415 protein-coding genes, 7 tRNA genes, 2 pseudogenes and 2 riboswitches (2 of these 426 running past the window's edge) are annotated in these 450,117 nt (G+C 69.8%); of the genes and pseudogenes, 212 read left to right on the forward strand and 212 right to left on the reverse strand.

What is annotated here, in order from left to right:
• Window positions 1-566: the start of an aspartate aminotransferase type Ic gene (locus PKE78_RS13075; RefSeq protein ID WP_271201343.1), read on the reverse strand. 772 nt of this gene lie to the left of the window's left edge; only the first 566 of its 1,338 coding nucleotides appear in the window; the start codon lies at window positions 564-566; its stop codon lies beyond the left edge, outside the window.
• Window positions 567-600: 34 nt separating this feature from the next.
• Window positions 601-1,593 (reverse strand): protein-methionine-sulfoxide reductase heme-binding subunit MsrQ, encoded by a 993-nt coding sequence (locus tag PKE78_RS13080; protein WP_271201344.1) that lies wholly within the window; start codon window positions 1,591-1,593, stop codon window positions 601-603.
• A 194-nt stretch (window positions 1,594-1,787) separates the two neighbouring features.
• Between PKE78_RS13080 and PKE78_RS13085 the strand changes: the two genes are divergently transcribed.
• The 6 genes from PKE78_RS13085 to ilvC all read left to right on the forward strand — a co-directional run bounded on the left by PKE78_RS13085 (window position 1,788) and on the right by ilvC (window position 9,032).
• On the forward strand, window positions 1,788-3,299 hold the full coding sequence (locus PKE78_RS13085; RefSeq protein ID WP_271201345.1) for a GGDEF domain-containing protein: 1,512 nt from the start codon (window positions 1,788-1,790) through the stop codon (window positions 3,297-3,299).
• Window positions 3,300-3,402: 103 nt separating this feature from the next.
• Window positions 3,403-4,455: a D-Ala-D-Ala carboxypeptidase family metallohydrolase gene (locus PKE78_RS13090; RefSeq protein ID WP_271201346.1), complete on the forward strand. Its 1,053-nt coding sequence runs from the start codon at window positions 3,403-3,405 to the stop codon at window positions 4,453-4,455.
• Window positions 4,456-4,732: 277 nt separating this feature from the next.
• Entirely contained in the window at window positions 4,733-6,496 is a 1,764-nt protein-coding gene (locus tag PKE78_RS13095; protein ID WP_271201347.1) for an acetolactate synthase 3 large subunit, read from the forward strand.
• 175 nt (window positions 6,497-6,671) lie between these two features.
• Window positions 6,672-7,226, forward strand: a complete 555-nt coding sequence (ilvN, locus tag PKE78_RS13100) for an acetolactate synthase small subunit (RefSeq protein WP_271201348.1) — start codon at window positions 6,672-6,674, stop codon at window positions 7,224-7,226.
• A gap of 117 nt (window positions 7,227-7,343) precedes the next feature.
• Window positions 7,344-7,979: a TetR/AcrR family transcriptional regulator gene (locus tag PKE78_RS13105; protein ID WP_271201349.1), complete on the forward strand. Its 636-nt coding sequence runs from the start codon at window positions 7,344-7,346 to the stop codon at window positions 7,977-7,979.
• Between the two features lie 33 nt (window positions 7,980-8,012).
• Window positions 8,013-9,032 (forward strand): ketol-acid reductoisomerase, encoded by a 1,020-nt coding sequence (ilvC, locus tag PKE78_RS13110; RefSeq protein ID WP_271201350.1) that lies wholly within the window; start codon window positions 8,013-8,015, stop codon window positions 9,030-9,032.
• A 60-nt stretch (window positions 9,033-9,092) separates the two neighbouring features.
• Here the strand turns inward: ilvC and PKE78_RS13115 are convergent, their stop codons facing one another.
• A complete protein-coding gene (locus PKE78_RS13115; RefSeq protein ID WP_271201351.1) occupies window positions 9,093-9,995 on the reverse strand; it encodes an AraC family transcriptional regulator in 903 nt (300 codons plus the stop codon).
• 192 nt (window positions 9,996-10,187) lie between these two features.
• Here PKE78_RS13115 and PKE78_RS13120 point away from each other — a divergent pair, with 192 nt between their 5' ends.
• The 6 genes from PKE78_RS13120 (at window position 10,188) to PKE78_RS13145 (ending at window position 15,275) form a co-directional block, all read left to right on the forward strand.
• Window positions 10,188-10,805: a Rossmann-fold NAD(P)-binding domain-containing protein gene (locus PKE78_RS13120; RefSeq protein ID WP_271201352.1), complete on the forward strand. Its 618-nt coding sequence runs from the start codon at window positions 10,188-10,190 to the stop codon at window positions 10,803-10,805.
• Between the two features lie 78 nt (window positions 10,806-10,883).
• Window positions 10,884-11,405 (forward strand): DedA family protein, encoded by a 522-nt coding sequence (locus PKE78_RS13125; protein WP_271201353.1) that lies wholly within the window; start codon window positions 10,884-10,886, stop codon window positions 11,403-11,405.
• A 103-nt stretch (window positions 11,406-11,508) separates the two neighbouring features.
• Window positions 11,509-12,357: a pyridoxal kinase PdxY gene (gene pdxY, locus PKE78_RS13130; protein ID WP_271201354.1), complete on the forward strand. Its 849-nt coding sequence runs from the start codon at window positions 11,509-11,511 to the stop codon at window positions 12,355-12,357.
• 67 nt (window positions 12,358-12,424) lie between these two features.
• On the forward strand, window positions 12,425-13,609 hold the full coding sequence (locus PKE78_RS13135; protein WP_271201355.1) for a glycosyltransferase family 87 protein: 1,185 nt from the start codon (window positions 12,425-12,427) through the stop codon (window positions 13,607-13,609).
• A gap of 68 nt (window positions 13,610-13,677) precedes the next feature.
• Window positions 13,678-14,580, forward strand: coding sequence for a PhzF family phenazine biosynthesis protein (locus PKE78_RS13140; protein WP_271201356.1), 903 nt, complete (start codon window positions 13,678-13,680; stop codon window positions 14,578-14,580).
• The gene (locus PKE78_RS13145; protein ID WP_271201357.1) at window positions 14,577-15,275 is read left to right on the forward strand and encodes an NUDIX hydrolase; all 699 of its coding nucleotides are present in this window, start codon (window positions 14,577-14,579) and stop codon (window positions 15,273-15,275) included. Before PKE78_RS13140 ends, PKE78_RS13145 begins: the two co-directional genes overlap by 4 nt.
• 19 nt (window positions 15,276-15,294) lie before the next feature.
• Here the strand turns inward: PKE78_RS13145 and PKE78_RS13150 are convergent, their stop codons facing one another.
• Entirely contained in the window at window positions 15,295-15,723 is a 429-nt protein-coding gene (locus tag PKE78_RS13150; RefSeq protein ID WP_271201358.1) for a hypothetical protein, read from the reverse strand.
• Window positions 15,724-16,098: 375 nt separating this feature from the next.
• On the opposite strand from PKE78_RS13150, the gene PKE78_RS13155 reads away from it, so the two are divergent.
• The 6 genes from PKE78_RS13155 (at window position 16,099) to cobF (ending at window position 22,388) form a co-directional block, all read left to right on the forward strand.
• Window positions 16,099-17,649 (forward strand): 2-isopropylmalate synthase, encoded by a 1,551-nt coding sequence (locus PKE78_RS13155; RefSeq protein ID WP_271201359.1) that lies wholly within the window; start codon window positions 16,099-16,101, stop codon window positions 17,647-17,649.
• A gap of 426 nt (window positions 17,650-18,075) precedes the next feature.
• A complete protein-coding gene (locus PKE78_RS13160) occupies window positions 18,076-19,047 on the forward strand; it encodes a tripartite tricarboxylate transporter substrate binding protein BugD (protein ID WP_271201360.1) in 972 nt (323 codons plus the stop codon).
• Between the two features lie 116 nt (window positions 19,048-19,163).
• Window positions 19,164-19,718 carry a tripartite tricarboxylate transporter TctB family protein gene (locus PKE78_RS13165; protein WP_271201361.1) on the forward strand — a complete coding sequence of 185 codons (555 nt, stop codon included), beginning with the start codon at window positions 19,164-19,166 and terminating at the stop codon, window positions 19,716-19,718.
• Between the two features lie 17 nt (window positions 19,719-19,735).
• Window positions 19,736-21,262, forward strand: coding sequence for a tripartite tricarboxylate transporter permease (locus PKE78_RS13170; protein ID WP_271201362.1), 1,527 nt, complete (start codon window positions 19,736-19,738; stop codon window positions 21,260-21,262).
• An 82-nt stretch (window positions 21,263-21,344) separates the two neighbouring features.
• A tRNA-Lys gene (locus PKE78_RS13175) sits at window positions 21,345-21,420 on the forward strand.
• A 197-nt stretch (window positions 21,421-21,617) separates the two neighbouring features.
• Window positions 21,618-22,388: a precorrin-6A synthase (deacetylating) gene (gene cobF / locus PKE78_RS13180; protein WP_271201363.1), complete on the forward strand. Its 771-nt coding sequence runs from the start codon at window positions 21,618-21,620 to the stop codon at window positions 22,386-22,388.
• Here cobF and PKE78_RS13185 read toward each other — a convergent pair.
• The 3 genes from PKE78_RS13185 to PKE78_RS13195 form a co-directional block, all read right to left on the reverse strand.
• On the reverse strand, window positions 22,355-23,050 hold the full coding sequence (locus tag PKE78_RS13185) for a DUF6064 family protein (protein ID WP_271201364.1): 696 nt from the start codon (window positions 23,048-23,050) through the stop codon (window positions 22,355-22,357). The two genes, cobF and PKE78_RS13185, sit on opposite strands and share 34 nt — an antisense overlap.
• Window positions 23,050-23,979, reverse strand: coding sequence for an aldo/keto reductase (locus tag PKE78_RS13190; RefSeq protein WP_271201365.1), 930 nt, complete (start codon window positions 23,977-23,979; stop codon window positions 23,050-23,052). The genes PKE78_RS13185 and PKE78_RS13190 overlap by 1 nt, the downstream gene beginning before the upstream one ends.
• A gap of 115 nt (window positions 23,980-24,094) precedes the next feature.
• Complete coding sequence (locus PKE78_RS13195; protein ID WP_271201366.1) at window positions 24,095-24,898, reverse strand: ABC transporter ATP-binding protein; 804 nt, start codon at window positions 24,896-24,898, stop codon at window positions 24,095-24,097.
• A 120-nt stretch (window positions 24,899-25,018) separates the two neighbouring features.
• Between PKE78_RS13195 and PKE78_RS13200 the strand changes: the two genes are divergently transcribed.
• Window positions 25,019-25,705: a DUF2161 domain-containing phosphodiesterase gene (locus PKE78_RS13200; RefSeq protein ID WP_271201367.1), complete on the forward strand. Its 687-nt coding sequence runs from the start codon at window positions 25,019-25,021 to the stop codon at window positions 25,703-25,705.
• On the opposite strand, the gene PKE78_RS13205 is transcribed toward PKE78_RS13200, so the two are convergent.
• Both PKE78_RS13205 and PKE78_RS13210 read right to left on the reverse strand, forming a co-directional pair.
• A tRNA-Thr gene (locus PKE78_RS13205) sits at window positions 25,693-25,767 on the reverse strand. The genes PKE78_RS13200 and PKE78_RS13205 overlap by 13 nt on opposite strands.
• A 231-nt stretch (window positions 25,768-25,998) precedes the next feature.
• Complete coding sequence (locus PKE78_RS13210; protein ID WP_271201368.1) at window positions 25,999-28,389, reverse strand: TonB-dependent receptor; 2,391 nt, start codon at window positions 28,387-28,389, stop codon at window positions 25,999-26,001.
• Window positions 28,390-28,828: 439 nt separating this feature from the next.
• On the opposite strand from PKE78_RS13210, the gene fabG reads away from it, so the two are divergent.
• Window positions 28,829-29,599, forward strand: a complete 771-nt coding sequence (fabG, locus tag PKE78_RS13215) for a 3-oxoacyl-ACP reductase FabG (RefSeq protein WP_271201369.1) — start codon at window positions 28,829-28,831, stop codon at window positions 29,597-29,599.
• 78 nt (window positions 29,600-29,677) lie between these two features.
• On the opposite strand, the gene PKE78_RS13220 is transcribed toward fabG, so the two are convergent.
• From PKE78_RS13220 to PKE78_RS13245, 6 genes are all read right to left on the reverse strand, one after another.
• On the reverse strand, window positions 29,678-31,378 hold the full coding sequence (locus tag PKE78_RS13220) for an alpha-2,3-sialyltransferase (RefSeq protein WP_309299106.1): 1,701 nt from the start codon (window positions 31,376-31,378) through the stop codon (window positions 29,678-29,680).
• A gap of 221 nt (window positions 31,379-31,599) precedes the next feature.
• A complete protein-coding gene (locus tag PKE78_RS13225; protein WP_271201371.1) occupies window positions 31,600-32,037 on the reverse strand; it encodes a phage holin family protein in 438 nt (145 codons plus the stop codon).
• Complete coding sequence (locus tag PKE78_RS13230; RefSeq protein ID WP_271201372.1) at window positions 32,037-32,312, reverse strand: hypothetical protein; 276 nt, start codon at window positions 32,310-32,312, stop codon at window positions 32,037-32,039. The genes PKE78_RS13225 and PKE78_RS13230 overlap by 1 nt, the downstream gene beginning before the upstream one ends.
• A gap of 153 nt (window positions 32,313-32,465) precedes the next feature.
• Window positions 32,466-33,179, reverse strand: coding sequence for a glutathione S-transferase N-terminal domain-containing protein (locus PKE78_RS13235; RefSeq protein WP_271201373.1), 714 nt, complete (start codon window positions 33,177-33,179; stop codon window positions 32,466-32,468).
• Window positions 33,180-33,289: 110 nt separating this feature from the next.
• Entirely contained in the window at window positions 33,290-34,009 is a 720-nt protein-coding gene (locus PKE78_RS13240; RefSeq protein ID WP_271201374.1) for an anti-sigma factor, read from the reverse strand.
• Window positions 34,006-34,560, reverse strand: a complete 555-nt coding sequence (locus PKE78_RS13245) for a sigma-70 family RNA polymerase sigma factor (RefSeq protein WP_271201375.1) — start codon at window positions 34,558-34,560, stop codon at window positions 34,006-34,008. Before PKE78_RS13245 ends, PKE78_RS13240 begins: the two co-directional genes overlap by 4 nt.
• Window positions 34,561-34,781: 221 nt before the next feature.
• On the opposite strand from PKE78_RS13245, the gene PKE78_RS13250 reads away from it, so the two are divergent.
• Both PKE78_RS13250 and PKE78_RS13255 read left to right on the forward strand, forming a co-directional pair.
• Window positions 34,782-35,567: a DUF4394 domain-containing protein gene (locus tag PKE78_RS13250; RefSeq protein WP_271201376.1), complete on the forward strand. Its 786-nt coding sequence runs from the start codon at window positions 34,782-34,784 to the stop codon at window positions 35,565-35,567.
• Window positions 35,568-35,776: 209 nt separating this feature from the next.
• On the forward strand, window positions 35,777-35,929 hold the full coding sequence (locus tag PKE78_RS13255; protein ID WP_271201377.1) for a hypothetical protein: 153 nt from the start codon (window positions 35,777-35,779) through the stop codon (window positions 35,927-35,929).
• A gap of 133 nt (window positions 35,930-36,062) precedes the next feature.
• Here the strand turns inward: PKE78_RS13255 and PKE78_RS13260 are convergent, their stop codons facing one another.
• Complete coding sequence (locus tag PKE78_RS13260; protein ID WP_271201378.1) at window positions 36,063-37,766, reverse strand: MFS transporter; 1,704 nt, start codon at window positions 37,764-37,766, stop codon at window positions 36,063-36,065.
• 343 nt (window positions 37,767-38,109) lie between these two features.
• On the opposite strand from PKE78_RS13260, the gene PKE78_RS13265 reads away from it, so the two are divergent.
• Window positions 38,110-38,469, forward strand: coding sequence for a hypothetical protein (locus tag PKE78_RS13265; RefSeq protein ID WP_271201379.1), 360 nt, complete (start codon window positions 38,110-38,112; stop codon window positions 38,467-38,469).
• On the opposite strand, the gene rlmB is transcribed toward PKE78_RS13265, so the two are convergent.
• Window positions 38,447-39,283, reverse strand: a complete 837-nt coding sequence (gene rlmB / locus PKE78_RS13270; protein ID WP_271201380.1) for a 23S rRNA (guanosine(2251)-2'-O)-methyltransferase RlmB — start codon at window positions 39,281-39,283, stop codon at window positions 38,447-38,449. The genes PKE78_RS13265 and rlmB overlap by 23 nt on opposite strands.
• Window positions 39,284-39,507: 224 nt before the next feature.
• On the opposite strand from rlmB, the gene PKE78_RS13275 reads away from it, so the two are divergent.
• From PKE78_RS13275 to lpxB, 14 genes are all read left to right on the forward strand, one after another.
• Window positions 39,508-40,539, forward strand: a complete 1,032-nt coding sequence (locus PKE78_RS13275; protein ID WP_271201381.1) for a 30S ribosomal protein S2 — start codon at window positions 39,508-39,510, stop codon at window positions 40,537-40,539.
• Between the two features lie 103 nt (window positions 40,540-40,642).
• Window positions 40,643-41,572 (forward strand): translation elongation factor Ts, encoded by a 930-nt coding sequence (gene tsf / locus PKE78_RS13280; protein WP_271201382.1) that lies wholly within the window; start codon window positions 40,643-40,645, stop codon window positions 41,570-41,572.
• 19 nt (window positions 41,573-41,591) lie between these two features.
• Window positions 41,592-42,317, forward strand: coding sequence for a UMP kinase (gene pyrH, locus PKE78_RS13285; RefSeq protein ID WP_271201383.1), 726 nt, complete (start codon window positions 41,592-41,594; stop codon window positions 42,315-42,317).
• 41 nt (window positions 42,318-42,358) lie between these two features.
• Window positions 42,359-42,919 (forward strand): ribosome recycling factor, encoded by a 561-nt coding sequence (gene frr, locus PKE78_RS13290; protein WP_271201384.1) that lies wholly within the window; start codon window positions 42,359-42,361, stop codon window positions 42,917-42,919.
• A gap of 71 nt (window positions 42,920-42,990) precedes the next feature.
• Entirely contained in the window at window positions 42,991-43,755 is a 765-nt protein-coding gene (locus PKE78_RS13295; RefSeq protein ID WP_271201385.1) for an isoprenyl transferase, read from the forward strand.
• Window positions 43,752-44,609, forward strand: coding sequence for a phosphatidate cytidylyltransferase (locus tag PKE78_RS13300; RefSeq protein WP_271201386.1), 858 nt, complete (start codon window positions 43,752-43,754; stop codon window positions 44,607-44,609). The genes PKE78_RS13295 and PKE78_RS13300 overlap by 4 nt, the downstream gene beginning before the upstream one ends.
• Entirely contained in the window at window positions 44,606-45,802 is a 1,197-nt protein-coding gene (dxr, locus tag PKE78_RS13305) for a 1-deoxy-D-xylulose-5-phosphate reductoisomerase (RefSeq protein ID WP_271201387.1), read from the forward strand. Before PKE78_RS13300 ends, dxr begins: the two co-directional genes overlap by 4 nt.
• Before the next feature lie 48 nt (window positions 45,803-45,850).
• A complete protein-coding gene (rseP, locus tag PKE78_RS13310) occupies window positions 45,851-46,999 on the forward strand; it encodes an RIP metalloprotease RseP (protein ID WP_271201388.1) in 1,149 nt (382 codons plus the stop codon).
• A gap of 175 nt (window positions 47,000-47,174) precedes the next feature.
• The gene (gene bamA / locus PKE78_RS13315) at window positions 47,175-49,562 is read left to right on the forward strand and encodes an outer membrane protein assembly factor BamA (RefSeq protein ID WP_271201389.1); all 2,388 of its coding nucleotides are present in this window, start codon (window positions 47,175-47,177) and stop codon (window positions 49,560-49,562) included.
• A 96-nt stretch (window positions 49,563-49,658) separates the two neighbouring features.
• Complete coding sequence (gene lpxD, locus PKE78_RS13320) at window positions 49,659-50,732, forward strand: UDP-3-O-(3-hydroxymyristoyl)glucosamine N-acyltransferase (protein WP_271201390.1); 1,074 nt, start codon at window positions 49,659-49,661, stop codon at window positions 50,730-50,732.
• Window positions 50,729-51,211, forward strand: a complete 483-nt coding sequence (gene fabZ / locus PKE78_RS13325; protein WP_271201391.1) for a 3-hydroxyacyl-ACP dehydratase FabZ — start codon at window positions 50,729-50,731, stop codon at window positions 51,209-51,211. The genes lpxD and fabZ overlap by 4 nt, the downstream gene beginning before the upstream one ends.
• Window positions 51,212-51,233: 22 nt before the next feature.
• A complete protein-coding gene (lpxA, locus tag PKE78_RS13330) occupies window positions 51,234-52,046 on the forward strand; it encodes an acyl-ACP--UDP-N-acetylglucosamine O-acyltransferase (protein ID WP_271201392.1) in 813 nt (270 codons plus the stop codon).
• Window positions 52,043-52,897, forward strand: a complete 855-nt coding sequence (locus tag PKE78_RS13335; RefSeq protein ID WP_271201393.1) for an LpxI family protein — start codon at window positions 52,043-52,045, stop codon at window positions 52,895-52,897. The genes lpxA and PKE78_RS13335 overlap by 4 nt, the downstream gene beginning before the upstream one ends.
• Window positions 52,894-54,072, forward strand: coding sequence for a lipid-A-disaccharide synthase (gene lpxB, locus PKE78_RS13340; protein ID WP_271201394.1), 1,179 nt, complete (start codon window positions 52,894-52,896; stop codon window positions 54,070-54,072). Before PKE78_RS13335 ends, lpxB begins: the two co-directional genes overlap by 4 nt.
• A 68-nt stretch (window positions 54,073-54,140) precedes the next feature.
• On the opposite strand, the gene gltA is transcribed toward lpxB, so the two are convergent.
• Both gltA and gltX read right to left on the reverse strand, forming a co-directional pair.
• Window positions 54,141-55,433, reverse strand: coding sequence for a citrate synthase (gltA, locus tag PKE78_RS13345; RefSeq protein WP_271201395.1), 1,293 nt, complete (start codon window positions 55,431-55,433; stop codon window positions 54,141-54,143).
• 182 nt (window positions 55,434-55,615) lie between these two features.
• Entirely contained in the window at window positions 55,616-57,043 is a 1,428-nt protein-coding gene (gltX, locus tag PKE78_RS13350; RefSeq protein ID WP_271201396.1) for a glutamate--tRNA ligase, read from the reverse strand.
• 109 nt (window positions 57,044-57,152) lie between these two features.
• On the opposite strand from gltX, the gene PKE78_RS13355 reads away from it, so the two are divergent.
• Window positions 57,153-59,483: a ComEC/Rec2 family competence protein gene (locus PKE78_RS13355; RefSeq protein ID WP_271201397.1), complete on the forward strand. Its 2,331-nt coding sequence runs from the start codon at window positions 57,153-57,155 to the stop codon at window positions 59,481-59,483.
• On the opposite strand, the gene lexA is transcribed toward PKE78_RS13355, so the two are convergent.
• The 4 genes from lexA to PKE78_RS13375 all read right to left on the reverse strand — a co-directional run bounded on the left by lexA (window position 59,477) and on the right by PKE78_RS13375 (window position 61,471).
• Entirely contained in the window at window positions 59,477-60,190 is a 714-nt protein-coding gene (lexA, locus tag PKE78_RS13360) for a transcriptional repressor LexA (protein ID WP_271201398.1), read from the reverse strand. The genes PKE78_RS13355 and lexA overlap by 7 nt on opposite strands.
• A gap of 133 nt (window positions 60,191-60,323) precedes the next feature.
• The gene (gene msrA / locus PKE78_RS13365) at window positions 60,324-60,848 is read right to left on the reverse strand and encodes a peptide-methionine (S)-S-oxide reductase MsrA (RefSeq protein ID WP_271201399.1); all 525 of its coding nucleotides are present in this window, start codon (window positions 60,846-60,848) and stop codon (window positions 60,324-60,326) included.
• A gap of 225 nt (window positions 60,849-61,073) precedes the next feature.
• Window positions 61,074-61,310 carry a hypothetical protein gene (locus tag PKE78_RS13370; protein ID WP_271201400.1) on the reverse strand — a complete coding sequence of 79 codons (237 nt, stop codon included), beginning with the start codon at window positions 61,308-61,310 and terminating at the stop codon, window positions 61,074-61,076.
• On the reverse strand, window positions 61,307-61,471 hold the full coding sequence (locus PKE78_RS13375; RefSeq protein WP_271201401.1) for a hypothetical protein: 165 nt from the start codon (window positions 61,469-61,471) through the stop codon (window positions 61,307-61,309). Before PKE78_RS13375 ends, PKE78_RS13370 begins: the two co-directional genes overlap by 4 nt.
• A gap of 269 nt (window positions 61,472-61,740) precedes the next feature.
• Here PKE78_RS13375 and PKE78_RS13380 point away from each other — a divergent pair, with 269 nt between their 5' ends.
• The 7 genes from PKE78_RS13380 (at window position 61,741) to PKE78_RS13410 (ending at window position 69,390) form a co-directional block, all read left to right on the forward strand.
• Entirely contained in the window at window positions 61,741-62,343 is a 603-nt protein-coding gene (locus PKE78_RS13380) for a class I SAM-dependent methyltransferase (protein WP_271201402.1), read from the forward strand.
• 4 nt (window positions 62,344-62,347) lie between these two features.
• Window positions 62,348-62,836 carry a (2Fe-2S)-binding protein gene (locus PKE78_RS13385; protein WP_271201403.1) on the forward strand — a complete coding sequence of 163 codons (489 nt, stop codon included), beginning with the start codon at window positions 62,348-62,350 and terminating at the stop codon, window positions 62,834-62,836.
• Window positions 62,833-65,028: a xanthine dehydrogenase family protein molybdopterin-binding subunit gene (locus PKE78_RS13390; RefSeq protein ID WP_271201404.1), complete on the forward strand. Its 2,196-nt coding sequence runs from the start codon at window positions 62,833-62,835 to the stop codon at window positions 65,026-65,028. The genes PKE78_RS13385 and PKE78_RS13390 overlap by 4 nt, the downstream gene beginning before the upstream one ends.
• A gap of 17 nt (window positions 65,029-65,045) precedes the next feature.
• Window positions 65,046-65,960, forward strand: a complete 915-nt coding sequence (locus tag PKE78_RS13395) for an SDR family oxidoreductase (RefSeq protein WP_271201405.1) — start codon at window positions 65,046-65,048, stop codon at window positions 65,958-65,960.
• A 128-nt stretch (window positions 65,961-66,088) separates the two neighbouring features.
• Complete coding sequence (locus tag PKE78_RS13400; RefSeq protein WP_271201406.1) at window positions 66,089-66,838, forward strand: response regulator; 750 nt, start codon at window positions 66,089-66,091, stop codon at window positions 66,836-66,838.
• A complete protein-coding gene (locus PKE78_RS13405; RefSeq protein ID WP_271201407.1) occupies window positions 66,835-68,253 on the forward strand; it encodes a sensor histidine kinase in 1,419 nt (472 codons plus the stop codon). The genes PKE78_RS13400 and PKE78_RS13405 overlap by 4 nt, the downstream gene beginning before the upstream one ends.
• Window positions 68,254-68,307: 54 nt before the next feature.
• Window positions 68,308-69,390, forward strand: a complete 1,083-nt coding sequence (locus PKE78_RS13410; protein ID WP_271201408.1) for an NAD(P)H-dependent flavin oxidoreductase — start codon at window positions 68,308-68,310, stop codon at window positions 69,388-69,390.
• 284 nt (window positions 69,391-69,674) lie between these two features.
• On the opposite strand, the gene PKE78_RS13415 is transcribed toward PKE78_RS13410, so the two are convergent.
• Together PKE78_RS13415 and PKE78_RS13420 are read right to left on the reverse strand one after the other, a co-directional pair.
• Window positions 69,675-73,388, reverse strand: a complete 3,714-nt coding sequence (locus PKE78_RS13415) for a vitamin B12-dependent ribonucleotide reductase (protein WP_271201409.1) — start codon at window positions 73,386-73,388, stop codon at window positions 69,675-69,677.
• Between the two features lie 490 nt (window positions 73,389-73,878).
• A complete protein-coding gene (locus PKE78_RS13420; protein ID WP_271201410.1) occupies window positions 73,879-74,175 on the reverse strand; it encodes a hypothetical protein in 297 nt (98 codons plus the stop codon).
• Window positions 74,176-74,922: 747 nt separating this feature from the next.
• Between PKE78_RS13420 and PKE78_RS13425 the strand changes: the two genes are divergently transcribed.
• The 3 genes and pseudogenes from PKE78_RS13425 to PKE78_RS13435 all read left to right on the forward strand — a co-directional run.
• Window positions 74,923-75,765, forward strand: coding sequence for an alpha/beta fold hydrolase (locus PKE78_RS13425; RefSeq protein WP_271201988.1), 843 nt, complete (start codon window positions 74,923-74,925; stop codon window positions 75,763-75,765).
• 116 nt (window positions 75,766-75,881) lie between these two features.
• Window positions 75,882-76,295 carry an NADH:ubiquinone oxidoreductase subunit NDUFA12 gene (locus PKE78_RS13430; protein ID WP_271201989.1) on the forward strand — a complete coding sequence of 138 codons (414 nt, stop codon included), beginning with the start codon at window positions 75,882-75,884 and terminating at the stop codon, window positions 76,293-76,295.
• 143 nt (window positions 76,296-76,438) lie between these two features.
• Window positions 76,439-76,852, forward strand: a pseudogene (locus PKE78_RS13435) (DUF2155 domain-containing protein); the annotation flags it as partial.
• 139 nt (window positions 76,853-76,991) lie between these two features.
• Here PKE78_RS13435 and PKE78_RS13440 read toward each other — a convergent pair.
• From PKE78_RS13440 to PKE78_RS13475, 8 genes are all read right to left on the reverse strand, one after another.
• Entirely contained in the window at window positions 76,992-77,750 is a 759-nt protein-coding gene (locus PKE78_RS13440) for a proteasome-type protease (protein WP_271201411.1), read from the reverse strand.
• A gap of 124 nt (window positions 77,751-77,874) precedes the next feature.
• Complete coding sequence (locus tag PKE78_RS13445; RefSeq protein WP_271201412.1) at window positions 77,875-79,164, reverse strand: hypothetical protein; 1,290 nt, start codon at window positions 79,162-79,164, stop codon at window positions 77,875-77,877.
• Entirely contained in the window at window positions 79,158-79,994 is an 837-nt protein-coding gene (locus tag PKE78_RS13450) for a tetratricopeptide repeat protein (RefSeq protein WP_271201413.1), read from the reverse strand. The genes PKE78_RS13445 and PKE78_RS13450 overlap by 7 nt, the downstream gene beginning before the upstream one ends.
• A complete protein-coding gene (locus tag PKE78_RS13455) occupies window positions 79,991-80,920 on the reverse strand; it encodes a VWA domain-containing protein (RefSeq protein WP_271201414.1) in 930 nt (309 codons plus the stop codon). Before PKE78_RS13455 ends, PKE78_RS13450 begins: the two co-directional genes overlap by 4 nt.
• Entirely contained in the window at window positions 80,917-81,876 is a 960-nt protein-coding gene (locus PKE78_RS13460) for a VWA domain-containing protein (RefSeq protein ID WP_271201415.1), read from the reverse strand. Before PKE78_RS13460 ends, PKE78_RS13455 begins: the two co-directional genes overlap by 4 nt.
• Window positions 81,877-81,881: 5 nt before the next feature.
• A complete protein-coding gene (locus PKE78_RS13465; RefSeq protein WP_271201416.1) occupies window positions 81,882-82,334 on the reverse strand; it encodes a DUF4381 family protein in 453 nt (150 codons plus the stop codon).
• Window positions 82,321-83,220 carry a DUF58 domain-containing protein gene (locus PKE78_RS13470; protein ID WP_271201417.1) on the reverse strand — a complete coding sequence of 300 codons (900 nt, stop codon included), beginning with the start codon at window positions 83,218-83,220 and terminating at the stop codon, window positions 82,321-82,323. Before PKE78_RS13470 ends, PKE78_RS13465 begins: the two co-directional genes overlap by 14 nt.
• 11 nt (window positions 83,221-83,231) lie before the next feature.
• On the reverse strand, window positions 83,232-84,230 hold the full coding sequence (locus tag PKE78_RS13475) for an AAA family ATPase (protein ID WP_271201418.1): 999 nt from the start codon (window positions 84,228-84,230) through the stop codon (window positions 83,232-83,234).
• Window positions 84,231-84,472: 242 nt separating this feature from the next.
• Here PKE78_RS13475 and gnd point away from each other — a divergent pair, with 242 nt between their 5' ends.
• Entirely contained in the window at window positions 84,473-85,480 is a 1,008-nt protein-coding gene (gene gnd / locus PKE78_RS13480) for a phosphogluconate dehydrogenase (NAD(+)-dependent, decarboxylating) (protein WP_271201419.1), read from the forward strand.
• A 155-nt stretch (window positions 85,481-85,635) separates the two neighbouring features.
• Here the strand turns inward: gnd and PKE78_RS13485 are convergent, their stop codons facing one another.
• The 8 genes from PKE78_RS13485 to PKE78_RS13520 all read right to left on the reverse strand — a co-directional run bounded on the left by PKE78_RS13485 (window position 85,636) and on the right by PKE78_RS13520 (window position 98,313).
• Entirely contained in the window at window positions 85,636-88,713 is a 3,078-nt protein-coding gene (locus tag PKE78_RS13485; protein WP_271201420.1) for an efflux RND transporter permease subunit, read from the reverse strand.
• Between the two features lie 157 nt (window positions 88,714-88,870).
• Window positions 88,871-91,978 carry an efflux RND transporter permease subunit gene (locus PKE78_RS13490; protein ID WP_271201421.1) on the reverse strand — a complete coding sequence of 1,036 codons (3,108 nt, stop codon included), beginning with the start codon at window positions 91,976-91,978 and terminating at the stop codon, window positions 88,871-88,873.
• 40 nt (window positions 91,979-92,018) lie between these two features.
• On the reverse strand, window positions 92,019-93,263 hold the full coding sequence (locus tag PKE78_RS13495) for an efflux RND transporter periplasmic adaptor subunit (RefSeq protein ID WP_271201422.1): 1,245 nt from the start codon (window positions 93,261-93,263) through the stop codon (window positions 92,019-92,021).
• Window positions 93,260-94,705: an efflux transporter outer membrane subunit gene (locus PKE78_RS13500; RefSeq protein WP_271201423.1), complete on the reverse strand. Its 1,446-nt coding sequence runs from the start codon at window positions 94,703-94,705 to the stop codon at window positions 93,260-93,262. The genes PKE78_RS13495 and PKE78_RS13500 overlap by 4 nt, the downstream gene beginning before the upstream one ends.
• Window positions 94,706-94,870: 165 nt before the next feature.
• On the reverse strand, window positions 94,871-95,620 hold the full coding sequence (locus tag PKE78_RS13505) for an HAD-IA family hydrolase (protein ID WP_271201424.1): 750 nt from the start codon (window positions 95,618-95,620) through the stop codon (window positions 94,871-94,873).
• A 1-nt stretch (window position 95,621) separates the two neighbouring features.
• Window positions 95,622-96,290 (reverse strand): ribulose-phosphate 3-epimerase, encoded by a 669-nt coding sequence (rpe, locus tag PKE78_RS13510; protein ID WP_271201425.1) that lies wholly within the window; start codon window positions 96,288-96,290, stop codon window positions 95,622-95,624.
• An 86-nt stretch (window positions 96,291-96,376) separates the two neighbouring features.
• Window positions 96,377-97,261, reverse strand: a complete 885-nt coding sequence (locus tag PKE78_RS13515) for a phosphoribulokinase (RefSeq protein ID WP_271201426.1) — start codon at window positions 97,259-97,261, stop codon at window positions 96,377-96,379.
• 20 nt (window positions 97,262-97,281) lie between these two features.
• Window positions 97,282-98,313, reverse strand: coding sequence for a class 1 fructose-bisphosphatase (locus tag PKE78_RS13520; protein WP_271201427.1), 1,032 nt, complete (start codon window positions 98,311-98,313; stop codon window positions 97,282-97,284).
• Between the two features lie 141 nt (window positions 98,314-98,454).
• Here PKE78_RS13520 and PKE78_RS13525 point away from each other — a divergent pair, with 141 nt between their 5' ends.
• The 16 genes from PKE78_RS13525 (at window position 98,455) to PKE78_RS13600 (ending at window position 113,115) form a co-directional block, all read left to right on the forward strand.
• The gene (locus PKE78_RS13525) at window positions 98,455-99,384 is read left to right on the forward strand and encodes a LysR family transcriptional regulator (RefSeq protein WP_271201428.1); all 930 of its coding nucleotides are present in this window, start codon (window positions 98,455-98,457) and stop codon (window positions 99,382-99,384) included.
• Window positions 99,385-99,458: 74 nt separating this feature from the next.
• The gene (locus PKE78_RS13530; RefSeq protein WP_271201429.1) at window positions 99,459-99,815 is read left to right on the forward strand and encodes a response regulator; all 357 of its coding nucleotides are present in this window, start codon (window positions 99,459-99,461) and stop codon (window positions 99,813-99,815) included.
• A 163-nt stretch (window positions 99,816-99,978) separates the two neighbouring features.
• Window positions 99,979-101,802 carry a potassium/proton antiporter gene (locus PKE78_RS13535; protein ID WP_271201430.1) on the forward strand — a complete coding sequence of 608 codons (1,824 nt, stop codon included), beginning with the start codon at window positions 99,979-99,981 and terminating at the stop codon, window positions 101,800-101,802.
• Window positions 101,803-101,838: 36 nt separating this feature from the next.
• Window positions 101,839-102,150, forward strand: coding sequence for an FtsB family cell division protein (locus PKE78_RS13540; protein WP_271201431.1), 312 nt, complete (start codon window positions 101,839-101,841; stop codon window positions 102,148-102,150).
• A gap of 187 nt (window positions 102,151-102,337) precedes the next feature.
• Complete coding sequence (gene pdhA, locus PKE78_RS13545) at window positions 102,338-103,432, forward strand: pyruvate dehydrogenase (acetyl-transferring) E1 component subunit alpha (protein ID WP_271201432.1); 1,095 nt, start codon at window positions 102,338-102,340, stop codon at window positions 103,430-103,432.
• Between the two features lie 65 nt (window positions 103,433-103,497).
• Complete coding sequence (locus PKE78_RS13550) at window positions 103,498-104,928, forward strand: pyruvate dehydrogenase complex E1 component subunit beta (protein WP_271201433.1); 1,431 nt, start codon at window positions 103,498-103,500, stop codon at window positions 104,926-104,928.
• Between the two features lie 12 nt (window positions 104,929-104,940).
• Window positions 104,941-105,108 carry a hypothetical protein gene (locus PKE78_RS13555; protein ID WP_271201434.1) on the forward strand — a complete coding sequence of 56 codons (168 nt, stop codon included), beginning with the start codon at window positions 104,941-104,943 and terminating at the stop codon, window positions 105,106-105,108.
• Between the two features lie 4 nt (window positions 105,109-105,112).
• Window positions 105,113-105,715 carry a Uma2 family endonuclease gene (locus tag PKE78_RS13560; RefSeq protein ID WP_271201435.1) on the forward strand — a complete coding sequence of 201 codons (603 nt, stop codon included), beginning with the start codon at window positions 105,113-105,115 and terminating at the stop codon, window positions 105,713-105,715.
• Window positions 105,716-105,719: 4 nt separating this feature from the next.
• The gene (locus tag PKE78_RS13565) at window positions 105,720-107,102 is read left to right on the forward strand and encodes a pyruvate dehydrogenase complex dihydrolipoamide acetyltransferase (protein ID WP_271201436.1); all 1,383 of its coding nucleotides are present in this window, start codon (window positions 105,720-105,722) and stop codon (window positions 107,100-107,102) included.
• Between the two features lie 2 nt (window positions 107,103-107,104).
• Window positions 107,105-107,485 (forward strand): tautomerase family protein, encoded by a 381-nt coding sequence (locus PKE78_RS13570; RefSeq protein ID WP_271201437.1) that lies wholly within the window; start codon window positions 107,105-107,107, stop codon window positions 107,483-107,485.
• A gap of 16 nt (window positions 107,486-107,501) precedes the next feature.
• A complete protein-coding gene (gene lpdA / locus PKE78_RS13575) occupies window positions 107,502-108,941 on the forward strand; it encodes a dihydrolipoyl dehydrogenase (protein ID WP_271201438.1) in 1,440 nt (479 codons plus the stop codon).
• 83 nt (window positions 108,942-109,024) lie between these two features.
• Window positions 109,025-109,285, forward strand: a complete 261-nt coding sequence (locus tag PKE78_RS13580; RefSeq protein ID WP_271201439.1) for a GlsB/YeaQ/YmgE family stress response membrane protein — start codon at window positions 109,025-109,027, stop codon at window positions 109,283-109,285.
• Window positions 109,286-109,449: 164 nt separating this feature from the next.
• Window positions 109,450-110,436 carry a lipoyl synthase gene (gene lipA / locus PKE78_RS13585; protein ID WP_271201440.1) on the forward strand — a complete coding sequence of 329 codons (987 nt, stop codon included), beginning with the start codon at window positions 109,450-109,452 and terminating at the stop codon, window positions 110,434-110,436.
• A gap of 78 nt (window positions 110,437-110,514) precedes the next feature.
• The gene (locus PKE78_RS13590; RefSeq protein ID WP_271201441.1) at window positions 110,515-111,486 is read left to right on the forward strand and encodes an NAD(P)H-dependent flavin oxidoreductase; all 972 of its coding nucleotides are present in this window, start codon (window positions 110,515-110,517) and stop codon (window positions 111,484-111,486) included.
• Window positions 111,487-111,641: 155 nt separating this feature from the next.
• The gene (locus PKE78_RS13595; protein WP_271201442.1) at window positions 111,642-112,280 is read left to right on the forward strand and encodes an outer membrane protein; all 639 of its coding nucleotides are present in this window, start codon (window positions 111,642-111,644) and stop codon (window positions 112,278-112,280) included.
• 160 nt (window positions 112,281-112,440) lie between these two features.
• Window positions 112,441-113,115, forward strand: coding sequence for a class I SAM-dependent methyltransferase (locus tag PKE78_RS13600; protein WP_271201443.1), 675 nt, complete (start codon window positions 112,441-112,443; stop codon window positions 113,113-113,115).
• A gap of 123 nt (window positions 113,116-113,238) precedes the next feature.
• Here the strand turns inward: PKE78_RS13600 and PKE78_RS13605 are convergent, their stop codons facing one another.
• From PKE78_RS13605 to PKE78_RS13615, 3 genes are read right to left on the reverse strand one after another with little or no spacing between them, the layout of a single operon-like run.
• Complete coding sequence (locus PKE78_RS13605) at window positions 113,239-115,074, reverse strand: carbamoyltransferase family protein (RefSeq protein WP_271201444.1); 1,836 nt, start codon at window positions 115,072-115,074, stop codon at window positions 113,239-113,241.
• 16 nt (window positions 115,075-115,090) lie between these two features.
• Entirely contained in the window at window positions 115,091-115,240 is a 150-nt protein-coding gene (locus PKE78_RS13610; protein ID WP_271201445.1) for a DUF5989 family protein, read from the reverse strand.
• Window positions 115,241-115,248: 8 nt separating this feature from the next.
• On the reverse strand, window positions 115,249-115,674 hold the full coding sequence (locus PKE78_RS13615) for an SxtJ family membrane protein (protein WP_271201446.1): 426 nt from the start codon (window positions 115,672-115,674) through the stop codon (window positions 115,249-115,251).
• A 128-nt stretch (window positions 115,675-115,802) separates the two neighbouring features.
• Between PKE78_RS13615 and PKE78_RS13620 the strand changes: the two genes are divergently transcribed.
• A complete protein-coding gene (locus PKE78_RS13620; protein ID WP_271201447.1) occupies window positions 115,803-116,918 on the forward strand; it encodes an SGNH/GDSL hydrolase family protein in 1,116 nt (371 codons plus the stop codon).
• A gap of 55 nt (window positions 116,919-116,973) precedes the next feature.
• On the opposite strand, the gene PKE78_RS13625 is transcribed toward PKE78_RS13620, so the two are convergent.
• A tRNA-Ser gene (locus PKE78_RS13625) sits at window positions 116,974-117,063 on the reverse strand.
• A gap of 107 nt (window positions 117,064-117,170) precedes the next feature.
• Between PKE78_RS13625 and PKE78_RS13630 the strand changes: the two genes are divergently transcribed.
• The 8 genes from PKE78_RS13630 (at window position 117,171) to PKE78_RS13665 (ending at window position 125,223) form a co-directional block, all read left to right on the forward strand.
• Complete coding sequence (locus tag PKE78_RS13630; protein ID WP_271201448.1) at window positions 117,171-117,560, forward strand: hypothetical protein; 390 nt, start codon at window positions 117,171-117,173, stop codon at window positions 117,558-117,560.
• 182 nt (window positions 117,561-117,742) lie between these two features.
• On the forward strand, window positions 117,743-118,969 hold the full coding sequence (locus PKE78_RS13635; protein ID WP_271201449.1) for a septal ring lytic transglycosylase RlpA family protein: 1,227 nt from the start codon (window positions 117,743-117,745) through the stop codon (window positions 118,967-118,969).
• 86 nt (window positions 118,970-119,055) lie between these two features.
• Window positions 119,056-120,267, forward strand: coding sequence for a D-alanyl-D-alanine carboxypeptidase family protein (locus tag PKE78_RS13640; protein ID WP_271201450.1), 1,212 nt, complete (start codon window positions 119,056-119,058; stop codon window positions 120,265-120,267).
• On the forward strand, window positions 120,267-120,965 hold the full coding sequence (gene tmk, locus PKE78_RS13645) for a dTMP kinase (RefSeq protein WP_271201451.1): 699 nt from the start codon (window positions 120,267-120,269) through the stop codon (window positions 120,963-120,965). The genes PKE78_RS13640 and tmk overlap by 1 nt, the downstream gene beginning before the upstream one ends.
• Complete coding sequence (locus PKE78_RS13650; RefSeq protein ID WP_271201452.1) at window positions 120,962-122,026, forward strand: DNA polymerase III subunit delta'; 1,065 nt, start codon at window positions 120,962-120,964, stop codon at window positions 122,024-122,026. Before tmk ends, PKE78_RS13650 begins: the two co-directional genes overlap by 4 nt.
• Window positions 122,027-122,054: 28 nt before the next feature.
• Window positions 122,055-123,611, forward strand: coding sequence for a methionine--tRNA ligase (gene metG / locus PKE78_RS13655; protein ID WP_271201453.1), 1,557 nt, complete (start codon window positions 122,055-122,057; stop codon window positions 123,609-123,611).
• Window positions 123,608-124,426, forward strand: a complete 819-nt coding sequence (locus PKE78_RS13660) for a TatD family hydrolase (RefSeq protein ID WP_271201454.1) — start codon at window positions 123,608-123,610, stop codon at window positions 124,424-124,426. The genes metG and PKE78_RS13660 overlap by 4 nt, the downstream gene beginning before the upstream one ends.
• On the forward strand, window positions 124,423-125,223 hold the full coding sequence (locus PKE78_RS13665; protein ID WP_271201455.1) for an MBL fold metallo-hydrolase: 801 nt from the start codon (window positions 124,423-124,425) through the stop codon (window positions 125,221-125,223). Before PKE78_RS13660 ends, PKE78_RS13665 begins: the two co-directional genes overlap by 4 nt.
• Before the next feature lie 5 nt (window positions 125,224-125,228).
• On the opposite strand, the gene PKE78_RS13670 is transcribed toward PKE78_RS13665, so the two are convergent.
• Window positions 125,229-125,534 carry a type II toxin-antitoxin system RelE/ParE family toxin gene (locus PKE78_RS13670; protein ID WP_271201456.1) on the reverse strand — a complete coding sequence of 102 codons (306 nt, stop codon included), beginning with the start codon at window positions 125,532-125,534 and terminating at the stop codon, window positions 125,229-125,231.
• The gene (locus PKE78_RS13675; protein WP_428981273.1) at window positions 125,513-125,818 is read right to left on the reverse strand and encodes a hypothetical protein; all 306 of its coding nucleotides are present in this window, start codon (window positions 125,816-125,818) and stop codon (window positions 125,513-125,515) included. The genes PKE78_RS13670 and PKE78_RS13675 overlap by 22 nt, the downstream gene beginning before the upstream one ends.
• A 43-nt stretch (window positions 125,819-125,861) precedes the next feature.
• Between PKE78_RS13675 and PKE78_RS13680 the strand changes: the two genes are divergently transcribed.
• Together PKE78_RS13680 and mazG are read left to right on the forward strand one after the other, a co-directional pair.
• Window positions 125,862-126,182 (forward strand): low molecular weight protein tyrosine phosphatase family protein, encoded by a 321-nt coding sequence (locus PKE78_RS13680; protein WP_271201457.1) that lies wholly within the window; start codon window positions 125,862-125,864, stop codon window positions 126,180-126,182.
• A complete protein-coding gene (gene mazG, locus PKE78_RS13685) occupies window positions 126,179-127,003 on the forward strand; it encodes a nucleoside triphosphate pyrophosphohydrolase (RefSeq protein ID WP_271201458.1) in 825 nt (274 codons plus the stop codon). The genes PKE78_RS13680 and mazG overlap by 4 nt, the downstream gene beginning before the upstream one ends.
• 10 nt (window positions 127,004-127,013) lie before the next feature.
• Here mazG and PKE78_RS13690 read toward each other — a convergent pair whose 3' ends face one another.
• Window positions 127,014-127,958, reverse strand: a complete 945-nt coding sequence (locus PKE78_RS13690) for an alpha/beta hydrolase (protein WP_271201459.1) — start codon at window positions 127,956-127,958, stop codon at window positions 127,014-127,016.
• A gap of 170 nt (window positions 127,959-128,128) precedes the next feature.
• Between PKE78_RS13690 and parE the strand changes: the two genes are divergently transcribed.
• Together parE and PKE78_RS13700 are read left to right on the forward strand one after the other, a co-directional pair.
• Window positions 128,129-130,174 (forward strand): DNA topoisomerase IV subunit B, encoded by a 2,046-nt coding sequence (gene parE, locus PKE78_RS13695; RefSeq protein ID WP_271201460.1) that lies wholly within the window; start codon window positions 128,129-128,131, stop codon window positions 130,172-130,174.
• Between the two features lie 85 nt (window positions 130,175-130,259).
• A complete protein-coding gene (locus PKE78_RS13700) occupies window positions 130,260-130,823 on the forward strand; it encodes a hypothetical protein (RefSeq protein WP_271201461.1) in 564 nt (187 codons plus the stop codon).
• Window positions 130,824-130,836: 13 nt separating this feature from the next.
• On the opposite strand, the gene PKE78_RS13705 is transcribed toward PKE78_RS13700, so the two are convergent.
• Window positions 130,837-131,532 (reverse strand): alpha/beta fold hydrolase, encoded by a 696-nt coding sequence (locus PKE78_RS13705; protein WP_271201462.1) that lies wholly within the window; start codon window positions 131,530-131,532, stop codon window positions 130,837-130,839.
• A 194-nt stretch (window positions 131,533-131,726) separates the two neighbouring features.
• On the opposite strand from PKE78_RS13705, the gene PKE78_RS13710 reads away from it, so the two are divergent.
• Both PKE78_RS13710 and PKE78_RS13715 read left to right on the forward strand, forming a co-directional pair.
• On the forward strand, window positions 131,727-133,208 hold the full coding sequence (locus PKE78_RS13710; RefSeq protein ID WP_271201463.1) for a DEAD/DEAH box helicase: 1,482 nt from the start codon (window positions 131,727-131,729) through the stop codon (window positions 133,206-133,208).
• A gap of 167 nt (window positions 133,209-133,375) precedes the next feature.
• Window positions 133,376-134,446, forward strand: a complete 1,071-nt coding sequence (locus tag PKE78_RS13715) for a GGDEF domain-containing protein (RefSeq protein WP_271201464.1) — start codon at window positions 133,376-133,378, stop codon at window positions 134,444-134,446.
• 5 nt (window positions 134,447-134,451) lie between these two features.
• Here PKE78_RS13715 and PKE78_RS13720 read toward each other — a convergent pair whose 3' ends face one another.
• From PKE78_RS13720 to PKE78_RS13775, 12 genes are all read right to left on the reverse strand, one after another.
• Entirely contained in the window at window positions 134,452-135,564 is a 1,113-nt protein-coding gene (locus PKE78_RS13720) for an alkene reductase (RefSeq protein ID WP_271201465.1), read from the reverse strand.
• 134 nt (window positions 135,565-135,698) lie between these two features.
• Window positions 135,699-136,364 carry a thiaminase II gene (gene tenA / locus PKE78_RS13725; protein ID WP_271201466.1) on the reverse strand — a complete coding sequence of 222 codons (666 nt, stop codon included), beginning with the start codon at window positions 136,362-136,364 and terminating at the stop codon, window positions 135,699-135,701.
• Window positions 136,361-136,714, reverse strand: a complete 354-nt coding sequence (locus PKE78_RS13730; RefSeq protein WP_271201467.1) for a TfoX/Sxy family protein — start codon at window positions 136,712-136,714, stop codon at window positions 136,361-136,363. Before PKE78_RS13730 ends, tenA begins: the two co-directional genes overlap by 4 nt.
• Window positions 136,714-137,070, reverse strand: a complete 357-nt coding sequence (locus PKE78_RS13735) for a HesB/IscA family protein (RefSeq protein ID WP_271201991.1) — start codon at window positions 137,068-137,070, stop codon at window positions 136,714-136,716. The genes PKE78_RS13730 and PKE78_RS13735 overlap by 1 nt, the downstream gene beginning before the upstream one ends.
• A 103-nt stretch (window positions 137,071-137,173) precedes the next feature.
• Window positions 137,174-137,611 carry a VOC family protein gene (locus tag PKE78_RS13740; RefSeq protein WP_271201992.1) on the reverse strand — a complete coding sequence of 146 codons (438 nt, stop codon included), beginning with the start codon at window positions 137,609-137,611 and terminating at the stop codon, window positions 137,174-137,176.
• A gap of 7 nt (window positions 137,612-137,618) precedes the next feature.
• Window positions 137,619-137,987 carry an SUF system Fe-S cluster assembly protein gene (locus PKE78_RS13745; RefSeq protein ID WP_271201468.1) on the reverse strand — a complete coding sequence of 123 codons (369 nt, stop codon included), beginning with the start codon at window positions 137,985-137,987 and terminating at the stop codon, window positions 137,619-137,621.
• 13 nt (window positions 137,988-138,000) lie between these two features.
• Complete coding sequence (locus tag PKE78_RS13750; RefSeq protein WP_271201469.1) at window positions 138,001-139,251, reverse strand: cysteine desulfurase; 1,251 nt, start codon at window positions 139,249-139,251, stop codon at window positions 138,001-138,003.
• 23 nt (window positions 139,252-139,274) lie between these two features.
• Complete coding sequence (locus PKE78_RS13755; protein ID WP_271201470.1) at window positions 139,275-139,916, reverse strand: hypothetical protein; 642 nt, start codon at window positions 139,914-139,916, stop codon at window positions 139,275-139,277.
• Between the two features lie 2 nt (window positions 139,917-139,918).
• On the reverse strand, window positions 139,919-141,235 hold the full coding sequence (sufD, locus tag PKE78_RS13760; protein ID WP_271201471.1) for a Fe-S cluster assembly protein SufD: 1,317 nt from the start codon (window positions 141,233-141,235) through the stop codon (window positions 139,919-139,921).
• 14 nt (window positions 141,236-141,249) lie between these two features.
• Window positions 141,250-142,002 (reverse strand): Fe-S cluster assembly ATPase SufC, encoded by a 753-nt coding sequence (sufC, locus tag PKE78_RS13765; RefSeq protein WP_271201472.1) that lies wholly within the window; start codon window positions 142,000-142,002, stop codon window positions 141,250-141,252.
• 120 nt (window positions 142,003-142,122) lie between these two features.
• On the reverse strand, window positions 142,123-143,592 hold the full coding sequence (gene sufB / locus PKE78_RS13770; protein WP_271201473.1) for a Fe-S cluster assembly protein SufB: 1,470 nt from the start codon (window positions 143,590-143,592) through the stop codon (window positions 142,123-142,125).
• Window positions 143,593-143,690: 98 nt separating this feature from the next.
• Entirely contained in the window at window positions 143,691-144,866 is a 1,176-nt protein-coding gene (locus tag PKE78_RS13775) for a cysteine desulfurase family protein (RefSeq protein WP_271201474.1), read from the reverse strand.
• A 204-nt stretch (window positions 144,867-145,070) separates the two neighbouring features.
• Between PKE78_RS13775 and PKE78_RS13780 the strand changes: the two genes are divergently transcribed.
• On the forward strand, window positions 145,071-145,766 hold the full coding sequence (locus PKE78_RS13780) for an alpha/beta hydrolase (protein WP_271201475.1): 696 nt from the start codon (window positions 145,071-145,073) through the stop codon (window positions 145,764-145,766).
• Window positions 145,767-145,784: 18 nt separating this feature from the next.
• Window positions 145,785-146,123 carry a divalent-cation tolerance protein CutA gene (gene cutA / locus PKE78_RS13785; RefSeq protein WP_271201476.1) on the forward strand — a complete coding sequence of 113 codons (339 nt, stop codon included), beginning with the start codon at window positions 145,785-145,787 and terminating at the stop codon, window positions 146,121-146,123.
• Here the strand turns inward: cutA and PKE78_RS13790 are convergent.
• The 7 genes and pseudogenes from PKE78_RS13790 to PKE78_RS13820 form a co-directional block, all read right to left on the reverse strand.
• Window positions 146,101-146,430 carry a HigA family addiction module antitoxin gene (locus PKE78_RS13790; RefSeq protein ID WP_271201477.1) on the reverse strand — a complete coding sequence of 110 codons (330 nt, stop codon included), beginning with the start codon at window positions 146,428-146,430 and terminating at the stop codon, window positions 146,101-146,103. The two genes, cutA and PKE78_RS13790, sit on opposite strands and share 23 nt — an antisense overlap.
• A 16-nt stretch (window positions 146,431-146,446) precedes the next feature.
• Window positions 146,447-146,730, reverse strand: a pseudogene (locus PKE78_RS13795) (type II toxin-antitoxin system RelE/ParE family toxin).
• A 78-nt stretch (window positions 146,731-146,808) separates the two neighbouring features.
• The gene (locus PKE78_RS13800) at window positions 146,809-147,759 is read right to left on the reverse strand and encodes a ring-cleaving dioxygenase (protein WP_271201478.1); all 951 of its coding nucleotides are present in this window, start codon (window positions 147,757-147,759) and stop codon (window positions 146,809-146,811) included.
• Between the two features lie 159 nt (window positions 147,760-147,918).
• On the reverse strand, window positions 147,919-148,263 hold the full coding sequence (locus PKE78_RS13805; protein WP_271201479.1) for a hypothetical protein: 345 nt from the start codon (window positions 148,261-148,263) through the stop codon (window positions 147,919-147,921).
• A 193-nt stretch (window positions 148,264-148,456) separates the two neighbouring features.
• Window positions 148,457-149,098: a 3-oxo-tetronate 4-phosphate decarboxylase gene (gene otnC / locus PKE78_RS13810; protein WP_271201480.1), complete on the reverse strand. Its 642-nt coding sequence runs from the start codon at window positions 149,096-149,098 to the stop codon at window positions 148,457-148,459.
• Complete coding sequence (otnK, locus tag PKE78_RS13815) at window positions 149,095-150,363, reverse strand: 3-oxo-tetronate kinase (RefSeq protein ID WP_271201481.1); 1,269 nt, start codon at window positions 150,361-150,363, stop codon at window positions 149,095-149,097. The genes otnC and otnK overlap by 4 nt, the downstream gene beginning before the upstream one ends.
• A gap of 23 nt (window positions 150,364-150,386) precedes the next feature.
• Window positions 150,387-151,412, reverse strand: coding sequence for a LacI family DNA-binding transcriptional regulator (locus PKE78_RS13820; protein ID WP_271201482.1), 1,026 nt, complete (start codon window positions 151,410-151,412; stop codon window positions 150,387-150,389).
• A gap of 99 nt (window positions 151,413-151,511) precedes the next feature.
• On the opposite strand from PKE78_RS13820, the gene ltnD reads away from it, so the two are divergent.
• From ltnD to PKE78_RS13850, 6 genes are all read left to right on the forward strand, one after another.
• Window positions 151,512-152,459 carry an L-threonate dehydrogenase gene (gene ltnD / locus PKE78_RS13825; RefSeq protein WP_271201483.1) on the forward strand — a complete coding sequence of 316 codons (948 nt, stop codon included), beginning with the start codon at window positions 151,512-151,514 and terminating at the stop codon, window positions 152,457-152,459.
• A gap of 73 nt (window positions 152,460-152,532) precedes the next feature.
• Complete coding sequence (locus tag PKE78_RS13830) at window positions 152,533-153,837, forward strand: MFS transporter (protein ID WP_271201484.1); 1,305 nt, start codon at window positions 152,533-152,535, stop codon at window positions 153,835-153,837.
• Window positions 153,838-153,999: 162 nt separating this feature from the next.
• Complete coding sequence (gene otnI, locus PKE78_RS13835) at window positions 154,000-154,776, forward strand: 2-oxo-tetronate isomerase (protein WP_271201485.1); 777 nt, start codon at window positions 154,000-154,002, stop codon at window positions 154,774-154,776.
• 132 nt (window positions 154,777-154,908) lie between these two features.
• Window positions 154,909-155,301 (forward strand): RidA family protein, encoded by a 393-nt coding sequence (locus tag PKE78_RS13840; RefSeq protein ID WP_271201486.1) that lies wholly within the window; start codon window positions 154,909-154,911, stop codon window positions 155,299-155,301.
• 60 nt (window positions 155,302-155,361) lie between these two features.
• Window positions 155,362-156,453 (forward strand): ATP-dependent DNA helicase, encoded by a 1,092-nt coding sequence (locus tag PKE78_RS13845; protein WP_271201487.1) that lies wholly within the window; start codon window positions 155,362-155,364, stop codon window positions 156,451-156,453.
• 127 nt (window positions 156,454-156,580) lie between these two features.
• A complete protein-coding gene (locus tag PKE78_RS13850) occupies window positions 156,581-157,438 on the forward strand; it encodes a quinoprotein dehydrogenase-associated SoxYZ-like carrier (protein ID WP_271201488.1) in 858 nt (285 codons plus the stop codon).
• A gap of 144 nt (window positions 157,439-157,582) precedes the next feature.
• Here the strand turns inward: PKE78_RS13850 and PKE78_RS13855 are convergent, their stop codons facing one another.
• The 7 genes from PKE78_RS13855 to PKE78_RS13885 form a co-directional block, all read right to left on the reverse strand.
• Window positions 157,583-157,924: a hypothetical protein gene (locus PKE78_RS13855; RefSeq protein ID WP_271201489.1), complete on the reverse strand. Its 342-nt coding sequence runs from the start codon at window positions 157,922-157,924 to the stop codon at window positions 157,583-157,585.
• Window positions 157,921-158,607 carry a hypothetical protein gene (locus PKE78_RS13860; RefSeq protein ID WP_271201490.1) on the reverse strand — a complete coding sequence of 229 codons (687 nt, stop codon included), beginning with the start codon at window positions 158,605-158,607 and terminating at the stop codon, window positions 157,921-157,923. The genes PKE78_RS13855 and PKE78_RS13860 overlap by 4 nt, the downstream gene beginning before the upstream one ends.
• 159 nt (window positions 158,608-158,766) lie before the next feature.
• On the reverse strand, window positions 158,767-159,450 hold the full coding sequence (locus tag PKE78_RS13865; protein WP_271201491.1) for a response regulator transcription factor: 684 nt from the start codon (window positions 159,448-159,450) through the stop codon (window positions 158,767-158,769).
• Entirely contained in the window at window positions 159,447-161,075 is a 1,629-nt protein-coding gene (locus PKE78_RS13870; RefSeq protein WP_271201492.1) for a sensor histidine kinase, read from the reverse strand. The genes PKE78_RS13865 and PKE78_RS13870 overlap by 4 nt, the downstream gene beginning before the upstream one ends.
• Before the next feature lie 96 nt (window positions 161,076-161,171).
• Window positions 161,172-161,429, reverse strand: coding sequence for a histidine kinase (locus PKE78_RS13875; protein ID WP_271201493.1), 258 nt, complete (start codon window positions 161,427-161,429; stop codon window positions 161,172-161,174).
• A gap of 50 nt (window positions 161,430-161,479) precedes the next feature.
• A complete protein-coding gene (locus PKE78_RS13880; RefSeq protein ID WP_271201494.1) occupies window positions 161,480-161,911 on the reverse strand; it encodes a cupredoxin domain-containing protein in 432 nt (143 codons plus the stop codon).
• A gap of 333 nt (window positions 161,912-162,244) precedes the next feature.
• On the reverse strand, window positions 162,245-162,460 hold the full coding sequence (locus tag PKE78_RS13885; protein ID WP_271201495.1) for a hypothetical protein: 216 nt from the start codon (window positions 162,458-162,460) through the stop codon (window positions 162,245-162,247).
• A gap of 368 nt (window positions 162,461-162,828) precedes the next feature.
• Here PKE78_RS13885 and fae point away from each other — a divergent pair, with 368 nt between their 5' ends.
• Window positions 162,829-163,341 carry a formaldehyde-activating enzyme gene (gene fae, locus PKE78_RS13890; RefSeq protein WP_271201496.1) on the forward strand — a complete coding sequence of 171 codons (513 nt, stop codon included), beginning with the start codon at window positions 162,829-162,831 and terminating at the stop codon, window positions 163,339-163,341.
• A 145-nt stretch (window positions 163,342-163,486) separates the two neighbouring features.
• Here the strand turns inward: fae and speB are convergent, their stop codons facing one another.
• Window positions 163,487-164,479 (reverse strand): agmatinase, encoded by a 993-nt coding sequence (speB, locus tag PKE78_RS13895; RefSeq protein ID WP_271201497.1) that lies wholly within the window; start codon window positions 164,477-164,479, stop codon window positions 163,487-163,489.
• Window positions 164,480-164,566: 87 nt separating this feature from the next.
• Here speB and PKE78_RS13900 point away from each other — a divergent pair, with 87 nt between their 5' ends.
• Window positions 164,567-165,073, forward strand: a complete 507-nt coding sequence (locus tag PKE78_RS13900) for a hypothetical protein (RefSeq protein ID WP_271201498.1) — start codon at window positions 164,567-164,569, stop codon at window positions 165,071-165,073.
• Between the two features lie 74 nt (window positions 165,074-165,147).
• On the opposite strand, the gene rpsI is transcribed toward PKE78_RS13900, so the two are convergent.
• The 3 genes from rpsI to PKE78_RS13915 all read right to left on the reverse strand — a co-directional run bounded on the left by rpsI (window position 165,148) and on the right by PKE78_RS13915 (window position 166,755).
• Window positions 165,148-165,627, reverse strand: coding sequence for a 30S ribosomal protein S9 (rpsI, locus tag PKE78_RS13905; protein ID WP_271201499.1), 480 nt, complete (start codon window positions 165,625-165,627; stop codon window positions 165,148-165,150).
• 2 nt (window positions 165,628-165,629) lie between these two features.
• Complete coding sequence (gene rplM / locus PKE78_RS13910; protein WP_271201500.1) at window positions 165,630-166,109, reverse strand: 50S ribosomal protein L13; 480 nt, start codon at window positions 166,107-166,109, stop codon at window positions 165,630-165,632.
• A gap of 193 nt (window positions 166,110-166,302) precedes the next feature.
• Complete coding sequence (locus tag PKE78_RS13915) at window positions 166,303-166,755, reverse strand: PaaI family thioesterase (RefSeq protein ID WP_428981274.1); 453 nt, start codon at window positions 166,753-166,755, stop codon at window positions 166,303-166,305.
• 147 nt (window positions 166,756-166,902) lie between these two features.
• On the opposite strand from PKE78_RS13915, the gene PKE78_RS13920 reads away from it, so the two are divergent.
• The 4 genes from PKE78_RS13920 (at window position 166,903) to PKE78_RS13935 (ending at window position 170,776) form a co-directional block, all read left to right on the forward strand.
• Window positions 166,903-167,592 (forward strand): phospholipase C/P1 nuclease family protein, encoded by a 690-nt coding sequence (locus PKE78_RS13920; RefSeq protein ID WP_271201501.1) that lies wholly within the window; start codon window positions 166,903-166,905, stop codon window positions 167,590-167,592.
• Window positions 167,593-167,782: 190 nt separating this feature from the next.
• Entirely contained in the window at window positions 167,783-168,844 is a 1,062-nt protein-coding gene (locus PKE78_RS13925; protein ID WP_271201502.1) for an SDR family oxidoreductase, read from the forward strand.
• Window positions 168,845-168,945: 101 nt separating this feature from the next.
• Window positions 168,946-169,392, forward strand: a complete 447-nt coding sequence (locus PKE78_RS13930; RefSeq protein WP_271201503.1) for a CoA-binding protein — start codon at window positions 168,946-168,948, stop codon at window positions 169,390-169,392.
• An 85-nt stretch (window positions 169,393-169,477) separates the two neighbouring features.
• A complete protein-coding gene (locus PKE78_RS13935; RefSeq protein ID WP_271201504.1) occupies window positions 169,478-170,776 on the forward strand; it encodes an O-acetylhomoserine aminocarboxypropyltransferase in 1,299 nt (432 codons plus the stop codon).
• Between the two features lie 2 nt (window positions 170,777-170,778).
• On the opposite strand, the gene PKE78_RS13940 is transcribed toward PKE78_RS13935, so the two are convergent.
• Window positions 170,779-171,885 carry a COX15/CtaA family protein gene (locus PKE78_RS13940; protein ID WP_271201505.1) on the reverse strand — a complete coding sequence of 369 codons (1,107 nt, stop codon included), beginning with the start codon at window positions 171,883-171,885 and terminating at the stop codon, window positions 170,779-170,781.
• A gap of 145 nt (window positions 171,886-172,030) precedes the next feature.
• Here PKE78_RS13940 and PKE78_RS13945 point away from each other — a divergent pair, with 145 nt between their 5' ends.
• Window positions 172,031-172,237: a DUF2842 domain-containing protein gene (locus PKE78_RS13945; RefSeq protein WP_271201506.1), complete on the forward strand. Its 207-nt coding sequence runs from the start codon at window positions 172,031-172,033 to the stop codon at window positions 172,235-172,237.
• 6 nt (window positions 172,238-172,243) lie between these two features.
• On the opposite strand, the gene PKE78_RS13950 is transcribed toward PKE78_RS13945, so the two are convergent.
• Window positions 172,244-173,290, reverse strand: a complete 1,047-nt coding sequence (locus PKE78_RS13950; RefSeq protein ID WP_271201507.1) for a polysaccharide deacetylase family protein — start codon at window positions 173,288-173,290, stop codon at window positions 172,244-172,246.
• A 228-nt stretch (window positions 173,291-173,518) separates the two neighbouring features.
• Between PKE78_RS13950 and PKE78_RS13955 the strand changes: the two genes are divergently transcribed.
• The 16 genes from PKE78_RS13955 to PKE78_RS14030 all read left to right on the forward strand — a co-directional run bounded on the left by PKE78_RS13955 (window position 173,519) and on the right by PKE78_RS14030 (window position 194,533).
• Entirely contained in the window at window positions 173,519-174,097 is a 579-nt protein-coding gene (locus tag PKE78_RS13955; protein ID WP_271201508.1) for a TadE family protein, read from the forward strand.
• Window positions 174,097-174,666, forward strand: a complete 570-nt coding sequence (locus PKE78_RS13960) for a TadE/TadG family type IV pilus assembly protein (RefSeq protein ID WP_271201509.1) — start codon at window positions 174,097-174,099, stop codon at window positions 174,664-174,666. The genes PKE78_RS13955 and PKE78_RS13960 overlap by 1 nt, the downstream gene beginning before the upstream one ends.
• Window positions 174,667-174,670: 4 nt before the next feature.
• On the forward strand, window positions 174,671-176,041 hold the full coding sequence (locus PKE78_RS13965; protein ID WP_271201510.1) for a TadE/TadG family type IV pilus assembly protein: 1,371 nt from the start codon (window positions 174,671-174,673) through the stop codon (window positions 176,039-176,041).
• A gap of 53 nt (window positions 176,042-176,094) precedes the next feature.
• Window positions 176,095-177,318 (forward strand): GNAT family N-acetyltransferase, encoded by a 1,224-nt coding sequence (locus PKE78_RS13970; protein ID WP_271201511.1) that lies wholly within the window; start codon window positions 176,095-176,097, stop codon window positions 177,316-177,318.
• 16 nt (window positions 177,319-177,334) lie between these two features.
• Window positions 177,335-178,570, forward strand: coding sequence for a glycosyltransferase family 4 protein (locus PKE78_RS13975; RefSeq protein WP_271201512.1), 1,236 nt, complete (start codon window positions 177,335-177,337; stop codon window positions 178,568-178,570).
• Between the two features lie 69 nt (window positions 178,571-178,639).
• The gene (locus tag PKE78_RS13980) at window positions 178,640-180,160 is read left to right on the forward strand and encodes an undecaprenyl-phosphate glucose phosphotransferase (RefSeq protein ID WP_428981275.1); all 1,521 of its coding nucleotides are present in this window, start codon (window positions 178,640-178,642) and stop codon (window positions 180,158-180,160) included.
• Window positions 180,157-181,431: an O-antigen ligase family protein gene (locus tag PKE78_RS13985; RefSeq protein WP_271201513.1), complete on the forward strand. Its 1,275-nt coding sequence runs from the start codon at window positions 180,157-180,159 to the stop codon at window positions 181,429-181,431. Before PKE78_RS13980 ends, PKE78_RS13985 begins: the two co-directional genes overlap by 4 nt.
• Before the next feature lie 190 nt (window positions 181,432-181,621).
• Entirely contained in the window at window positions 181,622-182,110 is a 489-nt protein-coding gene (locus PKE78_RS13990) for an ANTAR domain-containing response regulator (RefSeq protein WP_271201514.1), read from the forward strand.
• Window positions 182,107-183,213, forward strand: coding sequence for a CmpA/NrtA family ABC transporter substrate-binding protein (locus PKE78_RS13995; RefSeq protein WP_271201515.1), 1,107 nt, complete (start codon window positions 182,107-182,109; stop codon window positions 183,211-183,213). Before PKE78_RS13990 ends, PKE78_RS13995 begins: the two co-directional genes overlap by 4 nt.
• 360 nt (window positions 183,214-183,573) lie before the next feature.
• A complete protein-coding gene (locus PKE78_RS14000) occupies window positions 183,574-184,884 on the forward strand; it encodes a CmpA/NrtA family ABC transporter substrate-binding protein (RefSeq protein WP_271201516.1) in 1,311 nt (436 codons plus the stop codon).
• 77 nt (window positions 184,885-184,961) lie between these two features.
• Complete coding sequence (gene ntrB / locus PKE78_RS14005) at window positions 184,962-185,864, forward strand: nitrate ABC transporter permease (RefSeq protein ID WP_271201517.1); 903 nt, start codon at window positions 184,962-184,964, stop codon at window positions 185,862-185,864.
• An 11-nt stretch (window positions 185,865-185,875) separates the two neighbouring features.
• Window positions 185,876-186,676 carry an ABC transporter ATP-binding protein gene (locus tag PKE78_RS14010; RefSeq protein ID WP_271201518.1) on the forward strand — a complete coding sequence of 267 codons (801 nt, stop codon included), beginning with the start codon at window positions 185,876-185,878 and terminating at the stop codon, window positions 186,674-186,676.
• An 11-nt stretch (window positions 186,677-186,687) separates the two neighbouring features.
• A complete protein-coding gene (locus tag PKE78_RS14015) occupies window positions 186,688-187,899 on the forward strand; it encodes an NAD(P)/FAD-dependent oxidoreductase (RefSeq protein WP_271201519.1) in 1,212 nt (403 codons plus the stop codon).
• A 188-nt stretch (window positions 187,900-188,087) separates the two neighbouring features.
• Window positions 188,088-189,884, forward strand: a complete 1,797-nt coding sequence (locus PKE78_RS14020; RefSeq protein WP_271201520.1) for a NirA family protein — start codon at window positions 188,088-188,090, stop codon at window positions 189,882-189,884.
• Between the two features lie 163 nt (window positions 189,885-190,047).
• On the forward strand, window positions 190,048-191,685 hold the full coding sequence (locus PKE78_RS14025) for a sulfite reductase subunit alpha (protein WP_271201521.1): 1,638 nt from the start codon (window positions 190,048-190,050) through the stop codon (window positions 191,683-191,685).
• Window positions 191,686-191,863: 178 nt separating this feature from the next.
• On the forward strand, window positions 191,864-194,533 hold the full coding sequence (locus PKE78_RS14030) for a nitrate reductase (RefSeq protein ID WP_271201522.1): 2,670 nt from the start codon (window positions 191,864-191,866) through the stop codon (window positions 194,531-194,533).
• A 3-nt stretch (window positions 194,534-194,536) separates the two neighbouring features.
• Here PKE78_RS14030 and murJ read toward each other — a convergent pair whose 3' ends face one another.
• The 5 genes from murJ to PKE78_RS14055 form a co-directional block, all read right to left on the reverse strand.
• Entirely contained in the window at window positions 194,537-196,057 is a 1,521-nt protein-coding gene (gene murJ, locus PKE78_RS14035; protein ID WP_271201523.1) for a murein biosynthesis integral membrane protein MurJ, read from the reverse strand.
• A gap of 1,078 nt (window positions 196,058-197,135) precedes the next feature.
• A complete protein-coding gene (locus PKE78_RS14040) occupies window positions 197,136-198,203 on the reverse strand; it encodes a sulfate/molybdate ABC transporter ATP-binding protein (RefSeq protein ID WP_271201524.1) in 1,068 nt (355 codons plus the stop codon).
• Window positions 198,204-198,212: 9 nt separating this feature from the next.
• Window positions 198,213-199,091: a sulfate ABC transporter permease subunit CysW gene (gene cysW, locus PKE78_RS14045; protein ID WP_271201525.1), complete on the reverse strand. Its 879-nt coding sequence runs from the start codon at window positions 199,089-199,091 to the stop codon at window positions 198,213-198,215.
• The gene (gene cysT / locus PKE78_RS14050; RefSeq protein ID WP_271201526.1) at window positions 199,081-199,914 is read right to left on the reverse strand and encodes a sulfate ABC transporter permease subunit CysT; all 834 of its coding nucleotides are present in this window, start codon (window positions 199,912-199,914) and stop codon (window positions 199,081-199,083) included. Before cysT ends, cysW begins: the two co-directional genes overlap by 11 nt.
• Before the next feature lie 108 nt (window positions 199,915-200,022).
• Window positions 200,023-201,048 (reverse strand): sulfate ABC transporter substrate-binding protein, encoded by a 1,026-nt coding sequence (locus PKE78_RS14055; protein ID WP_271201527.1) that lies wholly within the window; start codon window positions 201,046-201,048, stop codon window positions 200,023-200,025.
• Window positions 201,049-201,252: 204 nt separating this feature from the next.
• On the opposite strand from PKE78_RS14055, the gene PKE78_RS14060 reads away from it, so the two are divergent.
• The 4 genes from PKE78_RS14060 to PKE78_RS14075 all read left to right on the forward strand — a co-directional run bounded on the left by PKE78_RS14060 (window position 201,253) and on the right by PKE78_RS14075 (window position 202,415).
• Window positions 201,253-201,330: transfer RNA gene (locus tag PKE78_RS14060), tRNA-Pro, on the forward strand.
• Window positions 201,331-201,409: 79 nt separating this feature from the next.
• Complete coding sequence (locus PKE78_RS14065; RefSeq protein WP_271201528.1) at window positions 201,410-201,577, forward strand: hypothetical protein; 168 nt, start codon at window positions 201,410-201,412, stop codon at window positions 201,575-201,577.
• A gap of 96 nt (window positions 201,578-201,673) precedes the next feature.
• Window positions 201,674-201,931: a hypothetical protein gene (locus PKE78_RS14070; RefSeq protein WP_271201529.1), complete on the forward strand. Its 258-nt coding sequence runs from the start codon at window positions 201,674-201,676 to the stop codon at window positions 201,929-201,931.
• Window positions 201,932-202,031: 100 nt separating this feature from the next.
• Window positions 202,032-202,415 carry a response regulator gene (locus PKE78_RS14075; protein ID WP_271201530.1) on the forward strand — a complete coding sequence of 128 codons (384 nt, stop codon included), beginning with the start codon at window positions 202,032-202,034 and terminating at the stop codon, window positions 202,413-202,415.
• A gap of 37 nt (window positions 202,416-202,452) precedes the next feature.
• Here PKE78_RS14075 and PKE78_RS14080 read toward each other — a convergent pair whose 3' ends face one another.
• From PKE78_RS14080 to PKE78_RS14135, 12 genes are all read right to left on the reverse strand, one after another.
• On the reverse strand, window positions 202,453-203,406 hold the full coding sequence (locus PKE78_RS14080) for a YVTN family beta-propeller repeat protein (protein WP_428981283.1): 954 nt from the start codon (window positions 203,404-203,406) through the stop codon (window positions 202,453-202,455).
• Window positions 203,403-203,939: an SRPBCC family protein gene (locus PKE78_RS14085; protein WP_271201531.1), complete on the reverse strand. Its 537-nt coding sequence runs from the start codon at window positions 203,937-203,939 to the stop codon at window positions 203,403-203,405. The genes PKE78_RS14080 and PKE78_RS14085 overlap by 4 nt, the downstream gene beginning before the upstream one ends.
• Window positions 203,940-204,077: 138 nt before the next feature.
• The gene (locus PKE78_RS14090) at window positions 204,078-204,884 is read right to left on the reverse strand and encodes a hypothetical protein (protein WP_271201532.1); all 807 of its coding nucleotides are present in this window, start codon (window positions 204,882-204,884) and stop codon (window positions 204,078-204,080) included.
• A 102-nt stretch (window positions 204,885-204,986) separates the two neighbouring features.
• Entirely contained in the window at window positions 204,987-205,325 is a 339-nt protein-coding gene (locus PKE78_RS14095; protein ID WP_271201533.1) for an Hpt domain-containing protein, read from the reverse strand.
• A gap of 6 nt (window positions 205,326-205,331) precedes the next feature.
• Entirely contained in the window at window positions 205,332-211,205 is a 5,874-nt protein-coding gene (locus tag PKE78_RS14100; protein ID WP_271201534.1) for a translocation/assembly module TamB domain-containing protein, read from the reverse strand.
• A 110-nt stretch (window positions 211,206-211,315) separates the two neighbouring features.
• The gene (locus tag PKE78_RS14105; protein ID WP_271201535.1) at window positions 211,316-213,118 is read right to left on the reverse strand and encodes an autotransporter assembly complex protein TamA; all 1,803 of its coding nucleotides are present in this window, start codon (window positions 213,116-213,118) and stop codon (window positions 211,316-211,318) included.
• 253 nt (window positions 213,119-213,371) lie between these two features.
• Window positions 213,372-213,968 carry a MerR family transcriptional regulator gene (locus PKE78_RS14110; protein ID WP_271201536.1) on the reverse strand — a complete coding sequence of 199 codons (597 nt, stop codon included), beginning with the start codon at window positions 213,966-213,968 and terminating at the stop codon, window positions 213,372-213,374.
• 20 nt (window positions 213,969-213,988) lie between these two features.
• Window positions 213,989-214,333, reverse strand: coding sequence for an integration host factor subunit alpha (locus PKE78_RS14115; RefSeq protein ID WP_271201537.1), 345 nt, complete (start codon window positions 214,331-214,333; stop codon window positions 213,989-213,991).
• A gap of 135 nt (window positions 214,334-214,468) precedes the next feature.
• Window positions 214,469-215,446 (reverse strand): beta-ketoacyl-ACP synthase III, encoded by a 978-nt coding sequence (locus PKE78_RS14120; protein ID WP_271201538.1) that lies wholly within the window; start codon window positions 215,444-215,446, stop codon window positions 214,469-214,471.
• Window positions 215,443-216,525, reverse strand: coding sequence for a phosphate acyltransferase PlsX (plsX, locus tag PKE78_RS14125; protein ID WP_271201539.1), 1,083 nt, complete (start codon window positions 216,523-216,525; stop codon window positions 215,443-215,445). The genes PKE78_RS14120 and plsX overlap by 4 nt, the downstream gene beginning before the upstream one ends.
• 154 nt (window positions 216,526-216,679) lie before the next feature.
• Entirely contained in the window at window positions 216,680-217,207 is a 528-nt protein-coding gene (locus PKE78_RS14130; RefSeq protein ID WP_271201540.1) for a YceD family protein, read from the reverse strand.
• Window positions 217,204-217,773, reverse strand: a complete 570-nt coding sequence (locus tag PKE78_RS14135; RefSeq protein WP_271201541.1) for a ubiquinol-cytochrome C chaperone family protein — start codon at window positions 217,771-217,773, stop codon at window positions 217,204-217,206. Before PKE78_RS14135 ends, PKE78_RS14130 begins: the two co-directional genes overlap by 4 nt.
• Window positions 217,774-217,911: 138 nt before the next feature.
• Here PKE78_RS14135 and PKE78_RS14140 point away from each other — a divergent pair, with 138 nt between their 5' ends.
• The 4 genes from PKE78_RS14140 (at window position 217,912) to PKE78_RS14155 (ending at window position 220,126) form a co-directional block, all read left to right on the forward strand.
• A complete protein-coding gene (locus tag PKE78_RS14140; RefSeq protein WP_271201542.1) occupies window positions 217,912-218,367 on the forward strand; it encodes an outer membrane protein assembly factor BamE in 456 nt (151 codons plus the stop codon).
• A gap of 47 nt (window positions 218,368-218,414) precedes the next feature.
• Entirely contained in the window at window positions 218,415-218,837 is a 423-nt protein-coding gene (locus PKE78_RS14145; protein ID WP_271201543.1) for a hypothetical protein, read from the forward strand.
• 139 nt (window positions 218,838-218,976) lie between these two features.
• Window positions 218,977-219,414, forward strand: coding sequence for a DUF1489 family protein (locus PKE78_RS14150; protein WP_271201544.1), 438 nt, complete (start codon window positions 218,977-218,979; stop codon window positions 219,412-219,414).
• Between the two features lie 31 nt (window positions 219,415-219,445).
• Complete coding sequence (locus tag PKE78_RS14155) at window positions 219,446-220,126, forward strand: DUF599 domain-containing protein (protein WP_271201545.1); 681 nt, start codon at window positions 219,446-219,448, stop codon at window positions 220,124-220,126.
• Here PKE78_RS14155 and cimA read toward each other — a convergent pair.
• The 3 genes from cimA to PKE78_RS14170 all read right to left on the reverse strand — a co-directional run bounded on the left by cimA (window position 220,114) and on the right by PKE78_RS14170 (window position 223,847).
• Window positions 220,114-221,727 (reverse strand): citramalate synthase, encoded by a 1,614-nt coding sequence (gene cimA, locus PKE78_RS14160; RefSeq protein ID WP_271201546.1) that lies wholly within the window; start codon window positions 221,725-221,727, stop codon window positions 220,114-220,116. The genes PKE78_RS14155 and cimA overlap by 13 nt on opposite strands.
• Window positions 221,724-223,082: a cysteine--tRNA ligase gene (gene cysS, locus PKE78_RS14165; protein WP_271201547.1), complete on the reverse strand. Its 1,359-nt coding sequence runs from the start codon at window positions 223,080-223,082 to the stop codon at window positions 221,724-221,726. Before cysS ends, cimA begins: the two co-directional genes overlap by 4 nt.
• A 198-nt stretch (window positions 223,083-223,280) precedes the next feature.
• Window positions 223,281-223,847 (reverse strand): thioesterase family protein, encoded by a 567-nt coding sequence (locus tag PKE78_RS14170; protein ID WP_271201548.1) that lies wholly within the window; start codon window positions 223,845-223,847, stop codon window positions 223,281-223,283.
• Window positions 223,848-224,122: 275 nt separating this feature from the next.
• Here PKE78_RS14170 and pqqA point away from each other — a divergent pair, with 275 nt between their 5' ends.
• The 8 genes from pqqA to trpD all read left to right on the forward strand — a co-directional run bounded on the left by pqqA (window position 224,123) and on the right by trpD (window position 230,556).
• Window positions 224,123-224,203, forward strand: a complete 81-nt coding sequence (gene pqqA / locus PKE78_RS18555) for a pyrroloquinoline quinone precursor peptide PqqA (RefSeq protein ID WP_128776471.1) — start codon at window positions 224,123-224,125, stop codon at window positions 224,201-224,203.
• A gap of 56 nt (window positions 224,204-224,259) precedes the next feature.
• Entirely contained in the window at window positions 224,260-225,207 is a 948-nt protein-coding gene (gene pqqB, locus PKE78_RS14175; protein WP_271201996.1) for a pyrroloquinoline quinone biosynthesis protein PqqB, read from the forward strand.
• A 22-nt stretch (window positions 225,208-225,229) separates the two neighbouring features.
• Window positions 225,230-225,982, forward strand: coding sequence for a pyrroloquinoline-quinone synthase PqqC (gene pqqC / locus PKE78_RS14180; RefSeq protein ID WP_271201549.1), 753 nt, complete (start codon window positions 225,230-225,232; stop codon window positions 225,980-225,982).
• The gene (gene pqqD, locus PKE78_RS14185) at window positions 225,979-226,260 is read left to right on the forward strand and encodes a pyrroloquinoline quinone biosynthesis peptide chaperone PqqD (RefSeq protein ID WP_271201550.1); all 282 of its coding nucleotides are present in this window, start codon (window positions 225,979-225,981) and stop codon (window positions 226,258-226,260) included. Before pqqC ends, pqqD begins: the two co-directional genes overlap by 4 nt.
• A 74-nt stretch (window positions 226,261-226,334) precedes the next feature.
• Window positions 226,335-227,519 carry a pyrroloquinoline quinone biosynthesis protein PqqE gene (gene pqqE / locus PKE78_RS14190; RefSeq protein WP_271201997.1) on the forward strand — a complete coding sequence of 395 codons (1,185 nt, stop codon included), beginning with the start codon at window positions 226,335-226,337 and terminating at the stop codon, window positions 227,517-227,519.
• Between the two features lie 138 nt (window positions 227,520-227,657).
• On the forward strand, window positions 227,658-228,830 hold the full coding sequence (locus tag PKE78_RS14195; RefSeq protein ID WP_271201551.1) for a DUF2865 domain-containing protein: 1,173 nt from the start codon (window positions 227,658-227,660) through the stop codon (window positions 228,828-228,830).
• A gap of 78 nt (window positions 228,831-228,908) precedes the next feature.
• Window positions 228,909-229,526, forward strand: coding sequence for an anthranilate synthase component II (locus PKE78_RS14200; RefSeq protein ID WP_271201552.1), 618 nt, complete (start codon window positions 228,909-228,911; stop codon window positions 229,524-229,526).
• A gap of 13 nt (window positions 229,527-229,539) precedes the next feature.
• The gene (gene trpD, locus PKE78_RS14205) at window positions 229,540-230,556 is read left to right on the forward strand and encodes an anthranilate phosphoribosyltransferase (RefSeq protein ID WP_271201553.1); all 1,017 of its coding nucleotides are present in this window, start codon (window positions 229,540-229,542) and stop codon (window positions 230,554-230,556) included.
• A gap of 4 nt (window positions 230,557-230,560) precedes the next feature.
• Here trpD and PKE78_RS14210 read toward each other — a convergent pair whose 3' ends face one another.
• Window positions 230,561-231,193, reverse strand: a complete 633-nt coding sequence (locus tag PKE78_RS14210) for a LysE family translocator (protein WP_271201554.1) — start codon at window positions 231,191-231,193, stop codon at window positions 230,561-230,563.
• A 116-nt stretch (window positions 231,194-231,309) separates the two neighbouring features.
• Between PKE78_RS14210 and trpC the strand changes: the two genes are divergently transcribed.
• Genes trpC through PKE78_RS14230 form a run of 4 tightly spaced genes read left to right on the forward strand, consistent with a single transcriptional unit; the run spans window position 231,310 to window position 234,204 of the window.
• On the forward strand, window positions 231,310-232,116 hold the full coding sequence (trpC, locus tag PKE78_RS14215; protein ID WP_271201555.1) for an indole-3-glycerol phosphate synthase TrpC: 807 nt from the start codon (window positions 231,310-231,312) through the stop codon (window positions 232,114-232,116).
• Window positions 232,117-232,130: 14 nt separating this feature from the next.
• Window positions 232,131-232,478, forward strand: coding sequence for a hypothetical protein (locus PKE78_RS14220; protein ID WP_271201556.1), 348 nt, complete (start codon window positions 232,131-232,133; stop codon window positions 232,476-232,478).
• 11 nt (window positions 232,479-232,489) lie between these two features.
• Window positions 232,490-232,990, forward strand: a complete 501-nt coding sequence (gene moaC / locus PKE78_RS14225) for a cyclic pyranopterin monophosphate synthase MoaC (RefSeq protein WP_271201557.1) — start codon at window positions 232,490-232,492, stop codon at window positions 232,988-232,990.
• Window positions 232,987-234,204: a molybdopterin molybdotransferase MoeA gene (locus PKE78_RS14230; RefSeq protein WP_271201558.1), complete on the forward strand. Its 1,218-nt coding sequence runs from the start codon at window positions 232,987-232,989 to the stop codon at window positions 234,202-234,204. Before moaC ends, PKE78_RS14230 begins: the two co-directional genes overlap by 4 nt.
• A 4-nt stretch (window positions 234,205-234,208) precedes the next feature.
• Here PKE78_RS14230 and PKE78_RS14235 read toward each other — a convergent pair whose 3' ends face one another.
• Entirely contained in the window at window positions 234,209-235,309 is a 1,101-nt protein-coding gene (locus PKE78_RS14235) for an anhydro-N-acetylmuramic acid kinase (protein WP_271201559.1), read from the reverse strand.
• Between the two features lie 212 nt (window positions 235,310-235,521).
• Between PKE78_RS14235 and tyrS the strand changes: the two genes are divergently transcribed.
• Window positions 235,522-236,781, forward strand: coding sequence for a tyrosine--tRNA ligase (gene tyrS / locus PKE78_RS14240; protein WP_271201560.1), 1,260 nt, complete (start codon window positions 235,522-235,524; stop codon window positions 236,779-236,781).
• 21 nt (window positions 236,782-236,802) lie between these two features.
• Here tyrS and PKE78_RS14245 read toward each other — a convergent pair whose 3' ends face one another.
• A complete protein-coding gene (locus PKE78_RS14245) occupies window positions 236,803-240,102 on the reverse strand; it encodes a YhdP family protein (protein WP_271201561.1) in 3,300 nt (1,099 codons plus the stop codon).
• Window positions 240,103-240,365: 263 nt separating this feature from the next.
• Here PKE78_RS14245 and PKE78_RS14250 point away from each other — a divergent pair, with 263 nt between their 5' ends.
• Both PKE78_RS14250 and PKE78_RS14255 read left to right on the forward strand, forming a co-directional pair.
• Window positions 240,366-240,836 (forward strand): peroxiredoxin, encoded by a 471-nt coding sequence (locus tag PKE78_RS14250; RefSeq protein ID WP_271201562.1) that lies wholly within the window; start codon window positions 240,366-240,368, stop codon window positions 240,834-240,836.
• A 158-nt stretch (window positions 240,837-240,994) separates the two neighbouring features.
• Window positions 240,995-242,095, forward strand: a complete 1,101-nt coding sequence (locus tag PKE78_RS14255) for a M23 family metallopeptidase (RefSeq protein WP_271201563.1) — start codon at window positions 240,995-240,997, stop codon at window positions 242,093-242,095.
• 3 nt (window positions 242,096-242,098) lie between these two features.
• Here the strand turns inward: PKE78_RS14255 and prfB are convergent.
• A protein-coding gene (gene prfB / locus PKE78_RS14260; RefSeq protein ID WP_271201564.1) for a peptide chain release factor 2 occupies window positions 242,099-243,230 on the reverse strand; the annotation gives its coding sequence in 2 pieces (ribosomal slippage) (window positions 242,099-243,160 and window positions 243,162-243,230; 1,131 coding nt in all).
• 144 nt (window positions 243,231-243,374) lie between these two features.
• Here prfB and PKE78_RS14265 point away from each other — a divergent pair.
• Window positions 243,375-243,683, forward strand: a complete 309-nt coding sequence (locus PKE78_RS14265; protein ID WP_271201565.1) for an EthD family reductase — start codon at window positions 243,375-243,377, stop codon at window positions 243,681-243,683.
• 60 nt (window positions 243,684-243,743) lie between these two features.
• Here PKE78_RS14265 and PKE78_RS14270 read toward each other — a convergent pair whose 3' ends face one another.
• Both PKE78_RS14270 and PKE78_RS14275 read right to left on the reverse strand, forming a co-directional pair.
• Entirely contained in the window at window positions 243,744-246,200 is a 2,457-nt protein-coding gene (locus PKE78_RS14270) for a penicillin-binding protein 1A (RefSeq protein WP_271201566.1), read from the reverse strand.
• 169 nt (window positions 246,201-246,369) lie between these two features.
• Window positions 246,370-247,575 (reverse strand): N-acetylmuramoyl-L-alanine amidase, encoded by a 1,206-nt coding sequence (locus PKE78_RS14275; protein WP_271201567.1) that lies wholly within the window; start codon window positions 247,573-247,575, stop codon window positions 246,370-246,372.
• 764 nt (window positions 247,576-248,339) lie between these two features.
• Here PKE78_RS14275 and PKE78_RS14280 point away from each other — a divergent pair.
• Entirely contained in the window at window positions 248,340-250,982 is a 2,643-nt protein-coding gene (locus tag PKE78_RS14280) for an Rne/Rng family ribonuclease (RefSeq protein WP_271201568.1), read from the forward strand.
• A gap of 109 nt (window positions 250,983-251,091) precedes the next feature.
• On the opposite strand, the gene era is transcribed toward PKE78_RS14280, so the two are convergent.
• The 6 genes from era to rpoZ all read right to left on the reverse strand — a co-directional run bounded on the left by era (window position 251,092) and on the right by rpoZ (window position 257,148).
• Window positions 251,092-252,024 carry a GTPase Era gene (gene era, locus PKE78_RS14285; RefSeq protein WP_271201569.1) on the reverse strand — a complete coding sequence of 311 codons (933 nt, stop codon included), beginning with the start codon at window positions 252,022-252,024 and terminating at the stop codon, window positions 251,092-251,094.
• Window positions 252,017-252,736: a ribonuclease III gene (gene rnc / locus PKE78_RS14290; RefSeq protein ID WP_271201570.1), complete on the reverse strand. Its 720-nt coding sequence runs from the start codon at window positions 252,734-252,736 to the stop codon at window positions 252,017-252,019. The genes era and rnc overlap by 8 nt, the downstream gene beginning before the upstream one ends.
• Window positions 252,733-253,491: a signal peptidase I gene (gene lepB / locus PKE78_RS14295; protein WP_271201571.1), complete on the reverse strand. Its 759-nt coding sequence runs from the start codon at window positions 253,489-253,491 to the stop codon at window positions 252,733-252,735. The genes rnc and lepB overlap by 4 nt, the downstream gene beginning before the upstream one ends.
• A gap of 87 nt (window positions 253,492-253,578) precedes the next feature.
• Window positions 253,579-254,343 carry a pyridoxine 5'-phosphate synthase gene (locus PKE78_RS14300; RefSeq protein ID WP_271201572.1) on the reverse strand — a complete coding sequence of 255 codons (765 nt, stop codon included), beginning with the start codon at window positions 254,341-254,343 and terminating at the stop codon, window positions 253,579-253,581.
• Window positions 254,344-254,384: 41 nt separating this feature from the next.
• Complete coding sequence (locus PKE78_RS14305) at window positions 254,385-256,598, reverse strand: RelA/SpoT family protein (RefSeq protein ID WP_271201573.1); 2,214 nt, start codon at window positions 256,596-256,598, stop codon at window positions 254,385-254,387.
• Window positions 256,599-256,761: 163 nt separating this feature from the next.
• Complete coding sequence (gene rpoZ / locus PKE78_RS14310; RefSeq protein ID WP_271201574.1) at window positions 256,762-257,148, reverse strand: DNA-directed RNA polymerase subunit omega; 387 nt, start codon at window positions 257,146-257,148, stop codon at window positions 256,762-256,764.
• Between the two features lie 169 nt (window positions 257,149-257,317).
• Here rpoZ and PKE78_RS14315 point away from each other — a divergent pair, with 169 nt between their 5' ends.
• The 3 genes from PKE78_RS14315 to PKE78_RS14325 are packed head-to-tail and all read left to right on the forward strand — an operon-like array spanning window position 257,318 to window position 258,808.
• Window positions 257,318-257,905, forward strand: coding sequence for a LabA-like NYN domain-containing protein (locus tag PKE78_RS14315; RefSeq protein ID WP_271201575.1), 588 nt, complete (start codon window positions 257,318-257,320; stop codon window positions 257,903-257,905).
• Window positions 257,902-258,543, forward strand: coding sequence for a uracil-DNA glycosylase (locus PKE78_RS14320; protein ID WP_271201576.1), 642 nt, complete (start codon window positions 257,902-257,904; stop codon window positions 258,541-258,543). Before PKE78_RS14315 ends, PKE78_RS14320 begins: the two co-directional genes overlap by 4 nt.
• 10 nt (window positions 258,544-258,553) lie before the next feature.
• Window positions 258,554-258,808 (forward strand): amino acid transporter protein, encoded by a 255-nt coding sequence (locus PKE78_RS14325; RefSeq protein ID WP_271201577.1) that lies wholly within the window; start codon window positions 258,554-258,556, stop codon window positions 258,806-258,808.
• 261 nt (window positions 258,809-259,069) lie between these two features.
• Here the strand turns inward: PKE78_RS14325 and smpB are convergent, their stop codons facing one another.
• Complete coding sequence (smpB, locus tag PKE78_RS14330; RefSeq protein ID WP_271201578.1) at window positions 259,070-259,546, reverse strand: SsrA-binding protein SmpB; 477 nt, start codon at window positions 259,544-259,546, stop codon at window positions 259,070-259,072.
• 16 nt (window positions 259,547-259,562) lie between these two features.
• The gene (dapA, locus tag PKE78_RS14335; protein WP_271201579.1) at window positions 259,563-260,465 is read right to left on the reverse strand and encodes a 4-hydroxy-tetrahydrodipicolinate synthase; all 903 of its coding nucleotides are present in this window, start codon (window positions 260,463-260,465) and stop codon (window positions 259,563-259,565) included.
• 259 nt (window positions 260,466-260,724) lie between these two features.
• Between dapA and PKE78_RS14340 the strand changes: the two genes are divergently transcribed.
• A complete protein-coding gene (locus PKE78_RS14340) occupies window positions 260,725-262,824 on the forward strand; it encodes a lytic transglycosylase domain-containing protein (RefSeq protein WP_271201580.1) in 2,100 nt (699 codons plus the stop codon).
• 22 nt (window positions 262,825-262,846) lie between these two features.
• Complete coding sequence (locus tag PKE78_RS14345) at window positions 262,847-263,746, forward strand: alpha/beta fold hydrolase (RefSeq protein WP_271201581.1); 900 nt, start codon at window positions 262,847-262,849, stop codon at window positions 263,744-263,746.
• A 22-nt stretch (window positions 263,747-263,768) separates the two neighbouring features.
• Here PKE78_RS14345 and PKE78_RS14350 read toward each other — a convergent pair whose 3' ends face one another.
• The 5 genes from PKE78_RS14350 to PKE78_RS14370 form a co-directional block, all read right to left on the reverse strand.
• Window positions 263,769-265,148 carry a carbohydrate porin gene (locus tag PKE78_RS14350; protein ID WP_271201582.1) on the reverse strand — a complete coding sequence of 460 codons (1,380 nt, stop codon included), beginning with the start codon at window positions 265,146-265,148 and terminating at the stop codon, window positions 263,769-263,771.
• Between the two features lie 473 nt (window positions 265,149-265,621).
• Window positions 265,622-266,890 (reverse strand): porin, encoded by a 1,269-nt coding sequence (locus tag PKE78_RS14355; RefSeq protein WP_271201583.1) that lies wholly within the window; start codon window positions 266,888-266,890, stop codon window positions 265,622-265,624.
• 290 nt (window positions 266,891-267,180) lie between these two features.
• Window positions 267,181-269,004, reverse strand: coding sequence for an ABC transporter ATP-binding protein (locus tag PKE78_RS14360; protein WP_271201584.1), 1,824 nt, complete (start codon window positions 269,002-269,004; stop codon window positions 267,181-267,183).
• Between the two features lie 81 nt (window positions 269,005-269,085).
• Complete coding sequence (locus PKE78_RS14365) at window positions 269,086-272,169, reverse strand: efflux RND transporter permease subunit (protein ID WP_271201585.1); 3,084 nt, start codon at window positions 272,167-272,169, stop codon at window positions 269,086-269,088.
• Between the two features lie 19 nt (window positions 272,170-272,188).
• Complete coding sequence (locus PKE78_RS14370; RefSeq protein WP_271201586.1) at window positions 272,189-273,328, reverse strand: efflux RND transporter periplasmic adaptor subunit; 1,140 nt, start codon at window positions 273,326-273,328, stop codon at window positions 272,189-272,191.
• A 233-nt stretch (window positions 273,329-273,561) separates the two neighbouring features.
• Here PKE78_RS14370 and aptA point away from each other — a divergent pair, with 233 nt between their 5' ends.
• The 11 genes from aptA (at window position 273,562) to PKE78_RS14425 (ending at window position 286,187) form a co-directional block, all read left to right on the forward strand.
• The gene (gene aptA / locus PKE78_RS14375) at window positions 273,562-274,905 is read left to right on the forward strand and encodes an omega-aminotransferase AptA (protein ID WP_271201587.1); all 1,344 of its coding nucleotides are present in this window, start codon (window positions 273,562-273,564) and stop codon (window positions 274,903-274,905) included.
• A gap of 1 nt (window position 274,906) precedes the next feature.
• A complete protein-coding gene (locus PKE78_RS14380; RefSeq protein WP_271201588.1) occupies window positions 274,907-275,317 on the forward strand; it encodes a hypothetical protein in 411 nt (136 codons plus the stop codon).
• Between the two features lie 18 nt (window positions 275,318-275,335).
• Window positions 275,336-276,586 carry a Zn-dependent hydrolase gene (locus PKE78_RS14385; RefSeq protein ID WP_271201589.1) on the forward strand — a complete coding sequence of 417 codons (1,251 nt, stop codon included), beginning with the start codon at window positions 275,336-275,338 and terminating at the stop codon, window positions 276,584-276,586.
• Between the two features lie 133 nt (window positions 276,587-276,719).
• On the forward strand, window positions 276,720-276,947 hold the full coding sequence (locus PKE78_RS14390) for a hypothetical protein (protein WP_271201590.1): 228 nt from the start codon (window positions 276,720-276,722) through the stop codon (window positions 276,945-276,947).
• Between the two features lie 51 nt (window positions 276,948-276,998).
• A riboswitch (cobalamin riboswitch) is annotated at window positions 276,999-277,202 on the forward strand.
• 40 nt (window positions 277,203-277,242) lie between these two features.
• Window positions 277,243-277,428, forward strand: coding sequence for a CbtB domain-containing protein (locus tag PKE78_RS14395; protein WP_271201591.1), 186 nt, complete (start codon window positions 277,243-277,245; stop codon window positions 277,426-277,428).
• Between the two features lie 16 nt (window positions 277,429-277,444).
• Window positions 277,445-278,203: a CbtA family protein gene (locus tag PKE78_RS14400; RefSeq protein ID WP_271201592.1), complete on the forward strand. Its 759-nt coding sequence runs from the start codon at window positions 277,445-277,447 to the stop codon at window positions 278,201-278,203.
• Complete coding sequence (cobU, locus tag PKE78_RS14405; RefSeq protein WP_271201593.1) at window positions 278,200-278,733, forward strand: bifunctional adenosylcobinamide kinase/adenosylcobinamide-phosphate guanylyltransferase; 534 nt, start codon at window positions 278,200-278,202, stop codon at window positions 278,731-278,733. The genes PKE78_RS14400 and cobU overlap by 4 nt, the downstream gene beginning before the upstream one ends.
• A complete protein-coding gene (cobW, locus tag PKE78_RS14410) occupies window positions 278,730-279,770 on the forward strand; it encodes a cobalamin biosynthesis protein CobW (RefSeq protein WP_271201594.1) in 1,041 nt (346 codons plus the stop codon). The genes cobU and cobW overlap by 4 nt, the downstream gene beginning before the upstream one ends.
• Before the next feature lie 238 nt (window positions 279,771-280,008).
• Window positions 280,009-284,088 (forward strand): cobaltochelatase subunit CobN, encoded by a 4,080-nt coding sequence (gene cobN, locus PKE78_RS14415; protein ID WP_271201595.1) that lies wholly within the window; start codon window positions 280,009-280,011, stop codon window positions 284,086-284,088.
• Window positions 284,085-284,702 carry a cob(I)yrinic acid a,c-diamide adenosyltransferase gene (gene cobO, locus PKE78_RS14420; RefSeq protein WP_271201596.1) on the forward strand — a complete coding sequence of 206 codons (618 nt, stop codon included), beginning with the start codon at window positions 284,085-284,087 and terminating at the stop codon, window positions 284,700-284,702. Before cobN ends, cobO begins: the two co-directional genes overlap by 4 nt.
• 15 nt (window positions 284,703-284,717) lie before the next feature.
• On the forward strand, window positions 284,718-286,187 hold the full coding sequence (locus tag PKE78_RS14425; RefSeq protein WP_271201597.1) for a cobyric acid synthase: 1,470 nt from the start codon (window positions 284,718-284,720) through the stop codon (window positions 286,185-286,187).
• An 11-nt stretch (window positions 286,188-286,198) separates the two neighbouring features.
• On the opposite strand, the gene cbiB is transcribed toward PKE78_RS14425, so the two are convergent.
• Together cbiB and cobD are read right to left on the reverse strand one after the other, a co-directional pair.
• On the reverse strand, window positions 286,199-287,170 hold the full coding sequence (gene cbiB, locus PKE78_RS14430; RefSeq protein WP_271201598.1) for an adenosylcobinamide-phosphate synthase CbiB: 972 nt from the start codon (window positions 287,168-287,170) through the stop codon (window positions 286,199-286,201).
• Window positions 287,171-287,173: 3 nt separating this feature from the next.
• Window positions 287,174-288,160, reverse strand: coding sequence for a threonine-phosphate decarboxylase CobD (gene cobD / locus PKE78_RS14435; RefSeq protein ID WP_271201599.1), 987 nt, complete (start codon window positions 288,158-288,160; stop codon window positions 287,174-287,176).
• A gap of 101 nt (window positions 288,161-288,261) precedes the next feature.
• Here cobD and PKE78_RS14440 point away from each other — a divergent pair, with 101 nt between their 5' ends.
• On the forward strand, window positions 288,262-288,687 hold the full coding sequence (locus PKE78_RS14440) for a DUF1636 domain-containing protein (protein ID WP_271201600.1): 426 nt from the start codon (window positions 288,262-288,264) through the stop codon (window positions 288,685-288,687).
• 4 nt (window positions 288,688-288,691) lie between these two features.
• Here the strand turns inward: PKE78_RS14440 and PKE78_RS14445 are convergent, their stop codons facing one another.
• Window positions 288,692-289,993: a cobyrinic acid a,c-diamide synthase CobB gene (locus tag PKE78_RS14445; RefSeq protein ID WP_271201601.1), complete on the reverse strand. Its 1,302-nt coding sequence runs from the start codon at window positions 289,991-289,993 to the stop codon at window positions 288,692-288,694.
• The gene (gene cobA / locus PKE78_RS14450) at window positions 289,990-290,751 is read right to left on the reverse strand and encodes a uroporphyrinogen-III C-methyltransferase (RefSeq protein WP_271201602.1); all 762 of its coding nucleotides are present in this window, start codon (window positions 290,749-290,751) and stop codon (window positions 289,990-289,992) included. Before cobA ends, PKE78_RS14445 begins: the two co-directional genes overlap by 4 nt.
• 179 nt (window positions 290,752-290,930) lie before the next feature.
• On the opposite strand from cobA, the gene PKE78_RS14455 reads away from it, so the two are divergent.
• From PKE78_RS14455 to cobM, 3 genes are all read left to right on the forward strand, one after another.
• On the forward strand, window positions 290,931-291,683 hold the full coding sequence (locus PKE78_RS14455; RefSeq protein ID WP_271201603.1) for a cobalt-precorrin-6A reductase: 753 nt from the start codon (window positions 290,931-290,933) through the stop codon (window positions 291,681-291,683).
• 86 nt (window positions 291,684-291,769) lie between these two features.
• The gene (cbiE, locus tag PKE78_RS14460; protein WP_271201604.1) at window positions 291,770-292,996 is read left to right on the forward strand and encodes a precorrin-6y C5,15-methyltransferase (decarboxylating) subunit CbiE; all 1,227 of its coding nucleotides are present in this window, start codon (window positions 291,770-291,772) and stop codon (window positions 292,994-292,996) included.
• Window positions 292,993-293,751: a precorrin-4 C(11)-methyltransferase gene (gene cobM, locus PKE78_RS14465; protein ID WP_271201605.1), complete on the forward strand. Its 759-nt coding sequence runs from the start codon at window positions 292,993-292,995 to the stop codon at window positions 293,749-293,751. The genes cbiE and cobM overlap by 4 nt, the downstream gene beginning before the upstream one ends.
• Before the next feature lie 27 nt (window positions 293,752-293,778).
• On the opposite strand, the gene PKE78_RS14470 is transcribed toward cobM, so the two are convergent.
• Window positions 293,779-294,315 (reverse strand): 3'-5' exonuclease, encoded by a 537-nt coding sequence (locus PKE78_RS14470; protein ID WP_271201606.1) that lies wholly within the window; start codon window positions 294,313-294,315, stop codon window positions 293,779-293,781.
• A 122-nt stretch (window positions 294,316-294,437) separates the two neighbouring features.
• On the opposite strand from PKE78_RS14470, the gene aroC reads away from it, so the two are divergent.
• Window positions 294,438-295,523 (forward strand): chorismate synthase, encoded by a 1,086-nt coding sequence (gene aroC / locus PKE78_RS14475; RefSeq protein ID WP_271201607.1) that lies wholly within the window; start codon window positions 294,438-294,440, stop codon window positions 295,521-295,523.
• Window positions 295,524-295,682: 159 nt separating this feature from the next.
• On the opposite strand, the gene PKE78_RS14480 is transcribed toward aroC, so the two are convergent.
• From PKE78_RS14480 to PKE78_RS14490, 3 genes are read right to left on the reverse strand one after another with little or no spacing between them, the layout of a single operon-like run.
• Window positions 295,683-296,711: a YcjF family protein gene (locus tag PKE78_RS14480; protein ID WP_271201608.1), complete on the reverse strand. Its 1,029-nt coding sequence runs from the start codon at window positions 296,709-296,711 to the stop codon at window positions 295,683-295,685.
• A 10-nt stretch (window positions 296,712-296,721) separates the two neighbouring features.
• The gene (locus tag PKE78_RS14485; protein ID WP_271201609.1) at window positions 296,722-298,194 is read right to left on the reverse strand and encodes a YcjX family GTP-binding protein; all 1,473 of its coding nucleotides are present in this window, start codon (window positions 298,192-298,194) and stop codon (window positions 296,722-296,724) included.
• Complete coding sequence (locus PKE78_RS14490; RefSeq protein WP_271201610.1) at window positions 298,194-298,718, reverse strand: SixA phosphatase family protein; 525 nt, start codon at window positions 298,716-298,718, stop codon at window positions 298,194-298,196. The genes PKE78_RS14485 and PKE78_RS14490 overlap by 1 nt, the downstream gene beginning before the upstream one ends.
• A 402-nt stretch (window positions 298,719-299,120) precedes the next feature.
• Here PKE78_RS14490 and PKE78_RS14495 point away from each other — a divergent pair, with 402 nt between their 5' ends.
• Window positions 299,121-299,498 carry an Hpt domain-containing protein gene (locus PKE78_RS14495; RefSeq protein WP_271201611.1) on the forward strand — a complete coding sequence of 126 codons (378 nt, stop codon included), beginning with the start codon at window positions 299,121-299,123 and terminating at the stop codon, window positions 299,496-299,498.
• Between the two features lie 166 nt (window positions 299,499-299,664).
• On the forward strand, window positions 299,665-299,985 hold the full coding sequence (locus PKE78_RS14500; protein WP_271201612.1) for a 2Fe-2S iron-sulfur cluster-binding protein: 321 nt from the start codon (window positions 299,665-299,667) through the stop codon (window positions 299,983-299,985).
• 13 nt (window positions 299,986-299,998) lie between these two features.
• Here PKE78_RS14500 and PKE78_RS14505 read toward each other — a convergent pair whose 3' ends face one another.
• Window positions 299,999-301,177: a vWA domain-containing protein gene (locus PKE78_RS14505; RefSeq protein WP_271201613.1), complete on the reverse strand. Its 1,179-nt coding sequence runs from the start codon at window positions 301,175-301,177 to the stop codon at window positions 299,999-300,001.
• A gap of 322 nt (window positions 301,178-301,499) precedes the next feature.
• On the opposite strand from PKE78_RS14505, the gene PKE78_RS14510 reads away from it, so the two are divergent.
• Window positions 301,500-308,588 carry an apolipoprotein A-IV repeat region-like domain-containing protein gene (locus PKE78_RS14510; protein WP_271201614.1) on the forward strand — a complete coding sequence of 2,363 codons (7,089 nt, stop codon included), beginning with the start codon at window positions 301,500-301,502 and terminating at the stop codon, window positions 308,586-308,588.
• An 82-nt stretch (window positions 308,589-308,670) separates the two neighbouring features.
• On the opposite strand, the gene PKE78_RS14515 is transcribed toward PKE78_RS14510, so the two are convergent.
• The 6 genes from PKE78_RS14515 to PKE78_RS14540 all read right to left on the reverse strand — a co-directional run bounded on the left by PKE78_RS14515 (window position 308,671) and on the right by PKE78_RS14540 (window position 313,853).
• The gene (locus tag PKE78_RS14515) at window positions 308,671-309,162 is read right to left on the reverse strand and encodes a DUF6644 family protein (protein ID WP_271201615.1); all 492 of its coding nucleotides are present in this window, start codon (window positions 309,160-309,162) and stop codon (window positions 308,671-308,673) included.
• Window positions 309,163-309,176: 14 nt separating this feature from the next.
• Complete coding sequence (locus PKE78_RS14520) at window positions 309,177-309,524, reverse strand: DUF6152 family protein (RefSeq protein WP_271201616.1); 348 nt, start codon at window positions 309,522-309,524, stop codon at window positions 309,177-309,179.
• Window positions 309,525-309,628: 104 nt separating this feature from the next.
• On the reverse strand, window positions 309,629-310,240 hold the full coding sequence (locus PKE78_RS14525; RefSeq protein WP_271201617.1) for an ABC-type transport auxiliary lipoprotein family protein: 612 nt from the start codon (window positions 310,238-310,240) through the stop codon (window positions 309,629-309,631).
• A 35-nt stretch (window positions 310,241-310,275) separates the two neighbouring features.
• Window positions 310,276-311,859: an MlaD family protein gene (locus PKE78_RS14530; protein ID WP_271201618.1), complete on the reverse strand. Its 1,584-nt coding sequence runs from the start codon at window positions 311,857-311,859 to the stop codon at window positions 310,276-310,278.
• A 27-nt stretch (window positions 311,860-311,886) separates the two neighbouring features.
• Window positions 311,887-312,702: an ABC transporter ATP-binding protein gene (locus PKE78_RS14535; protein ID WP_271201619.1), complete on the reverse strand. Its 816-nt coding sequence runs from the start codon at window positions 312,700-312,702 to the stop codon at window positions 311,887-311,889.
• Between the two features lie 2 nt (window positions 312,703-312,704).
• Window positions 312,705-313,853, reverse strand: a complete 1,149-nt coding sequence (locus tag PKE78_RS14540; protein WP_428981284.1) for an MlaE family ABC transporter permease — start codon at window positions 313,851-313,853, stop codon at window positions 312,705-312,707.
• Window positions 313,854-313,957: 104 nt separating this feature from the next.
• Between PKE78_RS14540 and dgcN the strand changes: the two genes are divergently transcribed.
• From dgcN to PKE78_RS14555, 3 genes are all read left to right on the forward strand, one after another.
• Window positions 313,958-314,965, forward strand: coding sequence for an N-acetyltransferase DgcN (dgcN, locus tag PKE78_RS14545; RefSeq protein WP_271201621.1), 1,008 nt, complete (start codon window positions 313,958-313,960; stop codon window positions 314,963-314,965).
• A gap of 22 nt (window positions 314,966-314,987) precedes the next feature.
• Complete coding sequence (gene dgcA / locus PKE78_RS14550) at window positions 314,988-315,977, forward strand: N-acetyl-D-Glu racemase DgcA (RefSeq protein ID WP_271201622.1); 990 nt, start codon at window positions 314,988-314,990, stop codon at window positions 315,975-315,977.
• A 115-nt stretch (window positions 315,978-316,092) separates the two neighbouring features.
• On the forward strand, window positions 316,093-316,824 hold the full coding sequence (locus PKE78_RS14555) for a hypothetical protein (protein ID WP_271201623.1): 732 nt from the start codon (window positions 316,093-316,095) through the stop codon (window positions 316,822-316,824).
• Between the two features lie 19 nt (window positions 316,825-316,843).
• On the opposite strand, the gene PKE78_RS14560 is transcribed toward PKE78_RS14555, so the two are convergent.
• Together PKE78_RS14560 and PKE78_RS14565 are read right to left on the reverse strand one after the other, a co-directional pair.
• Window positions 316,844-317,875, reverse strand: coding sequence for a glycosyltransferase family 4 protein (locus PKE78_RS14560; protein ID WP_271201624.1), 1,032 nt, complete (start codon window positions 317,873-317,875; stop codon window positions 316,844-316,846).
• Window positions 317,876-317,916: 41 nt separating this feature from the next.
• Window positions 317,917-318,735 (reverse strand): UDP-2,3-diacylglucosamine diphosphatase, encoded by an 819-nt coding sequence (locus tag PKE78_RS14565; RefSeq protein ID WP_271201625.1) that lies wholly within the window; start codon window positions 318,733-318,735, stop codon window positions 317,917-317,919.
• A gap of 239 nt (window positions 318,736-318,974) precedes the next feature.
• Between PKE78_RS14565 and PKE78_RS14570 the strand changes: the two genes are divergently transcribed.
• The 3 genes from PKE78_RS14570 to PKE78_RS14580 all read left to right on the forward strand — a co-directional run bounded on the left by PKE78_RS14570 (window position 318,975) and on the right by PKE78_RS14580 (window position 321,513).
• Window positions 318,975-319,445 (forward strand): DUF2852 domain-containing protein, encoded by a 471-nt coding sequence (locus tag PKE78_RS14570; protein WP_271201626.1) that lies wholly within the window; start codon window positions 318,975-318,977, stop codon window positions 319,443-319,445.
• Between the two features lie 179 nt (window positions 319,446-319,624).
• Window positions 319,625-320,668, forward strand: a complete 1,044-nt coding sequence (locus PKE78_RS14575; protein WP_271201627.1) for a hypothetical protein — start codon at window positions 319,625-319,627, stop codon at window positions 320,666-320,668.
• A 65-nt stretch (window positions 320,669-320,733) separates the two neighbouring features.
• The gene (locus PKE78_RS14580; RefSeq protein ID WP_271201628.1) at window positions 320,734-321,513 is read left to right on the forward strand and encodes an SDR family oxidoreductase; all 780 of its coding nucleotides are present in this window, start codon (window positions 320,734-320,736) and stop codon (window positions 321,511-321,513) included.
• A gap of 80 nt (window positions 321,514-321,593) precedes the next feature.
• Here the strand turns inward: PKE78_RS14580 and PKE78_RS14585 are convergent, their stop codons facing one another.
• Entirely contained in the window at window positions 321,594-322,988 is a 1,395-nt protein-coding gene (locus PKE78_RS14585; RefSeq protein WP_271201629.1) for an OmpP1/FadL family transporter, read from the reverse strand.
• A gap of 272 nt (window positions 322,989-323,260) precedes the next feature.
• On the opposite strand from PKE78_RS14585, the gene PKE78_RS14590 reads away from it, so the two are divergent.
• Window positions 323,261-324,109, forward strand: coding sequence for a fumarylacetoacetate hydrolase family protein (locus PKE78_RS14590; RefSeq protein ID WP_271201630.1), 849 nt, complete (start codon window positions 323,261-323,263; stop codon window positions 324,107-324,109).
• A gap of 109 nt (window positions 324,110-324,218) precedes the next feature.
• Window positions 324,219-326,048 (forward strand): M10 family metallopeptidase C-terminal domain-containing protein, encoded by a 1,830-nt coding sequence (locus PKE78_RS14595; protein ID WP_271201631.1) that lies wholly within the window; start codon window positions 324,219-324,221, stop codon window positions 326,046-326,048.
• A gap of 50 nt (window positions 326,049-326,098) precedes the next feature.
• Here PKE78_RS14595 and gcvP read toward each other — a convergent pair whose 3' ends face one another.
• From gcvP to PKE78_RS14665, 14 genes are all read right to left on the reverse strand, one after another.
• Window positions 326,099-328,963, reverse strand: coding sequence for an aminomethyl-transferring glycine dehydrogenase (gcvP, locus tag PKE78_RS14600; protein ID WP_271201632.1), 2,865 nt, complete (start codon window positions 328,961-328,963; stop codon window positions 326,099-326,101).
• 5 nt (window positions 328,964-328,968) lie between these two features.
• Window positions 328,969-329,331 (reverse strand): glycine cleavage system protein GcvH, encoded by a 363-nt coding sequence (gcvH, locus tag PKE78_RS14605; protein WP_271201633.1) that lies wholly within the window; start codon window positions 329,329-329,331, stop codon window positions 328,969-328,971.
• Between the two features lie 27 nt (window positions 329,332-329,358).
• A complete protein-coding gene (gcvT, locus tag PKE78_RS14610) occupies window positions 329,359-330,561 on the reverse strand; it encodes a glycine cleavage system aminomethyltransferase GcvT (RefSeq protein ID WP_271201634.1) in 1,203 nt (400 codons plus the stop codon).
• Window positions 330,562-330,615: 54 nt separating this feature from the next.
• Window positions 330,616-330,729, reverse strand: a riboswitch (glycine riboswitch).
• 159 nt (window positions 330,730-330,888) lie between these two features.
• Window positions 330,889-331,497 (reverse strand): helix-turn-helix domain-containing protein, encoded by a 609-nt coding sequence (locus PKE78_RS14615; RefSeq protein ID WP_271201635.1) that lies wholly within the window; start codon window positions 331,495-331,497, stop codon window positions 330,889-330,891.
• Between the two features lie 88 nt (window positions 331,498-331,585).
• A complete protein-coding gene (thiD, locus tag PKE78_RS14620; RefSeq protein WP_271201636.1) occupies window positions 331,586-332,407 on the reverse strand; it encodes a bifunctional hydroxymethylpyrimidine kinase/phosphomethylpyrimidine kinase in 822 nt (273 codons plus the stop codon).
• A complete protein-coding gene (locus PKE78_RS14625; RefSeq protein ID WP_271201637.1) occupies window positions 332,404-333,708 on the reverse strand; it encodes a metalloprotease in 1,305 nt (434 codons plus the stop codon). The genes thiD and PKE78_RS14625 overlap by 4 nt, the downstream gene beginning before the upstream one ends.
• 76 nt (window positions 333,709-333,784) lie before the next feature.
• A complete protein-coding gene (locus tag PKE78_RS14630) occupies window positions 333,785-334,729 on the reverse strand; it encodes a DMT family transporter (RefSeq protein WP_271201638.1) in 945 nt (314 codons plus the stop codon).
• Window positions 334,730-334,833: 104 nt separating this feature from the next.
• The gene (locus tag PKE78_RS14635; RefSeq protein ID WP_271201639.1) at window positions 334,834-335,562 is read right to left on the reverse strand and encodes a phosphatase PAP2 family protein; all 729 of its coding nucleotides are present in this window, start codon (window positions 335,560-335,562) and stop codon (window positions 334,834-334,836) included.
• A 103-nt stretch (window positions 335,563-335,665) separates the two neighbouring features.
• A complete protein-coding gene (locus PKE78_RS18505) occupies window positions 335,666-336,040 on the reverse strand; it encodes a formate dehydrogenase subunit delta (protein WP_309299108.1) in 375 nt (124 codons plus the stop codon).
• A gap of 13 nt (window positions 336,041-336,053) precedes the next feature.
• Entirely contained in the window at window positions 336,054-336,899 is an 846-nt protein-coding gene (fdhD, locus tag PKE78_RS14645; RefSeq protein ID WP_271201640.1) for a formate dehydrogenase accessory sulfurtransferase FdhD, read from the reverse strand.
• 150 nt (window positions 336,900-337,049) lie between these two features.
• Complete coding sequence (gene fdhF, locus PKE78_RS14650; protein ID WP_271201641.1) at window positions 337,050-339,890, reverse strand: formate dehydrogenase subunit alpha; 2,841 nt, start codon at window positions 339,888-339,890, stop codon at window positions 337,050-337,052.
• Window positions 339,891-339,900: 10 nt separating this feature from the next.
• Entirely contained in the window at window positions 339,901-341,457 is a 1,557-nt protein-coding gene (locus PKE78_RS14655) for a formate dehydrogenase beta subunit (RefSeq protein ID WP_271201642.1), read from the reverse strand.
• Entirely contained in the window at window positions 341,454-341,957 is a 504-nt protein-coding gene (locus PKE78_RS14660) for a formate dehydrogenase subunit gamma (protein ID WP_271201643.1), read from the reverse strand. The genes PKE78_RS14655 and PKE78_RS14660 overlap by 4 nt, the downstream gene beginning before the upstream one ends.
• Window positions 341,958-342,097: 140 nt before the next feature.
• Window positions 342,098-343,003 (reverse strand): LysR family transcriptional regulator, encoded by a 906-nt coding sequence (locus PKE78_RS14665; RefSeq protein WP_271201644.1) that lies wholly within the window; start codon window positions 343,001-343,003, stop codon window positions 342,098-342,100.
• A 208-nt stretch (window positions 343,004-343,211) separates the two neighbouring features.
• Between PKE78_RS14665 and PKE78_RS14670 the strand changes: the two genes are divergently transcribed.
• Together PKE78_RS14670 and PKE78_RS14675 are read left to right on the forward strand one after the other, a co-directional pair.
• On the forward strand, window positions 343,212-345,263 hold the full coding sequence (locus tag PKE78_RS14670) for a carbon starvation CstA family protein (protein ID WP_271201645.1): 2,052 nt from the start codon (window positions 343,212-343,214) through the stop codon (window positions 345,261-345,263).
• A 4-nt stretch (window positions 345,264-345,267) separates the two neighbouring features.
• A complete protein-coding gene (locus tag PKE78_RS14675) occupies window positions 345,268-345,501 on the forward strand; it encodes a YbdD/YjiX family protein (protein WP_271201646.1) in 234 nt (77 codons plus the stop codon).
• Window positions 345,502-345,583: 82 nt separating this feature from the next.
• Here PKE78_RS14675 and ampC read toward each other — a convergent pair whose 3' ends face one another.
• From ampC to PKE78_RS14690, 3 genes are all read right to left on the reverse strand, one after another.
• Window positions 345,584-346,711, reverse strand: a complete 1,128-nt coding sequence (ampC, locus tag PKE78_RS14680) for a class C beta-lactamase (protein WP_428981285.1) — start codon at window positions 346,709-346,711, stop codon at window positions 345,584-345,586.
• 71 nt (window positions 346,712-346,782) lie between these two features.
• On the reverse strand, window positions 346,783-347,331 hold the full coding sequence (locus PKE78_RS14685) for a formaldehyde-activating enzyme (RefSeq protein WP_271201648.1): 549 nt from the start codon (window positions 347,329-347,331) through the stop codon (window positions 346,783-346,785).
• 31 nt (window positions 347,332-347,362) lie between these two features.
• Window positions 347,363-348,661 (reverse strand): AmpG family muropeptide MFS transporter, encoded by a 1,299-nt coding sequence (locus tag PKE78_RS14690; RefSeq protein WP_271201649.1) that lies wholly within the window; start codon window positions 348,659-348,661, stop codon window positions 347,363-347,365.
• Window positions 348,662-349,002: 341 nt separating this feature from the next.
• Here PKE78_RS14690 and PKE78_RS14695 point away from each other — a divergent pair, with 341 nt between their 5' ends.
• The 11 genes from PKE78_RS14695 to PKE78_RS14745 all read left to right on the forward strand — a co-directional run bounded on the left by PKE78_RS14695 (window position 349,003) and on the right by PKE78_RS14745 (window position 358,886).
• Complete coding sequence (locus PKE78_RS14695; RefSeq protein WP_271201650.1) at window positions 349,003-349,941, forward strand: aliphatic sulfonate ABC transporter substrate-binding protein; 939 nt, start codon at window positions 349,003-349,005, stop codon at window positions 349,939-349,941.
• A 10-nt stretch (window positions 349,942-349,951) separates the two neighbouring features.
• On the forward strand, window positions 349,952-350,719 hold the full coding sequence (ssuC, locus tag PKE78_RS14700) for an aliphatic sulfonate ABC transporter permease SsuC (RefSeq protein ID WP_271201651.1): 768 nt from the start codon (window positions 349,952-349,954) through the stop codon (window positions 350,717-350,719).
• Window positions 350,720-350,731: 12 nt separating this feature from the next.
• Complete coding sequence (locus tag PKE78_RS14705) at window positions 350,732-351,604, forward strand: ATP-binding cassette domain-containing protein (RefSeq protein WP_271201652.1); 873 nt, start codon at window positions 350,732-350,734, stop codon at window positions 351,602-351,604.
• Entirely contained in the window at window positions 351,601-352,152 is a 552-nt protein-coding gene (locus PKE78_RS14710; RefSeq protein WP_271201653.1) for an NAD(P)H-dependent oxidoreductase, read from the forward strand. The genes PKE78_RS14705 and PKE78_RS14710 overlap by 4 nt, the downstream gene beginning before the upstream one ends.
• Before the next feature lie 33 nt (window positions 352,153-352,185).
• A complete protein-coding gene (locus PKE78_RS14715) occupies window positions 352,186-353,154 on the forward strand; it encodes a sulfonate ABC transporter substrate-binding protein (protein ID WP_271201654.1) in 969 nt (322 codons plus the stop codon).
• Window positions 353,151-354,323 carry an FMNH2-dependent alkanesulfonate monooxygenase gene (gene ssuD, locus PKE78_RS14720; RefSeq protein WP_271201655.1) on the forward strand — a complete coding sequence of 391 codons (1,173 nt, stop codon included), beginning with the start codon at window positions 353,151-353,153 and terminating at the stop codon, window positions 354,321-354,323. The genes PKE78_RS14715 and ssuD overlap by 4 nt, the downstream gene beginning before the upstream one ends.
• Before the next feature lie 11 nt (window positions 354,324-354,334).
• Entirely contained in the window at window positions 354,335-355,744 is a 1,410-nt protein-coding gene (locus PKE78_RS14725) for an FAD/NAD(P)-binding protein (protein WP_271201656.1), read from the forward strand.
• Between the two features lie 133 nt (window positions 355,745-355,877).
• Window positions 355,878-356,843 (forward strand): MBL fold metallo-hydrolase, encoded by a 966-nt coding sequence (locus PKE78_RS14730; protein WP_309299109.1) that lies wholly within the window; start codon window positions 355,878-355,880, stop codon window positions 356,841-356,843.
• Between the two features lie 91 nt (window positions 356,844-356,934).
• Window positions 356,935-357,711, forward strand: coding sequence for an NAD kinase (locus tag PKE78_RS14735; protein ID WP_271201658.1), 777 nt, complete (start codon window positions 356,935-356,937; stop codon window positions 357,709-357,711).
• Window positions 357,712-357,780: 69 nt separating this feature from the next.
• Window positions 357,781-358,326 carry a response regulator gene (locus tag PKE78_RS14740; RefSeq protein ID WP_271201659.1) on the forward strand — a complete coding sequence of 182 codons (546 nt, stop codon included), beginning with the start codon at window positions 357,781-357,783 and terminating at the stop codon, window positions 358,324-358,326.
• Between the two features lie 11 nt (window positions 358,327-358,337).
• Complete coding sequence (locus PKE78_RS14745) at window positions 358,338-358,886, forward strand: Hpt domain-containing protein (protein ID WP_271201660.1); 549 nt, start codon at window positions 358,338-358,340, stop codon at window positions 358,884-358,886.
• A gap of 6 nt (window positions 358,887-358,892) precedes the next feature.
• On the opposite strand, the gene PKE78_RS14750 is transcribed toward PKE78_RS14745, so the two are convergent.
• Entirely contained in the window at window positions 358,893-360,053 is a 1,161-nt protein-coding gene (locus PKE78_RS14750) for a DUF2336 domain-containing protein (RefSeq protein ID WP_271201661.1), read from the reverse strand.
• On the reverse strand, window positions 360,050-361,147 hold the full coding sequence (locus PKE78_RS14755; RefSeq protein ID WP_271201662.1) for a lytic transglycosylase domain-containing protein: 1,098 nt from the start codon (window positions 361,145-361,147) through the stop codon (window positions 360,050-360,052). Before PKE78_RS14755 ends, PKE78_RS14750 begins: the two co-directional genes overlap by 4 nt.
• A gap of 143 nt (window positions 361,148-361,290) precedes the next feature.
• Here PKE78_RS14755 and PKE78_RS14760 point away from each other — a divergent pair, with 143 nt between their 5' ends.
• Window positions 361,291-361,923, forward strand: coding sequence for an aldolase (locus PKE78_RS14760; protein ID WP_271201663.1), 633 nt, complete (start codon window positions 361,291-361,293; stop codon window positions 361,921-361,923).
• 10 nt (window positions 361,924-361,933) lie between these two features.
• Here the strand turns inward: PKE78_RS14760 and PKE78_RS14765 are convergent, their stop codons facing one another.
• Window positions 361,934-362,539: a flavin reductase family protein gene (locus PKE78_RS14765; RefSeq protein WP_271201664.1), complete on the reverse strand. Its 606-nt coding sequence runs from the start codon at window positions 362,537-362,539 to the stop codon at window positions 361,934-361,936.
• Window positions 362,539-363,120: a nitroreductase family protein gene (locus PKE78_RS14770; protein WP_271201665.1), complete on the reverse strand. Its 582-nt coding sequence runs from the start codon at window positions 363,118-363,120 to the stop codon at window positions 362,539-362,541. The genes PKE78_RS14765 and PKE78_RS14770 overlap by 1 nt, the downstream gene beginning before the upstream one ends.
• A 122-nt stretch (window positions 363,121-363,242) precedes the next feature.
• Here PKE78_RS14770 and PKE78_RS14775 point away from each other — a divergent pair, with 122 nt between their 5' ends.
• Window positions 363,243-364,421, forward strand: a complete 1,179-nt coding sequence (locus PKE78_RS14775) for a hypothetical protein (RefSeq protein WP_271201666.1) — start codon at window positions 363,243-363,245, stop codon at window positions 364,419-364,421.
• Between the two features lie 166 nt (window positions 364,422-364,587).
• On the opposite strand, the gene PKE78_RS14780 is transcribed toward PKE78_RS14775, so the two are convergent.
• Window positions 364,588-365,967, reverse strand: coding sequence for an aminotransferase-like domain-containing protein (locus PKE78_RS14780; protein WP_271201667.1), 1,380 nt, complete (start codon window positions 365,965-365,967; stop codon window positions 364,588-364,590).
• A 299-nt stretch (window positions 365,968-366,266) separates the two neighbouring features.
• Here PKE78_RS14780 and PKE78_RS14785 point away from each other — a divergent pair, with 299 nt between their 5' ends.
• From PKE78_RS14785 to PKE78_RS14820, 8 genes are all read left to right on the forward strand, one after another.
• Window positions 366,267-366,749: an MSMEG_0572/Sll0783 family nitrogen starvation response protein gene (locus PKE78_RS14785; protein ID WP_271201668.1), complete on the forward strand. Its 483-nt coding sequence runs from the start codon at window positions 366,267-366,269 to the stop codon at window positions 366,747-366,749.
• Window positions 366,750-366,893: 144 nt separating this feature from the next.
• Window positions 366,894-367,946: a Nit6803 family nitrilase gene (locus tag PKE78_RS14790; protein ID WP_271201669.1), complete on the forward strand. Its 1,053-nt coding sequence runs from the start codon at window positions 366,894-366,896 to the stop codon at window positions 367,944-367,946.
• Entirely contained in the window at window positions 367,852-369,000 is a 1,149-nt protein-coding gene (locus PKE78_RS14795; RefSeq protein ID WP_271201670.1) for an MSMEG_0568 family radical SAM protein, read from the forward strand. The genes PKE78_RS14790 and PKE78_RS14795 overlap by 95 nt, the downstream gene beginning before the upstream one ends.
• Window positions 368,982-369,524 (forward strand): MSMEG_0567/Sll0786 family nitrogen starvation N-acetyltransferase, encoded by a 543-nt coding sequence (locus tag PKE78_RS14800; protein WP_271201671.1) that lies wholly within the window; start codon window positions 368,982-368,984, stop codon window positions 369,522-369,524. The genes PKE78_RS14795 and PKE78_RS14800 overlap by 19 nt, the downstream gene beginning before the upstream one ends.
• Window positions 369,521-370,495, forward strand: a complete 975-nt coding sequence (locus PKE78_RS14805) for a sll0787 family AIR synthase-like protein (protein WP_271201672.1) — start codon at window positions 369,521-369,523, stop codon at window positions 370,493-370,495. Before PKE78_RS14800 ends, PKE78_RS14805 begins: the two co-directional genes overlap by 4 nt.
• The gene (locus PKE78_RS14810; RefSeq protein WP_271201673.1) at window positions 370,492-371,658 is read left to right on the forward strand and encodes an MSMEG_0565 family glycosyltransferase; all 1,167 of its coding nucleotides are present in this window, start codon (window positions 370,492-370,494) and stop codon (window positions 371,656-371,658) included. Before PKE78_RS14805 ends, PKE78_RS14810 begins: the two co-directional genes overlap by 4 nt.
• Window positions 371,651-371,938, forward strand: a complete 288-nt coding sequence (locus tag PKE78_RS14815) for an MSMEG_0570 family nitrogen starvation response protein (protein ID WP_271201674.1) — start codon at window positions 371,651-371,653, stop codon at window positions 371,936-371,938. Before PKE78_RS14810 ends, PKE78_RS14815 begins: the two co-directional genes overlap by 8 nt.
• 16 nt (window positions 371,939-371,954) lie before the next feature.
• Window positions 371,955-373,220 carry an MSMEG_0569 family flavin-dependent oxidoreductase gene (locus PKE78_RS14820; RefSeq protein ID WP_271201675.1) on the forward strand — a complete coding sequence of 422 codons (1,266 nt, stop codon included), beginning with the start codon at window positions 371,955-371,957 and terminating at the stop codon, window positions 373,218-373,220.
• A gap of 200 nt (window positions 373,221-373,420) precedes the next feature.
• Here PKE78_RS14820 and PKE78_RS14825 read toward each other — a convergent pair.
• Window positions 373,421-373,497: transfer RNA gene (locus PKE78_RS14825), tRNA-Pro, on the reverse strand.
• Window positions 373,498-373,724: 227 nt separating this feature from the next.
• Here PKE78_RS14825 and PKE78_RS14830 point away from each other — a divergent pair.
• Window positions 373,725-374,000 (forward strand): hypothetical protein, encoded by a 276-nt coding sequence (locus tag PKE78_RS14830; RefSeq protein ID WP_271201676.1) that lies wholly within the window; start codon window positions 373,725-373,727, stop codon window positions 373,998-374,000.
• A 48-nt stretch (window positions 374,001-374,048) separates the two neighbouring features.
• On the forward strand, window positions 374,049-374,240 hold the full coding sequence (locus PKE78_RS14835; RefSeq protein WP_271201677.1) for a CsbD family protein: 192 nt from the start codon (window positions 374,049-374,051) through the stop codon (window positions 374,238-374,240).
• Between the two features lie 36 nt (window positions 374,241-374,276).
• Here the strand turns inward: PKE78_RS14835 and PKE78_RS14840 are convergent, their stop codons facing one another.
• Window positions 374,277-377,756, reverse strand: coding sequence for an ATP-binding protein (locus PKE78_RS14840; RefSeq protein WP_271201678.1), 3,480 nt, complete (start codon window positions 377,754-377,756; stop codon window positions 374,277-374,279).
• A gap of 353 nt (window positions 377,757-378,109) precedes the next feature.
• Between PKE78_RS14840 and PKE78_RS14845 the strand changes: the two genes are divergently transcribed.
• Both PKE78_RS14845 and PKE78_RS14850 read left to right on the forward strand, forming a co-directional pair.
• Window positions 378,110-378,340 carry a hypothetical protein gene (locus PKE78_RS14845; protein WP_271201679.1) on the forward strand — a complete coding sequence of 77 codons (231 nt, stop codon included), beginning with the start codon at window positions 378,110-378,112 and terminating at the stop codon, window positions 378,338-378,340.
• A gap of 89 nt (window positions 378,341-378,429) precedes the next feature.
• Window positions 378,430-378,915 carry a VOC family protein gene (locus tag PKE78_RS14850; RefSeq protein ID WP_271201680.1) on the forward strand — a complete coding sequence of 162 codons (486 nt, stop codon included), beginning with the start codon at window positions 378,430-378,432 and terminating at the stop codon, window positions 378,913-378,915.
• 7 nt (window positions 378,916-378,922) lie between these two features.
• On the opposite strand, the gene PKE78_RS14855 is transcribed toward PKE78_RS14850, so the two are convergent.
• Both PKE78_RS14855 and PKE78_RS14860 read right to left on the reverse strand, forming a co-directional pair.
• Window positions 378,923-379,792: a YihY/virulence factor BrkB family protein gene (locus PKE78_RS14855; RefSeq protein WP_271201681.1), complete on the reverse strand. Its 870-nt coding sequence runs from the start codon at window positions 379,790-379,792 to the stop codon at window positions 378,923-378,925.
• Window positions 379,793-380,278: 486 nt separating this feature from the next.
• Window positions 380,279-381,010, reverse strand: a complete 732-nt coding sequence (locus PKE78_RS14860; protein ID WP_271201682.1) for a MipA/OmpV family protein — start codon at window positions 381,008-381,010, stop codon at window positions 380,279-380,281.
• A gap of 247 nt (window positions 381,011-381,257) precedes the next feature.
• Here PKE78_RS14860 and PKE78_RS14865 point away from each other — a divergent pair, with 247 nt between their 5' ends.
• Window positions 381,258-382,118, forward strand: coding sequence for a LytTR family DNA-binding domain-containing protein (locus PKE78_RS14865; RefSeq protein ID WP_271201683.1), 861 nt, complete (start codon window positions 381,258-381,260; stop codon window positions 382,116-382,118).
• Window positions 382,119-382,205: 87 nt separating this feature from the next.
• Here PKE78_RS14865 and PKE78_RS14870 read toward each other — a convergent pair.
• The 4 genes from PKE78_RS14870 to PKE78_RS14885 form a co-directional block, all read right to left on the reverse strand.
• Window positions 382,206-382,281 (reverse strand) — tRNA-Val (locus PKE78_RS14870).
• Between the two features lie 118 nt (window positions 382,282-382,399).
• Window positions 382,400-382,675, reverse strand: a complete 276-nt coding sequence (locus PKE78_RS14875) for an HU family DNA-binding protein (RefSeq protein WP_271201684.1) — start codon at window positions 382,673-382,675, stop codon at window positions 382,400-382,402.
• Between the two features lie 236 nt (window positions 382,676-382,911).
• Complete coding sequence (lon, locus tag PKE78_RS14880; protein WP_271201685.1) at window positions 382,912-385,338, reverse strand: endopeptidase La; 2,427 nt, start codon at window positions 385,336-385,338, stop codon at window positions 382,912-382,914.
• Window positions 385,339-385,582: 244 nt separating this feature from the next.
• Window positions 385,583-385,981: a RidA family protein gene (locus PKE78_RS14885; protein ID WP_271201686.1), complete on the reverse strand. Its 399-nt coding sequence runs from the start codon at window positions 385,979-385,981 to the stop codon at window positions 385,583-385,585.
• A gap of 190 nt (window positions 385,982-386,171) precedes the next feature.
• Between PKE78_RS14885 and PKE78_RS14890 the strand changes: the two genes are divergently transcribed.
• A complete protein-coding gene (locus PKE78_RS14890; protein WP_271201687.1) occupies window positions 386,172-386,789 on the forward strand; it encodes a TetR/AcrR family transcriptional regulator in 618 nt (205 codons plus the stop codon).
• Between the two features lie 78 nt (window positions 386,790-386,867).
• Here the strand turns inward: PKE78_RS14890 and clpX are convergent, their stop codons facing one another.
• The 5 genes from clpX to PKE78_RS14915 form a co-directional block, all read right to left on the reverse strand.
• The gene (gene clpX, locus PKE78_RS14895) at window positions 386,868-388,136 is read right to left on the reverse strand and encodes an ATP-dependent Clp protease ATP-binding subunit ClpX (RefSeq protein WP_271201688.1); all 1,269 of its coding nucleotides are present in this window, start codon (window positions 388,134-388,136) and stop codon (window positions 386,868-386,870) included.
• Window positions 388,137-388,346: 210 nt separating this feature from the next.
• Window positions 388,347-388,988, reverse strand: a complete 642-nt coding sequence (locus PKE78_RS14900; RefSeq protein WP_271201689.1) for an ATP-dependent Clp protease proteolytic subunit — start codon at window positions 388,986-388,988, stop codon at window positions 388,347-388,349.
• Window positions 388,989-389,086: 98 nt separating this feature from the next.
• On the reverse strand, window positions 389,087-390,544 hold the full coding sequence (gene tig, locus PKE78_RS14905) for a trigger factor (protein ID WP_271201690.1): 1,458 nt from the start codon (window positions 390,542-390,544) through the stop codon (window positions 389,087-389,089).
• A 112-nt stretch (window positions 390,545-390,656) separates the two neighbouring features.
• A tRNA-Leu gene (locus PKE78_RS14910) sits at window positions 390,657-390,741 on the reverse strand.
• A gap of 573 nt (window positions 390,742-391,314) precedes the next feature.
• Complete coding sequence (locus PKE78_RS14915) at window positions 391,315-392,790, reverse strand: NAD(P)H-hydrate dehydratase (protein ID WP_271201998.1); 1,476 nt, start codon at window positions 392,788-392,790, stop codon at window positions 391,315-391,317.
• 339 nt (window positions 392,791-393,129) lie between these two features.
• Between PKE78_RS14915 and PKE78_RS14920 the strand changes: the two genes are divergently transcribed.
• From PKE78_RS14920 to moxG, 3 genes are all read left to right on the forward strand, one after another.
• Window positions 393,130-393,468: a P-II family nitrogen regulator gene (locus PKE78_RS14920; RefSeq protein ID WP_271201691.1), complete on the forward strand. Its 339-nt coding sequence runs from the start codon at window positions 393,130-393,132 to the stop codon at window positions 393,466-393,468.
• Between the two features lie 71 nt (window positions 393,469-393,539).
• Window positions 393,540-394,949 carry a type I glutamate--ammonia ligase gene (glnA, locus tag PKE78_RS14925; RefSeq protein WP_271201692.1) on the forward strand — a complete coding sequence of 470 codons (1,410 nt, stop codon included), beginning with the start codon at window positions 393,540-393,542 and terminating at the stop codon, window positions 394,947-394,949.
• Window positions 394,950-395,253: 304 nt separating this feature from the next.
• A complete protein-coding gene (moxG, locus tag PKE78_RS14930) occupies window positions 395,254-395,826 on the forward strand; it encodes a cytochrome c(L), periplasmic (protein WP_271201999.1) in 573 nt (190 codons plus the stop codon).
• A gap of 34 nt (window positions 395,827-395,860) precedes the next feature.
• Here moxG and PKE78_RS14935 read toward each other — a convergent pair whose 3' ends face one another.
• From PKE78_RS14935 to PKE78_RS15060, 26 genes are all read right to left on the reverse strand, one after another.
• On the reverse strand, window positions 395,861-396,274 hold the full coding sequence (locus PKE78_RS14935) for a hypothetical protein (RefSeq protein ID WP_271201693.1): 414 nt from the start codon (window positions 396,272-396,274) through the stop codon (window positions 395,861-395,863).
• Between the two features lie 16 nt (window positions 396,275-396,290).
• On the reverse strand, window positions 396,291-397,883 hold the full coding sequence (locus PKE78_RS14940) for a GMC oxidoreductase (RefSeq protein WP_271201694.1): 1,593 nt from the start codon (window positions 397,881-397,883) through the stop codon (window positions 396,291-396,293).
• Window positions 397,880-399,031 carry an acyltransferase family protein gene (locus PKE78_RS14945; protein ID WP_271201695.1) on the reverse strand — a complete coding sequence of 384 codons (1,152 nt, stop codon included), beginning with the start codon at window positions 399,029-399,031 and terminating at the stop codon, window positions 397,880-397,882. The genes PKE78_RS14940 and PKE78_RS14945 overlap by 4 nt, the downstream gene beginning before the upstream one ends.
• 625 nt (window positions 399,032-399,656) lie before the next feature.
• Entirely contained in the window at window positions 399,657-399,935 is a 279-nt protein-coding gene (locus tag PKE78_RS14950) for a DUF1467 family protein (RefSeq protein ID WP_271201696.1), read from the reverse strand.
• The gene (gene mce, locus PKE78_RS14955) at window positions 399,932-400,336 is read right to left on the reverse strand and encodes a methylmalonyl-CoA epimerase (protein ID WP_271201697.1); all 405 of its coding nucleotides are present in this window, start codon (window positions 400,334-400,336) and stop codon (window positions 399,932-399,934) included. The genes PKE78_RS14950 and mce overlap by 4 nt, the downstream gene beginning before the upstream one ends.
• Before the next feature lie 153 nt (window positions 400,337-400,489).
• Window positions 400,490-402,160, reverse strand: a complete 1,671-nt coding sequence (locus tag PKE78_RS14960; protein ID WP_428981276.1) for a ribonuclease J — start codon at window positions 402,158-402,160, stop codon at window positions 400,490-400,492.
• Between the two features lie 2 nt (window positions 402,161-402,162).
• Window positions 402,163-402,960, reverse strand: coding sequence for a biotin--[acetyl-CoA-carboxylase] ligase (locus PKE78_RS14965; RefSeq protein WP_271201699.1), 798 nt, complete (start codon window positions 402,958-402,960; stop codon window positions 402,163-402,165).
• A gap of 2 nt (window positions 402,961-402,962) precedes the next feature.
• Window positions 402,963-404,399 (reverse strand): NADH-quinone oxidoreductase subunit NuoN, encoded by a 1,437-nt coding sequence (gene nuoN / locus PKE78_RS14970; protein WP_271201700.1) that lies wholly within the window; start codon window positions 404,397-404,399, stop codon window positions 402,963-402,965.
• Window positions 404,400-404,580: 181 nt separating this feature from the next.
• The gene (locus PKE78_RS14975) at window positions 404,581-406,095 is read right to left on the reverse strand and encodes an NADH-quinone oxidoreductase subunit M (protein WP_271201701.1); all 1,515 of its coding nucleotides are present in this window, start codon (window positions 406,093-406,095) and stop codon (window positions 404,581-404,583) included.
• Window positions 406,096-406,099: 4 nt separating this feature from the next.
• Entirely contained in the window at window positions 406,100-408,187 is a 2,088-nt protein-coding gene (gene nuoL / locus PKE78_RS14980) for an NADH-quinone oxidoreductase subunit L (RefSeq protein ID WP_271201702.1), read from the reverse strand.
• Window positions 408,188-408,216: 29 nt separating this feature from the next.
• The gene (gene nuoK / locus PKE78_RS14985; RefSeq protein WP_271201703.1) at window positions 408,217-408,525 is read right to left on the reverse strand and encodes an NADH-quinone oxidoreductase subunit NuoK; all 309 of its coding nucleotides are present in this window, start codon (window positions 408,523-408,525) and stop codon (window positions 408,217-408,219) included.
• Between the two features lie 2 nt (window positions 408,526-408,527).
• Window positions 408,528-409,154 carry an NADH-quinone oxidoreductase subunit J gene (locus PKE78_RS14990; protein ID WP_271201704.1) on the reverse strand — a complete coding sequence of 209 codons (627 nt, stop codon included), beginning with the start codon at window positions 409,152-409,154 and terminating at the stop codon, window positions 408,528-408,530.
• Between the two features lie 76 nt (window positions 409,155-409,230).
• Window positions 409,231-409,719: an NADH-quinone oxidoreductase subunit NuoI gene (gene nuoI / locus PKE78_RS14995; RefSeq protein WP_271201705.1), complete on the reverse strand. Its 489-nt coding sequence runs from the start codon at window positions 409,717-409,719 to the stop codon at window positions 409,231-409,233.
• Window positions 409,720-409,749: 30 nt separating this feature from the next.
• Window positions 409,750-409,983 carry a hypothetical protein gene (locus tag PKE78_RS15000; RefSeq protein ID WP_271201706.1) on the reverse strand — a complete coding sequence of 78 codons (234 nt, stop codon included), beginning with the start codon at window positions 409,981-409,983 and terminating at the stop codon, window positions 409,750-409,752.
• 10 nt (window positions 409,984-409,993) lie between these two features.
• Window positions 409,994-411,001, reverse strand: coding sequence for an NADH-quinone oxidoreductase subunit NuoH (nuoH, locus tag PKE78_RS15005; protein WP_271201707.1), 1,008 nt, complete (start codon window positions 410,999-411,001; stop codon window positions 409,994-409,996).
• A gap of 3 nt (window positions 411,002-411,004) precedes the next feature.
• Window positions 411,005-413,077 carry an NADH-quinone oxidoreductase subunit NuoG gene (gene nuoG, locus PKE78_RS15010; RefSeq protein ID WP_271201708.1) on the reverse strand — a complete coding sequence of 691 codons (2,073 nt, stop codon included), beginning with the start codon at window positions 413,075-413,077 and terminating at the stop codon, window positions 411,005-411,007.
• A gap of 9 nt (window positions 413,078-413,086) precedes the next feature.
• Window positions 413,087-413,317 (reverse strand): tropomyosin, encoded by a 231-nt coding sequence (locus tag PKE78_RS15015; protein ID WP_271201709.1) that lies wholly within the window; start codon window positions 413,315-413,317, stop codon window positions 413,087-413,089.
• 6 nt (window positions 413,318-413,323) lie between these two features.
• Window positions 413,324-414,625 carry an NADH-quinone oxidoreductase subunit NuoF gene (gene nuoF / locus PKE78_RS15020; protein ID WP_271201710.1) on the reverse strand — a complete coding sequence of 434 codons (1,302 nt, stop codon included), beginning with the start codon at window positions 414,623-414,625 and terminating at the stop codon, window positions 413,324-413,326.
• A 4-nt stretch (window positions 414,626-414,629) separates the two neighbouring features.
• A complete protein-coding gene (nuoE, locus tag PKE78_RS15025; RefSeq protein ID WP_309299110.1) occupies window positions 414,630-415,505 on the reverse strand; it encodes an NADH-quinone oxidoreductase subunit NuoE in 876 nt (291 codons plus the stop codon).
• Window positions 415,506-415,635: 130 nt separating this feature from the next.
• On the reverse strand, window positions 415,636-416,820 hold the full coding sequence (locus PKE78_RS15030) for an NADH-quinone oxidoreductase subunit D (protein ID WP_271201711.1): 1,185 nt from the start codon (window positions 416,818-416,820) through the stop codon (window positions 415,636-415,638).
• Window positions 416,813-417,250, reverse strand: a complete 438-nt coding sequence (locus tag PKE78_RS15035; protein ID WP_271201712.1) for a GFA family protein — start codon at window positions 417,248-417,250, stop codon at window positions 416,813-416,815. The genes PKE78_RS15030 and PKE78_RS15035 overlap by 8 nt, the downstream gene beginning before the upstream one ends.
• A 9-nt stretch (window positions 417,251-417,259) precedes the next feature.
• Window positions 417,260-417,877, reverse strand: coding sequence for an NADH-quinone oxidoreductase subunit C (locus PKE78_RS15040; RefSeq protein ID WP_271201713.1), 618 nt, complete (start codon window positions 417,875-417,877; stop codon window positions 417,260-417,262).
• 10 nt (window positions 417,878-417,887) lie between these two features.
• Entirely contained in the window at window positions 417,888-418,469 is a 582-nt protein-coding gene (locus PKE78_RS15045; protein WP_271201714.1) for a NuoB/complex I 20 kDa subunit family protein, read from the reverse strand.
• Complete coding sequence (locus PKE78_RS15050) at window positions 418,460-418,825, reverse strand: NADH-quinone oxidoreductase subunit A (RefSeq protein WP_271201715.1); 366 nt, start codon at window positions 418,823-418,825, stop codon at window positions 418,460-418,462. Before PKE78_RS15050 ends, PKE78_RS15045 begins: the two co-directional genes overlap by 10 nt.
• Window positions 418,826-419,142: 317 nt before the next feature.
• Window positions 419,143-420,075: a cell wall hydrolase gene (locus PKE78_RS15055; RefSeq protein ID WP_271201716.1), complete on the reverse strand. Its 933-nt coding sequence runs from the start codon at window positions 420,073-420,075 to the stop codon at window positions 419,143-419,145.
• Between the two features lie 216 nt (window positions 420,076-420,291).
• Window positions 420,292-421,017, reverse strand: coding sequence for an SDR family oxidoreductase (locus PKE78_RS15060; protein ID WP_271201718.1), 726 nt, complete (start codon window positions 421,015-421,017; stop codon window positions 420,292-420,294).
• A 105-nt stretch (window positions 421,018-421,122) separates the two neighbouring features.
• Between PKE78_RS15060 and PKE78_RS15065 the strand changes: the two genes are divergently transcribed.
• Window positions 421,123-422,013 (forward strand): LysR family transcriptional regulator, encoded by an 891-nt coding sequence (locus PKE78_RS15065; protein ID WP_271201719.1) that lies wholly within the window; start codon window positions 421,123-421,125, stop codon window positions 422,011-422,013.
• 28 nt (window positions 422,014-422,041) lie between these two features.
• On the opposite strand, the gene ldtR is transcribed toward PKE78_RS15065, so the two are convergent.
• Together ldtR and PKE78_RS15075 are read right to left on the reverse strand one after the other, a co-directional pair.
• A complete protein-coding gene (gene ldtR / locus PKE78_RS15070; protein WP_271201720.1) occupies window positions 422,042-422,554 on the reverse strand; it encodes a transcriptional regulator LdtR in 513 nt (170 codons plus the stop codon).
• A gap of 322 nt (window positions 422,555-422,876) precedes the next feature.
• Window positions 422,877-423,308 (reverse strand): DUF6163 family protein, encoded by a 432-nt coding sequence (locus tag PKE78_RS15075; protein WP_271201722.1) that lies wholly within the window; start codon window positions 423,306-423,308, stop codon window positions 422,877-422,879.
• 298 nt (window positions 423,309-423,606) lie between these two features.
• Here PKE78_RS15075 and hemB point away from each other — a divergent pair, with 298 nt between their 5' ends.
• From hemB to PKE78_RS15090, 3 genes are all read left to right on the forward strand, one after another.
• Window positions 423,607-424,656, forward strand: a complete 1,050-nt coding sequence (gene hemB / locus PKE78_RS15080; RefSeq protein ID WP_428981277.1) for a porphobilinogen synthase — start codon at window positions 423,607-423,609, stop codon at window positions 424,654-424,656.
• Between the two features lie 118 nt (window positions 424,657-424,774).
• The gene (locus PKE78_RS15085) at window positions 424,775-426,031 is read left to right on the forward strand and encodes an amidase (protein WP_271201723.1); all 1,257 of its coding nucleotides are present in this window, start codon (window positions 424,775-424,777) and stop codon (window positions 426,029-426,031) included.
• A 74-nt stretch (window positions 426,032-426,105) separates the two neighbouring features.
• Entirely contained in the window at window positions 426,106-427,935 is a 1,830-nt protein-coding gene (locus PKE78_RS15090; RefSeq protein WP_271201724.1) for a monovalent cation:proton antiporter-2 (CPA2) family protein, read from the forward strand.
• A gap of 87 nt (window positions 427,936-428,022) precedes the next feature.
• Here PKE78_RS15090 and PKE78_RS15095 read toward each other — a convergent pair whose 3' ends face one another.
• The 11 genes from PKE78_RS15095 to PKE78_RS15145 all read right to left on the reverse strand — a co-directional run bounded on the left by PKE78_RS15095 (window position 428,023) and on the right by PKE78_RS15145 (window position 438,016).
• Window positions 428,023-430,152 carry a xanthine dehydrogenase family protein molybdopterin-binding subunit gene (locus PKE78_RS15095; RefSeq protein ID WP_271201725.1) on the reverse strand — a complete coding sequence of 710 codons (2,130 nt, stop codon included), beginning with the start codon at window positions 430,150-430,152 and terminating at the stop codon, window positions 428,023-428,025.
• Between the two features lie 10 nt (window positions 430,153-430,162).
• Window positions 430,163-431,143, reverse strand: coding sequence for an FAD binding domain-containing protein (locus PKE78_RS15100; protein ID WP_271201726.1), 981 nt, complete (start codon window positions 431,141-431,143; stop codon window positions 430,163-430,165).
• On the reverse strand, window positions 431,140-431,787 hold the full coding sequence (locus PKE78_RS15105) for a 2Fe-2S iron-sulfur cluster-binding protein (protein ID WP_271201727.1): 648 nt from the start codon (window positions 431,785-431,787) through the stop codon (window positions 431,140-431,142). The genes PKE78_RS15100 and PKE78_RS15105 overlap by 4 nt, the downstream gene beginning before the upstream one ends.
• A 127-nt stretch (window positions 431,788-431,914) precedes the next feature.
• Window positions 431,915-432,799 (reverse strand): AraC family transcriptional regulator, encoded by an 885-nt coding sequence (locus PKE78_RS15110; protein ID WP_271201728.1) that lies wholly within the window; start codon window positions 432,797-432,799, stop codon window positions 431,915-431,917.
• Between the two features lie 129 nt (window positions 432,800-432,928).
• Entirely contained in the window at window positions 432,929-433,354 is a 426-nt protein-coding gene (locus tag PKE78_RS15115) for a hypothetical protein (RefSeq protein WP_271201729.1), read from the reverse strand.
• Between the two features lie 64 nt (window positions 433,355-433,418).
• Window positions 433,419-433,889 (reverse strand): hypothetical protein, encoded by a 471-nt coding sequence (locus tag PKE78_RS15120; protein ID WP_271201730.1) that lies wholly within the window; start codon window positions 433,887-433,889, stop codon window positions 433,419-433,421.
• 15 nt (window positions 433,890-433,904) lie between these two features.
• Entirely contained in the window at window positions 433,905-434,255 is a 351-nt protein-coding gene (locus PKE78_RS15125) for a hypothetical protein (protein ID WP_271201731.1), read from the reverse strand.
• 105 nt (window positions 434,256-434,360) lie between these two features.
• The gene (gene cynS, locus PKE78_RS15130) at window positions 434,361-434,810 is read right to left on the reverse strand and encodes a cyanase (RefSeq protein WP_271201732.1); all 450 of its coding nucleotides are present in this window, start codon (window positions 434,808-434,810) and stop codon (window positions 434,361-434,363) included.
• 81 nt (window positions 434,811-434,891) lie between these two features.
• Entirely contained in the window at window positions 434,892-435,803 is a 912-nt protein-coding gene (locus PKE78_RS15135) for an ABC transporter ATP-binding protein (protein ID WP_271201733.1), read from the reverse strand.
• Window positions 435,804-435,808: 5 nt separating this feature from the next.
• Window positions 435,809-436,654 carry a nitrate ABC transporter permease gene (gene ntrB, locus PKE78_RS15140; RefSeq protein ID WP_271201734.1) on the reverse strand — a complete coding sequence of 282 codons (846 nt, stop codon included), beginning with the start codon at window positions 436,652-436,654 and terminating at the stop codon, window positions 435,809-435,811.
• A gap of 3 nt (window positions 436,655-436,657) precedes the next feature.
• A complete protein-coding gene (locus PKE78_RS15145; RefSeq protein ID WP_271201735.1) occupies window positions 436,658-438,016 on the reverse strand; it encodes a CmpA/NrtA family ABC transporter substrate-binding protein in 1,359 nt (452 codons plus the stop codon).
• Between the two features lie 157 nt (window positions 438,017-438,173).
• Between PKE78_RS15145 and PKE78_RS15150 the strand changes: the two genes are divergently transcribed.
• The 8 genes from PKE78_RS15150 to PKE78_RS15185 all read left to right on the forward strand — a co-directional run.
• Window positions 438,174-440,042 (forward strand): sigma 54-interacting transcriptional regulator, encoded by a 1,869-nt coding sequence (locus tag PKE78_RS15150; protein WP_271201736.1) that lies wholly within the window; start codon window positions 438,174-438,176, stop codon window positions 440,040-440,042.
• Window positions 440,043-440,148: 106 nt separating this feature from the next.
• Window positions 440,149-441,642, forward strand: coding sequence for a carboxypeptidase M32 (locus PKE78_RS15155; protein WP_271201737.1), 1,494 nt, complete (start codon window positions 440,149-440,151; stop codon window positions 441,640-441,642).
• 167 nt (window positions 441,643-441,809) lie between these two features.
• A complete protein-coding gene (locus tag PKE78_RS15160) occupies window positions 441,810-442,517 on the forward strand; it encodes a sulfate transporter family protein (protein WP_271201738.1) in 708 nt (235 codons plus the stop codon).
• 99 nt (window positions 442,518-442,616) lie between these two features.
• Window positions 442,617-444,887, forward strand: coding sequence for a transglycosylase domain-containing protein (locus PKE78_RS15165; RefSeq protein ID WP_271201739.1), 2,271 nt, complete (start codon window positions 442,617-442,619; stop codon window positions 444,885-444,887).
• Between the two features lie 67 nt (window positions 444,888-444,954).
• On the forward strand, window positions 444,955-445,368 hold the full coding sequence (locus PKE78_RS15170) for a VOC family protein (RefSeq protein WP_271201740.1): 414 nt from the start codon (window positions 444,955-444,957) through the stop codon (window positions 445,366-445,368).
• A gap of 99 nt (window positions 445,369-445,467) precedes the next feature.
• A complete protein-coding gene (locus tag PKE78_RS15175) occupies window positions 445,468-446,700 on the forward strand; it encodes an argininosuccinate synthase (protein WP_271201741.1) in 1,233 nt (410 codons plus the stop codon).
• A gap of 217 nt (window positions 446,701-446,917) precedes the next feature.
• Window positions 446,918-448,744, forward strand: a complete 1,827-nt coding sequence (gene typA / locus PKE78_RS15180; protein WP_271201742.1) for a translational GTPase TypA — start codon at window positions 446,918-446,920, stop codon at window positions 448,742-448,744.
• Between the two features lie 137 nt (window positions 448,745-448,881).
• Window positions 448,882-450,117, forward strand: partial view of a FecR domain-containing protein gene (locus PKE78_RS15185; RefSeq protein ID WP_271201743.1) — the 5' end (the start) only. The gene runs 2,535 nt beyond the window's last position; 1,236 of the gene's 3,771 nt are visible here — the first part of the coding sequence; its start codon is at window positions 448,882-448,884; the stop codon falls past the right edge of the window.

A 450,117-nucleotide genomic window follows, 5' to 3' on the forward strand; every position in this document is an offset into this window, starting at 1 on the left:
TCGCGGACGAGCTCCTCGACCTTGTCCATGTCCGGACCGTCGCCGGTCAGCGGCACGGGGATCATGCGCACGCCGTACTCCTCGCAGATCGCGAAGTGGCGGTCGTAGCCGGGCGTCGGGCAGAGGAACGCGACGTCGGGCTCGCGGCCCCACGGCTTCGCGGAGCCCGGGACGCCCTTCAGCAGGGCGTAGACGAGGCTGTCGTGCATCAGCGCGAGGCTGGAGTTGTCGCCGACGACGATCCGGTCGGGGCTCGCGCCCAGCGTGCGGGCGAACAGCGCCCGGGTTTCGGCGAGGCCCTGCAGGCCGCCATAGTTCCGCGCGTCCTCGCCGGCTTCCGACAGGTGGTCGCGGTTGCCGGGCAGCGCGAGCATGCCTTCCGCGAGATCGAGCTGCTCGGGCGCGGGCTTGCCGCGGGTCATGTCGAGCTTGAGCCCTTTGGCGCGGAAGGCGTCGTAGTCGGCGCGGGCGCGGGCGAGAAGGCTGTCGAGGTCGGCGGCGGAGAGATCGGCGATCACGGCGTCACGAAGTCCTGTGCGGCAGGCGAAGCGTTCGTGGGGCTTCATACGCCCGTCACGCGCGCCGCGCCAGACGAAGGAACTATGCGCGCCCGCCCTTCGCGACCGGCGTCAGCGACGGCGCGCGCGGCCGGTCCGGGCCGCGGCGGCGGGCGCCGATCAGGCTCGACAGCGTCGCGGCGAGCCCGAACAGCAGAACCCAGCCGGCCGGGCGCACGCCATACGCCGGCATGAGGTTCGCCGCGAGCACGCGCCACGGGTTCACCCCCGTCGCGAGCCCGTACCACAGCGCCTCCGACGCGGCGGTCGCGAGCGTCGCCGTGAGGGCGAGGCCAAGCAGCCAGCGCCAGTCGACCGCGCTTTCGCTGGAGCGCGCCTGCAGCCAGCGCCAGCCCATCGCCCAGACGAACAGGCCCCACATCAGCATAGGTTCGCCGACGTCGAGCTTGGACTGCATCGCGAAATGCAGCACGCCGAGGCCAGCGATCGCATAGGCGAGCTTGTGGAGGCGGCCCCAGCGTTTCGCGCCCATGCGGCGCACGGCGGCGTCGGTCGATGTGGCGCCGAGCGCGACAAGGCCCATCAGCGCAACGAAGCCGATCGCGAGATAGACGCGCAGCGCGATCTCGCCCGCGACCCGAGCCACGTCGAACTGCTGGTCGGCGACATAGAGCCCGAGATGAAGGGCGGCGTAGGCGAGGGCGGCGAGCCCGATCCGCCGGCGGACGAGGTGCAGGCGCGGCCAGTGCCAGAGCCGCCGGAACGGCGTGATCGCGAGCGACAACATAAGGAATCGGACCGCCCAGTCGCCGGTCAGGTGGATGGCGTCATAGATCGGCCGGGCCGCCTCGCCCCCCGGCCCGGCGAAGGCCGAGGCGGCGCCGGCGGCCGGACCGAACGGCGTCTCGCCTTGAGGCGCGAATCCCGGCGGCAGTCCGAAGGGCGCGGGGGCCGGGCCCGAGAAGTCGCCGTTCGCGGCCCGCATCGCGAGCCACGCCGCGGGCAGGACGAGCCCGACCAGCGTCAGCGTCAGCAATGGCGAGAATCGACCTGAGCGGTCGGAGAAAAGCGGCATGGCTCCGTCCATCGTCCTTCGAGGCTTCACGCTGTTACGCGCGGCGCCGCGGAAATCTTACGTGCGCGCGTCACAGGCGGTTGGCTCGCTGCGGGTTCGCGCAAGAATTCGTTCAAATTTGTATGCCAGCGCAAACGTGGACTTAGAGGGGCTGCTGCTACGAAAGGCTCAGGGTAACCGTTGAGTCCGCATGCATGTCCGCTGGAAACGTCGTTTACGAGTACGCCGCGGGGCGACTTCGCGCTTTCCGCCGCAACCGCAATCTCACCCTCACGCTGTGCTACGCCATCGCGCTCATCGCCGGGCGGGTCATGGGCGAGGGGGCGTCCGGCCAGCCGATGCTGGCGCTCGCGGCGCCCGTCGCGGTCGGCGTGCTGATCCGGATGGGCGGCTCGATCGAGTCCGCCGACTTCGCCCGTTTCGCCGCAGCCCACCTCATGTTCGGGTTTCTCTTCGGAGATCCGCTGGAGACGGTGTTCTGGGACGGCGCGCGCAGCATCGCCCATGTGGCCTTCGCGCTGCTGCTGTTCCGGGCCGCCCGGACGCGCGGCCTGATCCGCTCGCCGATCTATCTCATGGGGACATTGGTGGCGGTGGCGGTCGCAAGCGCCGCGCCCGGGTTCGTCCTCGACGTCGTTCGCTTGAGCCTTGAGGGCGCGCTCTCGCCGTCGCCGCTGATCGTCGGGCCGCTGGTCGACATCCTGTCGATGGCGCTGATGCTCGCGATCGTCTTGACCCAGGGACGCGGCTGCCTGCCGACGACGCCGGAGAGCGGCCACACCGAGGAGAAGCGGCCCGGCTCGATCGAACACCTGAGCGCCGTCGCGCTCGCCGCCGCGCTGATCTGGTTCTCTCTCGACGGCGGCGCGCTCGAGGCGGTGCTCGCCGGCTCCATCGCGCTCCTCTGGTTCGCGCTGCGTCTCGGCCTGTTCGCCACCACCGTCGCCGCCTTCGCCTTCGCCGTCGTCGAGCTCAAGTTCGGCACGGGACGAGGCCTGCTGATCGACGCCGCCGATCCCGCGGTCGTCGAAGCGCTCCGCTACGTCAAGGTGGCGCTGCTGACGGCCCCAAGCATCGTCGTCGCGACCGTCGTCTACGAGCAGCAGCGCTTGCGGCGGCTGTTCGCCTATCGCGCCAACCACGACGGCCTGACGGGCCTGATCAATCGCGTCGGGTTCACCGAGCATCTCGAGCTCCAGGCGCGCCGGGCGGGTTCCGGGCACGCCCGCTTTCTGCTGATGCTGATCGACCTCGACCACTTCAAGTCGATCAACGACACGTTCGGGCATGCGAGCGGCGACGAACTGCTTGTGAAAGTCGCCGAACGGCTGCGCTCCTCGCTGCGCGCGACCGACGTGGTGGCCCGTCTCGGCGGCGACGAGTTTGCGGCGCTTGCGCCCGTGCCGAGCGTGGACGACGCCATGCGGCTCGCGAAACGTCTGGTGGAGACGGTGAACCAGACCTGCGAGATCGGAGGCGTCGCTTTGCGGCCGAGCGTGACGGTCGGCGGCGTGCTCGCGCCGGACAACGCGACCGATCCTCAGCGGCTCATGCTGCTCGCCGACGAGGCGCTCTACAAGGCCAAGGCCGCCGGCCGCAACGGCTGGCGCTTCGCCTCGATGGAGCTGAAGGGCGATCGTCCCAGCGCCGCGATGTGGCGGCCGGAGGACGCGGAGGTGGCGATGGAGACGGTGTTCCTCGACTGAGGCGCTGCGCGCGCCTACCAGTAGATGTACAATCTACTAATTGCTCGTGATAGGTGCATTCTCCTCCTGCGCGTCGCTATGCGCGCCGCGGGGGAGCAGGACGATGCAGATCGACGCATTCATCGCCGAGGCGCGGGCGCGGCTTGGCGCGGTCTCCGGCGAGGCCGAAAACGGTTTCAGAACCATTCTGGGCGAGGCGGCGCAGAGAGGGACGCAGGTCAACCGTCTCGCCTACATCCTCGCGACGGTCTGGTGGGAGACCGCGCGCACGATGCAACCGGTGCGCGAGGCGTTCTTCGTCGCGCCGAACGACTTCGCCAAGGCCGAAGCCTGGCGGAAGAAGAACCTGCACTACTACCCCTATTACGGGCGCGGCTACGTCCAGCTGACGTGGAAAGCCAACTACCGCCACGCCGGCGAGAAACTTGGCGTCGATTTCGTCGCCGACCCGGACCAAGTGATGACGGCGGCCCACGCGCTCGACATCCTGTTCGATGGGATGGATGAGGGCTGGTTCACAGGAAAGGCGCTCGACGACTACATCGACGAGATCGACGAGCCGGACAGCGCCGACCTCGCCGAGTACGTCAGGGCCAGAAGGATCATCAACGGCACGGACAAGGCCCAGACGATCGGGGGCATGGCGCTCGCCTTCGAGGCCGCGCTGAAGGCGGCTGGCTATTCCGCCGCCGGCGTCACGGCGGTCGCGGCGGGCGGTCTCGACGCCCATATCGCGGCCCTCGGCCTGAAGCATTTCAAGGCGTACGAGTTCCGCGTGAAGGGCGCGTCGCACGGCAATCCGAAGAGCGCGGCTTACGGATTGAACACCGATCCGCCGGCGGCGCTGTACGGCCACATCGACAAGACCGCGCGGGTGCTGGACGAACTGCGGGAACGCCTCGGGCGGCCGATCACGCTGTCGAGCGTCTACCGCTCGAAGGCCTACAACAAGGCGATCGGCGGCGCGGCCGACAGCTCGCATCTGCGCTTCAACGCCGTCGATTTCGCCGTGGTCGGCTCGCCGTTCGGTCCGGCGCACTGGGCGGCGGCGTTGCGGGAGATGCGTTCCGCCGGCCTGTTCAGCGGCGGGATCGGCACGTATTCCACTTTCGTCCACGTGGACACGCGCGGGTCCGACGCCGACTGGAACGGCTGACGGACGCGTTTGCGGGCGGCGGCGAAGCGGACCTTTTGGCCGCTTGACGCCGCCGCGGCTTGGGCGTAGCGTCCGCGCAACTTTACGGCTGGAGCGGCCACGTGGCGCGCAATCTCATTCTCGTAAGCAGGGCGTCATCCCAGGAGCGGGCCGCGTAGGGCCGCTTCCGAGCGATGACGCCTAAGCCAAGGGCTCCCTAGCGGGCCCTTTTTTGTTGCCCGGCGTCCAACGAGGCGCCGAACGGGTTCAGGGTCGAGACGGCGAAAGGACAAACGCCATGACCGAGACGATGACCGGAGCGGAGATGGTCGTCCGCGCGCTGCAGGACCAGGGCGTCGAGCACATCTTCGGCTATCCCGGCGGCGCCGTGCTTCCGATCTACGACGCGCTGTTCCAGCAGGAGAAGGTGGAGCACGTGCTCGTCCGCCACGAGCAGGGCGCGGCGCATGCGGCGGAAGGCTACGCCCGCTCGACCGGCAAGCCGGGCCTCGTGCTCGTCACCTCCGGACCCGGCGCGACCAACGCCGTGACGGGCCTGACCGACGCGCTGATGGACTCGATCCCGCTGGTTTGCATCACCGGCCAGGTCCCGACCCATCTGATCGGCTCGGACGCATTCCAGGAGTGCGACACGGTCGGCATCACCCGGCCCTGCACCAAGCACAATTACCTCGTGAAGGACGTCAACGAGCTCGCGCAGGTGCTGCACGAGGCGTTCTACGTCGCCACCCACGGGCGGCCGGGGCCGGTCGTCGTCGACATCCCGAAGGACGTCCAGTTCGCGACCGGGACCTATGTCGGCCCGGAGAACGTGCACCATAAGAGCTACCACCCGAAGCTCGACGGCGAGATCGACCGCATCAAGCAGGCGATCGAGCTGATCGCTTCGGCGAAGCGGCCGATCCTCTACACCGGCGGCGGCGTCATCAATTCCGGCCCGCGGGCGAGCGAACTGCTGCGCGAGTTCGCGAAGCTCACCGGCGCGCCGGTGACGTCGACCCTGATGGGCCTCGGCGCCTATCCGGCGTCCGGCCCGGCCTGGCTCGGCATGCTCGGCATGCACGGCACCTTCGAGGCCAACCACGCCATGCACGACTGCGACGTGATGGTCTGCGTCGGCGCGCGCTTCGACGACCGCATCACTGGGCGGCTCGACGCGTTCTCGCCGAACTCGAAGAAGATCCACATCGACATCGATCCGTCGCAGATCAACAAGAACGTCAAGGTCCAGGTCCCGATCATCGGCGACGTGGCCCATGTGCTCGAGGACATGGTGCGGATCTGGAAGGCGACGGCGTCGACGATCGACGCCGGGAGCCTGAAGACGTGGTGGGCGCAGATCGACCGCTGGCGCGCGCGCAAGAGCCTCGCCTACCGGCCGTCGACCACGACGATCAAGCCGCAGCACGCGGTCGAGCGGCTCTACGAGCTGACCAAGGATCGCAAGACCTACATCACGACCGAGGTCGGCCAGCATCAGATGTGGGCGGCGCAGTACTACCATTTCGAGGAGCCGAACCGCTGGATGACCTCCGGCGGCCTCGGGACGATGGGCTACGGCCTGCCGGCGGCGGTCGGCGTGCAGAAGGCGCATCCGGACGCGCTCGTCATTGACATCGCGGGCGAAGCCTCGATCCAGATGATGCTGCAGGAGCTCTCGACCGCCCTGCAGTACAACCTGCCGGTCAAGGTGTTCATCCTCAACAACGAGTACATGGGCATGGTGCGCCAGTGGCAGCAGCTGCTGCACGGCGGGCGCTACTCGAATTCTTACTCGGAGGCGCTGCCGGACTTCGTGAAGCTCGCCGAGGCCTATGGCGGCACGGGCGTGCGCGTCGACAATCCGGACGACCTCGACGAGGCGATCGCGAAGATGATCGACACGCCGGGCTTCGTCGTCGTCGACTGCATCGTCGACAAGATGGAGAACTGCTTCCCGATGATTCCCTCGGGGCGCGCCCACAACGAGATGCTGCTCAGCGACGCGGCCGAGGCCGAGATCGACGAGGCGATCTCGGAAGAGGGCAAGATGCTGGTGTGAATTGGGGCAGGCGTCATCCCGGACGGCCCTCAGGCCGATCCGGGACGGCGCCTCCAGCGCGCCGTCATGCCCGTCTTCGGGCATCCACGACTTCCCTTTTTTGCTCGACGCCCAAGTCGTGGATGCCCGAAGACGGGCATGACGGCGGTGGGACGGTCACTCTCTGGATAATCTCATGCCGCCTCTGCCCACCGGCTCCGCCTATTTCATGGACGATGCGCATCCGCCGCTCGCCCGCCACACGCTCGCGATCATCGTCGACAACGAGCCGGGCGTGCTCGCCCGCGTCATCGGCCTGTTCTCCGGCCGCGGCTACAACATCGACAGCCTGACCGTGTCCGAGGTCAGCCATGAGCGGCACCTCTCCCGCATCACGATCGTGACCACCGGTCCCGACGGCGTGGTCGAGCAGATCAAGAGCCAGCTCGACCGGCTGGTGCCGGTGCGCAACGTCGTCGACCTCACGCTCACCGGCAAGGCGCTGGAGCGCGAGCTCATGCTGATCAAGGTGCGCGGCAAGGGCGACCTGCGGGCCGAGGCGCTCCGGCTGGCCGAGGCGTTCCGCGCGCGCGTGATCGACGCCACGACGGAGAGCTTCATCTTCGAGATCACCGGCAAGCCCGACAAGCTCGACCAGTTCATCGTGCTGATGGGGCCGCTCGGCCTGGTCGAGGTCTCGCGCACCGGCGTCGCCGCCATCGGCCGCGGTCCGGAAGGCATGGCGGCCTGAGGGCCCACCCACCGCTCTACGCGGGTTCCGAGACGTCGCCTCACGTCCCGAAAACAGCCCTTGTCAGCGCAGGCGGGATCGTCCATACGACCGAACCGTAACGTACGGTACGGCGACGTGAACGAGATCGGTCTGGACAGCGCGGGCGAGGGGACGGCGGGGCGGCGGGAAGCCGTGCTCGACGTCGTGCTCGCGCTGCTGGTCGAGAAGGGCGCCGCTGCGCTGACCATGACCGCGGTCGCCCGCCGCGCGAGCTGCTCCAAGGAGACGCTCTACAAATGGTTCGGCGACCGCGAGGGCCTGTTGACCGAAACCGTCCGGTGGCAGGCCTCGAAGGTGCGGGCCGGCGCCTATGACCGCCAGCATCTCGACGCCGGAGCTCTGCGCGAGAGCCTCGAGGGCTTCGCGGCCAACTGGCTGACCGTGATCTCGTCCGAGACCTCGGTCGCGCTCAACCGGATCGCGATCGGGCAGGCCGAGACGCTGGGCGGCATCGTGCTGGCCAATGGGCGCTTCGCGATCGGCGAGCGGCTGAAGCCGCTGCTCCTCGACGCGCGCGCCGCCGGCCTGGTGGCGTTCGACGACGCGGAGGAGGCGTTCCGCACCTTCTTCGGGCTCGCCGGGCGGGACGTGCAGATCCGGCGGCTGCTCGGCGACCGTTTCGCCATCGACGCCGCCGCGGACGCGCGCCGCGCCGTCGACCAGTTCCTTGCCCTCTACGGGGCGACGAAAACGCCGGCGATGGCCGGCTGAAACGCAACAGAAGCCATCGGGAAGGACACCATAATGCGCGTCTATTACGATCGCGACGCCGATCTGAACCTCATCAAGGGCAAGCAGGTCGCCATCATCGGCTACGGCAGCCAGGGCCACGCCCACGCGCTCAACCTGCGCGATTCCGGCGTGCCGAACATCATCGTCGCCCTGCGTCCGGGCTCGGCGACCGCCCAGAAGGCCGCGGCCGAAGGTTTCCGGGTGCTGCCGCCGGCGGAAGCCGCCAAGATCGCCGACGTGGTGATGCTGCTGACGCCCGACGAGCTGCAGGCCGACATCTACAAGGAGAGCCTGGAGCCGAACCTCAAGGAAGGCGCGGCGCTGCTGTTCGCCCACGGCCTCTCGGTCCACTTCAACCTGATCGAGCCCCGCAAGGACCTCGACGTGCTGCTCGTCGCCCCGAAGGGCCCCGGCCACACCGTGCGCGGCGAGTACCTGAAGGGCGGCGGCGTGCCGTCGCTGATCGCGATCTACCAGGACGCCTCGGGCAACGCCCATGACATCGGTCTTTCCTACGCCTCCGCCAACGGCGGCGGCCGCGCCGGCATCATCGAGACCACCTTCAAGGAAGAGTGCGAGACCGACCTGTTCGGCGAGCAGGCGGTGCTCTGCGGCGGCCTCGTGGAGCTGATCCGCGCCGGCTTCGAGACGCTGGTGGAAGCCGGCTACGCGCCGGAGATGGCCTATTTCGAGTGTCTGCACGAGGTGAAGCTGATCGTCGACCTCATCTATGAGGGCGGCATCGCCAACATGAACTACTCGATCTCCAACACCGCGGAATACGGCGAGTACGTCACCGGCCCGCGCATCATCACGCCTGAGACCAAGGCGGAGATGAAGCGCGTGCTGACCGACATTCAGTCGGGCATCTTCACCCGCAACTGGATGCTGGAGAACAAGGTCAACCAGACCTCGTTCAAGGCGACCCGCGCCCGCAACGACGCCCACCAGATCGAGGAAGTCGGCGCGCGCCTGCGCGAGATGATGCCCTGGATCAAGGCCAAGGCCATGGTCGACAAGTCCAAGAACTGATCTGGCCCGGATCGGATGAGCGAACGGCCGGGCGACAAGCCCGGCCGTTCTGCGTCGGCCTCACCCCACCGACAGCTCGGCCGCGGGCGTCTCGCGCAGCCGGGCCGCGTCGCGGATCGGCGGCGCGCCGAACAGCCGGCGATACTCCCGGCTGAACTGCGAGGGGCTTTCGTAGCCGACCGCATGGCCCGCGGTCGCGGCGTCTCGCGCGTTGCTGACGATCAGCCGCCGCGCCTCCTGCAGCCGCAGGTGCTTCTGGTATTGCAGCGGGCTCATGGACGTCACCGTCTTGAAATGCGCGTGCAGCGCCGACGGGCTCATGTTCGCCGCCGCGCACACCTGCTCCATCCGGAACGGCTGGTTGAAGTTGCGCTTGATCCAGTCGATCGCGCGGTTCACCTGGCTGATCTTGCTGTCGGCGGTTGCGATCTGGCGCACGCGGGCCGCGAGCGCCCCGGTCAGCAGGCGGTAGAGGATCTCGCGTTCGGCGAGCGGCGCCAGCGCGCCGATGTCGTGCGGCGCGGCGAGCAGCCCGACGAGCCGCGTGAAGGCGTCGAGCATTTCGCCGGTCGTGTCGGCGAGCGACACCGCCACGCCCGCGGGCGGTTCGCGCCGGTCGAGCCGGTGCTCGATCAGCAGCGCATTGAGCGCTTTCGGATCGAGCGAGAGCTTGGCTCCGAGATAGGGCTCGTTCTCGGTCGCCTCGATGACGCGGCCGACCACCGGCAGGTCGACGGAGACGATCAGCGAGCGCGCGCCGTCATAGATGTAGGTCTCGCCCGCGAGCTCGATCTGCTTGCGCCCCTGCGCGACGATGCAGAAGGCCGGCTCGTACATGCCGTGCGTCGGTTCGGTCGGCTGCGACGAACGGTAGAGCGTCAGGTTCGGAACCGGCGTGTCATGCGTGCCGTCTGTGGGGGCGTATCGCGCAATCAGCGCGGCGAGTGCGTTCAGATGCGGCAATGGATTCGCCCTTCCAAGCAAACGACGCGCCCCGCTTGATTTGCAGGGTCGCGCCTCGTCTTGTCCCCGAGCGGCAAGTTAGGCGCTGGCGGACGAGCGCGCGAGAGCGCGGCGGCACATCTGGAGAATCGTGCAAGAGGTTTGGAGCATCCGTCTATCGGCGTCGGCCGTCTCGGCCTCATGCTTTGGTCCATGGGGCGCGCCGGATGGGCCGGCGGCGGGGCGAAGAAGGCGGAGACCATGGCGGCGTTGCGCGGACAGGCGATCGCGGTGCTCGGGCTCGATCCGTCTCTCCTGGAGGCCACGGTCCGGCGTCTCGCCCGGGAGGGCGCGCGCCTGGCCCTCGGGGCGGCGGAGGCTGACCATATCGCCGAACTCGTCGCCGAGCTGCGCTGGGAGGGCGCCGAGATCGCCGCGCTCGCGATCGCAGGCGACGGCGGCGGTCTGGTCGAGCCGGTCGTCGCGCTCTGCGCCGGCGCGTTCGGCGGCGTGGACGCGGTCGTGACCGACCGTCGGTCGGCCGCGGCTTCGATGGGCGTTCTCCAGCGCCTCGGCGTCGGCGCGCTGGTGGTCGTCGCCCGCGAAGACGAGCGCCACGTCGCGCTTCCGGCAGGCGCGGACGGATCACGACGCGGCTGCGGAGGGCCGGACGTCAGCGTCGTCGCGCTGCCGGATCGCCGCGCCGGCGCGGCGCTTCCCGACGCGGTCGCGCGCGCGGTCGCCTTCGCGCTCGCGGCCCCGGCCGGAACGAATGTCGCGACCATCGCGGTCCGCCCCACGACGGCTGCGGACGCGCTGCGGGCGGCGTGAGGGTCAGCTTCTTCGGTTGCGCGCGCCGTCGAAGCAGGACACAACATCTCGCCTTCCGCAGCCGGACGACCCAAACCCATGAGCTTCCACGAGATCGTCAGCGCGGTGCTCGAGTTCGTGCGCGAGCACGAAGCCTGGGCGCCCGTCATCGTGTTCGTGCTGGCTTTTCTCGAATCGATCGTCGGGCTCTCGCTCGCGGTGCCGTCGACGCCGCTGTTCGTGGGCGTGGGCGCGCTGATCGGCGCCAGCAACATCGCGTTCTGGCCGATCTTCGCCGGCGTCGCCCTCGGCGGCTTCCTCGGCGACTGGGTGTCGTTCTGGCTCGGCTTCAAGCTCAAGGACAAGGTGCTGGACTGGAAGGCCGTGCGGGAGCGGCCGCAGATCATCGAGCGCTCTCAGGCCTTCGTGAAGAAGTGGGGCGCGGCCGGCGTGTTCATCGGGCGCTTCATCAGCCCGATCCGCTCCTTCGTGCCGTTCGTCGCGGGCATGTTCCAGATGTCGTTCTGGCTGTTCCAGTTCGCGAACGCGACCTCGGCGATCGTGTGGGCCTACATCCTGCTCGCGCCAGGCGCGACCTTCCTGCGCGGCTATTTCGGCTGAACGTCACGGGATACGATCGCGCGCGTCACGGATAGGAATTCGACGCGCGCGCAGCGATGGCCGTAGAGAAGGGCGACGCTTCTCCGCACCGGACGGGCCGGGCATGAACATTCTTTCGATCCAGAGCCACGTCGCCTACGGGCATGTCGGCAACGCCTCCGCGACCTTCCCGATGCAGCGGCTCGGCCATGAGGTCTGGGCGGTGAACACGGTCCAGTTCTCGAACCACACCGGCTACGGGGCGTGGCGCGGAACGGTGTTTCCCGCGGACGCGATCCGGGAGATCGTGACGGGCATCGACGAGCGCGGCGCGCTGCCGTCCTGCGACGGCGTTCTGTCCGGCTACATGGGCGACGCCGCGATCGGCGACGCCATCCTCGAGGCGGTCGCCCGCGTCAAGACGGCCAACCCCCGCGCGCTCTATTGCTGCGATCCGGTGATCGGCGACGTCGGTCGCGGCGTGTTCGTGCGTCCGGGCATTCCCGAATTCATGCGCGACCGCGCCGTGCCGGCGGCCGACGTGGTCACGCCCAACCAGTTCGAGCTCGAGCAGCTCGCCGGCTTCTCCGTCGGCTCGCTCGGCGCGGCGGTCGCGGCCGCCCGGATGCTGCGGTCGCGGGGGCCGGAGACGGTGCTCGTGACCAGCCTGCAGACGCCCGAGACGCCGGACGATGCGATCGAGCTTCTGGCCGTGGACGGGCAGGGCGCGTTTCGCCTGCGCACCCCCCTGCTGCCGGTCTCCGTGAACGGCGCCGGCGACGCGATCGCGGCGCTGTTCTTCGTGCATCTGCTGACGACCGGCTCGGCCGCCGAGGCGCTGTCGCGGGCCGGCTCCTCGGTCTACGGCCTGCTCAAGGCGACCGCCGAGGCCGGCTCGCGGGAGATCCTCACCGTCGCCGCGCAGGACGAGTTCGTCCGTCCGAGCCGGATTTTCACCCCGGAGCCGGTGTAGAGCGCGCGGCGTTGGCGTCTCCTTAAGCGGTCTCGAGGCAGGCTCCCGCCATCAGGGAGTAAGCTTCATGTCGCCCTCGGCCCGCCGGCTGCTGATCGAAGTCACGCTCGCCGGGCTCGTCTTCGCGGCGGTGCTCGTCGCGCGGTTCTTCCTGCCCGCGGGGAACTGGGAGGACGTGACCGGGCATCCGCTCGGGCGCGACTTCATCAACGTCTGGGGCGCGCCGCGCGTCGCGGCGGAGCACGGCGCGGCCGCGCTCGGCGACCTCCTGCGCTATCCGGATCTGCTGCAGGACGTCTTCGGCCAGCCGCTGAAGATGTTCTTCAACTGGTCCTATCCCCCGCATGCGCTGATCGTGCTGCAGCCGTTCTCCTGGCTGCCCTATGGCGGCGCGTTGGCGCTCTGGACCCTGGGCGGCCTCGCCGCTTTGGCGGCCGTCGTCGCCGCGGGCCTGCCCGTCGGCGCGCGCCGGATCGGGGCCCTTGCGGCGGCGCTGTCGCCGGCGGCGTTCTGGTGCGTCGTCACCGGACAGAACGGCCTGCTGCTCGGCGCGGCCCTGCTCGCGGCCGTCGCCTGCGTCGACCGCAGGCCGATCCTCGCAGGCGTCCTGATCGGCCTGCTCACGATCAAGCCGCAGCTCGGCCTGCTCATTCCGATCGCGCTGATCGCCGCCGGCGCGTGGCGGGTCATCGCCGCGGCCGCGGCGACGGCGCTCGCGCTCGCGGCGCTCGCGTTTCTGCTCTACGGCCTTGAGCCGTGGCGCCTCTGGCTCACGACCACCGCCGACTACCAGCTCGCGCTGCTGTCGGACATATCCGCCTTTCACCGCTTCATGATGGTGTCGATCGCCCCCTCCGGCGCGATCGCGGATCTTCCGTCGACGCTCACCTGGAGCCTGCAGGGGCTCGGCCTCGTCGTCGCGGCCGCGGCGGTCTGGACGACGTTCCGCCGGACCTCGGACGTCGCGACCCGCGCCCTCGTGCTGACCGTCGCCGCCGCGCTCGCGACGCCTTACGCGTTCAACTATGACCTCTGCGCGCTGGCCGGCGCCGTCATCTGGTGGATCTCCGGGCGCGAGAATCTCACGGGAGCCGAGCGACGCGCCGCCGGCCTGCTTCTGCTGCTGCCGGTCGCGATCGTGCCGCTGCACATGATCGGCGCGCCGATCGCGCCGCTGGCGCTGGCCTGCGGCCTGTTTCTCGCGACGCCCCTGCGACGCCGCCTGCCGTCGCTCAGCCCCGCGCAGGCCTGACGCTGCCGCCGGCGGCGCGGGTCTGATCCCGCTGGCGACAGGGCGAAAGCTCGTGCTACGCCGTCGCCATGTCCCGCCTTTACGTGATCCTCGACGTTTTCGCCGACCGCCCGCTCGCCGGCAATCCGCTCGCCGTCGTGCTCGACGCCCGAGGGCTCGACGCGGCGGGCATGCAGGCGATCGCCCGCGAGTTCAACCTGTCGGAGACGGTGTTCCTGCTGCCGGCCGAGGACGAGAGCCGCAAGGCGTGGCTGCGCATCTTCACGCCGGACCGCGAGCTGCCGTTCGCGGGCCACCCGACCGTCGGCACTGCGGTGCTGCTCGGGCTGATGGACGCCGTCGCCGGCAAGGGCCGGGACGCGACGTTCGAGCTCGAGGAGGCCGTCGGCGTCGTGCCCTGCCGCGCCGCCGCCACAGGAAAGCGGTCCGGACGCGCCACCTTCGTCCTGCCGAAGCTGCCGGCGCCGGCGGGACCCGTCCCCGACGTCGCGGCGGCCGCCGCAGCTCTGGGGCTCGACCCCGCCGACATCGGCTTCGAAGGCCACGCGCCGTCCTGTTTCGACGCCGGCAACCTGTTCGCCTTCGTGCCCGTGAGCGGACTCGACGCGCTGGCGCGGCTGCGCCCGGACCTCGCGCGCTGGGACGCGGCCTTCGCCGGCGACGCGCGCCGGGCCGCTTTCGTCTACACCCGCGAGACCGGCGATCCGGGGCAGGCGTTCCGCGCCCGCATGGTGCGGGGGTCGTTCGAGGACCCGGCGACGGGCTCGGCGGTCGCCGCCTTCGCAGGCGCGGTCATGGCGTTCGATCGGCCGGGGAACGGCGAGCACGCGCTGAAAATCGGTCAGGGCTACGAGATGGGCCGTCCGAGCGTGATCGAACTCGGGCTCAGGGTGTCGGAAGGCCGCCTAGCCTCGGCGACGATCGGTGGGTCGGCCGTGGTGGTGGCCGAAGGCTCGCTGTTCCTGCCGTGAGCGTACAGGTCGTCCGGGTCTCGAGGTTCGACGGCCGGCTCGGCGGCGAGTCACTGTGTTTTGATCTGACCGATTCCGAGGCGATCGCGGCGCATTGGGCCGAGGCCGTCGCCGCCAAGCCCAGGATGTATGACGGCCGCGTGCTGCTGTGCGACGGGCTCTCGATCGAGGACGGCCGGCTTTCGGCGCGCTACGCGGAGACCGGCTTCTCCACTTTCCTGTGGTGGCGCGCGAAGAACTTTCCCGAGCGGGGCGTGCGCAACGTGTTCGGAGCGGCCGCGGTCGTCTCGTCTGACGGCGCGGTCCTGCTCGGCCGCATGGCGCAGCACACGGCGAATGCGGGCCGCATCTACTTTCCCGCCGGCACGCCCGATCTCGGCGACGTCTCGGGCGACGTCGTCGACCTCGAAGGATCGATCGCGCGCGAACTCGCGGAGGAGACCGGGCTGGCGGCTCCGCTGGTCACGCCCACGGACGAGCGCATCTGCGTGCTCGCGGGCCACCTCGTCGCCTGCGTCCGCCGCTTCGACAGCCCGCTCGACGCGCGGGAGCTCGCCGAGCGGGTCGAGGCCCATATCCGCGCCGAGCGTGAGCCGGAGCTCGATGGCGTGATCCTCGTCCGCTCCGCGTCCGAACTCACGGAGGCTTCGCCGGACTACGTCCATGCGGCGGTGGAGCGGCTCCTGTCGCGGTGACGCCCGAGCCGTTCCGCTCCTATCGGCCGCAGACGGCGATCAGGTAGAAGCGCGCGTTGGAATAGGCTCCACCTTCCAGATGCCCGACAAAGATCCCCTCGGGCCATTCGACTCCGTACTTTTGCACGAAGGGCGGGGCGCCGCTGACGGACTGGTTCGTCGCGCTGAAGGCGCAGTTGCGGACGTCGCGGCCAAACCCGACCTGATACTGTCCATTACCGGTTCGGACCGAGGAAACGGCGCCTTCGCCGATCAGCAGCGTTCCGTCGGCGTCGACTTCGGCGGACATCATCGCCGCGCCGAGATCGCTCGGGTTCGGCGTGGTGGAGGCCCTCGCCGCGGGCGGGGCCGGGCGAGGCGCCTTGAGCGCGTCGTCCTGGCCGGCGACGCCGGCTGGCGTCGCAATCGCGGCGAGCGCGATCAGGCATGCGGCGGCGGCGGTCTTCATGGCGGTCCCCTGGCTGCAACCGGAGGCTCAAGCATCGACGGGCGCGTCGCCGACGACAAGTCCGTAGTAGCGCGCGTGCGGCCGCGGCTGGGGCGTTGATCGAGAGGCTGGTTCGCAGTACATCATCCCCACGTTTTCGCTTCGGACATGTCATGCGCGCCAGCGGCGACATCATCGCGACCGTCGTTCCGGCCTTCCCGGCCGTCGAACGCGCGCGTCCGCTTGCGCTTCGCCTGCTCCTTACACGCCCCTGAGGGCCGGCCGGGCGCGAGCGCCCTGGCGCTCAGGGGACCGGACGGCTGAACCGCAGGACAAACGGCGTTTCGCATCGAGCCGCATGAGCCGACGACGCGCCCGACGAAGGACCAGACCGACATGACCGCAGCAAACGAACGCGTCGTGATCTTCGACACGACGCTGCGCGACGGCGAGCAGTGCCCCGGCGCCACCATGACCTTCGACGAGAAGCTCGAGGTCGCGCATCTGCTCGACCGCATGGGCGTCGACATCATCGAGGCGGGTTTCCCCATCGCCTCCAACGGCGACTTCGAGGCGGTGGCCGAGATCGCCCGCCGCACGGAGAACGCCGTCGTCGCGGGCCTTGCCCGCGCCATCCCCGGCGACATCGCCCGCTGCGGCGAGGCGGTGCGCTTCGCGAAGCGGCCGCGCATCCACACCTTCGTGTCCACCTCGCCGATCCATCTGAAGCACCAGATGCGCAAGACGGAGGAGGAGGTGCTCGAGATCATCGCGACGACCGTCGCTCAGGCGCGCAATCTGGTGGACGACGTCGAGTGGTCCGCCATGGACGCCACCCGCACCGGCCACGAGTATCTCGCCCGCGCGGTGGAGGCGGCGATCCGGGCCGGCGCCACCACCATCAATCTGCCGGACACGGTGGGTTACGCGACGCCCGACGAGTACCGGGCCATGTTCGTCGCCATGCGCGAGCGGGTGCCGGGCGCGGACAAGGTGATCTTCTCGACCCACTGCCATGACGATCTGGGCCTCGCGGTGGCGAATTCCCTGGCCGGCCTCGCCGGCGGGGCGCGGCAGATCGAATGCACGGTGAACGGCATCGGCGAGCGCGCGGGCAACGCGGCGCTGGAGGAGATCGTGATGGCGCTGCGGACGCGCCGGGACGCTCTTCCCTACGAGACCGGCGTGGAGTCGACCCTGCTCACCCGCGCTTCGCGGTTGGTGTCGGCCGCGACCTCGTTCCCGGTGCAGTACAACAAAGCGATCGTCGGCAAGAACGCCTTCGCCCATGAGAGCGGCATCCACCAGGATGGAATGCTGAAGAACAACGAGACCTATGAGATCATGACGCCGGCCACCGTCGGCGTCACCAAGACCTCGCTGGTCATGGGCAAGCATTCGGGCCGCGCCGCCTTCAAGGACAAGCTGAAGGCGCTGGGCTACGAACTCGGCGAGAACGCGCTGCAGGACGCTTTCGCCCGGTTCAAGGAGCTCGCGGACCGCAAGAAGCACGTCTACGACGAGGACATCGAGGCGCTGGTCGACAACCAGATCGCCTCCGGCAACGACCGCATCAAGGTGCTGTCGCTCATCGTGATCGCCGGCACCATGGGCCCGCAGTCGGCCACGCTGACGCTCGACATCGAAGGCGTGCACACCACCGTTCAGTCGACCGGCAATGGCCCGGTGGACGCGATCTTCAACGCCATCCGCAGCGTCGCGCCGCATGAGGCCAGCCTGGCGCTCTATCAGGTGCATGCGGTGACCGAGGGCACGGACGCCCAGGCGGAAGTCTCGGTGCGGCTGGAGGAGGGCGAGAAGACGGTTTCCGCCAAGGTCGCCGATCCCGACACGCTGGTCGCTTCCGCCAAAGCCTACGTCGCCGCGCTCAACAAGCTGACGGTCAAGCGTCAGCAGGTGAACGCGCAGGCCGCCATCAGCGCCTGAGACCGTCGGACATCTCCGGGCGGCTCGCCCGGAGATGTCCGACGCGCCGCGCTCGAGCCGGTTCGCTCCCGTCGCCTTATCCTCCCGTCGCCTTGACGCGGATCTGGTCGTTCGACAAACGACGTCTGGAGGACCTACCGTCGTCCGACCGCGAACGGTCTCCGCCGCAGCCGCTCTGGCATGCCAGAGAAATCGGATTTCCCAGTCGCCAGAACTGCTTCGGCGCCGCGATCGTGAGCGGGGGAGGGGTTTTACCTATGCCGTCATATGGCCTTAATCCGCTGTTGCGTCCGACTTAAGGATGACCCATAAGCGGGGCGGATCAGGGTTGCGCAAAACGCGTAGCCGCCGGCCGACCGGCGAAAAGTCATACCGCGGCCAACGCGGATAAACCGCCTCGCCGGGGCGTATTCTGGGAGGAACTCCATGCTGAAGCATCTTGCCGCGGCCGCAACGTTCGCGGCGATCTTCGCTGCGCCCGCGCAGGCGCAGAACTACCCGAGCCGCACCATCACGATGGTCGTGCCGTTCGCGGCCGGCGGCCCGACCGACACCGTCAGCCGGCTCGTCGCGGAGTCGATGAGCAAGGATCTCGGGCAGCAGATCATCATCGAGAACGTCGGCGGCGCCGGCGGCACGCTGGGCGCGGGCCGCGTGGCGAAGGCCGACCCGGACGGCTACACGCTCCTCCTGCATCACATCGGCATGGCCACCAGCGCGGTGCTGTACCGCAAGCTGCCGTATGACACGCTCAACGCGTTCGAATATGTCGGCCTCGTCACCGAGGTTCCGATGACGCTCGTCGCGCGCGCGAATTTCGAGCCGACCGACCTGAAGAGCCTGATCGCCTACGCCAAGGCCAACAAGGATCAGGTCACCTACGCCAACGCCGGCATCGGCGCGGCGTCGCATCTCTGCGGCATGCTCTTCATGTCGAAGATCGAAACCCCGCTGACCACCGTCCCCTACAAGGGCACCGGACCTGCGATGACCGATCTCGTCGGCGGCCAGGTCGACGTCATGTGCGACCAGACCACCAACACCACCAACCAGATCAAGTCCGGCAAGATCAAAGCCTACGCCACCACGAGCAAGGAGCGCCTCGCCGCGCTCCCGGACGTGCCGACCGCCGCGGAAGCGGGCCTGCCTGGCTTCGAGGTCGGCATCTGGCACGGCGTCTACGCACCGAAGGGCACATCGTCCGAGATCGTGCAGAAGCTCTCCGCCTCCCTGCAGAAGGCGCTGAAGGACCCGGCCGTGGTGAAGCGGTTCGCGGATCTCGGCACGACGCCGTCTTCGGACGCCGAGGCGACGCCGGAGGGGCTGAAGACCAAGCTGACTTCCGAGATCGATCGCTGGTCTCCGGTCATCAAGGCCGCCGGCGTCTACGCCGACTGACCTGAAGTCGCGGCCCTTCGCGCGCCAGCGGCGAGGGGCCGCCGGCGGGCGGGGGCCGCTCGTCTTGCGCGCGCAGCTTTCGGCGCGACGGACCGTCAAAGGGCCTCATGATGCAAGTGAACACTCGCGACGCCGCGGCGGGCGGCATCTTCATCGCAATCGCCGCGGCCTTCGCCCTCGGCACGATGGATCTCACGATCGGCACCGCGCTTCGCATGGGGCCGGGGTATTTCCCGCTGCTGCTTGCGGGCGTCCTCGGCCTGCTGGGCGTCATTATCCTGCTCAAGTCGTTCGGGCGGCCTTCGGTCGAAATTGGGACGGTGCCATGGCGCGGGGCCGCCCTGATCCTGATATCGCCGATCGTCTTCGGGCTGACCATCCGGTGGCTGGGGCTCGCTCCCTCCGTGGCGCTCGTCGTCGCCATATCCGCCTTCGCGAGCCGTCGTTCGACGGTCAAGCTCGCGGTCGCGCTTACGTTGGCGCTCACGCTGTTCTGCGTAATCGTGTTCCAGCGGTGGCTCGGGCTCCCGATCCCGGTGTTCAACGGCCCGTTCGCTCCGCTCAACCCCTATTTCGACATGGCCTACGCCCCCTTCGGCGCGGCCTTCTCCGCGATCGGCTCAGCGTTAGCGGGCGTCGTCGCCGCGCTCCGCGGCCTGTTTGGCGCGTGACGCGGGAGCGCTGAGACATGGACATCCTCGCCACAGGCCAAGAACTGATCGCCAACCTCGGGCTGGGCTTCAGCACCGCCGCGCTGCCGATCAATCTCGGCTTCTGCTTCGTCGGCGTGCTGCTCGGGACCTTGATCGGCGTGCTGCCGGGCATCGGCCCGACCGCGACCATCGCGATGCTGCTGCCGATCACCTTCAATTTCGAGCCGGCGACGTCGCTGATCATGCTCGCCGGCATCTATTACGGCGCGCAGTACGGCGGCTCGACCACCGCGATCCTGATCAACCTGCCGGGCGAAAGCTCCTCGGCGGTCACCGCGATCGACGGCTACCAGATGGCCAAGCAGGGCCGGGCGGGCCCCGCGCTTGCGACCGCCGCGCTCGGATCGTTCTTCGCCGGATCGGTGGCGACGGTCCTGATCGCCCTGTTTGCGCCGCCTCTCACCGAGGTCGCGTTGAAGTTCGGGCCGGCCGAGTACTTCTCGCTGATGATGCTGGGCCTCGTCGCCTCGGTGGCGCTGGCGAGCGGATCGGTGCTGAAGGCGCTCGCCATGGTCGTCCTCGGCTTGCTCCTTGGGCTTGTCGGCTCGGACGTGAACACCGGCGCCCAGCGCTTCACGATGGGCTTCCTCGAACTGGCGGACGGCCTCAACTTCGTCGCGGTCGCGGTGGGCGTGTTCGGCATCGCCGAAATCCTCCGCAATCTCGAGAACGAGACCGATCGCGAAGTGATGGTCAAGAAGGTCACGAACCTCTGGCCGTCGAAGGAGGACTTCAAGGCGATGGTCGCGCCTGTGCTGCGCGGCACGGCCCTCGGCTCGGTGCTCGGCATTCTTCCGGGCGGCGGCGCGGTGCTGTCGTCCTTCGCGGCCTACACCGTCGAGAAGCGGATCTCGAAGACGCCCGAACGTTTCGGCAAGGGCGCCATCGAAGGCGTCGCGGCGCCCGAATCGGCGAACAACGCCGGCGCGCAGACCTCGTTCATCCCCATGCTGACGCTTGGCATCCCGGCGAACCCGGTGATGGCGCTGATGATCGGCGCGATGATCATCCAGGGCATCCAGCCAGGACCGAACGTCGCGAGCGAGAAGCCGGAGCTGTTCTGGGGCCTGATCGCTTCGATGTGGGTCGGCAACCTGATGCTGGTTCTGCTGAACCTGCCGCTGATCGGGCTTTGGGTCCGGCTGCTGACGGTGCCCTACACCATGCTGTTCCCGGCGATTCTCGCCTTCTGCGCCATCGGCGTCTACAGCGTGAACTCGAACGCGTTCGATCTCTTTGCGGTCGCGGCGTTCGGCCTGCTCGGCTACGTGCTGGTGAAGCTCGAATGCGAGCCGGCACCGCTTCTGCTCGGCTTCGTGCTCGGGCCGATGCTGGAGGAGAATCTGCGGCGCGCCATGACGATCTCGCGCGGCGATCCTTCCGTGTTCGTCACGCGTCCGCTCAGCGCGACCCTGCTGGTTCTCGCCGTGCTGGTGCTGGTCGTCACCTTCCTGCCTTCGGTGCGCGCCAAGCGCGACGAGGTTTTCCAGGAAGACGCATAAACGGGGCTGGACAGGCGCGGGGGCGTTTGATACATCCCGCGCACTTCAGCGATGCGGCGTCCCGCCGGTCACTTTGACTTTCGGGCGCATAGCTCAGTTGGTAGAGCAGCTGACTCTTAATCAGCGGGTCCTAGGTTCGAGCCCTAGTGCGCCCACCAAGTCCTTCTTGGTGTTCCTGCCGCATCCTCAAGTCGACCCGGTTCGTGCGGGTCGGCTCTCCCGAAGACAGACGAAGACATGGCCGGCGACCGTAAGGTCGCCGTCATTGCTTTAGGGCGAGCCGTCGATTCGTGACGGCCGGAGTCGCAGACCGTCGCGCGCCAGGCCGCGCGCGACCGAACGCGGGGAGGGCGGCGTGACCAAGCGGATCAAGATCATCGGCATCGGGGCCGGCGATCCGAACCACCTGACCGTCCAGGCCATCGACGCCCTCAACGAGGTCGACGTCTTCTTTCTGATGGACAAGGGGCCGTCCAAGGACAAGCTCATCGCCATCCGCCGCGAGATCTGCCGCCGGTTCATCCGGCCGGACCGCGCGCACCGATTCGTCGACGCCGCGAGCCCCGAGCGCGAGCGCGACGCCGCCGACTACGCCGCCAGCATCGACGATCTCAACGCCCGCAAGCAGGTCGTGTTCGAGCGCCTGATCGCCGACGAGCTCGGCGACGGCGAGTGCGGCGGGTTCCTGACCTGGGGCGACCCCGCGCTCTACGACAGCACGATCCGGATCGTCGGCGAGATCGCGGACAGCGGACGTCACCGCATCGAATGGGAGGTGATTCCCGGCGTCACCAGCCTGCAGGCGCTGGCCGCGAAGCACCGGACGACGCTGAACACGGTCGGCCGCGCCGTCGAGATCACCACCGGGCGCCGTCTGAAGGGCTTCTCCGAGGACGCCGACACCATCGCCGTCATGCTCGACGCCGAGCACGCCTACCGGCGGCTCGAAGGCGACGACGTGGACATCTACTGGGGCGCCTATGTCGGGACCGAGGACGAGATTCTCGTCTCCGGCCGCCTGAGCGATGTCGCGGACGAGATCGAACGCGTCCGCAACGAGGCGCGCGCTCGCCACGGCTGGATCATGGACAGCTATCTGCTGCGCAAGCGCTCGCCCGAGACCTGACGGGAGCGCCCTCCCAGCGCGAGAGTGGCGAGAAACAGCGCCGCAGCCCCGAGCGGCGCTGCGGCGACGGCGTCGCCGAGCGTCCACAGCGTCATCCCGGCGTACAGGCACCACGCCAGCGGAACGAGCCCGAGCGCGAGAGCGAGGCGGCGCCGCAGCGTCGCCAGCGCGCCAAGCGTCGCGATCGCGGTCGGCTCCGGCATGAACGCGAAGGTCTCCGCGCTCGCGAGCGAGCGGTCGCCGAGCGACGAGAGCAGAGGATAGGCGACGACCGCGACGGCGATCAGGAGGATGGCGGTCGCGCGCCGGAGCGCGTTCGACGTCGCCAGCGGAGCGCGGAGCACAACGCCTGCCGCGACCAGCGCCACGGCCTCGACCGCGAAGCCGACCTCCGCATAGCCGGCCGCCCAGTTGATCGCGGCGTAGCGCTGGCCGAGAAAACTCCACCCGACCCAGGCGGCGATGACGCCGAGCCCCGCGAGCGCGAGCCGCGCCTCGCCGTCCCGGCCCCGCCAGACAGCCACAAGCAGGATGAGGCCGAGCAGGACCCCGACGGGCTGGAACGGCCACAGCGCCGCGTTGTGGGCCTCGATCAGGCGTTCATAGACCCGGGGCGAGAACAGCAGGAAGTCGGACGGCCGGTAGGTCCACCACTCCGACATCAGAGATCGGCGATGTGGGCCGCGATCCGGGCGCGCATCGCCTCGTCCGGCAGCGGACCTGAGGCGGCCGCGAGGTTCTCGCGCACATGGGCCACGCTGGTCGTCGCCGGGATGGCGCAGGTCACCGCGGGGTGGGCGACGATGAACTTCAGGATGAGCTGCGCCCAGGTCGTCGCGCCGAGCTCGGCGGCGAAGCCCGGCAGCGGTTCGCCCTCCAGCGCCTCCGTGAGGCGGCCCTGCCGGAAAGGACGATTGACGATGACCGCGACGCCGCGCTCGCGCGCGAGCGGCAACAGCCGTCGTTCAACCTCCCGGTCGAGGGGATTGTAGGTGAGCTGGACGAAGTCGAGCGGCGTCGACGCGAGGATCGTCTCGAGCTCGCTGTGGCGCCGGCCCTCCGAGGTGGTGATGCCGACATAGCGCAGCGCGCCGCGCTCCTTCATGGCCCGAAGCGTTTCGAGATGCGCCTCCCACGCCAGCAGGTTGTGGACCTGCAGCAGGTCGAAGCGCGGCACGTCCCAGAACCGCCGGGTGGCCTCGATCTGCGCCGCCCCGTCACGGCCCGAAGACGTCCAGACCTTTTCCGCCGAGAACAGCGCGTCCGGGCGCCCGAGCTTGCGCAAGCCGTAGCCCACCGCCGGCTGGGCGGAACCGTACATCGGCGAGGAATCGATCATGCGGCCGCCGCCGGCGAAGAACGCCTCCATGACCGCCGCGCATTCGTCGCGCAGCGTGCGGTCTTCGCCGACGTTGAACGTGATCCAGGTGCCGAGGCCGACGGCGGGGATCTGTTCGCCGGTCGATGGGATGGGTCTCGCAAGAGGCGCGGCCGCCGGGGCGAGGCTTGGCCGCAGCGCCGCCGTGGCGGCGAGCGCGCCTGCGCCGGCGAGCGCGGCGCGGCGGGTGACAACATGACGAGGCGACGTCATCGGCGGCTCCCTGGCGAGGTCCGCCGCGTTCGAAGCGCGGCGTGTCGGGACATGGGACGTTTCGCCCGCGCGTCCCGTCCCGCCGGCGCACGATCGCGCGAGCGTAAGCGGCCGTTCAGGCCGCGAAACAGACCGGGACGCCGGTCGTCGGGTGCGGGATCACCTCCATCTCGACCTCGTAGATCGCTGCAAGGCGGGCCTTCGTCATGATTTCGTCCGGGGCCCCGCGCGCGATCAGCGCCCCGCGGCGCAACGCCGCCAGCTCGTCGCAGAAGCGCGCGGCCATGTTGACCTCGTGCAGCACCACGACGACGCCGAGGCCGTGCTCGACGCTGAGCTTCCGCACAAGCGACAGCACCTCGATCTGGTGGGCGATGTCGAGCGCCGAGGTGGGTTCGTCGAGCAGCACCCAGCGCGCCTCCTGCGCCACCAGCATCGCGAGCCAAACCCGCTGGCGTTCGCCGCCCGACAGTTCGTCGACCATGCGGTCCGCGAATCCCACCGTGTCGGTCAGCTCCAGCGCGCGGGCGACCGCCGCGCGATCCGCCGCCGTCACCCGGCCGAGCGCGCCGTGCCAGGGATAGCGGCCGAGCGCCACCAGCTCCCGCGCGGTCAGGCCGGCTGCGGTCGGCGGCTGCTGCGGCAGATAGGCGATCTGGCGGGCGAAGGCGCGCGCGCCCCAGGCGTCGATCGGCTGGCCGCCGAAGCGGACCGAGCCGCCGGACGGCGTGGTCTGACGCGCGAGCAGCTTCAGCAGCGTCGACTTGCCGGAGCCGTTGTGGCCGATGAGCCCCGTGACGCGGCCGGGCGCGAACGCCGCGGTGAGCGGCGCAAGCAGCGTCCGGCCTTCGATCGCGAAGGTGACGCCGTCGAGTTCGAACGCCGCGCTCCCCGCCGGGTCGCCCTGCAGCCGCGCCATGTGGTGGTCTCCGCTCGTCGGCCAATCGCCACAGACTTCGAAGCCACAACCCACGCCGCGCCGCAAGGTCGAACTGACGCGGCGGAAGCGCCGGCGGACCCGCGCCGGTAGAATGGCGCGATGGAAACGAGTCTCTATGCGCCGGTGAAGGCCTTCCTCGAAGGCCTCGGCTTCGCGGCCAAGGGCGAGGTCGGCGGCTGCGACGTGCTGGCGGTCAAGGCCGGCGAACCGCCGGTCGTGGTGGTGTGCGAACTGAAGCGGCGGTTCAATCTCGACCTGCTGCTGCAGGGCGTGGACCGGGCGGGGGCGTGCGACGAGGTCTGGCTCGCCGCCGAGATCGGCGGACGGGGAGGGCGCGAGCGCGACCGCCGCTTTCGCGATCTGTGCCGGCGGCTCGGCTTCGGCCTGCTCGGCGTCGACCGGAACGGCGCGGTTCATCCGTTGCTGAGCCCCGCCGCGCCGCATCCCCGTCGCGAGCCGAAACGGCGCGCGCGTCTGCTCGACGAGTATGAGCGGCGCCGCGGCGACCCGACGCTCGGCGGCGGCTCGCGCGCGCCGATCATGACCGCTTATCGCCAGCAGGCGCTGCTGTGCGCGGCCGCGCTGTCGCGAGGGCCCGCCCGGCCTCGCGATCTGCGCGCCGCCGCGCCGCAGGCGGCGTCGATCCTGCTGCGCAACGTCTATGGCTGGTTCATCCGCACCGAGCGCGGCGTCTACGCGCTGACCGACGCGGGGCGTGCGGCTCTGGTCCGCTGGCCGCAGCAGGCTGCCGATGACGCGGGCGCCGAGGGCGCTGGTGCCGGTTGAGGGGATCGAACCCCCGACCTTCGGTTTACAAAACCGCTGCTCTACCGCTGAGCTAAACCGGCGAACCTCTGCTTATGGCCGCGCTCCCGGAGCTGGCGCGATCACGCCCCGGGCGGAGGAGCCGTTTTCGTCGCTTTTCCCGCCGCAGCCACGCCAAAGGGGCAGGACGGATTTCGCCCGAACGCCGACTTCGGTCAAGTGTCGTCATCCCGCCCAGGCCTCGAACAGAAAAAGCCCGCGGCGAGGTGGCTCGCCGCGGGCTGGTGCGTCGCGCGGGGAACGCCCCCGTCGCGTCAGTACTTGGTGACGAGCACCGGAGCCGCCTCGGCGCCGAACTTGTAGTTGAGGCCGGCGTAGAACGAGATCGGCCGGGCCGGCGTCAGCGAACGCTGATCCTCGAGCTCAAGGAAGCCGATGTCGTCCTCGTCGAAGAACGTGCCGTAGGTCTCGTACTTTTTGTCGAACAGGTTGCGGATGCCGCCGAACACGCGGATCTGCTGCGTCACCTGATACGAGGTGTTGACGTTGACGACGGCGTAGCCGTCGAGCTTGCCGTTCTGGTTGGACTCGTCGCCCACGAAGTACTGCGAACCATAGACCTGCGCGTCGGCGCCGACCGTCCATTCCGGTGTGACGCGGTAGGCGCCGCCGATCTTGAACTGATGCGCGGGGATGCCCGTTAGGCGATCGCCCTTCCGCACGTCGATCTCGCCGTCTTCGTTCGCCTGCGGGTTGTTCGGCGAGCCGAGCGTCACGTTCTTGCGGAAGGTCGCGTTCACGTAGGAGTAGTTGACGTAGAGCGCCCACTTCTCGGCCGAGTACTGGGCCGCGACCTCGACGCCCTGGCGGCGGGTCTTGCCGACATTGTCGAAATAGGCACGGCCGGCGATGTTGCTCGGGATGCTGAGAATGTCGTTCTTGTTGTTGGCCTGGTAGAGGCCGAAGCTCCAGCGCAGCAGGCCGTCGGCGATGTTGGTCTTGCCGCGAAGGCCGACTTCCCCCGTGCGGGTCACGACCTGCTTCAGGGGCGGATCCGACACCAGCGTCGCCTCGAGCGGGCACGGGATGTCCGGGTTGGAGCAGCCGAGCTCCAGGGGCGTCGGGGCGCGGTTCGATTCGGAGTAGGAGGCGTAACCCGTGATGTCCGGCGTGATCTTGTAGGTCAGGCCGCCCATCGGGTTGAAGCGCGTGAAGTCGTGATTGCCGTCGAGATTCGGACCGGCGGGGCCGTCGCGATCCTCGTTCAGAGGCGCGTACTTGCCCTTATCCTTGGTGATGATCTTGGCGTAGTTGAAGCGCGCGCCGATGGTGGCCGAAAGGCGGTCTGTGATGTCGTAGGTATCGGTCGCGTAGAGCCCGAGATAGTGGTTCTTGGCTGTCAGGTCGACCGGCGTGATGCCGCCCGGAATCTCTGTGTAGTAGAACTGCCCTGTGCCGATGCACTGCAGGTTCTCGGGGATGAAGCAAAGCTCGCTGAACCCGCTGAAATCGGTCTTGCCGAAGTCATAGGCGGCGCCGATGACGAAGTGGTTCTTGCGGCCGAACAGCTCGGACTCGTTGGTGGCCTGCAGGGTGCCGCCGGCCGAGTCGGTGCGGACGCGCGACCGCTCGATCGAGCCGGGCGTCAGCCCCGCGGGGAACTCGCCGTCGGCGTCGGGGACGAACCCCGGATTGGCCAGCGGAAGGCCTGTCCGAACGTCGCGCACGATCAGGCGGGGATCGTCGTCGTCCACGCCGGGGAAGTCGTCGGCTTCAAGGCAGAGCAGGGTGGCGTCGTCCTCGCACGGGCGGACGTCCGTGTCGTTGCCGTCGACGCGTTTTGACTTATACCGGCGGTAGTAGGCGTTGGCCTGAAGTGACCACGCGTCGGTGATCTCGAACTTGCCCTGCAAGTTCAGCATGCCCATCTCGTTTTCGTTGATCTGGTCGCCGGTGTAGACGTTGCGGCGACGCTCTTCGAGCAGCTCGAACGGCGTGGGGCCGACCACGCCGAGCTTCGAGTCGGCGTAGGTGAAGTTGAGATGGATCTCGGCCCGGTCGGTCTTGTACCCGACGTCGCCGAACACGCGCTTGACGTTCGACGCCGAAAAATCGCGCCAGCCGTCGTCACGGGCGCCGTCGATCGCGATGTAGCCGGCCCAGTTGCCGAACTGTTGGCCCCACTGGGCGGAGCCTTCGCGGCGGCCGAACGAACCGATCTGCGCCTCGAGCTCGACGCCCTGGAAGGTGAAGCCGTTCTTGGTCTGAAAGCTCAGCGCGCCGCCGAGCGCGTTCAGGCCGAACACCGGGTTGTTCGTCCAGACGTCTAGCTGGTCGATCGCGACCGTCGGAATGAACTCGAAGTTGACGGTGTCGCCGAAGGATTCGTTGACGCGCACGCCGTTCTGGTAGACCGCGAGGCCCTGCGGCGCGCCATTGGTCTGCGACGCCTGAAACCCGCGGAAGAACAGCTCTTTGTTGAACGGATTGCCCGTCACGTCGGAGATGCTGACGCCCGGCGTCGTCTGCGACAGTCCTTCCTGCACCGTCGTCGCGTTCGCCGCACGAAGCTGATCGGAGCTGACGCTGTAGACGTTCGCCGGCACCTTGTCGCGGTCGAGCCCGTCGCCGCCGAGCGGCGTGGTTCCGATGACGTCGATCTCAGGCAGGGCGATCGTATCCTGCGCCGCAGCGGGCCCCGACATGGCCGTGGCCATGCCGGTCGCGCCCAGAGCTATGGCGCGAACAAATTTCAGTCGCATAAACGTTCCCCCGACTCACCGGATCGTTACAAAAATGCCCAGGTTCAGTCGGTTTAATGCCACTTTCCGGAGGCGCGCAATTATCTCGCCGAGGATCGGGCAAGTTTGGCAATATATGATGCGCACGAGCAACAAAGATTAATAAGTATTATCTAATAATATAAAGCCGCATCATGCCGGCGGGACGCGCGGTTTTCGTTCCGTGACGCGCCAGCACAGGCTCCAAGTGCACTCAGCCGGACTGCGCCGCCCTGTCGGAGCTCAGACGGGCTTCAAAGTGGGTTGCGCGCGTCCGAAAAACTTTCCGCGGCGCAGGCTCGTTTACAACGTGGCCCAGATCGATGAGCCTCGCCTTGCGAGACAAACCTCACGAGGGCGGTTCATGGCGGCGACGGGCGGGGTGGCGATCGTCACCGGCGGATCGAAGGGCATCGGGAAGGGTGTTGCGCGTGGCTTCGCCGAGGCCGGCTACCGCGTTCTGGTGGTGGCGCGCGACGCCGCGCAGGCCGACGCGACCGCGCTGGAGATCGGAAACGGGGCGAGCGGGTTTTCGGCCGACGTCGCCGATCCGGCCGCGACGGAGGCCATGGCGGCTGCGGCGCTCGACCGGTACGGCGCGATCGACGTGCTCTGCGCCAACGCCGGGATTTTTCCGGCCGCCAAGCTTGGAGACATGACGGCCGCGGACTTCGATCAGGTCATGAACGTCAACCTCAAGGGCACGTTTCTGACCGTGTCGGCCTGCCTGCCAGCCATGAAGGCGGCGCGGCGCGGCCGGATCGTTCTGACGTCGTCGATCACGGGACCCATCACCGGCTATCCCGGCTGGGCGCACTACGGCGCCAGCAAGGCGGGGCAGCTTGGCTTCATGCGCACCGCCGCGATCGAGCTCGCGCCCTGGAACATCACGGTCAACGCGGTGATGCCGGGCAATATCCTGACCGAGGGCCTGGACGGGCTTGGGCAGGACTATCTCGACAAGATGGCGGCCTCGATCCCGATGCGCCGGCTCGGCGGGGTGGAGGACATCGCCGCGGCGGCGCTGTTCTTCGCGAGCGACGGCGCGGCCTACGTCACCGGCCAGACGCTCGTGGTCGACGGCGGCCAGGTGCTGCCGGAAAGCGTCGGCGCGCTGGAAGCGATGGACGGCTGACCGGCTGGCGATGAAAAAGACCCGGAGCGCGGGAGCGCGTCCGGGTCTCGGGTACGGCGTCGAAGGGGTCGCGTGAGGTCAGGCGGAGGCCACCAGCGTGACCGGGCTCGCCGCGGCCAGGGCCTTCTGCGCCTGCGTCTTCTTCAGATGCTTCTCCAGCACGGAGATGGCGTCTTCGCCATAGAGCTCCTTGATCAGCGCGAAGGCCTCGATCGACTGCGACCGCAGGAACGAGATCACCATCACCTTCTGGTCTTCGGTCAGATATTTGAACCAAAGCTTCTCGAGCAGGACGTATTCGGAGTTCGGCTCCTTGAACCGGCCCCACGGCTTCACGCCGACGAAGTGCAGCACCGCGATCTCGTCGAGGTCGAACAGGATCGGCAGTTCACGGTGCAGCCGCTTCAAGGTGTTATACTTGCGGTCGAGAACCGTGAAGTCGTCGAAGAAGCGGTTGAGGAAGCCCTGGTCGCCGCCGTCGGAGGAGGCGATGTCACGCAGCGTGCCGAGCATGGCGCTGAACAGTTCGGGGCTCGGCTGGCACACGAACACGCCGCTGTTGAAGCCGCCGTCGGACATGTTGATGCCGGTGTCCGGCGCGGCCGCGAACCGGTCGTGATCGAAAAGGTTGTCGATGTTCTTCAGCACCACGACGTCGGCGTCCAGGAACACCGCCTTGTCGAGATAGCTCAGCCCGAACACGTTCAGCTTGGTGTAGGTCGTCGCGAAGCGGCGCTTGTTGCGCGCCAGCTTGTTCGGGTTGTCGATGTTCTTGACCACGCAGGCGTGGGCGTTCTTCAACCCGTCGCAGAGATCGGCGTCTTCCGGCGCGACCATGGCGATGAGCGGAATGTCCGTGTGCTCCGCCAGCGAATTGGCGAGCGCCCACAGGCCGAACTGGAACGAGCGGTTCACGTAGGTGACGTAAGCGACCTTCTCTTCCTTGCCGGTCACCGAATTGGTGCGCAGGGCGAAGGTCGGTTCGCGCTCGGCGCCGTCGGCGAGCTTCGCGGGCTCGATGATGCGGCGGAAGCCGCCCTGCGCGCAGGGCTCCGGCTTGCGCAGGATCTCGGCGAGGTCGACCGGGCACTTCTGGCTCCAGATCTTCGCGTCCGGGAACATCCGCGCGCAGAGCTCGAGGTAGCGGATGTCCATGGAGAGCGAATGCTTCTCCTCGTAACCGCCGCGATAGTCCTTCTCCTTCAGGTGGACGCGGACGTCGTCCGGAATGTTGAAGAAGTAGCGGTTGTTGGCGTCCATATAGAAGTCGATGCCAACGAGATGGATGTCGCGATAGCCGAGCGCGAGCGCGGTCGCGAGCATCTGCATGCCTTGCGTCGGGAGCGGCCGCGACATCAGCGGACGGCCGAGCTCCGACACCGTGCACATGATCGCCCAATGGTCGAGCTGAGGCGTCAGCACGTCGTTGTACGAGCCGCCGAAGTCGTTGTTGTCTTCGGGGATCACGAACGGGCAGCAGAACGCGCCGAACGTGTATTCGCCCGACATCTTGATCTTGCGTAGGCGCTCGTGCAGGTGCTTGTTGTAGACAGACCAGAAATACAGATCCACGTGCCGGTTGAACCTGTATTCCGCCTCAAGGAAGAACCAGTTGCACCGGAAGACGTAAGCGTCCTTCGGAAGCTTTGAGTAGTCGACTTCTGAAACGCTCGGTCCGTTGCCGACGATGATGACGGACTCGCTGCGGCCGCCAAGTATCTGGCGAGCCTTTTCCAATTCGCTGCTGTGCGACAACATCGAATATCGCGGCGTGACCATTACGACCCTCGGTTCATGGAAGCGGAGATCGAGGCATAGCACGAGGTCGCAAGGGTGTGAACTAGGAGGAAGCCTGATGCGCAGGCATGCGCATCGAACGTTCACAAGCGTTGCGCGCGATTTTTGTGCAGTGCGGCAGAGCGCCTCACCCGGCGGGTATCCCGCCCGCCGAAGTTAGCGGGCGGCCATTCGCGCGGGCCAGAAGCCAACGATGGCCCCGATCAAAGTTTGCGGCCGAGGATGACGCCTGCGAGCGTCGCCAGCAGGACGATGTTGAGGCTCTTTGCCCGGCCACGGCCCGCCACCGTCGCGGTGGCGGGAGCGACGGCCTGCGAGACGGATGAGCCGGCGGCCTGCAGTTCGGCCCGCACGCGCTCGACCATCGGAGCCCGACGCCTGCGTCGGGGACGCCATGTCGCCGCCCATGCGCAGAGCGCCGCTATCACCACCAGCACGCCCCCGATGATGCCGGCGGCGCCCGCCGCCCCAAATCGGGGCTCGATGAGCGCCCCGATCGCGACCAGCAGCGCGCCGATGGCGAACAGCGCGAACACGGCCGCGACCGCGAACAGCACGGCCATCCGCTTGAGGCGGCGGATGCGCAGCCCGATGTCGAGTGTGGCGAAGCCCAGGCCTGCGTTGAGCAGGACCTTCCACATCAGCGACGTCCGATCACGCCGACGACATAGCCGACGCCAAGCGCGATCAGCACGGCGGTCAGAGGATTCTGCTCGATCGACGCGCTCAGTTCGTCGGCGGCCGAAACCGCGGTGTCGCGCGCGGATGTGGCGGCCTGTTCGGCCGCGGACTTGGCCGTCGCGGCGCTGTCCGCGACGAGGGTCGACAACGTGTCGGCGAGGCGGGCGACGTCCTCCTTCAGCGCGGCGATGTCCCGCTCGAGCGGGGCGGGGCCGGTTCCGGTGGTCTCGGACATGTTGCGTTCTCCAGAGTGTGCGCTTGAGCGTGGGGTTCCACCGCGCTCAAGCCGTTACATGGCTCAGCCAAGCCGTATTGCGAGACGCCGACGTTCCGCGACGTCTGGACGCGGACGCAGAACGCCGTCGGGCGGGGGTGGTTCCGGTCCGCCTCAGCCGGCGCGGGCGCGCTGGCCGAACAGCACTTTCTGGGCGTCCTTGTCGGCGGCGAGGTCCATCGGCGGCTCATCCACCTTGACGGCGAGCCCGCGCGCGACCGCGGGGCGCGCGAACATCAGGTCGAGCCAGCGCTTCACATGGGGAAACTCGGCGATGTCCTGGCCCTGCCGTTCCCAAAGCTTGGCCCAGCCGACGACCGCCATGTCCGCGATCGAGTAGTCGCCGCAGATGAACTCGCGGTCTTTCAGGCGCTCGTTCAGGACGCCGTAGAGGCGGTTGGTCTCATTGGTGTAGCGGTCGATCGCGTAGGGAACCTTTTCGGGCGCGTAGGCCCGGAAATGGTGGGTCTGGCCGAGCATCGGGCCGAACCCGCCCATCTGCCAGAACAGCCACTCCTCCACCTCGACCCGGCGGCGCTCGTCGGCGGGATAGAACTGTCCGGTCTTGCGGCCGAGATACTGCAGGATGGCGCCGGACTCGAACACCGAGATCGGCGCGCCGTCCGGTCCGGCCGGATCGACGATCGCCGGCATCTTGTTGTTCGGCGAGATCGCGAGGAACTCGGGCTTGAACTGGTCGCCCTTGCCAATGTTGATCGGCCGGACGACGTAGGGCAGCCCGCATTCCTCGAGCATGATCGTGACTTTCCAGCCGTTCGGGGTCGGCCAGTAGAACAGCTCGATCGGCGCGGCGGCGGCTTCGGCCATGGCGGCTTCCTTTCGATGGGCGGTCCCGCGGGAGCGCGGGGCGTGTCGCGGCCAAAGCTATCCGCTCGCGCGCTCCGGGCAACCCGCGTCGGCGCACGGTCCGTCTGGCGTCAGCGCGGCGGCTCGGCGTAGCCCTTGAAGAGGATCGGGCCGGTCGGCCGCCCTGTCGGCGAGCCGGTCGCCGGCTCGAGGGTGATCTCATAGAGCTGCCGGGGCTTGGGGGCCGGCAGGCGGACCGGCTGTAGCCGCGCCTGACGGTTGTCCTGCATCAGGCCGATCGAGACCGGTCCCGTCTGCGGGTCAGGAAGCGTCCACACCTGGAGGGCGCGGCCCGAGGGAATCTGCACGTCGGCGATCGGCGCCACATGGGCCGAATTGTCGGCGAACACCTCCACGACGGCGCCCGGCGTCGAGTCGGCGCTGAGCAGGACTGCGATCACGACCGGGGTGCGGGGTGCGTCCATGCGGGCTGCGCCCAGCGCGACCGCGAGAGCGACGCTGGCGGTCGCGCCGGCGAGGCCGACCCCACGCCAGAGCGTCAGGCTGTTCCATATGCGGGCCGCAAAGCCGGGGGCCGCTGCGTGGCGGGCGGGGGCCCGACTCGGCGCGTCGTCGAGCTGAGTCTCGATCCTGCGCCACAGGTCCGGCGACGGCTCGACCGGCTCCGCGGCGCGGTCGAGATCGTGCAGGCGCTCGCGCCATCTGCCGACCGCGGCGGCGAAGGCGGGGTCGTCGAGTAACCGGCGCTCGAGCGCGTCCGCTTCCTCCGGCGCGAACAACCCGAGCGCGTACTCGCCGGCCTCGACGTCGAGGTCCTCGCGCGCGCTCACGTCATGCACTCCTTCAGCGCGATCAGCGAACGGCGGATCCACGTCTTGACCGTCCCGAGCGGCGCGCCGAGCCGCTCGGCGATCTCGCCGTGGCTGAGGCCGGCCACATGCGCCAGCAGCACGCTCGCGCGCGGCTTGGCGTCGAGCCGCGCCAGGCAGCGACGCAGCGCGCTCTCGGCGGAAAGCCGCGCGAAGGCGTCGTCCACGTCCGTCTGCGCGTCGGCATAGGACTGCAGCTCAATGTCGTCGACCGGGACGTGGCGCTCGTCGCGCAGGTGGCTGAGCGCGCGATTGCGGACGACGGCGTAGACCCAGCCGCGTCCCGACCCCCGCGCAGGATCGAAGCTCGACGCCCGCCGCCAGATCTGCACGAAGGCGTCCTGCACCACCTCCTCCGCCACGTCGGCCCGGCGCACGATCCGCCGCGCGAGCGCGATCAGCGTCGGGCCCTCGGTCTCGAACAGCCGGCGCAGCGCCATGCGGTCGCGCTCGGCGCAGGCCGCGAGCAGTTCGGCCACGAAATCCCGGTCGGGCGCTGTCGGGGAGGTCATCGGTCTCACAGGCGCGGCGGATGCACAGCGGCGCCGCTCGCCGACGCGGGCGCCACGCCCTGTTTACACGCCGGCGGCCGTTTCCGGATGCGAGGGCCATCGGGAAGCCGCTCACGAAAACGAGACCGCTTTCGTTGCATCCGCACATACGGCGCAGGGGGTAGGGCGATTATCGCCTGCGGCGAAGAAGCCGGCGGGCCAATGCAACAGGAGACGCTTCCATGACGTTTCGCGCCCTCGGAATCGCGGCCGCCCTCGGCGCCGCGGCCTTCGCCACCCCCGCCTCAGCCGACACGCTGATCGCTCTGGTCGGAGGCTCCTCGCTCGCGATGGTCGATCCGAAAGCGCGCAAGGTCACCGGCGCGGTCTCGGTGACCGGCGCGGCCGATCTCGTCGGCATCGACGTGCGGCCGGCGGACGGCCTGCTCTACGGCGTCACCGCCGGCGGCGACATCGTGACGATCGATCCGAAGACGGGCGCCGCGACGAAGAAAAGCGCCCTGAGCGAGAAGCTGCCCGCCGGAGCCAAGGTGACCGTGGACTTCAACCCGGCCGCCGACCGCCTGCGCATCCTGACCGACGGCGGCGTCAGCCTCCGCGTCAACGTCGACGACGGCAAGGCGACCGTCGACGGCTCGCTGAAGTTCGCCGAGACCGACATGCATAAGGGCGAGAAGCCGAACGTCGTCGCCGGCGCCTACACCAACTCGATCAACGGGAAGAAGGCGGAGAAGACCGAGCTGTTCAACATCGACGCCACCATTCCGGCGCTGGTGAAGCAGGCGCCTCCGAACGACGGCGTCCTCTCCGCCATCGGCAAGATCAAGGCGAAGCTGGTCGAGCCCATCGCCTTCAACATCGTGGCCAGCGAGACCGGCAATGTCGGGTGGCTGATGACGGGCGACACGCTCTACTCCGTCGACCTGTCCTCCGGCGCCACGACCGAAGCCGGCAAGATCGAAGGCGCGAAGGATGTGACCGACATCGCCTGGTGGCCGGCGAGCTGACCAACGGCCGGTGCGCCCGGGAGTTTCGCTCCCGGGCGCACCGGCGCATCGCTATTTGCGCCATGCAGAACCGCGGGCGGCTGTCTCCCAGCCATGCATGCGGGAGATATCAGACCTTCGTCGAAGTAGCTTCCACATTGGCATCTGGCATGCCAATTGTCCGGTCAAGAAAGCGCTGACCGCGCAGACCTTTGATCAGGACGACATTCATGACCACCGCTTCGCTCGCATCCGCCGCAAACCGTTCGACCGGCCTGGTCGGCGCCGTCTTCGCCCGCGCCTGGCTCGAGATCGTTGCGTTCTTCGAAGAGGCCCACGCCGCGAACGTCCGCACCGGCAAGACCGAGCCGTTCGGCCTCTGACGACGCGGGGCTTTCGGCCCCGCAGCAGACGAAACGAAAGGGCCCCGCCGGCGACCGGCGGGGCCCTTTTCTATTGCGCGCTGAGCGAGCGGAGGAGGGGGCGGCCGCGACCGGCCAGCCCCTCCCGAAGCGCTCAGTTGTAGTTCTGGATGTCGACGTCCTTGGTCTCGCGGACGAACAGCACGCCGATCACCACCGTCATCAGCGCGAAGCCGACCGGGTACCAAAGGCCGGAGTAGATGTCGCCCGTCGAGGCGACGATCGCGAACGAGGTCGCCGGCAGCAGACCGCCGAACCAGCCGTTGCCGATATGGTAGGGCAGCGACATGGCGGTGTAGCGGATGCGGGTCGGGAAGAACTCGACCAGCGCGGCCGCGATCGGGCCGTAGACCATGGTCACGTAGAGCACCATGACCGTCAGGATCGCGATGATCTTCAGCGCCTGCGGATTTCCGAGGGCGCTGAAGAAGCCAGTGACCTTGACCTTCTCGGCGTCGTTCGCGGCCGGGTAGCCGGCGGCGACAGCCGCTTCGGCGACCGTCTTCGGGAAGGTGGCGGCGTCGGTGAACGGCACCTCGGCGCCGTTGATCGTCACCCGGAACGGCGAGCCGGCCGGCGCGTCCACCTTGGTGTAGCGCAGCGCCTGCTGCGACAGCGTCCGGCGGGCCACGTCGCAGGGCGCCGTGAACTTCCGGATGCCGACGGGGTCGAACAGATTGCCGCAGGTCGCGGGATCCGCGGAGACCTCGATCTTAACGTTCTCGAGCGCGCGCTCGTACTTGGGGTTCGCGACCGAGGTGAGCGCGCCGTACAGCGGGAAGTAGGTCAGCGCCGCGATGAGGCAGCCGGCGAGGATCACCGGCTTGCGGCCGATCCTGTCGGACAGCGCGCCGAAGAACAGGAAGGCGGGCGTGCCGATGATGAGCGACCACGCGATCAACACGTTGGCCGTCAGCAGGTCGACCTTGAGAATGTTCTGGAGGAAAAACAGGGCGTAGAACTGGCCCGTGTACCAGACCACCGCCTGGCCCACGACGAGACCGAACAGCGCGATCAGCACGATCTTGGCGTTCTTCCACTGGCCGAAGGCCTCGGACAGCGGCGCCTTCGAGCGGGTGCCTTCTTCCTTCATCTTCAGGAAGGCCGGCGACTCGTTCATCTGCAGGCGGATGTAGATCGAAATCGCCAGCAGGATGATCGAGGCGAGGAACGGGATGCGCCACCCGCCCTGCAGGCCGAAGAACAGCGGGAAGCTGGTCTGGAACGCCTCTTCGCCCATGCCGAGGCGCAGACTGACGATGACCGCGAGCGAGAGCAGCAGACCGAGCGTCGCCGTGGTCTGGATCCACGCGGTGTAGAAGCCGCGGCGTCCGACCGGAGCGTGCTCGGCCACATAGACCGCCGCGCCGCCATACTCGCCGCCCAGCGCGAGGCCCTGCAGCATTCGGAGCAGGATCAGGATCACCGGGGCGAGCCAGCCGATCGCGGCGTAGCTCGGCAGCAGGCCGACGAGGAAGGTCGACGCGCCCATGATCACGATGGTGACCAGGAAGGTGTACTTGCGGCCGACGAGGTCGCCGAGGCGGCCGAACACCAGAGCGCCGAACGGCCGCACGAGGAAGCCCGCGGCGAAGGCCAGCAGCGCGAAGATCGCCTGGGTCGCCGGCTCGAAGGCGGAGAAGAACTGCTTGCCGATAATGACGGCGAGCGTGCCGTACAGGTAAAAGTCGTACCATTCGAAAATGGTGCCGAGCGAGGAGGCCAGAATGACCTTCTTTTCTTCTCGCGTCATCGGCCGCGGCGGCGCGGCGGCGGCGGTCGTGCTGGCGACGGACATGGGCGTTCACCTCGGTTGAATGCGCGCGGCGGCGCGCGCTCGGACGGTCGCCGCTCTGGGGCGGCTTGGAAAGTTTGGACTTTCGGAGCCGGCGGCCTCGACGAACAGGACCCGCCGACGTTTGCGGCGCGACGCCCGTCGCGCCCTTCCCCCCTGAAACGCCCCTTTTGGCAGAGGCTTGTCGTGTTACGGCGACACCGGCGCGCAAGCCCGACAGGCCTTCGCCCCTTGGCGCACAGTATTGCAAACCATAAATACCGGTGACCCGATAGAGGCGTCGATCAGACAAACGATGAAAGACCGTTTCAGAAATCCTTTGTACACAGGATTGTTATCGGCGGCGATGGCGCTCGCGGGCGCTTCCGCCGTGGGCGCGATCGAGCGGCCGAAGTCGATCATCGCGGAGCCTTACGAGCGTAGCCCCGGCGCGATCACGCGGCCGGCCGGACGCGCGGACAGGGACTGGCGAAGAGGTCGCCGCACGCCGGAGGTCCGGATGACGCCCCAGCCGCGGGCGGCCGCGCCGCTGGAGGCGCCCCGCTACGATGGCCGCGGGCGCCGGCTGAATGTGCCGGGACGGCCGGACACCTACGATCAGATCGGCCGCGCGAACCAGGGCCTGCGGCGGACCCCGCCGGTCTATTCGAGCCCGACCGTGCGCACCGACGCCGGCAGCCGGATCAACCAGCTCGCTCCGCGTTGAACGGCTTCTCGCGCCGCACGCTGTGCAGCGCGATCGCGGCGGCGTTCGAGACGTTGAGGCTCTTGATCGCGCCCGGCATGTCGAGGCGCGCTAGGGCGTCGCAGGTCTGACGGGTCAGCTGCCGCAATCCCTTGCCTTCGGCGCCAAGCACCAGCGCCACGCCGCCGTCGCCGAGCGGCGTTGCATCCAGGGTCTCGGGTCCTTCCGAATCGAGCCCGACGCGGCGGAAGCCGCGCTCGGCCAGCGTTTCGAGCGCGCGCGCCAGGTTCTGGACCAGCACCAGCGGGACGTGTTCAAGTCCGCCGCTCGCGCTCTTCGCCAGCACGCCGGTCGCCTCCGGGCTGTGGCGCGCGGTGGTGACGATGGCGTCGACGGCGAAGGCGGCGGCCGTGCGCACGATGGCGCCGACATTGTGCGGGTCGGTGATCTGGTCGAGCACCAGAACGAGGCCGTCTTGGGGGATCGTCTTCAGCGTCGGAATCTTGAGCGCTTCCGCCTCGAGATAGAGCCCCTGATGGACGGCGTCGGGCGTGAGCAGCCGGTCGATCGCGCCCGGACGCACGATCTCGGGCTCGACGCGCGTCGCGACGCCGGCCTCGGCGAGGCGGGCGAGGGCGTTTTCGGTCGCCATCAGCCGGATGATCCGGCGCTTCGGATTCGAGAGCGCCTCCACGACGCTGTGAAAGCCATAGAGCGTGACCGGGCCGTCGTGGTCACGCGGGAAGTCGCGCTGCGGACGGTCCGGTCCGCGCCGGGGCCCACGGTTCGCCCACGGCCTGGAGTCGGAACGGTCGGGACGGCGGGGAGGGCGCATGGGGAGGGCCGGGCGTTTTTAGGGGGAGGTCGGCCTTGTTTCTCACGGGGAAGGCGCAACGGCAAACGCGGCCTCCGACGCCTTGCCTTGGGCCGGTCTTTGCGCCTATAAGCCGCGCCATCCCACACGCGGGTTATGCGGCGACAACCAAGCCGCTCCGGCGCCGGGCTCGACGGTCGAGCTCCGGTGAGCTCCCGCGGAGGCAACCGGAAAGATTGACGACGATGGCTCTCCCTGACTTCACCATGCGCCAGCTGCTCGAGGCCGGCGTGCACTTCGGCCACCAGGCCCACCGCTGGAACCCGAAGATGGCGCCCTATATCTTTGGCGCCCGCAACAACATCCACATTATCGACCTCGCCCAGACCGTGCCGCTGCTGCATCGCGCGCTGCAGGCCGTCTCGGACGTGGTCGCCGGCGGCGGCCGCGTGCTCATCGTCGGCACCAAGCGCCAGGCCGCCGACGTGGTGGCCGACTCGGCCCGCCGCTCGGCGCAGTACTTCGTCAACGCCCGCTGGCTCGGCGGCATGCTGACGAACTGGAAGACCATCTCCGGTTCGATCCAGCGCCTGCGCAAACTCGAGGAGATGCTCTCCGGCGAAGCCCACGGCTTCACCAAGAAGGAGCGCCTGACGCTGTCGCGCGAGCGCGACAAGCTCGAGAAGACGCTCGGCGGCATCAAGGACATGGGCGGCCTGCCGAACCTGATCTTCGTGATCGACACCAACAAGGAGCAGATCGCGGTGCAGGAGGCTCGTCGCCTCGGCATTCCGGTCGCGGCCATCCTCGACACCAACTCCGATCCCGAGGGCATCACCTATCCGGTGCCGGGCAACGACGACGCCGGCCGCGCGCTCGCGCTCTACGGCGACCTGATCGCCCGCGCCGCGATCGACGGCATCGGCCGCAGCCAGGGCGACCTCGGCGTCGACCTCGGCGCCCAGGACGAGCCGCTGATCGAGGAGCTTCCGGCGGAAGGCCCGGAGGTCGCGGAAGTCGCCGACGCTCCGGTCGAGGCGTTCGAGCTGCTCGCAGCCCCGCGCGGCGCGCCGGACGATCTCGCCAAGCTCTCGGGCGTCGGCCCGCAGCTGGAGCAGAAGCTCAACGAGTACGGCGTCTATCATTACTGGCAGATCGCCGCGATGACCCCGGCCGACGTCGCCAAGGCGGACGCGGACCTGAAGCTGAACGGGCGCTTCGACCGCGAGGGCTGGGTCGCGCAGGCGCGCGAACTGCTCGCCGGCCTGGCCGCCTGACGAACGCCTCCCCCGGCGCGCCCCCGATCGCGGCGGGCGCGCCGAACGAGCCGATCATTCCGCCGCCCGTCGTTCGGGCGGCGCACGATTTTCAGAGGACGATATGGCCAACATCACCGCAGCCATGGTGAAGGAGCTTCGCGAGAAGACCGGCGCCGGCATGATGGACTGCAAGAACGCGCTGGGCGAGGTCGACGGCGACATCGAGGCCGCGGTCGACTGGCTGCGCAAGAAGGGTCTCGCCAAGGCCGCGAAGAAGGCCGGCCGCGTCGCGGCCGAGGGCCTCGTCGCGCTCGCCGTGGACGGCCCGAAGGGCGTCGCGGTCGAGGTTAATTCCGAGACCGATTTCGTCGCTCGTAACCCGGAATTTCAGGACATGGTCGCGACCATCGCGACCGTCGCGCTGTCGACCGGCGGCTCCGACGTCGCGGCGATCGAGGCCGCGGCCTATCCGGGCGGCGGGACCGTGTCGGAGAAGATCCAGGCGACGATCGGCAAGATCGGCGAGAACATGACGCTGCGCCGCGCCGCCGGTCTGTCGGTTTCCGCTGGCGTCATCGGGACTTACGTCCACGGCCAGGTCGCGCCGAACCTCGGCAAGATCGCCGTGCTCGTCGCGCTCGAGTCCGAGGGCAAAGCCGAGCCGCTGACGGCGCTCGGCAAGCAGATCGCGATGCACGTCGCCGCGACCAACCCGCAGGGCCTCGACGCGGCCTCGATCGATCCCGCGGTCGTCGAGCGCGAGAAGGGCGTTCTGGCCGAGAAGGCGCGCGAAGGCGGCAAGCCCGAGAACGTCATCGCCAAGATCGTCGAGAGCGGCATCAAGACCTTCTACAAGGAGGCGACCCTGCTCGAGCAGCCGTTCATCCATGACGGCTCGAAGACCGTCGCCCAGGCCGTCAAGGCGGCCGAGGCGGAGGTCGGCGCTCCGATCAAGCTGACCGGCTTCGTGCGTCTCGCGCTCGGCGAGGGCGTCGAGAAGGAAGAGAGCGACTTCGCCGCCGAAGTCGCCGCGGCGGCCGGCGCGAACTGAGCCGGCCGGGGCCGCGGCGATGACCGCTCCGTCGGAGCCCGCCTACAAACGGGTGCTCGTCAAGGTCTCGGGCGAGGCCCTGATGGGCCCCCAGGGCTTCGGCCTTCATCAGCCGACGGTCGACGCCATCGCGTCCGACATCGCCGCGACCCACGCCCTCGGGGTGGAGGTCGCGGTGGTCGTCGGCGGCGGCAACATCTTCCGCGGCGTGCAGGTCTCGTCGCAGGGCGTCGACCGGGCGACCGGCGACTACATGGGCATGCTGGCGACGGTCATGAACGCGCTGGCGCTGTCCGCCGCCATCATGCGCACCGGCACCCAGTCGCGCGTGCTTTCCGCGCTCGACATGCCGGCGGTGTGCGAGACCTACACGAGGCCGCGGGCGCTCGCCCACCTCGACCGCGGCCGCGTGGTGCTGTTCGCGGCCGGGACCGGCAACCCCTTCTTCACCACCGACACGGCGGCCGCGCTGCGCGCGATCGAAACCGGGTGCGACGCGCTGCTCAAGGCGACGCAGGTGGACGGCATCTACTCGGCCGACCCCAAGAAGGACCCGACCGCCACCCGTTTCGAGCGCCTGACCCATGACGAGGTGCTGCATCGCGACCTCAAGGTCATGGACGCGGCGGCCTTCGCGCTTGCGCGTGAGAACGCGCTTCCGGTAATCGTCTTCTCCATCCACGAGCCGGGATCGATCCCCGCGGTGGTCAGCGGCCGCGGACGCGCAACCATCGTCGCGAGCTGAGAGGCGGACGAACCGCCCGAACCTCAAGGACCTTGAAGCCTATGTCCGGATCCTTCGACCTCGACGACATCAAGCGCCGCATGAACGGCGCGGTGACCTCGCTCAAGGGCGACCTCGCCGGCCTGCGCACCGGCCGCGCCTCCGCGAACCTTCTCGACCCGGTGGTCGTCTCCGCCTACGGCGCCGAGATGCCGCTCAACCAGGTCGCCACCGTCAGCGTTCCCGAGTCGCGGATGCTGAACGTGCAGGTGTGGGACCGTTCGATGGTGGGCGCCGTCGAGAAGGCGATCCGGGAGGCCAATCTCGGCCTGAACCCCATCACGGAAGGCCAGCTCCTTCGCATTCCGTTGCCCGAGCTGAACGCCGAGCGTCGTAAGGAGCTGGTCAAGATCGCTCATAAGTACGCCGAGAGCGCCCGTGTCGCGGTGCGCCACGTTCGGCGCGACGGTCTCGACACGCTGAAGAAGTCCGAGAAGGACGGCGACATTAGCGAGGACGATCAGGTCCGCTTCGCCGATCAGGTTCAGAAGGCGACCGACGCCGCGATCGTCGAGGTCGATCAGGCGCTCGTGGCGAAGGAAAAGGACATCCTTCAGGTGTGACGTCCGCGGTCCCGCGCAGACGGCTGCGCGCGGGCTGTGATGGCTTGACCCTTCCAACGGCTCCGGGCGCGATGCTTCCTAACGATCCGCCACGCTGGACCATCGAGGCCGCCGAAACGACGTCCGAGCCCTCCCACGTCGCAATCATCATGGACGGCAACGGCCGCTGGGCCGCGTCGCGCGGCCTGCCGCGCGTCGAGGGCCATCGCCGCGGCGTCGAGGCGCTCCGCAGGGCGGTCGAGGCCGCGGGCAAGGCCGGCGTCCAATATCTCACCGTCTACAGCTTCTCGTCCGAGAACTGGTCGCGCCCGCAGGACGAGGTCATGGACCTTTTGAACCTGCTGCGGATGTTCGTCCGGCGCGACCTCGCCGAACTGCACCGGTCGAACGTGCGGGTCCGGATCATCGGCGAGCGTTCCGGCCTCCCCGGCGACATCGAGGCGCTGCTCGAAGAAGCCGAAACGCTCACCCGACGAAACGACGGCCTGACGCTGGTCGTCGCCTTCAACTATGGCGGCCGACAGGAGATCGCTTCGGCGGCCCGGCGCATCGCCGAGGATGTAGCCGCCGGCGTGCTGAAGCCGGAGGAGGTGGACGTCGCCGCCGTCACCGCCAGGCTGCACACCACGAGCATTCCCGATCCAGACCTCGTGATCCGTACGAGCGGCGAGCGTCGAATCTCGAACTTCCTGCTCTGGCAGTCGGCCTACGCCGAGTATGTGTTCCTGCCGATCCACTGGCCTGATTTCGACGGCGCCGCGTTCGACGCCGCGATCACAGAGTTCCGCGCGCGCGACCGGCGCTACGGCGGTCGTACGGCGCAGGTTTCCGCGTGACCGGGCCGGCGGCGCAGCGCCGCCCCTCCGAGCTCGCGCTCAGGACCGTGTCAGGCGTGATCCTCGCGCTCGCCGCGATCGGGATCGCCTGGCTCGGCGGACCGGCGTTCGGCCTGTTCTGGACGCTCGCCGGCTGCGTCGTCGGCGTCGAGTGGGCGTGGCTCGCGACCCCCGACCCCGCCGCCCGCCGGCGCGCCGCGCGCGTGGTGGCGGTCACGCTTGGCGGAGCCGGGGCGCTGTTCACGCTCGGCCGCACGCTCGGGCTGGACGTCGGAGTGACGGTTCCACTGGCGATGTTGCTCACCGGCGCGGTCGTCGCGGCCGCGATCGCCCGGCCCGCGACGATCGCCGGATTTGGCGTCCTCTACGGCGCGGCGGTGTTTCTTGGGGCGATCCTCCTCCGCTCCGATCCGGCCGATGGCCTGCTCGCGATTCTCTGGCTGTTCGCCGTCGTCTGGGGCGCGGACGTGGCGGCTTATGCCGTGGGCCGGACGGTGGGCGGACCCAAGCTCGCGCCGGCCTTGTCGCCGAAGAAGACCTGGTCCGGGGCCATCGGCGGCGCCGTGGCGGGCCCGGCGCTCGGGGTCGGCGTAGCGGCGTGGTGGGGCGTCGAGAGCCTTTGGCCGCTTGCAGTGGTCGGGTTCGCCGTGGCCGTCGCCACCGAGGTCGGCGATCTGTTCGAATCCGGCGCCAAGCGCCGTTTCGGCGCGAAGGACTCCGGTCAGATCATCCCCGGGCATGGCGGCGCCATGGACCGGCTCGACGGCTTTCTGGTCGCGGCCACGCTCGCTGCGATCATCGGCCTTTCGCGCGGGGGGCTGGACGCCGCCGCGCAGGGGCTGATGCGGTGGTGAGCGCAGGCGAGGGCAGGCGCAGTGTCACCGTTCTCGGCGCGACCGGATCGGTCGGCCTCGCCACGGTCGACCTGCTGGAGAGGCATTCCGCCCTGTTCGAGGTCGAGGCGGTCGTGGCCCACTCCGACGCCGCGGGGCTCGCGGCGGTCGCCCGGCGCCTCGGCGCGCGCCGAGCGGTGGTCGCGGACGCCACGGCGAAGCCCGAGCTCGACGCCGCGCTCGAAGGCTCCGGCGTCACAACCGCCGCGGGCCTTTCAGCGGTGATCGACGCCGCGGCGATTCCCGTCGACTGGACCATGGCCGCGATTTCGGGCGCCGTTGGGCTTACGGCCACGATCGCGGCCGTGCGCCGCGGCGGCGCAGTGGCGCTCGCCACCAAGGAATGCCTCGTCTGCGCCGGCGCCGCCTTCATGCGGGAGGTCGGCGCGGCGGGAGCGACGCTGTTGCCGGTCGACAGCGAACACAACGCGCTGCTTCAGGCGCTCGGCGGCCAGAGCGTCGACGCCGTCGAGGCGATGACCCTGACCGCGTCCGGCGGGCCGTTCCGAACCTGGGACGCGGCCCGCATCGCGCGGGCCCGCCCCGAGGACGCGCTGCGCCATCCTACATGGTCGATGGGCGCGAAGATCACGATCGATTCGGCGACGCTCATGAACAAGGGCCTCGAAGTGATCGAGGCGTTTCATCTTTTCGGTGTCGAAGCGGCGCGGCTCCGCGTCGTCGTCCATCCCCAGTCGGTGATCCACGGGCTGGTCGCCTTCCGCGACGGGGCGGTGACGGCGGGTCTGGCCTCGCCCGACATGCGGGTGCCGATCGCTCATGCCCTCGGGCATCCGGGCCGGCTCGACACGCCAGCGGCGCGTGTCGATCTCGCGCGCCTCGGCGCGATGACGTTTGAGGAGCCGGACCTCGCGCGGTTTCCGGCCCTGCGGCTGGCGCTCGAGGCGCTGGCGGCGGGCGGCGGGGCGCCGGCCGTGCTGAACGCCGCGAACGAGATCGCCGTCGCGGCCTTCCTCGCCCGGCGCATCGCGTTCGGCGGAATAGCCGACCTCGTCGAGCAGACGCTCTCCGACGCGGCCGGGCGGGGACTGACCGGCGAGCCCGCCACCGTCGACGAAGCGCTCGCCCTCGACGCGGAAGCGCGCGCCCTGGCGACGGCGCGCTTGCCAGGGCATGCGCTTCCGGCGCACTAAAGTGCGGGACGGGGCGCGGTCGCGCGCCTTCGCCGATCGAGGCTGCGAATGTCTTTCCTCAATGAAATGCTCGGCGCCGGCGGCGCGACGCTTGGTTACGTCATTCCATTCCTGTTCGTGCTGACGTTGGTGATCTTCGTCCACGAACTCGGCCACTTCCTGGTGGCGCGCTGGACCGGCGTGAAGGTCATGGCGTTCTCGATTGGATTCGGACCGGAGCTGTTCGGGTTCGACGACCGTCACGGCACCCGCTGGCGGCTCGCGGCGATCCCTCTCGGCGGTTACGTCCGTTTCAAGGGCGACGACGACGCGGCGAGCACGCCCGACGTGGACGCGCTGGAGCGGATGACGCCGGAGCAGCGCAAGGGCAGCTTCTTCTACGCGCCGCTCGCGAGCCGGGCCGCCATCGTCGCGGCGGGGCCGATCGCGAACTTCCTGCTGGCGATCGCGATCTTCGCCTGCGTGTTCATGGCGGTCGGCCGCCCGTCGACCGACGCGGTGGTCGATCAGGTCGAGCCGGGCAGCGCGGCCGCGGAGGCGGGGCTGACGCCGGGCGATCGCGTGGTCGCGATCGACGGCAAGGAGATTCGCTCGTTCACCGACATGCAGCGCATCGTGACCACGAGCGCCGGTCAGACGCTGCGGCTGACCGTCGAGCGCGGCTCGACTGAGCTGACGCTTGCGGCGACGCCGCGGCAGCGGGAGATGACCGACGGTTTCGGCAACAAGCAGCGCATCGGCGTTCTCGGCGTGACCCGCTCCACGAGCACGGCGAACGTCCGCCACGAGACTTTCGGGCCGATCGACGCGACGATCGAGGGCACCAAGGAGACTTGGTTCGTCGTGGCGAGCACGGCCCGCTATCTCGGGCGCCTGGTGATCGGCCGGGAATCGGCGGACCAGATCGGAGGGCCGATCCGGATCGCGAAGACTTCCGGAGACGTGGCGACACTGGGATTCGTGGCGCTCATCAACCTCGCCGCGATTCTTTCGGTCTCCATCGGTCTGCTCAACCTGATGCCGATTCCCATGCTCGATGGCGGCCATCTGCTGTTCTACGGCGTGGAGGCGCTGCGGGGCCGGCCGCTCGGGGCCCGCGCGCAAGAGTTCGGGATGCGGATCGGGCTGGCGCTGGTGCTTATGCTGATGATCTTCGCGACGTGGAACGACATCGTTCACCTTTCGTCGCTAGGCTAATAATTTGAGGGCGTGGCTGCGCAGCAACGGCCGCGATGAAACGTCGGTATCGTGTCGAGTAGCGAGTTTGCACGTGCGTAAAAGTTCGATAGAAGCGATCGGCGTCCAGCGTCGAAGTCCTTCGGATTTCAGCGTTTGCGCGAGTCCGCAGGAAGGCACGGGGGTCCGTCAACCCATGAAGCGTATCGTACGAGTTGTCGGGCGCGTCGCCGTCGCGTCGTCAGTCGCGGTCGGGGCCGTGGTTGCCGGGACGGGCTTCTGGGTCGCAGGCGTCTCCGAGGCGCACGCCCAGCGCGCCAGCAGCATCGTCGTTCGCGGCAACCAGCGCGTCGACGCCGAGACCGTGCGCTCCTACTTCACCGGCGGGCCGCTCGATCAGGCCCGCATCGACGAAGGCATCCGCGGGCTCTACGCCAGCGGCCTGTTCTCCGACGTCCGCGTCTCGCGCTCCGGCGGCGGGATCATCGTGTCGGTGAGCGAGAACCAGGTCATCAACCGCGTGGCGTTCGAGGGCAACTCGAAGGTCAAGGACGCGGTACTTGCGGCCGAGGTTCAGTCCAAGCCGCGCGGGCCGTTCAACCCGGCGATCGTGCAGGCGGACACCCAGCGCATCAGCGAGATCTACCGCCGCTCCGGCCGCTACGAGGCGACCGTCGAGCCGAAGACGATCGCGCAGCCGAACGGCCGCGTCGACCTCGTGTTCGAGGTCAAGGAAGGCGGCAAGACCAACATCGGCTCGATCAATTTCGAGGGCAACCAGGCCTATTCCGACGGCACCCTGCGCGACCAGATGACGACCACCGAGTCGAACTGGCTGAGCTGGCTGAAGACGTCGGACGTCTATGACCCGGACCGCATCAACGCGGACCTCGAGCTGATCCGCCGGTTCTATCTGAACCACGGCTACGCCGACTTCCGCGTCGTCTCCGCCAACGCCGATCTGAACCGCGAGACCAACGCCTTCACGATCAACATCGTGGTGGACGAAGGCCAGCAGTATCGCTTCGGCGCGGTGAACGTCGAATCGAGCGTGGCCGAGATTGACGCCTCGACCCTGCAGCGCCGCGTCGTATCGAGCTCCGGCTCGGTCTACAGCGCTCAGGACGTCGACAAGTCGGTCGAGGCGATTTCGCTCGAGCTCGCCTCGCGCGGCTACGCCTTCGCGCAGGTCCGCCCGCGCGGCGACCGCAACCTCGAAGGCCGCTCGATCAACCTCACCTACGTGGTCGAGGAGGGCGCGCGCGTCTATGTCGAGCGCATCAACGTGCGCGGCAACACCCGCACGCGCGACTACGTCGTGCGCCGCGAGTTCGACCTCGGCGAAGGCGACGCCTACAACCAGATCTTCATCGACCGCGCCGAGCGGCGTCTCAAGGCGCTGGGCTTCTTCAAGAACGTCCGCATCTCGACCGAGCCCGGCTCGTCTCCCGACCGCGTCATCGTGAACGTGGACGTCGAGGATCAGCCGACCGGCGAGTTCTCGATCGCTGGCGGCTACTCCACCTCGGACGGCATCATCGGCGAGATCGCGCTCGGCGAGCGCAACTTCCTCGGTCGCGGCCAGTACGCCCGCATCGCGGCCCAGCTCGGCCAGAACGTGCAGGGCTTCGATTTCTCGTTCACCGAGCCGTATTTCCTCGGATCGCGCGTCTCCGCCGGCATCGATCTCTATGCCAAGGAGCGCGACGAGACCGACTACTCGTCCTACCGGATCAACACCTATGGCGGCGGGCTGCGCTTCGGCTTCCCCGTCACCGAGGAGATCACGATCGGCACGCGCTACCAGCTCTATCAGCAGGATCTGCGCGTCCCGGGCCGTTACGACATTCGGAACTCCGACGACACTCTCAACGATGATCGCGCGTCGGTCGCGCTGCTCGAGGCGGAGGGCAGGACGCTCACCTCTCTCGCCGGCCTCTCGCTGATCTACAACACGCTCGACAACCCGCGCGATCCCCGCTCTGGCATCTATGCCGAGCTGAAGGGCGATATCGCCGGCCTCGGCGGCGACGTGCAGTTCTTGCGCGCCACCTTCGACACCCGCTACTACCAGTCGCTGTACTGGGACGACCTTGTCGGCATCGCGCGCGTCCAGGGCGGCCACATCGCCGCCTGGGGCAAGGACGACCTGCGCGTGCTCGACCATTTCTCGGGCGGCCCGGACCTCGTTCGCGGCTTCGAGCCGCAAGGCTTCGGCCCACGCGACGTCGGGACGGGCAATCTGGCTGTAGGCAGCCCGAACGACGATCCGCTCGGCGGCACCACCTATTTCGGCGGCTCGCTCGAGGCGCAGTTCCCGATCTACGGTCTTCCGAAGGAACTGGGCCTGAAGGGCGCGGTGTTCGCGGACGCCGGCACGGTGTTCGGCTACGAGGGCGTCACGGACTATCGCGGCATCGAAGTGAACGATCGCGACAGCAAGAAGATTCGCTCTTCGGTCGGCGCCTCGCTGCTCTGGACCTCGCCGCTTGGCCCGATCCGCTTCGACTTCGCCAAGGTGCTGTCGAAGGAGAAGTACGACGAGACGCAGGTGTTCCGCTTCTCGGGCGGTACGCGCTTCTAACAGACGGCTTTCGGCCGGACCAAAAATCTTCTAAACGGGCGGCGAGCCATTGCTTCGCCGCCCGTTTCTCGTCGGCGGCCCCGCCGATCGAGCGACATGATCGAACCGCGTTTCTTTTCCAAGCCCGAACCGCTCGACGTCGACCGGCTGCTGTCGATCACCGGGGCGACGCTCGCCGCCGGCTCCGCGGAGGGGCTCGCGATCTCCGGGATCGGTCCGATCGACCGCGCCGGGCCGGCCGATCTCACATTCCTCGACAATCCCGCCTATGCCGCCGACCTCGCCGAAAGCCGGGCAGGGGCCTGTCTGCTCGCGCCGAAATTTCTGGACCGCGCGCCGGCCGGGCTGGTCGCGCTTGTGTCGCCGGAGCCCTACCGCGCCTTCGCGCGCGTGGCCGCGGCGCTTTACCCCGCCGCCTCCCGTCCGCAGCCGGTGTTCGGAGCGGGCGTCGCGCCCGGCGCGATCGTGCATCCCGACGCGCGGCTCGAGCCGGACGTCACGATCGACCCCGGCGCCGTCGTCGGCCCGCGCGCCGAGATCGGCCGCGGCGCCGTGATCTGCGCCAACGCCGTCGTCGGTCCCGACGTTCGCATAGGGCGCGACAGCGTGCTCGGTCCCGGCGCCACCGTCGTCCACGCCCTGATCGGCGACCGCGTGATCCTGCATCAGGGCGCGCGTATAGGGCAGGACGGATTCGGTTTCGCCATGGGTCCCGGCGGCCATCTGAAAGTGCCTCAGATCGGGCGCGTGGTGATTCAGGACGACGTCGAGATCGGCGCCAACACCACCATCGACAGGGGAGCCAACCGCGACTCCGTCATCGGCGAAGGCTCCAAGATCGACAACCTCGTGCAGATCGCCCACAACGTCGTCGTGGGGCGCCACTGCGTGATCGTCTCGCAGGTCGGCATCTCCGGCAGCGTCACGCTTGAGGACTTCGTGGTGCTCGGCGGCCATGTCGGCGTGGTCGGCCATGTCCGCATCGGGATGGGCGCGCAGATCGCAGGCTCCAGCAACGTCCGCGAGGACGTTCCGCCCGGCGCGCGCTGGGGCGGGACGCCCGCCAAACCCGTTCGCGACTGGTTTCGCGAAATGACGACATTGAAGCGCATCGCTTCGGAAGGCCGGTCCCGGCCGCAGTCCGAGGCGCCTGAAGGTTCCCCATCATGACCGATTTGGAAGCCAAGGCCGACGAGACGCCCAGGACGCTGAGCGCCATCGACATTCACACCATCATGGCCTACCTGCCGCACCGCTATCCGTTTCTGCTCGTCGACAGGATCGAGGAGATCGACGGCGACCGCTCGGGCGTCGGGATCAAGAACGTCACCTTCAACGAGCCGCACTTTCAGGGCCATTTCCCGCAGTCGCCGGTGATGCCAGGCGTGCTGCTGATCGAGGGCATGGCGCAGACGGCCGGCGCGATGTGCGTTTCGGCGCGCGTCGCGCCCGGTTCGCCGCGGATCGTCTACTTCATGACGATCGACAAGGCCAAGTTCCGCAAGCCGGTCGTGCCGGGCGATGTGGTCCGCTACCACATGACCCAGATCAAGAAGCGCGGGAACATGTGGTGGTTCCGCGGAGAAGCGAAGGTCGAGGGCAAGATAGTCTGCGAGGCGGAGGTCTCCGCCATGCTCGTCCACGATTGATCCTTCCGGTTCAGGAGACCTGATGCCTGAAATCCATCCGACCGCCTTCGTCGCGGAAGGCGCGCGGCTGGCTGACGACGTGGTCGTCGGTCCGTTCTGCGCCATCGGCCCCGAGGTCGAGATCGGCGCGGGCTCCGTGCTCCGCAGCCACGTCGCCGTCGACGGCCGCACTGTGATCGGGGAGGGCGCGCAGATCTTCCCGTTCGCGTCGGTCGGGCACCAGCCGCAGGACCTGAAGTACCGGGGCGAGCCCAGCCGGCTCGTGATCGGCCGCGACGCTCTGATCCGCGAGAACGTGACGATAAATCCGGGCACCGAGGGCGGCGGCATGCTCACCGAAATCGGCGACCGCTGCGCCCTGCTCGCGGGATCGCACGTCGCCCACGACTGCCGGATCGGAAACGACGTCATCCTCGTCAACAACGTCATGGTGGCGGGCCACGTGACGATCGGCGACTTCGCGATCCTCGGCGGCGGGTCGGCCGCGCACCAGAACGTCCGCATCGGCGCGCACGCCTTTGTCGGCGGCCTGACGGGGCTTGAGAACGACCTGATCCCCTTCGGCATGGCGACCGGCAACCGCGCGACCCTCGCCGGCCTCAACATCGTCGGCCTCAGGCGGCGCGGCTTCGAGCGCGACGCCATCCACGCGCTGCGCCGCGCCTTCCGCAGCGTGTTCGAATCGTCCGAAGGCACGCTCGCGGAACGAACCGCCGCGGTCGCCGCCGAGCATGCCGGCTCCCCGCTGGTCGAGCGGATGGTCGCCTTTCTCCAGACCGGCGGCGAGCGCGCGATCTGCACGCCGCAGTCCGGCGACGCGGCGGCGCGAGCGTGACGCTTCCTCCGCTCGGCCTGATCTGCGGCTCAGGCTCGCTGCCGCTCGAGGTCGCGGAAGGCGCCCACGCCGCCGGCCGGGACGTGTTCCTCATCGCGCTCCGCGGCTCCGCCGACAAGGGAATCGAGCGCTACCCCCACGCCTGGCTCGGCTTCGGCGAGATCGGCAAGCTGCTCAAGCTGCTCGAAAAGGCGGGCGTGAAGCAGCTCGTGCTTGTTGGGGGTGTCCAGCGGCCGGCGCTACGCGACATCCGCCTCGACATGACCGGGCTGATCAGCATGCCCGAGATCCGGCGGCTGATGTCGGCCGGCGACGATCACCTGCTGAGCGGCGTGACCGGCTTTCTCGCGGCGCGGGGTTACGAGGTGATCGGCGCCCATGAGGCGGCGCCCGGCCTGACCGCTTCGGAAGGCCTGCTCGGCGCGCGCGACGCCACCGCGGCCGACGCGACTTCGGTCGCGGCGGGCCTCGCCGTGCTTGCGGCGCTCGGGCCTCACGACGTCGGCCAGGCCGCGGTCGCCATCGGGCGGCGCATCGTCGCGGTCGAGGCTGCGGAAGGCACCGACATGATGCTGCGGCGCGTGGCCCGGCTGGTGGAGAAAGGCCGGATCAAGCGCGAGGGGCGGGGCGGCGTGCTGGTGAAGGCGCCGAAGCCCGGACAGAACCTGCGCGTGGATCTTCCCGCGATCGGGCCGCGGACGATCGAACTCGCGGCCGCTGCCGGGCTTACCGGCGTCGCCGTGGCGGCGGGCGGCGTGCTTCTCGCCGAACGCGCCCGGATCATCGAGCTTGCGGACAGCTCCGGCCTATTTCTCGCGGGCGTGCCGCAGGCGGCGTTCGGCGCGCCATGACGCCGAGGTCGGTCGCGGTCGTCGCAGGGGAGCGGTCCGGCGACGCGCTGGGCGCCGACCTCGTCCGCGCGCTGAGGGCGAGGCTGCCGCCAGACGCCGCGTTCTTCGGCGTCGCCGGGCCGCGCATGCTCTCGGAAGGCGTCGAAACCCTGTTCGCGATGGACGACATCGCGGTGATGGGGATCGGTCCCGTCATCGCGCGGCTTCCGACGCTGCTCCGCCGCATCCGGCAGACCGCCGACGCCGTCATCGCACGGCGGCCCGACCTGCTCGTCATCGTCGACAGCCCTGATTTCACCCACCGTGTGGCGCGGCTCGTCCGCGCGACGCTGCCGGACCTCGCGATCGTCGACTACGTGTCGCCGAGCGTGTGGGCCTGGCGGCCGGGGCGCGCGGCGGCCATGCGGCCCTATGTCGATCATGTCCTGGCGCTGCTGCCGTTCGAGCCGGAGGCGCACCGGCGCCTCGGCGGACCGGCCTGCACCTATGTCGGCCATCCGCTGATCGAGCGGTTGGGCGAGCTGCGTCCAGGACCGGGCGAGCGCGCCGACATCGGCGCCGAAGGATTGGCGCGCCTCGTCGTGCTGCCCGGCAGCCGTGCGGGCGTCGCCCATCGGCACATGCCGCTGTTCGGCGAGGCCCTGAACCGACTTGGGCTAGACGCGAAGACCGCCGCCGTCACCGTACCGACCACGCCCGGCCTCGCGCCGGAGATCACCCGCATGTCGGAACGCTGGCCGCTGAAGCCGACCATCGTGACGGGCGAGGCCGAGAAGCTCGCAGCTTTCCGGCAGGCGCAGGCTGCGCTCGCGGCCTCCGGCACCGTCACGCTCGAACTGGCGCTTGCCGGCGTCCCCATGGCGGCGGCCTACAAGCTCGAATGGTTCGCGCCGTTGCTGAAGCCGTTCATCCGCATCGAGGCGCCCTTCATCCTGCTGCCGAACCTGATTCTCGGCGAGCGGGCCATCCCGGAGCTCGTCCATCGCGACGCCACGCCCGAGAAGCTGTGCTCCGCGCTCGCGCCGCTTCTGCGCGACGGGCCGGAGCGGCGCGCCCAACGCGACGCGCTCGGCAGGCTCGACGAAGCCATGCGGCTGCCGGACGGCGTCGCGCCGTCCGAACGGGCCGCGGCGGTCACTCTGGCCGCCTGGGCCGCCAAGCGCCGTGGACCTTGAATGAAAAAACGCCCGCGGGATCCGCGGGCGTTTCGACGTCGCAGACGTGACGGCGCTCGGCCGAGCGGTCAGCGGCGCTGGTCGATCGGGACGTAATCGCGCAGCGCGGCGCCGGTGTAGAGCTGGCGCGGGCGGCCGATCTTCTGGCTCGGATCCTCGACCATCTCCTTCCACTGGGCGATCCAGCCGATGGTGCGCGCCACGGCGAACAGCACGGTGAACATGTCGGTCGGGAAGCCCATCGCCTTCAGCGTGATGCCCGAATAGAAGTCGATGTTCGGATAGAGCTTTTTTTCGACGAAATAGTCGTCCTTGAGCGCGATCTGCTCAAGCTGGATCGCGACTTCGAGAAGCGGATCGTCCTTGATGCCCAGCTCGCCGAGCACCTCATGGCAGGTCTTCTGCATGATCTTGGCGCGTGGATCGTAGTTCTTGTAAACGCGATGCCCGAAGCCCATCAGGCGGAACGGGTCGTTCTTGTCCTTGGCCTTTTTGACGTATTTCTCGACGTTGTCAGGCGTGCCGATCTCCGACAGCATCTTGAGGGCCGCCTCGTTCGCGCCGCCATGCGCCGGCCCCCAAAGGCAGGCGATGCCGGCGGCGATGCAGGCGAAGGGATTGGCGCCCGAGGAGCCGGCGAGACGCACCGTCGAGGTCGACGCGTTCTGCTCGTGGTCGGCGTGCAGCACGAAGATGCGATCCATGGCGCGCGCCAGGACCGGGTTGACCTTGTACTCCTCGCACGGCACCGCGAAGCACATGTTGAGGAAGTTCGCCGAGAAATCGAGCGCGTTCTGCGGGTAGATGAACGGCTGGCCGATCGAATACTTGTAGGCCATGGCGGCGAGCGTCGGAATCTTGGCGACCATGCGGATGGCCGCGATCTCGCGCTGGTCCGGATCGGTGATGTCGGTCGAGTCGTGATAGAACGCCGACAGCGCGCCGACCACGCCGCACAGCACCGCCATCGGGTGCGCGTCGCGGCGGAAGCCGGAGTAGAACCGCGACATCTGCTCGTGGACCATGGTGTGGCGCGTCACCAGTCGGTCGAACTCGGCCTTCTGGGCCGATGTCGGCAGCTCGCCGTGCAGCAGCAGGTAGCAGGTCTCCAGGAAGTCGCCGTTCTCGGCCAGCTCGTCGATGGGGTAGCCGCGGTACAGCAGCACGCCCTCGTCGCCGTCGATGAAGGTGATCTTCGACTCGCAGCTCGCCGTCGAAGTGAAGCCCGGATCGTAGGTGAACAGGCCCGTGTGCTTGTAAAGCGTCTGGATGTCGAGGACGTCCGGGCCGACCGTTCCGTGTCGTACGGGAAGGTCCAGCTCGGCGGACCCAACCTTCAGCGTTCCGTTCGCGTCGCTCATGCGCCATGCCCTTCGTCGTTGGGATGCCGATGGAAGTCCTCGGGCGGGCGACGTCCGGCCCCGGAGGGAAGCGCCGTGGGCAGGGACGACTTTAGGAGGACTTCGATTGGCGTAGCCCAAGTTTTGTTGCGGCGCAAATAGGGCGTGGCGCGCAAGCGAGCAGGCCGGTCTTCAATGTTTGATCACGACCGCGCCTGATCCCGGATGCGTCCGAGGCTCTCCTCACGACCGAGCGCGACCAGCACGTCGAAGATGCCGGGCGAGGTCTTGCGACCGGTCAGAGCCGCCCTGAGCGGCTGCGCCAGAGCGCCGAGCTTGACGCCGGCCTCCTCCGCCAGAGCGCGCACGGCGTCCTCCGCCGCGGAGGCGCTCCAGTCCGTGATTCCCTCGAGCCGGTCGGCGAGTTTCGCCAGTAGCGCGCGGGCGTCGTCGGTCAGCAACGCCTCGGCGGCGGGCTCCAGCGCCAGCGGCCGCGCGTCGATCAGGAAGCGGGCGCCGTCGACCAGTTCGACAAGGGTCTTCGCGCGCTCCTTCAGGCCGGGAAGGGCGGTCGCGAGCGCCGGCCAGCGCCCGGTCTCGTCCAGCCGCCGCGCCGCCTCCGGGCCGCCCGGCAGATAGGGCAGCGAGGCCTTCAGCGTCGCAAGCAGCTCGTCGTCCGGCGTCGAACGCATGTAATGCCCATTGAGGTTCGACAGCTTCGCCAGGTCGAACCGCGCGGCCGACCGCCCGACGTCCCTGATGTCGAACCACTCGATCGCCTGCTCCGTCGAGAAGATCTCATCGTCGCCATGGCTCCAGCCGAGCCGGGCGAGGTAGTTCCGCAGCGCCGCCGGAAGGAACCCCATTTCGCGGTAGGCCTCGGCCCCCAGCGCGCCATGCCGCTTCGACAGCTTCGCGCCGTCCGGGCCGTGGATCAGCGGTATATGCGCCATCTTCGGCACGGCCCAGCCGAGCGCCTCGTAGATCTGGGTCTGCCGGGCGGCGTTGGTCAGATGGTCGACGCCCCGGATCACATGGGTGACTCCCATGTCGTGGTCGTCGACGACGACCGCCAGCATGTAGGTCGGCGTTCCGTCCGAGCGCAGCAGCACAAGGTCGTCGAGGTCCTTGTTGGGGATGACGACGCGGCCCTGCACCAGATCGTCGACCACGGTCTCGCCTTCGGTCGGCGCCTTGAGGCGGATGGCGGCGGCGCGGCCGGTGGGTGCGTCGCTCTCCGGCCGGTCGCGCCAGCGTCCGTCATAGCGGGGCGGGCGGCCTTCCGCCTGGGCGAGGCTGCGCATCTCCTCGAGCTCCTGCGCCGTGGCGTAGCAGCGGTACGCGCGGCCCGCCGCCAGCATCTGCTCCACGGCCTCGCGGTGACGGGCGGCGCGGGCGAACTGGAAGATCGGCTCGCCGTCCCAGTCGAGCCCGAGCCAGGTCAGGCCGTCGAGGATCGCGGCGATCGCCTCCTCGGTGGAGCGCGCCCGGTCCGTATCCTCGATGCGCAGCAGCATCTTGCCGCCAAGCGATTTCGCGAACAGCCAGTTGAACAGCGCGGTGCGGGCGCCGCCGATGTGCAGGAAGCCGGTGGGCGAGGGCGCGAAACGGGTGACGACGTTCTCGGTCACGGGCGGTCTCAAAACAGCTCGGGGGTGAAAAGCCTGCTTGCGACAAAGCCGCTTCGCGCGAAGGCGCGCCCGTGTAGCATGGGCCGCAAGCAGGGGAAACAGCGCGGCCATGGGCGGGCAGCCGGGCTACGACGGTCGGAAGCGGGGCGCGCGGGCGATCGCGCTGCCGGGCGCGCGCAGCGCCGGCGAGAACGGCGCGCTTGGCCTCCTCCGGGCCGCCCGCGGCTGGTTCGCGGCCCATTTTGCGGAAGAGATCGAGCTCGGGCGTCCGGCGCTCTGGTTCCCCGTCGCCTTCGGCGTCGGCGTGATCGTCTATTTCGCCGCGGCGGAAGAGCCGCAGCTCTGGGCCGCCGGCCTGCTCGCAGGAGCGGCCGTCATGGGCGTGGTCGCGGCGCGGCGGCGTTTCATAGCGCTCGGCGTCGCGCTTGGGTTGGCTGCGGGCGCGTTCGGTTTCCTCGCCGCGAAGATCGCGGCCGTGCGGGCGGAGGCGCCGCAGCTCGCCCGCGCCCAGCGCGCCGAAGTCGTCGGCCGCGTCGTCCTCATCGAGCCCCGCGACCGCGGCATGCGGCGCGTGACCGTCGCGGTCGAGCGGCTCGGCGACCTCAAGGCCTCCGGGACGCCGCGACGGATGCGCGTGACGATCGGGCGGGAGCCTTCGCTCGACGCCGGCGACCGGTTGGCGCTGACCGCGTTCTGGCGCGCCCCGCAGGGGCCGGTGCGACCCGGAGGCTACGACTTCGCGCGCGTCGCGTTCTTCCAGGGCGTGGGCGCGACCGGTTCGCAGCCGAAGGACGTCCGGCGCCTCGCTCCGGCGGCGGAGGAGACGGCGCCGGAGCGGGTCTCCGCCGCGGTCGAGCGCCTGCGCGCCCGCCTGACCGAACGGGTGGTCCAGGCCATCGGGGGCGGACCTGAGGCCGCTGTCGCGGCGGCGCTGGTGACGGGCGTGCGCGGCCCCATCCCGCAGGACGTCGACGACGATCTGCGCGCCGCCGGCCTCAGCCATATCCTCTCGATCTCGGGCCTTCACATGGCGCTGGTCGCGGGCGTGCTGTTCTGGCTGGTGCGCGCGGCGCTTGCGCTGTCGCAGACCGCCGCTCTCGGTTGGCCGGTGAAGCAGATCGCAGCCGTCGCGGCTCTTGGCGGCGCAGCGTTCTATCTCGCGCTCTCCGGCGCGGAGGTCGCGACCCAGCGCGCCTTTCTCATGGCGGCCGTCGTATTCGCGGCCATCCTGATCGGTCGCCCGGCGCTGACCCTGCGGAACCTCGCCCTCGCGGCGCTCGCGGTGACGGCGCTGACGCCCGACGCGCTGCTCGGGCCGAGCTTCCAGATGTCGTTCGCCGCGGTCGCCGCGCTGATCGCGACGTTCGAGGCTTGGCCGCGCCGGCGCGAACGCCCCGAACCCACGACGCGCCTCGGCGCGGCGATCCGCTGGCTCGGAACGGCCGCGGCGGTCGCGCTCGTCACCACCCTGGTCGCGGGGCTCGCGACGGCGCCTTTCGCCGCCTACCACTTCCACCGCGTGACGCCTTATGCGCTGGCCGGGAACGCGCTCGCGACGCCGCTGATCAGCCTGATCGTGATGCCGAGCGTGGTCGGCGGACTGCTGTTCGCGCCGCTCGGGCTCGACGGGCCGTGGTGGCGGCTGATGGGGCTCGGCCTCGAAGGCGTGCTCGCGATCGCCCGAGCCGTCGCATCCTGGCCCGGGGCGGAGCGCGCGACCGGCGCCTTCGGCGAGGCCTCGCTCGTCCTGTTCGCGCTCGGAATCTGCTGGCTCTGCTTGTGGCGGACGGCGCTGCGGTTTCTCGCCGTCGCGCCGATTCTCGCCGCGCTCGCGCTTGCGGCCTGGCCGACGCGGCCCGATGTCGTGATCGACCCGGCCGGGCGCTCCATTGCGGTGCGCGGACCGGACGGAAAGCTCGCGCTCGTCGGCGCGGGGCGCAGCGGCTTCGCCGCCAAGGTCTGGGTCGCAGCCGACGGCGAGGAGCCGCCGGGCACGTCCTCCGGCGCGCGCCGGGCCGTGGGAGCTGGCCGCTGCGACGCCTATGGCTGCGTCGCGCCGCTTGGCGGCGGGGGCGTCGCCGCGCTGGTCTGGGACCCGCGCGCGTTCGAGGAGGACTGCCGCCGCGCCACGTTGGTGGTGACGCGGCTCGAAGCGCCGCCCGCCTGCTTCGACCGCGCCGCGGTCGTCGACCGCCGCGCGCTCGCCGCGACAGGCGCGCTCGAACTCAAGCGCGACGGCCTCCGATTCGTCGGAACAGCCGCCCGAACGCCCGGAAGCGACCGGCCGTGGTCGCCGGCTGGCCTCGACCCTCCGCCCGACGACGCCCTCCGACTGCAGTTCGCGCCGCGCCGCGCGCCGACATCCGCTGCGTCCGACGCCGTGGATCCCACCGACGACCCGGACGAGCCCGACGAGCGGGCGGCCGAAGACGATCAGTAGCGGCGGATGAGCCCGACGAGCCGGCCCTGGATCGCGACCCGGTCGGGACCGAAGATGCGCGTCTCGTAGGCCGGGTTCGCCGCTTCCAGCGCGATCGAGGCGCCGCGCTTGCGCAGACGCTTCAGCGTCGCCTCCTCGTCGTCCACCAGCGCCACCACGATGTCGCCGGTGTCCGCCACGGTCTGCTTGCGAATGAGCACGAGATCGCCGTCGAGGATGCCGGCCTCGATCATCGAATCGCCGCGCACCTCGAGCGCGAAGTGTTCGCCGGCGGAAAGCATGTCGGGCGACACCGCGATGGTGTGGCTCTTCGCCTGGATGGCCTCGATCGGCACGCCCGCGGCGATCCGGCCCATGACCGGAATCGCCACCATGCGCTCGTCCTCGTCGTCCTCCGCCGCCTGAGGACGGGCCGGACGGACCTTGCCGAGATTGCCCTCGATGACGCTGGGGGTGAAGCGGCCGGCGGGGCGCGACACCGGCGGGGCCGCGGCCTCGGGAAGCTTCAGCACCTCGAGCGCGCGCGCCCGGTTCGGCAGGCGCCGGATGAAGCCGCGCTCCTCCAGCGCCATGATCAGACGGTGGATGCCGGACTTGGACTTGAGGTCCAGCGCGTCCTTCATCTCGTCGAACGAGGGGGGAACGCCGGTCTCCTTCAGCCGCTCATGGATGAAGCGCAGCAACTCGTACTGCTTGCGGGTCAACATGTCCGGCTCCGCGACGTCAAAAAACAAATCATGAACAGATATCTACCTGTTCTAGATGTGTTCCGCAAGGGTTAACGTCGCGTTTACGACGACGGCGCCGGTTGCGCCGCCGCGTCCGGGCAGATGCGGCCGGTCAGCCGGCGCGGCGGACCTCCTCGCGCGCCGGCAGGCGCCAGTTAGGGCGGATGAAGTGGCAGGTGTAGCCGTTGGGATAGCGCTCGAGATAGTCCTGATGCTCGGGCTCCGCCTCCCAGAACGGCCCGGCCGGCGCGATCTCGGTCGCCACCTTGCCCGGCCACAGCCCCGAGGCGTTCACGTCGGCGATCGTCTCCTCGGCGACCCGCTTCTGGTCGTCGTCCAAAGTGAAGATCGCGGAGCGGTAGCTCAGGCCGACGTCGTTGCCCTGCCGGTTCAGGGTGGTCGGGTCGTGGATCTGGAAGAAGAATTCCAGCATACGCCGGAAGCTCGTCACGGACGGATCGTAGACGATCTCGATCGCTTCGGCGTGGGTTCCGTGATTGCGGTAGGTGGCGTTGGGGACGTCGCCGCCGGTGTAGCCGACGCGGGTCGAAACCACGCCCGGCTGCTTGCGGATCAGGTCCTGCATGCCCCAGAAGCACCCGCCCGCCAGAATCGCACGCTCGGTCGCAGTGGTCATCGCCGTCTCCTCAGGGTTCGATCGTGGCCCTGATATCGGGATGCGGCGGCGGATTTTCAAAAGCGGGACGGCGGAGCCGCGTGGGCGCGACCGCGCCGCAAGGCGTGCGGCCACCGAAGGCGCCCGTGCTCCTGGTCGCCTTCGGTGGCCTTGGCGGTCGTCGGTGGGGACTTGCCGACGACCGCCAATCAGATCAGCGAATGGGGCTCCCTGATCCGATCTCGTCTATCTCCGGCCGGCGCAGACGCTCCCGGCGCGGCCTTGCGGATCCGGCGCGCAGAACGTCTGCGCGCCGCCCGCTTCGGCGGCCATGGGAAGGCGGTCGCCCTTGGCGGCGCTGTTGGAGATCTTGGTCATCGTGGCGATCGGGTCGCGGCTCTCGGCGTAGCCGATCATCGCGGGGAGCGGGAGCAGCAGCAGCGCCAGCCAGCGCAGGTCTCGCCACTTCGGCCAGCGGATCATGACCCGCCTCCGCAGGCCGGCCCGGCGACTGCGCCGACCTCCGCCACAACTAGTTCGCCGGAAACCACGACGGCTCCCAGCGCCTCCGAGGTGAGCATCAGCGACGCTCCGAGGCAGCCCGTACGGACCAGCCGGGCTACGATCGCTTTCGAAAGGCTCATGCGGCGCTCCCGGTTTCATTTTGGCGACGTCCCGGGCCCTGAAGCCTCCGGGTCGTTCGCCGTCTGACCGGAACCATGCGCCGCGGCGCGGTTGCGTTGGATTGAGAGATGTTAAGAAATATTCGGACGTCGGCCGGAGCGTCGTTTCCGGACGAAAACATCTCTTAACAACACGCAATCCAACGCAACCTTCCGGCGCCTCACGGTTCTGGCTCCCAAGCGGCTGAAGCGGCTCCCCCCGTCCGCTCCGCGACCGACAGGACCAGTCCATGAACGCCACGACGACCTTCGACGGCCTCACCTTCATCAGGGAATGGCTGACCGCTCCTCTGCGCGTGGGAGCGATTCTCCCGTCCGGCGCGACGCTCGCCCGGGCTATGACCGCAGAGATCGACAGAAGCGTCGGCGCCGTGATCGAGCTCGGGCCGGGCACCGGCGTCTTCACCCAGGCGCTGCTCGAACGCGGCGTCCCGGAGCATCGGCTGGCCCTGATCGAGACCGGCTCGGAGTTCGCGACGCTGCTGCAGCTTCGCTTCCCCGAAGCGCGCACGCTCTGGATGGACGCTTCGGCGCTGCGTCAAGTCGCGCTGTTCGACGGCGAGAAGGCCGGCGCCGTGGTGAGCGGGCTGCCGCTGCTCTCGATGAAGCCCCGCAAGGTCATCGCGATTCTGGACGGCGCGTTCAGCCATCTCAAGCCGGGCGGCGCGTTCTACCAGTTCACCTATGGGCCGAACTGTCCGGTGCCCCGGCCGATCCTCGATCGGCTCGGCCTGAAGGCCAGCCGCGTTGGCCGCGCGCTCGCGAACATGCCGCCGGCCACAGTGTACCGGATCCAGCGCCGCGCCCCGCGGCGGCCCGGCGGGGAGGGCTGATCCCATGGCGCATTCCCTCACGATCAACGGCGAGATTCACCGCGTCGAGGCGGACGGACGCACGCCGCTGCTCTGGGTCCTCCGCGACACGCTGAAGCTCACAGGCTCGAAATACGGCTGCGGCGCCGGCCTTTGCGGCGCCTGCACGGTGCATGTCGACGGCCAGCCCGCGCGATCCTGCTCGCTCACGCTGGCCGATCTCGGCTCCGCCCGGATCACGACGATCGAAGCGATCGCCGGCGCGGAGGCCGACGCCGTCCGCGACGCCTGGGTGCGGCGCGACGTGCCGCAATGCGGCTTCTGCCAGTCCGGCCAGGTCATGAGCGCGATCGCTCTGCTTCGCGAACAGCCTTCGCCGACCGACGGAGACATCGACGCGGCGATGAGCGGCAACCTCTGCCGCTGCGCCACCTACAACCGCATCCGCGCCGCGATCCACGACGCCGCGGGCCAGCTCCGTCGACAAGCCGACGGCGAAGGAGGCCGGACATGAGCCCCGCCGTGAACGAAGCGCCGGCCTCCCGTGGCGGCTTCCAGATGTCGCGCCGCAGGCTGATCCTCGGCGGATCGCTCGTGGGCGGGGCGCTGATCGTCGGCTACGCCGCGACCCATCCCGTCGAGACCATCGGCGCCGTCCTGCAGGCCGGCGCCGACGACCTGGAACCGAGCGTGTTCGGTCCCTTCCTTCGCATCTCGGCGGACGGCTGGGTCACCGTCGTCAACAAGCACCAGGAGATGGGGCAGGGCGTCCACGCCGGGCTCGCCGCGATGGTGGCGGAGGAGCTTGACGCGGACTGGGACCGCGTCCGGGTCGTCGACGCGCACGGCAACTTCCGCGCTTACGGCCCTCAGCTCACCGCCGGATCGGGTTCGATCGCCGGCGCCTGGGACACTTTGCGCAACGCCGGCGCCGCCGCGCGGGCGATGTTCGTCGCCGCCGCCGCCAAGCGCTGGGACGCGCCCGAGGAATCGCTCGTGGTGCTCGACAGCGTCGTGTCCGACCTGAACTCCGGCATGTCGGCCAGCTTCGCGGAGCTGCTGGAGGAGGCCTCGCGGCAGACCCCGCCCGACGCCCCGGAGCTGAAGCGGCCCGAGGCCTACCAGCTGATCGGAACCGATCGGGTCCGCCGCAAGGACAGCCTCCCGAAGAGCACAGGCCGGCAGGTCTACACGCAGGACGTCCAACTGCCGGGCATGCTGACCGCCATGGTGGCGCGCAGCCCGCGCTTCGGCGGCGCGCTCGCGAGGTTCGACGCAGCCGAGGCGCTCAAGATCGCGGGCGTGGTCGACGTCTTCGCGATCGAGAGCGGCGTCGCGGTCGTCGCCGAGAACACCTTCGCGGCCAAGCTGGGGCGCGACGCTCTCAAGATCGAATGGGACGACAGCGCGGCCGAGAAGCGCTCCTCGGACGAGCTCGTCCGCGAACACCGCGAGATCGCGGCCGGCCTTTCGGACGTCAAACCGGCCGCCTTCCAGACCGTCGGCGATCCCGAGACCGCGTTCGGCCAAGGCGCCGCGGAGTTCGCGTTCGACTTTCCCTATCTCGCCCACGCGCCCATGGAGACCCCCGACTGCGTCGCCCGCATCGACGGCTGGAGCGTCGAGATCATCTCGGGATCGCAGATGCCGACGATCGATCAGGTCCAGGCCGCGCGCGTCGCCCTCACCCTTCCGGGAAAGGTCGACATCAAGGTCCTGCCGGCCGGCGGCTCCTTCGGCCGCCGCGGGGTCCTGTCGGCGGATTATCTCATCGAATGCCTGCGGATCGCCAAGCGCACGAACGGGCGTCCGGTGAAGCTGATCTGGACCCGCGAGGACGACATCACCGGCGGCTACTACCGGCCGATGGTGCACCACCGCGCATGGGTGGAGATCGGCGCGGACGGTTTTCCCGCCCGCTGGCGCCATCATGTGGTCGCCCAGCCGCTGTTTTTCATCGGAAACGACTTCACCGTCGAGGGCGTGAGGGAGTCGCCGTACTTCGCGACCGCCTCGGTCGTGGATGGAAAGCTGTTCGAGCCGAGCGCCCCGACGCCGGTCTGGTTCTGGCGATCCGTCGGGCATTCGCACACCGCCATGGTGATGGAGCACATCGTCGACCAGCTGGCGCGGCGCGCCGGCCGTGATCCCGCCGAATACCGGCGCGCGCTCTATGAAAAAGCGAACGCGAGCCGGCGGCTCGTCGTGCTGAACGAGCTTCGCCGCAGGGCCGGCTGGGGCGAACCGCTCGAGGCCGGCTGGGCGCGCGGCATGGCGGTCCACGAAAGCTTCGGAACGGTCGTCGGTCAGGTCGCCGAGGTCCGGCTCGAGGGCGGCCGTCCCTCGGTTCGGCGGGTCGTCGCGGTGGTCGACTGCGGGATCGCGGTGTCGCCCGATCAGATCGCGGCGCAGATGGAGGGCGGGGTCGGCTACGGCCTCTCCGCGGCGCTCCACGGCGCGATCACGCTCAAGGACGGCGTCGTTGAGCAGACCAATTTCGACGGCTACCCGCTTCTACGGATGAACGAGATGCCGGCGGTCGAAACGCACATCATCCGCTCGACCGCCCGGCCGACCGGCATGGGCGAGCCGGGCGTGCCTCCGATCGCGCCGGCGGTCGCCAACGCCCTCCTGGCGCTGACCGGCGAGGCGACCGCCGCGCTTCCGTTCCGGCGCCGGGACCAGCCCGCGACCGCGGGCCTTTGAAGGAGAACGAAGACGCCATGGCGAAATGGTCCCTAGCCGACATGCCGTCCCAGAAAGGCCGATCCGCCGTCGTCACCGGCGCCGGCGGGCTGGGCTACGAAACCGCGCTCGCTCTGGCGCGCGCCGGCGGCGCGGTCGTCGTCGCCGGGCGGGACACCCGGAAGGGCGAGGCGGCGGTTGGGCGCATCCGCGGCGAGGCGCCGTCGTCGGACGTCCGGTTCGAACTGCTCGACCTCGCCGACTTGGCGTCCGTTCGCGCCTTCGGCGACCGGATGCGGGCCCGCACGGACAGCCTCGATCTTCTCGTCAACAACGCCGGCGTCATGACCCCGCCACGGCGCATGGCGACCGCGGACAGGTTGGAGCTGCAGCTCGGCACGAACTATCTCGGGCACTTCGCGCTCACCGGGCGTCTCGCGCCTCTGCTGCGGAACGGCCACAAGCCGCGCGTGGTGACGCTGTCGAGCGTCGCGGCGCGCAACGGAGCGATCGACTTCGGCGATCTCAACGCCGAGAAGGGCTATCAGCCGATGACGGCCTACGCCCAGTCGAAGCTCGCCTGCCTGATGTTCGCCTTCGAGCTGCAGCGCCGCAGCGAGGCCGCCGGCTGGGGGGTCGTCAGCATCGCCGCTCATCCCGGCATCTCGCGCACGGACCTGCTGCACAACGCGCCCGGCCGCCTCAGCGTCACGGGCGTGTTGCGCTCCGCGCTCTGGTTTCTGTTCCAGCCGGCCGCGCAAGGGGCGCTGCCCACGCTTTTCGCCGCCACGTCTCCGGAGGCGAAGCCCGGCGGGTATTACGGGCCCGACAGGCTTGGGGAGACGCGCGGACATCCGGCGCCGGCGCGGATCCCGCCGCAGGCGCTGGACCAGGACGCCGCGACCCGGCTCTGGCGCTACTCGACGACGCTCACCGGCGCTGATTTCGGCTAAGGCGCTTCACTCATCCCCGGCCTTTCGCGCCTGGTTCTGTCGGCTTCACAAAACAAAACAACTCGTTGGGTGACAGCGCAGGCGTTCACGTGGGACCTTTGACCACTAAAGTCGCGGAACCGCGTTCGATGAACATGCAGATGCAGACCTTCCAGAACTGCGCGCCAGAGGCGCCGGCGTCGATCCTCATCGTCGAAGACGACCGCGACATCGCCGGCATGCTGGCCGAGACGTTGACGCAGAACGGCTACGCCGCTGTCGCCGCGCAATCCGGCGCGGAGATGGACCGGTTGTTGCGCCGGCAGTCGTTCGACCTGATCGTGCTCGACGTCATGCTGCCGGGAGAGGACGGCTTCAGCATCTGCCGGCGGCTGCGGGCGGAGGCGCGGACGCCGATCGTCATGCTCACCGCCGTCGCGGCCGACGTGGACCGCATCGTCGGCCTTGAGTTCGGCGCCGACGACTACGTCACCAAGCCCTTCAACACCCGCGAGCTGCTCGCCCGGATCAAGGGTCTGCTCCGGCGCGCCTCCTACGGCTCGGAACGCCCCGGCCGGCGGAGCGCGATGACCTTCGCGGGCTGGACGGTCGATCCGGTCGCGCGGACGCTTGTGGACTGCGCCGGCGCGCAGGTGTTCATGACCACCGCCGAGTTCGATCTGCTCGTCGCGCTGTGCCAGAACGCCGGCCAGGTCCTGACCCGCGAGCAACTTCTGTCCCTGACCCATGCGGGCGTCGCCGGCCCGGTCGAGCGCAGCGTCGACGTCCACGTCAGCCGCATCCGCCAGAAGATCGAGCCGAACCCAAAGGACCCGAGCCTCATCAAGACCGTGCGGCTTGGCGGCTACCTGTTCACGCCCGTGGTCGAAGCGTCATGAGCCGCTGGCGCAGCCTGTTCCTGTGCGGCTCTATCCGCCGCCAGATTCTCTTCCTGGCGATCACGCCCGTGCTGGTCATGGTGCTGGTGGCCGGCCTGCTGCACAGCGCGGAGAACAAGGCGCCCTACGCGAGCAAGGTCGCGACCCGGATCCAGATGGTCGTGTCCCAGCTCGCCGCCGCCGAAGGCCCGCAGGCGGCCGAAGCGATCATGGCCGCGACGAGCGCGACCGGGTTGAAGGTCGAACGGCTGTCCGCGCAGGCCGCGGCGAACGAACTCGCCGCGTCGACGAGCGACGACTGCGACCTCGCCGACATTCATAAGGCGTTCGGCGCGTCGCTCGACGCGGACGTCCGACGGCGGACCTCGGCGGGCTCGGAAGGCGACGTCATCGCCGTGCGCCTGCCCGACGGCGCGACGCTCGCCTTCGCGCCGACCCCGCGTCCGCCGCTGCCTCTGCTGCACCCGGAACGCGTGTTCTTCGCGATGAAGATCCTGATCGTCGTGCTGCCGATGCTGCTGCTGGCGGTCTACGCCGGCGCGGTCATCATGGCGCCGCTGACGAATTTCGCTCGCGCGGCGCAGGACTTGAGCCCCGACGAAGGCCCGGACCGGCCGTTCGACGAGCGCGGGCCGAAGGAGATCAGCGCGCTCGCAAGGGCGCTCAACGACATGCGCACCCGCATCCGGGACATGATCGAGGGCCGCACCCGCATGGTGCGCGCCATCAGCCATGACCTGCGCACGCCCCTGACGCGGCTGCGCATGCGGGCCGAGCGCACGACCGACGCGGCGCTCCGCGACGCCATGCTGACCGACATCAGCCGCATCGACGCGATGATCCAGGAGACGCTGACCTATCTTCGACGGGAGGTCTCGACCGAAACGACGCAGCGCGTCGACCTGCCGAGCCTGCTCCAGACCGTCTGCCATGACTTCGCGAACATGGATATGCCGGCCTCCTACGAGGGGCCGGACCGGCTGACCTTCGCCTGCAAACCGCAGTCGCTGGCGCGGGCGGTCACCAATCTCGTCGATAACGGCCTGAAGTTCGCCGGCGTCGTGACGGTGCGGCTCGAGCCGCTGCCGGGCGGCGGCGTGCGGATCGAGGTCGTCGACGACGGCGCCGGCGTCCCCGAGGCGATGCGCGCCAAGGTGATCGAGCCGTTCTTCAAGGGCGACGCCAGCCGCAGCTCCAGCGCGCCGGGCGGGTTCGGCCTCGGCCTGTCGATCGTCCACGAGGTCATCGGCGGCCATGGCGGGACGATGGAGCTGCGCGACGGCGAGCCCCACGGACTGGTGGTTCGGCTCGACCTGCCGGACGCCTCCGCAGCGACCTCCGCCGCGCGGCGCTCCGTGGCTGCGCCACGGCCGGAGCCCGCGCGAGGGCCCGCCACCTCGAACGCTGCGGGTTGAGCTTTCGGCCCTGAGCCGCCAGATCGGTGGCTCCGGAACCGCAGGAGCGCCGCGATGGCACGGGCCGCAACGACCTCGACCGACCGCTTCCTCGCCCTCGTCGGAGCGGCGGCCCCGATCGTTCAGGCGCCGATGGCGGGCGTCTCCACCCCTGAGCTCGCCGCGGCCGTCTCCGACGCCGGCGGACTTGGCTCGATCGCCATCGGCGCGGCCGGTGGGCAGGCGGCCCGCGACATGATCGCCGCCACGAAGGCGCTGACGGCGAAGCCCTTCAACGTCAATGTGTTCTGCCATCCGCCGGCGGCGCGCGACGCCGACCGCGAGGCCGCCTGGCTGCGCTGGCTGGCGCCGCTGTTCGCGGCCTTCGGGGCGGAGCCTCCCGCCGCGCTGGCTGAGATCTACAAGAGCTATCTGCAGGACGACGAGGCCTTCCGGCTGCTGCTGGACGCGCGGCCAAAGGTCGTCAGCTTCCATTTCGGCCTGCCGCCGCGGACCCATGTGGATGCGTTCCGCGCCGCGGGCGTGGTGACCATGGCGACCGCCACCAATCCGGACGAGGCGGAGCTGATCGAGGCCGCCGGGATCGACGTGATCGTGGCGCAGGGCGTCGAGGCCGGCGGCCATCGTGGCATGTTCGAGCTCGAGGCGCCCGACGCCGCCTTGAGCGCGAGCGTGCTCGTCAGCCTGATCGCGCGGCGGGCGCGCATCCCGGTGCTCGCGGCCGGCGGGATCACGGACGGGCGCGGCGTGCGGGCCGCGCTCGCGCTCGGCGCCGCCGGCGCGCAGCTCGGCACCGCCTTCGCGCTCTGTCCCGAAAGCGCGGCCGGCCCGGCCTACCGCGCAGCGCTGAAGAGCCCGCGCGCCTTCGACACCCGGCTGACCTCGGCGATCTCCGGCCGCCCCGCGCGCGGTCTTACGAACCGCCTCATGCGCGAGGCCGCCGCCCCCGGCGCGCCGCCCGTGCCCGCCTATCCCGTCGCCTACGACGCCGGCAAGGCGCTCCACGCCGCGGCCTCCGCCAGGGGAAGCGACGACGCCGCGGCGTTCTGGGCCGGGCAGGGCGCTCCGCTCGCGCGCGAGCTGCCGGCCGCCGAACTGATGCGGCGGCTCGTCGAGGAGATGGGCGAGGAGCGCTGACCGCCCGGCCGCGCGCGTCCGGCCGCCATGGGCGGGCGCGTCAGGCCGGCAATGTCAGACGGAGGAATGGATGGAGGGATGGTCCGATCAAGCCGGACCATGACGGCGGCGTTTCGGAGGGAGGAGCAGGTCCGTTCTGGCTGGGTCGCAATATCCGGATAGGACCCTCGACCGTCATGGCCGGGCTTGACCCGGCCGTCCATCTGTCGCCGGCGGCGTCCGCGCCGGATGGATCCTCCGGTGAAGCCCGAGGATGACCGACGCGTGGCGGCGTTTGCTGCGCCTCAGCTACATCCGCTCGTCGAGCCGCACGTGTCACACTTCAAGCAAGTCCCGTTGCGGACCATGGTGAAGTTGCCGCATTCCGAGCAGTTCTCGCCTTCGTAGCCCTTGAGCCGCGCTTCGGCGCGGCGGGCGTCGGCGGTCTTGGGCGCAGGGGCGGCCTCCTTCGGAGCCTCCCAGGCGAGGTGGCCGAGCGCCTCCTCCGCGGCAGGCGCGGCCTGCGGCTCGCGCTTCAGCGCGGTCGCGCCCTGGACGGCGAGGCCGGCCGTCGTCGCGGGGCGGGAGCCGCCGATGGCGGTGACGTTGGACGAGCCCTTCGGCTCCGGCGTGCCGCCGACGCCCGGCACGGCCGACAGCTGCCGCCCGCGCAAGAGTCCCTTGGAGACCGGAACCGCGGGCGCCTTGCCCTGGTCGACGCCGCCGCCAATCGCGTCCGGCGTGATGTCGGACGGGTCCACATGGGCGAGGTCGTAGCGGGAGAGGTATGAAATCGCGAGCTCGCGGAACACGTAGTCGAGGATCGAGGTCGCGTTCTTGATGGTGTCGTTGCCCTGCACGAAGCCGGCCGGCTCGAAGCGGGTGAAGGTGAAGGCCTCCACATACTCCTCGAGCGGCACGCCGTATTGCAGGCCGAGCGAGACCGCGATGGCGAAGTTGTTCATCACCGAGCGGAAGGCGGCGCCTTCCTTGTGCATGTCGATGAAGATCTCGCCGATGCGGCCGTCGTCGTATTCGCCGGTGCGCAGATAGACCTTGTGGCCGCCGACGATGGCTTTCTGGGTGTAGCCCTTGCGCCGGCCCGGCAGCTTCTCCCGCTCGCGGACCACCTGAAGCTGCACGCGCTCGACGATCTTTTCGATCACCTGGGCGGTGCGGGCCGCGGACGGCTGCGCCACCAGCGCCTCGAGGGCGTCCTCCTCGTCGTCCTCGTCCGCGATCAGCTGGGCCGAGAGCGGCTGCGAGAGCTTGGAGCCGTCGCGGTAGAGCGCGTTCGCCTTCAGCGCGAGCTTCCACGACAGCATGTAGGCCGCGGAGCAGTCCTCCACCGTCGCGTCGTTCGGCATGTTGATGGTCTTGGAGATTGCGCCCGAGATGAAGGGCTGCGCCGCCGCCATCATGCGGATGTGGCTCTCGACCGAGAGGAAGCGCTTGCCGGTCCGTCCGCAGGGGTTGGCGCAGTCGAACACGTGGTAGTGCTCGACCTTGAGGTGCGGGGCGCCTTCGACCGTCATCGCGCCGCAGACGTGGGTGTTCGCGGCCTCGACGTCGGCCTTGGAGAAGCCGAGGTGGCTGAGCAGGTCGAAGGACGGGTCCTCGAGCTTCTCGGCCGGCACCTTCAGCGCCTGGGTGAGGAAGGCCTCGCCAAGCGTCCACTTGTTGAAGATGAACTTGACGTCGAAGGCGGACTTCGCCGCGGCCTCGAGCGCCTGGATCGCCTCGTCCGGAAAACCCTTGGCGCGGAGCGAGCCGGGGTTGATCGCGGGCGCCTGGGCGAGCGAGCCATGGCCGACCGCGTAGGCCTCGATCTCGGCGATCTGGTGCTCGGCGTAGCCGAGCGCGCGCAGGGCCTCGGGCACCGCGCGGTTGATGATCTTGAAGTAGCCGCCGCCGGCGAGCTTCTTGAACTTCACCAGCGCGAAGTCCGGCTCGATGCCGGTGGTGTCGCAGTCCATCACCAGGCCGATCGTGCCGGTCGGCGCGACGACGGAGACCTGCGCGTTGCGGAAGCCGTTGGCCTCACCAAGCGTCAGCGCGCGGTCCCAGGCGGCGCGGGCGGCCGAGACGATCGACTGGTCGGCGCAGGATCCGGCGTCGAGCGGCACGGGTAAGGTGGCGAGGCTCTCGTAGCCGGCGGACTCGCTGCGGGCGGCGCGGGCGTGGTTGCGGATCACCCGCAGCATGTGCTCGCGGTTTTCCGGATAGCCCTCGAACGCGCCGAGCTCGCCCGCCATCTCGGCGGAAGTGGCGTAGGCCGTGCCGGTCATCAGCGCGGAGAGCGCGCCGCAGATCGCGCGGGCTTGCGGGCTGTCGTAGCCGATGCCGGACGACATCAGCAGGCCGCCGATGTTGGCGTAGCCGATGCCGAGCGTGCGGTAGCGCCAGGAGAGCGCCGCGATCTGCCGCGACGGGAACTGCGCCATCAGCACGGAGATCTCGAGCACGACGGTCCACAGCCGGCAGGCGTGGGCGTAGGATTCGACGTCGAAGCTCTTATCGGCGCGGCGGAACTGCAGGAGGTTCAGCGAGGCGAGATTGCAGGCCGTGTCGTCGAGGAACATGTACTCCGAGCACGGATTCGAAGCGCGGATCGGGCCTGAAGCCGGGCAGGTGTGCCAGTCGTTGACGGTGGTGTGGAACTGGATGCCGGGGTCGGCGCAGGCCCAGGCGGCGTAGGACACCTGGTCCCACAGGCCGCGCGCCTTCAGCGTCTTGGTGACCTTGCCGGTGGTGCGGCCGATCAGGCTCCAGTCGCCGTCGGTCTCGACCGCGCGCAGGAAGTCGTCGGTGACCCGCACCGAGTTGTTGGAGTTCTGGCCGGCGACGGTGAGATAGGCCTCGCCGTCCCAGTCGGTGTCATAGGTGTCGAAGTCGACGTCGGTCACGCCCTGCGCCGCCTGCTGCAGCACGCGCTTGATCAGGCTGTCCGGCACGAGCGCCTTGCGGGCGAGCTTCACCTCGCGCTTGAGCGCGGGGTTCTTCTCCGGGTTGGAGCAGTCGCCGTCCGGGCCGTCGCAGTTGACGCAGGCCTTGAGGATCGCCTTCAGGTGCTTCTTCACCACCTTCGAGCCGGTGACGAGCGCGGCGACCTTCTGCTCCTCCTTCACCTTCCAGGAGACGTAGTTCTCGATGTCGGGATGGTCAGCGTCGACCACCACCATCTTGGCCGCGCGACGCGTCGTGCCGCCCGACTTGATCGCGCCGGCGGCGCGGTCGCCGATCTTGAGGAAGGACATCAGGCCGGACGACTTTCCGCCGCCCGAGAGCCGCTCGCCCTCGCCGCGGAGCTGGGAGAAGTTGGAGCCGGTGCCGGAGCCGTACTTGAACAGGCGCGCCTCGCGCACCCACAGGTCCATGATGCCGCCGTCGTTCACCAGATCGTCCGAGACGCCCTGGATGAAGCAGGCGTGCGGCTGCGGCCGCTCATAGGCGCTCTCGGAGGCGCGGACCTCGCCGGTCCGGTGGTCGGCGTAGAAGTGGCCCTGGGACGGGCCGTCGATGCCGTAGGCCCAGTGCAGGCCGGTGTTGAACCACTGCGGCGAGTTCGGCGCGGCCTTCTGGGTCGCGAGCATGTAGGCGAGCTCGTCGAAGAAGGCGCGGGCGTCCTCCTCCCCGTCGAAATAGCGGTGGGTCCAGCCCCAATAGGTCCAGGCGCCGGCGAGACGGTCGAACACCTGCCGGGCGTCGCGCTCAGGGCCGTGGCGTTCGGCCTCGGGCAGGGCGGCGAGCGCGTCCGTGTCGGCGACCGAGCGCCAGAGCCAGGAGGGAACCGTGTTCTCCTCGACCGCCTTCAGCTTCGCCGGGATGCCGGCCTTGCGAAAGTACTTCTGCGCCAGGATGTCGACCGCGACCTGGCTCCAGGCCTCGGGCACGTCGATGTCGGCGGCGCGGAACACGGTCGAGCCGTCCGGATTGCGGATCTCGCTGGTCGCCTTGCGAAACGCGATCGTCGCGTAGGGCGACTGGCCGGCCTGGGTGTAGCGACGTTCGATGCGCATGTCTGGTTTTCCCAACCGTCTAATCGGACAATTCGGTCTTCACCTACTCAAACGCGCACTGCTTTGCTCGCGCCTTCCCCCATTTCGGACGAAGACGCGTATTGCTCAACAGAGTGGCGAGGAAGGCGCTTCAAGCCCTGCGCTTGATGTCAAAACGCTAGGTCGAGTCGACAGAGCGAGTCAAACGAGACACTACCTATTGAGAGCGAGGCGACCTCACGCGCAATATGTAGTCATCCTGTGGGTTTAAAAAAGCCTTACCCGCGAAACATAAACGATCTCAACGCGATCGATCGACCGCTTTTCGCTCCCCGTTTTTCGCTGTGATATGTGGGGAAAACAGATTCGCGCAGGAGCACACGGCGACGCTTGGCCGAAACATCCTCATTCCTGAGCGATCCGAACAAGCGTCGCCTTAGCGATCATAATGTGTGGAAAGTTGCGTGTTCTGGCGGCGAAAAACGATGCGCATACACGGCTGAGGGAGGCATCACAGCTCTACGATGATACCTCGCGTCATGGCGGGGTCGCCTCGACGATAGCCCTGCTCGGGTGCCGAAAAGACGAATTTGGCGGGGAGAATTTGCTCCACGCGATCGAGGCGAAACAGTTTCCAGCTCCGTGAAGCGCCTGACGCTGTGGCTCCACTAACCTGAAATGCGCGCAGCAAAAGTTGTCCGTCGCTACCGTAGCCCACAGCGTGCGGCTCGATGAGACGGATGCCTGGAGGATAGTCGAGGTAAATCATATCCTTCTGGCGAATAGCTCTGATCACGTACTCAAGCATGGTCATATCTCCGACCGAATTTGCCGAGCTTGACCACTCCGCGTGAAGGCAACAGTGTGCCTTTGTCGATAGCCTGCCCCACGCTCGGCAATAATAGTGGGTCCGGTCATTGAAGGGCCGTCGGATCTAGCCATCCGGCGGCCCAAACTGATGACCTGAGGTCGTCATCAAGTTGCCGGCGCAACCGAACACGGTCAAGGCGACATCCCAATTGGTTGACCCTATCCCCGCTTTCCACCACTATATATAGTGCCCTCCGAGCGGTTGCGGACATAGGTTACTAATCCAGGTCGCTACAGCGAGACCCGATCCAGCGCACTATCGCTTCGACGGAACGCTCCGCGTCTCGTCCTCGAGTGACTCAGTCTTCAAGCATTGGTGGCGATCCAGCGCGCTTATGGATGAAACGGGCTTTTTGAACCTCATCGCAGCCCGTTGAAGGCGGAGCCGAGAGGCGAAAAGCCGTTTGTCGTTTTCAGCCCGCTTTATGTCGAAATCGCCAATCCTGCGGAGGCCTGGGCGCGCTCATATTGGCTTCACGAAACGCCGCGAAGACGTCGCGGCGGTCGCCACGGGCCGAGAGCGCAGGAGACGACGATGGACCAAGACCCGACGAGCTTTCGCGGCGCCCTGACCCGGCGCGCCGTGATGGCTTCGGCCGCAGGCGCGGCGCTGCTCACCACGCTTCCCGCGCGCGGCGCGGAACCCAAGGGCCAATCCCGGCCCGCACACCACGGAGACGACATCATGGCCGGCAATTTCGTCACGACGTCCGACGGCGTCGAGATTTTCTACAAGGACTGGGGTCCGAAGGACGCGCAGCCGATCGTGTTCCACCACGGTTGGCCGTTGTCCTCCGACGACTGGGACGCGCAGCTGCTGTTCTTCCTGTCGAAGGGCTACCGCGTCGTCGCCCACGACCGCCGCGGCCACGGCCGCTCGGCGCAGGTCTGGGACGGGCACGACATGGACCATTACGCCGCCGACGCCGCGGCGGTCGCCCAGCATCTCGACCTCAGGAACGCCGTCCACATCGGCCATTCCACGGGCGGCGGCGAGGTGGCGCGCTACGTGGCCAAGCACGGCGAGCCGCAGGGCCGCGTCGCCAAAGCGGTGCTGGTCAGCGCGGTGCCGCCGCTGATGCTCAAGACCGACGCCAATCCCGGCGGCCTCCCGATCGAGGTGTTCGACGGCTTCCGCCAGGCGACGGCGGCCAACCGCGCCCAGTTCTTCCTCGACGTGCCGACCGGCCCGTTCTACGGCTTCAACCGGCCGGGCGCGAAGGTCGACCAGGGCGTGATCAACAACTGGTGGCGGCAGGGCATGATGGGCTCGGCCAAGGCGCATTACGACGGCATCAAGGCGTTCTCGGAGACCGACCAGACCGAGGACCTGAAGGCGATCAGCGTGCCGACGCTGGTGCTGCACGGCGAGGACGACCAGATCGTCCCGATCGACGCCAGCGCGCGGCTTTCCGCTCCGCTGCTGAAGAACGGGACGCTCAAGACCTATCCGGGCTTCGGCCACGGCATGCTGACCGTCAACGCCGACGTCCTCAACGCCGACCTGCTCGCCTTCGTGAAGAGCTGAACCTGAAGAGCGGGCGGCCCGCCCGCTCTTCGCTCGCGGGGCTGGACAAGTCCGGCCCCGCGCAGCATACCGGGCGCACGGCGTCCAACCGGCGAGGCCTCGCCCACATGTCCCTTATGAGCGTGCTCACGGATATCTTCACCTGGTGGAACGGCGCCACCGTCGGCACGCGCTTCGCGCTGTCGCGGGGCGGCGAGTTCGTCGGCGAGGACGAGTTCGGCAACCGCTACTACCGGCTGAAGAACGACCCGGAAAAGAACGCGGCCTTCGGGCCCGAGCGCCGCTGGGTGGTCTATTCCGGCTACGCCGAAGCTTCGGCCATCCCGACTGGCTGGCACGGCTGGATGCACCACACCGTCGAGGCGCCTCCGACCGCCGAGTCTTACGCCGCCCGCGAGTGGGAGAAGCCGCACCGGTCCAACAAGACCGGCACGCGCGAGGCCTACCGCCCGAAGGGCTCGACGCTCTCGGCGGAGCGCCGGCGGCCCGCCGCCACCGGCGACTACGAGGCCTGGACGCCGGGCTCCTGAGCGTTCGGACCACGCGCGCGCCGGGGCGACGGCCCCGGCGCCGCGACAGGGCCGCAATCGCCGCGTCTTTTCGGCGGCGGCACCGCCTCACCATTCCCCGGGATTCGCCTGTGACGCCGACACGCCTGCTGATCGCCGCCGCGCTGTCCGCCGCGGCGCTCGCCCCCCACCCGGCGCAGGCCCAGAATCCCGGCACCGCGACGACCCCGGAGCCGAAGCGCGGCCGCCCCGAGGTGCTCGCGCCGACGCCGCGCATCGAGAACCCCGTCGCGGTGTTCAACGGCCTCGACAAGATCACCGGCCGCATCACCGAGTTCGACGTCGCGATCGACCGCACCGTCGCCTTCGGCGCGCTGCAGGTGACGCCGCGCATCTGCTACACGCGCCCGCCGACCGAGCAGCCGAACACCACCTCCTATGTCGAGGTGGTCGAGACCACGCTTGGCGACGAGCAGAAGAAGATCTTCTCGGGCTGGATGTTCGCCGCGAGCCCCGGCCTGTCGAGCGTCGAGCACCCGATCTACGACGTGTGGCTCGTCGACTGCAAAGGCGGCGCCCGACCGCAAGCGCCGCAGGGTCCCACGCTCGGCGAGTGAGGGCGGAGAGCTATCGCCGGGCCTCGCCCGGAGAGCCCGCGGGGAAGCGCCCGCGTCGGAGGATGCCCGGCTTGAGTCCGGCCATGACGGCGGATTGGCCTCAGATGTCGCCCGGCACGTTCGACCCGTAGGGCGGACGCGGAATCTCCATGTGGGCGGAGCGGAGCGCCTTGGACCAGCGCTCGCGGAGATCGAGGAAGTAGGGCTCGGACGGCTCGATGCGGTAGTCGAGCTCCGGCTCCAGCGCGTCCTTTCTCAGGACCAGAATGTCGATGGGCGGCCCGACGCCGAGATTCGAGCGCATGGTCGAGTCCATCGAGATCAGGCCGATCTTGAGCGCGTCGTAGAGGTCGGTGTCGTAGGTCACGGCGCGGTCGAGGATCGGCTTGCCGTATTTGTGCTCGCCGATCTGGAAATAGGGCGTGTCCGGCGTGACCTCGATGAAGTTGCCGGCGGCGTAGATCATAAAAAGCCGCAGCCGCCCGCCCGCGACCTGCCCCCCGAACAGAAGCTGCACGTCGAACCGGGCGGTCATCTGCTCGAGCCCCGGCCCGTCGACGCGCCAGACCTCGCGCACGGCGCGGCCGACGAGCTGCGCCGCCTTGAACATGGTCGGCTGGCTGTCGAGCGTCTCGAGCTCGCCGGTCTCGGGATTCTCTACGCCCTCGGCCAGCAGGCTGAGCACCGACTGGCTGACCGACAGGTTGCCCGACGTCGCGATGGCGAGCACGCGACGTCCCTTCTCCGAGACGATCTTGAGCTTGCGGAACACGGCGATGTTGTCGATGCCCGCGTTGGTGCGGGTGTCGGCGATCATGACGAGGCCGTCGCGGACGAGCAGGCCGACGCAATAGGTCATTGCGGATGTGGATCCCGGATGCGGAAGACAGGCGACGCTAGCAAGAGACCCCCCGCCGCGCCAACGAGGAACGGGCCTCGGGCGCCCACCGAATCGGCAGGCGTGACATTTGTGCTGCCATGGCTCAGGACGTCGGGCGCGCTCCGTCGAGCGGCGCCAGCGCGGAGCGGGGCGCGACCCGCAGGCCCGAGGCGGCGCGGCGAGCTTTGGCGACCGCGGCGGCGAGCTTCCGGAGATCGGGCGTCTCCTCAGGGGCTGCGTCCGCGAACAGCCGGCGGTCGAGCGCCGCGACGCCCGCCTGCGCCGCCGGATCCGCCCTGAGGCGCGCGGCGGTCTCGGGCTCCGCGCGGGCGAGGTCGGTCAGCGCCGCCCGGAAGGCGGAGGCGTCGCCGCGCCGGGCCGCGCGCCGCATCGCCCGCAGCTCCGCCGGCGCGCGCTTCGGCAGCCGGAGCCCTTCCGCCCCGCCGCCGGCCAGCAGGACGCCGAAGCCGGCGAGCAGCGCCACGACGCCCGCCCCGAGCGCCGCGAGCAGCGGCGGGCGCTCGGACTTCGGCGGGGGCGGCTCCCCGGTCTCGTCGGCGGCCGCGGCCCAGGCCATGCGGCGGGCCGGGATCACCGCCTCGCGCATCTTGCGGGCGCCGGTATCGAACCACGGGATGCGGATTTCCTGCACGGTCGCCGGGAACGCGGTGGTGGGCCGGATCTCCCAGCTGTAGGTCGCGCGGGAGATCGGCCCGCGCGCGGCGATCTTGGTCTCGCGGTCGCTCGGCCCCTTGAAGCTGATGACGCCCGGCGAGCGCAGCACCGGCGTCGCCGGCAGCATGTCGGCGGGCACGCCGTCGGCGAGGATCGTCACCGTCCGGCGCAGCGTCTCGCCGCGCGGCACATGGTCGGGATCGCCCGACCACTCGTCCGTCACCTCGACGGAGCGCGCCGGCAGCCACCAGGCGCTGGCGTCGTTGGGGCCGCCCGGGCCCTTCCATTCCGCGACGTCGAGCGTGACGGGCGCGGAGCGCACTTCGATCTCGCGGCTGCGCGCGCCGTCGACCACGGACAGCCTGTGGATGAACGGAGCGATCCGAAGCTTGCCGGAACGGTTGGGATAGACCGCGATGATCCGGACGAAGCGCCGCTTGGCGAAACCGTCGTCCTCCACGGTCTCCAGCGTGTCCTTGCCGAGCTCCGCCCAGGCGAAGTCGACGAGCTCCGGCTGCACCAGCTTCTCGCGGTTGATCAGCGGGCGGTAGACGCCCTCGATCTGCAGCAGCACGAGCTCGTGCGGGTAGGGCGGCTCCTTCACGAGCGGCGTCACCGTCAGCCGCACGTCCTCCATCTCGGACGGCTGCGCGATGGCCCCGCTCGCGGCCAGCACCGCGAAGGCGAGGGTCAGTGCGCGGAGGAGGCGGGTCACCATTGTTCGGTCCCCGTAGGCGCCGCGACGCCGCGCTCCACGCGCCGGGCGCGCTCGGCGGCGAGCTTCAGCTTGAGGTACTTTCCGGGATCGTCCGGGAGGGTGGCGAGCCACTGCGGCGAAGCGCTCACCGCCTGCTGCTGGTGGCTCTTCGACAGCCGCAGCGACGGCTGCTCCATCTGCTTCGCGACGCTCGCCTGCTCCGTCCCGGTCCGGCCCGCGCCTTCCGCCGCGCCGATCGAGCCGCGGGCGGCGGAGCGTTCGTCGGACGCCTTGCTCTGTTCAGCGCGGCCGGCGCGGGCGACCTGGCTGCCGCCCGGCGACTGCGCCTCGCGCCCGCTGTCGCGGTCGCCGGCCATGCCCTCGCCGGTCGAGTTGACGTCGTTCTCGGCGTCGGACGGCGCCTCGCCGCCACGCTTCTGCCTGGCCGCGCGCGCGTTGGCGGGGTTGTTGGCGTCGCGGTCGATGGCCTCGCGCTTCGCCCTGAGCGCCTCGACGAGCGCAAGGTTGTGGCGAGCGTCGTCGTCGTTGGGGTCGAGGAACAGCGCCTCGTTCAGGGCCGTCTCGGCCTCGGCGAGCCGCCCGGCGCGCGCGAGCGCGGTGCCGAGGTCGTAGGTCGCCCCCGCGAAGCGCCGCCCCTGGAACAACTCGGCGGCCTCGTCGTAACGCCCTTGCGCGTAGAGCACGGCGGCGCGCCAGTCCGGCCCCTCCAGCAGCGCTCCGGCGAGGCCAGGCAGGCCCGCGTGATAGAGCGCGCGGCCGAGCGGCTCCCGCGGGTCGGCGACGACGACGGCGGCGACGGCGGCCGCGAGCACGAGCCCTGCGCGGATCATGCGCTCCTCCGGAACAGCAGCAGGGCGGGTGCGCAGGCGAGCAGCAGCAGCGCGCGCCCGAGATCGAACCAGACGATGGACGAGAACGGGCCGGGGCCGAGCCGCTCCGCCGCCGAGCGCGACAGCGCGGAGACGACCGCGTCCGGCCGCTCGATGTCGGCGGCCTCGCCGCCGCCGAGGCTCGCGATCAGTCCGAGCTCGGCGCGGCCGGGCGCATCCGGCTTCGTCGGCGCGAGCGGGGTCGGCGGAACGTACAGTGTGCTGACCGCATGCCCTTCGAAGGCCAGCGCGCGCGCCTCGGCCTCGGCGCCCTGGTTGAGCCCGCCGCCGTCCGAGACCAGCACCACGTCGCCGCCGACCACGCCGGCCTTGCGCAGGGTTTCGCGCGCGAGCGCCAGCGCCGTGGTCGGCGCGCTGCCGACGTCCGGCACGGTCTCGCCATCGAGCGAGAAGATCATGGTCTCGATCGCCTTGTGATCGGTCGTCGGCGGGTTCGCGAGATAGGCGTCGCCAGCGTAGACGACGATCGCGATCTGGCGGGAGCCCGCGGCCTCGGCCGCGGCGTAGGCCGCGATCTTGGCGTCGCGGAAGCGCGGGCTGTCGGCGACCGAGCGCGACAGGTCCATGGCGATCACCACGGCGTCGAGATTGCGGAAGCTGCCGGCCCCGGCGCGCTCCACGGCGGGGCCCGTCAGCGCCAGCGCGATCGCGCCCGCGGCGAGCGCCGCGAGCAGGGCGCTGCGTCCGCGTCCGGCGACGAGCGCGCCGCGCCGGGCGAGGGCGGCGAACAGATGCGGATCGACCGCGCGCCGCCACTCGCCGGCCTCTCCCGCGCGCCGGACCGCGACAAAGGCGAGCGCGATCGCGAAGGGCAGCGCGAGCAGCCACCACGGACGCAGCAGGGCAAAGGCGCCTAAGTCGATCATCGCCGCCGCCCCGGCCAAAGCGCGCCCGCGACCGTCGCAAGAAAGGCGAGCCCGGCCGGCCACGGCCAGAGCTCGCGCCAGATCGGCGCCGCGGGGGCGAGCGTCCGCGTCGGCTCAATCTCGTCGATCGCCGCGATCGCTTTCTGCAGATCCTCGGTCGCGCGCACGCGGAAGAACGATCCGCCGCTGACCTCGGCGATGTTCCGAAGCGTCGCGGCGTCGACCACGTCCGGGTCGTAGCCCGTGACCTCGGTCGTCTCCTTCGGGCCCATGGCGATGGTGTGGACGCGGACGCCGAGCGTCTTGGCGAGCTGGGCCACGTCGCGCGGCAGCGCCGAGCCGGCGTTGTTTGAGCCGTCCGACAGCAGCACGACCACGCGGGCCTTGCCTGGGGCGTCGGCGAGCCGCCGGAGCGCGAGGCCGAGACCCTCGCCGATGGCGGTCGAGCGGCCGACGAGGCCGATCGCGGCGGCGTCGAAGGCGCTCGCGACCGCGTCAACGTCGTAGCTCGGCTCCGCCGCGACGAAGGCGCGGTCGGCGAAGGCGACGAGCCCGACGCGATCCCCGGCGCGGCCGCGGACGAAGTCGGAGCCGAGCCTGCGCACCACGTCGAGCCGACGCGCGACAACCCCGTCGAGCGCGAAGTCGCGCCGCTCCATGCTGCCGGACAGGTCGAGCGCGATCATCAGGTCGCGGCCGGTCGTGGGCAGCGCCGACGCCGGCAGCACCACGCGCGGGCCGGCGAGGGCGGCGACAAGCGCGATCCAGGCGATCCAGGCCGCGACCTTGCGGTCCCGCGCCGGCGCCCGGACCGCATTCGTGTCCGCGAACGCGCCGACCACCGTGTCGGGGGCCTTCAGCGCGCCGCCGACGCGCGCGTCCGGGGCCGCGAACCAGGCGACCAGCGGCGGCAGCGCCAGCAGCACGAACACGTACGGGTTCGCGAACTCCCACATCGGCTTCAGCGCCCCAGCCGGCGCATCAGCGCGCCGAGTTCGTCGTCGAGCGCGGCGGTGTCGCCGGCGCCGCGGACGTAGAGACCGTCCGCAAAGACGCGGCCTCCGCGTGCGGTGAAGAGATCTGAGCCGAACACGCGGTCGAGGGTCTCCGCCCATTCGCCGCCGACGCGGCGGGCGTCCTCCTCGCCCGCGACGGTGCGGACGACGCGGCGGAGCAGGGCCGCCTGGGCCACGCGTCTCTCGTCCTCGGGCAGAGCGAGCGTGTCCTCGAACGCCGCGATGGCGCTCGCGCGCAGCGACAGCCGCGGGCGCGCCAGCAGCCGGAACAGCAGGGCGGCGCAGAGCGCCAACACGAGACCCAGCGCGACGGCGAGGCCGATGTCGGTCCAGTAGGAGCCTGCCGCCGGCGGCAGGTGCAGGCCGCGCAGGCCCTGAAGCTCGTCAGCGGGCGGCATCGACGCGCTCCAGCGCGGCGGCCGCGCGTTCGGGCCCGAGGCCGGCGTCGATCTGCAGCACGGCGAGGCCGAGCGCCTCGAGCCGGGCGACGCGCGGGTCCGGCCCGCTCGGGCGGGCGCTCCGGTCCGAGAACCAACCGCTGCGGCCGTCGCGGGTCAGGAAGGCGAAAGCGCCCTTCGGCGGCGAGATTTCGAGCGCGTCGGCGACCAGCAGCACGGTGATCGAGACGCGCGCGGTCGCGGCCTTCGCGATCTCGTCGAAGCGCGCGCCGGGCGCGTCGAGACCGGTCGCCAGAACCAGATGGCCGCCGCGGGGAAGGGCGCCGACGGCCGTGTCGAGCGCGGCGTCCAGCGGGGGATCGTCCCGGTCCGGTTCGGCGAGGGCGCGGGCGTGAGCGCCCGCCATGACGCCGACGACCGTCGTCATGGCGCGCTCGCCGCCTTTCGGCCGCGCGAAGGCGGGCTCGCCGGTCCCGGCGCAGAGCGCGCCGATGCGCCCGCCCTCCGCCACCGCGCGCCAGCCGACGATCGCGAGCGCCTCCGCGGCCGCGACCGAGCGGAACGCGCGCCGCGTGCCGAACAGCATGGCCGGCCGGAAATCCGCCATCAGCAGCACGGCGCGCTCGCGCTCGTCGCGGAAGGTGCGCACATGCGGCTGGCCCGAGCGGGCGGTGGTGTTCTTGTCGATGTGGCGGATGTCGTCGCCGTCCGCCCACAGGCGCACGTCGTCGATCTCGCTGCCGCGGCCGCGGCGACGCGTCACGATCCCGCCCGGCCGCGCGGCGAGCCGGCGCGGCGTGATCGGCGGCGAACGCCGGGTCAGATGGCGCAGGCCCATCAGCGCGGAAGCGTCGAGATCGACGCCGGGAACGCCGGCCGCGTCCATGGCCGCCGCGCTCAGAGCGGACGGACGGCGTCGAGCAGCGGCGCGACCAGGTCGCGCGCCGTCCGGCCGTCCGCGGCCGCCCGCCACGTCAGCACCAGGCGGTGCGCCAGCGTGTCGGCGGCGAGTTCGGCGACGTCGTCGGGCGTGGCGTGGTCGCGGCCCTCGAGATAGGCGCGCGCCTTGGCGGCGGCGGCGAGCGAGAGCGTGCCGCGCGGCGAGACCGGATACTCGATCGCCCGGCGCACCTCGGGGACGACGTCGGCCTCGCGCGTCGCCGAGACGATGCGCACGATGTAGTCCTTGAGCGCCGGAGCGAGGTGCACGTTCGCCACGTCGCGGCGGGCGCGGCGGACCTCGTCGGCCGAGAGCTTCAGCGGCATGGCGTCCTCGCCGCCGATCGTCTCGCGCTCGACGAGATCGAGAATCCTCCGCTCCGAGGCTGCGTCGGGCAGTCCCACGACCACATGCAGCAGGAAACGGTCGAGCTGGGCCTCCGGCAGCGGGAAGGTGCCCTCGTGCTCGATCGGGTTCTGGGTCGCCACCACCATGAACGGATCGGGGAGCGGATAGGTGGCCGAACCCGCCGTGACCTGCCGCTCGGCCATGGCCTCGAGAAGGGCGGACTGCACCTTCGGGGGGGCGCGGTTGATCTCGTCCACCAGCACCAGCGAATGGAACAGCGGGCCGGCGAGGAATTCGAAACGGCCCTGGTCGGGCCGCCACACGGTCGTGCCGGTCAGGTCCGCCGGCATCAGGTCCGGCGTGCACTGGATGCGCGCGAAGGAGGAGTCGAGGCCCGCCGACAGCCGCTTGACGGCGCGGGTCTTGGCGAGGCCGGGCGCGCCTTCGACCAGCACGTGGCCGCCGGTGAGCAGGCCTATGAGCAGGCGTTCGATCAGCGCGCCGGAGCCGATCAGCCCGGCTTCGAGCCCCCGGCGAAGCTGGCCGACCCGCTCCCGAATCGCGAGATCGGCGACCGCGGCCGCCGGCGCGGCGTCGTGCGCGTTCATGCCCCTGCGGCCCGGCGGCCGCGCGGCGGTTCGCTCGAATTCATGATTCCTCCGGAACGCCCTTATTATTCATGATTATTTTGTCGCCGCGGCGATCTCGCCCGTTCTTCCCGGCGGCGTCAATCCTGGCGGATGGTCGATACGGCGCCGAACGCATGCCAGATCTGCGTGAGCGCTCTCGACGTGGCCGCGGGAGGGGTTATCTCCGGTCGCGCCAATGGCGAGCAGAATGAGGAGCAGCCATGAAGATCGGAGTCGTCGGCCTCGGCCGCATGGGCGGCAACATCGCCCGCCGCCTGATGGACAAGGGCCACGACTGCGTCGTGTTCGACGTCTCGGCGACGGCCGTCGACACGCTCGCCGCCGACGGGGCGGCGCCGGCGCGTTCGCTCGCCGAGCTCGCGGCCGCGCTGCCGTCGCCGCGCGCGGTGTGGGTCATGCTGCCCGAGGGCGAGATCACCGAGAATGCGGTGTCGGAGCTGCTCGCGGGGCTCGATCCCGACGACGTGGTCATCGACGGCGGCAACACCTTCTACAAGGACGACGTCCGCCGCGCGAAGGCGTTCGCCGACAAGGGCCTGCACTATGTCGACGTCGGCACGTCCGGCGGGGTCTGGGGCCGGGAGCGCGGCTACTGCCTGATGATCGGCGGCGACAAGGCCGCGGTCGACCGGCTCGACCCGATCTTCGCCGCGCTCGCGCCGGGCGCCGGCTCGATCGACCCGACGCCGCAGCGCGAGGGCCGCGATCCGCGCGTGGAGCAGGGCTACATGCACTGCGGCCCGGTGGGCTCGGGCCACTTCGTGAAGATGATCCACAACGGCATCGAGTACGGCCTGATGCAGGCTTACGCAGAAGGCTTCGACATCATCCGCGGCAAGGCCTCGGCCGAGCTGCCGGAGGACCGCCGCTTCGACATCGACGTGGCCGACGTCGCGGAGCTGTGGCGGCGCGGCAGCGTGGTGTCGTCCTGGCTGCTCGACCTGACCGCGACGGCGCTCGCCGCCGATCCGCATCTCGACGGCTTCGAGGGCCGCGTCGCCGATTCGGGCGAGGGGCGCTGGACCATCGAGGCCGCGATCGAGGAGGCTGTGCCGGCCGACGTGCTGGCGGCGGCGCTGTTCGCCCGGTTCCGCTCGCGCGTCGCGCATCCGTTCTCCGACCGCTTGCTGTCGGCGATGCGGTTCCAGTTCGGCGGCCACAAGGAGCCGCCCGTCAGCGTCGGCGAGGAAACGAAGACGCGGACGTAGGCGGCGGACGTCGTCATCCCGGCCAAGCGGCGGAGGTCGCGCCGAGCCGGGATCGCTCTCCGGACAAGACGGCGCCCCGTTTTTTCTGCTGAGCGACTCCGATCCTGAGGACGGTCCCGGATCGGCCTCCGGCCGTCCGGGATGACGCCTTGGCGTCATTCCGCCGGCTGAGGCGCGGCGTCGGGTCTTGCGGGGCGGCGCCGGCGCAGCCGGTCGAGCAGCAGGTAGATCGCGGGCGTGGTGTAGAGCGTCAGCGCCTGGCTCACGATCAGCCCGCCAACGATGGTGATCCCCAGCGGCCGGCGCAGCTCCGATCCCGGCCCCTCGCCGAAGGCGAGCGGCAGCGCGCCCAGCAGCGCCGCGAAGGTCGTCATCAGGATCGGCCGAAAGCGCGCCCGCGCCGCCTCGACGATCGCCGCGCGCGGCGTCAGCCCCCGCGCGCGCTCGGCCTCGAGCGCGAAGTCGACCAGCATGATGCCGTTTTTCTTCACCAGCCCGATCAGCAGAATGATGCCGATCAACGCGATCAGGTTGAGGTCGGTGCCGGCGATCTGGAGCGCGATCAGCGCGCCCAGCCCAGCCGGCGGCAGGGTCGACAGGATCGTAATGGGGTGGACGTAGCTCTCGTAGAGCACGCCCAGCACGATGTAGATCGCCACCAGCGCGAGCAGGATGGTCACCTGCTGGTCGCGGGCCGCGGCCGCGAGCTCGGCGGCGTTGCCGGCGAACTCGGCGTTGACGCCGTCCGGCAGCCGCATCTCCGCGACCGCGGCGGAGACCGCGTCGGTCGCGGCGCCGGCCGAGGCGTTCGGCGCGACGTCGTAGGTGATGGTGATCGCGGGGTACTGGCCCTGATGGTTGACCTGAAGCGGCGCCGTGCGCCGCGTCATCGAGGCGATCGTCGACAGCGGAACCTGTTGGCCGTCCGCGGTCGGCACGTGCAGCTTCAGCACGTCGCCGGGGTCGCGCGCGGCGTCCCGCGCGACCTCGATCACGACGCGGTACTGGTTGCGGGTCCCGTAGATCACCGAGATCTGGCGCTGCGCGAAGGCGGTGTTCAGCGCCGCGTCGATCGCGCTCATGGTCACGCCGACGCGCGCCGCGGCGTCCCGGTCGATGTCGAGCCGGAGTTCGATGCCGTTGGCCTCGCGGTCGGTCGCCACGTCGCGGAGGCCTGTAAGCTGGGACAGCCGCTGCACCACCCGCGGCGCGGTCTGCTGCAGCAGCTCGATGTCGGAGGACCACAGCGTGAACTGGTACTGGGAGCGGCCTTCGCGAGCCCCGGCGCGAATCTCCTGCTGGGCGTTCAGGAACACCCTGAGGCCCGGAATCTCCGACAGCGGCTTGCGCAGGCGCTCGATGACCGCGCGCGCCGGCGGCCGTTCGTCGAGCGGCTTCAGCACCACCTGGATGCGGCCCTGATTGGTGGAGTTGCGGCCTCCGCCGACCGAGGGCGCGACCGACTCGACGGCGGGGTCGGCCGCGATCAGCTCCGCCGCCTTGAGCTGGAGCGCCGACATGGCCTCGAACGACACGTCCGGCGCGGCCTGGGTGAAGGCCTGCAGCATGCCGGTGTCGTCCTGCGGGAAGAAACCCTTGGGCGTGACGATGTAGAGATGGACGGACCAGATCACGGCCGCGACCACGAGCGCCGCCATCAGCCACGGAACCCGCATCGCGATGTCGAGCGAGCGGGCGTAGGCGTCGGCGACGCGCGCGACGACGCCGCGCCGGCCTTCCCGCTGCGGCGGCTCGGCCTTCAGCAGGCGGCTGCAGATCATCGGAACGACGGTGAGCGACACGAGGGTCGAGACCGCGATCGCGAACACCAGCGTGAGCGAGAACTCGAAGAACATCCGCCCCGCGAGCCCCTGCAGGAACAGCAGCGGCGTGAAGGCGGCGGCGAGCGAGACCGAGATCGCGATCACGGTGAAGGCGATCTCGCGGGCGCCCGCCAGGGCGGCCTCCATCGGCGACAGGCCGCGCTCCAGGTTGCGGTAGGCGTTCTCGATCATGACGATGGCGTCGTCGACCACGAAGCCGACCGCGACCGCCAGCGCCATCAGCGACAGGTTGTCGATCGAGAAGCCGCAGATCCACATGCCGGCGAAGGCGCCGGCGAGCGAAAGCGGCACCGTGACCGCCGCGGCGAAGGTGGGGGCCGCGCGCTTCAGGAAGGCGAACACCACCAGCATCACCAGCGCGATCGAGAGCAGCAGCGTGAGCCGCATGTCGGCGACGCTTGCGCGGATCGTGGTGGTGCGGTCGGCGAGCACTGTCACGTCGATCGCGGCGGGTATCCAGCGCGACAGCTCCGGCAGGATCGCCTTCACGCCGTCGACCGTCTCGAGCACGTTGGCGTCGGGCTGTTTGGTGATCGAGACCAGCACGGCGGGCTTGCCGTTGTACCAGCCGGCGGACAAAGAGTTGCGGGTGCCCTCCGCGACCTCCGCCACGTCGCCGAGCCGGACCGCCGCGCCGTTCGCCATCCGCACCACGATGTCCCGGTAGCGCGCGGGCGAGGCGCCGAGCTCGCCGTCGAAGGCGATCGCCATCGAGCGGTCGTCGCTGTCGATCGAGCCCACCGGCGACAGCACGTTGGCGCTCGCGATTGCCGCGCGGACGTCGTCGACCGAAAGCCCCATGGCGGCGAGCCGCACCGTATCGAGCCGCACCCGCACCGCCGGCTGTTCGGCGCCGGCGGCGCTCGCCTCGCCGACGCCCGCGACCTGGCTGAGCCGCTGCACCAGCACGGTGTCGGCGGCGTCGTAGATGCGGCTCGCCGGCAGCGTGTCGGAGGTGAGGGCGAGCACCATCACCGGCGAGGCGGCGGGGTTGATCTTCCGGAAGGTCGGCTCGCTCGGCATGTCGGACGGCAGGTCGACCGCCGCCGCGCTGAGCGCGGCCTGCACGTCGCGGGCGGCGTCGTCGATGTTGCGGCCGAGGTCGAACTGGATGGCGATCCGCGCCGAGCCCAGCGATGACACCGAGGTCAGCTCCGTCACGCCGGCGATGGCGCCGAGCGAGCGTTCAAGCGGAGCCGCGACCGTCGCCGCCATGATCGAGGGATCGGCGCCCGGCCGGCTCGCCTGCACGAAGATGACGGGAAACTCGACGTTCGGCAGGCTCGCGACCGGCAGCCGGACATAGGCCGCGAAGCCGATCAGCAGCAGCGCGATCGCGAGCAGCGTGGTCCCGACCGGCCGGCGGATGAAGGGGTCGGAGAAGGACATGGCTATGTCTCTCCCGGCGATCGCGCGCAAGGATTGAGACGAAGCCCGTCATGGTCCGGCTTGACCGGACCATCCGTGTCCGACGTCGAGCGCCACGTCGCCGATGGGTCCTCCGGTCGAGCCCAAGGACGACGCGGCGCTTGTTGTTGTTGCCCGTTCATTCCGCCGGCTCCGCCGCAGGGGCCGGGCGGCGGTCTCCCGTCACCGCGGCGCGCAGGCGCTCCATGGCGAGGTAGACCACGGGCGTGGTGTAGAGCGTCAAAAGCTGGCTGAGGATCAGGCCGCCTATGATGGTGACGCCGAGCGGGATGCGCAGCTCGGCGCCCGGTCCCGTCGCGAGCGCGAGCGGCAGGGCGCCGAGCAGCGCGGCGAGCGTCGTCATCATGATCGGCCGGAAGCGCAAGGCCGCCGCCTCGAAGATCGACTCCTCCGGCGACAGGCCGCGCGTGCGCTCCGCCTCCAGCGCGAAGTCGATCATCATGATCGCGTTCTTCTTCACGATGCCCATCAGCAGGATGATGCCGATCAGCGCGATCACCGAGAGGTCGAGCCGGAACAGCTCGAGCGCGATCAGCGCGCCGACGCCGGCGGAGGGCAGGGTGGAGAGGATCGTGAACGGGTGGACGAAGCTCTCGTAGAGCACGCCCAGCACGATGTAGATCGCGATGATCGCGGCCAGCACGAGCCAGGGCTGGCCGGCGAGCGATTCCGCGAACTCGGCCGCGTCGCCCGAAAACTTGCCGACGACCGTCTGCGGCAGCGCGATGTCGGCCTCGGCTCGCTCGATCGCCGCGACCGCTTCGCTCAGCGAGGCTTCGGGCGCGAGGTCGAAGGAGATCGTGATCGCGGGGAATTGCTCCTCGTTCGCGACCAGCAGGTCGGCGGGCTCGAGCGTCACCCGTGCGACCGCGGAGAGCGGCGCCTGCGCGCCGGAGCTGGTCGCGACGTAGAGACGCCCGATCGCGGCCGGGTCCTTCTGCTGGTGCGGCGCCGCCTCCAGAATGACGCGGTACTGGTTCGACTGGCCGTAGATCGTCGAGATCTGGCGCTGGCCGAAGGCGTCGTGCAGCGCGTCCGCGACCGCCTGGGCCGTGACCCCGAGACGGCCGGCGTCGAGCCGGTCGATCGCGACCCGCGCCTGCAGGCCGCCGGGGCGAGCGTCCGAGCCGACGTTGCGCAGGCTCGGCTCCGCCTGCAGCCGCTCGACGAGGCGCGCCGCCTGCCGCGCCAGCTCCTTCGCGTCGGAGTCGGTCAGCGTGTACTGGTAGCGGGCGCGGCTGGCGCGCGTGCTGATCTGCAGATCCTGCACCGCCTGGAACACGACGGAGACGCCGGCGATCGGCCGCACCGCCTCCTGCAGCCGCGAGATGATCGCCGCGGCGTCGGCGTCGCGCTCGTCGTGGGGCTGGAGCACGATCGACAGCCGGCCCGCGTTCGGCGTCGGCGTCTGCTCGCCGACCCCGAGCACGGAGACCACCGAGCGCACGGCCGGGTCCTCCCGCACCGCGGCGACCACCGCGCCGTCGAGGCGCTGCAGCTCGACAAAGGAGACGTCCTGGCCAGCCTCCATGGTGGCGGTGATCAGGCCGGCGTCCTGCTCCGGCAGGAAGCCCTTCGGGGCGATCACGTAGAGCCAGCCGGTCGCGAGCAGGGTCGCCAGCGTGGCGAGCAGGGTGAGCCCCTGATGGCGCAGCACGACCCGCAGCGAGGCCTTGTAGCGCTCGACCACCCAGGTCGTCGTCCGTTCGGCGGCGCGGCCGAGGCGGGAGCCTTCGCCGCCGGGCGCATGGGGCTTCAGCAGGCGCGCGCACATCATCGGCGTCAGCGTCAGCGAGATCACCATCGAGACGATCACGGCGATGGTCAGCGTCGCGGCGAACTCCCGGAACACCCGGCCGATCAGCCCGCTCATGAACAGCAGCGGGATGAACACCGCGATCAGCGAGGCGGTGAGCGACACGATCGTGAAGCCGATCTCGCGCGCGCCGTCATAGGCCGCCTTCATCGGCGAGGCGCCTTCCTCGATGTGGCGGGCGATGTTCTCGATCATGACGATGGCGTCGTCGACCACGAAGCCGGCGCCGACCACGAGCGCCATCAGCGACAGGTTGTCGAGCGAGAAGCCGAACGCCCACATCACCGCGAAGCTCGCCACCAGCGACAGCGGCAGCGCGACGCCCGCGATCAGCGTGGCGCGGAAGGTGCGCAGGAACACGAGCACCACCAGCACGATCAGCGCGACCGACAGGCCGAGCGTGATCTCGACCTCGTGGATCGAGGCGCGGATGGTGTCCGTGCGGTCGTCGACCACGTCGAGCTGGACGCCGGCCGGCATGGCGCGCTGAAGCTCGGGCAGGGCGCGGCGCAGCGACTCGACCGTCGCGACCGTGTTGGCGCCGGGCTGACGCAGCACGTCGATGACGATCGCCGGGCGGCCGTTGAAACTCGCCGCGACATTGACGTCCTCGAGCCCGTTCACGACTTCGGCCACGTCGCGCAGCCGCACAGGCGCCCCGTTCGTGGTCGCGATCACGATCTTGCGGTAGGCCTCGGCGGTCTCGATCTGGTCGTTGGCGGAGATGGTGAAGGACTGCCGCACGCCGTCGATCGAACCCTTCGGCCCGGAGGTGTTGGCGGCGGTGATCGCGGTCCGGATGGTCTCGAGGCTGAGCCCGTAGGCGGCGAGCCGGGGAATGTCCGCCTGCACGCGGATCGCCGGCTTGACGCCGCCGCCCACCGTGACCCGGCCGACGCCGACCACCTCCGCAAGCCGCTGCGCCACCAGCGTGTCCGCGAGGTCGGACACCTCCCGCATCGGAATCGTCGGCGAGGTCAGCGCAATGGTGAGCACCGGCGTGTTGGCGGGGTTCACCTTCGAGAAGGTCGGGGGGTAGGGCAGGTCGCGCGGCAGCGTCGAGTTCGCCGCGTTGATCGCGGCCTGCACGTCCTGCGCCGCGCCGTCGATGTCGCGGTCGAGATCGAAGCGGAGCGTGATCTGGCTGCGCCCGAACGAACTCGTCGAGGTCATCGCGCTCAGCGACGGGATCTGCCCGAGCTGCCGCTCCAGCGGCGCCGTCACCAGCGCGGCCATGGTCCGCGGATTGGCGCCCGGCAGCCGGGTGGAGACCTGGATGGTCGGGAAGTCGACCTGCGGCAGGGACGAAACCGGCAGCTTCCAGTAGCCGAGCAGCCCTGCGAGCAGCACGGCGATCGCGAGCAGCGTCGTCGCGACCGGGCGGGAGATGAAGGGCGCCGAGATGTTCATCGGCGCAGGCGGGTTGGACGCGAGGGGGCGGCCGGCGCGGTCATTGCGGCGCGCTGGCCCCATCGCCGCGCTGGTCGGCGCGCCGCCGCGGCCTTTCATCGGGCGTCGCGCCGACGGGGGCGCCGTCCGGCGCCGCGACCGCGACCTTGGCGCCGTCGCGAAGGCGCGTGAAGCCGGTCGTCACCACCGTCTCGCCGGCTTTCAGCCCGTCGCCGATGACGGCGAGCTCCGCGGTCTGGCGCGCGATCTTCACCGGGCGCTGCGCGACCGTCTGGTCCTCCTGCACCACGAACACGAACGGTCCGTCCGGCCCCTGCTGGACAGCGGCCCCGGGCGTCGTCACCGCGTCCTTCAGCGTGTCGACCGTCAGGCGCACGGTGGTGAACTGGCCCGGCCACAGCGCGAGCTCGGCGTTCGGGAACGTCGCCTTGAGCCGCACCGTGCCGGTGGCCTGGTCGACCTGGTTGTCGATGACGTCGAGCTTGCCCGCGTCGAGCGCCGCGGAGCCGTCGTCGGCGAGCGCGACCACGGGGACGGGGCCGCGCGCCAGCGCCCGCGTCACCGCGGCGATGTTCTGCTGCGGCAGGGTGAAGCTCGCCGAGATCGGCTTGAGCTGGGTGATGGTGACGATGCCGGTCGTCTCGCCGGCGGTGACGTAGTTGCCCTGGTCGACGCCGCGCACGCCGGTGCGGCCGGCGATCGGCGCGCGCACCACGGTGCGGTCGAGCGTGGCCTTGGCCTGATCGATGGTGGCCGCGTAGTAGCGCACCTGCGCCTCGAGCTGGGCCACGGTCGCGCGCGCGGTCTCGGCCTGCTGCTGCGAGCCGTAATCGTTCTTCGCCAGCCGCTCGTAGCGCTCGAAGTCGCGTCGGGCGTTGGCGAGCTGCGCCTCGAACTGCGCCTTCTGGGCGACCGCTTGATCGTACTGCGCCTGATAGGTGGCGGGATCGATGCGGGCGAGCGTGTCGCCGGCCGCGACGTCCTGGCCCTCGCGAAAATTCACCGAGATCAGGATGCCCTCGACCTGCGGGCGCACCGTGACGGTGTTGAGCGCCTGGAACGTGCCGACGCCTTCGAGCGTGACCGGCACGTCCTCCTGCTTCGCGGCGACCGCGATGACGGGGGTCGGCTGGTCGCCGAAGCCGCCGCCGCGCCGGCCGCCGCGGCGCACCTCCTGCTGCTGTTCGCCCGTGCCGCCGCCGATCAGCGTCGTGAGCTGGGGCCAGTACATCCAAGCCACGACGCCGAGCGCGGCCGCGAAGAGCGTCAGGAGAAGCCGTTTCATTTGGCGGCGCCTCCGACCGACTTGGCAAGGACCAGCGGATCGCCGCCGGCGGGCTTGCCCGAGGCCGCCCAGCCGCCGCCAAGCGCCTCGAACAGCGAGACCGAGGCCTGGAACCGCGCCAGCCGCACCGCGACGAGCTGATCCTGCGCGGAGAACAGCGTCTGCTGGACCGCGAGCACGGTGGTGACGTCGACCGCGCCTTCGCGGAGCTGCGCCTGCACGATGTCATAGGCCTCGCGGGCGCTTTTCACGGCCGCCTGCTGCAGCCGCTCCTGCTCGGCGGTCTTGCGCACCGCGATCAGGGCGTTCTCCACGTCCACGAAGGACTGCACGGCGGCCCGGCGATAGGCGATCAGGTTCTCGCGGTAGCGGCCGGTGGCGAGGTCGAGGTTGCCCGGCAGCGAGGCGTCGAGCAGAGGCTGGGTCAGCCCGGCGCCGAGCGAGTAGAACGTCGACTGCGAGCCGAACAGCGAGCGCAGCGCCACGCTCTCGAAGCCGCCCTGCGCGGTGAGGTTGATCGCCGGCAGGAAGGCGGCGCGGGCGGAGGTGACGTCGTTGTCGGTCGCGGCGAGGTTCGCCTCCGCCTCGCGCACGTCGGGCCGGCGGGCGAGCACGGCGGCCGGGATGCCCGGCGCGACCTTCGGCGTCCTGAGGCTCGCGAGCCGTCCGCCCTTGATGTCCACACGGACCGGCGGGCGCCCGAGCAGCAGGGCGATGGCGGTCTCGTTGGTGCGGATCTCCTGCTCGATCTCGGGGATCGTCGCTTTCTGCTGGTCGAGCACGCTGCGCTGCTGGGCGCGGTCGAGCGCGTTCGCGGTGCCGACGTCAAGCCGCGCCTGGATGGCGTCGAAGATGGTCTGGGCGCTGCGGACGTTGCTGTGGGCGATGGCGAGGCGCTCCTGCGCCGCCATCAGCGCGAAATAGGTGTTGGCGACGCTGGTCACCACGCCGAGCGCCACCACCTCCTCGGCGAAACGGGCGGAGACGGCTGAGGCCTGCGCCGAACGCACGGTCGCGCGGTTCCGGCCCCAGAAATCGAGCTCGTAGCTGGCGGAGGCGGCAGTCTGAAATCCGCCGACCGCGCGCGCTCCTGGGCCGGATGACTTCTGCAGCTGGGTGTCGCCTGTCGCCTGCAGGAACGGGATCAGCGACGCGCCATTGATGCGCACCTGGGCGTCGGCCTGCTCGATGCGCGCCTTGGCGGCGTCGATGTCCTGGTTCTCGCGCTCCGCGGTCTGGATCAGCGACGTCAGCTCCGAGGAGCCGAAGCCGCGCCACCAGTCGGCCGCAGGCCAGACGGCTCGCGCGCCGCGATCGTCCTTCCAGCGCGCAGGCGCGTCGATCCCGAGCGCGGGCCGGCTCCAGCCGTCCGCGCAGCCCGAGAGGGCGAGCGTCGCGCCAAGCGCCGCGGCGAGCTTCGTGACAGGTGGAATGCTGCGCAAATGCCGATCTCGTGCTTGGGCGTCGTCACGCCCTTCATGCCACAACCCCGCGCCTCGGGCAGTCGCGCGGAGGCGACAGGCGGGGATGGTCGGCGGGCCTTTCACGACGGCGGACGCGGTTCCCTTCGCGGCCGCCGGAACAAATTCCGTGCGTCCGAAAAGCCTTCAGCTCGGCGCGAGGGATTTCAGCAGATCGACGGTCACGAGCGAGCGGCCGGCGCCCTTGCCGGCGATGTGCCGCGCCGGGGCGTCGGGCTCGCCGAGCGAGGAGAACACCGCGTCGGCCGCGCCGACGTCCTGGCCCTCGCTGTAGAAGCTCGGCGTGACCAGGGTGGCGAGGCCGGCGGCCTTCGCGGCCCGGAGCCCTTCGGCCGTGTCCTCGATCGCGACCGCGCGCGCCGGGTCAAGCGCAAGACGCTCGAGCGCGAGGAGAAAGATGTCGGGCGCGGGCTTCTTCGCCGGCGCCGAGTCGCCGGCCGCGATCGCCTCGAACAGCTCCGTCGCGCCGGGTCCAAGCGTCGAGACCAGCAGCGCCTCGACGTTGGGCAGGCTGGTGGTGGTGGCGATCGCGAGCCTGAGCTTCGCCGCCCGCGCCTCGGCGATCAGCCGCGCCACGCCGGGTCGGAGCCGGACCGAGCCGGCGCGCGCCATGGCGCCGTAGCGGGCGTTCTTCGCGGCGTGGATCTCGTCGAGCCGGGCGAGCGCGGCGTCGGCGCGCTCCGGCCGGTCATGCTCGATGAAGTGGCGAAGCCGCTCCTTGCCGCCCATGACCCGCAACAGGCGGCGGTAGGTCGGCTGGTCCCAGAACCAAGGCAGGCCGAAGGCTGCGAAGGTCTCGTTCAGCGCCCGGCGGTGCGTCTCCTCCGTCTCGGCCAGCGTGCCGTCGACGTCGAAGATGACCGCCTCGAGCGGCATGTCAGCCGAGCGCCGCGTCGGCCGCCGCGCGTAGGGCGGCGATGTTGCCGGCGTAGGCGTTTCGGCCGTTCTTGAACACGGCCGAGCCCGCCACCAGCACGTCCGCGCCGGCCGTCACGCAGGCGCCCGCCGTCTCCGGCGTGACGCCGCCGTCGATCTCGATGTGGATCGGCCGGTCGCCGACCATCGCCTTCAGCCGCTCGATCTTCGCGATCATGCCGGGGATGAAGGCCTGCCCGCCGAAGCCCGGATTAACCGTCATCACGCAGATGAGGTCGATCTTGTCGAGCACGTATTCGATCGCGCTTTCCGGCGTGCCGGGGTTGATCGCGACGCCCGCCTTCTTGCCGAGCGAACGGATGAACTGCAGCGAGCGGTCGAGGTGCGGCCCGGCTTCGGCGTGCACCGTGATCACGTCGCAGCCGGCCTTGGCGAAGGCTTCGAGATAGGGATCCGCGGGCGCGATCATCAGATGGCAGTCGAACGTGGCGTCGGTCCAGGGCCGAAGCCGCTTCACCACATCGGGGCCGAAGGTGATGTTCGGCACGAAATGGCCGTCCATCACGTCGAGATGCACCCAGTCGGCGCCGGCCTCGATCGCGTCGCGGGTCTCTTCGCCGAGACGGGAGAAGTCCGAGGCGAGAATGGAGGGCGCGATGAGGACGGACATGCTTGGAACCATGCGATTGCTGCGGCGCGGCATTCCTGTAGACCGCAACCGCGCCGGCGTACAGACCGAACGCGCAGGCCGCCGGTTCAGCCGCCCGCGAGCGCCCGGCGCCGCTTCTCCACCAGACTGAGGATCATGGGCGTCAGGATGAGCTGCATCGCGAGATCGAGCTTGCCGCCGGGAATGACGATCGAGTTGGCGCGCGACATGAAGCTGTTCGGCACCATCGACAGCAGATACGGAAAATCGATGCCGTGCGGATCGCGGAAGCGGATCACCACCATGGATTCGTCCGCGGTTGGGATCGCCCGCGCGATGAACGGGTTCGAGGTGTCGACGGTCGGGATGCGCTGGAAGTTGATGTCGGTCGCGGTGTACTGCGGGCAGATGTACTTCACGTAGTCCGGCATGCGCCGCAGGATCGTCTCGGTGACGTCGGCGGCGGAATAGCCGCGCTCGCTGCGGTCGCGGTGGATCTTCTGGATCCATTCGAGATTGATGACCGGCACCACCCCGATCTTGAGGTCGGCGAAGCGCGCGGTGTCGACGCCGTCGGCGATGACGGCGCCGTGCAGGCCCTCATAGAACAGCAGGTCGGTCGGGGAGGGCAGGTCCTCCCAGTCTGTGAAAGAGCCTATGGGTGCCCCGTAGCGCTCCGCCTCGGCGGCGTCGTGGATGTAGTTTCGGCTGCGGCCCTGGCCGGTGGCGGCGTAGGTGGCGAAGGTCTGTTCGAGGTCCTCGAGCAGGTTCGCCTCATGGCCGAAATGGCTGAAGTGGTGGTCGCCGGCGGCCTCCGCCTCCCGCGCCCGCCGCTTCATGCCGGCGCGGTCGAATTTGTGGAACGCGTCGCCCTGAATGAAGGCGGGCGTGATGTGCTCCCGCCGGAAGATCTGTTCGAACGTCGCCCGCACCGAGGTGGTGCCGGCGCCGGAGGATCCGGTGACCGAGATGATCGGGTGGCGGGTCGACATCGCCCCTCAGCCCGCGAGGGTCACGCGAGGAACAGCCCGCGCTTGGCGAACAGCGGCGAACGGCGCGGCGGGTCGGCGTAGTAGCGGCCGACGCGCTCGATCTCCTCGATCGAGCCGCAGAGCAGCGGCGAGCGCACGTGGAGCGAGGCCGGCTCGATCTCGAGGATGCGGCGCTGGCCGTCGGTCGCGGCGCCGCCGGCCTGCTCGCACACGAAGGCGATCGGGTTGCACTCGTAGACGAGGCGCAGCCGGCCGGAGCCGTAGCCCTGGCGCGCGTCGCCCGGATAGAGGTAGACGCCGCCGCGCACGAGAATGCGGAACACGTCGGCGACCAGCGATCCCACCCAGCGCATGTTGAAGTTCTTCTCGCGCGGCCCTTCGGCGCCGGCGAGGCAGTCCGCCACATAGGCCTGGATCGCGTCGTCCCAGTGGCGCTGGTTCGAGGCGTTGATGGCGTATTCCTTGGTCTGCGGCGGGATCTTGATGTCCGCATGGGTGCGGATGAAGCGGCCGGAGGCGCGGTCCAGCATGAAGGCGTGCGCGCCTTCGCCAACGGTGAGCACCAGCGCGGTCGCCGGGCCGTAGACGATGAATCCGGCCGCGAGCTGGTTGGTCCCGGGCTGCGTGAACGAGGCGTCGCCGACGTTCGGCAGGATGCCGAACAGCGTGCCGATCGACACGTTTGTCTCGATGTTGGACGAGCCGTCGAGCGGGTCGATCGCCACCACGAGCGGGCGGCCGTCGTCGAAGACCACCTCGTCTTCCGCCTCTTCCGAGCCGATGCGGGCGACGGGCGAGTCCTTCAGAATGTCGACGGTGATGTCGTGGGTGCGGACGTCGAGCGCCTTCTGGGCGTCGCCGCCGGCGTTGGTCGCGTCGGTCTGGGCCGCCATCGCGCCCTCCAGCGCCCCGCGCCCCACGATCTCGGCGATCGCGACGCCGGCCTCGGTCAGCGCGCCGATCGTGCGGGCGACGGCCTCGCGAGTCGGATCGTTCGCGGCCCAGGCGGCGAGGTAGGCGTCGAGGGTCGTGTCGTCACTCACTGGCGTCATTCCCGTTTTGCGTCCGTCGCGCCCGACCATTCTGCACCGGGCCGCATCTGTGGCACAGGCCAGAACGGCGCGTTCAAATCAAGCAGATCGTCGTAGCGTGATTGCCCAGACTTATCGAACAACCTAAATGCTGATTTCAGCATGTCTGAAAATCTGCTCCGGTCCCTGACGCTGAAACAGCTCCGCGCTCTGGCGGCGGTGGCCGACACCGGTTCCGTGAGCGCGGCCGCGCGCCGGCTGACGGTCACGCCCCCGGCCGTCACTATGCAGGTCCAGCTTCTGGAGGCGGCGCTCGGCCTTCCCCTGCTTGACCGCAGCGGCGACCGCTTCCGGCCGACTGACGCCGGCCGGGAGGTCGCGGCCGCGGTCGCGACCATCGAGAGCGCGCTCCGCGACTGCGTCGCCGCCCTTGAGGCGATGAAGGGGCTCGACGGCGGGCGGGTGGGCGTCGCCGTGGTCTCCACCGCGAAGTACTTCGCGCCCATGGCGCTGGCGGCCTTCGCTCGGACCCATCCCGGCGTCGACGTCAGCCTTTCGGTCGGCAACCGCGCCGAGGTGATCGAGCTGTTGCGCGGCGACGCGGCCGACGTCGCGATCATGGGCCGCCCGCCCGAGGACCTCGACACCGACCAGGTGGTGATCGGCGACCATCCGCACCTAGTCATCGCCCCGCCGGGCCATCCGCTCGCCGCGCGCAAGCGCATGCCCGTGACGGCGCTGACCGGGCACACCTTCCTCATGCGCGAGCAGGGCTCCGGCACCCGCGGCCTGATGGAGCGCCTGTTCGAGCAGGACGGGGTGAAGCCGCGGATCGGCATGGAGATCAACTCCAACGAGACCATCAAGCAGGCGGTGATCGCGGGGCTCGGCCTCGCCTTCATCTCCGCCCACACCGTCGCGGCCGAGATCGCCGACGGCCGGGTCGTCCCGCTCGACGTGATCGGTCTGCCGATCATCCGGCAATGGTACGTCGTCCGCCGCGCCGGCAAACGACTGACGCCGCCGGCGACCGCGATGAACGCTTTCCTGTCCGAACGCGGCGCGGAGTTCCTGCCGCGGGTGGCCGAATGAGCCGGGAACCTTAGCCCGCTCCGAACGCTTAACCCCGGCGGTCGGCGTACGGACCGCTGGAGTCTCGGCGCGTCATGCGGGTGCTCATCGTCGAAGACGAACCCATAATCGCGATGGAGATCGAGGCCATAGTGCTTCAGATCCGACCGTCGGCCGAGATCGTCACGGCGATGTCCGTGCGCGAGGCCCTGCTCGCGGTCGAACGCGAACTCGACCTCGCCTTCCTCGACATCGACGTCACGGACGGCAAGACCTACGAGCTCGCGATCACGCTGCAGACGCGAAAAGTGCCTTTTACCTTCGTGACCGGCGCCGGCATGGCGGACGCGCCGCCCTGCCTGAAGGGCTCGGCGCTGGTCGCAAAGCCGTTCTCGCCGCTTGAAATCCTCCGCAGCATCGAGACGGCGGAAGCGGATCGCCACGAGGCCTGACGCCCAAGCGTCGCCGTGTTTGGCCCGCGGCGACGTTGCGCCTTGATCTCGCGGCAATCGTCGGGGAACGTGCAGCCTCCTTCCTCCGCCGCTTCGGCGCCGGGCCTCGCGCGGTCGTCCGTCGCGAGACCGACACGCTGCGGCTCGCGACGATTCCACCCGCATGGACAGCATCACGGTCGTCAACGCGATCCTGCTCTTCGGAGCCGCGTTGATGCTTGTGGGGATTCTGTCGTCGCTGGTCGCGTCGCGGTTCGGCGCGCCGCTGCTGCTCGTCTTCCTCGTGATCGGCATGCTGACGGGGCAGGACGGCCCCGGCGGCGTCGCGTTCGACAACTACCGCCTGACCTATCTGATCGGCTCGATCTCGCTCGCCATCATCCTGTTCGACGGCGGCCTCCGGACCCGGATCGCGCATCTTGGCGGCGCGCTGGCGCCGGCGATCACGCTGGCGACAGCGGGCGTGGTGCTGACGAGCGGGCTGATCGGCGCCTTTGCCGCCTGGGCGCTGGACCTGCGCCTGATCGAAGGGCTGCTGATCGGCGCGACCATCGCCTCCACCGACGCCGCGGCGGTGTTCTTCCTGATCCGCGCCAGCGGCCTCCAGCTTCAGCGCCGCGTCGGCGCCGTTCTCGAAGTCGAGTCCAGCACCAACGATCCGATCGCCGTCTTCCTCACCGTCATGCTGGTCGGCTTGGTCACCGCCGGCGCCGGGGAGGGCGGCCTCCCAATCGTCGGGCGCTTCCTGCAGGAGGCGGTCATCGGCGGCGCCGCGGGCGTCGCGGGCGGATTCGCGCTCGCGTTCCTGCTCAACCGCGTCGACCTGCCTTCCGGCCTGCATCCGCTGTTCGTGGTGGCGAGCGTCGTGGCGCTGTTCGCGCTGTCGGCGGTGCTCCACGGCTCCGGCTTCCTCGCCGTCTATCTCGCCGGAATCATCGTCGGCAACCGGCAGGTGCGTGCGCTGCCGGCGATCGTCGCGTTCCACGACACCATCACCTGGCTGTGCCAGATCGTGATGTTCATCGTGCTCGGGCTGCTGGTGACGCCGTCTCAGTTGCTGCCGTCGCTCGGCGCCTCGCTCGCGATCGCCGCGGCCCTGATCTTCGTCGCGCGCCCGGTCGCGGTCGCCCTGTGCCTGCTGCCGTTCGGCTTCTCCCGCAAGGAGATCGGCTTCGTCGGCTGGGTCGGCCTGCGCGGCGCGGTGTCGATCTTCCTCGCGGCGATCCCGACGCTCGCCGGAGCGCCCAACGCGCAGATCTATTTCAACGTCGCCTTCGTCGTCGTCATCGTGTCGCTGCTGGTGCAGGGCTGGACGATCACCGGGCTCGCCAAGCGGCTCGGTCTGGCGGTGCGCCAGGCGACCCGCTCCGTCCATCGCATCGAGATCGACCTGCCGGGGCAGCTCGCGCAGGAGATGGTCGGCTACGCGGTGACGCCGCGCTGCCCGATTCTCGCGCGCGACGCCGTGCCGAAATGGGCGACGCCGGTCTTCGTCGTGCGCGACGACAAGATTCTCGATCCCGTGCAGGCGGTCGGGCTGAAGCCGGGCGACTACGGCTATTTTCTCGCGCCGCACAATCGGGTCGCCGAACTCGACGGCCTGTTCGCCTCGACCGACGCCGGCCGCGCGCGGCCGGCGCTCGGTGAGTTCGCGCTCCGCGGCGACACGGCGCTGTCGGAGATCGCGGATCTCTACGGCCTGAAGGTGGAGCCGGGGGATTCCCACCTGACCGTCGCAGAGGCGTTCGACCGGCGGTTCGAGCATGAGCCCGCCGTCGGCGACGTCGCGGAGTTCGGTCCGGCGACCCTCGTCGTGCGCGGCATCGACGACGGACGCGTCACGCGCGCGGCTCTGCGCATCGAGGACCAGGACGACGAGGACGAACCCGAGACCGTCCCGCTCTCCCCGATCGACGGCGGGCGGCGTCCCGGCGCGATCGAGCGCATGCGCGAACTCGTCCGAGCCCGGCTGAAACGCAGCGCGTAAACGCTCTGGAAACCATGAACGGGACATGCTCGCCGCATGATCATTCGCACGCGCTGGCGCTCGGCCGCCGCTCAACTCACCCTCTGGCTCATCGCCGCGGGCTCGGTCCTCTATTTCAGCCAGCAGGCCTATGTCGGCGCGCACGGGCTGGTGGCGAGCCGGGAGTTCGAGGCCGAGATCGCGACGCTCTCCGCGAAGCTCGCCGAGCTCAAGGCTGTGCGCGAGGGGTTCGAACACAGGATCGACCTGCTGAGCTCGGATAGGCTCGATCCCGACCTGCTCGACGAGCAGGCGCGCGCCGACCTCGGCCTGCTGCACCCCAACGACCGGGTCATCCAGGTCCGGTAAGTCCTTCGCGGACGCAGCATTTTGACTGATCCGTCCTCGCTATCGCACAATCAAAATAGTCGATCATCCCTCTTGCTACTTTAGTAGAGGGCGGGCACATACGTACCCCAAGCGGCCAAGGCGATCGCTCTCGATTTGCCTGCAGGACGCGTTAAGTCTCTCTTAGGGAGACAGGTTGGGGAACGTCATGGCCGCATCCGCCGCAAAAGCCGCGCCGAAGGGCGAGACCGCCCGCGCCACGAAGACCGCAACGCCGAAACCGCAGCGCGCGTCGAAGACCGCCGGCCGGGACAAGGCCTCGGCGGCGACCTCCGGAGGGCTGTCCTTCTCGAAGGAGCAGGAGCTTCACGCCCACCGCGAGATGCTGCTGATCCGCCGCTTCGAGGAAAAGGCCGGCCAGCTCTACGGGATGGGCCTGATCGGCGGCTTCTGCCACCTCTACATCGGCCAGGAAGCCGTCGTCATCGGCATGCAGATGGCGGTGGAGCCGGGCGACCAGGTCATCACCGGCTACCGCGACCACGGCCACATGCTCGCCTGCGAGATGGACCCGAAGGGCGTGATGGCCGAGCTCACGGGGCGCCGCGGCGGCTACTCCAAGGGCAAGGGCGGCTCCATGCACATGTTCAGCGTGGAGAAGCAGTTCTACGGCGGCCACGGCATCGTCGGCGCTCAGGTCTCGCTCGGCACCGGCCTCGCCTTTGCGAACAAGTACAAGAAGAACGGCAAGGTCTCGCTGGTCTATTTCGGCGACGGCGCCTCGAACCAGGGGCAGGTCTACGAGAGCTTCAACATGGCGAAGCTCTGGAAGCTCCCGGTCGTCTACGTCATCGAGAACAACAAGTACGGCATGGGCACCTCGGTCGAGCGCGCCTCGTCGAACACCAACCTTAGCCAGCGCGGCGCGAGCTTCGACATTCCGGGCGAGCAGGTCGACGGCATGGACGTGCGCGCGGTGAAGGCCGCCGGCGACCGGGCGATCGCCCACGCCCGCGGCGGCGAGGGCCCCTACATCCTCGAGATGGTCACCTACCGCTATCGCGGCCACTCGATGTCGGATCCTGCGAAGTACCGCTCCAAGGACGAAGTCCAGAAGATGCGCGAGACGCACGACCCGATCGAGCAGGTGCGTGCGCGTCTCATCAAGGACGGGCATGCGAGCGAGGATGAGCTCAAGGCGGTCGACAAGGAGGTGCGCGACATCGTCAACGCCGCCGCCGAGTTCGCGACCAACGACGCCGAGCCCGATCCGTCCGAGCTCTGGACCGACATTCTGCGCTGACCGGCGAACCCGCCGGCAGGCTCCGCCGCCGGCCAAGAAGCCTTGAAGGAAGAGGGACGCTCCCGATGCCGATCGAAGTCCTCATGCCGGCGCTGTCGCCGACCATGGAGGCGGGCAAGCTCGCCAAGTGGTTGAAAAAAGAGGGCGACGCCGTGAAGTCCGGCGATGTCATCGCCGAAATCGAGACCGACAAGGCGACCATGGAGGTCGAGGCGGTCGACGAGGGCGTGCTCGGCAAGATCCTCATCGAGGACGGCTCCGAGGACGTGAAGGTCAACACCCCGATCGCGCTGATCCTCGCGGACGGCGAGGACGAGAGCGCGCTGGAGAAGGGCGGCGCGGCGCCTGAGAAGGCCGAGGCTCAGCCCGCGCCCAAGGACGAGACGCCCGCCGAGACCGAGGCGAAGTCGGACGGCAAGCCGGCGTCCGGCCCGGCCAAGGTCGAATCAGCGGCGGCGAACCCGCCCGCGCCTGAGGCGCTGCCCGAGCCCGACGTGCCGGAAGGCACTGAGATGGTGATGACCACCGTCCGCGACGCTCTGCGCGACGCCATGCAGGAGGAGATGCGCCGGGACGACCGCGTGTTCCTGATGGGCGAGGAAGTGGCGGAGTACCAAGGCGCCTACAAGGTCAGCCAGGGTCTGCTGGACGAGTTCGGCAAGGAGCGCGTCATCGACACCCCGATCACCGAGCACGGATTCGCCGGCGTCGGCGTCGGCGCGGCGCTCGCGGGCCTGAAGCCCATCGTCGAATTCATGACGTTCAACTTCGCCATGCAGGCGATTGACCAAATCATCAACTCGGCCGCCAAGACGCTCTACATGTCCGGCGGCCAGATGGGTTGCTCGATCGTGTTCCGCGGCGCGAACGGCGCGGCCGCCCGCGTCGCCGCCCAGCACAGCCAGGACTACGCCGCCTGGTACTCGAACGTGCCCGGTCTCACCGTGATCGCGCCCTACACGGCCGCCGACGCCAAGGGCCTGCTGAAGGCCGCGATCCGCGACGAGAACACCGTCATCTTTCTCGAGAACGAGATCCTCTACGGCCAGCAGTTTCCGGTGCCGAAGCTCGACGACTACGTCGTTCCGATCGGCAAGGCCAAGATCGCCCGGCCGGGCAAGGACGTCACCATCGTCGCCTGGTCGATCGGCATGACCTACGCGCTGAAGGCGGCGGAAGAGCTGGCCAAGGACGGGATCGAGGCCGAGGTGATCGACCTGCGCACCATCCGGCCCATGGACACCGACACCATCATCGAGTCGGTCAAGAAGACCGGCCGCATCGTGACGGTGGAGGAGGGCTGGGCCCAGTCCGGCGTGGGCGCCGAAATTTCGGCCCGCGTCACCGAGCGCGCCTTCGACTGGCTCGACGCGCCCGTCATCCGCGTCTCCGGCAAGGACGTGCCGATGCCCTACGCCGCGAACCTCGAGAAGCTCGCTCTGCCGAGCGTCGCCGAGGTCGTCGAGGCGGCGAAGGCGGTGTGCTACCGGGATTGAGGAGACAGGCGCATGCTCGGACGGATCCTGAAGACGGTCGCGAACCAGTTTCTGCGAAACCGCGCTCGGCGCACCGGCTACGGTCCCCGCCGTTTGCCGCCGACCTCGATGCGAGAGGCCCAGGGCCGCGCGATCAATCACGTGATCCGCACCGTGATGAACAGGTTTATGAGACGCTGACGCCGTGACAGCCGATCCAGCTCTCGCCAAGGCGACCTACGCCGATCTCGAAGCGGTTCCGCCGCATCGGGTGGCGGAGATCATCGACGGACGGCTGGAGACGCATCCTCGGCCGAGGCCGAGACATGGCGCTGCGGCGTTGCGGCTGGGCGCGAAGCTCGGCGATCCGTTCGATTTCGGCGATGGAGGTCCCGGGGGCTGGATTTTCGTCATGGAGCCCGAGCTCCATCTCGGACCCAACGTCGTGGTTCCCGACCTTGCCGGCTGGCGTCGTGAACGGCTGACGGTCGAACCGAAGACCGCCTACATGGAGATCGCGCCCGATTGGGCTTGTGAAATCCTGTCCCCGTCAACCGAGCAGCTCGATCGCGGCCCAAAGCGGCGGATTTACGCCCGCGCCGGCGTCGACCACCTCTGGTTGCTGGATCCTCAGACCAAGCTGCTTGAAGCCTTCGCGCGCGTCGCGGACCAATGGCTGCTGCTCGCCACCATCGGAGAGGGCGACGAGGTCCGCGTCGCGCCCTTCGACGCCGTCGGCTTTCCGCTCGACGCGCTCTTCCCGTTCGACACGTCCGCTCCCGATACGAAGCCTTTCGAAGAGGCCTGATCTCATGCCGACCAACATCCTAATGCCCGCGCTGTCGCCGACGATGGAGAAGGGCAACCTCGCCAAGTGGCTGGTGAAGGAGGGCGACGCGGTCAAGTCCGGCGACGTCATCGCCGAGATCGAGACCGACAAGGCCACGATGGAGGTGGAGGCCGTCGACGAGGGCGTGATCGGCAAGATCGTGGTGCCGGAAGGCTCCTCCGACGTGCCGGTCAACGAGCTGATCGCCGTCCTGCTGGAGGAGGGCGAGGACGCCGGCGCCATCGACGCCGCGCCCAAGCCGCAGGCGAAGGCCGCGCCGGAGCCGGCCAAATCGGAAGCGCCGAAGTCCGACCCGGCCCCACGCCCTAGCGAGGCGGCGCACGACGAAGCTCCGAAGTCGGAGAGCAAGGCGGATGCGCCGAAGCCCGCCGCGAACGGCCACGACAAGGGCGAGCGGGTGTTCGCGTCGCCGCTGGCGCGCCGGCTCGCCAAGGAGGCCGGGATCGACCTGAAGGGGATCTCGGGCTCCGGGCCCCATGGCCGCGTGGTGAAGGCCGACGTCGACGAGGCGAAAGCCTCCGGGGGCGCCAAGGCTGCAGACGGCAAGGCCGCGCCTGCGACGGCTCCCGAGCCTGTGGCTCCCGCCGCCAAGGCGCCGGCACCCGCCTCCGACGACGCCATCCGGAAGCTGTTCGCGGAAGGCTCCTATGAGGAGATTCCGCACGACGGCATGCGCAAGACGATCGCGCGCCGCATGACGGAAGCGCGGCAGACGGTGCCGACCTTCTACCTCACGGTCGACTGCGAGATCGACGCTCTGCTTAGCCTTCGCGAGCAGATCAACGCCTCCGCGCCGGAGAGGGATGGCAAGGCCGCCTGGAAGGTCTCCGTCAACGACATGGTGATCAAGGCGCTCGGCCTCGCGCTGGCCCAGGTGCCGGACGCCAACGTGAGCTGGACCGAGAGCGTCATGCTGAAGCACAAGCACGCCGACGTCGGCGTCGCGGTGGCGCTGCCGAACAACGGCCTGATCACCCCGATCATCCGCGCCGTCGAGACCAAGACGCTGTCGGTGATCGCGAAGGAGATGAAGGACTTCGCCCAGCGGGCCAAGGACCGCAAGCTGAAGCCCGAGGAGTACCAGGGCGGCACCACGGCGGTTTCGAACCTCGGCATGTTCGGGATCAAGGACTTCACCGCGGTGATCAACCCGCCGCACTCGACCATCCTCGCGGTCGGCGGCGGCGAGAAGCGCGCGGTGGTGAAGGGCGGCGAGATCAAGATCGCGACGGTGATGAGCCTGACGCTCTCCTGCGACCACCGTTCGGTCGACGGAGCGCTTGGCGCCACGCTGATCTCCGCCATCAAGCGGCTGATCGAGAAGCCGATGGGCCTTCTGGTCTAGCCATGCCTCTGGTTCGCATTTCCCTCCTGAAGGGCCGCAGCGCGGCCGCCAAGCGGGCGATCGCCGACGGGGTCTATGACGCCCTGCGAGAGGTGTTCTCGGTCCCGCAAGACGACAAGTTCGTCGTGTTCCACGAACACGAGGCCGACGGCTTCATCTTCGAGCCGAGCTATCTCGGCGTCGCGCATGACGACGGCCTCGTGATCCTTCAGATCGCGATCAGCGACGGGCGCACGGTCGAGCTGAAACAGGCGTTCTATCGCAGCGTGGTCGAGCGTCTTCAGGCGGACCCCGGCGTCGAGCCGCGAAACGTCTTCATCAACCTGATCGAGGTCAGGAAAGAAAACTGGTCGTTCGGCGACGGCGTCGCTCAATACGTCTGACCACTGAGGAAACCCCATGGCCGACACCTACGACATCATCGTCATCGGCGGCGGGCCGGGCGGCTACGTCACGGCGATCCGCGCCGCGCAGCTCGGCTTCAAGACGGCGGTGGTGGAGCGCGAGCACCTCGGCGGCATCTGCCTGAACTGGGGCTGCATCCCGACCAAGGCGCTGCTGCGCTCGGCCGAGATCTACCACTACTTCCAGCACGCCAAGGATTACGGCCTGTTCGCCGAGAAGGTGTCGTTCGATCCGGCGGCGGTGGTGAAGCGCTCTCGCGGGGTATCCGCCCAGCTCAACGGCGGCGTCGGCTTCCTGCTGAAGAAGAACAAGGTGGACGTGATCTGGGGCGAGGCCACGCTGACCAAGCCCGGCGAACTCAAGGTCGTCGGGCCGAAGAAGTCCGTGCAGGGTCCGCCCGCGCCCGCGCCCAAGGGCGCGAAAGGCGAGGGGACCTATAACGCCAAGCACGTCATCGTGGCGACCGGGGCGCGGCCGCGCGTGCTGCCGGGCCTGGAGCCGGACAAGAAGCTGGTCTGGACCTATTTCGAGGCCATGGTCCCCGAAACCTTCCCGAAGTCGCTGCTGGTCGTCGGCTCCGGCGCGATCGGCGTCGAGTTCGCGAGCTTCTACCGCACCATGGGCGCCGAGGTGACCATCGTGGAGGTGCTGCCGCAGATCCTTCCCGTCGAGGACGAGGAGATCGCCGCCCACGCCCGCAAGCGCTTCGAGAAGCAGGGCATCCGCATCATCACCGGCGCCAAGGTGACCAAGCTCGACAAGGGTTCGAACGACGTCACCGCGACCGTTGAGCTCGAGGGCGGCAAGACCGAATCCATCAAGGTCGATCGCGTGATCTCCGCGGTGGGCGTCGTCGGCAACATCGAGAATCTCGGGCTCGAGGCGCTCGGCGTGACGACCGAGCGCGGCTGCGTCGTCACCGACGGGCTGGGCCGCACCAATGTGAAGGGCGTCTACGCCATCGGCGACGTCGCCGGCCCGCCCATGCTGGCGCATAAGGCCGAGCATGAGGGCGTGATCTGCGTCGAGGCCATCAAGGGGCTCGACGCCCATCCCATGGACAAGGCCAAGATCCCCGGCTGCACCTACTGCCACCCGCAGGTGGCCTCCGTGGGCCTGACCGAGAAGAAAGCGAAGGAGCAGGGTCGCAAGGTCAAGGTCGGGCGCTTCCCCTTCAACGGCAACGGCAAGGCCATCGCGCTCGGCGAGCCGGAGGGGCTGGTGAAGACCATCTTCGACGCCGAGACCGGCGAGTTGATCGGCGCGCACATGGTGGGCGCGGAGGTGACCGAGCTGATCCAAGGCTTCGTGGTGGCCATGAACCTCGAGACCACCGAGGAGGAGCTGATGCATGCGGTGTTCCCGCATCCGACGCTCTCCGAGATGATGCATGAGAGCGTGCTCGACGCCTACGGCCGCGCCATCCACATCTGAGGGGCCTACTTAATCCCTGTCGACGGAACCACAGACGGACTTCGGTGTTTTGTGCATGTCGGGACACAAAGGGAGTTCAGTCCATGGAAGGCGTCGGCTGGTTTATGGCGATCATACTTGGCGCGATCGCCGGGTGGATCGCCGAGCAGATCATGAAATCGGACATGGGTCTGGTCATGAACATCATCCTCGGCATCGTCGGGGCGCTGGTCATGAACGGAATCCTGAAGGCTCTCGGCGTAATCCCGCCGGGCGGCTGGATCTGGCAATGCATTGTGGCGGTCGCGGGCGCGTGCCTGCTGATCTTCCTGTGGCGCCTCATCCGCGGCCGCAGGGTCGCCTAGCCCTGCGCGCGACGCTGCCCCGCCATGCAGGGCGGGACGCGCGGATCGACGGCGAAGACGTCTTCGCCTAAAGTTCAGGAGAGCGGACCCATGGTCCGCTCTCCTTTTTATTGCGCAGGCCGCGGCGCTCCTCCGCGGCCGGAACGGAAAGACCACAGCTCGCCATGGTCACGGTGCTCGACCGAACGGACGGCGCGACCCGTCCCCGCCACCCCGAGAAGGCGCGGCGGCCGGAGACGGAACAGCTCCGCAAGCCGGACTGGATCCGCGTGCGCGCGCCCGGCTCGCCGGTGTGGCGCGAAACGCAGGAGATCGTGCGCTCCAACAAGCTCGTCACCGTCTGCGAGGAGGCGGGCTGCCCCAACATCGGCGAGTGCTGGTCGAAGAAGCACGCCACCTTCATGATTCTCGGCGACACCTGCACGCGCGCCTGCGCCTTCTGCAACGTGCGCACCGGTCTGCCCGAGGCGGTCGACGCCGGCGAGCCGCAGCGGGTCGCCGAGGCCGTCGCCAAGCTCGGCCTCAACCACGTCGTCATCACCTCGGTCGACCGCGACGACCTCGCCGACGGCGGCGCGCGGCATTTCGCCGACGTGATCCGCGCGATCCGCGGGATGAGCCCTGAGACCACGATCGAGATCCTGACGCCGGACTTCCTGCGCAAGCCCGGCGCGCTCGAGATCGTCGTCGAAGCGCGGCCCGACGTGTTCAACCACAATCTCGAATGCGTGCCGTCGCTCTACCTGACCGTCCGGCCCGGCGCCCGCTACTTCCACTCCATCCGCCTGCTGCAGCGGGTGAAGGAGCTCGACCCTTCGATGTTCACCAAGTCGGGCATCATGGTGGGGCTCGGCGAGCAGCGGAACGAGGTGTTGCAGCTCATGGACGACCTGCGCACCGCGGACGTCGACTTCCTGACCATCGGCCAGTACCTGCAGCCGACCAAGCGCCACCACGCCATCGCCCGCTTCGTGACGCCGGACGAGTTCGCATCCTTCGAGACCATCGCCTACGCCAAGGGCTTCCTGATGGTGTCGTCGAGCCCGCTGACACGCTCCTCGCACCATGCGGGCGAGGATTTCGCGAAGCTCGTCGCCGCGCGTTCGGCGAAGCTCGGCGGAACCCCGCCGGCGCCGCTCGCGGCCGAATAGCGGAGACCCGCGGGCTGGCGAAGCCCGATCAGCCGCGGCTAGAGTGCAATCGCACACCTAGCCGACCAGAGGCCGATCATGCCGTTGCCGCCCGTGCTCCAGGGACGTCTCGCGCTTCCCGTCGTCGCCGCGCCGATGTTCATCGTGTCGGGGCCGGATCTCGTCATCGCCCAGTGCAAGGCGGGCGTGGTCGGCTCGTTTCCGGCGCTGAACGCGCGGCCGCAGGCCGAGCTCGGCGTCTGGCTGACGCGGATCACGGCCGAGCTCGCCGCCCACGCCGCCGAAAATCCTGAGGCGCAGATCGCGCCGTTCGCGGTCAACCAGATCGTCCACGCCTCGAACGCGCGGTTGCGCGAGGACATGGCGACCTGCGCCCGCCATCGCGTGCCGATCGTCATCACATCGCTGCGGGCGCCGAACGAGGTCGTCTCGGCGGTGCACGGCTGGGGCGGCGTCGTGTTCCACGACGTCATCTCGGTGCGGCACGCGAAGAAGGCGCTGGAGGCCGGCGTCGACGGGCTGATCCTCGTCTGCGCCGGGGCCGGCGGCCACGCCGGCGCGCTCAGCCCGTTCGCGCTCGTGCAGGAAATCCGCGCCTTCTACGACGGCCCGCTGCTGCTGTCGGGCGCGATCGCCACCGGGCGCGCGGTGTTCGCGGCGCAGGCGATCGGCGCCGACCTCGCCTATGTCGGCACCCGCTTCATCGCGAGCGCCGAGGCTGACGCCGCGCCCGACTACAAGCGCATGCTGATCGAAAGCGCGGCGAGCGACATCGTCTACTCCTCGCTGTTCACCGGCGTGCTCGGCAACTATCTGAAACCCTCGATCGCGGCGGCGGGGCTCGATCCGGACGCGCTGCCCGCGGCCGACAAGTCGGCGATGGACTTCGCCAAGGCGGACGTGCGGTCCGACGCGAAGGCGTGGCGCGACGTCTGGGGCGCGGGGCAGGGGCTGGGCGCGATCTCGGACTCGCCTGCCGTCGCCGAAATCGTGCTCAGGATGAGGCGGGAATACGCCGAGGCTCGGGCGGAACTGTGCAAAAACGCCTGATCCCAACTGCGCCAATGCGGAATTCGTTGCGCGAAAGCCTCACCCTTTGACGGATGGTTTTTGCGGCGTCGACATGCCCGGCGAACAGGGCCAAGTAGGCGTCACCGCGCGGCTCCCCCCGGGTCGTGCGTCGTAAACGTGACAGGTTGAGTCCCATGACCCGCAAGATCCTGCTCGGCGCCGTCGCCGCAGTCGCCCTTTCCGCCACCGGCGCCTTCGCCGCCGACCTCCCGGCCTACGAGCCGGCTCCGGCCGTCTCCGCCCCCGCCGTGCCGTCCTTCACCTGGAGCGGCCCGTACATCGGCGTTCAGGCCGGCTACGCGTTCGGCGACACCAACATCAGCCGCATCGAGCCGGAAGGCTTCATCGTCGGCGGCTACGCTGGCTACAACGTCCAGCTCGACAACTCGCCGATCGTGTTCGGCATCGAGACCGACTTCAACTACTCGGACGTCGACGACAAGCGCGCCGGCGTGCGCTTCCAGGGCGACTGGACCGGCGCGACCCGCGCTCGCGTCGGCTACGCCTTCGACCGCTTCCTGGCCTACGGCGCGGCCGGCGTGGCCTACGCCGATCGTGAAGTCCGCGTGCGCGGCATCGGCAGCGACAGCAAGACCGCGGTCGGCTGGACCGTCGGCGGCGGCGTCGAGTACGCGGCGGCCGACAACGTCGCCGTGCGCGCCGAGTACCGCTACAGCGACTTCGGCAAGGACCGTCTGCTCGGCCGCAGCGTCGACGGCGACGAGCACCGCGTGATGGGCGGCGTCGCCTACAAGTTCGACCTCGGCTTCTGATCCGAACCGAACGGTCGCCGGCTCAGGCCGGAACGATGAAGGGCTCCGCGGCGCAAGCCGCGGGGCCCTTTTCGTTGATCGTGAAGGAGAGGGCGGCTTGCCCGTCCTAGGGACGCATGCGACAAATGACCCCGTCATCGGACCATCAGCGGGGACGGGCATGGCTGTCGCATTGAACGTCGATCTGCGCGCCATCGAGCACGCCGTTTGCGCCCACAACATGCGCAACCGGTTCGCCGGGCTCTACAAGGCGCGGAAATGCGTCGACCGGGCCGAGTTCTGGGGTGACATCGTCACCACCATCGGCGCCGATCAGCAGATCAACGTCCTCGAGTTCGGCGTGCGGCAGGGGCGCAGCATGCGCTACTGGTCCGAGCACTTCAAAAATCCGGACACCCGTTTCGTCGGGTTCGACAGCTTCATCGGGCTCCCCGAGGATTGGACCGAGAACCTCAAGACCGGCAGCTTCTCGACCCGCGGCAAGGCGCCCGACATCGACGATCCGCGCATCTCCTACGAGATCGGGTGGTTCCAGAACATGCTGCCCGGCGCCATCGCGCGGCGTCAGCAGCAGCTCGCCGGCTCGCCGCTGTTCGTCCACCTCGACGCCGATCTGTATTCCGCGACGCTCTACGTGCTGGGCGTGCTGGCGAACCATTTCGACGAGTACTACGTCGCCTTCGACCAGTTCCATCTCGACGAGAACCGCGCGCTGGCGGACTTCATGACCGCCTATCCGTTCCGCGTGCAGTTCCTGTCCTACACCGCCGACAAAGCGGGCCGGTGCTTGGCCTTCGGCCGGATGAAGAAGATCTGGTTCGAGCCGGGCCGTTGAGCTGCAGGCGGGCGGAGTCCGCTTGAGGAGCGGGAACGTCTCGCACGCCTAAAACGCGACGATGATGATCGCGTCTCCAATGGGAGACCGCCAATCATGCCCAAAAATCCATTCAGCCGGCTATCAGTCGAGCTCGAAGGCGTCCTTGTAGTTGAGCGCCAGCGCAGGATCCTGGTCGGACTTCTCGAGGTAGAACGGGCCGACCGCCAGCGCCTCGATGTCGGTGCCCATGAAGCACCGGAAGGCGTCGTCGGGCGTGCAGACGATCGGCTCTCCCCGGACGTTGAAACTGGTGTTGACGACGATGGGGCAGCCGGTCTGAGCGGCGAAGGCTTCGATCAGCGCGTGATAGATCGGGTTGGTCTCGCGATGGACCGTCTGCACCCGCGCCGAATAGTCGACATGGGTCACCGCCGGAATGTCGGAGCGCACGACGTTCAGCTTGTCTATGCCGAACAGGTTTTCCTCGTCCGCCGTCATGGCCCGCCGGCGCTCGGGCCGTACGCCTGCGACCAGCAGCATGTACGGGCTGTCGCACTCGAGCTCGAACCAGTCGGACACCGCCTCGCGGAGCACCGAGGGCGCGAACGGGCGGAACGACTCCCGGTACTTCACCTTGAGGTTCAGCAGCTTCTGCATGGACGGGGAACGCGGGTCGCCGAGGATCGAGCGGGCGCCGAGCGCGCGCGGGCCGAACTCCATTCGGCCCTGAAACCAGCCGACGGCCTTGCCGTCCGCGAGCGCCTTTGCGGTGGACGCGATCAGTTCTTCCGGCGATAGCTTGGTGAAGCGCGCGCCCGCGGCGATCAGCGCCGCCTCGATCTCGGCGTCAGTATAGCTCGGGCCGAGATAGGCGCCCTGCATGGCGTCCGGCGCGGTCTCGACATGCCGGGGCTGTCCCAGCTCCATGTGCCAGGCGGCGAGCGCCGCGCCCAGCGCGCCGCCGGCGTCGCCGGCGGCCGGCTGGATCCAGATGTCGTCGAAGTCTCCGTCCTTCAGAATCTTGCCGTTGGCGACACAGTTGAGCGCGACGCCGCCGGCGAGGCAGAGCTTCTTCAGCCCGTACTCCTTGGCGAGGCTGCTTGCGGTGCGGCGCATCACGATCTCGGTGACGTCCTGGATCGAGGCCGCCAGGTCCATATGATCCTGCGTCAGCAACTGGTCGGCCGAGCGGTCCGGCAGGCCGAACAGGCGGGCGAACCTGTCGTTCGTCATCCTGAGGCCGGTGCAATAGTCGAAATAGCTGAGGTCGAGCTTGAAGCTGCCGTCGTCCTTGACGTCGATCAGATGCTCGAGGATCGTCGGCGTGAAGCGCGGCGTTCCATAGGGCGCGAGCCCCATCACTTTGTACTCGCCGGAATTGACCTTGAAGCCGGTGTAGTACGTGAACGCCGAATAGAGCAGCCCGAGCGAATGCGGGAACTGGATTTCGCGGTCGAGCGTGATCTGGGCCCCGCGGCCGATTCCCGCCGAACTCGCGGCCCATTCGCCGACGCCGTCCATGGTCAGGATCGCCGCCTCTTCGAACGGGGAGGGGTAGAACGCGCTCGCGGCGTGGCTGTAGTGGTGCTCCGAGAACAGCAGACGCTCGTTCCAGTCGCAGTCGGGCGCGATCGCCTTGAGTTCGTCGACCAGCAGCTTCTTGAGGAACAGCTTTTCCTTCAGCCACAGCGGCATCGCCTTGAGGAACGAGCCGAAGCCGCGCGGCGCGAAGGCGAGATAGGTCTCGATGAGCCGTTCGAATTTCAGGAATGGCTTCTCGTAGAAAACAACGCGGTCGCAGTCGGCAAGCGTGATCCCGCCCTGCGCGAGGCACGCGGCGATGGCGCTCTTCGGGAACCGAGCGTCCTGCTTTCTGCGCGTGAAGCGCTCTTCCTGGGCGGCTGCGACGATCTTCCCGTCAACGACGAGAGCCGCGGCGCTGTCGTGATAGAAGGCGGAGATTCCGAGGATGCGCACGGGCGGGCGGCGCGAATCAGAACAGCGTGTAGATGAAGGGCGCGACCGCCGAGCCCTTGGTCAGGACCACCAGTCCGCCGAAGATCAGCGCGACCACAATGATCGGCAGCATCCACATCTTCTTTCGGACCTGAAGAAATTCCCAGAGTTCGGCGACAAAGGACATCGTGATCCTCAGAACTGCTTTTTCATTGAGCCGAGCGGCAGCGTAGGGTCGCGCCTGACCCAATAGCTGGTGGCCTCCGGACTGCGCTTAAGGCCGAGAAAGTCTTTGCCGGCCCGGCGCATGACATAACCCATCGGGGTGAACACTACGAAAAACAGCAACCCCATGATGATTGGGTTGACGACCTTATGCAGCAGCAGGCCGAACTTGAGCCAAACGAGGTTCAGCGGGCGCAGCGCGGCTGGCGCCAGATAGGCGCAGCCGACGAATGACGCCGACGCAACGCCTGCGACGCCCGCCCCGACCGGGTGGCCGCGCCACCAAAGCCAGAGCGCGAGAAGCGCGAACACCACCGCGAAGGTGAGGCCGAACGACTTCTCGGAGGGCGGCCGCACGTGCTCGTCGGCGATCAGATTTTCGTGGTGGCCGGTCATGAACCCTTCGTTGAACGGCAACGGGCCGCCAGCTTATATGGCAAGATCGCCGGCCTTGAAAGACGCCGCCGATCGCGGCGGCGCAGGCCTACGCGGCTGCATGACGGACGCTGCGGAGGACGAAAAGCTTGAGGACTGTGCTTGTTGCGGCCGTCGCCTGCGTCCTCTTGATGGGCGGCACGTTGCTTGTGCTGGAAGGCGGCTACGCGGTTTTGAGAGGCGGCCAGCCTGCGCCGAGCGTCACCTACCAGACCCTCGCCATGCTCGGCCTGACGCGGAGCCCGACCGCGGGCAAGGAGGCCGCTTATGCGCCGTTCTTTTCGCAGGCCGAGGAATTGTCGGACCGGCTCGAGCTCATGAAGGCGTCCGCCGTCGGCGTCGGCAACTCCCCGTTCCGGGACGCCATGAGCGGGGATGCGGCGATCAACACCAAAATCGACGGCTGCCCGGCCGTGAAGCCCAATCTCAGGAAGACCGCCTTTTTCCTGCGCACGAACGCGTTCAATCCGTTCGATCCGCCGACGATCTTCCACGACGTCGGCAAGACGCTTGATCCCCAGCTTGCCGCCTTCTTCGAACGCTATGGTACGCGACCCGTCAGCCTGTCCACGAACGCACAGGGCGAGCGGGTCACGGATCCCCTGATCGAGCGGCCACGCAAGGTGCTGGTCGCGGGCGATTCGGTCGCCTTCGGGGCGATGGTCGACGATTCGGAGACAATCTCGTCGCAGCTCCAGAAGCGCGACGGCGCCCGCCAATACGTCAATCTCGGCGTCGCGGGCGTCGACGCCGAAGCGATTCTGTGCCGGCTGGAGGACGCCGCGCAGCGCTACCGTGATCAGATCGACGAGCTGGTCTATGTCTATTGCGAGAACGACTTCCAGCCGAAGCGGCCCTACGGCCGGCCGGACGAGGTGATCGACCGGCTCCGCCAGTTCGCCGCCCGCGAAAAGATCGGCAAGGTGACGGTCGTGTTTTCGCCCTACATCTACATGGTCGCCCCGGAACTCACTCGGTTCAGCGGGCATTTCGGCGCGTCCTACCACTACCGCGCGGAGGAGCGGCGTGAGCTGGAACAGGCGGTGAAGGCCGCTGGGTTCCGCTGGGTCGACATCGGGCTCCTCGCCAAGGAGGAGGAGGCGCGGAGTCGCACCCGCTACGCCATCTTCAGCCTGTTCGTGGACCAAAATCACCTGTCGCCGGCGGGCGTCGGCAGACTGGTCGACGCGCTTCACGCCAATTGACCAAGCTCGGACAGCCGAGCGGCGCCCTTCGGATCTCGTCGCTTGCAAGGTCGCCTGGCGGAAGGGGTGGGATTCGAACCCACGGTGGAGTCGCCCCCACGGCGGTTTTCAAGACCGCTGCCTTAAACCACTCGGCCACCCTTCCCGCGCGGCGCGGATGATGGCGGAGCGGCGCCGGCGCCGCAACTGCGCGCATCCGACGCCGCCTTCGGCGCGTACGCTTTTCATCGTTCACCTTTGAAGGAGGCCGGCATGCGTCCGATGTCCGTCGCCCTTACCGCCGCAGCGCTGGTTTCAGGCCTCGCCGGGGCCGCGCGCGCCGAGCAACTGCAAGGCGATTCGCTTCTCGGGGCGATCTCGGGGAAACGGGTGTTTCTCGCCACGCCGCTCGGCGGCGAGTTCCCGCTCAACTACCGCGCCAACGGCGTCGTCGACGGCTCGGGCGAAGCCGTTGGGCTCGGGCGCTTCATGCAGCCGACAGACAGCGGGCGTTGGTGGGTCGACGGGGCGAAGCTCTGCCAGAAATGGCGGAGTTGGTACAATGGTAAGCAATTCTGCTTCAGCATCACGAGCGCCGGCCCGGGAAAGATCACCTGGGCGCGCGACGACGGCCTGACGGGCACCGCCCGAATCGAGCCTTGAGGCGGCGCGCGCGGAACGCCGCGCCGCATTCTTGCCTTATTTTCGACGCTTGCTCTAACCTGACTGTGGCTCTGTCGTGACAGGGTCAGCATACGAGGGGGAAGGCGCAGCTTCGGCGCGCGGTCGACGTCTGCGGAAAAAGCCGCGGCGCTCGGCGTCCCCCCTGGCAGGGACTGGACGGCATGACCGACGCGGCGACGACTGAACGCACCCAACGTCGCCGCGCCTTTCGCCCGTTCCCTTCCCGATCCGACGTTTCGTTTTCGCGCTTCGCCCTCGGGCGGGTCGCCGCCGCGTCGGTCGCGGCGCTGGCCTGCGGCCTGGTCGCAGGCTGCTCGGCGCAGACCGGGCGTCCGGTCGCCGCCGCGACGAGCGCGCCGGCCGCGCCTGCAGCCGCCGTCGCCCAGGCGCCGCAGCAGGACGCGGTGAAGACCGCGTCCGCGCAGCCGGCCCAGGTCCGCGCCGCCGGCGGCCGCGCGGTCGCCGCGTCCGGCTCCCGCCGGACGAACGCGGTCGGCCTCGCCTCCTGGTACGGATCCCGCTTCCACGGCCGCCGCACCGCGAACGGCGAGACCTACGACATGCGCGCGCTGACCGCGGCGCACCCGTCGCTGCCGCTGCCGTCCTACGTCCGCGTCACCAACGTCTCCAACGGCCGGTCGCTGGTCGTGCGCGTCAACGATCGCGGTCCGTTCCACCGTGGCCGCATCATCGACGTCTCGAGCCGCGCCGCCGACGTGCTGGGCTTCAAGTCGTCCGGGGTCGGCAACGTGAAGGTCGACTATGTCGGCCCCGCGTCGACGAGCGGCAGCGAGGACCTCAAGCTGCTCGCGACCTACCAGGAATTCGGCCGTCCCACGGCGCCGGAAGGCGTGCAGATGGCGTCGCTGAAGCCGGTGCGGGACGCCGACCTCGTCAACGGGGCAGGGGCCGCGCCGACCGTCGTCGCGGCGGCCCAGCCGGTCCGGGCCCAGACCAACGCGCCGGTCGCCGCAGCGGCGGCTACGCCGGTTCGTCCGGAGCCGCCGCAGGCTCCGGTGGTCGCCTACGCGGCGCAGCCGGCCGCGAAGCCCTCCGCGCTCGGCGCGCCGCTGGTCCAGACCGCGCGCGTCACAGCCGCTCCGGCCGAGGCTCCGGCGCGAAAGGCGCCTGCGCCGCAGATCGCGCTGAAGCCGGCCATTGCGCCCGCGCCCGCCAAGCGGGTGGTCCAGCCCGCCGAGCCCGTGCTCGCCTCCGTCGCGCCGGCGATCGGCGCGGAGGAGGAGCCGGCGGCGCCTGCCGCCGTGGAGCCGGAACGCCGCCGCGCCGGCGGCTCCGAGGTCTCGGCGCGCATCGCGGCGAGCTTCGAGGGCTTCGATTCCTTCGCGAAGCCGCAGGACGGCGCCGCCGCCTTCAACAGCCTGCGCTAACCAAGCTCGCGCGCGCGGCCTACGCGCCGTTGTGCGCGCGCCCGCGCGGCCGTATCCTGACGCCGTAGCGTTTTCGGGAGGCGGCGGTGGTCTGGCTGTGCGGTCGTTCGGTCGCCCGTGGCGCGGTCGCCGTGGCGGCGCTTCTTGGGCTCGGCCTCTTCGCCGCGCCGACCCGCGCCGCGTCCCCGGCCGCGAAGGACACGCGGACCGAGGCGCCGATCGCCTTCCTCTACGACGTCACCGCCGACGCCGCCCTGTTCGCCAAGCAGGCCGACCTGCCGTCGCCGCCCGCCAGCATGGCGACGCTGATGACGACCGAGATCGTATTCAAGGCGCTCGCGGACGGGGCGCTGAAGGCGGACGACCAGTTCAAGGTGACCGAGGACGCGTGGCGGCGGGGAGGGGCTCCTTCCCGCAGCTCCGCCATGTTCGCCAAGCTCAACTCGCAGGTCTCGGTGTCGGACCTGCTCCGCGGCGTGATCGTGCAGTCCGGCGGCGACGCCGCGATCACGCTCGCGACCGGCCTCGCCGGATCGGAGACCGCCTTCGCCGAGCGCATGAACGAGCGCGCCAAGGCGCTCGGCCTCACCCGCTCCACCTTCCGCAACGCCACCGGCCAGCCGGACCCGGCGCAGACGATGACCGCGCGCGACATCGCCCGGCTCGCGGCGCACATCATCCGCGTCTACCCCGACCGCTACGCGATGTTCGCGGAGCCGGAGTTCACCTGGAACAAGATCACCCAGCGCAACCGCAATCCGCTGCTCGCCGAGTATCCCGGCGCCGACGGCCTGAAGACCGGCTTCACGGCGGATTCGGGCTACGGCCTGGTCGGGTCGGTGACGCGCGACGGGCGGCGCCTGATCGTGGTGCTGAACGGGCTCGAGACCGCGAAGGCCCGCGCCGCGGAGGCGCGCAAGCTGCTGGACTGGGGCTTCGACGCGTTCCAACGCCGCCGCCTGTTCGAGGCGGAGGAGCAGGTCGCCGAGGCGCGCGTGTTCGGCGGAGCGCAGCGCTATGTCCCGCTGATCGCCGACGCGGCCGTCGACGTGCTCACGCCGAAGAACGACGACGCCCGCATCGTCGCGCGGGTCGTCTATGACGGGCCGATCACGGCCCCGGTCGAGAAGGGCGCGCGGATCGGCGTGCTGCGGGTGTGGCGTGGCGACATGCTCTCGGTCGAGACGCCGCTGCGCGCCGGCGAGGCGGTGCCGGAAGGCGACCTCGGCCGCCGCGCGGTCGACGGCGCGCTGGAGCTGGTCGGCGACTGGTTCGATCAGGTCATCGCCAGGATCTGATGTCGGCCGTCCCCATCTCCGCCCCGGCCGGCGCCGGCGGACGCTTCATCACCTTCGAAGGCGGGGAGGGCGTCGGCAAGTCGACCCAGCTCCGTCGGCTCGCCGAACGGCTCCAGGCCGCGGGCGTCGCCGTCACCGTCACCCGCGAGCCCGGCGGTTCGCCCCGCGCCGAGCAGCTCCGGGCGTTCCTGCTGTCCGGCAAGGCCAAGCGCTACGGAACCTCAGCGGAGACCGCGCTGATCGCGGCGGGGCGCGCCGATCACGTCGACCGGCTGATCCGCCCGGCGCTGAAGCGCGGAGACTGGGTGCTGTGCGACCGCTTCATCGATTCGACGCGCTGCTATCAGGGCGTGCTCGGCCAGGCGCCTGAGCGCCTGATCGCCGGGCTCGAACGCCTCGCCGCGCGCGACGTCATGCCCGATCTGACCCTGATCCTCGACGCGCCCGCCTCCGTCGGACTGGGACGCGCGCGCCGCAGGGCGGGGCTGGACGCGGCCGCGGATCGTTTCGAGAGCGAGGACGAGAGCTTTCACCAGAGGCTGCGCGAGGCGTTCATCGAGATCGCGCGCCACGAGCCCGAGCGCTGCCTGCTGATCGACGCGCTGGGCGACGCCGACGCGGTCGCGGCGCGCATTTGGGACGGCGTCGTGCGGCGCTGGCCGGAGCTCGCGACGCAAACGAAGGAGGCCGCGCGATGAGCGACGCAGAAGGCGCGCCCGAGTCCGACCGGCGCGATTCCTGTCCGCATCCGCGCGAGACCTTCGCCTTCGTGGGCAACCGCGCGGCCGAGGCCGATCTCCTGGCGTCCTTCGCCTCCGGCCGGATGCACCACGCCTGGCTGATCTCCGGCGTCGAGGGCGTCGGCAAGGCGACGCTGGCCTACCGGCTGGCCCGCTTCATTCTCGCCAATCCCGACCCTGCGGCGGACGCCGTGCGGCGCGCGGCGAACCTCTCCGTGCCGCAGGACGCGCCGGCGGCGCGCCGCGTCGCCCGGATGTCGCATCCGGACCTGCTCGCGCTGCGGCGCGGCTGGAACGCGGACCGCAAGGCGTTCTACGGCGACATCCGCGTCGACGACGTCCGGCGGGCGACCACGTTCTTCGGCGCGACGGCGGGCGAGGGCGGCTGGCGGGTCGCGATCGTCGACACCGCCGACGACATGAACGGCGCCGCGGCGAACGCGCTGCTCAAGGTGCTGGAGGAGCCTCCGCCGCGCGCGGTGTTCCTGCTGCTGTCGGCCGCGCCCCGCTCCCTGCCCGCGCCCGTGCGCTCCCGGTGCCGGACGCTGGCGCTTGCGCCGCTCGCCGCAGAGGAGACGCTCGCGGTTCTCCGCGGCCTGCCGGAGATCGCCGAGCCGCACGACGCCGACGCGCTGCGCCGCGCGGCCGAGCTCGGCGAGGGCAGCGTGGCGCGCGCGCTGTCGCTGCTCGCGAGCGACGGCGCCTCGCTCCACACGGCCGTGGCGGCGCTGTTCGACAAGCTGCCGCAGGTCGACGTGAAGGCGGCCCATGCGCTCGCCGAGGATCTGGCGAAGCGCGGCGCGGAGGCGCGGTTCGCGCTGTTCGTGACGCTCGTCGGCGACTGGCTGCACCAGCGCGTCCGCGCCGGCGCCGCGGTGCGGGAGCCGCGCCTTGCGCGCCTAGCCGAGGTATGGGAAAAAACCGCCCGCTCCGCGCGTGAAATCGAGGTGTTCAACCTCGACCGGCGGCCCTTTGTTCTCGAGACGCTTCAGCAGCTTGCCGGACTCGCGCGCCGCTGAGGCCGGCTTGAGCCCGAGAGTGTGATCGATGGCGACCGCAGCCCAGCCCTACTACGTCACGACCGCCATCGCCTACCCCAACGGGGCGCCGCACATCGGCCATGTCTACGAGGCGATCGCCACCGACGCGATTGCCCGTTTCCACCGGCTCGACGGCCGCGACGTGCGCTTCCTCACCGGCACCGACGAGCACGGCCTGAAGATGGCCCAGACCGCCGCCCGCGAGGGCGTGCCGCCGCTCGACTGGGCGACGCGGAACGCCGAGCGCTTTCGCGCGATGGACGAGCGCTACGGGGTCTCCTTCGACCGCTTCATCCGCACCACCGACGCGGACCACTACGCCGCGAGCCAGGAGCTGTGGCGGCGGATGAAGGCCGCCGGCGACATCTATCTCGGCAAGTATGAGGGCTGGTACTCGGTCCGCGACGAGGCCTATTTCGACGAGAGCGAGACGACGCTGGGCGAGGACGGCTCCCGCAAGGCGCCGACCGGCGCGCCGGTGGAGTGGGTGGTCGAGGAAAGCTACTTCTTCCGGCTGTCGGCCTATCAGGACCGGCTGCTCAAGCTCTACGAGGAGCAGCCCGGCTTCGTCGGCCCGGACTTCCGCCGCAACGAGGTGGTCGCCTTCGTGAAGCGCGGGCTGAACGACCTTTCGATCAGCCGCACCACCTTCGACTGGGGCGTGCCGGTGCCGGACGACCCGAAGCACGTCATGTACGTCTGGGTCGACGCGCTGACGAACTACCTCACCGGAGCCGGGTTCCCGGACGAGGCCAGCGACCTCAGGCGCTTCTGGCCGGCCGACCTGCACGTCATCGGCAAGGACATCATCCGCTTCCACACGGTCTACTGGCCGGCCTTCCTCATGTCGGCGGGCCTCGCCTTGCCGAAGCGCGTCTTCGCCCACGGGTTCGTCAACAACCGCGGTGAGAAGATGTCGAAGTCGGTCGGCAACGTGATCGACCCCTTCACCTTCGCCGACGCCTATGGCGTCGACGCGATCCGTTACTTCCTGCTGCGGGACACCCCGTTCGGGCAGGACGGCAACTACACCCACGAGACCATCGTCGGCCGCATCAACGCCGACCTCGCCAACGACCTCGGCAACCTGGCCCAGCGTTCGCTGTCGATGATCGCGAAGAACTGCGAGGGCAGGGCGCCTAGCCCCGGCCCCCTCGCCTCCGCGGACGAGGCCGTGCTCGCCGCGGTCGACGGCCTCGGCGCGACCGTGCGCGCGGCGGTCGGCGACGTCGCGCTGCACGCCGCGCTCGCCGCGATCTGGAGCGTCATCGCCGAGACCAACCGCTATTTCGCCAACGCAGAGCCCTGGGCGCTGAAGAAGACCGATCCCGAACGCATGGGCACGGTGCTCTACGTCACCGCCGAGTCTGTCCGGAACGTCGCGATCCTGACGCAGCCTTTCATGCCGACGGCCTCCGCGAAGCTGCTCGACCTGCTCGCCGTCCCCGAGGACGCGCGGAGCTTCGCGTCGCTCGGCGGGGCGGGGCGCCTCGCGCCCGGCGCGACGCTGCCGGCGCCGCAGGGCGTGTTCCCACGCTACGTCGAGCCGGAGGCCGCGGCGTGACCGGGGCGCTCGTCGACAGCCACTGCCATCTCGACTTTCCGGACTTCGCCGCCGAGCAGGACGGGATCGTCGCGCGGGCGCATGCGGCCGGCGTCGGGCTGATGTTGACGATCTCGACGCGGGTCCGCCGCTTCGACCAGATTCTGGCGCTCATCGAGCGCCACCCGTCCGTCTACGGAACGGTCGGCACCCACCCGCACAACGCCCATGAGGAGCTCGACGTCACCGCGGACGAGCTGATCCGGCTCGCGGAGCATCCGAAGATCGTCGGCTTCGGCGAGGCCGGGCTCGACTATCACTACGAGGGCGACTACGCGGCGCAGGAGCGTGGCTTCCGCACGCACATCGCCGCGGCGCGCGAAGCTCGGCTGCCGCTCGTGATCCACGCGCGCTCCGCCGACGACGCCATGATCGCGGTGCTCGAGGACGAGATGGGGAAGGGCGCCTTCCCCGCCGTCCTGCACTGCTTCTCGTCGGGGCCGGAGCTCGCGCGCCGCGGCGCCGCGCTCGGGCTCTACGTGTCGTTCTCCGGCATCCTGACCTTCCGGCGCTCCGACGAGCTGCGCGCCATCGCGGCCGAGGTCCCGGCCGACCGCCTGCTGGTGGAGACCGACGCGCCCTACCTCGCGCCCGAACCGTACCGCGGCAAGCGCAACGAGCCGGCCTACGCCGCGAACACCGCCGCCGTGCTGGCCAAGCTCCGCGGCTGGAGCGAGGCGGAATGCCGGTCGATCACGACCGACAATTTCTTCCGTCTCTTCAATAAGACGCCACGATCCGCTCTCACGACGCTCGAGCCGGCGGGCGCCGCGTGAGCCTGAGCGTCACCATCCTCGGATGCGGCTCCTCCGGCGGCGTGCCGCGGGTCGCGAGCGGCTGGGGACGCTGCGACCCGAATGAGCCTAGAAATCGCCGCCGCCGCTGTTCGATCCTCGTCGAGCGCGCCGGGCCGAACGGCGTGACGCAGGTGTTGGTCGACACCGGCGCGGACCTGCGCGAGCAGCTCATCGACGCGGGCGTTCAGCGTCTCGACGGCGTGCTCTACACCCACGAGCACGCCGACCACACCCACGGCATCGACGACCTCCGGCCGCTCGCGATCCACGTCCGCAAGCGGGTCGATGTCTGGGCCGACGCCCGCACCGGCGCGTTCCTGCGCAGCCGCTTCGGCTACGCGTTCGAAACCCCGCCGGGCTCGGACTACCCGCCGATTCTCAACGAGCACCGCCTGCAGCCCGGCGAACCGACCGCGCTCGAAGGGCCGGGCGGGGCGATCGTCGCCCTGCCGATCGCGCTGACGCACGGCGCCGAGACGGCGCTGGGCTTCCGCTTCGACGGGCTGGCCTACACGCCGGACGTCAACGCCATTCCCGACGCCTCGGCGGCGCTGCTCGGCGGCCTCGACGTCTGGATCATCGACGCGCTGCGGGACACGCCGCATCCGAGCCATTTCTCGCTGGACGACGCGCTCGGCTGGATCGAGCGCCTGAAGCCGCGCCGCGCGGTCCTAACCAACCTCCACACCGATCTGGACTACGCCACGCTCAAGGCGCAACTGCCGGAGCACATCGACGTGGCCTATGACGGGATGAGGATCCGAGCCGAAGGGTGACGAATTCACGAGGGGTTCGGCATCTTGGACGGGTCCCGCGCGCCGTGCCTGACGGCGACGACGACGATTTCATTTCCCGCGATCTCGTAGAAAATCAGATAGGGATACGGCGTCGCCCTGATGCGCCGCAGTTGACCGACGCGAGCGCCATTGCGGGGAAAGTCCGACAGCAACTCCAGAACGGCCCGTATGCGCGTCCGGACCCGTTGCGCGCCCTGGGGTGAAAGCTCTGACAGGTAAGCGAGAACCTGTTCGAGTTCCGCCAGGGCCGCCGGCGTGTATCGCAGCCTCAGAGGCCGTACTTGGACCATAAGGCGCTGACCTGCTCGTCGGTCGCGAATTCGCCTCTGGCGGCCTGTGCGCGCGATTCCGCGAACGAGGCTTCCTCTTCGGCCGTCAGTCCGGTTGCGGCTTGGTCGTCCGCCGCGGCGAGAAGGACAAGTCGGGCGATCTCGTCCTGCTTTTCGGGCGCGAGCGACCGTGCGGTCTCAACCGCTTGTTCGAGCAGCTTCGTCATGCTGCGATGATACATCGGATCGTTGCGCCGAAAAGCCCGAATGGGCGAGCGAACCAACAGCTGGGCAAGGGCAAACACCCAATATGGTTCCATAATATATCTTATGCGACTCGGAGAAGTGGTGAAGCGGGTCCTGTTCGTCTGCAGCCGGAACCGCCTGCGCAGCCCCACCGCGGAGCGCGTCTTCGGCGAACGGCGCGATTTGGAGGTCGCCTCGGCGGGCCTCGCGCCTGACGCCGAGGAGCCGGTCACGGCCGAACTGTTGGACTGGGTCGAAATCGTCTTCGTCATGGAGAAAGCCCATCGCGCCCGGCTGGCCCGCCGGTTCCGGCCGCATCTGCGCCGGGCGCGCGTCATCTGTCTCGACATTCCCGACGACTACGGGTTCATGGACCCGCGGCTGATCGATCTGCTGAACGCGCCGCCGGAGTCCGTTTCATGACCCCTGCCCGCGACATCGCCCGGCTGATCGAGATCATGGCGGCGCTCCGCACGCCCGTGACGGGCTGTCCATGGGACCTCGAGCAGGATTTCGCGTCGATCGCGCCATACACGATCGAGGAGGCCTACGAGGTCGCCGACGCGATCCGGCGCGGCGATCTCGACGACCTCCGGGACGAGCTCGGCGACCTGCTGCTGCAGGTCGCGTTCCACGCCCGCATGGCCGAGGAGCAGGGGGCCTTCGCCTTCCCCGACGTGGTGGAGGCGATCACCACGAAGCTTATCCGACGCCATCCGCATGTGTTCGGCGCGGCGCGCGACCTGCCGGCGGCCGAGGTCAAGGCGCTGTGGGGCGAGATCAAGGCCGAAGAGAAGGCCGAGCGCGCCGTCCGCCGCGGCGAGACGGCGAGGGCGCCGAGCCTGCTCGACGGGGTGACGCCCGCCCTGCCCGGCCTGAGCCGCGCCGTGAAGCTGCAGGAGAAGGCCGCGACCGTCGGCTTCGACTGGGACGACGTCGGGCTCGTCGTGGGCAAGGTGCGCGAGGAGGCCGACGAGGCCGCCGAGGCGGTCGCGAGCGGCGACCGCGACGCCATGGAGGACGAGATCGGCGACCTGCTCTGCGCCGTCGCCAATCTCGCGCGCCACGCCGGCGTCGATCCGGAGGCGGCGATCCGCCGGTCGAACGCCAAGTTCGAGCGCCGCTTCCGCGCGATCGAGGCGGCGCTGGAGGCGCAAGGCAGGACGCCGGCCGACAGCGACCTCGACGAGATGGACGCGCTCTGGAACGCGGCCAAGGCCGCCGAGCGCAAGGCGGCGGAGTAGGCGGGGCCCGTCAGGCGGCGTCGGCCGAAAGACCGCCCTCGCCCGCCGCGAGCCGCGCGTCGAGGAACGCGACGATGCGCGCGATCGCGCTGCGGCCCTCCGGCAGGAAGCGCGCGAAGGCCTGCCAGACATGCGGCATCTGCGGCCAGATCTCGAGCGTCGCGTCGACGCCGGCGGCGAGCAGCGCCGCGTTCATCCGTACGGAATCGTCGCGCAGGATCTCGTCGCCGCCGCACTGGACGAAGCACGGAGGGAGCCCGGCGAGATCGCCGTAGAGCGGCGACACCAGCGGGTCGCGCGGGTCGCGACCGGGCGCGTAGGCGGCGACCAGGGCGGGCAGACCCTCCGGTTCAAGAAACGGATCGAGCGCTTTGTTTCCGCTCATGCTTTCGCCGCTTCCCGTCAGGTCGACGAAGGGCGAGAGCGCCACAGCCGCGGCCGGCTGCGGCAGGCCCCGACGTTTCAGGTCGAGCATGAGCGCGAACACCAGATTGCCGCCGGCGCTGTCCCCGACGAGGCCGATCGCGCCCGGCGCGACGCCGCTTTCGAGCAGGGCCTCGTAGACCCCGAGCGCGTCCTCGAGCGCGGCCGGAAACGGGTGCTCGGGCGCGAGCCGGTAGTCCGGCGTGATCGTGGTCGCGCCGACCCCGCGCGCCAGCCGGCCGGAGATGCCGCGATGGGTGCGGGGCGAACCGGCGACGAAGGCGCCGCCGTGGAGGTAGAGCAGCACGCGCGATCCCGCGAAGCCGACCGGGGCGTGCGCCTCCGCGGCGAGCCCGCCGACGCGCGTCGCGCGCCGCTCCACGTTGCGCGGGGCGTCGGGGGCGAGCCGCGCGACGGCGTCGACCTCGGCGCGCAGGCGCAGCAGATCCGGCTCGCCGAGAAGCCGCGGCTTGACCGCGTAGCGCAGCGCCAGACGCAGCATCCTCGCCCGCACGCTCACCGGTTCGTTCATCGATGCGCCCTCGCCTTCCGCGCCGCAGCATAGCCGGACGATTAGACGGGACAATGAAGCCGAACTGCGGCGTCGCGCCGGCCTCCGGAGCATGGGCGGCGCGACTTCGGGGGCCGCCGCGTGGCATGATGCTCTTGCAGCGCAGCGGCGCGAATCGCTATGGACGCCCGATGGCCGAACCGAAATCCGATCTTCTCGCAGACTTGGGCGGAGAGCCGCCCAAGCCTGCGGCGACGCCCAAGGCGGCGGCGCGCGCCCTTCCCCGCGCCGAAACGCCGGCCGAGGCCGGCTACACCGCCGCCGACATCGAAGTGCTGGAGGGGCTGGAGCCTGTGCGGCGCCGGCCCGGCATGTACATCGGCGGCACCGACGAGAAGGCGCTGCACCACCTGTTCGCCGAGGTGATCGACAACGCCATGGACGAGGCGGTGGCCGGCCACGCCACCTTCATCGCGGTCGACGTAGGCTCGGACGGGTCCGTCACCGTGACCGACAACGGCCGCGGCATCCCGGTCGACCCGCATCCGAAGTTTCCGGGGAAGTCCGCTCTCGAAGTCATCATGACGACGCTGCACTCGGGCGGAAAGTTCGACGGCAAGGTCTACGAGACCTCTGGCGGCCTGCACGGCGTCGGCGTCTCGGTCGTCAATGCGTTGTCCGAGCGTCTCGACATCGAGGTGGCCCGGAACCAGAAGCTCTACCGGCAGTCGTTCTCCCGCGGCCACCCTCAGGGCGCGCTGGAGGAGGTCGGCCCGGTCCACAACCGCCGCGGCACAAAGGTGCGGTTCCTGCCCGATGCCATGATCTTCGGCGCCGAGGCGCGGCTGAAGCCCGCCCGGTTGTTCCAGATGGCGCGCTCCAAGGCCTACCTGTTCTCCGGCGTCGAGATCCGCTGGACCTGCCCGGCGGAGCTGCTCGCCGGCGCCGAGAACGTGCCGGACAAGACCACCCTGCACTTTCCCGGCGGGCTGAAGGACTACCTCGCCACCAGCCTGACCGGCCGCGAGCTCGCGGCCGAGATCTTCGCCGGCCACCACAAGCGGGCCGGCGGGCACGGCGCGGTCGAATGGGCGATCGCCTGGGCGGACGACGGCGAGGACGGGTTCTGCCGCTCCTACTGCAACACCATTCCGACGCCGGAAGGCGGCACGCACGAGCAGGGCCTGCGGGTCGCGCTGCTGCGCGCGCTCAAGGGCTACGCCGATCTGACCAACGTCAAGCGCGCCTCGATCCTGACCGGCGACGACGTGATGGCGGGCGCCGCCGTCATGCTGTCGGCCTTCATCCGCGAGCCGGAGTTCCAGGGGCAGACCAAGGAGCGGCTTGCGACCGCGGAGGCCGCGCGCATCGTCGAGGCGGCGGTGAAGGACGCTTTCGACCACTGGCTCGCCGCCTCGCCGCAGCAGGCGAACCGGCTGCTCGAATTCGTGATCGCCCGCGGCGAGGACAGGCTCCGGCGCCGCGCCGAGAAGGACGTCGCCCGCAAGTCCGCCACGCGCAAGCTCCGCCTGCCGGGCAAGCTCGCGGACTGCAGCCAGGCTGGCTCGAAAGGCTCGGAGCTGTTCATCGTCGAGGGCGACTCCGCCGGCGGCTCCGCAAAGCAGGCGCGCGACCGCGCCACGCAGGCGGTGCTGCCGCTCCGGGGCAAGATCCTCAATGTCGCCAGCGCCGGCGCCGACAAGCTCGCCCAGAACCAGCAGCTCTCCGACCTGCTGCTCGCGCTCGGCTGCGGCACGCGCGCCCGCTACGCGGAGTCCGACCTGCGCTACGAGCGCGTCATCGTCATGACCGACGCCGACGTCGACGGCGCGCACATCGCCTCGCTGCTGATGACCTACTTCTTCCGGGAGCTGCCGGAGCTGATCCGCCACGGCCACCTCTTCCTGGCGGTGCCCCCGCTCTACCGCATCAGCCATGGCGGCGTGACGGTCTACGCCCGCGACGACGCCGACAAGGACCGGATCGTCGCCAAGCGGTTTAAGGGCAAGAAGGTCGAGATCGGCCGCTTCAAGGGTCTTGGCGAGATGATGCCGGCGCAGCTTCGCGAGACCACCATGGCGCCGGACAAGCGGACCCTCTTGCGGGTCGAGATCGCCGAGGACGGCCGCGAAGGCACCCGCGACGCGGTCGAGCGGCTGATGGGCTCCAAGCCCGAGGCGCGCTTCCGTTTCATTCAGGAGAACGCCGCCTTCGCCAGCGAACTGGTCGACATCTGATCGCAGGCGACGGATCGATCGCGGCCGGACGATCGTTGTCGAGGCGGAGAGAGGTTCGCCGGACTTGACGCTCAGGAGCGCGACCATGGCTCGATCGACTCATCTTTTTTTCGCGGCGGCCTTTGCGTTCGCCGCTGCGACCTCCGCCGGCGCGCAGACGCCGCCGCCCGCCTCGCCCTCCCCCGCGGCGCCGCCCGAGAAGATCGATCCCGGCCCGGTGAGGCCGGACAGGCCGGCGCCCCCGACCGTCACGCCGGCGCCCGCGCCCGAGGACATGCCGGGTCCGTCAGACGTCGCGGGCGACCCGCTGGGCGTCGCGCCGAACGTGTCCGTCGTGCGGCTCGCGGGGCCGTGGGACACCGCCGATGGCAAAGGCTTCTCGCGGGTCGTCGGCGTCGTCGACGGCTCGCGCCAGCGCTTCTATGTGCAATGGCTGACCGAGCCCGACGGCCGGATCTTCGAGACCAAGGAGCTCGAGGACGAGGACGCCGCCCGGTTGACCTTCGGCGACGTGCGGGCGGAGCCGGGGCCCACGGGCGGCGTCACCCTGTTTCTCGATACGGTTCCCGACAAGGACGGCCTACGCGACACCTGGGTGCTGATCGTCGGCGCGCCGGGCGAGGTGCGGTTCGGGCCCGCGATGAACTGAGCCGAGACCTCCGTCAGCCTAGAAACGGCGTCAGTTCGGCGTTCACGCCGTCCGGGTTCTCGAGCGTGGAGAGGTGCCCGGTCGTCGGCAGCACGGCGAGCCGCGCGCCAGGGATCGCCGTGGCCATACGGCGCGCATGGTCCGGCGGGGTCGGCGCGTCGTTCTCGCCGACGAGCACCAGCGTCGGGCAGGCGATCCGCTCGAGCAGCGGCTCGTAGTCCGCGCGGTTCAGGATGGCGGTCATCTGGCGCACGAAGGCCGGCGCGCCGGTCGCGAACAGCATGTCGCGGACGACCGCCTCCAGCGCGGCGTCGGCGACGCGGTTCGGCTCCACGTAGCGCGCGAAGGTCGCGGCGTGGATCGAGCCGAGCTTGCCTCTCTCGGCGGCGGCGATCAGCGTCCGGCGCCGCGCCCTGCCCTCCTCCGTGTCGGGATAGGCGGTGGTGTCGAGCAGCGCGAGGCGGGCGACGCGCTCCGGCGCCCGGCGGATGATCTCGAGCGCGACGTAGCCGCCCATAGACAGGCCGACGAGCGCGAAACGCTCCGGCGCGGCTCCGAGCGCGTCTTCGGCGATCGCGGCGATGTCCGCGTGGCGCGTGTGGTCTGCGACAATGGCGGGGCGGTCGCCAAGGACCGCGAGTTGCGCCTCGAACAGTCGTGCCGTGCATCCGAGACCTGGCACAAAGACGACAGGCAGTTTTTCCGTCACGAGATGTGTCTCTCCGCTGCGAAATCAGCGCTCAGCCGCAGGTTTCCGGGCATGCGACGATTGACAAAACGCCCCCGATGCCTCATCTCCGCCACAGATCGCAAGTTGCGGCGAACCTTGGCGTTTGCGCGCGGCGCGTGGACTACACGTCTGACGTGTCCGTCCGCCCTCCCCGATCGATGATTAAGGACGACATGACTTTTTCCGAACTCGGACTGAGCCCGAAAGTGCTCGCCGCCGTGGAAGCCTCGGGCTACACGCAGCCCACGCCGATCCAGGAGCGCGCGATCCCGCATGTCCTGACCGGCCGGGACGTGCTCGGCATCGCGCAGACGGGCACGGGCAAGACCGCCTCCTTCACGCTTCCGATGCTGACGCTGCTCGAACAGGGCCGCGCCCGGGCGCGCATGCCGCGCACGCTCATCCTCGAACCGACCCGCGAACTCGCGGCCCAGGTCGAGGAGAGCTTCGCGAAATACGGCGCCAACCACAAGCTCTCGATGGCGCTGCTGATCGGCGGCGTCTCCTTCGGCGACCAGGACGCGAAGCTTACCCGCGGCGTCGACGTGCTGATCGCGACGCCCGGCCGCTTGCTCGACCATCACGAGCGCGGCCGTCTGCTGCTGACCGGCATCGAGATCCTCGTGATCGACGAAGCCGACCGCATGCTCGACATGGGGTTCATTCCGGACATCGAGCGCATCTGCAAACTCATCCCCGCGCGTCGGCAGACGTTGTTCTTCTCGGCGACCATGCCGCCCGAGATCACGCGCCTGACCCAGCAGTTCCTGCGCGATCCCGAGCGGATCGAGGTCGCCCGGCCCTCCTCCGCCAACGCCTCGATCATGCAGCTCCTCGTCGCGACCAGCGACGACCCGGCCGAGAAGCGCGACGCGCTGCGCCGCGTCACCCGCGCGCAGGAGAACTTCAAGAACGCGATCGTGTTCTGCAACCGCAAGCGCGACATCGCGACGGTGCACAAGTCGCTCCAGACCCATGGCTTCAAGGTCGCGGCGCTGCACGGCGACATGGACCAGCGCGCCCGGATGGCGGCGCTCGACAGCTTCAAGACCGGGGAGGTCGACCTGCTGGTCGCGAGCGACGTGGCCGCGCGCGGCCTCGACATTCCCGACGTGAGCCATGTCATCAACTACGACGTGCCGATTCACGCCGAGGACTATGTCCATCGCATCGGCCGCACCGGCCGCGCCGGCCGCTCCGGCGTCGCGCTGACGCTCGTCGCGCCGTCGGACGGCAAGAACCTCGACGCGATCGAGAAGCTCGCCGGCGTGAAGATCGAATGGCAGGGCGAAAGCCTGACCGAGGAAAGCCTCGCCTCGGGTGGGCGCGGAGGCCGCGGACGCGGCGGCCGGACGGCGGCCGCCTCCGGGCGCGGACGCTCCTCTTCCAAGCCCGCCGAGGCGTCCCCCGAGCCCAAGCCCGCTTCCGAGAAGCCGGCCGGGCGCAGGCGCGGAGCCGCCCCGAAGGCGCCGGCCGAGCCGAAAGCCGCGGTCCCGGAAAGCAAGCCCGCACCAGCTGAGGCGCCGGCCTCTCCGCGCCGCGGCGGCGAGCGTCGACCCGCGCCGCAGGCGGCCGACGACGGCGGCAAGGTCGTCGGACTGGGCGATCATGTTCCCGCCTTCCTGCTCCGCCCTGTGCGCCTGAAACGGGCGTAAGTGGTCAATCGCTCCTAAGTCCGCCCCCTCGCGTCGTTTTTCGGATTGACGTCCGATTTTTTTAACGGCGGTTTTACGCGCGTGCCCGTACAAATGGGTCACGTTGCGCGCCAGCGGCGGCGTCGAAAGGCGTCGCCTCGCGGCGAGGCGGGGGGATGGAGCGATCGATGCGCAGCGGGTTGAGTGACTTCGAACGAACGCTGACCTTCAGCGACGCAGCCGTTCATCGCCTTCGCGCGCACCGTCATCCTGCTTATCCGCGCAATTACGAGCTCTGGTACACGTATGCGACCGGGTACAATTCGGCGCTGAACCGCGCGATCAACGAAGCGCTCGAACGCGGACCCGTGATCGCCGAGGCCGACCTCGACCTGCTCTACGAGACCTACCTGTCGCCGCTCCGGCTCTCGGAGCGCGTCGACCATGTCGGCACGCGCATCCTCGAGGAGATCGTCAAGGTCACGGGCGTGCTCAAGGCCGGCCGCGGCTCCAGCAAGGACTACGCGGACAGCATCGGGCGCATCTCCGAGGACGCGCGCAAGCTCGGCGGCGCCGCCGAGCCGCTGTTCTCCCTGTCGCAGAAACTGCTGGCCGAAACCCAGCGCATGGTGGAACGCACGAGGGAGCTCGAGCAGAGCCTGGCGAAATCGCAGGAGCAGATGCAGGAGCTGCATCACACGCTCGAGGTGGTCCGCGCGGAATCGCTCACCGATCCGCTGACGGGTCTCGCCAACCGGAAGTTCCTGCAGAGCACGATCGACCGCGCGCTCATCGACGCCGAGGCCGGCTCCGGCTTCTCGATCCTCGTGGTCGACATCGACCACTTCAAGACCTTCAACGACAGCTACGGCCACCTGACCGGCGACCAGGTGCTGCGCCTCGTGGCGCTGGCGCTGAAGCAGAACGTCAAGGGCCAAGACCTCGCCGCGCGCTTTGGCGGCGAAGAGTTCGCGATCGTGCTGGCGGACACCGACGTCAACCCGGCGATCGCCGTCGCCGAGCGCGTGCGCCGCGCCGTGATGGCGAAGGATCTGGTCAAGCGGTCGACCGGCGAGCATCTCGGCCGCGTCACCGTGTCGATCGGCGTCGCCACCTGGCGGCGCGGCGACACCGGACAAACGGTGATCGACCGCGCTGACCAGTGCCTCTATGTCGCCAAGCGCAACGGCCGCAATCTGGTTGTGGCCGAGACCGACCCGCTCGTCGCCGACGAAGCGAGCCGGTCCCAGGTGGCCTGACGCCTTCAGGCGACCTTGGCCTGATCCTGCCCACGGGTGGGATAGTCGGTGTAGCCCTGCTCTCCCCCGCCGTAGAACGTGGCCTCATCGGGCTCGGCCAGCGGCGCGCCCTCGCGGATGCGCTCGACGAGATCGGGATTGGCGATGAACGGCCGCCCGAAGGCGACGGCGTCGACTTCGCCGGCGGCGACGCGGGAGGCGGCGAGCGTCGGATCGTAGCCGTTGTTGCCGATGTAGACGCCCTTGAACGCCTGCCGCAGCACGGACAGATCGAACGCCCCCTCCGGCGCGCGCGAACCGCGGGTCTCGCCCTCGATCACATGCAGATAGGCGAGGCCGAGCTCCGAAAGCCGCTCAGTCAGATAGGTGAACAGCGGCTCGGGATTGGAGTCCGCGCAGTCGTTGGCGGGGCTCACCGGCGAGAGCCGGATGCCGACGCGTTCATGGCCGATCGCGGCGATCGCGGCCTCGGTCGCCTCCAGAAGGAAGCGGGCGCGGTTCTCGATCGAGCCGCCATAGGCGTCGGTGCGCAGGTTGGTCTTGTCGCGCAGGAACTGGTCCGGCAGGTAGCCGTTCGCACCGTGCACCTCGACGCCGTCGAAGCCGGCCGCGATCGCGTTGGCCGACGCCCGCCCGTACTGCGCGATGATGGCCGGGATCTCGTCCAGCTCCAGCGCCCGCGGGGTCTCGAGGTCCTTGAACCCGGTCTCCGTGAAGGCCTTGCCCTCCGGCTTCACCGCCGACGGCGCGACGGGCAGCTTACCGCCCGGCTGCAGGTCACGGTGGGAAATGCGGCCGACGTGCCAGAGCTGGAGCACGATCGTGCCGCCCTTGGCGTGGACTGCGTCGGCGACGAGCTTCCAGCCGGCGATCTGCTCGTCGGAGTGAATGCCGGGCGTCCAGGCGTAGCCCTGACCTTCGGGCATGATCTGGGTGGCTTCCGCGATGATCAGGCCGGCGCTGGCGCGCTGGCCGTAGTAGTCGGCGTTGATCTGGCGCGGCGCGAGCGTTTTCGCGTCGGCGCGGGAGCGCGTCAGCGGCGCCATGACGATGCGGTTGCGAAGGTCGAGCGCCCCGGCCTTGAGCGGCTGGAACAACGGATCGACGGTTCCGGTCATGTGGAAAACTCCGGCGTTCTGAAAAAGCGCCCGCGGCTGGCGGCGGGCTGTCGCTGCACGACATAGGTCGATCGCGCCGTCTCGGAAGACGCTTGGGCCCCGCCTGAGACGCAACGCCGCCTTGCGGCGCCGGATCAGGCCGACGCCGCGTCGTCGAGCGCCGCCTGCCAGAACGCGGCCTCCAGCCGCGACGCCGTCGCGAACAGCCGCCTGAGCTCAACGTAGCGCTGCGGCGTGAGCCTGTCCGCGCCGAGCCTGTCCAGCGTCGCGCGCGCGGAGGCGGCGACGTCCTGATAGGCGGCGCCGGCGTATTCCTCGATCCATGGGCGGTAAGGGTTTCGAGGCGCGACGCCCTGCGCCGCGAGCGCCGCGCCGATCTCGGCGTAGCCGATCACGCAGGGGCTGAGCGCCACGGTCAGGTCCAGCAGGTCGCCGCGCAGGCCGGCGTCCAGCACGAAGCGGGTGTAGGCGACGCAGGCGTCGCCCTCCTCCGCGGCCTCGAGCTCGGCCGCCGCGAGGCCCCAGCCGGCGCAGACCCGCACATGCAGGTCCATCTCCACGTCGAGAATGGCGTGGAGCGTCGCGGCGGCGGCGCGCATGTCCGACAGCCGGTCGGCCTTGTAGACGGCGAGACCGTAGGCGCGGGCGAACTGGATCAGGAACAGGTAGTCCTGCACGAGATAGGAGCGGAACGCCGCCTGCGGCAGCGACCCGTCGCCGAGGCCGCGCACGAAGGCGTGGTCGACGTAGGAAACCCATTCCCCGGCCGCGTCGGCCTTCAGCCGCTCGAACAGGCTCATGGACGCCGCCGTTTCGGCCGGGCGGCCGCCGCGCCGGCCCGGGCGACGGCGGCTGAGCGCCGCGCCCAGGCCGCCAGTTCGTCCGGCTCGTCCATTAGGCGCTCGGGCAGCCGCCAGTAGGACGCCATCGTCCGGCGGCCGGTCGACGCCTGATAGGAGAGGGGCTCGCTTCCCTCGGCACGGAACGCCTCGGCGGTCGCTTCGTCAGCCTTCAGATAGAGCACGCCGCCGGCTTCGAGCGCGAACATCACGCCGTCATGGTAGAGCCCGGCGCCGCCGAACATCCGGCGCACGCGCACCTCGCCGAGTTCGCGGAACAGCTCCGACGCCTCCTCGGCGCCGATCGCCATCAGCGGGCCGGGACGTAGGTGTCCGGCACGGCGGGCGTGATCGCGACCGACTCGCCGCAGCCGCAGGCCGAGGTCTGGTTCGGATTGTTGAACACGAAGCGCTGCGACATCTTCTCGGTCACGAAATCCATCTCGGTGCCGAGCAAATAGAGGATCGCCTTCGGGTCGATCAGGACCTTCACGCCCTTGTCCTCGATCACCTCGTCGGCCGGACCCGCCGCCTCGGCGTAGTCCATCGTGTACTCCATGCCGGCGCAGCCGCCGGTCTTCACGCCGATGCGCAGCCCGGCGAGCGGCTTGTCCGAGCGCGAGATGATCGATCGCACCCGATCCGCCGCGCGGTCGGTCAGCGTCATCACCTTGGGGATTGGGCGGGCGGCCATGACCATCATGCTCCAGCGAAACGGACGTCGTTCGTAAGGTAAGCGTTCGCCCCGACGAAGAGAAGATCGCTGCGGCTCAATAGGTGGCCCACAGGCCGGGCGTCGCGATCTCCAGCAGGTTGCCGTCGGGGTCGCGGAAATAGACGCTCTCGCCGCCGCGCGGCCAGCTCACCCGTCCCTCGACGGCGACGTCGAGATCGGCGAGCAGCCGTTCCCACCCCGGCAGCGCCGCGGCGCCCACGGCGAAGGCCATATGTGCGCCGCCCTGCCCGTCATGGGCCGGGATCAAACCGCCGGGCAGCCTTTGCTCCGTCGCGCTTGCGCCCACCGCGAACAGCAGCAGCACGCTGCGACCCGCGACGTCATAGGCGATCAGCCGCGCGTCCGCGAACAGTTTGGGAAAGCCGAACAGGCGGTCGTAGAACGCCGAGGCCTTTACGAGGTCGTCGACATAGAGCGCGGTCTCGAGCACGCCGGCCACGGAAGGCCGTTCGGTCGCGCCCTCGGCCGCCATGCCCTCGTCACCACATGTCGAGCGCGACACGGGCCTCGTCCGACATGCGGCTCTGGTCCCACGGCGGGTCGAAGACCATCTTGACGTCAACCTTGCCGACGCCCGGCACGGCGCCGACGGCGTTCTCGACCCAGCCCGGCATCTCGCCGGCCACCGGGCAGCCCGGCGCCGTCAGCGTCATGTCGATCGCGATGTCGCGATCGTCGGCGATGTCGATGCGGTAGACCAGCCCGAGCTCGTAGATGTCGACCGGGATCTCCGGATCGTAGACGGTCTTGAGCGCGGCGATGATGTCGTCGGTGAGACGGTCGAGCTCCTCGGGCGGGATCGCCGAGGCCTGCTCGGCCGGCTTCGCCGCCGTTGCTGCGTCGGTCATGGTCGAGCCTTTCTCACGCGAACAGGTCGCGCGCTTTCAGAAGCGCTTCGGCGAGACGATCGATCTCGTCGGTCGTGTTGTAAAGGGCGAACGACGCGCGGCAGGTCGACGTGACGCCGAGCCGCTTCAGCAGCGGCTGGGCGCAGTGCGTGCCGGCGCGCACCGCGATTCCCGAGCGGTCGAGCACGGTCGCGACGTCGTGGGCGTGCGCGCCTTCGAGATTGAAGGCGAGGATGGCGCCCTTGCCCGGCGCATGGCCGAAGATGCGCACGGCGTTGATCGCGCCGAGCCTCTCATGGGCGTAGGCCGCGAGCGCGGCTTCGTGAGCGGCGATCGCCGGGAGCCCCACGCCGCGCATGTAGTCAAGCGCCGCGCCGAGGCCGATCGCCTGCACGATCGGCGGCGTGCCGGCCTCGAAGCGGTGGGGGGGCTCGCCATAGGTGACGTCGTCTTCCGTCACGTCGCGGATCATCTCGCCGCCGCCGTTGAACGGGGCCAACGCCTTCAGCCGCTCGTACTTGCCGTAGAGCGCGCCGATGCCGGTCGGCCCGTAGACCTTGTGGCCGGTGAGCACGTAGTAATCGCAGTCGAGGTCGCGCACGTCCGGCGCGAGATGAACCGCGCCCTGGCTGCCGTCGACGAGTACCGGCACGCCGCGCTCGTGGGCGATGCGGCAGACCTCCTTCACCGGCACCACGGTGCCGAGCACGTTCGACATGTGCGTGACGGCGACGAACTTCGTGCGTTCGGAGAGCGCCGCCTCGAAGGCGTCGAGGTCGAACGAGCCGTCCTCGCGCACCTGCACCCACTTGATGACCGCGCCGCGGCGTTCGCGCAGGAAATGCCACGGCACCACGTTGGAGTGGTGCTCCATGATGGTGAGGACGATCTCGTCGCCCTCTTGAATCCCGCCGAGACCGACGCCGTTGGCGACGAGGTTGATCGCCTCGGTGGCCGAGCGGGTGAAGACGATCTCGTCGGTGGAGGCAGCGTTCAGGAACGTCCGCACGCTTTCCCGCGCGCCCTCAAACGCCTCTGTCGCGGCGTTGGCGAGGTGGTGCAGCCCGCGATGAACGTTCGAATACTCGGTCTCGTAGGCGCGCCGCATCCGGTCCAGCACCTGGACCGGTTTCTGGGCCGATGCGCCGTTGTCGAGATAGGCGAGCGGCTTGCCGTGCACGGTGAGCGCGAGCGCGGGAAAGTCCGCGCGCAGGCGCTGCACATCGTAGGCCGGGACGGCGTCGGCGATATGGGCGAGTGACATAGGACTGATCTAACCGTTTCGCGTCAGATCACAAGTGCCACAGCCCATGCTCCGGCGGCGACCGCCGCGACGGCGCCGAGGCTCGCGATGAGCTGAAGGCCCAAAATCTGCAGGGTGGGCACGCCGGTCGCGGCCGAGACGGCGACCACGCCGTAGCCGATGGCGAGCGCCATCGCCACGATCAGGCTCGCCTCGATCGCAGAGAGCGCCGGCGCGCGCCAGTCTTCTCCGGCGGAAGCGGCGAGGCCGATGATCGCGAGATTGATGAAGCTGAGCACGATCTGCGGATAGCCGCTCGCCGCCATGGCGGTGCGCATGTCGGCGAAGGTCGTCCCGCGGCGCGCGATGCGGAACGTCACGTGCAGCAAAGCGGCGAGCGCATAGACGATGACGATTCCGAGCACGAGATAGCCGGCCAGCGTCGCCGCCTCGCCGTATTCCGCGCGCCAGTCGTCGAGGAGCCGATCGGGCTGGTAGGCTTCGAGCGCCACCGACTCCGCCGCCATCATGAAGGCGGAGGACGCGATGGCGATGAACCGCCAGCGCTCGTCGATGCCGGAGGCCTGCATCTCGCGCGTCACGCGGCGCATGCGCGTGACGGAGAGCGGCACGTGCCGCAGCAGCGCGCCCCAGCCGTAGCCAGGCGCGGCGGCCTTCGCGTCCATGCTCAGTCGCGCGCGATTAGCCAACGCTCCGACCGCGCGGTCAGCGCATCGCGAAGCGCCTCGTGCTCGACGGTTTCGATCACCTCGCCGACGAAGGCCTGCACCATCAGCGCCTCGGCCTCCTTCTGCGGGATGCCGCGGGACTTGAGGTAGAACAGCAGCTCGTCGTCGAGCGCGCCGACGGTCGCGCCATGGCCGCAGACCACGTCGTCCGCGAAGATCTCGAGCTCGGGCTTGGCGTCGGCCTCGGCGCCCTCGGACAGCAGCAGCGCCTGCGCCATCATCTTGCCGTCGGTCTTCTGCGCGCCGGGCTTCACCACGATCTTGCCCTGGAACACCGAGCGAGCCTCGCCGTCGAGCGCGGTCTTGAAGTGTTCGCGGCTGGCGCAGCCGAGCGCGTCGTGCTCGACCACCAGCGTGGTGTCGAGGAGGCGGCGCGCGCCGGCGAAGCCCGCGCCGCGGATCTCGGCGGTGGAGCGGTCGCCCCTGAAGGCGAGATAGACCTGCTGCCGGGCCGCGGCCGAACCGGCCGAGAGCGCGAGCGACGACAGTTTCGCGCCGGCGCCGAGCGTCGCGGTCAGCGTTGCGAGATGCAGCGTGCCGAGGCCTTCGTCCTGCAGCTTCACGAGCGTGACGTCCGCGCGGTCGGCGAGCGTCACGGCGACGTGCGTGTTGGTCTGGTGGCCTTCCGGGCTTCCGACGTGGCTCTCCACGATGGTGGCGGAGGCGCCCTCGCCCGCCGTCACCGCCACGCGGCCGAAGGCTGCGTGAGCAGCTCCGGTCTGGACGTTCGCCACGTGGATCGGCCGCGCCACGGCGACGCCGGGGGCGATCCGCAGAACGATTCCGTCCGCCACGAAGGCCGCGTTGAGCGCGACGGCGGCGTTGCCGGCGGGCGCCTCGCCGCGGTCGAGCAGCGCGGCGCCGTCGTCGCCGAGCGCATCGGCGAGCCACGTCGCCGATGCGCCCTCGGGCAGCGGATCGAAGTCCGACAGGGCGGCGCAGAACTGGCCGTTCACGAACACGATCCGGGCCGCGTCGAAGCCGGCCAGCGGCAGCAGCGCGCGGGCCGCTTCGATCTCGGCGTCGCTGATCGGGGCGGCGAGCGGCCGCGCCTCGCGCATAAGCGCGCGCAGGTCGAAATACTTCCAGTCCTCGACCCGCCGCGTCGGCAGGCCGCGCTCCGCGATCTCCCGCAGCGCCGCGGCGCGCCGTTCGGTGACGTCGGCGCCGCCGGGCAGCGACGGGCCGACGGCGGCGAAGGCCTCGACCAGAGCGCTTTCGGCGGCCGTTCGGATGGAGCGGACCTCGGCGTTCATCGTCTCATCCCTTCTCACGCCGCGGCTTCGCCGACGTAGTCCGCGTAGCCCCGAGCCTCGAGCTCATGGGCGAGCTCCGGCCCGCCGGTGCGGACAATGCGGCCCTTCGCCATGACGTGGACGATGTCCGGCCTGATGTGGTCGAGCAGGCGCTGGTAGTGCGTGATCACGACGAAGGAGCGGTTCTTCGCCCGGAGCGCGTTGACGCCCTCGGAGACGACCTTCAGCGCGTCGATGTCGAGACCGCTGTCGGTCTCGTCGAGCACGCAGAGCTTCGGCTCCAGCAGCGCCATCTGCAGGATCTCGTTGCGCTTCTTTTCGCCGCCGGAGAAGCCGACGTTGAGGCCGCGCTTGAGCATGTCGGTGGAGATGCCGAGGCCGTCGGCCTTTTCGCGCACCAGCTTCATGAACTGCGGCGTCGGCAGGTCGCCCTCGCCGCGGGCGCGGCGCTGCGCGTTCAACGCGGCCTTCAGGAAGGTCATGGTCGCGACGCCGGGGATCTCCAGCGGATACTGGAACGCCAGGAACAGGCCGGCCGCGGCGCGCTCGTCGGCCTCCATGGCGAACAGGTCCTCGCCGTCGAGCGTGGCCGAGCCGTCGGTGACTTCGTAGTCCTCCTTGCCGGCGAGCACGTAGGACAGGGTCGATTTGCCCGAGCCGTTCGGCCCCATGATCGCGTGCACCTCGCCCGGTTTCACGTCGAGGTCGAGCCCGCGCAGGATCGGCTTGTCCTCGATGGAGGCGTGGAGGTTCTTGATCGAGAGCATTGTCTTCCCGTTTCCCAAACTCGTCATCCCGGCAAGCCGGGATCGTCCTTCGAGGACGCGCAATCTGCGCGTCATCCCGGCTCGGCCTTGCGGCCGTCCGGGATGACGCGAACGTCGATGTTAGCCCACGCTGCCTTCGAGCGAGATCGAGATCAGCTTCTGGGCCTCGACCGCGAACTCCATCGGCAGCTGCTGCAGCACGTCCTTGACGAAGCCGTTGACGATGAGCGCCACCGCCTCCTCCTCCGACAGCCCGCGCTGCTGGCAGTAGAACTTCTGGTCGTCCGAGATCTTTGACGTGGTCGCCTCGTGCTCGAACACCGCCGTCGAGGTCTTGGCCTCGAGATAGGGCACGGTGTGCGCGCCGCACTGCTCGCCGATCAGCAGGCTGTCGCAGTTGGTGAAGTTGCGCGCGTTGGTCGCCTTGCGATGCGCGGAGACCAGCCCGCGATAGGTGTTCTGCGAGCGCCCGGCCGAGATGCCCTTGGAGATGATCTTCGAAGTCGTGTTCTTCCCCAGGTGGATCATCTTGGTGCCGCTATCGACCTGCTGGCGGCCGTTCGAGATCGCGATCGAGTAGAACTCGCCGCGCGAATTGTCGCCCCGCAGGATGCAGCTCGGGTACTTCCAGGTGATGGCCGAGCCGGTCTCGACCTGGGTCCACGAAATCTTGGAGTTCCGGCCCCGGCAGTCGCCGCGCTTGGTGACGAAGTTGTAGATGCCGCCCTTGCCCTCGGCGTCGCCGGGGTACCAGTTCTGGACGGTCGAATACTTGATCTCGGCGTCGTCCAGCGCGACCAGCTCGACCACCGCGGCGTGAAGCTGGTTCTCGTCGCGCATCGGCGCGGTGCAGCCCTCGAGATAGCTCACATAGGAGCCCTCGTCGGCGATGATCAGCGTGCGCTCGAACTGGCCGGTGTTGCGCTCGTTGATGCGGAAATAGGTCGAGAGCTCCATCGGGCAGCGCACGCCCTTCGGCACGTAGACGAAGGAGCCGTCGGAGAACACCGCCGAATTGAGGGTCGCGAAGAAGTTGTCGGAGGTCGGCACCACGGAGCCGAGGTACTTCTTCACCAGCTCCGGATGCTCGCGGATCGCCTCGGAGATCGGGCAGAAGATGACGCCGGCGGCAGCCAGCTCCTTCTTAAAGGTGGTGGCGACCGAGACCGAGTCGAACACGGCGTCGACCGCGACGCGGCGCTGCTCCACGCCGGCCAGAACCTCCTGCTCCCGCAGCGGGATGCCGAGCTTTTCGTAAGTGCGCAGCAGCTCGGGATCGACCTCGTCGAGAGTCTTGGGTCCCGGCGTCGATTTCGGCGCCGAGTAGTAATAGAGCTCGTCATAGGCGATCGGCGGATAGTCCACCCGCGCCCAGTCCGGCTCCACCATGGTCCGCCAGCGGCGGTAGGCGTCGAGCCGCCACTCCAACATCCACTCCGGCTCGCCCTTCTTGGCCGAGATGAAGCGGACGGTGTCTTCCGAAAGCCCTTTCTCCGCGCGATCGGATTCGATGTCGGTGACGAAGCCGTATTTGTACTGGTCGACGTCGATCTCGCGAACGCGGGCGACGGTCTCCTGAACAGCCGGCATGTTTCCTCACTCCTATCCGCCCGGGCGAAGGGCCGGACAGCTTGAATATGTCTAAATAGCAGATACGCGCCTTGCGCCAAACGCCTGTCGCGGTTTCGTCACGCGGCGTTCGCCGACGCTTGGTTGCGCCGGGCGATCTCGGACCACACCGCCAGAAATCTGTCGCAGTCGGCGGCGCGCGAAGACCAGCCGAAGCTGACCCGCACCATGCCTACCGACAGATCGTGTGCGACCCCCATCGCGTCAAGCACCGGAGACGCCTTGGTTTTGCCGGAGGAGCACGCGGAGCCGGTCGACACCGCGACGCCGCCAAGGTCGAGCGCCATCATCGCGACCTGCGCGGCGACGCCTTGCATGGCGAAACAGGAGGTGTTGGGCAACCGTTCGGCCCCGGCGCCGAACACCACGAGATCGCCTAGACGCGCGAGTTCGGCCTCGAGCCGGTCGCGCAGCAGCGCAAGCGACGCGAAGGCGTCGAGGTCCCGTAACGCCTCCGCGGCCGCGATCCCGGCGCCGACGATGGCCGCGACGTTCTCGGTGCCGCCGCGCCAGCCCTTCTCCTGCCCGCCGCCCCGCACCACCGGCTGCTCCACATGCAGGCCCTCATGCGCGCGCACGAGCGCGCCGACGCCGGCGGGGCCGCCGAACTTGTGGGCGGCGAGCGCGAGGAAGTCGCAGCCGAGCGCGGCCATGTCGACAGGGATCTTGCCGGCGGCCTGCACCGCGTCGACATGAACCAGCCCGCCATGGCGCTTCGCGAGCGCCGCGGCCTCGGCGACCGGCTGAACGACGCCGGTCTCGTTGTTCGCGAGCATCAGGGCGAGGATCATGCGCTCGCCGGGGCGCTCGGCCGCGTGCCGCGCAAACGCCGCCTCCACCGCCTTGAGGTCGACGACGCCGCGGCCGTCGACCGGGATCGTCTCGACGGCGTCCTTCGGGAACCGGGCCCCGGCCGCGACCGCCGGGTGCTCGACCGCCGAGACCGCCAACCGGGTCACGGGGCGCGGGTCGCGGGGATCGCGGATCGAGGGCGTCAGGGCGAGGTTGGAGGCTTCCGTCCCGCCGCTCGTGAAGGTGAGGCAGGCGGGATCGGCCCCGACCAGCGCCGCGACCTTGGCCCGCGCCTCTTCCACTAGGCGGCGCTTGGCGCGCCCCTCCGCATGGGCCGACGACGGATTGCCGACCACGGCGAGCGTCTCCGCCATGGCGGCGATGGCCGCCGGGCGCGTCGCGGTGGTGGCGTTGTGGTCGAGATAGACGCGGTTCGGGCTCATGGGACCTCGCGACCGACGCCTGATTGGCGCATTTTGCGCGTCTGCGATCGTTGCGTTACGGCACGTCATTCGTGCTAGAGACGTCCCTTCAACTATGCAAGCCGGCGCGGCCGTATGGCCGCCATTACGTGACGGCCCGGCCGTCACCCTGGCCGCGCCGTCCGCTCCTGCCGCGGACGGCTGCCGAGACGAGGATTTGAACCCATGCCCGAGGTGATCTTCAGCGGCCCCGCCGGCCGGATCGAAGGCCGCTATCATCCGGCCAAGAAGCGCCGCGCGCCGATCGCGCTCATCCTGCACCCGCATCCGCAGTTCGGGGGCACGATGAACAACCAGATCGTGTACAACCTGTACTACGCCTTCCTGAACCGCGGCTTCTCGGTGCTGCGCTTCAACTTCCGGGGCGTCGGCCGCAGCCAGGGCAATTTCGACCACGGTTCGGGCGAGCTGTCGGACGCCGCCTCCGCGCTCGACTGGGCGCAGGCGCTGAACCCCGACGCGCGCGCCTGCTGGATCGCCGGCGTCTCCTTCGGCGCCTGGATCGGCATGCAGCTTCTGATGCGCCGCCCGGAGGTCGAGGGCTTCATCTCCGTCGCCCCGCCTGCGAACCGCTTCGACTTCTCGTTCCTCGCGCCCTGCCCGTCGTCGGGCCTGTTCGTGCACGGCGACCAGGACCGCGTGGCGCCGATGAAGGACGTCCAGACCCTGATCGAGAAGCTCAAGACCCAGAAGGGCATCGTCATCGACCAGGCGGTGATCCCCGGCGCGAACCACTTCTTCGAGAACCGCACCGATGAGCTTCTGGTCGAGGTGAACAGCTATCTCGACAAGCGGCTCGGGCCGATCGTCCCCGAAGAGGCGCCCGCCGCCCTGCCCGCCCCGGGCGAAGACGCGGCCTGACCGCCGGGCCTCCGCGCGATGCCTGAGGCCGACGACATCGTCCTCGTGGTCACCACGACCGACGACCGGGCGCTCGCCGACGCCATCGCCCGGGCGCTGGTCGAACGTAGGCTTGCGGCCTGCGTCCGCATCGTCCCCGTCGGCAGCGTCTACCGCTGGCAGGGCGAGATCTGCGCCGCGGACGAGTTCGCGGTCGAGGCGAAGACGACCCACGCCGCCGCCGGCGCCGTCCAGGCCGCGATCGCCGCGCTCCATCCTTACGACCTGCCCGAGATCCTCGTGCTGCCGGCGCTGGGCGGCTCCGACGCCTATCTCGGCTGGATCCGGAGCGAGGTCACGCCGGCAGGGGCTCGATGACGGCGGCGAGCGCCTCGCGCGTCGCCTGGCTCGATTCAGCGTCATACCGCGCCTGCAGGTTCAGCCAGAACTGCGTCGTGGTGCCGAAGTAGATGCCGAGACGGACGGCTGTGTCGGTCGTGATGCCGATCTCCTCGCGCTCGACCCGCTCGATGCGGGTCCGCGGGACGCCGAGAGCCTTCGCGACCTTGCCCGCCGAGAGGCCGTGCGGCTTCAGGAACTCCTCGCGGAGCACCTCGCCGGGATGAAGCGGCGCGAGCGTGTCGACGATCTCGAGATCGGGGGCCGCGTTTCGGACGTCGCTCATGATCCGTTCCTTTCCGTCAATCGTGGTAGTCGACGACCTCGACCCGTTCAGGGCCGTCGTCCGTCCAGACGAAGCACACCCGAAACTGGTCTTTGACGCGGATCGAGTGCTGCCCCTCGCGGTCGCCCTTGAGCTGTTCGAGCCGGTTGGCGGGCGGCGCCCGCAAATCCTCCACGGTCGCCGCGGCGTTCAGCATTTCCAGCTTTCGTCGCGCGGTTCGAAAATCTGCGCCGGAAAGCCCTTAGGACAACGCCCGCAGAAGACCGCTTCGGTCATCGCGTCCCGGAACGATCGGATCATCGGCGCTCCCGGTTTCGCTCCGTTGATGTATCAACGAACGATACAGAACGCAATGATCCAATTCGCGGACCGCTCCGCTCATAGCGGCTTCAGCCCGGCCTCGATCTCGGCGCGGCGATGCTCCAGGAACGGCGGCAGCGCCAGCCGCTCGCCGAGACTGTCGGCCGGCTCGTCGACCGCGAAGCCCGGGCCGTCTGTCGCGATCTCGAACAGCACGCCGCTCGGCTCGCGGAAGTAGAGCGAGCGGAAGTAATGGCGGTCGATCTCGCCGCTGTTGCGTACGCCGAGCCCCGACAGCCGCTCGGTCCAGGCGCGCAGATGGTCCGCGTCCGGCGTGCGGAAGGCGACGTGGTGGACGCCGCCCGCGCCCTGCTGCGCGAAGTCGAGGCCGGGCTCGACCGCCACATGCAGCTCGGCGCCGGGCCCGCCGTCGTCGCCCATCGCGAACACATGAGCCGCGGCGCCGTCCGCGTCGCGCCGCTCGCCGAGATCGCGCATGCCGAGCGCTTCGGTCAGCAGCCGCGCGGTGCGCTCGAGCTTCGGCGCGCTCATGGTGATGGGGCCGAGCCCGATGATCTGGCGGTCGGCGGGAACCGGGCTCCGCTCCCAGGTCCGGGCCGCGGCGCCGGTCTCGTCCGCCGTCAGCCGCAGCCGCTGGCCCTCGAAATCCTCGACGTCGACGCTCAGGCGGCCGGCGCGTTCGGCGATGGCGGACGGGGCGTAGCCTTCCTCCGACAGCCGCTCGCGCCACCATGCGAGCGCGTCTTCGCCTGAAACCCTCAGGCCGGTGCGGACGACGCTGTTCGAGCCGCGGCGCTCGCGCGGGGCCGGCCAGTCGAAGAAGGTTATGTCGGTGCCGGGCGAAGCCTCGCCGTCGGCGTAGAACAGGTGATAGGCGCTGACGTCGTCCTGGTTGACGGTCTTCTTGACCAGCCGCAGGCCGAGCGTCCCCTCGTAGAAGCGCCGGTTGCGGGGCGCGTCGGCGGTGATGGCGGTGAGATGATGGATGCCGGTCAGTTTCGGCGTCATGGCCCTGTCTCCGTGTTCGGTCGACCGGGCATATCGTTCGTTCGCGCCCTCGCCGGAAGCGCCTGATCCGCCCGCAACGCATTGCCCCGGCGCAATCGGATCGCGCCGGGGCAGGCGTGCGGGACAACGGCGGCGTCCGTCAGGACGCGCGCCGCGGCGTCACTGCGCCTTCTTGCCGTCGTCGTTGCGCGCCTCGGTCGAGGTCGCCTGGCCCTCGTAGGCCAGCATGCCGTCCTTGCCGATCACGATCTTGTCGCCCTTCGTCGCGGCGAGGCCATAGGCGAAGGGGCCTCCCCGGACCTCGCACCCATCCGGGCAGTCGACGGTGGCGGACTTGCCCGCGTCGATCTTGGTCTTCGGCTCTTCCGATCCGAGATCGACGGTGATCTCGTGCGCCTTGTCGCTCTGATTGGTGACCGTGACGGCGAGCGCCGGACCGGCGACCAGCGCGCCGGCCCCAACCAGCGCCGCAGCCAGGGTCTTGGCGCCGAACATCGTCATCATATCGTTCCCTCCTCTGTTGAACTGTCGCGGCCGCCGTTCGAGCAACGGCCATGACAAGTGAAGTGTGGAAACGAAGGCAGGGAACAATATCCCTACGCTTTCGTGAAGAGAGCCCTTACGCGGATGTGAAAGGCAAGCATCTCTGGCTGACGCTGCTGTTATAATATCTGACGCGTCCGTGACGTAAAGCAACTCACCAAAGCGAGTGCTTCTCCCGCAGCTCTTCGACCTGCTCGCAGGTGAGCGGACGCACCCTCGATCCACGAAGCAGAAGGTAGAGCTTCGCGGTCTCCTCGAGCTCTTCGGTGGCGTGCATGGCGGCGTCGAGGGTGGTTCCGGCGACCACCGGGCCGTGGTTCGCCAGCAGCACCGCGTGGTGCGTCCCTGCGAGCTTGCGCACCGCCTCGGCGAGCGCCGCGTCTCCGGGCGCGTGGTAGGGCACCAGCGGCAGCCGGCCGACCCGCATGACGTAATAGGCGGTGATCGGCGGCAGGCAGTTCTCGCAGTCGACGCCGTCGAGGCAGGACACCGCCACGGAATGGGTGGAGTGCAGATGCACGACCGCGTTTGCGCCGGGGCGTTCGCCATACATCGCCTGATGCAGGAACGACTCCTTGGTCGGCTTGTCGCCGCCGACGTGGCGGCCGTCGGCGTCGATCTTCGACAGACGCGCGGGGTCGAGTTCGCCCAGCGAGGCGTTGGTCGGCGTCATCAGCCAGCCGCCGTCCGGCAGCGCGACCGAGAGGTTGCCGGTGGAGCCGAAGGTCAGCCCGCGCCGGAACAGCGAGGCTCCGCAGGCGCAGAGCTTCTCGCGCAGCCTTGTCTCCTCGCTCACGCCAGCTTCTCCCACGCCTTGAGGAAGAAGTCCGGCGCGCCGAAATTGCCGGACTTGAGCGCCAGCGCGAGCGGGCGTCCGCCCACGCTGCGCGTCCACGGCACGCCGGGATCGATTTCGGGACCGATCGCGAAGGCGTCGACCTTCAGCGCCTGCACCACCGCGCCGGAGGTCTCGCCGCCGGCCACGACGAAGCGGGTGAAGCCGCGGTCGGCGAGCGCGGACGCGACCTCGCCGAGCAGGCCCTCGACCAGCGCGCCGGCGGCTTCGCGGCCGAGTTCGGCCTGCGCGGCCTTCACCTCCTCCGGCTCCGCGCTCGACCACACCATGGCGAGCCCGTCCGGCTTCTGCGACACGACCCAGTTGACCACGTCCTCGGCCGCGATCGCGCCGGAGGCGATCGCGCGCGGATCGACCTTGAAGTCGGGCACGCCCGCCTCCCGCGCGGCCGCCACCTGCCCGCGCGTCGCGGTCGAGCACGACCCCGCCAGGATGATCCGGCGGCCGGCAGGCGCGTCGAGCCGCGCGGCCGGTTCGAACAGCTCCGCGATCAGCCCCGCCTCGCGCCAGGCCGCCGGCAGCCCCATGGCGACGCCGGAGCCGCCGGTGATCAGCGGCAGATCGGCCGAGGCGGCGCCGATCGCGCGCAGGTCCTCGTCCCGGACCGCGTCGACGATGGCGTAGGCCTTCCCCTCGCCTTCCTCGCGCGCGAAAACCGCGCGGATCGCCTCGGCGCCGCGGCCGACGTCGGCGATGTCGACCAGCCCGACCTTGCGGGCGGTCTGGCGGCCGAGCACGGCGACGAGGTCGCTGTCGCGCATCGGCGTCAGCGGGTGATCCTTCATGCTGCTCTCCGCGAGCAGCGTTCCGTTCACGTAGAGCAGGCCGTGCTCGATCGTGCGTCCGTTCGCCGGAAAGGCCGGGCAGGCGATGGTGAACCGCGCCCCGAGCCGATCGAGCAGCGCGTCGGCGACCGGGCCGATGTTGCCCTCGTCGGTCGAATCGAAGGTCGAGCAGTATTTGAAGAACAGCCGCTCAGCCCCGAGCGCCCGCAGCCGGTCCGCCGCCGCGATCGACTGCTCCACCGCCTCGGCGGCCGGAATGGTGCGCGACTTCAGGGCGACCACGACCGCGTCGACCCCGTCGAGCGCGAGGTCGTCGGTCGGCAGGCCGTTCGCCTGGACCGTCCGCAGGCCCTCGCGCGCCAGCATGAGCGCGAGATCGGTCGCCCCGGTCAGGTCGTCGGCGATGCATCCGAGAAACATGAATCCTCCAGCCCGTTTTCTTGTCAGTCCGTTCCGCCGGCGACGACGTCGAACCCGACGTCCGTCACCTTCGGCGGGGTTTCGCCGCGCAGACGCGCGCAAAGTACTTCGCCGGCTATGCGACCGATCTCGCCGCGCGCCGTGCGCACCGTGGTGAGCGGCTTCGGCAGCGCGTTCGCGAGCTCCAGCCCGTTGAAGCCGACAAGCGCGAGCCGGTCCGGAACGTCGACGCCGGCCGCCATGCAGTGGAAGGCGCCGCCGAGCGCCATGTCGTCGTTCGAGAACACGACGGCGTCGAGTTCCGGCGCCACCTCCAGCAGCGCCGCGAGCGCCGCCCGCCCCGCCCCGACCGAGGACGGCGCGTCGACCACATGCGCGCCGGCGAGCGTGAGGTTCGCGTCGCGCTTCAGCGCGGCCTCCAGGCCGGCGCGGCGCTTGGCGGCGCGCAGGTCGCCGGCGCCGTGGCCGACATAGCCGATGCGCGAGCGCCCCCGCGCGAGCAGCCGGCGCGCCGCTGCGGCGCCCGCCGCCGTGTGCGACAGGCCGACGGCGAGATCGACCGGATCGCCCTCTATGTCCATGAGCTCGATGATCGTGGCGCCAGAGGCGGCCAACATCTCGCGCGTCTCGGGCCGGTGCTCCAGCCCCACCAGCACCAGCGCCGCGGGCCGCCATGCGAGCAGCGCCGCGACCGCGTCGCGCTCTGCGTCGAGGTCGTAGTCGGTCACGGCGACCAGCGTCCGCAACCGCTCTCCCGCGATCGCCCCGTTCAGGCCGCTCAGCACGTCCGGAAACACGCTGTTCGACAGCGACGGCAGCACGACGCCGACGAGATTCGAGCCCGCGGAGGCGAGCCCGCCTGCCAGCCGGTTCGGGACATAGCCGACGGCCGCGATCGCCGCCTCCACCTTGGCGCGCGTCGCCGCCGAGATCGGCCCGCGGCCCCGCACCACGCGGGATGCGGTGATCTCGCTGACGCCGGCCGCGCGCGCCACGTCGGCGAGCGTGGCGGCGGAGACGGCGCGGTGCGGACGGTGCTCATTGGACATGGCTAGAGGCGTCCCGGCGGGTTCTCACGCCTCATACGATCATATGACAGCGCTGTCATCACGACGCTTGCATCAATGACAGCGCTGTCATATGGCGTAATGCGCAATTTCAGGACCGAGGACGCAGCCATGGCCGCCGGGCTCCCGCCGAAAACGATCGCCGTCATCGGGCTCGGCTCCATGGGCTTCGGGATCGCCGCCTCGCTCGCCCGCGCCGGACACGCCGTCACCGGCTGCGACATCGATCCGGCGCTCGTCGCACGCTTCGCCGGGGAGCACGGCTTGGGCGCCGCCACCCCGCTCGAAGCCGCGAAGGGCGCCGACATCGTCGTCGCGGTCGTCGTCAACGCCGCCCAGACGCGCGCGGTGCTGCTCGGAAACGGCGGCGCGCTCGCCGCGGCGAAGCCCGGCGCGCTGGCGATCGCCTGCGCGACTATGTCTCCCGACGACGCGCGCACGATCGCGGCCGAGGTCGCGGCGACCGGCCATCTCTATCTCGACGCCCCGATCAGCGGCGGCGCGCAGCGCGCGGCGGAAGGCGCCCTCACGGTGCTCGCCTCCGGGTCGGACGCGGCCTTCGCCGCCGGCGAGCCCGCCCTCGCAGCCATGGCGGCGACGCTGCACCGGCTGGGCTCCGAGCCTGGCGTCGGCGCCGCCTTCAAGATGGTGAACCAGCTGCTCGCCGGCGTTCACATCGCCGCCGCCTGCGAGGCTCTGACCTTCGCGCAGCGTCTCGGGCTCGATCTCGCCAAGGTCTACGAGGTCATCACCGGCTCGGCCGGCAATTCGTGGATGTTCGAGAACCGCGGCCGCCACGTTGTCGAGGGCGACTACGCCCCCCGCAGCGCCGTCGACATCTTCGTCAAGGACCTCGGCATCGTCGCCGACATGTCGCGCGCCGCAAAATTTCCGACCCCGATGGCCGGCGCCGGCCTGCAGCTCTTTCTGATGACCGCCGCGGCCGGCATGGGCCGCGACGACGACGCCTCCGTCGCCCGCCTGTTCGCCCGCATCGCGGGCCTCGAGCTTCCGAACGCGCCGGACTGACCGGCCCGACCCCGCATCGACCCGTCACCGGCCGCACCGAACGACGCGCCGGAACGGTCGCAAGGAGACGCCCATGACGACCGCTTCCCTCGCCGACGCGCCGGCCGAGACCGAGTTCGCCGCCGCCACCTACCGCAAGGTGTTCTGGCGCCTCGTGCCCTTCCTGATGCTGCTCTACGTGATCGCCTACCTCGATCGCGTGAACGTCGGCTTCGCCAAGTTGCAGATGTCCGGCGACCTCGGCTTCAGCGAGACGGTGTTCGGCCTTGGCGCCGGCCTGTTCTTCATCGGCTATTTCCTGTTCGAGGTGCCCTCGAACATCCTGCTCCACAAGCTCGGCGCGCGGGTCTGGATCGCGCGCATCATGGTGACCTGGGGCGTGATCTCGGCCTGCTTCTGGTTCGTGGAGACCGCGTGGCAGTTCTACGCCCTGCGCTTCCTGCTGGGCCTCGCCGAAGCCGGCTTCTATCCCGGCATCATCCTCTACATCACCTACTGGTTCCCCTCGCATCAGCGCGCCCGCATCATCGCGGTGTTCATGGCGGCGATCCCGGTTTCCGGCATCTTCGGCGGGCCGCTGTCGGGCTGGATCATGGACGCCTTCAATGGCGTCGGCGGCCATGCCGGGTGGCAGTGGATGTTCCTGCTGGAGGCCGCGCCTGCGGTGCTGCTCGGCGTCGTCGTGTTCTTCTATCTCGACGACCGCGTCCGCGACGCGAAGTGGCTCAACGACGAGGAGAAGGCGCAAATCGCGCGCGACATCGCCGCCGACCATCAGGGCAAGACCTCGGAGGCCTCGTTCGGCGCCGTGGTCCGCGACCCGCGCATCTGGGCGATGGCGTTCATCTACTTCTGCATCGTCATGGGCCAGTACGGCCTGACCTTCTGGCTGCCGACGCTGGTCAAGGGCAGCGGCGTGCAGGGCAACCTGATGATCGGCCTGATCAGCGCGATCCCGTTCCTGGTGGCGGTCGTGGTGATGATCCTGTGCGGCCGCAGCGCCGACCGCATGCGCGAGCGGCGCTGGCACCTGATCGTCCCGGCGCTGATCGGCGCGGTCGGCTTCGTGATCTCCGCGACCGCCGGCAGCCCGCTGATCGGCATCGTGGCGCTGTCGGCGGCCGCCGCCGGCGTGCTGACCTGCTCGCCGCTGTTCTGGTCGCTGCCCACCGCCTTCATCAGCGGGGCGGCCGCGGCGTCGGGCATCGCGATCGTCAACTCGGTCGGCAATCTCGCGGGCTTCGTCAGCCCCTACGCCATCGGCGCCCTGCGCGACGCGACCCAGAGCACGGCCGCCGGCATGTACATGCTCGCCGGCATGCTGACGATCGCCGCGATCGCGATCTACCTCACGCCGGCGAAGCTGGTGAACCGCTGACGCGTGACGCCCGCCGTCGCGTCGGAAACACGCTCCGCGTCATGCCCCGGCTTGTCCGGGGCATGCTCTCGGTCCGCGAGCCGATCCAACCCTGGATCCCCCGGACAAGCCGGGGGATGACGCGCGTCAGATGACCCACGCGTTTCATTTCCGGAGGTATCAATGCCCCGCTTCGCCGCCAACCTGACGATGATGTTCAACGAGCGGCCGTTCCTCGACCGCTTCGCCGCCGCGGCCGACGCTGGTTTCACCGCGGTCGAGTTCCTGTTCCCCTACGACCACGCGCCGGACGTGGTGGCGGCGAAGCTTCAGGCGGCGGACCTGACCCAGGCGCTGTTCAACATGCCGCCCGGCGACTGGGCGGCGGGCGAGCGCGGGATCGCGGCGCTCCCCGGCCGTGAGGCCGAGTTCGACGCGGGCGTCGACACGGCGATGGCCTACGCCGAGGCGACCGGCGTGAAGCGGCTGCACATGATGGCGGGCCTGGTCCCGGCCGACGATCCGGCCGCGAACGCCGCCTACCGCCGCGCGGTCCGCGTCGCCGCGGAAAAGCTCGCCGAAAAGGGCGTCGACCTTCTGCTCGAGCCGATCAACGGCCGCGACATGCTGGGCTACTTCCTGAACGACTTCGGCAAGGCCGCGGAGATCATCGCCGAGCTCAATCTCCCGAACGTGAAGCTTCAGTACGACGTCTACCACCGCCAGATCCTCCACGGCGACGTGCTGGTCTCGCTGGAGGCGATGCTGCCGATCGTCGGCCACGTCCAGATCGCCTCCGTGCCGAAGCGCAACGAGCCGAACACCGGCGAACTCAACGACAGCGCGATCTTCGCGGCGCTCGACCGGCTCGGCTACGACGGCTTCGTCGGCTGCGAATACCGGCCCGCCGGCGTGACCGAGGACGGGCTCGGCTGGCTCCGGCCGCATCAGGCCAGCTGAGGCCGGCTTTCGTCCTTCGGCACGCTTCCGGCGACGCGACGGACGCTCTGCCGCCGGGTTGACATACGCCTCGTATGTACGATCTAGGCGGAACCGGGACCTATGTCGTCGATCCTGCAAAGGAGCCTTCCCATGCCCAAACGCGACGCGGTGTTTCCCGCCGGACGGCAGGCCATCTACGAGCGCGACCTCTACTCCGCGGCGATCCGCTCGGGCGACCTGCTGTTCGTCTCCGGCCAAGTCGGGTCGCGCGAGGACGGCTCGCCGGAACCGGTGTTCGTCGACCAGGTCCGCCGCGCCTTCGACAATCTCGACGCGGTGCTGAAGGCCGCCGGCGCGACTTTCGAGGACGTGGTCGACGTGACCTCCTTCCACACCGACCCGGCGACGCAGTGGGATGACGTGCAGAAGGTGCGCAAGGAGCGGATCGGCGAAGCGCCCTACCCCAACTGGACCGCGATCGGCGCGACCTGGCTCGGCGGGTTCGATTTCGAGATCAAGGCGATCGCGCGCATCCCCTCCTGAACGACTTCGGCGCCGACTCGCGCTACAAACGCGGCTCCCGCAACCCCGCCGGACAGCACGATGCGCTGGTCGCCGCAGCAGGACGATGCGCTCGCCGCCGTGGCCGACTGGCTGCGCCGGCCGCGCGATCAGGTCTTCCGCCTGTTCGGCTACGCCGGAACGGGCAAGACCACGCTCGCCCGCCACCTCGCCGAGGACATGGACGGCGACGTCGCCTTCGGCGCCTACACCGGCAAGGCGGCGCTCGTCATGCGCTCCAAGGGCTGCGAGGGCGCCTCCACCATCCACGCCATGATCTACCGCCCGCGCGGCGGCGACGAGGAGGGCCCCTCCTTCTCGCTGAACCGGGACGGCTCGGCCGCAAAGGCCGACCTGATCGTGATCGACGAGTGCTCGATGGTGGACGAGGAGCTCGGTCGCGACCTGCTCTCCTTCGGCAAGAAGGTGCTGGTGCTGGGCGACCCGGCCCAGCTCCCGCCGGTGAAGGGCGGCGGCTTCTTCACCGAGGCCGAGCCCGACGCCATGCTGACGGAGGTCCATCGCCAGGCGGTCGACGACCCGATCATCCGCATGTCGCTGACGGTCCGCGAGGGCCAGGAGCTCGACGCCGGCGTCTACGGCGAGAGCCGGGTCATCTCCCGCCGGGACATCAAGACCGAGGACGTCACCGGCGCCGACCAGGTGCTCGTGGGCATGAATCGCACCCGCCGGCTCTATAACAACCGGCTCCGGGAGCTGAAGGGCCTGCACGACCCGATGCCGGCGGTCGGCGACAAGCTGGTGTGCCTGCGCAACGACAAGACCAAGGGCCTGTTCAACGGCGGCACCTGGACGGTGCAGCGGCTGAAGGGGACCGACGCCACGCGCGTCAAGATGGACGTCACGCCGGAGGACGAAAGCTCCCGCCGATCGGTCAGCGTGTCGGTGCTGCGCGGCTTCTTCGAGGGCGAGGCGGAGGCGATCCCGTTCGCGCAGCGGCGGCGCTCCGACGAGTTCGACTACGGCTATGCGCTCACCGTCCACAAGGCCCAAGGGTCGCAGTGGGACGACGTGGTGCTGTTCGACGAGAGCTACGCCTTCCGCGAGCACCGGGCGCGCTGGCTCTACACCGGCCTGACGCGCGCCGCGAAGCGCGTCACCGTGGTGCGCTGAACCCCGTCGCGCCGCAACGGTTTCAGGCCGTTTCAGGCATCTGGCGAGCCCTCGCGAAAAGGCCTATATTTCCCTGAACGAGACCAAGACGACGCTTCAAGCGCGCCTGATCCAAGGGAGACGTCCGATGTCCTTCTCTCCACGTTCGTCCGGCCTGAACGGCGTCCGTCTGGCGGCGGCGTTCGGCCTCGCCGCTGCGCTCGTCGCCGCGCCCGCGCTCGCCGCGCCCGGAACCGACCAGAACACCGACAAGACCTTCGAAACGTTCCGCAAGGACGCCTTCGGCGACAAGGCGATCGAGCGCGACAGCGCTCTGCTGACGATCGACGCGCCGATCCGCGCCGAGGACGCCGCCGTGGTTCCGATCGACGTCAACGTGACCCTGCCGAAAGACGATCCCCGCACCGTCAAGGCGGTGACGCTGATCGTCGACGAGAACCCCTCCCCCGTCGCCGCCACCTTCACGCTCGGCCAGGAGCGGCGCGAGTTCGCGCTCTCGACGCGGCTCCGGGTGAACGCCTACTCGTCCGTGCGCGCCGTGCTCGAGACCAGCGACGGCCAGCTCCACATGGCGGCCCGCTTCGTGAAGGCGAGCGGCGGCTGCTCGGCGCCCGCGCTGAAGGACGAGGACCAGGCGATGGCCAATCTCGGCCAGCTCAAGTTCCGCCCCGCGGTCGCCAATGCGTCCGCCAAGCCGCGCGACGACGGCTCTTCGGACGCTCAGCTCATGATCCGCCACCCGAACTATTCCGGGCTGCAGATGGACCCGATCGACCGAACCTACATCCCCGCGCGCTTCGTCAACAAGATCGTCGTCAAGCAGGGCGAGGCCACCGTGTTCACGATGGAAGGCGGCATCTCGCTGAGCGAGGATCCGGCGATCCAGTTCTCCTACCTTCCGGGCGCCGCGCCCGTCACGGTGAACGCGCAGGACACCGAGGGCGTCCAGTTCTCCGGCGAGATGCAGGGCCGCCCGAAGTCCTGAGATCGCGGCGTCATCCTCGGGCTTGACCCGAGGATCCACCGGGCTCCGCCCCGTCCCGATCGGGGCCCATATCCCGCGACGTAAAAAGCCCGGCGAAGCGCCGGGCTTTTTCATTCACTCGACCTCAGCGCCGCGGCTGCGGCGTCAGGGGAAACACTTGATCTCGGCCTCGGCCTGGGCGCGGCGGAGGTCGGCGACGATGTCGCGGAACTGGCCCGTGCTCCGGAACACCTCGGACGACTGCCCCGCGACCTGGTTCATCCGCAGGATCGTCTCCGCCTCCTCGTACTCCTTGTACGGAAGGATCGTGGCGATGGTGTCGATCGAGCAGGCGCAGTGCTCGAGCGACTGGCGGGTCTGCCCGTTCGAGGCCATGCAGCCGAAAATGTAGTCGGCTTTCACGACGGTGGTGTAGTCGCCGTCCACGTCCGCCGCCGCCGGGAAGGCGAAGGCGATGGCGACGGCTGCGAGAAGAGCGCGCCTCATTTGGCGTCGGCCTTGGCCGCGGCGACGCCCTGGAGCGTCAGGTTCTCGACCAGCAGCGGCGCCTCGGCGCCCTTCTTCGGCGTCACGGTGACGAGCTTGTAGAGACCGCCGGGAACCGCGTCGGAGAAGATCAGCTCGTAGGAGCGCTCCGCGAAGTCCTTGAACCTCTCGCGCTCGACGTCTTTCGTGAACGGCTTCAGCGTCACGCGCCAGCCGTCGACGCTGCGTCCGTCGAACTCGACCTTCACCGCTTCGACCACGCCGCCGTCGTTGATCGCGTCGCGCATGCGGTTGCGGATGTAATAGGGGCTGCCGCCCAGCACCTTCTGCATCTCGCGAACGTCCTGCTCGAGCAGCGCGATGACGACCGGATTGCCGGCGGTCCCGAGCGGACCTACGGTGCGCGCCCGGGAGCCGGTGAACATGTCGACGACGGCTTCCTTGCGCCCCTTCTCATCGTTCGAGAGCTTGAGCGTCACGCTGTCCTCGAAGGACGGCGACAGACCCTTGTCGTCGGTCTTGCGCTCGAAGCGGTAGGACAGCGCCGCGCCGGCGTCGATTTTCGCGAGATAGGGCTGCTCGAACACCAGCTCGACCGCCGTCGGCGCGGCGTAAGCGGGGCTCAGGAAGCAGAGAGCGGACACGGCCGCAGCCGCGACGGCGCGGCTCGCAATCTTCAGCATGGGTATCGCCTTCCTCAACCTTGGGGGCTTCTCGGGCGCGCTTGAGCGTCGCCCACGCGACCAGCGCGGCGGCCCCTTCCGGGAAGATTATGCACCGCCGAGGGACGTCACGCCAAGGGCGCAGCCGTTTCCCCTCGACCCGACGTTCGGACCGCCCCTTCAGCTGGCGGCGAACATGAAGCCCCTGCCCCGGACCGTCACGATAAGCCGGCCGCCGTCTGGAAGCGCCTCGCCGAGCTTGTGGCGGAGATAGCCGATGTAGACGTCGACCACGTTGAGAGAGGCGCCGCCATGGCCGGCCCAGAGCGCGGCGAAGATGTCGGCGCGGGCGAGCGGCTCGCCGGCGTGGCGCATCAGCAGCGCGAGCAGGTCGACCTCGCGCTCGGTCAAGCGCGCCGAGCCTTCCGAGGTGGTGACGACGCGCGTCTCCAGGTCGACGTCGAGCGGGCCGACGATCAGATGGCGCTGGTCCGCGCCGTCGTTGTCGCGGCGCATCTCCTGAACCCTGACCCGCGCCAGCAGCTCCTCGAAATCGAACGGCTTTACGAGATAATCGTCCGCGCCTGCGAGCAGGCCTTCGGTGCGTTCGGACACGCTGGAGCGCGCGGACAGCATGATAATGGGCGCGCTCTGCCCGGCCGCCCTGAGCGCCTTGCACACCTCGACGCCGGAGCGGCCGGGCAGCATCACGTCGAGGATGATGGCGCAGAACGGTTTGCTGGTCGCGACCGCGAGCGCCGCCTCACCATCTCCCACCAGCTCCACGTCGTAGCTCTCGGCCGCGAACCCGCGACGCAGAACGGAGCCGATGTCGGCGTCGTCTTCGACGATCAGGATGGTCATGAACGGGCTCCGATCACGAGGCGATGCGCAAGCGCAGGAAGGCGGATGGTGACCGTGGTCCCCGGCGCGCGTCCGGGAGCCGCTGTCCGGCTGTCGAGCGAGATCGAGCCGCTGTGCCGCTCGACGACCCAGCGCGCGAGCGCGAGGCCGATGCCGAAGCCGGAGCTTTCGCGGTCGGCCTGGGCGCCGCGGTAGAAGCGTTCGAACACGTGGGGAAGATCAGCCTCGGCTATGCCCTCGCCGTCGTCGCTGACGGCGACGGCGACCGTGTCCGCCGAATCGATCCCGGCGATGAGGCGGACCGTGCCGCCGTAGGTCGAATGCCGCAAGGCGTTCGCGACCAGCCCCTCGATCACCTGCCGCATCCAGTCGCCGTCCGCCTCGACCTGCAGGTCGAAGTCGCCGGCATCGACGACGAGCGCGATGCCGCGCGCCCGCGCGGCGGGCTCCATCGCCTCCCGCACGTCGGCGAGCAGATCCTTGATCTCGACCGGCTCGAGCTCGAGCTCGAGCTGGCCGCTCTCCGACCGGGCGACGCGCAGCAGATCCTCGACGCGCCGGTGAAGCCGCCGGGCGCGGGAGCGGATGGTGGTGAGCGCGGCGGTGAGCGCAGCCTCGTCGCCCTTGCCGCGCAGCGTGACGTCGGCCTCGCCGAGGATGACGGTGAGCGGCGTGCGCAGCTCGTGGCTCACATCGGTGAAGAAACGGCGGCGGGCGCGGTCGATGTCGGAGAGGCGCTCGTTCGCGCCGCGCAGCTCCGCGGTGCGCTCGTCGATCACCTCCTGCAGGCGCGCTTGCGCCGCCATCAGCCGCGCCTCCTTGCGCGCGAGCTGCGAGGCCATCCGGTTGAACCGCATCATGGCGAGGCTGAGTTCGTCATGGCCGCGCACCGGCAGCCGGATGTCGGTGCGTCCGCGCGCGATGTCGGCGGCGGCGGAGGCGACCTGGGAGATGCGCGACACGAGCGGGCGCGCCAGCGCGCGATAGGCGGCAAGCGCCAGCAGGGTCGCGAGCCCGACCCCGCCGATCGCGCCGGGCAGCAGCTTTGCCCGGAGCTCCGCCATCGCGGCCTGGGCGGCGTTCGCGGTCGCGCGCTCCTCCTCAATCGCCTGGCTCAGCGAAGGACCGAAGGCGGCCGCGAACGTGTCCATGGCGGTGCGCAGGCGCTCGACGTTTCCGGCCTGCCCGAGCCGCGCGTCCCGGATCGATTCGAGCGCCTGACGGTCGAGGAAATCGAACCGCCCTCGCATCTGCGCCAGCACGCGGCTGCGGGCGGCGATCAGGGTGGCCTGCTCGTCGTCGCTCGAACGGACCACCGCCCGGGCGATCTCCTCGTCGAGCCGGACGAAGGTTTCCTGCACGCGCTTGCGCGGCAGCGAAAGTCGGTCCGGCTGACCCTTCGCCTCGGTGGTCTGCATGGCGACGAGCGCGTAGTCGCCGACGCGTCCGGACAGCGACGACAGCAGCTCCAGCCGGCGCTGCGCCGAAGCGAGCCCCTCCACATGGTCGTCAGCGATCACGAAGGTCCAGACGACCGCGAGCCCAGCCGCGACCGTCGTCAGAACGGCGGCCGCGAGCAGCAGCGCCATCCGCACCCGGAGAGACCTGAGAAAGGAGCGCCACATCAGGCGATGCCCCCGGCGAAAGCGGCCCGGCGGAGCTCGCCGGGCCATGGGTCGGCGGCGCCGGCCGCGCGTTCGCCGCGCGACCGGCGCCTTTGCTCACTTGCCAGCCTTGACCGCCTTCTTCGCGTCAGCGACGGCGTCGAGGCACTCGTCATACTCCTTCTCGCCCTTCTCGCGCTCGGCCACGCGCAGCGCCGTCTTCAGCTTGTCGGCGACGGGCTGGGCGGGCCCCTTGGCCTGCTCGGCCTTGATCATCGCGATTCCGGCGTCGCATTCCGCCGCGTCGTCGGCCCTGGCCCCAGCGGCGCCGGCCGCCAGAACCGCGGCCGCCAGAACCCATGCTCTCGTCTTCACTGCGCTTCCTCCCTTTTTTCGCCCGGCGCTTTCCCGCGCCTTGTCGGCTGTCACTTGACCTTGAACGTCCCCGTCATGCCGCGCTGTTCGAGCCCGTCGATCCACCATTTGAAATTGCCCGGACGGATGACGACGAACTCGATCCGGATCGCGCCCTCGTCGTCCCACTCGAGATGATGGGGCGTTCCGGGGCCGTGAATCTCCAGATGGTTGATGACGATCTGGTTGATCCAGATGTGCCGGAACAATTCGGGCGAGAAGAACTTGTATTCCTTGCCGCCGTTCGAGACGATGTCGAGCTGGTACGACTTTCCGGCCTCGAGCTCGTAGTCTTTCTGGCTCACAGCGTAGTCGTTGCCGTCCTTGTCGCCCAGCACCAGGTCCGGCAAGGTGGTGCGGTTCTTGGCGAGGTCGACGGCCGCGGAGGGCGTCGCGGCGAAGGCGAGGAAAGCCGCCGCAAGGGCCGCCGATGGCTTGATCATGATGTCCTCCACTTCGGACGTCCGTGGACCGGACGCTTCCAGGTTTGGCCGGATGAACCCCTTGCGGGCCAGGCTCTTGATGTCGTCAACGTCGCCAACGCTCTGGCGGAAGCAAGACGCGGCGGCGACCTAGAGCGCACGGAGCTGAGGCCGCGCGCGACAGGACGCCGCCCGGACGCGGGCCGTCCCGCAGCGGCATCTCTCGTCTTGACCTATACGAAGGTCGCACGCGGCGATCACCCCATCTCGTCTTGCCACGCGACAGTAATGACGCGATCGATTTGCGTCTACGCTTTTGAATATTATTCTTTTCTTATAAAGGTTTACTAAGGCTCAGCGCCGCTGGTCGAGCGCCGCCGCGCGGCTCGCCGGCCCGCAGGTCCAGCGCGTCACCTGCCATTCCGGGTTGCTTTCCGTCCATTCGACGATCGCGGGCACGGCGCTCGCCATGCACAGGCGCGGGTCGGTTCGCTCGACGGTCATGGCGACGTGCTCTTCGCGGCAGGTCTGGGGCGACGCGGCGAGACACACCAGCAGAACGAGATCCATCGCAGTCTCCTCATGCGACTGGCGACGCGTCCGGCGCGGACTCGCCGGGCGCGTCCGATAGCGCAAAGGATACGCTTATTATTTTGCGTCGCAATATCGTAATGTTGCATTGCGGTGACGCCATGGGGACGAAATCGCGGGCTTCAACCGCGTCATTATGAACCCGAAATCGCCTGAAACCCGCCGGAAGAAGCTCTTGCCGTCCGCGTACGGTCCCGACTAGTGTGCGCGCCGCATGCCCCTGCATGGCGCTATCGGGTCAACCGGTTCGGCTCCCACCGAACGCAGACGCAAAGATAGCCTAGGGCATCGGTCGGCGCGCTTGATCGGGCGCCGGCGACACCATGGCTTAACCTGGGAGGATGCTTATGGCGAAGATCACCAAGACCCTGATCGGCGAGTCGCTCGTCGGCGACGGCAACGAAGTCGCTCACATCGACCTCATCATCGGACCGCGCGGCTCGACCGCGGAGTCCGCGTTCGTGAACGCGCTCACCAACAACAAGGACGGCTTCACCTCGCTCCTCGCGGTGGTGACCCCGAACCTGCTCGCGAAGCCGAACACGATCCTGTTCAACAAGGTCACCATCAAGGACGCCCGTCAGGCCGTCCAGATGTTCGGCCCGGCGCAGTACGGCGTCGCGAAGGCTGTCGTCGACAGCGTCGCGGAAGGCGTGATCCCCGAGGACGAAGCCGACGACCTGTTCATTTCGGTCGGCGTGTTCATCCACTGGGAAGCGGCGGACGACGCCAAGATCCAGCAGTACAACTACGAAGCGACCAAGGAAGCCCTCAAGCGCGCCGTCGACGGCGAGCCGAAGGCCAAGGACGTGGTCGCCCAGGCCGCGACCGCGAAGCACCCCTTCGCCGCGAACGCGTAGAGCGGAAACCACCCTGGACAGAACCCGCCTGCAGCAAAGCCTCCAGGCCTGCTCCAGCGGTTGGCCGCTCTGTTGACTGGTAAGTAGAACGGACGGCGACGGCTCGAAGCGCAAGCTTCGGGCCGTTTCCATTTTCAGCCCGCGCTCAAAGGGCGATCGAGACGCCCGCGCGCTTCCGCTCGGCGAGCAGTCCGAGATAGGCCTGCGCCAGCGCGCAGCCGGCGAGCGCGGTGATCCCGGCGTGGTCGTAGGGCGGCGAGACCTCGACGATATCGAAGCCCTTCAGGTCGAGCGCGCCGAGACGACGCAGGCACGAGATCGCGAAGGCCGACGACACGCCGCCCGGCACCGGCGTGCCCGTGCCCGGCGCGAAAGCCGGGTCGAGGCAGTCGATGTCGAACGAGACATAGACCGGCGTGTCCTCCACATGGCCGAGGATGCGGCTCGCGACCGCGAGCGGCCCCATCTCCCCCGCCAGCAGCCCGTCGACGATCGCGATGCCGTAATCCTGCGGCGCATGGGTGCGGATGCCGACCTGCATCGAGCGTTCCGGGACGATCAGGCCGTCGCGCACGGCGCGGGTGATCATCGTGCCGTGGTCGATGCGGCGGCCGTCGTCGTCCCAGGTGTCCTGATGGGCGTCGAACTGGACCAGCGCGACCGGGCGGCCGAGCCGCGCCACCAGCGCCTTCAGCACGGGATAGGTCAGGAAGTGGTCGCCGCCGAGCGTCACGAGATGGGCGCCGGTCGCAAGGCGCTTCGCCGCCTGGGCTTCGATCGCGTCCGGCATGAGCTCGACGCGGCCGTAGTCGAGTGAGCAGTCGCCTGTGTCGGCCACCGCCATGTCGGCGAAGATGTCGAATCCGAAGGGATAGGCGGGGTCGCCCACGTTCACGGTCGAGGCCTCCCGGATCGCCCGCGGCCCAAAGCGCGTGCCCGGCCGGTTGGAGACCGAGGTGTCGAGCGGCACGCCCCAGACCGCGACGTCAAACCCTTCCGCCGAGCGTGCGTAGGGGCGGCGCAGGAAGGAGACCGCGCCGGCGTAGTTCGCCTCGATCGACTCGCCGTAGCGGCGGGAGGCGTCGAGCGCGTCGTCGACCGGTCGGGGATGGAGGGGATCGGACGTGGTCTGTGCCATGCGCTCTGCCGTAACAGGGGCCGCCGGAACGCGCCAATGCCGCCTGAGCGACGTCGTTCCATGGGCCGGGAACTGGGAGAACGCATTATGAAAGGTCTCGCCCACGCCGTCGCTGCGTTTCTGGCGTTCGCGCTTCCGGCCCCCGCAGCGGCCGAGGAGGAGCAGGCCGGCGGCTGGCTGCTGCGCTCGGAGACGTCGGCGTCGGACGGCCGGACGCTGGTGATCGCGACGCAGCGCGCGGTCGGCGCCGCGGGCTCCGAGCCGACCTACCTGACGGTGCGGTGCATCGCCGGGCGCACCGAGTTCTTCGCCGGCACGGCGGGCGACTGGGGTACGCCGCGTCGTCCCTTGAAGGTGTCCTGGCGGGTGGGACGAGACCTCGAGGGCGAAAGCTCGTGGGACGTCTCCACCAACGGCAAGGCCGCCTTTTTGAGCGGCGACGTTCCAGCCTTCCTCCGCAGCCTGCCCGAAGACGCCGCACTGACGATCGGCGTGGTCGACCCAAGCGGACAACGGCAGGAGACCGCCTTCCCGCTCGCTGGCCTTTCCGCCGTTCGGGCGCGGACGGCGGCCGCCTGCGGCTGGACACCCTGACGACGACCCAAAACGAAAAAGGCGGACCCGAAGGCCCGCCTTTCCGCAATTCCGTGACCTGAAAGGTCCGGCGATCAGCGCTTGGAGAACTGGAAGCTCCGACGCGCCTTGGCGCGGCCGTACTTCTTGCGCTCGACCACGCGGCTGTCGCGGGTGAGGAAGCCGCCCTTCTTGAGGGCGCCGCGCAGCTCCGGCTCGAAGTAGGTGAGCGCCTTCGACAGGCCGTGGCGCACCGCGCCGGCCTGGCCGGAGAGGCCGCCGCCGGCGACCGTGACGGTCACGTCGTACTGGCCCTTGCGGTTCACCACGTCGAGCGGCTGCTGCAGGATCATGCGCAGCACCGGACGGGCGAAGTAGACCTCGAGCGCGCGCTTGTTGATCTCGATGCGGCCGGAGCCGGGACGGATCCACACGCGGGCGACCGCGTCCTTGCGCTTGCCGGTGGCGTAGGCGCGACCGTACTGGTCGACCTTCTTCTCGTGCTTCGGCGCGTCCGGGGCGACGGCGTTGATCGCGCCGCCGAGGTCGCTGAGCGACTGGATGTTCTCGGCCATGATCAGGCGCTCCGGCTGTTCTTGCGGTTCAGGGCCGCGACGTTGAGCGCCGTCGGCTGCTGGGCTTCGTGCGGGTGGCTCTCGCCGGCGTAGACGCGGAGGTTGCCGAGCTGCTTGCGCCCGAGGGGCCCGCGCGGAAGCATGCGCTCCACCGCCTTCTCGACGACGCGCTCCGGGAACCGGCCGTCGAGGATCTGGTGCGCCTTGCGCTCCTTGATGCCGCCGGGATAGCCGGTGTGCCAGTAGTAGGTCTTGTCCTGACGCTTCTTGCCGGTGAAGGCCACTTCGGAAGCGTTGATGACGATGACGTTGTCGCCATCATCGACATGAGGGGTGAAGGTCGGCTTGTGCTTGCCGCGAAGACGGAGCGCGATCAGAGACGCAAGCCGGCCGACGACCAGGCCCTTGGCGTCGATCACGACCCACTTCTTCTCGACCTCGGCCGGCTTGGCCACATAGGAGCGGGCCAGTTGGGGGCGCATGGGGTCTGCCTCGATTGAAAACGACAGCGCGCGGAGACGGGCTCCGCGCGACGGAGTGGTTGATACTCATTGCGGCCCAGAAAATCAACACCACACTGGTTTGTAAACCTGAGCAAAATCAAAAGGTTATAAAAAAGGTATTATAGAACCCCTATCGTAAGCGGCTGAAATCCTGAAAGCGCGGGTCCCGTCCCTACCCTTTCGGCGGGATCGAATAGGTGGCGACCACATGCGCCACCGGGTCCGCGTCGCGCGAGAACAGCTCGGCCTCGCCCACCGCCAGCGTGCGCCCGATCTTCAGGAAGCGGCATTCGGCGATCATGTCATGCGGCTCCGGGCGGCGGAGGAAGTTGATGGACAGGTTCGTCGTGACGGCGAGCTTCACGGGGCCGATCGCGCCGAGCAGCGCGACGTAAAGACCGACGTCGGCGAGCGCCATCATTGACGGGCCTGAGACGGTGCCGCCCGGGCGCAGCCGCCGCTCGTCCACCAGCAGCCGCGCCCGGCAGGAGCCGTGGCCGACGGCTTCGAACACGAAGCCGCCATCCTCTGGAATTTGAGGGAACTCCGCCGCAAGGAACGCCGCCACGTCGTCGAGCGTCATGCGCGGAGTGAGATCGTGAGCCTTGCGTGGCATTTCCGTCATGGCAGCGTCCCGATTGTGCGGTCATAGTCCCGAATCGAAGGTGCCTGCCCGCATGTCGGGCGCGGGCGACCTCCGTCCGGGCGACACAGCCCTAGCGGGGTCCATGCGCAAGACCAAGGAGGCGAACGTCGTCTTCTGGAGGACTACATGCTTTCAGCTCCCTCGCGCCGCGCCCTGAGCGCGCTCGCCGTCGCGCTGCTCGCGGTCGCCGCGCCGGCGGCGTTGGCCACCTCCGCCGTCGCGCAGGACCAGTCCGCGCCTGCGCCGGACAGCGAAGCGAATCCCGCCGAGATCGAACCGAAGCAGATCAAGCTGACGCCGGCGCTGGTGGAGGCTTTCCTCGCGGCCTGGCCGGAGTTCGAGACGCTTCGCGAAAAGCTGACGGCCCAGACGCCGGCCGCCAAGGCGCAGGAGAGCAACCCGAAGGACGCGCCCGAGAGCGACGAGGCCGAGGTCGGCGAAGCCGAGGACCCGGTCGGCGCCCTCGCCGGCTACCTCGACAAGCCCGAGGCCAAGGCCGAGATCGACGCGGTGCTGAAGAAGCACAATTTCGCGACCTATTCCGACTGGGCCGACACCGCGCAGTCCGTGCTGCTCGCCTTCGGCGCGAGCGATCCGGAAGGCGGCGAGACCGACCTCGCCTCCGAGAAGCGCAAGGTGCAGACCGAGATCGAGAACGATGGCGCGCTGTCCGACGAGGAGAAGCAGGCGGCGCTGAAGGACCTCGACGAGCAGTTCGCGGCGCTCGAGAGCTTCCAGCCGCTGCCGGGGAACGTCGACGTGGTGAAGCCCTACGTCGACAAGGTCAAGGCGCTGTTCGGCGAAGACCAGAACTGAGCGACCGGTCGCGACGCCTTCCGATGTGACTTTGCGGCTTCCGCCGGAGCCCGCATGGGCACCGCCGACGGCCAGGCCGGCGGGCTTCGGCGCAAACCGGCATTTCATCCGCGCACCGGCTCTCGTGCGGCTTCGCCCTGGCGGCGCCTGTCCCGGAAGCCTAGATCGCTCGTCCTGAAGAGGAGCGATCATGACGAACACAGCCCTGGTGGTCGGCGCGAGCGGCGTCGTCGGCGCCGCGACGGCCGAGGTCCTATCCGAGGCGGGATGGCCGGTGCTGGGCCTCGCCCGGCGTCCCGCCACGCAGCCGGGCGTCACCGCTCTCGCGGGCGACCTGCTCGATCCGTCGTCGCTGCGTGAGGCGCTGGCCGGCGCCGCTCCCACCCATGTCTTCATCGCCACCTGGCTCCGCCAGGAGACCGAGGCGGAGAACATCCGCGTCAACGCCGCGATGGTGCGGAACCTGCTCGACGCTTTGCGTCCGTTGGGGTCGGTGCGCCACGTGGCGCTGGTCACGGGCCTGAAGCATTACCTCGGACCGTTCGAGAACTACGGCAAAGGGACCCTCCCCCAGACCCCGTTCCGCGAGGAGCAGGGGCGGCTCGACGTCGAGAACTTCTATTACGCGCAGGAGGACGAGGTCTTCGCCGCCGCCGCCCGCGACGGCTTCGCCTGGAGCGTCCACCGCCCGCACACGATCATCGGACAGGCCGTCGGAAACGCCATGAACATGGGCACCACGCTCGCGGTCTACGCCTCGATCTGCAAGGCGACGGGGCGGCCGTTCCGGTTCCCCGGAAGCGAGACGCAATGGCGCAGCCTCACCGACATGACCGACGCGCGCCTGCTCGCCCGCCACATGCTGTGGGCGACCGAGACGCCCGCCGCCGCGAACGAGGACTTCAACGTCGTGAACGGCGACGTCTTCCGCTGGAGCTGGATGTGGGAGCGCATCGCGGCGTGGTTCGAGCTCGAAGCCGCGCCGTTCGACGGCGTGGTGCGGCCGCTGGAGGAGCAGATGGCGGACGACGCGGTCGTCTGGCGCGACATCGCCGCGCGGAGCGGTCTCGCGGAGCCCGACCTCGGGCGGCTGGTCTCGCCATGGCACACCGACGCCGACCTCGGCCGCCCCATCGAGGTCGTCACCGACATGTCGAAGAGCCGCCGCCTTGGCTTTTCCCTCTATCAGCCGACCGACGACGCCTTCTACGCGCTGTTCGAGCGGCTGCGCAGCGACCGGCTCATTCCGTAAGGGCGCCAGGAGCGCGGCGTGCTGTTCCGGCGCGTCGCGCTCCCGAATGCGTCGGCGCCGTGGGGGCTGCGCGGCGCGCGCGGGCGCCTTAAGTTTTGGGCATGACCCAGACCTCGCCCGACGCCATCCGCCAGATCCTCAGCTCCGTCCGCACCATCGCGGTGGTCGGGGCGAGCCCCAATCCCTCGCGCGACAGCCACATCGTCGCCGCCTTCCTCGCCGCCCGCGGCTACCGCGTGTTTCCGGTCAATCCCGGCCACGGCGGCAAGGAGATCGCGGGCCTCATGACCTACGCCTCGCTCGCTGAGGTTCCGGAGCCGATCGACATGGTCGACGTGTTCCGCGCCTCCGAGCACGTGCCGGCGGTGCTGGAGGAGACGCTCGCGCTGGCCAACAGGCCTGGCGTGTTCTGGACCCAGCTCGGCGTCCGGGACGACGCCTCGGCGGCGCGCGCCGAAGCCGCAGGCCTCGCGGTGGTGATGGACCGCTGCCCCAAGATCGAGATCGCGGAGCTCGGCCTGCCGCGGCGGTCGCCGGAGCCCGGTTGACGAGGGTTCATTCTACCAGAATGATGGATTAACCTCGCGTCACCGAAATTGACGCGAAATTGCAGCAAGATTGCAGGGGAATTTCATGTCGGACGACGTTGAGGGCGCGAACGGCCCCGGCTTCGCGACGCTCGCGGTGCACGCAGGAGCGCAGCCCGATCCGGCCACCGGCGCCCGCGCCACCCCGATCTACCAGACCACCTCCTTCGTGTTCGACGACGTCGACCACGCCGCCGCGCTGTTCGGCCTGCAGGCGTTCGGCAACATCTACAGCCGCATCACCAACCCCACCAACGCCGTGCTGGAGGAGCGGATCGCCGCGCTCGAAGGCGGCACGGCGGCGCTCGCGGTCGCCTCCGGCCACGCGGCGCAACTGCTGGTGTTCCACACCCTGCTCACCCCCGGCGACGAGTTCGTCGCCGCGCGCCGGCTCTACGGCGGCTCGATCAACCAATTCGGCCATGCTTTCAAGAGCTTCGGCTGGAACGTGGTCTGGGCCGACAGCGAGGATCCTGAGGCCTTCGCGCGCGCCGTGACGCCGCGGACGAAAGCGATCTTCGTGGAGTCGATCGCCAATCCCGGCGGCTCGATCACCGACCTCGAGCCGATCTCCCGGGTCGCCCAGGACGCCGGCGTTCCCCTGATCGTCGACAACACGCTCGCGACGCCGTACCTCGTCCGACCGTTCGAGCACGGCGCCGACATCGTGGTTCATTCCGCCACCAAGTTCCTGGGCGGCCACGGCAACTCGATCGGCGGCCTGATCGTCGACGGCGGCTCGTTCGACTGGCTTGGCTCGGGGCGCTACCCGTTCCTCAGCGAGCCTCGCCCGGAATATGGCGGCCTGACGATCGGCCGGAGTTTCGGCAACTTCGCCTTCGCGATCGCCGCCCGTGTCCTGTCGCTCCGCGATCTCGGCCCGGCGCTCGCGCCGTTCAACGCCTTCCTGTTGCTGACGGGAATCGAAACCCTGCCGCTCCGGATGCGCGCCCACAGCGACAACGCCCTCAAGGTCGCCACCTTTCTAGAGAGTCACGACAAGGTCGCCTGGGTGAGCTACGCCGGGCTCGCCTCCCATCCCCATCACGCGCTCGCGCAGAAATACGCGCCGCGCGGTGCCGGGGCGGTGCTCACCTTCGGCCTCAAGGGCGGCCACGAGGCGGGCGTCGCGCTGGTGTCGAACGTCAGGCTGCTGTCCCACCTCGCAAACGTGGGCGACACGCGCTCGCTGATCATCCATCCGGCCTCGACCACGCATCGTCAGCTCAGCGAGGATCAGAAAATCGCGGCCGGAGCCGGCCCCGACGTCGTGCGCCTCTCGGTCGGAATCGAGGACGCCGACGACATCGTCGCCGACCTCGAGCAGGCGCTCGCTGCGGTCTGAGATCAGGCGGTCGCCCGGACCACGCCGGATACGCCGGGCGCGATCCCGGCGCGCTCCCGCGCCGCGCGTTCGTGCAGAATCCCGGCGTTCATCACGGCGAGCCCCAGCACGACGACCGCTCCGAACTGGTGGGCGAGACCGGCCCAAAGCGGCACCACCAGCACCAGGGCAGCCACGCCGAGCGCCGCCTGCACGATCATGAGATGCGCCAGCGCAATCGCGCGCGTCCGCACTCTTCGGCACAAGCCGGCGCGCGCCACGGCGACTGCGTAGGCGATCGTCGCGGCGAGCAGCACATAGGCGCCGATCCGGTGGTTGAGCTGCACAAGCGCAACGTTGTCGACGAAGTTCTCCCACCAGGGCGTGACCGCGAACAAGGTCGAAGCCGAGGGCGCGAGGCCGCCGTCCATCAACGGCCAGGTGTTGAAGGTAAAGCCGGCGCGGGAGCCGGCGACCAGACCGCCCAACAGGATCTGCACGAAGGACAGCCCGAGCACGGCGTAAGCGCCGGCGCGAAGCCGGCCCGGCGTCAGGGCGCCGTCGCGCCCGAACTGGCGCAGATGGACGAGAAACAGGACAATGCTGGCGAAGAAGATCAGCGCCAGCCCGAGATGCAGCGTCAGCTTGATCGGCGCGACCGCCGTCATCCCCGGCTGCAGGCCGGACGCCACCATGATCCAGCCGACCGCGCCCTGCATTCCGAGCAGCAGCCCCATGCCAAATAGCGTCAGGCCCTCCGTCAGCGAGACACGGCGCGTCACGGCCGCGAAAGCCAGACCGAGGGCGAACACGAGCCCGATCGCCCGGCCGAGCTGGCGGTGGCCCCACTCCCACCAGTAGATGAACTGGAACTCCCCGAGCGACATGCCCTCGTTCAAGAGCTTGTACTGGGGGCTGGCGCGATACTTGTCGAACTCGAGGGCCCAGGCCGCCTCGCCGATCGGCGGAATGGCGCCCGTCACCGGCCGCCATTCGGTGATCGAAAGACCCGAGCCCGTCAGGCGCGTGGCGCCGCCGACGACCACCATCAGCGCGACCATCAGAAGCGTGAGGATGAGCCAGCCGCGAACGAAACGGCGCGGACGATCGGCGAAGGGCTGGTCCGGCATGAGTGGCGGCTCCTCGGGCGTGTTGCGCCAAGACGGTCGCAGCTAAGGTCGCGGCTGTTGATCACGCGACGTCGGAGCGCTTTAAGTCCGAAACGGCGGCGCGGGCAAGGCGACGTCGCGCCCCAGCAGGCACGGATGACAGAGAATGCCGCCTCGCATCAAAAAGTTGATCGGAACCGTGGCGTTGGTGATCGGCGTCTCGCTGTACGCGCTGATCGTCATGTTCGTAGGCCAATTGAAGCTCGCCGGAGCGCATCCGGCCGCCCAGCTTGCCTTCTTCGCCTTCTTCGGCCTGATCTGGGTGATCCCGGCCGGGCTCCTGATCCGCTGGATGGAGCGTCCCGGCCGCTGAGAACGGTCACCGGTGGCGCAGAGCGCGGAGCCCAAGGAATGGCGTGCCGGAGAGCAACGCGTCGATCGCGGCCGGCGTCTGAAAATGGCCGTTCAGCGACACGCGCGGCAAGGCTGTCGCCATTGCGGCGTGCGCTTTCGTCAGGTGTCCAGGCCTCGTGGTGACGGCGGTTGTGAAGCCAAGTTCGGCCGCGATCGCATAGTCCCGCGGCCCGGCCGCTGAACGGTCGCCGACGGGATAGGCGAAATGCGAAGCCTCGAGTCCGAGCTCACGCTGGATCGCGTCACGGCCTTCCGCCATCTCGTCGCGCGCTCCCGCATCGTCGAGCTTGGCCAAGATCGGATGGCTTACGGTGTGCGCCCCGATGGCGATCAGCGGGTGGCGCGAGACCGCCCTGAGCTCTTCCCAGCTCATGCAGAGCTCCCGCGCGAAGCCTAGCGGATCAACCGTCTGGCCGTCGCCGAGACGCCGAACCTCGTTCAGCAGCGTGTCGTAGGGACCGGCGCGAAGTCGCCAGTAGATCGCGTTCCACGCCTCCTGCTTGGCGGCGTCCGAACCGGTGTCGACCACGGCCTCGCCGCGGCCGAGATCGACATACACGCGCCGCGCCCGGGAGATCGCCTCCTCGAGCGCGAGCCACCAGATCTCGCCGGTATGGCTGGCAAAGCGCGAGGTCACGTACAAAGTCGCAGGAGCGCCATGGCGCTCTAGGATCGGAAGCGCGTTGTCCCGGACGTCGCGATAGCCGTCGTCGAAGGTCAGGTGCAGGAACGGCCGATAGGACACGCCGGTCGTCACGCGGCGCCAGGCCTCGTCCAGCGAGACGAAGTCGAAGCCGAGCGCCCGGGCGCGGGTGAGCGTCAGATCCAGGAACTCCGGCGTGATCTCGAGCAGCCGGTTCGGCGCGAAACCCTTTTCCGCCCAAGGCCTTACATGGTGCAGCGTCAGCACCGCGCCGAGCCCCTGCGCCCTGGAGCGGAGCGCGCGGTTCGCGCCCGAGCGGTCCAACGCCGCAAAGGTCGCGCGGATGAACGTCGTGCGAACCCCAGCCATTCCCACCCGATTCGATCGCCCCTGCAAGATCCGCAACGTCGGTGAAACTGGTGAAAAAACGGTTCATCCGGTCGGGCGACATTAACCCAAAACCGCCCGTTTTGGTGAACGAAGGGCAAATATCGGGGTGAAGAAATACGTCAATATTTACGGAGACCACTTCACCAGTCGTACAGACTTCCATGTCTATACATAGCGATGAGATTTTCGGTCGGATCGCCAATCGCCATGACGAAGCGCCTAGCAGCACGACTGGCCCGCCGGTTCCGCGCGGATCGAAGCGGCTCGACGGCGATCGAGTTCGCCCTGATCGCGCCGCCGCTGGTGCTGTTCACGGTCGGCATCGTCGAAGTCGGCATCATGGTCGCCGGCCAGCAGGCGCTCGAGGACGCCGTCTTCATCGCCACCCGCACGAGCAAGACCGGCTATGTGGCGTCAGGTTCGACCCAGCAGGCGGACATCAACGCCGCGATCCGCAAGGCCGCCGGCGCGCTGCTCGATCCCGCGAAGATCGTCGTCACCAGCAAGGCCTACGAAGACTTCTCGAACATCGGGCAGCCGGAACCGTTCACGGACCTCAACAAGAACGGCGTGCGCGACGCGCTCGAGCCGTTCACCGACGTCAACGGCAACGGCGTCTACGACACCGACCAGGGCCGATCCGGCTCGGGAAGCTCCAGCGAGATCGTTCTGTTCACGGCCACCTATCCCTGGCCGCTGCACACGCCGCTGATCGCGCAGATCGTTGGCAAGAACGGGACCTACGAACTGAAGGCAAGCTCCGCCGTCAAGAACGAGCCCTACTGATGCGCGCCCGTCGTCTGCTTGATCGCATCCGCCAGCTTCGCCGGTCCGAATCCGGGGTCGCCGCCGTCGAGTTCGCGCTCGCCGCGCCGATGCTGACGATCCTGACCCTCGGCGGCCTCGACGTCGCGCGCTACGCGCTGACGGTCAACAAGGTCATGAAGGTCGGCTTTTCGGTCTCCGACGTCACGGCCCAGTACGACTCGCTGTCGGCCCAGGCGCTTAGCCAGGTGTTCAGGATCAGCAGCCAGAACCTGCCCGGCTACGTCTCCGGCAGCACCGGCGTCACGATCCTGAGCTCCGTGCAACTCGACAGCGCCAACAATCCAAAGGTCGTCTGGCAGTGCTTCTCGTCCGCGGGAGGCGCCTGGACCAGCAAGATCGGAACCGCCGGCGGCACGGCGACGATGGACAAGACCCTGCTCGCCGACAGCAAGGACAATCTGATCTACTCGGAAGTCTACTACAAGTTCACGCCGATGTTCACGGTGTTCTTCACCGGGGCCTTCGACATTTACTCCAAGGCGCTCTACCGACCCCGGCTCGGCGCCCTCACCACCAAGCCATGTTGACATCATGCGCGCTCCCCGCATCGCCTGCCGCGGTCTGATCCGCCGGTTCAAGCGCTCCGACCACGGCTCCGTCGCGCCGATCATCGGCCTGATGGTGCTCGTGCTGATCGGCTGCATCGGCATAGGCATCGACACCGGCCGCTCCGTCGTCGTGCGGGCCCGCCTGGTCGACGCGCTCGATTCGGCGGGACTTGCGGTCGCCGCCCGCATGAGCACCGCTGACTTCAACGCCGACGCGAAGAAGTTCGTCGCCGCGAACTTCGCTGCGAATTTCGCCGGCGCGACGGTGACCGACGTCACCGCGGTCCCCAATTCGGACAAAACGGTCATTTCCCTGACCGCCACGGCGACGATGCCGACGGCGTTCATGAAGCTCCTTCCCGGCGGCACCGAAGTCGTGACGGTGAAGGCGACGTCGGAGGTGACGCGCGCCGCCGCCGGTCTCGAACTGGTCATGGTGCTCGACAACACCGGCTCGATGGACGACAGCGGGAGCATGCCCAGCCTGAAGTCGGCGGCGAAGGGGCTGCTCGACCAGGTCTTCGGCAGCGACGCGGTGGCGAAGAACCTTTATGTCGGCCTCGTTCCATTCTCGCACACGGTTAGCATCGGAGCGTCGCGGATCGCCTGGACCGATGCGACGGCGGGGTATCCGGCGTCCTGGAAGGGCTGCGTGATGGCGCGCGGCGACAACCTCGATACGACCGACGACCCTCCTGTGCTGACGGACAAGAAGAAGCTCTTCAAAGCCTACAACTACCCGTATACCGGCGGCGGTAGCTGGCTCGACCAGTACCTTTATCAGGCGTACGGCGGCGGCAACCGCTTCTGCCCTCAGGCCGTCACGCCTATGACGAACGTCAAGAGCAAGGTCGTGACGGCGATCAACGCCCTCACCGCTGACGGCAACACGCACATCAATCTCGGCGCGGTCTGGGGCTGGCGCATGCTGTCGCCGCGCTGGCGAGGGTATTGGGACGGCGACATGTTGCTCAACAGCCTGCCACTCGACTACGGCACCAAGCGCATGACAAAGGCCGTCGTTCTGATGACGGACGGCGACAACACCATGAGCAGCTCGGTCTATACGGCCTACAGCTGGCTCAGCGACGGCAAGCTGGCCGGCAAGACCGGCGCGGGCGCGGCGAAACTCGAGCTCGACGCACGACTGGCCTCGGTGTGCGGCAGCATGAAGGCTCAGGGGATCGTCGTCTACGCCGTGGCGTTCGACAATCCCGAGCCTACGACCAAGTCGATGTTGCAGGCCTGCGCGACGAGCACGTCGTATTATTTCGACGCTGGTAGCCAAGCTGAACTGATCGCCTCGTTCAAGACGATCGGAGACTCTCTGTCGAACCTGCGCGTTAGCCGTTAACGGCCGGCGTGCAAGTCTGCGCGCCGACAAGGCCAAAGCCGACGAGGCTGGGAATGAACACGCAATCCTTCCCGAACGGGGCGGCGTTCGCCGCCACGACGGACGCGAGCCAGGCGGCGCCGGCGTTCGCGTCGGTCGAGGTGCACCGTTCGCTGGCGGCGGCGGACGCCGACTGGCGCGCGCTGCTGCGGGGCGCGGCCGCGACGCCGTACCAAACGCCCGATTTCCTGGGGGCCTGGGCTGCGAACGCCGGCAGGCACGAAGGCGTGACGCCGCTCATCGTCGTGGCGCGGGACGCGGAGGGCCAGCCGGCCGCTCTGCTGCCGCTCGGCGTGAAGCGCCGGTTCGGCCTCAGGGTCGCCTCGTTCCTCGGCGGCACTCACGTCAACTACAACATGCCGGTGTTCCGCGCCGGGCGGCTCGGCCTGTTCACGCCGGCCGAAACGCGCCGGCTGATGCGGCTCGCCGCCGAGAAGGGCGGCGTGGACGTGTTCGCGCTCGCGAACCAGCCGCGCAGCTGGCGCGGGCAGCCGAACCCGCTCGCCGCCCTGCCCGATCAGCCTTCCCCCGATTTCGCCTATAGCGGCCGGCTGGCGCCCTCGATCGAGGAGCACCTCCAGCGCCACACCTCCGCCAAGACGCGCTCGGCGCAGCGGCGCAAGCTGCGGCGGTTCGAGGAGCATGGCGCGGTGCGCATCTTCCGCGCGGACAGCGAGCATGACCGCGCCCGCGTCCTCGACGCCTATTTCCGGCAGAAGGCGCAGCGTCTCGCGGCGCGCGGGATCGACAACGTGTTCGCGGAGCCGGGCGTCGAGGCCTTCATCCGCGCCGCGGCCGGACTCGACGGTTCCCGCCAGGCGATCGACCTTTACGGCTTCGATGTCGGCGGCGAGATCGCGGCGACCTTTGGCGTCATCGCCGACGGCCGGCGCATGTGTGGGATGTTCAACTCGATCACGAGCTGCGACCTCGCCCGCTACAGCCCGGGCGAACTGCTGCTGAACGTCATGGTCGAGGACGCCATCGGCCGCGGCATGCAAGAGTTCGACCTCGGCGTCGGCGCCGCGCCCTACAAGGCTCTGCACTGTCCCGACGTGGATCCGCTGTTCGACAGCGTGTTCGGCGTAAGCCCCGCCGGCCGGCTCGCCGCGGCGGCGATCGGCGGCGGGCGCGCCCTGAAGGCGTGGGTGAAGAACTCACCGCGCGCGTACGCTCTCGCGACACGGCTCCGCCGGCTTCGCGCCCGCAACGTCGCGACCGCGCCGGACGCGTCCTGAACACGAGGCGGCTCCGATGCCGAATGCGCACCGCTCCCTGCTCGTACAGCCCAATATCTTCGCGGAGGACGCGGCGCCGCGTCCCGCGGGCCGGGCGGCGGCGGCGACGTCCAGGCCGCTGCGCATCGTGCACATCGTGCGTTCGCCCTTCGGCGGGATCGGCCGGCACATCTTCGACCTCGCGGCCGCTCAGTCGGAGGCGGGCCACGAGGTCGGCTTCGTCTGCGACTCGCTCACTCTGACGCCGTTCGAGATCGCGCGCATCGAGGCCGTGAAGCCCCACCTCGCCCTCGGGGCGATGACCCTGCCGATCGCGCGGCAGATCGCCGTTTCGGATCTCGGCGCGCTGCGCGCCGTGCACGGTTTGTTGGGACCGATCGCGCCGGACGTCATCCACACCCACGGCGCGAAGGGCGGCGCCTTCGGGCGTCTCGTCGGCGCCTGGAGCGGGCGATCGCGCCCGATCGTCAAGATCTACGCGCCCCACGGCGGCAGCCTGCATTACGATCCCGCTTCGCTCGAGGGCCGCGTCTATTTCAAGCTGGAACGCGCCCTGGAGCGCGCGACCGACGCGCTCGTGCATGTGAGCGAGTTCGAGCGGCTCGCCTATGTGGACAAGATCGGCGCGCCCCGCTGCCCGGCCGCGGTCATCCGCAACGGCCTCGCTCCGCACGAATTCGATCCCGTCGCGCCCGCCCCGGACGCCACCGACATCCTCTATCTCGGCATGCTGCGCGACCTGAAGGGCGTCGACGTGCTGCTGGACGCCCTGACGACGCTGAACGCCGGCGCTCGCCGCGTGACGGCGACCATCGTCGGCGACGGTCCGGACGAGGCGCGCTACCGGGCGATCGTGGCCGAGCGCGGTCTCGGCGACGCCATCCGGTTCCGGCCTGCGACGCCCGCGCGCGAGGCCTTCGCGCTCGGCCGGCTGATCGTGGTGCCGTCGCGCGCAGAATCCCTGCCCTACGTGGTGCTGGAGGCGATCGCGGCCGGTCTGCCGATCATCGCGACGGATGTCGGCGGCATACCGGAAATCTTCGGCCCATATGCCGACGCCCTGGTTCCGGCCGGCGATTCCGAGGCGCTCGCCGCGGCCATCGGCGACCGTCTCGGCGACGAAGCGGTGGCCCGTTCGCGCGCGGCCGCGCTGAAGCGTCACATATCAGGCGAGTTCTCCCGCCAGGCCATGGCGGCGGGGGTCGAAACTGTTTACCGCAAAGCGATCGAGGCGGCGTCGCGGGAGGCCTAGCGAAGCCGGCGTAAACACTTCTTGTCACCTCGCCGGCATAGTCTCCACCGCTCGACCGAGGGACGACACGTGACTGGTTCGATCATGCCCATGATGGACGCAGGCGAACCGCAGCAGCGGGACACGCCGCGGCAGGCCCGGCTTAACGATCAGGCCCGCGAGATCGCCGAACGTTTTCGCGAGGCGTCGATCTCGCAGGTCGTGCTCGTCGGCGGGGTGCGGCTGGCGGACGTCGCGACCATCGTGGCCGCGGCGCTGATCGCCCATGTCATCGCCTTCCACGGCGAGCAGCCGTTCGGCTGGACCTACATGGTCGCGGTCGGATCGGCCGTGGCTCTGGCGCTGATCTTCGCGCAGGCGGCGGACGCCTATCACGTGGTCGCCTTCCGCGCCTTCGGCAGCCAGTTCGGTCGCATGCTGGGCTCGTGGACGCTGGTGTTCGCGGGCTTCGCCGTCGCCGGCAGCTTCCTCGACTTCGGCGGCGCCGTCGACCGCCGCTGGATCGGGCTCTGGTTCGTGCTCGGCGCCGGCGGCTTCATGGCCTCGCGCGCCGTGCTCGCCGTGCTGGTGCGGCGCTGGACGGCCGACGGCCGCATCGGGCGCAAGGCGGTGATCGTCGGCGGCGGCGAGCCGGCCGCGGACCTGATCCGCGCGCTCGAGTCGACGCCCGGCAACGACGTCCACATCTGCGGCGTGTTCGACGACCGCTCCAACGACCGCTCGCCGGCGGTCGTGGCCGGCTACCCGAAGCTCGGCACCATCGCCGAGCTCGTGGAGTTTGGCCGGCTCGCGCGCATCGACCTGCTGATCGTGACGATCCCGGTCTCGGCCGCCGGCCGCGTGCGCGAGATCCTGAAGACGCTGTGGGTGCTGCCGGTCGACATCCGGCTTTCGGCGCACACTGACAAGCTCCGCTACCGGCCGCGCGCCTACTCCTACGTCGGCTCGATCCCGATGGTCGAGCTCGCCGAGAAGCCGATCGCGAACTGGGACTTCGTGGTCAAGCGCGCCTTCGACCTCATCGTCGGGACGCTCGCGCTCGTGGCGCTGTCGCCGCTGATGATCGCGACCGCGATCGCCATCAAGCTCGACACGCCCGGCCCGGTGTTCTTCCGCCAGAAGCGCTACGGCTTCAACAACGAGGTCATCGACGTCTTCAAGTTCCGCTCCATGCGCCACGACATGGCGGACCCCGACGCGAAGGTCGTCGTGACCAAAGGCGACCCGCGGGTGACGCGCGTCGGCCGGATCATCCGCAAATCCTCGATCGACGAGCTGCCGCAGCTGTTCAACGTGCTGAAGGGCGAGCTGTCGCTGGTCGGCCCCCGCCCCCACGCCGTCAACGCCCACACCTCGCAGACCCTGTGGAACGACGTCGTCGACGGCTACTTCGCGCGCCACAAGGTCAAGCCCGGCGTCACCGGCTGGGCGCAGATCAACGGCTGGCGCGGCGAGGTCGACACCAGCGACAAGCTCAAGCGCCGCGTCGACCACGACCTCTACTACATCGAGAACTGGTCGATCCTGTTCGACATCCTGATCCTCGTGAAGACGCCGTTCGCGCTGACGAAGAGCGAGAACGCCTATTGAGCGCGACGGGCGGATACGGCGCGGCCGCCCCCCGCCGCCGCCTCGTCATCCGCGCGGAGACGCTGCGCGAGGGCCTGGTCGCGCTCGCGGTCGTGTCGGGCTTCTTCGTCATGTACGAGCCCGCGCCCTACGATCTGCTCTTCATCGTCGCGATCGGGCTGTTCGCCGCCACCGGGCTCACGCTGCCGCGCATGCTGCTGCCGTTCCTGCTGCTGGTGATCCTCTACCAGCTCGGCGCGGTGTTGACGCTGACGCTGGTGCTCGACCGCGCCAACACGATGAAATGGACCGTCGTCGGCGTGTTCCTGGCCGGGACCGGCGTGTTCTACGCGCTGTTCCTCGCGGAGCGCACCGGAATCCGGGCGCGGCTGATCGCCAACGCCTGGGTGATCGCGGGCGCCTGCGGCGGCGCGCTCGCGATCGTCGGCTACTTCCACCTCGCGCCCGGCTCCGACAAGCTGCTGATCTTCGGGCGCGCCAAGGCGACCTTCAAGGACCCCAACGTCTTCGCGCCCTACCTGATCTTCCCCGCGCTGATCCTGATCCAGCGGCTCTACGCCACCGACCATCTGAAGCGCGCCGCCTTCATGCTCGTGCCGCTCGGCCTGATCATGAGCGGCATCTTCCTCAGCTTCTCCCGCGGCTCCTGGGGGCATCTTATCGCCTCCGCGGCGCTGATGACGGGCCTCACCATCCTGGCCTCGCCGACGCCCGCGCGGCGCGCGCGCATCCTGCTGATCTGCGGGGCGGCCGCGCTCGGCGCGGCGCTGCTGATCGCCGTGCTGCTCAGCATGCCCTCGGTGTCGAGCCTGTTCGCCGAACGCGCGAGCCTCGAGCAGAACTACGACGTCGGCCGCTACGGCCGCTTCGCGCGCCACATCGCCGGCGCGCAGCTCGCCTTCGACAAGCCGTTCGGCATCGGCATCTACCAGTTCGCCAAGATCTTCGGCGCCGACGTCCACAACACCTATCTCAACGCCTTCATGTCCTACGGATGGCTCGGCGGCCTGGCGCTGCCGACGCTGGTGATCCTCACCTTCGTCTATTGCGTCCGCTACGTGCTGGCGCCGGCCCCCTGGCGGCCGATCTTCATCTGCGCCTTCTCCACCTGGGCCGTGCTGATGATGGAGGCCTGGGTCATCGACGTGGACCACTGGCGCCACCAATGGGCTCTGCTCGGCATGTGCTGGGGCTTCATCGTCGCCACCGCCAAGCACGTCCAGACCAACGACGCCGGGGCGCCGGCGCCCGTGCGACGCCTCGTCGGCTGACGCCGCCGGGGTTGAAGCGGCAGATTGGGCGGACGATGCTGCCGAACGGCGCCCCGCCACGCCCGCCCCACGTGACCACGAGCCGAAGCCCCTGCCAGATCGCCCGCTCAAGATCGTTCTCATCGACGCCAGTCCCGTCCGGGCGGCGATCCTGGAAGACGGCCTGCGTGAGGCAGGCCACGCCAACATCATGCGCATCGGCGATCACGCCAACCTGCTGGAGCGCATCTACGCGATCGATCCCGACGTGATCCTGATCGATCTCGCGGATCCGAGCCGCGACGTGCTGGAGCAGATGTTCCAGATGAGCCGCGCTGTCCGTCGCCCGGTCGGCATGTTCGTCGACCAGACCGACTCGGCCTCGATCGAGGCCTCGGTCGAGGCCGGCGTTTCGGCCTACGTCGTCGACGGGCTGCGCAAGGAGCGCGTGAAGCCCATCCTCGATATGACGATCAGCCGCTTCAACGCCTTCAGCAGGCTGCGCTCGGAGCTCGAACAGGCCAAGAGCCAGCTCGAGGAGCGCAAAACGGTGGACCGGGCCAAGGGCATTCTCATGCGCACCCGCAAGATCGGCGAGGAGGAGGCGTACGGCCTGCTCCGCAAGGTCGCCATGAACGAGAAAAAGAAGATCTCCGAGATCGCGCAGTCCGTCATCACCGCCGCGGAGCTGCTCGCATGAGTCTCGACCGCCTCAGGATCGGCTTCATCCCGCTCGCTGACGCGGCGATCCCGATCGTCGCCGCCGACGTCGGCTTCGCGGCCGAGGAGGGGTTTCAGATCGAGCTGTCGCGCGAAGTGTCGTGGTCGAACATCCGGGACCGCCTCGTGCTCGGCCATTTCGACGCCGCCCACCTGCTGGCGCCGGTCGCGATCGCGACCTCGCTCGGTCTCGCCGGCATGAAGGCGACGCTGTCCGCGCCGCTCGCGCTCGGCCTGAACGGCAACGCCTTCACTCTTTCGCCCTTCCTGCACGACGAACTGGTCGCCCATCTCGCGCCCGGCGCGGCGCTGTCGGACCCGCTTGCGACCGGCGCCGCCTTCGCCTCGCTCGTGCGCGCGCGCCACGGCCGTGGCGACGAGCCGCCGACGCTCGGCATGACCTTTCCGTTCTCGACGCACAACTACCAGCTCCGGCTCTGGCTCGACGCGGCCGGGCTCATCCCCGACCAGGACGTCCGGCTCGCCGTCGTGCCTCCGCCCTACATGGTCGACGCGCTTCAGAACGGCCATGTGGACGGCTTCTGCGTCGGCGCTCCCTGGAACGCGGTCGCGGTCGACCTCGGGCTCGGCCGCATCCTGCATCTCGGGGTCGAGCTCGTGCGACGCTGTCCGGAAAAGGTGCTGGCGGTGCGCTCCGGCCTGCTCGACGGGGAACCGGAGCGGATCGAGGCGCTCGTGCGCGCCTGCGTGCGCGCCGCGGCCTGGATCGACGATCCGGCGAACCGTCACGAAACGGCCCGCATTCTTGGCGCGGAAGACCGGCTCGACCTGCCCGCGACGCTGATCCGGCGAACCCTCGACAGCCGCCTGGCCACGGGCTGGCGTGACGAGGTGCGAAATTCGGACAATCTCCTGCTGTTCGGCCGTGACGGCGCCACGCGTCCAGACCCCCGTCACGCGCGCTGGCTGCACGCCCAGATGGCGCGCTGGGGTCAGGCCCCGGCAAGCACGGCCGCTTCCGACGCCGCGGCCGCGCTGTACCGGACCGACATCTACGACAAGGCGCTCGGCGCCGCGCCGCCTGCCCTTCCGGACGACGCGCTGGAACTCTTCACGGGCTGATCGCCGGGCGGCGTGATTGTGTGCAGTGCACATAGGCAAGGCGCGGCATGCGCGTTCCTCAGGCGCCTAAGCGCTTCCACGGCTGATCGGTAGAACTCCGTAGCATCTCCTAAAATCGTTCCAATTCGAACGTTCGCGCGTCCGGGTCACAGGTTGGCACGGCTCTTGAATATCGTTTGGCAAGGTTCACGTCGGCGCTGACGTCCGGACCCTCCCGCCCAACGATGGGCAACCAGCGACGCCGCTGATCTGACACGCCCGACCGCGTGCCCAGACAGCGGCTTTTTTATTTTCGGCCGTCCGTTCCGGACGGTCCCCAGACGACGCGGCGCCCGCGGGCGCGAATGGAGCCAAGAGCTTATGAGCAAGGACGCCAGGACTTTTCTGACCGCGAGCTTGGGGCGCCGCGACGTTCTCCGCGCGGGGGCCGGCGCCGCCGCGACGATGGCCGCAGCGCGCGTTCTCGCGCCGTCGGGGGTCTTCGCGCAGGGCGCCGGGCCGGAGACGACCAAGGCGACGCTGGGCTACATCGCGCTGACCGACTCCGCGCCGCTGATCGTGGCGAAGGAGAAGGGCTTCTTCGCCAAATACGGCATGCCGGACGTGCAGGTCGTCAAGCAGGCGTCCTGGGGCACCACCCGCGACAACCTCGTGCTCGGCTCCGAGGGCAACGGCATCGACGGCGCGCACATCCTGACGCCGATGCCGTACCTGATCTCGGCCGGCAAGGTGACGCAGCAGAACATCCCCCTGCCGATGTACATCCTGGCGCGGCTGAACTACGACGCCCAGGCGATCTCCGTCGGCGCGGCCTACAAGGCCCTGAAGCCGACCGTCGACGCCAAGCCGCTGAAGGAGGAGTTCCTCAAGAAGAAGGCGGCGGGGCAGCAGGCCAAGGTCGCCATGACCTTCCCCGGCGGCACCCACGACCTCTGGATCCGCTACTGGCTGGCCGCCGCCGGCATCGACCCCGACAAGGACGTCGAGACCATCGTGGTGCCGCCGCCGCAGATGGTGGCGAACATGAAGGTCGGCACCATGGACGCCTTCTGCGTCGGCGAGCCTTGGGGCGCGCAGCTCGTCGGCCAGGGCATCGGCTTCTCCGCCTGCAACACCTCGGAGATCTGGAAGGATCACCCCGAGAAGTCGTTCGGCATGCGCGCGGCCTATGTCGACAAGTATCCCAACGCCGCCAAGGCGCTGCTGATGGCGGTCATGGAGGCGCAGAAGTTCTGCGACGACATGGCGAACAAGGACGAGGTCGCCGCGATCGTCGGCACCCGCGCCTGGTTCAACGTGCCGGTGAAGGACATCGTCGGCCGTCTAAAGGGCGTCTACGACTACGGCGACGGCCGGGTGGTGGAGAACAGCCCCGGCCTGATGAAGTTCTGGGGCGGCGGCCCGGTGTCCTATCCCTACCAGAGCCACGACATGTGGTTCCTCACCGAGGACATCCGCTGGGGCAAGTTCGCGCCCGACACCGACATCAAGGCGATGGTCGCCAAGGTGAACCGCGAGGACCTCTGGAAGGAGGCCGCGAAGGCGATCGGCGGCGCGACGATCCCGGAGTCCACGTCGCGCGGCGTCGAGACCTTCTTCGACGGCAAGACCTTCGATCCGGCCCAGCCGACGGCCTACCTCGAAAGCCTCGACATCAAGCGCGTCGCCTGACGCCGCGACCTCCAATCGGGGGCGCGGCCGCCGCGCCCCCTCGCCGCTCCCGCACCATCAACCTTTGAGGAGTCGCCATGTCGGCCCCCGTCCTGAAACTCGACGACGCCCGCGCCTCCAAGGCGGCGCCGGCCGCCGAAGTCGTGGCCTTCCGCGCTCCGAAGGCGCCCTCGCCGCTGCAGAAGCGCGCCGGCGACGTGCTGAACTGGGCGACGACCACGCTCGTGCCCCCGCTGGTGGTGCTTACGCTGCTGCTGCTGTTCTGGGAGCTGGTCTGCTCGCGGCCCGGCTCCTCGCTGCCGCCCCCGAGCCAGGTCGTCACCGACACCTGGGAGCTGATCGTCAACCCGTTCTACGACCGCGGAGGACTCGACAAGGGTCTGTTCTGGCACCTGCTGGCGAGCCTGCAGCGGGTGGCGCTCGGCTACGCCATCGCGGTGGTGGTGGGCGTCGCCTTCGGCGTGCTGGTCGGCCAGTCGACCTGGGCGATGCGCGGCCTCGACCCGATCTTCCAGATCCTGCGCACCGTGCCGCCGCTCGCCTGGCTGCCGCTGGCGCTCGCCGCCTTCCGCGACGGCCAGCCCTCGGCGATCTTCGTGATCTTCATCACCTCGGTGTGGCCGATCATCATCAACACCGCGGTCGGCATCCGCAACATCCCGACCGACTACTCGAATGTCGCCAAGGTCATCCGGCTGAACGGCTTCGAGTATTTCACCAAGATCATGATCCCGGCGGCCGCCCCTTACATCTTCACGGGGCTCCGCATCGGCATCGGCCTCAGCTGGCTCGCGATCGTCGCGGCCGAGATGCTGATCGGCGGCGTCGGCATCGGCTTCTTTATCTGGGACGCGTGGAACTCGTCCAACATCAGCGACATCATCCTCGCCCTCGTCTACGTCGGGGTGGTCGGGTTCATCCTCGACCGGATCGTCGCCTTCATCGCCGGCGCGGTCACGCGCGGCACCGCGAACGCGTGAGGATCACGGCGATGTCCAAGCAAGCTTTTCTCTCCATCCAGCACGTCGACAAGGCGTTCTCGCGCGGCGGCGTGACCAACGAGGTGCTCAAGGACGTCTCGCTCGACGTCAATGAGGGCGAATACATCTCCATCATCGGTCATTCCGGCTGCGGCAAGTCCACCCTGCTCAACATCGTCGCCGGCCTCACCGGCGTGACGAAGGGCGTGGTCTTCCTCGAAGGCAAGGTGGTGGACGAGCCGGGACCGGACCGCGCCGTGGTGTTCCAGAACCACTCGCTGCTGCCGTGGCTTACGGCCTACGAGAACGTCGCTCTCGCGGTCGACAAGGTGTTCGCGCGGACCAAGACCAAGGCCGAGCGCCACGAGTGGACCATGCGCCAGATCGAGCTGGTGAACATGGCCCACGCCAAGGACCGGCGCCCGTCGGAGATTTCCGGCGGCATGAAGCAGCGCATCGGCATCGCCCGCGCGCTCGCCATGCAGCCGAAGGTGCTGCTGCTCGACGAGCCGTTCGGCGCGCTCGACGCGCTGACCCGCACCCATCTGCAGGACCAGGTCATGCAGATCCAGACCGAGCTGAAGAACACCGTTCTGATGATCACCCACGACGTGGACGAGGCCGTGCTGCTCTCGGACCGCATCGTGATGATGACCAACGGCCCCTCCGCCCGGATCGGCGAAGTGCTGTCGGTGCCGCTGGAGCGGCCGCGCAAGCGGCTGGAGCTGGTGTCCGACCGCACCTACATCGCGGCCCGCGCCGCGGTGCTGAAGTTCCTCTACGAGCGCCACCGCTTCATCGAAGCGGCGTGAGGAGCTTCGCCATGGACCGCGAGCGTCTCGTCGTCGTCGGCAACGGCATGGCCGGGCTTCGGCTCCTCGAGGAGCTGAAGGCCGCGTGCCCCGGCCGCTACGCCGTCACCGTGATCGGCGCCGAGCCGGAGCCGGCCTACAACCGGGTCCTGCTGTCCTCGCTGCTCGCCGGCGAGGCGAGCGACGAGGACCTCGCGTTCCGGGACCGCGCCTGGTACGCCGCGAACGGCTACCGCCTGCTGACCGGCGCGCCGGTCCAGTCGATCGACGCCGCCGCCCGCAAGGCGACGCTGAAGGACGGCCGGGTGTTCGCCTACGACCGGCTCGTGCTCGCCACCGGGTCCGAGGCGATCCGCCTGCCGCTGCCGGGGTCGCATCTCTCGCAGGTGCTGGTGTTCCGCGACCGCTGCGACGCCATGCGGCTCAAGGCGCTCGGCGGGCCCGGGACGCGGGCGGTCGTGATCGGCGGCGGGCTGCTCGGGCTCGAGGCGGCCTACGGCCTCGTCCAGATCGGCTGCGCCGTCACCGTGGTCCACCTCATGGACAAGCTTATGGAGCGCCAGCTCGACGCCAAGGGCGCCGCCACGCTGCGCCGCGCGCTCGAGGCCAAGGGCGTCGCCTTCGCGCTCGGGGCGGAGAGCAAGGGCGTCGTGGGCGTCGCGAAGGTCGAGGGGCTGGAGCTCGGATCGGGCGAGATCCTTCCCGCCGACATGATCGTCATGGCCTGCGGCGTGCGCCCGAACGGCGCGCTCGGCCGCGCCGCGGGGCTTGCTGCGAACCGCGGCCTGCTGGTGGACGACGCCATGCGCACCTCCGACGAGCGCATCTTCGCGCTGGGCGAATGCGCCGAGCATCGCGGCGTGGTCTACGGCCTCGTCGCGCCGGCCTACGAGCAGGCGAAGACGCTGGCGCGCGCGCTCGCCGGCGAACCGGCGGCCTACGCCGGCAGCCTGCTCTCCACCAACCTGAAGGTCTCCGGCGTCTCGGTGTTCTCGGCCGGCGCGATCGAGGCGGAGGACGGCGACGAGACCGTCACGCTCTCCGACGCGGCCCAAGGCTGCTACCGCAAGCTGATCGTGCGCGACGACCGCCTGAAGGGCGCGATCCTCGTGGGCGAAGCATCCGACGCGCTCTGGTACCTCGACCTGATCGCCAGCGGCGCGCCGCTCGGCCCCTTGCGCGACGACCTCGCCTTCGGGCGCGGCTTCGCCATGGCGGCGTGAGGGCGGCGGATGATGACGACGACCCACCGCCCTTGTCCCGGCCTAGAGCCGGGATCCGTACGCGCAGACCTCAAAGAACGAACCCGTCCCGCCGGAGCCTCACCTTCCCGCCGCCTCGGCTCTGGGTCCCGGCTCAGGGCCGGGACAAGGAAGCGGATGATCCTGCAGGGAACGTGGACGGTGACGGCATGACCCAGGATTTTTCCCCCGACCAGAAGCGCTACCTCGAGGGCTTCGTCTCCGGCGTCCAGGCGATCCGCGGCTCGCGCGGGGCTCCGGGCTTCGGCGGCGGCGTGCCGTTCGGCGGCCCCGGCGCCCTCCCCCCGGCCGAGGCCGAGCCGACGGGTCCGGACGCCATCCACCTCAGGGCCATGGCGGCGCAAGAGAAGGCCGGCAAGAAGCTCGTGCCGCAGGAGAAGGCGAAGCGCGAGGAGCACCCGTTCGACGCCTACGCCCGGCTCAAGGACCTGGCCGAGAAGGGCCAGTTCGCCAAGCAGCTCGACGATTTCCGCATCCGCTTCCACGGCTTGTTCTACGTCGGTCCGACGCAGGACGCGTATATGTGCCGGCTCAGGATCCACAACGGCATCTTGAAGGCGTGGCAGTTCCGCGGCGTCGCCGACCTTTCCGAGCAATACGCCGGCGGCTTCACCCACGTGACGACCCGCGCCAATCTGCAGGCGCGGGAGATCAGCGCGGCGAACGGCATTCCCTACATCGAGGGCCTGGTCGACATCGGCCTGACCGCCAAGGGCTCGGGCGCCGACAACATCCGCAACGTCACCGGCACGCCGACGGCGGGAATCGATCCGCAGGAGTTGGTCGACACCCGGCCTTACGCGAAGGAGTGGCACCACCACATCCTCAACGACCGCGCGCTCTACGGCCTGCCCCGCAAGTTCAACGTGGCGTTCGACGGCGCCGGCCGCATCGCGGCGCTCGAGGACACCAACGACATCGGCTTCCAGGCGGTCGAGGTGAAGGACGGCTTCGGCGTCGCGCCCGGCGTCTGGTGGCGGCTCGCGCTCGGCGGCATCACCGGCCACAAGGACTTCGCCCGCGACACCGGCGTGATCGTGCCGCTCGACAAGGCGATCAAGGTGGCGGACGCGATCGTGCGCGTGTTCATCGCCTCCGGGGACCGCAGCGACCGCAACAAGGCGCGGCTCAAATACGTGCTCGACGCCTGGGGTTTCGAGAAGTTCCTGGCCGAGGTCGAGAAGACGCTCGGCTGGACGTTCACCCGCGTCGCCCCCGAAGCTGTGGCGCCGCGTCCCGAGAGCGACCGGCTCGCCCATATCGGGGTGCATCCGCAGAAGCAGCCGGGCCTGAACTGGGTCGGCGTCGTGCTGCCGCTCGGCAAGATGACCTGCGCGCAGATGCGTTCGCTCGCCGACCTCTCCGAGCGCTACGGCGACGGCGACGTGCGCCTCACCGTCTGGCAGAACCTGCTGATCTCCGGCGTGAAGGACGCCGACGTCGCGGCCTTCGAGCAGGCCGTCATCGACATCGGGCTCGCGACCTCCGCCTCCAACGTCCGCGCCGGCCTCGTCGCCTGCACCGGCAACCGCGGCTGCAAGTTCGCGGCCTCCGACACCAAGGGCTTCGCCGACCTGATCGCCAACCACGTCGACGGGATCTGCCTCGCGGTCGACACGCCTGTGAACATACACGTCACGGGCTGCCACAACTCCTGCGCCCAGCATTACATCGGCGACATCGGCCTGATCGGCGCCAAGGTGCCGATCAACGACGAAGACACGGTCGAGGGCTTCCACCTCCATGTCGGCGGCGGCTTCGGGTCGGACGCGACGATCGGCCGGGAGCTTGTGCGCGACGTGAAGGGCGAGGACTGCCCGGCCGTCGTCGAGAAGATGCTGCGCGGCTATCTCGCGAAGCGCGAGGGCGCCGAGACCTTCGCCGCCTTCACGCGCCGGCACGAGATCGACGCGCTCAAGTCGCTGTTCGAGCTGGAGGGCGCGTGATGGTCACCTCGTCTCTTGTCCCGGCCGAAGAGCCGGGACCCATCACCGCAGGTGTCTCGGGGCGCCGCTGCGGCCGTTCCGCTTTCTTGCGCATCCGCAACGCGTCTGGGTCCCGGCTCTTCGGCCGGGACAAGGGGCTCGTGGCGCCGACCGGAGCCTCCTCATGACCGCGCAAGGCCAGATCCTTCCGCCGCTCGTCCCGGAAAACGCGCCCTTCAGCACAGAGCAGCGCGCCTGGCTGAACGGCTTCTTCGCCGGCCTGCTCTCCATGGACGGCGGCGTGCAGGCGCTGTCGCGCGACGCCGCGACCGCGCTGCTGGGCTCGCCCCTGCCCGGCGAAAGCCAGTCCGCGCCGGTCGAGGAGGATGACGGCGCGCCGTGGCACGACGCCTCCATTCCGATCGGCGAGCGCATGGAGATGGCGGCCGACCGGCCGGTGAAGCGGCGCATGTACGCCGCGATGGCCCAGCAGGACTGCGGCCAGTGCGGCTATCTCTGCGAGAGCTATTCGGCCGCCATCGCGGCCGGCGAGGAGACGAAGCTGAACCTCTGCGTGCCGGGCGGCAAAGAGACCACCCGCATGCTGAAGAAGCTGTTCGAGGAGCTCGACGGCGGCGGCGCGGCGCCCGCGAAGCCCGTGGCGGCGGCGCCCGCGGCGCCAGTCGCGCCCGAGCCCGGTCGCTCGCGCGAGACCCCAGTCGAGGCGGCGTTCCTGTCGAAGCGCGCGGTGAGCGGCGAAGGCTCCGACAAGGAGACCAACCATGTGGAGATCGATCTTTCGGCCTGCGGCCTGACCTACGAGCCCGGCGACTCGTTCGGCCTGTTCGCGACCAACGCCCCGGAGCTGTGCGCGGCGGTGGCCGCCCGCCTCGACGTGGCGGAGGACGTGGAGGTTTCCCACGATGGCCACACCCTGCCGCTGAAGACCTTGCTTTCGGAGCGCGTCTCGCTCGCCGCCGCGCCCGACGCGCTGTTCGAGCTCATGGGCGTCTACGCCGAAAACGCCGACGACAAGCAGAAGCTTGCCAAGCTCGCCGAGGGCGAGGACCCCGACGGCGACCTCGCGACGCTCGACGTGCTGGCCGCGCTGGAGAAATTTCCCGCCGCGACGCCGCCCGCCGCCGAATTCCTCGGCGCGCTCGATCCGCTGCAGCCGCGGCTCTATTCGATCTCCTCGGCGCTCTCGGCCGATCCCGGCAAGGTCAGCCTGACCGTCGCCGCCGTGCGCTACCGCATCGGCGACCGCACCCGGCTCGGTCTCGCCTCCACCTATCTCGCCGACCGCGTGGCGCCGGGCGACAAGCTCAAGGTCTATGTCCAGAAGGCGCACGGCTTCGCGCTGCCGAGGGCCGGCGACACGCCGATCATCATGGTGGGGCCCGGCACCGGCGTCGCGCCGTTCCGCTCGTTCCTGCGCGAGCGGATGGCGACCCGAGCCGCGGGCGGGGCCTGGCTGTTCTACGGCCACCAGCGCGAGGCGAGCGACTACTACTATCGCGAGGAGCTCGAAGAACTGCAGGCGGCGGGGGCGCTGACGAAGCTCTCGCTCGCCTGGTCGCGCGATGGCGCCGAGAAGGTCTATGTGCAGGACCGCATGCGCGAAGCCGGCGCGGAGCTCTGGAGCTGGCTCGAGAAGGGCGCGCATTTCTACGTCTGCGGCGACGCCAAGCGCATGGCGGCGGACGTGGAGAAGGCGTTGGTCGACATCGTGGCGACCCATGGGGCCAAGAGCGCGGACGAGGCCAAGGCCTTCGTCGCCGGCCTCAAGAAGGCCGGACGCTACCAGGCGGACGTCTACTGATGGGCGCGGGGGGCGCAGGAGCGGGCGAACGCGCCGGCCGTCATCCCGGCCGGAGCGGCGCAGCCGCGCAGAGCCGGGACCGTGTTCAGGACGAGGCGCTTCATTCGGAGAACGGTCCCGGCTCTGCGCTGCGCATCGGCCGGGATGACGCTGGTTTCGCTCCTGGCTCCGCCCGCCCATGAACATGCATCCCGCCGAGCTGCCGACCGCGCCGACCGCGACCACCTGCCCCTATTGCGGGGTCGGCTGCGGCGTGCTCGCGCAGCCTGACCGGCTCGGCGGGGCGACGATCGCGGGCGACCCGGAGCATCCGTCGAACTTCGGCCGGCTGTGCTCCAAGGGCTCGGCGCTCGGGGAAACGCTGTCGCTCGAGGATCGGCTGCTGCATCCGGAGATCGACGGCGCGCGGACCACTTGGGAGGCCGCGCTCGATCAGGTCGCCGACGGCTTCCGGCGCACGCTCGAGACCCACGGGCCGGGCGCGATCGCGATCTACCTTTCGGGCCAGCTCCTCACCGAGGACTATTACGCCGCGAACAAGCTGTTCAAGGGCTTCCTCGGCTCGGCCAACGTCGACACCAACTCGCGCCTGTGCATGTCGTCCTCGGTCGCGGGCCACAAGCGCGCCTTCGGGACCGACACGGTTCCCGGCGTCTACCGCGATCTGGAGACCGCCGATCTTCTGGTGTTCGTCGGCTCCAACGCCGCCTGGTGCCACCCGGTGCTCTACCAGCGCATGCTGGCCGCGCGGGCGTCGCGCGGCGCGAAGCTGGTGGTGATCGACCCGCGCGGCACCGCGACCGCGGAAGAAGCCGACCTCCACCTGCCGATCCGCGGCGGGACCGACTCTGCGCTGTTCTCGGGCCTGCTCGCGACGCTCGCCGACAACGGCCATGTCGACGGCGGTTACGTCGCCGCGCACACGCAGGGGTTCGACGCGGCGATCGCGCAGGCGCGCGCCATCGCGCCCGACATCGCGACGACCGCCGAGATCTGCGGTCTCGACGTGGCCGACGTCGACGCGTTCTTCGACCTGTTTGGACGGACGAAGCGCGTGGTGACGCTCTACAGCCAGGGCGTGAACCAGGCGGCCCAGGGAACCGACAAGGTCGGCGCCATCATCAACTGCCACCTCGCCACCGGACGCATCGGGCGCGAGGGCATGGGGCCGTTCTCGCTCACCGGCCAGCCGAACGCGATGGGCGGGCGCGAGGTCGGCGGGCTCGCGAACCAGCTCGCGGCGCATATGGATTTCGACGTCGAGTCGATCGAGAAGGTGCGCCGCTTCTGGAACGCGCCGCGCATGGCGCGCGCGCCGGGCCTGAAGGCGGTCGAGATGTTCGACGCGATCGGGCGCGGCGAGATCAAGGCGCTGTGGGTGATGGGCACCAATCCCGCCGCGTCGCTGCCGCGCGCCGACGCCGTGCGCGAGGCGCTGCGCGCGCTCGACCTGTTCGTGGTGTCCGAGAACGTCGCCTCGAACGACACGCTCGGCGCCGGGGCCCGCATCCGGCTGCCGGCCGCGGCCTGGGGGGAGAAGGACGGCACCGTCACCAACTCCGAGCGCCGCATCTCGCGGCAGCGCCCGTTCCTGGCCCCGCCCGGCCAGACCCGGCCGGACTGGTGGGCGATCGCGCAGGTGGCGAAGCGGCTCGGGTTCGGCGAGGCGTTCGACTGGCGCACGCCCGGCGAAGTGTTCCGCGAACACGCCGCGCTCTCCGCCTTCGAGAACAACGGGACGCGCGATTTCGACATCGGCGCGCTCTCGGAGCTCGACACCCGCGACTACGACCGCATGAAGCCGATCCAGTGGCCGGCCCGGCAGGGCTCGGTTCGCACCGAGACGCGGTTCTTCGCCAAGGGCGGCTATTTCACGCCGAACCGTCGCGCCCGCTTCGTCGCCGTGGCGCCGCTCGCCCGCCCCGCCCGCGAGCCCGCCTTTCCGCTGAGCCTGAACACGGGCCGCATCCGCGACCACTGGCACACCATGACGCGCACCGGCAAAAGCCAGCGCCTGTCGAGCCACATCGCCGAGCCGTTCGTCGAGATCCACCCGGACGACGCGGCGAAGGCCAACGTGGTCGACGGCGCGTTCGCGCGGGTGACGTCGGCGCATGGCGCGGCCGTGCTCAGGGTCCGGGTTGAGCCGGGCCAGCGCCGGGGCGCGCTGTTCGCGCCGATCCACTGGACCGCCGAGACCTCCTCGAACGGGCGGGTCGGCGCGCTCGTCCACTCCGTGACCGATCCGTTCTCGGGCCAGCCCGACGCCAAGGCGACGCCGGCCGCGATCGCGCCCGTGGCCTTCGCGCTTCAGGGCTTCGCGCTGGCGCGGGGCCGCATCGGCGCGTCGTCCTGCGCGTGGTGGGCGAAGGCGACCGTGCCGGGCGGCGCCGGGCTGCTGTTCGCCGACGACGCGCCGCCGGACCTCGCGGAGCTGCTGCCGGACATCGCGGCCGGCGACGAGATCGTCGACTACATCGACGCCGGACGCGGCGTGCTGCGGATCGCAGCGTTCCGGGACGGCGCGCTCGAGGCCTGCCTGTTCGTCGGTCCCGGCCGGCATGAGAGCGCCTGGACCTTCCTGCGCGCGAAGCTCGGGGAGCGGCTGACCGACGGCCAGCTGCGCAGCCTGCTGCTCGCGGGCCGCGCGACCGACGGCGCGGCCTCCGGTCCGCTTGTCTGCGCCTGCCACGGCGTGCCGAAGGGCGTCATCGCGGGCGCGATCGAGGGCGGCGCCTGCGACGCCGCGGCGGTCGGGGCGGCGACCAAGGCCGGCACCAATTGCGGGTCGTGCCTGCCGGAGATCCGCCGGATGATCGCGAGCGCCCGCGCGCTGGCGCCGGCCTGATCGTCACGCCCGGCGTCGGCGCGCCAAAAGAAACCCCGGAACGGCGATCGCGCCGAAGGCCGCGAACACCGCGGCGCCGATCAGCGTCGCTGGCGCGAGGTCGGGGAAGGCCGGGATCAGCCCCTTGACGGTCCCGGCCGGGGCGAGCGCCGCGAAGGCCGCGGCGATGGCGGCCGCGGTCGCGAGCGTCAGCGCGACCACGTTCAGCGTGAAGCGGCGGTCGGCGGCGAAGCCGCCGCGCCCGCGCAGCAGGATGACGAGCAGGATCACGTTCACCCAGGCGCCGACGGAGGTCGCGAACGCCAGGCCCGCGTGGGCGTAAGTGCCGATCAGCGCGAATTTCAGCACCAGGTTGGCGATCGTCGCGACCGCGAGCGCCTTCACCGGCGTCGCGGTGTCGCCGGAGGCGTGGAAGGCCGGCGTGACGCAGCGCAGCGCCACGATCGCCGGCAGGCCGATCGCATAGGCTTGAAGCGCGGCGGCGGCGCCCGCGACCGCCTTGGCGTCGAACGCGCCGCGGCCGAACAGGGCGGCCACCACCGGCTCGGCGGCCACGACGAACAGCGCCACGAACGGCAGCGTCATGAGCCACGCGCCCTCGAGCGCGCGGTTGAGACGGTCGCGGGCTCCGGCGAGGTCCTGCCGCGCCAGCCGTCGGGCGAGCTCCGGCAGCAGCACCGTGCCGACCGCGATGCCGACGACCGCGAGCGGAAGCTGGTACAGCCGGTCGGCGTAATAGAGGTAGGAGACCGATCCGGTCGGCAGGAACGACGCCAGGATCGTGTCGGCGAACATCGCGAGCTGGACGCCCGCCGAGCCGAGCACCGCCGGCCCGAACCCCTTCAGGAAGTTCCGCACATTGGCGGTGAAGCGCGGCAGCCGAAGCCGGAGCGACAGCCCGGCCCGCCCCATGTCGGCCACGACCAGCGCGAGCTGCGCCACGCCCGAGACCAGCACGCCGACCGCGAGCGCATGGGCGATGGTCGGGAACAGCCCGGAGGCCATCAGCGCCGCGATCATGCAGAGGTTCAGCAGGATCGGCGTCGCCGCCGCGGCCGCGAACCGGTCGTGCGCGTTCAGCACGCCCGCGATCAGCGTCATCACCGAGATAAGCAGCAGATAGGGAAAGGTGATCTGCGTCAGGCCGGCGGTGAGAGCGAGTTGCCCGGGGTCGGCGGCGAAGCCGGGGGCCAGCGCCGCCACCACCAGCGGCGTGAAGGTGAGCGCGAGCGCCAGCAGGCCGAGATGGACCGCGATCGTGATCGCCAGAACGTCCTCGGCGAAGGCCCGCGCCGCGCCCTCCCCGTCCTGGGTCAGCGCGCGGGCGTAGCGCGGCACGAAGGCGGCGTTGAACGCGCCCTCGGCGAAGATCGCGCGGAAATGGTTCGGCAGCCGAAACGCAATCATGAAGGCGTCGGCGAGCGGCCCCGCGCCCAGCACCGCGGCCATCATCACGTCGCGCACGAAGCCGAACAGGCGGGAGACGAGCGTCAGTCCGCCGACGGAGGCCGCCTTACGCCACATCGATCAGATGTCCCTCGACCATGCACCGTCGGGCACCGTCGCGCGGCGAGGGCGTAATGCGTACGAGAACAGGCGAGCGACGGTTATGAGGGATGGTACCAACTCGCTTGCGCTTCGCCCAAAGCCGACACTCGCAATGGAACACGTCGGGGGGGGGGGATATCCATGTGGCGAGCATGGTGCAAACTGTTGGCCGGTTTCGCAACGGCGATGATCGGGTTCGCTGGCGTCGCAGCGCACGCACAAGTGATTGAGCCCACAATCTATTCGGACGGCGCGTCATGTCCTGCGAATTGCGATAGCCACGTCGTTCTGCACAGCAGCCGGAATGGCACCGCCTATGCGTCGGCGCCCAGCAGTTCGAGGGCCAATCCCTCGCGCTGCGTAACCGGACAGCCGTGCCGGGTTTGCTTTTCCGAAAGCGACGCCTCCTGCATCGTCGCGACCTATCGCGGATCCGGCCCGCCACCGAACAAGTTCGATTTCACGCCCGCCTTTTACGAAGAGAATTGCGCCAAGCCTTCCTTGCCCGAAGCCCTGCGCAGGAAATGCGACAGCTTTCAACGCACGCTCGACCGTCGCCTCAGGGGCAACGTGTATTGCGTCGCAAGCCCCCAGCACGGTGCATGTCGGCCGATCATCGCCCGCGCGGAAGCAGCAAAGGCGCAAGACCGTCCGTTATGGGACGCTTGCCGCCGTGACGGCGAAGCCGCGTTCAACCGCGCGCATCGGAATGAGCCTAACAAACAGCGGTCCGAAGCCTGCGCTTACGAGAGGCGGGGTACCGGAGGGCCCAACAGCGCCGGCGTCACATGGCGTCGACTGAAGCCGGCAGTTTGCCAGTCGGGTTCCTATGTCGGACGGGACGGCTTGGACTGCTGCGATTCAAACCTGATGTCGCTGGGCGGCCTCGACCTAGAGTGCACACCCTTTTTGGCGCCCCGGTAACCAACCGGGCGCCACGAGGTTCTTCAAAGTCCGGCCGGGGTGAGGGTTAGATCGGGCCTCCGTTTTAAGGCCAGATGAGATGGCTTCATCGCATCTCCAGCGCGGAGCCTACCGCGCCGGAGATGCTGACTCAGACCGTGGCCGGCGCGCTGTCCGCCGGGAACAGCGCGTAGCGCTGGAACACGAGCCCGACCTTGTCGCCCACCGAGATGGGTGCGTCGCTGGGAAGCAGCGCCTCGATGCGGCTGCGCTGCGCGCCGACCTCGATGTCGGCCCGGCGATAGGCGCCGGTGCGGCGCAGCGCGGCGACGGTGCCCGCGACCGTGGACGAGCCGTTGAGCTCCTTCACCGTCACGTCTTCCGGGCGCACGAAGAAGCGCGCCGGGCCGTCCTCGGCCGCGACGCGCGACACGGGAAGCGGCGCGCCGTCGAGCGCCGCCGCGCCGGACTGCACCGTGACCGGGATGGCGCTCGACTCGCCGATGAAGGCGTAGACGAACGGGGTCGCCGGATTGTCGTAGATCTCGTCCGGCGTGCCGATCTGCTGAAGGTCGCCCTTGTGCAGCACGGCGACCCGGTCCGCGAGCTCCAGCGCCTCCTCCTGGTCGTGGGTGACGAACACGGTGGTGTGGCCGGTCTCCTTGTGGATCTGCCGCAGCCAGCGGCGCAGGTCCTTGCGCACCTGCGCGTCGAGCGCGCCGAACGGCTCGTCGAGCAGCAGCACCTGCGGCTCGATCGCGAGCGCGCGGGCGAGCGCCACACGCTGGCGCTGGCCGCCGGAGAGCTGCGACGGGTAGCGCTTCTCGAGACCGGTGAGCTGAACCAGTTCGAGAAGCTCCAGAACCTTCGCCTTGATCGCGCTTTCCGTGGGCCGCCGCGCCTTGTCGCGCACCCGCAGGCCGAAGGCGATGTTGTCGAACACCTTCATGTGGCGGAACAGGGCGTAGTGCTGGAACACGAAGCCGACGTTGCGCTCCTGCACCGAGCGCGACGAGGCGTCGACGTCTCCGAACAGGATCTTGCCGCCATCGAGCGTCTCGAGCCCGGCGATCGCGCGGAGCAGCGTGGTCTTGCCCGAGCCGGAGGGCCCGAGCAGCGCGACGAGTTCGCCCTGCCGGATGTCGAGGCTCACGCCGTTCAGGGCGGGAAAGGCGCCGTACTCCTTGCGGACGTCGCGGATCTTGAGATCAACGGACATGATGCGCCCTCACTTCCTGTGCTTCGAAGATATTTCACCGCCGTAGCGCCATTCCAGCAGCGACTTGATCACAAGCGTGACGAGCCCGAGGCCCGCCAGCAGCGACGCCGCCGCGAAGGCCGCGACGAAATTATAGTCATTATACAGAATCTCTACCTGCAGAGGGAGAGTGTTGGTCAGGCCCCGCAGGTGGCCGGACACGACCGAGACCGCGCCGAATTCGCCCATGGCGCGGGCGTTGCTGAGCAGCACGCCGTAAAGCAGCGCCCACCGGACGTTAGGCAGGGTCACTGACCAGAAGGTGCGCCAGCCGTTGGCGCCGAGCGACAGCGCCGCCTCCTCCTCGCTCGTCCCCTGCTCCTGCATCAGAGGGATGAGTTCGCGCGCCACGAAGGGGAAGGTCACGAACACGGTGGCGAGCACAAGTCCCGGAACCGCGAAGATGATCTGGATGCCGTGCTTGTCGAGCCACGGACCGAAGTACCCGCTCGCGCCGAACAAGATGACGTAGCACATGCCGGAAACGACCGGCGAGACCGAGAACGGCAGGTCGATCAAGGTCAGCATGAAGCTCTTGCCGCGGAACTCGAACTTGGCGATCGCCCACGAGGCGGCGAGGCCGAACACGATGTTGAGCGGCACGGCGATGGCGGCGACCAGCAGCGTGAGCCGGATCGCGGCCTGGGTGTCGGGGTCCTCGAACGCCTCGAAATAGACGGCGACGCCGTTCCGGAACGCCTCGGCGAACACCGCGAACAGCGGGATCACCAGGAACAGCGCGAGGAACCCGAGGCCGAGCACGATCAGCAGCAGCTTGGCGCCGGCGCTTTCGGTGGTCGGACTGGCGAGAGAGCGGCCCACGGGCGCGGTCGCGGCTTCAGCTGACATGACCGAGCCTCCGTCGCGTCCAGGCTTCCAGCAGGTTGATCAACAGCAGCAGCGCGAACGAGATCAACAGCATGATGGTGGCGACCGCGGTCGCCGCGCCGTAGTCGAACTCTTCGAGCTTCATGATGATGATGAGCGGCGCGATCTCCGAGACGTAAGGCACGTTGCCGGCGATGAAGATGACCGAGCCGTACTCGCCGACCGCGCGGGCGAAGGCGAGCGCGAAGCCGACGAGCAAGGCCGGGAACAGGGTCGGCAGAATGACCCGCGCCAGCGTGACCGGCCGGCGCGCGCCGAGCGTCGCCGAGGCCTCTTCGAGCTCCCGGTCCAGGTCGATCAGCACGGGCTGAAGCGTGCGGACCACGAACGGCAGGCCGATGAACACCAGCGCCACGAAGATGCCGAGCGGGGTGTAGGCGACCTTGAACGGCAGCAGCGCGCCGATCCAGCCGTTGGGCGCGTAGATCGCGGCGAGCGCGATGCCGGCGACGGCGGTCGGAAGCGCGAACGGCAGATCGACGGCCGCGTCGACCAGCCGCCGGCCGGGGAAGTCGTAGCGGGTCAGAATCCAGGCGAGGATCAGGCCGAAGACCGCGTTCAGCGCCGCGGCGAGCAGCGACAGGCCGAAACTGACCTTGAGCGCCGCCAGGGTGCGCGGGTCGGACGCGATCTGGATCAACCGCTCGACGCCGAGCGAGCCGGCCCACAGGATGACGCCGCCGAGCGGCAGCAGGATGATCAGCGTCAGCCAGAGCCAGGCGAACCCGAAGGTCAGTCCAAATCCGGGCAGCGCGCTGGGCGTGCGAAAGGTCGCGCGGCTCATGTAAGCGTCGTTCTCTCGTAAGGGCGCATGGCTGGTGTCGCGCGACGTCGCGGGCGGGAGCGGGTCCCGTCCGCGACGCTACGGCTGAACTGGAGCGAAAGTCCGGCGTCAGTTGCCCGGCTTGAAGATCTGGTCGAACACGCCGCCGTCGCCGAAGTGCTCGCCCTGGGCCTTGGCCCAGCCGCCGAACGTGTCGTCGATGGTGACGAGATTGATCGACTTGAAGCGCTCCACGTCCGCCTTGTTGGAGACGGTCTCGGGCTTCACCGGCCGATAGAAGTGCTTGGCGGCGAGCGACTGGCCCTCCGGCGAGTACAGCAGGTTCAGATAGGCCTCGGCGGCCTTGCGCGAACCGTTCTTGTCGACGTTCGCATCCACGATCGCGACCGGCGGCTCGGCGAGAATGGAGATCGACGGGAACACGATCTCGAACTTGTCGTCGCCGAACTCCTGGAACGAGAGGTAGGCCTCGTTCTCCCAGGCGAGCAGCACGTCGCCGAGGCCGCGCTGGGCGAAGGTGGTGGTGGAGCCGCGGGCGCCGGAGTCCAGCACGGGCACGTGCTTGAAAAGCTCCGCCACGAAGGCCTTGGCCTTCTCCGGATCGTTGTCGTTCTGCTTCAGGCCGTAAGCCCAGGCCGCCAGATAGTTCCAGCGCGCGCCGCCCGAGGTCTTCGGGTTCGGGGTGATGACCTCGACGCCCGGCTTCACCAGGTCGTTCCAGTCCTTGATGCCCTTCGGGTTGCCCTTGCGGACCAGGAACACGATCGTCGATGTGTAGGGCGAGGAATTGTTCGGCAGGCGCTTCTGCCAGTCCGCCGGCAGCTTCTTCGTCGCCTTGGCGATCGCGTCGATGTCGGAGGCGAGCGCCAGCGTCACGACGTCGGCGTTGAGGCCGTCGATCACGGAGCGGGCCTGCTTGCCGGAGCCGCCGTGCGACACCTGGACCCGGATGTCCTGCCCGGTCTCGGCCTTCCAGTGCTTCGCGAACAGCGCGTTGAAGTCTTTGTAGAGCTCGCGGGTCGGGTCGTAGGACACGTTGGTCAGCGTCGACTGCGCGGCGGCGGGAGCGGCCACGGCCACGGGCGCGACGACGGTCAGCGCAGCCAGAAGGCGGGCGGCGAGAAAGCGTTTCATCGGGTTCGATCTCCAGGGAACGGCCGCAGGATTCCGGGCGCCGCCTCCCAAGTCAACAATAAAATACATTTTCTATGGAATTATAGATATATTGCCAGTTTGTTTCTGTGGAATGCTTCTTGAGCAAGGACCTGCGCAAAGCGCCGGAAACCCATAACGGCAAGATTGCGTCGCCCCGCCTGCCCCTTTATAAGGCTCGCACGTCGGAGCGTGGCGCAGCCCGGTTAGCGCACTAGTCTGGGGGACTAGGGGTCGTGGGTTCAAATCCCGCCGCTCCGACCATTCGCCTTCCCCGCTTCCCCCACCCAAAACACGTCATGTCGCCCGGCGGAACGCCGGCCGACAGCAGGACATTGCAGACATGGACGACTACAAGGCGCTGCTCGATCGGATGAAGCAGGCGCAGCGGCAGTTGATCGACGCCGCCGCCAAGGCTCGGACGCTTCCCTCCGACGGCGCGCTGCGCAAGATCGCGGACCTCGAAGTCGCGATCGGCGCTCTCGAGCACCTGCTCGACGACGAGTCCTGAGCAGACGTAAAGACTTTGTGAAATTTTCGCGGGCGGCGGAACGCCCCGCGGCGGAAGCGCGTTGGAGCGACATAATCATCGCCCCAGAGCGCCGCCATGTTTTACGTCCTGCGATCTTCCGACACCAATCGCGACCAGAATATCGCGCTGGACCCCGCGCTCGCCGCCAAGGTTGCGGGCGAAGAGGCGATCGGTTTTGAAGCCGGCGCCGACGATATCGACTTCGTCGACGACGCTCTGCTCAATACGGCTCCGCACAACGCGATCGAGCGCCAGTTGCTGACCGGCGACGTCGTCGGCCTCGCCCTCATGTCCGGCGCGATCATCTGGAGCGCCATGGGCGCGATCGCCTGAACTTCCGCACATGATTTTCGCCGGTTCTAGTTCATTTGAACCTTGTCCGATCGGCCTCGACGTCTAGACCCAAACCGGATGCCGAAAGCGGGAATTCCGGGTGCGCGTTCTTTACGTCGATGATGAGCCGGATATCCGCGAAATCGCTGTTCTTGCGTTGAGGCTGGACTCCGACTTCGATGTGATGACGGCCGCCTCCGGGCGGGAGGCGCTGAGCGCGGCGATCGACTTCCGCCCCGACATCATTCTGCTCGACGTCATGATGCCCGAGATGGACGGTCTGGCGACGCTGGCCAGATTGCGCGAGGGCGACGCCACCAGCGCAATCCCCGTCGTGTTCATAACGGCGCGCACGCAGGCGCTCGAGATCGAACGCTTCCTGAAGCTCGGCGCGCTCGGGGTCATCCCGAAGCCGTTCGATCCGCTGACGCTCGCCATGCAGGTGCGGGCCCTGGTCCCCTCCTCCGTCGAGCCCGGCCGCTGAAGACGCAAGCGCCCGGGCCGTTTGGCGACTCGGCCGCTTACGGCGTCGCGCGGATGAACAGCCCGAAGGACCGCGGCCCGTCGCCGGTCTCGAACTCTTCGATCACCTTTAGCGTCTCGGCGTCGACCACGCTCAGCGTGTTGCCGAACCAGTTCGCGACATAGACCCGCTTGCCGTCGGACGAGGCCTGCGCCCCTTCCGGGTATTCGCCCACGTCGACCTCGCCGACCGACGCCAGCGTGCGCACGTCGAACACGCTGAGCCGGTTGGCGTACTGGTCGGTGACGAAGGCCCGGTCGCCAGCGAGCGCGATGACGTACGGGCGCTCCCCGACCTTGACGGTCGCCACGACCTTGCTGGCGGCGATGTCGACGACCGAGACGTCGTTCGAGGCCACGTTGGCGACATAGGCGCGCTCGCCTTTGGCGTCGACCGTGACGCCGAACGGCCGTTCCCCCACGGGCACGCGCGCGACACGCTGGTTCGTGGCGGTGTCGATGACGGAGAGCTCGTCGGAATCGCGGTCCGCCGACAGCAGCAGCGCGCCGTCGGGGGTCACCGCGAGGCCGGAGGGCGACTTGCCGACGTCGATCCGCGCCGTGATGGCGCGGGTTTCAGGATCCACGACGAGAATATGCGCCGCGTACCAGTCGGCGACATAGACCGGGCGTCCCGTTGGATGGACGGCGACGCCGAGCGGCCCGCCCTCGAGCGGAATGCGGTCCACGACCTTGCGCGCGGCGGCGTCGATGACCGTGAGCGCCTTGCCTTCCGGACTGGTGACGTAGGCGCGCGAGCCGTCGCGCGTCAGCGTGACGCCGGCGGGCTTGCCCGACACCGGAATGCGCGCGACCGTCTTGCCGGTCGCAAGGTCGAGCACGCCGACCTCGTCGCCGTTTTGATTGGTCACAAAGGCCTCGTCGCCGCGGGCGGGGCCCGCGACGACGACGATCAGCGCGGCGACGGCGGCCGCGCGGCCGAGAGGACTCAGCTGCCCTTCTCCACCTTGTCCTTCAGCGACTTCAGCCCGGCCTCGTAGAGCCCGTCCACAGCCTTCAGCGCCGCCTCGTCCGACAGCTCCGGCGGCGGGTCGTTGTTCGGGAAGCCGCGGTAGAACGCGCCGGACCAGGTCACGGTCGACTTGTCGCCCTCGCCCTTCACCACGATGTTGGACGAATAGTTCGTCACCGGCAGAACCTTCACCACGTCGTTGGTGATGCGGTAGGCGTAGGTGAACTTCTCGGCGTCGTACTTGGTCAGCAGCTCCTCGACGACCGCGCCCCCGTCCTTGAGCGTCAGCTTGCGGGTGGCGTCCTTGTCGTTGCCGCCCGTTCCTTCCGTTTTCTCGACGATCGGAATCCAGCTCGCGTCCTGGAAGTTGCCGACCACCGCCCAGACCTTGTCCGGCGCCGCGTTGATCTCGACCGACTTGCTGGTCTTCTGGCGCGTCGGGCCATGGGCCTCCGCGACGCCGGCCAGGCCGACCGCAAGCGCCGCCGCCGCGGCGAGCACGTGAAACTTCATCCTGGGGTTTCCTTCCATTGTCAGTCGACGTCCGCGGGGGATGGGACGACAGAGCGCCGACTTTCGAGGCGCGCGACGCATAAAATCAAAGGACGAGAAGCGGATAAAGCCTTTTGGACTTGTCCCTTCGCCGCAGGGTCAGAATCGGCAGGCGAGCCCAAGAACGAGCCCGCGCTCGTCGAGCGCGTCGCGGCCGATGGGCGTCGTGAAAGCCGCGGCATACAGCGACAGCGCGGCCGTCAGGTCGTAGAGCGCGCCGGTCTGCAGCTTGTGGATCCGTTGCCGCAACGGGTAGCGGCCGTCCCAGCGCGACAGGCCGAAGGTGTTGAAGCTCTGCGCCAGCCACTGCCAGCGGCTGCCCGCCCTGCGCCAGCCGAGCGTGGCGTCGAATCGGGCCTCGTCCGCGGGGTCGCCGAAGCGCGCGCGGTAGCCCGCCTGCAGATCGACGAAGCCGTGGCCGCCGAACGCCTCGAAGCTGCGCGCGACGAGCGCGCGGACGTCGGCCTGGTCGTCGGTCTCGCCGATCGCCGCCAGATCGTCGCTCGATCGCGCGCCGGAAATCAGGCCCGACGCCTGCGCCGAGACGATCCAGCCGTCGTTTGCGTAAAGCCTTCGCCGCACGCCCAGCTCGACCCGCCCGAGGCCTGTGCGCCGCGACCGCGCCTCGCCGCGGACCGAAATGTCCTGCAGCGACGCGGCGGCGAACAGCGTCAGCGCGTCGGTCCAGCCGTACTCGCCAAAAAGCTGCAGCTCGCGCTTGAGGAAATGGTCGCGGGGCTGCGGACGCCCCTTGCGATCGAAGTACTGGTCGCCTTCCTGCGCGAACGCGACGGCGAACAGCTTGATCTCGCCTTCCGGCATCGTGAACGCGCCGGCCCGCGCCGAGCAGAGCCCAGCGAGCATCCCGCACGTCGCAATGAGCACCCCGACGACGATCCCGCGCACGGCAGGTCCCGCAGCTTGATCGGGGCGGACCCTCCGCCGCGATCAGCGCGTTAATCTTGCCGCGTTACGCGCATACCGCGCAATACGTGATTCGCACATCCGTCAAGTCCGACAGGCGGCGAGACTACGGATATCCTCGACAATGTCGGGCACGAGGCCGCCGTCCCGCTCGGCGGAGGCGACCAGCGCCTCGAGAGCGCGGGCACGGGCGCCGAGATCGCGAAGCCCCACCGTCGGCGCGCTGCCCGCGATGCTGTGAAGACCGCGCAGGAGATCGGCCCGGGCGAGGTCGGAGCCGGGAGGCTGATGCTCGCGAGCCGCGCGCGCAAGCTCCACGAGCGCGCCCGTTCGCGCGTCGAGCCCGGCGACGAACCGGGCCCTTACCGCCTCAAGAGCGGTTTCGAGACGGGCGCGCGCCGCGTCGTCGCCCGCCTCCGTCATCGCGGCTCAGTAATCCCATTCGACGGCGACGCCTGCCGCGCTGTTGCCCGCGGCTCCCGTCTCACCCTGAACCTTGATGTTCTTGGTCACGTCGATGTCGACCGTGACCTTGCTCGACTCCGGCGTCGTGCCCTGGCGGACGCCAAGGTAGATGTTGTCCGAGATGTAGCGGCCGACGCCGACCGCCGGCCCTCCGCCGTCGCCGTCGCCCGCGGTGACGTCCAGCACGTCGACGCCGAGGCTCTTGCGCACGCTCTCAAGCGCGCCCGAACCGCCGCCGCCGGCGGTGTACTGCGCCAGCCCCTGGGCGAGCTGCAACGCCTCCGAGGCGTTGAGTTCGCCGGCGGACTTCTTGAACAGCAGACGGGCCAGCACCTCGTCCGTCGGCAGCGTCGGCTGCGACGTGAAGTTGATCTGCGGCCGCGAGGCGGTTCCCGTCACCACCACCTGCGCGGTGACGTCCCTCGCCTTGGTCTCGGCGAGGAAGTCGATCGTCGGATCGAGGTCGCCGGCGAAGGAGACCGAGCCGCGCGTGAACGTCAGGCGCTGGCCGATGACCACGATCTGGCCGCGGCCTGAGCGCAGCTCGAACGCGCCGACCGGCTGGGGCGCGGCCGAGGTGCCGGCGAGCTTGATCTGGCCGCCCGCCTCCGCGGTCATACCCATGCCGCGAATGAAGATGCGGTTGTTGGCCTGAACGTCGATGTCGAGCGTCGCGACGAAGGCGTCCTCCTTCGCCGCGGCGCGCGTCTTGGCGGCGTTGGCGGCCCTGAGCTGCTGCGCCACGCGCCCTTGCGCGTTGCGGTGCTGGACGCCGTCGAGCGGCGTGTACTGGGCCGGAAGCCGGTCGGGGATCTGGATCTCGATCGAGCGCGCCGAGATCGTGCCCGACACGGTCGGCCGCCGCGCCAGCGCGCCGGACAGGCTGAGGTTGGTGTCGACGATCGCGGTGACGATGTCGGTGCCCATGACCTCGGCGTTCTGGGCGCGGATCGACAGCTCGCCCGGGAAACCGCGCGCGGGATCGACGGCGACGCGGCCGGAGCCCGAAATGCTGCCGCCGTTGCGGGTCGTCGCGCGCAGCGAGCGCAGCTCGACGTTCGTGCCATTGGCCGCGACGGAGGCCTGGATGCCGCGAAGCTGCAGGCCCGAGGCGCGGTTGGAGTAGGACGCGTTCGCAAGCTGGGCCGTGCCGTTGATCGCCGGCGACGAGGTCGAGCCGCGCACGGCGACGTCGAAGGTCGCGGCGCCGTCGACCCGGTCGCCCGACACCGACAGCGTGTCGTTGAGGAACGCGAGCGGCGCGCGCCCCGCGACCTTCAGGTCGAGATCGCCCTGCCCGAGCGGCGCCGAGCCCGTGGCGGTGACGCGCAGCCCGCCGGCGCCGGTCACGACCGTGTTGGTGGTGACGCGGCCGTTTCCGAGATCGCCGCGGGCGTCGATCTGCGCCGCCGGAACGCCGGCGCCGCGCGTCTGCGCGGTCGAGAGGTTCGAGACCTTGAGCGTGTAGGAGCCCCGCGGCGCCGACAGCGGGCCGGCGACCTTGGCGTCGCCCTGCAGCACGCCCTGCGCCCCGAGATCGGGCGAGAAGCCGTTCGCGAGCGCCAGCGGAACCTGGCGGAGCTCGACGTTCATGTCGAGTTCGCCCGTGACGCCGAGCGGCGCGGAGCCGACCGCGCTCAGGCGCATGGCGCCGCCGGTGACGAGCGTGTTCGTCGTCACCCGCTGCCCTTCGAGCTCGCCCTTGGTGGTCACCTGCAGCGTGGGAACGCCCCTCGCCTGCGCGGCGGTGAGGCCGGTGATTTTGAAGTCGTAGCCGCCGCGCGGCGCGCTCACCGGTCCGGTCACCTTCGCGCCGCCCTGCAGCCGGCCGGCGAGCCCGAGCGAGGGCTGGAAGGCGTTGGCGATCGCGAGCGGCAGTTCGGCGACGGCGACGTCCATGTCGAGCTCGCCGTCGCCGATCGGCGCCGAGCCCTTGATGGTGGCGCGCACCCCGCCGCCGCCTAAGATCAGCGTGTCGGTGGTGACGCGGTTTCCCTCGTAGGCGCCGCTGGTGTCGACCGAGATCGCCGGAACGCCGCGCGCCTTGGACGAGGTGAAGTCGCGCACCTTGGCGCTGTAGGTCGCGCGCGGGGCCGCGAGCGGACCGCCGATCCTGGCGTCCGCGTTGGCGCGACCGGCGAGGCCGAGGCCGGGCGAGACGCCATTCCCGAGCGACAGCGGCAGTTCGCGCACCGCGACCGTGAGATCGAGATCGCCGGCCGCGAGCGGAGCGGAGCCGACCGCGGTGACGCGCATGCCGTCCGGTCCGGTCACGAGCGCGTCGGTGGTCACACGCGGGCCTTCGAGCGCGCCCTTCGCGGTCACCTCGAACGGTCCCGGCGCCTGCGCCGCCTTGAGGCCGACGACCTTGAGGTCATAGGCGCCGCGCGGCGCCGTGATCGGGCCGGTGACGTCGGCGGTCCCGGTGAGGGAGCCCGCGAGGCCAAGCGAGGGGACGAAGGCGTTCGCGAGCGAAAGCGGCAGCTCAGCGATCGCGACGTCGAGATCGACGTCGCCGCTCGCGAGCGGGGCCGAGCCCTTGACCGTCGCCCGCACCCCGCCGCCGCCGGTGATCAGCGTGTCGGTCGTGACCCGCAGGCCTTCGAGCTTGCCCTTGGTCTCGATCTGCACCGCCGGCACGCCGCGCGCGGTCGCGGAGGTGAAGTCGTCGATCTTCGCGGCGTAGTCGCCGCGCGGCGCGGCGATCGGCCCGACAATGCGGGCGTCGCCGTTCATCAATCCGGCGAGGCCGAGGCCGGGCCAGAACCCGTTCACGAGCGACAGCGGCAGCTCGCGGATCGCGACCACCATGTCGAGATCGCCCTCGCCCAGCGGCGCGGCGCCTTGCGCGGTGACGCGCAGGCGCTCCGGCCCGGTGATGACGGTGTCCGTGACGACGCGCGCGCCCTCGTACCGGCCGCTGGTGGCGATCTGAAGCGCGGCGATCTTGGCCGCGCGGGTGTCGGCGACCGAGAGGTCGCGCGCCCTGACGTCGAAGGTCGCGACCGGAGCCGAGGCCGAGCCGGTGACCTTGGCGTTGGCGTCGAGCATGCCGGAGAGGCCGAGCGTCGGCGCGAAGGCGTTGGCGAGCGCGAGCGGCAGCTCCTTGATCGCGACGTCGAGCGCCAGCCGCTCGCCGGCGGATCCGGTGACGTTCAGCGCGCCGCCCTGCCCGGCCTTCAGCGACAGCGCGTCGATGAAGACGTCCGAGCCGACGACCCGCACCCGCGCAGGCGCCGCGAGGCTGGCGTTCTGGCCGCCGCCCTTCAGGTCGAGCCTGCTGACGTCGACGACGGTCGCGGTCGGCGCGTAGAGCACCCGCGCCGCGGTCGACAGCGCCGAGCCAAGCGCGGCGACGTCCGCCGTCACGTCCATGCGGTCCGGCTGGCCGTTGGCCTTCACCGAAAGCGTCTCGATGATCTGGCCGCCGGCCGCGACGCCGGAACCCGAGACGGTTCCGTCGATCAAGATCTTGCCGGTCGGATCGGTCACGGTCGCCGCGACGTCGAGCGCCTTCACGCGGGCGCCCGGCGCGAGGATGTCGGCGCCGTTGGCCTTCACCGCCGCGCGCTGCACGCCGTTCTCGACCGACAGCGCGACGTCCGCGTCGAGGCGGCCGCCGAGTTCGGTCAGCGCCAGCGCGCCAAGTTCTGCGAGATCCGGCGCCGCGATCACGATCCGTCCGGTGGCGAGGCCGTCCGGCGTCGCGGCGACGTCGCCTTTGACCGTCGTCGAGGCGATCGCGAGGTCGAGCCCCTCGACGCGGCGGACACCGTTAGCCTCGGTCGTCAGGCGCCCCGTTCCACGGATCGGCTTGCCGTCGAGCGAGCCGGCGAGCCCGATCACGCCGCCGACAGCGCCGGTGACGTCGGTCGCGTCGACCGTGACGCGGACGTCCTTGAGCGCGCGATCCAGCGCGCGGCCATCCGGAACCGACAGCGTCGCCTTGAGCGCAAGATCGTCAAGCTTGCCGGTCAAAGCCGCGTCGAGGAGCGCCCTGCCCTTCGCGCGCGCGTCCAGCCGCTCCAGGTCGGCGAGCTCGGCCTTCACGGTCACATTGGCCGCTTCCGGCGTCGCCGACCCGTTCGCGGCGAGCGTCACGTGCCGACCGTCGATCTTCACGTCGTCGAAGGCGAAGGCGCCGTTCGGCGAGCGGCGCACGCCGCCGCGGATCGTCACGTCGCCGCCGGTCAGGCCGTCGACCTGCGCGAGCCCGGTGGAGAGCCCCGTGGTCCGGCCGTCGAGGGCCATGTCGAGACGCGACATGTCGTAGGCGAGGTCGACGTCGGCCGCGAGATCGACCGCGCCGGCGAGCGTCCGGCCCGCGAGCGTCGAGAACATCGAGAGGTCGCGCGCGGCGACGGTCGCGCGGCCCCTCGCCGCTTCGGCCGAGACCGCGCCCGTGTAGGAGGCGGTGGAGCCGGCGAGCGCGAGATCGGCGCGCTTCACCTCGGCGTCGCCGGCGAGGGTGCTGTCGACGTCGAGATCGAGGGTCAGCGTGCGTCCGACGCCGGCCATCAGCCGCTCGTCGGCGAAGCGCAGGCCATCGGCCTTGACGGTCGCGACCGCGGCGACCCGCGCGCCTGGCTCCGTCAGCGGGCCGTTTGGCGTCAGCGTCAGGTCGATGCGCGCGGCGTCGGCGCCGGCCTGGGGCGCGTTGACGCCTGCGCCCTGAAGGTTCGCGACGATGATGGGATGGGTGAACGGCCCCTTGGCCGTGCCCGACAGCGCGAGCGAGCCCCAGCCGAGTCCCGGCGGCAGCAGGCTCGCGAACCGCGCGATCTCGCCGGCCTTCAGGTCGTAGACGACGTCGAGCGTCTCCGCTTCGATGTCGACCGCGCCGCGCAGGCCGAGCCGCAGCGCGGCGCCCGACACCGTGACGTCGGTGAGCCGGATGGGCCCTGCGTCCGGAACCACCGCTTCCGCCGCGATCCGCGTGCCGCCGCCGAGCAGGTCGGCGTAGGCCGGCGGGACCAGACGGCCGACGTCGCCCTCGACCGACAGGACGACAGTGCGCTCGGAATCCTTTCGGCCGAGATCGACCGCCGCGTCGATGCGGCCGCGGTCGCCGGCGGTGAGCACGGCCTGCGCGCGCAGCGCGTCGAGCGTGCCGCCACCTTCGACGCCGATGTCGACCGGGGGCAGGCCGGGGATCTGCGCGAGGCGCGCGACCAGGCCGCCCGCGGGTTCGCCGCCGCGGATCGATATCCGGATGCGTTTGGTGCTGGGCGTGTAGCCAGCTTCGCCCTTGATCTGGCCGGCGACGCCATCGGTGCGCCGCACGTCGAACCGCGCGGCCAGCCCCTGGGCCGGATCGCGCAGCGAGGCCGAGGCTTCGGCCGCGAGCCGCGCCGGCACGCCCATGACCGCCTCGGCGAGATTGAGGTCGTCGAGCGCGAAGCGTTTGAGTTCGATCTGGATCGGCAGCTCGGGGATCAGCGGCGCGTCCGGGTCGGCGGGCGGCTCCGGTTCGGTCGAAGGCGGAATGATCGGCGCGCGTGCGACGTCCACCCGCCCGAGCTCGACCGCGTCGATCGTGAGCGAACGCCCGATCAGCGCCAGCGGCGACCACGCCACCCGGGCGCGGTCGACGCTGAGCCAGCGCCCTTCGCGGTCGGCGATCTCGAGGTCGCGGATCGTCAGATCGGACGGGAACGAGCCTTCGAGCCGGCCGATTCTGATCTTCGAATCGTCGGAGCTGGCGTAGGTGTTGACGAGCCCCGCGATCGTCGCGAGCCCGGAATCGGTCTTGGCGTAAAGGAACAGACCGCCGATCAGCGCGACCGGAATCAGCAGCAGCACGAGAAGGACGATGAGGGCGCGCTTCAGGATGGCCATGACCGCTCGTTCGCTGGGGCGGCCGGGCTCGCCGCGCTTTCGACCCTACACGAGTTCGCGCGGACGCGACACGCCGGGAGTTATCGGGATACCACTTTCGCGGAAGCGCGTCAGAACGCCTGTCCGACGCTCACGTAGAACGCCACGGTGGGGTCGTTCTTGTCCTTGCCGACGACGGGAGTCGCCACGTCGAAGCGAATCGGGCCGATCGCCGTGTAGTAGCGCAGGCCGATGCCGGCGCCGACGCGGATCGCCTCGCCGAAGTCCGGATAGGCCTTGTCGAACGCCGCGCCCGCGTCGACGAACGGCACCACGCCGATCGTGTCGGTGATCTTGATGCGCATCTCGGCGGAGGCCTCCAGCAGGCTGCGGCCGCCGATCGGCTGATCGTCGTCGCAGTCGAGCGCCTTGCTCGGGGTCGGCCGGCGGGAGTCGCATTTTGGGCTGGCGTTCTGATAGGCGAAGCCGCGGATCGATCCGCCGCCGCCGGCGAAGAACCGTCGGTTCGCGGGCACGTCCTCGGTCGCGCTGGGACCGACGATCGCGCCGGCGCCGAGCCGCCCGGCCAGCACGTAGCGGCCGTCGTCGTCGAACTTCCAGTAGGTCGAGACCTGCCCCTTGAAGATGTTGAGAGACGACGAACCGCCCCCCGAGTTGAAGTAAGGCGCGGCCGTCAGCGTGGCGCGGACGCCCTCGGTCGGGTCGAGCTTGCTGTTGGTGTTGTCGAAGGTCACGCCGATCGGGGCGCCGACCAGCAGGAAATCGTTCTCGCCGAACGTGTCGCGGATCGTGGACGCCTCGACCTCGAGGCCGCCCTGGATCGACAGCGAACTGGACAGCCTGCGGCGGATCGCAACCGCGGCGCGCACGCCGTCGCGCCAATAGGCGTCGGGACGCTCGCGCATCGCCTCGACCTCGGCGAGCAGATCGTCGAAGCCGGTCCAGATCCCCGGTTTCTCGAACGACGTGCGGACATGGTACTCGTAGTCCTTAGGATCGTTGGTGATGAGCCGCGACGACCCGGCCTCGATCCTGAACTTCTCCGCGCCGCCGAACAGGTTGCGATGGCCCCAATAGGCGTTGAGGCTGACGCCCTCGGTGGTGCCGTACTTCGCGGACGCGCCGACGTAGCGGAACTTCTTCTCCTCGACGTCGATCACGACCGGCACGCGGCCCTGCGCATCGGGCGCTTCGGCCTCCTTGACGCGGATCGACGAGAACACGTCGAGTTTGGCGAGTTCGTCGCGGAGCTCGATCATCTTCTTCGGATCGTAGCGGTCGCCTGGCTCGAACGGGACCCGGCCGCGCACCACCTCCGGATCGACCTCGCGCGTGCCGTTGACGGTCACCTCGCCGAACGGCGAGCGCGGGCCGGACGCGACATTGATGGTGACGTCGAGCTGCTTGCGCGCGTGGTCCGCGACGGCCTCGCGGTTCACGACCCTGGCGAAGGGGAAGCCTTCGTTGCGCAGCCGGTCGACGATCTTGGCCTCGGCCGCGAACACGACGCCCGACGGCGCCGGCTGTCCGGTGACGAGGCCGACCTCGCGCGGCTCGATCCGGGTCGGACGCTCGTGTCCGCGCTCGGCGGCGAGAATGGCGACCCGCCCGATCGTGAAGACCGGCCCCGGATCGACCCTGACCACGACCGGCACCGGCCGCCGCGACCGTTGCGCGACGTCCGGCGCCGAGGTCGAGGCCACCGACACGCCGGCGATCGAGACGTCCACGGTCGCGCCGTAGCGGCCCGTCGCCATCAGCGCCGCGGAAATGCGTTCGATGTCGAGCTTGGCCCGGCCGACCAGTCCCGGCGGGCCTGGCGGCGGATCCTTCTCGAGCGTCTTGAGCGAAGAGGTTTCGGAAGCGATCTTCTCGATCGCGGCGTCGCCGCCCGCGATGGAGAACGTCGTCACGTAGGGGATGCCCGGGACGACCGCGGCCGCAGCCGCCTTGGCGGGCGAATCCGGAGCTGGGCCCTGCGCGCTGGCCTCATCTCGGGAGGACAACCACGTCAGAGCCATGCACGCCAGAAGCGCAACACCCGCGCCGGCATGCTTCCGGTTACGCAACGCCCGCACACGCCCCATGCAGCTTATCTCCCCTCGGATACCCTCTTATCCGGTTAACGGGTCTACGCGCCACCCTTGGGGAACAGATTGAATTTGCTCAAAGCCTCGCCTCAAGCAGGCGCCGGCAGGCGTCGAGTTCGCCCAAGGCGTCTCGCAACCGCCGGATCTGGTCGGGCCTCAGCGCGGGCGCCGCTTCGGGCGCGACGGCGGCCGGCGCCTGCGGCGGATCGTCGTCCTCGGGCTCGGGCGGCGGGACGGCAGCCCGGGGCGTGGCCGCCATCGGCGGTGGAGCCAACCGGCGCTGCGGCGCCCACATCTCGGGCCCGGACCGCACGCCGACGAGATTGACGGACGCAGGAGCGGACGCGACCGCGGGCGACAGCTCATAGGGCTCGTCGTCGCTCGGGTCCGGGGCGGGCGCGCCGCCGTCGGCGTAGCCCGCGACGCGGCGCTGGCCCTGTTCGCGCAGGATGCGCTGCACCCCGCGGATGGTGTAGCCCTCGCCGTAGAGCAGGTGCTTGATGCCGCGCAGCAGATCGACGTCGTTGGGACGGTAGTAGCGCCGGCCGCCGCCGCGCTTGATCGGCTTGATCTGGGGAAAGCGCGTCTCCCAGAAACGCAGGACATGCTGCGGCAGACCGAGGTCGTCGGCGACCTCGCTGATGGTGCGAAACGCGTCCGGGCCTTTCTCCATGCTCGGCCGCCCTTCCCCGCTCACGCCGCGCCGTTCTTCCGCGCGGGCTTGACCTCGGGCTCGTCCTCAGGTTCGCCGCCGTTGATGCGGCTTTTCAGGATGTTGGACGGCTTGAACACCATCACGCGGCGCGGCGGGATCGGAACCTCCTGCCCGCTCTTCGGATTGCGCCCGACCCGCTGCCCTTTTTCACGGACGACGAAAGAGCCGAACGACGACAGCTTGACCGTCTCGCCGCGCTCCAGGCAGTCGCCGATCTCGCCCAGGACCATTTCGACGAGAGCAGCGGACTCCGTGCGCGACAGGCCGACCTTCTGGTAGACCGCCTCACACAGGTCCGCGCGCGTCACCGTGCGCCCCGCCATGTTCGTATTCCCCCTGAATCTTGTGGCTCCGGCCGTCGCACACAACTTCGACGGAAAGAGCCGCCGAAGGCTAAGTGCGCTCCGCCTCGGGGTCAACGTGGCGGACGACACTGCGATCGCAAATTTAGCGATCGCTCACCAACGCACGAGCGCGGAGGCCCAGGTGAAGCCTCCGCCCATGGCTTCCAGCAGCACGAGATCGCCGTCCTTGATGCGTCCGTCGGCGCGCGCCTCGGCGAGCGCGAGCGGGATCGACGCGGCCGAGGTGTTGCCGTGATGGTCGACCGTCACCACCACCTTGGCGGCGGCGATGCCGAGCTTCTGGGCGCTGGCGTCGATGATGCGGCGGTTGGCCTGATGCGGCACGAACCAGTCGATCGTCTCCGCCGATTCGCCGGTCGCCGCGAACGCCGCCTCGATCACGTCGGTGATCATGCCGACCGCGTGCCGGAACACCTCGCGGCCCTCCATGCGCACATGGCCGACGGCCCCGGTCGACGACGGACCGCCGTCGACGAACAGCTTGCCGCGGTGCCGTCCGTCCGAGCGCAGGTGGGTCGTGATGACGCCCCGGTCGCTGGTCGCGCCCGGCTGCTCCTGCGCCTCCAGCACGACGGCTCCCGCGCCGTCGCCGAACAGCACGCAGGTGGTGCGGTCCGACCAGTCGAGAATGCGCGAGAACGTCTCGGCGCCGATCACCAGCGCCCGCTTGTGCTGCCCGGAGACGAGGAACTTGTCGGCGATCGAGAGCGCGTAGACGAAGCCCGAGCACACCGCCTGCACGTCGAAGGCGAAGCCGTGGGTGATGCCGAGCGCCGCCTGCACCGTCGTCGCGGTCGCGGGGAAGGTGTAGTCGGGCGTTGCGGTGGCGAGCACGATCAGGTCGAGTTCGCCCGCCTCCATGCCGGCGTCGGCGAGCGCGGCGCGGGCCGCCCCGATTGCGAGATCGGAGGTCAGCTCGCCCGGCGCCGCGATGTGACGCGAACGGATCCCGGTGCGCTGGACGATCCAGTCGTCGCTCGTGTCGACGGTCTTCGACAGATCCGCGTTGGTGAGAACGTCCGCCGGCAGGTACGAGCCGCAGCCGCGCACCACGGAACGCAAGCGGCTCACGGCGTCGCTCCGGCGAGACGGGCCATCTCCTCGGGCGTCGCCACGGCGGCCGCGACGCCCGGCCGCTCATGCGCCATGCCCTGCCGGATTTTCTCGACGAGATCGTAGCGGGCCATCTCGTAGGCGACCTCCACCGCCGAGGCGAAGCCTTCGGCGTCGGCGCCGCCATGGCTCTTGATGACGACGCCGTCCAGACCGAGGAACACGCCGCCGTTGACCTTCCGTGGGTCCATCTTCTCCCTTAGGGTGTCGAACGCGCCGCGCGCGAACACATATCCGAGCTTTGACATCCAGGTCCGGCTCATGGCCGCGCGGAGATACTCCGCAAGCTGCCGCGCCGTGCCCTCAGCGGTCTTGAGCGCGATGTTGCCGGCGAAGCCTTCGGTGACGACCACGTCCACCGTGCCCTTTCCGAGGTCGTCGCCCTCCACGAAACCGCGGAAGTCGAGCGCCGGGAACGCCTCCTCGCGCAGGATGCGGGCGGCCTCCTTGACCTGCTCGACGCCCTTGATCTCCTCGACGCCCACGTTGAGCAGGCCGACGGTCGGACGGTCGATGTCGAACAGGATGCGCGCCATCGCCGAACCCATGACGGCGAAGTCGACCAGCTGGCGGGCGTCGGCGCCGATCGTCGCGCCGACGTCGAGAACGATGCTCTCGCCGCGCAGCGTCGGCCACATCGCCGCGATCGCGGGGCGCTGAACGTCGGCCATCATGCGCAGGCAGAAGCGCGACATCGCCATCAGCGCGCCGGTGTTGCCCGCGGAGACGGCGGCGTGGGCGCGCTCGGTCTTCACCGCGTCGAGCGCCAGCCACATCGACGACTTCCAGCGGCCCTTCCGCAGCGCGACGCTCGGCTTGTCGTCCATGCGGACGGCGATGTCGGTGTGCAGGATCTCGGAGACGGCCTTCAGCTTCGGATCGGCGTCCAGGAACGGCGCGATCTTCGCCTCGTCGCCGACGAACAGGAAGCTCGTGTCGGGCTTTCGCGACAGCGCGATGGCCGCGCCCGGAACGACCACGCTCGGTCCGTGGTCGCCCCCCATGGCGTCGAGTGCGATGCGGACGTGTTCTGTCATAGAGCGTGCGACCGGCCGTTCTTTAGATCACGCAGGGCGCTTGGGAGCCCCGGCGGTTCAGGCGGGGGCGGACCATAGCCGTTCGCGGCGCCGTGGCAACCCTCGGCGTCCGCGACCCCGCGCCTCCGCCTTGGCCCGTCGCCGCAACCGGACGTCAGTCGCCCTTGTCGGCCGGCTTCAGCCGGGACAGCGCCGCGAACGGCGAGGCGGCGTCGCCCGCGCCGGCGTCGAGCGCGAACGTCGCGCCGGGTTTGCGGGGATGGGGATCGAGCCCAAGCACGAAGAATTCGGCCACGACGGCGCCGAGGTCGATCTCGCCGTTGACGTAAGGGTCCGGCGGATCGTTCGCGCCGATCTCGACCTCCTCGCCGGGATGCGGCTGCGGCAGATGGGATTCCGGCGCGAAGCGCAGGTCGATGGGCTCGTCCACCGTGGTTTCGAACGGCTCGAGCGTGACGACGCAGATGCGGGTGAGCGCCGCCGTGAGGCGGCCGCCGACCGCGACGCCGTCGGCCGCCACGGGCCGCAGCCGGAGATGCGCGACGAGGCGCTCGATCGACGGGATGTCGTTCTCGGCCGCGAGCGCCGCGCGCTCCTCCTCGGTCGCCACCACCTCGATCTCGAGGCCTTCGGGCGGAAGCGTCTCGACCCGGATCGGGCGGGACAAGGGATTCGCGCTCATGCGGTCTCCTCCACCTCGGGGAAAGCAGGACCGGCGCTTACCACCTCCGCAAGCGGCTGGGCCGAAAGCGCGGCGTCCGCGCGTCGGACATAGGCCGCGAACCGTTCCGCCTCCGCCCGATCCGCCGCGTCGGGCTCGCCATAGACATAGCGGGCAAGCGCGGCGCCAAGGGCGGCGTCGTCGCGGTCGAGCGCCGCCTCATAGGCCTCGATGCGGGCGTAGAACGCGCCGACCATCGTCTTCATGCGCTTCGGAACCGTGACGTCGCCGACGCCGATCTCGCGGAGCGAGGCGTCCAGGTCGCGAACCATGGCGTCGAACACGAGCTGGGCGCGACCCGCGGCGTCCGGCGACGCCTTCACGCGACGGAAGAACAACACGGCGTGAACGAGGATGACTTCGAATCGCCCGACGACGGTGTCCGGCGCGCCCAGGTCGCGATAGAGCGCGGGACGGCGCGCCTGCGCCACGATTCCCGCGTAGATCGCGTCCGCCGCCGCGGCGTCCGGCCGCGCGCGCCGCCCGAACAGACCGAAAGCCATCGTGGTCCCGACCGTCGCGGCCATGCTGACCGCTCGTACATGTTGAACTGAACTCTCCCGCGAGGTACGCCAAGCACGGCGCAGGCGCAACCCTCGGCGAAGGGCCGCCCGCCGCGGGGGCCCGCGCCCTCTGTCGTGTTGCGTTCCGGGGAGGGTTTCTCAATGACCACGCCGCATCGGGTTCGCGGACCGATCCGCAGCGCAGCCGTCGCGCTCGCCGTCGCAGGCGCGGGGCTCGCGGTCGCCTCCTGCGCGGAGACGCAGCAGAAGGGCTACGTGCTCTCGGAGAGCTCGCTGCAGCAGGTGCCGGTCGGCTCGAGCCAGGAGCAGGTGCTCGTCGTGCTCGGCACGCCCTCGACGACCGCGACGCTGAGGGGCGAGGTCTATTATTACATCTCGCAGACCACGAAGCGTCCCGTGGCCTTCATGAACCCGACCGTCACCGACCAGCGCGTGCTCGCGGTCTATTTCGACCAAAACCGCCGCGTCGAGCGAATCGCCAATTACGGGCTCAAGGACGGTCGCGCGTTCGACTTCATCGGCGAGGTCACGCCGACCGCCGGCCAGGAGACGACCTTCATCGAGCAGGCGCTCAAGGGCATCCTGTCCACCGAGTGAAGACGCCTTCGTTTTCGCACAGCGCCACGCTTTTCGGGAGCCGCCGCATGCGCCTGCGGGCCGCCGTCCTCGCCAGCCTCGCCATCGCCGGCCTTTGGTCGCCCGGAGCCAACGCCGCCCCAGGCGACAAGCAGTTCGTCGGCATCGAGAACCACGATCCGCGCTCGTTCCAGCGCGCCCTGCGCGCGGGCGCCGATTTCGTCCGCGGCGGCCGAGGCCGGCAGTTCCAGATCATCCTGTCCGGTCGCGGCGCGATCCTGGTCATTCCCGGCACCTCGACGGTGCAGCGCGACATGCAGACCCTGCGCGCCCCCGGCCTCAAGGTCGTCGCGTGCCGCGAGACCATGGACGCGCTGTCGCGCGCGAACCGGCGCCGGGTTCCGGTGATCCCGGGGGCGACGGTCGAGAAGTGCGAAGGTCTGCGCAACCGGCTCACCGTCGGCGGCTGGCAGTACGCGCCAGGCCTCTGAGCGCCAGGCCTCTCAAAGCCAACCCTCTCAGCGCCAAACCTCTGAGGGCTGTGGACGCCGAGCGCCCGCCCCTGCCCGCGGGCAGCTCCCGGCCCTATGATCGCGCTCCGGGCGCGACGCCCGACGGTCAGGCTCCCTCATGACGCTTCATCTGCAAAAGCTCTGCGTCGGCTGCGACTCGGTCGAGGACCTCGCGTCGTGGATCGACGAGCGCATGGCGGAGAAGCGCCGGCGCGGCCTGCCGGAGGAGCACGTTCACACGACGCGGATGTCGCCGAAGCGCGTCGAGGAGTTGCTCGACGGCGGCTCGCTCTACTGGATCATCAAGGGCGCGATCCTGGCGCGGCAGCCGCTGCTCGACCTGCGCGCGGTCAAGGGCGCGGACGGCGTCACGCGTTGCGAGCTGGTGCTGGCTCACGAGCTGGTTCCGGTGCGGCCCGCGCCGCGGCGCCCGTTCCAGGGCTGGCGCTATCTTGCGGCCGCCGACGCGCCGCGCGACCTCGAGGACGCCGCAGCCGCCGCGCCGGGCCTTCCGGCGGCGCTTGCGCAGGAACTCAGGAGCCTGGGTCTGCTATAAGCGGGAACACGGCGCGACCGGGACCGGCTCCATGACCTCGCTCTACGACCTCTCGAACCTGATCGCGATCGCCTACTTCCTGCTGGTCTGGTTCGGCCATTTCGCATGGTCGGAGCATTCGCCCGCGAGCCTCAATTCGGTCATGGAGGCGCGCCGGCGCGACTGGATGCGGCGCATGGCGGCGCGCGAGAACCGGATGCCCGACGCCATCGCGATGCAGGGCCTCCAGAACGGCTCCGCCTTCTTCGCCTCCACCACCCTTCTCGCCGTCGGCGGCTGCTTCGCGGCGCTCGGCGCCAGCGGCGAAGCGATCGAGGTGTTCTCCTATCTGCCGCTCGGCATCGCCATGACCCGCGAGGTCTACGACGTGAAGGTTCTGGGGATGGCGGCCATCCTCGTCTACGCCTTCTTCAAGTTCGTCTGGTCGTACCGGCTGTTCAACTACTGCTCGATCCTTGTCGTCTGCACGCCGCCCCGGGAAGAACTCGGCATGGCGGAGACGGCGGTCGCGATCGAGCGCGCCGCCCGGATGAACATCGAGGCCGGCCGCCACTTCAACCGCGGCCTGCGCGGCGTGTTCTTCTCGCTCGCCTATCTCGGATGGTTCGCGAGCCCGTGGGCGCTGATGGCGACGACGACCGTCGTCACCATCATCCTGCACCGCCGCCAGTTCGACTCGAAGCCGCTCGAGGCTGCGAGCTACGACGGCTGACCTTCCGCCGGCGCGCCGGCCTTCAGCAGCTTGTAGGTCACGCTGTCCACGAGCGCCTGGAACGAGGCGTCGATGATGTTCGGCGACACGCCGACCGTGGTCCAGACCTCGCCGTCGCCGTCGGTCGATTCGACCAGAACCCGCGTCACGGCCTCGGTGCCGCCGTTCAGGATGCGCACCTTGTAGTCCGTCAGCTTGAGGTCGGCGATGTAGGGCTGGTACCGGCCAAGATCCTTGCGCAGCGCGACGTCGAGCGCGTTGACCGGGCCGATGCCTTCCGCGGCGGTCATCAAGGGCTCGCCGTCGACCATCGCCTTCACCACCGCTTCCGACACCGTCACCCGCTCGCCGAAGGCGTTGTGGCGGCGCTCGACCATCACGCGGAAGCTTTCGACCGAGAAGAAGTCGGGGACACGGCCAAGCGCCCGCTTGGCGAGCAGCGCGAAGGACGCCTCGGCGCCCTCGTAGGAGTAGCCGAGCGCCTCGCGCTCCTTGACCGTCGCGAGCAGAAGGTCGAGCCGCGGGTCGGCCTTGTCGACCTCGACGCCGACGCGCGCGAGCTCCGCCAGCAGGTTGGACTTGCCGCCCTGGTCCGAGACCAGCAGGCGGCGCCGGTTGCCTACGCTTTCGGGCGCCACATGCTCGTAGGTCCGGGGGTCCTTCAGGATCGCGGAGGCGTGGATGCCCGCCTTGGTCGCGAAGGCGTTGGCGCCGACATAGGGCGCGTAGCGGTTCGACGGCCGGTTCACCAGTTCGTCGAAGGCGCGCGAGAGCTGCGACAGCGACGCCAGCCCCTCGTCGGACACGCCGATCTCGAACCGCTCGGCGAAATCGGGCTTCAGCTTCAGCGTCGGGATCAGCGTGACGAGATTGGCGTTGCCGCAGCGCTCGCCGAGCCCGTTCAGCGTCCCCTGGATCTGGCGCACGCCGGCGCCGACCGCGGCCAGCGAGTTGGCGACCGCGAGCCCCATGTCGTCATGGGCGTGGATGCCGAGATGGTCGCCCGGCGCCGCATGGATCGCCTCCCGCACGATCGCCGCGACTTCGTCCGGGAGGGTCCCGCCGTTGGTGTCGCACAGCACCACCCAGCGCGCCCCCGCCTCCCTTGCGGTGTGGACGCAGGCGAGCGCGTAGGCCGGGTTCGCCTTGAACCCGTCGAAGAAGTGCTCGCAGTCGATCATCGCTTCCTTGCCGGCGGCGACGGCGGCGCGGACGGTGTCCCGGATCTGCTCGAGATTCTGGTCGAGCGTGACGCCGAGCGCGTGGACGACATGAAAGTCCGAGGTCTTGGCGACGAAGCAGCAGGCCGCGGCCTTGGCCTGCAGCACGCCCTGAAGACCGGGATCGTTCTCCGCCGAACGGCCGGTCCGCTTCGTCATGCCGAAGGCGGTGAACACCGCGCGCTCGGTGCGGGGCGCCGAGAAGAACTCGGTGTCCGTTGGATTCGCGCCGGGAAAGCCGCCCTCCACGTAGTCCACGCCCAGACGGTCGAGCAGGCGCGCGACCATGATCTTGTCCTGCAGCGTGAAATCGACGCCCGCCGTCTGCGCCCCGTCGCGCAGGGTGGTGTCGAACAGGTAGAGCCGTTCGCGCGCGTTCACCGCGCCACCTCCCAGGTGGTGCCTCCGGCGCCGTCCCTGAGGGTGACGCCGGCGGCGAGCAGTTCGTCGCGGATCCGGTCGGCCTCGGCGAAATCCTTCTCGCGGCGCGCGGCGAGGCGCGCGTCGATCAGGCGCTCGATCTCCTCGACCGGCAGCCCGGCCTGCGGCGCGCGCTCGGTTTTCCAGTCCTCGTAAACGTCCGGCCGGAAGCCGAGGAACGCCAACGTGCCGGCGAGCGCCTTGCGCCCGCCTTCCGTGCGGAGGCGGTGGATCTCGGCGATCATCCGCGGCGTGTTGAGGTCGTCGGCCAAGGCCTCCACTACGCCAGGCGCCGGGCGCGCTTCGGCGTCGCTCGCCGCGGCGTCGAACCAGACGCCGAGCGTCTTCTCCGCCTCCTGGAGCCCCTTCAGCGTCCAGTTGATCGGCTGCCGGTAGTGCGCCGACAGCATGGCGAGACGAGCGACGTCGCCCGGCCAGTCCGCCAGCACCTCGCGGATGGTGACGAAGTTGCCGAGCGACTTCGACATCTTCTCGCCCTCTACCTGCAGGAAGCCGTTGTGCATCCACACATTGGCCATCCGCTCCTGCCCGAAGCAGCAGGTCGACTGCGCGATCTCGTTCTCGTGGTGCGGGAAGATCAGGTCGATGCCGCCGCCGTGGATGTCGAACACCTCGCCGAGCAGCGCGGCCGACATCGCCGAGCACTCGAGATGCCATCCCGGCCGCCCCTGCCCCCACGGGCTGTCCCATGCCGGTTCGCCCTGCTTCGAGGGCTTCCACAGCACGAAATCCATCGGGCCCTTCTTGTAGGACGCGACTTCGACGCGGGCGCCGGCCTCCATCTCGTCAAGGGAGCGGCGCGCCAGCTTCCCGTAGGCCGGCATGGAAGCGACGTCGAACAGGACATGCCCGTCCGCCTCGTAGGCGTGGCCGCGCGCGATCAGCCGCTCGACCAGCTTGACCATGTCGAGATCGTCGCCGCCGCGGCAGATAAACTCCGTCGCGCGCGGCTCGACGCTCGGCCTGAGCGCGCCAAGCTCCGCCACGTCCCGATGGAACCCGTTCGCGGTCTCTTCGGTGAGCTGGCGAATGGTGATCCCGCGTTCGGCCGCCCGCGCGTTGATCTTGTCATCCACGTCCGTGATATTGCGGACGTATGTCACGTGCTCCGCGCCGTAGACGTGGCGCAGCAGCCGGAACAGCAGATCGAAGACGATGACGGGGCGCGCGTTGCCGATGTGCGCGCGGTCATAGACCGTCGGGCCGCAGACATACATGCGGACCGACCGCGGATCGATCGGCGTGAAGACGTCTTTCGACCGGGTGAGCGAATTGTACAGCTTGAGCGCAGTCACGCCCCATCCTCCTCGTCGGCCGGAGGCGCCGCTGTTCTCTTGACGACAAAGAAAAACCGCCGCGCTCAGCCTGTCGCTTAAGCGCAGATAATGACGATCCGGTTGATGCGGGACGTCGCGATCTTCATGGCGCGGGACAATGGTTGAGCGAATGTTCTGCGTCAAGCGATCGCGGCGGGGGACGCCCGGCCGCGGCCCTTACGCCGGCAGCTGCGGATCGCGCGCCTCGGCCGTGACGGCGCGCAGCGCGTCCTCCGCGGCGAGGAACGCCTCAACCTCCGGCGCGGGCGGCGGGCTTTCCGCCACGACCCCGACCTCGGCCATCAGCTCCCGGATCGGCACGAAGCGGCGGGCGGCGCGGTCGTAGAGCGCGGCCCGCACCAGCGCGATCGCCGCCACGGCGTCGCCCTCGTCCAGGAAGCGGTGCTCGATCACGAGATGCGTCTCGGTCCAGGACGCGATCGCGGTGCGGAGCCGGAAGCGCGCGAACGGCCGCAGCTCGCGGCGGAACCGGATCTCTCCCGCGCTCACGACCGGCGTCCAGCGATGCGCGAGCACCGCGCGCCAGAGCCCCGACCGCAGGATCATGTCCGTGCGCCCGAGGTCCATCAGGGTCCAATACCGCCCGTTGTTCATGTGCGCGGACAGATCGAGGTCGTGCGGCCAGACCCGGAAGGTGAGATTCGAGACGTCGAAGGGCGGCGTCAGCTTTGGCCGGAACCGGAACGTCACGATCAGCCACAGCAGGCGCAACCAGAGATTCATGAGCGGATAGAACTTTCGGCGATGCGGTGGTCGAGGCGGAGCCTGGGGACGAACAAGCGGCGCCCTTGGTAACACAGGCGACGGCCTGCCGCGCGCATGCGCCTGCCGCAGCGCGGCATAAGAGTTTCTTGAGATTGAAGCGGTTTCATTACGAAGATTTAAGCCGCCGATCGCTGGCGCAATCAGGTCGCCAAAGCTACCTTCCAACGTGCGCAAAGCAACGTGCGAACGTTGCTCCGAGCGTGAAAGTCTTAGGAAACCCTTAGGAGGCTACAATGGCCATCTGGACCGCCCCGATCGTCGAAGAGACCCCCGTCGGCCTCGAAGTGACGTCGTACTCCCCGGCTGAGCTCTGAGCTCAGTCGAATGGTTTTCGAGATCGACGAACGTCTCGTAGGCTGACGCCATGACGTTGCGGATCGTCGTTCTCGGCTCCGCCGCCGGCGGCGGCTTTCCCCAGTGGAATTGCCGCTGTCCGGTGTGCGCGCTGGCGTGGGACCGGGACCCCCGGGTCAAGCCCCGCACCCAGTCCTCGATCGCGATCGAGACCGGCGACGACCGTTGGACGCTGTTCAACGCCTCGCCCGATCTTCGCTCGCAGATTCTCGCGACGCCGCAGATTCAGCCGCGCGGCCTGCGCGACAGCCCGATCCGGTCGGTCGTGCTGACCAATGGCGACGTCGACCATGTGGACGGCCTAATCACGCTGCGCGAGCGTTCGCCGCTCACGATCTACGCCACCTCCGAAATTTCCGCGATCATCGACGCCAATCCGGTCTACGGCGTGCTCGCCAAGGACGTGGTCGCGCGCCGCACGGTCGATCTCGGCGCGACGTTCCAGATCGACGACACGACGATCGAGTTCTTCGGCGTTCCCGGCAAGGTGCCGCTCTACATGGAGACGGAGAGCCTGAAGATCGGCGACGTCGGCGGCGACACGGTCGGCGTGGACGTGCGCAAGGGTGGGTCGCGGCTCGTCTACATTCCCGGCTGCGCGGTGGTGAACGACGACGTTCGCGCCCGTGTCGAGGGCGCCGACGCTTTGCTGTTCGACGGCACGGTGTTCGAGGACGACGAGATGCAGCGCGCCGGGGTCGGCGTGAAGACGGGCCGGCGCATGGGCCATGTCCCGCTTTCCGGCGCAGGCGGGTCTCTGGAAGAATTCAAGGGTGTGAATGTCGGCCGGAAGATCTACATTCACATCAACAACACCAACCCCATCCTGATCGAGGGCTCGCCCCAGCGGCAGGCCGTCGAGGCCGCCGGATGGGAGGTTTCGGAAGACGGGCTGGAGGTCGCGCTGAGCGACGCCGCCGGGACGCGTCACGCCCATGGCGACCGCGGGTCAACCGCGGCGTAACGATCTGCGGAGGACTTTCGGAATGCCCGAGCTGCTTTCGCCCGCCGACCTTGAGGCGCGTCTCCGCGACGTCGGCGCCCGGCGGTACCACAGCCTTCATCCGTTCCAGATCCGCCTGCAGTCCGGCCAGTGTTCGCGCACCCAAGTCGAGGCCTGGGCGCTGAACCGCTATCTCTACCAGGCCTGCATCCCGCAGAAGGACGCCCACATCCTCGCCCGGATGGAAAGCGCCGCCGACCGCCGCGAATGGCGCCAGCGCATCATCGACCATGACGGCGAACACGAGGGCGAAGGCGGCATCGCCAAGTGGCTGAAGCTGACCGACGACCTCGGCCTCGATCGCGAGACGGTGGTGTCCGGACGGCTCGCCCTGCCCGCCACCAAGTTCGCGGTGACATCGTACATCTCGTTCTGCCGCGACCGTCCGCTGCTGGAGGCGATCGCCTCGTCGCTCACCGAGCTGTTCTCGCCGTCGGTGATCAAGGTCCGCGCCGAGGGCATGCTCGCCCATTACGACTACGTCACGCCGGAGACGCTGGCCTATTTCAACAAGCGCCCGGTGCAGGCCAAGCGCGACAGCGACTTCGCGCTCGCCTACGTCATCGAGCACGCCAAGACGCGGGAAGCCCAGGACGCGGCGATCGCGGCGCTCGAGTTCAAGTGCTCGATGCTGTGGACGATGCTCGACGCGCTCGAGCACGGTTACATCTACGCGAAGCCCTGGCCGGACGCGTTCCAGGCCGAGGCCGGCGCGGCGCGACAGGCCGCCGAATGACCGAGGTCGCTTCGGAGGCGGTGCCGAAACTGCCGCGCGGCGTGCGTCTTCGCCGCGATGAGGTGCGGAACGAATGGCTCCTGCTCGCGCCGGAGCGCGTCCTCAAGCCGGACGCGATCGCGGTCGCGGTGCTGGAGCGATGCGACGGCGTGCGGACGGTGGCCGCGATCGTCGACGATCTCGCCGCCGCCTACGCGGCGCCGCGCGAGACGATCGAGACCGACGTCAAGGCGATGCTCGCGGATCTCGCGAACAAGCGCGTGCTTGATCTGGGCTGAGGCGGCGTCCGTCTATCAGCCGAACGGCGGGCGGGCTTTCAGGCCCGCGCGCGGGAGAAGCGTCCATGAACGACATGACCGTTCCGAACCCGGCTTCGGCGACCCGCGTGGCGCCGCCGGCGCCGCTTGGCATGCTGGCCGAGCTGACGCACCGCTGCCCGCTCTCCTGCCCCTACTGCTCGAACCCGGTGGATCTGGAGAAGCGGTCGGTCGAACTCGACACCGAGACCTGGAAGCGGGTGTTCTCGGAGGCCGCCGCCATGGGCGTGCTGCACCTCCACCTGTCCGGCGGCGAGCCGACGGCGCGCAAGGACATCGTCGAGCTCACCGCCCATGCGGTGAAGGTCGGGCTCTACACCAACCTCATCACCTCCGGCATCGGCGTCACCCGCGAGAAGCTGCAGGAGCTGGCGGACGCAGGGCTGGATCACGTCCAGCTCTCGATCCAGGACGCTCTGCCGGACAACGCCGACCGCATCGCGGGGCTGAAGGGCGCGCATGAGAAGAAGCGCGTTCTCGCCGGCCACGTGCTGGAGCTCGGCCTTCCGCTCACGATCAACGCCGTGATCCACCGCGCCAACATCGAGAACATCGAGGCGCTGGTGCACATGGCGCTGGAGTTCGGCGCCCGCCGCGTCGAGATCGCGCATTCGCAATATTACGGCTGGGCGCTCGAGAACCGGAACATGCTCATGCCGACGCGCGAGCAGGTGATGAAGGCGGCCGACACCGTGGAGCGGCTGCGCGAGGAGCTTGAGGGCAAGCTCGTCATCGACGCCGTGGTGCCGGACTATTACGCCCGCCGTCCGAAGCCCTGCGTCGGCGGCTGGGGCAGGCAGTCGCTGAACGTCACGCCGCAGGGCAAGGTGCTGCCCTGCCACGCGGCCGAGACCATCCCCCATCTCGTGTTCGACTACGTCACCGAGAAAAGCCTGTCGGAGATCTGGGAGCATGGCTCCGCCTTCGAGGCCTATCGCGGAACGAGCTGGATGAAGGAGCCCTGCACCTCCTGCCCGCGCAAGGAGATCGACTTCGGCGGCTGCCGCTGCCAGGCGCTCGCGATCACCGGCGACCCCGCCAACGCCGACCCGGCCTGCTCGCTGTCGCCCTATCACGCCAAGATCACATCGCTGGCGCTGAAGGCGGCGGACTCCGGCAAGTCCGACTACATCTACCGCAGCTTCGGCGGCGCGAAGGGCGGGCCGCGCGTGGAGATCACGCGCTCGAACTCGTCCGGAGCCGACCTCCCGCCGAACTGATCGGCCTGCGCGGCGCCTGCGGGGCCGCATCCTCACTTCCGTCTCAATCCGGCGGCCCTGTGCGCAGCGGCCTCGAAAAGGTATGTACGGGTCGGGGCCGGCGCCGCAGACGGCGTCGAATCGCCTGAAAGGATGCGGATGAGGTCGAGGATCGTCGCAATCGCAGCCGTCGCGCTCGCGCTGACGGCGGCGACCGGGGACGCGCTGGCGCAGCAGGGCTCCGATCAGTGCCTGCGGCTCGAGGCGCAGCTCGCGGCGCTCGAACGGGGCGGCGCGCGCCGCGCGGACCCCCGCCAGATCGAGCGCGACGCCAACCGGCAGCAATACGAGCTCGACCGCACCAAGGCCTACGCCCGCGGTCTGGGCTGCGGCCGCGGCTTCCTGTTCTCGTCGCCGCCGCCGGAATGCGCGGACGTCCAGCGTCGCATCAAGCAGATGGAGGTCAACCTCGACCGCCTGATGTCGCAGTCCCAGCAGGCGTCGCAGAGCGGCGGCGATCCGCGCCGGCGCGAGCTGCTGTTCGCGCTCGCCCGCAACCAGTGCGGCCCGCAATACCGCCTGGTCGAACGCCGGGTCGAGCGCCCGCAGGAGCGCAAGGGCTTCTTCGAGATGCTGTTCGGCGGCGGCGGGAACGCCCCGGCCCAGGAGGAGACCATCGTCGAGCCGGAGATGGACCCGCAGTCGACGCCGCGGGTGTCGACCTTCCGCACGGTCTGCGTCCGCACCTGCGACGGCTTCTTCTTCCCGATCTCGTTCCAGACCACCCGCAACGCCTTCGAGCGCGACGAGGGCATCTGCGAGGCGACCTGCCCCGGCGCCGAGGCGCGGCTCTACGCCTATCCCAATCCCGGCGGGCAGATGGAGCAGGCGACGAGCGTCGACGGCGAACCCTACGCCAAGCTCCAGAACGCGTTCCGCTACCGCAAGGAGTTCGTCGCGGGCTGCTCGTGCAAGCCGGAAGGCATGAGCTGGGCCGAGGCGCTCGCGGGCGTCGAGGACAAGACGGTCAAGAAGGGCGACATCGTCGTCGACGAACAGAAGGCGCTCGAGATGTCGCGGCCGGGCTCCGCGCCGGGGCAATCGCCGCGCCCGAACCCGCAGGCGCGCGCGCAACGTCCGGCGTCGGCCGAGGAGGCTCCGGCCGACGCGCCCTTCGCCACGGGATCGCAGCCGGCGGCGCCCCGCGTCCGCAACCGCAACGACGTCATCATCACCGACGACGCCCCGATCACCCGCGGCGGCGACGTGCAGCGCCGTCCGCTTGACGGTCCGTCCGTCGAGCGGGCGCCGTCCGGTCTGCCGGAGGACTGATCCGCTTGGCGGTTCCGGCGCCGCGGCCCTTGACGCCGCCGCCCTCCCCGCGTTGATTGCGCGCGCCGGAGAAGAGCGATGACCGCCGTCACCCTGATCGACAACTACGACAGCTTCACCTGGAACGTGGTGCATGCGATCGGCGCGCTCGGCGCGACCGTCACCGTGCATCGCAACGACAAGGTGAGCGTCGACGAGGTGCTGGCCGAAGGCCCCGACGCGATCGTGATCTCGCCCGGCCCCTGCACGCCGCGCGAGGCCGGCGTCTCCTGCGAGCTCATCGCCCGCGCCGCCGCGACGACGCCGATCTTCGGCGTCTGCCTCGGCCATCAGGCGATTGGCGAGGTGTTCGGCGGGATCGTCGAGCGCGCGCCGGTCCCGGTCCACGGCAAGGTCGCGCGCATCAACCACGCCGGCCGCGGCGTGTTCCGCGGCGTCAACGGCCCGCTGCGCGCGACGCGCTATCACTCGCTGGTGGTGCGGCGCGACGGCCTGCCGGACGTGCTCGAAGTGACCGCCGAAACCGACGACGGCCTGATCATGGGGCTGTCGCACCGCGATCTGCCGATCCACGGCGTCCAGTTCCACCCCGAGAGCATCGCGTCCGAGCACGGCGCGACCCTGTTCGGCAATTTCCTGGACGCCGCGCGCGCCTGGAACGCCGCCCGCCGCGATCCCGCGCGCCTCGCCGGCTGACGGACGGCGCGCGGTGGAGAACTTCAAGGCGGTCATCGCCCATGTCGCCGAAGGGCGTCCGCTGTCGCGCGGCGAGGCCGAAGCGGCGTTCGACCACATCATGTCCGGCGAGGCGACGCCGGCGCAGATCGGCGCCTTCCTGATGGCGCTCAGGCTGCGCGGCGAAACCGTCGAGGAGATCGCCGGCGCGGTCGCCGTGATGCGCGCGAAGATGACGCCGGTGACGGCGCCCGCAGACGCCGTCGACGTGGTCGGCACCGGCGGCGACGGCGCGGGCTCGGTCAACGTCTCGACCTGCACGGCCTTCGTGGTCGCGGGCTGCGGCGTGGCCGTCGCCAAGCACGGCAACCGCGCGCTGTCCTCGAAGTCCGGATCGGCCGACGTGCTCAGGGCGCTCGGCGTCAACGTCGACGCCTCGCCCGAGGTGATCGGCGCCTGCATCGCGGAGGCCGGCATCGGCTTCATGTTCGCGCCGAACCACCACGCCGCGATGCGCCACGTGGGCCCCGCCCGCGCGGAGCTCGGCGTGCGCACCATCTTCAACCTGCTCGGCCCGCTTTCGAACCCGGCGGGCGTACGGCGCCAGATGGTGGGCGTGTTCGCCGAGAAGTGGGTCGAACCGATCGCCGAGGCCCTCAAGACGCTCGGCGCGGAGAAGGCCTGGGTCGTGCACGGTTCGGACGGGCTCGACGAGATCACAACCGCCAGCGTCACCAAGGTCGCGGCGCTTGAGGACGGCCACGTCACGACGTTCGAGATCACCCCGGAGGACGCCGGACTGCCGCGCCATCCCTCGGACGCGCTGAAGGGCGGCGACGCGGACGCGAACGCCGTCGCGCTGCGCGCCGTGCTCGACGGGGCGAAGAACGCCTATCGCGACGTCGCGGTCCTCAACGCGGCGGCGACCCTGATTGTCGCCGGACGGGCCAAGACGCTGGCGGAAGGCGCGGCGCTCGCCGCCGGCGCGCTCGACAGCGGCGCCGCCTATTCCCGGCTCGACGCGCTGGTGCGGGTGTCGAACGGCGGCTGACGCGTCAGCGCCGGCTTTCGAGAGCGAGCCGCAGCGCGAGCCCGCCCAGCACCAGCCCCATCAGCCAGCGCTGCGTGCGCAGCCACAACGGATGACGCGCGAGAAAGCTCGAGATCGCGCCGGCGCTGACCGCGATCAGCGCGTTCACCCCGACGCTGATGGCGATCTGCGTCGCGCCGAGGGTCAACGTCTGCCCGAGCACGGAGCCGCGCGCCGGGTCGATGAACTGCGGCAGCAGCGCGAGATAGAGCATCGCAATCTTCGGATTGAGCAGATTGGTGAGGAAGCCCATCAGGAAGAGCTTCCGCGGCCCGTCCGGCGGCAGCGGGCGCGGCTGGAACGGCGAGGAGCCGCCGGGCCGCAGCGCCTGCCAGGCGAGCCAGCCGAGATAGGCCGCGCCGGCGATGCGGAGCGCGTCGTAGGCGTAAGGCACGGCCATGACGAGCGCGGTGATGCCGAGGGCGGCGCAGAGCATGTAGAACACGAAGCCGAGCGCGACGCCGCCGAGCGAGATCAGCCCGGCCGCCGGCCCTTGCGTCAGCGAGCGCGAAATCAGGTAGAGCATGTTCGGACCGGGCGTCAGAACCATGCCGAGCGACACGGCGGCGAAGGCGATGAGGGTCGAGACGTCGGGCATGGCTTCCGCTCCCCGACGCGAGGTTGCGGGCGCCGACGGTTTTGGACCATAGATCGTCGGCAGCCTGCGCGCTCACGCAAAGCCTTGACGCGCTCCATCACCGGAAGCGATGGCCGATGACCGACATCCTCGCCCGCATCGAAGCCTATAAGCGCCGCGAGATCGCCGACGCCAAGGCAGCCCGCCCGTTCGAGGCGGTCAGGACGGCGGCCGATCGCGCGTCCGCGCCGCGCGGCTTCGTGCGCGCCATCGAGCAGGCGCACGACGCGGGCCAAACCGCGCTGATCGCGGAGATCAAGAAGGCGAGCCCGTCCAAGGGCCTGATCCGCGCCGATTTCGACCCGCCGGCGCTGGCGCGCGCCTATGCCGACGGCGGAGCGACCTGCCTGTCGGTGCTGACCGACGGCCCCTCCTTCCAGGGCGCGCCGGACTATCTCGTCGCCGCGCGCGAAGCCGTCGCGCTGCCGGTGATCCGCAAGGACTTCCTCTACGAGCCCTACCAGGTGGCGGAGGCGCGCGCGCTCGGCGCGGACTGCATCCTGATCATCATGGCGGCCGTCACCGACGACGAGGCGCGCGATCTCATGACCGCCGCCGCCGACTTCGGAATGGACGCGCTGGTCGAGGTCCACGACGCCGAGGAGCTCGACCGCGCGCTGCCGCTCGGCGGCCGGCTGGTCGGCGTCAACAACCGCAACCTCCGTACGTTCGAGGTGACGCTGGAGACGACCGAACGCCTCGCGGCGGCGACGCCCCCGGACCGCATCCTCGTGGGCGAGAGCGGGATCTTCACGCCCGCCGACGTGGCCCGCCTCGCCGAGGTCGGCTGCCGCACGCTGCTGGTCGGCGAGAGCCTGATGCGCCAGGCGGACGTGGCGGCGGCGACCCGCGCGCTGCTTGCCCCCACCGACGTCGCCGCCTGACCGCGTCTCGCGCCATGACCGAACAGGCGGACCCGGACAAGGCGTCGCCCGACGTGGAGGCGGTGTTCCGCAACGGCACGATCACGGCGTTCGGCATCACGCTGTCGTTCTCGCTGGGCTTCCTCGCACAGTGGGCTTCGAGCCCCGGCGTCTGGCGGTTCTATGACGGGCCTCCCGCCGCCGCGATCATTCTGGGCTCGATCCTTCAGATCTGGGCGCTGGCGCTGCTCCTGCCGGTCGAAGGGCTGGCGCGGCCCGTCTACGATCGCTCCCGCAGGCTCTATCTCGCCGGTCTGATCCTGACCGGCTGCGGCGTGTTCGGGGCCGTCATCGCGGACCTCGTGTCCGCCCTCGCGCGCTGAGAGGCTCTGAAATGACCGACAAGGACGCGCCGCGGCTCACGCATCTCTCGTCGTCGGGCGAGGCGAACATGGTGGACGTCGGCGACAAGAACGCGACCCGGCGGGAGGCGACCGCCGAGGGGCGGGTGATCATGGCGCCCGCGACGCTCGACCTCGTCGTGTCCGGGGAGGCGAAGAAGGGCGACGTGCTCGGAACCGCACGGCTTGCGGGAATCATGGCGGCGAAGCGGACCCACGAGCTGATCCCGCTCTGCCATCAGCTGCTGCTGTCGAAGGTGTCCGTGGAGCTTGCGCCTGACCCTGCGCTGCCCGGCGTCGTCGTGACCGCGACGGCGCGGACCACCGGGCCGACCGGCGTCGAGATGGAGGCGCTGACCGCGGTGACCGTCGCCTGCCTCACGATCTACGACATGGCCAAGGCGGTCGACCGCGGCATGCGCATCGAGGGCGTGCGGCTGAAGGCCAAATCCGGCGGCCGCTCCGGGGATTTCCGCGTCGAGGCGTTTTCGTGAGCGCGCTGCTGCCGGTCGTCGACGCCCGCGCCCGCATCCTCGACGGACTGACCCCGAAGCCGGCGGAGACCGTAGCCCTCGGCGACGCGCTCGGGCGCACGCTCGCCGCGCCGCTCGCGGCCCTGCGCACGCAGCCGCCCTGGGACTGCTCGGCCATGGACGGCTACGCGGTGCGCGCCGCCGACGCCACAGTTGGAGCGCGGCTCAAGGTCGTCGGCGAGTCGGCGGCCGGGCGCAGCTTCGCGGGCGAGATCGGCGCCGGCGACGCGGCGCGCATCTTCACCGGCGCGCCGGTCCCGAAGGGCGCGGACGCCGTCCTGCTGCAGGAGGACGCGGACCGCGACGGCGACGCCGTCACGCCGCGCGAGGCGGCGCTCGCCGGACGCCACATCCGCCGCGCCGGGCTTGACTTCCAGGCCGGCGAAACCCTGCTCGACGCCGGACGCCGGCTCGGCGCGCGCGACCTCGCGCTCGCCGCGGCGCTCGGCCATGGCGCGCTCTCCGTCGCACGCCGGCCGCGCGTCGCCATTCTCGCGACCGGCGACGAACTCGTGGCCCCCGGCGCCGAGGTCGGCCCCGACCAGATCGTGGCCTCGAACGCCTTCGCGATCGCGGGCGTCGTCGCCGGCGAGGGCGGCGAGGCGATCGACCTCGGGATCGCGCCCGACGACCGCGACGCCATCCGGGCCGCGGTCGAGCGCGCGTTCGCGGCCGAGGCCGACATCCTCGTCACGCTCGGCGGCGCCTCGGTCGGCGACCACGATCTCGTCCGTCCCGTGCTGGAGGAGGCGGGCGTAGCGCTCGACTTCTGGAAGATCGCCATGCGGCCGGGCAAGCCGATGATGGCGGGGCGCAGGGACGCCACGCTCGTGCTCGGCCTGCCGGGCAACCCGGTGTCGGCGATCGTCTGCGCGCTGCTGTTCCTCGTCCCCGCGCTGCGCAGGCTGTCGGGGCGCGCCGACGCCACGCCCGGGCTCAGGCCCGCCCGGCTTGGCCGCGACATGCCGGCGAACGACCACCGCGAGGACTATATGCGCGCGGCGCTGAGCTTTGACGACGCGGGGCGTCCCGTCGCCACCGCGTTTCCCCGGCAGGATTCGTCCATGCTGCGGCCGCTCGCCGACGCCGAATGCCTGCTGGTGCGCGCGCCGAACGCTCCGGCGGCGTCGGCCGGCGACCCCTGCCTGATCCTGGAGCTGCCCTACCCGCTCTGAGGCGTCAGGCGTCAGGCCGCGCGAGCAGGCCGCCCGTCAGCGGGCGCGGCGCGCCGGTGGTGCCGGGATAGGTCAGCGGCAGGCCGCGCAGGCTGCGCACCGCGAGCACCGCGAAGGCCTGCGCCTCGAGCGCGTCCGCCGAGAGGCCGACCGCGTCCGCGGTCCGCACGTCGGCGCCGAGCCGCCGGCGCAGCAGATCGAGCAGCGTCGGGTTGCGCGCGCCGCCGCCGGCGACGATCCAGAGCGCAGGCGGCTTCGGCAGATGCGCCGCGGCGCGGACGACCGTCTCGGCCGTGAAAGCGGCGAGCGTCGCCAGCGCGTCGGCGAGCGGCAGCGCCTCGGTCGGCCCGGCGCTGAAAGCGTTCCGGTCGAGCGACTTCGGCGGCTCCACGCCGAAATATGGGTTGTCCATGAGCCGCGCGAGCGCCGCCTCGTCCACGGCTCCGGAGGCGGAGATCGCGCCGTCGCGGTCGAAGGCCTCGCCGGTCTCCCGCATGAGGCGGTCGTCCATCAGCGCGTTGGCGGGGCCGGTGTCGAAGGCGACGAGTTCGCCATCCGCGCCGATGAAGGTGACGTTGCCGACGCCGCCGAGGTTCAGCACGGCGAGCGGACGCGGCAGGTCGAGCCCGCGCAGCAGCACGGGGTGGATCGTCGGGGCAAGCGGCGCGCCCTGCCCGCCGGCCGCCACGTCCGCGGCGCGGAAATCGTAGACCACCGGCAGCCCGAGCCGCCGGGCGAGCGCAAGCCCGTCGCCGATCTGGACCGTCAGCCCCGCCTCCGGCCTGTGCAGCACCGTCTGGCCATGGAAGCCGACCACGTCGACGTCGTCCGCGCCGACGCCGTGCTCGCGCAGAAAACGCTCGACCGCCTCGGCATGCGCCGCCGTCACGACGCCCTCCGCCGCCGCAACTGCTCCCGGCCGTTCGGTCCGTCGCTCGATCGCGACCGCGTCCGCCAGCGCCTGCGACAGCACGCGCCGCTCCGCGGACGTGTAGGGCCGATAGCCCGAAGGCCCGAACGCCTCGATCCGCTCGCCGTTGGTCTCCACCAGCGCCACGTCGACGCCGTCGAAGGAGGTGCCGCTCATCAGCCCGATCGCGCGCATGTCGCCTCCATTCGACGGTTGTTTACGCCGCTGCAAAGCACGCTCGTCATCCCCCGGCTTGTCCGGGGGATCCAGTTTTGATCATCAAGCGCCAGCGAATGAAAGTCTGGATGCCCCGGATGAACCGGGGCATGACGATGCGGTTCCGATATCGGACGTCCTGCGCTAAACCCCTTCGTCCCGTTCGATCCGCCGAAAGTTCCTGACGCCCGATGACCGCGTACAAATCCGATTTCCTGCGCCTGCTCGAGGAGCGCGGCCAGATCCACCAGATCTCCGACCCGGTCGCGCTCGACCAGCTCGCGAGCGAGGGAATCGTCACGGCCTATATCGGCTACGACCTGACGGCGCCGAGCCTTCATGTCGGCCATATGGCCAACATCATGATGCTGCGGCGGCTGCAGCAGACCGGCCACAAGCCGATCGTGCTGATGGGCGGCGGCACGACCAAGATCGGCGACCCCTCGTTCCGCGACACCCAGCGCCCGCTGCTCGACGACGCCCAGATCGCTGCGAACAAGCAGTCGATCAAAACCGTCTTCCAGCAGTTCATGGGCTTCGGCGACGGCCCGACCGACGCGATCATGGTCGACAACGCGGAATGGCTCGACAGGCTCGAATACGTGCCGTTCCTGCGCGAGATCGGCCGGCATTTCTCGGTCAACCGCATGCTGTCCTTCGACAGCGTGAAGAACCGGCTCGAGCAGGAGCAGCCGTTCTCCTTCCTCGAATTCAACTACATGATCCTGCAGGCCTACGACTTCCTGGAGCTGAACCGGCGTTACGGCTGCCGGCTGCAGATGGGCGGCTCCGATCAGTGGGGCAACATCGTCAACGGCATCGAGCTGTCGCGGCGGGTGGACGGCGCCGGCGTGTTCGCCCTCACCTGCCCGCTCATCACCACCGCCTCGGGCGCCAAGATGGGCAAGACCGCCGGCGGCGCCGTGTGGCTGAACGCCGACATGGCGAGCCCTTACGTGTTCTGGCAGTACTGGCGGAACACCGAGGACGCCGACGTCGTGCGCTTCCTCAAGCTGTTCACGGACCTGCCGCTGCCGGAGATCGAGCGGCTCGGGGCGCTCGACGGGGCTGAGATCAACGAGGCGAAGAAAGTGCTGGCGACCGAGGCCACTGCGCTCGTCCACGGCCGCGCCGCCGCGGAGGAGGCCGAGGCCACCGCCCGCAAGACCTTCGAGGAAGGCGCTCTCGCCGACACCCTGCCGACGGTCGAGGTGGAGGCCTCGGCGCTCGCCGCCGGCCTCGGCGTGCTGACCGCCTTCGCCGAGATCGCGAAGCTCGTCGCCTCCAACGGCGAAGCCCGCCGGCAGGTGAAGGGCGGCGGCCTGCGCGTCAACGACAAGCCGGTGACGGACGAGCGCGCGACCCTGACGAACGGCGACCTGACGCCCGAAGGCGTCGTCAAGCTCTCGCTCGGCCGCAAGAAGCACGTGCTGCTGCGGCCGAAGGCCTGAACTGACGGCCGCCGCTCGCCTCTACTGCTGCGTGGCGGGCGCGCGGGCGGCGTCGCCGCCGTCCTGGCGAAACTCGAACATCTTGCGCAGGAAACCGGGCGCGACGGCTGACACGGGGTTGATCGTCACCACCGGCGCGCCGGTGCGGCCGGTCACCTGGAAGGTCACGCCGACCAGCCCGCCATGCTCGCCGCCGCCGAGCAGCGCTCCGAGGATCGGCACCCGCGCGAACAGGTTGTTGAGCGCATAGGCCGGCACGAAGGTGCCCACCATCGACACCTTGTCCGCGGAGTAGTCCACGAGGCCTTCCAGCGTGGCGCCGAGCTGGGGGCCGGTCAGCGCCGCCTCCTTCACGTCGATCTTGCCGCCGCCCTCGACGAAGGCGATGCGCAGCCGGTCGAACCGGGTCGCGCTGCCGCCGCCACGGTCGGCGCCGGTGCTCTGCCGCGCCCGCACCAGCGCGTCCTCGTTGCGCACGGCGAAGTCGCGCATTCGCAGCAGGCCCGGTCCGCCGACGAGCGAAGCCCTGAGGTCGAACACGCCGCCGTCGATCCGGCCGTAGAGATCGGCAAGCCGGAAGAAGGCGCCGGCGTCCTGTCCCGTCAGCCGCAGCCGCCCGTCCTCCGCGGTGGCGAGCCTGATGGCGCCGGCGCCAAGCCGGGCGGAGCCGTCCGCGTCGGTGATCTTGCCGTCGCGCATGGCGAGCTTGAGGTCGAGACCCGCGAGCGCCTCGCCGCCATAACCGAGGCCGGTGCCGAGTTTTGCGGTCACGTCCAGCGTCTTCGGCATCGCTGGCGCGCCACCGCCGGAGGTCGAGGCGCGCGCCGCGGCCGATTTGCCGCGGAAGGCGTCGAGCAGCGGCTTGAGATCGAGCGAGGCGCCCTGCACCAGCACCTTGGTCGATCCGGTCCGCGCCTTTTCGATCTCCACGCGGGCGTCGTCGCCGGGGCCTGGCCGGTAGATCGGCAGCGTCGCCGAAAGGAACTCGCCTTTCGGGCCGAAGGTCAGCGCGCCGCGCACGCTGCGGTCGCCGCTCTCGATCGCGAAATTCCGCACGGTGGTCTTGTCGGCCGACTTGTCGATGGTGAAGGCCAGGCGGCCGGGCTGCCCGACGGGCTTGCGGAAGCCCGGCACGACGCCGTCGATCCCCACCGTCTTCAAGTCCGCGGACAGCGAGATCGGCGCGCCGGGCTCGTCGATCGACATCGACGCTTCGAGCGGAACCGCGCCGCGCAACGTTCCCGGCACGTCGAAGCCCAGACGGGTCAGGTCGCCGGCGTCCGCCGTCAGGGTCGCGGTCAGCTCGCGCTTGAGCGCGCCGTCCGTCGAAGGCTTCTCCGCCACGACGATGGTGGTCGGCGCCCCGCCGATCTGGCCCTTGCCGGAGAGGTCGGTTTTGCCGTTCGCGACATTGATGCGGAACGCCCCGTTCTCGAAGGCGCGGCCGGCGAACACGCTGGCGATCGTGACGTCTGAGAGCGTCGCCTTCACGGCCACCGCCGTCCCGGGTCCGGGGGCGGCCGGCGGGTGGCCGAGGTCGACGCCGACCGACACGTCCGCGGTCACCCGGCCCGACACCTTTGACGCGTCGAACCCGGCGGGCAGAGGATTCGCGCCCGCCGCGCCGGAGGCGAGCAGCATCATGACGGGGTCGATCCCGCCATCCGCCTTGAACGTGACCGTCGCCCTTGGATTGCTGGGCGTGATGTCGGGCGCGTCGAAACGAACCGCGCTGAGCCTGAGCGTGTCCTTCGCGCCGCTGACATAGGCGTCCCCGATCGCGGCGGTCACCTGCCGGGCGCTGGCGTCGACACGGCCGCCGGCGCCCTCGATCCAGGGCAGGCCGGGTTTGCCGCGCAGGGTCGCGTTCGAGAACATGACGGCGAGCGCGAGCGATCCGTCCGGCAGCGGACCGCCCCGGGCGAGCGCTCCGGAGGGCACGTCCAGGCTGAGCGAGAGCTCGTCCACCGTTCCGCCGCTGACGTTCTCGACGACCCAGGACCGCGCCGCCGGCGCCATGAAGAACGGCCACATGCGCTTCAGCGCGGAGGCCGGCATCGGCTCGCTCACCAGCCCGAGCCGGATCGCCGGACTGTCGCCCTCGAAACGCACCAGCCCGGTCATCGCCGCCTTGGCGGTCGGTCCGAGAAACTGCGCCTTGGACAGCTCGAACACTCCGGCGGCGGCGTCGAAGGTCGCGTCGATGGAGATGCGGTCGAGCCGCAGCGGCGGCTCTCCCCCGCTCTCCGCCGCGAGCAGCACGTCGCGACCTTCCAAGGTCGAGGTCCACAGCGGCCGGTCGCCTGCCGGCGCGGCGATGCGGCCGGAAAAACTCATCTGCCCGCCGCGGCCTGCGATCCGCGACGGCTCGATCACCAGCGCGCCGGCGCTTGGGTCCCACGCGACGGCGAGCTGGAGCGCATCGAACTCGATCGCCGGCAAGGCGGGATCCGTCGGCGCGCTCGGCGTCGCGATCTGGAGCGCCCTTCCGGCCAGGCGTCCGCCGCCCGCACGCAGGGCGCCATCCGCCCCGATGCGCGCGCTCAGATGGCCCGAGACGCGGCCTTTGAGCGGAGCCGCGCCGGCCTTGGCCGCGAAGGGCGCGGAATAGGGCGCCAGATCGACGTTCTCGAACCCGAGATCGATCAGCCGCGCGTCGCCCTCCGGCTTGACCGTGACGGCCGTGGTCCAGCGCTCGGCCGCCCGCGCCGACGAGGCGGTCAGGCTGAACGCTCCTCCTTCCGCGCGCGTGAGGCGCAGATCGACGCCGTCGAGGTTGAGCGGCGCGCGGCTGCGCGGCGCGACCAGCAAGGTCGCGCCCGTCACGTCCACCTCCTCGAGCGCGCCAGCAGCGCCGTCCCGGCCAAGCAGCCGGTCGAGATCGACGACGCCGTCGTGGATCCGGCGCGGCAGGTCGGCCCGCACGGACGCCCCGCCGAACGCGGCGTCGAACTGCATGTCGAGCCGGGGGTTGGTCACATGGACGGATCGCACGACCACCGAGCCTGTCAGCAGGCTCATGCCGTCGACCCGGAGCTCGACCCGCGGCGCCTCCGCGACCACGGGGCCGTCCTTGCGCGCGATGGCCAGATCGACGAGCCGGAGCTCGACGCCTTCGCCGCCGCGGTGAAGTTCGGCGTCGGCGACGCTGACGACGTAGTCTGGCCCGAGCCGTTCCTGCAGCGCGGCGGCGACGCGCGGCGCGACCTGCGAGGCGGGCAGCGGCATGTAGAGAATCGCGAGCCATACGGCGAGGAGGACGATGACCACGCCGGCCGCCCCGCCCGCCGCCAGCCGCACGCCGCGTCGGATGGTGATCACGGGCGACGCCGGCGAGCCGTCCGGCCGCGTCCGTGCGCGGAACGGACGTCCAAGCCACTGCGTCGCCACGGCGCGCGCACGCGGCGGAGGAACGTTCGGTTCGGGCATCGGTCGGCGGCGTCCCCCTTGTCGTCAGGTGCAGTTCACGCTCGGCGAGGCGCCCCCCTGCGCCCTACGGAGCGCCTGAAACGCTCGGCCGTGCTGACCACGCGATCGCGCTGCGATAGAAGTGGCGCGAGGCTCATAAACATCGAGGTAACGCGATGCCGCACGCATTGGAAGTTGGCGCTCCGGCTCCCGATTTCGAGCTGCCCGCCGCCGGAGGCGGCGCGATCGGGCTGCGGGAGCTGCGCGGCAAGAAGGTCGTGCTGTACTTCTACCCCAAGGACGACACCTCCGGATGCACCGCCGAGGCGATCGCCTTCAACGGCCTGCGCGACGAGTTCGAGGCGGCCGGCGCGGTGGTCGTCGGCGTGTCGGGCGACAGCGTCGAGAGCCATGACAAGTTCCGGGCCAAGTACGACCTGCAGCTCGCTCTCGGCTCCGATGAAACCCGCGAGATGCTGCAAGCTTATGGCGTCTGGGTGGAAAAGAGCATGTACGGCCGCAAAAGCATGGGCGTGGCGCGGACGACCGTGCTGATCGACGGCGAAGGCCGGGTCGCCCGCGTGTGGCCGAAGGTGAAGGTGCCGGGCCACGCCGACGAGGTCCTGAGCGCTGTGAAAGAGCTGTGAGACGCCGCGCGTTAGGGCGGGGTTAACCCTAACAGGCCACGTTGGCGAGGTCACCAAAACGGGGCCAGCCGATGCCATCTCGACCCGCCGCCGGCGATCTGCTGTTGATCGATCGCGGCGGGCGAACCACGGCGATACGCCTTCCGAGGCATGGCGCCATGGCGCTCGGCGCCTGTCTCGCGCTGGTCGTGCTGTGGGCGCTCGGCGCGGGGTTCTACATCGCCTTCCACGACACCGTGGTCGCGGAGCTCCGCCGCGGCGCGAAGGCGGCCGAGCAAGGCTACGACGCCCAGGTCGCCGACCTCCGGAACGAGCTTGAGCGCCTGCGCACCCGCCGGCTCGTGGAGCAGACCGGCGTGGAGCAGCGTTTCACGGAGTTTCTGAAGCGGCAGGAGGCGCTGGAGCGTCGCCAGACCGCGCTCGCGACGCTCGGGGGCGCCGCTCTGGCGGACGCTCCCTCCAGCGCCCAACCCCTGAGCTACACGACCAAGCCGCAGCCGCTCGACAGACCGACGAGCGCCTTCGACGACCTCACTGGCGCGACCGAGCCGCAGCGCCGCAGCGGGCTGGACCGGATGGAGACGCTCGCCGCCGCGATCGACCGGGCCGAGAACCGCCAGACCGCGTTGCTCGAACAGACGGCGGCGCGCGTGAACGAACGTCGGCGCAAGATGGCGCAGGTCTGGGACTCGCTCGGCCTCGCGCGCCGGCTCGGCGGCGACGGTCTCGGCCGCGGCGGCCCGTTCGAGCCCCTCCCCGTCGGGCAAGGCGTCGACGACCGCATTCGCAGGCTCTACGCCGACCACGCCGAGGCGGAGGCGCTGCGGCGCCAGCTCGACGCCGCCCCGCTGCGCTCGCCCGCGCCGTCCGGCTCCTCGGTCTCGAGCGGATTCGGTTCGCGGATCGATCCGTTCCTGGGCCAGCCGGCCCTGCACGCCGGCGTCGACTTCGCGAGCGAGGGCGGCGAGCCGATCCGCGCCACCGCGCCCGGGCGGGTGGTCGAATCCAGCTATAACGGCGGGTACGGGCTGATGGTCGAGATCGACCACGGCGGGGGCCTGACCACCCGCTTCGCGCACATGTCCTTCGCCGCGGTCACGTCAGGCCAGACGGTGAAGGCCGGTCAGATCATCGGCCGGGTCGGCTCGACCGGCCGTTCGACCGGCCCCCATCTGCACTACGAGACCCGGATCGACGGCGACGCCGTCGATCCCATGCGGTTTCTTCGCGCGGGGCGGACGCTCGCCGCGATCGACTGAGCGTCAGTCGGCGTCGTCGATCTCGCCGGCCTTGGTGCCGTAGGCGCGCAGGGCGAGGGTGGCCTCCATGAAGCCGTCGAGATCGCCGTCGAGCGTGTCCTGCGGCGAGGTCGAGGTGTAGCCCGTGCGCAGATCCTTCACGAGCTGATACGGCTGCAGCACGTAGGAGCGGATCTGATGGCCCCAGCCGATGTCGGTCTTGGCGGCCTGGTCCGCGGCGGCCTCGGCCTCGCGCCGCTTGAGTTCGGCTTCGTAGAGCTTGGCGCGCAGCATCTCCCACGCGGTGGCGCGGTTCTTGTGCTGCGAGCGGTCGCCCTGGCTCACCACCATGATGCCGGTCGGGTTGTGCACGAGACGCACGGCCGACTCGGTCTTGTTGACATGCTGTCCGCCGGCGCCGCCGGAGCGCATCGTGTCGACGCGCACGTCGCTCTCATTGATCTCGATTTTGATCGAGTCGTCGATCACGGGATAGACGTCGATCGAGGCGAAGCTGGTCTGCCGCCGGGCGTTCGAATCGAACGGGGAGATGCGCACGAGCCGGTGAACGCCGGCTTCGGTCTTCAGCCAGCCATAGGCGTTGTGACCCTTGATCTGCAGCGTGGCGGACTTGATGCCGGCCTGCTCGCCGTTCTGGTGGTCGACCACCTCGATCTTGAAGCCCCGACGCTCCGACCAGCGCGTGTACATGCGCAGCAGCATCTCGGCCCAGTCCTGGCTCTCGGTGCCGCCGGCGCCGGGATGGACCTCCAGGAAGGTGTCGAAACCGTCGGCCTCGCCGGCCAGCAGCGATTCGAGTTGGCGGCGCGCGGCTTCGGCCTTGAGCGCGCGCAGCGCCTTCTCGGCCTCGGCGACGACGTCGGCGTCGCCCTCCATCTCGCCGAGCTCGATCAGCTCGAGATTGTCCTTCAGCTCACGCTCGATCCGCTCGACGCCGGACATGGAGTCCTCGAGCGACGTGCGTTCGCGCATGACCTTCTGCGCCGTCTCCGGGTCGTCCCAGAGGGTCGGGTCTTCGGCCTGATGGTTCAGCTCTTCGAGGCGGGATTTCGAGGCGTCCCAGTCAAAGATGCCTCCTCAGCAGCCCGACTGACTGCTCGATGTCCTGAACGAGGGTTTCGATCTCGGCGCGCATGGGCCTTCGCGTGGTGCTTCACGTGGGGAAACGGGATGCGTCTGTTAGCCCGGCGATCGCCGGTCTGTAAACCGCGGCGCGCGCCCTACTTGTCCGCCCGTCGCGGACGATCCGCCGCGGCGCAAGACAGGAAGGACACGTCCCATGAGCGTCAAGCTCGTCGTCATGTACCCGAAGCCGGCCGATCCCGAGCGGTTCGACAGCTACTTCCGCGAAACCCATGTCCCGCTCGTGGCCAAGATGCCGGGCCTCAAGAACCACGCCTTCGGCCCCTCCACCGGCCCGGACGGCGGCGAAGGCCCCTACTTCTGGATCTTCGTCGGCACCTGGGAGAGCAAGGCCGCGCTCGAGGCGGCGCTCGGCTCGCCGGAAGGCCAGGCGGCGGTGGCGGACATTCCGAACTATTCGCCGGACGCGCCTACGATCGCGGTCATCGACGCCACCGAAGGCTGACCGCTTCCATCCGTTAAAAAGGCTGCGGGGCGCTGACCAGCGCGCCCCGCGCCACGGCCTTCAGTAAAGCCCGCCGGTGCCGGAACGCACGGCCCGGTCCGCCTCGGGCGTGACGGTATCCGGCCGGTTCGACGGCGCGGCCTGGCCGATGATCGAGTAGCTGTCCGGCGGCGCCGTTCCCGGCTTGAACGCCTCGAGGATCATCTTCGGATCGCCCGCGGAGGCGCGCATCCCGTTCGACGGGTTGATGCGGATCAGCTTGATGCCGGGCGGCACCCGGAACGGCACCGCCGGCTTGTCGGCGAGCGCCGCCTTCATGAACTCCGTGAAGACCGGAGCCGCGATCGAGCCGCCGGTCTCGCCCTCGCCCATGGAGCGCGGCTTGTCGTAACCGAGGTAGACGCCGACGGCGAGGTCGGGCGAGAAGCCGACGAACCAGGCGTCCTTGTAGTCGTTGGTGGTGCCGGTCTTGCCGGCGATCGGCTTGCCGACCGCGCGCACGCCGGTGCCCGTGCCGCGCAGGACCACGCCCTCCATCATCGAGGTGATCTGGTAGGCTGTCATCGGGTCGAGCACCTGCTCGCGATGGTCGACGAGCCGGGGCTCGTCCTGATGCGCCCAGGCCGTCGCCGTGCACGCCTGACAGTCGCGGTCGTCGTGCCGGTAGACGGTCTTGCCGGTGCGGTCCTGGATGCGGTCGATCACGGTCGGGGTGATCTTCTTGCCGCCGTTCGCGAACATCGAATAGGCCGCGGTCATGCGCAGCACGGTGGTCTCGCCGGCGCCGAGCGACATCGACAGATAGGGCGGCAGATCCTCGATCACGCCGAACCGCTTGGCGTATTCGGAGATCAGCGGCATGCCCATGTCCTGGGCCAGGCGCACCGTCATGACGTTGCGCGACTTCTCGATGCCGAAGCGCAGCGTCTGCGGGCCATAGAACTTCTTGGCGTAGTTCTCCGGCTTCCAGACGCCGACCCCGGCGCCCTGGTTGATCTCGATCGGCGCGTCCATGACCACGCTCGAGGGCGTGTAGCCATTGTCGAGCGCCGAGGCGTAGATGAACGGCTTGAACGAGGAGCCCGGCTGCCGCAGCGCCTGGGTCGCCCGGTTGAACTGGCTCTCGTCGTAGGAGAAGCCGCCTGCGAGCGCGAGCACGCGGCCGGTGAAGGGATCCATCGCGACCAGGCCGCCGGAGATTTCCGGCGCCTGCCGGAGCCGGTAGTCCGAACCGCCCTGCTTGATCGCTTCGACATAGACGACATCGCCCGGCTTCAGCACCTGCGACACCGTCTTGACCGCGCGGCCGCGCTCAGGACCCTTGGCCCATTTCGCCCAGCGCGCGCCTTCGAGCGGGATGACGCCCGTCACCCGCTCCCGGGTCACCGCCCCGCTCTTGTCGCGCCCCGGCTGCAGCCCGATGGTCGCCTGGGCCTGGCCCGCGTCGAGCACGACCGCGAGACGCCACGGGATGTCGCCATATGCGGGCACGTCGGCCAGGGCGACGCCCCAGTCGCCGCGCGGGTCGATCTCGCGCACTGGGCCGCGCCAGCCGCGCTGCTGGTCGAAGGCCACGAGGCCGTCGCTCAGCGCCTTCCGGGCCAGCACCTGCATCTTCGGGTCGAGGGTGGTGCGGACCGAGAGACCGCCTTCGTACAGGCCCTTCTCGCCGTACTTCTCGTAGACGACGCGGCGCACTTCCTCGTTGAAGTACTCGCTGGCGACAAGCTGCGTGCCGGTCGGCCGCGGGTTGACGTCGATCGGCTCCTTCTTCGCCGCGTCTCCTTCCTCGCGGGTCGCGTAGCCGTTCTCGACGATGCGGTCGATCACCCAATTGCGGCGCTCCAAGGCGCGCTCGGGAAACCGGAACGGATGGTAATTGTTGGGAGCCTTCGGCAGCGCCGCGAGATAGGCGGCCTCGGCGAGCGTCAGTTCGTTGACCGACTTGTCGAAATAGACCAGCGACGCCGCGCCGACGCCATAGGCGCCGAGGCCTAGATAGATCTCGTTGAGATAGAGCTCGAGGATGCGGTCCTTGGTGTAGGTCTGCTCGATCCGGAGCGACAGCAGCGCTTCCTTGATCTTGCGCTCCATCGAGGTCTCGTTCGTCAGCAGGAAGTTCTTGGCGACCTGCTGAGTGATGGTCGAGGCGCCCTGGGGCCGGCGATCGCGGTTCTGGATGTTCTGCAGCGCCGCGCGGGCGACGCCGAGGAAGTCGATGCCGCCATGGCTGTAGAAGGTCTTGTCCTCGGCCGAGATGAAGGCGGTCGTCAGCCGCTTCGGCATCGCCTGGATCGGCAGGAACAGCCGGCGCTCCTTGGCGTATTCGGCGATCAGCCGGCCGTCATTGGCGTGGAGCCGCGTCATGATCGGCGGCTCGTAATTCGCCAGATGCTCGTAGTCCGGCAGTTCGCGGGAGTAGCTCCACGCGAAATAGCCGACCACCGCGGCGGCGCAGAGCGCCAGCACGGTGCCGGTCGCGAACAGGAACCCGAGGAACCGGACAAGCAGACGCATCGAATCTCGTTCCGTTTCGGCGGCTGGAACATGCGGATGCGCCGGTCGGCCAGCGGCTTCTCCGGCTTTCGCGTCACGCCCGTCGGCGAAGCCCCTGCCCCGCCGGCCCCCACTCACATACCGGCTTCGTGGCGCTTTGTGGAGATTGTACGGCGCGCGGACCTTACGCTCAATTCACTCGGCCGAGTGTGCCCGCCGCGATACGGGTCTCGAAGTAGCCGGCCACGGCCTTCGCCACCGCCTCGGTCGCCTGTTCGCGCCACGCCTCCGACATCAGCAGCTTGGCGTCCTCCTTGCTGGAGAGATAGCCGAGCTCCAGCAGCACGGAGGGCACGTCCGGCGCCTTGAGCACCCGGAAGCCGGCGGACCGCAGCGGATTCTTGTTCAGCTTCGCGGCGCTCTTCAGGTCCTTGACCAGCCGGCGGGCGAAATCGGAGGTGAAACCCTTGGTCTCGCGGCGCGTGAGGTCGAACAGAATGCCCGCGACCTCTTCCGGCTCGTCCGAGAGGTCGACGCCGGCGATCAGGTCGGCGCGGTTCTCCTTCTCGGCGAGCCGCTCGGCCTCCCTGTCGGACGCCTTCTCCGACAGGGTGTAGATCGTCGCGCCCCGGACGCCGAACGGGTCTGTCAGCGTGTCGGCGTGGATCGAGATCATCAGCGCGGCGGCGTTGTCGCGCGCGATCCGGACGCGGCCCGGCAGGGAGACGAAGGTGTCGTCGTCGCGCGTCAGCACCACGCGGCGGCGGCCGGAGGCCTCGATCTTGTCCTTAAGGCGCTTGGCGAAATCGAGCACGATGTCCTTTTCGCTGACGTCGCCGGGACCGGCCGCGCCGGGGTCGACGCCGCCATGGCCGGGATCGATCACGACGACAGGAAGCTCCTCGCCGCCGGGCTTCGCGGCGACGGACGCGACGGGCTCCTCGGCGCGCGAGCTGACGACGGACTGCAGGAAGCTCTTCCGATCGGTCGGCGTCAGGTCGAGCACGAGCCGGGCGGGCTGCCCCTCGACCGGCTCCAGCACGAAGGCCTTGTCGATCGCGACCGGCTTGCGGACGTCGACGACGATCCGGGACCGGCCGGGCGCGAACACGCCGAAACGGTAGGCGGAGATCAGCCCCCGCCCCTGTTCGCCGGCCTTGTCAGGCAGACGGAACGATACTTCCGGCAGGTCGATCACGACGCGGTAGGGATCGGCGAGGACGAAAGCGTTGATCGCGACGGCGGAGGTGAGGTCGACCACGAGCCGGGTGCGCTGCTCGTCGCCGGCGAGCCGGCTGTCGGTCGCGGCCGGCACGGCCTTCGCAGGCTGCGCGCGCACGGGGGCGGCGAAGGCGAACAACGCGGCGGCGAGCGTGATCGAGAGCAGGCGAATCATGACGGCCCAGCAACCCCTTCCGCAGTCGTCGGCATGCCTGTTTAGGAGATTTAGGAGCGCGCGGTTAACCCGGCATTAAACCTGCGCGACCGGTTTCCCCGCCGCCGTTGCGCCTGTGACGCACCGCCGTCGGTCCGGGCGCCCACGGCGCAGCGGCGCCCAAGGATGAAGCTTGTCAATGTGGAGCGTGGTCCGCTAATAAAAAGTCGCTCACGTCGCGGCGACCTGAGTCCCGTCGAACCCAATTCGTCGGACCGCCGCGATGTCGAACCATCGCCTGTTTTCGCGTCGCGCCAACCGTTTCCTGAAATTCCGGAAGCGAGGCGAGCGCCGGGCGGTGGGTAGCCGGTCCCCGCTCCCATGCGTCAGGGCCGCTCGCCACGGCCCAGTCTCGGGACCGTCGGTTTCGTCGTCGTCGCGACCGTGAGCGTCCGGAAGCCTTTTGGCGTCCAGACGATCTTTTCACATCCGGGCGCCCGCCACGGCGCGCGGAGACCGATTTGCGAGGTCCGCCGGAGAATGCGCACGGCGCCGAACGCCGCATACGCTTCATCCCGGACCTCGATTCGCCGGACCCTCCGGCTCGCGTCGTCTGCCGGCGCCCCCGTCACCGCGACCGCTACGGTTTCGACGACGCGGCCGCGCGCATCCGACGTTCCCACATCCCACCCTGCCGAGCGCCGATTCCGCGCCTTGAGCGCCCTGCCCGATCCGTCGCCCGCGACGGAAGGCGGCCCGCTCGGCCGCATTCAAGAGTTCCGTACATGGCCAACAAGATGCTTATCGACGCCACCCACTCCGAGGAGACTCGGGTGGTGGTCGTCCGCGGATCGCGCGTTGAGGAGTTCGATTTCGAAAGCGCGAACCGCAAGCAGCTCCGCGGGAACATCTATCTCGCGAAGGTGACCCGGGTCGAACCGTCGCTGCAGGCGGCGTTCGTCGAGTATGGCGGCAACCGCCACGGCTTCCTCGCCTTCAGCGAGATCCATCCCGACTACTACCAGATCCCGGTCGCCGACCGTCAGGCGCTGATCGCCGAGGAAGAGAAGGCGATCGCGGACGAGGAGAAGGCCGAGGAGAAGGAGAAGCCCGCCGCGGGCCGCCGCCGCCGCGGACGCGCCCGCCCGAAGGCCGCTCCGACCTCCGGCGACGACAGCGTGACGGCGGAGGCCGCAGACGGCGAGACCTCCGAAGCCGGCGGCGCGGAAGGCGCCGGCGAAGCCCCCGAAGCCTCCGAGGAGGCTGAGGACGCGGTCGCGGCCCATGTCGCGGAGCAGGAGGAGAAGGTCGACCACGACGACCACGGCGAAGAAGAGCATCCCGTCGAGTCGATCGGCGCCGGCGACGCGCTCGAAGACCTGCCGGAGCGCAAGCCGCGCCACATCCGGTCTTACAAGATCCAGGAAGTCATCAAGCGCCGCCAGGTGCTGCTGGTGCAGGTCGTCAAGGAGGAGCGCGGCAACAAGGGCGCGGCCCTCACCACCTACCTCTCGCTCGCCGGCCGCTACTCCGTGCTGATGCCGAACACCGCACGCGGCGGCGGCATCTCCCGCAAGATCACGAGCGCGCAGGACCGCAAGCGCCTGAAGGAGGTCGCCTCCGACCTCGAGGTGCCGGAGGGCATGGGCGTCATCCTCCGCACGGCGGGCGCGAGCCGCACCAAGCCGGAGATCAAGCGCGACTTCGAGTATCTGATGCGGCTCTGGGAGACCGTGCGCGACCTGACGCTGAAGTCGTCGGCGCCGACGCTGGTCTACGAGGAAGGCTCGCTGATCAAGCGTTCGATCCGCGACCTCTACAACAAGGACATCGACGAAGTTCTGGTCGCGGGCGAAGAAGGCTACCGCGAGGCCAAGGACTTCATGCGCATGCTCATGCCGAGCCATGCCAAGATCGTCCAGCCCTACCGCGACAGCCAGCCTCTGTTCTCGAAGTCCGGCGTCGAAGCCCAGCTCGACGCGATGTTCTCGAACATCGTGACGATGAAGTCCGGCGGCTACATCGTCATCAACCAGACCGAGGCTCTGGTCGCGATCGACGTGAACTCGGGTCGCTCGACCCGCGAGCACAACATCGAGGACACCGCGCTTCGCACCAATCTGGAGGCGGCCGAAGAGGTCGCCCGCCAGCTTCGCCTGCGCGACCTCGCCGGCCTGATCGTCATCGACTTCATCGACATGGAGGAGAGCCGGAACACCCGCGCGGTCGAAAAGAAGCTGAAGGACTGCCTCAAGGACGATCGCGCGCGCATCCAGCTCGGCCGGATCTCGCATTTCGGCCTGATGGAGATGTCGCGCCAGCGCATCCGCACCGGCGTGCTGGAATCGTCCAGCGAGGTCTGCCCGCACTGCAACGGCGTCGGCACCGTGCGCGCCGTGCCGTCGGTCGCGCTTCATGTGCTGCGGATGATCGAGGAGTCGCTGCGCAAGGACGCCTCGCGCAACCTGCTGGTCAAGACGCGCAACGACGTCGCGCTCTACGTTCTGAACCAGAAGCGCGGGCATCTGCGCGAGATCGAGCAGCGCTTCGGCGTCGCCGTGCTGTTCGCCGCCGAGGGCCATCTGCCGAGCGGCCAGCACCTGCTGATCGAGCGCACAGAGCCCGCGACCGGCGAGGCCAGGGCTCCGGTGACGCAGGTGCGCGTCGACAGCATCGATCCCGACACGGTGATCGACGAGATCGAGAGCGTGGCCGAAGACGAGGCCGAGGAGATCGCGCCCGTCGCGGCTGCGGCGCCGGCGGCGCGTGACGCCGAGGACGAGGGCTCCGACGGCGGCAGGCGCCGGCGTCGCCGCAGGCGGCGGCGGCGCGGCGGCGGCGAGCCGAACGGCGTCCAGGGCGCGGCCGGCGAATCCGACGACGAGGGCGAGGAGTCCGACGCGGAGCCGAACGGCGGCGAGGAGCCGGTCGTGAGCGACGTGGCGGCGGAGGAGCCTCTCGCGGTGACCGCAGCCGCGGCGCCCGAGGAGAACGGCGCCGTCGAGGCCGCTCCCGTTGAGGAAAAGTCTGCGGACGAGGGCGAGGACGACGGCAAGCGCCGCCGTCGCGGCCGTCGCGGCGGCCGTCGCAACCGCAAGGACGCCGACGGTTCGGACGAGGTCACGGAAGCCGTTCCGGCCGAAGCGGTCGTCTCCGACGTCGCGGCCGAGCCGGCCGAGATCGCGTTGGGCGCCGCGGCCGTGTCGCCGCCGCCGGTCGAGACCGACGAGGCGCCCGCTCCGGTCGAGGAGACCGCAGCAGCCGAGGAGCCGGTTCTGGTGGACGGTCCGGCCGAGGTCGAGACCGCGCCCGAACCCGAAGCCGAGCCCGAGTCTCCGGCGCGCACACCGGAGCTCGAGGAGGCCGTCGCCGACCCCTCGCGCCCGCGCCGCACCGGCTGGTGGAGCCGCAAGGTCTTCGGCGGCTGAGACCGAGGGCTCGGCCCAATGAACGCGAAAAGGCCCGGGCTGACGCCCGGGCCTTTTTTCTTTCCGTCGCCTTGGCGCGGACGCGTGAGGCCCGCGCCCCCGCCGCCGGTCAGCCGCGCGGGAACTCCAGCCCCATCTCGCGGTAGCGCTCCGGGTCGTCGGCCCAGTTCTCGCGCACCTTCACGAACAGGAACAGGTGCACCGTCGTCTCCGCGATCTCGGAGATCTCCTTGCGCGCGTGCATAGAAATTTCCTTGACCGTCTGTCCACCCTTGCCGATGACGATGCGTTTCTGGCTTTCGCGCTCGACATAGATCGTCTGCTCGACGCGCACGGAGCCGTCGGCCCGCGTCTCCCATTTCTCGGTCTCGACGGTCGAGGCGTAGGGCAGCTCGTCGTGCAGCCGCGCGAACAGCTTTTCGCGGGTGATCTCGGCGGCGAGGGCCCGCAGCGGCAGGTCGGAGATGTCGTCGGCCGGGTAGAGCCAGGGGCTGGCCGGCATCTCGTCCGCGAAATAGGCGACAAGATCCTTCACGCCGTCGCCGGTGAGCGCCGACACCATGAACACCCGCTCGAACGCCGCGCGCGCCGCCGCCTCCTGCGCGATTGCGAGCAAAGCGTCGCGGCGCACCTGGTCGATCTTGTTGAGGATCAGCACCTTGCGGCGCCCGCTGTTGGCGAGCTTGTCGAGGATCGCCAGGTTGTCGTCGTCGAGGCCTTTGCGGACGTCGATCAGCAGCCCGACGAGATCGGCGTCGCCCGCCCCGCCCCAGGCGGTGGTGACCATGGCGCGGTCGAGCCGGCGCTTCGGCGCGAAGATGCCGGGCGTGTCCACGAACACGATCTGAGCGCCGCCCGAGATCACGAGCCCACGCACGAGCGCGCGCGTCGTCTGCACCTTGTGGCTGACGATCGAGACCTTGGCGCCGACCAGCGCGTTCAGCAGCGTGGACTTGCCGGCGTTCGGCGCGCCGACAAGCGCGACGAAGCCGCAGCGGGTCTCGCCTTCGGGAATTTCGGGAGCCGCGTCGGGCTCAGACATGATCCGTCTCCTCCGGGCGCGCCGCTCCGGCGCCCGCCAACAATGTCCGCGCGGCGAACTGTTCCGCCTCGCGCTTCGAGCGTCCGACGCCCTCGGCCTCGCCGAGGCCGCCCACGACCACCGCGACGCGGAAATGCGGGCTGTGATCGGGGCCTGAGCGCTCGACTTCCTGATAGATGGGCGTCGGCAGGCCCCGTCCCTGGGCCCATTCCTGCAACTCGGTCTTGGCGTCGCGCAGCGGGCGGCGCGGAGCCAGCATGCGTTCGCGCCAGAACCTGTCCACCAGATCCCGCGCCGGCTCGTAGCCGCCGTCAAGGTAGACCGCGCCGATCACCGCCTCGCAGATGTCGGCGAGGATGGCGGTCTTCTTCCGGCCGCCGGAGCTGGCCTCGCCGGCGCCGAGCCGGATGAAGGGCGCGAGCTCCATCGCCGCGGCGACCTCCGCGCAGGCTTCCGCCCGCACGAGCTCCGCCAGGCGGCGCGAGAGATCGCCTTCGTCCGACGTCGGAAAGGCCTCGATCAGCATGCTCGCGATCGCGAGCCCCAGCACGCGGTCTCCGAGGAACTCGAGCCGCTGGTAGCTGCCGAGCCGGCCGTCGGACGCCTTGGCGGCGCTAATGTGCGTCAGGGCGCGTTCGAGCAGCGATCCGTCGGCGAAGGCGTGGCCGAGCTTCGCCTCCAGCTCCTTATGCGCCGCGGCGCGCCGCTTCATCTGAGCGACGTGCCGATGCGCGACCAACGCACGGTCCACGGCCACTTCCACACCGCCCAGGCCGGCTCACCGCGCTCAACCGAGAAGAACAGCAATTCGGCCCGGCCCACGAGATTGTCGAACGGCACGTAGCCGACCGCCGACTGGACGCGGCTGTCGGTGGAATTGTCGCGGTTGTCGCCCATCATGAACAGATGCCCCTCGGGCACCGTGTAGACCGGCGTGTTGTCGAGGAAGCCGTTCTCGACCATGTCGAGCACGTCGTAGCTGACGCCGTTGTCGAGGGTCTCGCGATAGCGGGGGATGCGGCGCGTCTGGCCGTCCGACAGCCGCTCGACGTAGTCGTCGAGGCGCTCCTTCGGGACCGGCTTGCCGTTGATGATCAGCACGCCGTCCATCATCTGGATGCGGTCGCCGGGCAGCCCGATCACGCGCTTGATATAGTCGGTCGAATTGTCCGTGGGCAGCTTGAACACGGCGATGTCGCCACGCTTCGGCATGGCGCCGAGCAGGCGCCCCTCGCCAACGGGCGGGCTGAACGGCAGCGAGTGCCGGCTGTAGCCGTAGGCGTATTTGGACACGAACAGATAGTCGCCGACGAGCAGCGTCTTCTCCATCGATCCTGACGGGATGTTGAAGGGCTGGAACAGCACCGTCCGGATCACCACAGCGATCAGCAGGGCCTGCACGACGATCTTGACGATCTCGACGAACCCGCCCTCGGCGCTCTTCTTCTTGTCCGTGGTTACGCTCATCGCTGTTCCGTCTGCTGGGCGCGCCGCCCGCGGGCCGGAGGCCGTGATAGACCTCGCGGCGGGAAAGGTAAATCGAGGCGAACAGCCTCACCGCGTTTCGGCGGAGGCTCCGGCCCGTCCGCGCGCCATGGCGGCTTTCATGGCGCGCACCGTCTCGGCGAGGCCGACCGCGAGCGCCTCCCCGATCATGAAATGCCCGATGTTGAGCTCGGCGATCTCCGGCAGCGCGGCGATCGCCTCGGCGCTCGCATAGTCGAGGCCATGGCCGGCGTGCACTTCGAGCCCGAGAGAGGCCGCGAGAGCGCCGCCCGCCTTCAGCCGGGCGAACTCCTTTTCCGCCGCGTCACGCTCGCCCGCGGCCAGCGCCTCGCACCAGGTCCCCGTGTGTAGCTCGACGATCGCCGCGCCCATCAGCGCGGCCTGCTCCAGCGCGACCTCGTCCGGCTCGACGAACAACGAGACGCGGACGCCGGCGGCCGTCAGTTCCTTCACCACCGGGGCGACCGTTCCCTTCTGGCCGACGACGTCGAGGCCGCCCTCGGTGGTGCGCTCCTCGCGCTTCTCCGGCACCAGGCAGGCGGCGTTCGGCCTGATCCTGAGCGCGACCGCCAGCATTTCGGGCGTCGCGGCCATCTCGAAGTTCAGCGGCAGGGCGACCTCGGCGCGCAGCCGGTCGATATCGGCGTCGCGGATGTGGCGGCGATCCTCGCGCAGATGCGCCGTCACGCCGTCCGCGCCGGCCTCCGCCGCGATCTTGGCGAAGCGCACCGGATCTGGATGCGCGCCGCCGCGCGCGTTCCTCACCGTCGCGACGTGATCGATGTTCACTCCAAGCCTGATTGTCTCGCCCATGGCGTCCGGTCTTCGTCTTTTTGGTTTGAGGCGCGGCGCGCTCAGCCGTTCACGCGCTCCACATTGCTGACCACCGGCGTCTGCCGCAGGTCCGCGATGATGGCGCCGAGGTGCTTGATGTCGAACACGCCGAGGTCGAACAGGATGTCGTGGAAGTCCGGCGAGCGCGAAATCATGCGCACGTCGTCGATGTTCGCCTCGTAGGAGCCGATCACCTCGGTGATGCGCGCGAGCGACCCGGGCTCGTTGATGGAGGTGACGATGATCCGCACGGGGAAACGCTCGCGCCGGCCAAGATCCACGTCCCAGCGCACGTCGAGCCAGCGCTCGGGATGGTCGTCGAACTCCTTCAGCGCCGGCGACTGGATGGGATAGATCGTGATCCCCTCGCCGGGATCGAGGATGCCGACGATGCGGTCGCCCGGCACCGCGCCGCCGTCCGGCGCGAAGCGCACCGGCAGGTCGCCGCGCAGGCCCCGGATCGGGATCGACGGCTGCGGCGAGCCGGCGTCGTCGACGCCGGGCGCCTTGAAGCGCAGCGCCCCGGCCTGCTCCAGTCCGAACCAGCCGTTCGCCGGCGCAGGGACGCCGAGCGACGTCTGCGGCCGCTCGTCCTTCACATCCGGGTAGACGGCGCGCACTACGTCCAGCGAATGCATCTCGCCGCGGCCGACCGCGGCCAGCACGTCGTCGATCGACGCGCGCGCGAGACGGTGGAGCGATGTCCGCAGCCGCTCGTCGGAGAACGCCTTTCCGTTGCGCTCGAAGGCGCGCTGCACGATCTGGCGGCCGAGCCCGGCGTATTGCGCCCGCACCGCGGCGCGGGTGGCGCGGCGGATCGCAGCGCGCGCCTTGCCGGTGACGACCACGGCCTCCCAGGCCGCGGGCGGCACCTGCGCGTCGGAGCGGATGATCTCCACCTCGTCGCCGTTCTTGAGCTCGGTGACGAGCGCTTCCGTGTGGCCGTTGATCTTCGCGCCGACGCAGCCGTTGCCGACATTGGTGTGGACGGCGTAGGCGAAGTCGATCGGCGTCGCGCCGCGCGGCAGCGCGATCAGCCGCCCCTTCGGCGTGAAGCAGAACACTTGATCGTTGAACAGTTCGAGCTTGGTGTGCTCGAGAAACTCTTCTGGGTTGTCGCCCTCGGCGAGCAGCTCGACCGTGCGCCGCAGCCAGCCATAGGCGCGGCTCTCGCGCGCGAGCTCATCGTTGTCGCCGCCGAGGCCGTCCTTGTAGAGCGCGTGCGCCGCGATGCCGTATTCCGCGAAGCGCTGCATCGCCTCGGTGCGGATCTGGAGTTCGACGCGCTGGTGGCCGGGGCCCACGATCGTGGTGTGGATCGAGCGGTAGTCGTTCTCCTTTGGCGTCGAGATGTAGTCCTTGAACCGCCCGGGCACCGTCGGCCAGCCGGAGTGCAGGATGCCGAGCGCGCGGTAGCAGCTCGGGACGTCGGCCACGAGCACGCGGAAGCCGAAGATGTCGGACAGCTGCTCGAACGCGACCGACTTGCGCTCCATCTTGCGCCAGATCGAATAAGGCTTCTTCGCCCGGCCCGTCACCGTCGCCTGCAGGCCCGCCCCCTGGAAACGCTCCTCGAACGAGCGCTGGATGTCGGCGATGACGTCGACGTTGCGCTCGCGCAGGCGGTTCAGACGGCCGACGATGGTTTCGTAGGCCTCCGGGTAGAGCGTGCGGAAGCCGATGTCGTCGAGCTCGTCGCGGACGCCCTGCATGCCCATGCGGCCGGCGAGCGGCGCATAGAGGTCGACCGTCTCCTGGGCGACGCGGGCGCGCTTGGCGGGAGGCACGAAATGCAGCGTGCGCATGTTGTGTAGGCGGTCGGCGAGCTTCACCAGCAGCACGCGCACGTCGTCGGCGATGGCGAGCAGGAGCTTGCGCAGGTTCTCCGCCTGCGCCGCCTCCTTGGTGACGAGGTCGAGCTTCTTGAGCTTCGTCAAGCCCTCGACCAGCCGGCCGATCTGCGGCCCGAACAGGGCGTCGATCTCGTCGCGGGTGGCGTCGGTGTCCTCGATCGTGTCGTGCAGCAGCGCCGCGACGATGGTGGCGTCGTCGAGCCGGAGATCGGTGAGAATCGCTGCCACTTCGAGCGGGTGCGAGAAGTACGGATCGCCGGACGCGCGCCGCTGCAACCCATGCGCCTTCATCGCATAAACGTAGGCGCGGTTGAGCAGCGCCTCGTCGGCGTTAGGATTGTAGGCCTTTACGCGCTCGACGAGCTCGTACTGCCGCATCATGGGGCGATCGCCGGGGTGGAATCTGCGCGTCTGGGCGCCTGGTTCCGAAGATATCGTCGGCTTCGCGCCGGCGCACAAGTTCATGCGCCGCATGACGCAAAAGCGCCGCAGGAGACGATGCTCGCCGCGGCGCTTTGCGTTCCGTCCATGAGCTTGAAGCGGCTCACTCCTCGTCGTCGGTCTCCGCCGGCGGCACCAGCCCCTCGAGGCCGCGCAGGAGGTCTTCCTCCGTCATGCGGTCGAAGGTGACGTTGCCATCGTCGTCGGACGATCCGGCGGAGCCCGCCAGCGCCGGAACCGTCTCGGCCTCCGGCTCGTCCACCTCGACGTACTTCTGCAGCGAGTGGATCAGGTCTTCCTTGAGATCTTCCGGCTGGACGGTCTCATCGGCGATCTCGCGCAGCGCGACGACCGGATTCTTGTCGTTGTCGCGATCAATCGTGATCGGCGAGCCGGACGAGATCAAACGAGCGCGATGGCCGGCGAGCAGCACGAGCTCGAACCGGTTTTCGACCTTGTCGATGCAATCCTCGACGGTGACGCGGGCCATGGGGCGTCCGCTCCTTCTATTGCGACGGTACGGGATTGATCGCGGTCTTTACCGCGAGGCCGTTCGTGTGGCAAGGACCGTGACGACAGGGCGACGCCTGCGCCACGCGCGCGACCCGTCCCTCCTGTCTTTTCCGAACCACCGGTATTGCATTAGAAAGTTTGCGATCATGTTCTATTCCGACGAACGCCTCGGCCTGTTCATCGACGGGGCCAATCTTTACGCCACCGCCCGCGGCGTCGGCTTCGACATCGACTTCCGGCGGCTGCTGCGCGACTTCCAGGGCCGCGGCTATCTGATCCGGGCATATTACTACACCGCGCTGTCCGAAGACCTCGAAGTCTCGACCATTCGTCCGCTGATCGATTGGCTCGACTACAACGGCTACACCGTGGTCACCAAGCCGACCAAGGAGTTCACCGACAGCCAGGGCCGGCGCAAGGTGAAGGGCAATCTCGACATCGAGCTCGCGATCGACGCGCTGGAGATGGCCGAGCACATCGACCACATGGTGCTGTTCTCGGGCGACGGCGACTTCACCCCGCTGGTCGCCGCCATGCAGCGGCGCGGCGTGCGCGTGACTGTCGTCTCCACCGTGACGACGCAGCCCGCCATGATCGCCGACGACCTGCGCCGCCGCGCGGACCATTTCCTCGACCTCGCCGATCTCGGCGGCAAGATTGGCCGCGATCCGTCCGAGCGCGCCGCCCGCGACGCGCGCCGCACGGCGCCGATCGACACCACGCCCCAGCCTTGAGCCCGGCCGCCGCGCCGTCGCGCGACTGCCCCGCCTGCCCCCGCCTTGTCGCCTTCCGTGAGGATTGGCGGGCGCGGGAGCCGGAATGGCACAACGCGCCAGTGCCTTCGTTCGGGCCGGAGCGGCCCCGGCTGCTGATCGCGGGCCTTGCGCCCGGCCTGCGCGGCGCGAACCGGACCGGCCGGCCGTTCACTGGCGACTGGGCCGGCGACCTCCTCTACGCCACGCTGCTGAAGTTCGGCTTCGCGGAAGGCGAATATGACGAGCGCCCGGACGACGGCCTGGTCCTGATCGGCGCGCGCGTGACCAACGCCGTGCGCTGCGTGCCGCCGGAGAACAAGCCGGTCGGCGCCGAGATCGGCAATTGCCGGCCGTTCCTCGCGAGCGAGATCGCCGCGGTCGCCGACGGCGGCGCCGTGGTCGCGCTCGGCCGCATCTCCCACGACAGCGTCTGCCGCGCGCTCGGCGTCCGGCTCGCCGCCGCGCCGTTCGGCCACGGCGCCGAGCATCAGGTCGGACGGCTGACCCTCTTCGACAGCTATCACTGCTCCCGCTACAACACGAACACGGGCGTGCTGACGACCGAGATGTTCGAAGCGGTGTTTTCGCGGGTGCGGGCGTTTCTGGACGGGGCGTGAGGGGCGGAGCATGACGGCGCCAGACGAGGCGAAACAAAAGCTCGTCCAAAACGAAGCGGCGAAGCTTACCGCGACCTATCTCAACAGCGTCGCAGTCGGCGTGTTCATCGTGGGCGGCGTCGCGCCAAGTCTGACCTATACGATTTCGCTCGACGCCGGCCGACCTGACATCGCGACGGTCGCGATTGCGGGCGTCGCTTGTGTCGTCGCTAGCGCGGGCCTACATTCTCTGGCACGACGGTCTTTGCGGAGCTTAAAACCATGACGAACGTGGAGTACCTGATCGTCATGAGCATCATGCCGGTCAGCGCGCTGTTGCTTGGAGCCGCAGTCTATTATTTCACGCGGGAGCGTCCGGTTCGCTGAACCGACCGCGGACTGCCCGGTGAGTGCGATGTCGTGCTCCGGACGGTTGAGCAAGCGCCTGCTGTTGCACCGGGCCGGAGGCCGGAACCGTCCACCGATCAGCTAGCGACCGCGGGCCGCGGAACGTCTGGTTTCAAATCGAGACTGTGACCGGTGAGAGCTACCCCCGGTCGCGCATGATGCGCGACTTGTCCCGGTTCCAGGTGCGCTCCTTGTCGGCTTCGCGCTTGTCGTGGAGCTTCTTGCCGCGGGCGAGCGCGATCTCGACCTTCGCCCGGCCCTGTTCGTTGAAATAGATCTTCAGCGGAACGACCGTCAGCCCCTCGCGCGTCACGGCGCCTGCGAGCTTGTTGATCTGGTTCTTGTGCAGCAGCAGCTTACGCGGCCGGCGGGTCTCGTGGTTGAACCGGTTCGCCTGCAGATACTCGGGAATGTAGGAGTTGTAGAGGAACAACTCGCCGCCGTACTCCGCAGCGTAGGCTTCGGCGATCGTCGCCTTGCCCAGTCGAAGCGACTTCACCTCGGTGCCGGCGAGCGCGATCCCCGCCTCGAAGGTCTCGCCGATCTCGTAGTTGTGGCGGGCCTTCCGGTTCTCGGCGGCGATCTTGTAGCGCGGGTTGGGGGCTTTGGCGTTCATCGTCGGGAATGTGGTGTCACGCGTTCCCGGAAACGAGTCCGGCGTGCGCCAGCGCGGCCCGCACGACGCCACGGGTCGATTCGGCGACCGGGACCATCGGCAGCCGCATGGTCTCCGAACAGCGGCCGAGCAGCGCGAGGCCGACCTTCACCGGCCCGGGGCTGGTCTCGCAGAACAGCCCGGTGTGCAGCGGCGTCAGCTTGTCCTGGTACGCGCGCGCGGTGACGTAGTCGCCGGAGAGACACGCCTCCTGGAACGCCGCGCATTCGGCCGGCGCGACATTCGCCGTCACCGAGATGCAGCCGTGGCCGCCATGGGCCATGAAGCCGAGCGCGGTGATGTCTTCGCCGGAGAACTGCAGGAAGTCCTCTCCCATCCTGGCGCGCTGCAGGCTGACGCGCGCCACGTTCGCGGTCGCGTCCTTCACGCCGGCGATGTTCTTGAGCTCGTAGAGCCGCGCCATGGTGTCGACGGTCATGTCCACGACCGAGCGGCCCGGGATGTTGTAGATCAGGATGGGAAGCCCGACTGCGTCGTTGATCGCCTTGAAGTGGGCGTAAAGCCCCTCCTGCGTCGGCTTGTTGTAGTAGGGCGTGACGACCAGCAGCCCGTCCGCGCCGACCTTCTCAGCATGCCGCGCGAGGCTGATCGCCTCCGTGGTCGAGTTCGAGCCGGCGCCGGCGATGACCGGCACGCGCCCGCGCGTCTCCTGCACGCACCACTCCACGACCCGGTTGTGCTCGTCATGGGTGAGCGTCGGGCTTTCGCCCGTGGTGCCGACCGGCACCAGGCCGTGGGTGCCCGACGCGATCTGCCAGTCGACCAGGGAGCGGAAGGTCCCCTCGTCGAGTTCGCCGCCGTCCTTCATCGGAGTGACGAGCGCGGGCATCGAGCCACGGAAAACGGTATGCGCAGTCATTTGCGTCGGCTCCGGATGCGGAGGTCGGGCCCCGCGGCGGCGGAGCCGGCGGGGGCGTCGCCGCCTCCGCCAGATGGGGCCCCTTGATAGACGTGGGCGACCGTCACGAAAAGCCCGCATGATCGTGATCGTCCTCATCACTCAAGGTGATGGCCAGTCGATCTCGGTTAGCGTTTCGTAAAGCGGGGGCGGCGAAACTGTGGCCAATCCGATCCAAACGCCGGCTCCCTTGGGAGCCCGCTCCCGAAGTCGAGAGCCGATGTCTGCGTTCAGAGCCCTCCTTCGCGGCGTCGCCGCGACCAGCCTGCTTGCGGCGCAAGCCGCCTACGCCGAGGACGGCGGCGAGACCATCGCCGCCGCGGAGCAGAGCTTCGTCGTCGCCTACGACACCACCAACGTCACCGGCGCGATCGCGCCGGCCTCGCGCATCGCGCCGAGCCCTTCGGTGCAGTCCGCCGACGTGGCGCAGGTGAAGGCGGCCGTCGCCGCGTTCGAGCGCGGCGACCTCGGCGGCGCGATGGCCATACGCTCGTCCTTGCGCGATCCCGGCGCGGTGGCGCTGGTCGACTGGCTGTCGATCCGCTTCGCCTCCCGTCAGGTCGGCTTCGACCGCATCAACAGCTTCCTGCGCGCCCATCGCGACTGGCCGACCATGAGCATGGTCCGCCGCCGCGCCGAGGAGGCGCTGTGGCTCGAGAACGTCGACGGGGCGACGGTGCGCGCCTTCTTCGCCCAGAACGGCAAGCCGAAGCGGGCCGAGGGCAAGCTGGCGCTCGCCCGCGCCCTGCTCGACGCCGGCCAGAAGGACGCCGCCGCGACCGTCGCCCGCGAGGCCTGGCGGACGGAGGATCTCGCCGGAAACCTCGAGACCCAGGCGCTCGCCCGCTTCGGCTCGCTGCTGACGACGGCCGACCATCGCGCCCGCGCCGAACGGCAGTTCCTGAACGACAACGTGGACGCCGGCCTGCGCGCCGCGGCGCGCGTCGGCGGCTCCTACGTCGCCGTCGGCAAGGCGATCGCCGCCGTGATCCGCCGGCGGCCGGACGCTCCCGCGGCCCTCGGCGCCGTGCCGTCCGGCGCGCGCTCCGATCCGGCCTTCATCTTCGCGAGCGCTCGGCATGCGCGCCGCGCCGACCGCCCCAGGGAGGCGGCGGCGATGCTCGCCCGCGCGCCGCTGAGCGCGACCGCCCTCGCGGACCCCGACGCCTGGTCGGTGGAGCGCCGCGTGATCGCGCGCGACCTGCTCGACCTCGGCGACGCCCGCGGCGCCTACGATCTGATCCGCCGCACCGAAGCCAAATCCGACACCGACCGGATCGAGTCGGAGATGCTCGCGGGCTTCATCGCGCTGCGGGCGCTCGGCGACGGCCGCGCCGCCTACCGCCACTTCACGATCGTCCAGTCGCAGGCGACCATCCCCGGCACGCTGTCGCGCGCGCTCTACTGGCAGGGCCGCGCGCTCGAGGCGCTCGGCGACCAGGCCGCCGCGCGCGCCTCCTACGAACGCGCCAGCCGCCATGTCACCAGCTATTACGGCCAGATCGCCCGCGCGCGGCTGAAGCTGGCGGACCTGCCCGTGCGCCGGCTTCCCGAGCCGACGTCGGCCGATCGCGCCACCTTCAACTCCCGGCTTTCGGTGCGCGCCATCGATCTGCTGTACCGGGTGGGCGACAAGGAGCTTGCGCTGCCCATGGTCGCCGGCCTCGCCGAGGACCTACGCAGCGGCGGCGAACTGACCCTGCTTGGCGAACTGACGCAGCGGAACAAGGATCCGCGCGCGACCCTGGTCGTCGGAAAGGCGGGCATCAACAACGGCTTCGCGATGGACGTGCTCGCCTACCCGACCGGCGGCATTCCGGCCTTCAAGCCGGTGGGCCCCGCGATCGAGACGCCGGTCGTCCACGCGATTGCGCGCCAGGAAAGCGCGTTCAACCCCAGGGCGGTGAGCCACGCCAACGCGCGCGGCCTGCTGCAGCTTCTGCCCACGACCGCCGCGCGCACGGCGAAGGCGGCGGGCGTGCCCTTCAGCGCCGAGCGCCTGACCACGGACGCGTCGTTCAACGCGCAGCTCGGCGCCGCCCATCTCGGCGAGCTCGCCCGCGACTTCCGCGGCTCGTACGTCATGGTCTTCGCGGCCTACAACGCCGGCTCGAGCCGCGTCGTCGAATGGGTCCGGCGCTACGGCGACCCGCGCAAGCCCGAGACCGATCCGGTGGACTGGGTCGAGCGCATCCCCTTCACGGAGACGCGCAACTACGTGCAGCGCGTGCTGGAGAACACGCAGGTCTACCGCACGCGCCTCAACGGCCGCACAGCGTTGCTGATCGAACGCGACATGGCGCGCGGCGGCGGCGAGTGAGCGCGAGGCGGAGCGGGCGCCCGTGACCGGCGGCGCGCCGGCCCCGCAGGACAGGCGCGTCGCCACCGTTCACGGCCCCACGCTGCATGTGCGGGACTGGACGCCTCCTGGCGCGGACGGTCCGCCGGTCGTGGGCCTGCCGGGCCTGTCGCGCCCTCTCGAAGACTTCACCGAGCTTGCGGAACATCTGGCCTCGACCGAAGGCGGCGGACGACGGGTCATCGCGATCTCCGCGCGCGGCCGCGGCCTGTCCGACCGCGATCCCGAACCGAAGCGGTACGACGTCACGGTCGAGACCGGCGACGTCCTGACCGTGCTCGACGCGCTGGGCGTCGGCCGGGCGATCCTCGTCGGCACGTCGCGCGGCGGCATGCAGGCCATGGCGCTCGCAGCCATCCGCCCCGCCGCCGTCGCCGGCCTCGTGCTGAACGACATCGGCCCGGTGGTCGAGGCGGACGGCCTGCTCCGCATCCGCGACTATCTCAAGGAACGCGCCGCGCCTCGGAATTGGCGAGACGCGACTGAAGCCGTCGCCGCGCTGATGGCGGAGCGCTTCACCGCGCTTGGCCCCGCGGATTTCGAGCGCATCGCCCGGCGCACCTGGCGGGAGGAGAACGGCGAGCTCGTGGCGCTCGCCGACCCGGCGCTGGCCGCGACCTTCCAAGGCCTCGACCTTACGAAGCCCCTGCCCCCGCTGTGGGCGCTGTTCGACGCGCTGGCCGCTACGCCGCTGATGGCGATCCGCGGCTCGGCCTCGGACATCCTGAGCGCCGAGACCTTCGCGGCCATGCGCGCGCGCCGTCCCGACATCACCGCGATCGAGGTTCCGGGCGAGGGCCATGCGCCGCAGCTTGCGGACCGCCCGACGCTCGACGCGATCGCAGCCTTCGTCGCCGAGGTCGCGGGACGCGAACGCGCTTAAGGCGCGAGGCGCGGCCGCCGGCTCAGAAATCGACGGTGGTGCGAAGCCCGAGCACGGTCGCGTTCCTGATGCGCCGGTTCGGGTGGTCGGGATGCGGATCGCCGCCGCCGGGCCGCACGATGTATTGCGCGAACGGCTGCGCCTTCAGCCACGGCGCGACCTCGGCCTGGTAAGACGCCTCGATCGCGAGCTCTGAGCTGCGGACCGGACCGGCCGATCCGAGGCGGATTGCGTCGCGGTCGAGCTTGCGGGCGCGGTCGCTGATGTGCGCGTAGGCGACCGCCACGCCGAACACGTCGTTGTCGCGGCCCGCGAACGGCGCCTTCAGGTTGAAGCCGGCGTCGAAATAGTAGTCGATCAGGTTGCGGTTCGACTGCGGCGCGATCACCGCTCGCGCGAACACCGACAGCGCCTGCTCGCCCTCGCCCGCCTTCCACACGGTTTGATCGATCACGCCGTAGAGGGCGTAGGAGCCGTCACGCCGCTTCGGGTCGTCCGCGCCGGGATCGGCGAGCGACAGGCCGTTGCGGGCGAAGCGCAGGTCGTCGAAGTCGTTGGAGTTGTACCAGCCGCCGACCTTGTAGACACCGGGCAGGCCGCCGACGGCGTCGGTGGCGTAGGCCGCCTCGGCGATGACGAACACGCCGCGGTCGACGGTGAAGGTGACGCCGCCGTTGTTCTTGCCGTCGTCGTCGAGCGGATCGCCGCTGTAGAGGCCGGCCTGGAACGAGAGCTGGTCGTTGACGGCGTAGGCGACATGAACGCCGGGCGTCGGCACGGGATAGGCCGGGCCGCCGCCGGGAAGGTCGACGCCGTTGAGGCCAGGCCAGCCGAAGGCCGAGTTCACGAACAGGCCGGCGGTGTCGCTGGTGACGAAGTCCCCATCGGCGGCGAGCTGGCCGATCTTGAACACGAAACGTCCGTCGAGCAGGGTCTGCTTGAAGTAGACTTCCGCCAGGCGCGTCAGGTTATCGGCCTCCGCCCCCGACACCGCGAGCAGGTTGCCGATCCGGTAGGTCGACAGGCCATGTCCGGTGATCACATAGGCGCCGGCGTGGATTTCCGCGCCCTCCCAGCCCGCGATCTTCTCCAGATCGAAATCGAGCGCGAACTGGAACAGGCCGGTGAAGCCGCCGCCGCGGCTGAGGCCGCCGGAGACGTTGCGGGTGGCGTCTCCGGTGAAGCTTGCTTCGAAGGTGACGCCGGCGTCCTCGAGCTTCGTGCGCGCGCCGCCCCAGTCGCCGGTGAGCTTCTCGCGGGTGAACAGGTCGGCCCAGAACGATGAGGCGCCTTCAGCGTCGGCGGGCGCGTCGGCCGCGATCGCGTGTCCCGCGAGGCCGGCGGAAAGCGCAAGCGCGCCCGTCAGCGCGACGAGCGCGCCCGAGTTCTTTAGCCTGCTCATCAATTTTCCCCGTCACATTACGTCGAGCCGGCCGGACGCACGACTGAACCGGCGACCGGCTGCTCCTGCGGCTCGCTCATTCCACTCGCGAACCGCTCGCAACGTCATCTTGCGCATTCGACCGGCGCGCCGCAACTTGCGCCCAAGATTATCTACGTTGATCTCCGACGCCATGACGGACGATGGCGGTCATCTGATTTCCGCAGGCTAATAATAAGCACAGACAAACCTTCAAAGCCCCGCCGAAGGCGCCTTCGGAACGTGCTGCTGTCAGGATCGATCAACGCGTCAGGCCTGGGCTCTCGCGCAGGCGGCCACGACTTTTGCAGCAAAGCTTGACGACCTGCAGGATCGGAGTTTCGGCTCCGCCGGGCAGGATCATGGCCCGTCTCCGCCGACAGCGCGGGTCGCAAACGAAAACGGCCCCGGCATAGCCGGGGCCGTCACGTTCAGGACGCTTGCGCGTCGCTGGATCAGAAGTCGCGCTGAACGCGGAAGCGGCCGACGAAGGCGTCGTCGTCGCGGAGGTTGTAAACGGCCGACTTGTCTTCGACCTTCACGTAGTTGATCTCGGCGCCGATGTCGAGCTTCTTGACCGGCGTCCAGATGATGTTGGTCGTGATGCCGTAGCCGGAGAAGTCGTTGTTCTGGCCGAAGGTCTTCACGTTGGCGTCCACATAGGTGCCCTGCAGAGCAGAACGCCACTTCGGGCTCCAGTAGTGCAGCACGCCGAGGTTGAAGGCGTAGGCTTCGGTCTTGCGGATCTTGCCGCCCGGTCCGACCTCGAAGTCCACGAGGCGGTTGGCGTTCAGGATGTTCTGGGTGCCGGAAACGACGAAGGCGTAGTCGCCCGAGCCGCTGCCGAGACCGAGGTAGGACAGCGCGCCCGAGGAGTAGGCGGCCGAGGCCCAGAGGAAGTCGCCCTTGCCGAGGAACGGCAGGTCGACCTTGGCGCCGAGCTGGACGCCGTAGCCCCAGTCGCTGTCGCGGCTGATCTCTTCGGTCGTGATGTGGTGCGCAAAGCCCGAGAGCTGCGCCTCACCCCAGCCCTGCTTCACGCGCAGGTTGCCGACGATGTCCGGATACTTCTGCTCGCGGTAGTCCGCGAAGCCCGGGCCGCCAGCGCCGCCGGTCGCCGTGGTGCGGCGAGCGGTGCCGTCTTCGATGCCGATGCTGGCCGAGAAGCCGCCGCCGAAGTCGGCGGTGTAGGCCAGAACGGCGAGCGTGCGGTCCGAGATGAACGGGTTGGTGAAGGTCGGGTAGGGCTTGAAGTCCCAGAAGGAGTCCGTGAGACCCGCGGTCAGGCCCGCGAACTGCACGAAGGCCTTGTCGAACACCGAGTCGTCGCCGCCGACCGCAGTCGCCGCGGTGGAGCCGCTCTGGTTGCCCGAGTCACGCTGGAACTGAGCGCGGATGTAGGTGCGGACGGTGCCGTACTCGGTCTCGGTGCGGGCGTCGAACCACAGACGGGCGCGAGCGCGGAAGCCGGTGTTGTTCGCGGGCTTGGACGAACCGCCGCCGATGGTGCGGACCACTTCGCCGACCGAGTAGTCGCCGCGGACGAGGCCGCCGATGAGCAGGCAGGTGTCCGTGCCCGGAATGTAGAAGAAGCCAGCGCCGTAGGCGTCGCAGACCTTGACGTATTCGACAGGCTCGGCGCCCGGGAGGTCGGCCGCCTGAGCGCCGGTCATCCCTACGAAGGCGGCGGCGGAGCCGAGAACCAGGCTCTTGACCAATTTCATCACGTTTCTCCAACCCCAATAACAGGCTCTCGAACGAGACGGCCGCAGAATGAGCCTGCGCCCACGGCGTCGATCGCCCCCCGAGAGTCGCCGTCAGGTCCGACGGCATGGCGCCGGGGCGCCCCCCCGACGTCGCAGTTCGACCATATTCGGGGCCGGGTGGCATGCAAGCGAGAACACGTATGTGACGGTTCTGTGCAGGACCTTTGGATAGGGCTGTGGCGTGAAGAACACGAAATCGGCGCCGAAAGGCCTGTCGCGGCTGGTTGGGCCGGGACGGCGGCGCCGTCTCAGCCTCGCTGGAGCCGGTGCGACTCGGCGTAAAGTCCGCCTTGGGCGAGCAGCGCGAGATGACCGCCCTGCTCCACGATTCGGCCGCGCTCGACCACGCAGATCAGGTCCGCCGCGACCACGGTCGCGAGCCGGTGCGCGATGATCAGCGTGGTTCGGTTCTTTCGCATCGCGAGCACGTTGGCCTGCACCCGCGCCTCAATCGCGCCATCAAGCGCCGAGGTCGCCTCGTCGAGCATCAGGATGGGAGCGTCGCGGAGCAGCGCGCGGGCGATCGCGACGCGCTGCCGCTGGCCGCCCGAGAGCCTGGAGCCGCGCGGTCCCACGCGGAAGCCGTAGCCGCCGTCGAGGGCTTCGATGAAGACGTCCGCCGCCGCTGCGCGCGCGGCCGCCGCCACCTCCTCGTCGGTCGCGTCGGGACGGCCGTAGGCGATGTTGTCTCTGACGCTCGCGTCGAACAGCAGCACGTCCTGGCTGACGAGCGCGATCGAGTCCCTCAAGCTTGCGAGGCTCACGCCCGCGATGTCCTGGCCTCCGATCGACACGGCGCCCGCCGACGGCTCGTAGAGCCGCGCCACCAGATTGAGCACCGTCGTCTTTCCCGAACCGGACGCGCCGACGAAGGCGACGGAGGCGCCGGCGGGAATCGTCACGTCGAAGCCGTCGAGGACCGGGGCGGCGTCCGCGGCGTAGGCGAAGCGCACCCCGCGAAACGCGATCTCGCCGCCGGGCTGCGCCAGCGGCGCCGCGTCGGGCGCGTCCACGATCCGCGGGCTGCGGTCCAGGATCTCGTAGACGCGCGCGATCGAGACGCCGCAGATCTGGAGCTGGGCGTTGACCTGCAGCAAGCGCCGTAGCGGCTCGTACAGCAGCATCAGCGCGCTGATGAAGGCCATCAGTTCGCCGGCGTCGCTTTCGCCCTCGATCACCTGCGAGCCGCCGACGAGCAGCACCGCGACCAGCGCGAGCGCCGTGACGAGATCGACCACCGGCGACAGCGCGGCGCGGGTGCGGGCGATCTTGAGGCCGACCTTGCGGCGGCCGACGATCGTCTCCCTGAGCCGCCGGCGCTCGACGTCCTCGAGGTTCTCGGCCTTGATGGCGCGGATGCCGTGCAGCCCTTCCTCGAACGCCTGCAGGATCTCGCCGCCGAGCGCCTGGCCGCGCCGCATCAGGGCGCGCAGCTTGCGGTTCGCGATCACCACCGGCACTGCGATCAGCGGCGCGCCGGCGAGCGCGAGCGCAAACCATTGCGGGCTCGCCCACAGCACGTAGCCGACCAGCCCGACGAAGGTGATGAGGTCGCGGCCGAGCGTCACCACGATATTGCTGGAGGCGTTGTTCAGCACGTTCACGTCGTCGGTCGCCCGCGCGATGATCTGGCCGACGCTGTTCTTCTGGAAGAAGACGAGATCTAGCCTCAGCAAGTGGCTCGCGATGCGGTTCTGCAGCTCCGTCGTCACCTTGTTGGAGACCCGCGACAGCATGAACTGCTGGAGGTAGCCGGCCGCCGCCCGCACGCTGAAAATGGCGAGCACGACGAAGACGATCTCGTGCAGCGCCTCGGCGTCGCGGCGCACCAGGATGTCGTTCACCAGCGATTTGAACAGCCACGGCAGCGCGACGACGGTGCCGGCGAAGGCCGCCATGGCGAGCACCGCGACCAGCAGGCTCGGCCAATGCGGCAGGATGAACGCGACCGCGAACCGCTTCAGCCGCCGCAGCCGGAGCGACAGCGGCTCGTCGAGCCGCATCTCCCGGCGGGGGAGATCGCTGATCCGATCGGGATCGATCGGCTCCGGCGTCGTGGGTTCGGGCGACATGAGGGGTCCGGATCGGGGTGTCCGACCGCCTGTACCGACCTGAACCGCCCGGGGCAAGGCGGGGCGAAGACGCAGGCGCCCCTACTCCGCAGGCGCGGCCAATGGCGCGACGCCGGGTTCGGCCGCCTTGCGCTGCCCGATCAGACTGTAGACGACGGGCACCACGAACAGCGTCAGAAGCGTGCCGAAGGTCATGCCGCCGACGATGACCCAGCCGATCTGCTGGCGGCTTTCCGCGCCCGCCCCCGACGCGAGCGCGAGCGGCAAGGCGCCGAACACCATCGCGCCGGTCGTCATCAGGATCGGCCGCAGCCTCAGCGCCGCCGCTTCGATCACGGCTGACGCGCGGTCCCTGCCCTGCTCTTGAAGCTGGTTCGCGAACTCAACGATCAGGATGCCGTGCTTGGTGATCAGTCCGATCAGCGTGACGAGCCCGATCTGGGAGTAGACGTTCAGCGTGCCCCCGGTCAGCCACAACGCGGCGAGCGCGCCGGTCATCGACAGCGGTACGGTCAGGAGAATGATCAGCGGGTCGACGAAGCTCTCGAACTGCGCCGCGAGCACCAGATAGATGAACAGGATCGCCAGCCCGAAGATCAGCCCAAGGCTCTGGTTGGACGCCAGATACTCGCGGCTCTGGCCGTTGACGTCGGTCTGCACCGTGTCCGGCAGCGTCTCCTGCGCGACGCCTTCGAGATAGGCCAGCGCCTCGCCCATGGCGTAGCCGTCGGCGAGGTTCATCTCGATGGTGGCGGATCGCAGCTGGTTGAAGCGCCGGAGCTCGCGCGGCGCGACCGAGTCCTTGACGGTGACGAGGTTCGAGAGCTGAACCATCGGGCCGGGACCGCCGCCGCGGTTCGGCGCCCGGACGTAGATGGTGGAGAGCGTCTCCGGCGTCGCGCGGTCGGCGTCCGCCAGCTGCACGATGACGTCGTACTGCTCGCCGTCGCGCTCGAAGCGCGTGACCTGACGGGAACCCAGCAGGGTCTCGAGCGTGCGCCCGACGGTCGCGACGTCGAGGCCGAGGTCGGCGATCTTGGAGCGGTCGAGCTCGACCCTCAGCTCGGGCGCGTTGAGCTCGAGGTCGCTCTCGATGTTGAGCAGCCGCGGATTATCCGCCGAAATCCGCGCCACGAACTCGCGCGCGATCCGGTCCAGCTCCTCGTAGGGTCCGGAGGTCTGCAGGACGAACTGCACCGGGCGCGAACCGCCGCGCTGGCCGAGCGCCGGCGGGTTGGTCGTGAACAGCGCGAGGCCGGCGACGTCGCGGAACTTCCTGGAGAGCTCCGCCATGATCTGCTGCTGCGACCGGTCGCGCTCGCTCCAGTCCTTGAGGGGCGCGCGTCCGATGACGTTGGTGATCAGGGGGTGGCCGACGATGGTGAGATAGCCGTCGACCTCGGGAACGCCGCGCAGGATGTCCTCGAGCTGCTGGGTGTAGCGCGTGCCATAGGCGATGGTCGCGCCCTCGGGCGCCTGGCCGCGGATCTGCAGGATGCCGCGGTCCTCGGTCGGCGACAGCTCCGACGTGAGGTGCGTGAACAGAAAGGCGGCCCCGCCGGCCACCACGAGCGCCAGAATCATGACCGGCGCGCGAAATCCAAGAGTGGCCGCGACAAGGCGCCGGTAGCCGCGCTCCGTCGCCCGGAACCAGCGCTCCATGGCGAGGAAGACGCGGCCGGGGTTCGGCTGATGCTTCAGCATGCGCGAGCACATCATCGGCGTCAGCGTCAGCGCGACGAAGCCCGAGACGATGACGGCGCCGGCGAGCGTCAGCGCGAACTCCGTGAACAGCCGCCCCGTCCGGCCGGGCGAAAACGCGACCGGCGCGTAGACGGCGGCGAGCGTGACTGTCATGGCGATCACCGCGAAGCCGATCTCGCGGGAGCCTTTGATCGCCGCCTCGACCGGCTTCATGCCCTCCTCGACGTGCCGGTAGATGTTCTCCAGCACCACGATGGCGTCGTCGACCACGAGGCCGATCGCGAGCACGAGCGCCAGCAGCGTCAGCGTGTTCACGGTGAAGCCGAACGCCAGCATCATCGCAAAGGTGGCGATCAGCGACACCGGGATCGTGACGACGGGGATCAGCGAGGCCCGCACGGTCCGCAGGAAGAAGAAGATCACCAACACGACCAGCACGATCGCCTCGACGACCGTGTGCCAGACCGCCTCGATCGAGCGATCGATGAAGACCGCCTGATCGTAGTTCAGCAGCACCGTCACGCCGTCCGGCAGCGTCGCCTGGATCTCGGGCAGCGCCTCCCTGACGCCCTTCGAGACCTCGAGCGGATTGGCGGTCGCCTGCTTGATGACGCCGATCGCGACCGCCGGCCCGGAGTCGTAGCGCGACGCCTTGCGATAGTCGGCGGCGCCCAGCTCGACCTTCGCGACGTCGCGCATGCGCACCAGCGCGCCGTCGGCGACCTTGACGACGATGTCCTCGAACTGCTGCGGCGTCTCCAAGCCGGTGCGCGACAGCACGGAGAACTCGCGGTCGGCGCTCTCGATGCGGCCGGACGGAATCTCGACGTTCTGCTGGGACAGCGCGGTCTCGACGTCCTGCACGGTCAGACCGTAAGCCGCGAGCCGGATGCGGTCGACGTAGATCCGCATGGCGTAGCGCCGCTCGCCGAAGATCTGGATGTCGGCGACGCCGGGCAGGATCTTGAGGCGGTCGAGCACGTAGCGGCTGACATAGTCCGTCAGGTCGAGCTGGCTCATTTGATCGGAACGGAAGGCGAGGTACATCACCGGCTGAGCGTCGGCCTCGACCTTCGCGATCACCGGCTCGTCGATCTCGTCCGGCAGGCGCGACCTCACCCGCGCCACCCGATCGCGCACGTCGCTCGCCGCCACGTCGGGATTGACGTTCAGGTTGAAGCGCACGGTGATCCGGCTCGACTCCTGCCGGCTCTGGCTCTCGATGACGTCGATGCCTTCGATCCCTGAGATCGAATCCTCCAGCACCTGCGTCACCTGGCTCTCGATGATGCGGGCCGCGGCGCCGGGATAGGTGGTGGTGACGGAGACCGTCGGCTCGTCGACGTTCGGATATTCGCGGACCGCGAGCCGCTGATAGGCGACGAGCCCGATCAGCACGATCGCGAGGCTCAGGACCGTCGCGAAGACCGGCCGGCGAACGCAGGTTTCAGCGATCTTCACCGCGCGCTCCCCGCGCCGCTCAAGGCGCCGGCGCGGCCGAGGCCTGCCGCGCGGCGTCCACCACCCGCACGGCGGCGCCGTCCTTCAGCCGCGTCTGGCCTGCGGTCACCACCATCTCGTCTCCGGTCAGGCCCGAGACGATCTCCACCTGCCCTGCGCGCCGCTCGCCGAGCTTCACCGGCGTGTCGATCGCCCGGCCCTCGCGAACGCGGAACACGTGGTTCTCGGACCCGCGCGGCATCAGCGCGCTCTCGGGGATCACGACCACCTGCCGGGATTCGTCCGCCTGAACCTCCACGCGTGCGAACAGCCCCGGACGCAGCAGCCCGTCGGCGTTGTCGAGCCGCGCGCGCACCTTGAGCGCCCGGCCATTGACGTCGACCAACGGGTCGATCGCCTCGATTTTCCCTCGAAACGTCCGGTTGGGATAGGCGTCGACCGCGACGCCGACGTCGAGGCCGGGCCGCACGTCGGCGAGCCGCGTCTCTGGCACGCGGAAGTCCACCTTCAGCGTGTCGATGCTCTCGAGGTTGACGATCGGCTGTCCCGCCTGGACATAGGCGCCGACGGAGGCGAGGCGGAAACCCACGACGCCCTCGAACGGAGCGCGGATCTCGGTCTTGCCGAGCCGCACCTTGGCGAGCTCCACCGCCGCCTGAGCCGTGGCGCGGTCCGCGATCGCCTGGTCCCTGGCCGTGTCGGTGGCGTAGCCGGATTTCGAGAGCGACTGGGCGCGCTTGAAGTTGGCCTCCGCGAGCGCCAGCCGCGCCTCGAGGTCCTTCAGCTCCGCCATCAGCAGCGTGTCGTCGAACTTCAGCACCGGCGCGTTGGCTTCGACCCGATCGCCTTCCCGGAACCGGATCGCGACCAGCCGACCGGGCTGTTCGGAGGCGAGCTGGACCGATTCGTCCGACACCAGCGTGCCGACCGAGGCGAAACGCGCGGCGACGGTTTCCGGCCGGGCGGCCGCCGCCTCGACGACGATCGCGGCCGGCGCGGCGGGAGCGGGTTTTGCGGCGGCCGCGGTGGGCCGCCCCGCCGCTGCGACGCCCCGGTCGAACGCGCCCTGGGCGAAGCCCGGCAACATGTCGTTCAGTCCGGCGTAAGCGCCGGTTCCAACTGCGGCCAGCGCCGCAAGGGCGATGAACGACCTGCGCATGCGATCTCCAAGGCGTCGAATCTACTGCAACGGGCGCGTCGGCGCCATCGCGGCGCGCCCTCGCCTTCTCTTACGCGCCAAGGCCAGCCGCCTTGCGCCCGTTCACGGCATCGGGAACGGGCGCGCTGCAATCCGGCAAGGCGCGCATGCCGATCCGCGCCTTGACCCGCCACCCGCGGGCGGACCACCCTGACGCGCGCCGTTCGCGCCGCCGAAAAAGCACTGGAAAGCCCATGCCCCCGAGCTCCGCCGCCGCGCTTCAGCCCGCGCCGACCAACAATCTCGATGCGTTCTGGATGCCGTTCACGGCGAACCGCCAATTCAAGAACGCCCCGCGCCTGCTCGTCGGCGCCAAGGACATGCACTACACCACCTCCGACGGCCGGCAGGTTCTCGACGGCACGGCGGGGCTCTGGTGCGTCAACGCCGGCCACGCCCGCCCGAAGATCGTGGAGGCGGTGCAGCGGCAGGTCGCCGAGCTCGACTACGCGCCGGCCTTCCAGATGGGCCACCCCAAAGCCTTCGAGTTCGCGGCGCGGCTGACCGCGCTGGCGCCGAAGGGCCTCGACCACGTGTTCTTCACGAACTCGGGCTCGGAGGCGGTCGACACCGCGCTCAAGATCGCCCTCGCCTACCAGAAGGCGCGCGGCGAAGGCGGCCGCTTCCGGCTGATCGGCCGCGAGCGCGGCTATCACGGCGTGGGCTTCGGCGGCATCTCGGTCGGGGGAATCGTCACGAATCGCAAGACCTTCGGTCCCGGCCTGCCCGGAACCGACCACCTGCGCCACACCTACGACCGCGAGCGCAACGCCTACTCGCGCGGAATCCCGGAGCATGGCGCCGAGCTCGCCGACGACCTCGAACGCCTCGTCGCGCTGCACGACGCCTCGACCATCGCCGCCGTGATCGTCGAGCCGGTCGCAGGCTCGACCGGCGTGGTGCTGCCGCCGAAGGGCTATCTCGAGCGGCTTCGGGCGCTCTGCGACAAGCACGGCCTGCTGCTGATCTTCGACGAGGTCATCACCGGCTTCGGCCGCCTCGGCGCGCCGTTCGCGACCGACTGGTTCGGCGTGACGCCGGACATCATGGTCACCGCCAAGGGCATCACCAACGGCGTCGTTCCGATGGGCGCGACGTTCGTGTCCTCGAAGATCTACGACGTCTTCATGAACGGCCCCGAGCACATCATCGAGCTGTTCCACGGCTACACCTACTCGGCGCACCCGCTCGCCTGCGCCGCCGGCCTCGCGACCCTCGACACCTACGCCGAGGAAGGCCTGCTCACCCGCGCGAGCGAGGTCGGCGAGCGGTTCGCCGACGCGCTGCATGCGCTCAAGGGGCTGCCGCACGTGATCGACATCCGCAACATCGGCCTCGTGGGCGCGGTCGAGCTGGAGCCGATCGAGGGCCAGCCGACCAAGCGCGCCTTCTCCGCCTTCCTGAAGGCCTACGAGAAGGGCATCATGATCCGCACCACCGGCGACATCATCGCCATGTCGCCTCCGCTGATCATCTCGGAGGCGCAGATCGACGAGCTCGTCGGCACGCTCGCCGACGTGCTGCGCGAGATCGACTGACATGGCCATGCCCCCGGCGCGTCCTGCGCAGAGCAAGCCCTCGCCGAACGAAGGCCCGATCCGCAGGGACGAGGACCGCCCCCTGAGCCGCGCCGCCTTCTTCGGCTGGGGCCTCGGCTTCATCGCGCTGATCGCCCTGTCCGTGGTCGGGCTCGGCCATAGCCCGCAGATCCGCGGCGCGGCCAACCCGCAATACTGGGCGGTCGTCGCGCTCGTCGGCGCGGCGGTCGCGGCCGCCGTGATCATGCTGGCGAGGTCCGCGGCCGCGACCCGCCTCGGCGACGCCGCGCGCCGGCTCGGCGTGGCTCTCGGAACGATCGGGCTCGTCCTGTTCCTGTGGGAAGCGCTCGCCGTCGGCCGGGGCCTCTCGCCCTCGCCCGTCGGCATCGCCGCGACCCTGCTCGGCTACTAGAACGAAAGCCCCGCCTCCATGGCTGCTCCGACGACCCACAACCTCGCCGTCGACGGCCGGCGGCTCTGGGAGACGATCCACGAGACCGCGACCTTCGGCGGCACCCCCAAGGGCGGCGTGCGCCGGCTGACGCTGACGGACGAGGACCGGCAGGTGCGCGACTGGTTCCGCTCGGCCTGCGAGGCGCTCGGCTGCACTGTGACGATCGACGACATGGGCAACATGTTCGCCCGCCGGTCCGGCCGCCGCGACGACGTCGCGCCGATCGCCTTCGGCTCGCATCTCGACACCCAGCCGACCGGCGGCAAGTTCGACGGCGTGCTTGGCGTGCTGGCCGGGCTTGAGGTTCTGCGCACCCTGCACGACGCCGGCTACGAGACCAGCGCGCCGCTGGAGCTCGTGAACTGGACCAATGAGGAGGGCTCGCGCTTCGCGCCCGCCATGCTCGCCTCCGGCGTTTTCGCCGGCGCGATCGCGAAGGAGACGGCGCTCGCCCAGACCGACCGCGAGGGCGCGACCTTCGGCGCCGAGCTCGACCGGATCGGCTATCGCGGCGAGGAGCCGTGCGGCGTGAGGGCGTTCTCCTCCTTCTTCGAGCTGCATATCGAGCAGGGCCCGATCCTCGAGGACGAGGACAAGATGATCGGCGTCGTCGAGGCGGTTCAGGGCATCCGCTGGTACGAGCTGACGCTCGTCGGCCAGGACGCCCATTCCGGCGCGACGCCGATGCGCCTCCGCCGCGACGCGCTGGTCGGGGCCGCGCGCGTCGTCGCCGCCGTCGACCGCATCGGCCGCGCGCGCCCGGACTGCGTCGGCACCGTCGGCCTGATGGAGGTCAAGCCCAACTCTCGCAATGTCTCGCCGGGCGAGGTCTTCCTCACCGTCGACTTCCGCTCGCCCGACGACGCCAAGGTCGCCGCGATGGAGAGCGATCTGATCGCGGCGGTCGCTGAGATCACGTCGGACCTTGGCCTCGAGGGCGCGCCGGTCCGCATCTGGGACCAGCCGGCGACGATCTTCGACGCGGAGTGCGTGGCCGCGGTCGAGGCGGCCGCCAAAGCCTTCGGGCAGGGTTCGCGGCGCATGGTTTCGGGCGCCGGACATGACGCGGCCTATGTGGCGCGGGTGGCGCCGACCGCGATGATCTTCGTGCCGTGCAAGGGCGGGATCAGCCACAACGAGGCCGAAAGCTCCACGCTGGAGCAGTGCGCCGCCGGCGCCCAGGTTCTGCTCGACGCCGTCCTTCGCTACGACCGGAAGTTCGGCTAAGCTGACGTCTTCGCCAAGAGGCAAGGATATGGCGTTCGCCTTCGATACTTTGGGATACGCAAGGCATCTTGAGAACGCTGGCGTCGGCCGGTCATAGGCGGAGGCGCACGCTGAGGCCGTGAGAAGTTTCGTGATGGTCGAACTCGTCACCAAATCCGATCTCATATTGGCGACCGATCGGATCGACTCTGATCTTACGCGGATCGGCGACCGGATCGACGCCGACATGAAAATCCTGCGCGCCGAGATGGCGACGTCTCGCTCCGAGACCGAACGCCTGATCCAGGCCCAGACGATCCGCCTCGGCGGGCCGGTCGTCGTGGCGGTCGGCGCGTTGGCGGCTCTTCTCAGGTTGACCTGACGTCGCGGGACCTTCGTCGCCGTTGTCCCGTTCTCCGCCGTCTGCTACCGCTCTGTCATTCGCTTCGGCGTCCTTCGGGACCTCTGAGGGAATCCGGTGGGAGGCGCCTCGGCGCTTCGAATCCGGAGCTGCCCCCGCAACTGTGAGCGGCGAGCGGCGCGCCAAGGACCATGGCCACTGGGTTTCGACCTGGGAAGGCCGGCGCGACCGCCGCGACCCGCGAGCCAGGACACCTGCCGGAACCGCGAGCAACCGCCAACGCCCTCGGTGGGAGGGCACGAAAAGGCTTGAACCCATGTCGCACGCCGATCTCCGTTCGTCCGCCGCCCCCGCCGCGGGCGCCTCGTCGCGCGCGGTCTCGATCGTCGCCGCCTTCCTGTTCGGCGTCATCATCATCGGCGGAACGGGCTTCGCGCAGATGGCCGTGGCGCACAACGCGGCCCACGACCATCGGCACTCGATCGGCTTCCCCTGCCACTGAGGCCGGAGCCGACATCGTGAACCTTTTCCGCACCATCGTTCTGGTGGCGGCGCTGGTGGGGCTCGGCTCCGGCCTGGTGCTGACACTCGTGCAGCATTTCAGCGTTCAGCCGCTCATCGTTCAGGCCGAAGCGTTCGAGTCCCAGCGCGACGAGGCTGCCGCCCCCAAGCCGCACGACCACGCGGCCTCCGGCGAGCACGACCATCTGGCCGCCGTAAAAGCCGACCTCGCCGCGCAGAAGGCGCATGAGGCCCACGCCCACGATCCCGACGCCTGGGCGCCCGCCGACGGCGCCGAGCGCTTCGGCTGGACCGTCGCCGCCAACGTGCTGAGCGCGGTCGGCTTCGCGCTGCTGCTCGTCTCCGCGAGCGAGCTCAAGGGCGGCCTGACCTCGTGGCGCGAAGGCCTGTTCTGGGGTCTCGCCGGCTTCGCCGCCTTCACCCTCGCCCCCTCCATCGGCCTGCCGCCAGAGGCGCCCGGCGTCACCGGCGCGGCGCTGGAGGCCCGGCAGCTGTGGTGGATCGGCACGGTGGCCGCCACCGCGCTCGGTCTCGCGCTGCTCGCCTTCGGCCGTTCGCCCGTGTTGGCCGTCCTCGCGGTCGCCCTGATCGCCGCGCCTCACGTCGTCGGCGCGCCCCAGGCCGACGAGCCGCCGGCGATCCCGCGCAAGCTGGAGCACGACTTCGTGGTGGCGGTGATCGTGACCGGCTTCGTGTTCTGGGCCGCGCTCGGGGCGCTGGCGGGCGCGCTGCGTCCGCGCTTCGGCGGAGCGTGACCGTCCGGCTGTCGCTCGTCATCGGCGGCGCGCGCTCGGGCAAGAGCCGCTTCGCCGAGGGCCTCGCCGCCGTTCACGGTCTCGACCTCGTCTATGTGGCGACGGCCGAGGCTTACGACGACGAGATGCGCGACCGCATCGCCCGGCACCAAGCCGACCGCGCCGACCGCGACTGGCGCACCGTGGACGCGCCGCTCGCCCTCACTGAGGCTGTCGCGGCCGAAGCCGGCCCGAACCGCGCTCTGCTGGTGGACTGCCTCACGCTCTGGCTCAGCAACGTGATGCTGGCCGGTCTCGACGTGGAGCATGAGGGCGGCCGGCTGCTATCGGCGCTCGCCGCGGCGCGCGGCCCCGTCGTTCTGGTGTCCAACGAAGTGGGCTACGGCGTCGTGCCCGACAACGCGCTGGCCCGCGCGTTCCGCGATCATCAGGGCCGGCTGAACCAGCGCGTGGCGGCGATCGCCGATCGCGTAACGCTGGTGGCGGCCGGCCTGCCTCTCGATCTCAAGCTCCCAAAGGAGCCGCTATGACCGCCCCCCAGAAGATCCCAGCCACCGTCGTCACCGGATTTCTCGGCGCCGGCAAGACCACGCTGATCCGCCACCTCCTGCAGAACGCCGGCGGCCGCAAGATCGCGCTGATCGTCAACGAATTCGGCGACGTCGGCATCGACGGCGATGTGCTGAAGGCCTGCGGAAGCGAGGCCTGCCGGGAGGAGGACATCGTCGAGCTTGCGAACGGCTGCATCTGCTGCACGGTGGCCGACGACTTCGTCCCCACCATGGAGAAGATCCTCGCGCGGTCGCCGCAGCCGGACCACATCGTGATCGAGACCTCCGGCCTCGCGCTGCCCCAGCCGCTGGTGCGCGCCTTCCGCTGGCCCGAGATCGCGACCCGCGTGACCGTCGACGGCGTCGTCACCGTGGTCGACGGCCCTGCGGTCCGGGACGGCCGCTTCGCCCATGACGAGGAGGCGGTGGCGGCACAGCGCGCCGCCGATCCCAACCTCGACCACGAGGACCCGATAGAGGAGCTGTTCGAGGACCAGGTGCGCGCCGCCGATCTGATCGTGCTGCACAAGGCTGATCTGCTCGCCGCCGGCGACGCGGACGCCGTGAAGGCGCAGGTGCTGGAGCATGCGAGCGCGGGCGTGCGGGTGGTCTCCGCCGCGAACGGCGAGATCTCCGCCGACGTATTGCTGGGCATCGCCTCCGGCGTCGAGGACAAGATCGACGGCCGCCCGACCACCCACGAGATGGAGGGCGAGGTCCAGCACGACCACGACGACTTCGTGAGCTTCATCGCCAAGACGCCGGACGCCGCCGACGCCGCCGTGCTGGAGTCGCGTGTGCGCAAGGTGCTCGACGCCCACGACGTGTTGCGGATCAAGGGTTTCGTGCCGGTGGCGGGCAAGGCCGCGCGCCTTGTGGTCCAGGCGGTCGGAACCCGTGTGGACAGCTACTTCGACCGCCCGTGGAAGGACGGCGAGGCGCGACTAGGCCGGCTGGTGGTGATCGCCGAGAAGGGCGTCGACCAGGCCGCGATCGAGGCGGCGCTGGCGGGGTGAAGCGGATGCCGTCGTCCCGGCCGAGGCGTCAGCCGAGAGCCGGGATCGTCATCAGGCAGCGGCGCTCCGGCGTCATCCCCCGGCTTGTCCGGGGGATCCACTTCGCCACGAACGCTTCCGCGCCCGCGTGCGAACGTCGGGTCTGGATGCCCCGGATAAACCGGGGCATGACGATGCGTCTGCCGACCGCTTCCAGGATCGAGCTGATCCGCGACTCGGACCAAGGACTTCCAAACGCATGCATCTCCTGAAGGCTCAGGGACAGCCGATCGGCGACGGGACGGAGGCGGTCGACCTCGACCTGTCGCCGGCCGACGTCGTGATCGTGTCCGCGGCCGACACGGAGATCGCAGGCCTCGCCCGCGCGCATGCCGGTCTTGGAGCGGACGCGCCGTCGCTCAGGCTCGCGAGCCTGCAGAAGCTGCGCCACAACCTGTCGGTCGACCTCTTCCTTGAAAAGACGGTCGCGCGCTCGAAGCTCGTGGTGCTGCGGCTGTTGGGCGGCGAGGCCTACTGGCCCTACGGCGTCGACGAAACCGTGCGAATGGCGAAGCGCCATGGCGTCAAGCTCGCCGTGATGCCCGGCTGCCACAACGCCGATCCCGACCTGATCACCCGCTCCACCGTGCCTGTCGACGAAGCCGACCGGCTGTGGCGGCTGCTGGTGGAGGGCGGGCCGGCGAACCTCGCGGCAGCCCTCGACGCCTGCCGCGCCTGGGTCGACGGCGCCGCCGTTCGGGCTGAGCCGATCGCGACCGCCGCCGCGGACCTTTACTGGCCCGGCCTCGCCGCGCCTAATCTTGACGCCATCCGCGCTCGCTGGCCGGAGGGCGCCGACGCGGCGCCGATCGTGTTCTACCGCGCGCAGTATCAGGCCGGTGACGTCGCCGCGATCGACGCCCTGGTCGAAGCGCTCACGGCGCGCGGGCTTGGCCCCCTGCCGATCTTCGTGTCGTCGCTGAAAGAGGCAGCCGCCGCGGCCTTCGTGCGCGAGACCTTCGCGACTGTCCGCCCCGCCGTGGTGCTGAACACGACCGTGTTCGCGGTGTCGAAGCCCGGCGCGGCCTGGGCCGCGACGCCGCTCGATTCAGCGGACGCGCCCGTGCTGCAGGTGGCGCTCGCCGGCATGGACCGGCAGACCTGGGAGGCCTCCCCGCGAGGCCTCGGCGCGCGTGACCTCGCCATGGCGGTGGCGTTGCCGGAGATCGACGGCCGCATCTTCACCCGCGCCGTCGGCTTCAAGACCGCCGGCCGGTTCGACCCCGCGACCGAGACCGAGATCGTGGCCTTCGAGGCGGCGGAGGATCGGGTGGCCTTCGTGGCGGACCTCGCGGCGAACTGGGCGCGGCTGCGGAACACGCCGCGCGGAGAGCGCAAGGTGGCCCTGATCCTCGCCAATTATCCCACGGGGACCGCGCGCCTCGCCAACGGCGTCGGCCTCGACACGCCCCAGAGCGCCGCCGTGCTGCTCGGGGCGCTGCGGGACGCGGGCTACGCTGCGAATGGCGCGCCGGACAGCGGCGCGGCGGTGGTGGCGGACATGACGGCGGCGCTTGAGGCCTCCGCCCGCGCGGCGCCCCTGAGCAAGACCCGTCATTCCCCGTCTTGTCCGGGGAATCCAGTTTTGGCGTCGAGCTGTCCAGAAACCCTGGATGCCCCGGACAAGCCGGGGCATGACGCGCTCTATTCGGAAGCGACGCTCCTTCCCGTCACCAAGTACCGCCGCTTCCTCGCCGCGCTGCCCGCCGCCGCGCGAGACAAGATCGTCGGCCGCTGGGGCGCGCCCGAGGCGGACCCGAGCTTCGACGCGCAGGTCGGCGGCTTCCGGCTGGCGCTGCGGGCTTACGGCAACGTCGTGCTCGGCGTGCAACCGTCGCGCGGCTTCGACGTCGACCCCAAGGCCGCGCATCACGACCCCGACCTGCCGCCGCCCCATGGGCACCTTGCCTTCTACGTCTGGCTGCGCGAGGCCTTCGGCGTTCAGGCGGTCGTGCATGTGGGCAAGCACGGCAATCTGGAATGGTTGCCGGGCAAGGCGCTGGCGCTGTCGGCGGCCTGCGGGCCGGAGGTGGCGCTCGGCCCCCTGCCACATGTCTACCCCTTCATCGTCAACGACCCCGGCGAGGGCGCCGCGGCCAAGCGCCGGGCCTCGGCCGTCATCGTCGACCACCTGACGCCGCCGCTCGCCCGCGCGGAAGGAACCGCCGCTCTGCGCGAGGTCGAGACGCTGGTAGACGAATACGCCGAGGCGCAGGGGCTCGACCCGCGCCGGGCGGCGACGCTCGGAAAGGAAATCCTCGCCCGCGCCGCGAGCCTCGGGCTTGACCGCGACTGCGGCTTCTCCATCGCCGACGACCCGGACGACGCCCTGACCAAGCTCGACGCCTTCCTGTGCGAGGTGAAGGAGCTGCAGGTGCGCAACGGGCTGCACGTGTTCGGCCGCTCGCCGACGGGCGCGAAGCGGGCCGAGCTGCTGACGGCGCTGGTGCGGGCGCCCCGCGGCCCGCGCGCGCAAGACGCCTCGCTGACGCGGGCGCTGGCCGCCGATCTCGGGCTCGACGGATTCGACCCGCTCAACGCCGACCTCGCCGCCCGCTGGGACGGCCCGCGCCCCGCCGCGTTGGTCGAGGTTTCGACCGACCCGTGGCGCACGGCCGGGGATACGCTGGAGCGGCTCGAGCTTCTGGCGCTGGGGCTGGTGGAGGTGAGCGCGGGGCCAATCGCGCCGTCATCCCCCGGCTTGTCCGGGGGGGCCACCTCTCAAGCGCGCTCTACACGTGGACGGGCATGCGCCACGAACACGCTGGATGCCCCGGACAAGCCGGGGCATGACGATCGCATGTCGTCGACCGGCGCTGTCCAGCTTCCACGCTCCTCCGCCGTCCTGCGCGAACTTGCGACCGTCGTCGCCCCCCGCGTGGACGCCTCGGGGCCGGCGGAGATCGACGGCTTCCTGAGGGCGCTCGACGGCCGCTTCGTGGCGCCCGGACCCTCCGGCGCGCCGACCCGCGCCAGGCTCGACGCGCTGCCCACGGGCCGCAACTTCTTCGCGCTCGATCCGCGCTCCGCGCCGACCGAAGCGGCATGGCGGCTCGGCCGCGCGGCGGCCGACACGCTGTGCCGTCGGCACTATCAAGACCACGGCGAATGGCCGAAGCGGCTGGCGCTTTCCGCCTGGGGCACCGCCAATATGCGCACCGGCGGCGACGACATCGCCCAGGCGCTCGCGCTGCTCGGCGTCGCGCCGCAATGGGAGGCGGGCTCGTCGCGGGTGGTGGGGCTTGTCCCTCTGACGCTCGCCGAGCTGAAGCGCCCCCGTGTGGACGTGCTGTTCCGCATCTCGGGCTTCTTCCGCGACGCCTTCCCGTTCCAGATCGACCTGATCGACGAGGCGGTGCGCCTCGTGGGCGCCCTGCCCGAGGATGAAGAATCAAACCCCGTCGCCGCGCGGCTGAAGGCGGAGGCGGATGCGGGACGCGCCGGCCACAGCGTGTTCGGCGCGCGCCCCGGCGCCTATGGGACTGGCCTCGCGCCGCTGCTGGATCAGGGCGCGTGGGAGACGCGGGACGATCTCGGCCGCGCCTATCTCGCGGCCAGCGGCTTCGCCTACGCGCAAGGCGTGGAGGGCGCGCCGGACCGCGCCGCGCTGGAGGCCATGGCCCGCGCCGTCGACGGCGTGGTGCAGACCCAGGACGCCCGCGAATTCGACCTGCTTGATTCGGACGACGTGCACGAATTCGCCGGCGGCCTTTCGGCGGCGATCGAAGCGCTCAGAGGTTCGGCGCCAGCGCTCTACCACCTCGACACCTCGCGCATGGAGACGCCGGTCGTCCGCACTCTGAAGGACGAGATCGCGCTAGTGATGCGCGCCCGCGCGACCAACCCCAAATGGGTCGCCGCCATGCGCGAGCACGGCCACAAGGGCGCGGCCGAGATGCTGGCGACGGTGACCAATCTCTCGGGCTTCGCCGCCACCACCGATACGGTCGGCAGCCACCAGTTCGACGCGCTCTACGACGCCTATGTCGGCGACGAGACGGTGCGCGGCTTCATCGCGGAGGCGAACCCCGCCGCGCTCGCCGCCATGGCCCGCGCCTTCCTCGACGCAGAGCGCCGAGGCTTCTGGCGGCCGACCCGCAACAGCGCGATGGCTCAGTTGGAAGCGCTGGCGATCCCTCCCCTGTCCAAGGGGAGGGTGGACGGCGAAGCCGGCCGGGTGGGGTCCGCCGGCGGACTGCGCTCGACGTCGAAGACCCCACCCGACCTCGGCCTGACGGCCGAGGCCACCCTCCCCGCGCTGGCGCGCAAAGAGGGATGAAGGAGAGCCCGATGACCGAAGATCCCGCCCGCCACGCCGAGAAGATGAAGAAGCGCAAGGAGCATCAGGACAAGATCGTCTCCGAGCGGCAGGTCGAGAAAGGGCTGCTGATCGTTCACACCGGCAAGGGCAAGGGCAAATCCACCGCCGCCTTCGGCATGGCGATGCGCGCCATCGCCCATGGGCAGAAGGTCGGCGTGGTGCAATTCATCAAGGGCCCGTGGGAGAGCGGCGAGCGCGACCTTCTGCGCAAATTCCCCGATCAGGTCGAGGTGCACGCCATGGGCGAGGGCTTCACCTGGGAGACGCAAGATCGCGAGCGCGACATCCGCGCCGCCCGCGAGGCCTGGGAGATGTCGAAGCGGTTCATTGCGGACCCCTCGATCAAGATGGTGATCCTCGACGAGCTCAACATCGTGCTGCGCTACGACTATCTCGACCTCCCCGAGGTGCTCGCCGCCATCGCCGCCCGGCCCGAGGGTTGCCACGTGGTCGTCACCGGCCGCAACGCAAAGGACGAGATGATCGAGATCGCCGACCTCGTCACCGAGATGACCCAGGTGAAGCACCCGTTCCGCGACGGCGTGAAGGCGCAGGCCGGCGTCGAGTTCTGAGCGGCGGAAGCGTTCATGCCCCCCACCCCCGCCCTCATGTTTCAGGGCACCGGCTCCAATGTCGGCAAGTCGCTGATCGTGGCGGGGCTGTGCCGGCTGTTCGCGCGGCGAGGGCTGAAGGTCGCGCCGTTCAAGCCGCAGAACATGTCGAACAACGCCGCCGTCACCGCCGACGGCGGCGAGATCGGCCGGGCGCAGGCGCTGCAGGCCCGCGCCTGCGGTCTCGAACCTTCGATCCACATGAACCCGGTGCTGCTGAAGCCGGAGAGCGAAACCGGGTCGCAGGTGGTGGTTCAGGGCAAACGCCTCGGCTCCCATCGCGGCCGGGCCTATTGGAACCTGAAGCCCAGCCTGCTGCCGGCGGTGCTAGACAGTTTCGCGCGCGTGTCCGAGGGCGCCGATCTGGTGCTGGTGGAAGGCGCAGGCAGCGCGGCGGAGGCGAACCTGCGCGCCGTCGACATCGCCAACATGGGTTTTGCGAGCGCCGCGCAGGTCCCCGTGGCGCTGATCGGGGATATCGACCGCGGCGGCGTGATCGCGACTCTGGTGGGCACGAAGGCGCTGCTGTCGGACGACGACAACCGCCTGATCAAGGCCTTTTTGATCAATCGCTTCCGTGGCGATCCTCGCCTGTTCAATGAAGGCCTGCGCATCATCTCCGACCGCACAGGCTGGCCCTCGCTTGGCGTCGCGCCGTGGTTCGCGGACGCGGCCAAGCTGCCGGCGGAGGATTCCGAAGACCTCGCCTCCCGCGCCGGCCAACGCGACGGCGTGGTGCGGATCGCCGTTCCCGTGCTGCCGCGCATCGCCAATTTCGATGATCTCGATCCGCTCCGGCTCGAGCCTTCGGTCGCGCTTACGCTGCTCCAGCACGGCGCGCCGCTGCCGCCGGAGACCGATCTGGTGCTGATCCCCGGCTCCAAGGCCACCATCGCGGACCTCGCCGCCCTGCGCTCCTTCGGCTGGGACACGGACATCCGGGCCCATGCGCGGCGTGGCGGCCGAGTGCTGGGCTTGTGCGGCGGCTACCAGATGCTTGGCCGGGTCGTCGCCGATCCCGGCGGCGTGGAAGGCCCGCCCGCGCAGGCTGAGGGCCTTGGCCTGCTCGATGTGGAGACCGTGCTGGGCGCAGAGAAGCGCCTCGCCCGGGTGACGGGCGCGCACCGCGCGAGCGGCGAGCCTGTGGAGGCCTACGAGATCCACATGGGCCGCACGGACGGACCAGACACGAGCCGCGCGCCATTTGAGGTGGAGGGGCGCCCGGAAGGCGCCGCGTCGCCGGACGGCCGGGTGGTCGGGGCCTATCTCCACGGCGTGTTCGCGGCGGATGGCTTCCGCCGTGCGTTCCTCGCCGGCTTCGGCGCGACCGACGCCGGCTTCCGCTATGAGGCGACGGTGGACGCCACGCTCGACGCGCTCGCGGACCATCTGGCCGCGCATCTCGACGTGGAGCGCATGCTGGCGATCGCCCGCGCGGGCGTCTGAGGCGCCGGCCTTCAGGCGGCGAACAGCATCCAGATCGCGGCGACGACGACCGCGCCGAGCAGGCAGGCGGCGCGGAACAGGCCGAGCGCGCGGGAAATGTCCTCCATCCGTGCCGGGCCCCCACCCGCGTTCATATAGGGGTCGTCCACCTTCACGCCCGAATAGACCCGGGGCCCGGCGAGCGCGAGGCCGAGCGCCCCGCCCATCGCGGCTTCTGGCCAGCCGGCGTTGGGCGAGGCGTGGCGCGGCGCGTCCCGCAGCATGGCGCGCCAGGCGTCCCGCCACGGCCGGCCGGTGAGCAGGGCCGCGGCGACGATCAGCGCGCCCGAAAGCCGCGCGGGCGCGAGATTCACCCAGTCGTCGAACCGGGCGGAGGCCCAGCCGAAGGCCCGATGCCGCTCGGACCTGTGGCCGATCATGCTGTCGGCGGTGTTGATGGCCTTGTAGGCGATCAGTCCGGGAAGGCCGAGCGCCACGCCCCAGACCACGGGAGCGACCACGCCGTCGGCGAAGTTTTCGGCGCAGGATTCGATCGCCGCGCGGGCGACGCCGGCCTCGTCGAGCCGCTTGGGGTCGCGCCCGACGATCAGGGACACGGCCGCCCGCGCCGCGTCCAACCCGCCGGCGCGCCAGGCCTTCAGAACGGCGGCCACATGCTGGTGCAGGCTCTTCTGGGCGAGAAAAACGCTGGCGATCGCGCCCTCGATCACCATGCCGTAAGGCAGCCCGCGCAGCGTCCAGGAGAAGGCGAGGCCCACGGCGAAGGCGGCGGCGACGAGGACCACCAGCGTCCAGACGCCGCGTCTCCGACGCACCCTTTCGTCGAGCTCAAGACGGTTGAAGCGCGCGTCGGCCCAGCCGATGGCCCGGCCGATGAGCGCGACGGGGTGCGCGAAGCGCCGCCAGACCGCGTCGGGATCGCCGATGACGGCGTCGATCGCGAGCGCGATCAGGATCACGCCGGCGTTGTGCGCCAGATCCAAGGCTCAGACCGCCTCGCGCAGGGCCGCCGTCAGCCGCGCGAACGCCTCGTCCCCGCCTGGGATTCCGACGCGGATCTGGTCGGCGTGCTCTTCGAAAGCGCGCGTCCACACGCCTTGGCGGGCGAGCGCGGCGTGAATCTCCGTCGCACGGTCGTGGCGCGCGGTGCGGAACAGGTCGGTGCCGCCGATGATCGCGAAACCCGCATCGGTCAGCGCCTCGTCCAGCTTGAGCGCCTCGACCGAGAGCCTCAGCCGCATGCTCGATATCCACGCCACATCAGCGAGCGCCGCGCGCCCGGCCTCGATCGCAGGACCGGACACCGGCCACGGCCCAAGCTCTGCGGCGAGTTCGCTGATCATCTCCTCGTCGCCCGCTGCGAACCCTAGCCGTATGCCCGGCAGACCAAAAAATTTGCCGAAGGACCGCAGCACGACGACGCCGCTTCCGTTCAGGCGCCCGCCGTAGGCGATGTCCGGCGCCACGTCCGCGAATGCCTCGTCGATGACCAGCAATCCTTCGCGCGGCGCGAGTTCCGAGGCCAGCCGCGCCAGCCCCTTCGGCGACGACAGCCTGCCCGTGGGGTTGTTGGGGTTGACCACCACGACCACGTCGGTCTCGCCGACCGCGCGCACGGCCCTAACCTCGCGCACCTCGTGCCCGGCGCGGGCCCAGACGTAGACGTGCTCGCCGTAGGTCGGCCCGATCACCGCGACCTTCTTGCGATACCGCAGATAGGGCAGCAACTGGATCATCGCCTGCGAGCCCGGCCCAGCGACCACCGGCACGTCCGGCGACCAGCCATAGGCCTGACGCGCCGCGGCGAGCAGCTCTTCGACGTCCGCCTTCTGGGGCAGCCGAGTCAGGCTCGTGTCCGAAAACGCGGCGAGCGGATAGGAGTAAGGATTGACGCCTGTCGAAAGGTCGAGCCAACCATTCGCCGGGCGGCCATACTCCGCCTCGGCGTTCGCCAGGTCCCCACCATGCCGCATGCGCCGTTTCTCCGTTTCTCTGCCCAGACGTTGGGCAGTTTTGCATACGCGTCAACGCGACCGATAGGCCTGCTGCGGCGCACATTTTATCAAGAGCGGTGATGAACAACCCTGCCGTCAGCATCACGATCTGTCGGACGTGCCGTGCGGCCGGAGACGAGCGGCCCGATCCGCCGGGCGCCGCGCTCAGCCGGGCGACGGCCGCCAAAGTCGCCGAAACGAATGCGGCCGGATCGATTCAAGTCACTGCGATCGCTTGTCTTTCCGCCTGCTCGCGTGCCTGTTCGGCGACCGTCTCGGGCGACGGGAAGTTCAGCTATGTCATCGGCGGCCTGACCCCGGACGACGCGGGCGATCTCGTCGCCTTCGCCGAAGCCCACGCCGCAAGCGCCGACGGAATCCCGCCATGGCGTGCGCGCCCAGAGCGCATCCGTAAGAATACCATCGCCCGGCTGCCGCCTCACGGAACGCCCCATCCGCTTATCGAGCGGCCCTCCGCCGAGGCGACGCCCGAAGAGGCGAGCTGAAGCCTCAGCCGCCGTCGATGACGTGCAGGAACGAGCCGAAGACGGCTCCACGTCGAAGGCCGCAGGCGGAGCCGTCCTCCAGACGGAACAGGGAGTCGCCGCGCTCGGTGACCACCGACGCGTAATGGAACTCGTGCGCGCGATAGACTGCGCCGGCCGCGCCGAGCGGAGAGGACGCGTCCAGCGTCGCGAGGCGATAGCCGAGATGCAGCCGGCGGGCCGCGAACGAGGTTTCGAGCGGCAGGAGGCCCAGCATGGCGTGGCGGCGTCCGTCCGCGTCGACGAGGCCCTCGCCGAGCGTCATGTAGCCCCCGCATTCGCCGTAGATCGCCGCGCCCCGTTCCGCGGCGTCCCGCATGCCGTCGCGAAACCCCTGCGACCCGGCCAGCCGACCGGCCTGCAGTTCGGGATAGCCGCCGGGGAGATAGACCGCGTCGGCGAGCGGATCGGGCGCCTGATCGGCAAGCGGCGAGAACGGGATGATCTCCGCGCCGGCCGAACGCCAAGCGTCGAGAAGGTGCGGATAGGCGAAACGGAAGGCGACGTCGTCGGCGAGCGCGATGCGGACGCCGAGCGGCGGGACCGGCGACGGCCCGGCGTGCGAGGCGGCGCGCTCGGGCGAACGCGCCAGCGCCCGCAGCGCGTCGAGGTCCACATGGCGCGCGATCAAGGCGCCGGCGCGGGCGAGCAGGCCCTCAAGGTCGTCGGCCTCTTCCGCCTGCACCAGCCCCAGATGGCGGGACGGCGTGGCGATGTCCGCCCGACGCGGAACGGCGCCAAGCACGGGCATCTCCGCCTCCGCGCATCCTTCCCTTACAAGGGTTTCGTGCCGGGCGCTCGCAATCCGGTTGAGGATGACGCCGGCCACCTCGACGCCAGTTCCCCGCCGCCGAAAACCATCGGCGAGCGCGCCGACCGACTGGGCGGAGCCGGCCGTGTCCACCACCAGAACGACCGGCAGGCCGAGCGTCGCCGCGACCTCCGCCGTCCCCCCTCGTCCTTCTACTCCGGGCTCGGCGGCGCGGTCGAACAGTCCCATGACGCCCTCGACGACGAGAAGCTCCGCGCCGTCGCACGCGCCGGCGGCGAGCGCCAGAATGCGGTCCCGCCGCATCGCCCAGCCGTCGAGGTTCACGCAGGGCCGTCCCGCCGCCGCGGCGTGAAAGCGGGGGTCGATGTAGTCCGGCCCGATCTTGGCCGACCCTACGGCGAGCCCCATGTCGCGGAACGCCCGCAGCAGCCCGAGCGTGACGAGCGTCTTGCCCGAGCCGCTCGCCGGCGCCGCGACGACAAAGCCCTTGGTCATTCGGCGGCCGCGCCCTGCCCGACCGAGGCCGCCAGCCCCAGAACCGGCGCGAGCGCCGCGACCCCGCCGATGACGATCAGCACCGGCGGCTCGAGATCTCCCACGTCGGCGCGCTCCACGAGCCGCCCGAGCGTGGTCTGCACCACCCTTTGGCGCGGCGTGGTCGCCTGCGACACGACCGCCACCGGCTCGTCGCGCGGACGACCGGCGCCGAGCAGACGGGCCGCGATGACGTCCATCAGGCGGAAGCCCATGTAGACCACGAGCACGGGCGCGCCCGCGGACAGCGCGTCCCAGTCGAGCCGCGCGGACAGCGACCCGGACGCGTCATGCGCGGTGAGGAACGTAACGGCTTGGTTGACGTCGCGATGGGTGACCGGGATGCCGGCCGCGGCGAGCCCGCCGACGCCCGCGGTCACACCGGGGGCGACCCGGAACGGCACGCCGGCCGCGACCAGCCCCTGCGCCTCCTCAGCCCCGCGGCCGAACACATAAGGATCGCCGCCCTTCAGGCGAAGCACCCGCTTGCCCGCGCGAGCGGCCTCGATCAGGCGCGCGGTGATCTCCGCCTGCTTTGGGCTGGGGCAGCCCGCGCGCTTGCCGACGAAGACGCGGTCGGCGTCGGCGCGGGCGTAGGACAGCACGCCGTCGTTGACGAGAGCGTCGAAGAAGACGACATCGGCCTGCGCCAGCCCCCATGCCGCCTGCAGCGTCACGAGAGTCGGATCGCCCGGCCCCGCGCCGGCGAGCCAGACCATCCCCGGCGCGAATGGCGGCATTCCGGCTGTGAGAGCGGGGCTGAACGCGACCGGCAAGGACGGCGGCGGACGATGATCGAAAGGCGACGACATGCGCGGGACCATGGCGGTTCCCATTGCGCCGCACAATCCTGTGAGCCGTCGTCGTTTGGGGTGACGCCCGCCGGGAGGCCGGGAGCGTGACCCGTCCGCCACGCGCGCTGGTGCTCGGAGGCTCGACGGAGGGCTTCGCCGTCGCCGAACGGCTCGCAGCCCTCGGCGTGGATGTGGTCACCTCCTTCGCCGGCCGCACCGAGCGGCGCCGCGCGCCGGCCGGGCGCGTGCGAGTCGGCGGGTTCGGCGGTCCGGACGGACTGGCAGCCTATCTCGACGCCGAGAAGATCGCCGTCGCGATCGACGCCACGCATCCGTTCGCGGCCCGCATGAAGGGGAACGCGGCGGTGGCCTGCCGGGCGGCGGGCGTGCCGCTGGCGCATGTGGAGCGCCCCGCATGGGCTCCGGTCGCCGGCGACGACTGGCGTGAGGCCGCGGACGTGCGCGAGGCCGCGGCTCTGATCCCCGCGAGTCCGGGCCCCTGCCTGGTCACGGTGGGGCGGCAGGAGCTCGCGCCGTTCGCCGCCCGGACAGACCTCGTCCTGCTTCTCCGGATGATCGATCCGCTTGCGGCGCCTTTTCCCCATCCTCGGGCGGAAATCCTGCTCGACCGTGGCCCCTTCAGCCTCGAATCCGAGCGCGCCCTGTTCGAGACGCGCAACGTCGGTTCGGTGGTCGCGAAGAACAGCGGGGGCGCGGCGGCGGAGGCGAAGCTGACCGTCGCCCGCGAGCGTGGCCTGCCGGTGATCATGGTGCGCCGCCCGCCCCGCCCCGACGGGTGGACCTTCGCGACGCCGGAGGCCGCCGTCACATGGGCTGCGGCAAGGATCGGGCTTTGATCGCCTGGTCTGGGCCCGATTCCGGTTGCGCCGCGACGGCGGAACGCGCGAAGCATTCGCCCGTCCCACAGCGACGATCGGAACCCATGGCGGCTCGCCCCTCCTCTCCCTGGCTCACCGTCGTCGGCGTCGGCGAGGACGGTGAACTTTCCGCCGCGGCCTCGGCTGCGCTCGCGGCGGCCGCGCATGTGGTCGGCGGAGAGCGGCACCTTTCGCTCGTGCCGGCGTCGGCCTGCCCGCGCGCCGAACGGCGGGCGTGGCCCTCGCCGATGCTGCCGTTTCTGGACGTGGTCATGGGTTGGCGCGGCGAGGCGACGGTCGTGTTGGCGAGCGGCGATCCACTGCTTCACGGCGTCGCCTCCACCCTGCTCGGGCGCGTAAACCGCGAGGAGATGACGGTCCTGCCGTCCGTCTCCTCGCTTCAGCTCGCCTGCGCCGCGATGCTGTGGCCAGTGGCCGACGTCCGGCTCGTCACCGCCTGCGGCCGTCCGGTCGAAGCGCTCGCGGCCGAGCTTTTCGACGGCGAGCGCGTGATCCTGTTCTCGGCCGACGGCCGCACGCCTGCCGCCGCCGCCCGCCTGCTGGTCGCGCACGGATATGGCGGCAGCCGGCTGACGGTGCTCGAGCGGCTGGGCGGACCGCAGGCGCAAGCCCATGCGATGACGGCGCAGGACATGGGCGACCGGGCGTTCGACGATCTGAATACGGTGGCGATCGAGCTCGTCGCCGGTCCCGAGGCGCGGCTGCTGTCGCGCGCGCCCGGCCTTCCCGACGACGCGTTCGAGAACGACGGCCAGATCACCCGCCGCGAAATCCGCGCGCTCACCCTCGCCCGCCTCGCGCCGGCGCCCGGCGCGCTGCTCTGGGACGTCGGGGCCGGCTCGGGCTCGATCGGCATCGAATGGATGCGCGCCGCGCCGCGGGCCCGCGCGATCGCGCTGGAGCCGCGCGCCGATCGCGCCGAGCGCGCGCGCGGCAACGCCGCGAGGCTCGGCGTTCCGATGCTCGACATGCGCGAGGCCCGCGCGCCGGAGGGCCTCGCCGGTCTGCCCCGTCCGGACGCGATCTTCCTCGGCGGCGGCGCGACGGCGGAGCGGGTCGTCGAGATCTGCTGGGCGGCCCTGCAGCCCGGCGGCCGGCTGGTGGCGAACGCGGTGACGCTCGAAACCGAGGCGCGGCTCGTCGCGGCGCGGGCCTCCTTGGGCGGCGACCTGACGCGGCTTCAGATCGCGAACGCCGACGCGGTCGGCCGTATGACCGGCTGGCGTCCTGCGATGCCCGTCACCCAGTTCGCGGCGGTGAAGCCGCGATGACGGTCTATTTCATCGGCGCCGGCCCCGGCGATCCGGACCTGATCACCGTGCGCGGCCGCGACCTGATCGCCCGCTGCCCGGTCTGCCTCTACGCCGGCTCGCTGGTGCCGAAGGCGCTGGTCGCGCATGCGCCGGAAGGCGCCCGCGTGGTCGACACCGCGCCGCTCGATCTGGACGCGATCGTCGCCGAGTTCGAGGCCGCGCATGCGGCGGGTCTCGACGTGGCGCGCGTGCATTCCGGCGATCCGTCGATCTACGGCGCGACCGCGGAGCAGTTCGCGGCGCTCGCCGCGCGCGGCGTTCCCTACGAAATCGTGCCCGGTGTGCCGGCCTTCGTCGCCGCCGCCGCCCGGCTCGGCGTCGAGCTCACCGCGCCGGAGGTGGCGCAGACCATCATCCTGTCGCGGCTGTCGGGCCGGGCGTCCGCCATGCCGGAGCACGAGACGATCGAGGCCGTCGCGGCGTCGCGCGGCACGCTCGCGCTGCACCTCGCCGCGCGCCAGTTGCCGCGAATCGCGGCCGAGCTGACGCCGCTCTACGGCGCGGACTGCCCTGTGGCGCTGGTGGCGCGCGCGACCTGGCCCGACGAGCTCATCGTCCGCGGCACGCTGGGCGACATCGTGGAGAAGGCGGCGCCGCACGGCGTGGAGCGCACGGCGCTGGTGCTGGTGGGCCGGGCGCTCGGCGGCCCCGGCGATCGCGCCAGCGCGCTCTACGAAGCCGGGCGGCCGCGCCATCTCAAGCGAGAGCCGTGACGAGGGTCCCCGGACAACTGTTCTCTATCAGCCGAGCGCCAGCGTCTTTTCGAAGACGGTGAGGCCCGTGAGGCAGTCCTCCATCGCGCGGCGGGCGCGCGGGCGCGGACAGTCGAGCGCTTTCGCGACCGTCTCGAGGCGATGGTTCGGCACGTCCTTCACCCGCGTCTGAGCGAAACGCATCGCGCATACGGTGGTCGAGGGCGCGGCGAGGCCCGCGCGCTCGGCCTCGGCCATCAGGAAGGCGTGGTCGAACGGGATGTTGTAGGCCACCAGCGGCGCGTCGCCGACGAAGGCGAAGAAGCGCTCCAGCGCGTCTTTCGGCTCCGGCGCGTCCGCGAAGGCGGCGTCGTCGAGCCCGGTCATGGCCCGCACGAAGGCGGGGATGGCGCGATCGGGCTTCACCAGGCTCTGGAAGCTCGCGAGTTCGCCGGTCGCGCGATCGAAACGGAGCGCGGCGATCTCGATGACGCGGTCGCGCTTCGGCGTCAGGCCTGTCGTCTCCAAGTCGAAGAACACATAAGGCGTTTCGCCGGCGGCGATGCGTTCGAGTGGCGTCGACATATCTTCCTGTCTGGATTCCGTCATTCACAAGACGTTAGCCCTAAGCGTCGCCTCCTACGCAAACGGAAACAAGCGCGCCACCCTCCTTTTCCCCAAAAGGCGGCCGTGGCATAGCCACGCCCATGTCGCACAACACCTTCGGTCATCTCTTCCGCGTCACCACCTTCGGCGAAAGCCACGGCCCCGCGATCGGCGCGGTGGTGGACGGCTGCCCGCCCCGCCTGACCTTCACGCGAGACGACGTTCAGGCGGCGCTCGACCGCCGGCGTCCCGGCCAGTCGCGCTTCACCACCCAGCGCCGCGAGCCGGACGAGGTCGAGATCCTTTCGGGCGTGCTGGAGGACGAAGGCGGGCGGCTGACGACGACCGGCACGCCGATCGGTCTGCTGATCCGCAACGTCGACCAGCGTTCCAAGGACTACTCCAACATCGCCCGCAGCTACCGCCCGGGCCACGCCGACCTGACCTACGACCTCAAGTACGGCGTCCGCGACCACCGCGGCGGCGGCCGGTCGTCGGCGCGCGAGACAGCGATGCGGGTGGCGGCCGGAGCGATCGCGCAGCTTGTCATCCCCGACGTGACGATCCGCGCGGCGCTGGTGGCCATGGGCGAGATCGAGATCGACCGCGCGCGCTGGGACTGGGACGAGGTCGACCGCAACCCGTTCTTCTGCCCAGACCCGGTCGCGGCGAAGGACATGGAAGGCTATCTCGACGGTCTCCGGAAGGCAGGGTCCTCGATCGGCGCGGTGATCGAGGTCGAGGCGCAGGGCGCGCCCGCCGGGCTCGGCGCGCCGATCTACGGCAAGCTCGACGCCGACATCGCTGCGGCGCTGATGAGCATCAACGCGGTCAAGGGCGTCGAGATCGGGGCCGGCTTCGCCGCCGCGCGCCTGACGGGAGAGGCCAACGCCGACGAAATGCGCGCAGGACCGGACGGGAAGCCGACGTTCCTGTCGAACAACGCCGGCGGCATCCTCGGCGGCATCTCGACTGGCCAGAGCATCGTCGCACGTTTCGCGGTGAAGCCGACGTCGTCGATCCTGACGCCGCGCCGCTCGATCGACACGGAGGGCGCGGAGGTCGACGTCTCGACAAAGGGCCGGCACGACCCCTGCGTCGGCATCCGCGCCGTGCCGGTGGCGGAAGCGATGCTCGCCTGCGTGCTGGCCGACCACGTGCTCAGGCACCGCGGGCAGAACGGCTAAAAGTCGCTGCTCTTTTCACCGGTTCTTCGCGTTCTCGTTAAATCTAACGCGAGCGGAATGTCGTATAGGCCAGCACAACGTCGCCGAGCGAATGCGACGACGTTCCAACTTGAGAACCGCCGGCGCGGAAGCAGTCCCCGCGCCGGCGGCTTTTTGAGATCAAGCGCGGGGACGGCCTTCGAACAGGCTTCCGGCGACCTCGCGGACCGTCGGGGGCTTGCGGTCGACGAACGGCAGCGGCCGGCAGACCGCCATCGCGGCGAGACCCACGCGCGCGGTCAGCAGCCCGTTCAGCACGCCCTCGCCGAGCCGCGTGGACAGCTTCGCCGCCAGCCCATGGCCCAGCACCTGTTCCACCAGGCCGTCGCCCACCCCCATTCCGCCCGTCACCGCGAGATGCGCGCCGACGTGGCGGGCGAGCTTCAGGAAGCCGAGCGCGCCAGGACGTCCGCCGTAGATCGCGCCGACCCGGCGGATCAGGCGCATGGCCTCCACCAGCACCACGGCGACGTCGACCAGAGCGCGCGGCGAGATCGCGGTCACCACCGAAACCCGCTTGGCGGCGCCCGCGATGGCGCTCGTCGCCTGCGCGTCGAGTTCCGTCATGAGCTCGCGCTCGGCGATCTTGAGCCGGTCGGAACCGTCGATGATCTCGTCCCGGTGTGACGCGAGCGCGGCCCGCGCGCGCGCCGTCTCGGGGCGGGCGGCGTAAAGCGCGACGACCTCGTCGACCACCTTGCGCGCCGCCTTGGAGTCGTCGCTGACGTGCGCGGCTTCCGCTCCGGCGCGCAGATCCTCGATTCGCGCCAGCCGCATCAGCGCCGCCGCCTCGCGTAGGATGATCGCGAGGCCCGCAAGCGCGGCCACGCCGGCGAGCCCCAGCGCGAACCATCCGAGCCAGTCGGAGCGGGCGAACAGATCCTCGACGACGCGGGTCGCCCACAGGCCGAGCGCAAGGCTCGCCAGCGCGCCGAGAGCGCCCCAGAACAGCCCCCCGAGCGACACGCCGCGCCGGCTCTTCACAGGCGGCACGGCCGCCGGCTCGCCGGCGTGCTCGAACGCGTCAGGCTGCGACGTCAGCACCACGCCGCCGCTCGTGGCGACGGTCTCGTCGGGGGCCGCGAGCACCACGCCCGGATCGTTCAGGCGAAAGGCGGCGGGGCGGCGCGAAGGTCCCTGATCGGTCATCGGTTTCTCCTCACACCAGCGCGTCGCCGATGAGGAACTCGAGCGTGCGGTCGAGTCGGATGTGCGGCAGGTGCACTACGCCGCGTTCCGGGGCCAGCCGTGGCGGCCGGAACTTGACGAAGCGGATGTCGCCGGCGTCCTCGCTCACCGCCCGGCCGCGGTAGCCGCCGGCGCGCAAGGCCACTTCGGGGTCTTCCGGGAGGTCGCCCGGAAACACGGCGATTTCCTCGCGACCGTCGAACACCTGACCGTTCGACGCCTCCCCCGCCTCCGGCACGCCGACGATGACCGGCAGTTCCTCACGGCCCTGCTTCGCGCTCGCCTCGCGGGTCGCGCGCACCGAGGCGAGCGCGACGACGTCGACCGCGGCGCCGCCGAACTCAGCCCGCTCCAGAGCGCGGCCGACGAGCCGCCGCAGGATCGCCTCCAGACGGTCGTGGCTGGTGTGGTGCAGATGATCGGCCTTGGTCGCCGCGAACATCAGCCGATCGATCTTCGGCCGGAACAGGCTGGTAAGCCAGGAGTTGCGCCCGTGTCGGAAGGCCTCCAGCACGTCGGTCAGCGCGGTTTCCAGATCCGCGACCGCTTCGGGACCCGCGTTCAGCGCGGCAAGCGCGTCGACCAGCACGACCTGTCGGTCGAGACGGGCGAAATGGTCGCGGAAGAACGGCTTCACCACGTGGTTACGGTAGGATTCGTAGCGCCGCTCCATCATCGCCCACAGCGAGCCCGACGGAGCCTCGCCGTCCGGCGGCAAGACGAGCGGCGCGAACGTCAGGGCCGGACTCCCGTCGAGATCTCCCGGCATCAGGAAGCGGCCGGGCGGTAGCGTCGAAAGCGCGACCCGTTCGGCGCGGCCCGCGAGAAGATAAAGCCGGAACAGCTCGGCGGAGCGCCGCGCGGCGGCCTCGTCCTCGGGCGCCGCCGGGTCGAGCGTCGCAAGATGAGCGCGCCAGTCGGCGGCGAGCGGCGCGCGGATCGCGCCTTCCGCGGAGGCGAGCGTGCGCTCCGACCAGGTCCGGAAATCCTGCCCGAGAAGCGCGAGATCAAGCAGCCATTCGCCGGGGTAATCGACGATGTCGAGCGTCAGGCGACGTCCGGGTTTTTGCCGGCTCAGAAAGCCGGAGCGGCTCTCGAAATCGACCACCACGCGAAGCTCGGAGATCCGCCGGGTCGACTGCGGCCAGTGACGATCCGCTCCGGTCAATGCGGCGAGATGCGATTCGACCTCGAAGCGGGGAACGGCGTCGTCCGGCTGAGGAGCGAGATGCGCGCCGGCGATCCGCCCCTGCGCGTAGGCCCGGAACGCCGGCAGGCGGCCGCCATGGGTCAGCGCCTGCACCAGCGCGGTGATGAACACGGTCTTGCCGGCGCGCGAAAGCCCCGTGACGCCGAGCCGGATGGTCGGGTCGAGCGTGCTCGCCGCCGCGTCGATCAGACTGCGCGCCGCGATCCTCGCCTCATGAGCCAGTTGGTCGAACATCAATCGACGTCGAGGCCGAGAATCTTGGGCGTGACGAACCGGTCCAGGCGCGCCGAGCCCGGCGCCACAGCCTCCCAGGCGTCGAACGGCACGTCGAGCACGGCGATCGCGGCGGTGGGAAACTTGACGGACAACGCCCGCCGCGCCTCCGAATCGCCCGAGCCGGCCAGCCGCTCGGTGAGGTCCGCGAGCCCGGGATTGTGGCCTACGAGCATGAGCGTCTGCACCTCCTGCGGCGTGCGGCGAACCACCTCGAGCAGCGCCCGGTCGCCCGCCTCGTAGATCTCGTCCGTCAGTTCGGTCGCAGGCGCCGGCGTGAACGCCGCCCTGGCGAGATTCCAGGTCCGGGCGGCCCGCAGCGCGGTGGAGCAGACCACGAGGTCCGGCCGGAAGCCTCTGCCGGCGAGCCAGGCCCCCATGGGCCCTGCGGCCCTGCGGCCTCGCGGGGCCAGTCCCCGATCGTGATCGTCGACCGATGAGGACCAGTCGGACTTGGCGTGGCGGAACAGAATGAGGCGGCGCATGGGTCTCCAGAACATTCGACCGCGGCGCGCCCGCGGCGTCGTGGAGGTGGGGGATGGCCAATCGTTTGCCAAGGCTTCGAGGACCACGCCGCGGGCTCGGCGCTCGACTGTGTCCTGTTGTCCACGAGACCGGAATCCCTGTGGACGCAACCGAAACGATTCACCACCCGGTAACCCAGTCGGCCCTTTCATGAGGCCTACGGTGAACGGCGGATGAACGCCGCGTTCGGATCGAGTTCAAAGGGCCCCCGCCAAACTCCCGAACGTGGCGAAAAAGCCACTCGGAAGGGAAACCTTCAGAGCCATTCACCGGGGCTCCGCCGGCGCCCAAGTTTAGACACCGACGGAGCGTTATGAAATTGCATCCCGCAGCGTATCGGCGGGAGTGGAGTAGTAGTCATCATGTCGAGCATCATGGAACAGTACGAACAACGCGCGGGCGCTTCGCTCGCCCAGGCGATCGATGTCGCCCATCTCGCCCGCCAGACTCTTGGCGACCGGACCCTCGAGCGCGAAGTGCTCGAACTGTTCCGCCGCCAGGCGCGGATCCTGCTTTTCCGCTTCGAGGCGCTGACCAATCCGGCCGAGCGTTCGCAGATCGCGCACACGCTGAAGGGCTCCGCCCGCGGCATCGGCGCGACCCGCGTCGCCCTCGCGGCCGAAGAGCTCGAGCGCGCGGCGAACGCCGGCGAGCCGACCGGCAAGGCGCTGGCCGAGGTCGCCGAGTCGATCGCGGAAGCGACCTCCGCCATCGAGCTGCGTTTCGGTCTCGATCGCTGAGAACCGCCGTCCGCCCGCATGGCGGACGACGGTTCGGGGATCGGCCCTGACAGACGCCGCGGCGCCGCGCGCACTGGCGCGGCTTTGCGAAACGCTCTAAACAGCCCGCCTCACGGGAGCGGCCGCGCATCGGCGACCCCCGCTCCCCGACCTCGCGCGGCGGTTCATGGCGAAGATCACTTTCATCGAGCATTCCGGCGAAAGCCGCACGGTCGACGGCCGCGACGGGCAATCCGTCATGGAGGCCGCGGTCGCGAACGACGTCCCCGGCATTGACGCCGACTGCGGCGGCGCCTGCGCCTGCGCCACCTGCCATGTCTATGTGGACGACGCCTGGACCGAAAAGGTGGGCGGCCCTGCTCCGATGGAGGAGGACATGCTCGACTTCGCTTATGACGTCCGCCCGAACAGCCGCCTGTCTTGCCAGATCAAGATCACGGCCGCGCTCGACGGGCTCGTGGTGACGACGCCCGAACGACAGGGGTGACGGGACGGCGCGCTCAGCGCGCCAGCGCCCGCATGGCGCCTTCGAGACCCTCGAGGCTGAGCGGATACATCCGGCCGCCGACGAGGTCGCGCACCATGCCGATCGACGGCGTCCAATCCCATTGCGCCGACGGCAGCGGGTTGATCCAGGCGATCTTCGGGAAACGGTCCACAAGACGCTGAAGCCATACCCGCCCGGCCTCCCGGTTCATGTGCTCCACCGAGCCGCCGGGCGACAGTATCTCGTAAGGGCTCATCGACGCGTCGCCGACGAACACGATCCGACAGTCCGGCGGAAACCCGCGCAAGAGATCGAAGGTCGGCGTCGTCTCCGTCCGCCGGCGGCGATTGTCCTTCCACAGATGCTCGTAGACGCAGTTGTGGAAGTAGAAGTGATCGAGCCGCTTGAACTCGGCGCGGGCCGCCGAGAACAGCTCCTCGCAGATGCGGACGTGGCCGTCCATCGAGCCGCCGACGTCGAGCAGCAGCACCACCTTGACCGCGTTGCGCCGCTCGGGGCGGAGCTGGACGTCGAGCCAGCCCTGACGCGCCGTGGCGCCGACGGTGCCGTCAAGATCGAGCTCGTCCGCGGCGCCGGTGCGGGCGAAGCGGCGCAGGCGCCGAAGCGCGACCTTGATCGCGCGCGTCCCGAGTTCGGCCTGGTCGTCGAGGTCGCGGAACTCGCGCTTGTCCCAAACTTTCGCGGCGCGGAAGCTGCGGTTCCCGTCCTGGCCGATCCGCACGCCTTCGGGATTGTAGCCGTAGGCGCCGAAGGGCGAGGTCCCGGCCGTGCCGATCCACTTGTTGCCGCCCTCGTGACGGCCCTTCTGTTCGGCGAGGCGTTCCCTTAGCGTTTCCAGGAGCTTGTCGAGCCCGCCGAGCGCCTCGATCGCGGCCCTTTCCTCCTCGGAGAGGCCGCGCTCGACGCGTTTCCGCAGCCATTCCGGATCGACGGCGCCCTCCGCGAGCGCGGCGGCGAGGCTGTCGGCGCCGGCGAAGACCTCGGCGAAGGCGCGGTCGAAACGGTCGAAATGGCGCTCGTCCTTGACGAGGCAGGCGCGGGCCAAAGCGTGCAGCGCCTCGACGTCGCGGCCGGCGAGATCGCGGTCCAGCGCCGCGAGAAACGCCAGGTGCTCCCGGAGGGAGACCGGCACGCCGGCGGAGCGGAGGGCGTCGAAAAACCGGAGAAACATGCCGCCTCAGCCCGCGCGGACGTTAACCAAGAATCGAGAGAGACGGTTAAGTATGGTGAACAAGGCGTTAACGACGTTTGCCAACGGTCGGATTCCACTGTTCTCTAGGCCATCGATCATCGGTAGCATTTGAATGGCCGAGGACTAACCCCCGTCCGGCGCGGCGCGCCGCCACGCGGGAGGGGTCCGAAGCAGCCGAATGGTCGGGCCCGCGTCGTGTTTGCGGGCCGAGCGCCGCAGACGGCCGACCCCGCGCGCTGATGGCGCGCGACCCGGCCCGAAGCGACCGATGTGTGCAGTGTACGGACGCGAGGCTCAGACGATGGCGAATGCGAACACGGCGAAGGATCCTGCGGAAGCGGCCCTGTCGGCGATCGAGGAAGCCCTCAACCTCGTCGCGCCGAGCGCGAAGGCGACCGTGGAGCCCTCCCCGCGGTCGGCGCCCGAGCCCTCCGTCGCCGAGCGCATGAGCGGGACGTCTCCGGACCCCTCCCCGCAGCCTCTCGCCGCGCCCTCCCCCGGATCCGATCGGCGGGCCGCCGCGGTCGACCGCGGACGCCGCGCGCCGGCGAACGACGACGCCCGCTCGTTCGCGCACATCGTCTACGCCCTGCAGCGCAAGCCGTCCGGCGCGCCGTTCGTGCTGGCGACGATCGCCTCCGTCGCCTGGGCCGGGCTCGGCGCGCTCTACGCCTTCGGCGTGGTGGGCCTCGGCGGCCAGGCCGATCTCGCGGACCCGGCCGTGCAGGCCCAGCTCGCCGCCGCCGCGGTCGGGACGCTCGCGCCGATCGTGTTCTTCTACATGATCGCGATGATGGCTTGGCGCTCGCAGGAGATGCGCCTCGTCGCCCGCTCGATGACGGAAGTCGCGCTCCGGCTCGCCGAGCCCGAGACCGCCTCCTCGGAGGCCGTCGCCTCGCTCGGCCAGGCGGTGCGCCGCGAGGTCGCGGCGATGGGCGACGGCGTCGAGCGCGCGGTCGCCCGCGCCGGCGACCTCGAGTCGCTCGTGCGCGGCGAGGTCTCGTCGCTCGAACGCTCGTTTCACGACAACGAACTGCGCGTCCGCGCGCTCATCGCCGAGATGCAGAGCCAGCGCGAGGCCATCGACGGCAACGCCGAGCGGCTGCGCGCCACCGTCGGCGAGGCGCAGGAGGCGCTCGCGCGCGACCTCAGCGCGGCCGCCGCGCTGCTGACCGCCAACATTTCCGAGTCGGGCGCCCGCATCTCCGAGCAGCTCGACGCCAAGAGCGCTGAGCTGACCGACGCCATCACCGGCGCGGGCGAGGCCATGCTCAACGCGGTCGGCGGCCGCGGCGCCGACATGATCGAGCGCCTGACGAGCACCGGCGAGGCCGTCTCCACCTCGATCGAGGAGACGAGCGCGCGGGTGTCCGCCTCCTTCGCCGAGCGCGCGGAGATCGCGCAGGCGGCGCTGATGGACGCCAGCGAGACGCTGTTCCGCTCGGTCGAGGAGCGGGCGACGCTTGTGACCGACCGTTTCGCGGCCGCCGGCGCCGACATCGACGACCGTCTGGCCCGCACCAGCGAACAGATCGCCGGCGCGCTCGATTCCCGCGGCGCGGACATCGCCGAACGCCTCGACCGCGTCGGCGTCACGCTGCTCGACAGCGTCGCCCGCCGCGCCGACGAGGTCGCCGAAAAGCTCGACAGCACCGGCGAGGCCGTGACCGCGAACTTCAGCGACCGCGCCGCCGACGTTCTCGGCGCGCTGACCGCCGCTGGAAGCGGCTTCCACGCCGCGCTGGACGACCGTTCGCGCGACATGCTCGACGGGCTCGGCGATCGCTCCCGCGATCTGCTCGACGGTCTTGCGGAACGCTCCCGCGAGCTCGGCGACACGCTCGCGGCCACGGCCTCCTCCGTCACCGAGGACTTCGGCTCGCGCGGCGATCGCGTCACCGAAGAGCTCGTGGCGGTCGCGGCCCGCCTCTCCGACGATCTGGCCTCGCGCGCGGCGCTCGCCTCCGACCGGCTGCAGAAGACCGGCGACGACGTGTCGGCGGAGTTCGCAGAGCGGGCCGAGCGCGTGGTGCGCGCGATCGCCGAGCGGGCCGAGGACGTCACCGGCGCGCTCGCCCAGGCGGGAAGCGACCTCGACGGCACGCTCGCGGTGCGTGCCGCGGAGATCACCGACGCCCTCAAGAGCGCCGGCGACGGCGTGGTGCTGGACCTGTCGCTCCGCGGCTCCGAGATCACCGGCAAGCTGGACGAGACCGGCGGACGCCTCGCCGAGACCATCGCGCTCAAGGGCGGCGAGCTCGCCGAGCGGCTGCAGGACGCCGCCTCCCGCATGCACGAGGCGATCGTGGTCCACGGCTCCGATCTCGAACGCCGCTTCACCGAGGACGGCGAGCGCATCGCCGGCCTGCTGGAGACGCGCGGCGACGACGTGGCGACCCGCATCGTGCACGCCAGCGATCGCGTCCACGAGGCGATCGTGGTGCGCAGCAACGAGATCGAGCGCGACTTCGAGGCCGCCGGCTCCCGAATCGTCGCGGCGATCGACGGCCGTTCGGCCGAGGTGCGCGAAAACCTCGAAACCACCGGCGTCACGATCGCCGACGTCCTGTCCGAGCGCGGCGCGATCCTGATCACCCAGCTCGGCGACACCGCCGAACGGATCCACGACGTGGTCGTGAACCGCGGCGACGATCTCGAGACCCGCCTGAGCGGCGTCGGCTCCCGCATGGGCGAGACCATCGACGCCCGCGCCGCGGAAGCCGCGGCCGCCTTCGAGGCCGCCACCGGCCGCATCTCCACCGGCGTCGACGAGCGCCTGCGCGCCTTCGAGGAGCGCCTCGCCACCACCGGCGCATCGGTCGCCGACGTCATCGCCGAACATGGCGGCCAGCTCGCCGGGACGCTGACCGAGACCACAGAACGCTTCCACGACATCGTCGTGGTCCGCGGCTCCGATCTGGAGCAGCGCCTGGCGGCGGCGGGCGACGCGCTTAGCGGCAAGATCGATTCCCGCGCCGTTGCGGCGGAAGCCGCGTTCGAGGCCGCGACCGACCGCATCGGCAAGGGCGTCGACGAGCGCCTGCGCGCCTTCGAGGATCGCCTGTCCTCCACCGGCGCCTCCGTCGCCGACGTCATCGCCGACCATGGCGGGCGGCTCGCCGGAACGCTGTCGGAGACCACCGAGCGCTTCCACGACATCGTCGTGGTGCAGGGCGCGGACCTCGAGGATCGGCTCGTCTCGGCCGGCGACGCCCTCAGCGGCAAGATCGACGCCCGCGCCATCGCGGCCGAAGCGGCCTTCGAGGCCGCCACCGCCCGCATCGGCTTCGGCGTGGAAGAGCGCCTGCGCGCCTTCGAGGAGCGCCTGTCGTCCACCGGCGCCTCCGTCGCCGACGTCATCGCGGAGCGCGGCGGCGCGCTCGCCATCACGCTGGGCGACACCGCCGAGCGCATCCACGACGCGGTCATCACCCGCGGCGGCGACCTGGAGCGCCGCCTCGCGTCCGCCGAGACGCGCCTCGTCGACGCCATGGGCGCGCGCACGCTCGCGGCCGAGGCCGCGTTCGAAGCGGCGAGCGCCCGCCTCGGCGCCGGTTTCGACGACCGGATCGCGGCCTTCGAAACCCGTTTCGACAGCGCTGGCTCCACCCTCGGCGAGCGGCTCGCGACCGAGGTCGAGAAGGCCGACCGCCTGCTCGACCAGGCCGTCCGCGCCGTCGCCGTCCGGCTCGAGGACGGGACCGCATCGGTCCGCGCCACGTTCGAGACCTCGGCCGAAAGCTTCGGCGGCCTGCTCGACAACCGCGCCTCCGAAATCGACGAACGGCTCGCGCGGATCGCGAGCGAACTCGGCGAGTCGATCTCCCGCCGCGGCGCCACGCTCGGCGAAGCTCTCGCCGTCGCGGCCCGCGGGCTTGCGGACGACATCACCGCGCGCGGCTCGGCGGTCAACGACAGCTTCGCGGCCCAGCTCGCCGCGCTCGACGCCACCCTCGGCGAACGCGGGCCGGCTCTCGCCGCCCGGCTGTCGGAAGTGGGCGGCGGCTTCGCCGACCAGATCGCGGCGCGCGTCGCCGAGGTCGAGGGCGTGCTGCGCGACGAGGGCGCCAAGCTCACCGATCGCATCGGCGCGCAGGCGCTTGCGCTCGACGCCACGCTCGGCGAACGCCTCGGCGCCTTTGACGGCAAGCTGTCCGAGCTCGACGGCGCCATCGCCGACCGCCTCTCGGCCTTCGACGAGCGGGTCACCGCGCTCGACGGGGCCTCGCGCAGCCAGACCGGCGCGATCGACCGCCGGATCGAGCGGCTCGACGAGACGCTCGGCGAGCGCATCGGCCAGTTCGACGACAAGATCTCGACCTTCGACACCCTGTTCGGCGAGCGCATCGGCGCGCTCGACGGCCAGATCGTGCGCTTCGACGCGAGCCTCGGCGAACGGGTCGGCGCGATCGACGGGCAAATCGTCCGCTTCGACGCCAACGTCTCGGACCGCATCAACTCGATCGACGGCAAGGTGGCCGCGATCGACGACGCCATCACGGCCCAGATCGACCGCATCGACGGCAAGGTCGCCTCGCTCGACCAGGTCGTCGGCGAACGGCTGAGCGCGTTCGACAGCCGGGCGACCTCGCTCGACGCGGCGCTCGGCGACCATGTGCAGGCGCTCGCCGCCCGCATCTCCCAGCTCGACAACGCGCTCGACGAACGCGTCGGCGCCTTCGACGAGAAGGCGAAGCTGATCAGCGGCGCGCTGGCGGCGAGCCTCGAGACCTTCGAGAACCGCGCCGGCGTGCTGAACCGCGCCGTGGCCGCCCGCCTCGCCGGCTTCGACGCCAAGGCCGGCGAGCTGGAGAACGCGATCGGCGGCCGCATCGACGCCTTCGCGGAGCGGACGAACGAACTCGACGGCGTGCTCGCCGCCCGCCTCGGCGGCTTCGACGAGCAGTTCGCGAGCCGCATGGGCGATCTGGCGCTTTCGCTTGAAAGCCGCATCGGCCGGATCGACGACGGCCTCGACGCGCGGACCCGCGCGCTCAACGAGACGCTCGCCGCCCGCACGCTCGACCTCGCCCGCACGCTCGGCGAAGGCTCGACCGGGGTCGCGGCCACGCTCGCCCAGCGCGCGGCCGAGTTCGCGGCCGACCTGTCGGAGCGCACCGACGGCCTTGTCTCGGCCTTCGACGAGAAGGCGACGGCGATCTCGTCCTCGCTCGGCGCCAAGGCGCTCGAAGTGGCGGGCGCGCTCGAAAGCCGCATCGCGCGCTTCGAGACCACGGTCACCGGCCGCATCGACAGCGTCGGCGAGACCCTCGACGCCCGCGGCGAGAACCTCGCGGAGCGCATCTCCGGCCGCGTCGAGAGCGTCAACGCGACGCTCGCCGAGACCTCCGGCCGCGTCGAGAGCGATCTCGCGCGCCTCACCGCCGAGGTCGCGGAGCGGCTCGCCGCCCGCATCGCCGAAGTGGGCGCGGCGCTCGACGCCAACGGCGCCGGGCTCGTGGACCGCATCGGGGCCCGCGGCGAGGCCGTCACGCGCGAGCTCGCCGGCGTCGGCGAGACGGTGTCGACCCAGCTCGACGAACGGCTCGCCAATCTGGTCGAAACCGTCGGCGCCCGCGGCGACGCCCTGCGCGACACGCTGGAGACGCTGAACGGCGACCTCGCCCGCACCTTCGAGACCCGCGGCGCCGAGACCGTCGCCGGCCTCAACGGCGTGGCCGACCGCCTGCGCCTCGCCTCCCACCGGCTCGGCGAATCCATGGGCGCCGAGACCGCCAAGACCGTCGAGCAGCTCGACGCCTCGGCGAAGCGCCTGCAGGACGCCGTCACCGAGGCGACCTCCGCCCTCGCCGCGACGGTCGCGCGCGAGAGCAAGCGCGCGGTCGGCGACCTGACGGAGACGCAAGCCGCGCTGACCGGCGCGCTCGGCGAGGCGCTGACGCGCCTCGGCGACTCGAACGCCGCCCTCCAGACCCTGCTCGAAGGCGCCGGCTCGAAGCTCGGCGCGGTCGAGACCGAGCTCTCCGGCCGCGTCTCCGCCTTCGAGGAGATCATGGCGGACATCGCGGAGACCACCACCCGCACCGGCGAGAAGGTCGGCGCCCAGGTGGTGTCGCTGCGCGACGTTTCGGCCGGCGTGCTCCAGCGCGTGACCGAGGTGTCGAAGCAGCTCGAGCATCAGGCGCAGGCGATCTCGGGCGTCACCTCGACGCTGGACGGCGCCCAGAGCCGGCTCGCCGGCGCGCTCGAGGAGCGCCGCGCGGCGCTCGAGGGCCTCGCCGCCGGTCTCGGCGCCAAGGCCGAGGAGCTGACCCGCTCGCTCAACGGCTACGTGGTCGCGATCGACGAGCAGCTCACTCGCTCGGAAGCGCGCGCGAAGAGTGTCGCCGAGGGGCTCGCCGCGCAGGTCGGCGCCACCTCGCAGTCGATCGCGAGCGAGTTCGACAAGGTGCGCAAGCTCGGCGACGCCGAGCGCGAGAAGGCCGCCGCCTCGCTCAAGGCTTCGAACGAGGAGGCCGCCCGCGAGATGGCGCGCATGCTCGGCGAGGCCACCAAGCGCTTCGCCGACGTCACCGCCGAGATGCGCGGCATGACCTCGACAATCCAGACCGAGCTCGACCAGACGCGCGAGCAGCTGCGTCGGGGCGTGCTGGAGATGCCGAAGGAGGCCGAGGAAGGCGCGGCCGAGCTGCGCCGCGTGGTGGCGGAGCAGATCAAGGCGCTGAACGCGCTCGGCGAGATCGCGGCCCGCCAGGGCGCCGCGTTCGACGTCGCCGAGCCCGCCCGCGAGGCGCGGCCGGCCGCGGTCCGCACGGCGCAGGCGGCGGCGCCCGCAGCTCCCGCCCGGCCCTCGGCCGCGCCGGCGCCGAAGCCCGCCCCGCAAGCCGCCGCCCGGCCCCAGCCGGCGGCCGCCGCGCCGAAGCCGGCCCCGGCGCCGGCCAAGCCCGCCGCGGTCGACGACAACGGAAGCTGGATCTCCGGCCTGCTCGCCCGCGCCTCGCGGGACGACGAGCCGGCGGCGGCGCCCGCCGCCCGCAAGCCCGCCGCGACCCCGGCCGCGCCGCAGCGCTCCCCGCTGCACGCGATCGAGTCGCTCGACAGCCTGTCGGTGGACATCGCCCGGATGATCGACCATCAGGCGGTCGCGGACCTCTGGGACCGCTACCGCCGCGGCGAGCGCAACGTGTTCACGCGCCGGCTCTACACGCTGCAGGGCCAGCAGACCTTCGAAGAGATCAAGCGCAAGTACGGCAGCGAGCCGGAGTTCCGCGGCACGGTCGACCGCTATGTCACCGAGTTCGAGCGCCTGCTGGCCGAGATCGCCGAGGACGACCGCGACGGCATGCTGACCAACACCTACCTGACCTCGGAGACCGGCAAGGTCTACACCATGCTCTCGCACGCGGCCGGCAAGTTCGACCCGCGCTGACGCCGATCATCGTCCCGACGAAAAGCGAAGGCCCCGGAGCTCAAGGCTCCGGGGCCTTCGCGCGTTTGACGCTTCGCGCCCTTCAGACGTAGGCGATCAGCCGGCCGAGCGCGGCGACGCCGAGCCAGAGCCCGATCGAGCCGAGCGCCTGCGCGCGGGCCGCGACCGGCGGGCCCTGGTCCCAGAAGGGGTAGCGCGACCGCCAGAGCGCGCGGAACGCAAGCGCGTTGGCGAGCCCCAGCGCAGCGCCGGCAAGCTTCCAGAGCAACAGGGTGTTCGTGGACAGCGCGCGGGCGTCGGCTGCGAACAGCAGCGGCCCGGTAACGACGAGGAGCGCCAGCCCGACGCCTGCGAACGGCGTCAGCAGCCGCGCCGCGTCGTCGACCGCGACCGCTTTGCCGAACCCCAGCAGCCGCAGGTCCAGCAGCAGGATCGGCCCGACCAGCAGCACGAGGCCGAGCAGGTGGACGAGGTTCGCGAGCGGATAGGCGACCGCGGACTGCCGCATCGCCACGCCGACGCGGGAGGCCTCGAGCGCCGCCGCCCACAGCGGCGGATCGGCGATCGGCTCCATCGGTCGAGACGCCTTTAGCGCAGCTCCACCGTCTTGCCGCCGGCGGTGATGCGCTCGGCGCGCAGCTCGGGCCGGCCGCGGGAGTTGGGGTAGCCTTCGACCTTGACGGTCTTGCCCGGCGCGATGTCGGCCTCGGCGAGCCCGCGCGCGTTCATGCGCGACGGCGGCGCCAGCACGACCTCCCATTTCGCGCCGTCATGCTCCAGCGTGAGGTCGCCGTGGGGATTGCCGTAGGACGACGTCAGGACCGGACCTTCGATCGTGACCGTCTTGCTGGAATCGTAGCTCGACCAGCCGTGGTGGGCGAGCGCGGGGGTCGCGATGATCGCGAAGATGGCGGCGACGCGGGCGGCGGCGTTCATGGGGACTCTCCTCCGAGGTTTCCCGGAGGGTGGCGCGCGTCGGCTCTGCGGCAAGCCGCGCGCGATCAGGCCTGCGTGAGCGCGCGGCCGGCCGAGCCGCCCGGTCAGAGCTGCTGGCCGGTCCAGCCCACCAGGCCCGTCAGCACCCGGCGCAGCGCCTGATCGAGCGCGCGGGTCGCGGTCGGGCCGTCGACCGCGCCCGCGAGCGGCTGGCGGGCGACGAACACCTCGCCCGCGACGATTTTGCCGGTCTTGTCGTTGATGATCTTGGCCGTAAGCTCCACCACCGCCTCGCCGGTCGCGGCGCGGATCTCGAAGGCGCGCAGCTCGGTCACGAGCTGGAAGTCCGGGGCGAGACGATCGCCCGGACGGCCCACGCTCCGGAGCCGGGCGGCGTTTTCGTAGGATTCGATGATGCGCGCCTGCACGAGCTTCGGCAGGCGGTCGGACCACTGCGACTTCGGCAGATAGGTGACCTGCCCCTCATTGGGCTTCACGACGATGCGCTGGCCGTCGATCACCGCCACCGCCACCGGCTCGGCCACCACCAGCACGCCGCGCTGGCCGCCGCCGCGCGGCAGGTCGGACGGCGCCGTCAGGTCGTAGGTCGCGTCCGGCGACCCCGCGAGCAGGCCCGCGCAGCCCGAGAGCGTGAGCCCGAGCGCGGCGACGATCGCCAGGCGGGCGGCGACGGTCCTGAGGGACGAACGGGCCAAGGTTTTCTCCACGCTGTCTTGAACTGGGGCGCGCGTCATCGTCCACGGTACTCCGGCACGCCGTTTCCTCCGCCGCCGAACAGGAACTGGCGCGGGTTGCGCTCCAGGCTCCGGAGCGTGCGCTCCAGCTCGCCGAGCGTGCGCCGGCCGTCGGCCGCGAAGCCCTGCAGGTCGCGCACGCCGGAGCTCGACAGCTTGTTGATGCTCGACGTGATATCGGCGGTGCGGCCGTCGAGCCGCTCGGCGAGGATGCGGATCGCCTCGCTGGTCTTCTGGAAGTCCGCGATCGCCCCTTGCGTCTGGTCGGACCCGATGACGCGCTGGGCGTCGGCGATCACCGCGTCGAGCCGGTCGGCGGTGCCGGTCAGGCGCCCGGAGATCTGCTTGGCGTCGGCGACGATCTGATCGACGGTCTGGGCGTTGCGCCCGAGCGCGGCGGCGAAGGCGCCGACATTGTCGACGGTCGCGCGCACCTTCTCGCCGTCGATGGCGGAGAGGATCCGGTCGGCGCTCGCGACGGTGCGGTTGATGGTCTGGCCGTCGATCGAGGTCGCGAGGCCCATAAAGCCGTCGACCGCGCGGTTGATCTTCTCAGGGTCGATCGCCGCGATCGTCCGGTCGGCGTTGCGCGCGGCGCTCTCGACCGAGTTCAGCGTGTTGGTCACCTTGGCCGGATCGATCGACTCGAGGATGGCGGCGAAGCGGTCGACGGACGCCGACACCTTGGTCGAGTCGATCGAGGCGATCATGGTCTGGACGCCGGCGAGGATGCCGTCGACGCGGCCGCCCGAGGCGCGAAGCTGCTCGGTCAGCGCCGCCACGTCGCCGAGCGCCTTCTGCACCTGCGGGGCGCCGTCCCTCAGCGCCTGCGAGAAGGCGACGACGTTGGTCATCGTGGCGTCGACCTTCTTGACGTCGACCGCCCGCACGAGGTTCTGCACGTCGGTCGTCAGCGGCACCAGGTTCTCGGCCAGCGTGCCGATCTGGCGCGCGGCGATGCCGGTGTTCTGCATGAAGGACTTGAGGTCGTCGGAGTTCGCGGCGAGCGCGGCGGTGAACTGCTCCACGTTCTGCAGCGAACGCTCGACCGAGCCGCGGCTGTTGCCGACGAGGCCCTGAATGTCGGTGAAGGTGACCTGCGCTTTCTCGAGCACCGTGCGGGCGCCTTCGAGGATGTCCTGGAACGCGGAAGGCTCAGCGAGGAGAACCGGGGCGTTGTTGGGATCGCCCTCCTCGGTCGTGACGAGCGGGAAGGATTCCGCGGTCTGCGACCCGCCGGTGAGCTGCACGACGGAGCCGCCGGTCAAACCGGTGATCTCCAGCCGCGCCTTGGTGTCCTTGCGGATCGGCGTGTTGGGGAACACCTCGATGCGGGCCACGACCTTCGCCGGGTCCTGCGGGTCGAAATTCAGGTTGGTGACGTCGCCGACGCGGATGCCGTTGAACAAGACGCCGGAGCCGGGCGTCAGGCCCGAGACCGCGCCCTGGAATTGCACGCGGTAGATCGCGCGCGCGCGCTGCTGGCCGGCGTCGGTGAACCACCAGACGAAGGCGGCGGCGCAGACAAGCACCAGCAGGGTGAAGCCGCCGACAAGAGCGTGGTTGGCGCGGGTTTCCATGAGGGTCGCGTTCTCCTTCCGCGCGGCTCAGGCCGCCGTCGCGCCGACGCCCGCGGCGCGGGCCCGTTCGCCACGAAAATACTGCTGCATCCACGGATCCTCGTTACGGACCATCTCGGACATCGGACCGACCGCCAGCGCCTTTCCGCCCTTGAGCGCGGCGATGCGGTCACAGGCGGTGGTCAGGCTGTCGAGGTCGTGGGTCACCATGTAGACGGTCAGACCGAGCGAGTCCTTCAACGTCATGATCAGCTTGTCGAAATCGGCGGCGCCGATCGGGTCGAGGCCCGCGGTCGGCTCGTCGAGGAACACGATGTCGGGATCGAGCGCCAGCGCGCGCGCGAGCGCGGCGCGCTTGATCATGCCGCCCGAGAGCTCGGACGGGTAGCGCTCGGCGGCTTCGGGCTTGAGCCCGACAAGGTCGATCTTCAGCCGCGCGATCTCGTCGAGCAGCTTGGGGCCGAGCGAGGTGTGCTCGCGCAGCGGCATCTGGATGTTCTGCAGCACGGTTTGCGACGAGAACAGCGCGCCCTGCTGGAACAGCACCCCCCAGCGCCGCTCGACCGCGAGCCGCTCGCGCGGGCCGGCCTCGTCGAGGTCGACGCCGAGCACCTCCACCGTGCCGGACCGCTTCGGCAGCAGCCCGATGATGGCGCGCAGCGTCACCGACTTGCCGGCGCCGGACGGGCCGACGACGCCCAGAATCTCGCCCTTGCGCACGTCGAGGTCGAAGCCGTCGATGACGTTGCGGTCGCCAAAGCCCACGACGAGGTCGCGCACGCGGATGACGAGCTCGTGGCCGTCGTCCGACATCAGCTGCTTGGCGCCTGCGCTCGCGGCCATCGTCAGATCCCCATCGAGGCGAACAGCATCGCGAACACGCCGTCGAGCACGATGACGATGAAGATCGCCTTCACCACCGACGAGGTGGTGCGGGCGCCGAGGGATTCGGCCGACCCCTCCACTTTCGCGCCTTCCGTGCAGGCGATCAAACCGATGACCACCGCCATGAAGGGCGCCTTCACGAGGCCGACCATGAAGGTCTGGAACGTGACCGCGTCCTTGAGCCGCTGCAGGAAGGTGACCGGCGTGATGTCCCCGTAGACCCAAGCGACCAGGCCGCCGCCGAGCAGCGCGGCCATGGAGGCGATGAAGGCGAGCAGCGGCAGCGCGATTACCAGCGCCACGAGGCGCGGCATGGCGAGGATCTCGATCGGATCGAGGCCCATGGTCTTCAGCGCGTCGATCTCCTCGCGCATCTTCATGGAGCCGATCTCGGCGGTGAAGGCGGAACCCGACCGGCCCGCCACCATGATGGCGGTGAGCAGCACGCCGAGCTCGCGCAGCACGAGGATGCCGAGCAGGTCGACCACGAACAGGGTCGCGCCGAAGTTCTTGAGCTGGAAGATCGACTGCTGGGCGACGATGGCGCCCACGAGGAACGAGATCAGCGCGATGATCGGCACCGCATGCAGGCCGACGCGCTCGAGATGCACCACCGTCGAGGTGTAGCGGAAGCGCCAGGGCGCGATCATGAGCTTCGCGGTCGCCATCACGACCGCGCCGAGGAAGGCGAGGCCCAGCATGATGTCGTCGCGGATGCTGAAGATGGCCGCGCCGAACCCGGCGAGCAGCGCGAACAAAGGATTCTCGGAGCGCGTCTGGGGCGGCTCGCTCTTGCCGCGCTTGTCGAGCGCCTGAAGCAGGCGTTCGTGCTGCGGCTTCGCGCCGTGGGTCTCGGCCCGGGCCCCGGCCGCCTCGCCCGCGGCCCGCAGCCGGCCGAGCAGGATGGCGCCCACGGTGTCGAGACGCTCGAGGCGCGACAGGTCGAGCGCGACGGTCTTGCCGCGCGCGCCGGAGAGGTCGAGACGGTCGATGCGCTCCGACAGGGCTTCGCCGGTCTCGGCCGTCCATGGGCCGAGCGGCGTCAGCACGAGACCTTCATCGAAGGTTTCGACTGTGAGGTCGGCCTTGGCTGCGTCCTGCACTTGGATTGCCGGAGGCTCCTCTGGTGTGCGCCTTGCCGCGCCACCCCCCTCGCCCGTATTACTCAGGCTCACGAGCGGCTGTCGAGCGACGGCGACGAGAGGAGCGCGGGTTGGAGATCGCAAAGCCCTACCTGTTGTTTTTGGGGGACGCTCCCGACGCGCTGGCGGCCAAGACCGCGGCCGGCGTGGTGGACTGGCGGCGCGACTGGTGCGTCGGCCAATTGCGGCTGCCCGGCTGCAAGGCGGATGTGGGCCTGCCCGAGACCGACGTCGCGGAAGCGGTGGCCCGGGGCGCGAAAACCTTCGTGATCGGCGTCGTGAACGCGGGCGGCGTGCTGCCGGATCACTGGCTCGACCAGATCGTGCTGGCGCTCGAATCGGGGCTCGACGTCGCGAGCGGGCTGCACGGCCGGCTCGCCGACACGCCGCGCATCGCGGAGGCCGCGAAGGCGAACGGCCGCCTGCTGCACGACGTCCGCCACGCGCGCGAGACGTTCGCGACCGGCAAGGGCTCGAAGCGGCCCGGCCTGCGCCTTCTCACCGTCGGCACCGACTGTTCCGTCGGCAAGAAATACGCGGCGCTGGCGCTCGAGGCGGAGATGCGCGCCCGCAGGCTCGACGCCGACTTCCGCGCCACTGGCCAGACCGGCGTGCTGATCGCCGGCCGCGGCGTCGCGGTCGACGCGGTGGTGGCGGACTTCATCTCCGGCGCAGCGGAGTGGCTGACGCCGGCCGCCGATCCCGCCCACTGGGACGTGGTCGAGGGCCAGGGCTCGCTGTTCCATCCCTCGTTCGCGGGCGTGACGCTCGGCCTGCTGCACGGCTCCCAGCCCGACGCCTTCGTGGTCTGCCACGAGCCGACCCGGACGACGATGCGCGGCGTCGCGACGCCGCTGCCCACGATCGGCCAGGTGATCGAGGCGACGGTGGCGAGCGGCCGGCTGACCAATCCGGCGATCCGCTGCGTCGGGATCGCGGTCAACACCTCAGCCCTCGACGAGGCCGCCGCGCGGGTGGAGCTGGACCGGACCGCGGCCGCCCACGGCCTGCCCGCGAGCGACCCGGTGCGCTTCGGCGTCGGCCCGATCGTCGATCGCCTCGTGGCGGAGTTTTCGTGAACGCCGCCCCGATCGAACACCCATGCCGCCGGTCCTGACCGCGCGGATCGAGCGCTGGCCGATCGCCGGCGCCTTCACCATCGCGCGCGGCACGGTGACGGAGGTCGTCACCGTGGTCGCCGAGATCGTCGACGGCCCGCATCGCGGCCGGGGCGAGTGCCGGCCCTATCCGCGCTACGACGAGACGCCGGAGGGCGTGAAGGCCGAGATCGACCGGCTCGCCGGCGCGGTCGCGGACGGGCTCGACCGCGCCGCGCTGCAGGGCGCGCTCCACGCCGGCGCCGCCCGCAACGCGCTCGACTGCGCGCTCTGGGACCTCGAGGCCAAGCGCCGCGGCGTCACCGTCGCGGCGCTCGCGGGGCTTCCGGAGCCGGAGCCGCTCGTCACCGCCTACACGCTCAGCCTCGGCGCGCCGGAGGCGATGCGGGAGGCCGCCGCGAAGGCCGCCTCCCGGCCGCTGCTCAAGGTCAAGCTCGGCGGGGCCGACGAACTCGACCCCGCCCGCATCGCGGCCGTGCGCGCCGGCGCGCCCGACTCCGAACTGATCGTCGACGCCAACGAGGGCTGGACCGGCGCGGCGCTCGCCCGCAACCTCGCCGCCTGCGCCGAGGCCCGCGTAACGCTGGTGGAACAACCCCTGCCCGCGGCGGACGACGCCGCGCTCGGGCGGATCGACCGTCCGATCTCGGTCTGCGCCGACGAGAGCGCCCATGACCGCGCGAGCCTGAAGGCTCTGATCGGGCGCTACGACGCGATCAACATCAAGCTCGACAAGACCGGCGGCCTGACCGAGGCGCTGCTGCTGGCGGAGGAGGCCCGCGCCGCCGGGCTCGTCGTCATGGTCGGCTGCATGCTGGCCTCCTCGCTCGCCATGGCGCCGGCGACGCTGGTGGCGCAAGGCGCGGCCGTGGTCGACCTCGACGGGCCGCTGCTGCTCGCGCGCGACCGGGAGCACGGCATCGTCTACGACGGCAGCACGATGTCGCCGCCCTCGCCCGCGCTCTGGGGATGATCGGGCGGGCGGCGCTCAAGCCTCTGTCATCGCCCGCGATTCGCACGTAGTTTGGGGCGAAGCGTCTCGTCCGCCGCGGCGGTCCCGGCGCGAACCGCGCGCCGTTCGGGATTTCATGTCCTCGCCTCCTCCGCTGTCGTTCGAAGATTACGAGGCGATCGCGTCCGCCGTGATGGAGACGGAGCGCGGGCGCTGGTTCCTGAGCGAATTCGCCCGTCGCAACCGCGCCGCCGACACCGGCCAGATCCTTCAGGCGCTCGAGGCGCTGGAGAAGCGCGTCACGGCCGCGCCGGCGCAGGCCGTCTCGGCGGCGCGTGTCCCGGCCGACGCCGCCCTCTCCGCGCCGCTCGACGGACTGGCCGAGGCCGCGGGCGCCGTCCGCGCGGCGCTGACCGCGCCGAAGCCGCCGGAACGTCGGGTCGAGCTGGCGCTCGCCCGGCTCGCCGCGCTGGAGCGGATCGTCGTGGACGGCCTGCGCGCGACCGGCGGACAGCCGGCGCCCGTTGCGGTCGCCGCGCCGCGCCTCCCGCTCCCGGCGCCGAGGCCGACCGTGGTCGAGCAGCGGATCGCGATCGAACGGCTGGAGGTGACGCCGCCGATCGACGAGGCGCCGACCCTGGTCGCCGAGCGTTCGGCGGTCGAGGCGGCGCTGGACGAGCTGACCGCCCGCGCGCCGCTTCCCGCCGCCGTCCCGGCGCCGATGCTGCGGGCGCCTTCGAAACCGGAGGGCGCCGGCCACGCGCCGTCGCGCCGCGCCTTCGAGCCTGCGCCTGCGAAGCTCGAGCCCCGGGTCGAACCGCTGCTCGACAGCCTGACGGATGCGGAGAAGGCTCTGCTGTTCGCCTGAGCGGACGACAGCGCGGAGATCAGGCCGCCCGATCGGGCGTCGTCTCGGCGATCACCTGGCGGACATTGTCCACGAACAGCTTGGTCGCCTCGCGCCAGCCATGGCTCAGCGCCAGCGCGCGCGCCTTCTCCCGCGGCACGTCAAGGGCGGCGAGCGCCGCCTTCCGCAGGTCGACGTCGAGCACCCCCGCGCCGCTGCCCTCCAGGATGTCGACCGGACCCGTCACCGGAAACGCCGCGACCGGCACGCCCGAGGCGAGCGCCTCAAGCACCACGATCCCGAACGTGTCGGTCCTGCTCGGGAACACGAACACGTCGGACGAGGCGTAGGCCTTGGCCAACGCCTCGCCTTCGAGCGTGCCGGTGAAATGCGCGTCCGGAAAGGCCGCCTCCAGGTCCGAGCGCTGGGGGCCGTCGCCGACCACCACCTTCGTCCCCGGCAGGTCGAGCGACAGGAAGCCCTCCACGTTCTTCTCCGGCGCGATGCGGCCCACATAGAGGAAGATCGGTTTGGGCAGGTGATCGAAGGCGCGCGCGGCCGGATCCGGTTTGAAGCGCTCCGCGTCGACGCCGCGGCTCCAGTGCATCAGCCGCAGGAAGCCGCGCTCCGCGAGCTCCTTCCGGAGCGAGGGCGTCGCGACCATGGTTCCGGCGCCGGCGTTGTGAAAGCGCCGCAGCCCGGCATAGGTCCAGCGCTCCGGGATCGGCGCGCGGCGGCGGAGATATTCGGGGAACCGGGTGTGGTAGCTGGTCGTGAACGGGCGCCCCTGCCGAATGCAGGCGCGGCGCGCCGCGAGCCCGAGCGGGCCTTCGGTCGACACGTGCACGTGGTCGGCGTTGGACGCGTCGATCATCTTGGCGACCGCGCCGGCGCGCGCGAGCGACAGCCTGATCTCGGGATAGGTCGGCATCGGCAGGGTGCGGAAACGATCGGGCGTCAGCAGCTCGATCTCGACCCCGAAGGCCGGCGCGTGCTCCATCAGATGCTCGATGGTCCGCACCACGCCGTTGACTTGAGGACGCCACGCGTCGGTGACGACGAGAACACGCATATGCCTTCCCAGCGCGATGACCGCGCCTTTCCAGCGCGGTCTCATGCGGCGGCCCGCACGCCGACGGAGGCCGGCTCCGCGCTTGGGGAGACCTGCCGTCCGGCGCGCACGGCGTCCGCCCACCGGATCAGCTCGAGCCGGCCGTCGTAGTTTTCCGCCACCGCCGTGCAGCTTTCAACCCAGTCTCCGGTGTTCACATAGGCGACGCCGCCCATGTCGCGGATCACGGCGTGGTGGATGTGGCCGCAGATGACCCCGTCCACCTCCTGCTTGCGCGCCTCCGCCGACAGCGTCTCCTCGAACTGGCCGATGAAGTTGACCGCATTCTTGACCTTGAGCTTGGCCCAGGCCGACAGCGACCAGTAGGGAAAACCAAGACGCCGCCGCACGTGATTGACGTGCGTGTTGACCATCAGCGCGGTCTCGTAGGCCCAGTCGCCCAGCAGCGCGAGCCAGCGCGCGTGCCGCACCACCACGTCGAAGAAATCGCCGTGGATCACAAGGTAGCGCTTGCCGTCGGCGGCCTCGTGGATCGCGGTCTCGACCACCTCGATGCCGCCGAAATGCGAGCCGTAGTAGCTGCGCAGGAACTCGTCGTGATTGCCCGGCAGGTAGAGGATCCGCGCGCCTTTCCGCGCCTTGCGCAGCAGCTTCTGCACCACGTCGTTGTGGGACTGCGGCCAATACCAGCTCTGCTTCAGCCGCCAGCCGTCGACGATGTCGCCGACGAGATAGATCGTGTCGGCGTCGTGGTCGCGCAGGAAGTCCAGCAGCAGGTCCGCCTGGCAACCTTTCGTTCCGAGATGGACGTCGGAGATGAAAAGCGCGCGAAACCTGCGGGTTTCATCATGATCGGACAAAGTCGACCCTCCGCGTCATCGCTTCTACAGCGGCATAAGCGGGATTCGTCTCACGCGTGTGACGCGTATGCCCAGGAGCCGCGGCGTCATCCGGAAATGGCGTCGCGCCGGCAGGTTTCCAGCGGAGGCGCGCCGGCGCCCTTGAACGCGAAACGGTCGATCTCCACCTCAAACAACAGCAGAATACCCCCGGCGGGCTCCCCCGCTCCGCCGGCACGTCGCTCCAGGAGACCGCGCAGATGACTTCGAACCCTTACGCCGACGATTCGGCCGCCGCCGTGATTCCGGGCGTGCCCCATCGCTGGACGGCGCTGACCATCGCGCTGACCGCGATCGGCTTCATCGTGTTCTGGCCGCTCGGCCTCGCGATGGTGGTCTACGTCGTGTGGGGCGAGCGTATCGCCGCTTGGGCGAAGAGCCCCGCGAACCCGCTGAAGGCGGGCGGTCCCTTCGCCAACGCCCGCCGCGCGGCCGAGGATTTCGGCCGCAACGTGCGCGGCGACTTCGGCCGCAAGGCCGCGACCGGCAACGCCGCCTTCGACGCTTGGCGCGATGCGGAGCTTCGCCGGCTCAACGAGGAGCGCGCCAAGCTCGACGAGACGACCGCGGCGTTCGAGGCGCATCTGCGCGCCGAGCGCGGCGGGCAGGACGACACGCGCCAGCGCGAGGAGTTCGACCGCTTCATGAGGGAGCGCGGAGCGCGCTACTGAACGCTGCTCCGCTCCCAGGCTTAACCCTAGGAAACGCCCCGGACCCCGGTCCGGGGCGTTTCACGTTTGGCCGAGCTCTGCGACCATCCGCCTGAGACCGCCCCGGCGCCGCGCGTCGACACCGCCCGTCGCGCTCCCCATACTGCGCCCCATTCGCGCGCCATCGTCTCTCGGAAACGATGAGCGCGCCCCATGACGCCGGCGGCATGCTGACAACCGATAGCCCACCCTCGCTGACCGGCCGCATCCGGCTGCGGGACGCCGCCCGGACGAACGTGCCGTTGCGGGGCAAGGCCGCCTATTTCAGCCTGCTGAGAAGCCGGGGCGTTCACCACCTCTACTATCGTGGCGGCGGCGGATCGCACTCCTTCACGCTCCACCGCAAGAGCGTCGACGGCGTGACTTTCGGGAAGGCGCGCGAAATCCTGTCGGCGAGCTACGCCTGCCACAACCTCCACGTCTTCGAGAATGGCGGTCGCGTGCGCGCGATCGGCGGGCAGTTTCATCCGAGCGGCGCGTTCCCGCACGGCGACGGGCTGCACCAGTTCGACATGCCGCGCCACGGCCTGATCAAGGACGGGCCGCTGATCGTGTCGCCGGCCCATGACGGCTTCGTCGACGCCACGACGCTCTGGGGCAAGGAATCGGAGTTCGACGGCCATCTGAGCTGCGTCCCCCTCGACGGGGCCGGGCGATGGGCACTGTTCCTGCGGGCGAACCCCGAGCGCGGCGTCCGCAAGGTCCAATTCGCCGTGTCCGCGCCGGCTTCGGAGACCGACGGGCTCCTGCGCTTCGGCCGCTTCGAACCTGTCCGCATCGACGACGCCGGCCTCGCGCCGGGCGACTACTATTATCCCGCGGTGTCGCGCGTGGACGACCGGCTGATCGGCTTCTTCCCGTTCTTCACCGCCGACTATTGCAGCATAAGGGTGCTGTCGTCGTTCGACGGCCGCGACTGGACGGCGATCGACGACCTGTTTCCCTCGACGCCGTGGCGCAACGAACTGGGCGACCCGAAGAACAGCCATCATCCCGTCAACGGCGTGATCGACGAAGGCGACCACGTGCTGTTCTACGTCCACCACAACTATTACCGGCTCGGCGGCGCGAGCGCTCCGTTCCTGACGCGCTACGCGATCGACAAGGCGGATCTCATGCAGGGCGCCGTTCAGACGTCCGCCGATGGCGCAAACGCCGGTTGCGACGCCGCCGCATCGGCTTAAATGCCGCTCACGGCTGGAAGGCCGGCCCGGCCATCCGCGGCAGGGCGCGTCAGGGAACGTTTCGCATGGATCTCGGAATTTCAGGCCGTACCGCCATCGTCTGCGCCTCGAGCAAGGGGCTAGGCCGCGCCTGCGCGGAGGCGCTCGCGGCCGAAGGCTGCCGCGTGATCATCAACGGTCGCGACGCCGAGCGGCTGGAGCGGACGGCGGCGGAGATTCGCGAGGCGACCGGGGCCGAAGTGGTTTCGGTCGTCGGCGACGTGGCGACGCCGGAGGGTCAGGCCGCCCTGCTCGCGGCCGCGCCGAACCCGGACATCCTCGTCAACAACAACGCCGGCCCGCCCCGGAAGGATTTCCGCGAGATCGACCGCGACGCGATGCTGAAGGGCGTGGTCGCCAACATGGTGACGCCGATCGAGCTGATCCAGCAGGTGATCGACGGCATGGCGGAGCGCGGCTTCGGCCGCATCGTCAACATCACCTCGGCCTCGGTGAAGGCGCCGATCGTCGGGCTCGACCTGTCGAGCGGGGCGCGCGCCGGCCTTACGGCCTTCCTCGCGGGCGTCGCGCGCACCGTCGCGCACCGCAACGTCACCATCAACGCGATCCTGCCGGGCATGTTCGACACCGACCGGCTGCGCGGCGGCTTCCCGGCGGAGGCGAAGCTGCGCGGTATCACGCCCGAGGACGTCGCCGAGGAGCGGCGGCGGGGCAATCCGTCGAAGCGCTTCGGCTCGCCGGCGGAGTTCGGCCAGGCCTGCGCGTTCCTGTGCTCGGCGCAGGCCGGCTACATCACCGGCCAGAACCTGCTGATCGACGGCGGCGGCTTCCCCGCCGCGTTCTGAGGCGTCGAGCCCTTAGAAGAAGCGGCGGGGCAGGCCTCCCCCGAGACCGGCCCCGCCATCACGCGCCCCCCGCCGTGAGCTCAGTACTTGGTGACGAGCGCCGGAGCCGCGTCGCCGCCGAACTTGTAGCGGACGGCCGCCGAGACGATGTGCACGTCCGACTCCGACTTGGCGTTGAAGCCGTCGGAGACGCCCGGAATGACCGCCGGAATGCCGGCCGGGTACTCCTCGTTGATCTTCGACTTGCCCGGCACCAACACGTAGGAGTAGCCGAGGTCGAAGCCCAGGCGGTCGCTGTAGGCGTAGCTCGCGCCCGCGGACAGCCACCAGCGATCGTCGTCCGGCAGCCGGACGGTGCGGTTCTTGTTGTCGATCGGCGACCACTCGTAGGCGACGCCGGCGCGCAGCGTCAGCTCGTCGTTGTAGGCGTATTCGCCGCCGACCGAGGCGAAGTAGCCGTCGTTGTAGTTGAACGGCAGCTCCGTCACCTGGGCGCCGCCGCTGCGGGTCTTGACGTCGAAGCTCTTGAACTTGCTCCAGTTCGTCCACTCGAAGCCGGCGAGGAAGGTGAACTGGTCGGTGACGCGCTGGCGCAGGCCGATGGTGGCGCTGTCCGGCAGGCCGACATCGGCCTTGATCTTCTGGGTGGCGACGCCGCCGCCGGCGGCCGGCGGAATCTCCGCCCGCAGCTTGCCCTTCAGATTGTGGCTGATGCGGGAGCGATAGCCGACGCCGATCTCCGTGCCTTCGATCGGCTTCAGGATCGCGCCGGCGGTGAAGCCGAAGCCGATGTCGTCGCCCGACAGCTTGGTCGAGGCCGCGCCCGGCAGGAACGGCAGCGCCGCGCCCGGCAGGCCGCCGGGGATCGGCGTCGCCTGCCTCAGCTTGATGTCGAAATACTGCACCTGGACGCCGGCGCCGACCGACAGCCAGTCGTTGACGATGTAGCCGACCGTCGGCGTGGCGTTGACCGACAGCACCTTGGAGGAGCGGGCGAGGAACTGGCCGGCCCAGTTGTTGCGCGGGTCGGTGACGAGGCCGAACGGCGTGTTGACCGAGAGGCCGACCGCGATCCTGTCGGTCAGGCGGTAGGCGTTGTAGCCCGCGGCGAGCAGCGCGCCCTGGCCGATGTTTCCGCCGTTTCCGGTCTCGCCGAGCCCGTCGGTGAAGCGGCCGATGGTGTCCTTGGTGGCCTGGCTCACCTCGATGTCCGACGTCGGGAACACGCCGCTGACGTGCTGCTCGCCCTGGAAATGGACGACCTGGTTCACCACCGCCGGGTTCCAGAACATGCCGGAGATCGAATCGCCGCCGCCGGCCGCCATGCCGGCGAAGGACATGCCCTGCCCGACGGTGCTCTGTTCGCGGAGCGCGAAGGCGCCGGCGAAGGCGGGACCGGCCGCGCACGCGAACGCGACGGCCGCCGTCGCCGCAAGCAGAACGGAACGGCGTCTGGCGATGGTCGACTGGGACATGCTTTTTTCCACCCGGATGACAGCCGGCCCTACGGAAGAACCGGTCGTTGCCCGCCGCCTGTCGTCGGCGGCGCTGGGACGGAGCCTGCTTGCTCGGTGATCGACGTACAACCATACCTTCGCGTTTTCGCCGCCCCTTCGACGCGGTTTCGCCGCAAGCGTGTCGGCGGCGTCACACGGTCCGCGCGGCAGGGGTCGCCAAACCGCGCCCCGCCGCGCTACCCGTGCTGTCCGACCCGGCGGAGCGGCGCCGAAACCTGAGGAGTGACGACATGAGGCTCGTGCGATTCGGACCCGCGGGCGCGGAGCGGCCCGGCCTGCTGGACGGCGACGGCGCGGTCCGCGACCTCGGCGGCGTGGTCGACGACATCTCCGGCGCGACGCTGACCGCGGCCGGGCTCACGCGGCTCAGGGCGATCGATCCTGAGAGCCTGCCGCTCGCGCCTAAGGACGCGCGCATCGGCGCCTGCGTCGGGCGCGTCGGGCACTTCGTGGCGGTCGGGCTCAATTTCGAGGATCACGCCCGCGAGGCGGGCCTCGAGATCCCGTCGGAGCCGATCCTGTTCAGCAAGGCGCCGAACTGCATCGTCGGCCCGAACGACGACATCATCCTTCCGAAGCACCACAAGAAGGTGGACTGGGAGGTCGAGATCGCCTTCGTCATCGGCGACCGCGCCGAGCACGTGGCGCCGGCGGAGGCGCTCGCCCACGTCGCCGGCGTCTGCATCTGCAACGACGTCTCCGAACGGCATTTCCAGATCGAGCGCGGCGGCCAGTGGATGAAGGGCAAGGGCAGCCCGACCTTCGGCCCGCTCGGCCCCTGGCTGGTGACGCTGGACGAGATTCCGGACGTGAACGATCTCGGCATGTGGCTCGACGTGAACGGTGAGCGCCGCCAGACCGGCTCGACCGCGACGATGATCTTCAACATCGCCCACCTCGTCTCCTACATCAGCTCCTTCATGGTGCTCGACCCCGGCGACGTGGTGACGACCGGCACCCCGCCCGGCGTCGGAATGGGCATGAAGCCGCCGCGGTACCTGAAGGCCGGCGACGTGGTGACGCTCGGAATCGACCGCCTCGGCGAACAGCGCCAGACGGTCGTCGCCTACCCGGGATAAGCCCCGCAACCGTCGTCCAACCGTCATGCAGGCTCTCTAGGGTCGCGCGCATTTTCTGCGACTTGCCGCGACCCGGCGCGAGCCGGCCGCCACACGGGGATTTCAGGACATGACGGACACTGTCGTTGCAGCCGGCGCGACGCGCGCGGACCGACTGGACATGAGCGGCGCGGACACGCTTCGGGTCGACGGGGTCTTCGCGGTCTCCGCGAACGCGCAGACGGTGCGTTTCAATGGCCCAACCAACGGCGCCCAGATCACCAACACCGGGCTGATCGAGAATCTCGACGGCGGTCGTGCGATCCGCTTCGAGAGCTCGGTCGGCGACGCGCTGACGGCCGCCATCGTGAACGAAGGCGTCATCCGCTCCGGCGACGACGCCATCCAGATCCAGGACGGTTCCGTCGCAGCCGGCCTGCTGAGAGTGACGAACGCAGCTGGGGCGCAGATCGTCTCGGACGAAGGCCAGGCGCTGGACTTCGCTTCCGTCGAAGGCTCCTTCGTGGCGCGGGTCGTCAACGCCGGCCGCCTCGCCGCCGAGGCGCATGACGGCGTCCGCTTCGGCGCGCGCGGAGAACTGACCAATTCCGGCGTGATCGACGGCGGAGCGGCGGAGGCCCATGAAGACGGCGCGGACGGCGTCCAGTTCGAGGACGACGCCGCCGGCTCGGTGCGCAATTCCGGCTCCATCTCCGGCGACCGTCACGGCGTGAACGCCGGCGAAGGCAGCGTCGTCGCCGTCGTCAACGAGGCCGGCGGGACCCTCGCCGGGCGCAACGGCTCCGGCGTCGGTTCGGACGGAACCGCGTCCGTGATCAACTACGGCGTCATCACCGGCTCGTTCAGCGATCTGCCGGGCACCGACATCCATGGCTCCACCCCGGGAGAAGACGACGGCGGCGGTTCCGACGGGATCAACGACGGCGACGGGGACGGCGTCGACATCGATCTGCAGGCGACGATCCGCAACTACGGGGTGATCGAAGGTCTAGGGGCGGGCGGAACGGGCTCCGACGGCCTGCCGAACACTGCGGAAGGCATCGCGGCCGGCGGCGGCTCGATCACCAACTACGCCGGCGCGCGAATCTACGGCGCCGGGCTCGGCATCCTTGTCGACGACAGCTCGCAAGGCGACGCTCCGTTCCAGACCCAGATCGTGAACGCTGGACGGATCGAAGGCGGCGCCGGGCCGGCGATCAAGCTCGTCAGCGCACAGGGTGACCGCATCGTCAATTCCGGCGAGATCATCGGCGGCGACGGCGTCGCGATCGAATTCGGCTCCGGCGACGACCGCCTGGCCTTGCGGGACGGCTCGACGATCGAAGGGCTCACGCTTGGCGGCGACGGCTTTGACACGCTTGATTTCTCGCGGATGACGCTGTCCGTTCACGCGCATCTCGGCCGCGGCTCGGCGGACCTCACCGATGGCGTTCAGGGCTTCGAGCGCGTCATCGGGGGCCGGGGCGCCGACCAACTGGGCGGAAGCGCGGCCGCCGACACGCTGCTCGGCGAAGCCGGCGCCGACCGCATCAGCGCGGGCGACGGCGCCGACGTGCTGAGCGGAGGAGCCGGCAACGATCGTCTGATCGGCGGGCTCGGCAAGGACAAAATCTTCGGCGGCGACGGCGGCGACAAGATCTCGTACTCGTCGGTGGCCGAGAGCACCAACCGCGCGCGCGACGTGATCATGGACTTCTCCTCGCGTCAGGGCGACCGCATCGACCTGAGCGCGATCGACGCCAACACGATCGAGTCCGATAATCAGCAGTTCGACTGGGTGGGCGACGCCGCCTTCTCCAACGTCGCCGGTCAACTGAGGTTCGAGACGCGCGGCGACCTTTTCCTTGTCGAAGGCGACGTGAACGGCGACGGGACGGCCGACTTCTCGCTCGGTTTCAAGAATGTCGCGGCCCTGACCGCCGACGATTTTCTGCTCTGACACTCGAGCATCCGGCCGGCTCCCTCTGCCGGCCGGATGCTTGGCCGAGCCTACTCCGCGGCCGCGGCGTAAGTCTCCGGCGGCGGGCAGGAGCACATCAGGTTGCGGTCGCCATAGGCGTTGTCGACGCGGTTCACCGGCGGCCAGTACTTGTCCATGCCGCGCGAGCCTGCCGGGAAGCAGGCGGCCTCACGCCCATAGGGGCGCTCCCACGGGCCGATCAGGTCCTGCACCGTGTGCGGCGCGTTCTTGAGCGGGTTGTTCGCCCGGTCGCTCCGGCCGTCCTCGATCGCGCGGATCTCCTCGCGGATGCCGAGCATGGCGTCACAGAAGCGGTCGATCTCGGCCTTGGTCTCGGATTCGGTCGGCTCGATCATCAGCGTGCCGGCGACCGGCCAGCTCATGGTCGGCGGATGGAAGCCGCAGTCGATCAGCCGCTTGGCGACGTCGTCCACGGTCACGCCGGCGCTCTTCTGGAACGGGCGGACGTCGACGATGCACTCATGCGCCACCCGGCCGCCGGTCCCCGAATAGAGGATCGGATAGGCCCCGCCGAGACGGGCCGCGATGTAGTTGGCGTTGAGGATCGCGACGCGGGTCGCCTCGGTCAGGCCGCGGCCGCCCATCATCAGGCAGTAGCTCCAGGAGATCGGCAGGATCGACGCCGAGCCGAAGGCGGCCGCCGACACCGCGCCCTCCTCGCCCGCCTCCGGCCGCCCCGGCAGGAACGGGATCAGATGCGCCTTGACGCCGATCGGCCCCATGCCGGGGCCGCCGCCGCCGTGCGGGATGCAGAAGGTCTTGTGCAGGTTGAGATGGCTGACGTCGGCGCCGACGTCGCCCGGCCGGGCGAGGCCGACAAGCGCGTTCATGTTGGCGCCGTCGAGATAGACTTGGCCGCCATGGCGGTGGACGATGTCGCAGATCTCGCGGACCCGCGCCTCGAACACGCCGTGGGTCGAGGGATAGGTGATCATGCAGGCTGCGAGCTGATCGGCGTAAGTCTCCGCCTTGTTGCGGAAATCCTCCACGTCGATGTCGCCGTTCGCCTGCGCGCCGACCACGATCACGGTCATGCCGCACATTTGCGCGGAGGCCGGGTTGGTGCCGTGCGCGGAGGACGGGATCAGGCAGACGTCGCGCCGGCCGTCGCCGCGCGACAGGTGGTAGCGCCGGATTGCGAGCAGCCCGGCGTATTCGCCCTGCGCGCCGGAGTTCGGCTGCATCGAGATGGCGTCGTAGCCGGTGATCTCGCAGAGCTTCCGCGACAGGTCGCCGATCAGCTCGGCGTAGCCCTGCGCCTGGTCGGCCGGCGCGTGCGGGTGCATGTCGGCGAACTCCGGCCACGAGATCGGCAGCATCTCGGCGGTGGCGTTCAGCTTCATGGTGCAGGAGCCGAGCGGGATCATCGCCCGGTCGAGCGCGAGGTCGCGGTCGGCGAGGCGGCGCATGTAGCGCGTCATCTCGCTCTCGGCCCGGTTCATGTGGAAGATCGGATGGGTCAGGAACGCCGAGCGGCGGAGCAGCGCCTCCGGCAGCCGGCTTTCAGGCCAGGAGTCCAGATCCACCTTGCGGTCGATCCCGAACGCCCGCCACGCCGCCTCGATGACGTGCTCGCGCGTGCGCTCGTCGACGCTCATGCCGATGCGGTCGGAGCCGACCTTGCGCAGGTTCACGCCGTTCTCGACCGCGCGGGTCAGGATCAGCTCCTGGAAGGCGCCGACCTTCACGGTGATCGTGTCGAAGAACGTCTTCGGTTCGACCTCGAAGCCCGCCGCCTCCAGCCCCTCCGCGAGCCGGACGGCGTCGCGATGGACGCGGGCCGCGATGCCGGTCAGCCCCTCCGGCCCGTGGAACACGGCGTACATGGAGGCGATCACCGCGAGCAGCACCTGGCTGGTGCAGATGTTCGATGTCGCCTTCTCGCGGCGGATGTGCTGCTCGCGGGTCTGGAGCGCGAGGCGGTAGGCCGGACGGCCCTTCGCATCCACCGACACGCCGACGATGCGGCCCGGCAGCAGGCGCTTGTGGGCGTCGCGCGTCGCCATGTAGGCGGCGTGCGGGCCGCCGAAGCCCATCGGCACCCCGTAGCGCTGCATGGAGCCGATCGCGATGTCGGCGCCCATCTCGCCGGGCGGCGTGAGCAGGGTCAGCGCCAGCGGATCGGCCGCGACGACGGCGATCGCGTCGGCGGCCTTGAGCGCGGCCATGGGGCCGGAAAGATCGTGGATCGCGCCGTCGACGCCCGGATATTGGAACAGCGCTCCGAACACGGCCTCCGGGTCGAGATCGGCGAAAGGATCGCCGACGACCACCGTCCAGCCAAGCGGCTCGGCGCGGGTCTTCAGCACCGCGATGGTCTGCGGCAGGCAGTCCCGGTCGACGAAGAACGCCGTGCGCTCGCCGCCCGCGATGCGCTTCGCCATGGCCATCGCCTCGGCCGCGGCGGTCGCCTCGTCGAGCAGGGAGGCGTTGGCGACGTCGAGCCCGGTGAGATCGCAGACCAGCGTCTGGAAGTTCAGCAGCGCCTCGAGCCGGCCCTGGCTGATCTCGGGTTGGTAGGGCGAATAGGCGGTGTACCAGGCCGGATTCTCGAAGATGTTCCGCTGGATCGCCGGCGGCATCGTCGTGCCGTAGTAGCCCTGCCCGATCATCGAGGCGAGCGGGCGGTTGCGGTTCGCGACCTCGCGCATGCGCTCGATGACGCGGCGCTCGCTGAAGGGCTTGCCGAAGTCGAGCGGCGCGGCCGCGCGAATGTCGGCCGGAAGCGTCTCGTCCATCAGGGCGTCGAGGGAGCGTGCGCCGACCGTCTCGAGCATCTCCGCGATCTCGGCCGGGGTGGGGCCGATGTGCCGGCGGTTGGCGAAGTCGTACGGGTCGTAGCGCCGTTCGGCGTTCTGGGGGGCGTCGGACATGGGCGTCACTTCGCGAGCGCGGCGTAGGCCGCCTCGTCCATCAGGGACTCAAAAGCGGCCGGGTCGGCGAGCCGGAGGCGGTAGAGCCAGCCCGCCCCTTCCGGATCGGCGCTGATGACGGTCGGGTCGGCGACCACGGCGTCGTTGACCTCGGTCACCTCGCCGTCGACCGGGGCGTAGACGTCGGAGGCCGCCTTCACGGACTCCACGACCGCCGCGGCCTCCGCCTTCTTCAGCGCGGCGCCGACCTTGGGCAGCTCGACGAACACGAGGTCGCCAAGTTGCTCGGCGGCGAAGCTCGTAATGCCCACGGTCGCGACGTCGCCGTCGAGGGCGAGCCATTCGTGGTCTTCGGTGAAACGCTTCATGGGACGCATCCTTGTCGACAGAGGGGCTCAGCCGCGCTTGAAGCGGGCGGGGACGAAGGGCAGCGGAACGATGATGACGGGGACGCGCTGGCCGCGGACCTCCGCGAACAGACGGGCGCCGGGGGGGGCGCGGTCGGGCGGCGCGTAGGCCATCGCGACGGGCGCGCCGACGCTCGGGCCGAAGCCGCCGGAGGTGACGACGCCGATCGGCTCGCCGCCGGCCTCGTCGGCGAACAGCGCGGCGCCGGTCCGCACCGGCTGCCGACCTTCCGGACGGAGGCCGACGCGCAGGCGCGCCGGCCCCTGCCCGATCGCGCGCAGCACCTGCTCCGCGCCGGGAAAACCGCCTTCTCGCGCCCCGCCCGCGCGCCGCACCGGCGGGATCGACCAGACCAGCCCGGCCTCGGCCGGATCGACGTCCGGGCCGATGTCGGCCCCGTGCAGGCAGAGCCCCGCCTCCAGCCGCAGGCTGTCGCGCGCGCCAAGCCCGACGGGCCGCACCGCCTCGTCGGCGAGCAGCGCTTCCGCGATCTCCTCGGCCCGGTCCTCCGGCGTCGAGATCTCGAAGCCGTCCTCGCCCGTGTAGCCCGACCGGGACACGAGGCAGCGCGCACCGAGCAGGTCGAGCTCGGCCACATCCATGAAGCGCATCGCGGCGACCCCGGGCGCGAGGCGCCCAAGCGCGGCTTCCGCCGCCGGCCCCTGCAGCGCGAGCAGCGCCCGCGGCGGCGCTTCGATCTCGACCGTGTCCGGCAGCGTCGCCCGCAGGCGCGCCGCGTCGGCGGCTCTGTTGGCGGCGTTGACCACGAGCACGAACCGGTCGTCGAAGCGGGCGACCATCAGGTCGTCCAGGATGCCGCCGTCATCCGCGGTGAGCAGTCCGTAGCGCTGGCGTCCGATCTTCAGCCCAAGCGCGTCGGTCGGAATGGCGGCTTCGAGCGCCCGCGCCACGTCGTCGATCGTGGAGCCGGGGCGCGGCGACAGCGCGATCTGGCCCATGTGGGACACGTCGAACAGACCCGCGGCGGCGCGCGCGTGCAGATGCTCCTTCAGCACGCCGGCGGGGTACTGAAGCGGCATCTCGTAGCCGGCGAACGGCGTCATCCGCGCGCCGAGGCGCTGGTGCAGCGCGTGCAGCGGCGTGCGCCGCAAAGCGCCGTCGGGCTCGGAGGATGAGACAGGGAGGTCGGCCGCAGCCGATGTTCCGCCAATAGCGGGCGATGCGCTCATAAGCTGGCTCCGCGACAGGGTTACGCCCGGCGTCGCCCTGAGGCTGACGCCGACCGGCCCCCATCTGTCGCGGTTACCTGAGAGTTTCCCCCGCGCCTTCCTTACGGAAGGTCCGGGGTTTCTCCTTCGGTGGACGCCTCAAGGGCGCCTCTCTCCAGATCGTCCAACGATGCGGTAATGTGCCTGAGAGTTTCCGGGGGCGGTTGCTCCGTCGGCGCCATGGCTGACCTCGATCGATCGGCCTGGGCTCTCCCGCAGTCGTCGTAATGGACTAAAGTAGCGTGTCACGCTCCGCCGCGGCGCGCAAGAGGGCGCCGGAGGGAACGTTCAGGCCATCACGGCGGCCTTCATGATGCACACCATGGTCGCGCGCAGCGGCTCCGGGCCGGCGTTGCGGATCACGTGCGGACGATCGCAGCGGTAGCGCAGCGTCTCGCCCGCGCGCACGCGCTCCACATGGCCGGCGACCTCGATCTCGGCCTCCCCCGACAGCACCGACAGGCATTCGATGGAGCCGCGCTGGTGGGCGTCGGATTCGAGCGCTCCGCTGGGCTCCGCGGTCAGGTCGTACCACTGCAGCCACTCCACGGTCTTGATCCAGCCGATGATCGAGAGCCGGACCTTGCCGTCCTCGGAGACCAGCGCCGGGGTGTCGGCGCGCGACAGCTTCTCGATGAACGGCGCGTCCTCGCCCGCGGCGAGCACCCGCTCGATCGAGACGTCGAGCGCCTGGCTCAGCCGCCAGATGGTGGCGAGCGTGGGGTTGGTCTCGTTGCGCTCGATCTGGCTGATGATCGACTTGGCGACCCCGGACTGCTCCGCCAGCTCGGACAGCGACAGATTGTAGGCCTTGCGCAGCCGCTGGATGGTCTTGCCGAGCTGGCCGGAGACGATCAGCGCGCCGTTTTCGATCTCTGCGCGAACCCGGGGGGCCATGCGTGCACATCCGTTTGACTCGCCGAACGATCGTTCGGCCTGACAAACGAGATGTATGCTGCGACGCAGCGGGGCGCAATCCGAGCCGTCAGGCGCGTTCGTCGGGCGACCACCACGCGTGGAAATGGTGGACCGGACCGTGGCCGCTCCCGACGTGGAGCCGGTCGGCCGCGTTTACCGCGGCGGTCAGGTAGGTCTTGGCGGCCGCCATCGCGTCCCTGAGCGGGAGCCCCTTTGCGAGGCCCGCCGCGATCGCGGACGACAGGGTGCAGCCGGTGCCGTGCGTGTTGCGGGTGGCGTGGCGGGGCGCGGCGAAGCGGGTCACTTCGCCGTCCTCGTCGACGAGGATGTCGACGCTCTCCGCGCCCTCGCCGTGGCCGCCCTTCACCAGCACGGCGCGGGCGCCGTGGGCCTTCAGCGCCCTCGCCTGCTCCGCCATGTCGCGCTCGTCGCGCGCCACGGGCCCGTCGAGCAGCACCGCCGCCTCCGGCAGGTTGGGCGTCAGCAGGGTCGCGAGCGGCGCGAGCCGCGACCTGAGCGTGGCGACCGCGTCGGCCGCGAGCAGCCGCGCCCCGGACGCCGCCACCATGACGGGATCGACCACCACCTGCGGCGCGCCGTGGCGGACGAGCGCGCCCGCGACCGCCTCGATCGAGACGCTTGTGGAGACCATCCCGATCTTGACCGCGCGCACGTCGAGATCGTCCATCACGGCGTCGATCTGGGCGGTGATCATCTCCGGTGGGACGTCATGGATCGCGGTCACGCCGCGGGTGTTCTGGGCGGTGAGCGCGACCAGCGCCGACGCGCCGTAGACGCCGAGCGCCGAGAAAGTCTTGAGGTCGGCCTGTACGCCCGCGCCTCCGGACGAATCGGAGCCGGCGATGGTCAGCGCGATCGGCGTCGTCATGCTTCATGTCCTCGGAAGCTGTCAGGGCCCACGGGCGGAATCCGGACCGTGTCCGCCCCGGTCGCGAAACTCGGCCCGTCGTCCAGAGCGCCGCCCGGACCGTCGAGCTGGAACGCCCACAGCGCGAACACGACGTGGAGCCCGATCAGGACGAGATAGGCCGCGAACACCGCGACGCCGCCGCCGAGCGCGAGCGGGCGCGTCGCGCGGTTCGGCCCGGCCGCGCCCCACCACGCCCACACGCCGAGCGCGACCACGAACAGCAGGCCCGCGAGCCGATACCAGGCGGCGAGCGCCGCGCCCGCCAGCAGAAGCAGTCCGGAGGCGGCGTACCACACCTTGTCGCCCAACGGCCGCAGCAGCGACTGGACCACCCGTCCGCCGTCGAGCGGCGGGATCGGCGCGAGGTTGAACCCGTTCACGATCGCGAGGAAGCCGGCGAGCGAGGCCCAGAACGGATCGCCCGTCAGGGCGTAGGGCGCGAGAACGACGGCGCTCGCGGCGAGGCCGAACACCGGCCCCATCAGGAAGATCTCGGCGGCCTCCGCCTCGGAGCGGAACATGCGCGAGCCGATCGCGACGCCGCCGAAGAACGGCACGAGATAGAACCGCGCGGTCTCATGCCCGTGGCGCCGCATGGACCAGACGTGACCGTACTCATGCGCGACCAGGGTGAACAGCAGGCCGACTCCGACCCAGAAGCCCATCAGCCAGCCGAAGGAGGCGAGCGTGGCGGCGACGAGCGCGACCTGCCAGAGCGCGCCGGCGGCGCGCGGCCGGGCGCCGCGCGATGCGCCGCCCTCCTGTTCGAGCCGCCGGCGCATCAGCCGCCAGCCGAACCACAGCATCCAGGGATAGCTCATGCGGGTGGCGAGATTGCCGCCCGGCGCGCGCTCCACCCGGAGCTCGGAACGGACCCGCGTGCGGTCCGCGTCGAGCGCGCTCAGCCAGATCTCCTGCAGGATGCGGTCGCCGAACGGCGCGCCGTGGGCGGGCCGGATGCGGACCTCGGACATCAGATAGGCGCCCGGTTCGGCCTTCAGGACGCGGCTCCGCAGCTCGGCCCCGTTGGAATAGGCCAGGAGCATGTCCTGATCCGTCTCCGACACCCAGACGCAGGACTGCAGCATCGGCACCCAGTCCGCCTGCCCCGGCCGGACGTCGTGCAGCCGCCACACGCTGTCCAGCGGCGCGTCGAAGGTGGTCGAGCCGACGTAGCGCTGCCGCTTGCGGTTCACCAGCAGCACGTAGAGCGCGATCACCGCCGCGAGCGCCGCGAACACCAGCTCCGTCGCCCCCATTTGCGCGCGCCCCTTCGCTCGAAACGCCCTCCCGGCCCCATCGCTCATAGCGGAGCGGGCCTGCGCCATAAAGGGCTCAGGCGGCCGGCGGCGGCGGGCTCGCCTTGCGCACGCGGGCGCGCTTCACGCCGAGACGGCGCTCGCGCAGCACCACCGCGACGCTCGACGCCACCACGACGGCGCCGCCCGCAAGCGTCCACAGCGTCGGCAGGTCCCCGAAGGCGAGGAAGCCGATCGCGAGCGCCCACAGGATGGTGCTGTACTCGAACGGCGCGATCAGCGAGGCGTCGGCGTGCTGGTAGCTCTGCGTCAGGCAGATCTGCGCGACGCCGCCGACGAGGCCTGTGCCGAGCAGCAGCAGCGCGGTCTCAAGGTCCGGCCACACCCAGCCCTGCAGCGGGGCCGCCGCGAGCCCGATCAGCGCCGACCAGAGCGAGAAATAGAACACGATGGCGCCGGTGCCCTCGGTCTGCGTCAGCCGACGGATCTGGATCATCGCGGCCGCCGTCAGCACGGTGGCGGCGAGCGCGAAGGCCGCGCCCACGGCGGTCTCGTCCACGTCCGGCGAGCCGGTCAGCGCTCCGGCGAGAGCGCCCGAGGCGAGCTGCGGCCACAGCATCACCAGCACGCCGAGCAGGCCGACGCCGACCGCCGTCCAGCGGTGGATATGGATGGTCTCCCGCAACAGCACGGCCGCGAACACCACGGTGATCAGCGGCGAGGCGTAGCCGAGCGCGGTCGCGTCCGGCAGCGGAAGCCGCGCCAGCGCCGCGAACAGGCAGAACATGGAGCCGACGCCGATCACGCCGCGCAGGAGATGCCCGACCGGGCGCTCGGTCTTGAGCGCCTGCAGCGCCCCGCCGCGCCAGACCAGCCAGACGAGCAGCGGCGCGAGCGCGAAGAACGAACGCGCGAACACGACCTGGCTCGTCGGGACATCGGTCCCGATCGCCCGGATGAACGCCGCCATCACCGTGAAAAGGAATGCGGAGAGAAGCTTGAAACCGACGCCGAGGAGCATGCGCCACGCGATCTATGGAACAGGCGGCGCACGAAAGCTCACGCCGCGGGCGGTGTACCATCCGGGCTGCGGCGATCAAGCCGGTCCTGACGCATGGCGCTCATTCACCCCTGCTCGGGGGCGTCGCCCTTCGGCCGGAGCCACCGTGCGCCCATCCAGCAGATCAGCGCCCAGCAGGCGCCCAGACACCAGCCGGCCAGCACGTCGGTCGGGTAGTGCACGCCGAGGTAGATGCGGCTCAAGCCGATGACCAGCGTCAGGAACGCCGCGACGCCGAAGATGAAGCCTCGCACCAGGCGCCGGCTCTCCGTGCGGGCGAGCATCACGCCGAGCGTCAGATAGGTGACGGCCGACAGCATGGCGTGACCGCTGGGAAAGCTCGCGGAGGACACATGCACGAGGTGATCGACAAGCTCGGGTCGCGGCCGCGCGAAACCGATCTTGAGCGTGACGCTGAGCAGAGTGCCGCCGAAAATCGACGCCACGACGAGCCCCGCGGAGCCGCGGCGCCCGCTGATGACGAGATAGGTGAGCGTCGCGATGGTCACCAGCGTCAGCACCGTCCAGCCGCCGAGGCTGGTGATGTCGATCATCGCGGCTTCGAGCCACCACGGTCCGATCGGCCGCGACGGATCGCCCGGCTGGCGCAGCGCGAGCAGGATCGATTCGTCGAAGCCGCGGGTTTCGCCCTCCACCATCTCGTCGGCGATCTTCGCGAAAGCGAAGACCATGCCGGACGCCAGCAGAATGGCGATCAGCGTGTTGAATTCGGGCAGTCGCCACGCCGGCGTCCAGCGGGCGACCGAAAACAGCGGCTTGTCGTTCAGAACCACGGCGGCGTCATCCTGCGGGAACCGCGACGCCAGATAGCGCGCCGCCCCCGGCCGGACCAGAACGGCGGCGCGCTTGTTCGCAGGATTGTCAGACGGCGGCGGATCAGCCGCGGCCGTTCTCCGTCACCTCGAGCGGGGCCTCGCCGGTGCGCGGCTGGCCGGTCTCGACCACCTCGGCCTCGCCGCGGGTCGCGGCCTTGCCGTCGTGCGCGGCCTTCAGGACCTGAAGCGCCTCCAGCGGCTCCGGCTCCAGCCCCGCGCCGCCGGCGCCCACATGCTCGAAGATCTCCTTCTTCATGCGCGGGTCCCAGAAGTGCTGGATGTGGTCCACGATGCCGGGGATCCTCAGCCGCTCGGGCTGGCTCTTGAAAAACCAGCCGATCTGGTTCGCCATGTAGATCAGGCGGTCGAGCGTGGTCTTGTGCTCGCGGCCTTCGATCTCGGGGACGCCCGGACGGGCTTCGTGGGCGTGCGCCATGGAGTGCGTATCCTCAAACCTTGCGGAGGCCGGCGTTCTGCGACGCCTTGTCCGCGACGATGCGATGCGGGTGGGTGAAGACTTCGAAGCCGTCGCCGCGGGCGATCGCGGCCAGCGTGATCCCGGCCTCCTCGGCCATCCTCACGCCGAGCGCCGTCGGGGCGGAGACTGCGACCACGAGACCGGCGCCGATGACCGCCGATTTCTGGATCATCTCGACCGACACGCGGCTCGACAGCACGATGAAACCGGTCGCGACATCGCGGCCTGTGCGGGCGAGATGGCCCGCGAGCTTGTCGAGCGCGTTGTGGCGCCCGACGTCCTCGCGCACCGCCACGAGGCCGTCGGCCGGGCCCCAGAACGCCGCGCCGTGCACGGCGCGGGTGGCGAAGTTCAGGCTCTGCGCGCGCGACAGCGCCTCCAGCGCCTCATGGACCTCGGCCGCCGTGAAGACCGCGTCGGACGCGACCACCCGGGCGGGCTTCACCGCCTGCGCGAGGCTGTCCACGCCGCAGAGCCCGCAGCCCGTGGGCCCGGCCAAAGCGCGGCGGCGGGCGCCAAGGTCGCGCGCCGGGTTCTTGGCGAGCCACATCCGCGCCTCGAGGCCGATCCCCTGATCGACCACTTCGAGGCTCTCGATCTCGGCGAGCGATCCGACGATGCCTTCGGTCAGGCTGAAGCCGACCGCGAAATCTTCGATGTCGGCGGGCGAGGCCATCATCACCGCCTGCGTGCCGCCGTCATAGACCAGCGCCACCGGCGTCTCGGCCGGCACGGCCCGGTCCGCGGTTTCGACGAAAGCCCCCCCGCGCCAGACGGCGCGCGGAAGACGGAGAACGGTGGGCGGAAGGTCGGTCATCGGGGCTTCTTCACGCGTCTTCCCGGCCGAAGCGAAAGCGAACAGCCGGGATCATACGCAGGTAAGGGCGCCTCTTCCGGGAAACGATCCCGGATCGACGGCTTCCGCCGTCGTCCGGGATGACGTGTCTCCGCCGCGTCGCGGCGGCGGTTACTCCGCGGCCTGCGGCAGGATGCGGCGGCTGATCTCGGAGTGCTCCTCGTAGCCTTCCTGCCAGGCGCTCGGGCCGTTGGACGGCGCGACCTGCACCGCCGTCACCTTGTACTCCGGACAGTTGGTCGCCCAGTCCGAGAAGTCCGTGGTGATGACGTTCGCCTGCGTGTTCGGGTGGTGGAACGTGGTGTAGACCACGCCCGGCGCCACGCGATCGGTGATCAGCGCGCGGAGCGAGGTCTCGCCGGCGCGGCTGCGCAGCGTCACCCAGTCGCCGTCGCGCACGCCGCGGTCCTCGGCGTCGACCGGATGGATCTCGAGGCGATCCTCCTCGTGCCAGCGCGAGTTCTCGGTGCGGCGGGTCTGCGCGCCGACATTGTACTGGCTGAGGATGCGGCCGGTGGTGAGGAGCAGCGGGAACCGCGGCCCCACCTTCTCGTCGGTGCCGACATACTCCGTGATGACGAAGTTGCCCTTGCCACGCACGAAGCCGTCGATGTGCATGATCGGCGTGCCGTCCGGCGCGTCGTCGTTGCACGGCCACTGGATCGAGCCCTTGCGGTCGAGAGCGTCGAACGAGACGCCCGCGAAGCTCGGGGTGGAGCCGGCGATCTCGTCCATGATCTCGGACGGATGGCTGTAGTCCATCTCGTAGCCCATCGCCTTGGCGATCAGCAGCGTCACTTCCCAGTCGGCGTAGACCGCCTTCGGCGCCATCACCTTGCGCACGCGCTGGATGCGGCGCTCGGCGTTGGTGAAGGTGCCGTCCTTCTCGAGGAAGGACGAGCCCGGCAGGAAGATGTGGGCGTAGTTCGCGGTCTCGTTCAGGAACAGGTCCTGCACCACCACGCACTCCATCGCCGCGAGGCCGGAGGTGACGTGGTAGGTGTCCGGGTCGGACTGGGCGATGTCCTCGCCCTGCACGTAGAGGCCCTTGAACGTGCCATCGACGGCAGCGTCCAGCATGTTCGGGATGCGCAGGCCCGGCTCCGGATCGAGCGGCACGCCCCAGAGCTGCTCGAACATCTCGCGGACATTGTCCTCCGAGACGTGGCGATAGCCCGGGTACTCGTGCGGGAACGAGCCCATGTCGCACGAACCCTGCACGTTGTTCTGGCCGCGCAGCGGGTTCACGCCCACGCCGGGACGGCCGATGTTGCCGGTCGCCATGGCGAGGTTCGCGATCGCCATGACGGTCGTCGACCCCTGGCTGTGCTCGGTGACGCCGAGGCCGTAATAGATCGCCCCGTTTCCGCCGGTGGCGTAGAGCCGGGCCGCGCCGCGCACGAGATTCGCCGGCACGCCGGTGATCGCCTCGGTCGCCTCGGGCGAATGCCGCTCTTCGGACACGAAGCCCGCCCAATCCTGGAAGGTCTCCAGGTCGCCGCGCTCGCGGACGAAAGCCTCGTCGATGAGGCCTTCCGTCACGACGACGTGGGCCATGGCCGTGACGAGAGCCACGTTGGTGCCGGGCTTCAGCGGAAGATGGTAGTCCGCGCGGACGTGGGGGCTCTTGACCAGGTCGATGCGGCGCGGGTCCGCCACGATCAGCCGGGCGCCGGCCCGCAGCCGCTTCTTCATGCGGCTGCCGAACACCGGATGGCCGTCGGTCGGATTGGCGCCGATCACGAAGATGACGTCGCTGTCGTCGACCGAGTCGAAGTCCTGCGTGCCGGCGGAGGTGCCATAGGTCGTCTTCAGGCCGTAGCCGGTCGGCGAGTGGCAGACGCGGGCGCAGGTGTCGACGTTGTTGTTGCCGAAGCCGGCGCGCACCAGCTTCTGGACGAGGTAGGTCTCCTCGTTGGTGCAGCGCGAGGAGGTGATGCCGCCGATCGAGGAGCGGCCGTACTTGCCTTGGATGCGCTTGAACTCGGACGCCGTGTACTCGATCGCCTCCTCCCAGCTCACCTCCCTCCACGGGTCGGTGATCTTGGCGCGGATCATCGGCTTGAGGATGCGCTCCCGGTGCGTGGCGTAGCCGTAGGCGAAGCGGCCCTTGACGCAGGAATGGCCGTGGTTCGCCTTGCCGTCCTTCCACGGCACCATGCGGACGAGCTCGTCGCCGCGCATCTCGGCCTTGAAGGTGCAGCCGACGCCGCAATAGGCGCAGGTTGTGACCTTGGAGTGCTCGGGCGTGCCGATCTCGATGACCGACTTCTCCTGCAGCGTCGCGGTCGGGCAGGCCTGCACGCAGGCGCCGCAGGACACGCATTCCGACTGCAGGAACGGCTCGTTCATGCCGGCCGACACGCGGCTGTCGAAGCCGCGGCCGGAGATCGTCAGCGCGAAGGTGCCCTGCACCTCCTCGCAGGCGCGGACGCAGCGCGAGCAGACGATGCACTTCGACGGGTCGTAGGTGAAGTACGGGTTCGACTCGTCCTTCTTGGAGACGAGATGGTTCTCGCCCTCATAGCCGTAGCGCACCTCGCGCAGGCCCACGACGCCGGCCTGCTCCTGCAGCTCGCAGTCGCCGTTGGCCGAACAAGTGAGACAGTCGAGCGGATGATCGGAGATGTAGAGCTCCATCACGCCCTTGCGGAGCTGCTTCAGCCGCGGCGTCTGGGTCTTGACCACGATGCCGTCGGCGACGGGCGTGGTGCAGGAGGCCGGGGTGCCGTTGCGGCCCTCGATCTCGATCAGGCAGAGGCGGCAGGAGCCGAAGGCCTCGACGCTGTCGGTCGCGCAGAGCTTGGGGATCTGGTTCCCCATCTCCATCGCGGCGCGCATGATCGACGTGCCTTCGGGCACGGAGATCCGTTCGCCGTCGATGGTGAGCGTCACCATCTTTTCGGACTTGGAGAGCGGCGTGCCGTAGTCGGTCTCATGGACGAGGGACATCAGTTCCTCCTCACTCGGCAGCCAGCGGCATGGAACCGCGGCCGAAATCTTCAGGGAAATGGGTGAGCGCGCTCATGACGGGATAGGGCGTGAAGCCCCCGAGAGCGCAAAGCGAGCCAAGCTTCATCGTATGGGACAGGTCTTCGAGGATCGCGAGGTTCTTCTCGCGCTCGACGCCGGCGATGATCCTGTCCATGACCTCGACGCCGCGGGTGGAGCCGATGCGGCAGGGCGTGCACTTGCCGCAGCTCTCGACCGAGCAGAACTCCATCGCGAAACGGGCCTGCTTGGCCATGTCGACGGTGTCGTCGAAGATGACGACGCCGCCATGGCCGATCAGGCCGTCGCGCTTGGCGAAGGCCTCGTAGTCGAACGGCGTGTCGAACAGCGAGCGCGGGAAATAGGCCCCGAGCGGCCCGCCCACCTGCACCGCGCGCACGTCGCGGCCGGTGAAGGTGCCGCCGGCCACGTCCTCGACGAGCTCGCCCAGCGTCACGCCGAAGGCGATCTCGTAGAGCCCGCCGTACTTCACGTTGCCGGCGAGCTGGATCGGCATGGTGCCGCGGGAGCGCCCGAAGCCCACGTCCGCATAGGCCTTCGCGCCCTCGGACATGATGAACGGCACGGCCGCGAGCGACAGAACGTTGTTGATCACCGTCGGCTTGCCGAACAGGCCCTTGTGGGCCGGCAGCGGCGGCTTGGCGCGGACGAGGCCGCGGCGGCCCTCCAGGCTCTCGAGCAGCGAGGTCTCCTCGCCGCAGACATAAGCGCCGGCGCCGACTCGCACCTGCATGTCGAAGTCGTAGTCGGAGCCGGCGACGCGGGAGCCGAGATAGCCGGCCTTGCGGGCGGCTTCGATCGCCTTGTTCATGGCGGCGATGGCGTGCGGGTATTCCGAGCGGCAGTAGACGTAGCCCATGTCGGCGCCGACGGCGACGCCGGCGATCGTCATGCCCTCGATGAGCTGGAAGGGGTCGCCCTCCATGATCATGCGGTCGGCGAAGGTGCCCGAGTCGCCCTCGTCGGCGTTGCAGACGACGTATTTCTTGCCCGGCGCGCAGGCGGCGACGGTGCGCCACTTGATGCCGGTGGGGAAGCCCGCGCCGCCGCGGCCGCGCAGGCCCGAATTGAACACCTCCTCGACCGTGTCGGCCGGGCCGATCGCGATCGCGCGCTCAAGCCCCTTGTAGCCGCCATGGGCGAGGTAGTCGTCGAGCGAGACCGGGTCGGTCACGCCGACGCGCTTGAAGGTGAAGCGCTCCTGCTTGGCGAAGAACGGGATCTTCTCCACGTCGCCGAGGCGCAGGTCATGCCCCGCGCCGTCGAGCAGGCCGCCGTCCAGCAGCGCCTCGACGTCCTTGGGCTTCACCGGGCCGTAGCCGACGCGGCCGGCGGGGGTGACCACCTCCACCAGCGGCTCGAGCCACACCATGCCGCGGGAGCCGTTGCGGACCACCCGGCCCTCGACGCCGCGGCGCGCGAGGCCGTCCACGAACGCCTTCGCCACACGGTCGGCGCCGACGGCGACCGCCGCCGCGTCGCAGGGGACGTAGATGACGACGCTCACGAGCGCACCTCCGCCGCGATCTCGTCGATCGCCTCATCGTCGATCAGACCGACGAGACGTCCGTTGACCATCGCCGACGGCCCGCAGGCGCAGAGGCCGAGGCAATAGATCGGCTCCAGCGTGACCTGCCCGTCGGGGCGGGTTTCGCCATAGGCGCAATCGAGCGCCTTCGCGATCTTGTCGGTGGTGACGCGAGCGCCGGCGGCCTGGCAGGCCTCGGCGACGCACACCTTGACGATGTGCCTGCCCGCCGGCTCGTGCCGGAAATCGTGATAGAACGTGAAGGTGCCGTGGACCTCGGCCCGCGAGAGGTTCATGGCGTCCGCGATCAGCGGAACCGCGTCCTGCGGCACGTAGCCGAACGTCTCCTGCATCGCATGCAGGATCGGCATGGTCGCTCCTTCAAGCGGAAGATGCTCCGCAATGATTTCGCGTCCGCGCTCCGCGCTCCAGGCTTCGTGCCGTCCGCGCGATGACGGGGCAACGGTGATGCCGCTCATGGTTCGCGCTCCTCCAGATATAATTCTTGTTATTCCAAACTGTGGGCTCGCATCCCCCTGCAATCAATAGCGTTGTTCCGTTGCGCGATAGAACATGTCTATCGAAAAGGGTAACCGGCGGCCTCCACAGAGGCGTATCGTCACGCCTCGACGCCGCCTGAAAGCTTCACCGCGAGGGCCTTCGCGACGGCCACAAGCGCGGTGGTCGCGGGGGTCGTGGGATCGCGGTGCGGCACCACCAGGCCGACCGTGTGCACCACCTCCGGGTCCACGATCGGGATCGAGCGGATCCTGGGCGGAAGGCTCACCGAATCGCCGAAGCTCTGCGGCAGCACGCTCGACCAGGCGCCAGTGCGCACATGGCTCAGCAGCACCTCGGTCGAGTTCGACTCGAGGGTCGGCGACGGCGCGCCGCCCGCCTCCCGCAGCAGCGTCTCGACGATGCGGCGGTTCTGCATGTTCGGCGTCAGCAGGCAGAGCGGCAGCCGGCTGACCTCCCGCCACGTGACCTTGTCGCGATCGCCGAACGTGTCGTCGGCGGAGGTGACGAGCCGGTAGCCCTCGCGCCAGATCGGCACCACCGAGACCCGCCCGAGCGGCTCGTTGTCGAGATAGGTGACGCCGGCGTCGACCTCGAGATTGTCGAGCGCGGAGCCGATCTCCAGCGACGTGCTGCTGAGGATGGTGAAGCGCACGTCCGGATGCTGGGCGCGAAAGGGCGTCGTGAGCTGGGACACCATCGGCAGCGCGGTTGGAATCACCGCGATCCGCAGATGCCCGACCACGCCACGCTTCAGGGCGTCGATGTCCTGCCGCATGGCGCGGGCGTCGCCGACGATCCGGCGCGCCCATTCGAGGGCGCGCATGCCCTCCGGGGTGAAGCCGTGGAACCGCGCGCCGCGCTCGACCAGGCGCACGCCGAGCGCGTCCTCGAGCTGCTTCACGCCGGCCGAAAGCGTCGGCTGTGTCACGCCGCAGGCTTCCGCCGCGCGCCCGAAATGACGCTCCTGCGCCAAGGCCAGTAGAAAATCGAGCTTGTCCAGCATGGCGGATCCGGCGGCGGCCCTGTCTGCGTCGCCCGCCGCCAGCGCCGGGAAGCCAGCTCGGCGCGCGCGGAGGAATGATCGGGGGAACAGCTTACACGGAACGGCTAAAGGTCGTTTACGTGCGCTGCAATATCGGCTTATGGAATATCGTAACGGGCGAGAACAATTGAAAACCGCCCCGCCACCCGCCCGGGAGGGGCGCTGCTTCATGACTGCCGCACGTTCACACCTGCCCTGGATCGCTCTCGGGCTGATCGGCGCCTTCGCGCTCGCAACCGTCGCCCTGCACCGCGGCGAATCGATCGGCGCGCTCTGGATCGTCGTCGCGGCGGTCTGCACCTATCTGGTCGCCTACCGCTATTACAGCCTGTTCATCGCGGAAAAGGTCCTGCGGCTCGACCCGTCCTACGCCACGCCCGCCGTGCGGCTGAACGACGGGCTCGACTACGTTCCGACCAACAAGAACGTGCTGTTCGGCCACCACTTCGCCGCCATCGCCGGCGCGGGCCCCCTCGTCGGCCCCGTGCTCGCCGCGCAGATGGGCTACCTGCCGGGCACGCTCTGGATCCTCGTCGGCGTGGTGGTCGCGGGCGCGGTGCAGGACTTCATCATCCTGTTCCTGTCGACCCGCCGCGACGGCCGATCGCTCGGCGACATCATCCGCCAGGAGATGGGCGCGACCGCGGGCCTGATCGCGCAGATCGGCATCCTGCTGATCATGATCATCCTCCTCGCCGTGCTCGCGCTCGTTGTGGTGAAGGCGCTGGTCGGCAGCCCCTGGGGCATGTTCACCGTCGCCGCCACCATCCCGATCGCGCTGTTCATGGGCCTCTACAGCCGCTATCTGCGGCCGGGCCGCGTCGGCGAAATCTCGGTGATCGGCGTCGTCCTGCTGATGGCCTCCATCGTCTACGGCCAGCATGTGGCCGAGAGCCCGACGCTCGCCCCGCTCTTCACGCTGAAGGGCGAGACGATCGCGCTGCTCATCATCGGCTACGGCTTCGTCGCCTCGGTGATCCCGGTCTGGCTGCTGCTCGCCCCGCGCGACTATCTCTCGACCTTCCTGAAGATCGGCGCCGTCGTGGGCCTCGCCGTCGGCATCCTCGTGGTGATGCCCGAGGTGAGGATGCCCGCCGTCACCAAGTTCATCGACGGCACCGGCCCGGTCTTCGCCGGCTCGCTGTTCCCCTTCCTGTTCATCACCATCGCCTGCGGCGCGGTCTCCGGCTTCCATTCGCTGATCGCCTCCGGCACCACGCCGAAGCTGATCGAGAACGAGACCCAGGCCCGCTTCATCGGCTACGGCGCGATGCTCACCGAAAGCTTCGTCGCCATCATGGCGCTGATCGCGGCCTCGGTGCTCGATCCCGGCATCTACTTCGCCATGAACAGCCCGGCCGCGCTGATCGGCACGACGCCGGAATCCGCCGCCGCCGCCGTCTCGAGCTGGGGCTTCCTCATCACCCCGCAGGACCTGACGCTGCTCGCCAGCCAGGTCGGCGAGAACACCATCCTGTCCCGCGCCGGCGGCGCGCCGACGCTCGCCGTCGGCATGTCGCACATCCTGTCTCAGCTCATCGGCGGCGAGGCGCTGATGGCGTTCTGGTACCACTTCGCCATCCTGTTCGAGGCGCTGTTCATCCTGACCACGGTCGACGCGGGCACCCGCGTCTGCCGCTTCATGATCCAGGACCTGATCGGCAACGCCGTCCCGTCCTTCCGCGACACCAAGTCGTGGACGGCGAACGTGATCGCCACGGCGATCGCGGTGACCGCCTGGGGCTACTTCCTGTATCAGGGCGTCGTCGATCCGCTCGGCGGCATCAACACGCTGTGGCCGCTGTTCGGCATCTCGAACCAGATGCTGGCGGCGATCGCGCTGATGCTCTGCACCGTGGTGCTGTTCAAGCTGAAGCGCGAGCGCTACGCGTGGGTCACCATCGTCCCCACGGTCTGGCTGCTGATCTGCACGCTGACCGCGGGCTGGCAGAAGCTGTTCCACCCGTCCCCTTCCATCGGCTTCCTCTCGCACGCCCGCAAGTTCAGCGACGCGGCCGCGCGGGGCGAAGTGCTCGCGCCGGCGAAGTCCGTCGAGCAGATGGGCCGCATCGTGCTCAACGACTACGTCAACGCCGGGCTCACGATCGCGTTCATGGCGGTCGTGCTCGCCATGGTGTTCTTCGGGATCAAGTGGATCTTCGCGGCGCTGAAGGCCGACGGCGTCACCGCGAACGACGCCCACGTGCAACCCGCGGAGTGAGCCGATGCGACAGGCGTTCGCCAGCGTCCGTATGAAGCTCGACCCGCTCGTCTGCGCGTGCCGGATGGCGCGCCAGACGGCGCATCTGATGGTGGGGCTGCAGGACTACGACGCCTACGCGGCCCACGTCCGGACGACGCATCCGGACATTGAGCCGATGGACCGCGCGACGTTCTACCGGCAGGCGACCGACCGACGCTATGGCGGCGGTCCGGGAAGCGCGTTCCGCTGCTGCTGAGCCGCAGCGGCTGACGGATAGAGACGGGCCGGCGCGATCCTCCATGAGTCGCGCCGGCCCGTCCGTTTTGGGCCTGATCCGCCTAATGGGCGACGGCGCCGAGCTCGCGCAGGATCCGGTGCGCGGCGGCGATGCGGGCGGATATCGGATAGTTCCTGTTCGCGAGCAGCACGATCCCGACGCCACGCGACGGGACGAAGGCGGCGTAGGCGCCGAAGCCGTTGGTCGATCCGGTCTTGCCCAGCAGAGCGCCCGGCTGCGGCGCCTGCGGCGGATCGAGCCTCTCGGCGGGCTGCGGATCGAAGATCATCGCGCTCGCGTTCGCCGCCTGAAGCCGCTTGAGCGTCACAGGCGCCTCGACCATCTCCCAGCCAAGCCCCTGGATCATCCCGCCGACCCTGAAGCGGCCGCGATGGGTCACCTCGATCGCCCGGCGCAGGCCGTCGTCGAGCTCCGCACCGTCCATGTTCGCCGCGACGAAGCGGAGGAGATCGGCCGCCGTGGTCTTGGCCCCGTAGGCCTCGTCGTCGAACGCGCCCGGCGTGACCCTCACCGCCGACCCGTCCCGGGCGTAGCCCATGGCGTAGTCGCCCATCCGCGCTGCGGGGACGTGGAGATAGGTCCTCGTCAGACCGAGCGGCGCGAAGACCAGCTCCGGCATCGCTCCATCGAACGGGCGCCCGAGGCTGCGGGCGACGATATGGCCGAACAGCCCGATGCTGACGTTCGAGTAGAGCCGGCGCTCGCCCGGCGGAAAATCCGGTCGCCAGCTCCGGCAGAAGCGGACGACGTCGTCCGCGCTGTCGAGGCCGCGCGGAACCTGCAGCGGCAGGCCGCCAGCGGCGTAGGTCGCGAGGTCGAGCAGGCTGACGCCGTCGAAGCTTGTTCCGGCGAGCGCCGGCAGCCGGCGGGCCGCCATGTCCGACAACGCAAGAACCCCGCGCTCCTCGGCATAGGCCCCGAGGGTCGCGGTGAAGGTCTTGCTGACCGATCCGATCTCGAACAGCGTGTCCGCGGTCACCTCGCGCCCGTCCGCCTTCGACGCGACGCCGTAGGAGAACACGCGCCGCTGGCCGCCCACGGCGATCCCGACCGCCATGCCGGGCACGTCGTGCTCCGCCATCAGCGGGCGCACCGCATCGTCCACGATGCGGGCGAGCCGATCCTCCCCGGCGCTGGCGATCGCGCCGCCGAGGAGAAGCGCCGCCAGCGCGACGGCGAGCCTCGCCGCGCTGCGCGCGACGGAGAGCGGGACCGCCCTCCTCCCCTCCGCGAGCCCGCTCACACCTTACCGTCGAGGCCCATCTGGTAGTATTTGTGGGTGATCCGCTCCTGGTTCTCGAGCAGCCAGTCGATGGTGGGCTCGTTCGACATGGCCTTGCGGATCGCCTGCGTCATGCCCTTGCGGTGGATGTCGAACAGCGCCTTGTGGTCGAGATTCTCGACCTCGACGATCGAGGGCGCGAGCCAGACCGAGCAGATGATGCCGAGGTCGTTGGCCTTCTCCTTCGGGATCAGCCCCTCGCGCACCGCGTCGAGCACGCCGTTCGCGATCGCGAACTGCACCGTGCCCATGAGGATGTTGGTGTAGCGCGGGTTGTCGACCGTGACCTTGGAGACGCAGAGCGTCACGGGCCGCACCATGATGTCGGTGTTGAGCAGCGCGAACACGCGTGTGTGGCCGGCGACCTGATCGCCGGTCAGCGTCGCGAGCGCGGTCCCGACCGGGCCGTCGAGCTCGCCGATGACGACTTCGGGCTCGGCGGCGGTGCCGGGAGGACCGCCCGCGACGAGCGCCTCGCCGGCGCGCAGGACGATGCGGTTGGACATGGACGTCTCCTTCTGAATGTCCGTAGTCGGCTCAGGCCGCGGTCTCGGCCGCGGCCGTCTTCGGCCCCCTGCTCTCGCGCGGAAGCCACAGGCAGAGCAAGAGCGCAGGCAGGCCGGTGAGGAAGGTGATGACGAAGTAAGGCCCGTAGCCGACCGCCGCGACGCCGAAGCCGGAGCCGCCCGCGAGCAGGTGCCCGGGCAGCGCGTAGATCGAGCTCAGCACGGCGTAGCGGGTCGCCGAAAACTCCGAGGCCGCGAGCTTCGACATGAAGGCGATCAGCGCCGTGCCCGCGACCGCGGAGGCGACGTTGTCGAAGCTGATGGTCGCGGTCAGCATGGCGATGCTGTGCCCCGTCGCCGCCAGCGCCGTGTAGAACAGGTTGGTCGCGGACGAGGCCACGATGCCGATGATCAGCACGGTCTTGAGGCTGAAGCTCTTCAGCAGGAAGCCGCCGAGAAAGGCCCCGGCGATGCCGAGGATAACGCCGAAGATCTTGGTGACGTTGGCGATCTCGATGTTGGTGAACTGCAGGTCCTTGTAGAGCGGCGACGACATCACGTTGGCGAGTTGATCCGGCACCCGGTAGAGGCCGATCAGCGCGAGCGTGGTGATCGGCGTGGCGGCCACCAGCGCGACCAGGTCGCGCAGAGGCGCCGCGAGCGCGGACGCGGCGCTCGTGGGCTCAGGCCGCGCAGCGTCGCGGTCGGTCGAGGGGATGACGGTGAGCGTCAGGAGCGCGACCAGCGCCATGATCGCCGCCATGCCGCCATAGGCGCCGATCCAGCCGAACCCGGTGGCCAGATAAAGCGCGCCGGCCCCGGCGGTGAGCATCGCGAGCCGGTAGCCGAGCTGATAGGCCGCGACCAGCAGGCCCTGCTCGTCCGGCCCCGCCGCCTCGACGCGCCAGCCGTCGACGGCCGCGTCCTGGGTCGCGGAGGCGGCGGCGGTCGCGAAGCAGCCGATGGCGGCGAGCGTGAGGTTGGCCGCCGGATCGCCGAAGGCCATGGCCGCGAGGCCGACCGCGACGCAGACCTGAGCGGCGAAGATCCACGCCCGCCGACGCCCGAGCGCTCGCCCGAGCGGCCCCAGGCTGTAAGCGTCCATCGCCGGCGCGATCAGGAACTTGAGGCTGTAGGCGATCGACGCCCAGGACAGCAGGCCGATGACCTGGACGCTGACGCCCGACTCCCGGAGCCAGAACGCGAAGGTGCTTCCAACCAGCAGCAGCGGCAGGCCCGAAGCGTAGCCGAGCACGCCCGATGAGACGCGCTTCAGCCCGAAGCCGGCGGACCGGGACGGCGCCGGGACGGCGGGCGGCGGATTGGGCACGGGCGACCTCCCTGGCCAAGCGGGGGCGATGGCGCCGGGCGGCGATTCGTGTCCGCGGGCGCATCGGCTTCTTCCTAACCCATCCCTGCGGCCCCGTGCGCCCGCCTTCCGTCGCACGCGGTTCACACCCCGCTGAGGGGGGCCTTCACTTTTAATGTTGACACGTTCTATGGAATTAGGTGGTTATATCGCGTGGCGGCGACGATCGCGGCCGACCGAACCCCGCCGAGGGCCAGATCCGATGCGCTGTCGACCTTCGCGTTGACCGACGTTCCGCCTGACCCGCTCCCGTCCGTATAGAGCGCGCCGCCGCTCCGGACATGCAACCCGAGATTACCCTCATGATCACCCGCCGCACGGCGCTGACTGGGCTTGGCCTCGCCTCCGCCGCACTTGTCGTCCGTCCCGCCCGCGCCGACGCGAAGAAGATCCGCATCGGCCTGCAGAAGAACGGCGTCTTCCTGATCGCCAAGACCCGCCGCGCGCTGGAAGAACGGTTCGCCGCCGACGGCGTGACGATCGAATGGCTGGAGTTCACCTTCGGTCCGCCGCTGCTCGAGGCGCTGAACGTCGGCTCGATCGACATCGGCACCGCCGGCGACGCGCCCCCGATCTTCGCCCAGGCCGCCCGCGCCCGCTTCGTCTACGCCGCGACCTACCCCGCCTCCGGCGCCGCGATCCTCGTCCCGAAGGACTCGCCGCTCACGTCGGTCGCCGAGCTCAAGGGCAAGCGGATCGCGATCCCGAAGGGCTCCAGCGCCCACAACGTCTCCGTCCAGTTGATTGAAAAGGCCGGCATTTCGTTCGACGACGTGACGGCCGCCTATCTCCCGCCCGCCGACGGGCAGGCGGCGTTCTCCCGCGGCGCCGTGGACGCCTGGGCGGTGTGGGACCCGTTCTTCGCCATCGCGGAGCAGACGCTCGGCGCCCGCGTGCTCGCCTCCAGCGACGACGCCGGCCCGCAGAACGGGTTCACCTTGGCCAACCGCGGCTTCGCGACCGAGAACCCGGAGTTGCTCAAGGCCGTGATCGACGAGTTCGTCCGCGTCGGCGTCTGGGCCGACGCCCACAAGGACGAGGTCGCCGAGCTCTTCGCCGCCGCCACCAAGACCCCGATCGAGGCGCAGCGCCGCGCCCAGACGCGCACCGGCTACGCCGTGCGGGCCGTGACGCCGGACGTGGTCGCGACCCAGCAGGCCAACGCCGATCGCTTCCACAGGCTTGGCCTGATCCCGACCCCCGTCGTCGTGGCCGACGCGGTGTGGACCTCCGGCGCCTGAGGAACCGACGATGCGCTTCGACTCCAAGAACCTTCTCGCCTTCGTCATCCCGGTCGGGCTGATCCTCGTCTGGCAGGCGTTGTCGTCCCTCGGGCAACTGGCGCCGGAGGTGCTGCCGGCGCCGACCGCCGTGGTGGCCGCCGGCTGGCGGCTCGCGCTCTCGGGCGAACTCTGGGCCAACATCGGCGTCAGCGCCTGGCGCGCCGGCGTCGGCTTCCTGATCGGCGGCGGCATCGGCTTCGCGCTCGGCCTCGCGAACGGCCTGTCGAAGCTCTCCGAGCGCCTCACCGACCCCACCATCCAGATGGTGCGCACCATCCCGCACCTCGCGATGATCCCGCTGGTCATCCTTTGGTTCGGCATCGACGAGACCGCGAAGGTCTTCCTGGTCGCGCTCGGCGTTTCGTTCCCGATCTACCTCAACACCCTGCACGGCGTGCGCACCGTCGACGCTCAGCTCGTCGAGATGGGCCGGGCCTACGGCATGGGGAACCGCGAGCTGTTCTTCCGGGTCGTGCTGCCGGGCGCCCTGCCCTCGATCTTCGTCGGCCTGCGCTACGCGCTCGGCATCATGTGGCTGACGCTGATCGTCGCCGAGACGATCTCGGCCTCCTCGGGCCTCGGCTACATGGCCATGAACGCCCGCGAGTTCATGCTGGTCGACGTCGTGGTGCTGTCGATCCTGATCTACGCCCTGCTCGGCAAGCTCGCCGACTCCATCGCCCGCTGGCTGGAGCGCGCGACGCTCTCCTGGCACCCGGCCTATCTCGCTCACTGAAGGACGTCGCCGATGACCGCACGCTCGCTTACGGCCCACGGCCTCGCGGCCTTCTCGCCGGTCGCCCAACGCCAGTCCGGCGGAGCCACGCGTCTTGGCCAGGGCGGCACGGGCGCAACCGTCACCCTGCGCGGCCTGTCGAAGTCCTTCGGCGTGAAGCCAGTGCTCAGGAACGTCGATCTGCACATCCCCGCCGGCCAGTTCGTCGCCGTCGTCGGCAAGAGCGGCTGCGGCAAGAGCACCCTGCTCCGCACCATCCTCGGCCTCGAAACCCCGACCGCCGGCGACGTGCGCGTGGCGGACGCAGCGCCGAACGTGCAGGCGGCGCGCATCATGTTCCAGGAGCCGCGGCTGCTGCCCTGGGCGCGCGTGATCGACAACGTCGTGGTCGGAGTCCGGGACAGGTCGAACCAGAAGGCCGCCCGCGCCGCCGCCCAGAGCGCCCTCGACGAGGTCGGCCTCGGCGACCGCGGCGGCGACTGGCCGTCCGCGCTGTCCGGCGGTCAGAAGCAGCGCGTGGCGCTCGCCCGCGCCCTCGTCAGTCATCCGCGCCTGCTCGCGCTCGACGAGCCGCTCGGCGCTCTCGACGCGCTGACCCGGATCGAGATGCAGGGCCTCGTCGAGCGCATCTGGCAGGAGCAGGGCTTCACCGCCGTGCTCGTGACCCATGACGTCTCCGAGGCGCTCGCCCTCGCGGACCGGGTGGTGCTCATCGAAGACGGCGCCATCGCGCTCGACCTCGCCGTCGACCTGCCCCGCCCCCGCCGACGCGGCTCCCCCGAGCTCGCGCGGCTCGAGGGAATCATCCTCGACCAGTTGTTCAAGACCGGCGACCGCGTCGCCGCGGAGGCGTCCGGAGACGCTCTCCAGGAGGCCTACGCATGACGACCCGCAAGTCCATCGTCGCGATCACCGGCAGCCTGTCGCAACCGTCCCGCACGCGCCGGCTGGTCGAAGACGTCGCGGCCCGCGTCCAGTCCCGCTCCGGCGGGGCCGTCACGCTGATCGACGTCGCGGAGATCGGCCCCGATCTCGGCCAGGCGTTCAGCCGCGGCGCGGCCTCGCCCGCGCTCGAGGAGACGCTGCGCGCGATCGAAAGCGCCGACCTGATCATCGCCGGTTCGCCCATCTACAAGGGCTCCTACACCGGTTTCTTCAAGCACCTTATCGACCTTGTGGACTACCGCGCGCTCGCCGGCGTGCCCGTCGCGCTGCTCGCGACCGGCGGCAGCGACCGTCACGCGCTCGCGGTGGAGCATCAGCTCCGCCCGCTGTTCGGCTCGTTCGACGCCCTGACCCTGCCGACCGCCGTGTTCGTGATCGACCGGGACGTCGTGGACGGCCGCGTCACCGACGAACGGGTCGCCCGCCGTCTCGACACTCTGGTCTCGGAGGCCGCAGGCGCGCTCGCCCGGCCTGCGATCGCCGCCTGATCCCTCGCAACCCCTGATCCCGGAACCCGTCAGATGTCCTCCTTCGGTCTTCGCGCAGGCAGAACCCTCGCCGCAGCCCTCCTCCTTGCCTCACTCGGCGCGGCGACCGCCGCGGACGCGGCCGAGCGCACGCTGCGCATCGGCTTCCAGAAGTACGGCACCCTCATCCTGCTGAAGGGCAAGGGCTCGCTGGAAGAGAAGCTCAAGCCGCTCGGCGTCACCGTGAAGTGGTCGGAGTTCCAGTTCGGCCCGCCGCTGCTGGAGGCCGTCAACGCAGGCGCGATCGACTTCGGCACCACCGGCGAAGCGCCGCCGATCTTCGCCCAGGCCGCCAGCCCGAAGCTGACCTACGTCGCGTATGACCCGCCGTCGCCGAAGGCCGAGGCGATCCTCGTGCCGAAGGGCAGCGCGCTCCAGTCCGTCGCCGACCTGAAGGGCAAGAACATCGCCGTCGCCAAGGGCTCGAACAGCCACTACCTGCTGGTCAAGGCGCTGGAGAAGGCCGGCGTGTCCTACGGCGACGTCAAGCTCTCCTTCCTCACCCCCGCCGACGCCCGCTCGGCGTTCGAGAGCGGCAAGGTCGACGCCTGGTCGGTGTGGGATCCGTTCTTCGCCGCGGCCGAAGCCGCCGGCGCGCGCGTGCTGACCACCGGCGAGGGCGTCGTCGAGAACCACCAGTTCTTCCTGAGCTCGCGCGACTACGTGAAGGACAACGAGGACGTGCTCGCCATCGTGCTGGCCGAGCTGCGCAAGGTCGAGGACTGGGTCGCCAAGGACCCGAAGGCCGCCGCCGAGGAGCTTTCGCCGCTGGTCGGCATTCCGGCGCCGCTGCTCACCACCGCGATCTCCCGCCTCGGCCTCGGCGTCGGCCCGCTCAAGCCGGAAACGATCGCCGCCCAGCAGCGCATCGCCGACGCCTTCCTCGAGCTGAAGCTTCTTCCGAAGCCGATCGTGGTCCAGGATGCGGTCGTGACCATCAAGACAGCGGAGGCGGCGCGATGACCGCACAGGCAGCAGAAACCGCCAACGTCCTCTGGTTCCTGCCGACCCATGGCGACGGCCGCTATCTCGGCACGTCGAAGGGCGGCCGCCATGTCGACCTCGGCTACCTGCGCCAAGTGGCGCAGGCGGCCGACCAGCTCGGCTACTACGGCGTGCTGCTGCCGACCGGCCGCTCCTGCGAGGATTCGTGGGTCGTCGCCTCCGCGCTCGCGCCGTTGACGGAGAAGCTGCGCTTCCTCGTCGCCGTGCGGCCGGGCCTGCAGTCGCCGACGCTGGCTGCCCGCATGACGGCGACGCTCGACCGCATCTCGGGCGGGCGCCTGCTGATCAACGTCGTCACCGGCGGCGATCCGGCTGAGAACGCCGGCGACGGCATCTTCCTGAACCACGACGAGCGCTACGCCGTGACGCGCGAGTTCCTAGACGTCTACAAGCGTCTGCTCGCGGGCGAGACCGTGCGCTACGAGGGCGAGCACATCCGGATCGAGGACGGCCGGCTGCTGTTCCCCTCGCAGCAGGAGAACGGCCCGCCGCTCTATTTCGGCGGCTCGTCGCCCGCCGCGACCGACGTGGCGGCCAACACGATCCACAAGTACCTCACCTGGGGCGAGCCGCCGGCGGCCGTGGCCGAGAAGGTCGCGGTCGTCCGCGCCGCGGCGGAAAAGGCCGGGCGCGAGGTCAGCTTCGGCATCCGTCTGCACGTCATCGTGCGCGAGACCAACGAGGAGGCCTGGGCCGCGGCGGACAAGCTGATCAGCCATCTCGACGACGACACCATCGCGGCCGCGCAGAAGGTCTACGCGCGGATGGATTCGGTCGGCCAGCAGCGCATGGCGGCGCTCCACGGCGGGCGGCGCGACAAGCTTGAGGTCAGCCCCAACCTGTGGGCGGGCGTGGGTCTTGTCCGCGGCGGCGCGGGCACGGCGCTCGTAGGCGATCCCGAGACGGTCGCGGCGCGGATGAAGGAATACATGGCGATCGGCATCGACACCTTCATCCTGTCGGGCTACCCGCATCTCGAAGAAGCCTACCGCTTCGCCGAGCTGACCTTCCCCCACCTTCCGCTCGCGACGCGGACCGAACAGGTGGAGACCACGGTCAACATGGGCCCGTTCGGCGAGACCATCGCCAACGACTCGCGCCCTGCGCTGCGGGTCTCGCAGTCCTGAGGAGCGGCCCCTTGCGCGAGCATGACGACAGAGCGGTCATCGCGATCATCGGCGGCGGCTCCAGCGGAGCCGTCGTCGCGCATCAGATCGCGCGGCGGCGGCCCGGCGAGTTCCGGATCGTCGTGATCGAGCCGCGCGACCGCCTCGGCGGCGGGCTCGCCTACTCCACCGAGGAGCCCGCCCACCGCATCAACGTGCCGGCGACGCGCATGAGCTTCGTGCCGTCGGACCCCTGCCATTTCGACCGCTGGCTGAAGGCGGATGTCGCGCTCCACGAGGACCCGGACGCGCTCACCGCCGACGGCCGCGCCTTTCCGCGGCGATCCGTGTTCGGCCGCTACGCCGCGGCGACGCTTGAGCCCTATCTGCTCTCGGGCGCGATCGAGCACCGCGTCGCCCGGGCGACCGGCGCGACCGCGACGGCCCGCGGCTACGCCGTGACGCTGTCCGGCGGCGCGACGCTCGACGCCGACGTGCTGGTGCTGGCGGCGACCCATCCGGCGCCGGTCGCGCCGGCCGCCTTCGCGTCCCTCATCGACGATCCGCGGATCGTCGTGGACGCCCAGCGCGGCGGCGCGTTCGACGCCATTCCGGCCGACGCGCGCATTCTGATCGTCGGGACCGGCCTCACCATGGCCGACGCGGTCGCGTCGCTCGAGCGCCGCGGCCATCGCGGCCCGATCGTCGCCGTGTCGCGGCGCGGGCTGCTGTCGCGCGGCCATGGCGGCGAGGCCGGCGATTTCGGCGACTTCTCCACCGCGCCCGAAACCCGCGCCAGCCGGCTTCTGCTGCGCATCCGGCGTGTGGTCGACGCGGCCGATGCCCAGGGGCTGACCTGGCGCAACGCGCTGGACGCCGTCCGCACGCAGGCGCCCGTGATCTGGGGGGCGCTTTCCGTCGCCGAGCGCCGCCGCGTCGTGCGGCGCCTGCGCCCGTTCTGGGACGTGCACCGCTTCCGGGTCTCGCCGCAGGTCGAGGCGGCGATCAAGCGCCTTCGGGACGCCGGACAGCTCACGGTGCTGAAGGGCGAACCAACGCGGGTCGAGGCGGACGACGCAGGGCTGGCTACGACGCTCCGGCTCGCGGGCGGCGACGAACGTGGTTTCGTGTTCGACCGCGTGATCCTCGCCACCGGCCCCGCCCACCGCCAGCTCACCACGAGCGACCCCTTGTTCGCGGCCCTCGCGCGCGAGGGGCTCGTCCGGCTCGACGACGTGGGGCTGGGCCTCGCCGTCGACGCCTCCAGCCGCGCGATCGGCGCGGACGGACTGGCGGCCGAAGCGCTGTGGGTCGCGGGTCCGCTGGCGCGCGGAACCTTCGGCGAGCTCATGGGACAGCCGGAGGTGACGAAGCACGCGGAGCGGGTGGCCGGCGACGTGGTCCTCGCTTTGCTCGCGCGCGCGGAGCGGCGCGCCGCCTGAGCCCGGTCTCGCGGAGGCGTCACGCAACAGTGACGCCTCCCGGCGATTGCAGCCGCTGTCCGGCTGACCTATCCAGCTTTCAGGCCGGCGCGCCATTCCACGATCCGCCTGAGAGAGACGCGAGATGACATCCATGACGCGACGCTCGATGATCGCCGCCGCGGCGGTCTCCGCGATGGCCCCGGTCGGCGCAGGCGGCGCGCTCGCCGCGGCGCCCGCGGCGGGCCGGCAGGCGCCTGGCGTCTACCGCTACAAGGTCGGCGACATCGAAGTCACCGCCCTCACCGACGGGCTGAACCGCCGGCCGCTCGACGCAAGCTTCGTCCGGAACGCTCCCGTCGAGAACGTCCGGCGCGCGTTGTCCGACGCCTTCATGGACACCTCTTCGGTCGCGATCTCCTTCACGAGCGTGGTGGTGAACACCGGCAGCCGCCTGATCCTCGTCGACGCCGGCACCGGCGGCCACCTCGCCCCGACCGCCGGCCAGCTCTACGAGAACCTCTCTGCGGCGGGCATCGAGCCGAAAGCGGTCGACACGGTTCTGATCTCGCACTTCCACCCCGACCACATCGGCGGCGTGCGCCTGAAGAGCGGCGAGCTCGCCTTCCCCAACGCCGAGATCGTCGTGCCGGAGGCGGAGTGGGCGTTCTGGATGGATGACGGCCAGATGAGCCGGGCGCCCGACGGGCTGAAGGGGGCGTTCAAGATGGCGCGCCGAGTGTTCGAGCCGATCAGGCGCGACGTCCGCCGCTACGACCCCGAGACCGAGTTCGTGACCGGCCTCGTCGCGATCCCGGCGCCCGGCCACACGCCGGGCCACACCGCGTTCCGCCTGTCGTCCGGGTCGGAAGAGCTGATCATCTGGTCCGACACCACCAACCACCCCTCGCTGTTCGTGCGCAATCCGGGCTGGCACGCCGTGTTCGACATGGACCCCGGCCAGGCCGAGGCGACCCGGCGGCGCATGCTGGACATGGTGACGAAGGACCGCCTTCTCGTCGCCGGCTACCACTTCCCCTTCCCGGCCGTCGGCCACATCGCGCGCCGCTCGAACGACGAGTTCGCCTTCGTCCCCGAAATGTGGAATCCCGTGCTCTGACGCGGCGCGCGTGGACGCGCGGCCGCGGGGCCGTGTATGGCTCGGATCCGCGCGCTGACCGGCGCGCGCGTCACGGAGACGGCGCAGGCGCATGACCGACCGCGGCTTTGAACGCATCGCCTTCGTCGCGAGCGGCGCCGACGACGCGCGCGAGGCGCGGTCGAAGCTCGCCCAGCGCTACGGCGGCGTGGCGGTCGAGGACGCCGACGTGGTGGTCGCGCTCGGCGGCGACGGCATGATGCTGCTGACGCTGCACGACCTGATGGGCCGCAACGTGCCGATCTACGGCATGAACCGCGGCTCGGTCGGCTTCCTGATGAACGATTTCAGCGAGGACGACCTGCCGGAGCGGCTGGCGGCGGCGGAGCGCACCGTCATCCACCCCCTCACGATGCGCGCGCGCGACCGGGACAACCAGGTCCATGTGGCGAAGGCCATCAACGAGGTTCAGCTCTGGCGCCAGACCTACCAGGCGGCGAAGCTCAAGATCGAGGTGGACGGCAAGCCGCGGCTCGGCGAGCTCGTCTGCGACGGCGTGCTGGTCGCGACGCCGACGGGATCGACCGCCTACAATCTCTCGGCCCATGGGCCGCTGCTGCCGCTCGCGAGCCCGCTGCTCGCGATGACGCCGATCTCGCCGTTCCGGCCGCGGCGCTGGCGCGGCGCCCTGCTGCCCGACCGGGCGGCGGTCGCGATCGACGTGCTCGAGCCGGAGAAGCGCCCGGTGGCCGCCGTCGCCGACAACACCGAGTTCCGGGACATCAAGCGCGTCGAGATCGCGCTCGACCGCAAGACCAACCTCGTGATGCTGCACGATCCCGGCCACGGCCTCGACGAGCGCATCCTCGCCGAACAGTTCGGCTGGTGAGCGCAGAAACGCGGCGTTAACGACGACAGGCCATGATTTCGAATGGTCTGATGGTCCCTCGCCCGCGACATGATCCGCGTCGACTTCACAAAGCTCCGAATCCTCGTCGTCGACGACAACGCGCACATGCGCCGCATCGTCCGCACGCTGCTGCACGGATTCGGCTCGCGCGAGGTCTACGAGGCGGAGGACGGCGCCTCGGGCCTCGAAATGTTCACGACCCATCTGCCGGACATCATCATCGTCGACTGGTCGATGCCGATCTTCGACGGGGTCGAGCTGACCACGATGATCCGCCAGCCCGACAGCGGCATGAACCCTTACGTGCCGATCATCATGCTGACCGGCCATTCCGAGAAGAGCCGGGTCATCCGCGCCCGCGACGCCGGCGTCACCGAATTCCTCTGCAAGCCGATCTCCTCGAAAGCGCTGCACCAGCGCCTGCTCAACTGCGTGCTAAACCCGCGGCCGTTCATCAAGACGCGCGATTATTTCGGCCCGGACCGGCGCCGGAGCACCGCGGCGACCTATTCCGGGCCCGAGCGGCGTTCGAAGACGGCGAACGTGGTCGAGGACACAGCCAATGCGCGCTTGCGCGACAGCGTCGTTTCCTGAGGCTTGAACCCATGCCGGACGCGCCCCCTTCGCCAGCCCTTGTCCCTGCGGCCTCCTGGGGTGTGCCGGTGGAGTCCTTCACGGACCACATCGTGCTGCGTCCGCCGAACCGTCTGAAAGAGCGCGCCACCCGCTCGGTCGGCCTGCGCGACAAGAGCGACGAGGAGGCGATCCTGCGCGCCGAGCAGGCGCTCGAGCTGCTGTCGACCGAGTTCGACGGCTGGATGAAGCACGAGATCGACCGGCTTGAGATCATGCGCGCGGCGTTCGCGATCGGCCGCGACGCCGAGGCGCTCGACGGGCTCTACCGCAGCGCGCACGACCTGCGGGGCCAGTCCGCGACCTTCGGCTTCCCGCTCGCCGGCGAAATCGCGGACGGGCTCTGCCTGATGCTGGAGCAGGACGGGCCGCCGCCGCCGCAGTCCTATGTGGACCGGCATGTGGAGGCGATCCGCGCGATCGTGCGCGAGGACGTGCGCGGCCGGGAGCATCCCGTCGCCGCCGAGATCGTCGAACGGCTCGCCATCCTGCGCGCAGGCTTTCTCAAACCGAAGGACTGACCGTCGTCACGCCGCCTTCGGCGCCTCGAGCGCCAGCAGCTCGCGCGCCGCGGGCTGGAAGGCGCGGCGGGCGTCGGCGCGGGCCGCTTCGGTCGCGAACCGGCGCAGCAGCGCCCGAAGCGCGGCGACGTCGACATCGACCCCATCGCAGGCGGTGAGCGCGCGCTCCACCATGCGGCGCGAAAGCTCCGCGTCCTGCGCCCGGCTGGCGGGGAAACCGGCTTCGCGGGCGGCCGCGAGCGCCGCGCGGTAGACCGGCAGCGCCGCCGTCGGGAAACTGGCCTGACGGTAGAGCGCTTCGAAGCCGCGCCCCTCGAAGTCGCGCACGAAGCCCGCGACCCGCTGGGGCGTCTGGCCCGACAGAACCGAAAGCGCCGCCTCGAAGATCGCGACGTTGCCGCAGAGCAGGGCGCGCAGCGCGAGGCCGGCCGAGAACTCACCGCGATCGACCAGCAGCCGCACGAAACCCTGCGCGTCCGCCTGTTCCGCGGCGATCATTAGAGCGCCGCGTTCGCAGGCCTCGTCGGCGGCGCGGCGGGCGCGGTCCGGCGCGAGCCAGCCGCGGTCCGTCACGAACAGCTGCAGCGCGCCCGCCACCGAACGCATCAGCGCCTGCCGCACCGCGGGGCTGGCGTCTCCCCGGCCAAGCAGCGCGTCGCGCACTCCGCCGTGGGCGCCGTGACGTCCGGCGATGCGCTCCACCGCCGAACGGGGCGGTCGGGCGCCGGCGTTCGCGAGCAGCGCCGCGCAGGCGTCCGCGCAAGCGACTTCCGCGATCGCGGCGCAGAGCGGGGCCGAAACGCGGGCCCGCCGCGCGATCGCGACCTGCTGGCGGACGCCGCCCTGGGCCACGAGATCGACCAGCTCCACGTCCGTCAGCAGCGGCGAGCGCGCCAGCACCGGTTCGGCGACGTCCGGGGCGTCGAAGGCGAGCGCCAGCACGAGCGGCGTGGCGACCTCCGGAGCGGCCGCGAGCACCTCCGCGACGGCGCAACGCACCGCGAGGCTCGGATCGTCCAGGATGCGCATGAGCGCCGCCTCGACCTGGTCGCGGATGTCGTCCTCCAGCTCGCCATAGAGGTAGGAGCGTGCAAGGCCGCCGGCGGCCTCGGCCCGCAAATGCGCGGGGGCGGTCTCGGCCCATTCGAGGTAGCGTTCCACGATCATTTGCGGGCCGATGGCGAGATGGTGGGAATGACCGCGCGCCGGACCGGCGCGGGACTGGCGGGCGCGGCGGCGACGGCGGAAGCGGGAGCGGGAGCCTGCGCGGCGACCGCGACCGACGCCGCGCGGCGCGCTTTGGCCGGCGCGGCCGCCGCCTGCGTCGTCTGAACCGCGTTTCCGGCGGCGACCGCGGCCGGCGCCGCCGCGTAGGCGCGGGCCGAGGCCGCGAGCAGCTGGTCCGTCGCGGGCTCCGCGCGAGCCGCGGTCTTCAGCCCCCGGAACGGACCCGAGACGTCGGACACGAGGCCCGCCGCGCCGAAGGACGACCAGGCCTCGGCCACATAGGCCGACACCGGCGAACGACGGCCGGTCTTGAACAGCGAATGAAAGGCGCGGCCGTCGTCCTCGACGCCGGCGTTGAACGGAGCGACCTCCTCGGTCCGCGTCCGGGTCTCCTGCAAAGCGAGCGCGGTCGTGGCCGTCGCGGTCGCGCCGCCGCCGGCGGTCAGGCGGGCGTAGACCTCGCCCGCGGTGCGCTCGCGGCCCATGTCGTAGAAGATCGCGCGGTTCGCGGACGCCTGCGCCGGAAAGGCGCTCGCGGCGCTCGTCGACGGCTGATCGGCGGCGAGCCTGATCAGCTCCGTCGCGCCCTTCGCGCCGAGAAAGTGCGCGGCGTAGAGCTCGCCCTCGGTCGGCGCCCGGCCGATCCCGGCCTGAAGCGTGGCGGCGTTGCGGCGGGTGAAGGCGCCGGCGAGCAGCGCCGAGGTCGTCGGATCGTCGCGCAGCGCCAGCAGCTCCGCCCGGCGCGCGGGGTCGGCGACGACGTAGCGGCCCGAAGCGGTGCGCGTCACGTCGGCCGCCTCCTCGGCGAGCCCGAGCTTCGGACCGTCCTCCTTCAGCACCTGCAGCCAGGTCTGGTCGATGAACTGGAACAGGCCGCGGGCCGAGGAGCTGGAGGCCTTTGCGGCCGGATTGAGCGAGGATTCGCGCTGGGCGGTGCGCAGCAGGTAATCGAATCCGGCTCCCGTCGCGTCGGCCGCGCCCTTGAGGGCGGCGGTCACGCGGCTCACGGCGTCGGCCGGAGACAGAAGCTGCATGGCGGGCGCGATTCCGGCTGCGGCGTTCCCCTGCGACGCCTGCGGAAAGCTTGCTCAGGTCATGGTAAACCCCGGGTTAACCATAAGGGCGACGGCGCGGCGCCGGCTTGCGCCGCACGGCCGGCCTGAGCGAAACAACGGGAATGACGCCCTATCTCCGCGCAGCTGGCGCAGGCCTCTCCGAGCTCGCCATCCGCGCGCCGCTGGTGATCGGCGCGGAGGCGCTCCCCGCGCTCGTCGTCGGGGACGCATACGCTCCGATCTGGCTCGCCCTGCCCGCTCCCGACGCGCTCGATGCCGCGACGCTCGCCGCGGCGCCCATCATCGCAGGCGTGGTGCTGGACGCGGCCTCGTCGCGCGCCGACGTCGAGCATCTTTCCGCCCGGCTCGCGGTCGCCGAGGCGCTTGCCGATCGGCCGGACGGCGCGCTCCGCGTCGTCGCCCGCATCGCGACGGCGAAGGGCGCGCTTGGTCTCGCGGGCCTCGGCGCCGGCCACCCGCGGCTCGCCGCGATCGGGTGGGACGCGGACGCGCTCGCCGTCGATCTCGGAGCCGCCGCCCCCCGCGGTCCGGGCGGCGCGCTGATCGCGCCCCTCGCCATGGTCCGCAGCGCGGTGGTCGTCGCCGCGGCCGCGGCCGGCGTCGCGGCGATCGACAGCGCCTTCGCCGGCGACGGCGACGCTTTCGTCCGGGACGCCGAGGCGGCGCGGACGGACGGGTTCAGCGCCAAGTTCGCGCTGACGGCCGCACAGGCGGCGGCGCTCGGCGCGCAGTGAGCGGCGGCGTCTACGCCGTCGGCCGCTCCAGCGCGAACACGGTCTCGACCGCGGCGTAGTCCATGTAGCCGCAACGCGCGAGCGCGTTGGCCTTCGCCGTGTCGAACAGGCCGTCGGTCAGGAACTCCTCGCGGATGTGCACCGCCACGACCTGACCGACCACCATCCAGCGCCCGATCCTGCGGCCGTCGAGATCGGAAAGCTCGGTCACGCTCAGCGCCTTGCACTCCAGCGCCGCCGGGCTCGCCTTGACCCGCGGCGGCCGTATGAGGCTCGAGTCCGCCGTCTCGAGCCCCGCGAGCTCGAACTCGCTGACGCCCGCGGCGACATAGGCGGAGCTGGCGTTCATCGCGTCCTTGAGCGCAAGGCTCGCGAAGTTGCAGACGAACTCGCCGGTGGCGTCCACGTTCGCGACCGAGTGCTTCCAGCCCTCGGACGAGAACATCACCATCGGCGGCGACCCCGCGACGCCGTTGAAGAAACTGTAGGGCGCGAGGTTCGGACGGCCTTCGGCGTCGACCGTCGAGATCCAGCCGATCGGGCGCGGCGCGACGATCGCCTTGAATGGATCGTGCGGCAGGCGATGGCCCTTGGCCACTTCGTAGCTGTGCGTCATCAGGCGCTCCACCGCGTCACGATCTCGGCGAGGTCCGGCCGGGGGCGGTCGCTCAAGCGCTCGGTCGGGGCGCCGATATGGATGAAGCCGGCGATCTTCTCCTGCGGCGCGAGGCCGAGAATCTCAAGCGCGCGGGGCTCGTAGGCGGCCCAGCCCGTCAACCACTGCGCGCCGAAGCCGAAGGCGTTGGCCGCGACGACGAGGTTCATGCAGACCGCCCCGGCGGACAGCACCTGCTCCCATTCCGGGATTTTCACATGCGGCGCCGCGCGGCTGACGACGGCGACGACGAGCGCGGAGCCGGAGAACTGGCTTTCCTGCTGCGCGACGCGCTGCGGCGGCGCGTCGGGCTGAACCTCCTTCAGCAGGGCCGCGAGCCTGAGGTCGAGGCTCTTGCGAGCGTCGCCTTCGATCACGACGAAGCGCCAGGGCGCGAGCTTGCCGTGGTCAGGCACGCGCGCCGCGATGGTCAGCATGCGTTCGAGCTGGCCGGCGTCGGGGCCGGGTTCGGCCAGCGCGTTCGCCGGCACGGAGCGGCGCGCGCTCAGCAGCTCGAGGGTCGGGTTCGCGGCGTCGGTCATGGCGCTTCTCCTGCGTTCGCGCGGGAAGACGCGGCCATCGCATGCGGCGCGGGCCTGCGCAACGGCGGGCGGTTACGTCCGCTGCACTTGCCAAGACCCGCGCGCGGTGGCATCGCACGGGGATGCACCGTCGCTCAGTCCCCGCCTGGGTCGCCGCCTGCGCCGCCGCCGCCATGGCGTGCGCGGCTCATCCTGCGTTCGCGCAGAGCGAGAAGGCCACGCCCGGCGGCCCTCCCGCCAAGGAGCGCGGCGGCTTCAGCTATGGCGGCAGCTTCACCGGGCGGATCGACCTGCTCGCCCCGAACGACGGCGGCTCCAGCCGCCCCGCCGCGCCATCGACGCCCCGCCTGCCCCCGCCGGAGGCGGCGCTCGGCCGACCGGACCCGTTCGGCGGCGCCGGCGACCTGCTGAACGGAATCAGGATTCCAAATCTCGTGCCGGCGAAGCCGCAGGCGCCACCCGCAGCCGCGACCGAGCCGATGGCGCCGCCGCCCGCGCCCGCCGCGCCGACGATCCCGGCGGCCCTGCCCTCGCCCACGGCTCCGGTGATCAAGCAGCCGCTCACCCTTCACGCGGCCTTCAGCAAGAACGGGCCGCGCGTGACGAGCGGGGTGAAGTGGCGCGTGTTCACCGACACGGCCGACGCCAACGGCGAGCACATGATGGTCGCCGAATCGACCGACAGCTCGCCGCGCTTCGAGCTCGACCCGGGCGGCTACGTGGTCCACGCGGTCTACGGGCTGGTCGCGGTGGCGCGCTACGTCACGGTCGAGCCGCGCGGCCCGCGCGAGGACACGCTGGTGATCGAGGCCGGGGCGGTGCGGCTCACCGGCTTCGTCGGCGACGTCAAGATCCCGGGCGACCGGCTGAGCTTCACCCTCACCCGCGACGACGGCGGCGTGACGCGCACCGTCGCCGAGAAGATCGCGCCCGGCACGACCCTCAGGCTGCCCGCGGGCGCCTATCACGTCGTCTCGGCCTATGGCGACGCCAACGCCATCATCGAGGTCGATCTGGAGGTCGGCGCCGGCAAGTTCGTCGAGGCCCAGGTGCACCACAAGGCGGCGCAGGTCGCGTTGAAGCTCGTCCACGAACCTGGCGCGCCGGAGCTGCCGGACACCTCCTGGACCATCCTGACGCCGGGCGGCGACGTGATCCGCGAGTCGATCGGCCAGTTGCCGCCGATCGTGCTGTCCGAGGGCGACTATGTCGCGATCGTCCGCCGGGACGGCCGCACCTTCCAGCGCAACTTCTCCGTCCGGGCCGGCTTCGACGGCAATGTGGAGATCGCCGGGGGCTGAGCCGCACGCGCGGCGCTCTCTTTTCCTCCTTCGTCATGGTCCGGCTTGACCGGACCATCCATGTCGTGAAGCTCGACGCTCAAGACGGGTCCTCGGGTCAAGCCGGAGGACGGCGAGGCTCATTCTGCGAGCCTTGGCGAGAGCCAAATGCTCAAGCACGTCGGCGTTAGATGTAGGCCGAGGCGAGTTCCGGCGGCTCGGTCAGCGCATGGCCGATGAACTCGAGCGCGGCCCTGATCTCGTCGCGCGTCGACGGCCCCCCGATGCACACACGCACCGCTTCCGTCGGCGCGGAGCCGACCGTGAAGGCGTCGCTCGCCACGACGCCGATCCCGGTCTCGCGCATCTGTCCAACGAAGGAGGACCGGCTCCAGGGCGGCGGCAGCGGAATCCAGAGGTTGAAGCTCAGCGGGTCCGCGCGGAACGAGCCAGGAGGCAGGATCTCCGTCGCCATGCGCTGGCGGGCCGCGGTCTCCTCGCGAATGAAGCGCAGCATCGCGTCGGCGGCGCCGTCCTCGATCCAGCGCGTCGCCAGCGCGACGGTCAGCGGCGAGGCCATGACGGTCGCGGCCCTGAGCGCCGCCACGAACGGCCAGGCCGCACGCGCGCTTGGCGCCACCACATAGGCCGCCCGCAGGCCAGCCCCGATGCATTTGGCGAGGCCTGCCACATGCCATGTCAGGTCCGGCGCGATCGCGGCGAAGGGCGAGATCTTCTTCGTCGGGAGAAAGCCGTAGGCGTCGTCCTCGACGATCGGCAGCTCGTTCGCGCGCGCCACCGCCGCGAGCGCCGTCCGCCGGTGCTCCGGGATCGTCAGGGTCGTCGGATTCTGAAGCGTCGGGTTGAGATAGATCGCCTTCGGCGCATGGCGCGCGCAGGCCTCCTCGAGCGCCTCCGGCGTCACGCCGTCCTCGTCCATCGCGAGCCCCACCAGGCGAACGCCGAGCTGGGCCGCGATCGAGCGGACGCCGGGATAGGTGATCGCTTCACAGAGGATCACGTCGCCGGGCTTCGCCAGAATGCTGAACACGCCGTGCAGCGCGGAATGGGCGCCGGGCGTGACGAACAGGCGGTCCTGCGCCGGCACCAGCGCGCGCCGGCCGAGCCAGGACGAGGCGGCGTCCTTGTCCTCGGCCGAGCCGCCGAAGCCCTGGTAGCGCAGCCGCGGCACGAGATCGCGCGCCACCGCGACGAGCCCCTCGCGCATCATGTCGAGCAGGGCGGGGTCCGTCGGCTCCGGCGGCAGGTTCATGGTGAGGTCGGCGGACAGCCGGGCGTGCGCGCGCATCTGCGTCGTCTGCGGCGCCCCCGCGACGAAGGTGCCCTGCCCGACCCGTGCGGTGACGAGACCGCGCTTGCGCGCCTCCTCGTAGCCGCGCGCGACCGTGGTGAAATCGATCCCGACCCGCTTCGCCAGCACCCGCTGCGGCGGCAGCCGGTCGCCGACCGCGAGCCGGCCGGACCGGATGTCGGCCGCGATCAGATCGGCGATGGCGAGATAGCGAGGCTTGTCGCTGAGGGCGAAGTCGGGAGTCCAGTCGGCCATGCCAGTCTACCTGCAATTTTCGTATTGCCGGATTATTGAATGCATAATCCTTGCTGTCGAGAGGCCCCTCAATACCGTCAATATTCTGCTTACGCCCGAGGCGGCGACTGCCTGCCGCCGCGTCATACGGTCAGTTTCAGGGATTTCAGGCGCCCGCAATCCATCCAATATTGAATGTGAAATTGAATGTCTTTTGACGCAGTCTTTGTATGCCACGGCTTTTTGGCGGTTGGCACGAGGGTTGCTCCTCCCTCTGCGACCCGGGCGGCGAGGCCCGGCAGCCGAACAGGGAGAGCGAGATGCCCGCAGTGACGAAGCCCGCCAATCAGAAGGGCGATTTTCTGGTCGACTACGAAACCAAGGTGTTCGAGGACGTGAAGGCGGCGCCGGGCGAAAAGGCGCTCGTCACCTTCCACACCGTGGCGTTCGAGGGCTCGATCGGCCTCGTCAACCTGCTGCAGGCCTCGCGCCTGATCGCCAAGGGCTTCGAGACATCTGTGCTGCTCTACGGCCCCGGCGTGACGCTCGGCGTGCAGCGCGGTTTTCCGACGCTCGGCGACGAGGCCTTCCCGGGCCATCTCAACTTCAACAACCGTATCGAGAAGATCCTCGCCGACGGCGGCAAGGTCTACGCCTGCCGGTTCGCGCTCCAGGCGCTCTACGGCCATGGCGAAGGCGCGCTGATCCCCGGCGTCACGCCGATCAGCCCGCTCGACGTGCTCGACGTCATTCTCCTTCACCGCAAGGAGAACGCCTTCATCCTCGACACCTGGACGCTGTGACAGCGGCCGCAGCCGTCATCCCGGACGGCTGAAGGCCGATCCGGGATCGTCCTCAGGATAATGCGCCTCTTCGCGCCTTACGCGGGTGACGATCCCGGCTCTCCGCTTCGCTTCGGCCGGGATGACGACGACGGGAATGAGCCGATGACAGAACAACGCATCGTCCGGGCCGCGGCCGTCCAGATCGCGCCGGATCTCGACGACGGCGCCGGCACGCTCAACCGCGTGCTGAACGCGCTGGACGAGGCGGCGGGTAAGGGCGCGAACCTCGTGGTGTTTCCCGAGACCTTCGTGCCCTGGTACCCGTACTTCTCCTTCGTGCATCCGCCGGTCGTCACCGGCGCGGAGCACCTGAGGCTCTACGAGCACGCGCCGACCGTGCCCGGCCCCGTGACCGACGCGGTCGCAGCAGCCGCGCGGCGGCGCGGCCTGGTCGTCGTGCTCGGGATCAACGAGCGCGACCACGGCTCGCTCTACAATGCGCAGCTCATCTTCGACGCCGACGGCGCGCTGAAGCTCAAGCGCCGCAAGATCACGCCGACCTATCACGAGCGGATGATCTGGGGTCAGGGCGACGGCTCCGGGCTGCGCGCCGTCGACACCGCGGTCGGGCGCGTCGGCGCGCTCGCCTGCTGGGAGCACTACAACCCGCTGGCCCGCTACGCGCTGATGGCGGACCACGAGGAGATCCACGCCGCGCAGTTTCCGGGCTCCATGGTCGGCCAGATCTTCGCCGACCAGATGGAGGTGACGATCCGTCACCACGCGCTGGAGAGCGGCTGCTTCGTCGTCAACGCCACCGGCTGGCTGACGGACGCGCAGCGCGAGCGCATCGCCCCCGACGAGAAGCTGCGCAAGGCGCTCACCGGCGGCTGCATGACGGCGATCGTGTCGCCCGAGGGCGCGCACCTCGCGCCGCCGCTGACCGCCGGCGAGGGCCTTCTGATCGCCGATCTCGACATGGCGCTCGTGCTGAAGCGCAAGCGGATGATGGACTCCGTCGGCCACTACGCCCGCCCGGAGCTGCTGAGCCTCGTCCTCGACGACCGATCCGCCGGCCCGGTCCGCCGGTCCGCCGACCTTCCCTCCTGGAGCGCATCCGATGACGCCGATGCCGACCAAGCCGAAGCCGACGCTGCCGACCGCGGATCTGATCAACGAGTTGCAGTCCTACGGGGTCCGGCTCGTCGATCCTAGCGCGGGCGCCCAGAGCCGCCGCGGCGGCGCAGGCCCCTCGGACCACAAGGCCATCACCATCGACGGCATGACCGTGATGGCGCCGGTGCACACCGCGCCGGCCTTCGACAGCCCCTATCTGGTCGAGAAGCCGGACGCCTTCGGCCGCAGCCGCATCACCCGCGACGGCGCGGTCGTCGCCGAGGCGTCGTTCCCGCTCGCGCCGAAATTCTACGGTCTCAAGACCGCCGACGGCGTGCCCTACAGCCACATCGCGACGCTGCACGGCCGCGACGTGCTGGCGACCACGGTGCTGCAGACCTGCATCCGCTACCAGAGCCGCACCAAGACCTGCCAGTTCTGCGCGATCGGCCAGTCGCTCGCCGCCGGCCGCACCATCGCGCACAAGACGCCCGCGCAGCTCGGCGAGGTGGCGGAGGCGGCTGTCCGGCTCGACGGCGTGCGCCACATGGTGATGACCACCGGCACCCCGAAGGGCCCCGACCGCGGCGCGGCGGTGCTTAGCGAGAGCGCCGCCGGCGTGAAGGCTCGCGTGAACCTGCCGATTCAGGTGCAGTGCGAGCCGCCGGAGGACGACGCCTGGTTCGGGCGCATGCGCGACGCCGGCGCCGACGCGCTAGGCATGCATCTTGAGGCGGTGTCCGAGCCGGTGCGCCGGCGCATCATGCCGGGCAAGGCGACGGTCTCGGTCGAGCGCTATTTCGAGGCCTTCGCCGCGGCGGTCCCGGTGTTCGGGCGGGGTCAGGTCTCGACCTACATCCTCGCGGGCCTCGGCGACACGCCCGAAGAGGTGCTTGACGTCTGCGAGCGGCTGACCGCGCTCGGCGTCTACCCCTTCGTGGTGCCGTTCACGCCGATCTCCGGCACGCCGCTCGAAAGCCACCCGACGCCCTCGCCGGCCTTCATGGCCTCCATCCTGCGCCCGCTCGCCAGCATGCTGGTCGCGAGCGGCCTGCGCGCCGTGGACGTGAAGGCCGGCTGCGCGAAATGCGGCGCCTGCTCCTCGCTCGCCACCTACGAACGGGGGGCGTCGCCATGCTCTTCGAGCCGGTAAGGCCGTTCGTCCCCGCGGGCTACCAGATCAAGTGGGCCGTCGGCGCCTGGGAGCGGCGCGGCGCGGCCGAGCTTCGCCGCGCCGTGTTCTGCGACGAGCAGAAGGTGTTCGAGGGCGACGACCGCGACGCCGTCGACGACCGCGCGATCCCGCTGGTCGCTGTGTCGTCGCTCGCGGTCGCCCATGACGCGGTGGTCGGAACCGTGCGCATCCACGAGGAGGCGCCGGGCGTCTGGTGGGGCTCCCGCCTCGCCGTGGCGGCCGAGCACCGCCGCGTCGGCGCGCTCGGCGCGGCGCTGATCCGGCTCGCGGTGTCCTCCGCCCACGCCCGCGGCTGCACGCGCTTTTTCGCCCATGTCCAGAACCAGAACGGCCCGCTTTTCGAGCGCTTGCGCTGGTCTGTTCTCGATGAGGTCGAACTTCATGGACGCCCGCACCTGAAGATGGAGGCCGACCTCGCCTTCTATCCGCCCTTCACGACGCCCGAGACCGGCTTCTACGCCCCGGCGCGGAGGGCGGCGTGACCGCGCTCGACACCCTCGCCGCCGCGCTGCGCGACGGCGCAGGCCTCGCCGCCAAGGCCGACATCGCCCGCACGACGGAACGGCTAGGCCTCTCCGGCTCCTCCGCCGTGCCGGCCGGCGACGACTGCGCGGCGATCCCCGACGGCGACGGCTTTCTGCTGTTCGCGATCGAGGGCTTCATGAACGCCTTCGTGGAGAAGGACCCGTGGTTCGCCGGCTGGTGCGGCGTGATGGTGAACCTGTCCGACGTCGCCGCCATGGGCGGACGTCCCGTCGCCGTGGTCGACGCGCTGTGGGCCGCGGGCGAGGCCGACGCCGCGCCGGTGCTCGCGGGATTGAAGGCGGCGGCCGCCGCCTACGGCGTACCGATCGTGGGCGGCCACACCAATCTCGCCTGCGACCGCGGCCAGCTCTCGGTCGCCGTGCTCGGCCGCGCCGGCGACCGGCTGCTGACGAGCTTCGACGCGCGGCCCGGCGACCGGCTGATCGCGGCGATCGACCTCCGCGGCCGCTACCGCGAGCCGTTCGACAATTGGGAGGCCGCGACCGACGCGCCGCCGGAGCGTCTCAGGGGCGATCTGGCGCTGCTGGCCGAGATCGCGGAGGCAGGCCTCGCCCGTGCGGCGAAGGACATCAGCCAGGCCGGGCTCGTCGGCACCGCGGCGATGCTGGCCGAATGCTCCGGCGTCGGCGTGCGCGTCGACATCGCGGCCGCGCCGCGGCCGGCGGCGGCTCCGCTCGCGCGCTGGCTCCGGAGCTTCCCGAGCTTCGGCTTCCTGCTCGCGACGACCGCCGAGAACGTCGGCGCCGTGCTCGCCCGCTTCGCCGCGCGCGGGATAGCGGCCGCGGACGTGGGCGCGGTGACAGTCGGCGGCCTCGTGGAGATCGCCGACGGCGACGAACGCGCGACCGTCTGGGACCTGACGCGATCCCCGCTTCTCGGCTGCGCCCCGGCGCGGGCGGCGGCATGAGCGCGGCCCGGCCTTCGCGCGTCGCGCTGCTGTGCCATTCGGTCAATCCGCGCGGCGGCGTGGTGCATGCGCTCGAACTCGCCACCGCGCTCGCGGCGCTCGGCCACGAGCCAGTGGTGCACGCACCGGACCCGGACGGCCGTGGCTTCTTCCGCACGACGACGTTCGAAACCGTCTCCGTGCCCGCGTCGCGGGTCGACGGCGGAGTGACGGACATGGTGCTGGCCCGCATCGCCGACTACCGCCGGCATTTCGAACGTCCGGCCGCACGCCGGTTCGACGTGTTCCACGCCCAGGACGGCATCTCCGGCAACGCGCTGGCCGACCTCAAGGCCGCCGGGCTCATCCCGGCCTTCGCGCGCACCGTGCACCATCTCGATCCCTTCGCCGACCCGAAGCTCGACGCCCTGCAAAGCCGCTCCGTCTCCGCCGCTGACGCGGCCTTCACGGTGAGCGAGATGTGGCGGACCGTGGTGAGGCAGCGGTTCGGCCTCGCCGCCACGATCGTCGGAAACGGCGTCGACGGCCGACGCTTCCGCCCGGAGCCGGACGGCCGCGAGGCGGCTCTGGCCGCGCGCCTCGGCCTCGGCGGCGGCCCGGTGATCCTGAGCGTCGGCGGCGTCGAGGAGCGCAAGAACACGCGCCGTATCCTGGCGGCGTTCCTCCAGGTCCGACGCATGCACGACCGCGCCCAGCTCGTGATCGCGGGCGGCGCGTCGCTGCTCGATCACGACGCCTACCGCGCCGGCTTCGACATCGACCTCGCCGCCGCGGGTCTCGCCGACGGCGACGTGATCTTGACCGGCCCGCTGCCCGACGCCGACATGCCGGCGCTCTACCGTCTCGCCGACGCGCTCGCGTTCCCGTCGCTGCGGGAGGGCTTTGGCCTTGTCGCGCTGGAGGCGCTCGCGAGCGGCGTCCCCGCGGTCGTGTCGCGGCTCACGCCCTTCACCGAGCATTTCGAGGACGGCGACGTCGCCTGGTGCGATCCGCTCAAGCCCGGCTCTATCGCCGACGCGCTGATGATCGCTCTCGCCGAGCCGTCGCGCTCTCGCCTTGCGAAGCGCGGCCCGGTCGCCGCCGCCCGGATGGGCTGGGGGGCCGTCGCCCGCGCCCATCTCGACGTCTACGCCGCCCTGCCGAAGGAGGCCGCCCATGCCTGAGATGCGCTTCACCGTCCGCTGGCCGGACGGCGCCGTCGAGAGCTGCTATTCGCCCTCGCTCGTCATCCGCGAACACATGGCCGCAGGCGAGAGCTATCCCGTCGGCGATTTTCTGGAGCGGTCGCGGACCGCGCTGAACATCGCGAGCGAACGGGTGCGGGCGAAATACGGCTTCGCCTGCTCGAGCGCGCTCGATCAGCTTGCGCGCATCGAAACCCGGGCCCGCCGTTTCTCCGCGACCGCCGACGCGCGCGTCGCCGTCCTGTCCTTCGAAGAGTGAGCCGGGGAGCATCGCGATGAGCGCCATTCCGCATCACAGCGTGGTCGTCGTCGGCGGCGGTCAGGCGGGCCTTTCCGTCAGCTACTGGCTGAAGCAGCGCAAGATCGACCATCTGGTGTTCGAGGCGAAGACCGCGGCGCATGTGTGGGAGACGCGGCGCTGGGACAACTTCTGCCTCGTCACCCCGAACTGGCAGTGCGACCTGCCCGGCCATCCCTATGACGGGCCGGACCCGGACGGCTTCATGGTGAAGGACGAGATCGTCGCCTATGTCCGCCGCTTCGTGGAGAAGGTGGATCCGCCGATCCGCGAGGGCGTGTCGGTGACGCGGGTCGCGCGCCGTCCCGAAGGCGGCTTCTCCGTCGCGACCTCCGCCGGCGATGTCACCGCCGACGAGATCGTCGTCGCCTCCGGCGGCTACCACACCCCGATCATCCCGCGCATGGCGGAGAAACTGCCGAAAGCGATCGCGCAGATCCACTCCGAGCAGTACCGCAACGCCGGCCAGCTTCCCGAGGGGGCCGTGCTGGTGGTGGGCTCCGGGCAGTCGGGCGCGCAGATCGCGGAGGACCTGCACCTTGCGGGCCGCAAGGTGCATCTCGCGGTCGGACCCGCGCCGCGCTGCGCGCGGTTCTACCGCGGCCGCGACGTCGTCACCTGGCTCGCGGACATGGGCTACTACGAGATGACGGTGGAGAAGCACCCGCTCCGCGAAGGCGTGCGCGACAACACCAACCATTACGTCACCGGCCGCGACGGCGGCCGCGACATCGACCTCCGCCGCTTCGCGAACGAAGGCATGGAGCTCTACGGCGTGCTGGAGGATTACGACGACGGCGTCCTGCGCTTCCGTGAGAACCTCGCCGAGAGCCTCGACTTCGCCGACCGGACCTACAACGGCATCAACGCCGCGATCGACCGACACATCGCGGAGACCGGCGTCGAGGCGCCGCCGCCCTCGGTCTACGAGCCGGTGTGGACGCCGCCCGCCGAGCGCGGAACGCTCGACCTCGCCGCATCGGGCGTCGCCTCGCTGGTGTGGTGCATCGGCTTCGCGCCGGACTTCCGCTGGCTCGACGTGCCCGTGTTCAACGGCGCCGGCCGGCCGGTCCACAAGCGCGGCGTGACGGAAGCGGAGGGCGTGTCCTTCATCGGCCTGCCCTGGCTCAACACCTGGGGCTCGGGACGCTTCGGCGCCGTCGGCCGCGACGCGGAGCATGTGGTCGCCGTGATCGCCGACCGGCTCGCGCGCCGGCTGCCGCCGCTCGACCTCGCGGGCTAAGCGCGAAAGCTCACCGGAGCCTCCCGCGCGTGATCTCCGAGAGCGAGAGCGCCATGGCCGCGCCCTCGCCGGTCTTCGGCGATCCGACGGCGGAGCGTTTTTGTCTGGAAAGAAAAAAGCCGCGGGCGTCCCGCGGCATGGAACGTCGCCGCGCTCATTGCCGCGACGTTCTGCGTCGACCCCCAACCTCTTGGAAAGGTTGGTCGGAGTGGCAGGATTCGAACCTGCGACCCCCTCGTCCCGAACGAGGTGCGCTACCAGGCTGCGCTACACTCCGTGGCCGACGGCGGCCCTTATACGAGGCCGCGTTTCACTCCGCAAGCAGGCTTGATCCGGCTTTCCCACATCCGTCGCGCCGAACTTCGCCGGCTTGTGGCGACAGGCGTCTGCCCAAGGGAACCGGGGGACGCACGCGGCGTTCATGGGGCACGCAAGTCATCCAGCCGGGGCTCGTCGCGCAGGTTGCGGCCCGCTTTGGCGAAGCGGACAGGAAGGAACGCGCCGATGGCCGATTCGAAAGCAGACGAAGCCGCCGAAGCCACCGCCGACGTGGCTCGCAAGGCCGCCCGCGGCGCACGCAGCGCAGGCGCTGAAGCGGCGCGCGTCATCGAGGACGCCGCGGACGAAGGCGTCGCCGCAACCCGCCGCGCCACCTCCCCGGCCCGCGCTCCCGCGCCCAGCCAATCCACGTCGCTGTCGGAGGCCATCCGGGAGAACCCCCTCGCCGCCGCCGGCGTGGCTCTGGTCACCGGCCTGGTGCTCGGCCGCCTGCTGCGCTGACGGCAGAACCGCCCATCGCCAATCGATAACCAGGAAGCGAGGATCGTGATGGTCAACACCAACACCATCAAGGGCGCGGTCAAGGAGACCGTGGGCAAGGGCAAGGCCGCCGTCGGCCGCGCGATCGGCGACGTCGGGCTGCAGGCTGAGGGCAAGGCTGAGCGAACCGAAGGCAAGCTGCAGAAGACGGCCGGCAAGGCCGTGGACGCGGCGAGCTCCGCGCTGCGGAAAACGCGCTGACCGCCGACGAAGCGACCGCCGCGACCGGAGCGCCGGTCACAGCGTCGCCGTCGGGCGGCGCTCGGCCACCAGGCGCCGGACGGTCTCGACCAGCACCGACAACGACGTCCGCGACTTGGTCAACGCCGCCTCCACCCGCGTGGCGACCTCGCGGTCTACGTCGTCGGCGGAGAAGATGATCGTCGGGATCGCGTGCGGCCGGCGGGTTTCGAGCGTGGCGAGCAGATCAAGTCCGGAGCCGTCGTCGAGCGTCAGGTCGACGATGGCGAGATGAAACCCGCCTTGGATGAGCTCACGCTTCGCCTCGTCGAAACTGCCGACCGACACCACGTCGGCGATCGAGCCGATCGCCGCAGCCACCACCTTTCTGAGGTCCGCGTCGTCCTCGACATGGAGGACGCGCGGCCGGGGCTCGCGGACGCCAAGCCGGACGCGCAGCACCGCCGCAAGCCGTCGCGCGTCGACGGGTTTCTCCAGCCAGGCGACAACGTCGAGGGCCGAGGCGCGCGCGTCTATCCGTCCCCGGCCGGCCTCGGCCGAGACCACGACGATCGGGATCGTGCGGGTGCGCGGCGCGGCCTGCAGGTCTCGGATCAGGCTGATGCCGTCCCCGTCCGGCAGGTTCAGGTCCACGAGGATGGCGTCGATCTGCTCGGTCTCGGCGGCCTTGAGCGCGGAGCGGACGGTGCCCACGACGAGGCTGTCGAACCCGGCGTCGCGCAGCAGTTCGGACAGCAGCGCGGCGATGAAGATGTCGTCCTCGCAGATCATCACCCGCGGCAGCGTCTCGCCCGAGGCGAACATCGGCGGGGCCACGTCGCGCCGGCGGAACCGCGGCAGGCGAACGCGGAACTCGGTGCCGACGCCCAGCTCCGTGCCGTAGGATACGGCCCCGGCGTGGCGCTCGACGATCTCCTTGACGATCGCGAGGCCGAGCCCCGTGCCGCCCTTGCGGCGGCTGTCCGAGCCGTCCGCCTGGGCGAACTTGCTGAACACCCGCGGGCGGAAGGCTTCGGGGATGCCCGCGCCGCGGTCGCGGACGGCGATCGTGGCCACATCGTCCTCGGCGCTCACCGCAACCTCCACCGTCGCGCCGGGCGGCGAGAACTTGATGGCGTTCGAGACGAGATTGGTCACCACCTGGTTCAACCGGTCGGCGTCGCCGCGCACGACGAGGTCGGTCTCGTCGTGCGCGACATCGATGATCACCCCGAACTCGTCGGCGTAGGCGCGCAGACCCCGGACCGCCTGCTCCACGATCTCGATCAGGTCGATCTCCATGAGATCGAACGCCATGCGTCCGGCCTCGATCTTTTCGATGTCGAGGATGTCGTTGATCAGCCGAACGAGGCGCAGGCTGTTGGAGTGCGCGATCGCGATCAAATGGCTCGCCTTGTCGCTCAAAGGCCCCGCCACCCCGCCGGCGAGCAGTCCGAGCGAGCCCGCGATGGACGTCAGCGGCGTGCGCAGCTCGTGGCTGACGGTGGACACGAACTCGTTCTTGAGGCGATCGACGCGCTTCCGGTCGGAGATGTCATGGGCCGAGATGAAGATGCGCTCGATCCGGCCGTCGGCGCCACGCAGCGGGACCTGGACCATCTCATAGGTTTGCGGAACGCCGTTGACGGTCGGTTCGCGCTCGATGCGCGACACCTGCCCGAGCTCCAGCGTGCGCTCGAGGTCGCGCTCGATCAGGTCGCCCCTCGGACCCGGAAACACTTCCGCCGGCGTACGCCCGACCACATCGTCGGGCGTGAGCCCCGTCGCGCGCTGGGAGGCGGCGTTCCACGTCTCGACCCGGAACGCTCCGTCGGGGTCGACCCGGAGCACGGCCTTGCAGTCGGGGGAGTTGTCGAACAGGCCGCGGAACAGGGCCTCCGCGCCGGCGAGGCGGCGCTCGCGGTCCTCGACCGCCGCCGCCATCACGCCGAGCGCGCGGCTGAGCGCGCCGACTTCGCCGCGGGCGCTGACCTGCGGACGCGCGCCGAGATCGCCGTCCTGAAGCTTGCGGGCGTAGGCCGTCAGCCGGCGCAGGGGCCGCAGCGCCAGCGCCTCGCCTCCAAGCGTGCCGAGCGCCACCGACGCGACCAGAACGAGCCCGATGAGCGCGAGTCGCTGGTTCAAGCGCTTGTCGACCGGCGCGACCACATTGCGTTTCGGCAGGCCGACGATCAGGGCGCCCTGGTCGGCGAGAACGCGCCGGGACGCGAACACCGTCGAGCGCGAGTCGATCTCGACGGCCTCGAACGTGGAGCCGGTGTCGGACAGCGCCCTCGCCACGAACGGCTCGTCGACGGCGCTGACGCCCGCGACGGGTCCCTGCGGATGGCGCGCGATGATCATGCCGCGGCGGTCCACCAGCGTCAGCGTCGCGCGCGGATCGAACTCGGCCGCGAGGTTGTGCAGCGGGTCGCTGAAAGACGCGAGATCGAGCACCGCCGCGAGCAGAACGGGTTCGCGCGCTTCGACCAGGAGCGGCGTGACCACCGCGATGCGCGGCATATTCTTCAGACGGGACACGAACAGGCCGCTGACCGTGAACGCCTGCGTCGACAAAGCGTCGCGGACATAATCCCGGTCGGCGACGTTCAGGCCCGCGACGCCCGGAACGTTCGAACAGGTGACCTCCCCGCCTTTGTTCACAATGTAGAGAGCCCGAAGGCTGGCGTTGAGGCTCGAGAACGCCGAAAGACGATCCGGGCAGGACGGGCCGGCGCGCAGCACCTCCGGCGAGCGGGCGAGAAACAGCAACAGCCGACGCGCGTCCTCGACGACCGCATCGAGCCGTTCGGCGCCGAGCCGGGCCGCGCTTTCCAGCCGCTCCTCCGCGCTGCGCAGCGCGATCTCGCGCTCGGAGCCGGCGAAGTGGACCGTGAGCGCGGCGAGCGGAGCGATCGTGACCATGCCGAGATGGGCGATCTGCCAGCGCAGGCTTGCGGCGGAGCGGTCGGCGTCGTTCGCAAGAAACAGCAGGGCGAAGGCCGCGGCGCTGTCGACGGAGAAGGTCTCGAACCCCCGAACCACCATGATGGTGGAGGGTTCCGCCACATAGAGCAGCAGCGTGAACAGCGCCGTCGCGAGACCCACCAGCCGCAGCACCTGACGCGCGTCGACGGCGGCCGTCCTGACCGACGCCGTGAGGGCGAGAACGCCCGCAAGGCAGAACAGCGCGACGGCGGTCGCGATCGGCGGCGTCTGAGGGCGATCGCCGACAGCCGCGCCGAGATGCAGGATGGGATCGAGGAGCGCGAAAAGCCCGACCGCCGCCACCACGCCGGCCAGAGCGACGCCGGATCGGCGCAGGAGACGCGAGCCCGAGCGCAGGGCGAACCAAGCGACCGAGGCCGCGAGCGTCGCGACGGCGACTTCGGCCGTCATCGGCGGGAAGTCGGCCGGCAGGAACGGTCGGTCGAGCAGGCGCGACGCCAGCGCCACGAGCGCCGCGATGGCGGCGAGGACGACGCAGGCCGCCCCGAGACGGTAGCGCAACGGCGGAGGGAACCAGCCTAAGCTCATCGGCGTACCGCTTCGGTTTCGCTGCCGCAGCTTAGGCCGCCTCGAACCCGCGCGCGACCGTCGCTTTGGGATGAACGTCCGATGAACGCGGCGTCCGGTTTGCGTTCAGGGGCGGCGCGCTAACGTCGCCATGCTTCGCATTTGGATCCCCCGCCGAAAGGCGTCGGAACGGATTCCCGCCCCTCTCCCTCCGAACGTGCGAAGCAAGCCCGGCCGTCAGGGGAGCGGCCGGGCTTTTTTCGTTCGCCGCCGACTCCAGACCTAGGCTAGGCGGCTTCCAACCTCCGCGCGTCTCCGTATAATCGCTCGAACAATACGTGCGCCCAGTCAGAAGGCGCGGTGGAGAACGCCTGATGCTTCAGTACGAGACTCTCATAACAAAAGACTCCGTCGAGGGATTGAACAGCAAGCTCAACGACGTGGCCGAACGCGGGGGGCGCGTCGTCAATGTCCTCTGGGTGCCGGAGCGCGAGAATCCGGCGGATCCGGAAAAGCCGTTCTGGTCGAAATACGTGGTCGTCGCGGAATTCGGCTCGGTCGCGGCTGCGGCCCCTGCGCCCAAGGCGCGCGCTCGCAAGGCCTGATCTTAACGGCGGAGGGGCATGTCGGGATCGGGCGTTTCCGATCGTCCTTGGTTCGACGCGGCCGACAGGCCGGAACCTAGGAGAACGCCATGCATCCGTCGACGCAGAAGATCATCCCGAACCTCTGGTTCGACCGGAACGCGGAGGAGGCCGTCGCCTTCTATGTGTCGCTGTTCGACGACGGGCGCGTGGCCAGCGTCGCGCGCTACGGCGCGGACGGACCGGGTCCCGTCGGCGAGGTGATGGCGATCGGGTTCGAAATCGCCGGACAGAGCTTCGCGGCGATCAACGGCGGCCCGCACTTCAGCTTCACCGGCGCGATCTCGTTGTTCATCGGCTGCTCGAGCCAGGCCGAGTTGGACACGCTCTGGGCCAAGCTGTCGGACGGGGGGGCGCCGCAGTCCTGCGGCTGGATCGTGGATCGTTTCGGCGTGACCTGGCAGGTCAACGCGGCGGAGATCGGGACCTGGCTCGCCGATCCCGACGCCGAACGGTCCGCCCGCGTGATGCGGGCGATGCTGCCGATGACGAAGATCGACATCGCGGCGCTGCGCCGGGCCTATGACGGCGGCTGAGACGGCCTCAGGGCGCGACGCGGTCGGCCATGGACGCGCCGCGCCGCCCAAGCGGCCGGGGCGCCCCGACGGTCGAGTCGATCGCGGTCTGGTGCTCCATCTCCGCGTTGAGCTCGCCGCCGAGCAGGACGACGGCGGCCGACATCCAGATCCAGGTCATGAAGCCGATCGCTGCGCCGAGCGAGCCGTAGGTCTCGTTGTAGGTTGCGAGGTTCTCCGCATACCAGGAGAACGCGAGCGAGCCGCCGACCCAGAGCGCGCCCGCCAGAACGGAGCCGGGCGCGGCCCATCGCCATTTCGGCGGTCGGCGGCTGGGGCCGAAACGGTAGAGCAGCGTCAGCGCGGCGAGCACCGCCACGAACAGCACCGGCCAGCGACCGAACTGCAGCAGGGCTTCCGCGCGCCCGCCGAGGCCGACGAACTCAAGCGCGATCGGCAGCACCACCACCGCGTTGAACGCGATCAGCACGAATAGGATGCCGCCGAAGGTGAAGCCGAGCGAGGTGAGATTCAGGACGACAAAGGACCGCTTCTCCTTCTCCTCGTAGACGACGTTGAGGGCGTCGAACATCGCCTTCATCCCGGCGTTGGCGCTCCAGAGCGCCGCTCCGAGACCGAACGCGAAGGCGAAGCCGAGGGCGCCGTCGCTCTTCGTCACGATTCGCGCGACCTGATCGCGCACGATGTCGAGGCCCGCGCGCGGCACAACCCCCTGGAACGTCGCGAGGTGGGCGTCGAGCGTCGAGAGGTCGGACGTGAGGCCATAAAGCGAGACGAGGGCGACGAGCGCCGGGAAGATCGCGAGCAGCGCGTAGAACGTGACGCCGGCGGCGACCGCCAGCAGGCGATCGTTCGTGATCTCTCCATAAAGACGCAACGCGATGTCGCGCCAGCCGCGGGCTGGAAACTCCTGCGGGGCGCGCGCGTCGCGTCCGCGCGTGGAGGAAGCGGACTCGCCTCGGGAGGGCTCTGCCGAGCGCGCGCCTTGGCGCGGGGCTCGGCCGAGCGCCAGCGCGGCGACCGCCATGGCCGCCGCTGCGACGATGAAGGGATCGACGGGCAGTCCCCGTCCATTCTCCTGTCCGGATCGTCCCCGCATGCCGCCCCTCCCCCACGCTTCGCCTTGTCGAAACGCCGGACGGGCGGGAGCGTTTCCGCGGCGCGCCGACGCGGGGCCGATTGGTGGGGAGTCGAAGATGGCCTGCCGATGGTCGCCGGTCGGATCGGGCGACCATCGGCAGTCGGGATCAGCATGCGCCCGTGGGGGACGCATACGCCGGCGCATGCCTGCCCGATTTCAACGCGTGCCGCGGACGACAGGGCCGATCTCGCCGATCCGGCCCGGTCGTCCGCGCGGTTCGACCTAGTAGCGGTAGGACAGCGCGAGGCCGAACAGGCCCGCTGTCTCCGCTCCGTCCTTGACCACCGGGCTGTCCGCGGCGTCGCCGACGTAGCGGGTCACGCCCGCGCGGGCGAGCGCGCCCCACCGCTCGTTGAACTGGTAGCCGACGGTCAGGCCCGCGCTGACGTCCTTGAAGCCGGCGTCAGGCCGATAGGCGCGCAGCCCAGAGGCGGCCGATCCGGACCGGGTCACGCCGAAATAGGCGCGGCTGAAGTCCTCGCTGGCGTAGGTCGTCTCCGCGTCCACATTGGCGTAGAGCGGCCCCCATCGCAGCGCGGCGTAGGACACGCCCGCCGTGATGGTGAAACCGTCATGGGCGTTCGAGACGTCCTGCAGGAACGACGCCTCCACGCCGATCTCTCCCTGACCATCGGCGCGGCCGCCGAAGCGGTAGCCGATGAACCCGCCGGCCTCGATCGCAGCGTCGACCTCGTCGAGACGCCGGACCGGGCCGCTCACGTCGTCGTCGCGCTTGCCCCGGTAGCCGACGATCGGACCGACGTCCCAGGGGCTGTCGGCCAGCACGTCGATCCGGGCTTGCGGGCCGCGGAGCTGCAGCTCGACGCCGCGCCATTTCACGTTGGCGATCGCGAACGGCACGACCTCGTAGGAGTCGGCGCCCTCGTACTCGGGCGCGAAACCGGCGCCGGCCGCGACGAACGCCGAGAACACCCGCTCGTCGGGCGCCGCCACGGGCGGGACAGCGGCCTCTTCGGAAAAGTCGGCGGCCTGCGCCGACGTCGCCTCGATAACGGCCAAAACCGCCGCTATGCCGAATCTCGTCCGGGTTCGCTTCATGTCCACGTCTCTCCCGCTGCCGAACGGACCGGCGCGCTGAGACAGCCATGGCCGGCGCGCGGGGACAGTGCGAGCGCGCCTTCGCCATTGCGCAGAATGCTTCGTGACGTGCTCTGAATCGTGAGGGGGAAGCAGGTCCGCGATGCGTGATTTCGCGAATTCTCAGGCCGAGCTGTGGCTACGCCAGCGCGTCGGCGAACTCGGCATGGCCTTGGGCCTCGGGCTCGTCTTCGCCTACATCGGCCCTTTCAGCACCGACAAGCCGGACTTCCTGCCGAAGCTCGGCTACTGGGCCGGCCTGCTGGCGTGCTGGTTCATTGTGGCGGCGGTGGTCGAGCAGGCGCTCCGAAGCATCGATGCCTATCGGAGCGCAGGCGTCTGGATCCGGCGGATCTGTCTCGTCGCCGTCGCGTCGGCCCCGATGCTGGCGGTGGTGGCTCCGGCGACCACCGCGCTGGTCGGCTGGGAGGCGAGCGTCCCGGAGCTGTTGGAGATGTACGGGCAGATCGCCTTGATCTGCCTCGGCGTCGTCATCCTGTCGGACGGGATCCTTGGAACGTCGCGCACGGCCGTAGCCGGGCGTGGCGAGGACGCGGGCGGCGCGACGACGCACGCCTTGCCTCCGCCGACCGACGGAGGGGCGGATGCGACCATCGCGCCGCCGTCGGTGCTGGCGGAGAGCACGCTGCTGACGCGGCTGCCGCCGGCAGTCCGCGGCCCGATCCTATGTCTCGAGATGGAGGATCATTACGTGCGCGTGCACACCAGCCGCGGATCCTCACTCGTCCTGATGCGGCTCGGCGACGCCATGAGGGAGGTCGGATCGACGCCCGGCGCGCAGGCCCATCGCTCGTGGTGGGTCGCGGCGGACGCTATCGAAAACTTCGAACGCTCGGGCCGCGCGGCGAGAGTGACGCTGTCGAACGGACTGACGGCGCCGGTGTCCCAGCGCCACCTGCAGTCCATCGCCGAACTGGCGCAGGGTCGCGCGTCGTCGTTCTAGTGGGCGAGCAATCGCACGCCGACCTTGCTGTACGGGAGCTTTCGGAAACTGGGACGTCCCCATCGCGAGGGGGCATCATCCGGAGCGTGGTGGGCGGTGACGGGCTCGAACCGCCGACCCTCTCGGTGTAAACGAGATGCTCTACCAGCTGAGCTAACCGCCCGGCTCCAGAACGACGAACGCCGCTCCCTTGTCGTCGGAAGCGGCCATTCGCGCAAGTCGCAAACGTCTGACGTCCCGGGCGACCGCGCGTCCTGAGGAGCGCGGCGCCGTCGGGCGCGTCACGCGTTGACGGCGTCCTTCAGGGCCTGACCGGCCTTGAACTTCGGCGTCTTGGACTCGGGGATCTTGATCGTTTCGCCGGTGCGCAGATTGCGGCCGACGCCGGCGGCGCGCTTCACGACGGCGAACGTGCCGAAACCGACGAGGCGAACTTCATCGCCCTTCTTCAGAGCGGCGATCACGGCGTCGAAGGTCGCGTCGACCGCCTTGGCCGCGTCGAGCTTCGTCAGGCCGGAAGTCTCGGCGACCTCAGCGATCAGATCGGACTTGTTCATCGTTCCCTCCATGTGACGACAGGAATCGCGCAACGGCGCATCCCCGTGAACGAGCCCGGCACACTTTCGCGAAATCTTCCGAAGCGCAAGGATGGACGGGCGATTTTCCGTCAGTTTCGATGCGTTTCCGGGGGGTAGAGAGGTGATTTCGGCGCTCGACCGCGTGCATTTCGCGAGCGATGCCCGCTATGGAGGAACCGGCCGTCCCCTTGCGGGACGGCCGGTGACGCGTTCGTTCAGTGCGCCCGGAGCCCGGGCGCTTCCTCTTCGATCGCGGGAGCGGGCGGCGGGGCCCGCTCCTCGTCCCACTCGATCGGCTCCGGCTGGCGGAGCAGCGCATGGGCGAGGACCTGATCGACCACCCGCACGGGGATGATCTCCAGCTTCGTCTTCACGCTGTCCGGAATGTCCGCGAGGTCCTTCGCGTTCTCTTCCGGAATCAGCACCGTCTTGATGCCGCCGCGGACCGCGGCGAGCAGCTTCTCCTTCAGTCCGCCGATCGGCAGCACCCGGCCGCGCAACGTGATCTCGCCGGTCATCGCGATGTCCTTGCGGACCGGGATGCCCGTCATGATCGACACGATCGCGGTCGCCATGGCGACGCCAGCGGACGGGCCGTCCTTCGGGGTCGCCCCCTCCGGCACGTGCACGTGTATGTCGCGGCGGTCGAACAGCGGCGGCTCGACGCCGAAGTCGATGGCGCGGCTCCGGACATAGGACGCGGCGGCGGAGATCGACTCCTTCATCACGTCCTTGAGGTTGCCCGTCACCGTCATGCGGCCCTTACCGGGCATCATGACGCCTTCGATGGTCAGAAGCTCGCCGCCGACCTCGGTCCAGGCCAGCCCCGTGACCACGCCGACCTGATCCTCGGCCTCCGCCTCGCCGTAGCGGTAGCGGATGACGCCGAGGTAGTCGGCGAGGTTGGCGGCCGTCACCTTGACCGTCTTCTTCCGCTTCTGCAGCACCAGCTCCTTCACCGCCTTACGGGCGACGTTGGAGATCTCGCGTTCCAGATTGCGCACGCCCGCCTCGCGGGTGTAGCGCCGGATCACCTCAAGCAGCGCCTCCTGATCGATCGAGAACTCCTTCTCGGCGAGCCCGTGCTTGGCCAGGATCCCCGGCAGCAGATGCCGCCGCGCGATCTCAACCTTCTCCTCCTCGGTGTAGCCGGCGATGCGGATCACCTCCATCCGGTCCATCAGGGCCGGCGGGATGTTCAGCGTGTTCGCCGTCGTCACGAACATCACGTTCGACAGGTCGTAATCGACCTCGAGGTAATGGTCGTTGAAGGAGTTGTTCTGCTCGGGATCGAGCACCTCCAGCAGAGCCGACGCCGGGTCGCCTCGGAAGTCCATGCCCATCTTGTCGATCTCGTCGAGCAGGAACAGCGGGTTCGCCTTCTTCGCCTTCTTCATCGACTGGATGACCTTGCCGGGCATCGAGCCGATGTAGGTGCGGCGATGACCGCGGATCTCGGCCTCGTCGCGCACGCCGCCGAGCGACATGCGGACATACTCACGGCCGGTCGCCTTGGCGATCGACTTGGCGAGCGAGGTCTTGCCGACGCCGGGAGGGCCGACGAGGCACAGGATCGGGCCCGTCAGCTTGTTGGCGCGCGACTGCACCGCGAGATACTCGACGATGCGCTCCTTGACCTTCTCAAGTCCGAAGTGCTCGGATTCGAGCAGAGCCTCGGCCTGCGCCAGGTCCTTCTTGACCTTGGACTTGACGCCCCACGGGATCGACAGCAGCCAGTCCAGATAGTTGCGCACGACGGTCGCTTCCGCGGACATCGGGCTCATCTGGCGCAGCTTCTTGAACTCCGCGTCGGCCTTGTCGCGGGCCTCCTTCGAGAGCTTGGTCTTGGCGATGCGCTCTTCGAGCTCGGCCAGATCGTCCCGGCCGTCGTCGTCGCCGAGCTCCTTCTGGATCGCCTTCATCTGCTCGTTCAGGTAGTACTCGCGCTGCGTCTTCTCCATCTGGCGCTTGACGCGCGTGCGGATGCGCTTCTCGACCTGAAGGACCGAGACCTCGCTCTCCATCAGCGACAGCACCTTCTCGAGACGCTGGAACACGTCCGTCAATTCGAGCACCGCCTGCTTCTCGCCGATCTTGACGGCGAGGTGCGACGCGACGGTGTCGGCGAGCTTGGAGGCGTCCTCGATCTGGCTGACGGCGCTCACCACCTCGGGCGAGACCTTCTTGTTCAGCTTCACGTAGTTCTCGAAGTCCGAGACGACCGAGCGCGCGAGCGCCTCGACGTCGACCGGCTTCTCGATCACGTCTTCGACCGGCTCGATCTTGGCCTCGAAGAACTCGGTGCGGTCGGTGTAGCCGAGCACGCGGGCGCGCGACTGGCCCTCGACCAGCACCTTCACGGTGCCGTCCGGAAGCTTCAGCAATTGGAGCACCGAGGCGAGGGTGCCGACCTCGAAGATGCCGTCAGCGCCCGGATCGTCGTCGGTGGCGTTCCGCTGGGTCGCGAGCAGGATCGGCCGATCGGCCTTCATCACCTCCTCGAGCGCGCGGATCGACTTCTCGCGGCCGACGAACAGCGGCACGATCATGTGCGGGAAGACCACGATGTCCCGGAGCGGAAGCACCGGATGGACGTCGACTTCGCCCGGAGCGTCGGTCGCGCGCGATTTGGCAGCGGTCATGGTCGGAATTCCTTGTCACAGGCCGCAATCCTTCAGGGGCTGCGGCCACGATTCGGCGCGGTCGTTCTTGCGAGCCTAAGGCCTCGCAGGGCGGCCGCCCAAGGGAGCGGCGCGCGAAGCCTTGGGAAACGCGCGCCTTTGTTGAGGATTAGGTGGCCATGCGGTCGGAGGGTGTCAATGGCGACATGATGCGGCGCAGCGGCCGCCTCCGAGCCCGGCCGCAGCCGGCGACCGGCACGAGAGATCAGGCCGACGCGGGAACGCGCGCGATCACCTTGATCTCGAAGTCGAAGCCCGACAGCGACGTGACGCCGACCACCGTCCAGTTCGCGTAAGGAGGCCCGCCGAACGCCTTCAGCCGGGCCGCCGCGACCGCCTCGATCTGCGTCGCCTGATCGGTGTGGAAGGTGGTGACGTCGACCACGTCGGCGAAGGTGGCCCCGGCGGCTTTCAGCACCGCTTCCAGATGGTCGAAGGCGAGCTGGACCTGCTTGGGGAAGTCCGGCTCGGGCGTCCCGTCCTCGCGGACGCCGACCTGTCCTGAGACGAAAAGCAGGTCGCCCGAGCGGATGGCCGGCGAGTAACGGTGAGCCTCGTAGAGCGGCTGCGGATTGGCGGGAAACACCGCGTCGCGGGTGGTCATGATCTGAAACTCCTTATGGCAAGCCGGTTCGCGCGGGTCGAAGGCGGAGAGACGCCCGAGATGGACGGGACCAGGCTCACGGGGCGCTTGGATCGACGCTTCACATACGCGTCGTATGTCGAACACATCTGGTCATACAGCGCGTATGTCAATATGCATACGCCGCGTATGTGAACTACGGAGACGGGAGATGGTCGCAGGACGTCGGGCTCAGGCTGCTGAGGAGACACGGGCCAGACTGCTGCGCGCGGCGCGCAAAGCGTTCGCCGCGAAGGGTTACGCCGAAGCGTCCATGGATGAGTTGACGGCCGAGGCGGGCCTGACCCGCGGAGCGCTCTATCACAGCTTCGGCGGCAAACCCGGCCTGCTGCAGGCGGTGATCGATCAGATCGACGCCGAGATGCTGGAGCGTCTGCGCATCGTGCGCGAGAAGGCCGGCTCGGGCTGGCCGGGCCTGCTCGCCGAGAGCGTCGCCTACATCGAGATGGCGCTCGAGCCCGAAATCCAGCGCATCATGCTGCTGGACGGTCCGGCCGTGCTTGGCGACCCGTCGCGCTGGCCGAACCAGACCGCCTGCCTGCGCGCGACGACGCGGACGATCGAGACGCTGATCGCCGACGGCGTGATCGCACCGGTCGACCCGGAAGCCGCCGCCCGCCTGCTCAACGGCGCCGCCCTCAACGCCTCGCTGTGGGTCGCCGCCGCCGACGATCCGCCTGCCGTGCTCGCCAAGGCGACCGACGCGTTCCGGCTTCTTGCGACCGGCCTGCTGAAGCCGAAGAGTTCAGCCGCGCAGGTCTCGGGTTGATCCGTCGACGCGGCTCTTGAACGAAAAACGCCCGCGACCATGGTCGCGGGCGTTCGCAGCGTTGAGGCTGAACGTCGGTCAGGCGCTGGCGGGAGCCGCCTCGCCGGCGCGGTCGGCGTAGATGTAGAGCGGGCGGCCCTTGCCGTCGGCCACGTCGCCCGAGATCACCACCTGCTCCACGCCTTCAAGGCCCGGCAGGTCGAACATGGTGTCGAGCAGGATCTGCTCCATGATCGAGCGCAGGCCGCGGGCGCCGGTCTTGCGCTCGATGGCCTTCTTGGCGATCGCCGACAGCGCGTCCTCGTTGAAGGCGAGCTCGACGTTCTCCATCTCGAACAGCCGCTGGTACTGCTTCACCAGCGCGTTCTTCGGCTCGGTCAGGATCGTCTTCAGCGCCGCCTCGTCGAGGTCCTCGAGCGTCGCCAGCACCGGCAGACGGCCGACGAACTCCGGGATCAGGCCGAAGCGCAGCAGGTCCTCGGGCTCCACGTGGCGGAAGATCTCGCCCGTCTTGCGCTCGTCGACCGCCTTCACCTTGGCGCCGAAGCCGATCGAGGTGCCCTGCCCCTTCGACGAGATGATCTTGTCGAGGCCGGCGAAGGCGCCGCCGCAGATGAACAGGATGTTGGTCGTGTCGACCTGCAGGAACTCCTGCTGCGGATGCTTGCGTCCGCCCTGCGGCGGCACGGAGGCGACGGTGCCTTCCATGATCTTCAGCAGCGCCTGCTGCACGCCCTCGCCCGACACGTCGCGGGTGATCGACGGGTTGTCGGACTTGCGGCTGATCTTGTCGATCTCGTCGATGTAGACGATGCCGCGCTGGGCGCGTTCGACATTGTAGTCCGCGGCCTGCAGCAGCTTCAGGATGATGTTCTCGACGTCCTCGCCGACATAGCCGGCCTCGGTCAGCGTCGTCGCGTCCGCCATCGTGAACGGCACGTCGAGGATGCGCGCAAGCGTCTGCGCGAGCAGCGTCTTGCCGCAGCCGGTCGGGCCGATCAGCAGGATGTTGGACTTCGCCAGCTCGACGTCGTTGTGCTTGGTCGCGTGGTTCAGCCGCTTGTAATGATTGTGGACGGCGACCGAGAGAACCTTCTTCGCATGGTCTTGCCCGATGACGTAGTCGTCGAGAACCTTGCGGATTTCCTTCGGGGTGGGGATGCCGTCGCGCGACTTCACCAGCGAGGATTTGTTCTCCTCGCGTATGATGTCCATGCACAGCTCGACGCACTCGTCACAGATGAAGACGGTGGGTCCGGCGATGAGCTTGCGGACTTCGTGCTGGCTCTTTCCGCAGAACGAGCAGTACAGGGTGTTCTTGGCGTCTCCGCCGCCGACCTTGCTCATCATATCACCCCTTTCGGGTCGAAGCCGGCGTCCCTGAGTCGCGCCGCTTCATCGAGATGTCATATGCCGACCGACCTTAATCAATCGGCGCCGTCACATGGTGACAGCTCCGCTGCGACGCAACGCCGCCCGCCATGATACGCCGAAGCGCGTTCTCGGCAACCGGACGCGCCGGTCCGGTTGCGATCATGACCGACGGTGGCCTTCAGGTCACGCCGACGCGACGTCGCCTTCGCCTTCGCCCTGACGGCGCTCGAACACCTGATCGATCAGGCCGAAGTCGCGCGCCTGCTCGGCCGACATCATGGTGTCGCGATCGAGCGTGCGCTCGATCTCCTCGTAGGTCCGGCCAGTGTGCTTCACATAGATGTCGTTGAGCCGGCGCTTGATCTTCACGATGTCCTCGGCGTGGCGCTCGATGTCGGACGCCTGGCCCTGGAAGCCGCCGGAGGGCTGGTGCACCAGGATGCGGGCGTTCGGCAGCGCGGCGCGCATGCCCTTCTCGCCGGCCATCAGGATGAACGAGCCCATCGAGGCCGCCTGGCCCATGCACAGCGTCGCCACCGCCGGCCGGATGTACTGCATGGTGTCGTAGATCGCGAAGCCGGAGGTGACCACGCCTCCCGGCGAATTGATGTAGAGCGCGATCTCCTTCTTCGGGTTCTCCGCCTCGAGGAACAGCAGCTGAGCGCAGATCACGGCCGCCATATCGTCGTTGAACGGGCCCGAGAGGAAGATGATTCGCTCCTTCAGCAGGCGCGAGTAGATGTCGAACGACCGCTCGCCGCGGTTGGTCTGCTCGATCACCATCGGAATGAGGAAGTTGGTGGTCAGGTCCTGGAAATCGCGCATGGGCGGAGTCTCGTCCTCAAGAAGGCGCGCCGCGCCACCGGTTCTCGGCGACGCGGCGCGCTTGGTTCGCGGCAATGGACGCCCGTGAGGGCGCGACGTCAAGCCGAAGGATCGGCGTCCGTCGCGGTCTCGGGCTCGGCTGCGGCCTTCTTGGCCTTGGCCGCCTTCTTGGCGGGCTTGGCCTTCTCGACCTTCTCGCCCTCGGCCGCCTCGGCGTCCGGATCGGCCAGCAGCTCGTCCTTCGTGACGGCGCGCTCGGTCACGGTCGCCTTTTCGAGGATCTGGTCGACGACCTTGTCTTCAAAGATCGGCGCGCGCAGTTCGGCCAGCGCCTCGGGGCTCTGGCGATAGTAGTCCCACACCTGCTTTTCCTGGCCGGGGAACTGGCGGGCGCGCTCGATCAGGGCGCGGGTCACCTCGTCGTCGGTGACCTTGACCTCGTGCTTGTCGCCGATCTCGGCGAGCACGAGCCCGAGGCGCACGCGGCGCTCGGCGATCTTGCGGTACTCGGCGCGGGCCTCATCCTCGGTGGTCTCTTCGTCGGCGAAGGTGCGGCCGTTCGCGGCGAGGTCGGCCTGAACCTGACGCCACACGTTCTCGAACTCCTGCTCCACCAGCGTGGGCGGCAGGTCGAAGGCGTATTCGGCGTCGAGCGCGTCGAGAAGCTGGCGCTTCAGCTTCTGCCGGGCGATCTGGCCGTATTGCTCGCCGATCCGGTCGCGCACCGCCGCCTTCAGCGCGGCGAGGTCGTCCATGCCGAGCGTCTTGGCGAGTTCGTCGTCGATCTTGACCTCGCCCTGCGCCTCGACCGCCTTCACGGTCACGTCGAAGGTCGCGGCCTTGCCGGCGAGATGAGCCGCGCCGTAGGCCTCGGGAAAGGTCACGGAGATGGTGCGGGCCTCGCCGGCCTTGGCGCCGACGAGCTGCTCTTCGAAGCCCGGAATGAAGCGGCCGGCGCCGATCTCGATCTCGGTGTTATCGGCGGAGCCGCCCTCGAACGGCTCGCCATCGATCTTGCCGACGAAGTCGACCGTGAGCCGGTCGCCCTCGGCCGCCGCCTCGCCCTCGGCCTTGGCGACGAACGGCGCGTTCTGCTTGGCGACCCGCTCGACCTGCTCATCGACCTCGGCGTCGGTCACCTCGGTGGTCAGCTTCTCGAGCGTGATGCCCGAAACGTCCTTGAGCTCGACCTGGGGAAGCACCTCGAGCGCCACCGTCACGGACAGGTCGGACGCGCCGGAGATGACGCCCTCGACCTCGTCCTTCTCTTCGGGAAGGCTGATCCTCGGCTGCATCGCGAGCTTGAGGCCGTTGTCGTCGACGATCTTCTTATTTGCCTCGGCGACGGTCTGCTCGACCACTTCCGCCATGACCGAACGGCCATAGAGCTTCTTGAGGTGCGCGAGCGGCACCTTGCCCTTGCGGAAGCCGTTGATGTTGACGCGGTCCTTCAGCGTCGCGAGACGCTCGTTCAGGCGGGCGTCGAGGTCGGCGGCGGGCACCACCACCTTGAATTCGCGCTTGAGGCCCTCGTCGAGGGTTTGCGTCACCTGCATGAGCGTCGTCTCTTCGAATCTTCCGCCGCGGCGCTGCGCCCCCCGCCTGCGGGGAAGCGCGCGCCCGCGGCGCCTTGTTCCACGGGTTGGCGGCGGACGATCGGCCGGACCTTGGTGCGGGCGGAGGGGCTCGAACCCCCACGGCTTGCGCCACGGGAACCTAAATCCCGCGTGTCTACCAGTTCCACCACGCCCGCGCCGGGCGCAATCGCGCCTCGCGCATCCCTGAAAAGGGGCGCGCAAGGCGGACGCTCTATATCACGGCGACCGGAGCGCGCACCAAAAAAACGACGCGCCCTTCGGCTGACGCCGCGTCAGCCGGGCAAACGGCGCAGCACGGCCGGCAGCGCAGCGACGGTAGCGCCCAACGCAAGTCAGCCACGGAGCAGTATCGCATCCAATCGGACGCTACCGCCTAAAACCTGTACCGGGGCCGATCAGGCTTGAGCATCGATTCCGGCAGGAAGCCCTTCCCGCAATCTTCGCAATAGTATCCACTGACAAACTGTTGAAGAGGCTGTCGCATTCGCAAATCCGGGTGGACATCGTCTGCTCTGAGATCAGTGATGTATCTGAGGCGCGGATCGACGCCCGGTCCACCAATCCATTCTGGGTCGATGAGTAACAGCTTCGGCCCCACGGCCTTACTCAATCCGCACCTTGGGCATCCCGGAGCTTGATCCATCTGCATCTTTCCAGCTGGAATTCCAAAGCATCTTCATGGGATCATAAACCAAGCGTCCCGATGCTCTCTCTTTAAAACGACATTCCTAAGGCTGGGAGTCGCCGCCCTCCGCCACGGTTGATTGAAACCTCCTCAGCACGGCCGGAAGCGCGCCCGGCAGGTCGTCGGCGATCAGGCCGGGCCCGACCTCGCGGGCCGCCTCGCCGTGCAGCCAGACCGCCGCCGTAGCGGCCTCGAACGCGGGCATGCCCTGCGCGAGGAGGCCGGCGCAGAACCCCGCCAGCGTGTCGCCGGCGCCCGCGGTCGCGAGCCATGGCGGCGCGTTGTCGGCGATCGCGGCGCGGCCGTCCGGGCTCGCGACCACCGTATCCGGCCCCTTCAGCACGACGGTCGCGCCAAGCCGGCGCGCTGCCTCGCGCGCACGGTCGAGCTTCGAACCGGCCGGTCCGCCCTGCCCGAACAGCCGGCCGAACTCTCCTTCGTGCGGCGTGACCACGACGGGCCGGGCGGGACGCTCCGCTATGCGGTCGCGCAGCGCGTTCGGGCGATCGGCGAAGGCGGTGAAGACGTCGGCGTCGAGCACGCATGCCGCGGCTCCGGCGAGCGCGGCGTCCGTCGCCGCTTCGACGCCGTCGCCCGCGCCGGGGCCCACGATCGCGATGGCGAAACGGCGGCCGGCCAGGATCGCGTGCAGGTCGTCCGGCCTCGCCGCCGGCCGCAGCATGATCGCGGAGACATGGGCGGCGTGGACCCGGAGCGCCGCGGCGGGTCCTGCGAGCGTGACGGCCCCCGCCCCTCCCCGCGCGGCGCCGAGCGCCGCGAGCCGCGCCGCGCCGGTCGCGAACTCAGGTCCGCTCCAGACCAGCACATGGCCGCGATCGTATTTGTGGCCCTGCGGATTAGGCTCCGGGAACGCCGTGCGCCACAGCGCAGGCCGGTTCAGAAAGGTCCGCGCCCCAACGCCGGCGACGACGCTTCCCGGCATGCCGATGTCCGCGAGGACGACCTCGCCGCAGAGCGCCCGACCGGGATAGAGCAGATGGCCGGGCTTCAGGCGGACGAAGGTGACGGTCAGCGTAGCCGGCAGCACGGCTCCCGCCGCCGCGCCCGTGTCGCCGTTCAGCCCGCTCGGCACGTCGACGGCGAGAACGGGAAGTCCGCTGTCCGCCGCGCGCCCGATCGCATGCGCGGCGACGCCCGCGAGAGGACGGGCGAGGCCGGCGCCGAACAGCGCGTCGACCACGAGATCGAAGTCGACCGGACCCGCTTCTCCAATCGGAAGCGTCGGGCCCGACCAGCGCGCCGCCATGACGGCGGCGTCGCCGCGCAGCGCCTCCACAGGCGCCAACGCCGCCACCGCGACCGTCCGCCCGCTCTCCGCCAGCCGCCGCGCGGCCACGTAGCCGTCGCCGCCATTGTTGCCGGGACCTGCGAGCACGAGCACGCGGCGCGCCTGCGGCCAGCGCGCGAGCGCCGCTTCCGCGACCGCCCGCCCCGCCGCCTCCATCAACATCTCGCCCGCGACGCCCTCGGCCGGCGCGCGCCGATCAGCCTCCGCCATCTCGGAACAGCTGAGGATTTCGATCACGCGCCGCCTCGCCGCATCGTGACGCCGGACTCGCGGCTGCAAACCCGCTGGGCGCGCCTGCCCAAACTTCGCGCGAACCGTGCGAGACCAGACCCAGAAATCTGCCTATTTTCTAATCTGTTTGCATATTTCATGTTCATTCCCGTCGCATCCAGCAGTCGCGCGCCGAAGTGGGGCGCGGTAGGCTGTTGAGCGTCAGCCGGTTTCCCAACGTCCGCGCGCTTGGCATGCTTGCTGCTTCGATGCGCCACGCCCGCGTCCGCGCCGACGTCATACGTGCGCGAGACGGACGACACGGAGGAGCTCCCGAAAGTGAAGAAGATCGAAGCGATCATTAAGCCGTTCAAGCTCGACGAGGTGAAGGAGGCGCTCCAGGAGGTCGGCGTTCAGGGCATCACGGTGACCGAGGCGAAGGGCTTCGGCCGTCAGAAGGGCCACACCGAACTGTATCGGGGCGCCGAGTACGTCGTCGACTTTTTGCCGAAGGTGAAGATCGAGGTCGTAATCGGCGACGACGTGGTAGAACGCGCCGTCGAGGCCGTGCGCAAGGCGGCGGCGACGGGCCGCATCGGCGACGGGAAGATCTTCGTGTCCCCGGTCGAGGAAGCGATCCGGATCCGCACGGGCGAGAGCGGCCTCGACGCGATCTGACGGTTTCTCGCATGGCGCCCGCCTCGACGCGGGCGTCATAAAAAACCTGAACAGGGACAAGGACGGTCACCATGAAAACCGCCAAGGACGTTCTCGCGTTCATCAAGGAGAACGACGTCAAGTACGTCGATCTCCGCTTCACCGATCCGAACGGGAAATGGCAGCACGTCACCTTCGACATCACGATGGTGGACGAGGACTTCTTCGCCGAGGGGCAGATGTTCGACGGCTCGTCGATCGCCGGCTGGAAGGCGATCAACGAGTCCGACATGCTGCTGATGCCGGACGTGGCGACCGCATGCATCGACCCCTTCTTCGCCGCGACGACGCTGTCGGTCGTGTGCGACGTGCTCGAGCCGACCACCGGCGAGCCCTATGAGCGCGACCCGCGCGGCACGGTGAAGAAGGCGGAGGTCTACCTCCAGTCGCTCGGCATCGGCGATACGGTCTATTTCGGCCCCGAGGCTGAGTTCTTCGTGTTCGACGACGTCAAGTTCGCGACGAGCCCGTACAACACCGGCTTCAAGCTCGACTCGGTCGAGCTGCCCACCAACTCCGACACCGACTACGAGACCGGCAATCTCGGCCACCGCGTGCGCACCAAGGGCGGCTACTTCCCCGTTCCGCCGGTGGACAGCGAGCAGGACATGCGCGGCGAGATGCTGGCCGCCATGGCCGCGATGGGCGCGGTCGTCGAGAAGCACCACCACGAGGTGGCCTCCGCCCAGCACGAGCTCGGCCTCAAGTTCGAGAAGATCGTCCGCATCGCCGACCACCTGCAGGTCTACAAGTACTGCATCCATCAGGTCGCGCATTCCTACGGCAAGACGGCGACCTTCATGCCGAAGCCGGTCTATGGCGACAACGGCTCGGGCATGCACGTCCACCAGTCGATCTGGAAGGACGGCAAGCCGCAGTTCGCGGGCGACAAGTACGCCGGCCTCAGCCAGGAGTGCCTCTGGTACATCGGCGGCATCATCAAGCACGCCAAGGCGCTGAACGCCTTCACCAACCCGTCCACCAACAGCTACAAGCGACTGGTGCCGGGCTTCGAGGCGCCGGTGCTGCTGGCCTACTCCGCCCGCAACCGCTCGGCCTCCTGCCGCATCCCGTGGACGAACTCGCCGAAGGCCAAGCGCGTCGAGGTGCGTTTCCCCGACCCGACCGCGAACCCCTACCTAGCCTTCGCCGCGCTGCTGATGGCCGGCCTCGACGGCATCGTGAACAAGATCGATCCGGGCCCGGCCATGGACAAGGATCTCTACGACCTGCCGCCGCGCGAGCTGAAGAAGATCCCGACCGTGTCGGGCTCGCTGCGGGAGGCGCTGCAGAACCTCGACAAGGACCGCGAGTTCCTGAAGAAGGGCGGCGTGTTCACCGACGACCAGATCGACAGCTTCATCGAGCTGAAGATGAAGGAGGTCATCCGGTTCGAGCACACGCCGCATCCGGTCGAGTTCGACATGTACTATTCGGCCTGACCTTACTTCTCCCGCGTCGCGCCTCGTCAAGGCGCGACGTATCTGCCGGGGCGCCTCAGGGCGCCCCATTTTTTTGCCGAACCGGGAACTTCTTCTATTTTGAAGTGGGTGTATTTCCCCAGAACTACAAAAACTTTATCTCACATGACGCGTTCGTGACGGAGACGTCGTTTGAATTGTTCCAGCATCCGTTATGTGACGACGCTCGTTCGGACCTAAATTACCGATCTCAAGTCTTTTAATATGAGATTCATAATTAGGTCCGCGCGCGTCAGTCACAATAATTCGGAGCGGAAACATGTCCATGAGGGGAGCGACGGCGAAGGCGGCCGCAGCCGTGGCGCTGATCGCCGCGGGCGTCGTCGGCGCCAAGGCGGCGATAACGTTGAACAACGCCGTCACCGGCGAGGTGCTGAACCTCGAGGAGGCGGGTCCGGAAGGCAAGGACACCGAGGCGTTCAAGACGTTCATCGAGACCGGCCGGAACATCTACAACGGCAAAGCCGACTGCCTTGCGAAGGGCGAGCAGACCTATCTCGCGATGTGCTCCGGCTGTCATGGCCAGAAGGCCGAAGGCAAGCTTGGGCCAGGCCTGAACGACAGCTACTGGACCTATCCGCAGGGCGCGACCGACAAGGGGTTCTTCGAGATCATCTTCGGCGGCGCGTCCGGCCAGATGGGCCCGATGTACGGCGCGATGAACGTCGACGACATGCTGCTGACGATGGCCTGGGTTCGCCATCTCTACAAGGACAAGCCCGAGGACGCCGGCGAGTGGCTCACCGACGAGCTGAAGGCGAGTTTCAAGCCCTATGACGGCAAGACGCCGACCCCGAAGCCAGGCGCGAACGCGCCCGAGACCTGCAAGGTCGAGTGACGAGGACGCGTGACGCGGGCGGCCTTCGCCCGCGTCACGCGATCGACGGCCGCAGCAGCTTCGCGGCGTAGAGGTTCGCTTCGGTCTCGGACAGCACCCAGCCGTCTATGACGACCGAGCGGCCCTCCGCGAAGTCGATCGCGCACTGGTCCTGCACCAGACGGCGGCGGGTCGACGCGCAGTCAGTCGTCGCCGCCTCCCCCGTCAGCGGCCGCAGCCGCAACGCGGCCGCGAAGGCGTCGAACCCAGCCGGCGCGGCCTCGGCGACGACCAGTTCGCCGATCCGCCGCGTGTCGGGGTTGTCGGGCGCCAAGTCGAGCAGCGAAAAGAAGTCGGGATGGTGGCGCGGCACGAATTGGCATGCGAACCGGCTGCCGCCGTAGACGGCGCCGCCCGCGACGACCGTGGCGACCGATCCGAGCAGCAAGCGCCGTGTGATTTTTCCCAAGGCGTCCTCCCCTAGCTCAAGCGAGCGTCGCTGCGAGATGATCGGCGAGCCGGATGGCGAGCGCCGTGATCGTCAGCGTGGGGTTGGCGCAGCCGGCGGTCGTGAAGACCGAGCTGCCGGCCATGTGGAGGTTCGCGACCGAGTGCAGCCGGCAGTCGGCGTCGACCACGCCGCGCTTCGGATCGGCGTGCATGCGCGTCGTGCCCATGTGGTGGTAGCCGGAGAAGGCGATGTCGTGGTCCGGGGGGTCCGAGATGCCGAGCCGCATGCGGCCAAGGCCGGCGGCGCCGAGCTGCTCGCCGATGAACTGATGCGTGCGTCGCAGCCTGAGCAGGTCCTCGTCGGTCACGCGCCAGTCCAGCGCGACGCGCTGAAAGCCGAGCGGGTCGACCTCGTCGATCAAGGTGACCCGGCTGTCGGGATTGGGCGACTGCTCCGCGTCCTGCCGCAGCTTGAACGCCACCGGCCTCGAGCGCGGTTTCACCTTCCGCATCACGTGGCGATAGGCGCCCGTGGTGACGCGCCCAAGATCGTCGACCACCTCGCAGTAGCGCTCGCCGAACCGCTCCGGAACGCGGCCATGCGCGAAGGCCTTCACCATCTCCGAAAAGGCGATCCAGCCGTAATTGCGGAACTCGTCGTTGAAGGTCTCGTCGTCGAACTGGGGGATCAGGAACGCGGCGTTGTTGTTGAGGCCGCGGGCGACGATCTCGTCCGGCGCGATCTTCAGGCCGAAGTTCAGCACCGTGTCGCCGATGGTGTGCTGCTCGTCGTAGAGCGTCGCGTCGATCTCGTCGTCGAGCGCGACCAGCGTGGTTTCGATCGTCATGTGGTCGGTGTAATAGCGGCCGACGAGACCGTTCTCGTTGCCGAGGCCCTCCGGCCGCTGCTTGCGGCAGTTCAGCAGGATGCGCGCGTTCTCGACGCCGCCGCAGGCGATGACGAAGCGGTTGGCCCTGACGCTGACGGAATGGCCGTCCAGCGCGCGCGCCTCGATCCGCTCGACGGCGGAGCCGGCGGCGTTCAGCGCGATGTCGACGAGATTGGCGTGCAGCCAGCAGGAGATCTTCGGCTCCGCCCGCACCGTCTCCATGTATTTCAGCGCGAAGCGGGTGGGCGGGCTCTGCTGGTAGACGGTGGTGAACACCTTGGTCGGGTCGAGCGGCAGCGCCGGTCCCGGGGCGTTCGGGCGCCAATAGTCGAAGTCGTAGCGGTAGGGTCCGAGGTCGAGATAGGGCTGCGCCCGCGCGTAGAACGGATCGAGGTCGGCGCGGCCGATCGGCCAGCCGTGGTCCGGCATGTCGGGGCGCGGCGTGAAGTCGACCGGGTCGAGGGGCGCGCACATCCCGGTCCAGTGGCCGGAAGTGCCGCCGAACTGCCGGAGCCGCGACGCCGCGACGTCGATGTTCTGGTGGCCGGTGATCCGGCCTTCATACAGCGCCTGGCTATCCTCCTCGTACTGCTCGCCGCCGGATTCGAGCAGGATGACCTGCCGCCCCTTTTTCGCGAGTTCGAGCGCCAGCGTGACGCCCGCGGGGCCCGAGCCCACGACGCAGACGTCTCCCGTCAGTTCCGCCGGGGCCTCGCCCGAGAGCAGATCGCCGATCATATCCGCATCCCGCTCGCGCGCGCCCGCCGGGCCGCCTGAGCCCGCGCCAGCCTTTCGACGACCCACATGAAGCCCGCGCGGCCGGGCTTTTCGACGATGGCGTATGTCACCACGGAAACCCCCAGCGTCACGAAGGGCACGCACACGCCGATCACCGCCCGCTCGCCGAGCGTGCGCGCGAAGCCGAGGTGCTCCGCCCCGGCGAACAGCACCATGATGACGATCGCGTGCGTGAGGTAGATCGAATAGGACAGGTCTCCCAGCCAGATCAGCATGCGGTTGCGCAGCACGCCGGGCTCGGCCCAGGTAGCGCGCGACGCCAGCGCCGCGACCAACACCAGCATCGGCGGCCACAGCGCGTCGTAAGGCGCGTCGAGCGCGATCAGCGCGCCGCAGGCCGCGAACACGCCGACGATGACGAGCGCGTAGATCCGCGGCGTCATCGCGAGCAGCGCCGGCTCGTCGTCGAAGATGCGGCGGAGCAGGATGCCGGCCAGGAACGACGGCATCAGCCGCAGAGCGCCGCCGTCGAAAGTGAGCGTCACGAGGTCGAGGCGCAGCAGCATGTGCGACCCGACGGAGCAGACCGCGAACAGTACGAGGCTGAGCGCGAGACGCCGCGCGGTGCCGCGCACGCGGTCGGCCGCGGCGAGGTAGAGCGGGATCATCAGATAGGCGATCCACTCGGCGCTGACGGACCAGGACGGCCAGTTCCACGCGAGATCCGGCGTCGCCCAGGCCGAGTGCAGCATGAGCGCCGTCATGACGAAGCTCGCCCCGTCGTGCGTCGCCTCCGGCGTCACGCCGAGGATGCGTCCCGCCACCACCAGCGCCAGCACGCAAACGAGCGTGAACAGATGCAGCGGCCACAGCCGCGCGAGCCTGCGGATCAGAAAGTCGCCGTGACGGAGTCTGCCTTCTCGCCACGGCCCGTCATACATGTGCGCCAGCACGAAGCCGCTGAGCACGAAGAAGAAGTCGACGATGACGCGGCTGTATTCGATCGCGGCCGGCAGGTCGTAGTGGCCCTTCAGCACCGTGGCGTAGCTGTGCGCGAGCACCACCCACACGGCGGCGACGCCGCGCGTGGAGACCAGCTCGGGCAGCAGCATGCCTGGCGTGAAACGTCTTTGCGGTTCGGTCGTCATGCCATCGCGTCCCCGCGACGGGCCTGTCCGCGCCGTCGCCACGAGACGACGACGCTACGCGCAAATCCTTTACGTCCCGCTGCCAGATCGCTGCGTTTTCAGCGTTTTGCAGCCCAGCCGCGCGGGCTTCCGCGCCGATCTCAGATGACGGCTTGACGACGGCGGAGAACGAGAGCACAGTTTTCTCGTCAACAACGAACACGGAGGTCTAAGAAAATGACTCCGCCGAAGCGTGTAGACAGACCAGACTGAGACGCATCCGGAACGTCCCGAGCCTGGAACAACACAATTTAGCTGACTTTAGCGACGCTGCCGCGCGAAAATGTTAGGCGACACTTCTGTCGAGGATCGGAACGACAGGAGCGCTTACGTTCTAGTCTAGGCAGGCCGCATGAGAGCAGATCGAAAGCTCGACGGGTTCGTACACGCCGACTGCCCCACGCGGGCCGGCTCTCACACGATGGAACCCGCGTCTTCGACGAACAGAAACGCCTCGACGGTTCGGCCGTTCGAGGCGTTTCTTGTTTCGGGGGCGCCGCGAAAGGCGCGTTCAGCCGCGCCGGAAAGCCGTCGGGCTTCGTGCGGACAGAGCGTCGACCGGCAGCGCGCAGCGAGCCCGCGCGCCTCACACCGCCTTGTATTTCGGGAGCAGGGGCACGTCGTCGAGGCTGAACAGGTCCTGCGTCAGCACCCACATCACGACCAGGAACACGACCGTCGCGACCACGGTGTTGATCAGGACGAGCCGTCGCAGCGGCATGCGCTCCGGGGCGCCTGCCTCGCTGCCCGGCACGACCTCGCCGGCTTCCGCCTGGCTGCGGCCGGCGAAGGGCAGCGTCGCGAACAGCGCGATCCACCAGACCACGAAGTAGATCGCGACCCAGCTGACGATCGGGAAGATCACGCCTGCTCGAGCTCCACCAGAGTGCCGAGCATGTCCTTCGGATGCAGGAACAGCACCGGCTTGCCATGGGCGCCGATCTTCGGCTCGCCGGAGCCGAGCACGCGCGCGCCCTCCGCCTTCAGGCGGTCGCGGGCGGCGATGATGTCCTCGACCTCGTAGCAGACGTGGTGGATGCCGCCCGCCGGCGCGCGGTCGAGGAAGGCCTGGATCGGCGAGCCTTCGCCCAGCGGCTCAAGCAGCTCGATCTTGGTGTTTGGCAGCTCGATGAACACCACCGTCACGCCGTGGTCCGGCTGCGGCGTCGCCTCGGTCACCGTGGCGCCCAGCGTGTCGCGATAGATCGCGGTCGCGGCCGCGAGGTCCGGCACGGCGATGGCGACGTGGTTGAGGCGGCCGATCATCTGCTTCGCTCCGTCATCCCGGCGGAGCGGCGGAGCCGCGATAAGCCGGGATCGTGATCAGGATCAAGCGCCTGCCGACAGGCAGTCCCGGCTCTCCGCTCATCGCTTCGGCCGGGATGACGCGCGGTGTCGGCGGGCGCTTCTAGCGCTCGCTCATACCCCCACCACGCTCACATGGCATATTGGCTTTTTGCCCCATACCGTCTGCAGCTCGCCGCGCACCGCGCGCTCCACCGCCTTCTCGACCAGGCCGTGGTCGCGGCGCTTCTGGCGCGGCAGGCCGTCGAGGCAGTCGAGCACCGTGTCGCGCAGCACCTCCGGCATGGAGGTGCCCTCGTCGTCGCGCGGCGGCAGGCCGGCGAAGCGCACGGAGACGTCGCCGGACAGCTCGCCCCGCTCGTCGAAGGCGAGCGCGATCGAGACGACGCCGGCGAAGGCGAGGCGGCGGCGCTCGCCGATGGTCGGCTCGGTGGCGAAGATCATCACCTTGCCGTCCTTGAGCATGCGCCCGTTGACGACGTCGTCGACGATCTCGGTCGGGCCGCCCGCGAGCCGCACCACGTCGCCGTTGCGGATGCGCACGACCTTCGGCACGCCGATCGACTTGGCGAAATCGGCGTGGCCGTCGAGATGCATCTCCTCGCCATGCACCGGCGCCAGCACCTGGGGCTTGAGCCAGCCGTAGAGCATGGCGAGCTCCTCCTGCCGCGGATGGCCGGAGACGTGCACGAAATGGGTGCGGTCGGTGATGACCTCGGCGCCGCCTTCGATCAGCTTGTTGATGATGCGGCCGACCGCCTTCTCGTTGCCGGGAATGGCGCGCGACGAGAAGATCACGCGGTCGCCCTTGGCGAGGGTCACTTCGGGATGGTCGCCCTCGGAGACGCGGGCGAGCGCCGCGCGCGGCTCGCCCTGGCTGCCGGTCATCAGCGCCACCACCTTGTTGCGCGGCAGGTAGCCGAAGGCGTCCGGGCTCAGGAAATCCGGAATGCCTTCGAGATAGCCGAGCTCTCGCGCGACCTCGGTCGCGCGCGCCATGGCGCGGCCAACGAGCACCACCTGCCGGTCGGCGGCGAGCGCCGCGTCCGCGACCGCGCGCAGACGCCCGACATTGGACGCGAAGGTCGTCACCGCCACGCGGCCGGGCGCGGTCTTGATCAGGCCGGCGAGGCTCGCCGCCACCTCGGATTCCGAGCGCGAGATGCCCTCGCGCAGCGCGTTGGTGGAATCGCCGACGATGGCCGCGACCCCCTCGTCGCCGATCGCGCGGAAACGCGCCTCGTCGGTCGGGAGGCCCAGCACCGGGGTGCGGTCGATCTTCCAGTCGCCGGTGTGCACGACCGTGCCGACCGGCGTGCGGATCGCGAGCGCGGTCGATTCGGGGATCGAATGGGCGACCGGCACCAGCTCGACGTCGAACGGCCCGACATCGAAGCGCGAACCTTCAGCCACCACGCGCACGTCGATCCGAGGCGCCTCGCGTTCGGCGGCGCGCTTGGCCGCGAGCAGGCCGGCCGCGAAGGGCGTGGCGTAGACCGGGCATTTGAGCTGCGGCCAGAGGTCCAGCAGCGCGCCGTAATGGTCCTCATGGGCGTGGGTGAGGATGATCGCCTCGATCGCCGCGCCTTGCGCCTTGGCGAAGCGGATGTCGGGCATGATCAGATCGATGCCCGGCGTGGTGACGGGGTCGCCGAAGGTCACGCCGCAATCGACCATCAGCCAACGCCGCTTGCGACCCTCGCCCAGCCCGTAGAGGCCGGCGTTCATTCCGATCTCCCCGACGCCGCCGAGGGGTACGAAAACCAGATCCTGCGCCATTCCCAACCTTATTCCCGGACCGTCGCCGCGGTTCCGAAATGCACCTCGCCGGCCGCGATCGCGACGGACGTCCCGTCAGGGGCTCGTAGCACGAGCCGCCCCTCGTCATCGATCTTTTCGAACACGCCGCGCGCGACCCTGCCTCCGAGGTCCACCGAGACCTCCGAACCGAGCCCCGCGGCGCGCGCCATCCAGCCTTTTCGCACCTGCGCGAAGCCGCGTCCTTCGTCCCATGTCTCGAACCACGCCGCGAAGGCGTCCGTCAACGCGACGAAAAGCTGTTCTGCGGTCGCGTCGTCGCCGCGGCCTCTCAGCGAGGCCGCGGGATAGGGCAGGCCTTCGGGCGCCGAAGCCACGTTGACGCCTATGCCGACGACCACGTTCACCCGCCCGGGCGTCGAGACGTCGGCCTCGAGCAGGATGCCGGCGAGCTTGGCGCCGTCGACGACCACGTCGTTCGGCCACTTGAGCTCGGGCCTTGTCGTGGGCTGACCCAGCGAGGGCGCGACGGCGCGGAGCGCCTGCTCGAGCGCGAGGCCGGCGACGAAGCCGAGAGTGGCGGCGGTCGACGGCGGGACGCCGAGCGTGACGCCGAAGCTCGCCGCAAGATTGCCGCGGCCGGTGGACCATGCGCGGCCGCGGCGCCCGCGCCCCGACGTCTGCGCTCGGGCGACGACCCAGACCGGCCCCCTGCCCTCGCGCGCGAGGCCCATGGCCTCGGCGTTGGTCGAGCCGACCGTATCGTAAGCCTGAAGCGCGCAGCCGGCCGCGAAAGCTCGGGAGCCGAGGGCGAAGCCCGGCTCCACGCTCAGAACAGCGACCGGGCGGCGGCGGATGCGGCGGCGGTGAGCGGGCCCGGATAGACGAAGTAGAGCAGAGTGAAGCCGCCCGCGACGGTGAGCACCGCCCGCGCCCCGAGCGTCATCGGCTCGAAGGCGACGGTCGGCTCGTCGAAGTAGATGATCTTGACGATGCGCAGGTAGTAGAACGCGCCCACCACCGAGAGCACGAAGCCGGCGATCGCGAGCGGATAGAGCCCGGCGTTCACCGCGGCGTAGAACACGTAGAACTTCGCGAAGAAGCCCGCGAGCGGCGGGATGCCGGCGAGCGAGAACAGGATCATCGCCAGCACGAAGGCCATGGCCGGCTTGGCGCGCGAGAGGCCCGCGAGGTCCGAGATGCTCTCCACGTAGGATCCGTCCTTCAGCCGCATCGAGACGATGCAGGCGAAGGCGCCGAGCGTCATCGCGACGTAGATCGCGAGGTAGATCATGACGCCGCGCACGCCCTCGGGCGTGCCGGCGGCGAGGCCGACCAGCGCGTAGCCCATGTGGCCGATCGAGGAGTAGGCCATCAGGCGCTTGAGGTTCGTCTGCCCGATCGCGGCGAAGGAGCCGAGCGCCATCGATGCGAGCGCCACGAACACCACCACCTGTCGCCACTCGGTCGTGACCGACGGGAACGCCTCCATGATCACCCGCACGAACATCGCCATGGCCGCGACCTTGGTGGCGGAGGCGAAGAAGGCGGTGATCGGCGTCGGCGCGCCCTCGTAGACGTCCGGCGTCCACATGTGGAACGGCACGGCCGAGACCTTGAAGGCGAAGCCCGAGATCAGGAACACCACGCCGAAGATCAGCCCGAGCGAGGCCTCGCCCGACTTCAGCGCCTCGGCGATGTCGGCGAAGCCGACCGCGCCGGTCGAGCCGTAGACCAGCGAGGCGCCGTAGAGCAGCATGCCCGACGACAGCGCGCCGAGCACGAAGTACTTCAGGCCGGCCTCGGTCGAGCGCACGTCATCGCGGTTGATGGCGGCGATGACGTAGAGCGCGAGCGACTGCAGCTCGAGGCCGAGATAGAGCGCGATCAGGTCGTGCGCCGAGATCATCAGCATCATGCCGAGCGTCGCGAGCACGACGAGGATGGCGTATTCGAAGCGGGCGAACTTGAGCCGCTCCATGTAGTCGAACGACAGCAGCAGAGCCGCGAAGGCGCCGATGAGCGCGACGATCTTCATGAAGCGGGCGAAGCCGTCGAGCACGAAGCCGCCGCTGAACGTCACGGCGTCCGGAGCGATCGTCACCGCCACGCCCGCCGCGGCGAGCAGCGCGAGCGCGAGCGCGTTCACCAGCCGGGTGGAGCGGTCGCCCATGACGGCGCCCACCAGCACGAGGGCGAGCGCCCCGACCGCGAGGATGATCTCCGGCAACGCGGGCGCGAGGGCGGGGAAAGCTGTGGCGTCCATGGTGGTCAGCAGCCTTGATCGAAGTTTCGCTGGCGCGTCGGAACGCGCACGCCGTCATGCCCGGTGAAGCCGGGTATCCACGACTTGAATATCGAGCGTCGCCCGAAGTCGTGGATACCCGCGCTAAGGCGCGGGCATGACGTGGATAAGATGGCGGCGTCTTCGCGCATCCGACGCCGCATCACCGCCCCACCAACGTGGCGGCCTTGCCGGCGCTTTCGATGGCCGCGGTGGTCTGCTGGAGCAGGCCGTCGATGGAGGCGGCGGAGAAGTCGATCACCGGCGCCGGCCACACGCCGAACAGGATCGTCAGCGCGACGAGCGGCGCGAGCAGCACGATCTCCTTGCGGGACAGGTCCGGGATGGCGGCGAGCTCCGGCTTGTCGAGCGGACCCAGCACCACGCGGCGATAGAGCCACAGCGCGTAGCCCGCCGACAGGATGACGCCGGTGGTGGCGAACAGAGCGACCCAGGTGTTGGCCCGGAACGCGCCCATCAGCGTCAGGAACTCGCCGACGAAGCCCGACGTGCCGGGCAGGCCGACGTTCGCCATGGTGAAGACGAGGAAGGCCGCCGCGTACCACGGCATGCGGTTCACGAGGCCCCCGAAGGCCTTGATCTCGCGGGTGTGCAGCCGGTCGTAAACCACGCCGACGCAGAGGAACAGCGCGCCGGACACGACGCCGTGGCTGATCATCTGGAACACCGCGCCCTGCACGCCCTGCTCGTTCAGCGCGAAGATGCCCATTGTGACGAAGCCCATATGCGCCACCGAGGAGTAGGCGATGAGCTTCTTCACATCCTCCTGCATCAGCGCCACCAGCGAGGTGTAGATGATGGCGACGACGGAGAGCGCGAACACGAAGGGCGCGAAATACTCCGACGCCAGCGGGAACATCGGCAGCGAGAAGCGCAGGAAGCCGTAGCCGCCCATCTTCAGCAGGATGCCGGCGAGGATGACGGAGCCCGCGGTCGGCGCCTCCACATGCGCGTCCGGCAGCCAAGTGTGCACCGGCCACATTGGCATCTTCACCGCGAAGGAGGCGAAGAAGCCGAGCCACAGCCACCACTGCATATCGGCCGGGAACTTGTAGGCGAGCAGCGCCACGATGTCGGTGGTGCCGGCCGTCCCGTACATCGCGAGGATGCCGACAAGCATCAGCAGCGAGCCGAGCAGCGTGTAGAGGAAGAACTTGAAGCTGGCGTAGACCCGGCGCGAGCCGCCCCAGATGCCGATGATCAGGAACATCGGGATCAGGCCGGCTTCGAAGAACAGGTAGAACAGCACCATGTCCAGCGCGCAGAACACGCCGATCATCAGCGTTTCGAGCACGAGGAAGGCGATCATGTACTCCTTCACCCGGTGGGTGATGGAGGTCCAGGACGCCAGGATGCAGAACGGCATGAGGAAGGCGGTCAGCACCACGAAGGGCGCCGAGATGCCGTCCACGCCGAGCTTGTATGTGATCGAGCCGCCGAGCCATTCGGCCTGCTCCACGAACTGGAACCCGGGCTCGGCGTAGTCGAACTTCGCCCACAGCACGAGCGAGACCACGAAGTTCACCACCGTCGTCCAGAGCGCGACGTGGCGGACGTTGCGCAGGCTCGCCTCGTCCGTCCCGCGGATCATCAGCAGGAAGAACACGCCGACCAGCGGCAGGAACGTCAGCAGCGAGAGGATGGGCCAGCCGGTCATAGCCTCACAGCCCCCGCATCAGGAACCAGGTGAACAGGGCCGCGACGCCGATCAGCATCGCGAAGGCGTAATGGTAGACGTACCCGGTCTGCAGACGGACGACGCGGTTGGTGACGTCGATCACGCGGGCGGAGACGCCGTCCGGTCCGAGGCCGTCGATGATCCGTCCGTCGCCGGTCTTCCAAAGGAACCGACCGATCCACTTCGCGGGACGCACGAAGATCAGGTCGTAAAGCTCGTCGAAGTACCACTTGTTGAGCAGGAACTCGTAGAGCATCCGGTGCCGCCGCGCGATCGCGCCGGGGATGTGCGGGCTGCGGATGTAAAACAGCCAGGCGAGCCCGAAGCCGATCACCATCATCACAAAGGGCGACCAGATCACCCAGCCCGGCACCTCGTGCATGTGGTGCAGGATCTCGTTGTGCTCGCCCACGAACAGAGCGCCGTTCCAGAACGCGTCGTGCTTGTCGCCGATGAAGCGCGACTTGAACACGAGGCCCGCGAACAGCGCGCCGACGCCCAGCACTAAGAGCGGCACCGTCATCACGCGCGGGCTCTCGTGCACGTGGCTCATGGTCTCGAGCGACGCGCGCGGCTGGCCGTGGAACGTGAGGAAGATCAGCCGCCACGAGTAGAACGAGGTCAGCAGCGCCGCGAGCACGGTGAGCGTGAAGGCGTACATGCCGGCGCTCGTATGCGCGGCGTAGGCGGCCTCGATCACCGCGTCCTTCGAGAAATAGCCGGCGGTCAGCGGGAAGCCGGTCAGCGCCAGCGTGCCGATCACCATCATCCAGTAGGTCAGCGGGATCAGCCGACGCAGGCCGCCCATCTTCCGCATGTCCTGCTCGTGGTGCATCGCGTGGATGACCGAGCCGCTGCCAAGGAACAGCAGCGCCTTGAAGAAGGCGTGCGTGAACAGATGGAACACCGCGACGCCGTAGGCTCCGACGCCGAGCGCGACGAACATGTAGCCGAGCTGCGAGCAGGTGGAGTAGGCGATGACGCGCTTGATGTCGTTCTGCACCAGGCCGACGGTCGCGGCGAAGATCGCGGTGGTCGCGCCCACATAGGTGATGACGGTCAGCGCGTCCGGCGCGTGCTCGTAGATCGGCGACATGCGCGCCACCAGCACGATGCCCGCCGTCACCATGGTGGCGGCGTGGATCAGCGCAGAGACCGGCGTCGGACCCTCCATCGCGTCCGGCAGCCAGGTGTGCAGGCCGAGCTGGGCCGACTTGCCCATCGCGCCCATGAACAGCAGCAGGCCGATCACGGTCAGCGCGTGCCAGTCGTGGCCGAGGAAGTGGATCGTCTTGTCGGCGGCGCCGGGGACGTCCGCGAAGATGGTCGCGAACTGGACGCTGTCGAACACGACATAGGTCGCGAAAATGCCGAGCAGGAAGCCGAAGTCGCCGACGCGGTTGACCACAAAGGCCTTGATGGCGGCCGCGTTCGCGGACGGCTTCTGGTACCAGAACCCGATCAGCAGATAGCTCGCGAGGCCGACGCCCTCCCAGCCGAAGAACAGCTGCACGAGGTTGTCCGCCGTCACTAGCATGAGCATCATGAAGGTGAAGAGCGACAGATAGCCGAAGAACCGCGGACGGTGCGGATCCTCGTGCATGTAGCCGATCGAATAGAGGTGCACGAGCGCCGACACCGAGGTGACGACGACGAGCATGACCGCCGTCAGGGTGTCGATGCGGAACGCCCAGTCGATCGCGAGGCTGCCCGAGGTGATCCAGCGCAGCACGGTGACATGAGCGTCGTTGCCCGACAGCCCGACGTCGATAAAAGCGATCCACGACAGCAGCGCCGAGACCATCAGCAGGCCGGTGGTGATCAGCTCCGCGAGGCGCGAGCCCTGCGCCGGCGGCTCGACCGGGCCGTGGCCGTGGTCGTCATGCCCGTGGTCGTCGTGGGCGTGGGCGTCATGATGCGCGGCGTGGCCATGGGAGCCGTGGTCGTGCGCGTGATGGAACGCGTCGACGGGACCGACCGCGCCGGGATGGCGCTTGCGGGCGCCGGCGAGCGCGATGGCGCCGGCGAGGATCGCGCCGAGAAGGGGGAGAAAGACGATCAGATGGTACATCAGCGGTCTGTCGGAGGCCTAAAAGCCCCTCACCCCTTCATCCGGTTGATGTCTTCGACCGCGATCGTGCCGCGGTTGCGGAAGTAGACGACGAGGATGGCGAGGCCGATCGCGGCTTCGGCCGCGGCGACCGTGAGCACGAAGAGCGCGAACACCTGACCCTTGAGGTCGCCGATGTGGGTCGAGAACGCCACCAGATTGATGTTCACCGCGAGCAGGATGAGCTCGACCGACATCAGGATGACGATGACGTTCTTGCGGTTGAGGAAGATGCCGAGCACGCCGAGCGTGAACAGGATCGCCGCGACCGTGAGGTAATGCCCGAGACCGATCGCCATGGTCAGACCCCCGTCTCCGAAAGGCCCTGCCCCGGCCGCACCTTGACGACCTCGATCGCGGTCGCGGGTCCGCGCGCCACCTGGGCCGCGATGTCCTGGCGCTTCACGCCGGCCCGGCGCTCGCGCAGCGTAAGCACGATCGCGCCGATCATGGCGGTGAGCAGCACGAGGCCGGCCGCCTGGAACAGCAGAAGGTGCTCGGTGTAGAGCACGCGACCGAGCGCCTCGGCGTTGGTGACGTCGTTCGGGATCGGCGCCTTGGCGACCACGGTCTGCGTCGCGCCGCCCGCCCCCCAGGTCCCGACCACCAGCACCAGCTCGGCCAGAACGATCAGACCCACCAGCGCGCCGACCGGCAGGTACTGCAGGAAGCCGTCGCGCAGCTCGGCGAAGTCGACGTCGAGCATCATGGTCACGAACATGAACAGCACCGCGACGGCGCCGACATAGACGACCACCAGGATCATCGCGAGGAACTCGGCCCCCATCAGCACGAACAGGCCGGCCGCGTTCACGAAGGCGAGGATCAGGAACAGCACCGAATGCACGGGGTTCTTCGACGAGATCACCATGAAGGCGGAAGCGACGGTCACGCCCGCGAACAGATAGAAAAACAAGGCGGGCATCATGCGCGGGGATCCTTGCGCGGGACCGTCGTGGATGCCCGCAAGAGCGGGCATGACGTTGAGGATGTCATGAGCGCCCTCACCGGTACGGCGCGTCGAGCGCGATGCGGCGGGCGATCTCGCGCTCCCAGCGGTCGCCGTTCGCGAGCAGGCGCTCCTTGTCGTAGTAGAGCTCCTCGCGGGTCTCGGTCGCGAACTCGAAGTTCGGGCCCTCGACGATGGCGTCGACCGGACACGCTTCCTGGCAGAAGCCGCAATAGATGCACTTCACCATGTCGATGTCGTAGCGGGTCGTGCGGCGCGTGCCGTCGTTGCGGCGCGGGCCGGCCTCGATGATGATGGCCTGCGCCGGGCAGATCGCCTCGCACAGCTTGCACGCGATGCAGCGCTCCTCGCCGTTGGGGTAGCGGCGCAGGGCGTGCTCCCCCCGAAAGCGCGGCGAGATCGCGCCCTTCTCGAAGGGGTAGTTGATGGTCGCCTTCGGCCGAAAGAAATAGCGCATCGACAGAAAGAACGCCGACACGAACTCCTTCAGGAACAGCGAGCGGGCCGCTTGATCGAGCCGCATCTCAACCCTCGTTTCGTTTGCGAGCCGTCATCAGCCCGCCAGCAATTCCGCCGCCACGTAGCCCACGACCGCGATCTCCACGATCGTCGTGACGATGACGATCGGACCGGCGAGCCGGCGGATCGTCGTGAATTTCGCAGCGTCCTCGGGGGACGCTCTTTCGACCTGCCGGTCGAGGCCGGCGTTGATCGCCTTGGCGCCGAGCCAGCCTAGAACCACGCCCGCGAGCGCGCCGACAAGCGCGCCGAGGACGCCGGAGCTCAAACGCCTCGCCTCACGGCGCCCAGCCCGTGAACTGCAGCACCGCCGCGACGATCACGACCATGGCGAGCGAGATCGGCAGGAACACCTTCCAGCCGAGCCGCATGAGCTGGTCGTAGCGGTAGCGGGGCACGAAGGCCTTCACCATGGCGAACATGAAGAACACCAGGCACATCTTGGCCACGAACCAGATCACGCCCGGAACCCAGGTGAAGGGCGCGAACGGGATCGGGGACAGCCAGCCGCCGAGGAACAGGATCGTCGTCAGCGCGCACATGGTCATGATCGCCACGTACTCGCCGAGCATGAACAGCAGGTAGGGCGTCGAGCCGTACTCGGTCATGAAGCCGGCGACGAGCTCGGACTCCGCTTCCGGAAGGTCGAACGGCGGCCGGTTGGTCTCGGCGAGGGCCGAGATGAAGAACACCACGAACATCGGGAACAGCGGCAGCCAGTACCAGCCGAACACGCCGGCGGCGGTGTCCTGCGCGCGCACGATGTCGGAGAGGTTGAGCGAGCCGACGCAGAGCAGCACGCAGATGATCACGAAGCCGATCGAGACCTCGTAGGACACCATCTGCGCAGCCGAGCGCAGCGCGCCGAGGAATGGGTACTTCGAGTTCGACGCCCAGCCCCCCATGATGACGCCGTAGACGCCGAGCGAGGAGATCGCGAACACATAGAGGATGCCGACGTTCAGGTCGGCGATCGCCCAGCCGTCGGCGAGCGGGATCACCGCCCAGGCGGCGAGCGCGAGGAAGCAGGTGACGAGCGGCGCGAGCAGGAACACGCCCTTGTTCGCGCTCGACGGTATCACCGGCTCCTTCAGCACGAACTTCAGCAGGTCGGCGAAGGACTGGAACAGGCCGAACGGCCCGACCACGTTAGGGCCGCGGCGGAGCTGCACCGCCGCCCAGACCTTGCGGTCCGCCAGCAGGATGTAGGCGATGAACACCAGCAGCGCGACGAGCAGCGCCACGCTCTGGATCAGGATCAGCAGGACCTGGAGGAACGTTTCCACGACTTACTCCGCAGCCTGCGCCAGCGAACCGCGCTTCAGCGCGCTCATCTCGGCCATGATGGCGGAGGCGCGCGCGATCGGGTTCGTGAGGTGGAAATCGGGGACCGCGTTGACGAAGGCCTCGCCGGAGAGTGAACCGACCGCGTAGCCCGACAGATCCGCCGGCTCGGCGGCCGCAATCTCATCCACAGCAGCGAAATGCGGATGAGCCGCGTAAAGCGCAGCCCTCAGCTGCTGCAGCGAGTCGTAGGGCAGCCGGGCGCCGAGCGCGTCGGAGAGCGCGCGCAGGATCGCCCAGTCCTCGCGGCCTTCGCCGGGCGGGAAGGTGGCGCGGTTCGCGACCTGAACGCGGCCTTCCGTGTTCACATAGGTGCCGGACTTCTCCACATAGGCCGCGCCGGGCAGGATCACATCGGCGCGGTGCGCGCCCCGGTCGCCGTGGGTGCCGAGGTAGACCACGAAGGCGCCCGGAGCGACTTCGATCTCGTCGGCGCCAAGCAGGAACGCCACGTCGAGCGCGCCGGGCGCGGCCATCTCGGCGGCGGTCTTCGCGCCCTCCCCCGGAACGAAGCCGAGGTCGAGCGCGCCGACGCGCGAGGCCGCGACGTGCAGCACCGACAGGCCGTTCCAGCCGGCCTCGACGCTCGCGCCGGAGGCGAGCTTCGCCGCGGCGGCGAGCACCGCGAGACCGTCCTCTCGCGCCAGCGCGCCGGCGCCGACGATCACGAGCGGCCGCGCGGCCTTGGCGAGAATGTCGGCGAAGCCGCTCTTGCCCTCGACGAGTTCGGTCAGGCTCGCGGTCCCGGCGCCGAGATGCTCCACGCCATAGGTGAGGTCAGCGCGCTCGCCGACGAGGCCGACGCGCAGTGCGCCCTGCCGCCAGCGCTTGCGGATGCGGGCGTTGAGCACCGGCGCCTCGAGCCGCGGGTTGGTTCCGATCATCAGGATCGCGTCCGCCCGGTCGATGCCGGAGACGGTGGCGTTGAATAGGTAGCTCGCACGGCCGAGCGCGGGGTCGAGCGCCGAGCCGTCCTGACGGCAGTCGAGGTTGGTCACGCCGAGCCTGCCGAACAGGTCCTTGAGCGCGAAAATCTCTTCGACCGCGGCGAGATCGCCGACGATCGCGCCGACGCGGCTCGTGTCGGCGCCCTTGATCTTCTCGGCGACCTTGGCCAGCGCCTCCGGCCAGGAGGCCGGGCGCAGGCGGCCGTTCTCACGGACGTAAGGCCGGTCGAGCCGCTGGGTGCGCAGGCCGTCCCAGATGAAGCGGGTCTTGTCGGAGATCCACTCCTCGTTCACGTCCTCGTTCACGCGCGGCAGGATGCGCATGACCTCGCGGCCGCGGGCGTCGACCCGGATCGCGGAGCCGAGCGCATCCATCACGTCGATCGACTCGGTCTTCGACAGCTCCCACGGGCGCGCCTGGAAGGCGTAGGGCTTCGACGTCAGCGCGCCGACCGGGCACAGGTCGATCACGTTGCCCTGCAGCTCCGAGGACATCGCGTGCTCGAGATAGGTCGTGATCTCCATGTCCTCGCCGCGGCCAATGGCGCCCATTTCGGCCACGCCGGCGACCTCGGCCACGAAGCGGACGCAGCGCGTGCAGTGGATGCAGCGCGTCATCGTCGTCTTCACGAGCGGGCCGATGTACTTGTCCTCGACCGCGCGCTTGTTCTCGTGAAAGCGCGAGCCCGAGACGCCATAGGCCATGGCCTGGTCCTGCAGGTCGCACTCGCCGCCCTGGTCGCAGATCGGGCAGTCCAGCGGGTGGTTGATGAGCAGGAACTCCATCACCCCCTCGCGCGCCTTCTTCACCATCGGCGAGCGGGTGGAGACGACCGGCGGCTCGCCGTTCGGGCCGGGGCGCAGGTCGCGCACGCCCATGGCGCAGGACGCCACCGGCTTGGGCGGCCCGCCCTTCACCTCGACCAGGCACATGCGGCAGTTGCCGGCGATCGACAGCCGCTCGTGGTAGCAGAAGCGCGGAATCTCGGCGCCCGCGGCCTCGCAGGCCTGCAGGATGGTGTATTCGGCCGGAACGTCGACCTCGGCGCCGTCGACGATGAGCTTGGTCATCTCGTCACCTCAGTGCGGCATGTCGACAAGGTCGAGGCGGTGCTCGATCCGGTCCAGACGGCTCTCCACGCGATCAATCCGGCGGTTCACGCCGGCGATCGAGAGATCGACCTTCGCGAGCTTTTCCTCGACGTCGGTCATTCGGATTTTCAGATCGCCCACGTCGTCGATCACGCGATCAAGCTTTTGGTCGATCCGGCGCAGATAGGTCAGCACGATGTTGTCCGGTTCGTCAGACATCGCCCCTCACTCCGCCGCCACGGCGAAGTCCCGCGGGGCGGGGTTCGCGGCGTAGTCGTCGATGCGCTTCTCGATCTCGTGGCGGTAGTGCCGGATAAGGCCCTGCACGGGCCATGCCGCGGCGTCACCCAGAGCGCAGATCGTGTGGCCCTCCACTTGGGTCGAGACCTCCAGCAGCATGTCGATCTCGCGCTTCTCCGCGCGGCCGACCGCCATGCGCTCCAGCACGCGCCACATCCAGCCGGTGCCCTCGCGGCACGGCGTGCACTGGCCGCAGCTCTCATGCTTGTAGAAGTGCGAGATGCGGGCGATGGCGCGGACGATGTCGGTGGACTTGTCCATGACGATCACCGCGGCGGTGCCGAGGCCCGACTTGAGATTGCGCAGGGTGTCGAAGTCCATCGACAGGTCCTGGCACTGGTGCTCGGGGAGCACCGGCACGGAAGAGCCGCCGGGGATGATGGCGTAGAGGTTGTCCCAACCGCCGCGGATGCCGCCGCAGTGCTTCTCGACCAGCTCGCGTAAGGAGATGCCCATCTCCTCCTCGACGTTGCACGGCCGCTCCACGTGGCCGGAGATCGAGAACAGCTTGGTGCCGGTGTTGTTCGGCTTGCCCAGCCCTGCGAACCACGCCCCGCCGCGGCGCAGGATCGTGCCCGCGACCGCGATCGACTCGACGTTGTTCACCGTCGTCGGGCAGCCGTAGAGGCCCACGTTGGCCGGGAACGGGGGTTTGAGCCGCGGCATGCCCTTCTTGCCTTCGAGGCTTTCGAGAAGGGCGGTCTCCTCGCCGCAGATGTAGGCGCCGGCGCCGTGGTGGACGTAGATGTCGAACGGCCAGCCGTGGACGTTGTTCTTGCCCACGAGATTGGCCGCATAGGCCTCGTCGACCGCGCGCTGCAGCGCTTCCTTCTCGCGGACGTACTCGCCGCGGATGTAGATGTAGCAGGCGTGGGCGTGCATCGCGAAGGACGCGATCAGGCAACCCTCGATCAGGAGATGCGGATCGTTCCGCATGATCTCCCGGTCCTTGCAGGTGCCGGGCTCGGACTCGTCGGCGTTGACCACGAGGTAGTGCGGACGGCCTTCCTGCGGCTTCGGCATGAAGGACCACTTGAGGCCCGTCGGGAAGCCCGCGCCTCCGCGGCCGCGGAGGCCCGACGCCTTCATCTCGGCGACGATCCAGTCCCGGCCCTTTTCGAGCAGGAACTTGGTCTCGTCCCAGGCGCCCCGCTTCAGGGCCGACTGGAGGTCGGCGCCACGGCGGCCGTTGAGATTGGTGAAGATGCGGTCGCGATCGGTCAGCATGGCGTCACGCTCCCTTCTCGGACGGCGGCTCGCCAGGCGCCGCCGGCGTCTTCGGCGCAGTCCCGACGGTCGTCGCGCCCGAGGCCGTGTCCGACTTAACCGTGGTCGCGCGTTTGGCCTTGCCGTTCGGCTGCGCTTCCGCGTCCTTTGCGCTGGCTGCTGTCTTGGCTTCCGGCCGGGAATTCTGCTCCGGCCGGCCCGCGGAATCGGCGGCCGTGGCGTCGCCCTTCGGTTCGTCGCTGAAGCGGCTCTTCCAGGAGCCCACGACGGAACCGTCATAAAGGCTTTCGTCGGTCAGCGAGGTGTCGCCGCCGAAAGGCGCGGAGCACGACCGGCCGGTCTGCGACCCGGTCTTCACAGGACGACCCGCCCGCAAGTCCTCGAGCAGAGCTTCGAAGCTCTCCGGGGTCAGGTCCTCGTAATAGTCGAAGTTGATCTGGACCATCGGCGCGTTGGAGCAGGCGCCGAGGCATTCGACCTCGAGCCAGGACAGCTTGCCGTCGTCGGTGACGTGGTTCTGGTCGCCGATGAGCTTCTTGCAGACGTCCTTCAGCGCGTTCGCGCCGCGTAGCGCGCAGGGCGTGGTGCCGCAGAGCTGGACGAAGTGCTCGCCGACCGGCTTCAGGTTGAACATCGTGTAGAAGGTCGCGACCTCCATCACGCGGATCACCGGCATGCCGAGCATCTCGGCGACGCGCCGGATCGCAGGCTCGGGCAGCCAGCCGCCGTGCTGCTCCTGCGCGCGCCACAGCAGCGGGATCACCGCCGAGGCCTGGCGGCCTTCCGGATACTTGGCGATCTGCCCTTCCGCCCAGTGCAGGTTGTCCTGCGTGAAGGCGAAATCGGCGGGCTGGACCTCGGCGAGACGACGGACGGACATCTTTAGATCACACCCTTTGCCGTCATGCCCCGGCTTGTCCGGGGCATCCAGGAATTGCGTAGGGCTGAGCGGGTCACCGCCGTGGATGCCCCGGACAAGCCGGGGCACGACGATGTGGTTGTCGTGAGAATCATCGGTCCACCTCGCCGAACACGATGTCGAGCGAGCCGAGGATCGCGGAGACGTCGGCCAGCATGTTGCCGCGGCACATGTGGTCCATCGCGGAGAGATGCGCGAAGCCGGGCGCCCGGATCTTGCAGCGGTAGGGCTTGTTGTCGCCGTTCGAGACCAGATAGACGCCGAACTCGCCCTTGGGCGCTTCGACCGCGGCGTAGACCTCGCCCTCCGGCACCCGGTAGCCCTCGGTGTAGAGCTTGAAGTGATGGATGAGCGCCTCCATCGAGCGCTTCATCTGGCCGCGCTTCGGCGGCGCCACCTTGCCGTCGAGGGTCGCGATCGGGCCCTTCTCGGTCTTCAGCCGCGCGCAGCACTGCTGCATGATGCGCGTCGCCTGCCGCATCTCCTCCATGCGGATGAGATAGCGGTCGTAGCAGTCGCCGTTCTTGCCGATCGGAATGTCGAAATCGAGGTCGGCGTAGCACTCGTAGGGCTGCGACTTGCGCAGGTCCCAGGCTGCGCCCGAGCCGCGCACCATGACGCCGGAGAAGCCCCACTCCCAGGCCTCATGCAGCGGCACCACGCCGATGTCGACGTTGCGCTGCTTGAAGATGCGGTTCTCGGTCAGCAGCGCGTCGATGTCGTCGAGCGCCTTGTAGAAGCCGACGCACCAGCGGTCGATGTCCTCGACGAGCTGATCCGGCAGGTCCTGATGCACCCCGCCCGGCCGGAAGTAGGCCGCGTGCATGCGCGAGCCCGAGGCGCGCTCGTAGAACACCATCAGCTTCTCGCGCTCCTCGAACCCCCACAGCGGCGGGGTGAGCGCGCCCACGTCCATGGCCTGCGTGGTGACGTTGAGGAGATGGCTGAGGATGCGGCCGATCTCGGAATAAAGCACCCGGATGAGCTGCGCGCGCATCGGAATCTCGACGCCGAGCAGGCGCTCTGTGGCGAGGCAGAAGGCGTGCTCCTGATTCATCGGCGCGACGTAGTCGAGCCGGTCGAAATAGGGCATCGCCTGCAGGTAGGTCTTGGTCTCGATCAGCTTCTCGGTGCCGCGGTGGAGCAGCCCGATATGCGGGTCGACGCGCTCCACCACCTCGCCGTCGAGCTCGAGCACGAGGCGCAGAACGCCATGCGCCGCAGGGTGCTGCGGGCCGAAGTTGATCGTGAAGTTCCGGATCTCGGCTTCAGCCACCGGCCTGCTCCTGCGCCGCGGCCCAGCGAGCGAAGAACTCGGGGCCGGTCAGTTTGCGAGTGTCGTTCGAGAAGGCGTAAAGCGACGGCTTCGCGTCGATGAAGATCTCTTCAGCGAACACGAACCCGTCCGCATCGTCGAAGGCCTGCAGCGCCACGGCGGTCGCGCTGCGGTCCTGCATCCGCCACATCAGGCTTGAGCCGCAGGTCTTGCAGAACACCCGCTCGCCATACTCCGACGAGGCATAGGACGCGACGGCCGCTTCGTCCTCGAACGCGACGTCGCAGGACGGCACGCCGAGAAACACGCCGCCGCTCCATTTGCGGCAGTTGCCGCAGTGGCAAGCGTCGACCTCCAGCGCCAGCGGCCGCGCCGTGAAGCGCGCCGCGCCGCACAGACAGCCTCCCGACCGTTCGCTTGGGCCCGCCATCGCCCGACCTCAGTTCGCCTTGGCCTTCTCGTCGCCGGGCAGCACGTAATCCGTGCCTTCCCATGGCGACAGGAAGTCGAAGTTGCGGAACTCCTGGTTGAGCCGGACCGGCTCGTAAACCACGCGCTTGACCTCGTCGTCCCAGCGCACCTCGACGAAGCCGGTGGTGGGGAAGTCCTTGCGCAGCGGATGGCCGTCGAAGCCGTAGTCGGTGAGCAGCCGGCGCAGGTCCGGATGGTCCGAGAACAGCACGCCGTAGAGATCGTAGGCCTCGCGCTCGAACCACAGCGCGCCGGGGAACACCCCGGTGATCGAAGGCACCGGCGTCACGTCGTCGGCCTCGACCTTCACCCGGACGCGCAGGTTCTTCACCGGCGACAGCAGGTGATAGACCACGTCGAAGCGCTTCTCGCGCGCGGGCCAGTCCACGCCCGCGACGTCGACGAAGCACACGAACCGGCATTCGGGGTCGTCGCGCAGGAAAGTCACGACCTCGACGATCCGCGCAGCGTCGACCTTCAGCGTCAGCTCACCGTAGGCGACGGAGGCGGAGGTCAGCGCGGAGCCGAGCCCGGCCGCGACATGGGTTGCGAGTGTTTCGAGAACGTTGTGGGGAGAGCTGCTCATGGCGTCCCCCTCACCGCTCGATCGTGCCGATGCGGCGGATCTTCTTCTGCAGCAACAGCACGCCGTAGAGCAGCGCCTCGGCCGTCGGCGGGCAGCCCGGCACGTAGACGTCAACCGGAACCACCCGGTCGCAGCCGCGAACGACCGCGTAGGAATAGTGGTAGTAGCCGCCGCCGTTGGCGCAGGAGCCCATTGAGATGACGTAGCGCGGCTCAGGCATCTGGTCGTAGACCTTGCGCAGCGCCGGAGCCATCTTGTTGGTCAGCGTGCCGGCCACGATCATGACGTCGGACTGCCGCGGGCTCGCGCGCGGCGCGAAACCGAAGCGCTCGACGTCGTAGCGCGGCATCGACACCTGCATCATCTCGACCGCGCAGCAGGCGAGACCGAAGGTCATCCACATCAGCGAGCCGGTGCGGGCCCAATTGATGAGGTCCTCCGTCGAGGTGACGAGGAAGCCCTTGTCGGACAGCTCGGCGTTCAGCTCGCCGAAAAAGCGGTCGTCATGTCCGAGCGGCCGGCCGGAGGCGTCGACCAGCCCTTTCGGGGCCGGCGCGACCAGCGTGTCGGACGGGTTCTGGCTCAATCCCATTCCAGCGCCCCTTTGCGCCACTCGTAGATGAAGCCGATCGTCAGCACGCCGAGGAACGCCATCATCGACCAGAACCCGAAGACGCCGACCTCCTTGAACGCGACCGCCCAAGGGAACAGGAACGCCACCTCGAGGTCGAAGATGATGAAGAGGATCGCGACCAGATAGAACCGGACGTCGAACTTCATCCGCGCGTCGTCGAAAGCGTTGAAGCCGCACTCGTAAGCGGACAGCTTCTCAGGGTCTGGGTTCTGGTATGCCAGAAAAAACGGCGACGCAAGCAGCGCGACGCCGATCAGCAGCGAAACGCCGAGGAAGATCACGAGCGGCAGATAGTCCGCGAGCAGATCCGTCATCGCGACGTCGTCCTCCACGTCTGAAGCGGGGTCCGCGCGGAGCGATCTTATCGCCGCCGAACGCGCAGGTCCGTTGCTGCGCCGCAGCGGATCGCCGCAGCCGTCGGGCGAGGCTTAGCCCCCTGCCACTTTAGGCGCAAGACCGCCTCGCTTGAGAAGCAAAACAATTCAAAGGCGATGGGAAAAAACCTCGCCCGTCCGTACGGTTGAGCGCGAAAAGTCTCTCGTGCTCTACGATAAACGAAGGGCTGCGGATCAGCGATCCACAGCCCTTATGCTTTCGTGGCAGGAGGCGCTCGCGGCGCGCGACGGTGCGGTCAGCGACCGCCCTCGGCGATCAGGTCCTCGATCGAGCGGGGCGCCGAGCGGACGGCTGGACGCGGCGGAGCAGCGGCGGCCAAGACGGGCTCCTCGACCTCGATCCGACGCGGCTCACGCGGGTTGTCGTACTCGTTCGAGGCGACCCGCCGGGGCTCGCCGTAGGTCTCGCGCATGCCCGCCTGCGAGAGCGGCTCGGCGTAGCCGTCGTAGCGCACGATCTCGTCGCGGGGGTGGGTGCGCTCCGGCCGCGGTTCCGCGCGACGACGCGGCGCTTCGTAAGGCGGCAGCGGGCGCGCGTCCGCGACCTGGATGCGGCGCTCCTCGACCGGCGCCGGGCGCGCCTGACGACGCTCGATTCGGACCGGCTCGCGAACGACGGCGACCGGCGTCTCCGGCTCGACCGAGGCCATGCGGACGCGTTCCGCCGACGCGATCGATTCCTGGCTTGCGATCATGATTCCGGGGCCCGGACGGCGCTTCTCGTAGAAGGCGTTGCCGCCGGCGATCGCGACGTAGTGCATGTTCCGGTACGGAAACTTGTAGCCGGCGGTGTGGAAGAACATCGACTTCGAGCCGACGCGCGGGTTGCGGGCGCCGCGCAGCACCGCGTCCGCCATGCGGAAGGCGCGCGGCTTGCCGCTGTCGGTCATCGGCCGCGTCAGCACGCCGGGCGCGAACTGCCGGGGCTGACCCACCACGCCGCAAACCGAGCGCGGATACCTGCCGGACTCCACGCGGTTCATCACCACGGTGCCGACCGCCAGCATGCCGTCGTCGCTCGAGCGGTTCGATTCGAAATACATCGCCCGCGCCATGCACTCGCGGGCCGTCAGGCGGACGTTCGTCGGCTTGCCGACATGGCCGCAGCCCGCCAAAGCCAGGGGCAGGAGGACGGCGGCGGCAAGCCTCGCCCGGGTCAGGAACGCCATACGCATACGCCAGTCCACGCCAAACGCCACACGCGACACGCCGGCCAATCCGCGTCCGCCGGAGCCCAAACGCGCTGTGGGCTTCGCGCAACGCCGGCCGTCTTTCTTCAAAAGGACCCGAAGGACGTCATCAAACGCTTAACGGATTCGAGATTCTTGCGGATCGGCGGACCGGAACGCGCGCTCTCCGATCCGCCGCCTGATGCGGGCTTCGGGTCAGACGCTCGCGGTCGGCCGCACGACGATGTCGCTGACGTCGACATCCGCAGGCTGTTCAATCGCATAGCGCACCGCACGACCGATCGCGTCCGGCTGGAGCGCGATGGCGCGATACGCTTTCATCGCCAGCGCGGCCGATGGATCGGTGATGGTGTCGGCGAGTTCGCTTTCGACGACGCCGGGATAGACGCAGGTGACGCGGATGCGATCGTTCTCCTGCCGCAGGCCGTCCGAGATCGCTCGCACCGCATATTTCGTCGCGCAGTACACGGCCGCCGTCGGGACGACCGAAAGCGCGCCTATGGACGCGATGTTGACGATGTGGCCGGCGCGGCGCTCGGTCATCTCCGGCAGCACGGCCGCCACGCCGTACAGCACGCCTTTGACGTTGACGTCGACCATACGGTCCCATTCGTCGACCTTCAGGGCCGCCATGGGAGACAGCGGCATGACGCCAGCGTTGTTGACCATGACGTCGACGCGCCCGAACGCTTGGCGCGCCGCCTGCGCGAACGCCTCAACGTCCGCGCGGTCGGTGACGTCCAGCCGGCGCGCCACCGCCTCGCCGCCGGCCGACCTGATCTCGTCGCTCAGCGCGTCGAGGCGGTCTGTCCGGCGCGCGCCAAGCACGAGCTTCGCGCCCGCCGCTCCAAGCTCACGAGCGATGGCGGCGCCGATCCCGCTCGACGCTCCAGTGATCAGTACGACTTTATCCATAGCCATGTCGGCTTCTCCTCCAACGTTCCGTGACGCGAGGAAAAGCTAGCCTTAGCGGCCTGTCGCTATAAGCTGTTCAGATCTGACCGAACTGGATAGCTGAACTAAACAATGGATGTCAGCCTCAATGCGCTGGCGGTGTTCGCCGTCGTCGCCGACACGCGGAGCTTCCGCGCGGCGGCCGACCGGCTGGGAGTCACCCGGTCGGCCGTCAGCCAGACCATAAAGTCGCTGGAGACCGCGTTGGGCATTGCGCTTGTCCAGCGCACGACCCGCAGCGTCGGACTGACCGAAGCGGGCGAGCGTCTCCATGCGCGGGTCGCGCCCGGCATCGCCGATATCCGGGAAGCGGTGGAAGCCGTGAGCGACCGGCCTGATCGTCCCCGTGGCCGGCTTAGACTGGCCGTCTCGTCCATCGCAGAGCGGTTCCTGTCGGGACCGCTGCTCGCCGCCTTCGCGGAGGCCAATCCCGACGTGCGGCTCGACGTCACTGTGACGGACGAAGAGTTCGACATCGTCGCCGAGGGCTACGACGCGGCCGTCAGATTGGGCGAAGTGATCGCGCAGGACATGATCGCCGTCGCGATCGCCGGCGACGAGCGCCAGATCGCGGTGTGCTCTCCCGCATATCGCGAGCGGCGCGGCGCGCCGGACCACCCGCGTGACCTGACGCGTCACGGCTGCATCGGCTGGCGGCCGGCTCCGGACGTCGCGCCGTACCGCTGGGAGTTCGCCGAACGCGGCGAGGAGTTCAGCGTCGCCGTCGATCCCCGGATCACCACGAACGACATGGCCCTGATGATCAAGCTGGCGGTGGCGGGCGCCGGCGTGACCTTCGGCATGGAGGAGAGTTTTCGTCCCTGGATCGACCGCGGAGAGTTGGTCCCGATCCTCGAAGATTTCTGTCCCCGCTTCCCCGGATTCTACCTCTATTACCCCAACCGCCGTAACGCCGCGCCGAAGCTGCGCGCGTTGATCGAGCATGTTCGGCGCAGCCGCTGACGGCGCGGATCGGCCTCCATGGGCGAGATCAGAGGCGGAAGCGGATCTGGTCGGTCCAGAAGCGCTCGAGGCGGACCAGCGCCACGTTCAGGGTGCGGAAGTCCTCAGCGTTCACGCCGCCCACCTGCTCGATGGTGCGGATGTGCTTGGCGTAGAGCTCTTCCACGATGTTGTGGATCTCGCGGCCCTGCTCGGTGAGGCTGATGCGCACCGAGCGCCGGTCCATGCGGGAGCGCTGGTGGTGCAGGAAGCCCATCTCGACGAGCTTCTTCAGATTGTACGAGACGTTGGAGCCGAGATAGTAACCGCGGGTGCGCAGCTCGCCGGCGGTCAGCTCGCTGTCGCCGATGTTGTACAGAAGCAGCGCCTGAACGCTGTTGATGTCGGAGCGGCCGCGGCGGTCGAACTCGTCCTTGATGACGTCGAGCAGGCGGCGATGCAGCCGCTCCACCAGCGTCAGCGCCTCAAGGTAAAGCGGGCGGACCTCGACCTGGCGGGGATCAGCGGCCGGCTTCTCGGTGGTGCGCGCGAGGTTCTTCATAACTGACGCCTTCCCGTATGCCATTTGATCTTGGGGCGTCGTCCTGTTCCGCGCCCCTTTGAACTCAATCTAGGCGCGGGAAGTGAAAATGCGTTTAAATGACTTGCTGAAATTTGTCTTTATTTCTCAGACTGAACAAAGCGTTGCCGCGCTTCGTCAATGACCGGTTACCAAGACAAACGTAAATAGATTTTGATTTGTCCTTCCGAAATCTGAAGCATTGCAGACACCCTTGAATCCGCGCGGGAGCCATGGTGAAAAAATGCTGACCATGGACTTCGGACGGCTGATCGAAGACTCGGCGGAAAGGACGCGCGGGCGCTCAGCGCTCCTCGCGCTTCGCGGCGAGGGAAAGCGCGAGATAGGTCACGATCGCCGCCCCTTCGAAGGCGGCGACCACCCAGTGGCCGGAGATCGAGCCCCCCGCGAAAGCCGCGAACAGGATTTGCGCCGTCGCGGTCAGCAACCAGATCACGGCGCCCCAGGCCGCGCCGAGCCAGAGCCCGACGGCCGCCACCAGATCGGCGACCGCGAAAAACACCATCCCCACCCGCCAGGCGGTGGAGGCGCCTGCGAAGGGCTCGCCGCCCACGCCGATCAGCGCCGTCCAATGCGCCAGCCCCTTGACGAGTTGAATGACGGCGAGCACGCGAATGAACGCGAACAGACGCCGCTCCCATGGACGCGCCGCAGCGGAGCCGCGGAGGCGGGTCTCCTTCAGCGAGATCGGGGCGAGGTCGTCGCTGTCGTTCACGGGGTGCGGGCGTCCGGAGGACGGCCGGCGCGGGCGGCGGGGGACACGGGCGCGCTCCTCGGTCGGTGTCTCGGGCGGCGCGCGGACCAACGCCGAGCCGCCGCCGCGTGAGTCGGCGGCGCGCCAATGTCCGCGAACTGGCCCCTGCGCGCAAATCGACGCCGCTATGACGATTTGACCGAACGGAGAATGTGCCGGGCCCTCTCGGGGACCGCTGGGGGTGCTATAACGCTGTCAACGAGCGGGGACGGCAGTCCGGCTGCAAGCCTCCGCCCCCGACCGGACGGAGACGTCGAGCATGCACGAAACGATCGGAAGCCTCCGCGCGCGGGGCATGGACATTCGCCTCGAGGACGGCTCCCTCGACCTCACCCGCCGCCCGCGCCGCAGCCGCGGCTCAGACTGGTCGCGGCGGCTGGTGCGCGAGAACGCCATCACCGTGAACGACCTGATATGGCCGATCTTCCTGATCGAAGGCCAGGACCGCCGGGAGCCGGTGGCCACGATGCCGGGGGTCGAGCGCCTGACCGTCGACCAGGCGGTGCGCGAGGCGGAGACCGCGGCGGAGCACGGCATCCCTGCGATCGCGCTGTTCCCCTACACCGATCCGGACCTGCGCGACCCTGCGGGCTCCGAGGCGATCAATCCGGACAACCTCACCTGCCGGGCGCTGCGCGCGCTGAAGCGTGAGGTCCCGCAGATCGGCCTGATCACCGACGCCGCGCTCGACCCCTACACCAGCCACGGCCACGACGGGCTGATGAACGGCGACCGCATCCTGAACGACGCCACCGTCGCCGTGCTGGTTCGGCAGGCGCTGGCGCAGGCCGACGCCGGAGCCGACGTGATCGCGCCGTCCGACATGATGGACGGCCGCGTCGGCGCGATCCGCGCCGCACTCGACGACGCCGAGCGCACCGACGTCCAGATCATGTCCTACGCCGCGAAGTACGCCTCGGCCTTCTATGGCCCGTTCCGCGACGCGATCGGCACCCGCAAGGCGCTGACGGGCGACAAGAAGACTTATCAGATGGACCCCGCCAACGGCGACGAGGCGCTGCGCGAAGCCGAGCTCGACGTCGCCGAGGGCGCCGACATGCTGATGGTGAAGCCCGGTCTGCCCTACCTCGACGTGGTCTGGCGCCTCAAGGAGCGCTTCCGGCTGCCGACATTCGCCTATCAGGTCTCCGGCGAGTACGCGATGATCCAGGCCGCCGCGAAGAACGGCTGGATCGACGGCGAGGCCGCGATGCTCGAAAGCCTGCTGGCCTTCAAGCGCGCCGGCGCGGACGGCGTCTTGACCTATTTCGCGCCGACGGTCGCGCGGCTTCTCCGGAACGCCCGCTGAAGCCTCCGGTCCCGTCGCAGCGTTCACGGACGCGTCATGACGTTTGACCGCGTCCCGCTGGCGGTTTTCACCCGCTAAGCTTCCGGCGTCAGGAATCATCCACGCGGGACCGCCGCTCATGACCCACACGCCGTTGCGCGACACGCTCGCTGAAATCGCGCGCGGGGACATCACGGCCACGGAGGCGTTCGACGCCTGCGCCGCCGCGATCGAGGCGCGCGAGCCCGAGATCAGGGCCTTCGCGCACCTCGATCTCGACCGCGCGCGCGACGCCCTGCCCGGCCGCGCCGGCCTGCCGCTTGGCGGCCTGCCCGTCGCGCTCAAGGACATCTTCGACAGCGCCGACATGCCGACGACCTACGGCTCGCCGATCTACGCCGGCTGGCGGCCGAAAACCGACGCCGCGGTCGCGGCCAGACTGAAGGCGCTCGGCGCGAGCCTCGTCGGCAAGACCGTCACGACCGAGTTCGCGATGGCCCATCCGGGCCCGACGCGCAATCCGCGCGATCCGGCCCGCACGCCCGGCGGCTCGTCCTCCGGATCGGCCGCGGCGGTCGCGGCCGGCATGGCGCCGGTCGGGATCGGCACCCAGACGGCCGGCTCGGTCATTCGTCCCGCGTCCTTCTGCGGGATCGTCGGCTTCAAACCGAGTTTCGGAACGCTGCCGACCGCCGGCATGAAACCGCTCGCGCCGAGCTTCGACACCGTCGGCCTGTTCGGCCGCGCCGTCGACGACTGCGCTTTGCTCTACGACCTGCTGCTCGGCGGCGACGGCGCCCCGATCCCGCCCGCGGCCGGCCGCTTGCGCATCGGCCTCGTGCGCGGCGCGAACTGGAGCGAGGCTTCGCCGGAAGCCCAGGCCGCGCTGCTCGGCGCCGCTGAGACGCTCGCGGACGCCGGCCACGCCGTCGAGGAGATCAGGCCGCCGGCCTCGTTCGAGGAACTCGACGCCGCGCACTGGACCATCATGGCGCGCGAGGCGTCGCTCGCTACCGCCTTCGAACAGGCGACCGCGCCGAAGCGCATCAGCGCCTCGTTCTCCCGCCTGATCGCGGACGGGCTCGCCGTCTCCGCCGCGCTCCATGCGGCGGCGCTCGCGCAGATGAACGCAGCGCGCGCCGAGATGGACGGGCTCGAGGCGGGCTTCGACCTGCTGCTGACCTTCAGCGCGCCGGGACCGGCGCCGGTCGGTCTGGAGTTCACGGGATCGCCGGTGTTCAACCGGCTCTGGAGCGCGCTCGGAACGCCCTGCGCGACCCTCCCCGTGCGCACCGAGGCTCCGGCGCCGATCGGCGTGCAACTCGTCGGTCGCCGCTACGACGACGCGAGCTTCCTGGCGCGGGCGCGCGCCGTGGAGCAGGCGCTCGCCGCCTGACCGGCGGGCGAAGTGGCGCGCCGGGCCCGCATGGGGTACGGCCAGACGTTAGGCGGGACGGCGGGAGGCGCGGAATGGCGGCGGCGGGCGGATCGAACGAACTGGTTCAGGTGGTGGCGCTGCTCGGCGCCGGCGTGGTGGCGGTGCCGATCTTCCGCAGGCTCGGCCTCGGCTCGGTGCTCGGCTACTTCGCGGCCGGCATCATCATCGGTCCGTTCGCGATCGGACTGTTTCCCGATCCGGCCTCGGTGCTTCATGTCGCCGAGTTCGGCGTCATCATGCTGCTGTTCATCATCGGGCTTGAGATGCAGCCCTCGCGCCTCTGGGGGCTGAGACGTGAGATCTTCGGCCTCGGCCTGGCGCAGGTGGCGGCCTGCGGCGCGCTGCTGACCGGCGCCGGCGTCCTGGCCGGGCTGTCGGCGCCGGTGGCCTTCGTCGCCGGCATGGGCTTCGTGCTGTCCTCGACCGCCGTGGTGATGCAGATGCTGGAGGAGCGCGGCGACACCTCGACGCCGGCTGGCCAAAAGGCGGTCTCGATCCTGCTGCTGGAGGACCTCGCGATCGTGCCGCTGCTCGCGATCGTCGCCTTTCTCGCCCCGCAGGACACGCACGCCGGCGGCTCGCGCGTCACCGGCATCGCGATCGCCGTGGCCGCGATCATCGGGCTGGTCGTGGCCGGCCGCTATCTGCTCAACCCGATGTTCAAGATCCTCGCCCGGTCCAAGGCGCGCGAGGTGATGACGGCCGCCGCCCTGCTGGTGGTGCTGGGCTCGGCGCTGTTGATGGACCTCGGCGGCCTGTCGATGGCCATGGGCGCCTTCCTCGCCGGCGTGCTGCTGTCGGAATCGACCTTCCGCCACCAGCTCGAGGCGGACATCGAGCCGTTCCGCGGCATCCTGCTCGGCCTGTTCTTCCTCGCCGTCGGCATGTCGCTCGATCTGCCCGCGATCGCCGCCAACTGGGCGATGGTCGTCGCCGTGGTGATCGGCTTCGTTGCGGTCAAGGCCGCCGGCATCTTCGCGGTCGCCCGCCTGTTCGGGTCCAGCTGGCGCGAGGCGGTGGACCGCACGGCGCTGTTCGCCCAGGGCGGCGAGTTCGCCTTCGTGCTCTATGGCGCAGCCACGGCGTCGGGCGTCATGGACGCACGCGAGAACGCGGTCTTCACCGCCGCAGTCATCATCTCCATGGCGCTGACGCCGTTCACCGCGCTCGCGCTGAAGCGGCTGATGCCCCCGCGCCCGGAGACCTCGCTCGACAATGTCGAGCGGGCGGACGGCCTCACCGGCTCGGTGCTGATCATCGGCTTCGGGCGGTTTGGGCAGATGGTGAGTCAGCCGCTGCTGGCGCGCGGCTTCGACGTCTCGATCATCGAGCTCGACGTCGAGATGATCGAGGCCGCGGCCGAATTCGGCTTCAAGGTCTATTACGGCGACGGCGCCCGGCTCGACGTGCTGCGCACCTCGGGCGCCGGAGAGGCCCGCGCCATCGTCGTCTGCGCCGACGGCCGGCAGACCGCGAGCAAGATCGCCGATCTGGCCCGTCACGAATTCCCGCAGGCGCAGCTCTACGTCCGCGCCTATGACCGCGGCCACGCCATCGACCTGATCCGGAGCGGCGTCGACTACCAGCTTCGCGAGACCTTCGAGTCCGCCATGGTTTTCGGCGAGGCGGTCCTGGTCGGGCTCGACGTGCCCGAGGAGGAGGCGGCGGAGATCGTGGCCGACGTCCGCAGGCGCGACGAAGAGCGGCTGACGCTCCAGGTCGCCGGCGACATCTATTCCGGCATCGACCTGATGAACGGCAACGCGCCGATCCCGAGCCCGCTGACGCGGCCGAAGCGCCGCGGCGTGATCTATGACGAAGCGCTGATCGGGCCCCCCAAGCCGAGCGTCTCGGGCGGCTAAGCGCGCAGACAACCTCTCGTCACGCCCGCCTTCGCGGCCATGACGAGAGGTCGAGATCAGACGTGGGCGATCCTTGGAAAGCCCGCATCAGACGCCCGCGATGACCTGATCGAGCGTGATCGGGAACCGGCGCGCGCGCACCCCGGTCGCGTTGAACACCGCGTTCGCGAGCGCCGCGCCCGCCCCGCAGATGCCGAGTTCGCCCACGCCCTTCGCGCCCAGCGCATTCGCGCGCTCGTCGTGCTCGTCGATGAAGAAGGCGTCGACGTTCGCCGCGTCAGCGTGGGCCGCGACGTGATACTCGCCAAGGTCGCCATTCACGATGTGGCCGGTGCGGGGATCGTTCACCGCCTCCTCGAACAGGGCCGAGGACACGCCCCAGATCATGCCGCCGATCATCTGGGAGCGCGCGGTCTTGGCGTTGAGGATACGACCCGCCGCGAACGCGCCGAGCATGCGCCGCATCCGGATCTCGCCGGTGTCTTCGTCCACCTCGACCTCGGCGAAATGCGCGCCGAAGCAGTATTGCGAGAAGTCCTTGTAGGCCTGGGTGTCGCGCATGCCCTTGACCGAGCCGGTCGCCTCGAACACCCGCGCCTCGTCCGTGCGCGCCATCTCGGCCTTCACCTTCAGGCAGGCGTCGTGGACCGCGGAGGCCGAACTCGCCGCGCCCCAGGAGCCGCCCGAGCCCGGACTGACGGGAAACCGGCTGTCGCCGAGCTCCACCTTGACCGCCGCCAGCGGGACGCCGAGCGTCTCGGCCGCGACCTGCGTCAGGATGGTGTAGGTGCCGGTGCCGATGTCGGTCATGTCGGTGCGCACGATGACGCTGCGGTCCTCGGCCACGCGGACGTAAGCCGCGCACGGCCCGATGTAGTTCGGCCGGATCGCGGCGGAGACGCCGTAGCCGATCAGCTTCGCGCCCTCGCGCCGCTCGCGCGGAGACTTCGGCCGGTCCGCCCAGCCGAAGCGCGCCGCGCCCTCCCGCAGACACTCCACGAGATGGCGGGACGAAAACGGCTTCTTCTTCTCCGGATCGATCTGGGTGTCGTTCAGGATGCGGAACTCGACCGGGTCCATGCCGAGTTTGTGGCAAAGCTCGTCGATCGCGCTCTCGAGCGCCAGCAGGCCCGGCGCCTCGCCCGGCGCGCGCACCGGCTCGCCGCCCTGCATGTCCAGATTGACGAGGCGGTGCCGCGTCAGGATCGCCGGCGCGCCGTAGAGCGCGCGCGTCGAGGACGCGGTCTGCTCGGCGAACTCCTCGACGGGCGAACTCTGCATCCAGACCTCGTGCGAGACGCCCGTCAGCCGGCCGTCCCGCGACGCCGAAAGCCGCACCCGCTGGATCGCCTCCGGCCGATGCCCGACGGTGTAGAAGGTCTGGCGGCGCGTCTGGACCGCTTTGACCGGCCGCGACAGCGCCTTCGCCGCGAAAGCGGCGAGCGCGGTCTCGGCGCGCATGCCGAGTTTACCGCCGAAGCCGCCGCCGACATAGGAGCTGACAAGGCGGACCTTCTCCTTGTCGATCCCGAGCGTCGCCGCAAGGCTCGCGCGCGCGTTGGCGATCGTCTGGCTCGCGGTGAAGACGGTGAGTTCGTCGCCGTCCCATTCCGCCACCGCCGCATGGGGCTCGATGGCCATGTGGTGCTGCTGGGCGACGTGATAGGTCTCGTCGACCTTCACGGGGGCGACGGCGAATGCGGCCTCGAAGTCCCCGACCTCGGTGTCGGTCGGCATGCCCACATTGATGGTTTGGGGCGCGTAGGCGTCGCGGAGATGCTCCTCCAACCCGATCGCGTGCGGCTCCGCCTCGTAGGTCACCTTCACGAGGTCGGCCGCGGCGCGGGCCTGCTCGAACGTGTCGGCCACCACGAAGGCGACGGGCTCGCCCCAGTGCCGCACGCGGTCGTCGCCGAGGACGGGCCGGGCGCGCTGGAAGCGGTTGCCGGCGATGCGCGCCGGACCGAACTCAGGCTGCTTCGGCGCGTTCCGATGCGTCATCACCAGCCGGACGCCGGGCGCCGCCTCCGCCGCCGCGGCGTCGATCGCCGTCACGCGGCCCTTGGCGACGGTCGCGCCGACGATGACGCCGTGAAGCGGCGGCGCGGACGGCTTGCGCTCGGCGGCGTAGCGCGCGGCGCCGGTGACTTTCAGGCGGCCGTCGACGCGGTCGAGCGGTTCGCCGATCGGGCCTTTGGTCGGGCTCAGGGTGGTCATGTCGCGGCCCTCACGAGACGTCGCCGGCGGCGTCGGCGAGCGTGCGCCGGATCGCCCGCCGGGCGAGATCGATCTTGAAATCGTTGTGGCCGTAGCCGCGAGCCCCCGAGAGAGCCGCGTCCGCGATCCGGTCGAACAGGCGCGTCTCGACGCCGCCGTCGAACAGACGCTCGGCCTCCTCCACCCGCCACGGCTTGTGCGCGACGCCGCCGAGCGCGAGCCTGCCGCCGCGGACGCGGCCGTCGGCGGCGTCGACCACCGCCGCGACCGAGACCAGCGCGAAGGCGTAGGACGCGCGGTCGCGAACCTTGCGGTAGACCTGACGGCCCGGCGGCGGCGGCGGCAGCAGCACCGCGGTGATCAGCTCGCCATGGCCCAGCGTCGTCTCCGGCCCCTCGCCCGGCGCCCGGTACAGCTCGCCGAGCGGGATCTCGCGGGGCGCGCCCTCGCCCGTCACGGTCTCGACCCGGGCGTCGAGCGCGGCCATCGCCACGGCCATGTCCGAGGGGTTGGTGGCGATGCAGGCCTCGGTCGCGCCCAGCACGGCGTGGATCCGGTTGAAGCCGCCGAGCGCGGCGCAGCCGGAGCCGGGCGTGCGCTTGTTGCACGGCTGCGAGACGTCCGCGAAGTAGAAGCAGCGGGTGCGCTGGAGCAGGTTGCCGCCGGTCGAGGCCATGTTGCGAAGCTGGCCGGAGGCGCCGGCGAGCAGCGCGCGCGACAGCAGCGGATAGAGTTTGCGAACCTGTTCGTCGGCCGCAAGCACGCTGTTTTTCACCTGGGCGCCGATCTTCAGCCCGCCCTCGGGCCTCGGCTCGATCGCGTCGAGCTTCAGGCGCGAAACGTCCACGAGATGGCCCGGCCTCTCGACGCCGAGCTTCATCAGGTCGACGAGGTTGGTGCCGCCGGCGATGAAGCGCGCGTCCGGGCGGGCGGCGACGGCGCGGGCCGCGGCCGCCGGGTCGCTCGCGCGCTCATAGGTGAAGGGGGTCACAGCGCGCCTCCTTCGCTGACGTCGCGTATGGCGGCGACGATGTTGGGATAGGCGGCGCAGCGGCAGAGATTGCCGCTCATGCGCTCACGGATTTCGCCGTCGTCGAGGTCGCCGCGCGCGAGCAGATCGCCCGAGACGTTGCTCGGCCAGCCGGCCTTCGCCTCCGCCAGCATGCCGACGCCCGAGCAGATCTGGCCCGGCGTGCAGAAGCCGCACTGGAAGGCGTCGCGCTCCAGAAACGCCGCCTGCATCGGGTGCAGGTCGTCGCCCGCCGCAAGGCCCTCGACGGTAACGACCTCGTCGCCCTCATGCATCACCGCGAGGGTGAGGCAGGAGACGACGCGGCGGCCGCCGACGAGCACCGTGCAGGCGCCGCATTGGCCGTGGTCGCAGCCCTTCTTCGCGCCCGTGAGGTCGAGATGATCGCGCAGCGCGTCGAGCAGCGTGGTGCGGGGATCGAGGCTGAGGCTGCGCGCCTCGCCATTGACGGTGAGCCGCACGTCAGCGCCCCCCGCCATCGGCGACAGAGCGGGCGCGGCGTGCGCCGGCGCGAGGCCCGGTAGCCCGGCCGCGAGGCACGCGGCCGCTGCGGTCGTTCCCTCCAGAACGTCGCGGCGCGACGGGCGGAAGCGGGGTGTCGTCATGTCGTGCCTTCGGCCTCCTGCGGAGCGCCTGCGGCCGGTGTCCCCCGAAATCCCGGGCGCAGGCGGAAACGATGGTCATTTCAAACGGCCCCCGATGCTTTCGTCTTTCAGCTTTCCGGCGCCGCTTTCAAGATCCGGGCGCTGCAGCGCGACGCCAGGCCTTCGGGGTCGTCCCGGTGCGGCGGCGGAACACGGTCGTGAAGTGGCTCTGGCTGGAGAAGCCGAGCGCGAAGGCGATCTCGGCGATCGAAAGCTCGGACGCCGCCAGCATGCGCTCGGCGGCGCGCACGCGACGCTCCAGCACATAGGCGTAAGGGGCGAGACCGGTCGCGGTCCGGAACCGGCGCGCGAACCGGTCGACCGGCATCTCGACCAGCGCGGCGAGATCGGCGAGCGAGACGTCCGCGGCGAGATTGGAGTCGACATGGTCGGCGACGCGCGCGAGCTGCCGGCGCGACAGCCCGCCCGAAGCCTCCTGCGAAGCCGCCGTCGCGCCGTCGAGCGCCGCAAGCCGCATCGCCATCAGCGCGACGGCGTGCTCGGCGTAAGCCGCCGAGGGCGCGAGGCCCGCGGCCGCGTCGTCGCGCAGGCTTCTGAGCAGCGCGGCGACCACCTGGTCCTCGCCGTTGACGAAGGGAGCCGGCGCACGGAACGGCCCGCCGGCGAGCCGGTCCATCGTCTCCGGCGCGATCCAGATCGCGGCGTAGGACATGTCCGCCTTGCGATAGGCGCCGTAGCGGGAGGCGCCGGCGGGGATGAAGCTCAGCGCGCCCGGCGCGTCGCGGCCATCATAGGAGCGCCCGCCGTCGACGCGGACCTCAGTCGTCGCGGTGCCGCCCGCCCCCGTCAGCACGATCAGATGATGCGGCGACGTCCATTCGATCTCGGCGTCGTCGCAGGTCCAGCGTCGGCTGTCGAAGGTGACCGCGCCCTCACCCCAGGCGATCGAGGCGGGCGGCGTCACCGCGCCGCCGCGCTCGCGGATGCGGCCCTGGCCGACAAGTGGTCTCATGCTCCGCCCCGCCATCGCGTGGTAGGGCGCGACGCCGAACGCGTCCCGCCGTATCGCGACGAAGGTAGGGCGCGCTCGCGGGAATAGAACCGTTCGAAATCAATCTCGGCGCCCGCGCGCGTGGCGCGCTCAGCGGCCGCAGAACACCGTCAGGTGGAACGGACCGTCGGCCAGTACGCCATTGACGTCGAAGACCCGCACGAACACCCCGGTTGGAGTGCCGGCCCGCGGCGACACCGACGCAATCAGCGAGGGAGGACTGTTGTAGGCCTCGACGATGCCGACCGTCGCCGTGAGCGCGCAGTTGGTGATGTCGCGGCCAAAGTTCACTTCGTAAGCGCCGACGGAGAGGCGACCCGCACCGTCGGCCCCCTCTCCGCGAACCAACAGGCCATCCCCTCGTACCGCGGCGGACATCAGCGCCATACCGAGGTCGGAGGCTGACGGCGTGGGCGAGGCTTTGGCTCCCGGCCGCGGCTCGTTCTGGTCCGACGCCAGCGCCGGCGCGACGAAGGCGCCAAGCAGAAGGGCTGTCGCGGCGAAGCGGTTCAGCATGGGCTAACTCCTTTGAGGCGGCGTCACCGGCCGCAGAACATCGCAGCCTTGAGCGGACGGCGCGTCATCGGCCGCAGAACACGAGGACATGGAAGCCGAGCGGCAGCTCGGCGCCATCGACGCGGAACGTCTCGACGTAGACGCCCCTCACGTTTCCGGCTCGACCGATGACGGCGGCGACGCCTTTCGGCGGTATGCCGAAGGGCTCGAAACCGCCGATGTCCACGGTGTAAGCGCACGCCGTCACATCGCGGCCGAAGATGACTTCGTACTGATGGCTCAGGCCGACCACGGCCGAAGATTCGACGCCCTCGCCCCGTGCAAGCGTCCCATCGGCTCTAACGACGGCGGACATCAACGCCATTCCGAGATCGCTCGCCGAAGGCGTGCTCGACGCCCGACCGCCCGGCGGCGGATCGTTAGGTCCTTGCGCAAGAGCCGGAACCGCGCAGGCGACGAAGGCGCTCAGGATCACGAGAAAAAGCGCAGAAATCCCGTACGGCGCCCTTAAGGCGCCGCTTGCAAGAAGGGCCATGGCCAGCTTTCCGGATCAGTCCTGGCACTTCACCAGAATGGAGAACAGCCGGTCGGCGGCCGCGCCGTTGGCGGCGAAGGTCAGCACGTTCAGGATGGCGGGCTGCCCGGACACCGTGGCGATAGTGAGCATGCCGGGCGTCGCGCCGATGATGGTCGCCTGCCAGGAGCAAGTGGTCACCGCGCGCGGGAACGTGATCCGATAGGAGCCGAGCGCGGTTCGCTGCACCGCCGCGACGCCGGACACCGTCCGGGCCGTGCCGTTGCTGTTGAACGAGCCCCAAAACTCCGCCATTCCGGTGCCGGCGGCGGCAGGCGTCGCGATGGCCAGCGCCAGAGCCAGCCCAGCCTTGATTCCATATGACATGATGTGCGCCCCCCGCGCCTGTTCTGATCCGCGGATCAAAGCGCGCGCGAGGGACAAACGCCAGTCCATAATAGTACCAATAGCGCTAGACTAACGTCTATTGCGTCAATAACGCTTGTAGCTCAGGAACTTGCCGGACATTCCAATTTTTACGCGGTCGCCCTTTTGGTCGGGCTGGCGCTCCATCGTCATGTCGAAGTCGATGGCGGACATGATTCCGTCGCCGAATTCCTCGTGGATCAGCTCCTTCCAGGTCGTGCCATAGACCTGGATCAGCTCGTAGAAGCGGTAGATCACCGGATCGGTGGGCGGCACCTGCGGCAGCGACCCGCGATAGGGGATCTCGGTCAGGATGATCTTCGCCTCTTCCGGCAGGTCGAGCAGCTCCGCCGCCTTCTCCGCCTCGTTCGGCTCGAGCCGCATCTGCCCGAGCAGCGCCGCCGTGATCACGATCGGCGAGGTCGAGACCGACACCTTCTCGTGGATCTGCTTCCAGGTGAGGCCCTTCATGCGCTTGGCGGTGAGGACGAGTTCGGTCACTTCGGCGCGGGTCATGGCGCACGGCTCCTGTGGTGGTCGTGGTGCTCAGGTCAGGTCGTAAAAGTCCGGCGGCGCGGCCCGCCGCCGGGGGACGGGTCAGGCGATCGCCGCGGATCGTGGCGAGCCGTCGTCGGCGAGGGTCTCGACGCCGACGGGCTTCGCGCCCGGGCGCACGACCGGCGGCTTGCGCGGGTCGTAAGGTTTGCCCTCGATCTCCGCGGCGAAGTTCTTCGAGCGGGTCACGAGGAAATCGAGCAGGTGGTTGCGCAGCGCGTAGTAGTTGGCGTGCTTGTGCATCGTCGCCGGCCGACGGTCCTTCGGCAGGGTGTTCTCGACGATCTCGGCGATCTTCGCGCCCGGCCCGTTGGTCATCAGCACGATCTTGTCGGCGAGCAGCATGGCCTCGTCGATGTCGTGGGTGATCATGAACACGGTCTGCTCGGTCTCGGTGCAGATGCGGCGCACCTCGTCCTGCAGCGAGCCGCGGGTGAGCGCGTCTAGCGCTGAGAACGGCTCGTCCATCAGCAGCATCTTGGGCTCGATCGCGAGCGCGCGGGCGATGCCGACGCGCTGCTTCATGCCGCCCGAGAGCTCCGCCGGCTTCTTGTGCTCCGAGCCGGTGAGATGCACGACGTCGATGTACTTCTGGCAGTGCGCCCGCACCTTCTCCCGGCCCCACTCGGGATGGCGGGAGGTCACCGCGAAGGCGATGTTGCCGATGACCGTCATCCACGGCAGCAGCGAGTGACCCTGGAAGATCACGGCGCGATCGAGGCTCGGGCCCGAAATCTCGCGCCCGTCGACGATCACCGCGCCGCCGGAGGGCTGGTCGAGGCCGGCGAGCACGTTGAGGATCGTGGTCTTGCCGCAGCCGGAATGGCCGATCAGGCAGACGAACTCGCCCTTCTGGATCGGCAGCCAGACGTTCTCGAAGATCGTCGTCTCGCCGCCGCCGCGGGCGGGATAGCGGCGCGCCAGCGCCTCGATGGAGATGAGGGGCTTCGTCATCGCGGTCACTCCCGGTAGGCCACGAGCCGAGCGGCGCGGCCGAGCGCGACGTCGAGCGCCATGCCGACGAGGCCGATCAGCAGGATCGCGGTGATGATGTTGCCGATCGAGAGGTTGTTCCACTCGTTCCAGACGAAGTAGCCGATGCCAGTGCCGCCCACGAGCATCTCGGCCGCCACGATCACGAGCCAGGCGATGCCGATCGAGATCCGCATGCCGGTCATGATGGTCGGCGCCGCCGCCGGCAGGATGACGAGGAAGGCCTTCCGCAGCGCCCCGACCTCGAGCGTCGCGGCCACGTTGAGCCATTCCTTCCGCACGCTCGCGACGCCGAAGGCGGTGTTGATCAGCATCGGCCACAGCGAGCAGATGAAGATGACGAAGATCGCAGAGATGCCGGAGTCCTTGATCGTGTAGAGCGCGAGCGGCATCCAGGCGAGCGGCGAGATCGGCTTCAGCACCTGAATGAAGGGGTCGAGCGCGCGATAGACCAGCGGCGACATGCCGATCAGGAAGCCGAGCGGGGTCGCGACCGCGGCCGCGAGCAGGTAGCCGAGCAGCACGCGGCCGAGCGAATAGGCGAGCTGGACGCCGACGCCCTGGTCGTTGGCGCCGCGGACGTAGAACGGGTCCTTGAGATGGCCCCAGATCGTAGCTCCGACGTCGGCCGGCGTCGGGAACGCGCTCTTGGCCCCCTGCGCCGCCGCACCCGAAACGAGGGCGGCGTATTCCGGATCGACGTCGCCCGCAGCCCCCGTGGTCGGCATCGTGGCGAACTGCCACGCGCCGATGAACGCGGCGAAGATCAGAACCGACAGCAGGCCTGCGCGGAGGGAGAGGGAGCCGCGCATCGCTCAGCCCCGCTTGATCGCGAAGGAGGCGACGTACTCCTCCGGCTTCGACGGGTCGAACGGCTTGCCCATGACCGAGAAGGTTTTCGTGGTGGCCTGCGGCGGCGTGAGCCCGGCCTCCGCCATCAGCTTCGTGGCGTCGGTGGCGAGGAACACCTCCTTCGCGACCTTCTGATAGTCGACGTCGCCCTTGATCTGGCCCCAGCGCTTCATCTGGGTGAGAATCCAGACCGCGAAGCTTTCCCAGGGGAACGGGTCGAACGCGATGCGGTCGGCGTCCTTCTTCACGCCGCCGAGGCCGTCGGCGAAGGTGCCGGTCAGCACCTGCTCCACCACCGTCACCGGCTGGTTGAGGTAGTTGGTGGGCGCGATCGCGGCCGCGATCTCCTTGCGGTGCTCGGCCTTCTGGGCGTAGGCGGTCGCCTCGATGATCGCCTTTAGCAGCGCCTGGTAGGTGCCCGGCATTTCGGTCACGAACTGCCTCGACGCCGAGAACACGCAGCAGGGGTGGCCGTCCCACATCTCCTTCGACAGCAGGTGGATGAAGCCGACGCCGTCATAAACCGCGCGCTGGTTCACGGGGTCGGGCGCGAGGAAGCCGTCGATGTTGTCGGCGCGCAGGTTGGCGACCATCTCGGGCGGCGGCACGGCGCGGATCTGCACGTCCTTGTCCGGGTCGAGACCGGCCTCGGCGAGGTAGTAGCGCAGCAGGTAGTTGTGCATGGAGTAGTCGAACGGCACGGCGAACTTCATGCCGGCCCACGACTTCGGGTCGCGCTTGTCCTTGTGCTTCATGGCCAGCGTGATCGCCTGGCCGTTGATGTTCTCGATCGCCGGCGCCGACCACGGGATCGGGTTCGAGCCGACGCCCATGGAGATGGCGAGGGGCATCGGCGAGAGCATGTGCGCGGCGTCGTATTCCTTGTTGATCGCCTTGTCGCGGATGACCGCCCAGCCCGCCGTCTTCACCACCTCGACCTTGAGGCCCTGCTTCTCGTAGAAGCCCATCGGCGCGGCCATGATGATCGGCGTGGCGCAGGTGATCGGGATGAAGCCGACCTTGAGGTCGGTCTTCTCCGGCTTCAGCCCCTGTGCGAAGACATCGGTCGCGGTCGCGAGCGGAAACAGCGCGTTGACGGCGGCGATCGCGGTGCCGGCGCCCACCGCCGTCAGGAACGCGCGGCGGGTGGCGTCTTCGGGGAACAGCGCCCGCATCACGGCGCTCTCCACCACCCGCGACGTCTGCGCGTCGCCGGAGACCGCCGAGGCGGCCGCATGTTCGGCCTCGCTACCATGCCGTCCACAGGAGCAGCCCGGCGTCAGGCGGTAACGTGCGTCGAACGGATCGTCGAAGGTGGTCATCGGCGCGGCTCCCAAAAAGGTTGCCTGTTTCCTTGCACGCCGCATGCCAACAGGCGGCGCGCCAGCGCCGTTCGCATTCTCTTGAGGCCGCGCCTTGCGCCGCAGATCACGACATGTCGTAAATGACGATATCTCGTCACTCTCCTTACGACATGTCGTGACCTACGCCGCTTCCTCCCGAAAGCCGCTCGAAGCGCTCGCCTTCGACGAGGCCGCCGACGCGGCCCTGATCGTCGATCCCTTCGCCGACCGGATCGTCGACGCCAACGCCGCGGCCGACCGGCTGCTCGGGCGCCCACGCGCCGGGCTCGTCGGCGCCTCTTTCGCGGGCCTGCATCCGGGACAGCGGCCGGCGCTGGTGGTGTTCACCGACGCGGTTCTGACGCTCGGCCGGCACTGGACGCGCTCGCTCAGCCCCGACGCGGACGGACGCGCGCTTCGGCTCGAATATGTCGGGGTCCGTCTCGGCGAGGGACCGGAACTGCTGCTGACGCTCGCCGATCTCGACGAGCGGCGCCGCCGCGACGCCAACGCCGAGGCCGATCTCTACATCCGCGACGGCATCGCCGAGTGGCGCCGGGTCGAGCGCTTCTTCCAGGAGGTCGAGCGCGAGAACCAGCTCATCCTCAAGGCGGCCGGCGAAGGCGTCTACGGCGTCAACGCGGAAGGAGCGACGACCTTCCTCAACCCCGCCGCCGAGCGGATGCTGGGCTGGCGCGCCGAGGAGCTGGTCGGCCGCAACATGCACGCGACCGTGCACCATAAACACCCCGACGGCGCGCACTACCCGCACCACGACTGCCCGATCTACGCCGCCTTCAAGGACGGCGCGGTGCATCAGGTCTCCGACGAGGTGTTCTGGAAGAAGGACGGGACGCCGCTCTGGGTCGAGTACACCTCGACCCCGATCCGCGACCGCGGCGTCGTGGTGGGCGCGGTGGTGGTGTTCCGCGACATCGGCGAGCGGCGCCGCGCCGAGGAAGAGCTCCGCGCCGCGCTCGCCGAGGTCGAAAGCCTTCGCGAGCGGCTGGAGCTCGAGAACGCCTATCTGCAGGAGGAGATCCGGCGCGAGGGCCGCCATCGCGGCATCATCGGAGGGAGCGCCGCGATCGAGACCGTGCTGCGCCAGATCGACCTCGTCGCGCCCACCGACGCCACCGTGCTGATCACCGGCGAGAGCGGCACCGGCAAGGAGCTGATCGCCCGTGCGATCCACGAGGCGAGCGCCCGGTCGGAACGGCCGATGATCCGGGTGAACTGCGGCGCGATCCCGCGGGAGCTGTTCGAGAGCGAGTTTTTCGGCCACGCCCGCGGCGCCTTCACCGGCGCGCTGCGCGACCGCGTCGGCCGCTTCGAGCTCGCCCATGGCGGCACGCTGTTCCTGGACGAGGTGGGAGAGATCCCGCTGGAGCAGCAGGCGAAGCTGCTGCGCGTGCTGCAGGAGGGCCAGGTCGAGCGCGTCGGCGAGGAGCGCACCCGCGCCGTCGACGTGCGGGTCATCGCCGCCACCAACCGCGACCTCGACGCCGAGGTGCGCCGGGGCGCCTTCCGCCGCGACCTGTACTTCCGGCTCAACGTGTTCCCGATCCACTCCGCGCCCTTGCGCGACCGGGCGGAGGACGTGCCGGCGCTCGCGCTCCACGCGCTCAAGCGGCAGCCGAACGCGGCGGCGCTGTCTCTGAGCGAACGCGACATGCGGCGGCTCGTGGCCTACGACTGGCCGGGCAACGTCCGCGAGCTGGAGAACGTGATCGAGCGCGGCGCCATCCTCGCCCGCGACGGACGGCTCCGCATCGACCTGCCCGAGGCCGGCCCCCGCGCGCCGCAAACGAGCGCGGCGCCCGCGGCGGGCCCCGGCGGCATCCTCACCGAGGAGGCCCGGCGCGCTCGCGACGCCGCCAGCATCCGCGCCGCGCTCGCCGCGGCAGGCGGCAAGGTCTCCGGTCCCGGCGGGGCCGCCGAACGGCTTGGACTGAGGCCCACGACGCTGGCCTCGCGCATGAAGGCGCTCGGGATCGGGCGGTGACTTCCATGCGCCGGGTTTAGCGAGAAGCCTTGCGCGACGACGGGCGCCGTCGCCACATCGGCGCTGGCCCGCCAACACCGACTCCGAACCGTCCCGAAAGCCGCCCATGACCGCCTACGCCGAACTCGCCGCCCATTTCGGCCGCATCTCCGCGCTCTCGAACGCGCTCGGGGTGCTGCACTGGGACCACGCCGCGGTGATGCCGAAGGGCGCGGCGGAGACGCGCGCCGAGAGCGTGGCGCAGCTCGAGGTGCTGAAGCACGGCATGCTGGTGGACGCGCGGCTCGGCGACTGGCTCGACGAGGCCGAGGCCGACGACGGCCTCGGTGCCTGGGAGCGCGCGAACCTGCGCGAGATCCGCCGCATCTGGACGGTCGAGACCGCCCTGCCCTCCGATCTCGTCGCCGCCTCCAGCAAGGCGACCTCGGCCTGCGAGATGGCCTGGCGGCAGGCGCGCGCGGACAGCGACTTCAAGTCCCTGCTGCCGCTTCTGACCCAGGTTCTGGTGCTCCAGCGCGAGATCGGCCGCGCCAAGGGCGAGAAGCTCGGGCTCTCGCCCTACGACGCCCTGCTCAACGACTACGAGCCCGGCGGCCGCTCGGCGGCGATCGATGTGGCCTTCGACGACCTCGCGGCCTTCCTGCCGGCCTTCACCGAGGAGGCGCTCGCCGCGCAGGCGCGCCGCCCGGCGCTGCCGGCGCTCGACGGTCCGTTCCCGGTCGAGAAGCAGCGCGCGCTCGGATTGAAGATGATGGAGGCCCTCGGCTTCGACTTCGCGCGCGGCCGGCTCGACGTCTCGACGCATCCGTTCTGCGGCGGCGCCGACAACGACGTCCGCATCACCACCCGCTACGACGAGGCCGACTTCACCAGCGCGCTGATGGGCGTGCTGCATGAGACCGGCCATGCGCTCTACGAGCAGGGCCGCCCGCAGGCCTATATGAGCCAGCCGGTCGGCGCCGCGCGCGGCATGAGCCTGCACGAAAGCCAGTCGCTGCTGGTGGAGATGCAGGCCTGCCGCAGCCGCGAGTTCATCGGCTTCGCGGCCCCGCTGATGCGCGAGGCCTTCGGCGGCTCGGGTCCTGCCTGGGAGCCGGAGACGATGTGGCGGCGCTACACGAAGGTCGCGCGCGGCTTCATCCGCGTCGACGCCGACGAGGTCACCTACCCCGCCCATGTCATCCTGCGCTACCGCCTCGAGAAGGCGCTGATCGCGGGCGACGCCGATCTCGCCGACCTGCCGGCGCTGTGGGCGAACGGCATGCGCGAGCTGCTGGGCGTCACGCCGCCCGACGACGCCCGCGGCTGCCTGCAGGACATCCACTGGCCAAGCGGCGGCTGGGGCTACTTTCCGACCTACACGCTGGGCGCCATGACCGCGGCTCAGCTGTTCGACTCCGCCGTGCGCGCCGAACCGGACGCGCTGCCGGGGATCGCCCGCGGCGACTTCCGTCCGCTGCTGGCCTGGCTGCGCGAGAACGTCCATGAACAGGCCTCGCTGCTCACGACCGACGAACTCCTGACCCGCGCCACCGGCCGCCCGCTCGACGCCGGCGTGTTCAAGGCCCATCTCGCCCGCCGGTATCTCGACGCGGCGTGACGATCGCCGGCCACGACTGGGTCCGTGTCATGCCCGGCGAAGCCGGGTATCCACGACTTGGGCGTCGCGCCTGTCGGAAAGTCATGGATACCCGCGCGAAAGCGCGGGCATGACGATCGCGAACGACTGAGGCCGGGGCTCCCACCGCGGCGAACAGAGGATCTCCAATGCTCGATTCGGCGATCAAGGCGGCGCGGCAGGTGTTCTCGCCGCCGTTCCGCGCGGTGCTGTTCAAATCGCTCGGGCTGACGCTGCTGCTGCTCGCGGTCGGCTGGATCGGCTTGCAGGCGCTGGCGGAGCATCTGCTGACGCTGGAAAACCCGACGCTGAACCTCGTCGCCCGCATCGTGGCGGGGCTCGGCACGGCGTTAGGAATGCTGTTCCTGGTCGTGCCTGTGACCGCGGCCATCGCCGGGCTGTTTCTCGACGACATCGCCGAGGTGGTGGAGCGGGAGCACTACCCGCGGGATCCCGCTGGCGCCGCCGTGCCGCTGGTCCGAGGGCTCGCGTTGTCAGCGCGCTTCGGCCTGCTGGTGCTCGGCCTGAACCTTCTGATGCTGCCGCTGCTGTTCGTTCCCGTCATCGGCCAGATCATCTGGCTCGTCGTGAACGCCTACCTCCTCAGCCGGGAGTACTTCTCGCTCGCGGCCATGCGGTTCCGCAGCGAGGCGGACGCGACCGCGTTGCGGAGACGCAACAGGTTCAAAGTGTTCGCAGCCGGCCTCGTCACCGCCGCGCTGGTGATCGTGCCGTTCGCGAACCTGCTGACGCCTCTGTTCGCAACGGCTTTCTTCGTCCACCTGCACAAGCGGGTCGCCCGCGCGGACGCGCAGCGGCTGGGAACCGAGGCGTCGCCGCCGCGTTTGCGGCCGTAACGGCCCTTAAACCCGCCGCATTCAAAGTCCACCCGGGGCATCGAGGGACGGCGCGGCTTGTTCGCGCCGAGGCGTGTGACGTGACGGAGTTTGGCGGCCATGGCGATCGGACGCGGGTCCGCGCGGGACGAACGGCTGGAGCCGCGCTTCGACGCGCATCCGGAGGCGTCTTTCGACCTCAGACTGACCGCAGACGACCGGCCCTCGAACGGCGGCCGCGCCGAACCCCGGCTCGATCCGGCGAGCGAGCCGCCCCTGTCAGACGGACGCCGCGAGCCTACCTTCTCGGCGACGCGGGCGGATGCGGAGCCGCCGCGCGAAAAACTCTCCTACTGGGCCTGGGTCATGGGACGTAGCCGGCCAGCGAAGCGCCGCGGCTCAAACGGAGGCGGACGCCCGCCGAAACGGCGGAGCAGCCTGCTCGGCCGGCTCCTGTCGCTCATCGTCGTGCTCGGCCTGTTCGGCGCGGTCGGCGCCGGCGGGCTCGTCGCCTATTACGCCTCCGGCCTTCCCCCGACGGACAAGCTCGAGATTCCGAAGCGCCCGCCCAACGTCGTGATCGCGGCGCTCGACGGCAAACCGATCGCCAACCGCGGCGAGACCGGCGGCGCGCAGGTTCCGTTGTCCGACATGCCGAAATTCGTGCCGCAGGCCTTCATCGCGATCGAGGACCGCCGGTTCTACGACCACTGGGGCGTGGACTTCATCGGCCTCGCCCGCGCCATGAAGACCAATCTGGAGCACGGCACGCTGGTGCAGGGCGGATCGACCCTGACGCAGCAGCTCGCCAAAAACCTGTTCCTGACGCCGGAGCGCTCGCTCGAGCGCAAGGTGCAGGAGGCCGTGCTCGCCTTCTGGCTCGAGCGGAAGTTCGGCAAGGACAAAATTCTGGAGATGTACCTCAACCGCGTCTACTTCGGCGCGGGCGCCTATGGCGTCGAGGCGGCGTCCCAGCGCTATTTCGGCAAATCCGTCCGCAAGATAAACATCAGCGAAGCCGCCACCTTGGCTGGCCTCGTCAAGGCGCCGTCGCGGCTGTCGCCGACCCGTGACCCGGACGGCGCCCGCGCCCGCGCCGACCTCGTGCTGTCGTCGATGGCCGACGAAGGCTACATCGGCCGCGACGAGGCCAACCGCGCCTTCAAGCTGCACCCGCCCGCGCCGGCGCCGAAGCCGGAAGGCGCGGTCGGCTACGCCGCCGACTGGGTCATGGAGCAGCTCGACGGGCTGGTGGGCCTCTACGATGAGGACCTGACCGTCCAGACCACGATCGATCCGGCCCTGCAGACCGAAGCCGAGCGCGACGTGTCCGAGGCGATCGCCAAGCGTGGCGGCGCGTTGAAGGTCACGCAGGGCGCGCTCGTCTCCCTCGCGCCGGACGGCGCGGTGCGGGCCCTGGTCGGGGGGCGCTCCTACGCCGACAGCCAGTTCAACCGCGCGGTCTCCGCCAAGCGGCAGCCGGGCTCGGCCTTCAAGCCGTTCGTCTATCTGACCGCGCTGGAGCTCGGCCTGACCCCGGACGCGGTGCGGGTCGACGCGCCCTTGAAGATCAAGGGTTGGACGCCGGAGAACTACTCCCGCCGCTACGGCGGCCCCATGACGCTGACCGACGCGCTGGCGCATTCCGTCAACACCGTCGCGGTGCGTCTCGGCGTCGAGGTCGGCCCGGTCAACGTGGTGCGCACGGCCGAGCGCATGGGCATCTCCTCGCAGCTCGCGCCCAATCCTTCGGTCGCGCTCGGCACCTCCGAGGTCACGCCGCTCGAACTCGCGGCCGCCTACGCCCCGTTCGCGAACGGAGGAATGGCCGCAAAGCCGTACATCGTCACCCGCGTCACCACCGGCGACGGCGAGGTGCTGTTCAACCGGCGGCCCGATGCGCCGAACGAGGTGGTCGACATCGAGCGCGTCGGCATGATGAACGCCATGCTGTCGGAGACGATCCGGTCCGGAACTGCGAAGGGCGCGGTTCTCCCGGGCTGGCCCGCCGCGGGCAAGACGGGGACGTCCCAGGATTTCCGCGACGCCTGGTTCGTCGGGTACACGTCCCACCTCGTCACCGCCGTATGGCTCGGCAACGACGACAACAGCCCGACCAAGAAGGCCTCGGGCGCCGGTCTTCCGGTGCAGATTTGGAGCCGTTTCATGACGGCCGCCCATCGCAGCGCGGCGGTCGCGGCGCTTCCGGGCGACTGGAGCCCGCAGGTCGCCGGCTATGGCGAGCCCGGCGACGTCTACCAGACCGGACCGGGCGGGTCGGCGGACGAGCCCGACGGACGATGGGTCGAGGCGCCGCCGCCCCAGCGGCGCGCCCGCCGTGACGACGGCGGGCCGCTCGGCTTCCTGCGCGGTTTGTTCGGCGGCCTCTGACGCCGGAGGCGCGCCGCCCCATGTCATGCCGACGGCGGACATCGCCGACCGACATGGGAGACCGAGGATGACAGCCCCCGCGAACGCCGGTCCGCCGACCGTCTACCCCGCCTTCAGGTTCGACGACGCGCCCGCCGCGATCGACTGGCTTGAGCGCGCCTTCGGCTTTCGCCGCGGTCTGGTCGTGCCGGGCGAAGACGGCGCGATCGCCCATGCCGAGCTGAGCTTCGGCGCCGGCGGCGTGATGCTGGGCTCGCCGCGCAAGGCGCCGTCCGACGACCCCTGGGCGGACGCCCGCTTCGGGCTCTACGTCGTGGTCGAGAAGGTCGACGCCCATTACGAGGCGGCGAAGGCCGCGGGCGCCCGCATCGTCCGCGAGGTCAACGACACCGAATATGGCTCGCGCGAGTATTCGGCGCTCGACCTCGAAGGCAATCTCTGGAGTTTCGGCAGCTACCGTCCGGGCGACGCCGGCGTCTGAACGCCGCCGTCGCGATCGTTCCCACGGGTTGCGCCGCGCGCCGCGATGGCTAGAGTGCGCCGCGCTTCAAGCCCCTCAGGATCCCGGACCCCCCTCGCAATGTCTGACGCCGCTTCCGTGAAAAAGGTCGTCCTCGCCTATTCCGGCGGCCTCGACACCTCCGTCATCCTCAAGTGGCTCCAGACCACCTACAACTGCGAGGTCGTGACCTTCACCGCCGATCTCGGCCAGGGCGAAGAGCTTGAGCCCGCGCGCAAGAAGGCCGAGTTGCTCGGCATCAAGCCGGACAACATCTTCATCGACGACCTGCGCGAAGAGTTCGTGCGGGACTTCGTGTTCCCGATGTTCCGCGCCAACGCGGTTTATGAGGGCCAGTATCTGCTCGGCACCTCGATCGCGAGGCCGCTGATCGCCAAGCGCCAGATCGAGATCCTCCGCGCGACCGGCGCGGACGCCGTGGCCCATGGCGCGACCGGCAAGGGCAACGATCAGGTCCGCTTCGAGCTCGCCTACTACGCACTTGAGCCGGAAGTGAAGGTGATCGCGCCGTGGCGCGAATGGGACCTGACCTCCCGCACGAAGCTGATCGAGTTCGCCGAACAGCACCAGATCCCGATCGCCAAGGACAAGCGCGGCGAGGCGCCGTTCTCAGTCGACGCCAATCTGCTGCACTCGTCCTCCGAAGGTAAGGTGCTCGAAGATCCGAGCCTCCCGGCGCCGGAAGACGTGCACATGCGCACGATCTCGCCCGAGGACGCGCCGGACCAGCCGACCCTGATGTCGATCGACTTCGAGAAGGGCGACGCGGTCGCGATCGACGGCGAGCCGCTGTCGCCGGCGGCGATCCTGACGCGGCTGAACGAGCTCGGACGGGCGAACGGCATCGGCCGGCTCGACCTGGTCGAGAACCGCTTCGTCGGCATGAAGTCCCGCGGCGTCTACGAGACCCCCGGCGGCACGATCCTGCTCGCAGCCCGCCGCGCGATCGAGTCGATCACGCTTGACCGCGGCGCGGCGCACCTCAAGGACGAGCTGATGCCGCGCTACGCCGAGCTGATCTACAACGGCTTCTGGTTCGCGCCGGAGCGGGAGATGCTGCAGGCGGCGATCGATCACTCCCAGAAGGAGGTTTCGGGCCGGGTGCGGCTGAAGCTCTACAAGGGCAACGTCATCGTCACTGGCCGCGACAGCCCGAACTCGCTCTACAATCAGGAGCTCGTCACCTTCGAGGACGGGGCGGTGGCCTACGACCACAGGGACGCGGCGGGCTTCATCAAGCTCAACGCCCTGCGCCTCCGGACGCTCGGGGCGCGCAAGCGGCGCGGGGCGTAAGGCGTCGTCCCGGCCGAAGATCCGGGATCGCCCTGCGGTTTTTGGCCTTTCGACGCGCTGTTCCGGCTCGGCATGAATGCCGTGCGGCACGGACGACGCATGGGTGTGTGTCCCACGCGCCCTTGCGTTTCCAGCCCGTTTCCCGCATGTGTGCGCCGCACACGAGACTTTTGACGAGAACAGCGGGCCCGCGCGCGCGGCCCCGAGGCGAGACCCCATGAAGCTCCGCAACATCGCGATCATCGCGCACGTCGACCACGGCAAGACCACGCTGGTCGACAAGCTGCTGCAGCAGTCCGGATCGTTCCGCGAGAACCAGCGGGTCGCCGAGCGCGTGATGGATTCGAACGATCTCGAGAAGGAGCGCGGCATCACCATCCTCGCCAAGGCGACCTCGGTCGTCTGGAAGGACACGCGCATCAACATCGTGGACACGCCCGGCCATGCCGACTTCGGCGGCGAGGTCGAGCGCATCCTGTCGATGGTCGACGGCGTGATCGTACTGGTTGACGCGGCCGAAGGCCCGATGCCGCAGACCAAGTTCGTGGTGTCGAAGGCGCTGAAGATTGGGCTGAAGCCCATCGTCGCGGTGAACAAGGTGGACCGGCCGGACGCGCGCTCCTCGGAAGTCATCAACGAGGTGTTCGACTTGTTCGCCGCGCTCGACGCCACCGACGAGCAGCTCGACTTCCCGATCCTCTACGGCTCGGGCCGGGACGGCTGGCTGAACCATTCGCCGGAAGGTCCGAAGGAGGACGGCCTCGCGCCGCTGTTCGACCTGATCCTCGAGCACGTGCCCGAAGCGAAGACCGAAGACGGTCCGTTCCGCATGCTAGGCACCCTGCTCGAGGCCAACCAGTTCCTCGGCCGCATCATCACCGGCCGCATCGCTTCGGGCACGGTGAAGCCGAACCAGACGGTCAAGGTGCTGGCGCGCGACGGCTCGCTGGTCGAGACCGGCCGCGTCTCCAAGATCCTCGCCTTCCGCGGCATCGAGCGCACCGCGATCGACGTCGGCGAGGCCGGCGACATCGTCTCGATCGCAGGCCTCGTGAAGGCGACCGTCGCCGACACCTTCTGCGATCCCGCGGTGACCGAGCCGATCCAGGCCCAGCCGATCGATCCGCCCACCGTGTCGATGAGCTTCATCGTCAACGATTCGCCGCTCGCCGGCACCGAAGGCGACAAGGTCACGAGCCGCGTGATCCGCGACCGGCTGCTCAAGGAGGCCGAGGGCAATGTCGCGCTCAAGGTCGAGGAGTCGGCGGAGAAGGACTCGTTCGTCGTGTCCGGCCGCGGCGAGCTCCAGCTCGCGATCCTGATCGAGACCATGCGCCGCGAGGGCTTCGAGCTCGGCGTCTCGCGTCCGCGCGTCGTGCTGCAGAAGAACGAGGCCGGCGAGACGGTCGAGCCGATCGAAGAGGTCGTGATCGACGTCGACGAGGAGCATTCCGGCGTCGTCGTGCAGAAGATGTCGGAGCGCAAGGCCGACATGCTGGAGATGCGCCCGTCCGGCGGCAACCGGCTGCGCCTCGTGTTCCACGCCCCGACCCGCGGCCTGATCGGCTATCAGGGCGAGCTGCTGACGGACACCAAGGGCACGGCGATCATGAACCGCCTGTTCCACTCGTACGGGCCGTACAAGGGCGAGATCTCGGGACGCGTGAACGGCGTGCTGATCGCGAACGAGCCGGGCGAGGCGGTGGCCTATGCGCTCTGGAACCTCGAGGACCGCGGCCCGATGATCATCGAGCCCGGCTGGAAGGTCTATCAGGGCATGCTGATCGGCATCCACAGCCGCGACAACGACCTCGAGGTCAACGTCCTCAAGGGCAAGAAGCTCACCAACATCCGCACCCAGTCGAAGGACGAGGCGGTCCGTCTCACCCCTCCGATCCGCATGACGCTGGAGCGCTCGCTCGCCTGGATCCAGGACGACGAACTGGTCGAGGTCACGCCGAAGTCGATCCGGCTGCGCAAGCGCCTGCTCGACCCGAACGAGCGCAAGCGCGAGAGCCGCAAGGCCGAGGCCGAAGTCGCCTGAACGGACGATCTTCGGTTGTTTCCAAGGTCGTAAGTAAAAGTCCCGATCTCCCCAAGCGGCGGCCCGGCTAGATTGCCGGCCGCTGAAAATGCGCGCGGCGGCGCACGTCGCCGCCTGGGGGAAACTGGTCGGGGTCTATGCGCAAGCGTGGTCTGTCATCGGGCGCGGTTCTCGCCGCGTGGGCCCTGTGGGCAGGCGTCGCCTTCGCGCAGGCTCCGATCCAGCGCGCCGCGCCCGCCGCGGGCGCGGTGATCGCGGCCAAGGGCGGCGAGGAGCTGCAGTTTTCGGCCGAAGCCCTATGGCGCTCGGTCGCGCTCCAGCAGAACCTCGTCGGCGGCGACACGCTGCGCACCAACGCCTCAGGCGCGCTCGGCATCCTGTTCCAGGACCGCACGCAGGTGCGCGTCGGCCGCAACTCCACGCTGATCGTCAAGGACGTCGCCCGCGGCCCGAACGGCGAGACCGAGCTCTCGCTGCCGCAGGGCTCGATCTACGCCCGCGCCTCGCGCGGCGGATCGGGCGTCACCGTCGACACGCCGGCCGCCGCGGCGGCGATCCGCGGCACCGATTGGTCGCTCTCGGTCGAGGGCGCCAAGACCTCGCTGATCGTGACCGAAGGCGAGGTCACGCTCGCCAATCCGCAGGGGTCCGTCACCGTGCGCCAGGGCGAAGGCGCGGTCGCGCTGATCGGCCAGGCGCCGCGCAAGATCACCCTGATCAACTTCGACGGCCGCGCCCAGCTCCTGCTCTATCGCGAGCTGCGCGACTCCTTCTTCGAGCTGTCGCCCAACACCCGGCCGGGCCGCGACCTGCGCGACGCCCGCGCCCGCATCCGCGCGACGCCCGCGGCGCGCCGCTCCGCCGAGGACGCCGTGGCAAACGCCGAGCTTGCGCTCGATTTCGACGGCGCCGCTGAGGCCGAGCGCGCCGTCGCGGAGGCCGAGCGCCCCGGCCTCACCGCAGCCCAGCGCGCGCGCCTGACGCTGGTGCGCGGCTTCATCGCCGCGCGGCGGGGCCAGTGGCCCGACGCCGCCGCTCGCTTCCAGTCCGTCGGCCGAAGCCTCGACGCTGAGCGCCGCGACACCGCCGCTTACGCCGCCTGGGTCTCCGAGACTCTGGCGCGGCCGAACGAGCGCCCCGCCCCGCTGCCGGACCCCTCGCGCCACGCCCAGAGCCGCGCCGGCGCGATCGGCCGCGCCAGCGTCGAACTGTTCGTCGAAAGCAACGAACGGGGCGTCGAGCTGCTGAAGGAAGCCGGTTGGCGGCGCCCTTCGGACCCGTTCATCGCCGCGGCGACGGCGGCGACGCTGCTGACGATCGACCAGGACGAAGCGGCCAGGGTCGAGATCGACCGTGCGCTCGCGCTCGATCCG

Source organism: Methylopila turkensis (assembly GCF_027922325.1).
Taxonomy (GTDB): Bacteria; Pseudomonadota; Alphaproteobacteria; order Rhizobiales; family Methylopilaceae; genus Methylopila; species Methylopila turkensis.

Bases quoted from the DNA above. Each gene is read 5' to 3' on its own strand.
- PKE78_RS14795 (WP_271201670.1), top strand. From the start codon at position 367,852: ATGACGCCGATGCCGACCAAGCCGAAGCCGACGCTGCCGACCGCGGAT.
- PKE78_RS15015 (WP_271201709.1), bottom strand. From the start codon at position 413,317: ATGTCTGACGAACCGGACAACATCGTGCTGACCTATCTGCGCCGGATC.
- rpe (WP_271201425.1), bottom strand. From the start codon at position 96,290: ATGTCCGTCCTCATCGCGCCCTCCATTCTCGCCTCGGACTTCTCCCGT.
- PKE78_RS14900 (WP_271201689.1), bottom strand. From the start codon at position 388,988: ATGCGCGATTTCCAGGACCTGACCACCAACTTCCTCATTCCGATGGTG.
- PKE78_RS13440 (WP_271201411.1), bottom strand. From the start codon at position 77,750: ATGACCTATTGCGTCGGCCTGCTCGTCCGCGACGGCCTCGTCATGATC.
- PKE78_RS13135 (WP_271201355.1), top strand. From the start codon at position 12,425: ATGTCGCCCTCGGCCCGCCGGCTGCTGATCGAAGTCACGCTCGCCGGG.
- PKE78_RS13260 (WP_271201378.1), bottom strand. From the start codon at position 37,766: ATGTCCGTCGCCAGCACGACCGCCGCCGCCGCGCCGCCGCGGCCGATG.
- PKE78_RS13395 (WP_271201405.1), top strand. From the start codon at position 65,046: ATGGCGAAATGGTCCCTAGCCGACATGCCGTCCCAGAAAGGCCGATCC.
- PKE78_RS13935 (WP_271201504.1), top strand. From the start codon at position 169,478: ATGTCGGACGACGTTGAGGGCGCGAACGGCCCCGGCTTCGCGACGCTC.
- PKE78_RS15040 (WP_271201713.1), bottom strand. From the start codon at position 417,877: ATGAGCAGCTCTCCCCACAACGTTCTCGAAACACTCGCAACCCATGTC.
- PKE78_RS15135 (WP_271201733.1), bottom strand. From the start codon at position 435,803: ATGACGAAGCCCCTCATCTCCATCGAGGCGCTGGCGCGCCGCTATCCC.
- PKE78_RS13990 (WP_271201514.1), top strand. From the start codon at position 181,622: ATGCGCATCGGCGATCACGCCAACCTGCTGGAGCGCATCTACGCGATC.
- PKE78_RS13090 (WP_271201346.1), top strand. From the start codon at position 3,403: ATGCAGATCGACGCATTCATCGCCGAGGCGCGGGCGCGGCTTGGCGCG.
- PKE78_RS13420 (WP_271201410.1), bottom strand. From the start codon at position 74,175: ATGCTTGAGTACGTGATCAGAGCTATTCGCCAGAAGGATATGATTTAC.
- PKE78_RS14850 (WP_271201680.1), top strand. From the start codon at position 378,430: ATGCATCCGTCGACGCAGAAGATCATCCCGAACCTCTGGTTCGACCGG.
- PKE78_RS14785 (WP_271201668.1), top strand. From the start codon at position 366,267: ATGCCCGCAGTGACGAAGCCCGCCAATCAGAAGGGCGATTTTCTGGTC.
- PKE78_RS14140 (WP_271201542.1), top strand. From the start codon at position 217,912: ATGACCACGCCGCATCGGGTTCGCGGACCGATCCGCAGCGCAGCCGTC.
- gcvH (WP_271201633.1), bottom strand. From the start codon at position 329,331: ATGAAGCGTTTCACCGAAGACCACGAATGGCTCGCCCTCGACGGCGAC.
- PKE78_RS13635 (WP_271201449.1), top strand. From the start codon at position 117,743: ATGACCGACGCGGCGACGACTGAACGCACCCAACGTCGCCGCGCCTTT.
- cobW (WP_271201594.1), top strand. From the start codon at position 278,730: ATGACCGCCCCCCAGAAGATCCCAGCCACCGTCGTCACCGGATTTCTC.
- PKE78_RS13190 (WP_271201365.1), bottom strand. From the start codon at position 23,979: ATGACGTCGCCTCGTCATGTTGTCACCCGCCGCGCCGCGCTCGCCGGC.
- lpxA (WP_271201392.1), top strand. From the start codon at position 51,234: ATGCCTGAAATCCATCCGACCGCCTTCGTCGCGGAAGGCGCGCGGCTG.
- PKE78_RS14625 (WP_271201637.1), bottom strand. From the start codon at position 333,708: ATGGGGGCGACGGAGCTGGTGTTCGCGGCGCTCGCGGCGGTGATCGCG.
- PKE78_RS13385 (WP_271201403.1), top strand. From the start codon at position 62,348: ATGGCGCATTCCCTCACGATCAACGGCGAGATTCACCGCGTCGAGGCG.
- cobN (WP_271201595.1), top strand. From the start codon at position 280,009: ATGCATCTCCTGAAGGCTCAGGGACAGCCGATCGGCGACGGGACGGAG.
- fdhF (WP_271201641.1), bottom strand. From the start codon at position 339,890: ATGTCCCTCGTCCATGAGACCGACTACGGCACGCCGCTCTCCAAGTCC.
- PKE78_RS13530 (WP_271201429.1), top strand. From the start codon at position 99,459: ATGCGGGTGCTCATCGTCGAAGACGAACCCATAATCGCGATGGAGATC.
- lon (WP_271201685.1), bottom strand. From the start codon at position 385,338: ATGACCGCTGCCAAATCGCGCGCGACCGACGCTCCGGGCGAAGTCGAC.
- PKE78_RS13690 (WP_271201459.1), bottom strand. From the start codon at position 127,958: ATGAACGAACCGGTGAGCGTGCGGGCGAGGATGCTGCGTCTGGCGCTG.
- PKE78_RS13775 (WP_271201474.1), bottom strand. From the start codon at position 144,866: ATGAGCCCGAACCGCGTCTATCTCGACCACAACGCCACCACCGCGACG.
- PKE78_RS14085 (WP_271201531.1), bottom strand. From the start codon at position 203,939: ATGAAGTTTCACGTGCTCGCCGCGGCGGCGGCGCTTGCGGTCGGCCTG.
- PKE78_RS14890 (WP_271201687.1), top strand. From the start codon at position 386,172: ATGGTCGCAGGACGTCGGGCTCAGGCTGCTGAGGAGACACGGGCCAGA.
- PKE78_RS13880 (WP_271201494.1), bottom strand. From the start codon at position 161,911: ATGATCAAGCCATCGGCGGCCCTTGCGGCGGCTTTCCTCGCCTTCGCC.
- otnK (WP_271201481.1), bottom strand. From the start codon at position 150,363: ATGTTTCTCGGATGCATCGCCGACGACCTGACCGGGGCGACCGATCTC.
- PKE78_RS14280 (WP_271201568.1), top strand. From the start codon at position 248,340: ATGGCCAACAAGATGCTTATCGACGCCACCCACTCCGAGGAGACTCGG.
- PKE78_RS13295 (WP_271201385.1), top strand. From the start codon at position 42,991: ATGCTTCCTAACGATCCGCCACGCTGGACCATCGAGGCCGCCGAAACG.
- PKE78_RS14340 (WP_271201580.1), top strand. From the start codon at position 260,725: ATGTCTGCGTTCAGAGCCCTCCTTCGCGGCGTCGCCGCGACCAGCCTG.
- PKE78_RS13930 (WP_271201503.1), top strand. From the start codon at position 168,946: ATGACCCAGACCTCGCCCGACGCCATCCGCCAGATCCTCAGCTCCGTC.
- PKE78_RS14275 (WP_271201567.1), bottom strand. From the start codon at position 247,575: ATGATTCGCCTGCTCTCGATCACGCTCGCCGCCGCGTTGTTCGCCTTC.
- PKE78_RS14250 (WP_271201562.1), top strand. From the start codon at position 240,366: ATGCCGCACGCATTGGAAGTTGGCGCTCCGGCTCCCGATTTCGAGCTG.
- moxG (WP_271201999.1), top strand. From the start codon at position 395,254: ATGAGGGGAGCGACGGCGAAGGCGGCCGCAGCCGTGGCGCTGATCGCC.
- lpxB (WP_271201394.1), top strand. From the start codon at position 52,894: ATGACGCCGAGGTCGGTCGCGGTCGTCGCAGGGGAGCGGTCCGGCGAC.
- PKE78_RS15120 (WP_271201730.1), bottom strand. From the start codon at position 433,889: ATGGCCCTTCTTGCAAGCGGCGCCTTAAGGGCGCCGTACGGGATTTCT.
- PKE78_RS13700 (WP_271201461.1), top strand. From the start codon at position 130,260: ATGGCTCGATCGACTCATCTTTTTTTCGCGGCGGCCTTTGCGTTCGCC.
- PKE78_RS13125 (WP_271201353.1), top strand. From the start codon at position 10,884: ATGAGCTTCCACGAGATCGTCAGCGCGGTGCTCGAGTTCGTGCGCGAG.
- PKE78_RS13870 (WP_271201492.1), bottom strand. From the start codon at position 161,075: ATGTGGCGCTCCTTTCTCAGGTCTCTCCGGGTGCGGATGGCGCTGCTG.
- PKE78_RS14830 (WP_271201676.1), top strand. From the start codon at position 373,725: ATGGCCGATTCGAAAGCAGACGAAGCCGCCGAAGCCACCGCCGACGTG.
- PKE78_RS13255 (WP_271201377.1), top strand. From the start codon at position 35,777: ATGACCACCGCTTCGCTCGCATCCGCCGCAAACCGTTCGACCGGCCTG.
- gcvT (WP_271201634.1), bottom strand. From the start codon at position 330,561: ATGAGCGCATCGCCCGCTATTGGCGGAACATCGGCTGCGGCCGACCTC.
- cynS (WP_271201732.1), bottom strand. From the start codon at position 434,810: ATGACCCGCGCCGAAGTGACCGAACTCGTCCTCACCGCCAAGCGCATG.
- msrA (WP_271201399.1), bottom strand. From the start codon at position 60,848: ATGACCACTGCGACCGAGCGTGCGATTCTGGCGGGCGGGTGCTTCTGG.
- PKE78_RS14305 (WP_271201573.1), bottom strand. From the start codon at position 256,598: ATGATGCGGCAGTACGAGCTCGTCGAGCGCGTAAAGGCCTACAATCCT.
- PKE78_RS13400 (WP_271201406.1), top strand. From the start codon at position 66,089: ATGAACATGCAGATGCAGACCTTCCAGAACTGCGCGCCAGAGGCGCCG.
- PKE78_RS14780 (WP_271201667.1), bottom strand. From the start codon at position 365,967: ATGGCCGACTGGACTCCCGACTTCGCCCTCAGCGACAAGCCTCGCTAT.
- otnI (WP_271201485.1), top strand. From the start codon at position 154,000: ATGCCCCGCTTCGCCGCCAACCTGACGATGATGTTCAACGAGCGGCCG.
- PKE78_RS14775 (WP_271201666.1), top strand. From the start codon at position 363,243: ATGCACCGTCGCTCAGTCCCCGCCTGGGTCGCCGCCTGCGCCGCCGCC.
- PKE78_RS14520 (WP_271201616.1), bottom strand. From the start codon at position 309,524: ATGAACGCCGCCGCCCGCGTCGCCGCCATCTTCGCGATCATCGCGACC.
- PKE78_RS14385 (WP_271201589.1), top strand. From the start codon at position 275,336: ATGGCTGCTCCGACGACCCACAACCTCGCCGTCGACGGCCGGCGGCTC.
- nuoN (WP_271201700.1), bottom strand. From the start codon at position 404,399: ATGGACGCCACAGCTTTCCCCGCCCTCGCGCCCGCGTTGCCGGAGATC.
- PKE78_RS14395 (WP_271201591.1), top strand. From the start codon at position 277,243: ATGTCGCACGCCGATCTCCGTTCGTCCGCCGCCCCCGCCGCGGGCGCC.
- PKE78_RS14810 (WP_271201673.1), top strand. From the start codon at position 370,492: ATGAGCGCGGCCCGGCCTTCGCGCGTCGCGCTGCTGTGCCATTCGGTC.
- PKE78_RS14315 (WP_271201575.1), top strand. From the start codon at position 257,318: ATGTTCTATTCCGACGAACGCCTCGGCCTGTTCATCGACGGGGCCAAT.
- PKE78_RS13265 (WP_271201379.1), top strand. From the start codon at position 38,110: ATGGCGCTCGCGGGCGCTTCCGCCGTGGGCGCGATCGAGCGGCCGAAG.
- PKE78_RS13230 (WP_271201372.1), bottom strand. From the start codon at position 32,312: ATGTCCGAGACCACCGGAACCGGCCCCGCCCCGCTCGAGCGGGACATC.
- PKE78_RS13505 (WP_271201424.1), bottom strand. From the start codon at position 95,620: ATGCCGCTCGAGGCGGTCATCTTCGACGTCGACGGCACGCTGGCCGAG.
- PKE78_RS13885 (WP_271201495.1), bottom strand. From the start codon at position 162,460: ATGGATCTCGTTCTGCTGGTGTGTCTCGCCGCGTCGCCCCAGACCTGC.
- PKE78_RS13830 (WP_271201484.1), top strand. From the start codon at position 152,533: ATGACGACCGCTTCCCTCGCCGACGCGCCGGCCGAGACCGAGTTCGCC.
- hemB (WP_428981277.1), top strand. From the start codon at position 423,607: ATGCACGAAACGATCGGAAGCCTCCGCGCGCGGGGCATGGACATTCGC.
- PKE78_RS13670 (WP_271201456.1), bottom strand. From the start codon at position 125,534: ATGGTCCAAGTACGGCCTCTGAGGCTGCGATACACGCCGGCGGCCCTG.
- PKE78_RS13650 (WP_271201452.1), top strand. From the start codon at position 120,962: ATGAGCGACGCAGAAGGCGCGCCCGAGTCCGACCGGCGCGATTCCTGT.
- PKE78_RS14505 (WP_271201613.1), bottom strand. From the start codon at position 301,177: ATGTTTCTCCGGTTTTTCGACGCCCTCCGCTCCGCCGGCGTGCCGGTC.
- PKE78_RS13380 (WP_271201402.1), top strand. From the start codon at position 61,741: ATGAACGCCACGACGACCTTCGACGGCCTCACCTTCATCAGGGAATGG.
- PKE78_RS13845 (WP_271201487.1), top strand. From the start codon at position 155,362: ATGCGCTGGTCGCCGCAGCAGGACGATGCGCTCGCCGCCGTGGCCGAC.
- PKE78_RS14675 (WP_271201646.1), top strand. From the start codon at position 345,268: ATGCGACAGGCGTTCGCCAGCGTCCGTATGAAGCTCGACCCGCTCGTC.
- PKE78_RS13590 (WP_271201441.1), top strand. From the start codon at position 110,515: ATGCCGTTGCCGCCCGTGCTCCAGGGACGTCTCGCGCTTCCCGTCGTC.
- PKE78_RS14015 (WP_271201519.1), top strand. From the start codon at position 186,688: ATGGACCGCGAGCGTCTCGTCGTCGTCGGCAACGGCATGGCCGGGCTT.
- nuoL (WP_271201702.1), bottom strand. From the start codon at position 408,187: ATGTACCATCTGATCGTCTTTCTCCCCCTTCTCGGCGCGATCCTCGCC.
- PKE78_RS14485 (WP_271201609.1), bottom strand. From the start codon at position 298,194: ATGTTCGACCAACTGGCTCATGAGGCGAGGATCGCGGCGCGCAGTCTG.
- PKE78_RS13565 (WP_271201436.1), top strand. From the start codon at position 105,720: ATGCCGACCAACATCCTAATGCCCGCGCTGTCGCCGACGATGGAGAAG.
- PKE78_RS13805 (WP_271201479.1), bottom strand. From the start codon at position 148,263: ATGATGACGATGTTCGGCGCCAAGACCCTGGCTGCGGCGCTGGTTGGG.
- PKE78_RS14495 (WP_271201611.1), top strand. From the start codon at position 299,121: ATGTCGAGCATCATGGAACAGTACGAACAACGCGCGGGCGCTTCGCTC.
- PKE78_RS14445 (WP_271201601.1), bottom strand. From the start codon at position 289,993: ATGACCAAGGGCTTTGTCGTCGCGGCGCCGGCGAGCGGCTCGGGCAAG.
- PKE78_RS14135 (WP_271201541.1), bottom strand. From the start codon at position 217,773: ATGGCCGCGACGGTCGGGACCACGATGGCTTTCGGTCTGTTCGGGCGG.
- rpoZ (WP_271201574.1), bottom strand. From the start codon at position 257,148: ATGGCCCGCGTCACCGTCGAGGATTGCATCGACAAGGTCGAAAACCGG.
- PKE78_RS13915 (WP_428981274.1), bottom strand. From the start codon at position 166,755: ATGACGGAAATGCCACGCAAGGCTCACGATCTCACTCCGCGCATGACG.
- PKE78_RS13185 (WP_271201364.1), bottom strand. From the start codon at position 23,050: ATGTCGGAGTGGTGGACCTACCGGCCGTCCGACTTCCTGCTGTTCTCG.
- PKE78_RS13430 (WP_271201989.1), top strand. From the start codon at position 75,882: ATGAGCGTGCTCACGGATATCTTCACCTGGTGGAACGGCGCCACCGTC.
- PKE78_RS14515 (WP_271201615.1), bottom strand. From the start codon at position 309,162: ATGGAGCCGATCGCCGATCCGCCGCTGTGGGCGGCGGCGCTCGAGGCC.
- PKE78_RS13740 (WP_271201992.1), bottom strand. From the start codon at position 137,611: ATGGCGGCCGAGGGCGCGACCGAACGGCCTTCCGTGGCCGGCGTGCTC.
- PKE78_RS14750 (WP_271201661.1), bottom strand. From the start codon at position 360,053: ATGATCGTGGAACGCTACCTCGAATGGGCCGAGACCGCCCCCGCGCAT.
- PKE78_RS13920 (WP_271201501.1), top strand. From the start codon at position 166,903: ATGCTTTCAGCTCCCTCGCGCCGCGCCCTGAGCGCGCTCGCCGTCGCG.
- PKE78_RS13095 (WP_271201347.1), top strand. From the start codon at position 4,733: ATGACCGAGACGATGACCGGAGCGGAGATGGTCGTCCGCGCGCTGCAG.
- PKE78_RS13730 (WP_271201467.1), bottom strand. From the start codon at position 136,714: ATGGCGATCGGCGCCGAGGAGGCGTCGGAGCTGTTCCGCGAACTCGGC.
- PKE78_RS13745 (WP_271201468.1), bottom strand. From the start codon at position 137,987: ATGACCGACGCAGCAACGGCGGCGAAGCCGGCCGAGCAGGCCTCGGCG.
- PKE78_RS13970 (WP_271201511.1), top strand. From the start codon at position 176,095: ATGAACACGCAATCCTTCCCGAACGGGGCGGCGTTCGCCGCCACGACG.
- PKE78_RS14150 (WP_271201544.1), top strand. From the start codon at position 218,977: ATGACGCTTCATCTGCAAAAGCTCTGCGTCGGCTGCGACTCGGTCGAG.
- PKE78_RS14130 (WP_271201540.1), bottom strand. From the start codon at position 217,207: ATGAGCGCGAATCCCTTGTCCCGCCCGATCCGGGTCGAGACGCTTCCG.
- PKE78_RS14800 (WP_271201671.1), top strand. From the start codon at position 368,982: ATGCTCTTCGAGCCGGTAAGGCCGTTCGTCCCCGCGGGCTACCAGATC.
- lpdA (WP_271201438.1), top strand. From the start codon at position 107,502: ATGGCCGACACCTACGACATCATCGTCATCGGCGGCGGGCCGGGCGGC.
- PKE78_RS14370 (WP_271201586.1), bottom strand. From the start codon at position 273,328: ATGCGCAGGTCGTTCATCGCCCTTGCGGCGCTGGCCGCAGTTGGAACC.
- tig (WP_271201690.1), bottom strand. From the start codon at position 390,544: ATGCAGGTGACGCAAACCCTCGACGAGGGCCTCAAGCGCGAATTCAAG.
- nuoI (WP_271201705.1), bottom strand. From the start codon at position 409,719: ATGCGGCTCGATCAAGCGGCCCGCTCGCTGTTCCTGAAGGAGTTCGTG.
- PKE78_RS13965 (WP_271201510.1), top strand. From the start codon at position 174,671: ATGCGCGCTCCCCGCATCGCCTGCCGCGGTCTGATCCGCCGGTTCAAG.
- PKE78_RS13550 (WP_271201433.1), top strand. From the start codon at position 103,498: ATGCCGATCGAAGTCCTCATGCCGGCGCTGTCGCCGACCATGGAGGCG.
- PKE78_RS14220 (WP_271201556.1), top strand. From the start codon at position 232,131: ATGACCGAACAGGCGGACCCGGACAAGGCGTCGCCCGACGTGGAGGCG.
- frr (WP_271201384.1), top strand. From the start codon at position 42,359: ATGTCCGGATCCTTCGACCTCGACGACATCAAGCGCCGCATGAACGGC.
- PKE78_RS14695 (WP_271201650.1), top strand. From the start codon at position 349,003: ATGATCACCCGCCGCACGGCGCTGACTGGGCTTGGCCTCGCCTCCGCC.
- cutA (WP_271201476.1), top strand. From the start codon at position 145,785: ATGCCTGAGGCCGACGACATCGTCCTCGTGGTCACCACGACCGACGAC.
- dgcA (WP_271201622.1), top strand. From the start codon at position 314,988: ATGCCGCCGGTCCTGACCGCGCGGATCGAGCGCTGGCCGATCGCCGGC.
- PKE78_RS13375 (WP_271201401.1), bottom strand. From the start codon at position 61,471: ATGAGCCTTTCGAAAGCGATCGTAGCCCGGCTGGTCCGTACGGGCTGC.
- PKE78_RS14670 (WP_271201645.1), top strand. From the start codon at position 343,212: ATGACTGCCGCACGTTCACACCTGCCCTGGATCGCTCTCGGGCTGATC.
- PKE78_RS14740 (WP_271201659.1), top strand. From the start codon at position 357,781: ATGATCCGCGTCGACTTCACAAAGCTCCGAATCCTCGTCGTCGACGAC.
- PKE78_RS14560 (WP_271201624.1), bottom strand. From the start codon at position 317,875: ATGCGTGTTCTCGTCGTCACCGACGCGTGGCGTCCTCAAGTCAACGGC.
- PKE78_RS14865 (WP_271201683.1), top strand. From the start codon at position 381,258: ATGCGTGATTTCGCGAATTCTCAGGCCGAGCTGTGGCTACGCCAGCGC.
- PKE78_RS14480 (WP_271201608.1), bottom strand. From the start codon at position 296,711: ATGACCGATCAGGGACCTTCGCGCCGCCCCGCCGCCTTTCGCCTGAAC.
- PKE78_RS13610 (WP_271201445.1), bottom strand. From the start codon at position 115,240: ATGTCCTTTGTCGCCGAACTCTGGGAATTTCTTCAGGTCCGAAAGAAG.
- PKE78_RS14145 (WP_271201543.1), top strand. From the start codon at position 218,415: ATGCGCCTGCGGGCCGCCGTCCTCGCCAGCCTCGCCATCGCCGGCCTT.
- PKE78_RS14030 (WP_271201522.1), top strand. From the start codon at position 191,864: ATGAACATGCATCCCGCCGAGCTGCCGACCGCGCCGACCGCGACCACC.
- PKE78_RS15110 (WP_271201728.1), bottom strand. From the start codon at position 432,799: ATGAGACCACTTGTCGGCCAGGGCCGCATCCGCGAGCGCGGCGGCGCG.
- PKE78_RS15115 (WP_271201729.1), bottom strand. From the start codon at position 433,354: ATGCTGAACCGCTTCGCCGCGACAGCCCTTCTGCTTGGCGCCTTCGTC.
- PKE78_RS13940 (WP_271201505.1), bottom strand. From the start codon at position 171,885: ATGCCGGACCAGCCCTTCGCCGATCGTCCGCGCCGTTTCGTTCGCGGC.
- ilvC (WP_271201350.1), top strand. From the start codon at position 8,013: ATGCGCGTCTATTACGATCGCGACGCCGATCTGAACCTCATCAAGGGC.
- rnc (WP_271201570.1), bottom strand. From the start codon at position 252,736: ATGAAGCGGCGCGCCGCGGCGCATAAGGAGCTGGAGGCGAAGCTCGGC.
- PKE78_RS14580 (WP_271201628.1), top strand. From the start codon at position 320,734: ATGGATCTCGGAATTTCAGGCCGTACCGCCATCGTCTGCGCCTCGAGC.
- PKE78_RS14350 (WP_271201582.1), bottom strand. From the start codon at position 265,148: ATGAGCAGGCTAAAGAACTCGGGCGCGCTCGTCGCGCTGACGGGCGCG.
- PKE78_RS14745 (WP_271201660.1), top strand. From the start codon at position 358,338: ATGCCGGACGCGCCCCCTTCGCCAGCCCTTGTCCCTGCGGCCTCCTGG.
- ntrB (WP_271201517.1), top strand. From the start codon at position 184,962: ATGTCGGCCCCCGTCCTGAAACTCGACGACGCCCGCGCCTCCAAGGCG.
- PKE78_RS14685 (WP_271201648.1), bottom strand. From the start codon at position 347,331: ATGTCCAACCGCATCGTCCTGCGCGCCGGCGAGGCGCTCGTCGCGGGC.
- PKE78_RS13445 (WP_271201412.1), bottom strand. From the start codon at position 79,164: ATGGTGACCCGCCTCCTCCGCGCACTGACCCTCGCCTTCGCGGTGCTG.
- PKE78_RS13140 (WP_271201356.1), top strand. From the start codon at position 13,678: ATGTCCCGCCTTTACGTGATCCTCGACGTTTTCGCCGACCGCCCGCTC.
- PKE78_RS15095 (WP_271201725.1), bottom strand. From the start codon at position 430,152: ATGACCACCCTGAGCCCGACCAAAGGCCCGATCGGCGAACCGCTCGAC.
- PKE78_RS13170 (WP_271201362.1), top strand. From the start codon at position 19,736: ATGGACATCCTCGCCACAGGCCAAGAACTGATCGCCAACCTCGGGCTG.
- cysW (WP_271201525.1), bottom strand. From the start codon at position 199,091: ATGTCAGCTGAAGCCGCGACCGCGCCCGTGGGCCGCTCTCTCGCCAGT.
- PKE78_RS14710 (WP_271201653.1), top strand. From the start codon at position 351,601: ATGACGACCCGCAAGTCCATCGTCGCGATCACCGGCAGCCTGTCGCAA.
- PKE78_RS14530 (WP_271201618.1), bottom strand. From the start codon at position 311,859: ATGGAAACCCGCGCCAACCACGCTCTTGTCGGCGGCTTCACCCTGCTG.
- PKE78_RS13200 (WP_271201367.1), top strand. From the start codon at position 25,019: ATGGAAACGAGTCTCTATGCGCCGGTGAAGGCCTTCCTCGAAGGCCTC.
- PKE78_RS13995 (WP_271201515.1), top strand. From the start codon at position 182,107: ATGAGTCTCGACCGCCTCAGGATCGGCTTCATCCCGCTCGCTGACGCG.
- PKE78_RS14440 (WP_271201600.1), top strand. From the start codon at position 288,262: ATGAACAACCCTGCCGTCAGCATCACGATCTGTCGGACGTGCCGTGCG.
- PKE78_RS13250 (WP_271201376.1), top strand. From the start codon at position 34,782: ATGACGTTTCGCGCCCTCGGAATCGCGGCCGCCCTCGGCGCCGCGGCC.
- tenA (WP_271201466.1), bottom strand. From the start codon at position 136,364: ATGAGCCTGTTCGAGCGGCTGAAGGCCGACGCGGCCGGGGAATGGGTT.
- cobO (WP_271201596.1), top strand. From the start codon at position 284,085: ATGAAGGAGAGCCCGATGACCGAAGATCCCGCCCGCCACGCCGAGAAG.
- trpC (WP_271201555.1), top strand. From the start codon at position 231,310: ATGACCGACATCCTCGCCCGCATCGAAGCCTATAAGCGCCGCGAGATC.
- PKE78_RS13220 (WP_309299106.1), bottom strand. From the start codon at position 31,378: ATGGTCACGCCGCGATATTCGATGTTGTCGCACAGCAGCGAATTGGAA.
- PKE78_RS13555 (WP_271201434.1), top strand. From the start codon at position 104,941: ATGCTCGGACGGATCCTGAAGACGGTCGCGAACCAGTTTCTGCGAAAC.
- PKE78_RS13460 (WP_271201415.1), bottom strand. From the start codon at position 81,876: ATGTGGGAGTTCGCGAACCCGTACGTGTTCGTGCTGCTGGCGCTGCCG.
- PKE78_RS13425 (WP_271201988.1), top strand. From the start codon at position 74,923: ATGGCCGGCAATTTCGTCACGACGTCCGACGGCGTCGAGATTTTCTAC.
- PKE78_RS14155 (WP_271201545.1), top strand. From the start codon at position 219,446: ATGACCTCGCTCTACGACCTCTCGAACCTGATCGCGATCGCCTACTTC.
- PKE78_RS13945 (WP_271201506.1), top strand. From the start codon at position 172,031: ATGCCGCCTCGCATCAAAAAGTTGATCGGAACCGTGGCGTTGGTGATC.
- PKE78_RS14585 (WP_271201629.1), bottom strand. From the start codon at position 322,988: ATGTCCCAGTCGACCATCGCCAGACGCCGTTCCGTTCTGCTTGCGGCG.
- PKE78_RS14200 (WP_271201552.1), top strand. From the start codon at position 228,909: ATGACCGCCGTCACCCTGATCGACAACTACGACAGCTTCACCTGGAAC.
- PKE78_RS13735 (WP_271201991.1), bottom strand. From the start codon at position 137,070: ATGACGCTGACCGACCGCGCGGCGGATCGGGTGCGATCGATCATCTCG.
- PKE78_RS13475 (WP_271201418.1), bottom strand. From the start codon at position 84,230: ATGAACGCGCACGACGCCGCGCCGGCGGCCGCGGTCGCCGATCTCGCG.
- PKE78_RS13540 (WP_271201431.1), top strand. From the start codon at position 101,839: ATGATCATTCGCACGCGCTGGCGCTCGGCCGCCGCTCAACTCACCCTC.
- rseP (WP_271201388.1), top strand. From the start codon at position 45,851: ATGTCTTTCCTCAATGAAATGCTCGGCGCCGGCGGCGCGACGCTTGGT.
- clpX (WP_271201688.1), bottom strand. From the start codon at position 388,136: ATGAGCAAGGTCGGCGGCGGAGACGCCAAGAACACCCTGTACTGCTCG.
- ssuC (WP_271201651.1), top strand. From the start codon at position 349,952: ATGCGCTTCGACTCCAAGAACCTTCTCGCCTTCGTCATCCCGGTCGGG.
- PKE78_RS15155 (WP_271201737.1), top strand. From the start codon at position 440,149: ATGACCGCCTACGCCGAACTCGCCGCCCATTTCGGCCGCATCTCCGCG.
- PKE78_RS13720 (WP_271201465.1), bottom strand. From the start codon at position 135,564: ATGACCGGAACCGTCGATCCGTTGTTCCAGCCGCTCAAGGCCGGGGCG.
- PKE78_RS14355 (WP_271201583.1), bottom strand. From the start codon at position 266,890: ATGAAATTGGTCAAGAGCCTGGTTCTCGGCTCCGCCGCCGCCTTCGTA.
- PKE78_RS14390 (WP_271201590.1), top strand. From the start codon at position 276,720: ATGGTCGAACTCGTCACCAAATCCGATCTCATATTGGCGACCGATCGG.
- PKE78_RS13390 (WP_271201404.1), top strand. From the start codon at position 62,833: ATGAGCCCCGCCGTGAACGAAGCGCCGGCCTCCCGTGGCGGCTTCCAG.
- PKE78_RS14115 (WP_271201537.1), bottom strand. From the start codon at position 214,333: ATGGCGGGGCGCACGGTGACGCGCGCGGACCTGTGTGAGGCGGTCTAC.
- PKE78_RS13470 (WP_271201417.1), bottom strand. From the start codon at position 83,220: ATGGACGCGGCCGGCGTTCCCGGCGTCGATCTCGACGCTTCCGCGCTG.
- sufC (WP_271201472.1), bottom strand. From the start codon at position 142,002: ATGCTCTCGATCAAGAACCTCCACGCCTCCATCGAGGACAAGCCGATC.
- murJ (WP_271201523.1), bottom strand. From the start codon at position 196,057: ATGTGGCGTAAGGCGGCCTCCGTCGGCGGACTGACGCTCGTCTCCCGC.
- PKE78_RS14235 (WP_271201559.1), bottom strand. From the start codon at position 235,309: ATGCGCGCGATCGGGCTGATGAGCGGCACCTCCTTCGACGGCGTCGAC.
- PKE78_RS13080 (WP_271201344.1), bottom strand. From the start codon at position 1,593: ATGCCGCTTTTCTCCGACCGCTCAGGTCGATTCTCGCCATTGCTGACG.
- tmk (WP_271201451.1), top strand. From the start codon at position 120,267: ATGTCGGCCGTCCCCATCTCCGCCCCGGCCGGCGCCGGCGGACGCTTC.
- PKE78_RS13780 (WP_271201475.1), top strand. From the start codon at position 145,071: ATGCCCGAGGTGATCTTCAGCGGCCCCGCCGGCCGGATCGAAGGCCGC.
- PKE78_RS13630 (WP_271201448.1), top strand. From the start codon at position 117,171: ATGCGTCCGATGTCCGTCGCCCTTACCGCCGCAGCGCTGGTTTCAGGC.
- nuoG (WP_271201708.1), bottom strand. From the start codon at position 413,077: ATGACCAAGCTCATCGTCGACGGCGCCGAGGTCGACGTTCCGGCCGAA.
- PKE78_RS14360 (WP_271201584.1), bottom strand. From the start codon at position 269,004: ATGTCGCCCGAACCCACGACGCCGGAGCCGATCGATCCCGATCGGATC.
- PKE78_RS14660 (WP_271201643.1), bottom strand. From the start codon at position 341,957: ATGAGCGGCATCACCGTTGCCCCGTCATCGCGCGGACGGCACGAAGCC.
- PKE78_RS13405 (WP_271201407.1), top strand. From the start codon at position 66,835: ATGAGCCGCTGGCGCAGCCTGTTCCTGTGCGGCTCTATCCGCCGCCAG.
- PKE78_RS13465 (WP_271201416.1), bottom strand. From the start codon at position 82,334: ATGCCGCCCGCTGACGAGCTTCAGGGCCTGCGCGGCCTGCACCTGCCG.
- PKE78_RS14255 (WP_271201563.1), top strand. From the start codon at position 240,995: ATGGCGCTCGGCGCCTGTCTCGCGCTGGTCGTGCTGTGGGCGCTCGGC.
- PKE78_RS13370 (WP_271201400.1), bottom strand. From the start codon at position 61,310: ATGATCCGCTGGCCGAAGTGGCGAGACCTGCGCTGGCTGGCGCTGCTG.
- rlmB (WP_271201380.1), bottom strand. From the start codon at position 39,283: ATGCGCCCTCCCCGCCGTCCCGACCGTTCCGACTCCAGGCCGTGGGCG.
- PKE78_RS14095 (WP_271201533.1), bottom strand. From the start codon at position 205,325: ATGACGGAGGCGGGCGACGACGCGGCGCGCGCCCGTCTCGAAACCGCT.
- PKE78_RS13600 (WP_271201443.1), top strand. From the start codon at position 112,441: ATGGCTGTCGCATTGAACGTCGATCTGCGCGCCATCGAGCACGCCGTT.
- PKE78_RS14840 (WP_271201678.1), bottom strand. From the start codon at position 377,756: ATGAGCTTAGGCTGGTTCCCTCCGCCGTTGCGCTACCGTCTCGGGGCG.
- PKE78_RS13515 (WP_271201426.1), bottom strand. From the start codon at position 97,261: ATGTCGACCCGCCACCCGATCATCTCGGTCACCGGATCCTCCGGCGCC.
- PKE78_RS14380 (WP_271201588.1), top strand. From the start codon at position 274,907: ATGGCCATGCCCCCGGCGCGTCCTGCGCAGAGCAAGCCCTCGCCGAAC.
- PKE78_RS14500 (WP_271201612.1), top strand. From the start codon at position 299,665: ATGGCGAAGATCACTTTCATCGAGCATTCCGGCGAAAGCCGCACGGTC.
- sufB (WP_271201473.1), bottom strand. From the start codon at position 143,592: ATGCCGGCTGTTCAGGAGACCGTCGCCCGCGTTCGCGAGATCGACGTC.
- PKE78_RS14770 (WP_271201665.1), bottom strand. From the start codon at position 363,120: ATGACCGACGCCGCGAACCCGACCCTCGAGCTGCTGAGCGCGCGCCGC.
- pdhA (WP_271201432.1), top strand. From the start codon at position 102,338: ATGGCCGCATCCGCCGCAAAAGCCGCGCCGAAGGGCGAGACCGCCCGC.
- PKE78_RS14990 (WP_271201704.1), bottom strand. From the start codon at position 409,154: ATGATGCCCGCCTTGTTTTTCTATCTGTTCGCGGGCGTGACCGTCGCT.
- PKE78_RS14815 (WP_271201674.1), top strand. From the start codon at position 371,651: ATGCCTGAGATGCGCTTCACCGTCCGCTGGCCGGACGGCGCCGTCGAG.
- PKE78_RS13535 (WP_271201430.1), top strand. From the start codon at position 99,979: ATGGACAGCATCACGGTCGTCAACGCGATCCTGCTCTTCGGAGCCGCG.
- PKE78_RS14555 (WP_271201623.1), top strand. From the start codon at position 316,093: ATGTCCTCGCCTCCTCCGCTGTCGTTCGAAGATTACGAGGCGATCGCG.
- typA (WP_271201742.1), top strand. From the start codon at position 446,918: ATGAAGCTCCGCAACATCGCGATCATCGCGCACGTCGACCACGGCAAG.
- PKE78_RS14705 (WP_271201652.1), top strand. From the start codon at position 350,732: ATGACCGCACGCTCGCTTACGGCCCACGGCCTCGCGGCCTTCTCGCCG.
- PKE78_RS14195 (WP_271201551.1), top strand. From the start codon at position 227,658: ATGAGGTCGAGGATCGTCGCAATCGCAGCCGTCGCGCTCGCGCTGACG.
- fdhD (WP_271201640.1), bottom strand. From the start codon at position 336,899: ATGACCGACCTTCCGCCCACCGTTCTCCGTCTTCCGCGCGCCGTCTGG.
- gcvP (WP_271201632.1), bottom strand. From the start codon at position 328,963: ATGTCCGACGCCCCCCAGAACGCCGAACGGCGCTACGACCCGTACGAC.
- PKE78_RS14210 (WP_271201554.1), bottom strand. From the start codon at position 231,193: ATGCCCGACGTCTCGACCCTCATCGCCTTCGCCGCCGTGTCGCTCGGC.
- PKE78_RS13520 (WP_271201427.1), bottom strand. From the start codon at position 98,313: ATGACGCCAGTGAGTGACGACACGACCCTCGACGCCTACCTCGCCGCC.
- PKE78_RS13615 (WP_271201446.1), bottom strand. From the start codon at position 115,674: ATGACCGGCCACCACGAAAATCTGATCGCCGACGAGCACGTGCGGCCG.
- PKE78_RS13755 (WP_271201470.1), bottom strand. From the start codon at position 139,916: ATGGACGCGAAGGCCGCCGCGCCTGGCTACGGCTGGGGCGCGCTGCTG.
- PKE78_RS13410 (WP_271201408.1), top strand. From the start codon at position 68,308: ATGGCACGGGCCGCAACGACCTCGACCGACCGCTTCCTCGCCCTCGTC.
- PKE78_RS14040 (WP_271201524.1), bottom strand. From the start codon at position 198,203: ATGTCCGTTGATCTCAAGATCCGCGACGTCCGCAAGGAGTACGGCGCC.
- PKE78_RS13850 (WP_271201488.1), top strand. From the start codon at position 156,581: ATGTCCTTCTCTCCACGTTCGTCCGGCCTGAACGGCGTCCGTCTGGCG.
- PKE78_RS13855 (WP_271201489.1), bottom strand. From the start codon at position 157,924: ATGAGGCGCGCTCTTCTCGCAGCCGTCGCCATCGCCTTCGCCTTCCCG.
- speB (WP_271201497.1), bottom strand. From the start codon at position 164,479: ATGGCACAGACCACGTCCGATCCCCTCCATCCCCGACCGGTCGACGAC.
- PKE78_RS13155 (WP_271201359.1), top strand. From the start codon at position 16,099: ATGACCGCAGCAAACGAACGCGTCGTGATCTTCGACACGACGCTGCGC.
- PKE78_RS13860 (WP_271201490.1), bottom strand. From the start codon at position 158,607: ATGCTGAAGATTGCGAGCCGCGCCGTCGCGGCTGCGGCCGTGTCCGCT.
- dapA (WP_271201579.1), bottom strand. From the start codon at position 260,465: ATGACTGCGCATACCGTTTTCCGTGGCTCGATGCCCGCGCTCGTCACT.
- PKE78_RS13085 (WP_271201345.1), top strand. From the start codon at position 1,788: ATGTCCGCTGGAAACGTCGTTTACGAGTACGCCGCGGGGCGACTTCGC.
- PKE78_RS14020 (WP_271201520.1), top strand. From the start codon at position 188,088: ATGACCCAGGATTTTTCCCCCGACCAGAAGCGCTACCTCGAGGGCTTC.
- PKE78_RS13955 (WP_271201508.1), top strand. From the start codon at position 173,519: ATGACGAAGCGCCTAGCAGCACGACTGGCCCGCCGGTTCCGCGCGGAT.
- PKE78_RS14760 (WP_271201663.1), top strand. From the start codon at position 361,291: ATGACGCCCTATCTCCGCGCAGCTGGCGCAGGCCTCTCCGAGCTCGCC.
- PKE78_RS14000 (WP_271201516.1), top strand. From the start codon at position 183,574: ATGAGCAAGGACGCCAGGACTTTTCTGACCGCGAGCTTGGGGCGCCGC.
- moaC (WP_271201557.1), top strand. From the start codon at position 232,490: ATGACCGACAAGGACGCGCCGCGGCTCACGCATCTCTCGTCGTCGGGC.
- lpxD (WP_271201390.1), top strand. From the start codon at position 49,659: ATGATCGAACCGCGTTTCTTTTCCAAGCCCGAACCGCTCGACGTCGAC.
- PKE78_RS14975 (WP_271201701.1), bottom strand. From the start codon at position 406,095: ATGACCGGCTGGCCCATCCTCTCGCTGCTGACGTTCCTGCCGCTGGTC.
- pqqD (WP_271201550.1), top strand. From the start codon at position 225,979: ATGACCGAGGTCGCTTCGGAGGCGGTGCCGAAACTGCCGCGCGGCGTG.
- PKE78_RS15060 (WP_271201718.1), bottom strand. From the start codon at position 421,017: ATGGCTATGGATAAAGTCGTACTGATCACTGGAGCGTCGAGCGGGATC.
- PKE78_RS13450 (WP_271201413.1), bottom strand. From the start codon at position 79,994: ATGATCCGCGCAGGGCTCGTGCTCGCGGCCGCCGTCGCCGCCGTCGTC.
- PKE78_RS14715 (WP_271201654.1), top strand. From the start codon at position 352,186: ATGTCCTCCTTCGGTCTTCGCGCAGGCAGAACCCTCGCCGCAGCCCTC.
- PKE78_RS15170 (WP_271201740.1), top strand. From the start codon at position 444,955: ATGACAGCCCCCGCGAACGCCGGTCCGCCGACCGTCTACCCCGCCTTC.
- thiD (WP_271201636.1), bottom strand. From the start codon at position 332,407: ATGACGACGCCGATCGCGCTGACCATCGCCGGCTCCGATTCGTCCGGA.
- PKE78_RS15125 (WP_271201731.1), bottom strand. From the start codon at position 434,255: ATGTCATATGGAATCAAGGCTGGGCTGGCTCTGGCGCTGGCCATCGCG.
- PKE78_RS15145 (WP_271201735.1), bottom strand. From the start codon at position 438,016: ATGACCACCTTCGACGATCCGTTCGACGCACGTTACCGCCTGACGCCG.
- PKE78_RS14630 (WP_271201638.1), bottom strand. From the start codon at position 334,729: ATGCTCCTCGGCGTCGGTTTCAAGCTTCTCTCCGCATTCCTTTTCACG.
- PKE78_RS15045 (WP_271201714.1), bottom strand. From the start codon at position 418,469: ATGGGATTGAGCCAGAACCCGTCCGACACGCTGGTCGCGCCGGCCCCG.
- ilvN (WP_271201348.1), top strand. From the start codon at position 6,672: ATGCCGCCTCTGCCCACCGGCTCCGCCTATTTCATGGACGATGCGCAT.
- PKE78_RS14940 (WP_271201694.1), bottom strand. From the start codon at position 397,883: ATGATCGGCGATCTGCTCTCGGGCGAGGCCCCGGCGGAACTGACGGGA.
- fabG (WP_271201369.1), top strand. From the start codon at position 28,829: ATGGCGGCGACGGGCGGGGTGGCGATCGTCACCGGCGGATCGAAGGGC.
- nuoE (WP_309299110.1), bottom strand. From the start codon at position 415,505: ATGTCCGTCCGTCGTCTCGCCGAGGTCCAGCCCGCCGATTTCGCCTTC.
- PKE78_RS14170 (WP_271201548.1), bottom strand. From the start codon at position 223,847: ATGAATCTCTGGTTGCGCCTGCTGTGGCTGATCGTGACGTTCCGGTTC.
- metG (WP_271201453.1), top strand. From the start codon at position 122,055: ATGGCGACCGCAGCCCAGCCCTACTACGTCACGACCGCCATCGCCTAC.
- PKE78_RS13235 (WP_271201373.1), bottom strand. From the start codon at position 33,179: ATGGCCGAAGCCGCCGCCGCGCCGATCGAGCTGTTCTACTGGCCGACC.
- PKE78_RS14070 (WP_271201529.1), top strand. From the start codon at position 201,674: ATGTTTTACGTCCTGCGATCTTCCGACACCAATCGCGACCAGAATATC.
- PKE78_RS14265 (WP_271201565.1), top strand. From the start codon at position 243,375: ATGAGCGTCAAGCTCGTCGTCATGTACCCGAAGCCGGCCGATCCCGAG.
- PKE78_RS14025 (WP_271201521.1), top strand. From the start codon at position 190,048: ATGACCGCGCAAGGCCAGATCCTTCCGCCGCTCGTCCCGGAAAACGCG.
- PKE78_RS14470 (WP_271201606.1), bottom strand. From the start codon at position 294,315: ATGTCGACGCCACTCGAACGCATCGCCGCCGGCGAAACGCCTTATGTG.
- PKE78_RS14665 (WP_271201644.1), bottom strand. From the start codon at position 343,003: ATGCTGGACAAGCTCGATTTTCTACTGGCCTTGGCGCAGGAGCGTCAT.
- PKE78_RS13160 (WP_271201360.1), top strand. From the start codon at position 18,076: ATGCTGAAGCATCTTGCCGCGGCCGCAACGTTCGCGGCGATCTTCGCT.
- PKE78_RS13865 (WP_271201491.1), bottom strand. From the start codon at position 159,450: ATGACCATCCTGATCGTCGAAGACGACGCCGACATCGGCTCCGTTCTG.
- PKE78_RS13900 (WP_271201498.1), top strand. From the start codon at position 164,567: ATGAAAGGTCTCGCCCACGCCGTCGCTGCGTTTCTGGCGTTCGCGCTT.
- PKE78_RS15160 (WP_271201738.1), top strand. From the start codon at position 441,810: ATGCTCGATTCGGCGATCAAGGCGGCGCGGCAGGTGTTCTCGCCGCCG.
- PKE78_RS15165 (WP_271201739.1), top strand. From the start codon at position 442,617: ATGGCGATCGGACGCGGGTCCGCGCGGGACGAACGGCTGGAGCCGCGC.
- PKE78_RS15090 (WP_271201724.1), top strand. From the start codon at position 426,106: ATGGCGGCGGCGGGCGGATCGAACGAACTGGTTCAGGTGGTGGCGCTG.
- mce (WP_271201697.1), bottom strand. From the start codon at position 400,336: ATGATCGGCCGCCTCAACCACGTCGCCATCGCCGTGCCGGACCTCGCG.
- PKE78_RS15050 (WP_271201715.1), bottom strand. From the start codon at position 418,825: ATGACGGATCTGCTCGCGGACTATCTGCCGCTCGTGATCTTCCTCGGC.
- pqqC (WP_271201549.1), top strand. From the start codon at position 225,230: ATGCCCGAGCTGCTTTCGCCCGCCGACCTTGAGGCGCGTCTCCGCGAC.
- PKE78_RS14510 (WP_271201614.1), top strand. From the start codon at position 301,500: ATGGCGAATGCGAACACGGCGAAGGATCCTGCGGAAGCGGCCCTGTCG.
- glnA (WP_271201692.1), top strand. From the start codon at position 393,540: ATGAAAACCGCCAAGGACGTTCTCGCGTTCATCAAGGAGAACGACGTC.
- cbiE (WP_271201604.1), top strand. From the start codon at position 291,770: ATGGCGGCTCGCCCCTCCTCTCCCTGGCTCACCGTCGTCGGCGTCGGC.
- rplM (WP_271201500.1), bottom strand. From the start codon at position 166,109: ATGCGCCCCCAACTGGCCCGCTCCTATGTGGCCAAGCCGGCCGAGGTC.
- PKE78_RS13355 (WP_271201397.1), top strand. From the start codon at position 57,153: ATGGGCGGGCAGCCGGGCTACGACGGTCGGAAGCGGGGCGCGCGGGCG.
- cobM (WP_271201605.1), top strand. From the start codon at position 292,993: ATGACGGTCTATTTCATCGGCGCCGGCCCCGGCGATCCGGACCTGATC.
- pyrH (WP_271201383.1), top strand. From the start codon at position 41,592: ATGACCGCTCCGTCGGAGCCCGCCTACAAACGGGTGCTCGTCAAGGTC.
- PKE78_RS13150 (WP_271201358.1), bottom strand. From the start codon at position 15,723: ATGAAGACCGCCGCCGCCGCATGCCTGATCGCGCTCGCCGCGATTGCG.
- PKE78_RS14765 (WP_271201664.1), bottom strand. From the start codon at position 362,539: ATGACGCACAGCTACGAAGTGGCCAAGGGCCATCGCCTGCCGCACGAT.
- plsX (WP_271201539.1), bottom strand. From the start codon at position 216,525: ATGACAGAACACGTCCGCATCGCACTCGACGCCATGGGGGGCGACCAC.
- cobD (WP_271201599.1), bottom strand. From the start codon at position 288,160: ATGCGGCATGGTGGGGACCTGGCGAACGCCGAGGCGGAGTATGGCCGC.
- cysT (WP_271201526.1), bottom strand. From the start codon at position 199,914: ATGAGCCGCGCGACCTTTCGCACGCCCAGCGCGCTGCCCGGATTTGGA.
- PKE78_RS15085 (WP_271201723.1), top strand. From the start codon at position 424,775: ATGACCCACACGCCGTTGCGCGACACGCTCGCTGAAATCGCGCGCGGG.
- PKE78_RS13195 (WP_271201366.1), bottom strand. From the start codon at position 24,898: ATGGCGCGGCTGCAGGGCGACCCGGCGGGGAGCGCGGCGTTCGAACTC.
- tsf (WP_271201382.1), top strand. From the start codon at position 40,643: ATGGCCAACATCACCGCAGCCATGGTGAAGGAGCTTCGCGAGAAGACC.
- PKE78_RS14425 (WP_271201597.1), top strand. From the start codon at position 284,718: ATGCCCCCCACCCCCGCCCTCATGTTTCAGGGCACCGGCTCCAATGTC.
- PKE78_RS13820 (WP_271201482.1), bottom strand. From the start codon at position 151,412: ATGTCCAATGAGCACCGTCCGCACCGCGCCGTCTCCGCCGCCACGCTC.
- PKE78_RS14915 (WP_271201998.1), bottom strand. From the start codon at position 392,790: ATGGCGGAGGCTGATCGGCGCGCGCCGGCCGAGGGCGTCGCGGGCGAG.
- fabZ (WP_271201391.1), top strand. From the start codon at position 50,729: ATGACCGATTTGGAAGCCAAGGCCGACGAGACGCCCAGGACGCTGAGC.
- PKE78_RS13960 (WP_271201509.1), top strand. From the start codon at position 174,097: ATGCGCGCCCGTCGTCTGCTTGATCGCATCCGCCAGCTTCGCCGGTCC.
- PKE78_RS13925 (WP_271201502.1), top strand. From the start codon at position 167,783: ATGACGAACACAGCCCTGGTGGTCGGCGCGAGCGGCGTCGTCGGCGCC.
- PKE78_RS13490 (WP_271201421.1), bottom strand. From the start codon at position 91,978: ATGAACATCTCGGCGCCCTTCATCTCCCGCCCGGTCGCGACGACGCTG.
- nuoF (WP_271201710.1), bottom strand. From the start codon at position 414,625: ATGCTGACCGATCGCGACCGCATCTTCACCAATCTCAACGGCCGCCGT.
- gltA (WP_271201395.1), bottom strand. From the start codon at position 55,433: ATGAGCGACGCGAACGGAACGCTGAAGGTTGGGTCCGCCGAGCTGGAC.
- PKE78_RS15065 (WP_271201719.1), top strand. From the start codon at position 421,123: ATGGATGTCAGCCTCAATGCGCTGGCGGTGTTCGCCGTCGTCGCCGAC.
- PKE78_RS14735 (WP_271201658.1), top strand. From the start codon at position 356,935: ATGACCGACCGCGGCTTTGAACGCATCGCCTTCGTCGCGAGCGGCGCC.
- PKE78_RS13715 (WP_271201464.1), top strand. From the start codon at position 133,376: ATGCGCAGCGGGTTGAGTGACTTCGAACGAACGCTGACCTTCAGCGAC.
- fae (WP_271201496.1), top strand. From the start codon at position 162,829: ATGGCGAAGATCACCAAGACCCTGATCGGCGAGTCGCTCGTCGGCGAC.
- PKE78_RS14065 (WP_271201528.1), top strand. From the start codon at position 201,410: ATGGACGACTACAAGGCGCTGCTCGATCGGATGAAGCAGGCGCAGCGG.
- smpB (WP_271201578.1), bottom strand. From the start codon at position 259,546: ATGAACGCCAAAGCCCCCAACCCGCGCTACAAGATCGCCGCCGAGAAC.
- ssuD (WP_271201655.1), top strand. From the start codon at position 353,151: ATGACCGCACAGGCAGCAGAAACCGCCAACGTCCTCTGGTTCCTGCCG.
- PKE78_RS13485 (WP_271201420.1), bottom strand. From the start codon at position 88,713: ATGTCCTTCTCCGACCCCTTCATCCGCCGGCCGGTCGGGACCACGCTG.
- PKE78_RS13580 (WP_271201439.1), top strand. From the start codon at position 109,025: ATGGAAGGCGTCGGCTGGTTTATGGCGATCATACTTGGCGCGATCGCC.
- parE (WP_271201460.1), top strand. From the start codon at position 128,129: ATGGCCGAACCGAAATCCGATCTTCTCGCAGACTTGGGCGGAGAGCCG.
- PKE78_RS15105 (WP_271201727.1), bottom strand. From the start codon at position 431,787: ATGACGACACCCCGCTTCCGCCCGTCGCGCCGCGACGTTCTGGAGGGA.
- PKE78_RS15035 (WP_271201712.1), bottom strand. From the start codon at position 417,250: ATGGCGGGCCCAAGCGAACGGTCGGGAGGCTGTCTGTGCGGCGCGGCG.
- tyrS (WP_271201560.1), top strand. From the start codon at position 235,522: ATGACCGCGTACAAATCCGATTTCCTGCGCCTGCTCGAGGAGCGCGGC.
- PKE78_RS13570 (WP_271201437.1), top strand. From the start codon at position 107,105: ATGCCTCTGGTTCGCATTTCCCTCCTGAAGGGCCGCAGCGCGGCCGCC.
- PKE78_RS14570 (WP_271201626.1), top strand. From the start codon at position 318,975: ATGACTTCGAACCCTTACGCCGACGATTCGGCCGCCGCCGTGATTCCG.
- PKE78_RS13800 (WP_271201478.1), bottom strand. From the start codon at position 147,759: ATGACGCCGAAACTGACCGGCATCCATCATCTCACCGCCATCACCGCC.
- PKE78_RS13710 (WP_271201463.1), top strand. From the start codon at position 131,727: ATGACTTTTTCCGAACTCGGACTGAGCCCGAAAGTGCTCGCCGCCGTG.
- PKE78_RS14845 (WP_271201679.1), top strand. From the start codon at position 378,110: ATGCTTCAGTACGAGACTCTCATAACAAAAGACTCCGTCGAGGGATTG.
- PKE78_RS14270 (WP_271201566.1), bottom strand. From the start codon at position 246,200: ATGCGTCTGCTTGTCCGGTTCCTCGGGTTCCTGTTCGCGACCGGCACC.
- PKE78_RS13275 (WP_271201381.1), top strand. From the start codon at position 39,508: ATGGCTCTCCCTGACTTCACCATGCGCCAGCTGCTCGAGGCCGGCGTG.
- pdxY (WP_271201354.1), top strand. From the start codon at position 11,509: ATGAACATTCTTTCGATCCAGAGCCACGTCGCCTACGGGCATGTCGGC.
- pqqE (WP_271201997.1), top strand. From the start codon at position 226,335: ATGACCGTTCCGAACCCGGCTTCGGCGACCCGCGTGGCGCCGCCGGCG.
- aptA (WP_271201587.1), top strand. From the start codon at position 273,562: ATGCCCCCGAGCTCCGCCGCCGCGCTTCAGCCCGCGCCGACCAACAAT.
- PKE78_RS18505 (WP_309299108.1), bottom strand. From the start codon at position 336,040: ATGGCGCACGCCCACGAAGCCCGTCCGGGCGTCCCCGAGATCGAAGGC.
- PKE78_RS14325 (WP_271201577.1), top strand. From the start codon at position 258,554: ATGACGGCGCCAGACGAGGCGAAACAAAAGCTCGTCCAAAACGAAGCG.
- lipA (WP_271201440.1), top strand. From the start codon at position 109,450: ATGGTCACGGTGCTCGACCGAACGGACGGCGCGACCCGTCCCCGCCAC.
- cobA (WP_271201602.1), bottom strand. From the start codon at position 290,751: ATGGTCTGGCTCGCCGGCGCGGGGCCGGGCGATCCGACTCTCGTGACG.
- PKE78_RS14490 (WP_271201610.1), bottom strand. From the start codon at position 298,718: ATGCGCCGCCTCATTCTGTTCCGCCACGCCAAGTCCGACTGGTCCTCA.
- PKE78_RS14575 (WP_271201627.1), top strand. From the start codon at position 319,625: ATGAGCGCGCCCCATGACGCCGGCGGCATGCTGACAACCGATAGCCCA.
- gnd (WP_271201419.1), top strand. From the start codon at position 84,473: ATGAAGATCGGAGTCGTCGGCCTCGGCCGCATGGGCGGCAACATCGCC.
- ltnD (WP_271201483.1), top strand. From the start codon at position 151,512: ATGCGCAATTTCAGGACCGAGGACGCAGCCATGGCCGCCGGGCTCCCG.
- PKE78_RS13950 (WP_271201507.1), bottom strand. From the start codon at position 173,290: ATGGCTGGGGTTCGCACGACGTTCATCCGCGCGACCTTTGCGGCGTTG.
- pqqA (WP_128776471.1), top strand. From the start codon at position 224,123: ATGGCCATCTGGACCGCCCCGATCGTCGAAGAGACCCCCGTCGGCCTC.
- PKE78_RS13790 (WP_271201477.1), bottom strand. From the start codon at position 146,430: ATGAGCGACGTCCGAAACGCGGCCCCCGATCTCGAGATCGTCGACACG.
- era (WP_271201569.1), bottom strand. From the start codon at position 252,024: ATGTCTGAGCCCGACGCGGCTCCCGAAATTCCCGAAGGCGAGACCCGC.
- PKE78_RS14755 (WP_271201662.1), bottom strand. From the start codon at position 361,147: ATGCAGCTTCTGTCTCCGGCCGACGCCGTGAGCCGCGTGACCGCCGCC.
- PKE78_RS14790 (WP_271201669.1), top strand. From the start codon at position 366,894: ATGACAGAACAACGCATCGTCCGGGCCGCGGCCGTCCAGATCGCGCCG.
- PKE78_RS14945 (WP_271201695.1), bottom strand. From the start codon at position 399,031: ATGACGACCGAACCGCAAAGACGTTTCACGCCAGGCATGCTGCTGCCC.
- PKE78_RS14010 (WP_271201518.1), top strand. From the start codon at position 185,876: ATGTCCAAGCAAGCTTTTCTCTCCATCCAGCACGTCGACAAGGCGTTC.
- PKE78_RS14885 (WP_271201686.1), bottom strand. From the start codon at position 385,981: ATGACCACCCGCGACGCGGTGTTTCCCGCCAATCCGCAGCCGCTCTAC.
- PKE78_RS13840 (WP_271201486.1), top strand. From the start codon at position 154,909: ATGCCCAAACGCGACGCGGTGTTTCCCGCCGGACGGCAGGCCATCTAC.
- PKE78_RS13595 (WP_271201442.1), top strand. From the start codon at position 111,642: ATGACCCGCAAGATCCTGCTCGGCGCCGTCGCCGCAGTCGCCCTTTCC.
- PKE78_RS14590 (WP_271201630.1), top strand. From the start codon at position 323,261: ATGAGGCTCGTGCGATTCGGACCCGCGGGCGCGGAGCGGCCCGGCCTG.
- PKE78_RS14535 (WP_271201619.1), bottom strand. From the start codon at position 312,702: ATGGCCGCGAGCGCAGGCGCCAAGCAGCTGATGTCGGACGACGGCCAC.
- PKE78_RS14615 (WP_271201635.1), bottom strand. From the start codon at position 331,497: ATGGCCCCCCGGGTTCGCGCAGAGATCGAAAACGGCGCGCTGATCGTC.
- PKE78_RS13120 (WP_271201352.1), top strand. From the start codon at position 10,188: ATGGGGCGCGCCGGATGGGCCGGCGGCGGGGCGAAGAAGGCGGAGACC.
- lexA (WP_271201398.1), bottom strand. From the start codon at position 60,190: ATGTTGACCCGCAAGCAGTACGAGTTGCTGCGCTTCATCCATGAGCGG.
- PKE78_RS13225 (WP_271201371.1), bottom strand. From the start codon at position 32,037: ATGTGGAAGGTCCTGCTCAACGCAGGCCTGGGCTTCGCCACACTCGAC.
- PKE78_RS13495 (WP_271201422.1), bottom strand. From the start codon at position 93,263: ATGAAACGGCTTCTCCTGACGCTCTTCGCGGCCGCGCTCGGCGTCGTG.
- PKE78_RS13245 (WP_271201375.1), bottom strand. From the start codon at position 34,560: ATGACCTCCCCGACAGCGCCCGACCGGGATTTCGTGGCCGAACTGCTC.
- PKE78_RS13525 (WP_271201428.1), top strand. From the start codon at position 98,455: ATGTCTGAAAATCTGCTCCGGTCCCTGACGCTGAAACAGCTCCGCGCT.
- PKE78_RS13210 (WP_271201368.1), bottom strand. From the start codon at position 28,389: ATGTCGGGGCCCGCTGCGGCGCAGGATACGATCGCCCTGCCTGAGATC.
- PKE78_RS15055 (WP_271201716.1), bottom strand. From the start codon at position 420,075: ATGGCGTTCCTGACCCGGGCGAGGCTTGCCGCCGCCGTCCTCCTGCCC.
- sufD (WP_271201471.1), bottom strand. From the start codon at position 141,235: ATGAACGCCGAGGTCCGCTCCATCCGAACGGCCGCCGAAAGCGCTCTG.
- PKE78_RS15175 (WP_271201741.1), top strand. From the start codon at position 445,468: ATGTCTGACGCCGCTTCCGTGAAAAAGGTCGTCCTCGCCTATTCCGGC.
- PKE78_RS13750 (WP_271201469.1), bottom strand. From the start codon at position 139,251: ATGTCACTCGCCCATATCGCCGACGCCGTCCCGGCCTACGATGTGCAG.
- aroC (WP_271201607.1), top strand. From the start codon at position 294,438: ATGTCGCACAACACCTTCGGTCATCTCTTCCGCGTCACCACCTTCGGC.
- rpsI (WP_271201499.1), bottom strand. From the start codon at position 165,627: ATGGCCGAGAACATCCAGTCGCTCAGCGACCTCGGCGGCGCGATCAAC.
- bamA (WP_271201389.1), top strand. From the start codon at position 47,175: ATGAAGCGTATCGTACGAGTTGTCGGGCGCGTCGCCGTCGCGTCGTCA.
- PKE78_RS13455 (WP_271201414.1), bottom strand. From the start codon at position 80,920: ATGATCGACTTAGGCGCCTTTGCCCTGCTGCGTCCGTGGTGGCTGCTC.
- ntrB (WP_271201734.1), bottom strand. From the start codon at position 436,654: ATGCGCGGCTCCCTCTCCCTCCGCGCAGGCCTGCTGTCGGTTCTGATC.
- mazG (WP_271201458.1), top strand. From the start codon at position 126,179: ATGACCCCTGCCCGCGACATCGCCCGGCTGATCGAGATCATGGCGGCG.
- lepB (WP_271201571.1), bottom strand. From the start codon at position 253,491: ATGAGCGTAACCACGGACAAGAAGAAGAGCGCCGAGGGCGGGTTCGTC.
- PKE78_RS14100 (WP_271201534.1), bottom strand. From the start codon at position 211,205: ATGGCCATCCTGAAGCGCGCCCTCATCGTCCTTCTCGTGCTGCTGCTG.
- PKE78_RS14110 (WP_271201536.1), bottom strand. From the start codon at position 213,968: ATGGAGAAAGGCCCGGACGCGTTTCGCACCATCAGCGAGGTCGCCGAC.
- PKE78_RS14820 (WP_271201675.1), top strand. From the start codon at position 371,955: ATGAGCGCCATTCCGCATCACAGCGTGGTCGTCGTCGGCGGCGGTCAG.
- PKE78_RS14055 (WP_271201527.1), bottom strand. From the start codon at position 201,048: ATGAAACGCTTTCTCGCCGCCCGCCTTCTGGCTGCGCTGACCGTCGTC.
- PKE78_RS13975 (WP_271201512.1), top strand. From the start codon at position 177,335: ATGCCGAATGCGCACCGCTCCCTGCTCGTACAGCCCAATATCTTCGCG.
- PKE78_RS13415 (WP_271201409.1), bottom strand. From the start codon at position 73,388: ATGCGCATCGAACGTCGCTACACCCAGGCCGGCCAGTCGCCCTACGCG.
- PKE78_RS14835 (WP_271201677.1), top strand. From the start codon at position 374,049: ATGGTCAACACCAACACCATCAAGGGCGCGGTCAAGGAGACCGTGGGC.
- PKE78_RS14595 (WP_271201631.1), top strand. From the start codon at position 324,219: ATGACGGACACTGTCGTTGCAGCCGGCGCGACGCGCGCGGACCGACTG.
- ldtR (WP_271201720.1), bottom strand. From the start codon at position 422,554: ATGAAGAACCTCGCGCGCACCACCGAGAAGCCGGCCGCTGATCCCCGC.
- PKE78_RS14875 (WP_271201684.1), bottom strand. From the start codon at position 382,675: ATGAACAAGTCCGATCTGATCGCTGAGGTCGCCGAGACTTCCGGCCTG.
- PKE78_RS14730 (WP_309299109.1), top strand. From the start codon at position 355,878: ATGACGCGACGCTCGATGATCGCCGCCGCGGCGGTCTCCGCGATGGCC.
- nuoK (WP_271201703.1), bottom strand. From the start codon at position 408,525: ATGGCGATCGGTCTCGGGCATTACCTCACGGTCGCGGCGATCCTGTTC.
- PKE78_RS14300 (WP_271201572.1), bottom strand. From the start codon at position 254,343: ATGGGCGAGACAATCAGGCTTGGAGTGAACATCGATCACGTCGCGACG.